We start from the raw sequence: 434,879 nt of genomic DNA, 5'->3' as shown, positions 1-434,879 counted from the left end.
GCGAGTTCGTGCCGTATCCAATGGCCATCGAGATACCCGACGACGTGAGGATAAACGCCTACACGAAGAGATTCACGAACGAGCCGCCGGTGAGCTTCTGGGGTAGAATTGCTGAGGAAACGGGAATTCCGCCGCTCCACATAGATTCGATACTCTGGCCCGTTCTGGGAGGAAATGACGAAGTTCTCAGGCGGCTGAGGGAGCACTGCACGAAGTGGGAGGACGTCTTGCGGCTGACTGCCCTTTGAATTTTTGACGTTTTCTCTTTTTCAAGCCTCGCCGTTCACGGCGGGGTACGGTGTTCTGCAAATTAGCCATCAAACAGGAAAGCAATCTTTTTTAAAGCTCAAAAACAGTACCATACTTTGAAATGAAGCGAGAAGTAACGGTTAAACTTCAACCCTCAAAGGAGCAGGAGAAAATCCTTTTCGAATTAGCTCATGCCACAGCAGTAATCTGGAACAAACTCAATTACCAGAGGCTCAAACAGTTCAACGAATTCGGCAAAATTGACTTTAATGGAACAGAAAAAGAAGCCTATCACGAGTTCAAAAACTGGATTGGCGGCTCAACAGTTCAACAGTTGGCAAGAAAAAACGCAGAAGCGTGGCGTTCATTCTTCTCACTCAACAGGAAGAAAAAGAAGGGAGAACTGCCCGAATGGTTCAAGCCGAAACCACCGAAATTCGTTAGAGAAAAGAACGGCAGAAAATTCTTCATAATTCCCCTCAGAAACGACCAGTATTGGGTCAAGGAAAATATCCTCGAATTGAGAAGACTTGGCAAATTTGGAAAACTCGAAATTCAGTTCAAGGGAAGAATACACTTGAAGGGCAAGCAAGGGCGGTTGGAGATAACTTTTGACCCCGTTAAGCGGAAATGGTACGCTCACTTGAGTTTTACGGTAGAGGAAAAACTTGAAGGTGGGGAGTGGATTAAACTCCCGAGGACGCCAAAGGGAAGCCTCTCAGCGGGGATAGACTTGGGAGTGAACAACTTGATGGCCGTTTACGTTGAGAATGGTGAAAGCTTCCTCGTGAATGGGAGACCATTAAAGAGCATTGACTTCTACTGGCGAAGGAGGATTGCCGAGTACCAGTCAAAACTCAACAAGAGTGGAGCTAAAACGGGGAGAAAACTCAAGAGAATGCACGAGAGAGCTAAACTCCAAGCCAAGCACTACATCAACACGGCAGTCAGGCAAACGGTGAGAAGGCTTTACGATTTGGGTGTTTCCAGAATAGTTGTTGGTTATCCGAAAGGTATCGCAAGAAACTCTGAGAAGGGCAGTAAGCAGAATTTTATCCTCTCCCACGTCTGGCGGTTCAATTACGTGATTAAACGCTTAACCGAGGTTGCTGAAGAGTATGGCATTGCTGTTGAAATTGTTGATGAGGCTTTTACTTCTCAATCCTGCCCTCTCTGCGGCCAACGCCACTCTGACGGGAGGATTTTTAGGGGTTTGTTTAAGTGCCGTAGAGAGGGCGTTGTTATGAATGCTGATTTAGTTGGTGCTTTCAACATTTTGAAAAAGGCTGTCAAAACCATAACCCCAAATCTGAGTGGTCTTTACGCTCAGAGGAGGGGTAACTGGCCGAAGGCCCGGCCAGAGGGGCTGAAAAGCCCGCCTTTATTGGGCTTTAGTGAAGCCCCTCAAACCTCCCCGCCTTTAGGTTAGGGGGTTCATCGTTGGAACCCCCGCCCTGAAGGGCGGGGAGGAGGTCAGTTGGGCCGACCCAAAGGTTTAAATATTCCGCCGTCAATAACACCTCGAAGTTCGAGGTATCGGAGTGAAAGGTATGTCCGAGGTTCTTATAACTGTCGGTGGAGCTTCGGCCAGTAACCGCAGGGGGGCGCCGTCACTTCAACCCCATAGACAAAATTTTTATACTCCTCCGATTAGTTGTAGTCGGGTGGACGGCTTCACTCTGGTACCGAAATAAGGAGGTAGGTGTTATGTTTTGGGGATTTCAGCTTGAGTTCAAGCAGAGCCTTCGAACTAAGAAGTTGTGGGTTATCCTGGGTGTCATGATGCTTCTGTACATACCGGGGTTCTACTTCCAGAAGGCCTCTGGGGAGGGAATAGAAACCGTTCAGCAGGCCGTTTCGGTTCTCATAGGCAACATCAACGGACTGGGCGGCTTTTTCATCGCCATACTCGCCCTTCTGATGGGGGCCACCGCGATAAACAGCGAGATAGAGAAGGGAACGCTGCGCGTTGCCATGAGCAAGCCGATAACGCGGCTGGGCTACATCGGCGGCAAGTTCCTTGCCCACACGGTGGTTGTGCTGATGGCGCTCCTTCTGACGACCCTCGTTGGAATAGCTGGCTTGGCATGGCTGGGTGCTCCAATGGGAAGCCAGCTCGTCACCGATTCTCTCCTGCTTAACGGTCTGCTGCTCCTGGCGATGATACAGCTGATAGCGCTGGGCTACATAATCTCCACCATCGTGAAGTCTTCCAGCACCGCCCTCGGCGTGGCCCTGGTGATCATGTTCGTGGTCTTCATGATAATGCCCGCCATAGTTCAGTTCATGGCCGCCAAGGATACCATAATAAGCGACCACCCCGACTGGGAGGCGTATCAGGAGAAAAGCAAGGAGTACAAGACCAGATACCTCTTCTACGTTCCAACGACCCAGATAGACGTCATAGTCAGCGATGCCACAAAGGTTACGGGGGACATAGAGAACCCGCAGATAGAATACGTGGGAATAGGGGGGGCCATACAGAAGAACCTGGTTAACCTGGGCATACTCTTTGGACTCACCCTCGTCTACCTCGCCCTGGCCTTCTACCGCTTCCTCCGCATGGATCTGAGGTGATGACGATGATAAGAATCGAGAATCTAGTTAAGGTTTACAAAGACGTTCGCGCCCTCGACGGCCTGAACCTTGAGGTCAGGCCCGGCCAGATATACGGCTTTCTCGGCCCTAACGGCGCCGGAAAGAGCACCACCATCCTCAGCACCCTGGGCCTGATATTTCCGCAGGAGGGGAGGATTCGGCTCTTCGACCTCGAGGTTTTCGCCGATGGAAAATTCAACGAGAACCAGCTCGTCGAGGCCAAAAAACGCATAGGCTACATGCCGGAGCACGCCACCCTGTGGGACTTCATGACCCCCATCCAGACCCTTGAGATAATCGCTGACGCCTTCGGAATCCCGAAGGCCGAGCGGGAGAAGCGGGTCAGGGAGCTCCTTGAACTGGTCAACCTGTGGGAGGAACGGGACAGAAAGGTCGGTAAGTTCTCGAAGGGAATGAGGCAGCGCCTCCTGCTTGCCCAGGCGCTCATCAACGACCCGGAGCTTCTCATCCTCGACGAGCCGATGACCGGTCTCGACCCGACTGGAATAGCGGAGTTCAAGGACATCATCAGAGAGCAGAAAAAGGCCGGGAAGACGGTTTTCTTCTCAAGCCACATTCTGGCGCACGTTGAGGAGATATGCGATACCGTTGGGGTAATAGTCAAGGGCAGGCTCCGCGTTGAGGACAACCTCGACAACATCAAGAGGGAGTTCCTGAGGAAGGCAGGCTACACCATCGTGCTGGAGACTAACGTTCCGGTGAACTTCACGGGGGCTGCGTGGAAGGTCACGCCGCTGGGCGAGAAGAAGTACCGCATAGTTGCACCGGACGACATCAGGGAGGATGTTCACGATTTCGTTGCTTCACGCGGCGCCAAGATACTCACGATGCAGGTCAAAGAGCCGAGCCTTGAGGAGATATTCCTTGAAATGGTGGAATGAGGGCTAGAGCCTAGCCCTCTCGAATTCCTCTTTTCTCTCCAGCGGCTTCGTTGCGTCGATTCCCCACTTTGCGGTTAAGCTCTTCTCCGCCGAGGGGTCCAGGGAACTGCCGCGGGCGTTGGGGATTACCACAAGGTCCCTGTCCGCCTGGAAGCGCGTCGCTATCGCCCACTCGACGTCCCTGTCGTCGTATATGTCCACGTCCTCATCGACAACTACCACGTGCTTCAGACTGGGGTGCCCGGCGAATGCTGCCAGGATAGCGTTCTTGCCGTCACCGTCGTGCTGTTTGGTTATGCTCACCACAGCGTGGAGCCACATCGCACCGCCCTCGGTCAGCCTTACGCCGTGAACCTTTGGAACGACCCTCTTAACGCTCGCGTAAATCTGCGGCTCCTTCGGCAGACCCATCAGCATGTAGTGCTCGTAGCCGCCGGGGAGAAGGGCATGGAAAACCGGTTCATCGACGTGGTGCATGCGCTCGAAGACCACCACCGGCTGCTTCCTCACGTAGTCGTAGGTTCCGGTTATATCAACAAAGGGCCCTTCGTCCGTCAGTTCGGGAAGTATCTTCGCCGCGAAGACGAAGTCAGTCTCGACGGGAACGGGGATTCCTCCGAGGTTGAAGACCTCGAGGGGCTTTCCGAAGGCCCTCCTGCTCATCGCCGAGGCTATCTCAAGCTCGCTTACGCCGTACGCAACGCTCGTGGCTCCGGCGAGGAGGACGTGAATCGGGTTTCCGACGACTATCCTGACGTCCAGCTCTTCCCCGGCTTCAGCCTTCTCCTTCCACATGGCGTAGAGGTGCCTCGGGACGAGTCTTATGGCGGCCCTTTTCTCGTCGATGACCATCATCCTGTGGAAGGACATGTTGACGAAGCCGTTTTCGTCCCTGGCTATGACCATGGCGGAGGTGAAGTACTGGCCGCCGTCTTGGGGGTAGTACTTTGGAATCGGGAGCTCGGTTAGGGAGAAGTCCCCGGTTGAGTTCGCCATGAAGGGTGCATCATCAACCATCCTGTAGGGTTCGGGATTTTCCATGGCCTTCGTCATCGTGTGAAGTATCTCCTCCCTCTCGATACCAAGGTACGATGCAATCCTTTCCCTGGTGCTCCAGATGTTGCCCGCGACTTCCCATCCGTCCACGTCTTTGAAGAGGACGGGTCTGTCGCGGTACTTCAGGAGATAACGCGTTACCCCGAGCTCTTTGCTTACCTGCTCCTTAACAACGACGGCATCATCAAACCGTTCGATGATTTCCCTCAGCATTCTATCACCTTAGTTTGGTGTTCCAAAAGGCCTATAAAGCCTTTTTCCAAACTTTCGACGATTGGCCATGCCTACGGTAACCCTCCGCATTCCCGATGGCTCCGCACTGGTTCGGATTGAGAAGGCGGACCCGCAGGTGTATTTCAAAATCTACGAGCTGCTGAGCTACAAGAGGGACTTTGGCAAATGGGAAAAGCCGGAGAGCCTCTACGATCCCTACGAGAAGACTTTTCCCGTTGGGGTTCTTCCGAGGGTCAAGAAGTTCCTCAACTGCAAGGGATACCGCGTCCGCGTGAAGGACGAGCGGCAGGTTAGGGGTGCCAAGCTGAACTCCACGTGGAACGAGAACTACAGCATGCGCAGGTATCAAGGGAGGGCGGTTAAAAAGGCCCTCCGGGAGAAAATGGGGGTTCTGGCTCTTCCTGTTGGAAGCGGTAAGACCGTCGTTGGGCTGAGGATAATACACGAGCTTGACCTCTCGGCCCTTATAGTGGTCCACACCAAGGAGCTTCTCTATCAGTGGGCGGACAAGGTTCGTGAGGTCCTGGGGGTCGAACCGGGCATCGTCGGGGACAACAAGTGGAACGAGAAAGATGTCACTATAGCCATGATACAGACCCTCCTGTCCAGGGGTGCCGACAAGCTCCAGAACGAATACGCGATCCTCATGTTCGACGAGTGCCACAGAACCTCCGCCGCCGAGAAGTTCTACCAGCTCGGCCTTTCGCTGCCCCAGGTATACCGTTTTGGCCTCTCCGCGACGCCCTGGAGGCGCATACGCGGTGAGGAGATTAAGATAGAGGCCGTCGTTGGGCCCACCATCTTCGAGGTTCGTGCGGAGGACCTCATAAAGGAAAAGTTCCTTGCGAAGCCACGCTTTGAAATAATCACCTACGAGTCGAGCATGCCCTCCTTCAGCGAGCGCTACAAGGAGCTGTACGAGGACATGATAATGAACAACGACGAGAGGAACCGGGCCGTGGCCGGGAAGGCCGCCGAGCTCGCCCGAAAGGGGCACCGCGTCCTCATCGATGTCAGAAGGATAGAGCACGGCAGGATACTCAGGAAGATGCTTGGCGAGATGGGCGTGAAGGCGGAGTTCCTGAGCTCAAAGAGCTCCAACCGCTGGGAGATACTTGAGGCGTTCAAGAACGGCGAGATTCCGGTTCTTATCTCGACACTCCTCAAGGAGGGCGTGGACATACCGGAGATTTCGGCGATAATACTCGCGGGAGGCGGCAAGAGTGATATCATGACGATTCAGACAATAGGGCGCGCCCTGAGGCCGAAGAAGGGGATGAAGGCCGTTATAGTTGACGTTCAGGACGACGACCCCCTGCTTTTCACCCACTTCATCGAGCGGCAGAAGGCGCTCAAGCAGTACTACGGTAAATACTACGACAGGGAGATGGACTCAAAGCTCGAGGAGAACGTCACCAAAAAGGGCCGCCCTCGTAAGCGCTCTTGAGTAGCGCTCGAACAGGTCGCGTTTTGCTTTTTTGATCCCCCTTTCATCCACCTGGAACTCCACGTCCGGGTATTCCATGTGCCAGAGGATGAGTCCCTCGGGAGGCGCGGGCGGGACCTTTTTGCCGTACTCACCCTCGAGCATCTCCTCAACCTCGCGGCTTTCCATCAGTCCGAGGCCGCAGAGCCGGACGGCGTTGACTATCCTCCTCGCCATCTCCCACAGGAAGCTTTTGCCCTCGATTTCGATGATGTAGTAGCCCTGACGCCTGATGACATCAACCCGGAGGAGCTCTCTGATCGGGTCTCTGCCGGGTTCAAGCCGGGAGAATGCCGAAAAGTTATGTTCGCCAACGAAGAGCGCCGCGCACTCTCTCATATCACGCTCATTGAAGCCCTCGTCAACCAGGTAGTAGCGGTAGGTCTTTGACCTCGCCTGGAACCGGGGGTGGAAGTCGTCCGGAACCTCGGCAACCCCGAGAACCCAGACATCCCTGAGGTGGTGGTTGAGAACCTCCGCGCGAACGAGGTCCGGCCTCGAGGCGACGTCAAAGGTCACGACGTTGAAGATGGCGGAAACCCCTCTGTCCGTCCTTGAGGCCCCCTTAAAGTTTGAGCTCTCGGCGTCCCTTATTATTCCGAGCTTTGATAGAGCCCGTATCAGCTCTCCTTCGACGGTTCTAACGTCGGGCTGCCTCTGAAAGCCATAGAATGCGGTGCCATCGTACGCTATTCTAAGTGCGAACCTCATGGTTGTTGGATGGGCTGGCGGGTATAAATGTCTTTTCCAGGGTGCCGGTTGATACTGCGACGGATTATTTTGCAAATGTAAACCCTGATTTTGGATGCTGTTCAAGCGGGAGCGAGAAAAATTGATAAACCACATCCCCCAAGTGTACCCGGAGGTGGGAGAATGGATGCGGTTATAGGGATTGAGGTGCTTGAGAACGTGACAAACTTCGAGATAATGTGTGCCCTTCTGGAGAAGAGGATAAAAATGGAGGATTAGAGGTACGGCGCCCGATAGAGCGGCCTCAGGAACATTTCAAACGCCGCCACGGGCATTTCTATTCCCCAGTTTTCCAAGACTGCCGGGTGTATCTCCCCTATGATGCCGATCGGTTTTCCTTCGACGACTATTTTTCCTGCCCTTCCCGGGATGAAGCTCGGGTGATCAATGCCCTCGAGCTCGTATGTGAAGCCTAGGTGGTGCATCACGCTCTCGAGTATCTCCTTGGCCTCGGTGAATGTAACGCGCGGGTGGGCGAGGGCAACGGCGACCTTGCTCTCACTGACCGTTTTGGTCTCCCTGCTCTCGTCTATGAGTGTAGCCTTTCCGACCTCGAAGATTCTCTGCGGGTACTCCTCGTGGGTGTTCTGGCTCAGGAAATCGAGGAGGCTCGGGATGAGCCAGACCCTCAGGGCGGACCACTTGGGGCTTATTGGGTTCTCTATCTCAACGAGCTCCGCGGGCGGGTGGCTGAAGCGGTCCTCACCTGGTTCGAGCAGCATCTTTCTGTACTGGGATTCCCTGTTCGTCAGGTTGAAGGTCATGACCTCCTGGAGGCCGTAGCCGACCATGAGCTCCCTGACGGCGTCCTCGAACTCGATGAACTTGTCGCCCCTTCCCTGGACGGCCAGCTCCGGCTCCTCCGGCTCCATTTCGTTGTACCCGTAGGCTATGAGCACGTCCTCCAGGACGTCGCGGGCGTGCATTATGTCGTCGCGGAAGGCAGGATAGCGGAGTCTTGCTTTGCCATCGACGAGTTCGACGCTGTACATCATCCTTCCAAGGAGGTCTCTGATCTCCCCGTCACTCAGCTCGAGGCCGGTGAGCCTCTTGATGTAGTCGAGCCCGACCTCGAACTCCTTCGGGGTGAGGTCGGGGGTCCTAATCTCGAAGTCCGGATAGACGACCTTAACGCTCCGTATCTTCCCGCCGCGTTCGGCTAAAGCCGTTACGACGACGTTGAGGGCGAGCATGACTTTGTTCAGGTCCCAGCCGGTCACGTCGATGAAGACGTTTCTCGTCTCCGGGGTCACCCTGCCGGTTATCTCGGAGTTTATAATCGGGGGCATCGAGAGGACTTTGCCCTCGCTGTCAACGAGGAGTGGGTAATAGGGTTTGTCCCTGATCAGGTGGCCGTGTTCCCTGCCCTTTTCGTGCTTCTCAATTATCTCCTCGAGCGTCATCTCCTCCTCGAAGCCGAGGGGCACGAACCGCTCCGTCTTCTCGGCGGCGCGGTAGTAGATTGGCGGCTTTATCTTGTCGAAGTCGAAGACGCCTATCGCTACCTCTCTCCTCCTCCTTCCGAACGTTAGGGCGACCTTTTCCTGGAGGTTTATCATCTGCCTGAGTGCCTCCTCGTCGAGGCTGAGGCCCTCAACGATGGCGTAGAGGCCGTAGGGGCGGATATCCTTCAGCTTCTCATCAACGTAAACCGTTACACCGCTGTCTTCGACCCCGTACTCGGGAAGCCCCTTCTGGAAACCGAGCGCCCAGCGGATCTGCCTCGCTATTCCCTCGGCGCTCCAGAGGTCGGGCCTGTTGGTGTCCTTCGAGTCCGCCTTGAAGTATATCCTACCGTCCTCCTCCCAGACGTCGTCCAGCTCGCATTTCGCGTAGAGGAAGAGGTCTTCCCACTCCTCAACGCTGAATTCCTTTCCGACCAGCCTCTCAAGGTCAGCCTTGGAAACATCGAACTTCGGCATGAGCATCACCTCACCAGACCAGCCTCGCCTCCCTCAGCCAGCGCAGGTCGTAGCTGAAGAGGTAGCGGATGTCGTCTATTCCCAGCTTGAACATTGCCAGCCTGTCTATTCCAATTCCCCACGCTATGACCGGGACGTCTACCCCCAGCGCCTTCGTCATCTCCTCGCGGAAGATTCCGGCACCGCCGAACTCAACCCAGCCGAGCTCGGGGTGGTAGGCACTCATCTGAACGCTCGGCTCGGTGAACGGGTAGTAGTCCGGCAGGAACTTCACCTTTTTGGCCCCTGCTATCTCAACGGCGAAGCGCTTGAGTATCCCGAGGAGGTTCCTGAAGTGCAGATCCTCACCGACGACGAAGCCATCGACCTGGTTGAACTCTATGAGGTGGGTTCTATCGAGGACGTCCGGACGGAAGACGCGCTGAATCGTGAAGTATTTTCCGGGTATCTCAACGCCCCTGGCGAGCTGCCTGCCGCTCAGAGCGGTGCCGTGTGCCCTCGGCATGAGGAGCATGGCCCTCTCCGGAGACCAGACGTAACCCCAGCCGCGGGAACCAGTATCGCCGCCGTGCTCGTGGGCGGCTTTGACGCTGGCGACGAGTTCCTCCATGGGCAGGTGGCCGCTCTTCGGGTATTTGAGCTGGTAGGTATCGGTCCAGTCCCTGGCGGGGTGGTTCTGGGGCTGGAAGAGCGCGTCAAAGTTCCAGAACTGGGTCTCGATGAGACTGTCGGAGACCATCTCGATGAATCCCATCTCGATAAGTCTCTTCCGTATCTTGTCGAGGAAGGCCCTGTACGGCTGCTTCTTGCCCGGGTAAATCCTCCGAACCGGAGCCGAGATGTTGAAGCGCTTGAACTCGACCTCGCGCCATTTTCCGGATTTTATCAGCTCGGGGGTCAGGTTGGAGACCTCTTCCCTCAGCTCGATGCCCCCTTTCACGAGCTCCGCTCCCTCGGGGGCTATCTCGACGAACCTCTCGGTAACGGAATCTTCCTCCGCAATCTTCCTTCTCTTGAGTTCTTTAACGGGAATGAGTCCCTCAATCTCGTCCAGCGGTACGGTTCTCTTCTCCGTGAGGAACTTGAGGGCGGCATCGATGGGCCTCTCTTCCGCGTTGAGTCCCTTCTCGGTGATTTCAAGGACTAACTTCCCGTCCTCCTTCCTAACGCTCGCCCAGCCCTCCTTCCTCAGGAGACCAACTATTGGTTTCAGCTCATCCTCGCTGAGAACGTTCCCCATGTCATCCAGGGTTACCTTTTTCTTTTCCTTCAGAACCGCCAGCGCCCTCCACTCAGGAAGACCTATCTCCGCGTACTTTCTTCCGGTCTCGGTGAGCCTGACAACCCTCTCACTTTTCTCGTGGAGCTTCGCCAGCCCCTTGCTCTGAAGGCCGAGAACCGCCCGCATAACCGCAACCTGGTCCAGACCGGTCCTTTTGACGAGCTCTTCGAATTTAGTCCTGCCAACTTCGCTGAGCTTTATGAGCGTGAGTTTCTCCTGGTAGCTTAGCTCCATAGTGCCACCTCCTGGGGTGAGTTTGAGAGGAGTTACTTAAGAATTGCGGTGAAAGAAAAGGAGAAATGGTTCAGCCCTTGTGCGGGAAGAACACGACCTTACCGGTCTTGCCGGCCCTCATCAGCTCGAAGGCTTCCTCGAACTTCTCGAAGCCCCGGTACTTGTGGGTGATGACCGGGTCGAGGTTGAGCCTGCCGCTCTGGATGAGGCTTGAGACAGTGTACCAGGTCTCCCAGAGGTGCCTTCCTGTGATGCCGTGAATCTCGAGGGCCTTGAAGATGATCAGGTTGTTGAAGTCCACCGTAACGTCCCTCGGGAAGAGGCCGAGAAGCGAGACCCTTCCCCCGGGGGTGGTGGCGGCGAGGCCCTGCTCCAGAGCCTTGGGGGCGCCGCTGAACTCCAGGAAGACCTCAACGCCGGCGCCGTCGGTTATGTCCATGACCGCCTTGACGGGATCCTCCTCGAAGGGGTTGATGACGTAGTCGGCACCGACCTTCTTGGCCAGCTCGCGCCTGAACTCGCTCGGCTCGCTCACGATAACCGGATACGCTCCGGATGCCTTTGCGACGGCAATTCCAAGAAGTCCGAGCGGGCCGGCACCCGTTATGAGAGTGCTCATTCCGGCTATCGGGCCTGCCAGAACAGTATCAACCGCATTGCCAAGCGGCTCCTGAAGCGCCGCGTACTCGGGAGGCATGTCCTTCGGGTTCTTCCAGGCGTTCTGGGCGGGAACTATCGCGTACTCGGCGAAAACACCGTCCATGTCAACGCCGAATATCTTGGTGTTCTGGCAGACGTGGTAGCGGTTGTGCCTGCAGGCGTAGCACTTGCCGCAGACGATGTGGGTCTCAGCGCTTATGTAATCGCCGACCTCGAGGGTGTCAACGCCGGGTCCGACCTCGATGACCTCTCCGGCGACCTCATGCCCCATGATCTGGGGGGTCTTTATCCTGCTCTGCGCCCACTCGTTCCACTCGTAGATGTGGAGGTCGGTTCCACAGATGCTGGTGGCGAGAACCTTGATGAGGACTTCACCCGGTCCTGGCTTGGGAACATCAACCTCAACGAGCTCGGCACCGTAAGCGGGCTTAGTTTTCATGATAGCCGGCATCTTGTCAGCCATGGCAATCATCTCCTTAGCATTTACATGGATATCTGAACGGGGGACGATATAAACCTTTTGCGGTTGTTCTGAATCGTTTGCCCGTTTATGGGTGGATTTCTCTAACAGCCGTGCACTGAGCCCCTGGAGTGCCCTCTACTAAGCGGAAACCTTATAACGGACTCCAACTATTCTTTTCGTGGTATTTCGGGGGACTGGGCAATGGCGCTCATTGTTGTCACGGGGAGGGGCGGTGCAGGAAAGACAACAACCACGGCCAACCTAAGCGCTTACCTAGCCATGAGTGAATACCGCGTTCTTGCGGTCGATGGCGACCTGTACCTCCCGAACCTCGGGTTTCACTTCGCCTTGGACACCGTCAAGTACACAGTTCATTCCCTCATGAAGAACCCGGATATTGACCCGGAATGGGCCGTGTACAGGCACCCCGAAACGGGCGTTCATGTCATGCCCGGAAGTACCCGCCTTCAGGACGTTCTGGGCATCTCCCCTAGGCGGCTGGTCGAGATACTTGACAGGGTTAAGTACAAGTTTGGGGTTGTTTTTGTTGATTCCCCCACGGGCATACCTTTCGATACGCTTCCCACCTTTGAGCTGGCCAATTATCAGATTATCGTCGTTGAGATAGAGCGCTCTCCGATATATTCCTTTGAAGTAATGGTCAAGAACGAAATTGAGAAGCTGAAGGCCCTCGGTGAGAGATACAACCTCAACATCGGAGTGGTGCTGAACAAGGTCAGGGAGTCGGAAGATGTTATGGACAAGATTATTGAGGTAATTGAAGACGACCTCAACGTGCCCGTTCTTGGATGGATTCCCTTTGATAATGTGGTTCCGGAGTCGATAAACGCGGGTATTCCCGTTCTGAGGTACGCCCCCAAAAGCGATGCGGCACTTGCGTTTATGGAGACCGGTAAGGTGCTTGAGGAATGGCTGTTCGGATGAATAGGGGCTGGAGGGAGTCAGATGGTAGATTTTGATGAACTCGTTGAGAAGGTAATAACAGGGGAGATAAAGCTCCATCAGGTTGAGAGGTACACGAACGGCGACAAGAGGCTCGCTACGGAGATAAGGCGCCGCGCTCTGGAGAAGAAGTTCGGTGTGAGCCTTGAAAATATCGGACACTACTCGATAGACCCCGAGAGGGTCATAGGAAAGAACATCGAGAACATGATAGGTGTCGTCCAGATACCGATGGGCGTCGCCGGGCCGCTCAAGATCAACGGCGAGTACGTGAAGGGCGAATTCTACATCCCTCTCGCCACCACTGAGGGAGCGCTCGTCGCGAGCGTCAACCGCGGCTGTTCGGCCATCACCGCCGCTGGAGGCGTTAAGACCACCATAATCGACGACAAGATGACCCGTGCGCCCCTCCTCAAGTGCCCCGATGCAAGGCGCGCCAGGGAAGTTGCCGAGTGGGTCAAGGCCAACATCGAGTACCTCCAGGAGAAGGCCGTGAGCAAGGTCACCAGACATGGGAAGCTGAGGGACGTTAAGCCCCACATCGTCGGCAACAACCTCTACCTGCGCTTCGAGTTCGAGACCGGCGATGCCATGGGCATGAACATGGTCACCATCTCAAGCGAGGAGATAATGAATGTCATCGAGGAAGAGTTCCCGGACGTGAAGTACCTCGCCCTCTCGGGCAACCTGTGTGTGGATAAAAAGCCGAACGCCATGAACTTCATCAACGGCCGCGGGAAGACCGTTATTGCCGAGGCCATAATTCCGCGCGAAATAGTTGAGAAGAAGCTGAAAACCACCCCGGAGCTCATAGCCGAGGTCAACTACAGGAAGAACCTCGTCGGTTCGGCCCAGGCCGGTTCCTACGGCTTCAACGCTCACTTTGCCAACATAGTCGGTGCTATTTTCCTTGCCACCGGACAGGATGAAGCCCAGATTACCGAGGGCTCTCACGGAATAACCCTCGCGGAGGTTACCCCTGAGGGAGACCTGTACATCAGCGTTACCATGCCGAGCCTTGAGATTGGAACGGTCGGTGGAGGAACGCGCGTTCCGACCCAGAGGGAGGCCCTGAGCATAATGGGCGTTGCCGGCGGGGGAGAGCCGCCCGGTACAAACGCCAGGAAGTTCGCCGAGATAATAGCGGGCGCCGTCCTCGCTGGGGAGCTCTCCCTCCTGGCCGCGATAGCTGCAAAGCACCTGGCAAAGGCCCACGCCGAGCTGGGGCGTTAGCTTCCCTTCTTTTCAGTCCTTTTGACCTTGATTTTGTTCAGACCTCGCCGTTCACGGCGGGGTACAGCCAACCACCCAAGAACCCTCAAACCACGTAAGTGCCAAAAAACTTAAAACCATAAACACCCAAACTCACTAACAGGTGGCCAACAGTGGGGAGATTAGACATTTACATTCAAGACGACGTGGAGAAAAAATTCAGAGAACTCGTTAAAAAACTCTACGGGAACAGAAAAGGCGCCCTAAGCATCGCCGCAGAACAAGCAATCAAAGAATGGATTAAAAAAGTCGAAAGCGAGGGGCAATGAAGCGAACAGCAACCATCAAACTCCAGCCCTCAAAGGAGCAGGAGAAAATCCTCTTCGAATTAGCCTACGCGACAGCCATAGCTTGGAACAAAGTGAACTACCAGCGCCTCAAACAATACAAACAGGGCAAAATAGACTTTTTGGGAACACAACAGGAAGCTTATTACCTCTTCAAAGACTGGATTGGCGGTTCAACGCTCCAAACCTTGGCCAGAAAGAACGCGGAAGCCTGGCGCGCATACTTCAAACTCAAAAAGAAATTCGAAAACGGCGAGCTACCCGAATGGTACAACAAACCCTCCCCGCCTGGCTTCATCAAAAAGAAAAACGGGCGAAAACTCTTCATAATTCCACTCAGAAACGACCAGTACCGGATTAATGGAAACGTTCTCGAACTGAGGAGACTCGGTAAATTCGGAAAACTCGAAGTCCAGTTCAAAGGCAGAATGCACTTGAAAGGCAAGCAGGGGCGATTAGAAATAACTTACGATGACGTTAAACGCAAATGGTACGCGCACATCGCCTTCTCCAAAGTCGAGGAAAGATTAGAACAGAACGAGTGGGTTAAACTCCCAAGAATCCCAAAAGGAAACCTCTCAGCCGGCATAGACTTGGGAATTAACAACCTCATGGCCGTTTACGTTGAGAATGGCGAAAGCTTCCTCGTGAATGGGAGGCCGTTAAAGACCATAGCTTTTTACTGGCAAAATCGGATTGCAAAGTACCAGTCCAAACTCAACGAGTCTGGACAGGATAATTCCCGGAAACTCAGGAGAATGCATCAAAAGTGGAAGCTCCAGGCAAGGCACTACATTAACACTATTGTTAGGCAGACTGTTAAGAGGCTCCACGAACTTGGTGTGTCAAGAATAGTTGTTGGCTACCCAAAGGGAATAACTCAAAATTCAGGTGGAAAACAGGGTAAAAAGCTCGGAGGAGTCAGCAAGAAGCAGAATTTTCTGCGTTCGAGGGTGTGGTTGTTCAATTACACTATTCAGCGCTTGGTTGAGGTTGGGGGAGAGTTTGGTGTTCAGGTTGAGCTTGTTGATGAGGCTTACACTTCTCAGACCTGCCCTCTCTGCGGTCAACGCCATTCTGATGGGAGGATTTTTAGGGGTTTGTTTAAGTGCCGTGGAGAGGGCGTTGTTATGAACGCTGATTTAGTTGGAGCGTTTAATATTTTGAAGAAGGTTGTAAAGACCATAACCCCGAGCCTTCCCGCTTTAGCGGGGGGTAGGGGTAACGGGGGGAAGACCCTCCCCGAGGGGCTCTCTGAACCTTTTTCAAGGGTTGCTCTGATGAGAACCCCTCAAACCTCCCCGCCAATGGCGAGGGATTAACCCTCCAAGGCAGAGAGGAGGTCAGGTACAGCAGGGAGAACGGGTAGTCGAGGATGAGGAACATGGCCAGGGCCAGGGGGAGCATAAGGGCGGCCTGGCCCCAGTACCCCTCGATGTTTATTGTGCTTGAAAGCAAGAGACTTCCGGCGAAGCTGATCAGAAAGTTCAGCAGGGAGCGGTGTTTGTGTCTGATACCTCCGATTCTCTTTCGTCCTATGACCTCGAGGAGGGCACGAAATCCTTCTTTTCTCTTCACGCGAAACGCAAGAACGAAATCCGGATGGGGAATCTCTTTGAGGCTCACGGGCACGTCTGATGCGGTTAGATAGAAAAGGCGGCCCAGTCCATCGGTTAGCTCTATTATTGTCAGAAACTTTCCGCGGTCGTAGAGGTCCTCCCCCGACGATACCAGCAGGTACGGGTCAGGGTCGGTCAGACGGGTGAATCTCAGCCCCATGGAGCCGAGAGCCCTCTCCACGGGCCGTATGCAGTCCGAGAGAATCTCGCATCTAACGCGCGCGTAGGTGCACCTCTTTCCGTCCATCCAGCCGGCGATGATGCTTTCAACCTTCGCTTTGAGCTCCCATACCATCACCCGGCTCTTCCCCCAACGGCGGGTGGCCGATGTGCTCACTTTTTCCTCTTTTTGTAGCCCCTCCGGAATCCCTCTATGAGGCCGGATAGCAGCAGCACAAGGGGCAGGAAGCTGTTGATCCACTCCAGCTCGTCGTTTTTGTAGCCCAGATAACTCAGGAGGAGGAATCCTCCCCAGAGCAGGAGCTGTAACATCGCGGAGAATTTATCCACGCCGAGCTTCCCGTGTGCGGACCCCTCGGCTATTTCTCGGAATACCGCTTCAAGTGCCTCTTCCTTCCCAATCTCGTACTCGTAAGCCGCTTTGGGCTTTTCCAGGCCATTCGCGTCCTTTGTCAGGTAGAACCATCTGTTGATGTCGTTTCTAATCTCGATCACGTGGGCCTCCTTTGAGGTCCCAGGGATGCTTTTGAAATTCGTCATGAGGGTGTACTCGTCCGGATTCACCAGCCGGACGAAGCGGCCGAGCTTTGATTCAACGGCCTTCGCGTAGTTTCCGAGGGGCTCGTCTTTAACCTCATAGAGGTAGTAGACGATTTTGATCTTCTGGGCCATGCTTCCCACAAAGGGAAGTAAGAAAAGGAGGTTAAAAACTTAACCGTTTCCGCTTCCAGTTGCTTTTGTTGCAACTGGTGCGGTTGGTTTCTCACTCTCGTTCACATTGGGGCCACCGGCCGCCTCAACCGGGAGGTCATCAACCTTAAGGCCGAACGGAAACGACCCGCAGGACAGAATTACACCAAAAACCTCAAAAAACTTACGGTTACAAAAACAAGCAAAAACAACAAAAGAAACCATTAAAAGAGCAGCCTCAGCTCAGCTCCCCTATCTTCTTCCTCACGAGCGAGCTGACGAGCTTTCCGTCCGCCCTTCCGCGGAGCTTCGCCATGGCCCTGCCCATGACCATTCCCATCGCACCCATTCCCTTGGCCTTGATGACTTCGATGTTCGCCTGAACGACCTCGTCTATTATCCTCTCGACCTCTTCCTCGCTGAGGAGGGTGAGGCCCTTCTCCTCCGCCACCTGGGCGGCGCTCTTCTTGGGGTTCCTCGCCAGCTCCTTGAATATCTCCTCGAAGGCCTCCTTGGCTATCTTTCCACCGAGGTACAGGTCAAAGGCTTCTCTGATGTGCTCATCGGTGATATTCTCGATGGGTGCCTCCTTCTTGAGTCCCTTGAGGACCACCACGAGGATCGAGGCGGCCATGGAGGGTTTGACGCCCCTGGCTATCAGCTCCTCGAAGAGCTCGTCGCGCTCGTCGTTCACCAGGGTTTCGGCCAGGCTTCTGTCTATCTTGTATTCCCTGACGTAGCGCTCGACGCGCTCCTGTGGGAGTTCGGGCAGGTTCGCCAGTACGTCGTCCTTCATCTCCGCCGTGAGAAGTATCGGCGGTATGTCCGTTTCCGGATACATCCTGGCCTTCCCCGGGAGCGGACGCATGTACTGGGTGTTGCCGTCGGGTAGAGCCCTTCTTGTCTCCTCCGGAACACCCTCGATGGCTTCCCTGGCCCTCTGGACGACCTCGCGAAGGGCGTTCTTTGCGGTCTCCTCCTCGGCCGCGACGAGAACGAAGGCGTCTTCCTCGCCGAGACCAAGTTTTTCAATAACCGCATTAACCTCTAATTCTGTAATTCCATAGTTAGGTAGTTCATCGATGTGGAAGATTCCCTTCACGTACTTCTTGGCCCTGTCCGCCATCTCGGTGCCGAGTCTCCTTCCTGGCTGTATCTCCTTCCCGATCAGGCCGCGGAACTTGGGGAGTTTAACGGCGAGAACCTTTCCGCCCTTCTTTACGGTGCGGGCGATTATCTTCGAGCCGGTGTTCTGGAATATCTCGGTGACGTCGTGGAACTCCTCCGTTACCTCCTCGGGCCTGACCCCGCGCTTCCTCAGCTCCTCGCGTATTTTGAGCAGGTTCACCTGTCTCTCTATCTCGCGTTCAATGATGACGGGAATCATGTCCAGCTCCTGGACACCCTTGATCTCGACCCTTGCCCCGCCCCTGATGGAGACGTTCAGGTCCTGCCTGATGGTTCCGAGGCCGCGCTTGACCTTCCGGGTGGCCCTGAGCGCGTCACCGATGTACTTGGCGACGACCTTTGCCTGCTCCGGGTGGTGTATATCTGGGGTGGTGCTTATTTCAACGAGGGGTATCCCCAGGCGGTCGAGGCGGTAGATGACCTCCTTCTCTCCCCTCTCGACGATGCGGCACGCGTCCTCCTCAAGGCATACCGTGGGAATCCCGACGCTTCCCCAGGGGGTGTCTACCTTTCCGTTCATGGCGATTATCGCGGTTCTCTGGAAGCCGGAGACGTTTGAGCCGTCTATGACGATTTTCCGCATGAAGTGGACCTCGTCAACGGGGGTTGCGTTGAGGAGGTAGCTTATCTGGAGGGAGACCCTGAGCGCCTCCTCGTCCGGCATGTGGGGAGGCTCCTCATCCATGTAAACGAGGTCTGCCAGGTTGTAGTTGCCCTCGTAGATGTAGGTTTTTCCCTTCTTGAACTCCTCAAGGGCGGCCGGGTCGATTTCACCCAGCTCGCTTATCGTTGGCCTGAGCCTGCGCTGGAACGTGAAGTCCACCTCGTCGCTCATCTCGCTGGGGACCGGGGAGAACAGTCTCTTCGTGTCGAGCTGCCTGTGTATCTCAAGGCCCACCTTGAGGCCAAGCTCCTCGTAGTTGAACTTCTCAACCATCATCATCACCTCAGGAACGTGTCAAACCTCGTGTACGGCGTTATCTCTCCGGCGTAGTTCGTGAGCATCATCTCGCGCACTTCCTTCGGGTCATCGGTGTGGCCGAGAACCCACATGAGCTTGACGTAGGCCGTCTCTGGGAGCATGTCCTCGCACGGAATCACGCCGGCCTTTAGGAGCCTCCTTCCGGTGGAGTACACGTTGAGGTTCACCCTGCCGTAGAGGCACTGGCTCGTCATGCAGACGGCGACGCCTTCCTCTGTAGCGCGCTTTATCGAATCGATGACGTAGGTGGGAACGTGGCCGAGACCCGTTCCTTCGATGACCAGCCCCTTGTATCCCCTGTCAACGAAGAAATCTATTATCTCCGGCTGGATTCCCGGGAAGGCCTTGAGGATGGCCACCTTCTCCTCCATCTCGTCGTCCACCCAGACCTCGCTCTCGGTTCTCCTGCGGTAGTCGTTCCTCATGAATTCGACCTTTCCGTCGCCCCATATCCTGGCGATTGGGACGTCGTTTATGCTCCTGAACGCGTCCCTCCTGCTCGTGTGCATCTTCCTGGCCTTGGTTCCGCGGTGGGCGAGGCAGTAGGTGTCGCTGGTCTCGCCGTGCATGACGATGGCGACCTCACCAAAGTCTGAAGTCGCCATCCGGACGGAGCAGATGAGGTTCATCGCCGCGTCGCTGCTCGGCCTGTCGGAGCTCCTCTGGGAACCTACGAGGATGACCGGCTTTCCGAGATCGCGGAGCATGAAGCTGAGCGCCGAGGCGGTGTAGGCCATCGTGTCCGTTCCGTGGGCGATGACAACTCCATCCTCGCCGTTGTTCAGCATTCCGGCTACCTCGTGGGCTATCTTAACCCAGTACTCCGGGCGCATGTCCTCACTCATTATGTTGAAGAGCAGCTTCGGCGTTATGTTCGCTACCTCGAATATCTCGGGGACGGCTTTGGCGAGCTCCTCGGCGGTGAAGGCCGCGTGAACAGCGCCCGTCTTGTAGTCAATCCTGCTCGCTATGGTTCCGCCGGTTCCGATTATCGCGACGCTTGGAAGGCCCGGCTTCTTGGGGAAGACCTCCTCGAACTTCAGCTCCTCCCTGGGGGCGGCCTTCTCGATCACCTCGACCTCCAGGATTTGATCCACTAGAATTCCGACGTTGTACCCGTTGTCGAGCTTCAGCGTGAGGGTTTCGCCGCTGGACAGCTCGTAGGGGTTCATGACAACGCCCTCATAGACGCTCGTGTTTCCATTCTCCTTTTCGATTATCCGGACGTGATCTCCGACTTCGAGGCCTTTCTCCTTCATAAACCTCTCAACTTTCCGCATAACTCTCCCTCCGCCCTAAGCTGATACAAACCCAATATAAACCTTCGGGCTGGACAAGTGACAAAAACCAACCACAATTATCGGCAAGCTTCGTCGAAATGACAACTATCTGGCCTCAATCTTAAACCGGGGTTCCTCTATCCACTCCGACCGGCACTTCGGGCAGCGGGAGGGGACGTTTATCTCCGGCCGGAAGACGAAGCCGCACTTCCTGCACTCCGCGGGCTTTATGAGGAGCACCTTCCCCTCGCGCTTGAGGGTCTTCTGGATGGCCTTCAGGTCCTCCAGCACGGTTTTCTTTGCACCCCTGCCGCGGAGCTCAAGGGCCAGTGCCAGCTCGCTCGGTGAGTAGTCCCTCTCCTCCAAAAGCTTTATTATTCTCTGCCTGCGAGTCATCATCGCGAGAAGCTTTGAGCTGTGGGATATAAATCTTAGGGTGAGAGCATGATAACCGAAAAGGCTGCGAAGGTTCTTGAATCTCACAAACTCTGCGACCACTGTCTGGGCAGACTGTTCGCGGGGCTTGGGAAGGGCACCAACGAGGAGCGCGGAAAGGCGGTAAGGTTCGTCCTCAACATGGAGCGCTCCGCCGAGGGCCTGCCCCCGGTTGAAGCACCCGAAACATGCGAGCTGTGCGGTAACGTTTTCGAAAGGATTCCCGAACTCGCAGGAAGGATGGAGGAGGCCGCGGCTGGCGTCGAGTTTGAGACTTTCCTCGTCGGCTCCCGCTTCCCCGAGGAGGTTCGGGAGAACGAGAAAGCCCTCTGGGAGGAGTTTGACATAGGGACCGCAGAGTCCATAAACCGTGAGTTCAACCGTGAGCTCGGTAAGGCCTTTGGGAGGGCGACGGGAAAGGACACCGCCAAAAACCCCGACGTGGTTTTCATCGTCGAGCCGTATTCCGGTAGAATCGAGCTCCAGATAAACCCAATTTACGTCTACGGCCGCTACAGAAAGCTCGTGCGGGGCATTCCTCAGACGCCCCTTCCGGACTTTGATGAGAGCGTTGCCTCGATCATCTGCAGGGCGTTCTCCAGGGCGAGCGGGGGGAAGTGCGTCTTCAAGGGGGCAGGAAGGGAGGACGTTGACGTCCGCATGCTTGGAAACGGCAGGCCATTTATCGTCGAGGTAAAGCGGCCGAAAAAACGGAAGCTCGACCTCGATGCAGTAAAGGGGGAGATAAACGCAAGCGGAAAGGTCGAGGTTCTGAACCTGCGCTTCGTTTCACCGAAAGAGGCCGAAGAGGTCCTCACACGGAATCACCGCAAAGAATACCTCGCACTGGTTCTGGTTGAGGAGGGGGTAACCCCCGAGGAGGCCGAGGATGTTGCCAGAAAGCTCAAAGGACTTGAAATTCACCAGAGAACCCCCTGGCGCGTGAGGAAGGCGAGGGCCGATAAAGTTCGCGTCCGGAGGGTTCACGAGGCGGAAGCAAGGTGGCTCGATGGGAAGTACTTCGAGCTCCGTCTCGTCACCGACGGAGGCCTGTACATTAAGGAGCTCATATCCGGCGATAAAGGGCGCACGAAGCCCTCGGTGAGCGACCTGCTCGGAAAACCTGCCTGGTGCGAGAGGCTTGACGTCATGAACATTCTTGATGACAATTCAGAGAACTCGTTAAAAAACACTACGGGAACAGAAAAGGCGCCCTAAGCATAGCCGCAGAACAAGCAATCAAAGAATGGATTAAAAAGTCGAAAGCGAGGAACAATGAAGCGAACAGTAACGGTTAAACTCCAACCCTCAAAAGAACAGGAAAAATCCTCTTCGAATTAGCCTACGCCACAACCATAGCCTGGAACAAAATAAACTACCAACGACTCAAACAATACAAACAAGGCAAAATAGACTTCGCCACAACCGAAAAAGAAGCCTATCACGCCTTCAAAGACTGGATTGGAGGCTCAACAATCCAACAACTGGCCAGAAAAAACGCGGAAGCCTGGCGCGCATACTTCAAACTCAAAAAGAAATACGAAAACGGCGAACTGCCAGAATGGTACAACAAACCCTCCCCACCCGGCTTCATCAGAAAGAAAAACGGGCGAAAACTCTTCATAATTCCACTCAGAAACGACCAGTACAGGATTAACGGAAACATAATCGAACTGAGAAGGCTCGGCAAGTACGGAAAACTCGAAGTCCAGTTTAAAGGTAGAATACACTTGAAGGGCAAGATGGGGCGGCTGGAGATAATCTACGATGATGTCAAGCGGAAATGGTACGCTCACATCTCTTTCTCTAGAGTCGATGAAAGATTGGAAAAGAACGGGTGGGTTAAACTCCCAAGACAACCAAAAGAAAACCTTTCCGCGGGAATTGATCTGGGAATTAACAATTTGATGGCCGTTTATGTCGAGGATGGTGAAAGCTTCCTCGTGAATGGTAGGCCACTCAAGAGCATTGCATTTTACTGGCAGAAGAAGATTGCCGAGTATCAGTCCAAACTCAACAAGTCGGGGCAGGATAATTCCCGGAAACTCAGGAGAATGCATCAAAAGTGGAAGCTCCAAGCGAGGCATTACATTAACACAGTGGTGAGGCAGACTGTCCAGAGGCTCTACGAGCTTGGTGTCTCAAGAATAGTCGTTGGTTATCCAAAGGGAATAACTCAAAATTCAGGTGAGGAGGAGAATAAGAAGCCTGCAGGGGTTAGTAAGAAGCAGAATTTTCTGCGTTCGAGGGTGTGGTTGTTCAACTACACTATTCAGCGCTTGGTTGAGGTCGGGGAGGAGTTTGGTATTCAAGTTGTGCTTGTGGATGAGGCTTACACTTCTCAATCCTGCCCTCTCTGCGGTCAACGCCATCCTGATGGGAGAATCTTTAGGGGTTTGTTTAAGTGCCGTAGAGAGGGCGTTGTAATGAATGCAGATTTAGTTGGGGCATTCAATATCCTAAAGAAGGTTGTTAAAACGATAACCCCGAGCCTTTTCGCTTTGGCGGGGGTAGGGGTAACGGGGGGAAGACCCTCCCCGAGGGGTTCGAAGAACCCGTTTTAACGGGTTCCTTGATGAGAACCCCTCAAACCTCCCCGCCCTTGGGTTAGGGGGTTCCTCATTGGAACCCTCGCCCCCCACGGCGGGGAAGAGGTCAGTGAAAACTTTATAAACGGTTCCCGCCGATTGGATAGCGGAGCCATAACCGGCTTAGTCTATACGCCGAAGAGGCGTGAAACTCTGAAAAATGTGTTTGCGTCTGTTGCGCGATGAGTAAAACCCTGCGAGGTGATTGGAATGGTTAAGAAAGCACACAGCTTCAGAAGGAAGACCCGCGGCAAGCTCAGCAAGAAGCCGAGGAGGAGAGGTCTCCCGCCCCTCACCAGGTTCCTCCAGGAGTTTGAGACCGGACAGAAGGTCCACATAGTTATCGAGCCGAGCTATCACAGGGGCATGCCGGACCCGAGGTTCCACGGAAGGACGGGAACCGTCGTCGGTAAGCGCGGCGATGCCTATGTCGTCCAGGTTAAGGACGGTGGCAAGGTCAAGACCTTCTTCATCCACCCGGTTCACCTCAGGGCTCAGAAGGGATGAGCATGATAGGGAGGAAGAAGCTCGAGGAGCGCTACCTCACGATATCCGAGACCAAGGAGCTCCTCGAGAGGCGCAAGGCTGAGGGCATGGTGGAGAACCCGGAGGAGCCCATGTTTTACGAGGCCAGGGTTAGCCTCGAACACGCCGAGCGCTTTGCCAAGCTCAAGCCCGAGCAGGTCGCCGAGCTGAAGGAGAAGCTCCTCGGCCTCTTTGAGTGGATAGACGAGAGGATAGCCGTGAAGCTCGTCGACTTCATGCCGGAGGACTACTTCGACATCCGCGTCCTCTTCGCCAAGGAGGACTACATGCCCACCAGGGAGGAGGCCGAGGAAATAATAAGGCTCCTCGACGACTACCGTCCCGAGGAGTGACCCTCCTTTCCTTTTCTCTTAGACAAAGTATAAAAACTCCGGACGGGTATAATTTCTGGGGGAGAGACAATGGATAGGTACCGGAGACACTCTTACAGGGAAAGCCTCGACAAGAAGAGGCGGAATGTTGAGTATGAGGAGTACGCCTACGTGCTGGACTATCTGCCCGAGGGCTACACCGATTTAAAGACCGGAAGGAGAACCGGCAAGCCCGTTGCTCAGGTTATAGGTGAAAAGGCTTTCACGCTGCTCGAGGTTGCCCCGAAGGAGGACCTCATGCTCTACGAGAGGGTCTTCATAGGCAAGGGGCAGAGGGACAAGATACTCATGATCAACAAGAAGATTCACTTTGATGACCTCACCGCCACCGCCAAGGCCGAGCTTCCGTACGTGGTTGAGGAGATAATCAAAAACAACGAGGAGCACTTTGTGAAGTTCTTCAACATGGCTCCCCCTATAACCAACAGGCTCCACAGCCTCGAACTCCTGCCCGGCATCGGCAAGAAGCACATGTGGGAGATACTCGACGAGCGCAAGAAGGAGCCGTTCAAGGACTTTGAGGACCTGCGCCACCGTGTCAAGGGGCTTCCAGAGCCGGCAAAGATGCTGGCGAAGCGTGTCGTTGACGAGATTGAGGGCAAGGACCGCTACCGCCTTTTCGTTGGCTCAAGGAGGATATTCAGGGTATGAGGGAGCGCCTCTTTTCTCTAATTTCAAAATACAACCTTAAGGCAAATTCTGACCTTGGACAGAACTTTCTGGTAGTGCCAGATATAATCGAGCGCAACGTTGAACGGGCGGAACTTAATGAGAATGATACCGTCCTCGAAGTTGGTCCGGGTCTTGGAGTTCTCACCGATGCTCTAAGCCAGCACGCGGGTAAGGTGTACGCCATTGAAAAGGATTCCCGCCTCGTGGAGATTTTGAGGGCCGAATACGACTGGCCCAACGTTGAAATAATCGAGGGCGATGCCCTGAAGGTTGAGTTCCCCGCGTTCAACAAGATAGTCTCCAACCTGCCCTACCAGATTTCGTCCCCCATAACCTTCCGCTTTTTGAGGTATGATTTCGAGAGGGCCGTTCTTATCTACCAGCTGGAATTTGCCCGGAGGATGGTGGCGGAGCCGGGGGATAGGAACTACTCCCGCCTGTCGCTGATGGTCCGGGCGAAGGCTCACGCCGAGCTCGTGGAGCGCATCGGCAGGGGCGCCTTCTGGCCGAAACCCAAAGTGGACTCCGCGGTCATCGTTCTTGAGCCCAAACCAAGGGACGAGCGCATTGAACTGAACGAGGATCTGGTTAGGGCCCTCTTTCAGCACAGGAGAAGCACCGTCCTGGCGGCACTCAAAAAGTCGCATCACATGCTGGGGATGAGTAAGGAAGATTTCAAACGGGTTCGCGGCCTCCTCGGAGCAGTGCCCCACGCCGGGAAGAGGGTCTTTCAGCTGGTCCCTGAGGACGTTTTGGATATAGAGGGTTTCCTGAAGACCAATGGACTCCTCACCCCATTTTCTTCAGGGAGTCTCTGAGGTGAAGTAATCTCCTGAAGTGCCCATCCTCAATCTTCGCAAGGTTCCCGAAAAGCTCACCAGTGCTCCCTGTGGAATTCCTCGACAGGTAAGCATACACGTCCCTGGCCATCTTCTCGCTCTCCATCAGAACCTCCAGGACCTCCTCGATGTTGCCGTTTCTTAAGTGTTCCTCAAGGCTGTTTAGCCCAATATCCGTTTCTAAGCTGGGGATATCCACCTCCACTAGGCTTGCGCCCCGGTATCTGCGCTTGTACTCCTCCAGGAGTATCCCTGCATGGTTCAGGCTTTCCTCGGCCAGTGTTCTGAAGAGTTGGGGTATTCTTTCGTCCCAGCTGTACTCCTCAGCCACGTTTGCCAGCCTGTTGTACATCTCGGCCTCGTCTATCTCCGCGGATATCCAGTACGACAGAATGCTCCTTTCGTCAAGAGTTTTCAGTTTCTTTATTATCTCCCCCAGTTCCTCCTTCTCAGCGTCCGAGAATCCGCCCATCGGAACACTCCCCCATAAATTTGGATGCCTATATTTTTAAACATGTCCCGCCAACATGCCACCATGATAGTTGCCATCATCGACGGCTACACCGACGAGCCCGCAGGACTTGGTGTCCCCCCGTATCTGGGGATATACCCGCGCTATGCGTATGGCGCCGTAAAAAAGGCTCGAAGAGACGCGAGAATTTTCTATCTAACTATAGATGACCTGAGGGCCGCCCTTGAGGGTGAGAGGGGGGTGGCCACTAAGAACAAGACTCCGAACTTCCCCCGAACCCGTGAGATACTCAAGAGGGCGGACGTTATCGTGTACATAGGTGGCCTGCACACCCCCGGTAAGTACCTCTCAGCCGTCCCGTCCCAGGTCGAGGAGGTCGCGAGGTTCCTCCGGCCGTTTCAAGGGGCTAAAATCCTCGGCGGCCCGGCGTTCATGGGCTCCGCCCACGCCGGCGGGACGAGGATAACCTCCCGCGAGCTTCTCCTTGCCCAGTCCGTCTTTGACCACATCGTCTACGGCGATCTCGAGGCGTTTCTGCACGACTATCTCGTGAATCCGTCCGATGCCGACCCATTCCGCTTCAGAACCTACGGGGAGCTGAGGGACTACGCGCTGCTCGGGGCGGAGGTGGTCAGGCAGTTTCCCGACTTTCCCGACTTCGTGATAGCTGAGATAGAAACCCAGCGTGGCTGCCCCAAGGCGATGGGCATAGGCGGCTGCTCCTTCTGCACCGAGCCCGTGCGCTACAGGAACGTTGAGGATAGGCCTATTGAGGACGTCGTTGCGGAGGTCGAGGCCCTTTACACCCTGGGGGTGAGGCACTTCAGGGTCGGCAGACAGAGCTGTATATTCTCGTATATGGCCAAACCGGACGGAAGGGTCCCGGTACCCAATCCCGGGGCTCTGGAGAAGCTTTTCCGGGGTATTCGCTCCGTTGCGCCCGGGCTTAAGACCCTCCACGTGGACAACGCAAACCCCGCCGTCATAGCCAACTACCCCGCGGAGAGCGTTAGGATAGCCAAGACCCTAATAGAGTACGGAACCCCCGGAAACGTCGTTGCCTTTGGCCTCGAGAGCGCCGACCCGAAGGTGGCGAAGCTCAACAACCTGAACGCTACCGCCGAGGAGACCTACGAGGCGGTGAGGATACTCAACGAAGTGGGGGCAAAGAGGGGCCCCAACGGCATGCCGTGGCTCCTGCCCGGGATAAACGTGATTTTTGGCCTTCCGGGGGAGAGGAAGAAGAGCTACGAGCTGACGTTCCAGTTTTTCAAGAGGCTCCTGGACGATGGGCTGATGGTCCGCAGGATAAACATCAGACAGGTGGTCGTCTTCCCGGGAACCCCACTGTGGCACATGAGGGATAAAGTAAAAACCGAGAAGCACAAGAAGCTCATCCAGCACTACAAATACAAGATAAGGCACGAGATTGATTTACCGATGCTCAGGCGCGTTGTTCCCGTGGGAACCATCCTCCGCGATGTCCGCGCGGAGGTCCTTGAGAACGGCCTGACCCACGGCAGGCAGATAGGGAGCTATCCCCTTATCGTGGGCATGCCCAAAGAGGTGCCCCCGAACAGGTTCTACGACGTCCTGATAGTTGGACACGGCTACCGGAGCATCACGGGAGTTCCCGTCCCGATAAACGTCAACCGCGAGAGCCCCAGGGTTCTTCAGTACCTGCCGGGGATTGGGAAGAAAACCGCGGTGAGAGTGCTGGCGGAGAGGCCTTTCGGGAGCAAGGATGAATTCTTCCGGGTGGTGGGGGAAGAGAAAAGGAAAACCCTTGGGGATGTAATCACCCTGAAGTAGTGGTCTGGTTCTCGGTGGGCCACTTAAACTGCATGATTTTTTCGATTAACACCACTTCCGCACGGAGCGCGCCGTCGGATTTGCCTTCGAGGACTATCAGCCCGGGTCTGGGAACGATGACCCTGTTCACCTCGGCCCCTTCCGCCGGACCCAGCAGCACAACCGCTAGGTGGTCTTTGTTGCCTATCCTCCCCAGCCCGAGGGAGGTCTTTGTCATGAAGGAGAGGTACCTGGTGTCGTGGCGCTTCATGGTCTCTTCGTATGCGTACTGTCTCGCGCTGGCCTCGTCCATCCCGTTCTTCAGGGCCTCAACGTAGTAGTACCGTTTAAACAGTGTGGCGGTGAAGGCACTCATCTCAGCCACTGCCGCGGTGCGGTCTGAGCAGCTCCCCGTAAACTCCTCAGGATTGGAGGAGCAGGCCTTGACGCTGGGGTCTCCAAGCACGATTGTGAAGCGCTGGTAGGGCGCGTTCATCGTCATGTTTACATCAACTTCGGGTATGCCCGTTATATACCCCGTAACGTTGATGGCGTAGCCCTTTGTTCCCTCAGGTATTCTGAATCCGCGCATTGTTAGATTGACGTACTGGGGAAGCGTGAAAACAGCGTACTGGCCGCTTGGGAACCTGAGTACTATGTATGTGTGCTCCGGAGCGGGTTTGTCCGGGTTTACTGAGAGGTCATATTTGGAGTACCCGTACAGCAGGTAGCCGATGGGCGAGAGAATCAGGACTGCCAGAAGGAGCGCGACCAAGAACTTCCTTGACACTCTGGAAACCTCCTAGAAGTGTTGGGAAGTAAAGGAAGAAGAAAAGGCCTTCAGCTGAGGCCAGCGAGGTACTCCATAAGGGCCTTGGCGGCGGCAGCGGTGCCCTCCCTGTCGGTACCGGCGACAAGGACGACGCCGTAGCCGTTGATGTCGCCGCACTCGGCGACGTACTTGACAACGCCGCTGTCGGCACCGGTGCCGTACTCCTCCTTCCAGCCGTCGTAGTCGCTCGGGACCTCGAGCTTCTCGGCGAGAGCAGCGGTGACGCTGTTGACGACCGGACCGCCGATGAGGATGAGGTTGCTGTCGACATTGTCAAGACCCTGCTCCATGACCTCGGTGTCGAGGACGGTTATCGGGGTGGTTATCTTGCTGACGACGGCGGCCTGGGCCGGGTCAGCGGTGGCGGTTATCTCGTCGATGGTCCATCCCTCGAGCTCGTCACCGGCGCTGAGGGTCTCGGTGGCGTACTCCGGCTTGAGCGGGTCGATGACGACCCATGCCTCCATGGCGGCGTAGGTCTTGTCATCGGAGGGGTTCTTCTTCTTCATGATGCTGGCCTGGTAGTCCATGACGTAGGTGTCGAAGAGCTTGACCTCCTTGCCCTCGAGCTCCTCCTTGTTGGTGAGGGCGAACCAGTTGAGCTTGCCTCCGCTGATGCCGAGGTGGGCGATCCATCCCGGTATGAACTCGTCGCCGTCCTCGATGTAGCTGATGTCGGTCTGGACCTCGACCTTGACGCTGGTGGTTCCGCCGATACCGATGAAGGTGTCCTTGAGGGTGACCCTTATGCCTCCGTTGAAGAGGGTCTCGGTGGGGTTGTCGTCGGTGTTGAGGGTAATCGTCTCGCTTCCGGCCGGGCCGGAGACCTCGAGGAGGGCCTTCGCCTGGTTAACGTCGATATCGAGGACCTTTATGGTGTAGTCGCCGAAGGTCTTGGTGGTGCCGGCGTCGATGTAGGTCTCACCCCAGTCGTTACCATACTCGATGTAGTCGCTTCCGATGTCGAGGACCTTGACGGTCTTGCCGAAGAGGTCGATGGTGTCTCCTTCCTCAACACCGGAGATAACGTTGCTCTCGTAGAGGCTGTAGTAGCTCGGCGTGAGGTCGCTGACGGTGTAGGTGGTGCCGGTGGCTCCGAGGACCGGGTCCCAGAGGGTCTTCTCGTATGCGTTGATGGCGAAGGTCACGTTGGCGACGACGTTGTCCACTATGAGGGTGAAGTCGCTGAAGTCGTCGATGTCGGTGTACTCGGTCGGGTCGTCGTTGAGCTGCTTGAGGGTGACCTTACCGATGTTAACGGTGTAGTGGAGCATGACGTCAGTGGCGCTGTGCCACTCTCCGTTCGGGTCCTGCCAGTAGTTGTTGTTGTTGCCGTCCTTCCACTCGATGGCACTCGGGACGAGGACGTCCCATCCCTGGTCAAAGATTCCATCCTCCCAGGCGGAGTTGTCGAGGGTCTCGCTGAATATCGGGTTGCCGTCGGCGTCAAAGCTGCCGTTCCACCAGTAGGCCTGGTCCTGGAGGTTGTCGCCGTCCCTGTACTCGCCGGTGTAAGTGTTGTCGAACACCGGGATGTCGTCCGGGTCGTAGGCGGTGTCCTTCTTGACGACGACGCTGGCGTCCTTAACCTTAACGTCCTCAGTGGTGTAAAGCATGGTACCGAGAGCGACAGCTATGTCAGCGGCGCTTGAAACGTCAAGAGCAGCACCCTGGCTTCCAACGACGATTTTAACGTTGGGCTGTCCGTCCTTAACGAAGAAGTCCTTCGGTATTTCCGGGACGGTCGGCTGAGCGCTGGCGAGGCCGATAGTTGCTCCAACCATGGCGGCACCAACGGCGAGCGCCGCGATCTTCTTCACTTTCATTTCACAACACCTCCCTAACTTTGGGCTTACGCCCTGGAATGGTCTAATATGTGTTGTCACTGATTTTCTGCCCTTAAGGGGTATATATACTTTTCGCTTTCAGACCCTTTCTATGCTTAAAAAAAGCTCGCTCATTGCCGTAAAAATGAAAGGGAGCTTAATTAAATGACTATAGGCCTTTCGCCTTTTGACGATAATACCTTACGGGTTTAGCTTGAACTCGGTGTTCTTTTTTTCGAGGATGCGCTTTTTCAAGGGGCGCATCGTGAGCTCGTAGACAAAACCCGCCACATCCGCCAGTGCACCCTGGAGTTCCGGGGCGGTTATGTCCACCACTTCGGGTTCCAGTATCGCTATCGCCACGGGAGAATATTTGGCGGTCAGCTGGATTAGATTCTCAAACGTGGACAGAAGCTCCGCCGCAATTAGTATGTACTTCCTTCCGTTCTCGTCTTCGCTCTGGACTTTAGGAACGAGTTTGTTTATGGTGCATCCCTCATACGCGAGGGCCTTTGCAAAATTCCTGGTGACGGTTTCCTCGTCGTCCCCAAAGACCTCCACGACAAAGCGGTAGAGGATTTTTCTGTCCTCCACAATGAACTCTTCAATCTCCTCCCTGCTGTACCCTATCTGGGGCTCGGGAAACTCTTCCAGGGAAGGATAGGCAGCTAAAGGGCCAAATTTGTCTATGAGCTGCCCCATGGCGTAGGAAAGCCCTCCAAGCAGTTCCATGAGTCCCTTTGCGTCCACCTCAATCTTTGGAGGGGATAGGACCTCCACGGCGGCCGGTGCGTAGCGCACTGCGGTATTGAACACCGCATTGAGGGGTCCTGAGATCCTTGCCTCTATCATTCCGGAGTACGGCAACGTGTCGTTGTCGGGGTCTTCGATTATCTCTTCCACCCTCACGTCATGAACCCTGATGGATTTTTCAGCCTTCAGCCGTTCCGCGGTCTCCTCCATAGCCCTTTCTAAAACTTTCTTATCGCTTCCCAGGCCTTCGATGTAGAAAATAACCTCAATCGTCTCCAATTTCACCACCACGTCCTGTCATATCGCTTTTTTTGGTATGCCCCCACCACGGGAATCGGTTCGCCGCAGTACTTACACTTCCCATCGTCGGTCAGGTTGTACTCGGTGATTTTGAATCCCCAGCGGACTATTAAAGGTTTGCCGCACTTGGGGCAGTAGGTGTTCTCTCCATCGTGCCCGGGTATGTTACCGACGTAGATGAATTTCAACCCCTCCTCCCGGGCAACGCGGTGGGCCATTTCAACCGTTTCGACCGGCGTTGGAGGGAGGTGGGTCATCTTGTAGTGCGGGAAGAAGCGGGAGAAATGAACCGGCGTGTCGTCCCCGAGGTTCTCGACCACCCATCTGGCGAAGGTTCTGATCTCCTCCTCTTTGTCGTTGAGCCTTGATATTATGAGATATGTCAGCTCGACGTGGATTCCGAACTCCTTTTTGGCTATCTCCGCGGTTCTCCTGCTCGGCTCGCCGCCCGGAACGCCGGCTATCTTCATGTAGAAGGCGTCATCGAACGCCTTGATGTCGATGTTCATTGCGTCTATGTACGGTGCCAGCTCCCTGAACGGCTCCTCGTTTATGTAGCCGTTGGTTATCAGAAGGTTGTATATACCTGCTTCCTTGGCAAGCTTCGCGGTATCGAGAACGAACTCGTACCATATCACTGGCTCGTTGTACGTGTAGGCTATGCTCTCGCAGTCGTACTTTCTCGCCAGGGCCACTATTCCCTCGGGGGTCGCGTCATGAAGGTACGGAAAGTTCTCGTCGGCCTGGCTTATCTCCCAGTTCTGGCAGTGCCTGCAGTGCATGTTGCAACCGACTGTGCTTATCGAGAGCGCACAGGAGCCCGGCCAGAAGTGGAAGAGGGGCTTTTTCTCAACGGGGTCCGCCGCTATGGATGAAACCTTGCCGTAGTTGAACGTGTAGAGCTTTCCGTTGATGTTCTTCCTCACCTTGCAGGAGCCGCGCTGGCCCTCGTTTATTATGCAGTTGAGGGGGCACAGTCTGCACCTCACCCTTCCGCCCTCGAGCGGCTCCCAGTACATGGCTTCACGCATGCTTCTCACCGCATTGTAATAGGCTCACTTCCGTTTAAGTTTTTGGTATACTTCGTACTGACTTCCTCCCCTTTCAGGAGGGTTAACCCCTCGCCATTGACGGGGAGGTTTGAGGGGTCTCATTTAGACCCAAGATAAATTGGTTTTCAACCCCTCGGGGAGGGTCTTCCCCCCGTTACCCCTCCCTTGAGCATACAAGCCACCCAAGTTCGGGGTTATGGTTTTCGCCACCTTCTTCAAAATGTTAAAAGCCCCAACCAAGTCTGCGTTAAAAACAATCCCCGTTGCGGGACACGAATAAAGACCACGAACGAAGCGAGCCCCCTCATGAGGCTTCCTACAAACGGGGCACGTCTTAGAAGTAAACACCTCATTGACAATCAAAACCTCAATACCATACTCCTCAGAGACCTCGGTTAAGCGTTTGATAAGGTAATTAAACCTCCAAACGTGGGAGAGGATGAAGTTTTGCTTTTTTCCCTTACCAGAGTTCCGAGCTATTCCCTTCGGATAACCGACCACAATCTTAGAAACTCCCAAATCGTAAAGCCTTCTAACCGTCTGCCTGACGGCAGTATTAATGTAATGCCTCGCCTGAAGTTTGGCTTTCTCATACATTCTCCTGAGTTTCCTGCTCGTTTTAGCTCCGCTATTATTGAGTTTGGACTGGTACTCGGCGATTTTTCTCCTCCAATAAAAGTCAATGCTCTTGAGAGGTCTCCCATTCACGAGAAAGCTCTGACCGTTCTCAACGTAAACGGCCATTAAGTTGTTAACCCCCAAGTCAATTCCTGCTGAAAGGCCTTCTTTTGGAGTTCTTGGGATGCTAACCCACTCCCCGCCCTCAAGTTTTTCCTTGACGGTTAGGCTCATGTGAGCATACCACTTGCGTTTTATCTCATCATAAGTGATTTCTAACCTTCCCTGCTTTCCTTTCAAGTGTATTCTCCCCTTGAATTGAATTTCAAGGCGTTTAAACTTCCCAAGGCCTTTGAGGATTAGTTTGTTCCCGTCAATCCTATACTGGTCTCTCCTAAGAACGATTAAGGGTTTCCTTCTCCCGTCTTCTTTGAGGTAGTTTGGTGGTTTTGGTTTGAGCCAGTTGGGGAGTTTTCCATTCCGCTTTTTCCGAAGGAGGGTGAAGAATGAACGCCAGGCTTCCGCATTCTTCCTCGCTATTTGCTGGACTGTGGCTGAACCGATTTCTCTTTTAAACTCCTCGTAAACGGTTTTTTCTGTGCCGTTAAAATCCACGATTTGCTCTTGGAAGAATTGTTGTCTTCGAAGATAGTTTACTCTGTTCCAGACTTTTGCTCCAAGGTCAGCTAACTGGTGGAGGATTTTTGCCTGCTCCTTTGATGGTTGGAGTCTTACTGTTACTGCCCGCTTCATTTTAGAATATAGTATGAATCTTAAGCCTTAAAAGAGTATCGCTTTCCTGATTCAAGGCTAGTGAGGTCATTTATTACATCCTACTAGAAGGTGAGACCTCCATAAAGAGAAAGGTAATCACGCATCGTCAGGAACTTCGCATTCCGGCTCTTGTAATAGTCGATAAGCCTTCCGAGCAGTTCAACGGCCTTGTCTCCAGTGTTGAACTTGCAGTCCCACCGGATTTTTTCCCTCTGCATGGGAACGAACTCCCAGGGGTGGGCGAAGTAAACGCGGGGCTCCTTCAGGTGGGCATGGATGAGCTTCTGCGCCCTCCAAGGTAGTCTTATGACCGAGCTCGTGGTAGATGCTGGGACTTCAAGAACATCACCGAAAAACCTCACGCCCATCCGGTAGCCCTTGTAGGTCGCCTTCGACGAATCCACCAGGATGCCGTTCCTTTCCAGTATACCATAATAGTAATCCGGAAACTGCAGATTGGGCGCGCGGAACGAGAGGACCTCCCCGAACTCCCTCAGCACCTTCAGGGACTTCACGATGGCCCTTTCACCCTCGGCCCTGGTGAGTCTGTCCAGCCGCTCGTGGTTGTAGTTGTGGCTTCCCAGCTCGTGTCCTTCATCGATGACCCGTTTAACAAGCTCCGGAAAGCGCCTGGCCATCTCCGCCGTGAAGAAGAAGGTCGCCTTTACCCTCTTCTCCGCCATCAAATCCAGCAGCTTCGGAAGCCCGTCCTCCATGCCCCGCGTCGTCGTGAGGTACGGCGGGCAGTCGTGTTCAACGTCAAACGTTATTGAAACGAGCATCATCCCAGCCTCCTCATCAGCTTGTAGGTGAGGTACCTCCTGTCCACCCCCGAGCCCACTTCAATCGTCGTCCTGTAAACCCGGAGGAGTCTCTTGAGCACGACCCCCCATGAGAACTCCCTCCTGGCCCGCTCTCTGGCGGCCACTCCCATTCCCACAAGGAGTTCCGGTTCCTCGAAAACCCTGGCGAGGTTGTCCGCCATCCCCTCTTCACTCACGGCAAGCAGGCCCGTGATGCCATGAACTACCATATCCGACAGCCCGCTCTCGTTCCGGCCGATGACGGGATTTCCCGTGGCCATCGCCTCAAGTCCCACGACGGGAAATGCCTCGAGGATGCCGGGCATGAGAACCAGGTCCGCCGCCCAGTACAGCGGGAGAAGCCTTCCCCTCTCCATGAAGTCGTACAGTTCGGTTATCTCCCCGATGCCGGTTTCCCTGAGGTTTCTCTCCAGCACAGGGCGCATAGGGCCGTTTCCTACCATTATGAGCTTCACCTTGCTTTTCGGAATTCCGCTCCGTTTTAGCGCCTCCCTCATCATCAGGGGTATCCTGTGGGCCTGCTTGCGCTCGGTCATCCTCCCGAGGTAAAGCACGACTATCTCATCCCTCACCCCGATGTCCCTTCTGGCCCTCTCCCTCTCCTCGGGCTCGGGGGGACGCCATTTCCTGACGTCTATCCCGTTGGGAACCACGACGACCGGACGCCCGTTGATCTCCTTCCCCAGCAGGTTCCTGGTGTCTTCGGCGACGGGGGTGCTGACGGCCACGAAGGTGTCTATCCGCTTGAGGTGGTGTCTTATGAAGGGACCGATCAGGGAGTCCAGGGGAGGATTTCCATAGAAGGAGTGGTTGGTGGCGACAACAGGAACGTTCCTGACTCCCCTCGATATCTTTGACACGGCAACTGCCAGGGGCGAGTATATGCTGTGGACGTGGGTTATGTCAAACCCCTCACTCTTGTAGAACTCGTTTATCCTCCAGAGCTGGGAAATCCCTATGCTGGAGTGGTATTTGCGGAAGTAGAGCGTTGCGGGAAACCTGACAACGTGATAGGGAAAGCTGTCAATGTACGGCTTCATGTACCTGTAGTCGTGGGTCAGGACGTAGGGTTCGTGCCCCATGAGAACGAGGTTGCGGGCGAGTTCATCGATGTGTGATTCTATTCCCCCTATCTTCGGATAGAACCAGTCGCTTGCTATTGCGATTTTAAGGCTTTCCATATTTCAACCCCTCCGGACGTCAGGAGAACCGCTAGCCCCACTATACTGCTGGCGACGTACGATACAAAGCGCTCCAGGAGGGTTATCGAAACCGCGAGCGCCATGGGGATTCCGAAGTAGGTGAGTGTCCCCACCAAGCCGCCCTCGATTATGCCCACCCCTCCTGGGGTGAACGCGACGAGGCCGAAGAGAAGGTTCGCGATTGAAATCACCGCTATGAAGCTCCACGCCAGGTTGAGACCAAAGGCGAGGGCTATGAGTTTCAGCCTGACGACGTCGAGGAGCCAGACGGTGGAGCTGAGCAGGACTGCAGCCATGTTGAGGCTGTGCATGCTCCGGAGTGCGGTTATCTTTCGCATCTCCTCATCCGTCACGGGGGTTCGGAAGACGCGGAGCGAGAGCCTCACGAAGGCGTCCCACTTGATCCATATCAGAACTACCCCTGCTATGCCAAGGATCACGAAGGGAATGGGCTCCCCGGATGAGAAGTACATCATGCCCACGAGGAACAGGGCGAATATGGGGATGGTCTCCAGTATGCGCTCGTAGACTATGCTAACCGCGGAAACTCCCGTGGGGATGTTGGCCTTTTTGGAAACCCACGCCATTCTGAGCAGTTCTCCCCCGCTCCTGCTCATTGGGGTAACGTTGTTCATGAAAATCGAGGCGAGTATTGCCTTGACGAGTTCATGCAGGGGGGCGTCCCTGCCGACGCCCCTCAGAACGAGCTTCCAGCGGATGCCGTAGAGAACGACGCTCACGTAGTACGTGAGAAAGGCCAGGGTTAGGTACTTGAGGGACGCGCTAACGACCACTGAAAAATACTGCTGTGCCGACGTGGTAAGGCTCCCCAGCATAGTCACGACCTACCTTAAGTCGGCCTAGGATTTTAAAACGTTATCGGAACATCTCTCTATACGTCCCCCTTTTACTTCCCGGTTAAGGTGTTCCCAGCCGAGAACGGGCATCTCCTGTCTTTTTCCGTCGATGGTAATGTAAACCCCAGCTCCTTTGAGAACCCTTCCGATGACGGTGCATCGCACGGGACATTCGTCCAGTAGGTTTTCCGGGATGGTGAAGATCAGCTCGAACTCCTCCCCGCTCGCGAGGGCCATCTCAATCAGGTCCAGCCCCAGGGCCTCGGCTACTGCCCTAACCTCCTCCCTGATCGGCAGTTTTTGGGCCTCGATCTCTATCCTCACCCCGCTCATCTGGGCCAGGAGGTGTAGCTCCTTGCTCGGGCCGTCGCTTACGTCGATGGCCGCATTCGCAAGCTCGCTCAGTTCAATTCCCTCGGGGACCCTGGCCCTCGGTTCGAGGAGCTTCTCATAGAGGGGTTCCCTTATCTTTTTCGGCACGTCGGGGCCGCGCCTCCACACGAGGAGCCCCGCCAGGGCCCTGCCGATGTCGCCGGTAATGCAAACCAGGTCACCCGGCCTCGCCCCGCTCCGGGTTAGAAGTCTCTTCGTTCTCCCAAGGGCGATTCCGTCTATTATCAAATCGTCCGCCTCGTTCGTATCGGCGCTGAGAACGGGAACCCCGTAGAACTCGAGGGCCTTTCCTATCCCTTCCGCAACGCCTTCGAGGTAATCCATCTCAATATCCCGCGGAACGCCCAGTGAGAAGAGAAACCCCACCGGTCTCGCTCCCATAGCCGCGACGTCGCTCACGTTCATGGTGACGACCTTGAAGCCCACCTGTTCGGGTGTCATTATATCCGGAACGTCCGTTTTTCTCACGAGCATGTCGTTGGTGGCGACCAACCATTCGTCACCGAGTCTGATAGCCCCGGCATCGTCCCCCAGAGGCAGGTCTCCCTGGAGCTTGAGGTGCCTTCTGAAGAGCTCGATTATCTCCCTCTCCACCTCTATCCCTCACTCCCAGTTGAGTCATGGGATTTAAAGCCTTCGCCAAGCTTTTATGCCCCTTCGCCAATCTAATCCAGTGGTGAAGATGCGGGAGCTGAGGTACAATCCCCTGACCGGTCAGTGGGTCATGGTCTCGGCGGTGAGGAAGAAACGCCCATGGAGGCCGCGGAACTTCTGCCCCTTCTGCCCTGGTGGCGAGGAGACCGGTTACGGCTGGGAGGTTCTTCTGCTCCCGAACAGGTTTCCGATGCTCTCCTTCGATGCACCCCGGCCTGAACAAGAAGTGTTCTACCGGAGGGCAAGGGCGCTCGGCCAGTGCAGCGTGATCGTCGAAACGCCGGAGCACGGCCTCAGAGACCTCGACGAGCTTTCCCTTGAGGCTATGGTTCGAGTTGTTGAATTATGGAAAAACGTAACCGCAGAACTGAAGAAAAATCCCCGCGTTGCCTACCTCTTGATCTTTCGGAACAAGGGGGAGGAGATAGGTGTTAGCCTGACCCACCCCCACGGTCAGCTCTATGCGACTCCATTCATACCGCTCAAGGTTCGTCTCAAAATCGAGAACTCGAGGAGATACTTCAAGCGCACCGGCGAGTGCCTCTTCTGCAGGATTCTGCGCGAGGAGCTGGAAAGTGAGAGGGCGATATACGAGAACGAAAGCTTCGCCATCTTCCTGCCCTTCTTCGCGAGCTGGCCCTTTGAGGTTCACGTCTATCCGAAGAGGCACGTTCAGTGGCTCACCCAGCTGACGGAGGAAGAGCTCGCGGACCTGGCCGACGCCCTCCGCGTTGCAACGGGAACCCTCAACACCGTTCTGGGGAGGGAAATGCCCTACACGATGATGCTCTACCAGGCGCCGTTCAAAGGAACCTACGGCTTCTACCACCTCCACGTCGGGTTCTACCCAATCCTGCGGGAGAACGGCAAAATCAAGTACGCCGCCGGGATAGAGATGGGGACGTGGGACTTCACCTACGACGGCGTCCCCGAGGAGAATGCAGAAAAGCTGAAAGAAGCCTGCAGAAAGGCGACAAAAAGAACAGGCGCGAGGGGCAGGTGCTTCACTTAGGGGCTCCCCGGAGGAACTTCATGAGGCTCGTCTGCTTCGGCCGGTATTCCTCCTTTGGAACCTCGACCTCAAGGCTCTCCAGCTCCGCTATGCTCGCCTTCCTTATCTCCTCTGGCAATCTTATCTCGCCGTACTTTCCTCCGCCGCCCGGGATCACTATCAGCTTGCCCTCCCGGTATGCCCAGATTGCCTTCGCAACCTCCTCGTGGACCTCCGCCAGGCCCTCCAGCGGGACATCCACGAGAACCCTTATTTCACTCCCGAACTCCCTCAAAAAGCGCTCCCAGATTACGCGCACTGCTTTCGTCTCCACCCCCTTGCCTATAACCATCGCGATTATCTCAGCGAGGGGAGCTAGGCGGAGATAGGGCGGCCTGTCCTTTGGTCTCTCCTCCGTGTCGGCCAGCTCGAGGATTCTGTCGTGAACGCCCTTCTTTATTCTGCCGCCGCACTTCGGGCACTTCCACTTGAATGCCCTCGCCTCCTCAGGGGAATACTTCCTGTAGCAGCGGGAGCAGGCGGTTAGGTGGTACTTGCCCAGCCTGGGGTCAAGGCCTGCGTTGAGGACGATTTTTCTCCCCCCGCGCTTCAGAATGGCCTTCCGTATCTCCTCGAATGTTGCGTCCCTCACTTCAAAGCGGTTGAACTCCCTTCCGAGGCGGTGGGGCATCGGGGAATGGGCGTCGCTGTTGCTGAGGTAGGTCAGAGAGTGGTGGGATTTTATCCTGTCCGCCATCTCCGAATCCGCCGAGAGGCCGAGCTCAAGAAAATGCACCTTTGCCCCCTGGTAGGCTTCCTTGAGGCTGTTGTATTCCTTGTAAAGGGCAGTCCAGGGAGTAAAGGCGTGTGCAGGCCCGATTAGGATTCCCAACTCGTTGGCAATATCCGCTATCTCTGCCGCGGAAAGGTTAACCCTCGGCCTTCCTTCGGTGTCTATGTCCTGTGAGTACCCCTTCAGCTCCTTCCTCATCTCCCGGACGGTGGAGATGCTCGGAAAGATCAGGACGTGGTGCACCCTTCTGCTGTCCTCCACCTCTGCGGTGAGAAGGAAGCGAATCCCGTTCCTCTCGTAGGTCCCCTCGTCCACCTTCTCGGTGTACCTGAGCAGTTCCTCCTCCCACTTCGGGTTGAGTATATCGCCCGTTCCGACTACCCCGAGACCCTTGAATCTTGCGTTCTCGGCGAGATTGGGAATAGTCATGGCTTTTGAGACCGCCTTGGAGTAGCGCGAGTGTATGTGAAGGTCGGCATCAACCTGCATGAAACCACCTCAGTCTATGTACATTCCCTCCAGACCGCGGTAGTAGGCGCGGTATATGTCCCTTTTGGTCACGACTCCGATGAGCCTCCTGCTCTCGGGGCTTTCCAGGACGGGCAGAAGGTTTTGGTCGTAGGCCATGAGCTTCTCAAAGGCATCCTCGGCCGTCTCCGTCGGGTAAGTTACCCCGTAGGGCCGGCGGATGAATCGCTTCACCGGCATCCGCTTAACGCTCGGGGATTTTTTCAGGATGTCCTTTATGCCGACTATGCCCACTACCTCCATGTTTTCGTTGACCACAGGGAAGCAGTCGTGACCGGTTTCGCCTATCAGGTGCTCCACGTCAAAGAGAGTCTGGTTCTCGGTGACGTAGACGGGCTCGCGGGTCATTATCTCGCCGACGGAGATGGTCTCGAGTATGACCGGCTTTCCGGTCTTCACGTGGTAGCCCTTTCTGATGAGCTTGAGGGTGTAGATAGACTCCCCCTTAAGGAAGAACCTGGCCGTTAGGAAGCCTATGGTCGCGGAGGTCATTACTGCGGGCAGAACGGCGTAGCTCCTGGTGAGCTCCGTGACCATCAGTATCTGAGTTAGCGGTGCCTGGGTCATGCCGCTGAAAAATGCGGCCATTCCGGCCAGGGCGTAAACAGCAGGATTCGAGCCGAGACCCGGGAAGAGAAGTCTCACGACCTCTCCAAAGGCAGCTCCGAACATCGTTCCTATATAGAGGCTCGGGGCGAAGACGCCGCCGCTCTGGCCGGATCCTATCGTCAGGGTGGTGGCCAGCATCTTAACCAGCCCGAGGACGATGAGGAGCCCTATCGTCAGCTCCCCATAGAAGGCCATCTTCATTCCCTCGTAGCCTATTCCGAATATGCCGTGGGCGGGGAACAGCATCCCAAGAACGCCGACTCCAAAGCCGCCCATCGCGGGTTTTATGATTTCAGGCACGTTGGCCTTCGAGAACCCGTCAACCACGCGGTAGAGGAACCGCGCGTAGAACGCCGCCAGGAGGCCGAGGCTCAGGCCCAGGAGAAAGAACAGGGGGAGCTCTGGAAGTGTGTGACCGATGCCTCCTGGAATGTCTATCTCCACCGCCCTGTTGAGGACGGCAAGGGTAATTGCGTTCCCGGTGACGGCGGCGATGAATATGGGCACGAGGTTTATCGAGAAGGCGCCCATATAGACGACTTCCAGGGCGAACATCGCCCCCGCGAGCGGGGTGTTGAAGGTGCCGGCTATACCTGCCGCCAGACCGCAGGTGACTAGGAGCTTTTTCATCTCCTTTGAGAGGCTGAACCAGCGCGCGAGGATGGAGGTTAAAGCCGCGCCTATGAAGCCTATGGGACCTTCGCGCCCAACGCTTCCCCCGGAGCCTATGGTTATCGCTGTGGCTATCGTCTTCAGAACCGCGAACTTTCCGGGGATGTTGCCCCCCTTGAATATGACCGCCTCTATGACCTCGGGGATGCCGTTCCCCTTGATTTCGGGGCATGTGATCACGAAGAACGCGACGATGAACGCGCCGAGCGTGGGGAGGAGCAGGTACCCGAGATTAAAGCTTCCTACCTCGTAAGAAACCCTGGGGAGCAGTTCCCCGAAGAAAAACCCGTGAACAAGGGTCACCAGAACCCTGAAAACTACGGCCCCTATACCACCCACTAGGCCGGCCAGTATGGAGAACACCATTACGATACCCCACTTCCTGAGGTACGCCCCGTCTCCAGAGGTCATCAAATGGGGGTTGGCGTCCCAAATAAAAAGCTTAAGCTTTTATACCACCTTCCCGAACCTCCCCTGGTGGAAACTATGAAAGTTGAAGGATTCGTTGCTTCCCTTAGAAACGCCGAGACAATCGGCGGACTGTTCAAGATACTCTCGGAGAAAGGGGCCCCCCTCGTCGAGCTCGACGGGAAGAGGTTTCTCATAGTCGTTGAGGGCGACTTCGAGGGAAGGAGGTTCTGGACCGAGATAAACGGGGAGAAGGCCAACCAGGCCCTCGGCGATGCGATGCTCAACTCCTCAAGCTTCCCCTTCAAGTGCAGGAAGCCCTACACCGGCGGAAACGTGATATTCGTGGACTTCGGCGATATCGAGGTTGAGGAGTTCCTCGTTGCGTACCGCGACCCCGAATACGGCATCTTCTATCGCGTCAGGAACGGAGAGGCTGAGGAGATAACGAAAGAGGATTACGAGGGTCTGATTCCGAAGATGCCGGAGTTCAAGATAAAATCCATGAGCGAGGAGCAGATGGACATGATGGGGGCCTTCTTCGGCTGATGTGGAAAAGGAAACGGGCTCACCCAGAGCCCTTCAGTTCTTTTATCCTCTTCTTCGTGCTCTCTATCCTCTTGACCTTTGCGCTGGCCTTCTGTGCCCTCGTTGTCTCTATCTCCTCCCTGAACGCCCATTTGAGGAGCGGCGGGGTTATCAGCACGGAGACCGTTATGAATATCAGGGTCGCCGCTATGAACTCCGGGGCATGCTCCGGGCTTATTGCGCCGCCGTGGATTGCCACCATCAGGTCAACGAGCGCAACCTCCGTCCTCGGAACCGAACCGATGCCCATCTGGAGCGACATCCAGAGGTTCTTCTTTGTGAAGAGGAAAGCCCTTCCGCGTCCCCAGGCGGTTATCCACGCTCCCAGCCCCCTTCCTGCCACCTTTCCAAAGACTGCGACGGCAGTTAGGACGGCGGCGAGGATCAGGGCGTTGGCATTCTCGAAAACGGTGAGGTTGAGCATCGCTCCCGTGTGGACGAAGAAGAACGGTATCAGCAGGCCGTAGCCGATGGCCTTCACGTCCTCCATGAGGCGCTTTCCTTCGGGGAGTTTCGAGAGGACGAGGCCCATCATGAACGCACCCTCGATGGCCGCGGCGAACCAGCCCTCCGCCAGGGCCGCGAAGAGGAACATCATTCCGAGAACCACTCCGAGGATTCCCTTCTCCACGTGAAGCCTCTCGGCGAACTTTATGTAATAATCGACGAGGAACCACCAGATGACCCCGGTCAGAATGAAGAACGCCACGATTTTAACCGAGAGCTCCAGAAGGCCGCCGCTTCCGACGGCAAAGATGACGAGGGCTATGCCCAGAAAGTCGTCCATAACGCTCGCACTCAGGGAGGCCGCGCCAACCTCGCTTTTGAGAACCCCCAGATCCATCATCACCCTGACGGTCAGGCCGATGCTGGTTGCGGTGAGGAGAACACCGCCGGCAAAGGCCTCCCTGCTCGGGTACCCCATCTCCATGAGGGCGAACCAGCCGATCACGAGTGGAACGAAGACACCGAGAACCGTCGAGACGGTGGCCGTGAGGCCCGTCTTCTTGAGCTGTTCAAGGTCTGCATCGAGGGCACCGAGAAACAGGAGGAATATTATGCCCAGCTTGGCGAGGAAGTTGGCCACCACCGTCATGTCGGTGGTGAATGCCTCCCCGCTGACTATCGGGAGGTACTGGGGCGCGACTATGCCGAAGTAGACCAAGTTTCCGAGTATCATTCCCATCAGCAGCTCTCCGAGGACTCCCGGGAGCTCGTAGCGCTCGATGATACTGTCTCCTATCTTTGCGAGGATTAGCGAGAGTCCAAGGGCGAAGAGCAGCCACGTCACGCTCTCCATTGGGCACCACCCACCCGCAGCAGTCTGAGTAGCTCGTCTATCAGTATGCGGAGGCTCACCTCGCCCACCAACTTGCCGTCCTTTACGACCGCCAGCACCTGAATCTTGTATTTGCGCATCTTCATCAGTGCGTCGAGAACCGTTGCGTCTTCCTCCACCGTCAGCACGTGTCTCTCGGCAACGTCCTCCGCCTTTGTGGCGCCACCGAGCATCGAGCGCATGGTTTTGCTTGTCATCCCCAGCTTGAACTTGTGGGCCTCCGGCGGCAGAAGGACGTCTATGACGTCCCTGTACCTGATGACCCCCACTAGCTTCATGTTCTCCCTGCCCTCAACCACCCACACGTGGTGTCTGGTTCTGAGTATCTTGAGGACGCTGAGGAGGTCGGAGTCGGCCGTTACCACGGGCATCGTTTCGAATCTCGGCATTATGTCGGTCAGCTTGAGCGAGTGGAATCTCTCAAGGGCGGACTCGACTTCCATGACCACCACCATTTTCAGCTGGTGGAAAAAGTTCTATTTAAGGCTTTGTGGGTCGAACGCGACACCGAGGCAACGTTTAGAACATTGTACCAAAAGGATAACAAAAGAAGTTCCCCGGCATGCTTATTAACTCTGAAGACAAAATCTGCAGGAGGAATAGCGATGTCTGTGACCGGTGCATCGAACGTCCTGGTTCCAAGCGTTGACCTGCTGGTCTACGTGTTCTTCGTCGTCCTTGCGGTGGGACTGGTTTCACTCCTCGTGAGCAGGAGGTTCAATGTATCCTACATTCCCCTCTTCATGTTCCTCGGCATACTGGTCGGCCCCGTTCTTGGGCTCCTGAACCGGAACCTTGCCAACGAGCTCTTCAACTACATCCGCGTCTTCGGCCTGGTGATGATACTCTTCACGGAGGGTCACACCCTCAGCTGGAAGATGCTCAAAAGGAACTTCAAGACCATACTGGCCCTAGACACCATCGGACTCCTCCTCACCGCGTTCATCATCGGCGGAATATTCTCGTGGCTCTTTCACGTGCCCTTCATCGTCGGGTTCCTTTTCGGGGCGATCATCGGTGCCACAGACCCGGCTACATTAATTCCCCTGTTCAGGCAGTACAGTGTTCGCGAGGACATCGAGACGGTCATCGTCACCGAGTCAATATTCAACGACCCGATGGGAATAGTTCTCGCATCGGTGGCCGTCGCGATGCTGGTTCCAGAGGCGTCCAGCGCGAGGTTCCTGGAGGCCATAGCCGGCTACATCGGTCTCTACCCCGCGGCCGTCGTTTTCTTCCTGTACCAGATGGGTGCCTCGATACTCATGGGGGCGCTGCTCGGTGTTGTCGGGTACAACATCCTGAAGAGGACGGAGGTTAGGGACTTTCCCGAGATCGTCATATTCTCCCTTGTGATGGCGTTCGGGGGCTTCCTTCTCGGTGAACTGGCACAGGCTTCGGGCTATCTTGTGGCCACCGTTACGGGCATCGTTCTTGGCAACCATAAGGTCTTCTTCAGAGACGATATCTCCGTGGTCAAGAAGGTCATGCTGGCCGTCGAGAGGGAGGTTCACTTCAACGAGAGCCTCGCGACCATATCCACCATCTTCATCTTCACTCTCCTGGGCGCGAGCCTGAACCCGGGGATAATAAGGGGCCACATCGTGCAGGGCGTTATCATAGCGTTCGCTCTGATGCTGGTCGCCAGACCCCTTGCTTCCCTTCCCGTCCTGAAGTGGCGCTCCTTCAAGGAGTACCTGTTCATATCGCTTGAGGGCCCGAGGGGCGTCGTTCCCGCCGCCCTGGCCAGTCTCCCCCTGACTCTCGGAATCACGTACAACAACCCCGACCTGATTCAGTGGGGAGAAACCATCCTCAGCGTCACCATAATCACCGTCTTAGTCACTGTCCTCGTTGAGACCCTCTGGGTTCCGGTACTCAGGAGAGAACTGCTCGAGGTGAGGAGCATCGAGAGGGAGATGGAGAAGGCCGGCTACCGGCCCAACTCCTAGGCTACCTTTTACGCTTCCCGAAGGGATTGGGTTTTGTTCTGGCTTATTTTGGTTCGGATACGGCCCATTTTTGGCCGGCAAGTATATAAAGTTCGGCGGATTATGGAATTACGTGGAGGGGGTTTAGGTGATTTGAATGAGGACTTGGGAAAAGGGAATAATTATGATCGCCAGGGCCATCGTTTTCTTCGGCCTTATCAGCACCCTTATGTACGGAAAGTTTGACCAGATTTTCAGCGCGGCCGCGGGTCTATTCGCCCTCTTCGTTCCAAGCATCGTCCGGAAGATATACCCCCGCCCCAGCAGAAGGATCTGGCCGTGGGTCAGCCCCTTCTACAACGACAGCATCTACGCACTCTTCGCGATATTCATGGCGGCCCACATAACGTTTCTCAACGTCCCCTTCCTCCAGCTTGACCTTTACAACCAGGTCTGGAAGGGTGCCGACGTCCCGAGCCACTACCTGGGCGGCCTCGTGACGTGGGCCATATTCAACGAGGTCGTTCTGGAATCGTCGAGGACCTACAACCTCCACTGGAGCCCGCTGAAGATAGTCTCCATAAGTCTCTTCGCCCTCGTTCTCGTTGGGGTTGTCTGGGAGTTCTTTGAGGTGGTCCTCCAGCCGGACATGCCATGGCTCTACGAGAGCATGAGCAACAAGATGCAGGACGTCGTTATGGAGCTGCTCGGCTTTGGAACGGGAATACTTATGGTCTTCAGGCTGGAGTACCCGTACTCCATGAAGAAGCCCCTCGAAAACGCCCCCGTGCAGTTTGGAACCACGTCGGTGGACATACTTCCCCAGCCGGATCACGTGAAAGAATGAAAAAGTTCAGGGCCTTCTCTTTCCCATTGCCCCTATGAAGTGGAACAGTAGCTTTGCCGCCGTCAGCGCGGTAACGTCACCGAGCCCGCTGCCTGCGACCTCCATTATGTCAAAGCCGGCTATCCTCTTGTTCTCCACAAGCCACTCCACGGCTTCGACAACGTCCCAGAACTTCAAACCCCCGGCTTCGGGGGTTCCGGTTGAGGGGACCAGGGAAAGGTCGAACGCGTCGATATCAACCGAGAGGTAAACCGGCTCCGGGAGGGGCTTCACCAGCTCAACGAAGGCATCGAAGTCGTAGTCCCTAGCGTGAACCCAAGCTATACCTTCCCTCTCCGCGTACTCGACCTCTTCCCTCGTGCCGCTCCTTATTCCGAACATGGCTTCCCTGACTCCCAGCTCGCCTATCCTCCTCGCCACGCAGGCGTGGTTGTAGGGGTTGTCCTCGTAGCTCTCGCGCAGGTCGAGGTGTGCATCGAAGACGACGTAGCTGGCAGGCTTAAGCGCCTCAACCGCCCCCAGGGTCTGGGAGTGCTCGCCGCCCAGAAGTATCGGGATAGCGCCGGGATTAACACGTTTGAGCTCCTCGACGGTTTCCCTAACCCTGTCCGCGGTCTTACGGGGGTCGCCGGCGACAACTGCCACATCCCCAATGTCTGCTATGGGAAGTTCCGCTATGTCAACGTCGTAGTCGAGGATGTAGCTCTCGAGGTTGAGCGTCGCGTGCCTGATGAGCGTTGGCCCGAACCTCGCGCCGGGCTTGAAGCTGGTCGTTCCGTCGAAGGGTACACCTAGGATAACAAATTTGGCCTCTTCAGGCCCAACAAGTGGAAACTCAAGCTTAAGCGTCTCGTAGGTGTACAGGAAGTCCATACTCGCACCTCCAGGGAGAATTGGAGCGTCCTCTTAAAAGGTTGCGGGAAATAGAAGAGCGGAGAGGGCTCACTCGCCCTTGAGCCTCATTATCTTAATCCTGCCGAGGGTCTCCCAGTACTCGACGTTGATGCCCTCCTTGAGCTGGTCCTTGACTTCGTCGGCGACGCCGCCCTCGATCGGGATGTCGAAGAGCTCGTAGGTCTCCATGTCCATGATCTGGACGGTGTCCGGGGTCATGGCGATGATCTGGGCGGTTCTCTTGTCGATGATCGGAACGTCAACCTCGGCGCTGGTGGGCTTGACGATGCTCCTGACCTTGCCGTCGAAGATTCCAACGGCCTCGATCCTGGCCTTGGCTGAACCGTGCTTTCCGGGCGAGGAAACGGTTATGTTGCCGATCCTGCAGGGTTCGCCGTCGATGAGGATGTACCTTCCGGGCTTGAGCTTGCTAACCTGAACCTTGGTCTTGTCTCCCATTTTTCAGACCTCCCATAAGCGTTCTAAAACCGATTAGGAAGGGTCTTTAAAAAATTTTTGAAAAGGAGGAAATGTTCAACGGCGGGCCTTCAGCAGCATGCCGTTCATGAGCACCGGCACGAGGAGCACGAGACCCAGCACCGCACCAATCTTCACCGGCATCTTTGGGGCGGTGAGTGAGTAGTAGAGGGTCGCCAGCCCGCTGACGAAGAGGAGCAGCATCACAGCTGAGACTACCGCTTTATTGTGCGTCAGCTCAGAGGAAAGCAGCGGGTAGCTCTCGACCGCGGCCATGAGCGCCGCCACGGAAAATGGTACAACAACGAACATCGTTCTGATGTCGCCGACCACCATGGCGCCGGCCACTATCATGCCGAGGATGCCCACGAATCCCAGGCTCGGGTTTCTTCCAAGCTGCATAACCTCGGAGAGCATCTGGCTGCCCATCTCGATGAGGATGATTATGGTCGTGAGGCCGGCTAGATAGAGGGACAGCATCAGGAGCGCTATGAGGGTCGTGTCGTTGGGCACGTTGTCCCTCAGGACGGCTGGTATCGAGTAGAAGACCTCTATCGAGTCCATCGGGCTTTTATCGCTGTTGGTGGCGTAGTCCTTGAGGTCGTTGAACTTCATGAAAAGCTTCATGGACTCATCTGCGGGGATGTTCGGGTTCTGGAACGCCTCACCGTAGGCTTGGTAGGCGGCGCCCAGGGAGTAGGCGACGGTGAAAGCCGCGGCGAAGCTGAGGATTATCTGGAGGACGAAAACCGCCGCGAGAACCTTTCTAAGGTTAAGCTCCTCCGGGGTGAAGCTTCCCAGGACGTAGTAAACCCCCGCGCCAAGACCGAGGGAGACGAAGACGGAAACGACCATGAAGAGGACTCCCCTTGTGGTCAGGGACAGGTCAAAGGACGTTATTGAGGATACCGCACCCTTCATGTACTGAACCGCCTGTGGCGCGGTGACCATGCTGAGCGCCTGGTTCCTGATCAGGAACGCCGAAGCGAGGGCGAAAAGAACGAAGAGTATCGAGACGACCGAGATGAACTCGAGGGTTCTGCCCTTTGCCAGTATGAGCATCAGAACAGAGAGCAGTATCGTCCCGAGGGCCAGAATGGGGATGTACCTCGAGCCCATCCCGAAGATGAGGGCGAGGCCGTAGGAGGAGTAGTAGGTGGTGACGCCGAGCATTATCATCAGGAACATCAGCAGGCTGAATATCAGTGCGGGAGTCCTAGCTATCTTAAAGAACAGCTCGTATATGAGGTAGCGGGTCTTTTTGGTGCTCTCCGCCTCGCTGTATATCAGGAACATTGCCACCAGCATCGGGAGGAGTGAAATCAGGAATCCTTTGAGCCCGAAGGTTATGTAGTACTTCGGCAGAACCAGGAAGTTCCATATTCCAAGGACGTATCCGGCGATTAGGAACGCCATCAGGAAGCTTATTTTTCGCATGGAGTAACACACCCCCATTGGATTGCCTTTGCTGTGTTGTTTCCAAGTGCCCAAAAAAATAAGCATAAACAAAATATAAAAACATTATGTAGCTTTTTCGCTTTTTTCAGGGAACCCAATGCTCAAAGTTGATGATTACCTCGTTCACAACCGCCCAGGCCATCAACGGGGCCTCGTAAATGCTTATTTTTTCCCCTGGCGTTTCGCCCCTGAAATCCCCATGGGGGAATCCACCGACGATGACGAGGGGGTTCTCAAGTCCACCCAGTATCTTCCCAAAGTCCTTTGGCTTAGTGGGCTTCCCTTCCTCGTGCATCACGAAGACCCCGTCGGGGTTTAACTCCTCCACGAGCTCTCCGAGGGACTTCTCCTCAATGCGGAGCAGTTCCAGGCCCCTCGGCACGACCCGATCCCTGAAGAGGCTCTCCATCAGCCCAACGAAGCGGTTGTAGTTCCTTGGAATCCTCGTCTCCGGCTTGATGTGGATGACCTCGTCGTTTCTGGTGTGGACGTAGACCCTCAAGAGCCCCTCCTTGCTGGTTATGCTCTCGAGGGCGTTGAGGAGGCAGATGTGGACTATGTCGGGTCTTCCCCTCCTTTCGCCGTCAGGGAGCTTTTTGATGGCCGCGTGGTGGTAGGTGCTGTCCAGCAGTATTTCGTCCGGCCTCTTTCCCCTCCTCCTGGCGTGGTTCACAACAGCAGGATGATCCACTATGGCCTTCGGGACGGGCTCAAGCTCCGCCTCAGCTATCACCAGGTGGAGCATTCTCCCACCTCTCGAGCCTTATGCCCCTGTCGGCAATCTCGTCGACGATTCTCTCGAAGGTGTCTATGCGCATTCCGAGTATCTCCGGAGGAATAACACCAAAGATGCAGCCCTTCTCGGCCACGAGTCTGGCCACTATCGCCGCGGTGAATCCCGTGACGCGGGCCATCGAGGTGAAGCCCTCTTTCTCCTCGTCGTACAGGAGGTAGCCTATCTCCTTCTCCTCGCCGTCCAGCGTTCCCCTTCCGACCACCTGCATTATCGAGAAGTCCGGGCTCCCGTAGGTCATGAGCGGGGATATAACCTCAAGCGTCTTATTAACGTGCTCCGGCCTGAAGAAGCCGAGCTCCCTTAAAATCCTCATCTTCTCCAGGTGTCCCGGCCAGCGGAGCGTCCACTCCTCTAGTTTCTCCGCCCTAACGCTCTCCAAGAGGCTTCTTAACCCGTCGCTTACGAAGGCCTCGAACTCGAAGTCGCCCACGGTTACCTCCTCAATCCTCTCGAAGGGGTCAACTGCCTTAACCTCGCCGTCCCTTATCACGCGCGCCGGCCTCGTGTACTCCTCAACTAAATCCTTCGGTGACCATGTAATTCTGTAATGGAGTGGCGGCTTCGGCTCCTTTGGGAGGCCGCCGACGTAGATGTGGCCCTCCCTCAGCTCGTCCATCTCCTGCCAGATGCGCCCCATCAGGATGTGGCTCAGCCCTGGGGCAAAGCCGGCGTCGAATATAACCGTCACCTGCGCCTTTTCAGCCTCATCGCGAAGCTCCAGGGGGTTCTCCGGCATGAATGAGACGTCGACCATGTCAACGCCCGCTTTTATGGCGGCCCTAACGGACTGATAGCCGAATCTTCCAGGCAGGGCCCCTATCACAAGCTCAAAGCCCCTCATGGCCTCAACAAGGGAATCGAAGCTGGACGCATCAACTTTCAGGGGCGTGGCGAATTCGGACACCGCCTTCAGTCTCTCATCGCTGACGTCCCCAACGTGAACGTCGAACTCGTCCCTTAAATCCCAGGCTATAGCCGTGCCGACGTTTCCGGCACCGAGAACAAGAACCTTCATGGTAACACCCTTAGTAACTTGGCGAAGGTATATATAAACCCTGCTCCTACTCTATTTAATGCCGATAAAACTCCCCCTCTTCCGGAAAAAAGTCCTGGAGCTGCTGTCATCCACCGACGAAACGAAGGTCATGCACGTCAGCGACACCCCAGAGAGCGCTTACCGCTTCATAGGTGAGCTCATTGACAGGGTCCGTCCCGAGTACGTTATCCACACGGGCGACCTCGCGGACAACATAAAGCTTGAGCGAAGACCCGACATGAAGCCGCTCTACATTGGAGCGGTGAGAAAGCTGGCCCGCGTCCTCAAGAACCCTGGGACGGAACTCTACGTGGTCCCAGGCAACGAGGATGAGCCTGAGGTAGTCCGGGAGTTCTTCGGGGGAAGTGTCGTCGAGCCAGGAACCATCGTTGAGATAGGAGGTATGAGGTTCGCCCTCGGCCACACGTGGAGGGAGGTGGCCGGCCTGGACGCCGATTTCAGACTTTACGGCCACAACTTCAAGCTGATAGACCGGGGACTGAACGGCGTCCTCGGTGTCAACTTCGTTCTTCTCCCGAGCGGGAAGACCTACAGGGTGAAGTATCCCGGCGGGACGGATTTCGACAGAGGATACAAGATGTGGAGGGGCATGTGATGAAGGTTCTCCGCTTTGGACCGTCCATTATTTTCCTCAGAACCGGGGACATCCCGGCCGTGAAGAGGGCCCTCTCGGAAGCCTTTGGGGTCGGTGAGATACCAACGGACGAGGCGATTAAGAAGAGCAGCGAGTTCGAGACAATAGTCTTCGTCACGGATGAATGGAAGAAGGAGACGATACCGCCGGAGACGGCCTTTCTCGTGAGTTCCCACGCCCCGGTTGTTCTGAGCCTTATCCTGAACGAGAAGCTCCCGATAGAAAAGGTTCATGTGGAGAGCACGCTGATATTCATAAGGGTCCCCAGCAAGGTTGAGGAGGGCTTGAAGCTCATCTCCAAAAAGTACGGCGGGGAGATAATGGACATAAGGACGGCCCTTGACGAGGGTGAGGCAGGGGACACGATAATCGGCGTGACCAGGAAAAAGCTCAACTCCCCGATCGGGCCGGAGGACATCGATGGTGCCGTCCTCGTCCGCAGGGACTTCCTTGAGGTTTACAGGGAGCTGAGCGTTGACCTTCCCGTCCTTCTGCTCAGGCTGATGCCCGAGTGGAACGAGATCACGATTAAAATCTACGACACCGATAAGCGCTACGAGGAGAACATAGAGCGCCTCATGATGGTGATTGAGGACATAGACATTGGCTTCGTCATTGGAGAGGGCTGGGACTGGGACTATCCGAGGCCATTCATGCGCGTTCCGGTTTACAAGCTCAAGCTCCTGACATGGGAAGACCCGGTGCGCGTTAAGTTCCTGCTCAAAGGCATTGAGTACCACGGCTACAAGCGCCTCTGCGACATAGACGTTTTCGTCGAGGGGAAGAAGATTCACTGGACGGCCCTCGGAAAGTACGACTCGAAATTCGAGCTGGCCAAGGCCGCGCGGGAAGAGCTGGAGAAGAACCTCAGTGCGGATGTCATTGAAAGGCTGAGGGAGCTCGATGAGAAGCTCGCGCCGGACTCAAAGGATTGATATGGAGAAACCGGCTCAGAGTTTCTTAATCTTCGCAACGAAGAAGCCGCTCGTCCCGTGCCTGTCCGGATAAAAGCGCCTCGCCTTTCTTATCTCCCCGCTAAGCTCGATTCCGAAGGGGCTCGTTAAAGCGGGCTCGCCGTAGCGGAGCGGGAGCAGTTCAACGTCGAAGTTCTCAAGAACCCACTGGATCACGAATTCGTTCTCCTCCGGTTCGAGGGAGCAGGTTGAGTAGACGAGGATTCCTCCCGGCTTCAGAACCTCAAGGGCTTTTTCGATAAGCTGCATCTGCAGCCCCTGGCAGAACTTCACGTCCTCCATCGTTCTGTTGGCCTTCCTCTCGGGGTTCTTATGTATGGTGCCCGAGCCCGTGCACGGTGCGTCGAGGAGGATTCTGTCGAACTCGACGCCCAGCTCGGCTATGTGGAGCGAAGACTTATGGATGAGTACAGTATTGGTTACCCCGAGGCGGGAAAGGTTCAGACGGGTCTCCTTTAAGCGTTCCTCCCCGACATCGAAGGCGTAGATTATTCCCTCGTTCTCCATCAGCTGGGCGAGGTAGGAGGTTTTTCCGCCCGGGGCGGCGGCCATGTCGGCGACGGTTTCGCCGGGCTTCGGCTCCAGAGCGACGGGAGGGTACATCGAGCTGGCCTCCTGAATGTAGAGGAGACCGCTCAGATATTCCGGAGTGGAGGTTATCGAGAAGGGCTCGCGAGTGAGGCAGAACCCTTCTCTCGCCCAGGGAACGCGCTTAAACTGGAAGCCCTTCTTGTTGAGGAGCTTGGTGAGCTTCGGCACTTCGATGCGGAGGGTGTTTACGCGGAAGCACCTCGGCAGGGGCTTTTCCATGGCCTCGGCTATAGCTAATGCCCTCTCGCCCCAGAGCTCGTAATAGCGCTCCGCGAATGTCTTGGAGTAGCCGAGGCTGAAGAGCTTTTCCAGCATGGTGGGAAATACGGAGGGGGGTTTAAAAGGTTCTTCGTTTGTGGAAGCCAACTTTCATAACTGCGATGATTTATGAAAGTGCACTTTCATAGAAGGGCGGTTTTGTGAAAGTCCGCTTTCACAGCGGAAGCATCTCAGAAGGCCAAGCAGTGTGGGAGAACAAAAGGGAAGAAAAGGCCTCAGACCTTAATCCCGCCCATAACAAGGGCCATAACAGCTTTCTGGGCGTGCAAGCGGTTCTCGGCCTCGTCGAAGACGACGCTGTTCGGGGAGTCAACGACGTCGTCGGTGACCTCCTCGCCGCGGTGGGCCGGGAGGCAGTGCATGAAGATGTAGTCTGGCTTGGCGTGCTTGACGAGGTCCCTGTTGACCTGGAACGGCTGGAATATCTTTCTCCTCTCCTCGGCCTCGGCCTCCTGACCCATGCTCGCCCAGACGTCGGTGTAGATAACGTCCGCATCCTTAACCGCCTGAACCGGGTCGTGGAGGAGCTCGAAGCTTCCGCCGCTCTCGGCCGCGTTCTTCTCGGCCCACTTGATGACCTTCTCGTCCGGCTCGAAGCCTTCGGGGGTTGCAACAACAACGTTGGCACCGAGCTTGGTTCCGGCTATCATGAGGGAGTGGGCGACGTTGTTTCCGTCACCGACGTAGACTATCTTAAGGCCGGCTATGCGGCCCTTCTTCTCGAGGATGGTCTGGTAGTCAGCGAGAGCCTGGCATGGGTGGCTGAAGTCGCTCAGACCGTTGATGACCGGGACGCTGGCGTACTTGGCGAGGTCCTCGACGTCCTTGTGGGCGTAAACCCTCGCCATCATTCCGTCCACGTACCTGCTGAGGACGCGGGCGGTGTCGGCGATGGTCTCGCCGCGCCTGAGCTGGAGGTCGTTGGCGTTGAGGTAGAGGCCGTAGCCGCCGAGCTGGTAGATTCCAACCTCGAAGGAGATCCTCGTTCTGGTTGAGGGCTTCTGGAAGATCATGGCCAGGGTCTTGCCTTCAAGAACGCGGTGCGGCTTGCCTATTTTGTTCCAGATCTTCATCATCTCGGCTGTCTTGAGAATAGTCTCAATCTCCTCCCTCGTAAAGTCCTGAAGGCAGAGAACATCCCTTCCTGCAAGGCTAACCACCATGTGCATCACCGTCTAAAGCTGGAGCCCGGTTTTAATAACCCTTTCGTCGGAGAAAGTGGGATAGGACTGAAATCTTTTGAGCATCAATGCACGCTGGCTTTCCAAACGTAATGAACACCGCCGCATTCTTTGCCACATGAAGTACTTCCGATATGGATGTGTCATACTTTTATAGCCACTGGTGGAAAACCTTTTAAATGATTATGAAGACATTTATTTTCGAGGTGATTGCCCGTGAGTGATTTGAAAAATGCCAAAATGATGGGTGGCATCGGAGCCATCCTGACCGTTGTGGGCCTCGGCTTCATAGGATTCATCCTGAAGCTCTTGGCCGTCAAAAACATCGCCGAGGCTACCGACAGGGACGAGATATTTAGCAAGTACCTCTGGGCTGCCATACTGAACATACTGGCCAGCCTGATACTTATGGGAACCATGTGGGGCTCGATGCTGGGTGCCTCGAAGTCACCCGAGTTCGGCCTGGGCATGATGGGCGCCGGCGGCATCATCGCAGTGGTTCTCATGATAGTCGGTGTGTGGTTCATGAAGCAGAGCTACGACATGATATCTGAGGAGACTGGGGTGGGCATGTTCCACACGGTCGCGCTGCTGTACATCATCGGTGCAATCCTGATGCTAGTTCTGATCGGTGGACTGCTTATTGTCATAGCGGCAATCCTCGAGATAATCGCGTTCTTCTCACTGCCCGACGAGATATCCAAGCCCGTTGAAGAGCCGGCACCTGTTTAGTTTTTTGTTCCCATTTCCTTTTCGATTTTTTGATGGATCATTTTGACATTCTTTCCGCAGACGTTGGAGAGGACTCTTTTATATCTGAAAATCGTACAGACATTGGGTGATATTATGGAAAGTCTGAAAAATGCCCGGACCTGGGGCGGCATTGGTGCCATATTCAGCCTCTTTTACGTGACCTACCTTGTGGGTTTCGTGCTGAAGCTCTTCGCGGTGAAGAACATCGCGGAGGCAACGAAGAAGGAGAGCATCTTTAAGGATTACATCTGGGCGGCTCTGTTAAACATAACCGCCAGCCTGATCCTGTCGTGGGCGTTCTACGATATGTGGGACAAGATGGCGGACGTCATCCACGATCCCGAGAAGGTGACCGAACTCATGTCCGCCTTCGGAACGTGGAGCCTCGTTGCAGTGATCATAATGATAATAGGCGTCTGGTTCATGAAGAAGAGCTACGATGCAATAGCCAGGGAGACCGGTGTCGGAACGTTCCACACCGCGGCGCTCTTCTACCTCATCGGCGCGATACTCGCGCTCCTCATGGTGGGCTACTTCTTCATCCTGGTCGGTGCTCTTCTCGAAATCATGGCGTTCTTCGCCCTTCCGGAGGAGCTTCCCGGGGCCGTAAATGAGAAACCAGCCCCCGAGCCGGCAACCGAACAAACCGTGGAGATCGAGAGTGCCGAACCCTCTGAGGAGGAACCTGTCAAGGCTAGTGAGGAGCCTTCTGAGGAAGCTCCGGAGGATTAGGCCATTTAGGGAACTCGGTCCCCTCGCCTATTTTTGACCCCAAAGTAAACCTAATAAACCTGGCCCGATTCTATCTCCGGTGGCGCGAATGGGGGATGGGATCAGGGTTACCCTTGTCAATTATACGAAAAAACCTCTCGAAACCGTCACTTGGGCGGCGCTCATAAGCTACTGGGATGAATGGGAGACGGAAGCGTTCGAGCGCATGGGCGAAGGGGACGTTGGGATGCATCTGCCCCGGGTTTTGGGGTATGGTCACGAGTCAATACTGGAGCACGCGGTTCTCACCTTCGCGATCGAGGGATGTTCTCGGACGTGTTCACACCAACTTGTGAGACACAGACTTGCAAGTTATACCCAACAGTCACAGCGCTATATAAAATTGAACCCCAACGACGTCGAAGAGACCTTCGTAATTCCGGAGAGCGTGAAGGAGAAGCCTGGGCTCTACGAGAAATGGAAGGAGTTAATGAGGAAGGCTATCGAGCTCTACGAGGAGAGCTACAATGCGGGAGTTCACCAGGAGGACGCGCGCTTTGTACTCCCCCAGGCGGTGAGGACAAAGCTCGTCATGACCATGAACCTCCGCGAGCTGAAGCACTTCTTCGGCCTGAGGGCGTGCGAGAGGGCCCAGTGGGAGATACGGGAAGTCGCCTGGAAGATGCTGGAGGAGATCGCAAAGAACGATGACCTCAGGCCCGTGATAAAGTGGGCGAAGCTCGGGCCCAGGTGCGTTCAGCTCGGCTACTGTCCGGAGGGCGAGCTCATGCCTCCTGGCTGCTGGAAGAGGACGAAGGAGAGGTGGAAGAGAATAGCCGGAATATAATCCGTTTCCGGCCTTGGGAGGATGAACAATGAACCCCGGAAAACCCAGCATAGCCGAGATTGTGCGGGACGAGATAATGAGGCGGCCCTTTGTGCGGGAGTGCATGCGCCTCGGCATCGTTAACTACAGTGCCCTTGCGAGGATACTCGTAGCCGACGCTGGCCTGAATGCATCCATCCCTGCGGTCAAGATGGCCCTGATCCGCCTCGGGGAGGAGCTCAGGGATGAGAGGTCCCTTCTGGAGGAGCGGGTGAGGAGCGTCGTTGGAAACAGCATCATAGAGCTCCAATCCGATGTCAGCGTGATAACCGTCTCGAAGGAACACCTTGTCAGGGCCGTGAAGGATCTGCTGGAAATAATGAGCAAATCGAGGTTCTTCCAGCTGACCCAGGCCAGGGACACGTTCACAATCGTCATCGCGAGTGAGGACGAGGCAAAGGTTCTTGGCCTTGTGAAGGAGGTCGTTGGCATACTGAGGGACCAGACCGCCCTTACTGTGATAAGCCCTGAGGACATAATTGAAACCCCAGGAGTTGTCGTGTTCATGACCTCGGCGCTGGCCGCAAACGGGATAAACATAACCCAGGTGATCTCCTGCCACAAGGACACGATTTTTGTTATTGACCGGGAAGAAGCGCCAATGGCGTACCAGGTCCTGGAAAGGATCATACGCGGGATGAGGTAATTCTGTTCCAAATGAAACAGAATTCTGCTTTTTTGGTATATTTGTTACAAAAGTAATAAAAGTGTTTTTTGTTAGCCCACACCGGTGCCGCTTGTCCGGTACATCAAACGAAATTTGCCAAAGATGGGAGGGATCGGATCATGTCGGACTTTGGAGTACTCTCACTCCTGCCACCTCTCGTGGCCATCGGTCTCGCCATCCTGACCAAAAGGGTTCTCTTCGCCCTGTTCTTCGGAGTGTGGGTTGGTGGACTGCTGGTGGCGGGGGGAAACCCCGTAGGGGCCACGACTGAAACCCTAAAGTGGATAGCCTTCAACATAGCGTCCGCCTGGGAGGAGAACGGGCAGATTGTTACCGACCTCTGGAACACGAGGATTCTCCTCTTCGACGCACTCATAGGTGCAGGGGTAGCGCTGATATACAAGGCCGGCGGCATGAACGCCATAGCGAAGGCAGTGACGCGGAAGGTTAAAACGAGCCGTGCAGCCTCGCTGATGGCGGCTATCTTCGGAACGATAATATTCTTCGACGACTACACCAACACCATCATCGTCGGCAACACAATGAGGCCCATCACGGACAGGGCGAGGGTTTCGAGGGAGTTCTTAGCTTACGCCGACGATTCCACAGCCGCGCCGGTGGCGGTTCTGGCGGTCGTCTCCACCTGGATCGGTTACGAGCTCGGCCTCTTGAAGGACGCGATAGCGAGCGTCGGTGCGGATATAAGCGCCTACTCAGCGTGGTTTGCCAGCTGGCCCTACAGGTTCTACCCAATTCTGGCGGTCATCCTCGTTTACCTCGTTGCCGCCACCCACAGGCACTACGGCCCGATGCTTCACGCTGAGCAGCGTGCCAGGACCGAGGGCAAGGTCCTCCGCGATGGGGCGCAGCCGATGATGACGACGGAGGTGGACGTGGGGATGCCCATAGAGGGCAAGGAAAGCGTCTGGGTGTTTATACTACCCGTTGCGGCCCTTGTCTTCATGACGTTCCTCGGCCTGTGGGTTACTGGCGGAGGCAGCGCCGCTTACGCCAAGGGCGGCTTTCAAGAGGTTCTCTCCAACGCGGACTCAACGTGGGCCCTCGTCTGGGGTTCGTTCTCCATGGTCATCGTCGCAATGGTTCTCGTTCTGGCGATGAAGATAATGAGCCTCGAGGATGTCGAGCACACCCTTGTTGCCGGAATGAAGCAGATGCACTTCGCCATGATGATACTCATCCTCGCGTGGAGCATCAAGAGCGCCTGCGACGCGGTTGGCACCGCCGACTACATAGTTAGCGTCGCATCGAACGTCCTTTCACCTGGGTTGGTTCCCCTCGTCGTCTTCGTGGTGGCGGCATTCATCTCCTTCACGACAGGAACGAGCTGGGGGACCTTCGCGATAATGATGCCGATAGCGGTTCCCCTCTCTTACGGGCTCAGCGGGAGCTTTGGACCGGTTGTCTACGCCAGCATCGCCTCGGTCTTTGCCGGCGGCGTTTTCGGGGACCACTGTTCACCAATCAGTGACACAACCATCATGAGCTCCATGTTCTCAGGCTGCGACCACATCGACCACGTGAACACCCAGATACCTTACGCCCTCACCGCGGGCTTCGTCGGCGCCGTTGTGCTCCTGCTCTTTGCCGCGGGGCTGAGGAACGGCTGGCTGCTGCTCGCCATCGCGGTACCGCTCCTCGTTGTACTCCATCGCTTCCTCAGTGAATGGTACGGCAAAAAAGCTGGAATTCCGCACGGAAAGGTCAATCTCTACGCTGTTGAGGACTGATTTCTTTTTTCTTTCCTCTTGCACCGGGTTCCAAACCAACGGTTTAAGAAACGCTTTTTATATCTCTTTCTATGGTTTCTGTGGGGATAAACGTGAAAACGAAGAGCTGGGAAGTTGAAATCTCTCACCCGTGGGAAAGCCTTCAGGTTATCCTCAGCGAGCCTGAGAAAACCCTTCCGTTCTTCCCGTACTTCGAGGATATCCAGGGCGACAGGGTTCGCTTCAAAGTGCCCCGCTTCATCTTCAACTTCGGCTACGAGTTCAAACTAACCGTGGGATTCCAGGAGCACCGTGCCGTTTACACATTCACCGGGGACAGGGGGATACTCACAATAACCTTTGAGGTGGTCGATGGAAGGCTGAGGGTCTCCGCGAGCTGGGCAGGGTTCGGCGAGGCGCTGATGGGCAAGCCGCTGGATAACTTTGCAAGGGGGATAGCGGAGGCCATTAGGGGCTTCTGCAACGCCCAGGCAAGCTGTCCCGTGGCGAAAATACGGAACGGCAGGGGCGTCGTTGAGAGGGTGACCCCCGAAACCGCCCCAGCCCTGATAAAAAGGGTCTCGTGGGAGCTCAAGGGAGAGGACTTTGTTCTGGAGGGACGTGCGGAGGATGGAACGTTTCTATCCGCTGCTGTCCGCGGCGGAAAGCTCACCCGACTCACTGTGGGGGACCCGGAGGGTAAAAAGAGCATTATAGAGGCAGATGTTCCTGTGCTGGAGCTGGGAAGCGACCTCTTTGAGGGGCTGCCCCTCAACAGGGAGTTCACAATAGAAGTTAAGAGGGCCTAAGGCCCGGTCTCTCCTGCTATTTCATCTATTGCCTTCTTCAGCTCGTCGTAGGCTTCCTCAAGCGACTCCGGAATGACCTTGGTGTCGGCTATAACCGGCATGAAGTTCGTGTCCCCGTTCCACCTCGGCACTATGTGGAGGTGCACGTGGTCGTCTATGCCCGCCCCGGCAACGCGGCCGAGGTTCACACCCATATTGAAGCCCTGTGGATTCATGGTCTTCTTCAGGGCCTTTATCATGAGCTGGGAGAGCTTCATTATTTCAAGAAGCTCTTCCTCGGTCAGGTCTTCCCACCTTCCGACGTGCCTGTAGGGGGCTATCATGACGTGCCCCGGGTTGTACGGGTAGTTGTTCATGATTATGAAGCAGTGCTTCCCGCGGTAGAGAATGAGCCTCTCCCTGTCGCGGTTTTCCTTCGGGAAGTCGCAGAAAATGCAGCCATCGTGTTTGGGTGAGCGTATGTACTCGATCCTCCATGGTGCCCAAAGGGTTTTCATAACCTCACCTCCAGTGGGAGAAACGGGGGTAGGTTAAAAGCTTTTTTGGGGTGGTGGGAGGGGCCACAATCATCCAACAAAGCTTTTAACTCCACCCTTCTACTCACCCCAGGTGATAGATATGAAGCAGAGAAAGGGACTTCTTATAATCCTCGATGGTCTCGGAGACAGGCCGATAGAGGAGTTCGGGGGAAAGACCCCACTGGAGTACGCTGACACTCCGAACATGGACAGGCTCGCTAGGATGGGAATCCTCGGCCAGCAGGACCCCATAAAGCCCGGACAGCCGGCCGGCAGCGATACCGCCCACCTGAGCATCTTCGGCTACGACCCCTACAAGGTTTACCGCGGCAGGGGCTACCTTGAGGCCATGGGGGTTGGCCTCGACCTCAGCGAGGACGACCTGGCCTTCCGCGTGAACTTTGCCACCATAGAGGACGGAATCATCACCGACAGGCGCGCGGGCAGGATAAGCACCGAGGAGGCCCACGAGCTGGCAAAGTCGATCCAAGAGAACGTCAAGCTCCCCGTGGACTTCATATTCGTCGGTGCGACAGGCCACAGGGCCGTTCTGGTTCTCAAGGGCATGGCCGCGGGCTATCGCGTCGGGGAGAACGACCCCCACGAGGCGGGCAAGCCGCCCCACAGGTTCACCTGGGAGGATGAGGAGAGCAGGAAGGTCGCGGAAATCCTTGAAGAGTTCGCAAGGAAGGCCCATGAGGTTCTGGACAAACACCCGATAAACGAGAGGCGCAGGAAGGAGGGGAAGCCCGTCGCCAACTACCTGCTCATCCGCGGTGCCGGAATCTACCCCGGCATCCCGATGAAGTTCACCGAGCAGTGGAAGGTCAGGGCTGGGGCAGTCATAGCGGTTTCCCTCGTCAAGGGCGTTGCCAGGGCGATAGGCTTTGATGTTTACACCCCTGAGGGAGCAACCGGCGAGTACAACACCGACGAGATGGCCAAGGCCAGGAAGGTCGTCGAACTCCTGAGGGACTACGACTTCGTGTTCCTCCACTTCAAGCCGACCGATGCCGCTGGACACGACAACAATCCCAAGCTCAAGGCGGAGATGATTGAGAAGGCCGACAGGATGATAGGCTACATCATCGACAGCATCGACCTCGAGGACGTTGTCATCGCCATCACCGGCGACCACAGCACCCCGTGCGAGGTTATGAACCACAGCGGCGACCCGGTTCCGCTCCTCATAGCCGGCGGTGGTGTGAGGCCCGACTACACCGAGAGCTTCGGCGAGCGCGAGTGCATGCGCGGCGGCCTCGGTAGGATAAAGGGCCACGATATCGTACCGGTGATGATGGACCTCATGAACCGGAGCGAGAAGTTTGGGGCCTGATGTCCTTTCTTTTCTAATTTAGTCTGTTTGTAGCATGGAATTCTCCAGTATTCACACTCTCAGATGGCCTTTCTAAACGTCGATTTGGTTGCTTTATATGAGTGGTTACCAAAAACTTTATAAACCCTGCATGCATATGTAATATTGAACTTACACATGGAGAGGTGATGAGACATGAGGAAAAAGATTTGGGGTATCGCCCTGTTGATGTTGGCTGCCCTGGGGTTCACCCTTGGGAGCGTGGCAGCGTGGCACGGGACTCCAGGAGAGAACCCGTACGCCGGTCGGACAACCGCACCCATGCTTAACGGCACTATGGAGACGTACTACTCCGACCTCAGCCAGGAGGAGATAGACGGCCTGCTGTACATGGTGGAGGAGGAGAAGCTCGCACGTGACGTTTACCTGACGCTCTACGAGCAGTGGGACCTTCCGGTGTTCAGCAACATAGCGAGGAGCGAGCAGATGCACATGGACGCGGTTCTTTCACTGATAGAGAAATACAACCTAACCGCTCCAGAGACTCTCGACGAGGTGGGTGTCTTCCAGAACGACGACCTTCAGGCCCTCTACGACCAGCTGGTTGAGATGGGAAGCGTAAGCCAGGAGGACGCACTTAAGGTCGGTGCACTGATAGAGGAGACCGACATAAAGGACCTCGAGGACTGGATAGCCCAGACCGACAACGAGGACATCAAGCAGGTTTACGAGAACCTCATGGCGGGCAGCGAGAACCACCTGAGGGCCTTCGCCGGCCAGCTTGAGGTTATGGGTGTCGACTACACCGCGCAGGTGCTGCCCGGGGAGCAGGTGGACGAGATACTCGCCTCCGCCCCCGACCATGACAGTGGAATGAAAGGCGCTGCCGTGGGCATGATGGGCGCCCGCCACGGCGACGCGGGAACCCAGGGCGGAATCATTGATGGAATCGCCAACACCTTCAGACACGCCTGGGGCTGGATGAGGGGCTTTGCCCACAGGGTTGGAATGCCTCTCTGATGTTTTTCCCTTTTCTAACTTTCCGGGAGGCGAACCTTATGGAAGTCAAGTCCCGAGTCTGGCACTTCGTTGAGTATGGTGAGTTTCCGCTCGAGGAGATAGACGTTGAAGAGGTAAGGGAAGACGCCCTGACCCTGCTCGGGCGCGTTAAGGTGGAGCGCTACGAGACTTCGAGGGGAACGGTGCTCAAGCTGCTCGACGAGTACGGCAACTACGTCGGCAAAGTGGTCGGCTGTGAGCTCTCTAGTGTCACCATAGGAAGCGCCTATCAGACGCCCTTCGGAGTCAAGGTCACCCTGGACTGTGGGGATAAAATCGTCGGCTGGCTCTACCTGGGGGTGTGAACATGCCGAGGGGATTCGGTCCTGCACTGGGCCCCATGCACGGAAGGCGCGGCTGGGGATTCGGCTGGTGGGGCCTCGGGATATTTGCCTTATTCGTTCTTTTCGCCAGGCTGGCACTCCTCCTGCTCCCGTTCCTGCTCCTGGGAGCGCTGCTATATGCAATAATGAAGAGATGAGGTGATTGAGATGAAAAAGAACTGCAACTTTAAGTGCCCACCGGAGGTGGGAGAATGAGGGCTTCGGCCCTTATCAGGGGGGTCATCGACCTCCTGCTGACGGTCGTGTTCGTCGTAGTGCTGGTGACTGGAATCGGGCTGTACCTTGCACCGAGCGGAAGGATAGCGGAGAGTATCGGCTGGACGTTCCTGGGTCTCGACAAAGACACTCTAACGCTGGTACACACATATCTTGGCTTCGTGATGGCCGGGCTCGTCGCGGTGCACCTGGCCATTGGAGTGAAGAGCATGTGGGTAATGCTGAAATCCGCGTTCAGGAGTTCCAAGCTCAAGGCTGTGTCCGCCGTTGTTGTTCCCATAATCCTCCTTGCCGCAGGATATCAGGTTTTCGCGGGGTACAGCGGTAGTGAGGAAACATCCACCGTAGAGTACACCTCCGACGTCACGGGGGACGTGTATATCACGGGAACTATGATGAAGTATTACACCGTCCAGCAGCTCGCTGATGAGTTCAACGTTGAAGTGACCGACCTTATTGGGAAACTCAGGGAGAACGGAATAGACGCATCCCCTGACGAGACCCTGGCCGAGATTGAGTACAAGTACGGTCTGGACGGGGAGGAGTTCAAGGCCATACTGGAGGAGGCAATAGCCGAACTAAGGGGTGGGGATTAATGAAGAAGGTAGGTTTTCTGATTATCGGTCTGCTTCTGCTGGCTGCCGTTGTGGCATCGGGATGCATAGCCGGGGAGACCGAGACGGGCCCCACATCAACCGGGATAGGCGGACCCCCGGAGGATCGGGGACAGGGTTCCCTTGAGGGCGGGATGGGCATGCCGGACATCTCGGTGCTGCCCTATCAGGAGCTCAGTGAGGATGAGATAGATGCGATACTTTACATGGCCGAGGAGGAGAAGCTCGCGCGCGACGTTTACCTGACGCTTTTCAACGAGACAGGCATTCAGGTATTCGACAACATAGCGAGGAGCGAGCAGACGCACATGGACATGGTGGTGGAGTTAATAGAGAAATACAACCTGACAAATCCCGTTGAGGGGCTCGGTGTGGGTGAATTCGGGAGCAAGGAAATGCAGAACCTCTACGACGACCTCGTCTCCAAGGGAAGTGCGGGGGACGTTGAGGCCCTTAAGGTCGGGGCTCTCGTCGAGGAGATAGATATAAAGGACCTCCAGGAGTACCTCAGGAGAACCGACAACGAGGACGTGAAGGCCGTCTTTGAAAGCCTGATGAGCGGGAGCGAGAGCCACCTGAGGGCGTTTACCGGGGTGCTCTCAAACAGGTACGGCGTAGCGTACTCTCCCCAGGTTCTCAGCGAGGAGGAATACCGAGCCATAGTGGGATGAGCGGAAAGCTTTTATCTCTTTTTTCCAACCCTCCTCTAGTCTTGACTCAGCGGTGTTGAAAATGGTACAGAGTGTCGAGGAGCTGGCCACCGTCTGCGATGCACTCTCAAACCCTGTAAGGGTCAGGATACTCAAGCTTCTCTGTCAGAAGGAGTGGTACGTTTACGAACTCGCTAAGGAACTTGGAATATCGCGGCAGCTCCTTTATCTCCATCTCAAGAAGCTCGAAAAGGCCGGCCTCGTCGAGAGCGAGCTTAGACTTGAGCCAGATGACCCCAGGGCCAAGAAATACTACCGTGCAAGGCCGTTCAGGCTCGTTATAGACAACGACGTGATTATGAATCTGGAGGGATGAAAATGCCGTGGGGAGGGGAATCCATGTCGACTCCAAGCGGGTGGATAAGCATAATACTCGGTTTGATAATCCTCGTGGTTTTGGTGTTTGCCTTCTACCAGGTGAACAAAACCCTGAACGAATTCAAGGTCGAGCTTGAGAGGCTCAAGAACACGCTTGAGGAAACGCGGAAAAACACGGAAGACGTAAAGAAAAAGCTGGAGGAGGTTTAACCCGTTAGCAGCTCCAGCTCCTTTTTCATTATGCTTCTGTTCATGATCAGGTGGATTATTATCAGAACCATCATGACGAGGCCGTAGCGGGCCCTGAGCTTGAGGAAATCAAGCTGGTTCATCCCCAGGAAAGTCCCCTGCTTTGCGGAGATGAACGTTCCGATGGTTATGAATATCACACCGAGGAACGCTATGAACAGCGTCATCGAGAAAATCGCCTTTATCCGCAGCTTCTTCCTCATCTGGGGGTTTTTCTTGGCTTTTTCAAACACCTCTGCCATCGGGTCCATGGTATCACCGCGGAATACTCTTGATTCCAATTTAAAAACATGCCGTATCCCATTTCTGTCCATCTTAGCGTTTAGACGGAAACCTTAATTAAGTTCGGCTTCCTAATTCCAAAGGTGTGGTGGGTTATGATCCGGAGGGATTTGAAGAGGATTAAGGCTGAGACGGTTACCGCGATTGGTATGGGTACGTGGGGTATAGGGGGCTATGAGAGCCCCGACTACTCGCGCGACAGGGAGAGCGTTGAGGTTCTGAGGTACGGCCTGGAGATGGGGATCAACCTCATAGACACAGCTGAATTCTACGGGGCCGGCCACAGCGAGGAGCTGGTTGGAAGGGCCATCGACGGCTTCGAACGCGAGGAGCTTTTCATAATCAGCAAGGTCTGGCCGACCCACTTCGGCCACAGCGAGACGAAAAGGGCAGCAAGGGCAAGCGCAAAGAGGCTCGGGACGTACATAGACCTCTACCTCCTCCACTGGCCCGGCGAGAGCTGGAGGAGGATTGAAGAGACGCTCCGTGCACTCGAAGAACTGGTTGATGAGGGCTTGATTCGTTACATAGGCGTCAGCAATTTTGACTTGGAGCTTCTCAAGCGCTCCCAGGAGGCCATGAGGAGGTACGAGATAGTCGCTAACGAGGTGAAGTACTCACTCCGCGACAGGTGGCCCGAGACGAGCGGACTTCTCGACTACATGAAGCGCGAAAAAATGGCGCTCATAGCGTACACTCCGCTGGAGAAGGGCTCGCTCGCAAGGAACCCCTGCCTGGCGGAGATTGGGAGGAGGTACGGTAAAACGGCTTCTCAGGTTGCGCTCAACTACCTCATCCGGGAGGATAACGTTATCGCCATTCCGAAGGCCGGAAGCAGGGTTCACCTTGAGGAGAACGCCGGTGCCATGGGCTGGAGGCTCAAGGAGGAGGATGTGGAAAAAGTGAGGGGGTGCGTCTGATGTACGGCTACCACAACCGGATTGCGCGGGTAAACTTGACTACTGGAAGGGTGACCTATGAGGAACTGCCCGACGAGGTGATAAGGAAGTTCATCGGCGGAAAGGGCCTCGGCTACTACCTGATTTACAGGGAGGTCCCGCCGGGAACCGACCCCCTGAGCGAGGCGAACAAGTTCGTCTTCGCCACCGGTGGATTAACCGGCCTGATTCCAGGTTCGAGCAAGGTCATAGCGGTGAGCAAGAGCCCCGAGACGCGCTTGATAAGCGATTCGAGCGGTGGAGACGCCTTCGGCCCGAAGCTCAAGGGGCACTTCGATGCCCTGATAATCGAAGGTAAGGCCGAAGAACCGGTTTACATCTACGTCCACGACGGAAAGGTCGAGATTAGGGACGCGAAGCATCTCTGGGGCAGGGGCAACTACGAGGTAGCCAAGGAACTCTGGAAGGAGCACCCGAAGGCTAGCATGGCTTTGATAGGCCCGGCCGGCGAAAAGCTGAGCAGAATAGCGAACGTGATCTACGACACGGAGAGGGCCAGCGGAAGGGGCGGCCTTGGAGCGGTCCTCGGGAGCAAGAGGGTCAAAGCCGTTGTAGTCGAACCCGGCGAGAAGCCGAAGGTTGCAGAGCCGGAGGAGTTCCAGAGGCTATGGCAGGAGTTCTACGGGCACTTCGCCACCGACCCCAAGTACGAGCACACGAGGAACTACGGAACGAGCGACGCGCTGAGGAGCTCTGCATCGCTTGGAATGAGCCCTGCCTACAACTTTTCAAGGCCCCACATACCGGACGAGCTGGCGAGCAAGCTGGCAGGGGATGAAGTCAAGAAGTACGAGGTAACCCCTGAGTGGTTCGTCCACGGCAAGAGCTGCCCGATAAAGTGCGCCCGCTACGTCGAGGTGGAATACAAGGGCAAGAAAATCCGCGTCAAGCCGGAGTACGAGAGCATAGCGATGCTCGGAGCGGCGACCGGCGTCTTCAACTTCCCGGCGGTGGCTTACTTCAACTGGCTCGTCAATCACCTCGGCCTCGACAGCATAGCCACCGGCGCCACCATCGGCTGGCTCTTCGAGCTGGTCGAGAGGGGCCTAATCACCGATGAGGAGATAGGCTTCCCCGTTAAAGGCTTCGGAGATGAGGAAGCTGAGGAGAGGCTCATCAAGCTGATGGCCGAGAGGAAGGGCATCGGTGCGATTCTGGCGGACGGCGTGAAGAGGGCCTGTGAGAGACTCGGCAGAGGTTGCGAGTTCGCGGTGCACGTGAAGGGCATGGAGAGTCCCGCCTGGGACCCGCGCGGAAGGAGAACCTACGCTTTAAGCTACGCTACCGCCGACGTCGGGGCGAGCCACCTCCGCGGCTGGCCGAGGCCGCACCAGCTGCCCAACCAGGGGCCTGCTAAGGAACTCGTTCCGTCGATGATAGAGGGCAGGGACGAGAGCTGCATCACCGACATGCTCGGAACGTGCAAGTTCGTGTCCTATAAGATGGAGGACCTGGCGAGGTTCTACTCACTGGCCACGGGCGAGGAGTGGACCGTTGAACGGTTCAGGAAGGTCGCGCAGGCGGTTGAGAGCATCGCGCGCATACACGACGCCCTCGACTGGGTTACCCCACCGCTCGACGATACCATACCCCCGCGCTGGTGGGAACCGGAGCCGGATGGGCCGGCGGAGGGCAACGCGGCGTTTATAGACTACAACGACTTCCTCGAGGCGAGAAGGGAGTTCTACAGGCTGAGGGGCTGGCACGAGGAGCTTGGAGTTCCCCTCCCAGAAACGATGGAGAAGCTCGGCTATCCTGAGTTCAAGGGCGACGCGGAGAGGGCGTTGGAGGTCGTAAAGAAGAGAATGGGGTTCAGGCAGGACTGAACCATGCGAAGAGCAGAGAATCGGCCCTGTTATTCCCCTTTTCTTCTTATCAGTACGAGCGGAACAGATGCCATCAGCGTGCCAATCAGGGAGGAGTAGGCCAGCTCACCAGCTCCAGGGACCCGGGTAAGTGCGCATCAACGCCCAGCCCATCAAACACGGCGGCGGCCTGAAAGGTAAAAACTATGGAATAAAAAAGGGCGTAGAGGGGGAAAGGCAATCTCTCGGGTAGAAGGAAGAGGAGCCCGTAGAGGATGATAGAGAGAATGGGTAGCTGGACCATCGGAATACTTCATCCGTTCACCATTACACAGGCTGGAACAACACACGTTCCCTCCATCACTCTAACGGTGCTCGTGCCGTTGTATGTTGCCTTAACTGTGGAATTACATGGAAAAACTTTCCCATCGTGCTCACTGAAGAATTCAAGATACTTCTGCACCGCACTTTCGTTTGCAGGGGGAGATTCAGGCTCCTGTTCTGGAAGTCGAAGAAGGCCGGATACATCCTGTTCCCTAACTTCCACTATGGATTACATACGCAGTATCCGGCAGTCGGGAGAGAATTCTCCACTTACCCTGTATTTGAAGACACCGAAATACGTAGTGGTAGCTGTTGATGTGGTTTTCATGGTAGTGGCCGTTTTCATGTAGAAAGAACGACCCCACGCGGGAGGGTCCTTCCACCAAGATTTTTTCTTGAAGTCATATGCATGGAAATCCACGTAGCTGTTAGGATCTGCAGTGTGAGTATCAATCCTAAAGTAGTAATCATTGTTTGTGTTTACAGAATAGCCTGCACTGGCACTGATCTTGGTTGCCTCTTCTGGAGTCAATTCGACGGTCAGGGATTCATAATAACTTGTAGTTGGTCCAATGTGTCCGTCCGGAAGGAAATCGTCTATTACCTCATGTGTGTGCCCTCGACTTACGTGGAGGTCAAGATCCTTAACTGCAACCGCTGATGAGGATACATCCCCACGAAGCTTTGTTTGGGCATAGTACTCAATAGTATTCTGGTCAATCACGTAATAATAATAGAACCCCTTAAATTCAAGATACCCGCTCTGTCCGAGATAGGAGACAGTATGAGTTATATAGTCAATACTCCCGGCATAGTTCCAGTTTACGTTGGGTTCGATGCTCGATGCAATTTTAATGTCCGAAACCTGAGCCCTAAAGTGACCTTCTGCAAATTCTGTAAACTTTCTCTGAATGAGAGAATATTCCCAAGGCTTTGCCCCTTGAACTATGTAATATGCAGGAATGTACGCCCCATTACCTGCTGGTCTCAGGGCTATTCCAATGAAAGTTATGTTATTTATGGTGTCGAAGTTTAAAGTAAGTGTTACCGGGAGTCTCTTAAGAAAAGCACGGGCTTGAATTTGTGCGTTGGGACCTGTGAAAGCTTTTGTCAGAGGTTGGGATGGCAGAATTGGATGGATGGGCTTTTGTACCACAGCATGGACACTCCCCGTAGTCGCCCCCACCACCAGCAGTCCGAGGAGGACTGCCAGCAGAAACTTCCGCTTCAAGTGCTTCACCTCCGAGGAGTTATCATAATTTGATACACATTATCCTATATAAATCTTTCCTTTTACTATTCGTATAGTTTCTTCCTTTTTTTTCGAGTATAAATTTATTCAGAGTTGGGTTTTACGATGGAGATGGGCTAAAAGAAAGAAGAGTAATCGAGTAAGCTAGTGAATACATCGGAACAAAAAGCGAAAAGTCACCCCTTCAAGAACGCCTCCACCAGGTTCCTCGTCTCGTTGAAGGCCTCGAGCGGAACTCCCTTGGGCAGGCCGCCTACCTCTCCCTTGACGTCCTTGAGAACTCCCTCTCCTGCTCCCAGGAACATTCCCTCGCTGACGATTCCGCGGAAGTTAGCTGGCGGGAGCAGGGCAACGGCAACGCGGTTTCCTTCTTTCACCGTCAGGTCGTTCGTGACCACCGTTATCGCCCTGTCGCCAAGGTTAACGTTGGTGACGAGCAAGCGGTCGGCGTTCGGGTGCTTGCCAACGCTCATGACTTCTCCGACCTTGATGTCCACCGCTATGACCGGGTCGTTTATCTTTCCAAGGGCGAGGCGTCTCTCGAGGCCGAGCACCGTGTTCAGGAAGAACCTGACCTTGGCCACCTGCTCCTCGACCTTCTCGCGCTCGCTCTTATCGGCCAGGCTGATGAACTTGTGGTGCCAGTCCTCACCGCCTAAAGCCTCAATTATACCGTTGGCCTTCTCCTTCAGAGCCTTCATCTGCGGTGTCTCAATCAGCTCCTTCGGCTCCACGTAGCTGTACCGCATAGCCTGTATCTCTGGAATCATCTCCTTCGCCAGCTGAATCGCTCCCTTCTTGTTCCACTTCCCCTTGAACTTCGCGTGCTCCACCGTCTTCAGAAACAGCTCCACTGCCTTTTCCGCCACCAGTAAGCGGTAATCCTTGCTCGTGTCCCACATAACTCTCACCCCCCAGTGCCTCCAAAACGCGGTTCTTAACGCTTTCGTCTCGTATACCCTCGGCTATCGAACGGGCTCTGGCTTTATCGCCCCAGCGGGCGTGGGCCAGAGCCACCTCCCCGAGGAGCTCCGACGCTATCCCATCGTCCCGGATAACTCCTGCCAGAATCAGCGGCTCCTCCAGGAAGCCTATGCGAAGGAAGCGCCTCGCTATCCCCTCCAGCTCCCTGTCGGTCGGCTTGAACTTACCCACGAAGATTATCTCGAGGGCGTCGTTGAAGACCCTCCCCCCGAGCCTCGGTTGCTCGTGGAGGTAGAGCCAGTAGGCCAGCTCGAGCATGGTTATAGCCCTCTCCTCCAGCGGGAGGAAGCGCATCATGGAAATCGCGGGCTCGACCTCCCCCTTTTCAAGGAGCTCCTCCACCGCCGTTTTGCCCCTCTTCAAAACGTCCCTGATGAGCCCCATTTTGTCCTCAATGTACTTTGCCTGGAGTTTGAAGAATATGGAGGCGTAAACTTCCCGTGCCAGCCCGTAGAAGTCGAGGGCTATCTCGTTGGGTATCTCGTCGGCGCTCTTCTCAATTAGCCGGGCGACCTTTATGAGCGATGACGTTGCCGCCGATGACAGCCCCCGCGAGGCCTGGAGGAGCTCGACGGCTTCCTTGAAAAGCTCCAAGCCGTCCTTATAGCGGTCCGAAAGGACGAGGTTCCTCGCTATCCCTGCCAGCACTTCACCCCTGACCCTCGGTGAGTCTATGCTCCCGGCGATATCTATGGCGTTTTCAAAGTACGCCTCCGCGTCCCTGTCCCGGTCGAGAGTGTAGAGTGCCCTGCCGAGGATCGAATACGCCAGAGCCTTCTCCGGCGTTCCCCTCACGGATTCGAGCGTCTCCAGCATGTGGCTTAAAACCTCGTCCCGCGGGAAGGCCGTCAGGACTTCATTGAGAGCCACCAGCCGCCGTATTTCGTCCCCCACTGCCAGCGCGTTTTTTAATGCGTTTTTATAGTCCCCTTTGGATAGGTAAAGCTCCACGGCCTCCACGAGAACCACCAACCGCTAGAAATAGGGGACGAAAGTAAAAAAGGCTATCGCTAACCCTTGACCTTCCTGTCCCAGTTCTCAAGCATAGTGTCGAGCGCCAAAAGGCTGTTGAGCCTCAGGCGAACCTTCCGGTTCTCCCAGTCTATGGAGCCCTTGAACTCTTTGAGCAGGGCGAAGACCTTCTCGGCCTCCTTCGCCGGAAGGTTCCTCCCGTAGAACTCCTCGCCGCAGTGGGGGCACTTGAAGACAAAGCCTTCGAAGGTCCCCGTGAACTTTTCACGGTCCTGGAAAATCTCATTCGCGTTTTCAAGGGTGAGCATCTGCTCTATCAGTCCTGCCCAGTCAAGGGAACTGCCGCAGAGCGGGCATTTTGCCATCTCAATCAACCTCCCTCAAAAACCTCTCAATCTCCTTCAGGATCAGCTTTATAGCCTCGTCGAGGTTCTTCCTTCCGTTCGCCCCGGCGGCGCCGGCATGGCCGCCGCCCGAGCCGTCTATGGTCGGCCCGACCTTCTCCATTATCTTCCCGAGGTGCAGGCCCTTCTTCACGAGGCTCTCCTTTGCTCTCGCTGAAATCCTCACTCCCTTTTTCTCGCTTCCCACAACGGCTATGTCCGCGCCGAGGTTCAGGAACGTCTTGCAGGCGAGGGACTCGTAGGCAGAAACCTTGGAGACCGCTATGATGTACCTCCTGAACTTCCTTATCTCCATCCTCTGGCAGGCCTTGAGGATAGCCATGCGCTTCGCCTGGTCTATGTTCTCGTCGCTGACCGGGGCCACGAGCTGGAAAATCTCACCCATCTGGACCGGAAAGCGCTCCAGCATCTCGCTCAGGGCCTTGAATGTCTTCGCGTTCGCGAAGCGGAAGTTCGCCGTGTCTGTAACGATTCCGGCGAGAAGGGCCTTAACGGCTTTCTCATCGTAGAAGTCGAGGTATTTGAACAGCTCCCAGACTATCTCGGCCGTGGAGGTGCGTGAGGAATCAACGACGGATATATCCGCCCTGATGGGCCTCTCCTTCTCGGCATGATGGTCGATGACGATAACGGTCTTACCGCGCGGAATCTCGATGGGTTCGAGCTGTTCGAGGGAGGAGGTATCAAAGATCATAACCACGTCTTCCCTAACCAGGGGGTCCTTTTCGAGCGGAACGGGTGAGAGGATGAGCAGTCTCTTGGCGTAGGAGGAGACGCTCTGGGCGACGCCTATCCTCACGCTTTCAACGCCGATTGATTTGAGGTAGAGGGCGAACGCTATCGCCGAGCCGAGGGAATCGGGGTCGGCGTTGTGGTGGCAGAGGAGAAGGAAAGACTTATCCCTTGAGCGTTGAAGGAATCGCTTAAGCCTGATTTTTCCCCTCATCCGCAATCTCCCTCAGCTTCCTCTCAACGGCCGCGTAGGCCTTCTCAACCGCCTCGTCTATGAGCCTCTCAACGTCCACCTTCACGAAAACGGGAACCTCAAGGTAGACCTCAACCTCAAGGTCGAGGGTCTCGTCGCGGTTTATCCTCATCGTAACCTCTATATCCTTGACGTCGCTCCTGTTGAGGGCATCAAAGACGTGGTCTATTATCGTCTCCTGCGCAAGCTCGCCAACCTCTATGAGCTGCTCCTCGCTCAGCTCCGGCAGACCGATGTGGATAACCCTTCTCCCGCTGGCTCCCTCGTCCATCACTATCCCCCCAAATGAAAGAGAAGAGGTCAGCCCGCAGTGGGCCTTATAGCGGACTGTATCTTCGCGGTGAGCTCCTTGAGCTTCTCGTTGAGCTTCTTCTCCTGCCTCTCAAGGGCACTGATGCGAACCTCAAGGGTCTCGACCTTCTCCTTCAGCTCCTCGACGGCCTTGGCCTTGTCGGTCTTGACGATGAGCGTTCCAACGGTCTTGTAGATAACCGTTCCATCCTCGACCTTCTCAAGCTCTTCTAAAGCTTTCTTTGCCTCGGTGAGCTCGAGCTGAACCTTCTGCTTCTGCTGGATGACGAGCTGGAGCTGCTGCTGGTAGTTCTCAAGCTGCCCAAGCATGGCCTGAACCTGGGGCGGAATGTTCTGCATGAGGCACACCTCCGTAATCGCGATGCCGGGTTAGAATAAGGGGCGGGCTTTAAATAGTTTAGGCTTTTTATTGAGGAGAGGGGTTAAAGAAAAAGCAAAAACTTCACCCGATATCCCATATCCAGTCAATGGTTGTGGAACCTGTCCAATGGTCGTCTAACCAGCCTGGGCGGTTATACGTGAATTCAACAGAGGCTATGAGTTTTTGATGGGCAGTTACTGGGGAGCTGGGAACGTGGGTTATAAACTGGTATCCTGGCTCCAGTTTGACCCAGCTATCAGCGTAGCTCCCCTTCTCGTCTCTATTGAATGTGTATGTCCACCTCACCCAATTGCCGTCGGTATCGACTGCTATTTTGAAAAGTTTAATAACCTGCTGGAGTGTAACAGATGCTCCTCCCGTCCCCAGAGTGTAGGAGATCGTTGACTGGGTCTTTGAATTGTATTCATTGACGTAGTGACTCGGACCAAAATCGGCTAGGTTGAAAACGTTGTTCCCATCTGGTCTAACATTAGCGGTGATTTTGACGGTATCAATCTGCCACTTTCCACTCCCACTGTCGCCATAGAGATAATGCCCAGACCACACAAATGTCTTCATATCAACAACTCTGTAATCCCTCCTGGGGTCGGTATCGGCGAGTTTGTAAACCTCCCACACGAGCTTGAGTTTTCCATGGGGTTTCCAGTTGTCGTAAGAACTCCATTCAATAGTGCTTTCGATATAGGCGTTAACTTTGGCAGTAGCCTCCGGCATGTAGTCTCCTGCGGTTTTCCCGTTAACCATAACCTGCCACGAAAAGTTTGATGGCTCGACTCTTAAGGTGATGTCTCTGTTCCAATTTATTTTTAGAAACTCCTTCTCAGCATCCTTGAGGAACTTTGTTGGATTCGTTACGTCCGTCCCTGCATATATAAAGAACTTTCCATCTGGGAGAACCCGTATTGCATAGACTGTGTTTCCCTCAAAAATCGGAGCATATGGGAGGACTCCCTTTTCAACGAGGGTTTCCAGCGTGTGGGAATCAACTAAGACGAAGTTCCCGTTTTTCAATTTAGAAGCTACCTGGGGAACGCTCGGGCTCTGAGGCGCTCCTGAAGCGCTAATCCCTGATGGAACATTGCTTCCGGTTGGATACGCCGAAACAACAAAAAGGCTTCCAATCAAAACGCCCAGTACAAACCATACAACCCACTGTCGCATTCAACCCCCTCCAATAGCATCGTCAATTCAAATAACATTCAAAGTAGTATTTAAATGTTTTGGAGAAGACGATCTAAAAATGGCCTCACAATTCCATCGAATCAACAGCCACTTTAATCCATCTCAGATAAGAGTTCAGCGTTCCCCTCAGGGCGGAGTTGTCCCGAGCGAGGAACCTGATTATCACCCTGTTCCCCTCGCGGAGGAACTCTATCCTGCTCCTCCGATATGGTACGCTCTCGTGCTCGTACAGAACGCTCTCGTAAACTATTCTCGCAGTCTCCTCATCGGGAAAGGAGAGCTCGATCACTCCTTCGATGGGCCACGCTTCAGAATCGCTTCCTTGTAGTCCCATCTCCGCCCGTCCTCCATTATCCATATCTTGACGCTTATGAGCGGGCCAACGGCCTTCTCCTTATTGACGTCCAGGCGGTAGAAGTTGACGGCCATTCCGCGCGGGTGCCTCTCGATGACACTCAGCACGTCGGTGTTGTGCCTGTCGGCTATTCCGAGGAGTGAACGCTCCTTTCTCGGCACGAACTTCCCGCCGGTCAGCTCGGCAAAGACCTGGGCGAAGGCAACGTGGTCGAGGCCGACGCGCTTTGCTGTGGTCACAACAAGCGGCATCTCCTCGCGTATGGGCCTTATGTCCCTAAAACCGATCTCGCGCTGGAGCTTTATGCCGTGGAGGTACAGGTAGCCGAGGTAGCCCCAGTCCTCGGGGTCGACCTTGATAAAGGTCATCTTGAGCGGGTTCCCCTTCCAGACGTTGACTATCAGGAGCCTCTCGTAGTTCCTGTCGTAGGCCTCCATGAGCAGGTCCTGGACCGTCTTCTTTCCCCTGGTCAGGTAGAGCGAGTTGGGGAAGACCCTCTCCAGGTCGTGGCCGAAGCTCCTCGTCCTCCTCGTGGGTCTGTGGGAAGTCGTTATCAGCATCATAGCCCTCACTCAAAATTCGTTTAAGCGATAAAAGGCTTTCGAAACGAAAGAATCAGATCGCCTTTACGCGCCTGGCCACCCTCGGCCTGGGCTTGTAGAGTATCTTGCTGCCGCAGTAGGGACAGCGGACTTCCCTGGTGTTTTCGAGGTCGAGCTCGACCTCCTTTCCACACTTTGCACAGCGGTAAACGGCCATCACCATGGTTATCACCCTAAACTAAGCAAAGGAAAGGGGGTCAGGCCTTGGAGGCCGTGACACGCTTGGCGACCTTTCCGGCCGGAGTGGTCGGCAGGTAGGCACCGCCGGCGAAAGTGGCGCCGCACTTCTGGCACTGCCATATGCCCGTGCTTATCCTCCTAACGGCCTTCCTTCCGCAGACAGGGCAGACGTGCTTCTGCTTCATCTTGGCCTCAACGGCCGCGACCCTTCTTCTAATCTTGAGACCGTACCTTGGACCGTACCTTCCGGCTGAACCAACCTTAGTAGTCCTTCCCATGAGCATCACCCCTAATTATCAACGGTTTTCACGACTGGAGAGTGTTTCCGGAGACGTTTTATAAACCTTTGCCCGGAAGCTTTGCATAGCAAAGCCTCACCAAAGCAATTCAACCTTCTCAAACTCCGAACCGGTGCATGCCGGCCGATAATTTAAAGTTTTCTGTGCTCCGTTAGTGCCGGGATCTTCGGGGAGCCAGAATTCAAAACTGGCACGCTATTTTTGAGCTTGCCTCAGACCAGTGGGTTCACATATCTTGACAAAACTAGGAGTAAGTGAAGTTTGTAAGGGGGCCATTGGAGATGTCGGCCCCCTGGGGGTCCCGACGTCATCGCAACCCGATACTCGTCGGGCATTCATTTCTATGCACAAAACCTTATAACAGTTGGGCCTACTCACCCATAGGTGCAGAACATGGCCGGAACGATAAGCAAGATAATACACTTCCGCGACGAAGAGGAGTTCCTCGACGACATGACGGAGATAATGGAGCGCTTCTCATATCTAGCCAGCAAATACGGCCACAATCCGGTGGAGGGTATTCTCCTGTGGGACTACATAGGCGTTCAGGACGAAGAAGGCGTCAAAATTTTCCGCGTGGGCGAGTTTCCCTACTTTGAGGGGGCCCTGAAGGTTGACCTTGAGACTCTCAGGGTCATGGAGCGCTACTTCGACGAGATGGAGAGCAAGTGGGACGAGCTCCGCGTGGAAGACATCGCCTACTTCGTGGAAATGCTCAACGACGCTCTGGGCAGGGAGATCGTCTACTACGAAGCCTACGACCTCGGGCTGGACAGGAACACCGCCTACATAATCATTAACATCGCGAACCTTCACTATCTGGAGAGCGTTCTCGATGGGCGGGACAGGGAGATATTCGAGGAAGCCGTTGAGATGCTGATGAGATATATCTAATTATGTAATCATTGAATCGCGTGATTATTTAATTAAAGCTGGAGGTGGTGGCCGTGCTCTTCAAGAAGAGGGGAACCTTCACCGAGGAGGACGCCAGGAAGGTCATTGAGATCGTGAGCGAGAGGCCCGACGAGAGGGAGATAATCATCATGGCGGAGAGGGTTACAGACGGGGCAAAGAGGCGCCTCTGGGACTACGCCAGGGGAGTTCAGCTTATGGCCGACATGACCGGCGAGGACAGGAGTGTAAGGGTGGAGATTCTTGAGGGCTACGTGAGCGAGCGTGTGAAGGGAACTGATGTGGATGAGCTGTGAGGTGTTGGCATGAAGCTCGTAATGGCCGAAGTCTTCAACAGCTGGCAGGGTGAGGGGGGGAGTGTCGAGGGCTCTGCCTTCGGGAGGAGGCAGATTTTCGTCCGCTTCGCCGGCTGCGACCTTAACTGCCTCTGGTGCGACTCCAGGGAGTACATCAAGGCTTCCCAGGTTTCACGCTGGCGCTATGAGGTGGAGCCGTTCACCGGAAAGTTCGAGTACAGGCCTAACCCGGCGGAGCTTGGAGATGTCGTTGATACCATCCTGCGCCTCGATACCGGCGATGTCCACTCGATAAGCTACACCGGCGGTGAGCCGACGCTCCAGGTAGAACCGCTCAAAGCTCTCATGGGGAAGATGAAGGAACTCGGCTTCGACAACTTCCTCGAAACCCACGGCGGCCTTCCGGAGCTGGTTAAGGAGGTTGCCGACCTCACAGATTACGCGAGCGTTGACATAAAGGACGAGACGGCTAAGGCCACGGAGGACTGGAGGGCTCTGGTTCTCCGCGAGGTCGAGAGCATAAGGATTCTGAAGGAAGCCGGGGCCAGGGTTTACGCCAAACTCGTCGTTACGTCGGGGACGAAAATCGAGAACGTCCGCTGGTACGCTGAACTGTTGAAGGGTTTGGCTCCCCTTGTAATCCAGCCGAGGGAGCCGATTGAGATAAGCCAGGAAAGACTCATGGCTATTTACCGCGAAGCTGCCCTGGTAATGGGAAGGAGGGACGTCGGCCTGAGCTTCCAGGTTCATAAGTACCTCCACGTGCTTTGAGAGGGTTTTTAAGGGTCCGTCATAACTTTTTCCGGCGATGATGACATTGGCCTTTGGGGTGAACGATGCCCGGGATCGACGGCCTGAGCCGTGCCGTCAAATTTTTAAATCTCTCCTCTTTTAGTAACCCCCGGAAAGATTAAGGGGGTGGTGCCATGCCAGTGATAGAGGAAGTGGCTGCAAGGAGCTTCGAGAGGATTGGAAGCCACTCCCACATAAGGGGCCTCGGCCTTGACGAGAACGGGAAGGCAAAGTTCATGGCCGACGGAATGGTCGGACAGGTTAAGGCGAGGGAAGCAGCGGGAATAGCGGTTGAACTCATCAAGCGCGGCAAGCTCGCCGGAAAGGGAATCCTTCTCGTCGGTCCGACGGGAAGCGGTAAGACGGCGATAGCCATGGGCATAGCGAGGGAACTCGGTGAGGACGTTCCCTTCGTCCAGATAGCAGGAAGCGAGATTTACTCCGCCGAGGTCAAGAAGACGGAGTTCCTGAAGGAGGCCCTGCGGAGGGCCATAGGAGTGAGGATAAGCGAGGAGAGGAAGGTCTACGAGGGCGAGGTAAGGGAGATAAGGATAAACCGCACTAGGCACCCATTCAACCCCTACGTCGAGGTTCCCGAGAGCGTCGTCATAACCCTCCGTACCAAGGACGACGAGAAGACCATCCGGGCCGGCAGGGAAATAGCCTATCAGCTCATGGAGATGGGCGTTGAAGAGGGCGACGTCATACAGATAGACGCCGAGACCGGCAGGATTTCGAAGATAGGCACCACGAAGGAGGAAGAGGGACTGTTCTTCAAGCGCAAGGTGAACCTCCCCAGCGGACCGGTTCTCAAGATAAAGGAGTTCACCTACACCGTTACGCTCCACGACCTCGACGTTGCCAACGCCCGCGGCAATATCTTCGGCCTGCTCTTCAGCACCGGGGCGGAGATAAGCGACGAGATAAGGCAGCGCGTTGATGAGACGGTCAAAAAGTGGATCGAAGAAGGAAAGGCCAGCCTCGTGCCGGGGGTTCTCTTCATAGACGAGGTTCACATGCTCGACATCGAGGCGTTCTCCTTCCTCGCGAGGGCGATGGAGAGCGAGCTGGCGCCAATTCTCATCCTGGCCACCAATCGCGGAAGGACGAAGATAAGGGGCACCGACCTCGAAGCCCCGCACGGAATACCCATCGACATGCTCGACAGGCTGCTCATAATCAACACCGAGCCTTACAGGAAGGAGGAGATCAGGGAGATAGTCAAGATTCGCGCGAGGGAGGAGAAGATTGAGGTCAGCGAGGAGGCGATAGAGTACCTCGCGGAGCTCGGCGAGAAGACCAGCCTGCGCTACGCGGTACAGCTCCTCGCGCCGGCAAGTGTCCTGGCTAAAGGCGGAAGGGTGGAGAAAGAGCACGTGGAGAGGGCAAAGGAGTACTTCGCAGACCTCAGGATGAGCATGGAGTTCGTGGAGAAGCTGGAGGGCATGCTTCAGTAAAACTTTTAAACTTTAATCTTTTAACTTTGCTTGGTGATAATGTGTCGCCAGGGTTTCGTGGGAAAAAGCTCTTCGTTTTCCCGGTGGTTCTAGCTCTTTTGGGTTTCCTACCCTATGGTGGACCCTCCTTGACCTACGTCCCGCTCAACGGAACTTTCTCCGGCGGTATCGTTGTTCCAGCAGGAATCTCCGACGAGGTCGTGGATTACCTCTCCGGTTTCAACACCACCCTCTACTCGTTCGAGGCAGAGGTCCTCGGAGACGACATGAACGCCAGCATAACCCTCTCCGCCCTGAGGCTTTCTCCCCCATACGAACCGGAAGACTTTGAGGTTATCGTAAACGCCCGCCCGATAAAAGGAACCACCTACGTCCCCTACGCCGAGAGAATCCCGGTGTGTATACGGTACCACGACCACGACTACAGGGCGTTCTTGACCGTAAAGGCCAGGGATGAGGTGAAGGCTTCAGGAAGCTGGAGCCGGGGTTACCTCGACGGCGCTTCCAACTCCACCCTGCTGGAGATAGGTGACCTGAGGCTGGTCATCAGAGTCGAAGGGCCAGGACACTACGTCTTTTCCATCATAAAGATGCCCGGGAACTTTGATGTTGACAGCGGGAGGTTGATTCTGGGGGTAAAGTGATGAGAAAACTGCTTTACGCACTTCCTTTCCTTATCCTGGCAACGGGCTTCCTTATGGTGGACTTCAGGCCGGCTGTGATCGTTCCCATAACCCTCAACTGGCTTACCTTCTGGTTGGAGTATCGCTACGGCAGCGAGAGTAAGGAAGGAGACGAGCTGATTGCGCTAGGTATCTCGATGTCGTCGGTTCTCATACCAGCCCATCAGGCTTTTGCAGAGTTACTGGCCTTCGTTATATTCGTACTCGAGCTGACGGCCCTTTTTGTGAAGTTTAAACTTAGAGATTAGTCATTCATTATCCTCATCAGCTTCCTGCTGAGCTTCAGGTGGAACTCGAACTCATGATAGGCTCTGTTCTCGGTTGGAAAGACCAGTTTGAGCTCGTTCAGCCCGCCCTTACCGCCGAACTCGCCGAACACGGTTATCCCGTTCACCTCTATGACGCCGAAGACGGCCGCGAGGTTGAAGAGGAGCGTCCTGAGCTGGTAGGCCCTAACGTCGTGCCGTCCAATCTCCTGGCGCGGGTACTTGAAGAGGAAGTACTCCAGGCCTTCCATCTCAGCCACGTCGGTTATCGCTATGTCAGCAGTGAGGAAGACGAGAAGCGTGGGCGTCATGTTGTCGTAGTGCTTTAGGGACTTGATTATTGTCTCGTCGTTGGTGTGGGCCGGTTCTTTGACGCTCTCGGCTATGATTATCCTGTCCTTCAGCCTTTCGAACTCCTTGAGGGCTATGTAAGCGGCTTTTCTGCTTCTCTTCGTCCTCCTGTTGCTGAACTCTCTGAGGAGGCTTCCGTTTCTCACCTCGCGCCTAATCTCCTCCAGCTCCCTGTGCCGGTACTTGTAGTTCATGGCGTTCTCTATCTCCTTCTTCACGCCCTCCGCCACGACTATCTGGTGCCCCTCGAGGGGTCTGAAACCCGAGATGAAGCGGTGGTAGAAGAGGTTGGTATCCGGGGCGAAGGCTACACCCTTCTTGAGCCTCTCGTAGAGCTCGAGGTTCTGGATGAACTCATCGATGTTCGCGTACCTCACGATGCCCGCGGAGATGAAGCACTCGTAGAAGTCTGTCCAGGTGGGGAGTTCGTGGGAGAGGTACTCCGGAACGTGCTCGTTGAACTCCCGCCTGTTCACCGTGAGCTCAACGCGGTAGCCGGTTTCCACCGGCTTTGCCCTCAGCAGGGGCAGCCCGTAGAGCGGATAGCTCACCCTGATGTCTCCCAGGACGTTGAGGAGTATCTGGAGCTCCGGCTTCTCTATAACCTCGCTAGTCTCCCTCACTCTCATCACCCAGGAAGTTCTTTATCGGCTGCATGTGGGTTGGAATCATCATGTAGGGCCTGTCCGGGAAGTCCAGGTCGAGGAGCCCCATGTAAACTATGAATGCCACAGGGAACTGCCTTGTCTGAACTATCGCGGCGGCAACGAGGGCCTTTCTGCCCGAAGTTATGTCCAGACCCATCCTGTAGCCCTCGCGCTCCAGCTTAGTGAACAGCTCCCTGAACTTTCTGTCGGCAACGAAGAAGCCGTAGTCCGGAACAACTTCGGTTTCTATGGCTGGATGGAGGTTATATGCTTCTGAAATCGCCCTGATGGCCTCGACGACCTTGGGCAGGTTGTGACGGTAGCGCTCCTCCGTGAATACGTATATCCTCTCCGCCTTTCCTCCCCGTGTGAGGAGCTTGTAGTAGGTGTTAACGACCGCCCACGGCGAGCGACCGAGCAGGGTTATGTACGCAACCTTCACCATAATCTATTCCCCCAGATGTACGCTAGGACCCCATAAACCAGCGCTAAAACGAATGGAACCACTGAAATTCGCTCCTTAACCGTCTTGTGGGCGATCAGGAACGGTACCAGTGCCATTATGGGGTACTCGACGCCGTAGGTTTCATGAACCCCAATGCCCCCTGCCGCAAAGAGGAAGATGAGTGCGGCAAATACTCCGGCGGGAACCGTTAGAACTGTGAACATGAGCACGTCGGGGGCTTTGCTCGATTTCCTCTCTGGGACCAGGACTACCCAGAAGAGGAAGCTGAGAACAAGGAAGTGGAGCAGCAGTTGCCAGAAATCAACCTCAAGATTTGGCTCTCCCCTCCCCGGTAGGTAGTAGAACCACGCGGCTCCGAAGGCATACACGAGCGTCATGATAAGTGAGATTCCCCACTTCATTCCGGCGGGGGAGATGTTCTCCTTCATCCGTTCGCACCGTTATTCAATTAGCACCATCCCGTACAAAACGCTTTCGGAGAAGTTGATTTCCACGAGTTTCCCAATCTCAATGCCAATGGCGTCTATGCTCGGCCTGACCTTGGTCGGCATCCTGCACGGCTTGCCCCTCTCGAAGGGACAGTCGTCGCAGAGGTTGCACGAGCCGGGAAATAGCGCCATTGCGTACATCTTCCCCTTTTTGAAGAACTCTCCCTCCCTTTTCAGGAGGTACAGCAGGGCCTCCCTCTTTTCCTCCTCAAAGCGCTCCATGTCTATCTCAAACTTCACTATCAGGGCCCTCTTGAAGTGCCGCACCCACTCCCTCGCTTCCCTCCAGTCCGGAACGTGGGGCGGGCAGCTCGGTCTTCTGCCGTACATCGGGCAGGAGCGGCACTTCCAGACTGGCCGGGGCGAGACGACTATTTCATCCGCCGGAATTTCCCTCTCCCACAGCACCCTCATAGAGCATCAAGAAAAGATAGGGAAGGAGCTTAAAAATCAATCCATAGTTCACGGCGACGTTTGTCTTCATTCCCTGCGGGAACGGGACATCGTCCGCAGCCCTTTCATCGCTGGTAACCGGTCAGTATTTCCGGCCGGCCTCACACCATCATCAACACTACAATGTTGTTGCTGTTAATAAAGCGTTGTGCCGAAATCTTTTTACGTTTTGTTGGGTATATTATTTACATGAGATGGTTAGCGCCGCTCCTGGTGGTTTTGCTGGCCCTGAGCGGGGGATGCATATCTTCAAAGGATTTCGGAGGGGATGTTAGGATGGATCTTGAGGTTGGTTCCATATTTCACGATGGGGGCACCATACCCGTCGAGTTCACCTGTGATGGGAACGACGTGAACCCGCCAATATTTATCGGGCACGTGGACCCCAATGCTAAAAGCCTCGTCATCATAATGGACGACCCCGATGCCCCCGGTGGGACCTTCACCCACTGGATAGCGTGGAACATTCCACCCCTCGGGGAAATACCAAAGGGAGTTCCGCCGCGGGGGGTTGTGGACGCTCCCGTCAGGATGGTTCAGGGAAAGAACGACTTCGGGAGAATCGGGTACGGGGGCCCCTGTCCGCCGAGGGGGCATGGGGTGCACTATTACCACTTCAAGGTCTATGCGCTTGACACGGTTCTGGAACTCGACCCTGGGGCAAGCAGAAAAGAACTGGAAAGGGCCATGAGCGGCCACATCATTCAGATGGGTGAGCTTGTGGGGTTCTACGAGAGACGCTGAGCTACTTTTCTTTTAACTTTACCACCAGATTGACGGCACTCTGGAACGCCGCGAGGAAGTTCAGGGCGAAGAATATCCAGTCCCCTATCATGTATGAGTATATGGTGAGCAGCGTCGAGGCCGTCACGTAGATCAGTATGAACTGCAGGTTAAGCGGGCACTTTCTGGTCTTTATGGTCTCCCATGTCTGAGGAACCCACGAGCTCACCAGGAGCAGCATTCCTATCAAGCCTATTATCGCTCCACTGTCCATTTTCTCTCACCCCCAACGGGGAAGAGAAGAGCGTAAAAAAGCCTTGTGGATGGACCCATGTCAAAATCGAATAGAACGATTGGATGAATAGACAAATTTGAGCTAAAGCTGGCTGGCGAGTCTGGACATCGCCCACGTCTTGACGTCGTCGTCCATGATGCCGTTGATTATCTCCATCGCCTCGGCGACCTTTCCCCTCTTGGCAAGGACCAGCGCCACCTCCGCCTCGACCTTTGACTTATTCGGGAGGTCAGTTATGTACCGGGAAATTCTGAGGGCTTCCTCCGGATTGCCCATGTTCAGAAACTCAAAGGCCAGGCTCATCAGAGCCTTTGTGCTCTCGTCGCGGTTGTCGATGTCAAGGGCTGCCTTAACCGCCCTTTCCAGTGCCTTGTTATAATCCCTCCCTGACTTTGCCACCTCGACTGCTATGTGTGAGAACGCCTTCGAGCGTATGTTGCCATCGGGTATTCCCTCAGCCATGTCGAGAGCCTCATTAACCCTGCCGGATTCCACGAGTTTAAGAACCGCCTCGTACAGTGCCCTGGAGCGGTACCACTCCTGCATGATCATCCCCAAGAATTCTGCAACCCGAAGGATTTAAGCTTTCCGCGGCCAAGGTTTATAACTTCCCACAGGAATAAGGTTCGGGTGAGAAAATGAGAAAGCTGGTTTTGATTATCATTGGGATGCTGTTAATCTCGACGGTTTCATACGCCGTTGCAGAGGGCCAGGTGAACCCGGACAAGCTCAACTTTTATATGTACGGTGCAAAGACCTGTCCCCACTGCCGCAAAATGAAGGAGGAGATACCGAGGGTCTACGGAAACGACAGCTTCACGTACTATGAACTGGTGGACAATACCGAAAACCAGGCACTGTTCGGGGAGCAGTACCGGTACACTGGCATATCCGGAGTGCCCGCTATAGGTATAGCCTATGAAGGGGAACTCAAGGCGATAGTCGAGGGTGAATTCAACGTTTCCGCGGCACCGAAGATAGTGGAGGCCGCCATTGAGAACGACGGCCTCATCCTGGTCATGGGGGGCAAGGCGTACATAATAAAAAACGAAACCATCATCCAGAAACTTCATGTTATCTACGTTGAGCACAGGAACCCAGATGAGACAGTAACGACGACCGCAACGCCAACGAATACCACCACGAGTTCATCTGATAACGGGATATGCGGTCCGGGAATAGTGGTTGCCTTTGCCGTCATTCCCCTGGTCCTCCTTAAACGGAGGCGCTGACCTTTCGTTCTCAACTTTTTGTTTTAGAAAGCCACAAAAAGAGTGGTGATAACTGACTATCATGAGGAGTGAGATAAAGGGGCTGGCGATAATCCTTCTGGCATCCTTCGGGGTCAGCTCCCTCGCGTTGTGGGCGCTGGGCATGGTGGACTTTGTACCCAAGTTCTTCGCATTGGCCATGAGCGACTCGATAAACCCGTGCACCTTCGTCATATACACCATGCTCCTCATAGCACTCTCGGTCAGGGAGATATCGAAGAAGAGGCTGTACCTCATAGGCGCTGCCTTCATAGCTGCGGTTTACATATCCTACTACCTCCTCGGAGTCGGCCTGCTCTACTTCGCCGGTTATCTGCCCCTTTGGGTCGCCGGAGTTGCCGCGATAGTTTTCGGTGCCTACACCATAGCCACCGGACTGATGGAGAAGTCCCGCGTCGGGGACAAGAGCAAAATCAGGAGGAAGATATTCAGCAGCGACGCAACGGCCATCGGGGCTTTTACGCTCGGAGTTATAGTCTCCACAACCCTTCTCCCGTGCTCCGCGGGTAGCTACCTCGTCTATGCGATAATAATCTCCAAAGGCGGCCAGGCCCTCGCGTTCCTCCTCCTGGCGCTCTACAACCTCGTCTTCGTGCTTCCGCTGGTTGTCATACTGCTGGCGATGGGAAGCGTTACCGAGAGCAAGCGCTTCTCCCAGGCCATGGTGAGGCACAGCAGGGAGCTCTCGGTCATAGCGGGGATACTGCTGATAGCCATTGGAGTGTGGGTTCTTACGGGTGCTTCACTGTAAACCGAGCTTTTCCCTCACCCTTCTCTCAAATTCCGCAAAGTTCGGAACCCCTATGAACTCCACTCTGTTGTCTATGAGTATGGTGGGGGTTCCCATTATGTTGTGCTCCATGGCCTTCCTCTGGCCTTCGGGAGTGGCTACGCTGAGTTCTCTCGCTATGACGCCCTCGTATTTCCTCTCAAGCTCCTGAGCCATTGCCCAGGCTATCGGGCAGTAGGGACAGCCGGGTGACGTTATGACCTCGATGACCACCTTTTTCTTCGGCGTGACCTCTATCATTCCCGCCTTCTTCATGAGTTCGAGCATCTTTTTTCTCCTTATCAGTTCAAGCTCGTCCATCCTCTCACCTCCGTTAGAAGAGAGAAAGAAGCAGGTTTAAAAAGAAATTCTTGAAAAAAGCTTCAATCGATGGCGTTCAGATGTGCCGCCAGGAGTACCGCGAATATAATCGCCAGCAGGATGTGCAGCTTCTTCCATTTTTCGTACCTGTTCACGTACTTCCTCGCCCTTTCCATGTCGTTGGCCTTTGCCGCCGCGATTATGCTGTGGTTTATGCTCCTCCCTATGAAACCCATCACGTTCAGGAGAACGAGAACGGCCGCCATTGCCAGTCCCGTTGTACCCGCCAGGCCGGTGTAGTTGCCGCACGAGAAGAAGTGAACAAAGACCAGCAGGGTTCCCGTTATCGTGAAGAAATGGTGGACGGTCATCGGCGATACCGGGCCGATCACTGTCATATACGGATGCTCCATCTTTATCTCGAAGCCCCAACTGCTCGACCTCTGGTGGGTTATGATGAGCTTCCGCTTGGTAAGGGCGTAGTAGGCAACTCCCACCGCTATCATTGCCACTCCCGCCACCGCAAGGGAAGTATAGCCAGCCTCGTACTCGTTTTCCTCTTCGTACTCGTCCGCAAGAACAAGGGGAGTGATGAGGAGAGCCAAAAGAAGAAAAACCAAAAGCCTCTTCATGGGCATCCCCTCAGAACGCCCCGCTTCCAAGGCCGCATATCTTCGCGAATGGACAGACCGAGCAGTCCTCGGTGTACGGCTTGAGGTAGGGCTCGCCCTTGATGGCCTTTGTTAACTCCTTCGCCTTCTCCATTGCCTCATCGTCCCCTTCAAGGACGAGGGTGACGCTTCCCTCCGCCCCACCAGCTCCGCCTGCGGCTATCGGTATTGCCTCAACTCCGGCGAGTATCCTGTAGGCTTCAACCTCGGTAACGGGGTGGGAGTGGGGTATCGGCACGAGGGCTGAATAAAGCCCGGTTCCCCAGTCGAAGGAGTAGATGCCGGTGAGCTTGGCGCTTTCCTCGACAGGTGTTGGCACGAACTTCTCGAGGCTCACGGGCGTTATCGTGAAGACACCCTTCGTTATCGTCCAGCCGAAGGTTTTTCCTATCGTCCCGCCGTCTGGAGCGGCGGCAAAAACGGCGACGTTCCAGTTAATGTCGATCGCGTTGGCCCCTTTGATGAAGACGTCCTTCGGACCCATCTGCTTGAGCGCTTCGAGGGGGTCGTCAAACGGTTCCCCCTTGTAGAGGACGAGGTGCTTGGGCCAGGTGGCCTTTGGAGTAACGCAGGTTCTTCCCTTACTGATAACACCAACGGTCCATTTTTCCTTGTCTATTTCCTTTCCTAAGATCTCCTCGGCTATATAGGCCGCGGTTGTGCCGGTGGCAATGTAAACAAACCCGTGCTTGAGGGCATGCTGAACCTCATCGAGAGCGACGACGGCCTTTGCGATAAGCCTCTTGCTCTCCGGTGGGGTGAGGGTTACAAGTGCCCTTCTCATAAGAATCACCAACATTAAAATCTCCATCGAAACATATTAACCTTCCTTTAGCCGAGCCGAGAAGCCTTAGCTCAGCCGAAAAGTTCAAGGCATACGTTGCATTCCGCGGGATTCACTTCGGGGTCGATTTTTGAGTGGAACTGGCAGACGTAGCCCTTTCCAAGCATCTCGACGGAGATTTCCACGAGCCTCCTGTGTATCTCATACTCACTCGGTTTTTTCTTAATGATCTCGTCGGCAAATGAACGAAGCTCGTTATCGATGTCTGGAAACTGGGAGACATCCATCAACGCGCCTCTGTCCATCCGAAGATAGCGGGAGACCGCCGACTGGGTTATGTGGAGGAGCTCAGCTATCTTCGTCTGCTTCAGGCCGTTTTCATAGAGTATCTCAACGAGCCTCCGCCTGAGTGACGGGTACACGTAGCGCGAGGCCACTTCAAACGCATTAGTCTTCATGGTGGGTTTTATGACGGGCGGAATATTTAAGGGTTTCTGTCAAGTCCCAACACAGGTTTATATGACATAAGTCATATAGCCGCTTTAGGTTAAGAAACCGCAAGATTTTTATGAAGGTCACTTCATCTATAATCGAAGGATATGACACATGTCATAAAAGGAGGGATTGAAGATGATAAAGGTACCTGAGAAGTTAGACATGCTCTGCAACCAGTGCTCGATGAGCCTCGCCGGAGGATGTACGATAAGGGGAGTCTGCGGTAAAGACCCGGACCTCAACTCCCTTCAGGAGGCCCTGCTGTATGGTATAAAGGGAACCGCGGCCTACTACCACCACGCCCTTGAGGTCGGCTACGACGACCCAAAGATAGGCCACTTCCTGGCGGAGGCCCTCTACTCGACCCTAACCAACGTGAACTTCGACAAAAACCGCTTCCTTGAACTTATCCTTGAGAACGGAAGGGTTCACCTTGGGGCCATGAAGCTCCTCGACAAAGCTTACGTTGAAACCTTTGGAAGGCCTGAGCCGGTTGAAGTTCCGACCGGAACGGCTGATGGGCACGGCATACTCGTTACCGGCCACAGCTACAAAGCTCTGTACGAACTCCTCAGGCAGATTGAAGAGATGGGCCTTGAGGAAGAGCTCAAGGTCTACACCCACGCTGAGATGTTTCCAGCACATGCATACCCAGAGCTGAGGAAGTTTAAAGCGCTTTACGGCAACTGGGGAGGCTCGTGGCTCTACCAGAAGAAGGAATTCGCGGAGTTTCCGGGAGTGATTCTGGGCACAAGCAACTGTGTCCAGCAGCCGACGAAAGCTTACGCTGATAGAATCTTCACCGTCGGAATAGCGGGCCTTGAGGGGGTTCCTCACATCGAGGACTACAACTTCGAGCCGCTCATAAAGCGCGCCCTTGAGACGCCGAAGATGCAGGCTTACGACGGCGGAAAGCTCCTCACAGGCTTCCACCACACCAACGTCCTGGCCATGAAGGACAAACTGATAGAGCTAATCCAGGAGGGCAAGATAAGGCACATCTTCGTCGTGGGCGGCTGTGACACCCCGCACAAGGGCATGGGCTACTACGAGAGGCTCACCGAGCTGATCCCCAACGATGCTCTGATACTCTCGGCGGCCTGCGGCAAGTTCCGCTACAACGCGAGAAACTACGGCACCATCGAGGGAATCCCGCGCTTCCTCGACTTCGGCCAGTGCAACAACGTCTACTCGATAATCGAGATTGCAATAGCACTTGCCAACGAGCTCGGAACCGACGTGAACTCCCTGCCGGTGAGCATTGTCCTGAGCTGGATGGAGCAGAAGGCCATAGCGATACTCTACTCGCTCCTCTACCTCGGAATCAAGGGCATCTACATCGGACCTAAAGCTCCAGAGTTCCTGACTCCGGGGGTCTTCGAAATCCTCAGGAGACAGTTTGACCTCAGGCTCACTGGTGACCCGGAGGCCGATCTCAGGGACATGCTCGGCAAAGGAGTCAGGGTGGAGGAGGGCTCTCCCCTCGCGGAGGAGCTGGATTGACCTTCAGTTTTTCTTTTCCAGTCTTTTCAGTTCCTCCATCATTTCCCTGAACTTCTCGTCGCTCATTCCGATGAGCTTCTTTGCCTGCCTCAGGGTTATCGTCCTCGCGAGTGTCTTCCTCATCTCGGGATTCTCAAGGGGCGAGAAGCCGTACTTCACCAGTATTTTGAGGGATTCCGGGTAAGCTTTGAGGAGCTTGGCCACGTTAGTTTCCTCGGTTATTTCGTCCAGCTTATCGTCGCACTCTTTAACTTCCATCGTAAGCTCCTTCGAGTTCTCGGTCTTGGTTATCCTGAGCACGAATGCCCCGCCAACTTCCTTCAGCTCAACCCTGTAGCCGGCTTCCTCAAGTTTTCCCAGCATGTCAACGAAGGGCTTGTCCCCGATGACCTCAAGGGTTTCTCCCACCTGGAGCTTTCCGAGGGATTGGATTATCATAACCGCCGGCTGGGGAGGCTGTAATCCACGAACGTCAAGCATCATTTTTCATCACCGTTCCTCTCTATGACATGCGACATATAAAGATTGTTGGGCAAATCTGCCCAGAAACGCTTAAAAGTACTTAGTATGACACTTGTCATGAAGGTGATAAAGATGACTGAGTTGCTGAACAATCGCGAATACAAGAAGGAGCAGCTGAAGAAACTCCTTCTCAGAATTCATGAGGGAGAGGACGTTAATAAGCTCAAGGAAGAATTCCGCCAAGTTTTGAGCGGCATTTCGCCCCTTGAGATTCCAATCATAGAGCAGGAGCTCGTGAAGGAAGGGATTTCGGCCAAGGATATAGCGAAGATGTGTGACCTGCACGTCGAGCTGTTCAGGGAAGCGGTTGCCGGAACGGAGGAACTTGAGGAGAAAGACCTGCCTGACGGACACCCGCTCAAGACGCTCTACCTCGAAAACAAGGAGATAATGAAGGACTCCGAGATGCTCAACCTCTACGCGAGAACCCTAGCAACGACCAAGGACGAGCGCATGAGGGAGGAAATACTCGGCGTTCTGGAGGAGCTCGTTGGCAACCTCAAGAGGGTTGGCTTCACCCACTACAATCGGGAGGAGATGCTCACCTTCCCCTACATCGAGAGGAGAGGCCTCACTGCAATAGCCACGGTTCTCTGGACTAAGCACGACGAAATTAGGTTTATGATAAAACATCTCGCTGTTCTCCTATCAAAGCGTGATGAGATGCCCTGGGAGGAGTTCGTTGAGAAGTTCAAGACCAAAGCCGGTGAAGCGGCCTTCGCCCTCAGCGACATGGTATTCAGGGAGAACAACATCTACTATCCTACGCTGAAGGCCCTTCTCACTGACGGAGAATGGAAAGCTATCCGCCAGCAGGAGGACGAGTTCGGCTACTACAAGGTGAACCCGCCGGAATGGGATCCTGGGAAGGACGTTAAGCCGCTTCATCCGTGGGAAATTAACCCGGAGCTGAGCGTTGAGCAGCTCCTCGGCCTCCCCAAAGAGGTACAGCAGGCCTTAAAGGGCCAGCCCCTGGAGTTTGATAAGTCCCAGCTCAAACGCGAGGGCGACATAGACCTTGGAACGGGCTACGTCAGTCTCGAAGAGCTCAAAGCTATCTTCGAGGCCCTGCCGGTTGATGTGACCTTCATCGACGGTAACGACAGGGTGAGGTTCTTCTCGCCCGGCGAAAGGATATTCGCCAGAACCCCCTCTGTGCTCGGGAGGCCCGTCCAGCTCTGCCACCCGCCCAAGAGCGTTCACATAGTAAACAAAATCCTCAAGGCCTTCAAGGAAGGCAGGAAGAAGGAGGCAACCTTCTGGCTCAGGCTCGGTCCGAAGTACGTTTACATCAAATACGTGCCCCTCTTTGACAAAAACGGGAACTACCTGGGAACGCTGGAGATTACCATGGACATCGAGCCATATAAGAAGATCGAGGGCGAGAAGAGACTGCTCGACTGGAGGGATTGAGATGATCGTTGTTAGAGTTGAGGACGCCCCGCGGGTGGACAACCCACACGGAGTGGATGTGAGAAAGCTGATGGATGAGAAAAGTGCCCAGATATTTTACATAACCCTGAAACCGGGAGAGAGTCTGAAGAGACACACAACGCCGGTTGATGCTTTCCTCTACGTCCTCAAGGGCAGGGGCATCGTGGAGGTCGGCGACGAAAGGGCAGAGGTTAAGAAGGGAACCGCCGTATATCTCCCGAAGGAAGTGCCACATGCGGTTTCCAACGGGGGAAGCCTTGACATGGCATTCCTCGTTATCAAGGTGATGTAAATGCGTGGGAATCCCGAAATTTTCAAAAGACGTGTGGAGCGCTTTCAGGAACTCCTTAGGAAGAACGAGATAGACGGGGCAGTGATAAGAACCCTTTCCAGCTTCATATACTTCACCGGAACCAAGTGGCTCCGGCCGAGTCTCCTCATTCCGGCCGAGGGAGAGCCAGTGGTTTACGTTGTTAAAGGTGAAGCCGAGCTTTTCAGGGAGAAGAGCTGGATCGAGAACGTCGTGGAGTTCCAGAAGGTAGAGGACCTGATGGCTGGCGTCGTGAGCTGGATCCACAGGAACGGCATGGAACGGGTCGGCCTTGAGTTCGGGGTAGAGCGCGACGCTTACCTCATATTCCTCAAGATATTCGAGCGCCTCAACCCGACCATCGAGATAGTGGACATCCTCGACCTCACGATGGGGCTGAGGATGATAAAGGAAGACTGGGAGCTAGACAACATCAGGAAAGCTGGAAAAATCGCAGGGCGGGGCATGAAGGTCGCCGAGGAGGTCATAAAACCGGGCCTCAGCGAGCTGGAGATAGCGGCGGAGGTAGTTAGGGAGCTCATGCTCAGTGGCAGTGAAGACCCGAAGGTTTACGTTTCAACGACGCCGAGGGCTCACGCCGAGCCCTTCCGCGACCTCAGGGTCCCCGAAAATGGCATTGTTACCGTCGTTATAGGAGCCGACTGGAACCACTACTACGCGAACATGGCTAGGACTTTCGTTGTAGGAGAGCCGGGCGAAAGGGTCAGGGAAGCCATCGAGGTTAAGGAGGAGGCGTACAGGATTGCACTTGAGGAGACGAGGGTTGGCGTTGCATTGAACACCATCGAGAAGAAACTCGCGAACTTCTTCAGGGAGAGGGGCTTTGGGGAAGCTTACATAGCCGGCTACACTCACGGCGTCGGCCTGTTAATTGAGGAGCCTCCTATAACCACTATCATCGTCCCGCAGAGGGCCACCAAAGTCCAGGAAAACATGGTTCTAACGGTGATCCACCCGCCGCTCATGATTCCGGAGGGAGCGGTAAAGCACGAGGACACCTACATTGTCAAAAAGGATGGCCTGGAGAGGGTGACTTAGAACACCCTCGCGTAGCCCCATTTCCTGACGCTCGTCAGGATTGACGTTTCCGTGCTCCTCAACCCCTCTATTTTTCCCAGCTTTTCTATGAGGAAGCTCTCGAGCTCCTGAAGGTCCTTGACGGTCACCTGCATGAGTATGTCGTGCGCTCCGGTGGCGATTCCGAGAACATCCACTTCCGGCAGTTTGCTCAGCTCCTCCGCGGCCTTCTTGACCCTGCTCGGCTCAACGTCGACCGCTATGAAAGCCACTATCGAGTAGCCCGCCTTGAAGGGATTTATGAGCGCGGAGAACTTTCTTATAACACCCCTCTCGACGAGCTTCTTTACCCTGAGCCTGACCGTCGATTCCGGCACCTTGAGGCGTCTCGCTATCTCGGAGTAGCTGGCCCGCCCGTCCTCCTGGAGGATGTGGAGTATCATCCTGTCCAGTTCGTCAAGATGCTCACTAGTCCGCATTTTCTCACCTCAATTCTTGTCAATATTTCGCTATTCTTTTAATCTTTTCTGCGAAATTAGCAAAATTCGGGCGAAATTGCTATTAATTCCAAGCGCGTATAGCATACGGTGGGAACATGGGTTATCCCGGAAACAAGGAGGAAGTTCTGGAGCGCTATTCAAGGGTTTTTCCGAGGTCAGCGCGCGTCACCTATGCACCCATAGTCGGCGTTCGTGCTGAAAACGCCCGCGTCTGGGACATTGAGGGCAGGGAGTACATAGACTTCCTGAGCGATGCCGCCGTTCAGAACGTCGGCCACAACAATCCCAGGGTTGTAAACGCGATAAGGGAACAGGCGGAGAGGTTGATACACTTCACCTTCATCTACGGCTTCCCGGTTGAGCCGCTCCTCCTGGCCGAGAAGCTCGCCGAGATAGCACCGATTGATAGTCCGAAGGTCAGCCTTGGTACGAGCGGGAGCGACGCCAACGATGGGGCAATAAAACTCGCGAGGGCCTACACGCGGAGGAGAACGATACTCAGCTACCTCAGGAGCTATTACGGGGCAACCTACGGCGCGATGAGCATAACCGGACTCGACTTTGAGGTTCGCTCGGTAGTGGGGGAGCTGAGCGACGTTCACTACATCCCCTATCCCAACTGTTACCGCTGTCCCTTCGGGAAGGAGCCAAAGACCTGCAGAATGGAGTGCGTCTCCTACCTCAAGGAAAAGTTTGAAGGGGAGGTTTACGCGGAGGGAACCGCCGCCCTCTTCGCCGAGCCAATACAGGGCGATGCGGGGATGGTCGTTCCACCGGATGGCTACTTTAAAAAGGTGAAGAAAATCCTCGATGAACACGGCATCCTCCTGGCTGTGGACGAGGTTCAGAGCGGCATGGGGAGGACGGGCAAATGGTTCGCGATAGAGCACTTCGGTGTTGAACCGGACGTAATAACGCTCGCGAAGCCTCTCGGCGGTGGACTGCCCATAAGCGCGATAATAGGGCGCTCCGAGGTTATGGACTCCCTTCCGCCGCTTGGACACGCCTTTACCCTCAGCGGCAACCCCGTGACGAGCAGGGCGGCCCTGGCGGTTATTGAGGAGATAGAGGAGAAGGACTTGCTCAAGAGGGCGGAGAAGCTCGGAGAATATACGAAAAAGTGGCTGGAGAAGATGAAGGATGAGCACGAGCTCATCGGCGACGTTCGCGGCCTCGGCCTGATGCTCGGCGTTGACCTCGTCAAGGACAGGGAGACTAAGGAGAGGGCCTACGAGGAGGCCAGGAAGGTCGTCTGGCGCGCCTACGAGCTCGGACTCGTGCTGGCGTTCCTGCAGGGCAACGTGCTGAGGATTCAGCCGCCCCTCACGATAGAGGAGGAACTCCTCGAGGAGGGCCTCGACAGGCTGGAGCGGGCGATAGCCGACGTGGAGGATGGTAAGGTTCCGGATGAGGTTCTGACGAAGGTTCAGGGCTGGTGATTGACATAAGTATGTTTATTTTTTCCTTCTCCGAAAACTTTTTAAACAAACTCCTACACAGCTTGAGCGGGCTTCAATGGAAACCCTGGAAACCATGAAAGGACCGGTACTGAAGGTTGGAATCGAGGATAAGGTTGAACCTTCAAAGGCTTTGGTTTTTGGCCTTCAGCATGTTCTCGCGATGTTCGGTGCCACCGTCACCGTGCCCCTGGTCGTTGGGGGCGCCGTTGGTCTGAGCGGCTCTGAGATTGCCCTCATGATACAGGCTGTTCTGCTGGCGATGGGCATCGCAACGCTGCTCCAGACGACGATAGGCTCCCGCTACCCGATAGTGCAGGGCTCAAGCTTCGCCTTTATTCCAGGCCTCATAGCGATTGGCTCGAGCCTCGGAATGGCTGCGGTTCAGGGTGCGCTAATCGTTGGGGGTTTGATAGAGGCCGCCATCGGATGGCTCGGGATAATCGGAAAGGTCAGGAAGCTCTTCACCCCGCTGGTCACGGGCGTCACGATAACGCTGATAGGCTTCAGCCTGGCCGACGTCGCGGTTAAGAACTTCTTCAACTTCTACGCAGACCCATCCGGGGGAACCATCGCCAGGGCAACCCTGGTCGCGGTCATAACTTTCCTCACGACCGTTATGGTCGCCCTGAGGGCGAAGGGAAGCCTGAAGGCGATGCCTGTCGTTGTCGGTGCTGCAGTTGGCTACCTTGTGAGCGTTCCCCTCGGCCTCACGGACTTTGGACTGGTAAAGAGCCTGCCCATCGTGAGCGTCCCAAGGCCCTTCCCGTGGGGCGAGCCGATATTCGACACCACGGCGATAGTCCTGCTCCTCTTCGCCTTCATGGTGAGCATCATAGAGAGCGTCGGGGACTACCACGCGATAGCGGCCGTCACGGGCTCGGAGGTAACGGGCAAGCACATAGCAAGGGGAATCGGCAGCGAAGGCCTAGCCTGCTCGATAGCCGGCCTCCTCGGCGCGTGTGGAACGACGAGCTACTCGGAGAATATAGGCGTGGTGGCCCTCACGAAGGTAGGGAGCAGGTACGTGGTGCAGATAGGGGCGGTTATTCTGATCCTCCTCTCCCTGGTTCCGAAGTTCGGAGGGGTTCTCGCCTCAATGCCAGCCCCGGTTCTTGGCGGCCTGACCCTGGCACTGTACGGAATGATAAGCGTCACAGGTTTGAGGCTGATAAAGGAGAGGGTCGAGTTCAACGACAGGAACACGCTGATACTGGCCGCCGCACTGATAGCCGGCCTCGGAGCACCCCAACTCCCGGCGGAGTTCCTGGCGGCCTTCCCGAAGATAGTCGCCAGCATCCTGGAGTCGGGAATGGCGGTCGGAGCGCTCACAGCGATAGTGCTCGACAGGCTCCTCTGATTCTCTTTTTATTGTCTGAAAAGGAAGAGAAAATCAGTAGGCGACCAGAACTGGGCCCTCTGCCTGTCCCGTTTCAATCTCCTTCGGCATCTTACTGAAGGCCAAGATGGCCATTATCCTGCCGATAAGGAGGAGTATTGCGCCCACGATGACGATTAAAGTTACAGCACCCCACTTCATCCAAGTCGAGGCGTCATTGAACTCCTTAACCCCAGTTATCTCGTACATCACCGCCCAGGCGCGGCTCTTGAAGTAGGCTCCAAGGGCGATGAAGACCAGCATCGTAAAGGCCCCCAGCAGGATAAGCCCGAGTGAGGCCTCATCCCCGTTTTCTATGAACTCTGCGTTTTCTCCGGGGGTGACCATCTGAACGCCCTCCCCGTGGAAGGTTGAGCTTTCGTGGAGCGATGTTAAGCCAACGGCGCCGAGGACGAAGATCACGAGAACTATCAGGCCCACGACGTTGAAGACCGCACCGATGAGATAGTTCCTGAAGGGTCTGCCGTCGTTGAACTTATCCCCTATGCAGTGGAGGGCCATGAGAACGAGGATGAAGCCCACTATGGAGAGTATCGCTCCAATGTACGGGATGAAGCCGCTGACTAGGGCCAGGAGGAGCCCCCACATTCCCATCTCCCTTTCACGTTCAACCCTTACTATCATTGTACCACCATATATGAAATCAACATCAACTCTTAAAAAAATTAATGCATCAGGAAATAACCAGTGTTCCGGATTCGTTTGAACGCTCCAGCTCCTCCGGAAGGTTGGCGAAGGCCAGTATCTGGTACACCGCCGCGACGAGGAGCAGGACGAGGCCAATGACGACTATCGCCAGTATCGCACCCCACATGAGCCACGTGGCGGTCTTATCGAACTCCTCGACGCCGGTGAGTTCGTACGTAGCGCGCCAGGCCCTGATGGTGAAGTATATGCCGACTATTGCCGCGGCCAGGAGCACCAGCAATCCCGTGCCGAGAAGGCTGATGCCAACCAGGGATACGGAGTCCCCATTCTCAACGAACGATGGTATGGACAGGGCACCGATTATAACGAGAACCGCGGCCAGTATCAGTCCGGCTATTCCAGCGATGACTGAGTAAAGGTAGTACCTAAAGGGCCTGTCGTCTCCCAGCTTGTCACCTATCCCTTTGAGGGCGAGCAGAATAAGCACCTGCCCGACGAGGGAGATGGCCCCCATGAACGTCCCGATGTACGGGATTATCCCGAGGAATCCCCCGGCGAGCACAAGAACCGAACCTATCAACCCGTAGTTCTTTTCATTTTTCAGACTCACAGCCACATTGCCTCCCCCCGATAGTTGTGTGCGATTATAACTTTAAAGGGTTACGCTGGGAGGCTGATACCGGTACGGCGATCCGGGAGAATAGAAAAGGAGAGAATAACAAAAAACGCTCACTCGGTTCCCTTCTTCTCCGCAGCCTTCTCGGTAGGCTTAGCTTCCTTCTTTTCGGCCGGTTTGGCAGCCTCTTTCTTCTCAGGGGCCTTGGCCGGCGTCGGCTTCTTGGGCGGCCTCAGACCGTAGCCGAGTATCTTGAACTCTATCTTGTCGCCGTCGCGGAGGTGGTAGATGTGTGTACCGTCCTCCAGCTTCTCGATCTTGACCACCGGGAAGCGGTAGTCCCTGAACTTCTCGTTGAGCTCCTTGACCTTCTTCGGGTCTATGGGCACCCAGTCGTAGAGCTCCAGGTCCTCCTCCAGGCCGCCGGTGGTGAGGTAGTAGTTCTCGGTGAAGTCAAGGGCACCGGTCGGGCAGACGTCGACACAGAACTGGCAGAAGGTGCACCTGCCGTAGTCCACCTTCGGGTGCGGCCTCTTCTCCATCTTGCCATCCACTTCCATCCATGTCATCTCTATAGCCCTGGCTGGACATATCTGGCCGCAGAAGTTACAGCCGACGCAGGTCTTCCAGTTCAGCGTGTGGAATCCCCTGTACTTTGGTGCCGGCTCTATCTGCTCGAAGGGTATCTTGATGGTAACCGGCTTTTTGAAGAGGTACTTGATGCCCATCCACGGCTTGACGAATGATTTCTTGAGCTTGACCTTCTCCTCGCCGACGACCCTAACCTTTGGCTTCTCAACGCTCTCCATTTTCATCACCTGTCTATGTCCGGCGGGCAGTTGTCAAGGGTCTTCAGGATGACCGGAACGTCCGCAAGGCGGGCTCCCTTGAGCAGTTCCTCAAGCACCGTGACACCGTGGCTCTGACTTGGACCGCGTATGTGAACCCTGTAGGGTTTGTGGGTTCCGTCACTGACGACGTAGGCTCCGAAGTCACCTTTAGTGCTCTCCACGTGCGCGTAGGCGTCTCCCTTCGGCGGCTTGAACCTCGGCAGGGCCTTGAGCCTGGCGTCCTTCACCATGTACGGTCCGCTCGGCGGTCCCATGTCGAGGAGCTGTTCAAGGATGTAGAGGTCCTGCTCCATCTCGTACCTCCTCACGAGGACCCTGGCCAGGCTGTCGCCCTCCTTGAGCACCGGGACCTCGAACTCGAGCTCCGGGTAGAGCAGATACGGGTCGTCCTTTCTGACGTCGTAGGGAACGCCGACGGCCCTGAGGTTCGGACCGGTGACGGCGTGCTTCAGCGCGAACCTCTTGTCCATAACTCCTACTCCCTCAGTCCTCTCAAAGGTGATGTAGTTGTCGAAGAGTATCTCATCGAAGTCCTTCATCTTGCCTTTGATGTACTCGACGGTGTCCCTGAGCTGGCGGAGCCACTTGTCGCCGGGTATGTCCCTTCTGACTCCTCCAGGCACGGTGTAGATGTGGTAGACCCTGCCTCCCGTGAGCTCCTCGAAGAGGCGCATGAACCTCTCACGGTAGGCAGCTGCCCACTGGCCGGCGGTGTAGAGGCCTATCTCGTTTCCAAAGCCCATTATCCAGAACATCCACGCACTCATCCTGGCCATCTCGAGGACTACCGTCCTTATCCACTGGGCCCTCTCGGGAACCTCCCAGCCGACTATCTCATCAACGGCCATGGAGTAGATGTTCTCCGGCACATCGCTCTCTGGAACACAAATACGAAGGAGCAGGGCGATGTTGGTGAAGTAGGGCCTCTGCTCTGCGAGCTTCTCGAATCCCCTGTGGAGGAAACCCGGGTTGACGATGGCCTTCTCCACCCTGTTGCCGTCCATCTTGAGGATTATGCTGAAGTTCTCGGTCGCCATGTGCTGCGGACCGAAGAACAGCTCGTAGGTATCCTTGTCAATTGGGTGAAGATACATATCGTGTGCCTTTGCCTCTTTCTTAAGCTCCTTCGGGACTTCCAAATTTGCCATTATCCTCACCTCATATCACGTAGTTGGTCTTGCTCTCGTCGTATCTGTCGAAATCCTCGCCGTAGATCGTCTTGACGTAGCCTATCATGTTGAAGTCCTTCCTGAGCGGATGCTTCTCGTACTCCCTCGGCTCGAGGATGAACGGACCGAGCCTCGGGTTGCCCTCGAATATAATGCCGAAGAACTCGTGGGCCTCCCTCTCGTAGGTCTCGGCGACCGGCCAGATGTCCATGACGGTCGGCATCTTTGCGTTCTCCCTGGGTATCCTCGTCCTCACGAATGCGTGGACGCTCTCACTGACGCTCCAGAGCTGGTAGACGAGCTCGAACTCGCCCTCCTTGAGCCAGTCGACGACGCTTATCTGGATGAGCATCTCGAACTTCTCACTCGCGAGCTCAAGGAACTCCTTTATCCTGTCCGCCGGGACTTTGAACTCAACGCGCCTCTCGCGTCTGACGTTGCCCTCGGCATAGGGGGCCTTCTCAAGCACCTCTGCGACCAGCTTCCCCTCCTTAGTGTCAGGGAGTTTTGGTGCCTCCACTTCCGGAACCTCCTGGGGCTTCTGCTCCTCAACCTTCTCCTCTACTTTGGGCTTCTCGTTCATATCCATGCCAGCCACCTCCTGGCGTCCTTCTCGCGCCATCCTTCACCGAACAGTTCGTCCTGATTCTTCCGGTAGTACTCGTAGTTCTCCCTGTACCTCTTCCAGCCGTCGGCGGTTCCGTCCTCTATCTTGCGCATTATCTCCATTATTCCGTCCATGACTGCCTCCGCCCTCGGCATGCAGCCGGCTATGGCAACGTCAACCGGAAGGTACTTGTCGAACTGCTTGACCACGTTGTAGGAGTCCCAGTAGACTCCGCCGTTTATCGGGCATGAGCCGTGTATCATGACGTACTTGGGATCCTGCATCATCTCGTAGGTTATGATTATCCTCTTGAGGGTCTTCGGGGTGACGTAGCCCGTGATGAGGAACAGGTCACCCATCCTCGGTGCAGGGTTGGGCATTATTCCGAAGCGCTCGAAATCGTACCTGGCGGTGGCCAGCGGCGGCATCTCGATACCGCCGCATCCGGTACAGAAGGCCACTATCCAGAGGCTCTTCTTCCTGGCCCACTTGAACAGGGGCTCGAAGAGCTTGAACTCCTGGAGCTCGTAGTTTATGAACTCGTCATTCTTCCTCTCGCTCATCCACATCACCTCACACCGTCAGGAGCACGGCTATTATTCCCAGTATGGTCGGCCACTTCCAGAAGAACTTGGCCGCCTGGTCTATGGTGAACCTCGGGTAGATGCTGGCCACGAATATCGCTATGAAGAGCACCGCTATCTGCTTGACCAGCAGCTCAAGCAGGTTGCTAGCTCCGCCGAGGAAAAGCACGGCAAAGAACGCCGTCTCTGCGAAGAGCTGAACCGCGTGCTGGGTGAAGAGTATGGCCGCGTGCTTGCCGCCGTACTCGACCATCGGACCCATGGAGATTTCCGCCGGGGCAGTGATGATGTCGAACGGCTCCAGTCCGAGCATCGCCTGGAAGACTATGTCAAAGACTATCAGGGCGAGGAGCAGCGCGGGAACCAGCACGCTCCATCCCTGGGTCTGCTGGAGGGCCACTATCTCGCTGAGCTTGAAGGTTCCCCAGTGCTGGATGATGGCTATCAGCGCCAGGCCGTAGGGCAGCTGCATGGCCACCATGGTGAGCAGACCACGCTGGACACCGACCGCCGAGTACGGGTTGCCCGAGCTCATCGCACCGAGCATTATACCGAGCATCGGTACCTCAAGGAGGTAGGCGACAACGATGAGGTCTGCGTTGGCGCTGAAGAGCTGGAAGTTGGCGAGGGGGATGAAGAGGAGCGCAGCTATGCTGGCCCCAAGCGCGAATATCGGTCCGAAGTCGTAGATGAAGCCGTGGGTAACGCTCTCCTTTTTGCCGAGGAGCTTGAGGGTGTCTATGATCGGCTGGTATATCGGAGGTCCGACGCGCCTCTGTATCCTGGCCATTGCCTTTCTCTCAATGCCCATGAAGATGAAGCCCATGAAGGTGGCGTATATCAGCATTCCTATGACTTCAAGCACGAGTTTCCAGTCTATCATTCACAGCACCCCCCACAGCGCGAGTATAAGGAGCACTATCACCAGATACCATGAGTAGCTCTGGACGTTTCCGTTGTAGAACGCCTGCCTGAGAGAGTCCGCGAAGTCCTCCGCCATGCCCGCTAACCTCTCGTAGAACCTGTCGAAGCTCCTCTTGAGCCAGAAGTCGAGGGCCTCGGCGAGTGGCCTGTAGAAGTTCTTCCTGATGCTCAGGTTGAACTCCTCAGTGACCGGGTTACCGGACTGGTAGGTGTTGGTCACGCTTATCTTCCTCACCTTTGCGCCGTAGAGGTATATCAGCCCGGCTATGGCGAGGCCTATCATGAGGACTATCGTCACGAGCAGGGCGTTGTAGGTTCCGGTCGGGGTAACAAGCTTGTAGTAGTCGCCGCCGACGACCTCTCCACCGAGCATCTTGTTTATGTACTCCGTGACCAGGCCCGGAGCCACACCGAAGAGCAGGTTCGGGATGGCCAGTATGGCCATGGCTATCAGGAGCGGAAGCGGGGCCTCCTTGACGTCCTCAAGGTCGCTCGGCCTCTGACCGAACCAGACGGAGTAGAGGAACCTAACAACGTAGGCAAAGGCCAGGCCGCTTCCGAGGAATATTGCACCTGCGACGAGGGGCATGTGGGCGCTGATGGCCGCCTCGTAGATGAGCCACTTGCTGGCGAAGCCCGCCAGCGGCGGGATTCCCGAAAGGCTCAGCACCGCTATGAGGCCCATCGCGAAGGTGAACGGCATCTTCTCAGCAAGGCCTCCCATGTCCTTGAACTGGGTCTTGCCGGTCTGGAGGATTACCGCAGCCGTGACGAGCCAGAAGAGGCCCTTGAAGACCGCGTGGCTGAGCACGTGGAAGAGGCCTCCCGCGAATCCCAGGGTGCTTCCGAGGCCGAAAGCGAGCAGTATGTAGCCGACCTGGCCAACGGAGGAGTAGGCGAAGAGCTTCCTGATGTCCTCCTGAAGCACGGCCAGGAAGCTGGCTACCACGACGGTGAGGGCGCCTATCCAGGCGATTATGTACGCGAAGACCAGGTGGTTGTGGAAGGTTCCGAAGGCGGCGTAGAGCTTGTAGCCCATGAGGATGTAGAGCAGGAGGAAACCGTAGGCTCCCGCCTTGCTGAGGGCGCCGCTGAAGAAGGCGGTGTAGCTCTGGTCGGTCTCGCTGTAGGCTCCCGGCGCCCAGACGTGGAGCGGAAAGGCACCGGCCTTGACGCCGAAGGCGGTCAGGAAGAGGCCGAATATCACAGCCATCTCCCTGGTCGTTATGGTGCCCATGGCCGCGTCCATGTAGAGCGCCTGCCTGATGGACGCAAAGTCAAGGGCACCGGTCTTGGCGTAGAGCATTCCAATGGCTATGAGCATGGCGTAGGCGCCTATGACGCTGAGCACGAAGTACTTGAGGGACTCGTGCCTGTTCCTCCTGAGCACCATCATGAAGCTGGCAAAGGTCATGAGCTCCCAGAGCAGGAAGAAGCCCACGAAGTCCTGGCTCAGGAAGACACCGAGCACTCCTGTGAAGCTCATCAGGGCGAAGAGCCAGTCGTAGCTCTCCCTGGAGGTGATGGCCATTCCGAAGGCCATCGCGAGGCCGACGAGGGAAGCGACGGCCGCGAAGTACCAGCTCATGGTGTTGAGCTGGAACTGGAGGGTGAACCCGCTGACGGTGAGCGAGTATTCGACCGGCTCGCTGAGGACGGTTGAGTAAAGCTTGGCCAGCATGGCCAGAGGTACGGCGGCACCGATGATGCCGATTCCCTCCCTGAGACCCCTGATGTCAAGCGCCCACGCGATGACACCGGCAATCAGGGGCGCGAGGAGGATGATAAGCAGCTCGTTAATCATGCTCCCACCCCCATCAGTGGAACGTTCTTAATGTACTGGGCCACATTGAAGATGTCGTTTCCAGCCTTCTGGGCGATGCTCCAGGCGTAGTCGGGGTAAACGCCTATGACTATCACGAGGGCCGCGAGGAAGAGCAGCATGAGGCTGACGGCAAGTCCCTCGTTTATCCTCTCGCCCTCTCCGGCGAACCACATTGTGTGTATCAGCCTGAAGTAATAGACCGCCTCGACGACGCTGGCCGTCAGGACGACCGCGGCGGCCCAGGCGTAGTCCGCGCCGATGGCGGCGAGGAGGATTCTGAGCTTGCTCCAGAATATGTTGAACAGCGGTATTCCCACGGCGGCCACCGCTCCGACGGTTATGGCGAAGGCGGTCAGGGGCATCCTCTTTCCAAGGCCCTCGAACCTCTCCATCTCCGCCCCGCCGAGGGTAACCGCGACGTGCCCGACGGCAAGGAACAGGAGGGCCTTGACTATGGCGTGGTTCACCATGTGGAAGACTCCTGCATCGACACCGCTCTGGGTTCCGAGGGCGAAGGCGAGGGCTATAAGGCCTATCTGGGCTATACTGGAGTAAGCTATCATCCTCTTGACGTTTCTCTGCCTAAGCGCCGCGAACTCGGCGACGAAGACGGTGAGGGTGGCCATTATTATGAGCAGCTTGAGGACCGAACCCCAGCTCTCGACGGCCTGCATGAGGTAAAGCAGCCTGGCCATTGCGTAGAGGCCCGCCTTGACGACGAATGCCGAGAACATGGCCGTTATCGGGTGCGGTGCGGCCTGGTAGGCGTCGGGCGCCCAGGCGTTGAGCGGGAAGAGCTCGGCCTCAACGGCCAGGCCGAAGACTATAAGCGCCAGCCCGACCTGGGCGACGGTGGCGTTCATGTTACCGGCGAGCTGGGCTATCTGGGCCATGTTGAGGGTTCCGAGCGAGCCGTAGATGAGGGCTATGCCGATGAGGAAGAAGCTTGAGCCTATTCCTCCGAGGACGATGTACTTCATTGAAGCCTCGGCCGCCTCACCGGTCTTGTTGTAGGCGGTTAAAGCGTAGGCGCTGATGGCGGTTATCTCCATGAAGACGAAGAGGTTGAATATATCGCCGGTCGCTATCATGCCGGTGGCTCCGAGCATCAGCAGGAGGAACAGCATGGCGTACTTGTCTATCGGCTCGACCTCGATCGCCCTGAGGCTGAAGACTGCCATCATGAAGCTGACCGCGGCAACGATGAGCACGAAGAGAGCCGCGAAGTGGCCGATGTAGAGGTTGATTCCAACGGGCGGTCTCCAGGCGCCGGCCATGACTATTATCGGCTGTCCTGTGGTGTAAACCTGCTGGAAGATCCACGCCGCGATTCCGGTCTGGACTGCGGTGATGGCTATGAGGTAGTACTTAACGGCCTTCTTTCCGGCGCCCTTTATCAGGGGCACGAAGAAGGCGCTTATGAGGGGCAATGCTATGAGGAGTGAAGCGTACTGCCCGTTCATCCTCTCAACCTCCTTATCTCCTCAACGTTAAGGGTTCCGTACTTCTCGTGGAGTATCATGGCGACACTAAGGGCCATGGCGGTGGTGGCAACGCCTATGACTATCGCCGTGAGAACCAGCGCCTGGGGAATCGGATCAACGGCCTGGTTCGGCCCGATTCCCTCGCTCAGTATGGGCGCGCTCCTTCCGGCAACGTAGCCGATGCTGACCAGGAGGAGGTTCACGCCGGTCTCCATTATGCTGAGCCCGATGAGCATCTTAAGGAGGTTCTTCTTAACGAGGACTGCGTAGAGGCCTATCAGTATGAGGGAGATGGCACCGAAGTAGTAGACTGAAATCATTCGCTCACCTCCTCCTTGAGCATGTTGTCGATGATTCCGCTCAGCTCGGTGCCGACCTTGAGGCCGATGATGGTGTAGATTATGGGGATGAATCCTCCGCTGAGGAGCCTGCCGATGTTGTCAACGCCGAAGCCCCAGTCCTGCCATATCCAGTCGTAGAGGAAGTAGCCACCTATGGCAAGGCCTATGAGGCCGACGAGCACGTAGGCCATTCCAACCGCACCCTCGGTCTTCTCGAAGGCCTTGTGGGGTATCTCGTAGGCGGTGAAGGCCATGTAGAGCAGCAGGAACGCGGTGGCTATGGTGGCTCCGCCGGGGAATCCTCCACCAGGGGTGAGGTGTCCGTGGATGAAGATGTACGCACCGAAGAGCATCACAAACGGCACGAGGAGCCTGGTTCCGGTCGTGAGAACTATCGAGCCCTCGGTCTTGGCGGTCCTCTGCTTCTTCCTCCTCCAGAGGAGAGCACCCACGCCGGTTGAGGCTATGAACAGAACGGTGACCTCACCGAGGGTATCGAATCCACGGTAGTTAACGACTATTGCGGTGACGGCGTTGACCGCGCCGGTCTGTTCCTTAACGTGGTCAAGGTAGTACTGGGCAACGAGCATCCTGTCCTGCCCGAAGGGAACTCCGGCGAGTCCCTGGGCAATCCAGTAGCCTATGAGGAGCAGGGAAATTATCGCGAGCGCACGTTTGAGCATTTTCACCACCTCACCCACCAGCCGGGCTTCTCCTCTTCCTCGGTCTCAAAGCGCTGGGTTCTCTTGATGGCGAAGATGAATATCGCACCGCTGAGCGCTGCGCCTATGGCAGCCTCTGTCATTGCGACGTCCGGAGCCTGCAGCATGAAGAACAGCAGCGACGCGAATAGACTCACCGCCGCCATTCCAACCGCCGCCGCCAGGAGGTCCCTCCACTCGACGGCGAGCACTGCGGAGATTATCATTATGCCCACTATCAGGTACTCGATAAGTGCTATGCCGTTCATTCCTCACCACCCTCCTTGGGGGTCTCTTCGGGGGCCTTCTCCTTACCTTCCAGGTGCTCGCGGTACTTATCGACAACGCTGCCCTCCCAGAGGGGTATGCCGCTCTTGTATGCGGCCCTGATGAGGGCGTGGGCGCTTATCGGGTTGGTGAGCAGCAGGAAGATTGCGATGACCACGGTCTTGGTGAGCCATGCCGCGCTTCCGAAGTCGGTACCGAGCGCCCAGATGCCAACACCGACCATGACACCGAGGCTTCCAAGGGTCGCGCTCTTGGTCGAGGTCTGCATCCTGTTGTACACGTCGGGCATCCTGATGAGACCCAGGGCTGACAGCAAGTAGAAGAACGTTCCTATGAGGACGAGGGCTTCCCCTATCGCAGCCAGAGCGTTCATAGTCCTCCCTCCATGTAGCGCGCGAATGCTATGACTCCACCGAAGGCGAGTATCGCGTAGACCAGGGCCACGTCGAGGAATATCATGCGCTCGTAGTATAGTGCGAAGAGCACCATGAGTCCCGCGGTGATGGTGGTCATGATATCAACCGCAACGAGCCTGTCGACGGTAGTCGGTCCCCTGAAAACCCTGTACACGCTGAGCAGCGTTGCTATCGCTATCAGGGCGAGGTAGATGTTTATCCCTATCATCCGAAGATCACCTTCAGGAACTTTTCGAAGGGAACGGTTATTCCCTCGGAGGAGGCCTTAACGTGCTCCTCTTCGCTCTCGGTCAGGGCCTCATCCGGAACCCATATCCAGTGGATGAAGTACTCATCTTCGTCAACATCGAGGGTTATTGTTCCGGGGGTCAGCGTTATCGAGTTGGCCAGGGCGAGCTTTCCGACATCGCTGCTGAGAACGGTTTTGCACTTCACTATTCCGGGCCTTATGGGCCTCTTGGGGTGGAGGACCCTGTAGGCAACGTCGAGGTTGGCCATGATCATGGCCCAGAGGAAGTAGGGGATGTACGCTATCATGTAAGCTATCCTCTTGGGGTGGAGGTTCGCCAGGCCGTTGGTGGTGAATATCTCGTAGGTGAATGCCGCGACTATGAGCGACAGCAGTAGGCCGAATCCCAGCTCCTGTACGTCCAGGCTGGCCGTTATGGCCAGCCATATCAAGAACAGTACGATCACCGTGTACAGGTATCTGCTTATTTTGCTTGCTTCTCCCATATCATCAACCTCCAGCGGTTGGTGGACATGTCCGAACAGAGTTAAGGGAAGCTAATCTTTGGTTTTTAACATTGACTTATAAACCTTACCTGCGAATAACAAAGGTTTAAAACTTTTGGTTGAAATGAAGGCATCAGATTTGTTCTTTAATGACAAGAGGGGTTCTTCATGGAGCACCGCTTTATAGGAGCAATATGTCCAGTTTGTCCATCTCCATCTGAGGGGATGAAGAAACCACAGGGATTGCGTTTAGAAAAGTGAGTCTTGGATGCCTGTGCTCCGGACGGAGGAGGTTGGAACAAGAATCGCAGGATTCAAAATGATGAAAGATGAGAAGGATGGGAACGAACCATCAGTATATCGAAATCCTCTTGACGCCCTCAAGCTTGGAGAGCTCGTTGATGAGGTCGCCGGGGATGGGCTTCTCGGTGATTATCGTGAGGGTCGCTTCGGGATAAAGTTCCGGGTCCTCCGCGACGACCTGGACGATGTTGATGTCGCGCTCGGCTATCTTGAGGGCTATCTTGGCGAGTATTCCGATGGCCCTCGGCTCCGGCTCTATCTCGATGACGCCGTAGCCGACGTGCCTGCCGACGTACTTCATGTGAACCGTCGGCTCGAGGTTGGTATATATCTCCTTCAGCTCGGGTATCTTGAGTATCATGCCGACGGTTTCCTTGACGACACGTCTATCCACGTCGAGGGCCTTGGCGATCTTGGTGTACGGAACCTCGATATCACCGGCCTTGATCTTGAGGTCATCGGAGACCTTGAGGCCGTACTTGAGGAGGGTCTTGGCTATCTGCTTCCTGACTGGATATTCATCAAAATAATGCTCAATCTTTCCCCACATTCCATATCACCCACACTAGTCCACTGTTAGACTGTTTAATTCAATAATATTAAAATGTTTCCATGCCCGCATGATGCCAACAGGTCTTCCCTTAAAAACCTTTGGGCAGTGACGCCCCTGGAGGCCCACCCATGTCGGGATGTTTTATCCATCGTCGGATTTTTAAGAATGGTCCCAAACCCCGGAACATGATCGAGGTTCACCTTCCCCACGTCACCTTTGAGGATGCCGGCGAGAGCATCAGGCTGGTCTGGAGAGAGACCCTCTACGCGGACTTCGACAAGGGCGAGCTGGCGAGGATTATACGGCGGAAGTACCGCGTTGAGCCGGAGATCACGGTACGCAACGGAGCCATGGTCATCGACACGGACTACCCTGGCATCGAGCAGTACATCTCGATATACATCCAGAACAACCTCGGCGCCATCCTGAGAAACCGCTACACCAACAGAAGGGTCTTCTATATCCACGAGGGACTTGACGTCCCGCTCCTGGGATACAACGCCTTCGGCCTGATTGACAGGGGGACCAACCTGATTCAGATTCGCGGCGTGAGCGGCTGCAACCTCAGCTGCGTCTTCTGCTCCGTTGATGAGGGGCCGTATTCGAGGACGAGGAAGCTCGACTATGTGGTTGATGTTGACTACCTGATGAAATGGTTCGATGAGGTCGCGAGAATAAAGGGGAGGGGCCTCGAGGCCCATCTCGACGGCCAGGGTGAGCCGCTCATCTATCCCTTCCGCGTTGAGCTCGTCCAGGCGCTCAGGGAGCACCCGAACGTGTCTGTAATCTCGATGCAGAGCAACGGGACACTCCTCACGGACAAACTCGTCGAGGAGCTGGCGGAGGCCGGCCTCGACCGTGTGAACCTTTCGCTCCACTCCCTCGATCCGGACAAGGCGAGGATGCTCATGGGCAGGAAGGACTACGACCTTGAGCACGTTCTGGACATGGCCGAGGCCATGGTGAACGCTGGAATCGACGTCCTCATCGCTCCGGTCATAATATTCGGCATAAACGACGACGAGGCCGAGGCCTTCATAGAGTTCGCGAGAAAAATCGGCGCCGGAAAGCGCTGGCCGGCCCTCGGCTTCCAGAACTACATCCCCTACAAGTTCGGAAGGAACCCCACAATAGCTAAGCTTGTTCCTTTCAAGGACTTCTACGCCTGGCTCAGGAAGCTTGAGGAGAAAACCGGAATGAGGCCGCTCGTCCTGAAGCCGAAGCACTTCGGAATGGAAAAACGCGAGTTCATCCCCCTCTCCTTCCGGCCGGGAGAAATCGTCAAGGCGGAGGTCGTCCTCCCGGGGAGGATAAAGGGTGAGATGCTCGCGAAGGCCCGGAACCGCCTCATCGAGGTCATCAACACCGACGCCGAGGTAGGGGACATGGTGAGGGTGCGGATAGTCAGGACGAGGCACGGCATATACATTGGCACGGAGATTTAGGGTCTCCTGAAAATATCGTATTTTTTGGAATGTTTTGGGATTTAAACAATACTGCAGTAACTTTTAAATTTGGAGAACCGTACTTAATGTAGGGAGGGTTATGAGAAAGGTTGTGACAATTATCATTATGTTTATTCTAATGGCAATGGTGCATTCGGGTATCCTCTCCTCCCTTGGCTCGCTCTCAAAGACACTGGAAGGACTTAACGGGGAGGTTCCATTCACGTGGACTTCACCAGCAGAGGGGGCAAAAACGCCCGGACCCCGAGTTCCGGAGTACAACCAGTCCGCTGGTGGGATGGGAATATCCCTGGAGGGCGGCGTCTACAATGCAAGTGACCTGAACTCTTCCATGATCCGTGAACTCCTGGACACTACAGACTGGTACGTTGGGAACAGCTCCCTGAGCTCTAAGTACGCGCTGAGGGTTTACAACGATACTCTGAAGGTCGTTAGAAACTCTACGGAGACTTCTAAAGCGATAATTGAGAAATTCTTCGCCATCTTTGGAGAACACGGCGGGCAGAATGGGGAGGAGCTCTCACGAACCCTTGAAGAAACTTTTCAGCGGGCTCAGAACCTCACGAGAACGGTCGAAGATATGCTGGGCAAAGCACTATCTTCAAACTCTGGTCGTTAGTGTCCTATAACTCCAATTCAGTAACCCATGGAGGACCCCTGTTCGTTTAACTGTAACTTCGAAAAGTTTAAATTTTTAGAGTTTTATTGCGTTTGGGGGGAGTGCATGAGGAGGGCATATATCGCCATCGTAGTTTTGGTGGTTTTGGTTCTCGCGCTCTACTTCGGCAATTTTGCTCTGGCAAAGTCCGAAACACATTCAACCGCTCAGGTTGGGGGCTCAAAGGACGCCAACGCGACCTTTAATGAGGGCTTTTGTGTGTACCCGGATTCTCCTTTTGGAAATTTAGTCGCCGACGAATTGAGGGCCGGGGGACACAAGGTCCTGATCCTCTCCGCCCCGGTGGAGTGTGACGGCCAGTTTCTGGCCGTTTGGGTCGAGGGGCTCGACATCAGCTATTCTCCTGTTCTCTCGAAGGGGCGCGTGAGGGCCGTCGCCGTCTACTCCAGTGCCGGCGATCCAACCCACTACATAAACTACCGAAACGCTGTGGATAAGAAAACGGCCCTGACGTCCTTTGAGAAAACCGGCAGGGCCCAGTTCCAGGCCTACATCATCGCTGAAGTCTCGGACGAATCCGAGGGCTTCATTGCCTTCAAGGGCTACCAGGACTACCTCCTGAGGCGGGCCGCTGAGGTTATCGCGCATCAGGCTGAGCGTTTTGAATTGGAGGGAAAAACGGAGAACGGCTCAGATTAAATAAACTTTGAGCCCTTAACCATCAGCTCACCCCTCTTATGGAGCCCCAGCAGAATTTCCGCTATCCTCTCCCCGGCCTTTCCGTCACCGAACGGATTCGCTGCCTCGGCCATTTTCCTGTAGAACTCCCTGTCCTCCAGGAGTTTCTGGAGATGCCCCAGGGCACGCTCCTTTTCCAGGCCTACGAGAACGTTGCCGCCCGCGGCGACGGTTTCCGGCCTCTCGGTGTTGTATCGGAGCGTTAGGCAGGGCACGTTTAGGATTATCGCCTCTTCCTGGACGCCGCCCGAGTCGGTCATTATCGCGAAGGCGTTCCTCTCGAGCTTCAGGAAGTCGAGGTAGCCGAGGGGCTTTGTCACGGTCAGGTTCTCTATTGAGGCCACCCTCTCCCAGAGGCCGAACTCCTCGAGCCTGCCCCTCGTGCGGGGATGCATCGGGTAAACCGCCCTTATTGGAAGCCCTTCTAGAATCTCAATGAGTCTTTCGAGGTTCTCCCTGCTGTCGGTGTTCTCGGCGCGGTGGGCGGTTATGAGTACGTATTCCTTCGGCTTCAGTCCAAACCTCTTGAGCACATCGCTCTTTCTCTCCGCCACCTCCGCGTTCTGGAGAACGGCATCGACGACCGTGTTGCCAACGATGTAAACGTTCTCCGTTATGCCCTCGCGCTCCAGGTTTTTCCGGGCCTCCTCCGTTGGGGGAAAGAGAACCTCGCTCGCGTGGTCTGCCAGGATGCGGTTTATCTCCTCCGGCATCGTCCGGTCAAAGCTTCTGAGGCCGGCCTCCACGTGGGCAACGGGGATTTTGAGCTTGACGCTGGCTAGAGCCCCGGCCAGGACGGTGTTGGTGTCCCCCTGAACGAGCACGACGTCCGGCCTCTCATCCATCAGGACCTTCTCGATCTTAATCATCGCTAGACCCGTCTGCTCGGCCTGCGTTCCCGAACCGACCTCTAGGTGGTGGTCTATGGGGGGCATCTCCAGCTCTTCCAGAAAGACGCTGCTCATCTCGTAGTCGTAGTGCTGTCCGGTGTGAATCAGGAGCGGCTTAACGCCCCTATCAAGGAACGCCCGTATTACCGGCGCGAGCTTTATTATCTCCGGCCGGGTTCCGAATACAAAGGCGGGTTTCAATACTCCCCCCTCCCGACGCCTTTGAAGACGAACCCTTCGGGCGGCACCTCGACCACGCGGCGGCCGTCGATGAGAACGCGGTTCCGCATGAGCTTCCCGAGAGTTTCCCAGTCGAGGGATCTGAAGACCGTGTGGTCCGTCGCTATTACCACCGCATCGGCGCCCCTCAGGGCCTCCTCGAGGCTCCCGTGGGTTCCTTCCACGAACGGGTCGTACGTCCTTACCTCCGCCACGTCATCCACGATGGCTTCCACGAAGGCGGAGGCGGGGGAGTTCCTGGTATCGTCGCTGTCCCCTTTGTATGCCAGCCCAAGGACCGCGACCACAGCCTTTTCCGGCGGGAGGTTGATGGTTCTCAGCGCCTCGAAAAGAAGATCCTTGACGAGGAGGGGCATACCGTCGTTTATCTCCCTCGCGAGCCTTATGAGACCAAAGTCGTCCTTCGCCGGCCAGACGAGAAGGTGGGGGTCCTTTGGAAGGCAGTGGCCGCCAACGCCTATTCCCGGAACGTGGATTTTAACGCGCGGGTGGCTGTTGGCCAGTTCTATGGCCTCGAAGACGTTTATCCCGTACTGGTGGGCGAGGTAAGCAAACTCGTTCGCGAGGGCGATGTTGACGTCCCTGAACGTGTTCTCCATGAGCTTGACGACCTCGCTGACGGTCGATTTTGTCCTGAATATCTGTCCTTTAACAAAGGAGCGGTAGAGCCTTTCGGCAAGCTCGGCGCTTTCGGAGGTTATCCCACCGAGGATGCGCGAGTTGTACACCAGCTCCCGGAATATCCTGCCCGGCATCACCCTCTCCGGCGCATGAACCATGTAGAAATCCCTTCCCGGCTTCAACCCGGTCAGCTCCTCTACGAGTTCGGCCATTCTAACCGTCGTGAGCGGGGGGATGGTGCTCTCGATAACGATGAGTGAACCCGGCTTCATCGCCTTTGCGACGGTTTCAACGGCGCTTTCCAGATAGGTGAGGTTGGGCGTCCTGTCCTCCCTTAGGGGCGTTTGGACACAGATTATGTAGACGTCCTTTCCCCTGATGTCGGCAGGATTCGACGTTGCCCGCAGCTTTCCGCTCTCAATGGCCTTCCTGAGGAGATCGTCTATATCCGGCTCGACTATGTGGGCCTTTCCGGAGTTTATCCTCTCAACAACGTCCTTCCTTATTTCATATCCGGTAACCTTGAAGCCCGCGTTGGCGAACATTATCGCGGTCGGGAGGCCGATGTACCCGAGGCCGATGACAGCTATCTCCGCCGTTCTCTTCTCTATCCTGTCCCTCATTCATACCACCTATCAACGCTTTCCCCGCATGAATAAAAGCCTTTTCCAGAAAACGGTTTCTGACCCGGTTTCTTGGGATGTATGGGGTGTTGGGCCATTTTACGGGGCGAGGACATGCCTGACAGATTTTTGGTTTCAATCATGGTCGTTTTCATGGAGAGAAAGCGTTCTAAACGTTCTTTTGCTTGAAAATGCACGGATAAAGCTTTGAAAAGAAGGCTTCACAACCGTTTTTGGGAAAGCCTTATATTGAACAGAGCTGTTCAGTAACATGGTGGGTAGAATGAAGGTATGGATCGACATAACAAACTCCCCTCACGTTCACTTCTTCAAGGGTATAATCAGGGAACTCGAAAAGGCCGGGCATGAGGTTTTAATAACCACGCGCGAATTCGACGGCCTCACGGGCATCCTCGACATGTACGGGTTTGATTACTACGTCGTCGGAAGGCACGGGGGTGCCACCCTCGAGGGCAAGCTCGTGGCCGGTACCGAGAGGATGTACCGCCTCAGCAAGCTCATAGTGGAGGAGAAGCCCGACCTGGCTCTGTACAAGCACTCCGCGGAGGCACCGCGCGTCGCCTTTGGTCTTCAGATTCCTTCGATAGGCTTCGTGGACAACGAAACCGCCGTTGGCCAGAACAAGCTCATACTCCCCTACACCGAACTCCTGGTGTTCCCCAAGGCCATAGATGCCTACGAACTGATCAGATGCGGCGCCGACCCCAACGGTATGAGGCCGATAAACGGCTTCTCCGAGCTGTCTCACCTCTACGGCTTTGTTCCCAACCGGAAGGTTTTGAATAAGCTCGGCGTCAGGAGGAACGAGTACATCGTCATGCGCACCGAGCCCGTGAAGGCCAACTACTTCAACGGACACGGAAAGAGCATCCTTGAGGACGTTATACCCCTCCTCCCAGAGGTGCCCATAGTTCTCTTCCCCAGGACTCCTGAGCAGAGGGAGCGCTTCGAGCGCTTCGACAACGTGATCATGCCGGAGGAGCCCGTTGACAGCCTCAGCCTGCTCTACTACGCCAGGCTTATGATAGGGGCGGGCGGAACGATGAACCGCGAGGCCATAGCCCTTGGAACCCCAACGATCTCCACCTACCCCGGCAGACTGCTCGCGGTGACGCGGTGGCTCGTCGAGAAAGGCGTCAAGTTCCACTCAACCGATCCTGTGAAGGTCGCTATGATGGCAGAGCGCATGATGGAGATGAACGGAAGCTACCGGGCGTACCTCAGGAGCGTTGTGAGCGGCTTTGAGAACCCCCTGGACGTCATACTCGGCGAGATCGAGACGTACGAAGAGTTCGGAACGTTCAGCGCGATGAAGATTGGGGAGGCAGGGCCCTCAGAGGCCCGCAACCCTGGGGGTTACGTAGGCCTCAATGAGGGCCGCGACGAAAAGGAGCAGAACTGACAGGGCGAAAAGCTTCAGGCCCTTAACTGCCCCCCTTCTGAACCTTTCTCCCCCATCACCTTCTCCGGAGATTATCTCCCTGTACCAGACGATACCGGCGACGCCGGCGAGGGCTATCGCGGGTATCTCGACGACGCCGTGGGGCACCAGACCGAGGAGTATCTGCCCCATCGGCATCCCGCCCATCCGGTGAACCGCAAGCACCACCAGTCCAACGACGAAGCCGTTGAAGGCCATTATAAACCACGGGCCGAGACCGAAGAAAAGGCCCGATATGAAGGTGAGGAGTGCCACCATCGAGTTGTTGGTGAATATCTTGACGAAGTTGTGGAAGCTGGAGTCTGAGATCGGCCCGATCTGCCCAATTATCTTCCGAACTGCCTCAAGGGCCGTGTCCGGACTGGCGGCCCCCGCCCAGTATCCCCCGAGGGCGGAGAGCAGGAACACCAGCAGCAGGTGCCCCAGGGTTCTCCTCGGAACCTTCACATCGAGCACGTCCATCACTCCTTCAGCGCGTTTTTGAGTGCGAGTTTGAAGTCCTCGATGTTTACGTAGGGCATCTCAATGTCCATTCTCATCGCAAAGAACTCATCCATCAGGGATTCCAGCTCGTCGATCCCGTGCCCCTCGAGCTTTTGCTCCAGCTCATGGACCGCCTCCTCGGGATGCATGAAGAAATCTCCCGTGATCCTGACGTGCTCGGCCCTGCCGTCCCTCTCATCAAACTCTATCCTGATGAGTCCCTTCTTCGCCTTGTGCTCGCCCACATGATGTTTCATTCTACCCACCTCCAGAGTAAATTGGTGGAAGAAGTTTTTAAAGGTTGGGTCATGTTTCTTCGAGCTCGGCATCGCCCGCCCACAGGAGAAAGCCCTCAGCCTCGTCCGAATATTCCAGATGTATCCTGGCGGTTATCGATATCGACAGGCTTCCGAAGGAGTGTTTTCCTCCTGATACCTCCAGAGTGCCGTCAGGATACGCTACAAGGGCCACCACCAGGGTCTTTCCGTGCCACACTGTGCGTGCCCTTACGTACACAGGCAGTTCTTCTTTTGTAGTGTTCCCACCGAACACCCCCGGAAGCTCTAGGGGGAACGAGAAGCGCCACACAACGTCTTTCCCGGAGGTGTACCTCTCCTGCAGTTCCAGCCCCAGTTCCCCTGCCATGGAGAAAACCTCGTCCTCAATGAACCCCATGACCTCTTCCTCCACCTTCCCGCGGACCAGGGGAAGCACCGTCGATGGAACCGATGAGAGATCGACAACCGCCACGTATCCCACAACCCCGTCTTTCAGAGACACGCTCACGCCGGCCAGCCGCGAGAGGTTTCCCATGTCGCGGGCGAACCCAGTGTACGAGTACTCCGTTATGGTGTACCTCACCTCTGCAGGGCCGTAAGAGATGGCATTCACCTGTGTTCCTTCGGGGCTCCATTTGTCGGGGGCCGTGGACGGCACAAGGGTTCGGGGTTCGTCCATTGTGGCCACTGTTAGGATGAAAACCAGCGCCATCACCGCGAGGATGGCACCGATGATTTTCAGCGCCCTCATTTAACCACCCCGGCCACGCTCTCCGCGTCCGACACCAGAGAACCGTCATGGAGGTTCCAGTCGATCTCGACCTCGACCTCAACGAACTCGAGGGGACGCAGCACGATCCTCCGATGGTAGTCCTCGGGAACGGCGACTATAACAATGCCATAGCCGCTGGTTGATTGGATGAGGTATTCACGTATCTCCACTTTCACATTCCCCAGCTCAACGGTGCCGTACTGGGTCCTGAACGTCCCCACAGGATATCTTGCGTACAGTTTTTTAAGCATCATCCCGTCCCTTTCCTTCCACTCCCCTTCCGAGATTATTGGGAGCCCCATTTTATTCAACATCTCTGCGACTTCTGAATCAAGGGTGTCTTTTATCTCCTTCTCAAGAACGGCCGCCAAAGCCCTCCTGGCCGGCACATCTGACGTGTCTATCCATCCAACCGCCATGGTGGTAAAATCGGGAGTTTCCATGGATTCACTGATGTTGAGAAATTCAAAAAGTCCCTCCAGCTCTTTCATCCGTCTGTTCTCATAAGTGGGTTTTCTGAAGAGCATTATTCTGTAGGGAATTTTCACAAGGGAAAACCCATGAATCGAAAGTTCGTAGGTTTCGGAGTATCCCTCCCCCGTTTTGACCCACCCCAGTGCTTCGGCCTCCTTGGTCATGGCTTCCAGCTTTCCTGTGGTCTCAACCTGCTCTTTTTCCCCGATGCATCCAGCCGAGGACACCAGAAGGACCATTACGAGCAGGACGGCGACCCTCTTCATACCAAATCCCCTAAATAGAAAATCCTTCAGGTTATTATCGTTTTCCATCTCCCCGCCGCCACCACGCAAAACTTTATAGTCCATATCCCAAATCACGACCGGTGGTGTGAGATGGGATACGGCGAAGTTAAGGAGAAAATGAAGCTCATCCTTCAGGAAACCCTTGAGGACATGCTGAAAGAGGCAGGGAAGGAATGGAGCGGAGAGATAACGTTTGATGACACCCCAAACATCGAGCTCGGCGACTTTGGGACGGCGGTTTCCTTTCAGCTTGCCCGGGTCTTCAGGAAGGCGCCAAAGCTCATAGCGGAGGAGCTTGCGGAGAGGCTCGGTGGGAAGCTCCCCGAGGAAATCTCAGAAGTCAGGGCGGTCAACGGCTACATCAACTTCTACCTGAACTACGGCACCTTCGGACGGGAGCTCGTCCGCGAGATACTTGAGAAGAAAAACGCATACGGCGAGAGCGCGCTTGGGGATGGGAAGAAGGTCATCGTCGAGCACACTTCCGTGAACCCGACGAAGCCGCTCCACATGGGACACGCCAGGAACTCGGTTCTCGGCGATACGATGGCCCGCATAATGCGGAAGCTCGGCTACACCGTCGAGGTTCAGAACTACATAGACGACCTCGGCGTCCAGTTTGCCCAGGTTCTCTGGGGTTACCTGAACCTCAAAGAGGAATTCGACAGGATCGAGGCGGAGATGAGGGAAAAGGGCCTCAAGGAGGACTTCATTGACCACGTTATGGGCCTCCTCTACGTCGAGGTGAACAGGCGCATAGAGGAGAACCCCGATGTTGAGGGGGAAGTTCGTGAGCTGATGAAGAAGCTCGAGGAGGGGGACAACGAAATAGCGGAAATCGGCAGAAAGCTCGCGGAGAGGGTTGTCAGGGCGCAGATGCTCACGACCGGCCGCATGAAGATAACCTACGACCTCCTCAGCTGGGAGAGCGACATAATGAGGAGCGGCATCTTCGGCGAGGCTTACGAGCTCATCGAGGCCAACGAGAACTTCTTCTGGGCAGAGGAAGGGAAGTATAAGGGAGCGTTCGTGATGGACCTCAGAAAGCTCTTCCCGGACATGAAGAACCCATTCCTCGTCCTCAAGAGGAGCGACGGGACGGCGACCTACACCGGCAAGGACATAGCCTATCACCTTTGGAAGTTCGGTAAGGTCACCGCCGACATGCTCTACAAGCCGTGGGAGAACGAAGAACACGAAACCTGGACGACCGCCCCCGATGGGAGAGCGATGCCCGGAAAGTTCGGAAAAGCTGATGTGGTCATCAACGTCATCGGTGCCGAGCAGAAGCACCCCCAGATGGCCATCAAGTACGCCCTCCAGCTGCTCGGCTTTGAGGACTCCGCCGAGAACTTCCACCACCTTGCGTATGAACACGTTGTCCGCGAGGAGGGCAAGTTCTCGGGCAGGAAAGGAACCTGGGTCGGTTTTACCGTCGATGAGGTTCTCAACGAGGCCGTTCAGCGTGCCAGGGCCCTCGTGGAGGAGAAGAACCCCGGCCTGAGTGAGGATGAGAAGGAGCACATAGCCGAAGCCGTCGGAGTCGGCGCCGTCCGCTATAACCTCGTTAAGTACAGCCCGGACAAGGTGATAACCTTCCGCTGGGACGATGTTCTCAACTTCGAGGGAGACAGCGCCCCCTACGTCCAGTACGCCCACGCCAGGTGTGCGTCCATCCTCAGAAAGGCCGCGGACGGTGGCATTGAGACCGACTGGGAGGTCCTCATGGAGAGGGCGGACTTCTCGAGGCTCACCAACAGGGAAAAGGAACTGGTAAAGCTCCTCGCCAAGTTCCCGGAGATTGTGGAGCAGGCGGGCAGGGACGTCAAGCCTCACCTCATCCCGTGGTACGCCAACGAGCTCGCCTCGCTCTTCAACAAGTTCTACATGGACCACCCCGTGCTCAAGGCGGAGGAAGGAATACTGGAGGAGCGCCTGCTGCTCGTCCTGGCGACGAAGCAGGTGCTGAGGAACACGCTCGAGCTTCTCGGAATAGAGGCGCCGGAGAAGATGTGATCACTCCCTCAACACTTTTTCCACCACGGGGTCTACTATCAGGTACTCCCCGTTCTCCTTCTTTATCCACCCCATCTTTTCCAGGTTCCTGATAAGGCTGCCCAGCCTGGCGTTCGTTATGGGGCCGCTCTTTGCCTCCACGTAGTCCTTTATTTTGGACCACCTGTGTAGTCCAATGGATACCGCGCGCAGAATGAGGGCGTACCTTGGGGAGCGCCTTTCAAGTTCAAGAAGCTCCTCCCGTATCATGTTCCTCGCCTTTGCTATCGTGGTTTCCAGGGCCTTTTTGGGGTCTCCTTTTTTCCAGTAATTGAATCCAAACTCAACGAGCCATCCGGGTATTCCATCCAGCTCGTCAACGGCCCTTTTGATGTCATCCTGCGGTACGTTCAACCCAACCTCCGAGAAGCCCACCCTAAGGAACTCCTCGGAAAGCTCCCTTGGAAACGGTCTGACCTCAACCTCCTCATAGATTCTTCCGTAGAGGGGGCTTGAGTAGTCATCCAGCCCCAGAAAGTCGTGGAGAAGTCCAACCTCCGAGCCGGTGAATACGAAACTCAGGTTCGGCATTGAGTCATAGGCGTGGGCTATGCCAGCCAGCAGGTCCTTTCCGCCCCGGGAGCCGTAGAATCTCAGATACTGAGCCTCGTCAAAGGCCAGGATGACTTTATGGCCTGTCCGTTCCCCAATCCCGTTGATAATCTCAAGAACGTCCATGAACCCCATATCCCGGGGTTTGATCTGAATTCCCCCAAGGTTCACCTTCTCAACGCTCATACCCCTGAGGAATCCAAAACGGCCCCTTCCCAGGAGTATCCTCCTGAGTTCGTCCGTCATTACTGGGGCGCTTATGCTTCCGCTTCCGGCCGCGTAGAGCCGGCGGGCATCGAGGTAGAGCCCGATTCCGGGATATTCGTTGAGGGCCGCCTTTAGAAGGGAGCTCTTACCCACGCGGCGGATTCCTATGATGAGGGTTATCGGGTACTCCCCCATACCCCTGAGGATGGCTTCAAGTTCCACCTCTCTGTCAAACATCTCTCCCCTTCTCTCCTTTGGTCTTGGGTCAAAGAGCATAGGTACCGCCCCCGATACTTGGTATCGGTACCGATACTTAAAAACTTCCCGGAACCCTAAAATACCCCATTCCCCCAGAATCTTCGGTGATTCCATGCGCGGTGTTATAGTGCCCCTTGTAACGCCCTTCAACGAGGACTACTCCATTGACTTTCCCGCCCTCGAGGAGCACATCGAGTTTCTCCAGAAGGTCGGCGTCCACGGGATATTCATCAACGCGACAACCGGTGAGTTCACGAGCCTGAACCTGAACGAGCGGAAGCTCCTCGCCGAGAGGGGCAGGGAGCTGGTCAAGTCGGCGTTCTACCTGGTCGGTACGGCCTCCTCGAACACCGTTGAGGTCGTTGAGCTTACGAAGCACGCCCAGGACATAGGGGCCGACTACGTCGTGATAGCGCCCCCCTACTACTGCCCCCTGAACGACGACGCCCTGTTCACCCACTACTCGACCGTGGCCGAGAGTACGGATATTCCGATCATCCTCTACAACATCCCCTCCTGCGCCAACCCGCTCAGCGTTTCCCTCATCAAGCGCCTCGCCCTCGAGTATTCGAACATCTCAGGTGTGAAGGAGACGATTGACAGCGTAAACCATATCAGGGACGTTATCCTCGAGGTCAAAGGGGAGAGGAATGACTTCATGGTCTTCACCGGCCTCGACCAGCACTTCCTGAACACGCTCGTTCTGGGTGGGGACGGGGGGATAATGGCCTGCGCCAACTTCGCCCCTGAGGTTCACCTGGCCCTCTGGAAGGCGTTCCATGAGAAGCGGTTCGAGGATGCTTTTGAGCATGCCAGAAGGCTGGCAAAGCTGTCCAGGGTCTACGACCTTGCCTCATCCTTCGGCTCCGCGATAAAGCTCGCCATGTCGCTCCGCGGCTTCTCAATAAAACCCGTCCTCAGACCCCCGTACATGATGGATGGAGACGAAGTGAAGGAGGATATAAGAAAGCTGCTCGCCGAGGTGCTGGGCTGAGTTCAAGCGTCCTTCCTGAATTCCCCGTGTGATTGAAGAAAAAAGAAGACGCACAGGAACTCACTGAATCTTGTACCTCAGGAACGCGGCGATTCCGCCGAAGGCCTTGTAGAACTGCTGGCCCTCCTCGGTGTCGAGGGAGATGACCTCCACCTCGGAGCCGGATTCCTCCGCCATTTTTATTAGCTCCTCCGCGACGTCCCACTTCTCGAAGCTGAGGTTCTGACTGCCGCACTTGGGGCAGTGGGTGAGCTTTTTCTTGTAAACGTGGAACTCGGACTCGCTCATGGTTTTGAGCTCTTCCCAGCCGCAGCTGTTGCACTTGACCTTGACCCTGACCCTGTCGTAGCCCTCGCTGATGAGGAGCGTATCGACGGCGCCGAGCTCCAGGGCCTTCCTGACTTCGTTCTCACCGTACGTTATCATCCCGGTGTCCTTGACGAGGTGCCTGAAGAAGTTCTGTATGAGGTGGCGCTCCTTTATGGCCTCGTGGTCTTTGAGGATGTCGCTGGCCTTCTCGACGAGCTCCTTGAGGCCGTAGGCTCCGCTGTAGCTGATGTCAACGACGCCGATTATCTTCTTCCTGAGCTCGTGGTGGAGGTACTCGCCGTCTATGAAGTCCTCCTTGGTCGGTCCGGGGCCGCCTATGATGATGCCCCTCAGCTCGCCCTTCTCCAGGAGGGGGAGGAAGGCCTTGTTGGCGTGCTCAGCGATGCGCTTCATGAACTCGTGGGTCTCCTGCTCACGGATGCGCTCGTAACGCCTGGCCGACTGACCACCGGCCCTCGTCTTGCCCGGGACGTTGGAGGTCAGCTCGTCTATGACGTCAATGCGCTTTCCGCGGAGGACTCCGATGGTGGCCTCGTTCTTCTCAACGGTTATGAGGCCGTAGGCGTCCTTGACGCGGAGCATCTCCTCCAGCGGCTCGGTGATGAAAGTCTGGTCGCATCGGTAGAGCCGGACCTTGAGGGGTTCGGGCGGGATTATCGCCCAGAGCTTTATGTCGCTGACGCCCTCCTGCTCGCTGACGTTTCCGACGAAGAGGGCCAGGCCGGTCTCGGGGGTCTTGCGGTAGAGCTTGAGGTGCTGCATCGCCCTCTCAAGGGCGCCGAGGACGTTCTTTCGGGTTGACTTGCTCTTGATGTTCTGGGCCGTCCCGTACTCCTCCCTCAGCTGCTGCATGACCTTGTTGAGATCATAACCCGCGGGGACGTAGAGGCTCACCAGTTCGGTGGCTCGACCTCGATAACCCTTCAGTTCCTCGACCTTCTTCTTGAGTTCGTACATTTCAGCTGACTTGTGAGACATGAGCATCACTCCCCTTCAGAACGTTTTTCGGCCGGTTTTCCCCACCTGAGAATGAAAAAAGCAGGGAATTTATAAAAGTTTAGGAATGGGGGAAGATTCAGCTAGAACCATGAGATTATTATGAGGGCTATGACGCCCAGGATTCCTCCTATAGCAACCACCAGAACGTTCAGCGCCGTCAGCGGCACGTCTGAAATGCCTATCCAGTTCGTGAACCACAGGATAATCAGGCCGATTATCGCGTTGGCCAGGAGGTACCTGATTATGGCAAAGCCTACCTTGACCACCACCATGATGGCCAGGAACAGGAAAAACAGCAACAGCAACTCTCCAAGCATGGTATCACCTGAAGTAGTTAAAACGAACGGGCTTATTAATCTTTCGCAACATAAATGGAATGATGGGAAAAATACATCAATTCGATTTCAGCTTATGGAAGTTTTTCAAGGGCCTCCCTCGCTATCTCCCCCAGCGGCACCCACTTCCTGCCCTCGAACGGGAGTATAACCTTATCCTCGACGCCCACGAGCTCCTCGATGTAGGGCCTTGCCTCCGTCATACCGAGCCCTCCCGCCATGAGTGCCGCGAACCCCTTGAGGTTCCGACCGCCCTCAACCAGCGCCCTGATTATATCGTCGCTTACCTCCGCCCGTAGCGCCCTCACAGCTCCTCCAAACCGCCTGGCGAGCTCGTAGGAGAGCACCATGGCGTTTTCCTGGACGTACGGGTTCCTATCTAGGGTGAGGGTTACAGCCTTTGGGAACACCGTCCTCAGCCGGCCCTCCAGGAGGTCGCCCCTCCGCTCGGCCACCATTCCGAGCAGCAGGAGGGCATCTCCCCTGATCCCGGGAGAGCTTTCATCTAGGAGTTCGATTAAACCCTCCAGGGCTTTTTTATCCTTTATAACGATTGCCAGCGCTTCATCAAAGCGCTCCTCTTCGATGAGCTTTTTGATTTTGCCCCTCTTGGAGCCGAAGGAAAAGAACCCCATGGCAGTCACCTTAAGGGAATAGTTGCCGCAGGAACGTTAAAGGTTTTTCGTTGCTATCTCCAAGGCGCGCTATTCGCATAGGGGTATCACAACCAAACTGGAAACAGGGAATACAAAATGCAGAATAAAATACCTAGGGATCTTTATAATCCCAAACGGCGCCAACATATTCTACTCTGAACGCCCATCGACTTTACAGGCCTTCAATCTGCCCCAAGCGAGCAGATTATAACCTCGCACGCGCCCGCGTTGCCGTTCATGCAGTCGTTGTAGATTTCCTCGAGGGTCTTGCCATCCGTTGAATAATCTATAACCCCTGAGTGGGTACCGCTGTATGATGTCCCATCAACACTGCAGGTGGTTTCGCCGTTCGACTCTGAGAGGGTCACGGTTTTGGATTTGAGTTTCTCCCAGAGCCCGTTGGCCTTCAGCTGGACGACGATGTACTGGGCATCGTTCTGGAGCTGGAGAATGTTCACCTGCTCGCCGGTCTCTATGGTGTGAGGGAGGACACCGCGGTTATACGCAAAGAGCGTCACGAAAACGAGGATGAACATACTCGCAAGCATGAAGAGGTATTCGAGAGAAGACTGGGCACGCATTGTGACCACCTGAGAAAAGAGTTAAAAACGCGCCCTCGGCGTCAGCCGAGGTCTATCAGAATGTAACAGTAGTTTTCATTTCCGGACATACAGTTGTCATATACTGTCTTAAGTTTGGGAGTGCTTCCAATCAGATCCTTGTATTTATCCGCATTTGTTGCGGTACTATTAACAAGTGGGGTGCCTGATGTATTTTTAATAACAATAGTCTTATTTCCATTGTCTCCCCAGTCCACTGTATAATCATCATCCCATGCGTTTCTTCCAACCAAGTTGCTCTTAGCCAGCTCCGCCTGAGCCTGGAGCTGGGCGATGTTCCCCTGCTCGCTGGCCTGCTGGCCGCTCTGTCCAACATACCTAACAGCAATCAAGATTATAACCAGGGCCGCCGCGATCATGAACAGGTACTCGATGGCGCCCTGACCCTTCTTCCTTCTTAGCCTAAACATTTTCCGACACCTCCGGGGAGTTACTTCACCCTATTTTAGGCCCGAAAAAACTTATATAGCTTTCTGCCCAAATTTAGGGGAAGCATACTCAATATTGCGGAAACCTCAAGGGGTGGTCCCGTGGAATTGGTAAGTATCCAACACGACTCTGCGAGCGTTGAAGATTGTACAAGGAACGTCGTACTCCAGTCGGAGGAAATCCTGTCACGTCGCCAGGGCTTCATATCATCCGCGAAGATTAATCTGGCCTTTGGAGCTTTTATGAACCTTACCGTTACGATGCTGGTCGATCCGCATCAAGATATGGCAAAGGGGGTCATAGCTGAGTACTCAACAGGTAAGAGCAGGGCTGACGCGATAGCAAAGGCCGTTGAGAAGGTGAACCTGAAGCTCCCGCCCGGTGCGTCCGTTGTCGACTTCGAGATAGGGACGTACATCACGCCGGTCACGAGGAGAACCTACGCGGTCGCGGTTGCCGTCTACAACGCCCCCCTGGAGAGGCGGCCGCTGAACGAGTGCACCGTTGAGGAGCGCAGGCGGCTCCTGGGGCGTGTTCTTGAGGAGTTCAACTACAACCCCCGCGTCCTCAACATCTCCGAAATAGCGAGGATGTTCGGGGTCTCGAGGGACTCGATATACTACGACATCGAGCAGATACTCAAGGAGAAAAAGAAGGGGCGGGTCAGCCGGTAGCGCTTATCGGGGCAGGGGTTGCGGAGAGTATGAAGAGCACCAGCGCCGCCAGCGCCAGGGCCATCCTCTTCTTCGATATTGGGGACACCTCGTCGAGGGCGCCGGGGTTGCCCATGGCCCCCATCATGAGGACGAGGATTCCCCATATCAGCCATCCTACCCAGAGGAAGCTCATGCCTATGAGCACGAGCCCGACGGCCGTGGTCAGGTAGCGGTGTGTTCTCTCGCCCAGGAACGCCCTCGCTATGTGGCCCCCGTCAAGCTGGGCCGCGGGGATGAGGTTCAGGAAGGTCACCAGTATCCCGACCCAGCCGGCTATTGCCACCGGATGGAGGAACACGACGCTGTTCTCGGGGAAAGTCACCACGTACTTCTCAATGAGCATGAAAAAGAGGTTCTCACCGAAGGTTATCCCTCCCGCTGGTGGCACCATGCTGATGGGAACCGGAACCGACAGCTTTAACCCTATTATGCTGACGGGAATGGCAACGAGAAAACCCGCTATTGGGCCGCTCACGCCGAGGTCGATGGCGGCGTCCCTCGTTGGCAGGGGGGATTTCACCCTTATCACCGCGCCCATCGTTCCGAGCATGCTGGGGAACGGGATGAAGTAGGGCATCGTGGCGCGGACGCCGTGGTAGGCCGCGGCTATTTTGTGGCCCAGCTCGTGGGTTCCGAGTATCGCCATGACGCTTATTGAAAATGCCAGCGCGTTGACGTAGGGGTTTCTTATCCCAGGTAGACCGTATTCGTCGAGGAGGGAGATGTAGCTCAGGGAGAGCCAGTACCCGGCGAGGAACGTGGTGAATATCGTCGCGATTAAGAAGACCCAGGGGAGCCAGCGGTTGTCCTCCTTGACCTCCCCGGCGGGGAAGACGTAGAGGAGAACCTTTCCCCCGCGCCTCTTGAGGGCCGCCCAGTAGCCGAGCTCCTCGAGCTCCCTCAGGACCCTTTCAAAGTCTCCCTCCAGGACATCCCTGACCTCAAATGTGAAGACGTTGCCCTCGACCCCGCGGGGCTCGATGACGTAGAACTCACTCAGCTTCGCCGCTACAGCCGGTGGAAGTGCCGCTGGATGAACGGCGTGGAGAGGAACGCGCTGGGAGACGGATGGTTCGTTCGGGGCTCCGGGGATTTCGGCGTTTTCGGCCCCGGCCTCAAAGCCCACCAGAACCATGTCGCCGCCGCACGCGGGGCAGCTTCTCTCCAGAACCGGCTCGCTGGAGTCGACGACCTCCCTGCGGCCGCACCTGACGCACTCGTAAATTCCCCTCGACATTTTTCCTCCCAGAATAAAGAGTCGAGAGGGGTTAAAAACCTACTCCCCGGGTTCGGGAACCTCCACCTCCCCGGAGTCCGCATCGACCTTAACGCGCTCCCCGCTCCTCAGCCTCGAAACATCGATGCCATCGACCATGGGGATGCCGGCTATTATTGCACCCGTCGCGACTATGGTCTCAGCTTCGCCGACGATTATGGCCTTCGGTGCCTTCCCGCTCTTTTTCAGGGCATAGATGACGTAGGAACCGACCGTCGAGCCCTTCCCGCGGGGGAATGCTAGTATCTTCCCGGCTATGCTCTGCCCCCTTATGTCGCTCTCCGCATCGGTGACGATGCCCGTTTCGGGGTCAACACCGCCGAGGAACGAAAGGGCTTTCCTGGAAACTATCAGCTCTCCTTCTGCCTTTCCCCCGACTATCTTCCTTCCCTTGAGCTTCATTCCCGCCACCTCACGGCGCCTCCCTTATCAAGTTCTCTGCATCGTCCAGCCTGACGCTGAATCCGAATGAGCGGAAGTAAAACGCGGATTTTCCGCTGTTGGTGGCTATACCCGAATACCATCCCTTTATCGGGGAGACAACGAAGCAGACGTCCGCTATTATTCTCCCGTTGTAGCGCTCTATTATCTCAGTGTAGCCAAGGGCATCGGCCAAAGCCTTGACCGCGCCGCTTGCCGTGATGAACAGGGGTATCCTGAGGGGCCTCCCGCGCATCCTGAGGAGCTCCGCAATCTCCTTCACCTCGCCAAGGGATGCGTGGGGGCAGCCGATGAGGATCATGTCTATGTCCGTCCAGTCGTCCCTGAACTCCTCCCGTACGGCCCGAATATCTGAATCCTCAACGGTTATCGTCTCAAGTTCCTCCGCTATTGCGGTGCGGTACTCGGGGGTCTCGCCCTCCACGTGGTAGAGCGCTATCGACCCGCTCGCTGCCATCGCCGCTCCCATCTCCTTGAGGAGCTCGGTTCTCTCGGGTTTTAGTCCCCTGAGGTAGGGCACATCGTTGCCGAGCGTCCTGCCCAGGTGGTAGCCGAGGGCCGCGTAGTCAACGAAGGTTTCCACCTCCGCGTCAACGTTGACCACTACCGTCGCTTTCCTGTTCTCGTCCAGGTGGAGGCCGTAGTTGGGAGTCTTGCCGACTATCGCGGCGGCCAGGCTCGAGGGGCCGCCTTCTCTGTTCGTCCTTGCGCCCAGGATGGAGTTGGCGAAGCTGACGGCAGAGCTTTCGCTCCATGCTATGTGGTCGCCGAACTTCGGAAGGTTCGCGCCGTAGTACGGGGTGCAGGTTGAGGTGATCTCGATTCCCATCCTCCTGTAGAGCTCGAGAACTTCCCTCTGCTTTTCCATAAACTCATCGTCGCCTATGCCCGCGGGGTTGAGGGTCGTGTAGACGCTGACCTTTGCGCCGGCGTCGGCGAAGTCCCTCAGGAACTCCATCCCCGCATCGCCGATGTTCTTGTAGGAAACGCCTGCAATCTGGGCGCTCTTTATCGGAATGAGTCTCTCAGCACCGTAAATTTCCCCAAGGGCGACGAGTATCTCCATCGCCTTCTGGAGGGCGTAGCCGTACTCCCCCGCCAGAATCAGCTCCTCCTCTTTAGTCAGGTACATAACACCACCGGGGGGATTGGGGTGAGGTGGGTTATAAATCCCTCCCGTAAAATTTATAAACCCTGCACGGTTCACTAACTACGGGTCGAGCAGCGGGGTGGGGCAGCTAGGAGTGCCCGCCGGGCTCATAACCCGGAGGTCGGAAGTTCAAATCTTCCCCCCGCTACCAGCTTATTTCTGTGCATTGCTGTTCTTGTGTGGTGTTTAATGTCACTTTTCTGCCATAGGGCTCTTGAACCTATTTCCCCGGAGACGAAATATTTTTATGGTTCTGCCGTTACTGCTATCGATAGTCATGCGGCGAATTAAGGACCTAGATATTGATGAACTTCATGAGATCGTAGAACGTGTGAAGGCACTGCGTTCTGAGGGACACAGCTATGGGAGAATTGTCGGGATGATTTCTGACGAATACAATGTCCGACTCTCAAAGGCAACTGTGATTCGTTGGTCTAAAGGTACGCATAGCCCGTTTAACAGAATCAGAGCCATTTCCATGGAACCCTCCCCCGAGCTTTCCTACATAATCGGTGTTTACCTGGGAGATGGTAGCATCCACATGAAGGGCAACGGGCGATACGTAGTTAAACTTAAGGTCATTGACCGGGAATTTGCGGAAGAGTTTGCTAACGCTTTAGAAAAACTCGGGATTAGGACCGCGATGGGATTTGAAAGGGACTCAACCCGCGTGGATAGATTTTACGTGGAAGGGAGCAATAAGACCCTATTTCAGCTCCTGAGTGGCCCTCGGGAGAGGCTGTTTTCTCTGGCCGGCGAATATCCGGCGGAATTCCTCAGGGGGTTCTTTGATAGTGAGGGGTTCCCTACAATATCCGCTGGAAAGACCTTTACAGTGCAGGTTGCCGCAGTCAACTCGGATCTGGTGGTTTTGGAGTTCGTTAGAAAGCTGTTGGGAGCACTTGGAATAATCTCCAAAATATCCAGACTGTATTCAAAGGGGCATAGAGTCGTTATCCGCGGTGAGGAGTACTCGTCAAACGTTGATATGTTCATCCTATGGATTTCCCGCTTTGGTGACGTCATGCGGTTTGCCAAAGAGATTGGTTTCACTGCGGGGAGAAAAGAAGCAAAACTCAGGCGGGCGATTGAATTAAAACTTCATTATCCAGACAGGAAGGCCGTGAGTCTATGGCATGAGGAGTACGAGAGGGGAAGCAGGGGATACGTCCTAAGGGCAAACCTTTTTAAACCTCCCCTCAATTCCCAACGCGAAGGGGCGGCTGGCGGGAGCTGGCCGTCACCGGGAGGTGTATGGTATGGCAAGGATACACGCGAGAAAGAGGGGTAAGTCTGGTTCTAAGAGGCCACCGAGGACCGCTCCGCCGACCTGGGTTGAGTACACGGCGGAGGAGGTTGAGGGGCTCGTTGTTAAGCTCAGGAAGGAAGGCTACAGCGCTGCCATGATAGGAACCATCCTCAGGGACCAGTATGGAATCCCGAGCGTCAAGCTCGTCACCGGCAAGAAGATAACCAAGATCCTTGAGGAGAACGGCCTCGCGCCGAACATCCCGGAGGACCTCATGGCTCTCATCAGGAAGGCCGTCAAGCTCAGGAAGCACCTCGAGATGCACCCGAAGGACAAGCACTCAAGGCGCGGTTTGCAGCTCACCGAGAGCAAGATCAGGAGACTCGTCAAGTACTACAGGAGAACCGGCAAGCTCCCGGCCAAGTGGCGCTACGATCCGGAGCAGGCTAAGCTCCTGGTCCGCTGATCCCTTTCCTTCTTCTTAAACCTGCGGTGGTGAACCTGCCGTGGATAGAGGGGCGTTTTTGGAGCGGGCCAGGGAAGGCGCTGAACTGATCAGAATGCACATTGAGTTAGGGCACACCATCCGCATAGTCTCCCACCGCGACGCGGACGGCATAACCGCCGGGGCAATCTTGGCCAGGGCGGTGGCGCGCGAGGGCGGGACCTTCCAGCTCAGCATCGTCAAACAGGTGAGCGAGGAGCTCATCAAGGATCTGGCCGCTGAAAAGCACAGGATATACGTCTTCAGCGACCTGGGGAGCGGCTCGATGGGTCTCATCGAGAAGTACCTTGAAGGCGCCACGGTCGTTGTTGCGGACCACCATCCACCCGAGAGGGACGGGTTCTCCACGGAGTCCCACGTTCTCGTTAACCCAGTCCCCTTTGGCGCCAACAGCGTCCGCGATCTCAGCGGTTCAGGTGTTTCCTACTTCGTCGCCAGGGAGATGAACGAGAAGAATCGGGATCTGGCCTATATCGCCCTCGTCGGCGCCGTCGGCGACATGCAGGAGATAGACGGCACGTTCCACGGCATGAACACGGACATCATAGATGACGGAAAGAATCTCAGCATCCTGGAGGTTCGGAAGGAACTTCGCCTCTTCGGGCGCGAAAGCCGGCCTCTACGCCAGATGCTGGCCTACTCCACCAACCCGGAGATTCCCGAGGTAACTGGCGATGAGCGGAAGGCCATAGAGTGGCTCCGCGCCAAGGGCTTCGACCCGGACATGAGGTACTGGCAGCTCCGCGAGGAGGAGAAGCGGAAGCTTCACGATGCACTGGTGATACACCTCATCAAACACGGCGCCCCCAAGGAGGCCATAGACCGGCTCATTGGGGACGTGGTGGTAAGCCCGCTCTACCCGGAGGGCGACCCGAGGCACGAGGCGAGGGAGTTCGCCACGCTCCTCAACGCCACCGGCAGACTGAACGCCGGGACGCTGGGAGTTGCGATATGCCTCGGTGACGAGGATGCCTACAGGCGCGCCTGGAAGATGCTTGACGATTACAAGCGGGAACAGATAGAGGCCAGGAAGTTCATAATCCAGAACTGGAGCATGGCGGACGAGGGAGAGCACGCCTACGTCTTCTACGCAGGCAGGAGCATCAGGGACACTCTCGTCGGCATCGCCGCCAACATAGCGATAAACGCCGGGCTGGTTGACCCAGAGAAGCCGGTTGTAGTGCTGGCCGACAGCGACGAGGACGAGAGCCTCGTGAAGGGATCCGCAAGAACCACGGAGAGGGCCCTTGAGAAGGGCTACCACCTCGGCGATGCACTGCGTGAGGTCGCGGAGAAGCTCGGCGGAGAGGGCGGAGGGCATGCGATAGCCGCTGGAATCCGCTTCCCGAGGGACAGGATCGAGGAGTTCATCAAACTCTTCAACGAGGCCCTTGGAAGGCAGCTCCGGGAGGGAAAATTCAGTGAGGGTTGAGGCCAGGGTGGAGATGGTCTGGCACTACGGCGATCCGAAGAGGGCGGAGGCCATAGCCCGGTCCCTCGAAGTGGACAACGCGGGCATTCCGGATGGCCTAAAGAAAAGTTTAAATGTGCTGACCCGATGGGAAAATGGGGACGTCATAACAAAGGTTAAATACTCGGGTGAGATTGAAACACTCATCAAAGCGCTGGACGATTTGGTGTTTTCAATCAAAATCGCCGAAGATGTGACCGAAAAGGTGTGAAGTGGAGGTGTTAAGATGGCAAAAGTTAACCCAAGGAAGAAGGCTGCCGCTACTAAGGACAAGTGGAAGAGCAAGGAGTGGTATATAGTTTACGCTCCGGACTTCTTCGGGAGCAAGGAGATAGGCCTTACCCCGGCCGACGAGCCGGAGAAGGTCATAGGAAGGGTCATCGAGACCACCCTCAAGGACCTCACCGGCGACTTCACCAAGGGCCAGGTCAAGCTCTACTTCCAGGTCTACGACGTCAAGGGCCAGAACGCCTACACCAAGTTCAAGGGCCACACCCTCTCGAGGAGCTACATAAGGAGCCTCGTCAGGAGGAGAACCACCCGCGTTGACGGTATCTACAACGTCACCACCAAGGACGGCTACAAGCTCCGCGTCATGGGTATGGTCATCGCCTACAGGCGCATCCAGACCAGCCAGGAGAGGGCCATAAGGGAGATCATCAGGGACATCATCTACAAGAAGGCCGAGGAGCTTAACTACAAGGACTTCGTTCTCGAGGCTGTCAGCGGCAAGATGGCCGCTGAGATGGCCAAGGAAGCCAGGAAGATCTACCCGATCAAGAGGGCCGAGATCAGGAAGATCAAGGTTCTCGCCGAGCCAGAGGCCTGAGGGCCTCACCCCTAACATTTTAACATCGTTCCCTTTTCTGGAGTTAATTTGAAGTTTTGATGGGTGCATCCGCCAAACTTTTTAAGTTTGTAGTTCGATTAGATGTAGGGGTGGATGTTATGGAATCTGCCACAAAACATGTTCAGACAGAGATAGATGAGAGTCTTTATCTCATGCTGAAGATGATAGCCATCCGGAAGAGGGAGCCCCTGAAGGAGGTTTTAAGGGAGGCCATAGAGAGGTACATAGAGGCAGAGGAGAACACTCTAACCAAGAACCTTAAAAGCGACCCGATATGGAAGCTGGTTGGCAGGGGGGAACTTGAGGAAAACGCCAGCGAGAGCGAAGACTGGGGGACCGTGGAATGGGAAAGCGAATAAGACCGGAGATTATCTACCTTGACACAAGTGCTCTCATAGCGCTTTTTAATTCGCGGGACAAAAACCATCAAGCCGCGGTGGCCTTTCTGGAGGACTCCCTTAAAATGGGTGCGGTGTTTCTTCTCTCCCGACCGGTGCTCGTTGAGTACCTGAACGGACTAGCAAAGCGGGTGGGAAAAGATGTCACTAGGGAACAGTACGAGGCCATTACCTCCAGCAGGTTCATATACATGGAAAACGAAACCGAAAAAGACTGGTCACGTGCATGGGAGCTCTTTTTAAGTACCGGGACAGCAAAGGGATAGACATCTTCGACTCCCTCAGCTTTGCTATAATGGAGAGGCTTGGTCTGAGGAGGGTTTTTACATTTGACAGCGATTTTGAAGTTCACGGATTTGAGAGACTTCCATAGCGGAGAGGAGGTGCGGTCATGAAGTTTCTCGTGAAGACTCAGAAGGGTATGGAGGGCGTTGCGGCCAATTACATCGGGGAGGCGCTCCCGGACGCAGAGGTTTGGATCTCTCCGATGGGCTATTACGGACTCGTCATCGTGGAGACTGGGGACGAGAACGCGGCCGAGGTGATGCTCGGCATTCCCGAGATCGAGAGGGTCATTCCCGTTCTCGCGGAGGTTCCGGCCGAGCTTGAGAGGATCGTTGAAACCGCCGAGAAGGTAGCCCCGCTCATAGGGGAAAACGAGACCTTCGCAGTGAAGACAAAGAGGCGCGGAAAGCACGGGTTCTCAAGCATCGACGTCAACAGGGAGCTCGGGGCAAAGGTGCGCGAGCTCACGGGCGCCGACGTGAACCTCAGCTGGCCGGACAAGGTTGTTCAGGTTGAGATAATCGGAGACAGGGCATACGTTTCGGTTCTCCCGGGCGAGGAGTTCAGGAAGTTCACTCCAGACAAGAGGGACGCCAGGGAGCTCTTCCGCAAGGTCACGGTGGTCCAGATGCCGTACTGGGGAGGCTACAAGGTCTGCCGCTCCTTTGGGGAGAAGATCGGAAGGGCCGCCCAGGCCTTCGAGGTGAAGGAACTCATAATAGCCCCGAAGGGGAAGATGGATGCCCTTGAGCTGGCCGAGTTCATCAAAGGGGTCAGGGTTGGTCAGGAGAGCAGGCACAGAATACAGCGTGAGAGCTATCCATGGAAGGTTGAGAAGGTTCCCGTCAGCGTGTGGGACCTTTATCAGGTAGTTCGCGACAAAAGGAGGGACAAAAGGCTCCTCATAATAACGGACCCCAAGGGCCCAACCGTGGCACAGGTTGGAGAGAGGCTTGCGCGCGACATGTTCCACGCGAAGGAGGTCGTGGTGTTCATTGGCTCCCGAGAAGGGATTCCGAGGGGTCTCTTCAGGTTCGCGGATTACGTTATCGACCTTGCCCCGTACATGACCTTTGCCACCGAGCACGGCATTCCGGCCGCACTCGTGTCCCTCTGGGAGGTTTACGAGGAATACACAGGGAAGCGGGAGGAAAAAACCTGAGTTTTTCTTTAATTCTTCAATTCTTGAATTATGCTTTGGCGAGGCGTCAGACCCTAAGGTCGTCCTCACCGTTCGGGAATCCGCCGTAGTCATCATCCGCCAGGGGAGGATTCCCTTTGAGGTTTTAAAATCTCACGCCCCTCCGTTGAGGAGGTAGAACAGGCCAGCGCCCACGAAGCCGCCCAGGAGTGAGGCCAGGAAATTGGTGGAGTTGTTGTTGGTGATGCCCTCGTTCTCCAGGGTGGCGCCTATGAGGCTGTCCAGATTGACCCCGATGAAGCCGCCCAGAGTCACCGCGAGGAGCATGAGGCCCTTCTCCGCGGTCAGGGGGAGGGCAAACAGTGCTATCGCCAGCGCTCCGGCAAGGGCAAAGAACTCGCCTGCCCATGACACGGCGCCATTGGTTCCTGGCCTGGCGGGTTTAAAGTTGGTTATCAGTTTCGGGCTCCTCCCGAAAACCTTTCCGAGCTCGCTGGCAAGGGTATCCCCGTTTGCGGTTGCAATGGCCGCGAACGTCGCCGCCCAGAAGACATCCATATGGGACAGCTGCTCGAAGACTAGGAAGATGGCGGCAGCGAGCCCGTTTCCAAGGACGTTGCCCCAGCCCCGGACTCCGTTTCTGCTCTGGGCCGTGCCGAGTCTGACCTTCTCCATAAACCGGTACTTGGTTGCAAGAACGCCGATGACAACGAAGGCCACCATGGCCAGGAACGGATAAATCCCGCCGAGCTCTATGACAACAAGCCCTAGCACCGCCGCTGCGACGGCACCCTTTGCGTCGAGGGCCTTGAATCGGTACGAGCCAAGGCCCAGCCCAGCGACCACTGCCAAGTCCATGGCGATTCTTTCGAGCATCGTTGCCACCTTGGGAAGAAGTGCTGCGGTGCGTTTATTATTCTTTCTCTCGGCGGTTGACGAAGGAAGTAAGGGAAATCAAAGAACCTCGAACTTGACGGTCTCTGTGACGAATGTTATATCCAGAGTATCGATTCCGGGTATCTTCCTGGAGACCTCTGAGATGATCTTTTCGAGCTCCTTCATGTCCTTTGGCCCGACTATGTGTATGACCAGGCTGTGGGAGCCGATGGCGCGCTGGATGATCTTGATGTTCTCGTCCTCAACCAGGGTGGGGATTATCTCGTCGATGTTGACCGACGGCTTGACGGTTATTCCAAGGATCACATGGACGTAGCCGAGGGCATCGTAGTCGGGTATAACGGTGTACTTCTTTATGACGCCGTTCCTCTCGAGACGGTCCATCCTCCTGGATATTCTCTGTCTGGTGGTACCGAGAATCTCGGCGAGCTCCTTGTAAGTAAGGCGGGCGTTCTTTGAGAGGAGCTTTAAAATGCGGATGTCTATTCCGTTTATTTTATCCGCCATCCCTTCACCTCCGGGTGCTTTTATCCTAGTTTGGCCATTCGATTATAAAAATGTTTCTATAAGTTGGATTATTTCTAACCCCTCGGTCACTCCACGGAGGTAGTATATGCGTAAAACTTGGTTATACAGTGAAACCAGTTGTTACAGTGAAATATCTTTATTTTTCTGAGTCTTCATCGGATTCTTTCCATCTGTTTCCATCGCGGACCCGGTACTTTTTCACACTTTTCTCCAGCGCAGTGAGGAGGTCGACACCGTAGTAGTTCGCGATGCAGGCAAGTGCGAAGACCACGTCGCCAATTTCCTCCTCCAGACGTTCCTTCTCCCCCGTGCCTTTTACACCCTCGACCTTCAGAAGCTCGTCAGCCAGCTCACCGACCTCCTCTACCAGCGCCGCGAGCATTTCGAAGGGGCTCCAGTAGCCGCCGAACTCCCTGACGAGCCTGTCAACTTTTTCCTGGTGCTCGTTCACGGTCACACCAGCCCCTCACGGACCTTTGTGAGATACTCCTCGAGCACATCTTTGTTGGTTCTGTAGAAGTGCATCTTGCCCTCCTTGCGCTCCTCGATCAGGTTTAGGGCCTTTAGGGTACGGAGGTGGTGGCTGACCAGGGTCTGGTCCTGCTCGAGTATCTTGGATATCAGGCACACGCACATCCAGTTATCCTTCAGAAGCTTGAGTATCCTGAACCGCAGGGGATTGGATATCGCCTTGAGGAACCTCATCGTTTCGTCATCGACGTGGATGTCCACTTCCCTGTCGAGGTCGGGTATGTTGCATGTCTCAAAACACTGCATCACTGTCCTCTTCTGTTTCTCGTCCAGCTTGTCCAGGACGTCACGCACCTTCATGTCCAACACCAAAACTCTTAGTGCGGCCCACCTTTTTAAGAATTTTCACATGAACGAGCGTCGATCCCTTGCGCGGTGGCCTCAGTCCACTATCTCCATCCTGATGCGCTCGCCGCTGCTCAGGTACGCTCTGACAGCGTCTTCCGTAAAGGGATACGCTATTATCAGGTGAACGCCTCCGAACTTCGAGAAGAAGTGGAGGTCCGCCTGGGAGGGCCTGGCGCTCGGCCCCGGATGTGAGTGGACGGTTCCCTTTATGCTCTCGTCGTAGGGCAGCATCCAGGTGTCGAAGAAAGCCGAGCTCGTGCCGAAGTGTGGGTTGGGGGCTATGAGAACCTCCTCGAAGACCCCGTCCTTCTCCCTCAGGAAACCAGCGAACTCGTTTGGGTAGAACTCGCGCGCCAGCTCCAGCAGGTATTCGAGCAGCTCTCTCCTTATTCTCACGACTTCCATGCTTTCACCTTCTTGGTCTATGAAAATAGGAAAAGACTCAGAGGACGGCGATGGCCTCTATCTCAACCGCCACGCCCTTAGGTAGGTTTGAGACCTCAACAACCGCCCTGGCAGGCTTGGAGTTGGAGAAGTAGCGGTTGTAAACCTCGTTGAATCTGGCATAGTCACCCATGTTCCTGATGTAAACCGTGACCTTCACCACGTTCTCGGCGCTTCCCCCCGCGGCCTCGACCACCGCCAAGAGGTTCTCAATCGCCGTCCTGGCCTGCTCCTCTATGTCCCCGTCCACAAGTTCCCCGGTTTCGGGGTTTATCGGTATCTGTCCGGAGACGAAGAGGAGCCTTCCTTCCGCAATGATCCCCTGGCTGTAGGGACCTATCGGCTTCGGGGCCCTCTCAGTAAAGACGGTTTCCTTCATTCTTCCACCTCCAAAGAGGAATCAGCGAAGCGAAGACTCCTCATTGCGGCTGGGGCACCGCTCGGGTGTCCTCGGCTTCATCACTTCCCTCAGGTTCACTTCTTCTCCAGGTACTTCTCAAGGCTCTTGGCCGGGACATCGAGGGGCAGGCCTATCTTCTCCAGGGCCTTCCTCAGGGCGTAAACACGAGCATGCTCAACGAACGGCTTGGGAGCGTAGTTCTCGGCCGGGAAGTGCAGGTACTTCTCAACGACCGCCGGGATCTCGGCCTTTCTAACCTTCTTGAACTCCCCGAACCATGCGTCTATTCCATCCACGTCGATGCCCGCGTAGACGGGGAGCTTCAGGGTTATGCTCTCGTTTATGCCCGCGAGGAGCCTTGCGACGTCCGCCATCGGCGTCTTGTCGTCGATTATGAGCCTCCGGACGGCCCTCCACTTGCCGTGCTCCGCGCTGAGGTGGAACGCCGTAAAGTTGACGTGGTCCTCGTTGTACGGGAAGACTATCCTGACCTCGCTCAGCGGCCCCTCTGGGTAGTCCACGGGGGCTTTCTTGGAGAGAACCTCCCTGACGAGGAGCGCCTTGGCGACGTCAACGAGGTGCTTCCTGAGCTTCTTGTCGTCCTCGAAGACGAGCTGGCCCAGCTTCCTCGCGGTTCCCGGGGATTTGAGCGCTACGACAGCATCGCTCAGGTTCTTCTGCGCCAGCTCCTCGGCGAGGCTCGATATTCCCGCGACGTTCATGACCTCCGTGAGGTACTCAGGTATCTTCGCGTTGACCGTGTTGGCGATGCTCGCTATGAAGTGAGCCACCTTCTCATCGTCCATATCGAGGAGCCTGTCCGCCACCTTCCAGTTCCCGTGATGCGCCGTAAACACTATCTGATCCTCTACCCTCATCGCTTTCACCATTCATTATGGATTCTATGCACTATTTTAGCTTTTTCTCAGGTGCCTCAAAAAAGTTATAAATCGCCCCGAGCATTCAGAGTTGAGAGAACGAAAGAGGGAAGAAAAATGGGGGACAAAGAAAAGATTGAAGAGGCCCTGGCCCCCAGGGAGTACGGCGAGAGCCTGGAGCTGGGTGTGGATTTCAGCACCACCGAGGAGATCAAGGTTCCGGAGAAGCTAATAGACCAGGTCATCGGCCAGGAACACGCGGTCGAGGTCATCAGAACCGCGGCGAACCAGAAGAGGCACGTCCTTTTAATCGGAGAACCCGGAACCGGCAAGTCCATGCTCGGTCAGGCCATGGCGGAGCTTCTCCCGACGGAGAACCTCGAGGATATACTGGTCTTCCCGAACCCAGAGGACGAGAACATGCCCAAGATAAAGACCGTCCCCGCCTGCCAGGGAAGACGGATAGTCGAGAAGTACCGGGAGAAGGCCAAGGGCCAGGAGAGTATAAAATCGTACATCCTGCTGTTCGTTATGTTCACCGTCATGCTTGCCCTTTTCATAGACTTCAGCGCGACGACGCTCTTGATGGGTCTCTTTGTCGTTATACTCACCATAATGGCGCTCTCCAACATGCGCCTCAAGGGCTCCGTTCTCGTTCCGAAGCTTCTCGTGGACAACTGCGGCAGGACCAAGGCACCGTTCATCGACGCTACAGGCGCGCACGCGGGCGCGCTCCTCGGCGACGTCAGGCACGACCCGTTCCAGAGCGGCGGCCTCGGAACGCCCGCCCACGAGAGGGTGGAGCCCGGAATGATACACCGCGCCCACAAGGGAGTCCTGTTCATAGACGAGGTGGCGACCCTGAGCCTCAAGATGCAGCAGAGCCTCCTCACCGCGATGCAGGAGAAGAGGTTCCCAATAACCGGCCAGAGCGAGATGTCGAGCGGAGCAATGGTCAGGACCGAGCCGGTCCCGTGCGACTTTGTCCTCGTCGCGGCTGGGAACCTCGACACCGTTGACAAGATGCACCCTGCCCTGCGCTCCCGTATAAGGGGCTACGGCTACGAGGTTTACATGCGCACGACGATGCCGGACACCCTGGAGAACAGAAAGAAGCTCGTCCAGTTCGTCGCACAGGAGGTAATCCGCGACGGAAAGATACCCCACTTCACCAGGGAGGCCGTTGAGGAGATAGTCAGGGAGGCCCAGAAGCGGGCCGGCAGAAAGGGGCACCTTACCCTTCGCCTCCGCGACCTCGGCGGTATCGTTAGGGCCGCGGGGGACATAGCCGTCAAGAAGGGCAGGAAGTACGTCGAGAGGGAGGATGTGATAGAGGCCGTCAGAATGGCAAAGCCGCTCGAGAAGCAGCTCGCCGACTGGTACATCGAGAGGAAGAAGGAGTACCAGGTCATCAAGGCGGACGGCAAGGGAATCGGCCGCGTGAACGGTCTCGCCGTCATAGGCGAGCAGAGCGGTATAGTCCTGCCGATAGAGGCGGTCGTCGCCCCCGCCGCCAGCAAGGAGGAGGGCAAGATTATAGTCACCGGAAAGCTGGGCGAGATAGCTAAGGAAGCAGTTCAGAACGTCTCGGCGATAATCAAGCGCTACAAGGGCGAGGACATAAGCCGCTACGATATACACGTCCAGTTCCTCCAGACCTATGAGGGTGTCGAGGGCGACTCGGCGAGCATAAGCGTGGCCACCGCGGTTATATCCGCGCTGGAGGAGATACCGATAAGGCAGGACGTTGCCATGACGGGCTCGCTCAGTGTCCTCGGTGAGGTGCTCCCGATAGGAGGCGCCACGCCGAAGATAGAGGCCGCAATCGAGGCCGGCATAAAGACCGTCATAATCCCCAAGGCCAACGAGAAGGACGTCTTCCTCAGCAAGGACAAGGCGGAGAAGATACAGATATTCCCGGTTGAGACCATCGACCAGGTCCTCGAGATCGCCCTCGTAGACAACGAGAGGAAGGATGAGCTTCTCAGGCGCATAAGGGAGGCCATCCCGCTTTCCCTTTGAACTTTCCCTCTCTCTTCTCCCGTCGCCCGCAGCTTTTCCTGGTCGCCACGTTTCGGTTCGTGGTTCCCATTCATGTCCGGAAATACTTAAAAAACGTCCCATCCACGTTACCCACGGAGGTGAGCTAATGCTCAAAGTTGAGAACCTTTACGTCTCGGTAGAGGGCAGGGCCATACTCAAAGGCCTCACCCTTGAGATGAATCCCGGTGAGTTTCACGTTGTCATGGGACCGAACGGCTCTGGGAAATCAACACTGGCCCTCACAATAGCCGGTCATCCCAGGTACTCCGTGGAGGGTGGAAGGATACTCTTCGACGGGGAGGATATAACCGGCTTTGGCCCCGACGAGAGGGCCAGGAGGGGGATAATGCTGGCCTTCCAGCACCCCCACGAGGTTGAGGGCGTTAGGATCATCGAGTTCCTCCAGCAGGTTCTGGTTGAGACGAAGGGCGTTGATCCCGTAGAGGCCTACGACAGGATAGTCAAAAAGGCGGAGGAGCTGTGGTTCCGGGAGGAGGACCTTCACCGCTACGTTAACGTTGGCTTCTCCGGCGGCGAGAGGAAGCGGCTTGAGCTCCTCCAGGCGCTCCTCATAGAGCCGAAGCTTCTCATCCTCGACGAGCCCGACAGCGGCGTCGACGTTGACTCTCTGAGCGTCATCAGCAGGAAGATAGAGGAGCTACACCAGCACGGCACGGCCGTGCTCCTCATCACACACTACGGCAGGATACTCGGACACCTCGATCGGGAGAAGCTCAGGGTCCACGTCATGAAGGACGGCAGGATAGTGAAGACCGGAAGCGGCGAGCTGGTGGAGAGGATAGAGAGCGAGGGCTTCGGCAGGATATTCGAGGAGGTGGGAGAATGAACCCCCATTCCGACTCCGTGACCATTCAGGAGGCCAAGGAGATCATAGCACAGGAGATAGAGAACCTGGCACGCAGGAACAAAGAGCCGGAGTGGATGACGAGGATAAGGTACAAGGCGCTCGAAGCATTCGAGAGGGCCCCGCACAGGGACCCCATAATCAGCGAGGAGGAGTTGCTTAAGTTCATCGCCAAGCCGGAGATAGCCGGCGTTCCCGAGAACATCGAGAGTCTCGATGACCTGCCCCCGGAGATGAAGGCCCTCCTCGACAGACTGGGCATAAGCGAGGTCGAGCAGAAGTACATAGCCGGCCTGGCGGTTCAGACGGACACCGGCGTCATCTACAACGAGTTCCTCAAGGAATGGGAGAAGAAGGGTCTCATAGTCCTGCCCATGGAAGAGGCCGTCAGGAGGTACCCGGACGTCGTTAAGAGGCACTTCCTCCAGATGTTCCGGGCGGACGAGAGCAAGCTTACGGCTTACCACACCGCGGTGTGGAACGGTGGAATCTTCCTCTACCTCAAGGAGGGTCTCAAAGTTCCGTTCCCGCTGCACCTGTTCTTCCTCATCCAGGAGAGCGCACTGGCCCAGGCGCCGCACATAATCATACTCGCCGAGAAGAACACGGAGTTCCATCTCATCGAGGGCTGTACCGCGCCGATTCTGCTCAAGCACTCCCTCCACCTCGACATGACCGAGGCTTACATCCATGACGGGGCCAAGGCCCAGCTGACCGTCCTCCAGAACTGGCCGGAGTACGTTCACACGAGGCCGATGACCAGGGCGAGAATCGGCAAAGGAGCGCGCTTCATCAACACCACCGTTGGTCTCGGAACGGGCAGGAGCAACATAGCCAACCCCAAGTACTGGGTGGACGAGAACGGCTATGTCGAGCTGAACGGAATAATCCTCGGCCAGAAGGACTGGTACGTTGATCTCGGCGGCGAGATGTACCTCCAGGGCAGGGGCGCCGCTGGAATAAACGCCAGCAAGGCCGTCATAATGGACGAGGGCACCGTGATAACGAGGGGCGTCATAAAGGCGGAGGCGCCAAGGACTAAAGGGCACATAAGCTGCGACGCACTGCTGATGAGTGATAAAGCCACGATGGAGACCTACCCCGGACTCGTCAGCAGGGTTGACGACGCCGAGCTGAGCCACGAAGCTGCGATAGGCAAGATACGCGAGGAGGAGCTGTTCTACCTGATGTCACGCGGTCTGAGCGAGGAGAAGGCGACCCAGCTCATAGTCAAAGGCTTCCTCGAACCGATGCTCAGGGACATCCCGATGGAGTTCCTTGTGGAGATAAGGAAGATAATCGAATTGGCCGTGAGCGGGGGCATGTGAGCTCCCGGCCAATTCTTTGATTGTTCAATTATTTAATTCATTCTTTGCAGAGTTCTTCAACCAGCTCGACGACCCTTGGCAGGGCATTTTCAACTTCCTCGGTGAGCTCCATTCCAAGGTCTATCTCCTTGGCAACGACGCCGATGAAGTGTATATCCGCTTTGGCGAGGCGCTCGTCCATCGCCATCAGGAGTTTGAGCCCGTCTATGGCCCCCATGAAGTGGGCGCTCCTTATCTCGGCCTTTAGCTTATCGAAGACCTGCTCTCCCCTCAGGTGAATTATCTCGCCCGGCCGGAACTTTTCGCTCAGGATCGCGTCTATGATTATCAGCCTCTCCTCACCCATGTAATGGGCGGAGAGCATGAATATGTCCGTGCCAACGTCGAGGACGTTGTACCCCTTCTCCGAGAGTATTCTGCCGGCCTTCAGTCCTATTCCATCGTCCTTCATCAGTTCGTTGCCGAGGGCAAGGATGAGGGTTCTCATGGAATCACCCCGTTATAAGTTCAACACCTTCCGCCTTCGCGGGGCCAGGAAAGTCGTCATCGAGAGTCGCCAGTGCAAAACCGTGCTCGATGCAGGTTGCAAGAATCAGTGCATCGTTAGGGAGCATGGCGTACTTCTCGATGAGTTCTATGGCCTTGAAGACCGTCCCTTGCGTGGACCCAATGAACCCAAAGCATCTCAGAGCTTTGAAAACAGCCTGAATCTCCGGCGGCAGTTTGTCCTTCCTTCCTTTGAGGGTCCTGGGTGCGAGTTTTGAGAAGTAGCCGAGGAGCAGATACGTAACCTCACTAAACACAGTTTCGGTTATGTAAAGGGCAACATCTTCGTTCTCAAAGGACTCAAAGAGTTCAACCGCCCGTTCGCTACCCTTGAAGTACTCCACGATGAGGGAGCTATCAATCAGCAATTCCTTCATAGATTTCCCTCTTGAGCTCCTTCCAGGATTTATTGGTCTTTATGACGCCCTTAAGCTTCTTCATGTTTTCAAAGAGTTCGTCCTTGTGAGAGAGATACCATGCCATAGCCTCAACGTCCTTCCTGAAGGTCTCGGCGTACTTCTTGGGTACCTTCACGTGTATAACAACATCAACGATTTCCTCGGCCATAATACCCCCGGTATTTTTCTGTCACCAGCCCTTAAAAAAGTTGAGAAATCAGAGCCTCGCCACGTGCACTGAACAGGAGATGCACGGGTCGTAGGCGCGAACGACCATCTCGGTGAGGTACTTGAGCCTCTCCGGGTCGTCGTTGTAGTGCTTCTCCGCCATCATCCTGACGTGGACCTCCATCATGGCGAAGTTGTAGGCCGTCGGCGTGATTATGTCCGCGTAGGCAACCCTTCCGTCCTTGACCTCAAGGGCGTAGGTGACGATTCCGCGCGGAGCCTCGGTGGCGCTGACGCCGAAGCCATCCTTCACCTCAACCCTGTCCCTCGGTGCTATCGGCCACTTGGCGAGGGCCTCGTCTATGAGGTCTATAGCCCTCTCCGTGAAGTAGACCAGCTCAAGCGCCTGGGCGAGGTTGTTCGCGAAGGGGTTGGTCGGCCTGAGCAGGTCTCTGTGGCTCTCGTAGAGCTCCTTGGCCCTTCCGTAGAGTGTCTCCGCGTTGTTGACCAGCCTCGGAAGCGCACCGACCATAAAGGGCTTCTCGCCCTTGTAGAAGCTGTGCTTGGCGAAGCTGTGCTCAACGACCTTCTCGACGATGTGCTTCTTGTAGTCCTCGACCGGGAACTCGAAGCCGTCGCTCACCTTGATGTAGTCGCCGTAGATACCGTAGACGTCTCCCCTCGGCTTTACCGCCATGTGGATTATCGGCCCCTCGACCTCCTCGTACTGTTCGAGCTTGGAGAACAGCTCGAAGGTGTACTCCGCCTTCGGGAGGGCCTCCTGAAGGCGCTTCTTCATGGTCTCAAGGGTGGCCTTGTCGGGCAGCTTGCCGAAGCCTCCGAGGACCACGTTCTCCTGATGTATCGCCCTCGCTCCGAGTTCGTCCATCATCCAGCTTCCGAGGTTCTTTAGGTCGAGGGCGATGCCTATCTCCTTCTTGTACTCGTTAACCATCTTGAGCGGGTTGGAGTAGCCGAGGTAGTCCGGGAGGACGAGGAGGTACAGGTGGAGCGCGTGGCTCTCTATCATGTCGCCGATGTAGAGGACCTCTCTGAGTGCCTGGATTTCCTCGCGCGGGGTGAATCCTATCGCCTTTTCGGCAGCCTCCACCGCGGTGAGCTTGTGGGCAGCCGAACAGAATGAGCATATCCTCGGGTAGACCGCCAGGGCCTCGTCGAGCTTCTTACCCACGGTGATGGCCTCGAAGAACCTTGGCCCCTCGATGATGTTGAGCTTGACCTCCTTGACACCCTCGTCGCCGACGACTATCTCAACGCCGCCCTTGCCCTCAACGCGCGCTATGTGGTCAACGGTGATGGGAAGGTAAAGGTTCTTCATTCTTCCACCCCCTGGAATATCTTCTCAACCATCTCCTCGAGCTTCGGGTTGTGGGCGTTGAACATCTTCATGCGCTGGAGTATATCCTCCTTGCTGATTCCCTTCTCCTTGAACGTCCTGGCGAGTGAGTCGAACCAGGCAACGTCGTAGCCTATCGCTCCCCTGCAGCCGATGCACGCCACTCCAAAGCCTGGGCACCTCGCGTCGCAGCCGGCCCTCGTTATCGGGCCAAGGCACGGCTCTCCTTTCTCTATGAGTACGCACGGGTGTCCCTTCAGCCTGCACTCGACGCAGACCGGGTAGTCTATGTCCTCCGGCCACGAGCCGACGAGGAAGGTACCGAGGGCGTAGAGGAAGTCCTTCTTCTCCGGCGGGCAGCCGTAGATGCGGTAGTCAACCTTAATGTAGTTCTCGACCGGCTCGGCCATCTTCGGCTCGAACTTGACCTTTCCGTCGCCGTAGACGGTCTTCCAGAGCTCCTCAAGGCTCTTGTCCTTCTCCCAGCTCTGCACACCGCCGTGGATTGCACAGGAGCCAACCGCCACGACTATCTTCGCGTTCTCGCGTATCTTCTTGACGAGCTCGACTTCCTCCTCGGTGGAGACGCTTCCCTCGATGAAGGCTATGTCCACAGGCTCGTCCTCGTAGCTGTCGCGCTCAAGCATGAACCAGCAGACGATTTCCGCGTGCGGGAGCAGCTGGAGTATCTCGTCCATCATGGCCAGCTGGAGCTGACAGCCGTAGCATGAGGTGAGAGCGTAAAACCCAATTCTGACCTTTCCTTCCATCTCCACCACCTCAGTCCAGTAAGCCAGGCGTTGATACTATGTCGAAGTACGTGAAGACCGGGCCGTCCTTACAGATGTACTTCCAGCTCGTGCTCGTTCCGACGTTGCAGTGGCCGCACTTTCCTATTCCGCACTTCATCTTCCTCTCCAGCGTGACGAATATGTTCTCAGGCCTGTAACCGTAGTTGATGAGGGACTCAAAGACCGACTTGTACATCCTCGGCGGACCGCAGATGGCTATGGCGGTCTTCTTCGGGTTGGTGTTGGCCTCAACTATGAAGTTCTGCGGCCTTCCGTGGAGTCCCGGCCACTCGGGGTCGCGGGTGACACTCTGGATTATCTTGACGTTCTCGGCCTCGGCGAGGTCCTTCATGGCCTCGAGCTCCTTGTAGAACAGGAGATCCTTTCCGTAGCGGGCCGTGTTGATGAAGGTTATGTTGCCGTACTTCCAGCGGTTGTCCATGGCGTAGAGGAAGACGCTCCTGAGCGGGGCGGTTCCAAGGCCTGCAGCTATAAGGAGCAGGTCCATTCCCTCCCAGTCGTCAACGGGGAAGCCGTTTCCGTAGGGGCCGCGAACGAGGACGGTGTCACCGGGCTGGAGCTTGTGGATGACCGTGGTGACCCTTCCGGCCTTCCTGATGCACAGCTCGAAGAATCCCTTCCTCATCGCGGAGGAGCATATGCTTATCGGAACCTCGCCGACACCTGGGATTGTGAGCTGGACGAACTGTCCGGGCTTGAAGGTCCACTTCTCGGCCAGTTCGGGGTCTTCGAAGCGGAACAGGAACAGCTTCTCGGTCTCGGTCAGCTGATAAACCTTGAGAACCTTCGCTCTGTGGAGCGCGTAGGGGTTCTCCTCTGGCATCATAATCTCCCTGGGAACTATCTCGCTCATATGTCCTCACCCCTTATCTCCGAGGCGTAGGCGAATCCCCTCTTCGGGATTTCCTCGCTTACCTCTCCTGGGCACGTCTTTTCCTCAAGTCCCATGATCGTGCGCAGGTTCTTCACGAAGCTTATGCCCGCTGGGCAGAAGTAGGTGCACCTTCCGCAGCCGACGCAGTAGCTTATGCCGAGCTTCTCGTTGTAGGAGTTCTTACAGAGGTAGCGGTTCATGAAGCGGCTCTTCTTGGTTGGCCTGAAGTTGTGGTTTCCTGCAACGAGGCCGTGGCTCCTGAGCTGGCAGGAGTCCCAGCGCCTCTCGCGGTAGCCGGTTTCACCGTCGAGGCTGACTATGTCCTGCACCTCGTAGCAGCGGCAGGTCGGGCAGGTGGTGTTGCAGTTGCCGCAGGCGAGGCATATCTCAGCCTGCTCGTCCCACATCGGGTGCTCCATCTCGAGCTCGAGGAGGTAGCGAAGGTTGCTCCAGTCCTCGTGGTACTTGAAGGCCTTCGAGCGTTTGTTCTCGAACTCGCGGAAGTTGCAGATGTCCTCGGTGGTGACCTCCTCGAAGAGCTTGATGTTCTTGTCCACTATCCTGTGGCCGGTCGGGGTTCCGACGCGGACGAGCCAGCCGTCCGGAAGCTCGTGCAGGAACAGGTCGAAGCCGTCGTCAGCGAAGTCGGTCTCGCGCAGGTTGCAGAAGCAGTACTCGTCGGGCATACAGCTGATGCCTATGATTATGCCCTTCTCCCTGCGGACCTTGTAGTACTTGTCCGGGAGCTCGTCGAGGTACACGGTGTCGAGCACCTTGAGGCCGAAGATGTCGCAGGCATGGAGACCGAAGAGCACGAAGGGCTCGACGTCCTCTATGACCTCCTTGTACTCGGCTTTGGTGAGGTTGAACTCGAAGAGCTTCTCCCTAGGAAGGAAGAAGAACTTCTTCGGCGGCATTATCGTCCTGTTGTAGCTGAACTCTACCTTTTTGACGTCGTCTATTTCCCTGAAGTCGTAGAACTTCTCGGATATCTTAACCGGGGCGTAGAGCTTGCCCCACTCCTTCAGCCTCTCGAGGAAAATGTGGGTGTTCTCCTTCGGGAGCTTAACATATCTCAAACCAACCACCTCCAGTGAACATAAATATACATGTGCTCATGTTTATCCCCTCAATTGAGGCTTCTCCGGAGGTTAAAAAAGCGTTTTTAAACCCGAAAATTCTAAACCAAAGGTTGAAACGGTTTTGTTTTCGTATCATGTGGGATATAAAACAAAAGAGTTTATTCTTTTTTCTGGTCACGCCGGAATCTAAGTGTGCATTTCTGATTTTAAGGCTCCAGAACCTTTAGTTTTGGAAATACGGTTTTGGAAAGCCCTTTAAGTGGAGTTATCACAACTTCTGAATGAACATAAATGATGATATGTTCCATCGTGTTCATCACTGGGAGGGAGCTGGATGCGCACCATCGTCACGTGCTTTCACTGTGGCATTGGTTGCCGGATGGGGGTGAAGAAAAAACATTCACGTCCCCATGAGATAAATTATCTTCGAGATTTGGACGTCCCTAATGGCTCCGGCAAGCTCTGCTCGTGGGGAAATCTGATGTTCGAACCTGGCGTTGGGAGTAACCGAATAAAACGCCCTATGAGGGCTTTGGAGGAAGGAAAGTTTGTTGAGATTAGCTGGACGGACGCCCTTCGTGAGGTTGGTTTTCAGTTATCTAAATACGCCCGCGATGACCCTGAGATGCTTGGTTTCATAGGTGGGGAGATTGTATCAAATGAGTCGGCGTATCTATTTCAGAAGCTTGCCAGGTTGCTTGGTACCAACAACGTCGATACAACCGCCTCCCTTTCCCATGGGGTTTCGATTAGGGCGGTTCTTGAAATGGACGCGTGGGGCCACTGGGCAACCTTTACGGATATCGACGGGGCAGACCTGATCATAGTCTGGGGAGCAGATCTGGCGGGAAATTACCCGGTACTGCTCGGGAGGATTGCCAGGGCAAGAGAGCGTGGGGCGAGGGTAATTCTCGTGGATCCTGTAACCGGGAGAACATCGAAATTTGCCGATTTCCACCTTCGGCCCCTGCCGGGTACGGACGTCTTCCTCGCGCTCTCCATTATGAACCACCTGATAAAAACCGACGAACGCTTCGGGGCAGTCCTTCCGGAGGACGTCCTAAGACTCGTATCGAGGTTCCCTCCGTCGTATGGAGAGGAGCTGACGGGGGTTCAGGAGAGGGTTATAGACGCCGTTGCACAGGAAATCCTCAGATCCTCCCATGGAATCATTCTCTGGGGTTCAGGAGTTACAATGAATGAAAACGGTGCCTCCTGCGTGAGGACTCTAATCACGCTCACCTTCATTTCAGGAATGAAGTTTCTTCCCATCTCGAGGTACGGGAACTCCCAGGGTATCCTCGACATGGGACTCATTCCCGACCTGCTCCCGGGTTATATCCCCTGCGGTGAAAGAGGGGATTTTCAGAAGGCATGGCTTGTTGAGGGTCTGAATCCTAACCCCGGGAAATCGCTCCCTGAAATGCTGGATGGTGGTATTGATGTGTTCTACATCCTCGGGGCGGATTTAACCCGCCATATCCCGGATGCCCCCGATACCCTGAGGAACGCGGAATTCGTTATTCTGCAGGACTCGTTTATGACCGAGACGGCCAAGTTCGCCGATATAATCCTTCCAAGTGCTCTTCTCTACGAGGAAGGCGGCTCGACGACGAACTTCGAACGAAGGGTTCTGTGGTGTGGAAAAGCCAAAAGACCTCCCGGTGAAGCGCGGGGTGCGGTTTCGATTCTTGGGGAGATTGGAAAGGCCATGAACCTCCCAAGCTTCGGTTATACCTTTCCCGAAGAGGTGCTTAGGGAGATAAGCCTTCTTATTCCGGAATATCCTGGGCCGAGGAAGCTAGTGGGGATTCCAGAAGGTGTTTTACTCGAAAGATCTCCCGGGGTAAAGCGAAGGTTTGCCTCCGTAATTCCATCCAGGCCTCCTGAAGGGGAGATACTTCTCATTCGGGGGCATTCCGGTCGATTTATGCCGGGTTTACTGGCCGGGAGAATGGGGGAGACTGATACCGCCCTCATAAGCCCCGAGGATGCATCGCGCCTCGGCGTTTCAAGCGACGACAAGATTGCGATTGAAGTCGGGGACAACAAGATAGTTGTAAGGGCTAAAATCTCAAACCGCACGCTCAAGGGAGTCGTTGTGGTGCACTGGGACCTCGTGCGGGCCGCATTATCGTTAGGGCCCCTTAGGAACTTTTTGGTATCCAAGGCCTGCCCCTGCAGGATTCGGAGGGATGAAATGTGAAGAAGGTGTTCATTGACTTCAGGAGGTGCATAGGTTGCGGCTCCTGCGAGGCGGCCTGCGCGAGGGAGCACAGCGGGAAGCCGAACATATCCATCGTGCAGACGTCCGAACTAATGATGATGTCCTTCAACTGCCGTCACTGTGAGAACGCCCCCTGCATGCTCATCTGTCCAGCGAGGGCGCTTTACAGAGACGAGGACGGGGCCGTTCGCGTTAAATACCATGAATGCATTGGCTGCATGCTGTGTTCTATCGCCTGTCCCTTTGGAACACCGCGTTTTGACGAACGCCTCAAGGTCATGGTGAAGTGCGACCTCTGCGCCAACCGGAGGGCGGAGGGCAAGCTTCCAGCCTGCGTTGAGACCTGCCCAATGGATGCGCTGATTCTAGCCACCGAGGAGGAGATAGTGGGGATGAAGCTGAAGGAGGCTGCCGTCAGGAGGGAGGAGTTCATCAGGAAAGTTGAAGACATGATGGGGTGTGGGCCATGATTGCGCTCGTACTCTCTTCAATAGCGCTCGCCTATCTGGGGGTTGTATGCTTTGTGCTCGATGACAGGAGGGCAGACACGGTAATGCTCCCCCTGCTCTGGTTGTCTTCCCTGATTCAGGTTCTTGTTGCGGCGGTGTTTTACCGCTCCCCAGACCCGATTCACGCTGTGTTCCTTGACATGAATGGATTTGGGGAGGTTTACGGCCTTAGGGTAGACGGCACGAGCGTCTTCACGGCGTTCGTTGTTTCCACGGCGGGGGCGGTGTTCCTGACCTATGCCGTCCGCTATATGGATGAAAAGAACGTCGGCCACCCACACAGGGGGCAGAAGGGCCGGTTCTACGGCTGGATGATGCTGTTCCTTGGTTCAACGCTGGCTTTCATATACTCCTCCACGGTGCTCCAGATGCTGATATTCTTTGAGCTTATGAGCCTCGCGTGCTGGGGTGTTGTGGGGTTCTATGGCAGTAAAAGGGCGGAACGGGCGGCGCTCAAGGCCCTGCTGATTCCCAACTTCGGGGCCATAATCGGTTTCTACACAGCGGTGGCGTATGGAATCAAATATGGGGACCTTGGGCTTGACTTCCTGGGAGCACTTCCTGAGAGGGAGAAGATGATACTGTTCCTGTGCTTTATGGTGGCCGCGTTTACCAAGAGCGCCCAGTTTCCGCTCTACTCGTGGATCCCGGACGCAATGGAGGCCCCGACCCCGGCAAGTGCCTTTCTCCATGGCGCAGCCATGGTAGAGATGGGGGTCTACCTTCTGATAAGGGTCGTCCAGTTCATGGAGCCCCCAGTCACCGTTTTCTACCCCATGGCGTTGATTCTCGTGGCAACCCTCACCGTTGCAATGCTCCAGTATCCGAGGCAGAGCGATGCCAAGAAACTGCTGGCGTATTCCACGATAGCGGAGTGTGCCATAATGTACACCGGTGTCGCCATTGCCGTCCTCGGAAGCCCCCTCGGAATTAAAGCCGCGCTCTTTCAGCTAATGAACCACGCTTACCTCAAGGGACTGGCCTTCCTGACGGCTGGATCGTTTACCTACTACTACGGGACGCTGGACATGGGGAGGATAAAGGGCCTGAAGGAAACCCCCCTCCTGGCATACTCATGGAGCTTTTCCCTACTTGGACTCGCGGGCCTGCCCCCGTTTGGGGTGTTCTTTAGCAAGCTCTACATATACCTCAACGCCGGGAAGATGTACGATGTCCCGCTCGGAATCCTGCTCCTCCTCGTGGTTCTCGCGGATTCGGTAGTTCTTCTGTACTCAGCACTGAGGAGTATCAACTCCATGATATTCAGTGAAGGGGAGCCGAGAAGGGTGGACGGAATCGTAAGTGGGGCACTGTGTTCGCTTATCCTCCTCTCCCTCACGTCCGCCTTTATTGGCTACGCCCTTCTGGGGGTGGTACAATGATATTTGCGCTGATGTTTCTCCTGGCTATCATCGTAGGACTGGTGTCCAGAAACTCAAAGGTAGTGAGCGTTCTCTCGGCGCTCGCGTCCATTTCCCTGGTGGTTGAGGCTACCCGGGGAATTGTCTTCCACACCGCCATCTCAGGAATCACCGTTGCCTTTGCCACCGATGAACTGTCCAGGTTCTTCGCCATACTCGTGGGGGTGGCGGGCTTTGCTGTCTCCGTGTACTCGCTCTCCTATATGGGCAGGAGGCACCTCGTGACCGCAGCATACCCCCTATTTGTGCTTTCTATGGCCTTGATAGTCCTCGCCAGGGACTTCCTCACGCTCCTGATTTTCTGGGAGCTGATGACGGCCGCCTCCTACGTCCTCATCATGTATAACCACGAGAGGAGGGAAACCCTGAGGGCCAGCGTCGTGTACCTTGTTGCAATGCACGCCCTGAACACTGCACCCCTGATTATGGGGCTGGGCTATGTCTACAGTCATGCGGGAACCCTCGACTATTCGGCGCTAAGCGGTACTGTAGTTCCCTCATGGGTGATCTGGGCATTGACCGTGGGGTTCCTAGCAAAGGCGGGCATTTTTCCCCTGCATTTCTGGCTCCCTGAGGCCCATCCCGTTGCACCGAGTAATGTTTCGGCACTCCTCAGTGGGGTTATGCTCAAAATGGCGGTCTATGGGATGTTAAGAACCTTGGAAACGTTCGATAGGGCGGGTTCAATAGCGGTCCCGCTTGTGGTGCTCTCAATCGTCACAATCGCCCTCGGTTCGTTGCTGGCACTCAACCAGAAGGACATCAAGAGGATGATGGCCTACTCAAGCATCGACAACATGGGGTACATATTCCTCGCCATTGGGGCGTACCTGCTCCTTTCGGGGGAGCTCAAGGAAGTGGCCATAACAGCCGTCCTACTGCACTCCTTCAACCACATGCTGTTCAAGAACCTCCTTTTCATGCTCTCTGGCAACATCCTCCACGCAACAGGAAGGAAGGACACGGGCATCAGGGGGCTCTCAAGAGAGATGCCTATCACGTTCAGGCTGTCAATCGTTGGAATCCTTGCAGTGTCAGGTGTACCCCCCCTGAATGGCTTTGCGAGCAAGTGGCTGATTTACAGGGCGACATTCCTATCGAAGAACCCTCTCCTGGTGGCGGGCGGTGCAGTTGCACTCCTCGGGAGCGCGCTCACCCTGGCGGCCTACCTCAAGCTTTACCGTGTGTTTACCTGCGAGCCAAACGTCGAAGCCGAGGAGGCTCCCTTACCAATGCTTCTTGGCGAGGGGATTCTTGCGTTCCTCTGCGTTGTGGGTGGTGTTGTTCCCGGTATGCTCCTGCGCCCAGTGGGCCTTCCCTACCCAGCAACGCTTGACCTCCCGCTCTTCACCCTGATAATAGCTGTGCTCATTGCGTCCCTGCTCGTGGCGCTGCCTCCCCGGGCAAGGGAGAGCGGAGTCTGGACCAACGGGGAACCCGTAGAGGAGTTTGAGATAAAGCCGGAGCACATGTACACCGGCGTTTCGGGGGCAGTGCAGAGGATCTCGGCAGCGGGAGACAGAATCCAGTCCCTGGCACTATCCGGGAGCAGGTTCTACCGTTCGACTGGAGGGGGTTACATTGACGAGGCACTGTTCATGCCGCTGATCAGGCTCTCCTGCGGGTTCGGTGCATGCTTCAAGGAGCTGTCGAAGGAGCTGAACGGGATGCTCGCGACAACTTTCCTCGTGCTCGTGGCGATGGTAATCGCGTTCCTAGCCTTCGTGGGGGTGATAGGATGAACGCTCAGGACGCCGCCCCAATCATCGTGCCTCTGATGGTCCCTTTCATTGATGGGGTTGCAAGAAAGGTCCGAGCAGTGATTCAGAAGCGTGTCGGCCCATCGATTGTCCAGAGCTGGTACGACCTGCTGAGCTTTTTGAGGATAGAATGTAACTCCCCCGTGGATTCCCTGACATTCAGACTGGCCCCCTACATCGCCTTTGTGAGCGCCATAGGGATGCTCCTGTTCCTGCCCTTTGGAGAAAAGGCACCCTTTGGGTTCGAGGGGGACGTCATAGCCTTTATCTACGTCTTCACGATGTTCTCAGCCGCTGTCGTGATGGGGGCTCTGAGCGTTCCCAGCTCCTACACATCTGCCGGTGCCGGCAGGGAGGTCACGATGTCCATAGTGTTCAAACCGCTTTTCGCGGTTGTTATTGGAATATTCGCGATGAAAACCGGTGCTTTAACCATAGAGGGCATGGCGTCAGCATTAAAACCCTCAATATCAGTACTCGGCGCATACCTTCTGCTGATTTATCTGACGTACGTTGAGGCTGGTTTCGTGCCGTATGACATAGCCGAAGCGGAAACGGAGCTCCTCGGTGGTCCCCTTGCTGAGTACAGCGGAAGACTGTTTGCAATTATGTTGTGGGCGTTCCAGATAAAGCGGTTCGCCATGATATGGTTGCTGGCGTCAATGCTCGTCCTTCCATTCGTGAGCGGTAGTACTGTGTTACTGTTCCAGTGCGGTGCGTTTGCACTCCTTTTCCTTGGAATGGTCGTGTATGAGGCGATGAGTGCCCGTTACCGCATCGATCAGGCCGTTAGAAATGGGACCATGGCCTTGACCCTCGGAATTTTCTTCCTGCTCGTTGGATGGATGGGGTGGTAATATGATAGCGGAGTTTGAGGCTAGGTTTGGGCCGATCCTTGAAAAGAGAACTCTCGGCGAGAAAAAAGTGCTGTACACGATAATGGCGAGGCCAGAGGACTTTCAGAATATGGTTAGGTCCCTTCTCGCTGGGCAGAATGTAAGGCTCTTTACAATGGTTGGGACTGACGAAAGGGCGGTCGAAGATGCATTCAGCATAACGTACTGGTTCGCGGATACCTCTAAGGGAGAACTCCTGGGCGTGAGGCTATACGTCCCCGAGGACAAGCCGGTGTTTCCGAGCGTGGCCCAGTTCCATAGGGGCGCTCTATGGTTCGAGAGGGAAGTTCAGGATCTTCTCGGCGTTGAGGCGGAGGGTCTGCCGGATCGGAGGAGGTTGATACTGCCCGACGACTGGCCGGAGGGTGTTTATCCCCTCAGGGAGGACTTCAAGTACTCGGAAAGCCCGCCGGGCGAGAAGAGGTATCCCTACGCCCGACCTCCCGAAGGCACGAGTGTTCACGCGATAGGGCCGTACCACATCGCCCTCGACGAGCCGGCGCACTTCAGACTCTTTGTCAGGGGGGAGGAAATTGTAGGTGTCGATTACAGGGGCTTCTACTCCCACCGGGGAATTGAAAAGCTCGCGAGGGGCAGGCTGAACTACAACCAAGTGTGCTTCATAGCCGAGAGAATCTGCGGGATATGTGGTTTCTGTCATTCAACGGCCTACGCCCAGGCAATAGAGGAGGCCGCCGGAATAGAAGTTCCTGAGAGGGCCGAGTACATCAGAACACTGCTTCTCGAACTTGAACGGCTCCACTCCCACCTCCTGTGGGTTGGTGTTGCGGCACATCTTGTGGGCTTTGACACCGCGTTCATGGAAGTCTGGCGTATAAGGGAGAGGGTCATGTGGCTGGCTGAGAGGCTAACCGGGAACAGAAAAACCTACGGGCTCGTCGTCGTTGGAGGCGTGAGGAGAGACCTCCTTGATTACCGAAGGGAGCTTGTGGAGAGGGAACTCGATGTAATGAAGAGGGAATTCAACGATGTTGTGGAGTTCCTCCTATCCTCCGCCGGGTTCATCAAAAGATGTGAGGGGGTTGGAGTGCTGTCAAAAGAAAAGGCGCGGGCCTGGGACGCGTGTGGGCCGGTTGCAAGGGCGTCTGGTGTGGACTACGACGTCAGGAGGGACTTTCCCTACGCTGCATACAGGGATTTGAGCTTTGAAGTTCCGGTCGAGACGGAAGGGGACGTTCTGGCGAGGGCCATTGTTAGGATAGAGGAGGTACGGCAGAGCATCTCAATAATTAAGCAGGTTCTCGACGCGATGCCCGGCGGGGGCATCTTAGCGGACTTTGGGGATATCCCGGAGGGAGCAGAAGGCATCTCCGCCGTGGAGGCCCCCAGAGGTGAGAACGTGCACTACATCCTGGCGGGGGACAGAAATACCATCTACCGCTGGCGCGTGAAGGCCGCCACATACAACAACCTGCAAACTGTGCCGGACATGCTCGTCGGTTACACGATAGCGGACGCACCTTTGATTATAGCCAGCATCGACCCGTGTTACTCCTGCACCGAGAGGGTTCAGGTGGTTGATATCGAGAGTGGAAAGTCAAAGGTGGTGCGGCTGGGGGTGGGAATTTGCCGGTGACCAAAGCATACCCATTCGAGCCCGAAGAAGCTCCTCCGGAATACAGGGGCATCCCCTGGATAGACCCCGTGCTCTGCATAGGTTGCGGTGCCTGCGCCAACGCTTGTCCGCCGAACGCGATACTGAGGATAGACGACCCCGAAAACGGGACGAGAAGGATAGTGCTCGACGTGGGCAGGTGCATAAGGTGCGCCCGCTGCGAGGAAGTCTGCCCGACGGGTGCGGTCAGGCTCACCGCGGAGTTTGAGGCCGCCACCGATGACAGGAACGATCACGTGGAGATTGTTGAGCTGAGGCTCGCCAGGTGCAGGGGCTGCGGGAAGTATACCTGCTACACTGAAAGGCAGGTGGAGAAGGTACTGTCTCTGATTCCGAGGGGAATCCTTGACTTTGACAGGGTGAGGGAAAAACTCCCCCTCTGTTCCGAGTGCAAGCTGAAGCTGACGGTACTCAATGCCACCAAGTTCGGGGAGGTGGAGCCGTGATGAAATCCCTTTGGGTCTTCCACGTGAATACCGGGGCCTGCAACGGCTGCGACATAGAGATACTAGACGTGCTCACCCCATACTATGACATAGAGAGGCTCGGAGTAAAGCTCGTCCCAACGCCGAGGCACGCCCACGCCCTCCTGGTCACCGGACCCTTAACGAGGCAGGCATACCATGCGGCCAAGATGGCCTACGAAGCCATGCCACCAAAGCCGAGGATTGTCATAGCCGTAGGAACCTGTGCGTGTTCCGGAGGGATATTTCACGACAGCTACGCCCTGAGGCGCGAGTACAGGGAGTCTCTTGAATACCCTCTGAAGGGTGGAACCTCAGAGTTCCTGCCTGTGCACCTCTACATCCCAGGATGCCCCCCGAGGCCAGAGGAAATCCTCTACGGCATTGCGCTCCTCAAAAACATCGTGGAGAAAAAAGTCAGGGGAAGGCGGTTCAGTGAGGGCACCTTCGTTCTCCCGAGGGAGAGCTTCAACGCGTGGGTAGAGGTCCTTCTCCGCGCAAGGATAAGGAAGGAGCTGGGCTATTTCGATGGTTACTCTCTGCTCAAGCGCTTTATGGAACTCGTTGAAAGCTCCGAAAGCAAAGAAGAGCTGGAAAAACTCGTTGAGAAGACCATAAATGACGAGGGCGATTCTAGGCTCAGATACGGCCTTGAGAAGCTTTATTCCTACTATCTTGAGGTGGTGAGAACTTATGAGGGCATACTTGCTGCGAAGAGGGCGCTCGTTGGGCTTCCAAAATGAGGTCTCCCGGGTGCTGGACCACTTCGAGTCCAGTGCACTGGTTGAGGAGGTAATCTGCGAGATAAGTCCCGAAACCGCGAGTCTGCTGGAGAAAGGTGTCCTTGACATCGAAGCGTTCCCCAGGGAGGACAGGAGGATCGTAGAAAAACATCTGGAGGCCCTCAGGAAAGGAGAAATCACGGTGGGGTGGGTTCCTGATGTTTGAGCACACAATTCCCGTCCTGATGGCGCTCTACGGAGTTGCCGGGGTAGTCTATTTCATAAGGGTGCTACTGGGCCCCACGGTTCTCGATTCAATACTCGCGGGAGATTGTGTAAGCCTTGACGTCGCCTTGATTGCACTCCTTGTATCAGTGTACTACGAAAACAACCTGCTCGCGGGGGGAGCCTTCTTCCTTGTTCTCTGGGCGTTCGTGCTCGACGTGTTCGCGTCAAAGTACCTCGTTAAAGGGGAGGTGGGGGTATGATACTCTCGCTCGTCGGGGTTGTACTGCTCATCGTAGGGGCAGTCTGTGATATATTTGGGGCCATCGGGATGCATCGCTTTGGAAACTTCTACCTAAGGCTCCATGCTGCAACCGTTGGCACGGTGGGGGGAAAGTTCTACCCCTTCATCGGGGCAGGCCTCATTGCTCTCGACAGGGGACTGCTCTCCGTGGCGGGGGTGGCTTTCCTGAGTGCATTCACCCTGTTGATAACGACATCCGTTGGGAGCCATGCGCTTGCCTACGCCGCTGAGAGGGCGGGGGTGGTGAAGATTGAGCACAACGAGCTTGGAGGGGGTTGGGATGATTGAGCTTGCGGCCCTTGCCCTGCTCGGTTGCCTTGGGCTCGCATACCTTGTGGTCACGGAGAGGGATCTGCTGAGGGCCATCCTCTACACCGGGCTCTTTGGTGGTCTCGTAATCCTCGCAGCGTACACCCTCATGGCACCTGACATAGTACTCGCCTACGTTGCCATTTCCGTCGCTCTATCCACGGGCCTGATGGTGTTTCTCGTTAGCAAAACAACTCGGGAAGAGGTGGTGTGATTGAGGATCGCTGGAATGCTGGTGATCATGCTGATTACACTCTCCGCCGCATACCTGCTCCAGCCCCACGTCGAAGGCATCGTCGGTGTCGGGGCGCTTGGTGAGTTCTACCTGGGGAACAGCTACCTCGGCGAACGTTCAGCCGGCTCGCCTGAAGTTGTCACGTCAATCCTGTGGGACTACCGCGGCGTTGACACGTACTTCGAGACGGCAGTGCTCTTTCTTGCCATAATAAGTGCGGTTTCGGTGTTCCGAAGCTTTAACGGGCCGAAATCCCGGGGAGAAGGGTTCACAGAGGTAGTTAAAACGGGGGTCAAGCTCGTGGCCTTCATCACGTTCGTGGCGTCTGCTTCGGTGGCGTTCCACGGGCACCTCACCCCGGGTGGCGGCTTCCAGGGGGGTTCAATGCTCGCCGCTGGTTCCCTGCTCATCATAGTCGGCTTCTCCAAGAAGGCCCTTGAGAGGAACGGGATAACAAAGACGCGGGCACTTGGGATAAGAACCGCGGGGCTCTTGACCATAGTGTGCGTCGCGGTGTACCCCCTACTGAGGGGACTCCATTTTATGCAGAACCTGCCCGTTTATCCAGTCAAGGTGGGGGGACTCCTCGTGAGCGGAAGCCTGCTTCTCTATAATCTGGCCGAGTTCTTAGCCGTTGGGGCAGGGTTTACGATAATCTTTCTTCTCCTTGCGAATCCGGAGGAGGGATGGCAATGAGCCTCGCAGCGTCTCTGGTGATAACGGCAACGGTAGCCACCATGCTAATAGCGCTCTACGGAGTGGCGGTTAGGCCAAACCTCGTTAAGAAGGTGCTCTGCCTGTCCCTGTTCTCAGATATGGTGAACGTCCTTGTCATATTCCTCGGTTACAGGGACGTCAAAAACCCCCTTCCTCCGGTTTTAACTGAGTACTCGAGTGAAGGTGTGACGAAGCTCGTGGAGAGAGGCGTTGATCCGTTCCCTCAGGCGCTGACGATAACTGCGATAGTTATCGGCCTTGCGGTTACCGTCCTCATGGCCTATGGTGTGATACACATCCAGAGGAAATACGGGACGGTTGATGTCCGGAAGCTTGCGGGGTGGGAGGAATGAGGTCTGTCCCTGTGATGATTGCGGCGTTCGTAACCTACATCATCATAACTGGCTCGATAACAGCTTACGACATAATCACCGGTGCGATAACTGCCTTTGCGGCAGGACTGCTCTTCGGGAAGCACCTCGTTAGTAACCCCAGCAAGGCCCTGAATCCGGCGAGATGGGCGCGCTTTGCACTCTACTTTCTCAAGTACATCACGGTAATCGAGGCGAAGGCCCACGCCGACGTCATCAGGAGGATACTTAGTGGGGATGTCAGGCCGGGTATCGTTAAAGTGCCCCTGAACCTGGGAGACGAATACGCCCGTTTCCTCGTTGCCGCTTCAATAACCAATACTCCCGGAACCGTGACAGTCCACATGGACGATCATTGTGTGTACGTGAACTGGATAAGCGTCTCCACATCGGACCTTGAAAAACGCAGGGAGGAAATCCTCGAAGAGTTCGAGGAAAACGCGAAGAAAATCTTCGAGGGGGGAGGAGCATGAATCCATTAATACTGCCCGCGATTCCAATGGCCTTCGCTTTCATACTCCCCATACTCTCTACCATAATTAAGAGTAGGCGCTTTACCTTTGGCTACGCCCTACTCATTACCGGAACAACGCTCGTGATGGGGGTTGAGCTCTTCAGGGATGTCTATTCCTCTGAGCTCCCGTTAACCTATTCCTTCGGCGGCTGGAAGGCGCCGGTCGGTGTAATCTATGAGGTGGACAGGTTCGGGGCGGTTATGGTGCTCGTAACGGCCTCACTGATGTTCCTCACGGCGGTCTACTCGGTCCGCTACCTGGGTCGTGAGGACGGTGTGGAGTGGTTCTACACCCTTTACCTTGGCCTTGAGGCGGGTCTCCTCGGCATATTCATGACGGGGGACGCGTTCAATCTGTTCGTGATGCTCGAAGTGACGGCGATAGCATCATACGGCCTCGTGATGTTCTACACGGAGGACGGCTATCCCGCTTACTCTGGCCTCAGGTACGCGATAATAAGCTCCATAGGAACGACTCTCTACTTCCTTGCCCTAGTGCTGATCTACCGGGGGCTTGGCACAGTGAACTTTGCAGACATCTCTGCGAAGTTACACGGAATTGGATTCCCAATATCAACACCCTTGAACAGCACTGTTCCCATCCTCGCCATTTCAATGGCGCTGATAACGTGGGCTTTCACGATAAAGGCCGCGATAATGCCGAACCATTTCTGGCTTCCAGGGGCCCATTCCGCGGCTCCAAGTCCTGTCTCAGCCGTACTGTCTGGCCTGGTGGTCAACGCTGGAATTTATGGATTTATGAGATTCCTCAGCCTGACTTATGTCCCGGAAGTTTCTCATATTGGCGATATCATGTGCACGCTACTCCTCATTCTCGGGGCGGTCTCTGCCCTTTTATCATCCATCGCAATGACCGTTCAGGACGATGTCAAGAGAATAGTAGCCTACTCAACAATACTCAACATGGGCTACCTGGCGATGGCCGTGGGAGTGAACAGCGAGGCCGGAACCGCCGGCGCAGTGTTTCACATGGTAAACCACGCGATAGCGAAAGCTCTCCTCTTCCTCGCGGTAGGGGTCTTCATCCATACGGCGGGAAGCAGGAAGCTGAATGAGCTAAAGGGGCTTGGAAAAAGTATGCCCTTCACTACGGTGAGCCTGGCGATAGCCACGATGAGCCTTGTGGGATTGCCCCCTACAAACGTTTTCTTCAGCAAACTTTTGCTTTACAGGGCCTACGTAGAGAAAAGCCCTGTTCTCGTTGCAGTACTTCTGTTATCAAGTCTATTTGCTCTGGTGAGCTATATGAGGATGCTTTACTGGCTATGGATCAAAAAGCCGGATGGGGAGGGGGAGGTCCATGAATCACGTTCGATGGTGGCGGTACTTGTGACGCTCGCCCTTGCGTGCCTGGTTCTCGGGGTACTCTCTCCAATTCTGGTCGATAGAGTTGTGAACCCTGCCGTGGCCCAGCTGAAGGACGTGGAGGGTTACATACGGGCTGCGCTCATCGCGGGGGTGAAGTAGATGATTGGAGAGTTCAGAAGGCACTACGGTGAAAACCTGCTCGGGATTGCACTCCTGGGCGAGACATGGCTTGTGGTTTTGAAAGAGGGGGACAAGGCGGAGCTACTCGCCGATGCCGCCGAAAAGTGGGAGGGACTGGACGTGATTGTGGTGCCGGCAAATTCCCTCCACAACCTCCATCCCGAGGTATTTGGTGACTTTCGAGTTCTTTACGACCCAGAGGGGATGATTTCTAGGACACTCAAGGGGATTGTGGAGATGAAAGGCGCCTACCCAACAGTATGGAACCTAAGGCTTATTGATGTTATGGAGGTGGAAAGATGAGCGGAATGCGGTTTGCATTTCTGTGCAAGTCCCGGCCAGAGCCTAGCGGAAAGAAGGTGGCCATAGTGGGGGCCGGTCCTGCCGGCTTAAGCGCTGCAGGTTACCTCGTCTGCCAGGGGCACGAGGTGCACGTCTACGACAAGCTCCCCGAGCCGGGGGGTTTGATGCTCTTTGGAATCCCCGAGTTCAGGATTCCAATATACCGCGTTAGAGAGGGCTGTGGTGAGCTCAAGGATCTCTTCGAGGTCAAGTTTTTCCCCAGGACCAAGGTGATCTGCGGTGAGTGTGGACATGAGGCAGGAGACGAGTTCGTTGAGAAGACTGTGCACATAGCGGAGCTTAAGGAGAATTACGACGCGGTGCTGATAGCCACGGGGGCATGGGAGCCATGGACACCTGAACTTGAGGGCGCTGAACTTCAAGGGGTGTATCCCGCGCTGGAATACCTGTTCAGAATAAAGAGCGCTAAGCTCGGACACATGGAGTGGACGGACATAATACATCCTGAGAGCAAGAAAATCCTCGTTGTTGGTGCGGGACACACGGCGGTGGACGCGGCCCTTGAGAGCGTTCTCCTTGGGGCTGATGAGGTATACCTCAGCTATCGGAGAAGCATAAAGGAAGCCCCCGCCGGCCCGTATGAGATACATCAGCTCATCCAGAGGGGGGTTAAGTGGCTCGAAAAAACCATGCCCGTCAGAATCATAGGAGATGGAAAAGTAAGGGCCGTCGAGATGGTCAGGATGGAGCTTGGTGAGCCCGATGCGAGCGGGAGAAGGAGGCCAGTACCTGTTGAAGGCTCGGAGTTCAGGTTGGAGGTTGACTACGTCATATTTGCCGTGGGGCAGACCCCCACACCGCCTGCCGGAGAGGGCGTGGAGATAGCCAGGGACAAAAAGGGCAGAGTGGTCGTGGATGAGAGACACATGACGAGCGTGGAGGGCATATTTGCCGCGGGAGACGTCGTCACGGGCCCGTCGAAAGTAGGACAGGCTGTTAAAGATGGTCTCTACGCCGCGAGAAGCATGCACATGTGGATGATGGGGGGTGAGTGATGTGGCAAAGAAGATACTCCACGTTGATTACAGCCTCTGCATTGGCTGTGAAACCTGCCAAGGGGTGTGTGATTTTATCCACGATGGAAAGCCCAACATAAGGATATACTACACTGTTTCGGGCCTTCCGGTGCCGATAAACTGCCGCCACTGTGAGAGGGCCCCTTGCCTTGAGATATGTCCCGTTGGAGCGATATATAAGGACCACGAGGGGGCGGTGATAATAGACCCCGGGAAGTGCATAGGCTGCCTGATGTGCCTTGCCGTCTGCCCGTTTGGAGTTCCGAGCTTCAACGTCAGAATCCGTGTGGTGACCAAGTGCGACATGTGCGCCGCGAGGAGGGCCGAGGGCATGGAGCCAGCGTGTGGGGAAATGTGCCCCGCCGAGGCAATATTCTTTGGCGAATCTGAGGAGATTGAGGACAGAATAATGAGAAGAACCGCGGAGAAGATAGCAAGAGAAAGGATATCTTCCATGAATTTGGAGGGGGTGGGGAGAATGCTTTAGCGGTCTGTTTTTAATTTGTTTAATTAAACATCATAATTTACCCATCATGGGTTGAGAAAACAAAACATCTTTCTGACAATATTGTCGTAACATTTATAAGTGTTTATTCTGATTAAACGTTCGAATATTGCGAGTATAGATCCAAATATCACACCTTAAGTTACAAACTTATGGTTGTATACATTTGGTCCAAAAAAACCTTTTATTGGGCTTCTACTATATACGAATGAGTACATTTGGAGGGTCTGCGATGGTGTGGGAATCCCACGTTTCGATAAACCAAGTCTTCGAGATGAGGTGCAAAACAACCAACTACTTTGGTCTATGCGCCATACACAAATTTAACGATATTGTTCGGGAGCTTAAGGGGAAGGGCGTGGACAAGGTTATCCTCGTTACTGGAAAGAGTTCCTACAAGAAGTGCGGCGCATGGGACGTTGTCAGGCCTGCCCTCGAGGAAAATGGCGTTGAGTATGTTCATTACGACAAGGTGGGGGCCAACCCAACAGTTGACATGATCGACGAGGCGGCTGAGATGGGAAGAGAGTTTGGGACTCAGGCTGTCATAGGCATAGGTGGCGGCAGCCCTATCGATAGTGCCAAGAGCGTTGCGATTCTGCTGGAGTACCCAGACAAGACCGCCAGAGACCTCTACGAGTTCAGGTTTACCCCGGTAAAGGCCAAGCCAATAATAGCGATAAACACAACCCATGGAACCGGAACCGAGGTTGACAGGTTCGCAGTGGCTTCGATTCCTGAGAAGGAGTACAAACCGGCCATAGCTTACGACTGCATCTACCCCCTTTACGCAATCGATGACCCAGCACTAACAACAAAGCTTCCTCCGGAGCAGACCCTGTACGTGACCATCGATGCACTCAATCACATCACCGAAGCTGCCACAACCAAGGTAGCCAATCCATATTCAATACTTCTCGCCAAAGAGGCTGCGAGGCTGATATTTAACTATCTCCCAGAGGCTCTCAATCATCCGGACAACCTGCAGGCCAGGTATGCCCTGCTCTACGCCTCTGCCATAGCTGGAATAAGCTTCGACAATGGTCTGCTTCACTTTACGCACGCCCTTGAGCACCCATTGAGCGCAGTCAAGCCGGACCTGCCCCACGGCCTTGGCCTTGCAATGCTCCTTCCAGCGGTAATCCGGCACATCTACCCTGCCACCGCGAAGGTACTTGCCGAGGTGTACAGGCCGCTCGTCCCCGAGGCCAAGGGTGTCCCGGGAGAGGTGGAACTCGTCGCCAGGAGGGTGGAGGAGTGGCTCTTCAGCATCGGCATCACTGAAAAGCTCGCGGATGTCGGGTTCACTGAGGCGGATGTTGACAGGCTAACACAGCTGGCCATGACGACCCCGAGCCTTGACCTGCTCCTTTCCATGGCCCCAGTGGAGGCTACCCGGGAGAGAATAGCGTCTATATACCGTGATTCACTTTACCCTATCGGCAGAGGATAAGGAGACGCTTTCTTCTACCCTTTTGATTTAATCATTTTATATTCTATTTGCTTTATGAGTATTTTATTTTTAACCTTTGGTTCAAAAAATCTTTTTATTAGCTTGTTTGCAGGTCGAATTGAGAAGAAAATCGGGGGAGATCATTTTGGGGGGAATTGAACTCGGCAAAGTCTGTCGAGTATCTGGGGATGCAAAACTTGTAATGTACGAGGAGGGGGGAGAAGTCCAGGACGCCCTTTTCATATCCACCGCCCCAGTCAGGGGATTTGAAAAAATGGTCATCGGGAAGAGCCCATTCTTCGTTGTGGAGGCTGTCATGAGAATATGCGGCCTATGCCACGCCTCCCATGGCATAGCTGCAGCGGAGGCCATAGAAAATGCAATTGGAGTAAAGCCTCCTAAAAATGGAGTGCTCCTGAGGGAGGCACTTGGGCTCATCAACAGGATTCAGAGTCATCTACTCGAATTCCTCATGGTGGTCCCTGACTTGGTAGTGCCTGAAGAGCGGGAGAAGTTAATCCTCAGGCTGATTGATTTCCACACAAAAATCGGCGACTTTCTGCTAAAACTCGGGGGGGCCATGACCCATCCACCCAATCTCACGGTTGGAGGCATAAACCCCGTCCCCAAGTGGAGCGTATTCAATAACCTCAAGGCCAGACTACCCAAGACGCTCCGCTCGTGGAATGAGCTGGCACACCTGCTAGTTGACGAGGACATTCAAACTGATGTTGCGATGGAGTTGAGGGAAAAGAAACTCGATAACCGGTATCTATCCAGTGGACTCTTCTACGGCGATAGATTCAACATCGATGTTCATAAGATAAAGCTGATTCCATACTACGAATTCCGGAAAGATAACCCCAGTTCCAAGGAATCGACTACCATGATAGCGATGTACAAGGGGAAACCTGTTGAAGTTGGCCCCAGGGCCAGGTTGAGTACCTATCGGGAAAAGAGCTATTCGACGCTCTACGACCTCCACACTGCGAGGGTTGATGACGTCAGCATTGCACTCCATAGATTGAGCAGTATCCTGGATTCCCTTGATATGAAGGAACCATTCAGGAACCAGAACATTGTTTTTGGACCGGGTAAGGGCGTCGGTGTCTATGAGGCCCCGCGGGGAACTTTGGTGCATATTGTTGAACTTGGAGAGGAGGGAAGGACACTCTATTCGAGGATAGTTGTCCCTACGATGTTCAATATCCCCGTCATGGAAGAATCCATAAAGGGGTTAAGTGTTGAGGCTGCTGAGGCCGTTGTGAGGCTTTATGATCCATGCATCCCATGTACAACACACGTTGTCAGGCTAAGGCGGTGAGACCATGGAAAGGATTGATGTTCTCCACAGGGATTTTGGTGGATGTGCAGGATGCAGTGTGAGCATCGTGCGTGCATATCCTGAAATCAAGGATATCGTCAAACTGGACACTCCATATATGGTGGACAGGTACCCCCAATCGGACGGTTACAACGTTGCGGTCATCACTGGGGGTGTATGCGTGAACGAAAGGGAAATACTTGATAAACTCAAATATATCCGGGAAATCTCCGATGTTGTCGTTGCCTACGGTTCGTGTGCCGCATTCGGCGGAATTCTACGCTTCTGTCGTGGTGGTCAAGACCCCCGACCAGACCACAGGAGCTTTCAGCCAATAAACAGCATTATAAAGGTTGATTACTCCATTCCGGGCTGCCCCCCAGCGCCGCTGATGCTCCAGTCCTTTTTCAGATTTTATCTCCATGAAGACGAACGAAGACTGGAGCTTTTTAGAATTTGCGGGGGTATAAAGAAACTAAGCGGTTTTGACCTTTTGGATGATGTAGTACTTACTGGCCTCTGCATCGGCTGCGGGGCATGCGAACTATCCTGTCCCACCCATGCCCTCAAGCTGGTAGATAAACGGCCAAATCTCGTCCAGGAAAGGTGCATACGGTGCGGGACGTGCTATATTCGATGTCCCCGGGCCACTCAGATTTTAACACTTGGAGGTGGTTCTGATGATCAACGTCGCTGACTCCTTTGTAGGACACGTACTCAACATTTACCTTGCTAAGGCGACTGATGGGGAAGTCCTCAACACAAAAGTGGCAAGCGGTGGTGCTGTGACTGCCATCTTGAACTATGCCCTTGACGAGGGCCTTATAGACGGTGTTGTCACTGCAAAGAGAACCAACGGACTTGAGGGCAAAGCCGTGGTCGCAAGAAGCAGGAAAGAACTCCTAGCAACGGTAGGCAATAAATGGAGCATTGTGCCCTTTGCATCCCGGATAAAGACAAAAATAGAAGAAAATAACCTCAATCAAGTCGCTGTGGTCTGTTTGCCCTGCCAGGCACAGTTCTTTGGTCAGATGAGGGACTTTCCAATGCTGGAGACGGACTTCGGTGAGAGAATTGAATACATCATAAGCCTGTTCTGCATGGGCACCTTTGCCTTTGAGACATTCATAAACTACCTACATATGAATCATGGTATAAAGGGACGAGATGTGAGGGATATAGTTCTCAGAGGAGACGTTATAGAGGTTCATCATCCCAGAGGAGTTCTGAGACTCTCGATCAGGGAAATTTATCGGTATCTCCAAGTTGGCTGTTTGGTATGCACAGATTACACTGGCAGCTGGAGTGATATCTCCGCTGGAGTCGTTGAGACGAAACCGGGTTGGACGATACTCATTGCCAGAAATAAAAAGGCTGATGAGCTTATAAAAAATGCCAAAAAACGCGGCTATATAGAAGTTAGAGATGGTTCTCCGTTTATTGGGGATGTAATCACTGGGGCCAGGGAAAAGCTCGCTCGATCTCAGAAGAACATGATGTGCCTATTCTAACGCTCCGTTCTTAATGTTACTTTCTCTTTTGAGAGCCTCTGACCTCCTCCCCGTCCTGAAGGGCGAGGCTTGGAGAAGAGAAAAGTCCCGGTTTGAGCATGTACTGGGTTATCCCCTCGACATCTTATCCAGCTTCAGGTAAAAGAACAGGATTATCATGAAGATGGTGATGTAGTAGCTCCACTGGAACGGTATGACGCCCATTATCCCCAGGGTATAGACGACGGTCAGGACGAGAACGATGACCAGCAAAATCCTGTAGAACGTCTTTCTCTCCATGCTCCCACCCGAAGAAAATGGGGGAGAGAGACCTTTTAATAGTTGCTCAGAAAAAATGAAAACTCAGCCGGAGACGGAGGTAGTCGCGTTGCAGACGAGCGGCTGCGGCTGGAAACTGAAGGCCTCCGGATGGAGGTACTCCGCTATCTCCTCAAGCCCGTGCATTATCCTGGGGCCCGGTCTGACGACGAGGTTCTCGTCGCTGAGGACGTAAACGCGCCCGTTCTTGACCGCGTCCACCTCGGAGAGCGGCCCGGAGCAGAGGTCCTTCGGACTTATCCCCGCGTTCGGCGAGATTATTATGACCTCCGGGTTCCTGGCGATTATCTGCTCCTCGCTCGCGGCCCCCCAGCCGTTGACGTCGTTGAAGATGTTTTCACCGCCGGCAAGGGTTATGAGGTCGTTGACGAAGGTTCCGGCGCCGGCTGTCCAGTAGCCGTTGTAGTAGCTGAGGATGAAGAATGTCCTGGGCCTCGACTGTCCCGCCACGGTCGAGGTAACGTAGCCAACGGTTGCCCGCATGTCCGCCACCGCTGCCCTGGCCCCTTCCTCGCGGTTGGTTATCTTTCCAAGGAGCTCAATGGCGTTGTAGATTGCGGTGATGTTCTTGGGGTCCACCACAACGACGGGGGCTATCCTCTCCAGGCTCTCCATTATATCCATGGAGAATCCGTCCGCCAAGATTAGGTCCGGCTCCAGTGCGGCTATGGCCTCGAGGTTCGCGTACTTTCCGTAGCCTCCCACCCTGGTGATGTTCCTCACAGCCGGCGGGAAGTCATCGTAGTCGGTCACGCCGACGACCTTGCCTCCTGCACCTATGTAGAACAGGCTCTCCGTTATGCTGGGCGCGAGGGTGACTATCCTCTCCGGCTCGTCGTCGATTGTGACGGTTCTTCCCGCGAAGTCCGTGACCGTGAGCGGGTAGCCCACTTTAAAGGCGTCTGGGTGCAGGAGCCTTGCAACCGCCTCGAGTCCAAGGACAACGCGAGGACTCGGGTGGATAAGGTCGTTCTCGTTCTCGATGACGTAAATTTTTCCATCTTGGGCGGCCTTTATGCTCGCGAGGGGGCCGCTGTAAACGTCCTGGACGCTCATGCCGCAGTGTGGGGTGAGGAGCACCACGTCGGGGTTCCTCTCTATGACCTGCTCCGGACTCACGGTCGGCCAGCCGGTCGTATCGTTGAAAATGTTCTCTCCGCCCGCCAGTTCTATGACGTCGCTGATGAAGGTTCCGCCGCCGGCGGTCATGAGCGGGCTGTTCCAGACCACGTAGAAAACGCTCACACGGGGTTCATCCTTAACGGCGGAGCTTATCGTGTTTATCTTTGCTTCGAACTCCGCCGTCGCCTTCCTGGCGCCCCCCTCCGCGTTGAAAACTGCTCCCAGGAGGTCAAGGGCCCTTGGGATGTCGTCGATGCTGTGTGGATCAACCACGAGAACGGGGGCTATCTTCTGGAGGTCCTCGAGGATCGTCATAGAGTAACTGTCCACCAGTATCAGGTCGGGGTTGAGCGATGCTATCACTTCGAGGTTGGCGTACTGACCGTAGCCTCCCACGCGGGTGACGTTGGCAACTCCCGGCGGAAAATCATCGAAGTCCGTAACCCCGACGACTCTGTCAAAGAGGCCGAGGTAGTAGAGGTCCTCCGTGATGCTCGGGGCCAGCGTCACGACGCGCTCAGGGGGTTTCTCAATCGTGAGGGTTCTGTTGGCAAAGTCAACAACGGTGATTGGGTAGTGGGGGGTCTCCGTCTGCGTGGTTTCAGTCGGGGTCGGTGAGTTTGTGGTGGTCTGTGCAGTACCCGATGAGCTCGATGTTTCGGGGACCGTCGTGGTGCCCGTTTCGGTCGTTCCACCGCCCAGGCATCCGGACGCCACGACCGCTCCGATGAGCAAGGCCATGAGCAAAACCGCGGTCTTTTTCATTCCAACCACCTGGATTATTTGTCCACTGATGGTTGGGCCGGGGGTATATAAACTTGTTGGATATTTTTGCCACGGAGGTTAGAAGAGGGGAATGCAAAGGACTGCCGGGCGGGGAACTCAGTCGCGCCCCTTCCCTATCCGGAATATGTCCACCCTCGTGATGATGCCGGTTATCCTGCCCTCCCTGTTCTGGACTAGAACAGCGGGGTGCTCTTCCAGGAGGTACTTGACGACCTCCAGGTCCTCGTCCTCGTTCACTATCGGAAACGGCTCCTCCATGACCTCCATGACCTTGTGGTCGTAGATGTCCTCGTACTCGAGGCTCTGCCTGACGAGGGTTCTCTCCGTGACGGAGCCGACGACCTTGTTGCCCGCTATGACTGGAATCTGGGATATGTTGTGTTCATTCATGAGCTTTATGACGTTCTCAACGCTATCGTAGGGTTTGACTGAGAGAACCGGGGATGACATAACGTCCCTTGCGGTGAGCTGGGCCCTCTTGCACTCGAGCAGGGCCTGGAGGATTCGGTTGAAGGTCGAGAGTCGCGGGTCCACCTTGCCGGTCTCCAGCTTGGCGATGTAGGCCTGCGTGACCCCTGCCTTCTCCGCAAGCTCCTCCTGGGTTATTCCGAGCTCCTTGCGAATTCGCCTTATCTCCTGTGGTTCTATCGGTCGGGGAATTATCACCATAAATAACCACCGATTATGTCGGCTTCTCAGAAACTAACTCCCGCCCTCCCGGTTATAAGCCTTCCTCAGAAGTGCATCGAATTGTGGGCCGGGTACAGAGGCCCGCGTTCATTCGCTCGCGCGGGTGGATGCTCCCGGCCCTGTGGGCTCGGCGTGAGCACGCTCCGCTCACGGAACCCGATACCTCGCGGAGGCGGGTTGACCGAGCCCATGAGGAGACGATTGTCCCCTCACTGTCGGCGATTGGTTCTATGGCCGACCACCTTAAAAACCTGAGCCTCAGCCGGTGGAGATTAGTATTACCCCGAGAACTGCCAGGACCAGCCCCTCGAGTATCTTCCTGTTGGGCGGTTCCTTGAGGATCAGTATCGCCAGGGTGGAGGCTATTATGGGGTTTATGGCCGAAACGGGGGCCGATATCTGGGAGCCCACAAGGTTTATCGAGTAAACGAAGAGATACTGGCCCAGGAGCAGGCCGGTGGCCGCGGCGCTGGTCAGGAGGAGCGCTTCCCGAAGGGTTATCCTCCTCAGCTCATCCGCGTACCTCGGCAGGAACAGCGACACGGCCAGGGCCGCGAACATCATTCTTATCCCCGCGAGCGTGAGCACGTCCACGTAACCGGTGAGCCAGTCCATGGTGAGTATCGCGAAGCTCCAGGAGATTGGGGCCAGGATTGCGAAGAGGAAGCCCTTTGGGTTTATCTTCTCTTCCTCCTCCGCCTTCCTCACCACCACTATCGCGGAAACCACCAGTGCGGCGCCCACTATTATCTGGGCGCTTACATCTCTCCCGAGAAAGAGGAATGCCCACAGTATGGCCCACAGCGGGTAGGTGGAGGTTATCGGGACGGTTCTTGAGACGCCCATCATCTTGAGAGCGTTGAGGTAGAAGTAGTCACCTATGACGAAGCCGAAGGCCCCGGAGACGAAGGCCACCGCGAGCAGCTTCGGCGACAGGCCGGCGACCTTCGAGAAGGTGCCGTTTATCAGGAAGATGACCGCAAACATCACCGAGACGGCGTAGAGGCGGAATATGTTGGCCGCCACCGGGCTCTTGTCCCGCATTCCTGCCTTTATCAGTATCGTCGATGCCGCCCACGAGAAGGCCGATGCCAACGCCGCCAGAACTCCGAGGATTAGGGTGTCCATGTTGATGGGGTGGCACAGTTAGCTTAAAAGCTTAACGTTTAGATGCTCGACGAAATGCCGGCAAAGTTATTAAACCTCCCGCGGAATTGGAACGGATGATGACCTCGGCATATCTGACGTCAGGATGATGACGATCTTGAGTGCTGATTCGTGTAATGCAATAGAAAAAAGGAATCAGCGGATGACCACGTTCAATTTCCTCAGGTTGAGTGCAATTCCGTACTCCCTGGACACGTCCTTGATGACCCTCTGAATTGTTGTCGCTATGTCCTTCTTTATTTTCTCGTCGGAAACCCCGGAGAACGAGCCGAAAAGACCCCCAACGTTTTCCCTGAGGAAGCTGGCCTCGATATCAACGTAGACCGTGGAACTTCTTATTTCATGATTGAGCTTGAGCCACTTGAACGTGACGCGCGGGACGAGCTTAAGCTCCGCGTGAATCCTGTTCTTGAGGGTCTCCACTGCGGGCTCTATGCGGCTCTTCAGCATCGTTTCCTCGCTTTCCTTCTTCTTTTCCTCTGTGAGGGCGGAGAGCTCGTCTATTCCCGCCTGCTTCAGGAGCTGTTCGACCTCCTTCTCAAGGAGCTCCTTCTTGGCGATTATCTCCGCGGCCTTGCCGCTGGTCTCGACGGCCACAGGGGCGGCCGCAGAACCTGAGACGCTTGCCTTTGACACCGTTTCAACCTCTATGTTGTGGACGGTTATGTAGCGCTTCAGGCTCCTTCCGAGCTCCTTCGCGTGCCTGTTCAGGATGTCTTTGACCATTCTCTGGACGGAGTCTCTAGCCATGCCAGTCTCAACCACAAGGGAGAGGTTTATCTCGAACTCCTTCCTTCCCCGGATGTCGAAGTGAGCCTTGTCTATCTTTATCCCCACGCTCTCTATCTCAGCCACAACGGTCCTTGCGTAGGCGCTGAAGTACGGCCACACATCTTCGAGAACGGACAGTGAGATTTTTCCGTCCTTTGTGACGTTGCCGGTCTTCTTCTTATCCCTGTCCACTATCTCCTGGGGCTTGAGCTCCTGGCCGTCGATGATTATGCCAACATCCCTAATTATTGGCTTTGTCTCGGCCTCCCTGAGGAGAACGGGAGCGTACTTGCTGACGGCGTGGAGCATCCTCCTCTCCGCCACCTCTATGTCCCTTGAGTCGCCGGTGGAGTTTCCGTAGATGTGGACGTTGAGATAGACAACGCCCTCTCCCACGTTGGCGTCGAACTCTATTCTGTTTATCGTAAGGCCCTTTATCCTCTTGGCCTCCTTGAGGAGGTCCTCCGCGTAGACCTGGAATGCCTTCTCAGGTATGCTCCCCCCAGTCAGGTTGACCACAACCTCGGGCTTCCCCGCAGGGGTCGAGGCGGGCTTGGGCTTTTCCACCTCCACCGCCAGGGGCTGCGGCTCGGGCGTGGCCTGGGAGGTCACCGCGGCTCCCGCCGTTGCTGCCATTGCTGCCCTCTTCTCAACGGGTTTCCCCTTCTTCGCGGGTTCTGCGGGAGGTCCCTCGCTGGGAGCTTTGAACAGCTCGTCCAGCGGGACTTTTGGGGTCTGAGCGTAAACATCGACGTTATCTGCCAAGGATAGTTTGAGCTCGAGTTCGTCAAGGGTATAAACGTCAACGACCATGGGTCTTCCAACGAGTGAGTTCAGCACTCTGATTGCTTCCTCTCCAGATAGATTCTGCTTCGTGTCAACCACGAGACACTCAGCTGCGAGCACCTTTGACCTGTCAATGAGGACGGTTATGTAGTATTTACCCTCGGTACCCCTGGCGAATATCTTCAGAAAAGCCCCGTTGCCCTGGGAAAGCGCCTTCTGAACGAGCGCTCCCAGCTCCCCCGCAGAGGTTGCTACCACGTTTTCCATGAGTGGCCCCTTGTCTGGCAGCTGCATATTCATCACCATTAGCTATATATATCCTTCAGCCAAAAAAATCCCAAGAGGAATTCACCGTCCTAGTATATTGGCGCTTGTATTTAAACATTATTGTGCAAAAAGGTGGGGAACATGCGGGTGCTGGTACTAGGAGGCGGGGCAATCGGCCGCGCGATAGCAGAATCACTTAGGGGAGAGTTTGAGGTGGCGGTGATAGAGAAGGATGAAATCCGCGCCAAGGCCCTTGAGGAGAGCGGTTTCCATGTCATCAACGGGGACTTTTCATACACCGCCACCCTCCTGAAGGCCGGCGTTGACAAAGCCGAACTCGTCATAATCACCACCATGAACGTTGATGTAATCAGAAAAACCGTCTACGTGATAAGGACCAACAACAAAGACGTGCCTATCGTTACGGTTCTTCCCGACGATGTTGGCCTCGATGACCTCGTCTCCCAGATAAACGAGGAGTACGAGGCGGAGGTTAAGGTTGACTACGCCGTCTCGCCCAGGAACGCCTTGAAGGATGCCCTCATCAGGACGGTCGAGAGGATCGGCGAGCGGAAAAACGCTAACCTCCTCGTCAGGAAGCTCAAGGAGCTCAGGAATCAGACAGACTCCCTTCTGATAGTCATGCACGACAACCCCGACCCGGACGCAATAGCCAGTGCGACTGCCCTGAGCGTCATAGCCCAGACCCTCGGCTTCAAGACCCAGATAGTCTACGGCGGCGAGATAGCCCACCACGAGAACAGGGCTTTCGTGAACCTTCTCGGCATCGATCTCAGGAAGGTCTCCAGGGGTTCCTACGAGCTGAAGCGCTACCCGTTCATAGCCCTCGTGGACTGCCAGCCCAACGGCAACCTCACGACGCTTGATCAGTCCGATTACAAGAAGATAAAGATACTCATCGACCACCACCAGATACTCCAGCACCTTCAGGAGCTTATCCCGGAGGACGCTTTCCTCGACATACGACCCGATGTTCACTCCTCCGCCGCGATCCTCGCCGAGTACCTCAGAATGCTCAACATCTCCCTGTCCCCCCTCATGGCCACTGCCCTCTTCTACGGCATTTACATCGACACCAAGAAGTTCTCCAAGCTGAGCCACATCGACCTCAAGGCCATTGAGTTCCTGGCGGGCAAGGTGGACTACGAGCTCCTTGACAAGATAGAGCACCCGGACATAAGCACCGAGACAGCCGAGATACTGGCGAAGGCAATAATGAACAGGCGCATCTACAAGAACGTTGTCGTCAGCAACGTGGGATTCATCACCAACCGCGACGCCATAGCGGAGTCAGCCGACTTCCTCCTCCGCTTGGAGGGCATAACCACAGTCCTCGTCTTCGGCATAGTGGACGACAGAATAGAGATTTCCGCCAGGACCCGCGACGTCAGGGTGAACATCGGGGCGGTCCTCAGGGAGGCCTTCGGCGACATCGGCAGTGGTGGCGGCCACTCCCAGTCGGGCGGGGCGAGAATCCCGCTTGGAATCTTCAAGCTCGCCAAGGACAAGGGCTCGCTCCTCAGGCTGGCGGAGGAAGCCATAACGGAGAAGTTCCTCGATGCGCTAAAAGTTAAAGAAGGCTGATCACTCTTCTTTTGCCTTTACGAGTATTATATCACCTATCGCGGTAACCCTGTTGTAGGGCACGCCGACCTTTTCACCCGGCAGTCCAAGGGCTAGCACCTTTCCCTGGCCCCTGTCAACATCGATCAGAATCTCATCGACGTAGCCGACGTAGTAGCCCTTGGTGTTGTATATCTGCTTCCCGTAGAGCTTTGAGAGGCGCATCACCATTTTAATCACCGGAATAGGTTGTCGGTGGACGTATTTAAACGTTACCTCCTCGGAATGCTCCTGGCCACTTCGAAGGCCCACCTCGCAAATACCGCGAAGAAGGCCAGCACTGCCCCCATGACCCCGACAACAAACAGGCTCGCAACGGCCCCCTCGGTGCCCTGGAGGGGTTCGTACCCTTTGAAGGCCAACATTGCCACGGCGAAGCCGCCGAAGTAGCCGAGCGGGACGAGGAACATGTCCAGGTAGCTGGAGGGACCCAGGATCATCATGGCCGCCATGACAACGGCTATGAACGCGTACGCCCCGGAGGGGCCGACGTCCCTTACCGTCCACAGACCCGCCAGCAGGGAAGTGGCTAGGAAACCCATGGGGAACGCGTAGGCGGAGGCCCTGACGTTAACGGGGTATCTGAGGCCCAGCAGGGCTCCCGCGAGCAGGCCGATGTATATCAGATACACGAACCCCTCGTTTCCAGCCTTGGGCGAGTACATGGCCACCGCTACCGCAAAGCCTATGAACGAACCCACCCCCGCCCAGGCAAGGAGCGACCTCCAATTTACATCCCGCGGGTTCATGATTTCACGACCTTTATCGTTATCTTTGAGCCGTCCTGAAGGTTCAGCTTCTCCCTGAGGTAGATAGGGGCCACTATTTCCGCTATCTTCGGTGGATGGACCGTCCGCGAGGGGATAACTATTGCACCCTCGGCGTCCCCTATCCTAACCCGGTATGCTTTGACGTCCCCGAAGGTCCTCCCATCCTTTACGAATCCCGGAAGGATGACCGGCCTGACGCCGCATAAGGCATCGAATACAGTCCTCGGGAAGATAACGCGGATGTTCAGCGTTCCAGGGTACGGTTTGAAGCCCAGGTACTCCTCGATAAGCTGGGAGTACTGCCTTACGTAATACGCCCCCTCCCCTATTCCAGAGATGACCTCGCCGATTATAACGCCGTTGTAAAGGACGCCCGATATGGCATCGCAGAGTTCCTCCAGAAAGGCCAGGCCGCTGGGGCTTATCTCGACGTAGGTTTTCTTCCCCTCAACGGACTTTTCTATGAATCCCTCCCCCTCCATGTCCTCGAGGAGCCTCAGAACGGACTGCGGGGAAACCCCGAGCTCATCGCCCAGATCCCTCAGCGTCACCTTGACCTTCTCTCCAATCGCCCCCCTTCTGGCCAGCAGGATGAGCAGTTTTATCCTCTTCATAGCGTTTCCCTCTTCGACAGTCTGTCAGCGAGCCTGAGCGGTTTGGGATAACCCCCCTCAAGCAGCGGCTCGATGATTCTCACTGCGGATTCCAAGTCGATTAAATGGCCGACGCTTACATAAGCTTTTCCCATCCGTCTAAATGAGCCTTCCGGCGCACCCCTCAGGGGCCCCTTGGCAACGCCTATGGTTGGCCGTCCGACCAGCAGACCGATGTGGGAGGCCAGTCCGTAGCCACGCGGGTGCGCCCTTCCGTGTCCTTCGATGAGGAGAACATCGAATTCCTCACCACGGAGCACCATGAGAACCGGCCTGGTTTCTCTCAGGAAAAAATATGTGGGAATGTACGGGAACGTGACATCAACCACGGCCGTTTTTGATCCCAGAACCTCGCAGTCCGGAAAGGTGCAGAGAACTAGGGCCGCCCTTGCCAGGTTTTTCCTGTACGACACGTCCACGGCGGCGACAACCCGTACACTGCCGGAATCAACGGGTCTCTCCACGACCCTTCCGGCGAGTTTCGCCTGGACCGCGGCGACCTGCTCAAGTTTTTTCTGTAATTCGGTAACCACATAATCACCGAATTATGTTTTTATGTAATTGTTTCATTGGTTTGTTCCGTCTTTCCGTGTTTCCAGCGCCCCGGCCGCAAGGTCGAGCTTTGTCTCCAGACTCCTGCTCAGCTTTGCCCTCATGAGGTCTTCGAGGGTCCTTTCAAGGATGTTCCGTGCTTGGTCCTGCTTTCCCCTTACGTTCACGAGCCCCTTTGGATACTCCAGCGTCATCAGCTCCTCGTAGGTCTTCTCCATGGTGCGGTAGGTTCTCTCCGCCCCCTCGAGGTTCCCGTCGAGGAGGAGCAGCAGGAAGTGTCTCCTGAGCTCACCGATGAAGTCCCCGATACCGAGGGCGTAGTCGGCGTGGGGCACGCCCAGCCTTCCGGGCGAGGGATAGTCCTCCCCGGTCATGTACGCGAAGAACAGGCTGGCCTCAACGAACTCCTGATGGGCGCTCTGGACGTAGCCGGTGTGGTAAAGGTCGGGATGGTCCTTCAGCTTCCTCCTCAGCTCCTCGACCTTCTCGCGGACGAGTCTCAGCCGTTTCTCCGCCTCCTCAACCTCCCCCCTGTGCAGGGCCTTTATCGTATCCCCGCTCATCCGGACTATCTCCCTCGTTAGCCTCAGCGCCTCCTCCCTGAGCGAATCCTTCTCATCGAGAACCTCCCTAATCTCGGCTATTATTTCCTTCAGCTCCATGATCTCACCGGAAGAAGTTCGACAAAGGGGTTAAAAATGTGGGCTCGACCCATCTCCATCCCTCATCGGCGGCCGGACGGCGTCCTCCGGTGGTCCGGAGGGCGAGCCCTGTCCGCCCGGCATCGTCGCACCCGCTCATCGCTGGCACCGCACCGGCTCCCGGGACCGGGCCGCCGGGCGTCGTCGGATGCTCATGCGAATGATTTTCAGGGGAAATTTTAAGGGTTTCGGAATAAATAACTGGCAGGAATATTCGACTCCCGAATTCATGCCGAAAAGTATATAAACGGATGCACAGACCCGACCATACAAACCCTGAGAGGTGACGCTCATGGCTGAGAAGGTCAGGAACATAGTTGTTGAGGAGCTTATGAGGACCCCCGTTGAGATGCAGAGGGTCGAGCTCGTTGAGAGGAAGGGTATAGGACACCCGGACAGCATTGCCGACGGCATAGCCGAGGCCGTCAGCAGGGCGCTCAGCAGGGAGTACGTGAAGAGGTACGGCATCATCCTCCACCACAACACGGACCAGGTGGAGGTCGTTGGTGGAAAGGCCTACCCGCGCTTCGGCGGCGGTGAGGTCATCAAGCCGATATACATCCTTCTCTCAGGAAGGGCCGTTGAGATCGTTGACCGTGAGCTCTTCCCTGTTCACGAGGTTGCCATTAAAGCCGCCCGCGAGTACCTCAGGAAGGCCGTCAGGCACCTCGACCTTGAGAACCACGTCATCATCGACTCCCGCATCGGCCAGGGAAGCGTTGACCTCGTCGGTGTCTTCAACAAGGCCAAGGAAACCCCGATCCCGCTCGCCAACGATACCAGCTTCGGCGTTGGCTACGCCCCGCTCAGCGAGACCGAGAGGATAGTTTACGAGACCGAGAGGCTCCTCAACAGCGACGAGTTTAAGAGGAAGTACCCGGCGGTTGGTGAGGACATCAAGGTCATGGGCCTCAGGAAGGGCGACGAGATAGACATAACCATCGCCGCCGCCATAGTGGACAGCGAGGTTGCCAACCCAGACGAGTACATGGCCGTCAAGGAGGCCATCTACGAGGCCGCCCTCGGCGTCGCCGAGGAGCACACCGAGAGGAAGGTGAACATCTACGTGAACACTGCCGACGACCCGGAGAAGGGCATCTACTACATCACCGTCACCGGAACGAGTGCCGAGGCAGGCGACGACGGTAGCGTTGGCAGGGGCAACCGCGTTAACGGCCTCATCACCCCAAACAGGCACATGAGCATGGAGGCCGCGGCCGGAAAGAACCCGGTCAGCCACGTCGGAAAGATTTACAACCTCCTCTCAATGCTCATTGCCAACGACATAGCCGAGCAGGTTGAGGGTGTCGAGGAGGTCTACGTCAGGATACTCAGCCAGATAGGCAAGCCCATCGACGAGCCGCTCGTCGCGAGCGTCCAGATAATCCCGAAGAAGGGCTACCACCTCGAGACCATCCAGAAGCCGGCCTACGAGATAGCCGACGCCTGGCTCGCCGACATAACGAAGATACAGAAGATGATTCTCGACGACCAGCTCAACGTCTTCTGATCCCCTTTCTCTTTCCAGGTTTTCTAAGCCGAGTTGGATCGGTAGTTTAAAAGTTTTGGAAGAAGCCTCAGACGGCCGGGTAGCCGCTCTGCTTGAGGACCCTTATGAGCTTTGCCTCTTCGAGGGCTATCGCGACCTTCTCTTTCTTGACCTTAGCGAGCTGGGAAGCGGCGGCCTTCTTCTGGCGGGCCATCCTCACGAGGCGGGCCTCCTCAAGGGCGAGAAGCTCCTTCCTCTTCTTGACGACCTCAAGCCTCTTCTGAAGTAGGGTGGATTTCAACTTCTCCATAGATATCACCTAAACTCTTAGGCGCCCTTGGTCCTTATAAGGTTTTCGATAAATGCTACATGTACATTCGACAATCGACGGAAGACAAGGATATAAGCCCCGGCGCGTATCTCGCACCCGGTGAAATGGGATGATAATAGCGGTAACCGGAACGCCGGGGGTCGGAAAGACCACTGTATCGAGGCTCCTCAGCGAGAAGCTTGGCTACGAATACGTGAGCGTTAAAGAATTCGCCAGAGAAAAGGGTATCGGCGAGATGGTGGGCGAGGAGCTGGAGATAGATGTCGATGAGCTGGCTGAAGCCATGTCGCGGGAGTTTCGCGGGAGGGATGTTGTGATAGACGGCCACCTCAGCCACTTTGTGCCGGCGGACGTTGTAATAGTCCTCCGTGCTAATCCCAAGCTCGTTGCTGAGAGACTGATGGAACGGGGCTACTCGAGGGAGAAGCTCGCCGAGAACGTTGAGGCGGAGCTGGTGGACGTCATCCTGGTCGAGGCCCTTGAGGAAAATGAGAACGTTCTGGAGATTGACACGACGGGAAAGACCCCCGGCGAGGTTGTGGAGGAGATATCCGAACTCCTTGAAAGGGGAATTAAAAGGCGGTTTGGAATCGTTGACTGGAGCGGCGTGTATGACGAGGTGCTACCATACCTGCGGCTGGGGAGTTGTCGGATGTGAGCGCTTTCCCCGCGGAGAAACGGGGGCGTACCAGTGAGGAGGTGGTAACGTGAGGATCGTGGCCGTCACGGACATCCACGGAAACCGGAGCAAGGTCGGAAAACTCGTGGAGACCCTTCGTGGGATGGACTTTGACATCCTGGCGGTGGCGGGAGACCTGACCCACTTTGGAAGTGCGGAGAGGGCCCGCGAGGTCCTGACTCCTCTGATGGAACTGGGAAGGCCGGTGGTTGCGGTTCACGGCAACTGCGATGGGCAGGACGTTCCCTCGTTTCTGGAGGGGATAGGGGTATGGGCCCATGACAGGCGCGTTGAAATCGGGGGCGTTGGAATCGTCGGTATCGGGGGCTCAAACATAACACCGTTCCGCACGTTCTGGGAGCTCACGGAGGACGAAATTGAGGGGATTCTGGAGCGGAACTACCGCGACGGGGACGTGATACTCTCCCACGTGCCCCCAAAAGATACGAATGCAGACCGCGTTCATTCGGGCCTCCACGTGGGAAGTCCAGCGCTGAGGGGGTTTATAGAGAGGAAAGAACCCCCGCTCGTTCTCACCGGCCACATCCACGAGGCGAGGAGCGTCGATAGAATTGGTGGAACAGTGATCGTGAACCCGGGTCCCCTCTTCAGAGGATACTACGCCGTTGTGGACTATGATGTGGAAAAGAAGAGGGTGGATGATGTGGAGCTGGAGAGGCTTTAGGCCTCAGACCAGCCCTTTCTCCTTCAGAACTTTTTCCATCCTGTCCATGGCCTCTTCAAGTTGCTCGTAGGCCGTCGCGTAGCTTATCCTGATGTAGCCCTCGCCGGCGTTTCCGAATGCGCTTCCCGGGACGACCGCGACCCTTGCCTCCTTGAGCATCAGCTCGCTGAACTCCTTGCTGCTCAGACCGGTGTCCCTAATGCGCGGGAAGATGTAGAAGGCACCCTTGGGCTTGACCGTTGGAAGTCCCATCTCGTTCAGGCGCTTCCAGACGAGGTTCCTCCTGCGGTCGTACTCCTGCCTCATCTCCTCGACGGCTTCCCAGCTGCGCGGGTCGTGGATGGCCTTGGCGGCGGCGTACTGGACGAACGTAACGGGGCAGGTGGCGTTGTACATCTGGAAGCGCGCCATCTTCTCGATTATCCAGGAGGGAGCCGCGACAAAGCCGAGGCGCCAGCCGGTCATGGCAAAGGTCTTGGAGAATCCGTTTATGGTTATCGTGCGCTCGAACATGCCGTCGAGGGAGGCTATGCTGTGGTTCTTGACGCCGTCGTAGACGAAGTGCTCGTAAACCTCGTCGCTGAAGACGATGAGGTCGTGCTCAACGGCGAAGTCGGCTATCTCCTCGAGGTCCTTCTTGGTGAGAACTGCTCCAGTCGGGTTGTTGGGGCTGTTGATGATGAGCGCGCGGGTCTTCTCGCTCACATGCTTCTCAAGGTCGTCCACGCTCAGCCTGAATTCGTTCTCCTCGTAGGTCGGCACCTCAACAGGCTTTCCGCCCGCCAGGATGACGGCAGGGGCGTAGCTGACGAACATCGGGCTCGGAATGAGGACCTCCTCACCCTCTTTGAGGAACGCGGCGAGGCCCAGAATGAAAGCCTGGTTGGCGCCCACGAGGATCATTATCTCGCTCCTCGGGTCAGCCTCGATGCCGTTCTGCTTCCTGAGCTTCTCCGACACGGCCTCGCGGAGCATCATGATTCCCGCGTTCGGGCTGTAGTGGGTCATTCCCTTGTCAAGGGCCTCCTTAGCATACTCTTTTATGTGCTCGGGAGTATCAAAGTCCGGCTCACCTATTCCAAGTGATATCAGGCCTTCAACACCCTGGGCGAGGTCGAAGAGCTTCCTGATCTCAGAAGGGTTGACGAGTTCCAACCTGTCGCTCAGCGCCATGAGCATCACCGCTCTTCCTTAGGGGCAATGTTTATAACTTTACCTCAGCGAAAAGATGTTCATCGAAGTGCTTAAGAGGGCATGAAAGAACCCAATAGGTCATTAAAAGAACAACTTTAACACAAGCCCCATAAGCTCTTAAAGCCCTACGGGAGGACTTTGACACCCGTTCTCCTGGCCAACTTCCTGAACTTGGAGTCGAACGTTACCAGAACGCCTTTATCAATGGCGTGGACTAAAATCATCGCGTCGTTGAAGCGAGAGAGTGAAATCTTCTCAGATTTCAGAAGCTCAAAGGCCATCTTCACGGTTTCGGGGCCGTCCTTAAGCCCCCTGAACCTCGGGTCATCGAGGTAGCCCTTCAGAACTTCCCACGTCTCCTCAGCGGAAAATCCGTTGTTCTTGAAGAACCAGACGAACTCCTGAAGGACTATCGCCGGTATATACCACGTATCGAGGGACTCCAGGACATCTTCTGCCTCGCTGTGAAACTCGGAGTCCTCGAAGGTGTCGTAGATGATGACGTTCGTGTCTATCACTCCATGCATTCCTTCATGCCCCCCTCGATGGCCCTCTCGATTTCCTCCGGAGAAAGCCTTTTTCCAAGTCTGAGCCTCTTTCTCTTCCTCTCCAGCCTTTTGAGCACTATCTTGTCACCCTCAATGTGAACTTCGAGGAGCTCCCCCTCCCTTATCCCGAGCGCCTTTCTAATCTCCGCTGGAATCGTTATCTGATAGTTGCGGGTTACTTTGGTAATGCTCATACTATGCCCACCTTCATAGTAGGTTCATCGGCCTACTATATTAACCTTTCCACACCGCAAACCCTTCAACCACCAGGACATCCAGTCCGGCCGTCCGGAACGTTCTCAGGGCGTCTTCGGGTGAGCAGACTATCGGCTCGCCGTGCATGTTGAAGCTCGTGTTCAGCACCGCGCCCAGGCCTGTCTTCCGCTCGAAGGCTTTGATTACGTCGTAATAAGCTGGATTGGTTTCCTTCATTACGGCCTGAGGCCTAGTCGTCCCGTCCACGTGAACAACGGCGGGAGCGGCTTCTCTGAACTCCTCACTCGCCGTGTAGCTCATCGTCATAAACTCGTTTGGCCTTCCGCCGAGGTCTTCCAGGTACCCCCCGGCTTTCTCCCAGAGCATTGACGGTGCGAAGGGCTGGAAGACGTCGCGCTTCAGGGCAACGTTGAGCCTCTCCTTGATCTCCTCGTTCCTTGGGTCCGCCAAAATTGAGCGGTTGCCCAGGGCCCTCGGTCCGAACTCCATCGCTCCCTGGAAGAATCCGGCCAGCTTGCCCTCAACGAGGGCGTCCGCGACGAGGCCCGAGACGTCATCCACCTCCTCAAACTCAACGCCCTCCATCTTCAGGAACTCTTCAACTTCTTCCCTTCCGTAGGATGGGCCAAGATAAACGTGCTCCAGTCTAGAGGGCCTCCACTTCCCGTCGAGCCTCTCGAACTGGGCTTTCACAAAAACCGAAGCGCCGAAGGCCAGACCGCCGTCGTCCATCGCCGGAAAGACCCACAGGTTATCGTCCCCGACAATGTGCCTCAACACCGCATTGGCCTTGACGTTTTGGGCAACTCCACCTGCGTAGGCAACGGGAAGTCCCTGCCCCCCGAGTCCGAGGCCGAGCTCCTCAATCAGCCTTTCCAGGTGTGCCTGGGCGCTGGCGGCTATCTCTATGGCCTTTTTCTGAAGCTTACCCTCAAGCTTTCCGCGCTTCATCTGGAGGGCGATCTCCCTGGCGTGTCTGAGGGGGTAATCAAAGAGCTCTGCGAGCTTCCTCGTCGCTTCGACCCCGATTACTCCGAGATGGTTGTCGAAGCTCAGCCCGTTGAGCTCTATTATTGAGCTCAGGTCGTAAGCTGGTTTCCCGTATGCCGCCAGGCTCATGACCTTGCCCTCGTGCCGCATGGGCTTGAATCCTAAAAGCTCGGTAACGGAGGCGTAGAAATCCCCGAGGGAGTCGATGTAGGTGCTCTGTGCGATCCGGATCATTTCCCCATCTCTCGCCACGTATATCGAAGAGCTTAGCCCGTCTCCCGCGGCGTCTATGCTCAGCGCTATCGCCTCACGCCAGCCTGCGGTGTGGTATGCACCCGCGGAGTGGGCCAGGTGATGCTCGACGAAGATGACTTTCTTCTTGAAGTCCGCTCCGAATATTCCCCTGAGGTTCTCCTCCAGCTCAAACAGGCGTTTTTGCTTCCTGAATATGCCAGCGACCGCTATGGCCTCAACATCCTCCGGCGATGCCCCAGCCATTTCGAGGACTTTCGCCACGCTCATCCTTGGAAAGCCGCGGTACTTCTTGATCCTGTTCAGTCTTTCCTCGTTTACCGCGAATATCCTTCCGCCGCCTATCAGCACCGCACCAGCGTCGTGACCGTCGTGGATTCCAAGTATCATGGTGGTTCGTTCGATGCTCGTTTTTTAAACGTTGGGGGAGGGAAGAATTTAAAAATGCCGCTCGATGAATACATTTGACGGAGGTGGAACCATGAAGAGAGTTGCTGCACTCTTTGCCATTTTGATGATTATGATGGTCCCCTTTGCGGGGGCTGCAACCGCGGCGAAGCCCCAGGATCCGAGGGGCAGTATAATAACGCAGACGAAGCTGTGGTACTACCTCTACATCGGAGGGGAGTCCAAGTTCCACAGGCTCTACAATGAGAGCGTCAGCGCCGGCATCGACAACACCACCCTTCAGACTGTAATGCAGCTCTACGAGAACGCCAGTGCCGAATACAAGGTTGCCCTGTCCTACGGCAACCCTCTCGAATCCAAGAACATAGCCTGGCTCCCGTTCATCGTTCACATGAGAAAGGCATACATTACCCTCAAGGATGCCATTTCGCTCCTTGAAGATGCCCTCAAGGGGCTCGAGGCCCAGAATGCCTGATCTTTTCTCTTTTCATTACCATTATCATAGAATCAAGAAAAAAGAGAGTCAGTTCAGTAGGTTCTCGCGAACCTCGCTATGAACTTGGCCTCCCTGCCGCAGACGGGACACTTCTTGCCTTCGGGAGCTTTGGCCTTCTCCTCGGGGTAGGGCGTTCCAAGCATCTTGGCGTCGAGGGCTTCCTCCATCTCAAGCCCGCAGCTCTCCTCGCCGCACCACGCTATCTCCACTATTCCGCGTCTGTCCTCAAAGACGGCCTTGGCTTCCTCAATGGTCTCAACGCGCTTTATGTGGCTTTCGAGGAACTCCTCGGCACGTTTGTGAAGGTTCTCGTGGATCGCGTCAAGGGTCTTCCTGACCTCCTCAACTATGTCCTCGCGCTCCACCACGAGCTTCTCAAGGGTATCGCGCCTCGCAAGGACTGCTTTCTTGCCTTCAACGTCCCTCGGGCCGACTTCCACGCGGAGGGGAACCCCCTTGAGCTCCCAGTCGTAGAACTTCCTGCCGGGCCTTATGTCGCGCTCGTCAATGTGAACCCTTATTCCCGCTGCCCTCAGCTCCTCCGCTATCTCACGGGCGTAGGCGAAGACGTCAGCCTCGGCATCCTTCTTGGGAATCGGCACGATTACGACCTGTATGGGGGCTATCGTGGGGGGCAGAACCATTCCCCTGTCGTCGCCGTGTATGGCTATGACAGCCGCCAAAAGGCGCTCGCTCATTCCGAACGTTGTCTGGTGGGCGTACTCGTGGTCGCCGGTTTCGGTCTCGTACTGGATGTTGTATGCCTTCGCGAAGTTCTGGCGGTAATTGTGCATGGTTCCAATCTGCAGCGTCCTGCCGTCGGGCATCATGACCTCGGCGCCGAGGGAGTAGTAAGCGCCGGGGAACTTGTCCCAGTCGGGTCTCTTGGAGATTATGTACGGTATCGCAAGGAACCTCGCGAGGTTGTCAAATATCTCGAGGTCCTCCTTTATCTGTCTCTCGGCGTCCTCGTAGCTATCGTGGGCGGTGTGGGCCTCAAAGAACCTGCTTATCTCGCGGACGCGGATGAGGGGCCTTGTATGCTTCGTTTCGTAGCGGTAGGTGTTGACTATCTGGTAAACCTTGAAGGGCAGGTCGGCGTGTGAGCGCACCCAGAGGGAAAACATCGAGTACATAGCGGTCTCGCTCGTCGGTCTGAGGATCAGCCTGATATCGAGCGGGTCGTGGCCAGCGTGGGTGACCCAGAAGACCTCGCCCTCGAAGCCGGCTATGTGCTCGGCCTCCTTCTGGAACTCGGTTTCAGGGATGAGCGCCGGGAACAGAACCTCATCGTGGCCCGTTCTCTCCATCTCGGAATGGACGAAGCGTTCGATGTTTCTCATTATCTTGAGACCGTAGGGGAGCCAGATGTTCATTCCCTTGACCGGATAGCGCTTGTCCTGGATTCCAGCGGTCTCGATAAGTTCGTTGTACCACTCGCTGAAATTCTCGCTCCATTTCTTCCGCTCAACCTTACCCATCTGCACCACCTAGAGGGAGAAACCGAAAAAGTTTTTAAGTTTTCCCGGTGCTGGCTCGGCTTTTTGACAAATCCCATGCAAAAACCTTATTAGGGTCGTTTCGATAAGCATCTTAAGGTGATACCATGAGGCCTAGGGTGGCCGTTCTCTTTAAGATGAAGAGCAAGCCCGTTGAGGAGCTCAGGAAATACGCGGACGTCGAATTTATCCTATATCCAAGCGTCGATGAACTCAAAGAAAGGATAGGGGAGTTCGATGGCGCCATAATCTCCCCGCTGAACAGGTTTCCGCGCGAAGTCATCGAGAGTGCCGAGCGGTTAAAGGTCATCAGCTGTCATTCCGCCGGCTACGACCACGTTGACGTTAAAGCTGCAACCGAAAGGGGAATATACGTCACCAAGGTTTCCGGTGTCCTGAGCGAGGCCGTTGCGGAGTTCGCCGTTGGTCTGACCATAGCACTCCTCAGGAAGATAGCCTACTCCGACAAGTTCATCCGTGCCGGGAAGTGGGACTCCCACAGAACCGTCTGGAGCGGATTCAGGGACATAGAAACGGTCTATGGGAAAAAAGTTGGAATTCTCGGCATGGGTGCCATTGGAAAGGCCATAACGAGGAGAATGAAGGCCATGGGGACGGAGATACTCTACTGGTCCCGCTCTCGGAAGCCCGATATTGAAAAAGAAGCCGGGGCCAGATATATGCCGCTCGAAGACGTCCTGAGGGAGAGCGATATCGTGATTTTGGCCCTACCATCCACACCGGAGACCTACCACATCATAAACGAGGAGAGGCTGAGGCTCCTCGAAGGCAAATACCTCGTCAATATTGGCCGCGGAACGCTCGTTGATGAGAAGGCCCTCGTGAAGGCCATCGAGGAAGGAAAGCTGAAGGGCTATGCAACGGACGTTTTCGAGAACGAACCCATTCAGGAGCACGAACTCTTTGAACACGAGTGGGAAACCGTTCTAACTCCTCACCACGCCGGCCTTTCGAGAGAAGCCATGGAGGACATGGGCTTCCAGGCCGTTAGGAATCTCCTCGCGGTTCTCCGCGGGGAAGTCCCGGAGACGCTCGTGAACCGTGAAGTGGTTGAGATACGTTCCCCAGAGGAGGTTAAGATGCTTTGAGGTGGTTGTGATGCTTGTTGAGGAACTGAGGGAAATAACCCAAATCCCCGGTATTTCCGGCTATGAGGAAAGGATACGGGAAAAGATAGAGGAGTGGCTTGAGCCCTACGCCGACTACACGGTTGACACGATTGGAAACCTCGTCGTCGAGCTCGGCGAGGGCGAGCTTAAGGGCATCTTCATGGCCCACATGGACGAGATAGGCCTTCTGATAACAGGCGTAAGGCCGGACGGAAAGCTCACCTTCAGGAAAATCGGCGGAATAGATGACAGGCTCCTCTACGGGAGACACCTTGATGTTATAACTGAGAACGGGAAGCTCGACGGAGTCATAGGTGCCCTTCCAGTGCATCTCAACCTCGAAAGGAAGTTCGACACCGTTCCCTGGAGCAAGCTGGTCATAGACATCGGTGCCGAGAGCAGGGAGGAGGCGGAAGCGCTTGGGGTCAAGGTGCTTGACTATGCAGTCTTCAAGAAGCACTTCGCAGTTCTCAACAACCGCTACGTTTCAACCCGTTCGCTGGACGACCGGTTTGGAGTTGTCGCCCTCGTGGAGGCGATAAAGGATCTGGTTGACCACGACTTGGATGGGAAGTGGATTTTCGCCTTCACCGTGCAGGAGGAGATAGGCCTCAAGGGCGCCCGCTTTTTGGCGGAGCACTACACCCCGAAGTACGCCTTCGCCGTCGATTCCTTTGCCTGCTGCGGCGACCTGACCGGTGACGTCCGCCTCGGCGGGGGAGCGGTGATAAGGGCCGTTGATAACTCCGCGATTTACACGAGGAAGCTCGCCAGAAAGGTTGCCGAGATAGCGTCGAGGAACGACATCCCTCTCCAGATAGGCGTCACCGGCGGCGGAACAGACGCGTCAGTCTTCCAGGGCAAGAGTGAGGTTCTCGCTTTGAGCGTTCCGATGAGGTACCTCCACAGTGAGGTCGAGACCCTCCATCTGGCGGACCTTGAGGCACTGATAAAGCTTATAGAGGCGATAGCCTTCGAACTGTGAGTGTTCAATCAATGACGGAGGTGATTCCTTGCTCAAATACGTCGGCTACTTCGCAGTCGGAGTATTCATCGGCATCCTTGCGGCGCTCTTTGGTCTTGGAGGTGGATTCCTGATAGTTCCAACGCTGAACTTCCTCGGCGTCGAGATACACCACGCGGTGGGCACATCAAGCGCGGCAGTCGTCTTTACATCCCTCAGCTCGGCGATAGCGTACTCAAGGCAGAAGAGGATACACTACAAGGTCGGCCTCCTGCTTGCCTCAACGGCCGTAATCGGTGCCTACATCGGTGCGTGGCTCACGAGCTTCATAAGTGCCGCCCAGCTGAAGGTCATCTTCGGTCTCGCCCTTGTAATAGTCGCTGTCAGGATATACAGGAAGAAGACGGCCGAGCCGAGCGAGGTTAAGCTTGAGGAAGTGGAGGTCAACTACAAGCTGGTGCCGATTGGAGGTTTCTTCGCGGGAATCGCCAGCGGTCTCCTCGGCGTTGGCGGGGGAATAATCAACGTGCCCTTCCTGACGTACCTCGGCCTGCCGATACACTACGCAGTCGCTACTTCCAGCTTTGCGATAGTCTTCACCGCAACCGCTGGAGCGCTCAAGCACTACGCCATGGGCAACGTGGAGACCCAGTGGCTGGTTCTCCTCGTGCCAGGCCTTATAATCGGCGCTCAGCTCGGTGCGAGGATAGCGAAGAGAACGAGGGCGAGCAGTCTTAAGAGGGCCTTCGCGGTCGTCATGGCCCTCTTGGCTCTGAGGATGATCCTGAAGGGTCTTGGCCTTCCGGTTCCGTGAGCTTTTCTCTCCTTCTTTCCTTCAGATAAGCCGCTTCAAGGAGGAGCGTCGCAGCTATCATGGCCAGCCACGCGATCACCAGCGGCCGGTCGTAGGGATAGTAGAGCTCTCCCGTCGGGATGTATGGTAACGAGATTAAGAGTAGCATTACGGACAATATGAACCCGATAAGCCCCCCGATTACGAAAAGCACTATGTTCCCGCTTCCATAGCCCATTTCACCCCCGAGCGCAAGCTCAGCGCGATAACCGATTATGGCCGTTAGGAGGACGGTACCCCCGACCAGAAGAAGGTTCACGGAGCTCAGCTTTCCATTCCTCCACTCGTACAGGCCGTAGGCAAGCACCAGCAGCAATCCTCCCGCCGCAGAGCTGAGCCAGACCGAGAGGTCCTTGTAAAAGCCGTAGGGCGCGTCCCAGTTGGCGAAGGCTATCGAGCCTGGTTGGGTTATCACAAAGACGAGAAGCACCATCAGCCAGTACTTTTTCCATCCCATCTTCATCCAGATTTCTACGGTTCTAAAGTTCAAAAATTTTTTGGCTGAAGTTGTAATCCTCCGGCTAAATTATATAAACCCTCCCGGGGATACCGGGCCGATGCGGAATGCTTAACCCTGCGATGGCCGTTTTGATGGGTGTTCTCATAGGCACTATAGCGGGTCTGTTTGGGGTCGGAGGAGGATTCCTCATCGTTCCCTCGCTGGTGTTCCTTGGACTGCCCATTCACGTGGCTATCGGAACCAGCCTCGCCTGTATCACGATAAGCTCTCTATCCTCCGCCTACGCCCACATCCGGGCCGGCAGGGTTCTCTACAGGGTGGCCTTTCTGAAGGAGGCCTTTTCAATTCCGGCCGCGGTGATAGGCGCGTACCTCTCGGGGATGCTGAACTCAAACGTGCTGGAGGCAGTATTCGGGCTTCTCCTAATCTACGTTGCCTACGTCTTCGTCAGGAGAAGCGATGTAAGAAACCGCGGGGAGGCTCTGAGGATAAACTACAGGAAGGTTCCACTGATCGGTGCCCTCTCCGGTCTGACCTCCGGACTCCTTGGGGTCAGCGGAGGGGTATTGAACGTTCCCCTCTTCCACACCCTCGCGGGCCTCCCCGTGAACTACGCGGTCGGAACGTCCAGCCTCGCCCTGTTCTTCACGGCCCTAGTGGGAACGGCCACCCACATCGGACTCGGGCAGGTGGACCTTCAAACGGCGCTCCTGCTCTCCCCCGGTCTCATAATAGGGGCCGCCATAGGGGCTAGACTGGTTCCAAAGTTGCAACCGAGGCGGTTCAAGATACTGTTCTCAGTGCTTCTGATACTGGTCGCGGTGAGGCTCCTCCTCAGGGCACTCAAAGGTTTTTAACGTTCAACCCCAATTCCCCCCGGTGAGAAAGATGTCGGAACTTTTCGAGAAAATCCGGGCCGAGTATGGCATTGAGATAGCGGATGAAAATGATATGACGAACGTGTGGAGGCTCGTTGAGATGCTCAAGGATAAGGGCTGGGTGGTGTACATCATCACCGCCAGAGGGCGTGAGCAGGTCGATGCGTGGCACCCGAACTACGGGAGTCTGTACGCCCAGTTCGGCGAGATTCCGCATTTTAGGAACGTGGTGGAAGGCATATGCGTTACAGCCCTCCATATAAGGGAGCTTGAGAGGAATGGAACGCTCTGAAACGTTCGTTCCGTCGGAGTCCTCAAATAGGTTTAGCCCCTAGCGTTCATCGGTGATGCCCATGAAGGGGATAAAGGGCTTTGCACTGGCCCTGGCAATGCTGCTCCTTGGCAGCGTAATACCGCTGGGCCTGGCTGAGAGCAACAACAACACCGGCTCGTACACTGGAGTAGCAATGGACAACAGCACCAGGGAGATGGTGATAGCGGGTCAGCTGATTGACCAGCTTCAGAGGCTGAGCAAGTTCGCCGAGGACAAGATAGAACCTATAAAGGACAAGCTGCCCGAGAACTCAACGATACTCACCCACTACGAGCTCGCAGAGGACTACAAGGAAAAGGCGGTGAGCGAATACGAGGCCGGCGACTACTACAACTCGATACTGGACAGCCTCACTGCCATGCACCACTACAAGGTTGCCCTCTCAGCGCTTAATGAGGCCAAAGAGAAGGTCCAGGATGTAAGGGAACGCATCAAAATGGAAATCGAGCGCATGACGGAGTACTTCAGGTTCGTTGAGAAGACCATAAGGCTGGCGGGGAACCAGGGAATAGACGTGAGCAACCTCACCGCGCTCTACAACGAGACCAGAGATGCCTACAAAGTTGTGCTCGATGACCTTAAGGCCGGGGACTACGAAAAGGCGAAGGCAGACTATGAAGTCGCCAAAGAGAAGAAAGCCCTCCTCGACGAGGAGCTGAGAAAGGTCCGCGAGGAGCTCGCCTATGCAAACGCTGAGGAGATCGTCAAGGACTTTCTGATCAAGGGCGAGAAGGGAATGGAGATAGCTCAGAAGGCAATCGAAGTCGGGGAGCAGAACGGTTACAACGTGACGGAGCTCCAGGAGAGGCTCGATGCTTTCTCGGAGGTTTACAGCCATGTCAAGGCCCTGGCCGACGAGGGTAAGTGGGAGGACGCTCTGACCGTCATGAAGGATAACAGAGAAACCATAGTTGAGTTCCACAACGCCGTTGAGTTCGTACTCAGGAAGGTTCGCGAGAGGGAGCTCGATGAAAAGCTGAAGGACGTTCGCGCCTTCCTCAGGGAGATGAACGACAGGATTCAGAAGGACGCGAAGGCGCTCCGCGAGCTCAAGAGCAGGGGCGTCGACACCACCAGGGCGGAGGTTCAGCTGAAGGTGGCCGCCCAGGAGCTCAGGATAGGCGTTGAGCTTCTCAAGGCAAAGAAGCCCCTCCAGGCCAAGGCCCACTTCGCGATAGCACTGGACATGCTCCACAAGGTGGATGAGTTCATACTCGCCCACTCCTGACCTTTCCTTTTTAGTTATGGAGGGATGCTTAAATGAGACTCAAAGGGGCTGCAATCCTCATGCTGATAACGCTCATCCTCCTGCACGGGGTTAGTGCATATACCGTTTCATCCCTGGTTTTGACGATTTACAATGACGGCTACGTCAAGGTTGAATATGAAATCCTGCCCGCGGAGTATTCCTCCCAGATTGAACTTCCCCTCCTCGGCGACCATTACGAAAACGTTATCGTTGAAGACGGGAACGGAAACCCCGTAAACTTCCGGCTTGAGAACGGAAGCCTCCTCATATATTCCGGGGACGCCGGCATAGTCAAGGTCTCCTACTATACCCCCGACCTGACCGCGAAGGAAGGCATGGTGTGGACGCTTCACGTTGCGACCAACGATTCCTTCACTGTACTACTGCCTGAGAACGCCATAGTGGTCGACCTAAGCGATATACCCCTCGAAATAGCGGGGAACTCGATAACCATGCCTCCCGGAAACCAGAGCGTCTCCTACACACTCAACGGCAGAGGAGCCGGTAGTGGAGGCGGAACGGAGGGTTCGGCATATCTGATAATCCTAGCCGGTCTTGGAGTGATCGGAGGTTTCGCCTACGTGCTCTGGAGAAGGAAAGGCGGAGGAAAATCAATGCCAAGCCGTGAGGAGTTCCAGGCCAGACTTGAGAACCTCGACCTCAACGAGGAGGAGAAGCGCGCGCTGCTCTACATCTTCGACAAGGGCGGAAAGGCCAGTCAGGCAGAGGTTCGCGAAGCGATAGGTCTACCCAAAACCACCGCCTGGAGGATGTTCAAGCGCCTTGAGAGGAAGGGTCTGGTGAAGGTTCTTAAGGGCAGGAAGGAAAACTGGGTGGAGCTCAGGTTTTAGGGCCGATGGGGACAAGTGAGGCGTTTAACCCCCTCTTTCCTCTTCTTAAGTGCTTTTTTGTAAAAGAGAAACCTGGAGGAACGTTTTGAAACGAGCAAAGTCCGGCGGGTTCCTAATATACGTGTGGACACCTACACAACATCAGGTGAGAGCCATGAAGATGAGTATGAAAACACTGCTGGTGCTCTTCATAGGAGCACTGATACCACTCAGCACCGCCGCATGGGCGGCCAGCGTAAACGCCACGACAACCAACACAACCGCAGTGAGCAACCAGACCCTGCCGGTCAACGCCACGAACGTAACCAACACCACCCCAGTTAACATAACCAACGTCACCAATACAACGAACACGAGCGGTGTTCAGGCGTACAACCTGCTTGTGATACTGGATAAGGTCTCCGACTACACGGCAGGTCTGATGGCCGAGCTCAATGCGAACAACGTCACAATCTCCAATCACACCCTTGACCTCTACTCCCAGGCTGAAGCAACCCGTGCCCAGGCGTGGGAACTTTACAACGCCGGCAACTACAGCGAGAGCATAAACGCCTCTATGAATGCCCTGTACCTCTACAAGGAGGTCATCGAGGAGCTGACAGACTACTACGAGGAGCACAAGGAGAAGAAAATGGAGGAAGAGCACGAATACTATGAGACAATAATGGACGCCAAGGAGGAGCTTCACAGGGCCGCGGAGTACTTCCCGTACGTTGAGAAAGTCATCGCGGAGGCCAAAGCCGAAGGCCTCAACGTTACCTACGTCATGGAGCTTTACAACGAGACCAAGGCCGCCTATATGGTCGTTGCCCAGGACCTCGCCAGCGGCAACGTTACCGTCCTCAAGGCAGACCTTGAGTACGCGGAGGAGCTCATGGACAAGCTTGAGGATGCCGTTGAAAATCTCTCCGAGGGCATCGTCGATGCAAAGGCCGATGAGATAAGCCAGGCCTTCATGGAGAAGCTCCAGGAGCAGATGAAGCTCATGGAGAAGCTAGTGGCCATGCTCGGGAACTCCACGATAAACGCCACATATCTCCAGGAGAACCTCGTGGAGCTCCAGACGATGTACGAGGGGTTCAACGCCCTTGTCGAGAGCGGCCAGTACGAGGAAGCCCTCGACATGCTCCACGACATCAACGAGGAGCTGAAGGAGATAATCGAGGACACCAAAGAGATAGAGAAGGAGTACAAGGAGGAGAAGGAGCACGAGGAGCGCGAAGAGCATGAAAAGGAGGAGAGGGAAGAGAAAGAAGAGCACAAGGATGAAAAGGATGGCGAGGACGAATACGAGGATGACCACAAGGAGAAGGACGAGCACAGGGACGAATACACCGACGATGAAAGCGAGGATGACCAGAATGGGGACTACGAGGAGCAGGATTCCCACGATGACGACAACGGCCAGCATGAGGACTCTGAGAATGACAGCGAGGACAGGGAGCACGACGGTAAAGACGAGAAAGACGAGTCGGAGGATGACGAGTGAACTCCCTTCTAATATCTTTTTAAGGGAGGTTTCTTAACTTCTGGAGGTGTTGGGATGAGGAGCAAAGCAGCGATGGTGCTCGTAATTGCGCTCATGGCCCTGCCCCTCGTAAGCGGGCAGTACTCCGTCGAGTCCCTGGGCCTCACGGTCTATTCCGACGGGTACGTTAAGGTAGTTGAGGTTATCATTCCCGAGAACTACACGGTCAGCTTTTCCGTCCCGCTCCTCGCCGCCAACGTTGAGGGGCTGACCGTTATCGATGAGAACGGAAAACCCCTGCCGTATGAGATAAACGGCTCCACTCTTACCGTGTACTTTGAAAACGCCACGGGCGTTAGAATAACCTATTACACTCCCGACCTGACCGCAAAAAATGGCGCCATATGGAGCCTTCGTTTCAGTTCAACCGTCCCCGTTAAAATCACGTTTCCGGATAACGCTGTCATAGTTGATCTCACCGACATACCCCTTGAGATAAATGGGAATTCGATACTCATGCCCCCCGGAAACCAGACGGTTTCCTATGTCCTTGAATACCGACCAACGGGAACCGAGGTTCCAACCGTCCCGCCCACATCGGGAACGACCACTGAACCTTCCAACTCAACGGTGCCCTCCAATCCGAGCTCTCCATCCTCGACTCCGAGTGCTCCTGATGAGGGCTCCACGAACTGGACGGTGGTCGGTATCCTGGCCCTCCTCGCACTTGCCGCCGGTGGAGGCTTTGCCTACATGAAGCACGGGGGAGACGAGGAAAGGACCCCCGGCATGGGCAGGGAGGACTTCGAGAGACGCCTCAAGGAGTACGAACTGACAAAGGACGAGGAGAATGCGCTGCTCTACCTGTTCGACAGGGGTGGCAGGGCCAAACAGGCCGAAGTCCGGGAGATGCTCGGGATTCCAAAGACAACCGCCTGGAGGATGTTCCAGCGCCTTGAGAAGCAGGGCTTGGTGAGGGTCTACAAGAAGAAGAGGGAGAACTGGGTGGAGCTCAAACTTTGAGCCCTCACCTTATTCTTGCACCCAGCTTTATTTCTTTATCCGGCATCAGCAGGGCGACGTTTTCGCCATCATCCGCTGCCAGAAGCATTCCCTGGCTCTCAACGCCGCGGAGCTTCTTGGGTTCAAGGTTTGCTATGATGACGACGTAGTGGTTGAGCAGCTCTTCCGGCTTGTAGTACTTCTTCAGCCCGGCAACGAGCTGTCTGACTTCGTCCCCAAGGTCAACCTTGACCACGTAGAGCCTGTCGGCGTTGGGGTGGTCGCTGACCTCGATTATCTTCCCAACCCTGAGGTCGAGCTTCAGGAAGTCATCAAAGCTTATGTACTCCACGCTTTCACCACCTTTCTCCTTTTTCTTCACCTTCTCCTTCTTCGAAGCTTTTCCGGGCTTTTCAGTTTTAGGCCCGATTTCATCCCCGTAGATGCTCTTAAGGATTGCCATCGCCTCTTCCCGTTTGGCATCTCCAAAGCGCTCGAATGCAACCTTCACTACATCGTCCCGCTTGTAGTATTTGTCAAGGAGCAGCCTGGCGCTCTTGGGATTGCCCCGTGCTATGTAGTTCACGATGAAGTAGATGATGTCATCGTCTGTCACCTTCTTGAACATCGGGCTGGCCTTTCTAACGCGGTGTCCGGCTGGAATCTCGGTGAACTCCCAGCGCTTGAGCTCCTCAAGGTTGAGGAGGTGCCATATCTTCTCGCTCGCGTCCGGCAGGAATGGTTCAAGGAGGATTCCGAGGGCCTTGACTATCTGGAGGGATATGTTCACTGTGGTTGCCGTCCTTACGCGGTCGGTTTTGGCGGTCTTCCACGGCTTCTGGTAGTCGAAGTAGCGGTTGCCAAAGATGGCGAGCTCCATAACCCTCTTGAGGGCGTCCTTGAACTTGTACTGGGCTATCAGCTTTCCGGTCTCCTCAAATGCCTTCTCAATCTCCTCGAAGGCCTGCCTGTCGAGGTCGTCCAGCTCGCCTCTCTCCGGCACAGTTCCATCGAAGTAGCGGTTGGCAAAGGTCATCGCCCTGTGAACGAAGTTGCCGAGGTTGTTGACGAGCTCCTCGTTTATCTTGCTCTTGAAGTCGGCGAAGCTGAAGTCGCTGTCGCGAGTTTCGGGCATTATGGCGGTGAGGTAGTAGCGCAGGTAGTCGGCTGGGAAGGCGTCGAGGAACTCGTGAACCCATATCGCCCAGTTCCTGCTGGTGGAGAACTTCTTGCCCTCAAGGTTGAGGTACTCGTTGGCCGGGATGTCGTGGGGCAGGTTCCACTCGGCCTTGACTTCCTCATCTCTATACTTCCCGTAGGCCATCAGGAAGGAGGGCCAGAATATCGCGTGGAAGGGCACGTTGTCCTTACCGATAAAGTGGATGACCTTGGTCTCGCCGTCGAGGTTGAGCCAGAACTTCTTCCACTCGTTCTCCCTTCCCTCCCGCTTCAGGTGCTCGATGGTGATCGAGATGTAGCCTATCGGGGCCTCGAACCAGACGTAGAGCACCTTTCCTTTAACGTCCTCGTCGTCGAGGGGGACGGGTATTCCCCAGTTGAGGTCCCTCGTCATGGCCCTCTCTTCGAGCCCCTCGTTGATCCAGCCGAGAACGGTGTTCCTGACGTTCGGCTTCCAGTGCTCCTGGCTGAGAACCCACTCCTTCAGCCTCTCTTCGAAGTCCTGCATCCGGATGTAGTAATGGGCGGAGTCTTTTGTGGTGATTGGATTGCCGCACAGGTTGCAGCGCGGGTTTATGAGTATCTCAGGAGTCAGCGGGTGGCCGCAGACCTCACACTGGTCGCCGCGCTGGTTCTCGGCGCCGCAGTAGGGACAGGTCCCTATCACAAACCTGTCCGGTAGGAACATCTTGTCGTGCTCGCAGTATGCCTGCTTGGTGACCTTCTTGACGAGGTGGCCGTTCTCAAGCGCCTTGAGGAAGAACTCCTGGCTTATGCGGTAGTGAACCGGCAGCTCGGTTCTGCCAAAGTAGTCGAAGCTTATCTTGGCCCTCTCAAAGGTCGTCTTTATGTGCTCGTGGAACTCGTCAACGATTTCCCTGGCGCTCCGGTTCTCCTTGAGCGCGCGGAAGGTTATGGGGGTTCCGTGTTCATCGGTTCCACAGACGAAGAGCACTTCCTCTCCCTTGAGCCTCAGGTAGCGCACGAAGATGTCCGCTGGAAGGTATGCTCCTGCCAGGTGTCCCGCGTGAATCGGACCGTTAGCGTAAGGAAGAGCGGACGTTACCATGTACCTGACCATTTTAACCACCGTCCCGGCAATGGGTTTAGAGCCTTATAAGACCTGCGGGTTTTAAACATTACGGTGGGTTATTTTTAAATGGTTAAAATATGTTGAGTTATGCATAATCCCGGCCCAAAGGTTTTAGTTTGAATAACATCCAAGACCGGTGGTGGGTATCATGAGAGCCAGAATCATCGAGCGCTTCAAATTTGAAGCTGCACATGCCGTTCTGATCAACGGAAAGCCGGAGGAGATACACGGCCACACCTTCAGGCTTGAGGTGGCCGTCGAAGGTCCACTGGAGAACGGCTACGTGATGGACTTCCTCGAGCTGAGGAGAATCGTGAATGAAATCATTGGGAAACTCGACCACAGGAACTTAAACGCTCTCTTCGAAAACCCGACGACCGAAAACGTGGCCCTGTGGATTGCGGAAGAGGTGGAGAAAAAACTGCCAGAGGGCGTCAGGCTCAAAAGAGTAATCCTCTGGGAGGGCGAGGAGAACGGGGTAGAGTTTGAGTTTTAGTTCCCCTTCACCTTCACTTCCCGCACACTCTCCGTGAGCGCCATTCCGTTGGTTCCCTTCTCGAAGGAGAGGCCATCGGGCAGCGACACCTTCACCGGCACGGCCCTTTCTTTCTCCTCGCTGGGGGTCCAGCTTATCAAATCGCCCTCTTCAACGTCGAGCGTTTTTATCAGCCCCACCGGTCCCTCTATTATGTACTTGGCCGACTCTTTCGGAGCGTAGAGCCGCCATTTCCGGGCGGTTTTAAAGTCCACCACCCGTCTCGCGGAGTCCAGCCAGATTACGTCTATATCGCTCAGCATGAAGAAGGTATGGATTGAAGCGTTGGCCTTGGTTTCTGCCGGAAGAACGAAGACCAGGGCATAGTTGACGTTTCTAACCAGCATTAATCCCCTGAAGCGCTTAAAGAAGATGTCCGCCAGCTTCACCTGCCCGTGCCACGTTCTCTCCTTGGTCTCGTTGATGAGCATGGTAAGAAATGGGAGCGCGGGTTGATAAGTTTTTGGGAAAGAAAGGGGTCAGCGGTCTCCAGCCCCTGCCTTCTCCCCAAGCTCGAAGCCCTTGTGAAGTGCCTTGAGGTTTATCTCCTCGGTGCCCTTGGGGACCGCATCCAGAACGGCCTTTTCTATAGCCTCCCTGCTCACGACACCGGTCCAGGCCGTCAGGATTCCAAGGGTGAGGATGTTCATGGTGAGGCTCAGTCCGGTGGTTTCCTCGGCTATCTCCGTGAGCGGTAGCGAGACCACCTCAAGCCCCTTTTCGAACTCAGTGTCCCTGTGCGGAACGAGCTCCTCCTCGACTATTATGCGAGCACCCTTCCTAACGGTGTGAAGGTACTTGTTGTAGGCCTCCTGGGAGAAGAAAACCGCACAGTCCGGCTTGAGGGTCTTGGGGTAGTCTATGGGCTCGTCGCTTATGACTACTTCCGCCTTGCTCGCTCCACCCCTCGACTCCGGCCCGTAGGCCTGGGTCTGGACGGCGTAGAGGTTCTCGTAGACGGCAGCGGCCCTTCCAAGTATGACGCTCGCTAAAATGACTCCCTGACCGCCAAAGCCGCTGAAGAGTATCTCCTTCCTCATTCTTCCCACCCCATCATCTTCTTGGCGCGCCTCTTGTACGCCTCGTACTCCCTCACGAGACCGGGCCTGTCCCTGTCGGCAAACTCGCCGATGACTATCTTGCCCTCAAGCTCCTCCGGCGGCATCTTCTTGGCCTTTGCCAGAGGAATGGTTATTTTCTGGTACCAGCGGAGAAGCTCTGGAGCGGTCTTCATCCTGTTTCTCCTTCCAAAGCTGATCGGACACGGGGAGAGGAACTCAACCAGGGAGAAGCCTTCCTTGTTGAGGGCCTTCTTTATGCTGTTGATTCCCTGGAGATAGTTGAAGACGCTCCACCTTGCCACGTAGTTGGCTCCAGCCGAAACCGCGAGGTCGGCTATGTCGAAGGGGTTCTCGAACTGGCCGTAGGGAGCGGTCGTTCCGCGCAGGCCCTTAAGGGCCGTCGGCGCGACCTGTCCGCCGGTCATTCCGTAGGTGAAGTTGTTGATGAGTATCACCGTAACGTCGAGGTTCCTTCTGATGGCGTGAATGAAGTGGTTTCCACCGATGGCTGCGGCATCGCCGTCGCCCATGAAGGCGATTATCTTGAGGTCAGGATTGGCAAGCTTTATGCCGGTGGCGAAGGCCAGAGCCCTCCCGTGGGTTGTGTGCAGGCCGTCGAAGTTGACGAAGCCCGGAACGCGGGAGGAACAGCCTATTCCGCTGACCCAGACTATCTCGTCCGGGTTGAGGCCGAGGTCGTCTATCGCACGGAGTGTATACTGGAGTGCCGAGCCTATTCCACAGCCCGGACAGAATATTGTAGGAAGCATGTCCTTTCTCAGGTACTTGTCGCGAATCTCGTAAGCGGATTTCAGGTACATTCAGCCCACCACCCTTTCGACTATCTCCATCGGAGTGTGAACCTCGCCGCCTATCTTCGCTATCAGCTCGACCTCCGCTTTTCCGTTCGCACCTTCCTTGACGAGGTGATATAGCTGTCCGAGGTTCATCTCCGGGACGTATATCTTCCTCACGCGCTCGGCAAGCTCCTCAATCATGTCGAAGTCAAAGGGCCATATCGTGTTGAGCTTGAGAAGGCCGGCCTTAACGCTCCTCTCGCGGAGTATCTTAACGGCTCTTACCGCCGAGCGGGAGACTATGCCCGTGCTTATTATCGCTACATCGGCGTCATCGAGCTCGAAGGCATCGTAGGAGATGATGTCCTCCCTGTTGTGCTCCAACTTATCGATTATTCTCCGTATGAGCTTCTCGTGAACCTCTGCGTCCACCGTCTTGGGCCTTCCCCTCTCGTCGTGGGTGAGGCCAGTGACGTAGGTTCTGTACCCCTTGCCGAATATCGGCATCGGCGGCACTCCGTCGCCGTGTATGTCGCCGAACGGGAACTTCGCCTCCTCCTCACTGGCCGGAAGCTTGCGGTCGATTATCTCGACCTCCCCCGGCTGGGGAATGTAAACGCGCTCACGCATGTGTGCTATCTCCGCGTCGGTGAGAAGAACCACCGGCGTCCTGTACTTCTCGGCCAGGTTGAAGGCCCTTATGGTGAAGTCAAAGGCCTCCTGGACGGTTGAGGGACTGAGGACTATCAGTGAATGGTCGCCATGCGTTCCCCAGATGGCCTGCATTATGTCGCCCTGGGCCGCGAGGGTCGGCTGGCCCGTTGATGGACCGCCGCGCTGGACGTCCACGACAACAACCGGAGTTTCCGTCATTATCGCGTAGCCGAGGTTCTCCTGCATGAGACTGAATCCCGGGCCGCTCGTTGCCGTCATGGCCTTGGCGCCTGTCCAGGATGCTCCGATTATCGCCGCCATGCTCGCCAGCTCGTCTTCCATCTGTATACTTACACCGTCCACCAGAGGCATGTAAAGGGCCATGGCCTCGAATATCTCACTGGCCGGCGTGATTGGATAGCCCGCGTAGAAGCGGCATCCCGCGAGGATCGCCGCCCTTGCTATCGCCTCATCACCCTGAATGAAGTCGCTTCTGCCAACCGGAAACGGATATCTCATCCACATCCCTCCTCGTAACCGACCCTGAAGGCTTTGATGTTTATATCCTCGGTTCCCTTGGGAACCCTCCTCCTTATGGCCTCCTCGACGTTTTCCTTCTTCACAACGCCGGTTTTCGCCACGAGGTAGCCGAGGGCGACCATGTTGACGGTAAGTGCCAGACCGGTGCTCTCCTCCGCCAGGCGCGTGAACGGGGCACCGATGTAGTCCCTATCGGGCTTAACCAGGTCTGTGTCTATAATCAGCAGCCCGTCCTTCCTCAGTTCGTCCTTTACGGTGTCGTAGCCGAGCTGGGCGAGTGCGACGAGAACGTCCGCCTCGGTGACTATGACGTCGTAAATCGGCTCCTTGGATATTATCACGTCCGCTATAGAGTGGCCGCCCCTGCTCGCGGAGCTGTAATCCTGGGTCTGGACGACGTTCAGCCCCTCTATGGCGGCGGCCTCGCCGAGTATGACGCCGGCCAGAACAACACCCTGGCCTCCTATGCCTGCAAACCTAACCTGCATAGCTCTCACTCCTCCTTAAGGCCGAAATGCTCCTGAACCTCGTCTATGAGCTTGTTAAGCTCCGTGGTGAACTCCGGCCTCTCCCTGTTGACTATCTCTCCTATGACGAACTTGCCCTCAAGCTCCTCCGGGCTCATGTTTCTCGCCCTGCTGACCGGGACTGAGTTCTTGAGGAACCACCTGAGCATCTCGGCCGGCTCCTTCATCCTGTTCCTCCTTCCGAACTGGACCGGGCACTGGGAGATGACCTCAACGAGCGAGAAGCCCTTAACCTGGAGGGCTTTCTTTATGCTCTCGATGAGCTGGTAGACGTGGGCGGTGGTCCACCTGGCAACGTAGCTCGCTCCGGCGGCAGCGACAGTCTCGGAAATCTGAAGCGGGTGCTCTATGTTCCTGTACGGGCTGGTGGTCGTTTTAGCGCCGAACGGCGTCGTCGGGGCGACCTGGCCCCCGGTCATTCCGTAGATGAAGTTGTTCACGAGGATGACCGTTATGTCTATGTTCCTCCTCGCGGCGTGGAGCAGGTGGTTGCCGCCTATGCTCGCCAAATCACCGTCACCGCTTATGACGACGACTTTCTTGTCGGGAAGGCCCACCTTGACGCCGGTGGCGAAGGCTATCGCCCTCCCGTGGGTCGTGTGGAGGGTGTCGGCGAGGAAGTACGGTGAGGCTATCCAGGCGGAGCAGCCTATACCGCTAACGACGACGAGGTCCTTGGGGTCAATCTTGAGACCGTCGATCGCGTTCGCGAAGGCGTTGAGGACCGTTCCACCGCCGCAGCCGGGACAGAGAGCGGTGGGAAGGGCCTCCTTGCGGAGGTACTTAACCATCGGATAGGTGGAGTATATCTTCTTCGCCATCAGGCAACACCCCTTATCTCGCGGAGGATTTCCTCAACGGTCAGAGGCACTCCGCCGATTTTGTTCACGCCCTTGAGGAGGACGTCGTCGTTAACGTAGCGCTCGACCTCGATTATCATCTGGCCGAGGTTCATCTCGGCGACGAGTATTGTCCTTGCCTTTTTCGCCAGCTCCCTCATTCTCTCGGCCGGGAACGGGTGAACGGTCTTCGGCACGAAGAGGCCGGCCTTTATTCCTTCCTCCTTGGCCCTGAGAACCGCTCCAAGGGCGGGCCTAGCCGTCACTCCCCAACTGACGACGAGTATCTCGGCGTCGTCCGTGAAGTGCTCCTCGTACTTCTCGTAAACTTCGCGGTTCTTCTCAATCTTGTGGTGGATTCTCCTCACGAGCTTGTCGTGGACCTCGGGGGTGTAAACATCCCTCAGGCCGGTCTCTTTGTGAGTCGAACCGGTGACGTGGGTGAAGTAGCCGTGGCCGAAGAGCGGCATGGGTGGAACGCCGTCCCCGTGGGGGTCGCCGAAGGGAAGCTTTGCCTCTTCCTCGTTCTCCGGAAGCTTGCGGTAGGTTATTTCAACCTCAGAAACGTCCGGAATCTTTATCTGCTCCCTCGTGTGGGCGAGGACTCCATCGAAGAGCACCACAACGGGAGTTCTCAGCTTTTCGGCGATGTTAAATGCTCTTATCGTCTCCCAGAATGCATCCTGTCCGCTCGTTGGAGAAACGGCAACGATCGGATGGTCGCCGTGGGTTCCCCATCTGGCCTGGAAGAAGTCGCCCTGAGCTCCCTTCGTGGCCTGTCCGGTTGATGGGCCGCTCCTCTGGACGTCGACCAGAACGAGCGGGGTCTCGGTCATCACGGCATAGCCGAGGTTTTCCTGCATGAGGCTGAATCCCGGTCCAGCTGTGGCAGTCATGACCTTGAATCCTGTCCAGGAGGCGCCGACCATCGCGGCTATGCTCCCAATCTCATCCTCCATCTGGAGATAGTAGCCGCCGAGCTTAGGCAGTTCGCGAGCCATCGTCTCCGCTATCTCGCTGGATGGGGTTATCGGATAACCCGCGTAGAAGCGGCATCCGGCGAAGAGGGCGCCATAGGCTACCGCCTCGTTGCCCTGCATGAAGTAGTTGCCCGGTTTGTAAAGCCTTTTTATGAGCCGAATCTGATCCGGCTCGTTTCCTCTGATTATCATGAGTCACCACCTAACCGCGATGGCAAAGTCCGGGCAGAGAAGCTCGCAGAGCTTGCACTTGACGCACTTCTCGGCGTTAACAGGAACCGGGTAGTGAACGCCCTTTTCGCTGAGCTCCTTGCTCCACTCAAACACTTTTCTCGGGCACATTTCAACGCAAACACCGCAGCCCTTGCAGAGAAAAGTGTCGACGTCGATTTCAACAACACCTTCCGCCTTGCCGGTAACGAGGTAGTTCTCCTTCACGACAACGGTTTTCCCTTCGACAGCTGCCATAAGCATCACCCGCGATTTGCTAAGCCCTTTTACGTTTGTCAACATTTAAAGCTTTCGTGGGTGCCCATAAATGGGCATCAAAGAATCACGAGGGGCGTTATAAGGAGAACGAAAAGAGGGCATGAAAACTCTTTCAAAAACGAAATACATTCACAACGTCAGCAGCTGCCAGTCGAGGAGACCGTTTTCGACTATGTACTCCCATCTCTCGCGGCACTCTGGCTTGAGGTTCTCGATGTGGCTCAAATCCTGCGTTGCCGAGAACTTCTTTATCGCCCTTCCTATGGTCCGGTCGTAGTCCGTGAGGCAGTTGTGGGGCCCGCGCTTCGAGCCAGCCCCCACCGGGTCGCTCAGGATCCTCTTGTTCGGGAAGCGCTTCTTCGCCCAGACCAGGACTTCAACCGCGCTCCAAAGCCAGGGCGGGCGGTACTCCCTCTTTTCCCAGAGCCTCTCGTACAGCGTTCCCTTCTGGATATCGGTGATGTTTATCGAGAAGGTGTCAGTGTAGGGCTCGGCTTTGATTATGCCCTCCTTGGCGTCCTCTATGCCGTCGCGTTCGCTCAGGAAAATAGGCTTCAGCAGGAGGTAGGTCTTGACCTTTGCTCCAGCTTCGTGGGTCGTCTCTGCCGCCTTAACGAAGTCCTCGAAGGTGTTGCCCTTGTTGATTGAGACATCGGCTATATCGTCGTTGGCCGTTTCAAGGCCTATGGCAACTTCGAAGTGTTTATCAGGGACTATCTCAGCCAGCTCCTTAACGGCATCGTAGCGGACCAGCTCGCTCCTGCTCTCGATGACTATCTCCCTAACATCATCGAAATCCGCCAGAATCTCGAAGATCTTCCTCCTCGTTTCGGGCTTAAGCTCGCCGTTGTCCAGGAACGAGCCCGAGGTGAACATTCTGACCGCGAAAGGCCCATTTTTGCCTTCGATTTTCTTGAGGGCCTCTTTGACGTAGTCCACTATGGCGTCCTGGCTCCACCTGACCCTAGGCGCCGCGGTGGGATAGGCGCACATGTAGCAGGCCTGGTTGATCCTGAAGCGGTAGCATCCAATGGTTGGGAGTATGATAAACAGCGCCGTTCCGGGTTTCCCGGCAACGTTGTCCTCGCTCGTCCAGTAGGTCATCTTCTCACCTAAGCCTCGCTGGAAGTTAGGGTTTTTAAAGGTGAGGGATTAACCAGAACCATGCCGAGGATACTCATCACGAACGATGACGGGATTTATTCCAGGGGCTTGAGGGCGGCTGTCGAAGCTGTGAAAGACCTCGGGGAGGTTTACGTGGTCGCGCCGCTCTTCCAGAGGAGTGCCAGTGGCAGGGCAATGACCCTTCACCGCCCCCTCAGGGCCAAGCTCATTGACGTCCCCGGCGCAAAGGTTGCCTACGGTCTCGATGGAATGCCTGTGGACTGTGTAATCTTCGCCCTCGCGCGCTTCACCGACTTCGACCTCGCTATAAGCGGGATAAACCTCGGTGAGAACCTCAGCACCGAGATAACTGTTTCGGGAACTGCATCGGCGGCTATTGAAACTGCCACGCACGGTATTCCCAGCATAGCCGTGAGCCTTGAAGTTGACTGGAGAAAGACCCTCAGTGAGGGGGAGGGAATAGACTTCTCCGTTGCATCGCATTTTCTGAGGAGGATAGCCAAGGCAGTTCTTGAGAGGGGCTTTCCCGATGGCGTTGACATGCTCAACGTGAACGTGCCCAGGGATGCCACGCCGGAGACCGAGATAGTGGTAACGAGACTCGCCAGGAGGAGATACCGCCCGACTATAGAGGAGCGCATCGATCCGAGGGGACATCCATACTACTGGATAGTCGGAAGGAAGTGCGAGAAGTTCGAGCCCGGGACCGACGCCTACGCCCTGAAGGTGGAGAGAAAGGTCAGCGTGACCCCGATAAACATAGATATGACCGCGCGGGTGGACTTTGAGAACCTATACAAACTTTTAATCCTTTAATACATCTTTACGTTTCATAGTATGCAATTGTATTCATTAAGTTTAGTTTGGGGAAGAGTAATGTGCCGGCTTATTAACTTTTGTCCACACAAGATTTATTAAGTGTATTGGAGAATATATCCAATGGTGATCCCCTTGAAGAAGTGGCGGACTAGGGCATTTGCAGTTCTTTTTGCGGTTTTAGTTTTGAGTAGCCTCACTGGAGCCTTAAGCATGGTTCCCCCGAAGGGCCACACTGGTTCCGTGACGCCAGCTGAAGCCATGCCTGTCGCTCAGAGACACCTGCAGTGGGCATCTTCAAACCTGCCCGGATTTGAAGACTGGAAGAACGCAAAGCTTTCCCAGCCTGTGGTGTACTACTTCCCCAACGGAACCAAGAGCGCCTACGAGTTCACCGTGCTGGTGAACGGAAAGCCCAATGGATTCATACTCGTGGCGGCTCAGAGGTACATGCCTCCCGTTCTTGAGTTCAGCAAAGGCGAGGCACCCAGCAAAAGGCTGGGAAGAATCACTGCGACCAGAATAAAGGGCTTTTCAACGGAACGGCACAGGTTGCTCTATTACGGGGCGTTAAGCTATAGTGTGGAGCTAAAAAACGGAAAGGCCATGGACATCTACGGCAGACATATTTCTGTTCCAAAAAGAGTCTCCTTCTCACCCAAACATCACATGCTGTCTTTAGAGACAGAGACGACGGATAACATATATCCTACGTCCACTTACGCAGAAAAGCATATTCCAAATGTACCAGCTTGGACCACAACGGATGACGATGACAATCCAAAGCCGTATCCTTACAATGTGGGCCCCAATGATGATCCATGGTCCTGGTGGGACGGATGTACTCCTATAGCTGTTTCAATGGTGATAGCGTATTACGAACCCCAGCTTCAAGATTCTTGGGACAGGGAAGCGTTGATTGATGTTCTTCATCACACTCTAAAAACAAACGCAACAGGGGCCACCTGGAGTTACAATGTAGTTCCAGGCATAGAAAACGTTTATGAAGAGTATCAGCGCATTTCAAAAATGATAACTCTCAATAACATCGTTGAAAATGACTATACTGCTTGGTGGGAAAGCCGTGAAACAGGATTCTACGATGCAATAGCTGACATCGATAGCAACCACCCACTTTTACTCTGGATGATTGATGGAGGTTCTGCATTAGACCGCTCCCAAGATTACGTAAACCATACAGTTACAGTTGTCGGCTATGTGGGTTATTCCTCCGCATTCTATTGGGAAATCCATGATACGTGGGATAGTGTCAGCCATTACATAGCAGACGGAAATTGGAAAGAGGCATGGTTTATCTTTGTACGTAGGAGGTAGGTTTGATGACAAGAAGGGCCTTACATCTTTCTCTTTCAATTTTACTTTTAGTATTGGCATGTGGTGCCATTTTTACAAGCAAAAGGCTGAATGAAGAAAGTTCGTGTTTCTCAAAGGTGCCAGTGAACGTCAGCGATGTTAAACCACCAATCGTCAGCGGGCCGGGCTACCCTCCCCGGGCAGGATTTAAGGGCATAACACTCGACGAGGCTGTAAACGGGAGTCCGAGGCACGTGCTCGTCGGGTTCTTTAACTTTGAGCCCTCCAACTGGGCGGAGAAGAGGCCAAAGTGCTACTTTAAATCCCTCAAAGGCTTTTCCGAGAACTGGACTGGTCTCATCCTACCGGGGGCCTCCCTCTCAAACGTAACCCTCTCGGGAAGAGTTTATCTGGCCGTTTATGTGTATCCTTTGGAGGGAACGGCAATAATATCTAAGGTGGACTATGGAGAAACACCTGAGAAGTCGAAGATAATTGAAGCATTTCGGCTCAAGTACACGGAGCCTCCCAACGAGATTGTGGAAGCCTACGTTTCTAAGCTTGAGCACTCGGGCTATACTGCAATCAGGGAGCTTTCCGACGATCTTCTTAGGGGTTGGGTGTTCAGGAAAGGAAAAGACTATATTCTCGTGCTTGAGGTCAGGGACGATGGCAACCTGTACCTGCTCCTCGCCAGCGGCAATGGGGAGGACGTCAAAAAACTCACCAACGTCCTTCCTTTGAGTGGGGGGCGGTGAGCCCGATGAAGCTTCACCACTTCCTTTACCCTTTCCTCTTTCCAGCATGGGAGTTCCTGCTGATGGTCTTACTTCCACGGGAATACTACGTTGGGGCTACCTGCCTTCAGATCCACCCATACCCAATCTGCCGCTTTTACTTTGAGCCATCGCCCCTCTTCTTCCTTGTGGCCGCTCTGCCCTTCATCATCGTTGCCCTTCTCGCCCTCTGGAGGGACAGGAAAGGCACTGCGGTGCTCTCGGCGTCTTCAGGCGTTGTGGTCCTAGTTGGCCTTTCAATCCTCCGCTTCGTGGGAGGAACCGCCCTGTTGGCCGTTTTAGTCCTCCCCCCACTCCTCCAGTGGGCGTTTGCAAGAATTGTGGGACTTCAAATTGAGAGGGGAGAAGAAACCTCCTGGACGGTCTCAGCCGTCCTGAGCTTCCTCGCAGTTTGGACTGTGGTACGCATGGGGCTGGCCGTGAGTGTATGAGTTCACTCCCCAAAAATCCTCTCCACGAACCACTTCTCGTCGAAGGGCTTTAGGTCGTCGTAGCCCTGGCCGACGCCGACGAAGAGTATCGGCGCGCCGATGGCGTGGCTTATGCTCAGCGCCGCACCGCCGCGGGCGTCGGCGTCCAGCTTGGTGAGAATTACTCCGTCGATCTTCACCGCCTCGTTGAACTGCTTCGCCTGCTCGACGACGGAGTTGCCGGCGAGGCTGTCGCCGACGAATATCACCAGGTCAGGATTGGTTACGCGCGCTATCTTCTTCATCTCGTCCATGAGGTTTCTGTTCAGCTCGTTTCTGCCTGCTGTGTCTATAAGGACGACGTCCAGCCCCCTCGCCTTTGCGTGCTGGATCGCGTCGTAGGCGACGGCAGCAGGGTCGGCACCGTAGGAGTGCTTGATGACCTTAACCCCGACGCGCTTTGCGTGCTCCTCGACCTGCTCTATCGCCCCTGCACGGAAGGTGTCGCTGGCGGCTATGACAACGCTTAAACCGTTCTTCTTAAGCCAGTGGGCGAGCTTGGCTATGGTCGTTGTCTTCCCGGAGCCGTTGAAGCCCACGAAGGCTATGACGAAGGGCTTCTCCTCCTTAGACTTTATCAGCTCAAGAAGGTCTATTTTCTTCTCCGGTGTCAGGACCTCAAGAACGGCCTCACGGACGGCCTCTTCAACCAGTGCCTTCTTGTTCGTACCTATCTTGACCTTCTGGCCGACGAGCTTCTCCTTTATCCTCTCCTTGAGCTCCTCGACGGTTTCAAGTGCCACGTCCGCCTCAAGGAGCTCTATTTCCAGGTCCCAGAGCGCATTTTCCACGTCCTTCTCGCTTATTTCAGTTTGGGCAACCCTCTCCACAAATGAGCCTAATTTCTCCTTGAGCCTTCCCAGCATCTTTACCACCTGATGAGCGAGCAACTTAAGCCTATATAATTATTATGAAGTGCCCTCGGCGATAGCTGGTGTCATCACACCTCAGACCCGAAGCCACTCGTCATCGGGCGGGAGTGTCTCCTCCCCGGGGTTTATAAACCGCACGTGCCCGTTCAGTACCTCCTGACGTAGGTTTTGCTCTCGACTATTCGCCCGTCCTCCAGACGCATCACATCGACCCTTTCGAACCCGACGGTTTCCCTCTTGTATGCGATTAGATAGTCAATGAAGTCCTTGATTCTGTAGCGCGTTATCGAATCCTTCACGTACTTGTGTTCGTACAGCAGGATGAGCTTGTCCCTGTGCTCTCCCAGCCACTTCTGGAGCCTTTCCCTCTCAGCCTTCGAGCGCGAGAGGGGATTGATTATCAGGTACACATCGAAGTCGTCGCTATCAAACGGTGGGCCGATGTAGACGTCACCGTTCACCTGGAATGGAAGGTATTCAGCAAGCACGCGCCTGCCGTCCTTGCTCCAGGCATTGATGTATATCTTCGCAAGCCTCTTCCCGTCTCCAGTTATTAAAATGGCTCCCGAGTTCAGTTCGGCTATTTTCTTCAGCATGGTCATCACAAAAAACTTTTACTCTGAGGTTAAAATTCTTTCTCAAATTTTCGGCTTCCTGGGGACCATAAAGTATATATTGCGCTTTACGGGTATACCTTTGAAAACTCGCGGGGTGTTAGCATGAAGAAGCTGTTTAGCTTGTTTTTAATTGGCATCTTGGCTCTCGGTGTAGTGGCCAGCGGCTGCATAAGTGGCGGGGAAGAGAAAACCGGAATAAACATCCTCTACACGTACACCGGCTCATTCGGTGACCCTGCTAAAGGGAAACAGGCGGCACAGGCTCAGCTCCAGCAGGGCGCTTGGGTTATTTACCAGGTCGCGGGTGGTACTGGTCTTGGTGTCTTCGAGGCCGTGGGCGACTACTTGGACGCCAACGACAAGAAGATGGGACCGCCTTTCGCGATGGGTGTTGACTCCGCCCAGGACTGGATTAAACCGGGTGTTATAATAGCGAGCATGATGAAGCGTGTTGACGTTGGTGTTTACAATGCCGTCAAGCAGGCAGAGGAGAACCAGTTCCAGGGCGGTGTCGTTGAGCTCGGCCTCAAGGAGGGCGGTGTTAAGCTCTCAACCATAGAAGACGTCAAGGCCATGTTTGACTCCCTTCCATCGGACGTCAAGGAGAAGAAGCTCAAGGATCTCGGCTTTGAGAGCGAGGACGAGCTTATACAGTTCCTCGAACAGACCAGGAACCAGGTTCCGGACTGGATTTGGAATGCCATTGACGACCTTCAGAACCAGATAATCAACGGACAGATAATCGTTCCAAAAGCCACCTCTAAGGACCAGATTGAGCTTCTCAGAAAGGCCGATGAATGGAAGACCATGGAGGAATACACCAAGAACTGGAGTGCGAACGAACCCAAGCCCGAAACGTACTTCAATGAGAGCCTCAACAGTAGACAAAACACGAAAAAGATAGCCATCGTCTACGATGTCGGTGGTAGGGGTGACCTGAGCTTCAACGACATGGCTTACTTGGGTGCCGAGAAGGCCGCCAAGGAGTTCGGCCTCCAGCTCGATGAGCTCCAGAGCAACAGCGAGAACGACTATCTGCCGAACCTCAGGAGCCTCGCCAAGAGCGGTGAGTACGACATCATCATTGCGGTCGGCTTCATGATGACCAACGCGGTTAAGCAGGTCGCCCAGGAGTATCCGGACCAGAGGTTCGTCATCATAGACGGTTACGACCCAGAGATGCCCCACAACGTCCAGATGGTTCTCTTCAAGGAGAATGAGGGTTCAACCCTTGCTGGTGCCCTCGCGGCGCTCATAGCGCTCAACGACAACAAGGACACCATCGGTATCGTCCTCGGTATGGAGATTCCGGTTCTCTACAAGTTCGAAGGTGGCTACCGCTTCGGCGCCTACTGGGCCCTCGACTACTACAAGAACCACAAGCAGTGATTCTTCTTCCCCTTTTGTTTCCGTTTTGAGATTTGGAGGTGGAAGGGATGGAAGAGCAAACCCCAGTGCTTGAGATGCGGGACATTGTCAAGGTTTACCCAGACGGGACAAGGGCCCTCAAGGGGGTTACCCTTAAGGTCTACGAGGGCGAAATCCTCGGCCTCCTTGGCGAGAATGGTGCAGGAAAAACAACGCTAATGAAGGTTCTCTTCGGAATGCTGAAGCCAACGAAGGGCAAAATCTTTCTTCGTGGCAATGAGGTCCGCTTCAAGAGCCCCGCAGATGCCATAGCAAATGGAATCGGAATGGTCCACCAGCACTTCACGCTCGTTGATGTCTTCAACGCCCTTGAGAACATAATCCTCGGCATGGAGGGCCATGAGCTTCTGTCCAAGATTGACGTCGAGAACGCGAGGAAAAAACTCCAGAGGCTCATGGACGAGCTGAACTTCCAGGTTCCGCTTGACGTCCCCGTGGAGAACCTGCCGGTTGGTGTGCAGCAGAGGATAGAAATCCTTAAGATGCTCTACCGCGACGTTGATATACTCATCCTCGACGAGCCTACTGCGGTTTTAACCCCAATCGAGGTCAAGGAGCTCTTCGCGGTTCTCAGGAAGCTCAGGGAGCAGGGGAAGACGATAATCTTCATCAGCCACAAGCTCAATGAGGTCATGGAGCTCACCGACCGCGTCACCGTCATCAGGAAAGGTGAGGTCGTTGGAACCGTTAAGACGAGCGAGGCAACGCCCCAGCTCCTCGCGAGGATGATGGTTGGAAGGGACGTCGTTTTGAGGATTGAGAAGCCCCCGAAGGAGCCCGGCGAGGTTATCTTCCGCGTTGAGGACCTGTGGGTGAAGGGAGACAGGGGAGAGGATGCCGTCAGGGGGCTTACCTTCGAGGTTAGGGCTGGTGAGATATTTGGAATAGCCGGTGTCGAGGGCAACGGTCAGAGCGAGCTCATAGAGGCTATAACCGGCCTCAGAAAGGTCGAGAAGGGCAAAGTTTACCTTAAAGGAGCGGACATCACCGGCAAAAAACCGAGAGAACTCTACGACATGGGAATGGCACACGTCCCGGAGGATAGGACTCACATGGGCTTAATCCTTGAGATGAGCGTGATGGAGAACTCGATACTCGGAATGCACTGGCGGAAGGAGTTCTCGAAGGGTTTTCTGCTCGACTGGGACAAGGTTGAGGCGCACGCTAAGAGGCTGATTGAGGAGTTCGAGGTCAGCGCGCCTGGAACCAAGGCCCCTGTGAAGAGCCTGAGCGGTGGAAACCAGCAGAAGCTGATAGTTGCGAGGGAGGTCAGCAAGAAGCCGGAGTTCATCATAGCGGCCCAGCCGACGCGCGGTGTTGACGTTGCATCGACCGAGTACATCAGGAACTACCTCGTTAAGCTCAGGAACGATAACAAGGCCGTTCTGCTCGTTTCTGCCGACTTGGACGAGGTTCTCCAGCTCAGCGACAGGATGGCGATAATGTACGAAGGTCAGTTCATGGGAATAGTCAAGCCCGACGAGGTTACCGAGGAGCAGATAGGACTCATGATGGGAGGTGTTAAGGGTGAACCTCAAAAATGAGCTCAGGGGTTACGTCAAACCCGTAGCGGAGAGCGTTCTTGCAATACTCATTGGAGCCTTCATCGGGGCCCTTGTCCTCTGGTTCAGCGGTTACAGCCCCGGCTCAGCCTACTACTGGCTCATCAAGGGCTCCCTCGGCTCAACCGATGGTATAGCCGAAACCCTCAGCAAATCGGCCCCACTTATCCTAACGGCGATAACCTTCGCGATAGGCGCGAGGACGGGTCTCTTCAACATCGGTGCCGAGGGAACGGTGTACTTCGGCGCGATAGCGGCGATAATCGTCACTCAGTACCTCCAGAATCCCCTGGCGGGCCTCCTCGCGGGCCTCTTCATCGGAGCCCTCTGGGCCCTTCCAGCGGCAATCCTCAAGGTTTACAGAGGGGTGCACGAGGTCATATCCACGATAATGTTCAACTGGATTGCCTTTTTCCTCGTCAGCTGGCTCGCGGTCAGCGTCTACTACAACCCTAAGGACCCCAACAGCACCCTGCCGATTCCGCCCGGTGCAAGGTTGCCCCTTCTCGTAAAGGGAACCAGCCTATCCTGGGCGTTCATCATAGCCATCCTCTCGGCGGTGGTCGTTTTCGTGGTGATGTGGCACACCAAGCTCGGATACGAGCTGAGAACCAGCGGTCAGAACCCGAGGGCGGCCGAGTACGGAGGAATAAACCCCAAGCGCTCGGCCATCTGGTCCTTCGTCATCGGTGGAATGACGGCCGGGCTGGCCGGAGCGGGAATCGTCATGGGGACCCCACCGAGCTACGCCATAACCCAGGGACTGGCGAACGTTTACGGCTACGGCTTTGACGGAATAGGTGTCTCCCTCGTCGGCAGGAATCACCCGCTCGGCATAATCTTCGCGGGAATCCTCTTCGGAGCGCTGAGCGCTGGAGCAACGGCAATGCAGCAGCACGCCCACGTTCCGCTTGAGATGATTAAGGTCATCGAGGGCATCATAATCATAGCCGTCGCGGTTCCAGGACTGCTCGACCTCTTTGCCAAGCTCTTCAGGAGGGGGGAGGCATGAACGAGGCGATGGTAATCAGCCTTCTCCTCGGTTCACTCGCGGCGATGGTTCCAATAGCGCTCACGAGCATAGGTGCGGTGATAAGTGAAAGGGCGGGTGTAGTCAACATCGGCTACGAGGGAATACTGATGTTCTCGGCGTTCTTCGGGACAATGTTCGCGGAGCTTGCCGGAAACGGCTGGGTCGGCATCCTCGGCGGAGCTTTTATAGGCCTGCTCTTCGGCGTCCTTCATGGCATCCTGACGGTGTACCTCAAGGGGGACCACGTTATTCCGGGTATAGGCCTCAACCTCCTCGGCTACGGTGCGGTGGCCTTTGGAATCAGGGCCTACTGGGGAACCGCCGGTCAGCACCAGGTTCCGAGCAACGCCCAGATTAGCCCGCTGTGGATGGACGCCTTTGGAAACTCGCTCAGTCCGATGGTGCCTATAACGATAGCGATAGCCATCATAGCCTGGTGGGTGCTGTTCAAGACCCCCTTCGGACTAAGAATAAGGGCCGTCGGTGAGAACCCGGAGGCGGCCGATGCGCTCGGAATCAACGTCGAGCTCTACCGCTTCACGGCGGTCTTGATAGCGAGCGCCTTGGCAGGAGTCGCTGGGGCCTATCTAAGCGTTGACTGGCTTGGAACCGTTACCAAACAGATTGCCGCCGGAAGGGGCTTCATAGCACTGGCCAACATGGTCTTCAGCGGCTGGAACCCAATAATAGCCCTGGGAGGAGCGTTCCTCTTCGGATTCTTCGACAACTTCGCCATCTACATCCAGAACAACCCCTGGCTCGCGGGAACGATACCCTGGCAGTTCATAGCGACCCTTCCGTACGTCGTGACCCTGATAGTGGTCGCGGGCATCATCGGCAAGGCAAGGCCGCCGAAGTGGGACGGAAGGCCCTACAAGAGGGAGTGACTCATTTTTTCTCTGCTTTTTATTTGCCTCCATGATGGCAAAATACGGCCACAATGGGGAAAAGAAAAGTGAATCTGAATCATTTCTTGAGTATGATCCCAAGGGCGACGCCAAGGACGATGCCGACGACCAGGGAGAGCGCCACGTACCTTCCCACGTCGTCCCTATGAACAGGCAGGGTCTCTCCCGGTCCGCCGCCTAGGGCCTTAACCACCGCCGCGCTGTTCTCGATTAGAACCTTCGTGTAGGGCCTATCGCTCCAGAAGACCGTTATCTCGGCGAGCGGCTTCCCGCTCTTGGCGGCGAGCTCCTTCGCCGCGTCCTTCATCTGGTCCGGGCTGTCGAGGGCGTAGACCACAAGGTCGGTTCCTTCGGCGGTTCCGAGGAGCTCGTCGATGCCTATCGCAGGAACCTCCTCCTCGGGCTTTATGGCGGCGGTTGCCTTTATTCCAAGCCACTCGATGGCGTACTCGTCGGGCGGCATCTGGATGACGGCGGTTTTGTTGCCCTCAACCAGCGCCCTGTATGCCTCCACTATCGCCCCAACCCTGCTCTCGAAGTCCCTGTACCTCGCCCTGTAGAGCCCGGCCTCCGCGGGGTTGGCCCTCTCGAGCGCCTTCTCGGTCGCCCTCGCTATGGCCAGGGCGTTGGTCGGGTCCAGCCAGACGCCGTGGGGGTTGTCCTTATCGTTGTACCAGTATTCGGGGAGATAGCGGAAGCCCTCGCGCTTGTAGTCGTCGAGGAAAAGTGCCTCCCCCGTTATCGTCCCCTCCTCCTTCAGCTCGGCTATCTTCTTCTCCACGGGCAGGTGGCCGCCGGTGGTTACTATCACGTCGGCTTTCCTCAGGAGTTCGATCTGGCTCGCGGTCAGCTGGTACTCGTGGGGATCCGCGCCGGGGGGAATTATGTAAACCACATCCACGAAGTCCCCGAAGGCGTCCTGAACTATTGAGGCAATCGGGGCTATGCTGGTAACTACGAGGGGTTTCTCTGAGGAGGCTCCGGCGAAGGGGATGAGCCCTGCCGCCGCGGTTAGTAAGATGAGTGTGATAATCAATCCTCTCGCCCTCATTTTCGGTCACCCGAATTCCCTATCTTCCGGTTGGGCTTTAAAAGCTGTCGGAAGCTTTAAATATCCTCCGCCGAAATACCACCGGGTGTCGTGATGAAGCGACTGTGGGCCTTGATAATCCTGGCGCTCTTCATCGGAGCGGCCGCGCCGCAGGTGACCGGCTACAATGTGACCGAACGGGTGAGCGTCGAGATAAGCCCCAACTCGGAGCTGCTGAGCGTGGTCTACTACCTCGCCTTTGGCCGGAGCGACCCGTTCGTCATAGACCGCGGCGGCTACCTCGATGAAGTTGATTCGTACTTCGCCCCATACAGGAACCACCGCGCGGTTCAGATGCTGCGGGAGCACCTTGAAAACACCTCTTCCATCTCGGAGAGGGACCTTAGGCTGTACTACACCGAATACTACCTCCTTCTCTGCACGGAACCGCCTGAGCTCCAGCCCTGGGGAAACATCGGCGACCCCTGGACACTCGACTTCATCGAGGCTTTGAGAGACTTCGCCAGGGAGAGCGACTTCATGACCTTTTACAGAACCCACCAGGATTACTACTGGGAGGACCTCGGGATATACGAGAACGCCCTCTCGCTTCTCCCGATGGATGAATTCATGGGCCGCTACACCGACGTTTCCAACGTTCGCTTCGAGTTCCTGCACCCGTTCCTGGTGGCAATACACGGCCACAGCTTCAACCCAGTCAGGGACGGCGTCCAGATATACGGGGCCGGGGGAATGGTGCCGCTCGTGAGGCGCGACCCCCAGAGGACGGCCTGGAGCTACAAGACGGCGAGGGACACGATGTTCGGCCTGCCCCTTAACATGGACTACGTGAACAACACGGGCCTCGACGAGCTTATCTACCTGGGCTTCGTCTACCACGAGCTTGGCCACGACATTACCCTGCCCGGCCTCTACGCCAACTACGGCGACACATACTCCCTGGCCTACCTGGAGGACACCATAGAGGAGGACATGCCCTACCTCGCGCGCTACGACATTCACTTCTGGGACAGGACGGGCATGATATACGAGGGCTTCGCCGACGGCTGGCTGGACTTCACGCTCTCCAACGTGGACCCCGACTACGCGGCTCTGGCGGTGTGGCTCCAGAGGGCCTGGGGCGAGTTCTGGATAGACGAGGTGCTCCAGCTCTACGGCAAGTACGCGGCAATGAGCGTCCAGAACTCCGTTCCCCTTGACGACTACGTGGACGAGATGCTCGTGGATCTGAGAACCCTGATTCCCCCTGAGAATGCCGGGAAGCTCTACAGCGAGCGCGTCCCGGTGACCCCGCTGAGGGCCTTCGACAGGGGTGCGGTGGAAGGGAGGGTGGTGGTAGTTTACGGAACCCAGAACCCCGACCCCTCGGGGGTAGAGATGGACAGGAAAACGGCTGAGGCCATAGCTGAGAACCTCAGGGTCTTTTACTCCCAGTGGGACGGGACGGTGGAGGTTTCGGTCAAGGCGGACGTGAACGTCACCGACGAGGACATGGGATCGAACCTGGTGCTGGTCGGAGGGCCTTACTCAAACTCGCTCGTCGATGAGCTGGACGAGGGCTTTCCGCTGCGCTTCGTGCCCGTGGGAGACGGCCACTGGGTCCTCGACAGGAACCCCGACTGGGGGATCTACTCCTACGTTCTAACCAGTAATGAGGAAGACCCCGTTATCACGGGAGAGCTCGGCAGCATCACGGGAACCGCCGTGATAATGGCCGTGAGGAACCCCTACAACCAGGGGAACTACATCGTCTGGGTGGCGGGGGAGAACAGGAACCTGACGGCCCTCTTCCAGAACCCGACGTACTACCTGAGCAGCTACGAAATATGGAGTGAAAAGGGAATAGAGATGGGGTTCTACGTTCAGTCTCCCTGCGCCTCCTGAGTTTCTTCCTTTTCTTCCGAGCCGCTCCTTATGTGGGGCTTGCCGATGGCTATGGTGAAGCCCTTGAAGGAATCGTCCTTCCTGTTGAACTCTATCGCAAGCGGAAGGCCGTTGTCCTCGTTGAAGACTATCCTCACGATTCTCGCCCGCGAGTGGTCGTTCAGATAGTCCTCCTTCAGGCTCTCGTAGTTGTCTATGACATTATGTATGCTCTCGCTGTGCATGTCGTAGATCTCCCTCGCGTAGACGCTGTGGTTCTTGATTTCCTGAACCTTCTTCTTCCGGTCCAAGGTACCACTCCCTCAGGCTTTGCGCCACTTCCCGTCCCTGAACTTAAAAACCTTCCTGCGCTCGGCCATGCGGAGGGCTTCCTCCAGCCTGCCCTTTGGAACCTCCATGCCGTGGAGCTCCCTGAAGAGCTCGACTATCTCGTCGGTGGTTAAAGCCTCCTTCTCCTCGAAGATGTTGTTCACGAGGTTTATCATGTCCTCGACGAAGTTCCATGGGAACACTATCCACGCCCAGTCTATTTCCTCGCCGTAGTAGTCAGGCTTGAAGCGCGAACCCCTGATGGTGAGGAGCGTGGCGACCCTTATCTCGGCCGGCCCCTTGCCCTCGATGTAGTTCTTGGCGAGCGTCAGGCTCTCCCCCGTGTCGCTGATGTCGTCGACGATGAGAACCTTCTTGCCGCTCAGGTCGTAGCTGGTGCCGTACTTGAGCTTGGCCTTGCCGTCGGGGGTTGCGGTAACGCCCCAGTGTTCGACCTTAAGGCTGACGAGGTCTTTGACGCCGAGGTAGTCGCAGTAGAGCCTCGCTGCAACCCAGCCTCCTCTGGCGAGTCCGACTATAACATCCGGTCTCCATCCGTCCTCCAGAATCTTCCAGGCACCTTCCTTTGCCCACCTTTCTATGTCGTCCCAAGAAGCGAGATAAGCCGGAAACTTCTTCATTGGATTTCCCTTAATTGAGCGGAGGGAAGGGTGTATTTAAGTGTTTTGCTCTGGGGCCTTGATTGAGAGATGACAAAAAATGTGGGAAATTAGACTTTAACCCTCTTCCAAACCGTTCCCTGTGGGGTGTCCTCGAGCTGAATGCCCATCTCCCTGAGCTCTGCCCTTATCCTGTCGGCCAAAGCAAAGTTGCGCTCCTTCCTGAGCTGGGCGCGGACGTCAATGAGGAGCTGGATAAGGGCCTCCTCCTCGCCCGCCCTCTGCTCCCTGAAGTAGTCCTCGAAGATGCCGAAGACCTCGCTTACAATCCTGAAGAACTCCAGCGCCTTGCGAAGGATGCTCTCCTTCGGCTTTTCAACCTTCGTTAGATACCTGTTGACCGCGTTGCTCGCCTCGAACACTGCCTTTAAAGCTTCGGCAGTGTTGAAGTCGTCGTCCATGGCGCTGTAGAACTTCTCCCTCGCGTTTCTTATCGCCTCGTATGCCTCGAACTCTTCCTGACCCCACTTGAATGCTATATCGGCCCGCTCCATGGCCACGCGGATGTTCTCGAGGGTGTTGTAGAGCCTCTCAAGGTTGTTCTTGGCGTGCTCCATGCCCTCCTCAGTGTAGTCGAGCGGTGAGCGGTAGTGCCTCTGGAGGATGAAGAGCCTTATGACCTCAGGGTCGTAGCGCTCTAGCATTTCTCTGATAGTCACGAAGTTGCCGAGGCTCTTGCTCATCTTCTCCCCGTTCACCATCAGGAAGCCGGTGTGGAGCCAATACTTGACCCACTCGTGCCCTGTGCAGGCCTCGGTTTGGGCTATCTCGTTCTCGTGGTGCGGGAAGATTAGATCGTTGCCGCCGCCGTGGATGTCAAAGCTCTCGCCGAGGTACTTGGTGCTCATCGTGGAGCACTCGATATGCCAGCCCGGCCTTCCCTCCCCCCAGGGGCTTTCCCATTTGGGCTCTCCGGGCTTCGCCTTCTTCCAGAGGGCGAAGTCCTCGGGATTCTTCTTGCCCTCGCCGGGCTCGACGCGTGCTCCCTTCCTGAGCTCCTCGAGCTTTATCCCGCTCAGCTTTCCGTAGTCGCTGAACCTCTGAACCTCAAAGTAAACGCCGTCGCTTCCCTCGTAGGCGTAGCCCTTCTCCTGGAGCTTCCTCACGAACTCTATAATGTCGTCCATGTGCTCGGTGACGCGCGGATAGACGTCGGCGGGCTTGACCTTCAGGGCCTTCATGTCCTCAAGGAAGAGGCGGAGGAACCTCTCAGCAAGCTCCCTCGGATCCTCGCCGGTTTCATTCGCCCTGCGGATGATTTTATCGTCGATGTCGGTGAAGTTCATAACCATGAGAACGCTGTAGCCGCGGTGCTCAAGGTATCTCCGGATAACGTCGAAGGCCACGTAGGTTCTGGCGTGGCCGAGGTGAGTGTAATCGTAAACCGTTGGCCCACAGACGTACATCCTGACCTCCCCGTCTCTCAAAGGCCTGAACTCCTCCTTCTGCTTTGTCAGGGTGTTGTACACTCTTATGGCCATCTTCTCACCACCGGGGGAACTTCGTGAAGCCCTTTTATTAGGTTATCGCCTTCATCATGGCCAGATTTGTGTACGCGGCCCGCTCTTTTTTGGAAGTCTGGGAGTGTGTGTGCACGGCCGCCGGCAAAAGCTTAAAAAGCAACCCTCTCAATCCGGGGTAGAGCAGGAAAAAGGAGGTTACGATGATGAAGGTTCAGAAGGGAGACGTCATAAGGCTTCACTACACCGGAAAGGTCAAGGAGACCGGCGAGGTCTTTGACACCACCTACGAGGAGGTTGCCAAGGAAGCTGGAATCTACAACGAGAACGGTATTTACGGCCCGGTTCCGATAGCCGTCGGCGCCGGTCACGTTCTCAGCGGCCTCGACGAGCAGCTTGAGGGCCTCGAGGTCGGGAAGAAGTATGAGATAATAGTTCCGCCCGAGAAGGGCTTTGGAAAGCGCGACCCCAAGCTCATCAAGACCTTCACCCTCGGCCAGTTCAGGAGGCAGGGCATCTACCCGTTCCCGGGAATGCCCATTGAGATCGAGACCGAGGGCGGCAGGAAGCTCAAGGGCCGCGTCCTCACCGTCAGCGGTGGCCGCGTGAGGGTTGATTTCAACCACCCCTACGCCGGCAAGCACCTCATCTACGAGGCAGAGGTTGTTGAGAAGATTGAGGATCCGATAGAGAAGGTCAAGGCCCTGATAGAGCTCCGCATGCCCCGGGTGGACACCGGAAAGGTCATCATCGAGGTTGGCGAGAAGGACGTTACCGTGGACTTCAGCAACGCCGGACTTGACAGGAACACCCTTGTCCTCGGCGAGATACTCCTTGAGAGCGACCTCAAGTTCATCGGCTACGAGGAGGTCAACTTCAAGCCGGGCGTTGACGAGCTCCTCAAGCCGCCCGAGGAGAAGGGCGAGGAAGTTGTGGAGCTCGAGGAAGAGGTCAGCGAGCCCCTCGTTGAGAAGACCGAGGAGGGCGAGACCAAGGTCGAGGAAAAGGAGGAGGTAAAGGAGGCCGAGGAGCCCTCCAGTGAAAAGGCCGAGGAGACCGAGGCGGCCGAGAAGAAGGAAGAGACCGAGAAGAAGACCAAAAAGAAGACCACCCGGAAGAGCACCTCCAGAAAGAGCACCAAGGGCAGGAAGACCAGGAGAACGACGACCAAGAAGACCACCAGCAAGAAGAAGACCAAGGCGGCCGAGGAGAAGAAGGGCGAGTCCACGGCCAAGGACTCGGAGTGAGGTTTTTAATCCCTTCTTTTTATATCTATTCTGGTGTGGTGCATGGTCAGCGAGGAGAGGCTTAGGATACTGCTGGAAGACCTCGGCTCAAAATTCGTTAAAGATGACGTTCCAAAGATTCGGAGTGCGCTGCTGGCCCTTCGTAAGGTGAGTGAAATCCCGGTCTCCCGTCTCAACCCTTCGACGGGGTATCATCCGGTGGTGATTTTCAAGAGGAGATTCGGAAGGATTCAAAAGGAGGTTCCCGTCTCCATCGTGGACCTGAAGGTTCTCAACAGATACAACATGCCCGGATGGCGGAGGGAGATTGAATTTTGGCTTGATAATGATGTGGCCCTTCAGGACAGCATCATGGGAATAGAGGCCCTCATGATAGGCGACCCCAGACAGCTGAACAGGCTGGGCGATGTCCTTCGTCGGATTCTTCAGCAGATGAATTACCGTCCGCGGAGGCTGATTCTCTTCTACAGCACAATCTACATGGACTTTGGGGCGGACAGGTACATTCAGATGGACCTCCGCGGGGGAGACATGGAGCTGACGCTGATAAACATGAAACTAAGCGAGGCATCCAGCTACCTCGGAAGGGCCATAACGGGTATAGACTCCTCGTTCGGCAACAAGAACATGGAGTTCTATAAGCTGCTTTTTGCATACGCGACTGAAACACGGAGCTCTTTTGACTGGTTTTTCCACAGATACATATACCCCCGGCTAAATCCGGAGCAGAAGGAGTTCTTTGAGGAGATGCAGGACTACAGGAACTTCCTCACCCTCCTCTACTCCTACATGAACCGTCTCAACAAGGACCGGATTGGAACGGAGGTTGGCATAAGGGTCATCAGAAGGGCCAATCCAAAGAGACCGCTTGAAATAGGCATAGTGTTCACGAACCGGGGCATAGAGATAAGGAGGTACGCAAACAACGTCCAGATAAGCTTCATGGTGTGAATGCCCCTATGAAACTCAGACGCAACCCGTACGTTCTCTATGCACTCTCAATACCATTTATCCTCGCAGTCCGCTACAGCGGCGGCGGACTCTTCCTCTGGGCGGGCTACAACCTCCTGTTCTACTTTGCCCTCCCCCTAGTCTTGGCGTATGCCCTAGGCTTCGAGCGGGGGGAGCTGGGGGTTCAGGCGGGCAGGCTTTCTGAGTATCGGTGGGCCCTTTTCCTTTTCATTGCCACCATTCCGCTGAGCCTCTACGGCACGACAATCCCGTCGATGAAGGAGTACTATCCAATATTTGAATACTCGGGACCGCTTGATTTCATCGTCAAGGAGCTGGCCGTTGGGGTCATAATGTTCGCCCACGAGGCGTTTTACAGGGGAATACTACTCTTTCCCCTTGCGAAGAGGAACGAGTGGCTCGGGATTCTGGCGCAGGATGTTCCCTACGCCCTCGTCCACGTTGGAAAGCCAGGCATAGAGGTTCCCTATTCGTTCGTGGCGGGAATAGTCTTCGCCAAGCTCGACCTTCGGGCCGAGAGCTTTCTCCCCAGCTTTCTCCTTCACTGGCTCGGCTCGGTGCTCTTCGACGTCCTATGTGTCCTCCTATAGGCGAAATGGATATTAGGGATCAGTCCCAAGAGACCTTATGCTCGGCGCCGAAGTGTACCTGAAGAGCCGGTACTGGGAGGTTGACCTCCTGCGCGGTATCGGAATAACGATGATGGTGGTCTCAAACTTTGTCACAGACCTCTGGCTCTTCCTCAACTACTCCGGGCACCGTACGTTCTGGTTTTCCTTCGCGGTTGCCACTGCCTCGATATTCGTCTTCACATCGGGCCTCTCATTCTGGATAAGTTATTCCCGAACGGTAAAGAGAAACCCCCAACCCTACCGGAAGTATTTCCGACGCTTTCTCAAGCTCTTCGGCCTTGGTATGCTCATAACCCTCGTCACCTCCCTTCTCCCGGGCGAAATGACGATTCACTTTGGAATCCTCCACTTCCTCGGCGTGGCTACCCTGCTGGCGGTTCCTTTCTATCGCTTTGGTAGGAAGAACATCTTTTGGGCCTTCTTTTTCCTCTTCAGCCACCTCCTGGTAAGCAACCTCCACGACGGCCTCTGGCTCCTCCCCCTGGGCATCACGCCCAAGAACTACTTCGCCCCTGATTACTTCCCGATTTTTCCCTGGTTTGGGGTGTATCTCTTGGGAATGGCCGCGGGGAGCGTTTTCTACCCCGGAGGAACAAGAAAAATGCATCTTTCCCTGCCGCAGAGTCCCGCGATCCACTTCATAACCTTCGCGGGCAGGCACACGCTGGTTATCTACCTCCTCCACCAGCCGGTTCTCGTGGGCCTTCTTAGACTTATCCACGGCCCGATTCCAGGGCTTCCAATCTAACCGGAAAATTTAAAAGGTCAGTTCCAACTTTAAATCGTATGAATGTGGAAATCGGGGCGTTTATGGAGCTTCCTTCCATTGAAGAGTGCTTGAGAAAGGCCGCGCTCGACGCGCTGGTAGACGAGACAGTCAGGGTCAGTGGCGATTTCGTCAGCGAACTCTTTCATCCCGGCCCGTGGGAGCGCTTTAAGGAGTGTGCCAGACCAAGGGCGAGCGTGGGGTTCTCGGTTGGGGGCTTCTTTATCGCCAGGGGCGAGGAGGACTACCTGAGGTTCGCGGAGGGAATTCTAAGCATCGGGGCCGTCGCGAGAAACAGGTTCGAAAGGGCCTTTAGGCTGGCAGAGCTTACGGGCACGCGCCTCATGGCTGACGCCGAAAGCGGTGGGATACGGCTATCGTTTGCGGGTTTTCACGGCGTCGTGAGCCTCCATGACGGGGAAATTGTTTTCTCGACCGGGGAGAACACCCTCGGGGTCCCCCTGGAGGACTTTTTCGTGGCCGAGGAGCGCTTTCTCAGCTCCCTCGCCTTCGACCTTGAAGAGCTGTTCGAGACATGCTCAAGGCACGGGCTTGAGAGGGCGTTCCTCGAGAACACCCGGCCGGTCAGGCTTCTCCTGAAGGTGATTGGCTATGAGAGCAGGCTGGAGCGTTGAAGTTGGGCGTGAGGACCTCCTCGAAAGGCTCGCCGAACTTGCCAAATCCGGGGACTTAATCGAATACCGCCGCTTCAACTGGGATGACTACGGGACTCTAAGCCTCTGGAAGGATGAACTCCTCGTCTTCGGGGCGGACGTCTTCCTCGGGAGCGCACTTGAGGAGCTGGCGTTGCTGAACTTCCACCTGCTCGGGGTTGAGGCGCCCCTCGACCTGGGGGAGCTGAGGAGGACAAAGCTTGAGGATGACCCCTTCAGGAGGGCCCTCGCGGGGGAGAACTTCGATGCCTTTCTTGGAGAGCACCCCGCGGTGAGCCTCGGCTCCTACGACCCCTGGATTGACCTGCACGTCGCTGATGACGGGAAGACCCTTAGGATTCTTTCCCTTGAGTGGTACGGGAGGAGCCAGGAGCTGTACTTCGAGGTTCTCATGGAGGAGTGGCTCGACTCGACGGTAAAGCTGTTCGCAATGGTCGTCAGGGACTTCGAGAGAATGAGGGAGACGCTCCTGAGGTACGGTTTCTCAGACGCTCCCAGAAAAATCGGAAGGTACAGGGCCCTTCTGAGGTCGCTTCTCGACGCGTATCCAGTGGACCTCGACGCCCTGCCACCGGCCTACGCCCCCTGGGAGGTGGAAGAGGTGGTTAGAACGGCCTCGAACTTCCTATTCCGGGGGAGCGTTGAGGGCGCGAGGTGCGTCCTCGACTCCCTTAAAAATCCCAATCACTACCGGCAGGCGCTCTCCAGAATTCAAGGGGAACCCAAAGCACTTGAGAAGCTCTACCGCCTCCTCGATGAGCCCTACCGCTCTGAAATGCTCTCCTATCTGGCCTACCTCTACGCGGTCGAAGGAAAACCCAGTGAAGGCATGAGAGTCGCGGAGGAACTCGGAAGCAACCAGGGCTTCTACGACCTTGCGTTGGGGCTAATCCGGGTTGGAAACTACAGGACCGCCCTGAAGGTGGCGAAGAGAATCAAAAACCCCTGGCTGAGGGGAGAAATCCTTATGCGGCTCTATTCGGAAAAGCCAGAGCTGGAGAATGAGATAAAAGAAAACGCCCCGGAGCACGTGGTGGTCTTCATCGAGGAGCGGAAGAAACGAGAGCACTAACCCTCTCCACCACCTCCTGCGCGTCCCTTCCAAAGATTAGGGCCATCGGCTCCTTGCCCCAGTCCCCGAGGTGGTATATTACGTCGGGCCTTTTTTCTGCCCTTCTTACGGCAGTTTCTATGCCCCATTCCATCGTTCCTCTCTTGGCCCTCTTTACCTCCTCAGGCTCCTCCCGCATGTCGTAGAAGGAAACCGCTAGGCCGAGCTTTTTAGCCCGCGCTATCAGCCCTTCCGAATAGCGCAGGTTCAGGACGGCCCGGACTTCTGGGTAGAACTCGCGCATCTTAAGCAAAGCCCTCTTCAAGTGGTCGCTGGCGTTAAGTTCCACCGGGCCAACGGGCTTAACCGTTTTCCCGTAGCGGACGATTCTGCCCTTGACGGCAAAGACTTCCCCGAAGGGCGTCGCAAGCGCGAAGTTCGTCCTGACTTCTGGAACATGGGGGTTGAGCCTCTCACCGAGCTTCACCAGCTCTTCAATGGCCTTCTCAAGCTCTTCCCTCGCCCTCCAGCGGTAAGTGTCCCTCTGGAGCTTCCAGAGTGGATTGACGGCCTTTGCTTCGGCCTTTGAGAACCCTATGGCGCCTTCGACGAAGCTTTTAGCATTTTTCACTGCCTCTGGAAGCTCAAACTCCTTCGCCAGAAAAGCGGCCAAGGCCGAGGAGAATGCACAGCCCGTCCCATGGGTGAAGCCCCCAACCCTTTCCCCGGGAAACTCGAAGAACTCTCCCCGCCAGTAGAGGAGATCGGTTAGGTTCAGGTGGCCGCCTTTGACGATTACCGCCTCAGCTTTCAGAGTTTGGGCGATGAACCTGGCGGATTCCTTCATATCCTCGAGGGAGTGGATTTTAAGACCGCTTAGAGCTTCGGCCTCCGGGACGTTTGGGGTAACTATTGAGCCCTCCACGAGGACCTTGAGCGACTCGATGTCGTCAATGAGTCTCTCACCGGTGCTCGAAGCCATCACCGGGTCGAAGACCCTCGTTAAGCCCTCCGTCTCCTTGGCGACGACCTTGGCTATCTCCCCGCTCCCGAGCATTCCAATTTTGACGGCCCCTATTTCAAAACTCCCCCTAACGGCCCGTATCTCCCTCCTCACGGCCTCGGGTGGGAGTGAGAAATATCCGGAAACTTTCCCGGGGTTCTGGTAGGTAACCGAAGTGAGAACCGGGAGCGGGTGCTCCTCTAAAGCCGAGACCGTCTCGATGTCCGCTTTTAGACCCGCTCCACCGCCGGTGTCGAGGCCCGCTATTATCAAGACGGCCATGTCAAACACCCCCAACGACGTTTTTCAGTTCTTGAGTGGCTTTTTTGACGTCGGGGGCACACATAACGGTGGAGATGACCGCCACGCCGTCCACACCCGTCTTCATGACCTCCCCCGCGTTCTCATGGGTTATTCCCCCTATGGCAACCACAGGAATGCTGACCCTTTTGACTACCTCCCTGAGGCCCCCAAGCCCCAATACCCGGGCTTCCGGCTTTGTGGGGGTTGAAAAAACCGCCCCCGCTCCCAGATAATCGGCCCCAAGCTCTTCCGCCTTCAGGGCCTCATCCACACTGTAAACGGAGGCACCCACTATGAGGTTGGGCACAACATTCTTTGCCACCTCTATTGGTATGTCTCCAGGCCCCAGCTGAACACCGTCCGCATCGAGGGCAATGGCCAGGTCTATCCTGTCGTCAACGAAGAAGAGGGCCCCATATTCCCGGGTCAGCTTTCTTATCTGCCTTCCCGCGAGATAGGCTTCCCTTGCGGTAACACTTTTTGCTCTGAGCTGGATTGATGTGGCGCCTCCCTCAAGGGCCTCCCTGACGCGCCGAACCTCCTCCCTATCCCCGCGGGCTGTAATAACATAAAGGCGGAGGGCCTTGCGGAGCCCCAACTCAAACCCCCCTTACCTTCGCCATCCTGACTACAGTCTCTGGGCCTATGGCGTAGAGGTAGTCGTAGAGCTTAACGTGGAACGTGCCCGGGTACTTGGCCTCGCTCGCAAGCTCCGCCGCGACCTCAAAGGTCACGAGGGCCGAGACCGTCGCCTTCAGGGGCTCCTCTACCGCAAGGAATGCCCCAGTGATAGCGGTTGCCATACACCCCGTTCCGGTGACATTCCCAAGGAGCTCATGGCCGTTTTCCACGACATAGGTCCTTTTTCCGTCGCTTACAAAGTCCACCGGACCTGTCACCGCCACGACCGTTCCGAACTCCCCGGCGGCCCTCTCGGCGAGCTGGCTCGCAGACTCAAGGGAGTATTCGGCGGAATCAACACCCCTCGTCTTCCCGTGCTCTCCGAGGAGGGCAGAAATCTCCCCAAAATTTCCCCTGATAACGGAGATATCGCCCATCTCAAGGAGCTTCATGGCGGTTGATGTCCTCAGTTTCGTCGCCCCTGCTCCGACGGGGTCGAGCACAACGGGCTTTCCAAGCTCGGAAGCCGCTTTAACTGCTTTTTCCATCGAGGCTATCCAGGGGGGAGAGAGGGTGCCTATGTTTATCACAAGCGAATCCGCTATGGATACCATCTCCCCGACCTCTTCAAGGGCATGCGCCATAACCGGTGACGCCCCAAGGGCGAGGAGGGCGTTGGCGGTCTCGTTCATGACTACGTAGTTGGTGATGTTGTGGACGAGGGGCCTCTTCTCTCTCACTTTTCTGAGGGCGTCTCCAACCCACTCCATCTCAACCCCTCCCCAGCTTTTCGAGAATTTCGAAGGCCGCTTTCCTCCCGCTCAGGAACATGCCGCCGAATATCGGGCCCATTCTCGGGGCACCGCTTATTGCGTTTGCGGCCATTCCGGTGACGTAGAGACCGGGGAAGATTTCCCGCGTGTGTTTAACGGTCAGCTCCTCCCCCTTCTCGGCCCACATCGGCCCCTCACCGGGAACCTCAATGAGGCCCCTCTTAACGAGGTGCTGACTTATCTGCGCCCCGTGGCCCGTCGAATCGATTACAAACTTCGCCTCGACGGTGAGCGGGTCCACGTGGAGGCCCGTCATGAGAATCGGCGTCCAGTTGATTACAACCCCGGCCACGCGGTCGTCCTTCAGGGCCAAATCCTCAACCTCAATCATGTTGAAGAAGCGCACGCCGGCTTTAACGGCCTGGCTCGCTATTGTGGTTGCGGTCTCTATCGCGTCTGCGACGTAGAGACCGTTTTTGAAGGGCTTGTACGTTATTCCGAACTCGTCGAGGATTTCTTTAGCTTCTTCCTGAACGACTATCCTGTTGAAGCCCATCGCACCGCCCCAGATTCCGCCGCCGATTGAGAGCTTCTTCTCGAATATCGCAACCTTTGCCCCGTTCTTGGCGAGGTAGTAGCCGGCGACCATTCCGGAGGGGCCCGCGCCGACTATCGCCACGTCAAGGCTCAAACTCTCAAGAAGCTCCTCCGTGTAGGCCTCTATTATCGCCCTGCTTATCTCCATCTCCCTCAGCATCTCCATCACCCAAAACCTTTTAAGCCGCGTTCAAAACTAAGTTTTGAAATTTAAAAACTTTGTTATAAACGGGTTTTAAAACCGCAGGAAATACGAGTAGCGAAAAAAGAAAAATCAATGTTCGTGATCCAAAGGGATGTTTTCTGGGCAGTAACCTGTACGCGGGTCACAGGGCGGGCTGTAGCCAGGATCTCCGGGGATGAAGATGTCTCCGAACATTCCGGATAGGTGGTGCTTGTTACCATTATAGTCAAAAAGTACCTTGCTGGCGTATATCGTTGCCTTCACCGGTGTATTCTGGTATCCATCAACGTCTTTGAGGGAAATATCAACCGTGACGAGGGATGACCCTTCTGACTCTTTGGTCAGCCCAACCGCGATTGCAAGGGTGAAGGGTGAAACCTTTGCATTGCCCTTTCCGATGACGCCAAGCACTGGTGCTGAGGCCGAGAATATTGGCAGGGTGTTCACCTTCTGCCACGTGGAAAACGTTCTGAGGTTGAGATAGCCAGTTTCTTCCGTTATAATAGCCGAATAGTTTGTATTATCTACAACTTCAAAAAGTTTTCAGTTGAGCGCTCCAAAAACCTTTTAAGGCTCACTAAAAACTGAGTTTTGAAATTTAAAAACTTTGTTATACATGGTGGTGGCAATGACCCAGCTGGAGGAAGCTAGGCGCGGGGTAATTACGGAGGAGATGAAGTTTATCGCCGAGAGGGAGGGGATAAGCCCCGAGAAGCTCAGGAGGAGCGTGGCTAAAGGTCACACCGTAATCTTCCGCAACGTCCGCCACGACTGGGTTAAACCGGTGGCTGTCGGCGACGTCGTCCACGTCAAGGTGAACGCCAACATAGGCACCTCGCGCGACATAGTAGACGTCGAAGCTGAGATAGAGAAGGCCAAGACCGCGGTCAAATATGGCGCCGATACCATAATGGATCTCTCAACTGGCGGCGACCTCGATGAAATAAGAAAGCGCATAATGAAGGCTGTGGACGTTCCCATTGGCACCGTTCCCATCTACCAGGCCGCCGAGGAGATGCTGGCCAAAGGAAAGGCGATCATCGAGATGACTGAGGACGACATGTGGAAGGCTGTGGAGAAGCACTTCAGGGACGGCGTTGACTACACGACGATACACGTTGGAGTTACGAAAGAGGTCGTCGAGAAGATGAAGAGAACCAAGAGGATCGTCGGCATGGTCTCCCGCGGCGGAACGTTCCTGGCAGCGTGGATACTTCACTGGGGCGAGGAGAACCCCTTCTACAAGAACTACGACTACCTCCTTGAGCTCGCCAGGGAGTACGACGTCGTCCTAAGCCTCGGCGACGGGTTGAGGCCTGGCGGACTGCCCGATGCTGGCGATGAACTGCAGATAGCCGAGCTTTACACCCTCGGAAGGCTCGTTAGGAGAGCCAGAGAGGCAGGAGTTCAGACCATGGTCGAAGGGCCCGGCCACGTCCCGATAGACCAGATAGGGGCCCAGGTGAAGCTGGCCAAGATTGCCACGGATAACGCTCCTTTCTACGTGCTGGGTCCAATAGTTACCGACGTCTTCCCGGGCTACGACCACATCGCCGGGGCAATAGGCGGGGCGATAGCCGCTCTAAACGGCGCGGACTTCCTCTGCTACGTAACGCCGGCGGAGCACCTCGGACTGCCGACGGTGGAGCACGTGCGCGAGGGCGTCATAGCGGCGAAGCTTGCGGCCCACGCCGTCAATCTCACGAGGTTTGAGGGAGATTTCAGGAAGGACTACCTCATGAGCGTAGCGCGCGGAAGGCTCGACTGGGCGAAGCAGTTCGAGCTGAGCCAGGACAAGGAGAGGTTCATCGAGATAAGGAAAGAAAGGCCGACTAAAACAGAGGCCTGCTCCATGTGCGGTGACCTCTGCGCGATAAAGCTCATTCAAGAGATGCTCCAAAAGGGGTGAGAGCTTGAGGTTAATCTACTCCGGCAAGACGAAGGACGTCTACGAAGATGGCCCGTATCTAATCTTTTACTTCAAGGACTCCCTGCTGGGCGAAGACGGCAGAGAGGACACGGGTGGCAACGAGGTGATAGGCGAGAGACCGGGCAAGGGGAGTGCAGTTCTCAAGCAGACGGAGTTCTTCTTCAGCCTGCTGGAAAGGAACGGGATAAGGACCCACTTCGTCGAGCGGATTGACGAGAGAAGGGCGCGCTTTCTGAAGGCAGAGAGGATTCCGCTGGAGACTATATACCGCTTCAAGGCTTACGGAAGCTTTCTCAGGAGATACAGCGGCTGGGTGGAGTCCCTCCAAGAGCTGGGAATAGTCGAGTTCACCCTCAAGGACGACTCGCTCGGCGACCCCCTCATAACCGAAGAAGCAATATTACGGCTCGGTATAGCGAGCGAAGGGGAGCTGGAGGAAATGAAGGAGGTAACGAAAAGGGTCGCCGAAATCCTGGCGGAGTTCTTCTCCGCAAAGGGGCTTGAGCTAATAGACTTCAAGCTGGAGTTTGGCAGGCTGAATGGAGAGCTTCTGGTGATAGACGAGCTCAGCGGCGACACAATGCGCGTTATGAAGGGTGGAAGGCTTTTGAGCCAGGAAGAGCTCCTGGAGGTGGTAGAATGATAATCTCCACCATAGCTTCCCACTCCTCCCTTCAGATACTCATGGGGGCAAAGAGAGAGGGCTTCAGAACGAGGCTCTACGTCAAACCGAGTAGAAAGGCCTTCTACTCCTCCATCCCGCTCGTCGATGAAATCGTCGTAACGGAAAACATGAGGGAAGTACTCGGTGATGACGGCATCGTCGTACCCCACGGCTCTTTCGTGGCCTACCTTGGCATAGAGGCCATCGAGAAAGCAAAGGCTAAGTTCTTCGGCAACAAGCGTTTCCTCAAGTGGGAAACCAGCTTTGAGCTCCAGGATAGGGTCCTTAAAAAGGCCGGCATTCCGATGGTTGAAGTCATCGAGCCCGAAGAGGCTAAGCCAGACGAGCTTTACTTTGTCCGCCTTGAGGGACCGAGGGGCGGAAGCGGGCACTTCTTGGCTTACGGCTATGAACTGCAGGAGAAGATCAAAGGCCTGAGCGAACCCTACAGGATTGAACGCTTCACAGACGGCGTTTACCTCTACGTCCACTTCTTCTATTCGCCGATTTTAAACCGTTTGGAGCTCTTTGGCGTTGATGAGCGCCTGGTCATTGCGGACGCAAACAAGAGGCGGCCCTTCAAGACCCTCCCCTACACCATAGCGGGAAACAAGGCCGTAGCGCTGAGGGAGTCGCTCATTCCAGTGCTCTACGATTATGGATTGGCTTTCGTCAAGGCTATGGAAGAGCTTGAACCTCCCGGCATCATAGGTCCCTTCGCTCTCCACTTCGCCTACGATGGTGAATTCCGCTGCATAGGCTTCGCCTCGCGCATAGACGGCGGCAGCAATGCCAAACACTGGTACTCGGCCCTCTACTGGGAGAGGCCGATGCTCATGGGCGAGAGGATAGCGCGCGAGATTAAGCTCGCCCTCGAGGAGGACCGCCTCAAGGAGGTGGTAACTTGAGGTACGTCGGGAGGATGCTCGGCGTGGGCCTAAACAACGGGAGGCCCTTCGCCTTCTACCGCCTGAACTCCCGCTCCTTCCCTAACAGGAGGGCGGTTATTCGGGGAAACGAAATTTACATAGCCAACCATACCGAGACTGACAACCCCTACGTGAGCTATCCCGTTGTGAAGCTGCTCGAAAACTACGCGGTCGTGAGCAACGGACTGCAGACTGTCTTTATAGCCCAGGCTCTCGAAGAGGAAAGCCCGAGAAAAGCGTTGATCCATGTCCTCGACGCCCTCGACTACGAGCGCGATGACTACAGCACACCGAGGATAGCTGCCATAGTGGAGTGCGGGAAAGCTAGGGGCTGGCTCGGCTTCGTTGGCAGAGAAGAGCTCTGGGTTAAAGCCATTAAGCTGGAAGAAGGGAAGGCCTTCTTTACCGCGACGTACAACGTTGATGGCATTGAAGAGCTGGAGCTGAGCTTTTCGAATGCTGAAGAACTGGCTGAGAAGGTCTTAAGGCTGGAGTTCGCCCATCCGGTGCTGGCGATTGGGGTGGTGGAAAAAGAAAACGGTTGGGGGCTGGCCATCAGCCCTTGAGCTTTTTCATCAGGTTGGCCATCTCAAGAGCTGCCATCGCGTACTCGAAGCCCTTGTTGCTCTTTATCCCCGCCCTGTTCAGGCCCTGAAGCTCATCTTCAACTGTTATCACGCCAAAAATAACGGGGACGCCCGTCTGGAGCGAAGCGTTTGCAACCCCCTTGGCAACTTCGTTTGCAACGAGATCGAAGTGCTTGGTTTCTCCTCTAACCACCGCACCAAGGGCCAAAACAGCGTCGTACTTCCCGCTCTCGGCGAGCTTTTTGGCAGCGAGCGGTATCTCGAAGGAACCGGGAACCTTCACAACGTCTACCCTCTCCACGCCGTGTCTCTCGAAGCAGTCCAAAGCACCGCTCAGGAGCTCGTCCGTGAGGAGATCGTTGAACCTCGCCACAACCACCCCTATCCTCAGGTTCTCACCCATGAATTCACCCTCAACGACGCGAACCTCCATACCCTCACCCCCGTAATACTGTTTTGTCTAATTCGTGAATTAAATAATCCGGTAATTGATTAGATTTCGAAGGGAATCCTGTGGTCGAGCTTCTCGGCCTTCACCTTCAGATAAAGCCTGTTGTGCTCGGTAACTTCTCCCGGAGCCGGGACTATCCCAACGACCTCCATTCCAAGCTCCTCCAGAGCCTCCGCCTTCCGCGGGTTGTTGGTGATGAGCCTAATCCTTGAAACGCCGAGCGCGCGGAGCATCTGGAAGGCCGCCTCGTAGGTTCTCTCGTCCGCTCTATATCCCAGCACCTCGTTTGCCTCAACCGTATCTAATCCATCTTCCTGGAGCTCGTAGGCCTTTATCTTCTCCTTCAGGCCTATCCCTCTGCCTTCCTGGTCCATGTAGAGGAGTATTCCTCCCTCCTGCGCTATCATCCTGAGGGCGTTGGCCAGCTGGCTCCCGCAGTCGCACTTGAGCGAGGTCAAGGTATCTCCTGTGAGGCACTTGGAGTGGATCCTGACGAGTGGAACCTCCCCGTATGGCTCCTTAACTATGGCAACATGCTCTTTAAAGTCCACCTCGTTGTCGAAGCTCACTATCCTGAAGTCCCCGTAGCGCGTCGGCAGCCTTGCGTTGGCGTAGACCATTATCAGCTGCTTCCTCCTCACGAATTCCTCCCAGAGCTCGTCCATCGTAATAACGGGCAAGCCGTGCTCCTCGGCGAATGCCAAAGCGAACTCTCTGTCGTGGGAGTCGCCTTCATCGTTCAGTATCTCGATAATGAGGGCGTAGCGCTTGAAGCCGAGCCTCTCCATAAGCTCGAGCGAGCCCTCAGTGTGGCCCTTTCTCCTGCTAAAGCCAACGCCACCGAGGATTTGGAGGTGCCCCGGGTAGCGGAAGGCCTCGATGCCCAGCCCCTCGGCGATTTTTCGAGCGGTTAAAGCCCTCTCCTCCGCGGTTATCCCCGTGAACGTCTCCCTGTAATCAACCGGAATCAGGAAGTTCGTCTCACCCTCCTTGCTCGGGAGGGGGAAGAAGCCCCTTTCCAGGGCCTGTTCCATGTCCATCGTGAGGCATAGTAGCCCCTTGGTGGAGAGCATGAAGCTGACAACCTCGGAAGATGCAGTCTCCGCCGGAAACACGAGGTCGGCCTCGAACTCCCTTCCATCATCTATCAGGACGATGGGCTTTCCATCGAGCACAGCTTTCCTAATCTCCTCCCAGTTCATACCCCCGCCTCCATGATGCGCTTTACGTATCTGGCCAGGACGTCAATCTCGTAGTTCACCCTCTCACTGGGCCTCAGGAAACCGAGGTTGGTGTTTTCGAGCGTGTATGGAATTACCTGAACCCAAAAGCGGTTGGCTTCTACCCTCGCAACGGTGAGGGAAACTCCGTTTAGGGCTATGGAGCCCTTCTCGGCAACGCCCCACCTCTCGGCCGGCATCTCGAAAGCCATCCACGTCGTGTTCCCGCTCCTCCGCGAGGCTATAAAGCGAACCGTCCCGTCAACGTGGCCGGTGACTATGTGTCCGTCCATTCTATCGCCGAGCTTCAAGGCCCTCTCGAGGTTGACGACTCTCGCTTCCCTCAGGTTGGTTCTCCTCAGCGTCTCCTCGCCGACGTCAAAAACGGCAATTCCTTCGTCGAAGGAGACCACGGTTAAGCAGGCACCGTTTACCGCCACGCTGTCCCCAGATCTGACCTTGAAAGGAACCTCAACGTACAGCCTTCCAGTGGAGTAGCGGGCCCTCCCGGTTCCCTCAACGATTCCACTGAACATCTCTACCACCGGGGTAAGCTGTTACAAGAACGCTATCGCCGAGCATCTCAACCGAGTCAATTCTAAGAGGAAACGCCCGCTCTGCCGTCTCCACCTTGAGGCATTCGAAGGGATTTATCCCCCTCCCGAAGAGCTTTGGCCCGTAGAAGATGTAGAACTTGTCCGCAAAAGCTAAGAATTCACAGGCAATCCTCCCGCCCTCGATGAGGACGCTGTCAATTCCGAGCTCTCCGAGCTTCCTGAGTATCTCCCTGGGCTCGATTATCGGGTAGGCCTCGCCTACGCCCTCGAAGAGCTCTGGCCTTTCGGTGAAAAATATCACCCTCCCATCCTCGAATAGGTTGAACCTCTTTCCCCTCCGCACTTTCTCCGCCACCCTGCCTGAGCGGTCGAGGACGACCTTAACCTTCTCGGGGCAGTTATCGAGCCGGCAATTGAGCCTTGGGTTGTCCCTGAGAACGGTTCCAGAGCCAACCATAATCGCCATGTGCTTCTTTCTAAGCTCCTGAACCCTTGCCCTCGCCGCCTCGCCTGTTATCCACTGGGACGAAAAGCTCTCCGTTGCTATAAAACCGTCCAGCGTCAGAGCCAGCTTTATAGAGACGAAGGGAATTCTGGTAGTTATGTATTTAATGAAAACCTCGTTCAGCTTCCTTGCCTCCTCCCCAAGAAGACCGACTTCCACCTCGATTCCTGCCGCCCTAAGCTTCTTAATCCCCCTCCCTGAAACGAGGGGGTTCGGATCCTCCACGGCTATGACAACCCTCGAAATGCCCTCCTTGATAATCCTGTCCGCGCAGGGCGGCTGTTTGCCCCAGTGGGAGCAGGGCTCCAGCGTCACGTACATGGTCGCACCCTTAACGTCGTGTCCCTTTCTCTTGGCGTCCTCGATAGCGTTTACCTCCGCGTGCTTTCCCCCAAAGCGCTCGTGCCAGCCGGTGCCTATTATCCTGTCGTCCTTGACTACAACCGCCCCGACCATCGGGTTGGGATTCACCAAACCCTCGCCGCGCCTCGCCAGCCCAAGGGCGATCCTCATAAAGCGTACATCTTCCTCCCTCATGTCCGAAATTTTGTTCTAATCTTTTTAAGATTTTGTTCCATAATTGAGACAGCACAACCTTTTTATCCTTTCAACCTCAACGTTTAGACGGTGGTCTTCATGGATGACCCGTACATCTGGATGGAGAACCTGCAGGACGAGCGTGTTCTGGGACTAGTTGAAGAGGAAAACAAGCGCTTTAGGGAGCTCATCGGCGGACTCAGCGACGAGCTCTTCTCGGAGGTCTGGGAGTACTACTCGATGCCGACCCTCTACGGGGCGAAGCTTACTGAAAAAGGCATCATTGCGATGTTCAAGGAGAAAGACAGACAAGTTATCCGATGGCTGGATGGGAAGATTATCCTTGATTCTAAGGCCCTCGAAGAAGAACTCAGCGATGAGGTTCTTCTCCAGGGATTCACAGCAGACAATGCCGGGAAGAGGCTCGCCTACAGTTTCTCCATCGGCGGCGCTGACGAAGGAATAACACGAATCATAGACCTTGAAACTGGAGAGCTCATCGACGAGATGAAGCCCTCGGTCTGGAACGTTACCTTCCTGGAAAACGGCTACTACTTCGGTAGGTTCTACCGCCACGACGAGACACCCGACGGTGTTAAAGCGCCCGCGGTGAGGCTTTTCTGGAAGGATGAGAGCGGAGAGAAGATGGTCTTCGGAAAGGGCCTCGGCTCCGGATACTTCGTCCGGCTGAGGAAAAGCACCGACGGAAAGTGGGCGATGGTGACGGTGACCTTTGGCTGGAACAAGGCGAATATCTACATCGGTCCCGTTGAAGAACCAAGAAAATGGCAGAAAGTCTACTCTGCCGAAGTGCCTGCCGAGCCTATAGACGTCATCAACGGCAGGCTCTATGTTCTCACCAGGGAAGGAACTGGCCGTGGAAAGGTGATCGCGGTAGAGGGCGAGAGCGTCACTGAAGTTATTCCAGAGGATGAGTTCCCCCTTGAATGGGCGATTGTCGTTGACGGCAAAATCCTCGCCGGCAGGCTCGTCCACGCGAGCCACAGGCTGGAGGTCTATTCTCTGGACGGTGAAAAGCTTGAGGAGATAGCCTTTGACCTCCTGGGAAGCGCCTACCCGATGGACACCGATGGAAAGAAAGCACTCATAAGGTATGAGAGCTTCACCGTTCCGTACAGGCTCTACGAGTTCGACGGTGGGCTTAGCCTCCTCGATGGAAAGGAAGTTGGGGGCGAGTTCACCGTAAGTGAAGACTTCGCCACCTCAAATGATGGCACGAGGATACACTACTTCCTCGTGAAGGGCAAGGGGGACGAGAAGAAGGCTTGGGTCTTCGGCTACGGCGGCTTCAACATTTCACTGACGCCCCACTTCTTCCCGCAGGCGATTCCGTTCATAAACCGCGGCGGAACCTTCGTGATGGCCAACCTCCGCGGCGGTTCCGAGTACGGCGAGGAGTGGCACAGGGCAGGAATGAGAGAAAACAAACAGAACGTCTTCGACGACTTCATAGCCGTTCTCGGTAAGCTCAAGGCCGAGGGCTACAAGGTCGCCGCCTGGGGCAGGAGCAACGGTGGACTTTTGGTTTCTGCCACACTCACCCAGCGGTCGGACGTCATGGACGCGGCGCTGATAGGCTATCCTGTCATAGACATGATGCGCTTCCACAAGCTCTACATCGGCAGCGTGTGGGTTCCCGAGTACGGCAACCCCGACAACCCAAAGGACAGGGAGTTTCTGCTGAAGTACAGCCCTTACCACAACGTTGACCCTGAAAAGAGCTATCCTCCGACGCTCCTCTACACGGGGCTCCACGACGACCGCGTTCATCCCGCACACGCCCTCAAGTTCTTCATGAAGCTGAAGGAAATGGACGCGCCCGTCTACCTCCGCGTGGAGACCAAGAGCGGCCACATGGGTGCTTCACCCGAAACGAGGGCGAGGGAGCTGACGGATTTGCTCGCGTTCGTGGTGAAAACCCTTTCTTAACTTCTCCATTTTTCAGTTCAACGTTTTCAGGATGGCGATTATTTTTAGACATTTTTTTGTTAAATTCGAAACCGTTATAAGCCCCCTATTGACTTAAACCTGGGTAAGGAGCCATGCCGAGCTACATCGTTGTTGGTGGTCAATGGGGAGACGAGGGCAAGGGCTCTGTTATAGCTTACCTTGCCCTAAATGACGAGCCTGAGGTCATAGCGCGCGGCGGTGTTGGGACGAACGCGGGCCACAGTGTTTTTATCAACGGTAAGAAGTACGCGGTCAGGCAGCTTCCAACGGCGTTCATCCAGACGAAGGCCCGGCTTCTCGTGGGTGCGGGTGTTCTAGTTGATCCCGGGGTGTTCTTCCACGAGCTTGAGCACCTCAGGGACTTCAACGTTGCCGAGAGGGTTGGCATCGACTACCGCTGTTCCATAATCGAGGACGAGCACAAGAAGCTCGACAGGAGCAACAGCCACCTCCACGACAAGATAGGCACCACCGGAAGCGGCTGCGGGCCGGCAAACGCCGACAGGGTCATGAGGCGGGCGAGGCTTGCAAAGGACGTCCCCGAGCTTGAGCCATACCTGACGGATGTCGCCGCGGAAGTGAACGACGCCCTGGACGAAGGGAAGCTCGTACTCGTCGAGGGGACGCAGGGCTTTGGGCTGAGCCTCTACTACGGAACCTACCCCTACGTGACCTCGAAGGACACGACCGCTTCGGCCATAGCGAGCGACGTGGGAATAGGCCCGACGAGGGTTGACGACGTCATAGTCGTCTTCAAGAGCTTCCCGACGAGGGTTGGGGAGGGGCCGTTCCCGACCGAGATGAGCCAGGAGGAGGCGGAGAAGCTGGGTCTCGTTGAGTACGGGACCGTCACAGGGAGGCGGAGGAGGGTCGGCTGGTTCGACTTCGAGTTCGCCCGCTACTCCGCGAAGCTCAACGGCGCGACGATGCTCGCCCTGACGATGCTGGACAAGTACGACAAGGATGCCTTCGGCGTCACAGACTACGACAAGCTTCCCAGGAGGGCCAGGGAGTTCGTTGAGGAAATCGAGGAGCGCGTCGGCGTCCCCGTTGGACTCATCAAGACGGGGCCCGAGCTGGAGCACATAATAGACAGAAGGGAAAGCATCTAGCCCTCGAGGAACTCTAGAATCATGCCCCTGACTCTTTCTTTCTCCAGTTTTGCTATTTCCTCAAAGGAGAGCATCTCTTCAAGCCACCTGATGAACCGGTAGCCGAGATAGTAGCCAGTAAACTTCATTCCGAAGAGCTCGTACCACGAGCCAAAGAACGGGTTCAGCGGTTCGTTTTTCCGGACCCTCCTTGCGAACTCCTCCTTGAGGCACCGCTCGTTTCTCGCACACCATTCGAACCATCCATCATATTCGAGGTGCCATGGTCTCCCCGTTAGGATGTCCTCCACCCTCTGGGCGAATCCCTCCGTATACAGCCCCATAAGGGCCTCCTCTTCGAGCTTTTCCAGGTTCTCGTTCCTCATGAGCCAGTGCACAAGGTGTCCAAATTCATGCGCAATCAGTCCCCCGATTCCATCGTACCATCCAAGCTCGGCTACGGCTTCCAGACCGAAAAGAATTGAGGGCTTTCCTTTGAATTCCGTCACCCACCCGGCCCCGTTTTCAAGGCCGACGTATATGACGATGTTGTAATCATTTTGGGTAATCCCAAACAGCCTCTCAACATCGGCGGCAATTTTTGGCAGTGTTCCCCCGAGGCGCTCATATGCTTTAGGGAACTCCTCGGGCTTCCTCTTGTCCAGCAGCCTCAGATAATCCCTCCAGCTTGCCCCGTATCTCGCATAGTCCTCCTTAATTTTTTCGAAGAGTTCCGGATAGTTGCTGATGTATGCGATCCAACCCTCCGGGCTCCCGTCCCAGCGTTCCATAAAATCCTGGAAGGTGTCGAAGATCATGAGAATTCACCCTGTGTGCCTCACCATCCACTCAACCACCGTTCGGTGGAGTTCATCCGCCCATTCAGGGTCCTCAAATATCTCGTGGTAGGCCCCTTCGAACTCCTTAATTGCCTTGTCCTCAACTGTAAGCTCTTCCAGGAGCCTCCTTGACCCCTTGGGCGGTGTTATTACATCCCCGGTGCCGACGATTAGCAGCACGGGAACCTTTATCCTCCCCGCCTCCTCATGGGCCAGCTCCATGTTCTCGAAGATGCTCCTTCCGAGCTTTGCGGAAATCCTGTCGTGGACGAGTGGATCTTCGACGTAGCGCTTCACCGCATCGGGGTTCCTGGAAAGCAGCTCCGGCTTCAGCCCGTTGGAAAGAACGATTCCTGGAGCGATTTTCCCGAGGAACTTCGCGAGGGCCACCATGAAATCTGGCGTTTCGGGGCTCTTGGCGAGTGCCGGTGAGGATGCCACCACGCCCCGTATCTTCTCAGGCCTCATCTCTGCGTAGCGGATTACTGCCAGTCCGCCGAGGCTGTGGCCGAAGAGGAATGGCTTTTCACCGATTTTATCTATAATGCCGTCGATTATCTCCATTGCTTCCTCAACGCTTGTATGTCCCCTCTTGCCGGGGCTCTTACCGTGGCCGGGCCAGTCGAAGGTGTAGACGGCAAAGCCGGCATCGTTGAGTTCCCCAATTAGTCTCCCATATCTCCCGCTGTGCTCACCCAGGCCGTGGACAAGAACGACCCATCCAAGTCTAGGTTCGCCGAAGCTGACTTTATAGACCTTCATAACATCCACCGCCCTAGAAAATGAATGAAAGGGGGATTTAACGTTTTCCCTGAATGCAAAAAGGGTTCACGAGGAGAACGGGCTCTCCTTGAGCCTCTCGTTTGTGAACCGGACGATTCTCTCGACGTCCTCCCCTATCGTTTCAGGTTCGGGCTTCATCTGGATATAAAAAACGTTGGTCTTCGGCGTCAGGGAGATGTGCTTGACGTTGTGGGGATTTGAGAGGCTCTCGATGAGGGTCTTCAGGTTTTCCACGTCCCGCTTCTTCTCGTACAGGGCCTCGTACTGCTTCCCGGCTATCTCAACGACCTCCTTTTTGAGTAGCTCCTCGTCATCTATGCTTGGCCTCATCCTGTAGTAACCTTTCTGTATCAGGTGGGCCTCGCGCTTTATCTCCGAGAACGGCCGGACGACAACGTAGAGCTTGTCGTGTCTGCTTGTTATGAGGGCTATCGGAAAGTAGAGCAGGCTGTGCCTCGGGAGGAGTGTGAGGGTGTACTCAAACTTCCTGATGTTGCCCCGGTTGACCTTGTACTCGGCGCGAAAGCCGATGTAGCCGCCGAGCCAGGTGTAAAGCTCATCTTCCGGGTTGATTACCTCTTTGACGGCCCGTATGTAGTGTTCCATCAGCATGAGGTTCAGCTTCCGCCCCCTGTAGAACTGAAGGGCGGAGATGCCCGCAATAAGGAATATCGCAGCAAACAGTACCTGATTGTCCATCTCAATCCTCCTCCAGCGGATAGTATCTTTCGAGGGTTCGTGCATCGAGTACCTCAAGACCAGCGACATCATCGAGGGCAGCGGTGACGTCCCTCACGATCCGCCAGCGAACGGGCCAGCTGAGGGCGTTCTGAAACGGGTGCTCCACGCCCTCGGAGAGCCGGAGGTATACCCTGACGCCCTCCTCATCGGCGGTGACGGCCTCGACGAGCCCGAGGCTCACTATATCCACCTCGGTTATGGGTTCCTTCACCCTTTTAAGCCTCTCGTAGATTTCTTCACTCTCCAACTATCGTTCCCCCGAGGGTTCTGAGACGCTCCAGCCCGCGAGGCTCCTCTGCGAAGATGGGTATCCTTACCACCTCGATTCCCTTGAACTTCCTCCCCACCTCCCCGAGAACCCTCTCCTGGGCTTTTATCTTGGCCTTCAGCTCCGGAACCTCCGTCCTCAGCTCCAGAACCTTGTTCATGACGATCATGTTGAAGGGAACTTTGAACTTCTTCAGGCTTTTGTAGGCCCTCTCCGTCTCGTAGAGCGGGAGCATCTCAGGGTTCATAACGGTCACAACGCTCGTTTTCTCGGGGTCGGTTATAACTCCCTCAACGAAGGCCACCTCTTCGCGGTAGGACTTCAGCTCCTTCATCACGGCGTCGTCTTGCTCCCTCGTGGGCAGCTTTATCTTCTCGCCCTCAACGGTGAACTCCTGCTCTCCATGGATGTTGGCTATTGCGGCGCGTCTGTCGAGGATGGCCTTCCTTATCTCAATGAGTTTGTCCGTCCAGATTAGGGAGATTTTGGGGAGCGCGAGAACGCGGAGGGTCAGCCCCGTTGGAGGGGTGTCGAAGATTATAACGTCCCAGTCGTCCCCGTTTGCGAGTATCTCCCTCACAGCCTCCAGCGTGGCATACTCCTCGATTCCTGGGGAGTAGCTCAGAACCTCGAAGTACTTCTCCAGGTTTATGACCGTGAGATAGCGGTACGTGTGCTTCATGCTCTCCTCCAGGTGCTTGAGGTAGGTCTTTATCAGCTTCTCCATGTCAAGCTCCGCCGCGTAGAGGTTCTCGGCTATCTTCTTCGGTTTGTCCTTCAACTTCACCATCAGCACGTCACCGAGGTTGTGGGCCGGGTCGAGCGACACTATCAGCGTCCGGTAGCCCCTCTCCGCGAGCGCCGCAGCGGCCGCCGCCGAACCCGTTGTTTTCCCAACTCCACCCTTACCTATGAAAAAGACGACCCTGTAGCCCTTTTTGGGCAGGAAGAACTCCCTCATGGGACCACCTCACGTGATTTCAAACATCCCCGCCAGCTCGCCGAGCACGTCGTCCATATCCACCGCCCTGCGCTGCATTACGTACAGCTCGCGCGTCATGTGTGGCAGTATCCTTATCACGAGCGTCGTCGGCGGGCTGGGGATTCCAACGAAAGCCCCCATGAGCGTGAGCGCGAAGACGTTCTCAAGCTCCCTCAGCTCGAATTCGAGGTACTCGGTTGAGTTCTGTTTGAATGCCCCGAAAAAGCCTTTTAAGAAGGCCCTAACGTTCTCTAGCGGGTCTTTTTCTTTGTCCGTCATTTTCACCACCCGAGAATCAAAAAGTAAGGAAAGAAGTCAGGCCGCGCTCGCGGCGTACTCTTCCCCGGGCCTCTTCCAGGCGACCCAGAAATCCCAGGCGAGGAGCAGGTTGAGGAGCAGGCTGACTACGAGCGCACCCTTGACCGCTATGAGGTACTGGCCGACCATCGGCACGTAGATGAGGTACCAGATTATCGCCGCCGTCACCGTGATCCAGAGGAAGAGGGCAGGGATTAGAACCGCCCAGCTCCAGTTTCCAGCCCTCTGGACCTTTGCAACCCAGAGCGCGGCGGTCATCATGGCTATACTCGCGAGCATCTGGTTCATCGCACTGAACGCCGGCCAGATGACCTTGTAGCCGGCTCCCCAGGCGAGGTAGGTTCCAAGGCCGGCGATGATTATCGATGCGACCCACTTGTTGGTAACGAGCTTCATGGTACCCTTGCTGGTGTCGGAGATCATTCCAAAGAGCTCCTGCCAAGCGAAGCGGCCGAGCCTCGTGGCCGTGTCGAGCGATGTGAGGGTGAAGGCGGAGACCCAGAGGGTCGCGAAGGTCTTTCCAAAGGTCTCGCTGACGCCGTAGAACTCGCTGACTGCCTTGGCGTAGCCTCCGAGGAAGGTGCCGAGACCGCCGACGTTGATGTAGTTGATGCCCCACTCGGTGGGATCGCCGCTGAGGCCCGTGAGCTGGACTCCGTAGACGGCTATAGCGGTGATGACGATGGTGGAGAGGAATCCCTCGGTGAACATTCCACCATATCCCACCATCAGGCCGTGGATCTCATTGTCGAGCTGTTTTGACGTGGTTCCAGAACCCACGAGCGAGTGGAATCCGCTGAGAGAACCGCATGCTATGACGAGCGGTATCGTGGGCCAGAAGGGCGATGCCACCGGGACAGAGCCGTCGGCGGTGATTCCCTTGATGACGTTGGCGCTCCACATGGTGTACGCGGGGGCAGCGAAGTCCTTGGCCAGGAATATGAGGGCTATGCCGCCGAAGAGCAGGCCGAACCACAGAATGTAGGCGTTGAGGTAGTCCCTGGGCTGGAGGAGTATCCACACCGGGAGCGAGGCCGCGATTATGATGTAAACCATGAGGATTATGTTCCAGTAGTGGTAGGCGGTTGTGTAGGCGGCCGAGGTTGGGTCGGTCTGGCCGTCCACGAAGACCAGCGGGTACTTGAGACCGACCCACACTGCTATGATGAGCAGGATGATGCCGATTATCGTTGCCATCTTGAACTCCATCTTGACCTTGTACATGAGGTATCCCAGTATCACTGCGACGAGCAGGAAGAGGAGCGTCGCGGTTGCGGCCTGGGGCGTTACGGTGAGCAGCTTGGCGGTGACGGCAACGAAGGCCGCGACGACGAGCAGCAGGGCGAACCAGATGTATACCTCGAAGGATATGCCCGTTTTCCTGCTCATGAGCCTTCCGGCTATCCACTGGACGGACTTGCCATCGTAGCGAACCGATGACATCAGTGCCAGATAGTCGTGGACTGCACCGATGAAGACGTTTCCGAACCAGACCCATATGAGTCCCGGAAGCCATCCCCAGGCCATTGCCAGGGCGGGACCAACGATCGGGCCCGCTCCTGCTATCGATGCAAAGTGGTGGCCGTATAGAACGAGCGGGTGCGCTGGAACGTAGTCAACTCCGTCGTAGAGCTTGTGGGCCGGAGTCGGCCTGTTGGGGTCGGCCTTGACGACCTTGCTCTGAAGGCTCTTGCCATAGCTGAAGTACATGGCCAGGTATATAACACCAGCCAGAAGAACTATTACAGCGGAGTTCATGGTTGCACCTCCATGTATATTCTGCACTTCGATGTACACTTTTTAAATATAAATGCTTTTCGGCAAAAAACTGAAGATATTTCGTTTATGGACTGGTGGATGGAAGCCGGCGCTCGGCCCGGACATCGGGGAGTTCATCTACCGGAGAAATGAAAAATAAGTGGACAGCTCTTCATTCGAGTTCTATTAGGGCCTGTCCGGTGTCCACGGTGTCGCCCTCTTTGACCAGGATTCTCTTTATCACACCGTATCTGGGTGCCGGAATTTCGTTCTCCATCTTCATGGCTTCGAGGGTTAGGAGTCCCTGCCCGGTTTTGACCTCGTCTCCCTCCTTGACGAGGATTCTCAAAATCTTGCCCGGCATTGGAGCCGTTACGGCACCCTCACTGGCTAGTGCGGGCGTTGCTGCTGGAGCAACCGGAGCAGGAGCAGGGGCAGCAACGGGCGCAGGAGCAGGTGCTGTTTTCGGAGCGCTGGGTGGAGTCGGAACCCCGGCTATCTGGGGCAGGTATCTGAGCGCGCTCAGGTCAACGCCCTCAACGCCGACCTCGAACTCGACACCGTCCACGTAAATCTTGAACCTCTGAACCGCCGGCGGCACCTCGGGCTTCATCCTGCCCTCCTTCCTCGCCCTGAAGAACTCCAGCGCCACCTGCGGGAAGAGGCAGTAGGTCAGAACGTCCTCCTCATTCTTCAGGTAGCCCAATTCCTCAAGCTCCTTCCTGCATTTCTCCAGCGCGGGTGCGAGCAGCTCTCCGGGTCTTACGGTTATGGGTTCCTCCTCCCCCAGGACCTTTGCCCGCAGCTCGGGGTTTATCTCCCCCGGCGGCCTTCCGTAGAGTCCTTTGATGTAGTTCTTGACCTCTTCTGTTATCCTCTCGTACCTTCCAAAGAGGACGTTGAGAACCGCCTGCGTTCCGACTATCTGGCTGGTCGGCGTCACCAGCGGCGGCCATCCAAGGTCTTCCCTGACGCGCGGAATCTCCTCCAGAACCTCCTGGAGCCGGTCTAAAGCTTTCATCTCCTTCAGCTGGGAGATGAGGTTGGAGTACATTCCCCCCGGAACCTGGTACTTCAGAACGTAGGGGTTCACCATGAGGGCCTCCCTGTGGAGCATTCCGGAGTACTTCTCGTCGAGGAGCCTCTTCAGGTACCTCGAAACCTCGTGGATGAGCTCCCTGTCGAGGTGGCTCCCAACGGCCTCGGGCAGGGCGTGCCAGATGGTCTGTATGCCCGGCTGGGCCGTTCCGAAGGCGAGCGGGCTTATGGCCGTGTCTATGTAGTCCGCCCCGGCCTCGACGGCCTTGAGGTACGTTGCGACGGCCATTCCCGTTGTGGAGTGGGTGTGGACGTTTACGGGAACACCGTAGCGTTCCTTTATCTCGCTCACCAGCTCGTAAGCCTTCCGCGGCGTCAGCAGGGCCGCCATGTCCTTGATGGTTATCACATCAACATCGAGCGCCAGGAGCTCTTCGACCTTTCCCAGGTAGTACTCGAGCGTGAACACCTTTCCGGTCGTGTACGCTATAACCCCCTGCACCTCCGCCCCGACTTCCTTCGCCTTCCGTATCGCCACCTTCATGTTCCTGACGTCGTTTAGGGCATCGAATATTCTGAAAATGTCTATCCCGTTCCTGTGGGCCAGTTCGACGAACCTTTCAACTACGTCGTCGGGGTAGTGCCTGTAGCCGACGACGTTCTGCCCGCGGAGGAGCATCTGAAGCTTCGTCTTCCTTATGTGCTCTCTGAGGAGCCTCAGCCTCTCCCACGGATCCTCGCGAAGGTAGCGGATGCAGACATCGAAGGTAGCCCCTCCCCAGACCTCCATGGAGTAGAAGCCTATTTTATCCATCTTCTCTGCTATCGCGAGCATGTCATCGGTCGTGAGCCGTGTGGCTATGAGGGACTGGTGAGCGTCCCTAAACGTCGTATCTATTATCTCAACCCTGCTCATACCCTCACCTCCATCCAGGGCTACAGTCAGCCATTTAAAAGTCTAACGACGTTCGGTGGAGAAGAATTCGACAGAAGACGAAATGATGTCGCGCCGGAAAATTTGAAAATTGGTGGGGGCTCAGAGGAGCCCCTCGGCTTTCGCCGCTTCCTCCGGGTCCTCGTTGCGGTGGACGACGCGGAGGAGTGCCTTTATAAATGGCTCCGGGTCTTCGCGCTGGAAGATGTTTCTTCCAACGACCGCTCCGGCTCCGCCGGCCTCTATGACATCCCAGACGAGCTTGAGGAAGTCCACGGGGTTATCGGTCTTCGCCCCGCCGCTGAGGAGCACTGGAACTCCCGCCGCAGCGTCAACGACCTTGGCGAAGGTCTCCCTCGAGCCGGTCCAGTAGGTCTTTATCATGTCCGCGCCGCTCTCAACGGCCGCTCTGGCACCGTACATGACGACGCGGTAGTCCTCTTTCCTGCCGTACTTTTCGTTTATATACGGTCCGCGCGGGTAAGCGAACTGGACGACCGGGAAGCCGAGGTCGTGGGCGTAGCTCGCTATCTCTGCGAACTGGCGCATCATGGCATCTTCCTGTGGGGAACCCCAGTAAACGGTCGCGGCTATGGCATCGGCGCCGAGCTTCACCGCGTCCTCGACGTAGCCGAGCTGGCTCTGGAGGAGCTGGTCGTCCTTCGGGCGGAGGTTGGTCTTGCTGGTGAGCTTGATCATCAGACCGACGTTGGGTTTTACATCTATTCCCGCGGCCCTCGCGAGTCCCGGGAGCATCATGACGCCGTCGATTCCGGCCCTGACGACCTTTTTTATGATAATCCTCGGGTTAACGTGCTCCCAGTGCTCCTCGAAGTCCGTCGGCCCGTGCTCGAAGCCGTGATCCATGGCGAAGATGAGGGCCCTTCCGTCCCTCCTGAAGAAGCGCTTCATCCTCCTCTTTATGCCCACGTTCTGGTATGCATCCATACTAATCACCGGGAGTGATATATTCTTTTGAGGATTTAAGGTTTTTGGGCGAAGGTTGTTTAAGGAGTCCATGGAAATCACTTTGGTGGTTGAAATGGAACGCATCATCGGAAGAAAGCTCATAACCCTGGACGAGGTTGACTCCACCAACGAGTACGCGAAGCGAATAGTGCAGGATGTCCCGGAGGGAACGGTTGTCGTGGCGAAGCGGCAGACCGCCGGAAGGGGCAGGAGGGGAAGGAACTGGACCTCCCCCGAGGGCGGTCTGTGGATGAGCGTTGTCCTCAAGCCCCCCAGGGTCGATCCAAGGCTCGTCTTCGTCGGGGCGCTGGCGGTCGTCGATACGCTCGCGGACTTCGGAATAGAGTCCGGGATAAAGTGGCCCAACGATGTGTGGGCGGGGGGCAGGAAGATATCTGGAATACTGACCGAGGGAAAGGCCGGGGAGTACAGTATACTGGGAATCGGCCTCAACGTGAACAACGTCATCCCCGAGGAGCTCAGGGAAAACGCTGTTTCGATGGTGCAGTTTACCGGTAGGGAGCTGCCGCTCGATGCGGTTCTCGAGAGGCTCCTGTTCCACCTGGGGGGATGGTATCGGGTTTTCCTCGAGAGGCCTGACCTGCTGATGGCGAAGGTTCGCGAGAGGGCATTCATACTGGGAAAGGCCGTCACCGTAACCGAAGGTGATGAGAGAATCTCGGGTATAGCACTGGACATACTGGACGATGGCTCATTACTTATGGACATTGACGGACAGTTAAGGAGAATCCTGTATGGAGATGTTTCGCTGAGGTTCTTCTAAGTTCTTTGTCATTCTGTCAATATTTAACGGATAACATTAATATATCATCATCTACTTATTGATTCCGCTGGCAATTAGTCAGCTTAATAAGGGGGTGGAACAGTGGGAAAGGGACTTCTGAGGAGGTATCTGGACTACCCGGTTCTCTGGAAGATACTCTGGGGCCTCATTCTGGGCGCAGTGTTTGGCCTGGTAGCGGCTCACTTCGGCTGGCAGGACGCCGTTGAGACATACGTAAAGCCCTTCGGCGACCTCTTCGTCAGGCTTCTGAAGATGCTCGTCATGCCAATAGTCCTCGCGTCCCTTGTGGTGGGTGCATCAAGCATCAGCCCCGCCAGGTTGGGCCGTGTGGGCGTTAAGATCGTCGTTTACTACCTGTTTACCTCAGCGTTTGCGGTGTTCTTCGGCCTGCTCATGGGCAACCTCTTCCGCGTGGGGAGGGGGGTTGACCTTGGAACCGGTGCCGGCAAGGCCATCGAGGCCCAGCCGCCGTCCCTGGTTAACACTCTCCTGAACATAGTGCCGACGAACCCATTTGAGTCGCTCTCCAGCGGTGCGGTTCTTCAGACGATATTCTTTGCAATAGTCCTTGGGATAGCCCTCACGTACCTCACCAACAGGGAGGACGAGAGGCTTAGGACCGCTGGAACGACACTTCTCAGGGCCTTTGACGGCCTTGCTGAGGCGATGTACCTCATAGTCGGAGGGGTCATGCAGTACGCACCGATAGGCGTCTTCGCACTCATAGCCTACGTCATGGCAATCCAGGGCACGAAGGTCATCGGACCGCTGACAACGGTCGTTCTGGCCGTTTACGTCGGTTTGGTCCTTCAGATACTGCTTGTTTATGCCGTCCTGCTCAAAATCTTTGGTATCGACCCGGTGAAGTTCCTCAAAAGGGCAAAGGACGCCATGCTGACGGCCTTCGTCACGAGGAGCTCCAGCGGAACGCTGCCGGTTACGATGCGCGTTGCGGAGGAGGGGATGGGCATCGACAGGGGAATATTCTCCTTCACGCTGCCCCTCGGTGCGACGATAAACATGGACGGAACCGCACTCTACCAGGGGGTTACAGTCCTGTTCGTCGCATACGCCATCGGTCAGCCACTCTCCCTGAGCCAGCAGCTCGTGGTCGTCCTCACGGCGGTTCTGGCCTCGATAGGAACGGCCGGAGTTCCCGGTGCTGGGGCGATAATGCTCGCCATGGTTCTCCAGAGCGTCGGTCTCGACCTCACGGCCGGAAGTCCGGTTGCCCTGGCCTACGCCATGATACTCGGAATCGACGCCATCCTCGATATGGGCAGGACGATGGTGAACGTCACCGGCGACCTCGCGGGAACGACGATCGTGGCCAAGACAGAGGGAGAGCTGGACGAGTCGAAGTGGGCGGAGTGAGCAGCTCTCCTTTTCTCTTTCAAGTTTCTTCTGGCCGATCAGGCGATGGGATAAAGTTAAATACTTCAACGTGGCGCTAACTACCGGCACAGATTGAATGGAGGTAGTGTGTAATGAAAAGAGTCTTTGCAGTTATTTTTGCGGCGATTCTTCTGACGTCTCTCGTTGGCCCGAACTTCGGGCTTGCAGGGGATACGGCCCCCGTGGTCTACAAGCAGGACTTCACGTTCAAGATAATCGTTCTGCCCAACGGCAGCGCCAACATCACCATGACGAGCGTCTGGCTGGGACCGAAGGAGGAGATCGAGAAGCAGATAGAGAAGATTCTCAACGAGACCCAGAACGGCAACATGACAATGGAGGAGGCTATAGAGAAGTTCGAGCAGGAGCAGCTCGCCAGGTACATCCAGGGACTCGCCCAGGCCGGTGTAAAGCTGGTGAACGAGAGCATGAAGTCCTACGGCATAGAAGAGGGCAACAACATAACCCTCGTCTTCAATGCGATAGCCCTCGACTACGCCAGGTACTACTCATATGATCACTACTGGGAGCTCCGGATCGACCCGACCAGGGGATACGGCTCCATGATGGTCCCCGATACGGGGTTCCCCTTTGGAATCGAGGCTAACAACACGTTCATAGTTGTCCTTCCACCCAACGCGACGCTCCTGAGCTACCCCAAACCCTTCGTTAAGCAGTACAACCAGAGCAGGTTCGCGGTCGAGTCGAGTGCGGAGGGTGATACTGTCATCGTTCGCTCCCGCATATACCTTGAGCCCTGGCTGACCCCCGATGGTTTTAAGTCTCTCTTCGGGGACTACGGGGACTACTACATCCGCTACAAGACCCCCTACGAGGGAGTCGAGCACTACGAGAAGAGCGTAACCAACGAGTACGTTACCATTGACGTGTACTCCAACGGCACCGTCAGGCTGCACATGAAGGACGAATACGTGGAGCCCCTCAGGGACGTCATCGCCAGAAAGGTCGAGATAGTGTCGTACGGGGTTCAGAACGTTACGGAGTACATACTCAGAACGTACTCCCTTGCGCTCGGTTACCAGGGTGCCATAGTAGACGGGGGCAGGGTCACCATTCTCGGACTCAACGAGACCACCGCGCCCCTCGTCATCGACGCCGAGTACACGCTCAGGAACTTCACGAAGTACGAGAACGGATCATACGTCTACACCTTTGACCCAACGATGGGAATGGCCAATGCCATCCAGGACAGGAGCGAGTACGAGGTAAACAACACCCTGCACCTCACCCTCAACCTGACCGGCGGCGGGGAGTTCATCGAGGTGCCCGACAACATCAGCACCGAGGTCAAGGGCAACCGCTTTACCATGACCGTTGTCCGCAGGGGGAACACCCTGGAGATAGTCTCCAACGTTTACATCCGCTACGGCGCCCAGCCGGAGGACGTGAAGACCCTCCTCGCCAACCGCACCAGCGCAACGGTCAGGTACACCCTGCCGGCAGAGGGGACCAACGGAGGAATGAGCGACACACAGAAGATGGCCGCGGTCATCGTTGCGGTGCTTATCGTGGCCCTGGCGGTGGCCTTCTGGAAGAAGCGCTGAGCTTCTTTCTTCTTTCTTCCACGTTTCGATACCCATTTAAGGGAGCGCTCCAATTTTGGTTGGTGGTCAGGATGACGCGCAAGCTCTACTACGAGGATGCCTACCTGAGGGAAGCGAAGGCGAAGGTTCTTGAGGTAAAAGAGGGTGCCCTTCTTCTTGATCAGACGGTGTTTTATCCGACCGGCGGCGGCCAGCCCCACGACAGGGGGACGATAAATGGCGTTGAGGTTCTCGATGTCTACAAGGACGATGCCGGCAACGTCTGGCATGTGGTTGCCGAGCCCGAGAAATTCAGGCCCGGAGACGAGGTCGAGCTTAAAATCGACTGGGACTACCGCTACAAGCTCATGAGGATTCACAGCGCGATGCACCTCATGGAGCACGTGCTGAACGAGGTTCTCCCTGGCGAGTGGGAGCTCTACGGCAGCGGCATGAGCGTCCAGAAGGGCCGCTACGACATAACCTACCCGGAGAACGTGAACCAGTGGAAGGAGCAGATTATAGAGACCTTCAACAGGCTCGTTGACGAGGGCGGCGAGATGAAGATATGGTGGGAAGGAGAGACCCGCTACACCCAGATAAGAGACTTCGAGGTCATCCCCTGCGGCGGAACCCACGTGAGGGACATAAAGGAGATAGGGCACCTGAAGAAGTTCAAGCGCTCCAGCCTGGGAAAAGGAAAGCAGAGACTGGAGATTTGGCTTGAGGATTGAATGGTTATGTGTTTCTGACCCTGATTTCTATCTTTTTCCCGTATTCCGAGAGAGAAAGGGACATTATGATTTTGAGCTCGATCCTGTCGCCATCTAACCTCACCTTGAAGACCCTGCTGGCGTGCTCCCGGAACTCCTTGAGAGTTCTCTCGCTGAAAAGCTCGGTGTTTATGAAGTAGATCGTTGCCCTGCCCTCATCGCCCAGGTACGGCCTGATCATACGGCCAAAAAGGGATTCCAAGTCTCTCCTCTCCTCCTCGTGCATCGCCAGAACCTTATCAAAGCCGAGCACGATCCTGACTGTGTAGTCCGCGTTTATCTTCTTTAGAGCCTCTTCATAGTGCTTTTTCCTTATTGGGAGCTCCTTACTCAGGTCAACTTTGCCGAGGACGTTTCCGGTCTTGAGCAAACCGCCGATTTTTATGACGTTGGCCGTGTCGATGAGCTCAGTATCGATGCCTGCCAGTTTCATGTGGGTTCTGAAAACGTGGAGCTGATCCAGTTCATCCACTATGATAACGGGAAGTCCGTTCTTTCGCAGACACCTCAGAATGAGGTGCAGGAGTATATGAACCGGCTCCTTGGAGGTGTATTCGATTAGAATGTCCTCCCCAGGTTTGATGTCTTTGATGTACTCGAACAATACATCTTCTCCTGCGGTCTCCATAATCCTCCCCCATCTTTTTAAAACGATGTTAATCGTAAAAAAGATTTTTGTTGACCAAGAACACCTTGCGGATGTCACTTCTCAAACACGTAGAAATACCTCTCCAGGCTCTTGTGCACGCGCTGGTAGTACTTTCCGACCATTTTGAAGCCGACCTTCTCGGCCTCCGCTTCCCCATCAAAGCTCGCTGGAAAAGCTATCGCCAGCCTTCCACCCTCTTCTAGGACGCCGTAGATGCTCTCCAGCACCTTCCTGTACAGTTCGTCCCGTTTCCTGCCCGCGAGCGTCGCCGAGGTTCCGTAGGGTGGATCGGTAGCAACGGCCTCGAACCTCTTTTCCGGGAACAGCTCCTCTAGCTTCGTGGCGTCGCCGAGTCTGAGTTCGTAATCCCTTACCCCGTAATGCCTGAGGTTCATCTCGGCCCCCTCGACCATCTCCGGCCGTATGTCCACGCCGTAGACCCTAAGGCCGAGCAGTCCGGCCTCCATGAGGATTCCGCCGGCGCCCATCATGGGGTCGAGGAGCTCTCTCTTAGCCTTCGTGAGGTTCACCAGCGCGCGGGAGACCCTCGGGTGGAGGGAAATCGGCCTGAAAAACGGCCTGTGGTGGGCCTTTCTGCCCTCAAAGTCCTTGGGGTCGAAAAAGCGGAGCCTTATTCCGGCGTAGAGCCTCTCGCCGCAGTAAACCCGGACGAAGGTGTCCGGCTTCGAAAGGTTCACCTTGAACCCCTGCGCGTGTATGACCGCGCCGAGCTTCCTGGGCAGGTCGAGAACGTCATGCCTGCAGTTGGCCATGGTTTCTGTGTCAACCTTAAACGTGCCCTTAATCGGCCAGTCCACCTCTTCAGCCTTCTGGAGGAGCTCTTCTATGGACTCCGCCTCCAGGATGAGCTCTCCATATTCGTGGGAAAGGCCGAGCCGGTTGAGGTAGGGGAAGGTTTTCTCATCGGCGTCGAGCTTTAGGAACAGGTAGTCCTGATCGGTTATCTCCCCCCCTGCCAGCTCCAGCATGGCTTTCACTTCGTCCCTTGCCATCTCCGGAAGGTTTCCAAGGATTTCCAGGTAGAGCATGGTTGGAGCTTTTCGGAGGGGTTTTTAAGTTTGTTCCCCCTCCAGCAGTTCCTCTAGGAACTGGTTGACGTCCTTTACATCCCGCCCCACCATGACAAAGTCAAATTCTTTTCCGTACCTCTTCCGGTAGTTCTCGACGAAGAGGCCGTCGTTGATCGTGTCGCCGATGTAGAAGCCAGGTTCCCCCTTTATGAGCTCCCACAGTGCCCTCGGGTCTGGCTTTAGGTAAAGCTCCCTCGTGACGGCGTTTTCGAATTTGAACCCGATTATCCTCTCCGCGAGCCCCATCTCCAGGGCACTCCTCCCGGTGACGACCCCCAGCTTGAAGCGCTCCGATGCCCTTTCTAGGAGTTCCCTTCTCACGATGGGGTGCTCTTTTTTCCACAGCCCTGGGAAGTCAAAGAGCCTTTCTGGGTATTCCCTACCGAGGTAGAACGTGTTGAAGACCCTCTCAATGCTCCCACTGAAGACCTGGAAGCCGAACTTCTCGCGAACCCACTCTATGGTTCCCCCTTCTGGAAACTCTGCGATGAGTTCCTCCGCCTTTCCCGAGAGTGCAAAGAGTATCAGCGCCTCGCTGACCTTGAAATCGTCCCCGAAGGAGCCCTTTCTTCTGAGCTCCCTGACCCACTCGGGCTTTATCTCCCTCTCCACTCCAAAGGACCTGAGGAAGTATTCTACCGTGAGCTTGGTGGCCGTGTCGTAGCTCTCCCTCACATCTATGAGAACCCCGTCAACGTCGAACACTATCCACATCCTTCCACCTCCAGGTATTCCCTGAGCGCCTCTATCAGCTTCCGGTTCTCCCACTTCCTCCCAACGGTAACCCGTATGTGGCCGTTGAGTCTTCCCGAGAGCTTTCTAACCACTATGCCCTTCTCTAAGAGAAACTCGTAGGCGTTCAGCCTCATCAGAAGGAAGTTTGCGTCGCTCGGGTAGGTGAACTCCCGGAAGGCCTTCCTTATCCTCTCCCGCTCCTCGATTATCTTCGCCACGCGCCTCTCCACGAGGTCGTAGTGCCTGAGCACAACCTTCACAGCGGCCATGGTCATTATTCCGACGCTGAACGGCGACTTCACCCGGTAGAGCGCATCGACAACCTCCTCGTTCGCCAGGATGTAGCCCGTTCTGACCCCCGCCAGGCTAAAGGCCTTGGAGAAAGTTCTCAGCACTATGAGGTTTGGATACTCCTCGATGAGCCTCCAGAGGCTCTTTCCCGCAAACTCCGCATAGGCCTCGTCGAGAACCACCACCGCTCCCGTATCGAGGACCTTGATTATCTCCTCCTCCGGCTGAAGGTTTCCTGTGGGGTTGTTGGGCGATGCTATGAAGACCGCCCTCGCGTTTTTGGACTTCTCCGCTATGGCATCGCCGTCTATCGTGAAGTCCTCCTTCAGGGGCACTTCAACGACCGGAATCTCGTTCAGCTTCGCGTAGAAGCCGTACATGCCGAAGGACGGTGGCGTTGTGACTATGTAGTCCCCCTCGAAGAGCCAGACCAGGTAGCTTATCAGCTCGTCCCCACCGTTCCCGACGGCAACGTTCTCCGGGGAGATGCCGTAGAACCTGGCTATGGCTTTCCTCATGGGCATGGAGGTTATGTGGGGATAGCGGTTGAAGCTCAGCTCCCTCAGCTCCTCGAATATTTCCTCCTTCACCCAGCCGGGCAGGTCGTAGGGGCTCTCGTTCTTGTCGAGCCTTATCGGGTGGCCTCCTTCGGTGACGCGGTACGGTTCGAACGACTTAACGAGTTCCCTAATCTTCATCCCCTCCGCCTCCTCAGCTCGGCCATTACCTCGCCGAGGGAAACGTCGTTGTACGCGAGCAGAACGAGCAGGTGGTAGAGCATGTCAGCGGTCTCGTATATCAGGCCCTCCCTTGTCTCAGCCACGAGAACCTCGACGGCTTCTTCGCCGAACTTCTTGTATATCCTCTCCCTTCCCTCCTGGAACAGCCTTGAGGTGTAGGAACCCTCAACGGGTTTCTCCTTCCGCGCCCTTATCAGCTCCTCAAGCTCCCGAAGTATTGTAAGTGAGTAGTCCATCGGCAGGACTCTCTCCGGCTCGCCGAGCTTCCTGTAAAAGCAGGAGTAGTTCCCAGTGTGGCAGGCTGCACCTTTCTGCTCGACTATGAGGAGCAGCGCGTCGCTGTCGCAGTCCACCTTTATCTCCCTCACCCTCTGAACGTTACCGCTCACCTCACCCTTCATCCTGACCCTTCCCTGGGAGCGGGAGTAGTAGTGGGCGTAGCCGGTCTCAAGGGTTCTCTTCAAAGCCTCCATGTCCATGTATGCGAGGGTTAGAACCTCTCCCTCGGTGTCCTGAACGACAACCGGGACTATTCCACCGTTCCTCTCCCAGTCAACCTTCTCGATTAGCTCCTCCATGCTACCACCTCAGTAGTCCAGCCTCACGGGGATTCCCCTCTCCGCTAAGAATCTCTTCAGCTCGCCGACGGTGTATTCCCCGTAGTGGAAGATTGAAGCGGCCAGCGCCCCTTCCGCTCCTGCATTGAATGCCTCGTAGAAGTGCTCCGGCTTACCAGCTCCACCGGAGGCTATGACCGGAATATCCACCGCCTCCGCAACGGCCTTCGTCAGGGGTATATCGAAGCCCTCTTTCGTCCCGTCGGTGTCCATGCTCGTGAGCAGTATCTCGCCAGCGCCGAGCTCCTCCACCTTTTTCGCCCACTCGACCGCATCGATTCCCCTCGCCTTCCTTCCCCCGTGGGTGTAGACCTCCCAGAAGGAGCCGTTCCACTTGGCATCGATGGCCACCACGAGGTTGGCAGTTCCGACGATTTCTGCTATCTCCCTCACCAGCTCAGGCCTCTCAACGGCGGCGGTGTTGATGAACACCTTGTCGGCACCGCGCTTGATTATCTCCCTCGCCTCTTCAACCGTCCTTATGCCCCCTCCTACCGTGAAGGGGACGTATATCTCTCCCGCGATTCTCTCAACGAGGTCGAGGAGGATTCCCCTCTTCTCGTAGGATGCCGTTATGTCGAGGAAGACTATCTCGTCTATCCCCTCGCTCTCGTAGCGTTTCGCCAGCTCGACGGGGTCGCCGGCGTCCCTTATGTTTTTGAATCGTATTCCCTTGACGACGCGGCCGGCCTTTATGTCCAGCGCCGCGATTATCCTCTTCGCGAGCATTCCGCCACCTCCCGAAGCTCTTCAAGGGTGACGCGGCCTTCGTACAGGGCTTTTCCAACTATGGCACCCGAAAATCCTATTTCGGCGAGCCTCCTCAGGTCATCGGCGCTCGAAACTCCCCCTGCGTAGATGAACTCCTCTCTTTCCCAGAAGCGCTCGATTTCCTCTATGCCCGTCAGCGTTCCATCCCTCTCGACGGAGGTGTAAACGAACCTGCCCACGTAGTTCCTCAGCAGTTCGTAGGCTTCTTTGACTTCTATTCCACTCTCAAGCCAGCCCCTCACGGCGACCCTTCCGCCCCTTGAGTCGAGGCTCACAGTTATTCCGTCGAAATCGTTCGTTGCTCTCTCAAGGAAGTCTAAGTCGAATGCCTTCGTGCCTATTATGACGTTCTCGACGCCGATTTCGTAGGCTCTCGCTATCGCCTCGTAGCTTCTGAAGCCTCCACCGAGCTGGACACTCAAACCGGTCTCCTCGATTATCGCTTTAACTATACTGAGGTTCCTCGGGAAGCCCTCGAAAGCCCCGTCTAAATCAACGATGTGGATTTTGTCAACTAACTCGGCGAAGCGCTCCGCTATCCTTAACGGCTCACCGTAGACTTTAACGTCCTCTTTCCTCCCCTTGTAGAGCCTCACCGCTTTTCCGCCCATGAGGTCTATGGCCGGATAAACCTCCATCTTAAAGCCTCCTGAAGTTCTTCATGACGGTCAGCCCGTTCCTTCCGCTCTTTTCCGGGTGAAACTGTACGGCGTAGACATTCTCCCTGCAGACAGCTGAGGTGAAGACTACCCTCCTTCCCTTCGACTCGTAGTCGGTAACACCGGCAACGATATCCTCTTTAGGGACTGCGTAGTAGGAGTGAACGAAGTAGAAGTACGCTCCGTCTCTTATGCCCTCGAAGAGCGGGCATTCCTTCCTCTTCCACAGCTGGTTCCAGCCGATGTGCGGGGTTCTGACTCCCTGAAACTTGACCACCTCTCCCCTGAAAACCCCAAGGCCGGGCTCTCCGGGGCTCTCCTCGCTCCCTTCGAAGAGGAGCTGGAGGCCGAGGCATATTCCTAAGAATGGCTTCCCGTCGTTTATGGCGTCGAGTATAACCCCCCTCAGCGGTTCGAGTCTCTCCATGACGGCTCCAAAGTTTCCCACACCGGGGAGGACGAGCTTCTCAGCCCTCTCAATCTCGTAGGGGTCGCTCGTGATGACTCCCCCCAAAGCCTTCCTCACGTTGGCGAGGTTTCCTATTCCGAGGTCAACTATCGCTATCACCCTCACACCTCCAGCAGTCCCTTCGTGCTCTCTACCTTTCTGCTCTCCCGGATTGCCCTCCCGAGAGCCACGCCGAGGCCTTTAAAGGCCGCTTCAACCACATGGTGTGCGTTGACCCCGCTGAGCGTTTTCACGTGGATCGTGGCTCTGAGCGAACGCGCCAGCCCCCAGAGGAACTCTCTAACGAGGGAGGCCTCAAAACCCTCCTCACCTTCCTCGAAGGAAAGCTCAACGCTCGCGTAGGGTCTCCCCGAGATGTCAACAGCGACCAGCACCAGAGCATCGTCCATGGGCATCACGGCGTCTCCGAAGCGGGCGAACTTCTCTGAGAGCTTTGAGCGCAGCTCCTCGCCGAGTGTTATGCCGACGTCCTCCCACAGGTGGTGTCTGAGGTCGTAGGTGGCCTCTACCTTCGCCCCCCGCCCCATGTAAAAAAAGAGGGCGGTGAGGAGGTGATCGAGGACTTTGTCGCCCGTCCTTATCCCTCCGGCCGCGTCGAGCTCCACCGTTACGTCCGTTTCCCTCGTTTTCCGGTTCATTTCCTCACCTCCATGCTCCTCCTGTGGAAGACCATTCCCTCTATCTCGGCCAGCCTCAGCCCCAGCTCCCTCTCGGCGAGGAACTCCTCCCTGCTCACCTGGGCGATGCTTATCGGCTTGAGGAAGTCTCTCACCGTCAGGACACCGCTGAACTTTGCCGCTCCACCCGTCGGGAGGACGTGGTTGACGCCGAGGAAGTAATCCGCCGCTGGAACCGGTGTGTAGGGGCCGAGGTAAATTGCGCCAGCGTTCTCGATGAGGTCAACGAGCTCCATCGGTCTCTCAGTGATTATCTCAAGGTGCTCCGGCGCTATCTCGTTGGCCTTTTCGGCACACTCCTCAAGGCTCTCGCAGAGGACGACCTCTATTCCGTCCCTGGAGCAGTAATCGGCGAGCTCCTTGGAGGTCGTGAGAAGCCATGCCTTGCTGTCCTTCCCGTGCTCAAGCTGGCTGAGAAGGTCAGCCAAAACGTAGTCTTTCTCCGCCGTCTTGTCCGCTATCACCGCTATCTCCGACGGTCCGGCGAGGCTGTCTATTCCAACGACCCCAAAGACCTGCCTCTTGGCCTCGTTGACGAACTTGTTCCCGGGGCCGAATATCTTGTCCACCTTCTCCATGCCCACGCCGTAGGCCATCGCCCCTATCGCCTGAACGCCGCCGAGCTTGTAGACCTCATCGATGCCGAGCAGTTCCGCCACGTAGAGTACGTAGGGGTTCACTTTGCCCTCCTTCGGCGGAATCGTCACTGCTATCTCCTTGACGCCCGCTATCTTCGCCGGCACGGCCACCATCATCAGCGTCGATGGGAGCGGCTTTCCGCCGGGGACGTAGATTCCTATCCTCCTTATCGGGCGGTATATCAGGCCGTAGAGGGAGCCGTTCTTGAGGAACAGCCTCTCCCTTTCCATCTGCCTCTCGTGGTACTCCCACAGGCGCTCAACGGTACGGACGATTATCTCCCGGTCTTTTTCGGGTATCCTCTCCACGGCCTCTTCAAACTCCTCTTCGGTCACGCGGAACGGGCCGTCGTAGTTGTCGAACTTCTTCGAATACTCCCTGACGGCTTCGATACCCCTCTCGCGGATGTCCTTCAGCATTCCAGCGACGTAGCTCTCAAGGTCAAAATCCATTCCTAATCACCTCCTTTATTGCGAAGACGAGTTCGTTTATCTCCTCAAACTTCGTTTTCTGGGCTATTCTATTCACGAGGAGCAGAGCAGAGACGTCCATTATCTTCTCCACCTCGACGAGCCCGTTGGCGCGGAGTGTGTTCCCGGTCTCGACGATGTCCACTATCGCGTCGGCTATCCCTATCTTCGGCGCCAGCTCGATGCTCCCGTGGAGCTTCAGGACGTCCACCTCGACGTTAAGGCTCTCGAAGAAGCGCCTCGTTATCTTCGGGTATTTGGTGGCTATTCTGTAGCCGTCCATCTCTTCAGGCCCAACGACCTTCCCGGCCGGCATGGCCAGGCTTAGCCTGCACTTCCCGAAGGGCAGTTCAAGGGGTATTAGGACGTCGCTTCCGCGCTCCTCCACCACATCGCTCCCCGATATGCCGACATCGATTCCGTACTCGACATAAACCGGAACGTCGAACGCCCTCGCCAGGAGAACCTCGTAATTACCGACCCTCTCGATGAGCCTCCTCTCCGCGGGAGGCCTTAACTCGATTCCGGCCCTCCTTAGGACTTCCAGTGAGCCTTGGAGGAGCCTTCCCTTGGGGAGGACGAACCTTATTGGAGAGCCGTTGGAACGCTTCATTCACTCCACCTCCACCGGAATGCCCATTCTCACAAGCCTTTTGGCCTCGGCAAAGACTTCTCTGGGTTCTCCGCTCAGCTTTTTCCGGTTCCTGTCACCTTTTTTCCTGAAGAGCTTCGAGAGTGCTCCCATATCAAAGGCAAAGCCGAAGGCGGGCCTTCCCTTGAAAGTGTACTCCCCACCGCCGCCGAGGGGTTTCCCAAGCTCGGGCGAGTAGACCTCGAAGAGTATGTCGCGGTAGTATGGGAGAGGCCTGACGGTGCCGAAGTCAATGAACAGCCGCTCGTCGTTGACCGCCTCGACTATTCTGTCAAGCTTCTGATAACCGCTCTCCTTTCCCCAGAAGTTGAAAAGCCCCCACAGTTCCTCCTTTTTCTCATTGCCTATTGGGAGACGCTCTATTATCTCAAAATTCCTCCTCACAAGTGCCCTGTAGATTTCCGCCCGGAACTCCTCTACCTCCTCGGTGGCCTTCTCCCAGACCTTTAGGCTTCCGATGTCTATGTAGAACTCCTCTATTCCAATGGCTTCGAGGGCGGTTATGACCGTGAGGAGCACTTCCGCGGCCATTTTCGTAACGTCCCCGCCTATGTACTCCGCTCCGGCCTGCCACTGTCCCCGGACTCCCCCGTCAAGAACCTCTCTGATGTAGTAGAGCTTGAGCTTCTCCGGCGGCTCTTTGATGTTTTCAAGTATCTGCGACGTTATGTCGGGTTTTATAACGTAGAACTCGTTGTTGTACGCGAACTTGGTTCCCTTCCTCAGATTCTCGCTGTACTCCTCAATAGCAGGGAGGAAAACCTCGCGGTAGCCCCACAGCTCGAAGGTTCTCCTCAGGTACTTTCCAATCTCAGATAGCTTCTCTGACTCGGCCAGCAAACCCTTTCTCACACTAACCCCTCCCGAGTTTTATTCACAAGATCAACAGTGTCAGAACTATCCGGGTCTAACGAAGTTCCAGAAGAGTCAATGATGGCAGTAGCTCACCAGAAGGGCCGGTACGCTAAGGCACCTCACATTTGGCTCCTTGAAATATGTTCCAACCGTCGCCTTTTTCTGGGACATCTTCTTTCCCTCCATTGGTGCCCCCCGTAGGTTGAAGGGGTTTAAAATATTATCCCTCGATTTGTTGTCATTCAATCAACTTTTCATGAAATACCTGTCATTATGCCGGCGACAGAAGGTGGTGCCAATTTTTGCATTGAAATATTTGACATTTTTCTTCTCCAATCCTTGCCCTTTAGGGTGAGCTAGGTGTTTGACAATTTAACTCTCAAGCGGGAAAGCAAACTATTTTAAAGCTTAAGAACAATACCATACTCTGAAATGAAGCGTTCGGTAACGGTAAAGCTCCAACCCTCAAAGGAGCAGGAGAAAATCCTCTCCGAGTTAGCTTACGCCACAGCAATAATCTGGAACAAGCTCAACTACCAACGCTTAAAACAGTTCAGGGAATTCGGCAAAATAGACTTCTCAACGACTGAAAGAGAAGCTTATCACGAGTTCAAAAACTGGATTGGCGGCTCAACAGTCCAACAGTTAGCCAGAAAGAACACCGAAGCGTGGCGTTCATTCTTCACGCTTAACAAAAAGAAAAAGAAGGGTGATTTGCCCGAATGGTTCAAGCCGAAACCAACGAAATTCACCAGGGAGAAAAACAACAGAAAACTCTTCATTATTCCCCTCAGGAACGACCAATACAAAGTCAAAGGAAACGTTCTGGAGCTGAGAAGACTCGGAAAATTCGGGAAACTCGAAATTCAATTTAAAGGGAGGATTCATCTCAAAGGCAAACAGGGTCGGTTAGAGATAACTTACGATGACGTTAAGCGAAAATGGTATGCTCACTTGAGCTTTACAGTAGAGGAAAAACTTGAGGGTGAAGAATGGGTTAAACTCCCAAAAACTCCAAAAGGAAACCTTTCAGCGGGGATTGACCTTGGAGTGAACAATTTAATGGCCGTTTATGTCGAGAACGGGGAAAGCTTCCTCGTTAATGGACGACCTTTGAAGTCAATAGCCTTTTACTGGCGAAAGAGAATTGCGGATTATCAGTCAAGACTCAATAAATCCGGTTACGAGACGAGTAGGAAGCTTAAAAGAATGCATGAGAAGGCTAAATTGCAAGCAAAACACTACATTAACACCGCCATGAGGCAAACTATCCGGAAACTCTACGAGTTGGGTGTTTCGAGGATTGTCGTCGGTTACCCGAAGGGGATAGCAAGGAACTCTGATAAGGGCAAAAGACAAAACTTCATTCTCTCCCGCGTCTGGCGTTTCAATTACGTTATCAAACGTCTCAAAGAAGTTGCCGAGGAGTATGGTATTAAGGTTGAGGTTGTTGATGAGGCTTTCACTTCTCAAACGTGCCCTCTCTGTGGCCAACGCCACGTTAATGGTAGAATCTTTAGGGGTTTGTTTGAGTGCCGCAGGGTGGGCGTTGTTATGAATGCCGACTTGGTTGGAGCTTTCAACATTTTAAAGAAGGTTGTGAAAGCGATAACCCCGAACTTGGGCGGTCTTTACGCTCAGAGGAGGGGTAACTGGGGTAAGACCGCCCCAGAGGGGTCGTATGGCCCAAATCCGGTAACGGTAGTAGGGGAGACCCCTCAAACCTCCCCGCCAATTGGATAGGGGTTAGTTCGTTGGAACCCTCGCCCTTCGGGGTGGGGAGGAGGTCAGATAGCCAAAAGATTAATAGTCTCTTCAGACTATAATGTAGTGGTGATTCTTGATGGAGATAACCGACAGGGAAGTTTTTGAGATTGCCATGAATGCGGAGATAAGGGCCAAGGAGGCCTACGAGAAGCTCGCTTCTCTCAGCAATAGCGGCATAATACGCGATGAACTTCTTTTCCTCGCGAAGGAGGAGGACAAGCACCGCGAGATAATAGAGAAGATGGCCGAGAAGTTCATCGGCGGCAGGACCGAGCCGAAGAAGATTGAGATAGGGGTGATGGGCGAGTTCAAGGTCATAGCGGAGAAGCTGGCGGAGCTCGTTCAGAGGCCGGACTTCACGATCGATGAGGTCTACGAGGTGGCCATGCAGGCCGAACTGGTCAGCGAGAAGCTCTACCACGAGTTAGCCGGCTACGCCGCCACCGAAAACACGCGCCTCGTCCTCGAGATACTTGCAGATATGGAGCGCAACCACTACAACATTCTGAAGAAGCAGTACAACTACATAATGCGCTACCCCGACATCTACCACGAGGAGTTCTACGACCAGCTGATGAAGGATATAAACTTCAACTTCTGACTCTTTTCAATTTCTTTTGGATTTAGCCTTTGGCGGAACGAAGCCCGGCTTAGTGAGCCTGCTGAGGGAAATTGGCTCTGGCGGCTCACGCCTTCTTGAGCACCACGAACTCCCTGTAGTCCATCACCTTGACGAAGCCTTTTCGCATATAGTATGAATATGCCTCAAGCTCCGGGAAGGTTATCACGTACGCTTCCCTGCCGAGCTCCTTGAGGCGTTGGATCGCAAACTCCAGCAGCCGGGAGCCGTAGCCCCTGCCCTTGTACGCCGGATCGACCATGAAGAACTCGATGAGCCCGGTTTTCTCCCCCTTTATCTCCTCCGGCACCCACCAGACGTCCTTGCCTTCGAGGTTGTAGACGAGGGCAACCGTTCCGGCTATTTTTCCTTCATCGTCCCTTAGAACGTAGAGCTCATCGAACTCCTTTCCGAGGCGGAACTCAAGGAACGGTTCGTAAACCCTTCTGAAGCCCTCAAAATCGTCAGTTGAGGGCTTGTTCTCCACCCACTCCAGCGCCGGGTATGCGCCTCCAGTCTCCTGGTAAACCCTGAAGACGAAGTGAACGAGTTCCCCTTTAAGACCCAATGGATTGTCAGCCTTCCCAATCATCATACCTGTCCACCATAAGGTTATTAGGATTGGAGACCTAAAATGTTTTGGTGATAGCATGAACGAACTCGAGGCTCTGGCCTTGGCCCTTGAAGTTGAGAAGGCCGGGTTGAAGTTTTACATAAGGCTCGCAAAAAAGGCCGGCGATGAGAGGGCCAGGAAGATGTTTCTGTTTCTGGCAAACGAGGAAGCGGGCCACTGGGAGCTATTCGAGGAAAAGTTCGTCGAGAAGCTCATAGAGGAGTGCGAACTCCCCGCGGTTGACAGGGCCGCCCTTGAGAACCTCCTCGTGAGAGCAGACGAAAGAAAGCTGAGTGAAGTGGACGCCGTGAAGATAGGGATGGAGCAGGAAAAGAAGACGTGGGAGTTCTACGAAAAGGCCGCAAGGGAAGCAAAACACGAGGACGTCAAGCGCGTGTTTGAGGAGCTGGCAAAAGTTGAGAAGGGCCACTACGAGCTGCTCAAGGCCCAGTACGACTCGGTGATGAAGACCGGCATCTGGATGAACTACCAGGACTTCAGCCTTGAGGTTGATTGAGGTGATAACATGCTTGCTGAAAAGCCATTTTTGGTGAACCGGGAGAAGCCCCTCTCAAAGAGGGAAATTGCCCAGGCGCTCCGCTGGGCCATCGAGGCCGAGCTCGATGCCATAAGCTTCTATGAACAGCTGGCCGAGCTTATAGAGGACGAGAGGATAAAGCACATCTTCTACGACGTTGCCAACGAGGAGAAGGAGCACGTTGGGGAGTTTCTGGCGGCGCTTCTTGAAGTCGATGAGGAGCTCGTGAAGTACATGAAGGAAGGCTTTGAGGAGGTTGAGGAAGAGACCGGCATAAAGGTCGAACTGTGACCTTTTCCTTCCTCTTTTCTGTCGCTTCCCTTCGACTCTCGTGCACTAAACAGTATGTTGATGCACTGTTACGCTCAATAAAAAACGTTATTAAGGTTCGATGTTCATATAGTTCTGGTGATGTGCATGAGTGAACCACTTGTTAAGAGGGCCTATGAGACCGAGAAGAAGGCCGCCGCGAGCTACACCGATGGTCTCGGCCTCATACGGGGGCAGGGTCTGAGGTACACGAAGGTCGAGGAAGTCGTTGGCAGGATAGCCGTCGACACGATAATCCACAAGCACCTGATGAAGGCCATTCTCGATGCCCAGAAGGAGCTGGAGAAGCTCGCCGGCGAGGGGCCGATATCCGAGGTCACGGACGTCGAACTCGCGCCGGAGCAGAGGGCTCTCGTTAAGCGCTTCGCCGAGATGCATCTGGACATCGAGAAGGACATGATAGAGACCTATCAGAAGATGGCAGAGAAGATGACTCATCCTCTGTTTAAGAGCCTCGCTGAGGCCCTTGTCGAAAACGAGCGGGAGCACCACAGGATTCTGGCGGAGCTGATAGCAAAGCATAAGGAGTAAGCCAGAGGATCCGAGTAGTACCATGTGCTTCTTAATCTCTCTTTGTGTTGACCTGTTCAAAAAAATGAAAAACCAAATTACGGCCCGATGTGCATCATTCCGCTGTACATCTCCCAGTCGAGAAGGAGCTCGTACTCCGCCTTCAGTGTGTAGTAATGGCCCTTCTCCATGTCGCTGAGGTAGCGCATGAGCCTCTTTTTGTCATCAGTATCGACAAGGTTCTCGATTTCGGCGTAGAATTTGGCCGCTATATCCTCCGCTCTAATGGCCCAGCGAATAAGCTCCAGGATATCCTCCGCACCATGGAGCTCCCTCGCCACAGGCTGGAGCTCGGGCCCTATGTGTTCCTCCGGATAGATAACCTCCTTCCCGGGAAACATTGACTCGTACATCTTCCTGAGCAGCGCCTCGTGCTTGCCCTCCTCCCCGGCGAGCCACACTATCTTGTCCTTTAGGGCTTGGATCTCTATCCTCTCGGCGAGGCTCTCATAGAACTTTCTCGCCCCGACTTCCGCCTTGATGGCCATTCCGAGGAGCTCCTCAAGCGAGAAATCCTTGACCTTCTCGAGGGGAAGCCCCTCATCAATTTCCTGTCGAACCATAACTCATCCCTCCGCAAGCAGCAGACCAATTTCATTGTAAATCTTTATCTTATTAAACCCTTCCTGCTTCAGGACTTCAACTATATCACTTAGAATCTTGTTCTGCAAGTTTATAGCTAGCATCTGGCAGAAGTGGCACTCGGGTGTTGATCGGGCCATCAGAAGAAACAGCTCGACACTCCGCCCCTCGACCGTGATGCCGTAAAGAAGTCCTTCATCCACTATATCCAGCCCAGTCTCTGGGTCTTTCACCTTCCGTAGGATCCGAACCACATTTTTGACGTCAGAGGGCAGGTCTTCCCTTGGCCCGGATAGTGGCTGTTTCCGCGTAAAAACGTCAAAGAGGCCCAAATCTCAGACCCTCTCGGTGCTGATGTCTTCGATAGTGTATCCCTTTTTGTTCTCAAACACTCCAACGGGGTTGTTCTTGAGGTCGTAGACGTAGACGTTCTGGAACTTCACGAGGGCGAAGCGCTCGATGATGTCCCCGATTATCTTTGAGTAGGCTATGGCGCTCTCACCGGTTATGTTGTACTCCGCGTGGCTCTCGAAGTTGAGCCACACCTTCAACGCGTCGTCCGCAACTTCCAGGCCGGCAACGACGCCAGAATCTAGGATGTCTCCTCCCGTAACGGGGTCGGTTATTTTGGCGAGCTCGTCCAGAACCTCCCTGTAGTGCTCCGGCCATTCTCTGTCTGGCATGTAAACCTTCATTTTTCTCACCAGTGGTGGGTTTGAAGTGTCCGGTTATAAGCCTTCCTGGGCGGTTATGTGTAATGTGGGATAGTTTGAGGATAATTTGAAGTATGTCACCGTGAGAACGCCGACCCAGAGGAGCACCGCGGCAACGTATGGCAGCACTATCGTGGCCTTTAGTATCCCATAGGTATCGTTCAGAGCGTACCGGGTCCAGGAGAACAGGACGATGAGCCATGAGGAGAGCACTAGTAGATGTCTTTGGATTCCTCTCTCAATCATCATGTGGGCGTTCATTAGGAGAAGGAGAGCCAGGAAGGGGCCGGCGTAGGCCACATCAACGGCAACTGTCGAGTAGTTCCCCGCCAGAAAGAGGCTCAAGAGTGTCAGGACGCTTTGAATCATGAGCCTTCCGGTTATCCCCTCGACACCAACGTTGGCGAGTGCATAGCCAATCATCGCAGGTCCGATCAGAATAAGAGAGAGCACTGCAGTCGTCATCCCGCCGCTACCGAGAACCCCCCATGCAAATCCCAGGGAAGTCAGAAGTCCCCCGAGTAGCATAACGGTGGGGTAGGGACTCCTCGCATTGCCCCGATGTTTTTCAATCTTGCGCAGGATCATCCAAGCAAGGAAAATACCGCAGAATATCAACATCCCAGTGGAGCTCATCACGATTTTATACCACATCTCGGACATCTTTCTCAGCACCTTAAACAGTTCAAACGAAAGAATTTAGTACGTCACCATAAATAAACCTTCCGGCCGGTTCGCGGCGAATCACTAAAAAAGAGGGGTTGGGGCGGGGAAATCACTCCAACATGACCTCGTTCTCCCACAGGCCGTGAATGTTGCAGTAGCTGAGCGCGTAGAGCTTGCCCTTCTTCTCGGTCCTGAAGAAGAATGCCGCCCTCGGCTCGATGAGCGGGTCGCCGTGGTTCGTGAAGGCAACCCTGCCGACGAGAATTGGGAAGTTCTCTCCTTCGGGGTGGAAGTAGAGCTCAATCCAGGCTATGTGGTGCTCCGGGGTGTTCGGGTGCGGTATCTCCTTTCCAACGCTGACCTCGACCTTAACGAGGTCGCCCTCCTTCTCGTACTCTATAACGGGGACGTGCTTCTCCCCCTTCCAGTCTCCACTCTTTATGGTTCCGCTAAGCATCTCAACCACCTCACTCTATCTTTTCAAACATGTCCTTGGGAGCGCCGCAGAGCGGACAGACCCAGTCCTCGGGAAGGTCTTCAAACTTGGTTCCCGGGGCGATCCCACTCTCTTCGTCACCCTCATCCTCATCGTAGATGTAGCCGCAGACTATACACTTCCATTTCGCCATCTCTTTCACCATCCTGATGTTATTAGTTCGCCCTTATAAGGTTTGCGCCTCAAACTTGAGAAATGGAAAAGCGAAAGATTTACTCAAAGACCACGAACTTGTCCCTGGGGGCACCGCATACCGGGCAGTACTCGGGGGCTTCATCAACTGCAGTGTAGCCGCAAACCGGGCAGATGTAGACCTTCTTTACCTCGATATCCTCCCCACTCTCGGCCTTTTCCTTGGCCTTGGCGTACAGCTCGGCGTGTATCTTCTCGGCCTCCAGGGCGTAGTGCGTCGTCCTAATGGCGTCCTTCTCCCCCTGGAACTCGGCGGTGTTCTTAAAGACCGGGTACATCTCCTCGACCTCGTAGGTTTCGCCGTCTATACCCGCCTGCAGGTTCTCGGGGGTCTTTCCAAGGTGTCCAAGCGCTATGAAGTGGTTCTTCGCGTGAATGAACTCTGCGTGGGCAATAGTCCTGAAAAGCTTGGCTATGTTGGGGTATCCCTCTTTCTCTGCCTGTTCGGCAAAAATCAGGTACTTCATGTGGGCCATGCTCTCGCCGGCGAAGGCATCCTCCAGAAACTTCCGGGTCATTTTTCTTTCCACTACCATACGATATCACCAACAAACGGTGCTGCACTAGCATCTTCGGGTTTGGAGTATATAACGATTTTCCAAACCAAAGGTTTGACGAAATCTGCACTTCAGTCAATAGGCAGTCCCTCTTTAATGGCTTTTTCGAGCCTGAACGCTTTCTTTACATTACCGAGGACAACGGCCCCGACGAGGCTTTCCCCTTCGTAGAAGACCTTCGTATCCTCCCCGAGCCAGCTCCCAGACCCTTTCGTTTTTCCGATAATCGCCACACCGAAGTCAGCGAACTTGAAGAAGGCCGACCTGAAAGAGAAGTCGTAGCGGTCGTCAGCGCCCCTCAGGAGGTTGGCGAGAACCTTTGCCTGCTCCACGGCGGCCTTTGCTGTTCCCCCAACGACGCCACCGTGCTCGGCACAGTCACCTATCGCGTAGACATCCCGCGCGGAGGTTCTAAAGCGGTCGTCTATGAGTATCCCCCTGCCGGCGTGGATGCCGCTCTTTAGGGCGAGCTCCCTGTTCGGCACTATGCCAAAGGCACAGACCTTCAGCCTGCCCTTGATGTAACCTTTATCGGTTTTTAGACCCTCCTCGTCAGCCCCTAGAGCGTTCATTTCCAGATGGAACTCAACGCCCGCTCCTTCGAGCCTCTCCATTATAATTTCGCTCAGCTCTCCATCGAGGCCGAGCAGGGTTCTTCCCCTGTGGACCACCCTCACGGTGTGGCCGGCTTTGGCAAGGTTTCCGGCGAGTTCGAGCGCTATGAAGCCCCCACCGAGAATAGTTATCTCGCCCTCCTCTTCAAGGCGCTCTTTTATCAGCTTCGCATCGTTGAGGGTTCTAAGCGTTAGGATGTGCTCCTTCCCAGGAACCTCCGGCTCTCTGGCCCTCGCTCCGGTCGCTATAACGAGGGCATCGTAGGGTATCTCGCCCTTGTCTGTCACGAGAACCTTCCGGAGTCTATCGACCAGCTTTGCCTCCGTCCCGAGGAGCAGGTTTATTCCTCTCTCCTCGTACCACTCCCTGGAATATGGGAAGAGCTTCTCCTCGGGAATGAAGCCTGCTATGTAGTGGCTCAGCAGGGGCTTTGAATAGTGGGGGATGTTTTCCTTTTCCACCACTGTTACATCGAACTCTCCGGCCAAGCGCTTGGCCAGCTCAACCCCGCCCGGCCCGTTGCCGACTATGACGAGTCTCACGCTGTCACCTCACTGCCGGGTGTGGGGACCGAGGTAAAGCTCGAGCTGCGCCCCAAAGAACTCTATGGGGGCGTTTACGTACTCCGGCTGCCCCTGAGTCACGTCTTCTAGGTACTCAACGTGGCTCCTTATCGAGGCGTAGTGCGCCCGCTCCTGCGCGGCCAGGAAGCCGAATATTCCCCGGTGTTCGGGTAATATTTCGCTTAGATGGCTGTATATCCTCTCAGCAGTTTTCTCATTGACGAGGGCAACACGCATTGCTTCGATGAGGTTTACAACGGTATCCACTTTCACGGAGGTCTCGGCGAAGGGTATTCCCTCCGGGACAACATAGCTGGTGTCCCCGAAGAGGTCTTCGTGGAGCTTCAGCAGTATCTTCTTGTGGCTGGCTTCCGCCTTGGCAAGGTCCCTGAAGAAGTCTCCAAGAACTTCGCCGCTTTTTGCTGCCAGGGCCTCGTAGAATCGTTTTGCGTCCTCCTCCGAGGCAATGGCGTAGCCCAGTATCTCCCTGGGGGAGAGCTGGGCAAGTTTGTCAAGAACATCTTCCATCTGCATCACCATTTCCATGTTTTACATTGAAGTATTTAAACTTGTATGGGTTGGAAAAAGAAAAGCCCATTACGAGATCCACGTCACAAGTTTTCTTACGCCCGCCCTGAGCCGCTCCTCGTCCTCCGGCCTGGGCATACCGCGGCTCTCGACGGTGTCAACGTGGTCGAACTTGCTGCGAGTTATCAGGGTCTCAATCTTCTTGCCGGCAACCCCGGCCCATCCAAAGGCTCCGACGATGAGAACCGGCTTCTCGTAGTTGGCCTTGTCCACTATCTCGTAGAGGGCGTACCTTATGCGCGGGTGTATCTCGGCCTCGTAGGTCGAGGCGCCGATGATTATCGCCTCGCTGTCCGGGACTTCACCCAGTATGTCGCTCACCGCAGGGGCTTCCTTGTCCGTGAACCGGTAAACGACCGGGTTCAGCCCGTTCTTCCTCAGCTCGTCGAGGACTATCTCCATCCTCCTCTCAACGAAGCCGTACATGGAGTCGTAGAGCACCAGGACCTTGCCCTTCGTGACCTTTCCCGCCCCAACGGCCTCGTAGTGTTCGAATATCCTGGCCGGGTTCTTCCTCCATATGAGGCCGTGTCCGGGGAGTATCATCCTCGCCTCTTCGACTATGCCGAGGCCCTTGAGCTTCTTGATATTCTGAACGATGTACTTGTGGTAGTGGCCGATGACCGTGACTATGTACTTCGTCACGTGGGGAAGGTACTTTTTAACGACCTCCTCGTCGCTGTCGTCTATGGCCGGTGGAATTGAGTAGCCGCCGCCGGCGTCGCAGCTGAACATGAGTTTGTCCTCAACCACGTAGGTTATCATTGTGTCCGGCCAGTGGAGCCAGGGGACGGTTATGAAGCGGAACGTCCTGCCCCCTATGCTCATCTCCTCTCCATCTTTGGTTGTGTAAAAGTTCTCAACGACTTTCTCGCCGTAGAATCCCTCCAGGAAACGCTTGGCGAAACTCGTGCCTATGAGCTTGGCTTTGTAGCCGTTGGCCTCAAGGAAGGCCGGTAAGGCCCCGGTGTGGTCGGGCTCGGTGTGGTGGATTACAACGTGGGTTACCTCCTTTGGGTCGACCAGCTTTTCGAGGGCCTCCATGAAGAGGTCGGTATATTCGGCCTTGCTCAGGTCGAAGAGAACCGTCGCACCGTCAAGCTTTATCAGGTAAGCGTTGTAGGTTATCCCCTCAGGGATGTCCCAGGTGGCCTCGAAGTATCTTATCCTGTCATCGTCGACCCGGATTATGTAGAGCTCCGGATCGTCAAGAATCTTCTCAACTTTCACATCCGGCATTTCTATCACCGAACCTATTTGGTGCGGAAGCATAAAAAGCCTTTCTTGACCAAAAAGTTAAGGACGAAATTGGGTAGGGTTAAAATTTTGAAAAGGAACTCACCCTCCCTCCAGGAGCCCGAATATCCCCTCCAGGTCGGGCACTTCCCTTATCGGATAGACCTTGAAGAACGCCACCTTCCCGTCTTCGTCTATGAGGACGTTTGCCCTCTCGGAAAAGCCATCCTTTTCACGGAACAGGCCGTAGAGCTTTGCAACCTCCCCGTGCGGCCAGAAATCGCTCCGAATCCTGAGCTTCTTGAGGCCGATATGCTCGGCCCAGGCCTTCTTGCTTGGCACGGCATCGACGCTTATCCCGACGGGAACGACGTTCAGGCCCTCAAAGCGTTCATGGTTTTCCTCAAGGGCTTTCATCTGCTTCTCACATATCCCTGTCCAGGCTAGGGGATGGAAGGACAGCAGAACCTTCTTTCCGCTGAAATCGCTCAGTCTGAAATCCTCACCGTTCTGATCCTTCAGAACGAAATCCGGAGCCTTTTCACCAACGTTCATACCAACACCTCAACTAACTCTTGCTAAAGCTGAAAAAGAAAATGTTTCAGAGCCTCTTGCTTTCGAAGAACTCCTCCACAAGGTCGAGCTTCGGCTCGCGCTTCCACAGGGGCCGTTTATCGGTTCTGTAGGCCGGAACGCTCTCTTCAAAGGTCGGCCTCTCGTTGATGTAGAAGATTCCCAGCGGGAGCGGGTCCGTCTCTATCGCGCGCCTGAACGCCGCCTCCCTGTCATGCGGGTAGTGGTCGTCCATCCAGTATGTGTGCTCCCTGTACCAGGCGTAGGTGTTCACCTTGTTGAAGCTGACGCACGGGTGGAGGATGTCAACTATGGCCAAACCCCTGTGCTGAATTGCCTTCTTGATTATCTCGACGCTCTCCCGGAAGTAGCCCATGAAGGTTCTCGCGACGAAGGAGGCGTTCATTGCTATCGCCAGGGCGACGGGATTGAAAGGCTCCTCAAAAACTCCCCAGGGCTGGGTCGGGGTTTTCATTCCAACCATCGTCGTCGGTGACGCCTGTCCCTTCGTGAGGCCGTATATCTGGTTGTCGTGGATGAGAACCGTTATGTCCGGGTTCCTCCTTATCGCGTGGAGCAGGTGGTTTCCACCCTCGGCGTACATGTCGCCGTCTCCGCCCTCGGCTATAACCGTCAGTTCCGGATTTACCGCCTTCACGCCGGTCGCTATCGGTATCGCCCTGCCGTGGAGCGTGTGGTAGCCGTTGGCGTTGATGTAGTGGGGCATCTTTGCCGCCTGTCCTATTCCGCTGATTATCGCCACCTGACTCGGCCTCAGTCCAAGCTCAGCCAGGGCTGAGATGAGTATGTTCCTTATGCCGAAGTTGCCGCAGCCCGGGCACCAGGCGACGTCCTCGCTTCCCGGCCTTCTGGGTTCAAAGGCCTCCCTGCCAGTGGGCAGATTCATTCTATCACCCCCTTCAGAGCATCAAAAACCTCTTCCACCGAAAACGGCCTCCCGTCGTACTTCAGAACCCTGCGGTGAACCTCAACGCCCAGCTCCTTTCTCAGCAGGTCGGCGAACTGGCCGGTGATATTGCTCTCAACGGCGATGACCGTTTTGCCCTCGAAGAACCGCTTTGTCTCCGGGTTGAGCGGGTAGACCCAGCTGAAGTGGAGAAGAGCCACGTCGTTCCGGTTGAGCTTCTCAAGGGCCTCCTCAACGGCGTGAAGCGTTGAGCCCCACGAAACCACCAGGTATTTTGCGTCCTTACTTCCGATGAGCCTCGGCAGGGGCGCGTTCCTTCTTATCGTTTCGAGCTTTAGCTTGGCCCTCTTCTCCTGCATCCTTCTCGTAAGCTCCGCATCCTCGGTTATGTCCCCCCACTCGTCGTGTTCGTTGCCGTTGGCCACCACAACTTCCTCGCCGTAGCCGGGAACTGCCCTGGGCGATATTCCATCTTCCGTAAGCTCGTACCTCTTGTATCCGGGCTTTGCCTCAACGATGTGCCTCTCGAACTTTACCCTGCCCAAGTCCGGCTTGGGCAGGTTGTAGTAGGTGTCCACGAAGTACTGGTCGGTCATGATTATCACTGGAACCTGATACCTGTCCGCTAAGTTGAAGGCCTCGGCCGTGAGGTAGAACGCCTCCTCCATACTGCCGGGGGTGAGGATTATCCTCGGAAAGTCGCCATGGCCGGCGTAGAGGACGAGGTTTAAATCGCCTTGCATCGTCCTCGTGGGAAGGCCCGTTGCAGGCCCGGGCCTCTGGGCGAGGTGTATCACGATCGGGTTCTCCGCCATTCCGGCCAAGCTCAGCGCCTCGCTCATGAGGGCAAAGCCCCCTCCGGAGGTGCTCACCATACCCCTTGCCCCTGCGAACCAGGCACCCAAAGCCATGTTTATCGCCGAAATCTCGTCCTCGACCTGCTCGACGATTATCCCGAACTCTTCAGCTTTCTGCGCCGCGAAGGTCGAAACGCCCGTTGAGGGGCTCATGGGGTAGAAGCTGAGGAAGTTCATGCCTCCAGCCAGCGCTCCTATTCCCACCGCTTCGGTCCCGCTGAGGAGAATTTCCTCCTTAACTTTCTCGTCCCTCTTAATCTCGACCTTTATCGTTCCGTCCGAGTGGAGCTTAACGCCCAGCTCGTAGCCTTTTTTAGCTGCTTCGATGTTTTTCCGGACAACGTTCTCCCCCTTGCTCCCGAAGCGCTTCCTTATGTACTCCTCGACCGCCCCAAAGTCGCCGTGGAAGAGGCCGACTATTAAGCCGGCCGCGGTTGTGTTGAGGTAGAGCTGGCTCCCCGTTTCGAGGGCGAGCTTTGTGAGGGGCACTTCAACGAGGTTCACCTTCTCAATAAACCCTTCCTCAACGTTCTCCCTCTCGCCAAGGACGACGGTATTTTTGCCAATCCTGTCCGCAACCCAGCTCAGAACGCCCTGCTTGAAGGGGACGAGGATATCTATACGCCTCACGAAAGCTCTAACGCGCCTTGAGGAGACCCTTATCTCGGTCGTGTTTATTCCGCCCCTCACGCGGGACATGTACTCCTTATTGGCATAGACGTGATAGCCGGAGCGCTTGAGCGCGTAGGTCAGAATCCCTTCGACGGTCTGGATTCCCTGCCCGGCCGCTCCGCCGAGAACTATGGAGACTTCATCACGGAACTCAGACATGGTACATCACTCCCACGGGCCTTCTGCCAGGGGTCTGTGTTTCCATCAGCCTCATCAGAAGTTCGAGCACAAAACGAAAACCCTTTCGGATAGATTTTGGGACATTTTTGCCCATTTATAACCACCAATAGGTATTAGTGTGCAAAGCTATATAAAGGTTTCCGCCCAACTTTGGTTGGAGATGCGGAATGCTAAGTAGGAACTTCGAATCCCAAGCTGCAATCTTTGCAGGTGGCTGTTTCTGGTGCATGGAGGAGGCGTTTGAGAGACTTCCAGGGGTAATTGAAGCGATAGCCGGCTACACCGGAGGATGGGTTGAGGACCCGACCTATGAGCTGGTTTCAGCGGGAGAAACGGGCCACCGCGAGGCGGTTAAGGTCATCTACGATCCGGCGAGGATTTCCTACGAGAGACTCCTGGAGGTCTTCTGGAGGAACATAGACCCCACAGATCCGTACGGTCAGTTCGCCGACAGGGGCGAGCAGTACAGGACGGCGATTTTCTACCTGGACGAGGGGCAGAGGGGTTTGGCTGAGGAGTCCAAGAGGAGACTTGAACTTTCGGGAATCTTTGAGGGGCCGATAGCGACGGAGATACTGCCCGCGCGGGAATTTTACCCAGCGGAGGATTACCATCAAGGCTACTACCTCAGCTTTCCCGAACATTATAAGCGGTACAAGACCTACTCAGGAAGGCTCGGCTTCATAATGGCCGTCTGGGAGAAGAACCGGCACTTTCGCTTGTTTCCCGAGCGGGAGCGCTACTGGTTAGGGTATAGGAAGCCGAACGATGCTGAGCTTAGGGAGCTCCTCACCCCTCTCCAGTACGCCGTTACACAGCTCGGTGCAACGGAGCCGCCGTTCCAGAACGAGCACTGGGACAGCAAGGATGAAGGCATCTACGTCGATGTCGTCTCGGGGGAACCACTCTTCAGCTCCATCGACAAGTTCGACTCCGGCACGGGCTGGCCGAGCTTCACGAAACCCCTTGAGGAGTGGGCGATAGTCGAGGCCGAAGAATGCGAGGGCTTCCTCTGCGGCAGAGAGGTCAGAAGTCGCTTCGCCGGCTCTCACCTCGGTCACGTCTTTGAAGAGTCAACGCCCACCGGGAAGAGGTACTGTATAAACTCGGCCTCGCTGAGGTTCATACCCCGCGATGAGCTGAGGAGGTACGGTTACATCGCCTACGAGGGGCTCTTCAAATAAAAAAAGAGAGGCTCAGAGCTCCTCTATGACTCCCCTGACGACCTCAAGGGGCTCCTTGATGACCTCCAGCACGTCGTCGGCGGTGTTTATGGCGACGTAGGTTTCGCCGTTCTTCTGATAGAAGAGCACCGGGCACGGTGCAAAGGAGCCTATCTCGTAGTCCTCCTTCGTCATCTCGTAGAATATCTTGGGATTGCAGACCCAGAGTATTCTGTAGGGTTCCATGTCAACGCCGACCTTGGACTTAACGACGTCGCTCGGGGTAAACTCAAGAACGACCTTGTAGCCCTTCTCCTCCAGCTTTGCCTTAAACTTCTCCTCGGCCTCCTTGAGGCCCAAGCTAAGTTTTCTCCTGTACCTGTACATCAAACCACCTCCTTAGAGCTGTGAGAGCGATTCAAACAGCGAGCTCCAGAGCTTGAGCGGTGTAAGCTCGGTCAGCATCAGCAGGCCGAGCAAGATGAGCATCGCCCCGAGGACGATTTCCCATCTGGCCTTGCCCTTTCCGCTCAGAGAGAGCCTGTTCGAAAGGAACTTCCCCTTCACCCACTCGCCGAGGTCCTTCGATGCCGTCAGCAGGTAAACGGTGAGGCCCATTCCGAGGCCGTAGGTTCCCATGACGATGACCCCGCTCAGTGTGTCCCCGCTCAGGGCAGCGGTTATCACCGCGAAGCCGACGTATGGCGCTATGCAACCGAGCCACGTCGCTCCCAGAGCAGAGCCTAGGGCGAAGTCGTAGGCCACCCCTTTCTTTCCAGCCACTCTGTCAGCCGGAGAGAAGCTTAGGAACCTTTCGAGCCTCGCACTAAAGCGTTCACTCATGAAGCTCGCGCCGATTATCACAAAGCCGATTCCGCCGATGAGGTAGAGCGCCCCCTGTATCTGGGAGGCGTAGCCGCCAAGGCTGCCGACGAGGGCACCGAGCAGGGCAAAGGAAGCCACCATTCCGGCTATAATGGCCTCAACCTTCCTCCTTGCGAAGGTCAGGGAGAGGGTTCCGACTATTACCGGGAGGACGCAGGGAGAGAACACGCTGACGATTCCCGCGGAGAATATCGGCAGGAGAACGGCCAGGCTGAGGTTGCTTCCTCCGTTCGCGGTTTCTGAAACATCTTGGGCACTCGGAGGCTTTTGGTCATCGGACTGGATAGCAGTTTGGGTTTCTTCCCCTTCCGTTGCCTTCTCCAGGAAGTACGCTAAGCCATCCGGGTTCAGAGCGCCCACGGCCACTCCCTTCAGAACCATCGTTCCGTTAACGGCCTTGAAAACAACCATGGTTGGCGTTCCCGGAACGCCGACGCTTATCTCTTCCCCGGGGGTTTTGGGTTTGTAGTAGCCCGCGTTCTCCGGCTGGATGACTATCACCGGGTCATAGATTCTGTATCGGAGCGTCGTTATCGAGCGGCCTTTGTAGACGTCCACCGAGACGAGGAGGAATCCGCTGAGGGCTTTTTCGGCGGTGGCCGTTGGAAAGACGTTCGTCTTCATGTACTGGCAGGCGGGACAGCTCTCGGAGTGGTAGAAGATGAAGAAATACTCCCCATCGTTCGAGGAGACCAGCTCCTGGAGTTCCTTCTCGGTTGTGACGTCATGAAACGACAGGTTTCCGTATTTGACGGTTCCCGCGCTGGCCAGTGGTATGAAGAGCGATAGAACCACGAGCATCAAAAGCGCCCTGCGCACCCCTTTCACCTGAAAAAAAGATTAATAGGGTGGTTAAAAAGTCTTTTTTTGAAGCTTTTTTCATCAAAACGTCATCGGAACGTAGCCTTCCTCAATTAGCTCGGCGATGATTGCGCCGACGTACTCAACTTTGGCATGTTTTCCGAGGATGTCCTCGAAGCCTTTCTCCTCGGCTATTCTCCTGCATGCCGTTGGCAGCTTTCCCAGCTCTCTAAGCCTTTCCATCCAGGGGACGAAACGCTCATCGCCTCTTGCAACCGCATCCTCAATGGGGCCGAAGAGTATCACCTCAACGTCTTCCGCCCATCCGTTCTTTATCGCGTTGACCGCCCACATGAAGCCGGGGATTGCCCTCTCGTCCGCGCTTGATATTATCACCAGCGCCTTCATCGACCCACCCCCATTGCCTTGAGATGAGTTATGAGTTCTTCCATGCCTGAAGCGGAGATTTCAGCCTCTCCTGCGATGACGTTTATCCTCCCGCAGTCGTACTTAGCACACAGTCCTATGCAGCCCTCGACGCTTACCTCGTAACCGGCTTCCCGAAGGACATTGACAACCTCATCGAGCCTTTCACCGGCACAGAATTTGCACACCTTCGCCTCCATTTACCCCACCGAGACTTTCTACTCCAGTCTCTTTATGGCGTTTATTTTTTGCACCTTGGAAAATTAAATGGAAAAACAGTTGACAGTATGGAATCACTTCCAGGGTTCGCCAAAGAGGTTGTGGCTTACCTTTTCCCACTCGAAAACCTCATCGCCGTGGGGAGGCTTTTTCTCCGCGGGATAGCCAACCCCTATGATGCAGAGGACGCGGTAGTTCTCTGGGATTCCAAGGAGCTCCCTCACGTATTGCTCTGCTGTCTTTTTATCATCGTGCATTCTGTTCCTTATCTGTACCCAGAACGATGACAGGCCGAGGTCGAACGCCGCCAGCTGTATGTGTTCAGCTGCTATGCTCGCGTCTTCCACCCAGACGTCGCTCCTGCTTTCGTCGGCGGTAACAACTATCGCCACTGGTGCCGTTGCCAGACCGGAGGCGCCGAGCTTGGCCATTGAGAGCGCTAGGAGCTTTTCCCTATCGTCAACTACAATGAAGTGCCACGGTCTCTTGTTGAAGGAACTTGGAGACAGAAAAGCTGCCTCAAGGAGCTTTTCCACAAGTTTGCGAGGAACCGGCCTCTCCTGGAAGCGCCTCACGCTCCTTCTTTTTCTGAGAACCTCGAAGAACTCCATGCCACCACCGAGGAGGATTTCCTGAAACCCGTTTAATACCCTTTCCCAGCTTTGGTATTTCCCAGAACTGTCCAGAACTTTTGGTTTTCAAAAGCCTTTTTTGAGGGCTTTAAAACTTCTCAATGGTGAGAGCATGGTAGGGGTGACGATGGACTTTTCGAGGCACTTCCCGATCATAGGAATCGAGGGACAGAGAAAGCTGAGCGAGAGCACTGTTGCAGTAGTGGGGGCGGGTGCACTGGGCAGCTGGGAGGTTTACTTCCTCCACAAGCTCGGTGTTGGAAGGATAATCGTCATCGACAGGGACTTCGTGGACGAGAGCGACCTTCCTAGGACTATATACACCAAGGAGGACGTCGGAAAGCCGAAGGTCGAGGTTCTGAAGGAGAGGTTTGGAGTCATCGGGCACTTCGAGGACCTCAACCCCGGAACGGTAGGTCTTCTCGACGAAGCTGATCTGATAATCGACGGAACGGACAACATCTACACCCGCCAGGTTGTGAACGACTACGCGATAAAGACGGGAAAACCATGGATTTACGTGGGTGTTCTGGCAACCTACGGCAACATAATGCCGATAATCCCCGGAAAAACCGCCTGCTTCCGCTGTCTGATGCCCAAGCTCCCGGAGAGACCCCTGCCAACCTGCGCGATAGCAGGGATACTGAGCTACGTTCCGAGTTTCGCGGCATCGCTTGCCGTTGCCCTAGCTGCAAAGATTCCGCTCGGCGAGGAGGTCGAGAGCGAGCTGTTCTTCTTCGACCTCAAGAGCATGGACTTCGAGAAGGTCAAGATACCGAGGAGGGAAGACTGTCCCGCCTGTGTGAGGAAGGAACTCACGTTTCTCGAAAAGCGGATAAAGGTCGAGCGCATGTGCGACGGCTCGATACAGGTAACGCCGCCCGTGCCTATGAGCATAAACCTCGACGAGTTCGCGGAGAGGCTTGAGAAGCTCGGCATCGAATACCTGAAGACGAGCCAGTTCATTCAGTTCGAGGACGACTACGCCGAGATACTGGTGTTCAAGACGGGCAGAATGGTAATCCGCGGTGCCGAAGACGAGAAGGAAGCCAAGAACTTCTTTGCCCGCTATCTGGGTGGTTGAAGTGATAATCGTGCGCTACGGCGAAGTTGGCATCAAGGGTGGCAAAAGGAGGGAATTCGAGAGGAAGCTCAGGGACAACGTACTCGCCGCGCTGAGGAGGAAGGGGATAGAGGGGAGGGCGAAGATAATCAGGGGGCGGATACTGGTTGATGCCCCCGACGAGGCGGCCCGGATAATAGCCAAGGTTCCCGGCGTCGTCTCGGTATCTCCAGCGAGGGAAATGGACTACGAGGAGATTCCGGCCTACTTGAAGGACGCTCTGAAGGGCTTTAACCCGAAGAGCTTCAAGGTGGAAACCCAGAGGCTCGATAAAACCTTCCTCAAGACCTCCATGGAGATAAACCGCGAGATCGGAGCTTTTATAGTCGAGAACTTCGGCTGGAAGGTCGACCTCAAGAACCCTGAGCTCGTCGTCGGAATAGAGATAATAGCCGGGAAGGCCTACGTATTCCTCGAAAAGCTCCGGGGCGTTGGTGGCCTGCCGGTTGGCACGCAGGGAAAGGTCGTCGTTCTGCTGAGCGGGGGCATAGATTCTCCCGTTGCCGCTTTCCTCATGCTCAAGAGGGGCGCAGGAGTCATTGCGGTGCACTTTGACCAGGGGCTGAACGCGAGAAACGTTGTCGAGAAGGTCGTTGATATACTTGAGGACTACTCCCCCGAGCCGATAGAGCTGATAGTGGAGAACCACTTTGAGATTCTGAAGCCCTACGTGAAGGCCCTCATCGAGGCGGGAAAGGGGGAGTGGACATGCGTGGTCTGTAAAGTTGCGATGCTGAGAAGGGCTGCGGAGATAGCGAGGGAAAAGGGTGCACTCGGGATAGTGACCGGCGACAGCCTCGGACAGGTGGCCTCGCAAACCCTCTCGAACCTGTATTTCGAGACGATGAGCGTGCGCTTCCCGGTTCACAGGCCCCTCCTCGGCATGGACAAGGAGGAGATAGTGGCGATAGCCAGGAGGATAGGTACTTATCAGGCGTTCCTTGAGTATCCCTACTGCGACTGTCCGTTCCGGCCGGACAGGGTCGTCACGAGCGGGAAGCTTGAGGAGTTTCAGCACGTGCTTGAGGTGCTGGAGCGGGAAGGGCTGGTATGAGGAAAGCTTTTAAAGTAACCGGGTGTAACTATACCTGGAGGTGGTGGAGATGCTGAGCGAAAAGATGCTCGAAGCCCTCAACGAGCAGCTGAACAGGGAGCTTTATTCGGCCTACCTGTACTTCTCGATGGCTGCCTATTTTGAGGATATGAACCTTGAGGGCTTCGCCAACTGGATGAAGGCCCAGGCCGAGGAGGAGCTTGGCCATGCTCTAAGGTTCTACAACTACATCTACGACAGAAACGGCAGGGTCGAACTGAAGGCCATCCCGGAGCCACCAAAGGAGTGGGAGTCACCGCTTGCCGCATTTGAGGCTGCCTACGAGCACGAGCAGTTCATAAGCAAGTGCATAAACGAGCTTGCCGCACTGGCCGAAGAGGAGAAGGACTACTCGACGAGGGCCTTCCTTGAGTGGTTCATAAACGAGCAGGTCGAGGAGGAGGCGAGCGTCAAAAAGATAGTCGATAAGCTCAAGTTCGCGAAGGACAGCCCGCAGGTTCTCTTCATGCTCGATCAGGAGCTCGGCCAGAGGGCGCCAAAGCTTCCGGGGCTTCTCCTTCAGGCTGGGGGCTGATTTTCTTCCTTTTGTCCCGTTTTGCATCCTTTGATTACCCACATTTGTGAAGAAAGGTTTTAAAAGTGTACTTTTCTACCCAAACGCGGGTAAAGAAAAACGGTGATGCTCATGCTGAAAGTGGAAAATCTCCATGCTAAGGTTGCCGATAAGGAAATTCTGAAGGGAGTGGATTTTGAACTGGCCTCCGGCGAGCTTCACATCGTCATGGGGCCCAACGGAAGCGGAAAGAGCACGCTGGCTTTAACGATAGCCGGACATCCGAGGTACAGCGTTACCGAGGGGAGGATACTGTTCGGCGGGGAGGACATAACCGAGGCAAAGCCCGAGGAGAGGGCCAGGAAGGGCATCTTCCTCAGCTTCCAGCATCCGGTTGAGGTCGAGGGCGTCAAGGTCATCAACTTCCTCCAGAGGACGCTGAAGAACCTGCAAGGGATAGACGAGGTTGAGGCCTACGACAGGATTTTCCAGGCCGTGGAGGAGCTGGGCCTCGACAGTTCAATGCTCTCCAGAGAGCTCAACGTCGGCTTCTCCGGCGGTGAGAGGAAGAAGCTTGAGATGCTTCAGGCTTACCTCGTGAAGCCCAAACTGCTCATCCTCGACGAGCCGGACAGCGGTGTGGACGTTGATTCCCTCAAGGTCATCGCCGGGGTGATAGCCAAGCTGCACAGCGAGGGGACGGCGATACTTCTCATCACACACTACGGAAGAATACTGGAGTACCTGAACCCCCAGAGGGTGCACGTGCTGAAGGACGGAAAGCTGGTGGTTTCCGGCGGAATGGAGCTTGTAAAGCTCATAGAGGAGAAGGGCTTCGCGGCGGTGGAGGACAATGGGGCAGCAATCAAGGCTTGAAGAGATACTCAAGGCAGGTTCCCTCGAGGAGATCCTCGGTACCGCTGTTCCGTACCCCAAGGAGATAGAGCTCAAGGGGGAACTCACGAGGGACATGGTTGAGGAGCTTTCAAGGATAAAGAACGAGCCAGATTGGATGCTCAGGCACCGCCTCAAGGCCCTTGAGCTGTTCCAGAAACTGCCGATGCCCAAGTGGGTGGTGGGAATAGAGGAGCTCGACCTTGAGAGCCTCACCCTGTACTCCAAGCCGGAGATAGGCAACGAGGTCAAGGACTGGGACGACCTGCCCGAGAACATCAGGAGGACGTTTGAGAGGCTGAACATCCCGGAGATAGAGAAGAAATTCCTGTCCGGCCTGACGGCGGTGTTCGACAGCGAGAGCGTCTACTCCAACCTCAAGGCCGAATTCGAGAAGATGGGAATCATAATGCTTCCCATGGAGGAAGCGGTTCAGAAGTATCCAGATTTGGTGAAGAAGTACTTCGGCAGGGTCTTCCCGGCGGGAGAGCACAAGTTCTCAGCTTTACACCACGCCCTCTGGAGCGGGGGAGTTTTCGTTTACGTGCCGAAAGGGGTTAGGATTCCCTTCCCGGTCGAGGCCTTCTTCGTCATAGGTTCCGCCTTGGAGGGGCAGTTCGAGCACACGCTCTTGGTTGCAGACGAGGGGAGCTACATCCACTTCATAGAGGGCTGTAGCGCGCCGATGTACAAGGGCTTCTCCTTCCACGACGGTATGGTCGAGATATACGCCCACAAAAACGCCACCGTCAAGTTCACCACGATACAGAACTGGAGCAGGAACGTCATCAACTTCAACAACAAGCGCGCCATCATAGAGGAGAACGCCTACGTCGAGTGGATAGAGGGCAGCATCGGCAGTCAGATAACGTACACCTATCCGTCGAGCGTCCTGAAGGGCGAGGGAGCGAGGACGGCTCAATACGTCGTCTCGCTGAGCAACGGGCCATTCATGAAGGACACCGGAGCCAAAACCTGGCATCTGGCTCCAAACACGAGCTCGAAGATAGTCTCCAAGAGCATAAGCGCCAACGGCGGGATAAACATCTACCGCGGGCTGGTGAGGATTCTTAAAGGTGCGAGGAACTCTACAGCCACCGTTTCCTGTGATTCGCTAATCCTCGACGAGGAGAGCAAGGCCTACACTTATCCGCACAACCAGAGCGACGAACCGAGCGCGAGCATAATCCACGAGGCAACGACCGGAAAGCTCGGCGAGGACAAGCTCTTCTACATGAACTCGCGCGGCATAAGCGAGGAAGAGGCGAAGAGTCTCATAGTCCTCGGCTTCATCAGCGAAATTCTCGAAGGACTTCCCTTCGAGTACGTCGAGGTTCTCAAGAAGGTCATAGAGCTGGAGTTCAGCGAGGTTGGAGGTGTTGGTTAATGTCTCACGAGAACGTTCCCTCGATAACTCCTGGAGCCCTCGAAAGGCTCACCTACCAGAAGTACGGGGACAGCCCGACCATAAAGAGCTACACCAAGTGGAAGCTCTTCGAGGAAAACTCACCGCTTAGGCTTCCAACCGAGGCGAAAGCCGGTGATGTTCCGATAAAGGGGAACGTCGTTTTATCGGGAAGCGGAGCGGAGTTCAACCTTCCCGCCAACGTCCAGCTGAGCGAAGGAACCCTGGGCCTCTCCCAGCCGGAGGAATCGAGAATCCTGGGCTTCCACTTCTACGCCCTCAGGAAAGCGTACAGGCTGAAGATTACCGGGGACCTGGCGGAGCCCCTCGTTATAGTCTCCCACCTCTCCGCCAAGGCCTTTATCAGCCACCACATCAGCATCGAGGCTGAGAACGTTAAAGCCCCGATAATAATCTACGACATGGCCGAGGAAGGGGCAAAATCCCTCGTGGTCGAGCTTAAGGCCAAAAACTCTGAGCTTGAGATTCTGACCGTTGGAAGGCACAAGGGCCTTTCGCACTACCTCCTCAGGGCGAGCCTTGGGGAGGGTGCAAGTGTTAAGGCCTTCACGGTCATAAGCGCCGGGGAGATGAGCCACCACCGCGAGGACTACTCCCTTGAAGGTGAGGGAAGCGAGCTGGTTCTCAGGGGCATGCCGATAGCCATCGGAAGAGCCGTGGACTACCTCACCAACGTCCTCCAGTACGGAGAAAAAACGGTGAGCGAGACGAGGGTTCACGGGTTCTCCTACGAAAACGGCTGGACCGTGCACAGGGGGGTTGCCAAGGTCTTTGAGAGCGCTAAGAACTCATCGAGCGGTGTCGTGTCTCAGATAACCATAATGGACGAGGGCTCACTTGGAGTGAGCGTGCCGATGCTTGAGGTCGATACCGGAGAAATCGAGTCGGCATTCCACTCCTCGGCTGTAAGGCAGTTCGACGAGGACGCTTTCTTCTACCTGAGGTCGAGGGGACTCGACAGCGACGAGGCAATGAGTCTCTTCGTCCACGGCATTGGAGAAGCCCTGAGCAGTCACCTCGAAAGGCTCCGCGGCAAGGCCAGGGGAAACGTCGGGGAGCTGATAGAGGGGCTGCTCTAACTATTTAATACTTTCATTTTTCATCCCAGGATTGTTTAACACTGCCGTTTTCTGTTCAGGAGACGAACTGGGATACACTGCAACGAACATAAGCTAAAGACTAAACAATGAAACCAAGCATCACTCGTCTGTGGGAGTCGGCATGGAGCTTCTCATCTCCAACTTTGCCTTAAAGAGGTGCCTTGTTCTATTGGCAATCCATACAAGGCTCAGCATTATCGGTACCTCCTCGAGAACTCCAACAACGGTGGCCAACGCCGCACCGCTCTCAAGACCGAAGAGGGCTATTGCAACCGCCACCGCCAGCTCAAAAAAGTTGCTCGCTCCTATAAACGACGCAGGGGCGGCCACTTTATGGGGAAGCTTCCAGAACCACGACCACCCATAGGCAATGGCGAAGATGAGGTAGGTCTGGATCGTCAGTGGGACTGCTATAAGGGCTATGTGGATGGGATTCTCAAGGATTATATTGCCCTGGAAGGAGAATAAAAGTATCAGAGTCAATAAGAGCCCCAGTATAGAGACAGTACCGAGCTTTGGAAGGAAATTCCTCTCAAACCACTCGGAACCTTTAGTCCTAAGGATATGCTTTCTTGAGAGATAACCCGCCGTGAGGGGCACCACTACAAAGAGCACCACGGAGAGGATGAGCGTGTCGTAGGGTACGGGAACCCTGTTCAGACCCATGAGAAAGCCCACTATTGGAGCGAATGCAAAGAGGATTATAATGTCGTTTGTTGCCACCTGCACGAGCGTATAAAGAGGGTCCCCATCCGCGAGATAACTCCATACAAAGACCATTGCAGTGCACGGGGCTGCCCCAAGAAGGATTGCCCCGGCAATGTATTCCTTCGCTAAGGATGGTTCGATAAGACCGAATTTCGATGAGAACAGCACCCCGATAAAGAATGAACTTATAAGAAACATGCTGAAGGGCTTTATCAACCAGTTAGTTGTCCAAGTAACGATGAGTCCTTTAAGCATCTGTCCCTTATGGACCTGCCTTATCGCCGAGAAGTCCACCTTGACCATCATGGGATATATCATGGCCCATATCAAGAGGGCTATTGGTATGTTGACGTTGGCGATTGTGAACTTTGAAAGGGTCTCTGGAAGGCTGGGGAGGAACTTTCCAATGGCTATGCCAAGCAATATGCACAAAATGACCCACAGAGAAAGGTATTTTTCGAAGAATTTTAGCCCCTGTTTACCTCCCATTGTTTCATCCCATATGGTATGAAGAATTGTTCATATAAAAGTGTTTCCCAAAACGGGTATGCGGGAAGATGTACACTGCGTCTTCAGGAAGGCCTTCGGCGGAGAAACCTTTTGGGGAGGTTTCGCCTTCAAAGTCCTCAACACCGATGGTACCGTCGGGATAAGGGCGACTGAGATCATGAAGAAAAGAGAGGCCTGAGCGACCATATCCTCAAACAGAGGAGATGGAGGTGGCATCGGCTTTTTAGAACCTTGAAAGCCTATAGCTCACCGGGTAACTCCCGTTGTACTCGGGGCAACTATAACGAGGGCGTCGGCCTCAAGGATTTTACCCTTGTACCTCTCCATCTCGGGCGTTATTTTCCAGCGGTGCGTGTAGACTAAGAGTAGCCCTGACGTCTATCATCTCGGCCTCCCAGCCCGGTTCTTCCGCCTTTTTCACTAGGTATCCTGCGACCCTCTCACTCTTCCTCCCTTCCCTTGCCGTTCCGAGAATTATCTTGACCTTCATCCTATCACCTGAATTGGTTCGCTTTTAAGATATTTAAATTTGTCTTTCAGAATTGAATATCTTCGATTTTTGAACTTCTCATTTTGTTAAAGCAACCTTTTTAAATTAGGGGTGCCTAATAGAAGGCGGTGATGCAGAAATGGTGAAGGTTGGAGAAATCGTTCCGGACTTTGAAGCCGATGCGTACCTTCCGGAGAAGGACGACATCGGAAAGGTTAAGCTTTCGGACTACAGGGGCAGGTGGGTTGTTCTGGCGTTCTACCCCGCTGATTTCACCTTCGTCTGCCCGACCGAGCTTGAAGAGCTGGCTGAGTATTACGAAGAGTTCAAGAAAGAAGGGGCTGAAATCCTGAGCGTTTCCACCGATACCGCCTACGTCCACAAGGCCTGGCACGACACTTCCCCCGCGATAAAGAAGATAAAGTACCCGATGCTCGCCGATCCTGCAGGAAAGATATGCCGGCTATTCGGAACCTACATCGAGGACGAGGGCGTTTCATGGAGGGCCACCTTCATAATAGACCCCGACGGGAAGGTCGTCCACATGGAGATGCACGACCTCAGCATAGGAAGGAGTGCGAAGGAGATCCTCAGAAGGCTCAAGGCTTCCAAGTAAGTGAGGGAGCACCCCGGCCAGGTCTGCCCGGCGAGCTGGGAGCCAGGTAAGGAGGCCCTTGAGGTCAGCCTCGACCTGGTAGGAAAGATATGATGAACCTTTCCATTCTGTAAATTTTTCTACTCCATTTTTGCCAAGATGGAGTCAAGCTTTCGTCCTCTTTCACAGATTTGAGCAGTCCGGTCGGTTTTCATATCCTGGGATGCCCCCTTCGAACCTTCTGGGTTTGACACGTGGCATATTCCGTTGAGGATAGGGGATGTTTTCCGTCCCTTTTACGAAATTTCGATTTGGCAAAAATAAGACTCATAAGCCATCCTAGGAATTTTAGATTGACCTAAAAATTGGAGGTGAACCCATGAGCGTTGGCGCTTTCCTCATAACCTTCAGAGAGGCCCTTGAGGCGGCCATAATAGTGGCGATAATAATCGCATATCTGAGAAGAACCAACCGGACGAACCAGATAAAGGACGTATGGATAGGCACCGCTCTGTCGGTTGGCGTCAGCGTCCTCCTTGGAATAGGCATACTGAAGTTCTACGGAGGCTTAGCTGAGAAGGAGCTCTTCGAGGGAATCGCCTCGTACCTGGCCGTGATAGTCCTAACGACCATGATATACTGGATGGCCACCAAGGGGAAGGACATCAGGGCGGAGATAGAGAGCAAGGTGAGCAGATCAATAGCCCCCCTGGCTTTAATAGGCTTCACCTTCATCGTGGTGTTCAGGGAGGGGCTTGAGACGGTTCTCTTCCTGACGCCCTTCATGACCCAGAATCTAACCGAGACGCTCCTCGGCCTTATCGGTGGGCTGGCGGGGGCATTCGTGCTGGCCTACCTGATATACGGAGTGGGAATGCGCATAGACCTGAGGAGGTTCTTTTACTACAGCTCCATCCTGCTGGTGTTCGTGGCAGCGGGCCTGGCCGGTTACGGCACGCACGAGCTTATCGAGTGGGCGGAAGAGGAGGGATATTCCCTCGGGGTGTTCTCTGCTGAAGCCTACGACCTCGGGATTCCGAGCGAGAGCATCTGGCACCATAAAGGGGCTATAGGCTCGGTCTTTGCCGTCCTCTTCGGCTACTCCGTGAGCATGGAGTGGGTAGGGTGATTGTGCAGTTCGGATACCTTATAACGGCCCTCTATCTCGTGCTCAGGGCCTACGGCAAGGGGCCGGTACTGAACCGCGAGAAAAAGGCCGCGGAGAGTGCGGCCTGATTTACTCATTTTTGACCCGTAATGAATAAAAAGGGTGAAACAAACTTCAATTGAGGTGAGAACCGTGGAGGGCGAGTTCTACTACGTCAGGCGCTTTGAGGAGGACCTGGACTTCGTATGGGAGCGCTTTAAGAAGAGGCTTGAGGAGGCGGGCTTTCTGCTCATCGGTGAGCGCATTCCCGTTGCGATAACCGAGACCGAGGAGGGAATAATAGCGGACTACCACCTTCTCTTCATCTGCCACAGCGAACTCGTTGAGGAGCTTGTGAAAGTAGACCCCAACATCGGTGCTCTGCTCCCGTGCACTGGCTTTGGCTACAGAACCGAGGAGGGCAACTACCTCGGCGTTACCCTTCCGAGCGTTGCCTGGAAGATCGCCGGCGAGAGGGTCGTCGAGCTGATGCGCCCGATGGAGGAACAGGTGAAGGAGATTATTGATTCGTTATAGTTTTCAATGATTGAACTTTAGTCCCCCTCTTCTTTCCATATTGCCAATGATAAGCCCCATAAGTCTTCCTTCTTAGCTCCTATTGGTGATGTAAATGACCGAAGTCGTGTTGAAGATACCGAACATGAGCTGCAAGCACTGCGTTATGAGGATAACCAAGGCGATAGAGAGCGTTGGTGCGAAGGGTGAAGTCAGCCTTGAGGAAAAGAAGGCCGTTGTCCAGTTCGACCCGGGAAGGGTTCGCCTGGAGGAGATAATCAAGGCTATAGAGAGGTACGGCTACGAAGTGGAGGTGGCCTGAATGCCGATTGACCCGGTCTGCGGAATGGAGGTAAGTGAGGACACCGGGCTCAAGGTCGAGTACGGCGGGAAGGTCTACTACTTCTGCTCCCCGGGATGCAAGGCGGAGTTCGAGGCAAACCCCGAAAAATACGCCGGAATGGAGGGCATGGGGCACTCCCATCACTCCCACGGCGGTCATCACGGACACCACAGGGGGCACCGCATGGGCGGCTGCCACCACTGAGGTCTTTCATTTTGATTTCGTGTGAATTGCTGACTTTTTGTGTGATTCGGTGTTATTTTCTTTCTTTTCGTGTGAATCAACCTTATAAAGCTTCCTTTTCAACAGTAATGCATGACACATCACTACGGTTACGTGGGGGCCCTCTTCGCTGCAGTTCTCTTTGGGGTAAGCTCCACCCTCAACAAGATTGCGCTGGGTAACGTTCATCCCATGGTGGTCGCCGGGAGTGTGTACCTCACCGCCGGAGTGGTCCTCATGGCCCTGCGTTTCACTCCCCTAAAAGAGAGACTCCTGAGCACGCTGGAGTTCCGTGTGAAAACCCAGAGAAGGTTCTCGCGTAGGGACGTAGGCCTGCTTGGCCTGATAGTCCTCTTTGGCTCGTTTCTGGCGCCTCTCCTCTTCATGTCCGGGCTGGCGAGAACCTCTGCGGTCAACGCCTCCCTCCTTCTCAACACCGAGACGCTCTTCACGGTTCTCATCGCCGCGGCGGTTTTCAGAGAGAGGGTTCCCCGGAGCGGCATGGTTGGAATTGCCCTGATTATTGCCGGTGCCCTCGTCGTTTCAACTGAGAACATTGGTTCCGTGGCGCTGATGGAAAACCCCTGGGGCAACCTCCTTGTGGTGCTGGCAGGCCTCTGCTGGGCCCTCGACAACAACCTGAGCAGGTTTCTGAGCCTCAAACGGGATTTGCTCCTTGTAACGTCTCTTAAATGCCTTCTTGGGGGAGGTGCCCTCCTCTCGCTTTCCGCGCTCCTCGGAGTTCCCCTCACGATTCCGGCTCAAAGTCTGCCCTACATCCTAACGGTCGGCTCGCTCAGCATCGGTTTTCCCTCGTCCTCTACCTCTTCGCGCTCAGGGAAATTGGGGCCATGAGAACCGGGGCGATTTTTTCCACCTCGGCTTTGATAGGGGCATTCGTCGCGTTTTTGGTCTTGGGTGAGAGCTTCACCCTAACAAAGGCGGTCTTCGGCGTTCTAATGCTCGTCGGCGTCTACCTGATCTCTGCTGAGCACTCCACGGAAGACTCTTATACAGGCCGACATTAAATATACCGAGGAATACCGATGGTGGGAACGAAGGGGAGGAAGGTTCTCGTACTCATCGTGATGGTGGCTCTTCTTGCCGGCTCCCTTGTGTATCTGCGAATCTGGAGAACGGAGCGCATGTATCTCGACGACCTCAGGGGCGAGATAGTCGTTGGCGGGCTGAAGAGGACGTACATAGCCCATTTCCCCCCGAATTTTTCTGAGGATGAGCACCTGCCCCTCCTGATAGTCCTCCACGGTGGCGGTGGGACGGGCTTTGACATGGAGCGTCTCACGCGGGGCGGCCTCAACACCTTGGCCGAGAGCGAGCGCTTCATTGTGGTCTATCCGGACGGCATAGAGAGGCACTGGAACGACGGCCGGAACCTCTCGCGCTACCGTGCCCAGCGAGAGAACATAGACGACGTCGCGTTCATATCGGCGCTCATCAACCTGTTCGTAAGGACATACGGCGTGAACGGGAGCAGGGTTTATGTCACCGGAATGTCAAACGGCGGGCTGATGACCTACAGACTGGCCTGCGAGGTTCCCGAGAGGCTGGCAGCGGTGGCGGTTGTCGGTGTCTCCATGTCGGAGAACCTGTACGGCAACTGTTCCTCCAGGGTACCCCTTCCCATCCTGATAACCCTCGGAACGGACGACCCGATAGTTCCGTGGAACGGCGGCGAGCTCCGGTTTGGACCGGTTGAGCTCGGGCGGGTAGTTTCCATCGAGAAGACCGTTGAGTACTGGGCGGTCAGAAATGGCTGTACCGTAATGCACGAGCGGGAATACCTTCCGGACGCTGATCCTGAAGACGGAACCCGCGTCTGGGTTGAGAGATACTCGAACTGCAGCGATGGGGCCGATGTTGTCCTGTACGGCGTTGAAGGAGGAGGCCACACGTGGCCGGGCGGCTATCAGTACCTTCCTCAGAGCATTATTGGAAAGACGAACAGGGACATAGACGCCAACGAAGTCATCTGGAAGTTCCTCAGTTCACATTCAAGTGACGGTTGAGTTCCCAAAAAGTCATACGGCCTTTTTCTACATTCGTGGTATACGTATGTGCTTCACCGAGGAGGTCTTGCCATGTCGCCCCTTCTACCACCGATAAGGGGGAGCCCGACCTTTGGAAGGAACCCACCCCGGAAACGGCCGAAAGGCCATCGAGACTGTAAAAACGCCCTGCCTTTCCTCACCGCGGGGGTGCCAATAATCCACCGTGCACCGTGGGGAGAGTTCACGTTGATGTCCCGGTGATGTACCTGAGCTTCGTTATAGACAGGATTCACTACAATCCCGAAACTGGAAGTTCCCTCCCGAAGGGACTGCCTGGGGCTCACTCTGGTGAAATTGATCCGGCTGAAGTGAGGGAGAGGGTTGGGAAATCCTCAAAGAGCTCCGCGTTCTCGGGGGTCTGACCTCTTCCCCGCCCTAAAGTGCGAGGGTTCCAGCGAGTTAGCCCCTCTCCAACGGCGGTTCGGTTTGCGGGCCCATCACCTACTCCCGTCACCGGTTTCAGTTCAGCCCGCAGGCCCGGTCTCAGGCCCTTACCCCTACCGGCAACCCGGATTGGGGTTATGGCTTGAAGGTCACCATTCAAAGTTTTCAACCGCTCGAAAGCGGTTCTTGAAAGGACGCCTGCCGGCGTCAACCCTCCAACGCTGGAGGGTAACGTGAAACCCCTCATCTCATCGGGTTGTTCTACGGTGGCCTCTTCGAGGCCTTATTACGCTGGCAAGACTTAAAAGAATTTCGGTGGTTTAAGGCTCGTTGGGCAGTTCACCGCATCCCCACCCTAAAGGACGAGGCTTTCAAGAAAAATGTAACGTTCCGGGAGCCAGAAAACTGCTGGGTTGTCCCGGTTGCGTGGAAAAGCTTTATAATCTTGCACGTTCGCGTCTCTGCCGATGAGAAGGAGCTCATCCCGGATTACGGCCTTACCGAGGAGGTTAGGAGACACGGCGTTTGAGAGGCTGAAAGGCTTCGTAAGACGTGAGTGGTTCCTCACGGTACTCCTGGCGCTTTACCTAGTGCTGGCTCTCAACGACTGCTCTCTCCCCGGTAGAACCCCCGACCTCGTGGACTGGGGAAGCCTGGCCCTGATAACGTCACTCATACTTGTCTCAAAGGGTCTTGAGCTGTCGGGAATCTTCACCCGCCTTTCCATTAAGCTCATATCGCTTTCCGGCGGCTCCGAGCGGAAACTAATGCTCCTCCTCATTCCCACCATCGCCCTCTCCTCCGCAGTGATAATGAACGACACGGCGATGCTCGTCTTCATCCCGCTGGTTGTCATCACCGCCCGGCTCGCTGGAATAAACACCGCCCGCGCCGTTACGCTTTCGGCCATAGCGGCAAACGTCGGCTCGGCGCTGACACCGATCGGCAACCCTCAGAACATTATAATCTGGAACACCTACGGGGTGTCCTTCGTGGAGTTCACGGTGGCAATGCTCCCCTTCGTCCTCCTCTGGCTTGTTCTCCTTCTGCTCTTCACGGCCACCATAGGGGAGCAGAGGCCTTCGATTGAAAAGCTGCCTCCCCTTGCGATTAGGAAGAGACTGCTCCTCGCTTCACTCTCACTGCTGATAGCCGATGTCGCCTTGGCGGAAACCGGAAAGTCGCTCTGGACGCTCCCCCTGACACTGGCAGTTCTGCTCTTCCTTGGAAGGGAAGCTCTGTTAGGCTTTGACTGGGCGCTGGTTCTAACTTTCGCCTTCATCTTCGCTGACTTTGGGGAAGTTGCCCGCCTGATCTCGGACTATGCCGTTCCCTCAGGGGGGCTGACCCTATTCCTCTCCTCCGCCGGTCTGAGCCAGCTCATCAGCAACGTTCCGGCAACGGTGGTCTTCCTCTCATCCGGAAGGCCGGAGTGGCTCCCCCTTGCCCTCGGTGTGAACCTCGGAGGCACGGGGATAATAATCGGCTCCCTCGCAAACCTCATAGCCCTCCGCATCTCCGGAATTGGCATGAGGGACTTCCACAGGTTTTCCATTCCTTACTTCCTGGTGGCCTTGGTGATTTCGATTCTGATACTTCTGCTCTGATTTTTCGACCGGTTTCGAAATGGGAAGGTTTATAAAACATTTGCACAACTGCTCAAATGTAGAGGTGATTCGTGATGACGGAAGTGTGTAAGGTGTATGAGGAACATCTGGATAAAATCCTGGAAGCCCAGGCAAAGCTGCCCGAGGAGGAGGGCATACTCGAAGCGGCCGACTTCTTCGATGCCCTCGGAAATCCTACCAGGCTTAAAATCCTGCTCGCGCTCATGGAAGCCGGAGAGCTCTGCACCTGCGACCTCTCGGCGATAACCAAGCTTTCCGTTTCGGCAATCTCCCACCAGCTCCGCATTCTTAAGGACCGGAAAATCGTGACCTACCGCAAAGACGGCAAGAACGTCTTCTACCGTCTCGACGACGAGCACATCATGAAGATATTGAAGACCGCACTTGAACACCTTTCGGAGGTGAAATGATGGCAAAGAAGCTCAAGCTCGAGGGACTCGACTGCGCGAGCTGTGCCTATGAGATAGAGGAGGCCCTCAAGAAGGAGGGCTTTGAGTTCGCGCTGGTCAACTTCGCCACCAAGGAGGCGGTTATAGAGGGCGACGTTGAGAAGGCCAAGGAGATAATCAAGAAGGTCGAGCCGGACGTTGAAGTCATAGAAGCGGACGAGCACGGTCACTCACACCACGGGCACCACCACGAGCACGGTGAAGAGGACCCCAAAAAGGCTCTCTACTTCATAATCCCGTCGCTCATGCTCTTTGGCATCGGAGTGGTACTCCGCTATTACTACGGCATGGACAACGCCTTCGTCTTCGGGGTTTTCGTTGCGAGCTACCTCCTCGTTGGCTGGAAGGTGCTTAGAAGCGCGGTGGTCAACTCCATCCACGGCAACGTCTTCGACGAGAACTTCCTCATTGCGGTGGCCACGCTGGGAGCCTTCGCCATCAGGGAGTATCCAGAGGGAGTAGCGGTAATGCTCTTCTACGTCGTCGGTGAGTTCTTCCAGGACTTGGCTGTGGACAGGTCACGGCGCTCCATAAAGGCACTGCTTGCGCTCAAGGCGGAGTATGCGAACCTGCTCAGGAACGGCGAGGTCATTAAGGTAAAGCCGGAGGAGCTGAAGGTCGGCGATACAATCCTGGTAAAGCCGGGCGAGAAGGTTCCCGTTGATGGCGTTGTCATAGAGGGTGAATCAACCGTAGATACATCCGCCCTGACGGGCGAGAGCGTTCCGAGGACCCTGAGGGAAGGGGAGGAAATCCTCTCCGGCATGGTCAACCTCTCCGGCCTCCTCAAGGTGAAGGTCACCAAGGAGCTTAGCGAGTCAACGATATCGAGAATTCTGGAACTCGTCGAAAACGCGAGTGCCAGAAAGGCCAAGACCGAGAAATTCATAACGCGCTTCGCCCACTACTACACTCCGGCGGTTGTTGGGCTCGCGGTCCTCGTAGCCACGGTTCCGCCGCTGATTACGGGAGACCCGTTTTCAACGTGGGTTTACAGGGCGCTAGTCCTTCTCGTGATTTCGTGCCCCTGTGCCCTGGTACTCTCAATCCCGCTCGGCTACTTCGGCGGCATCGGAAGGGCTGCCAGGGAAGGAATACTCGTCAAGGGCTCCAACTACCTCGATGCACTCAAGGACGCAAGCATCGTCGCCTTCGACAAAACCGGCACGCTGACAAAGGGCGTTTTCAAGGTCACGAAGGTGGAAACGAGGAACGGATTTAGCGAGGAGGAGATCATCAGGTTCGCGGCCCTTGCCGAGGCTCACTCGAACCACCCGATAGCGAAGGCTATACGCGAGGCATACGGCAAGGAAATCAACGAGGCCGAGATAGTCGAGTACGAAGAGATAGCTGGCCACGGCGTCAGGGTGAGGATTGACGGAATCGAGGTTCTTGTGGGCAACGACAGACTGCTCCACAGGTTCAAGGTCGAGCACGACACATGCAGGGTTAAGGGCACCGTGGCTCACGTGGTCATCAACGGAAAGTACGCCGGGTACATAATAATCTCGGACGAGATAAAGGATGACGCCCCGCTCGCTGTAAAGGAGCTCAAGCGCCTCGGAGTTAAGAAGGTCGTGATGGTGACCGGTGACAGCAGGGACGTTGCCGAGGAGATAGCGAAGCAGCTCGGTCTCGACGGCTTCTACGCCGAGCTTCTGCCGGAGGACAAGGTGAGGGTCATAGAGGAACTCGAGAAGGAGAAGGGCGATGGAACGGTCGTCTTCGTGGGCGACGGCATAAACGACGCGCCGGTTTTGGCCAGAGCAGATGTTGGCGTTGCCATGGGAGCGCTCGGAAGCGACGCAGCGGTGGAGACTGCCGACGTCGTCATAATGGACGACAAGCCTTCCAAGCTGCCGGAAGGCATCAGAATAGCCAGAAAGACCCAGAGGATAGTGTGGCAGAACATAGTATTCGCCCTGGGAGTTAAACTCGCCTTCATAAGCCTCGGAATCCTCGGGGAGGCAACCATGTGGGAAGCAGTGTTTGCCGACGTTGGGGTTGCCCTTATAGCGGTCTTCAACGCGATGAGGATTCTGAGGTGAGATTCTCTTTATTTTTTCCTTTCGGTTCCTTCACCATTCTGTAGAACATGTAAGTTTTCCCCTCAAGCTCTACGGAGTGCTCCCTCTCAACGGAGTAGCCGAGCTTTTTATATATTGCTATCGCCCTCTCGTTATCCACCTCAACGTCGAGGGCTATTCTCTTTGCATTAAGTTCTCGGGCCAACCTTTCCGCTTCCAGCATGAGGGTCTTCCCAATGTCCCGTCCCTGGAATTCCTGGTAAACGGCGACGTTGCTGATGTAGTAATCTTCCCTTTCCAGCCTCCTAGAACCGGATGTGGAACTTATAAACGCCGGAAGCTTCCTTAGAAAGTCAAAGCCGAGGCTTTTCATCATCAGCCAGCCCGTTCTCTTTTCCTCCCGTCCCCTGGTCTTCCAGTCATAGCTCAGAATCATTCCAGCTATCTGCCCCCCATAAATCGCAAAGACGACGTGCTCATGGCTGAAAAGATTCTCCTTTTCGAGAAAGAGCCTTTTGAAAAGCTCGGAGAACTTTGGTCCGAGCAGGGCCGGGAAGTACTCAGGAGCAGAAATCTCCATGAGCCTCGCGAAGTGCTCGGCCTCGGTTTTCTTCCCTTCTCCGGCCTTGAGAACTATCTCCGTCATGGTTACTTTTATGAGGATGTCCATATAACCCTTTTTGGGAGCGGTGCGCTTATGACGACCAAAACGAAGGTGCTCCGAAGGCTTCTCTCCACGCTTTCCCTCGGCTATATCCTCTTCTTCTACTCGGAGACGATGTTCTGGGCAAGGTGGAGGCCGGAGGATACTCCATCCGGGTTCGTGATGACGTGGCTCGTCTACTCGGTTCTGGCCTTCTTCGTGCTCCTCATGGCGAACTACTTTAGAGCAGGGGACGTTTACTCCGTTTTCCTTGTGGGAGCGGTCTTTGGCTGGCTCGTTGAGGGCGTCGTTGTTCAGACCGTTTACGCGGATTTTCCCTTCGGTATCGTCTGGACGCCGCTGGCCTGGCACGCCCTTATCTCGGTCAGGTGGCAGTAATCTCCCTGTATATTAAGAGAACTGCAAAAAGTGATGTGAGTCCAAAACCCATCCCGGAAATAATTCCTAATAGTCTCATCCAAGAAGGTTCATAAAACAATGCAAAAAGTGGTAAAATGATCCCTGTAACTGCCATTCCCACAAAACACAAAACTGTGAGACTGCCTCTTTTATATGTATAAGCGTCATATTTCGCAATTTTATCGGCAATAACATCGTTTTTGTACTTTATTTGGAGCAAGAGCTCTAAGAATTCGTTATAGTATTTCATTTCATCTTTTTCTAACTCAATAGCCTTTTTTAACCCCTCTTCAGCCCAAGGGACTCCATATTTCTGTATCTCTTTTATAGTGTCCAAAGTCTGTTTAATAGATTCATTATGGATATCAACTAGATGATGAAGTATAGGCCTTAGTTGGTAGTACACTTTGTGAATATCTTGGAAGAAAATATCAAAACGCTTTTTCCATTTCTGGAATTCTTCGCGATTCTGTGGAAAGTTGTATTTCATAAATAATCTTACCTTTACTGGGATACCGTCACTCACATCAAACTCTCCAGGAGGTTGGGGAAATTCTCGGTATATTGCCTCAAATAAATCCCGCAAGGCAAATTTTACTTTCAAGTACATAGCAGGGCCAGCAACCAATATTCTCTCTGTTTGACTCCTTAGTTTCATCTCTTGTTCCTGAGCTGATTTGAATTCTTTCTGAATCTGCTTTAGGTATGGTCTTAGAACTTCTTCTATGACTGACTTGTGCCAGTTTTCTTGGGATAAAATCTGGAGATATTTGCCAATCCGAGGTCCTGCCCATTCGAGAAGCGAGTACTCTTCAAGAAGGCTCCATTTATGAATAAGTTTATCCAACTCTTGAAACTCTCTAATCAGCATTTCTCGATATTTGTCTCGTTGTTGTCTTAAGTAGATTATGTAGCTTGCATAGAATACCATAATAATTGAAATCACGGTTGTTGAAACTCCAGCTAAGGTGCTGAAATAGTCCAAATTCATGAGTGATGTTCCTTTGTGTTAATATATAGCATTTTTGTTTGCCCAACTTATGGAAGCTCCCCTCTTCTTTATTCTTCTCGGAATTTTCTGGGGATTCTGGGCTTCCTACTGGAAGCTTGAGGACGGCTACGCGGTGAGCTTTGGAGATTTTGCGATCTGTGTGTTTTTCTCGACCTTCCTTTTGGTGGCTGCATACGCAGTCCTCCATGCCTCGTCCCCTGGAAGCTTTGAACCCGGGAGGTTGGAAATCGGGGTCTTTACCGCCGTTCTGCTGTTTTTTGGAGTCTTTACAGTTCTGGCCGTTCCGTTTTCACTCCTCGTTCTCCCGCCCCTCATAGGGGTTGCCCTCTATGCCCTGCGGAGGCTCAGGGGGGAGAACTTTTTCTCTAGCTATGGGAGGATAAGGAGGAGCAGATATTTCATGTCCCTCCTGATGCCGGTCGCTGCCCTTCCGGTATACGCCGCTCTGAGGAACCTGTGGTTTGAGGTCAACGTTCCTGTGGCACTGGCCACCTCTGGAATCGCCATCGTTCTTCTTTTGAAGGCACTTTATAAGGCATTGAGATAAGCACCCTTTAATATTGGAAATTTCTGGGGCTTTTAATTACCATTTTGCTCATAATAACCCTATTAACGCTTCAAATTAAAAAGACATTGACAAAAGAAAAAGGTGATTTGACATGAACGGTGAAACCAGAGAGATGGAAAAGATGAAGGGCGGCATGAAGGTGATGCACGGCGAAATGGCTGGAATGGAAGGTAAAGGGAAGAAAGGAGGCTGCAAGGGCCACGGCAAGGGGATGGGCAAAGGCCACCACGGCATGCACGGGATGAAGGAAATGGAGGAGTCCCCTAAGGAGTATGCCTACGTCCGGGAGGTTAAGACCGGCTTTGACGAGACGGTGGCAAAGGTCAAGGAAGAGCTGAAGAAGGAGGGCTTTGGAGTCCTCAGCGAGGTTAGGGTTGACACGCTCTTCAAGGAAAAGCTCGGTCTTGAGATGGAGCCGTACGTAATACTGGGCGCCTGCAACCCGAAGTTCTCAAGCCAGCTCATAGGCATCGACATCAACAGCGGTTCGTTCCTTCCGTGCAACATAGTGGTCTACGTAAAGGAAGGAAAGACCTATGTGGGGCTTTTGCTTCCAACGAAGGCCATGAGCATAACCGGAAACGACAAGCTGCTAAAGGTCGCCGGTGAAGTTGAGGGCATTTTGAAGGACGTCATCGAGAGGACTTGATCTCTTTTCTTCCAAATTTTACAAAATAGAAAATTTGGACATGTTCATCTTTTCTCCAAATTGCCGAAAACGTTATATACTCCAAAACCCCAGCATAGCGTAAGTGAGTAGAGATTAGGGGTGAACCGTCATGCCGCACCTGTTCATAGTGGGTTATGAGAACGACGCCGAGCGAAAGCGCGTTGAGTACCTGCTCGATAAGTGGTCAAACCGTGCCAGAATTTCCAAGGTTAGGGGGATATCCTTCATAATAGATGCCAGCGACGTTGAGGGTTTTGCGGAGGAGCTTCTCTCAAAGCTTGACCCTCCGACGGAGGGGAAGGTGAGGGTATACCGGGTGGAGCCGGAGGACATAGGCTCGAAGATTGCCCCCAACAGGAGGGAGCTTGAGTATCTGGCCGGGGAAGAGCCCATAGTCGTTCAGAAGCTGCTGAAATATGTCCTCTCAAAATTTGGAGCTTACTATGTCTCCTCTGAGGGGAACATCTCGCGGTACAGGGCGTACACCAAAAAGGGCAGGATGGAGATAGAGGCCTCCGTTGAGGAGACCGGAGAGGGAACGAGGGTTGTCATCGGCATTGAAGGCTACGGCACCGCGGTTGACGACTTGGCCAGAAAGCTGGAGAAGGAGCTCTCCCTTCTGCTGTGAGGTGATAGCATGGTGGTGTTCAACGAAGGAAATTCGGAATGCGTGAAGAACCTGCTCCGGCCGGCCGAGAGGGTTCTGAGGCAGGGCAGGGACGTGACCGTTGAGGACTTCGAGACCCGGAGGAACCTGTGGGAGAGGATTCTCGACTCGTACTCGCGCTATCTCGAAGGCGAATGCGGGGACTTTCTGAGGGACCTTGACAACGCATTCAGGTCAAAGTTCGAGGCATCTCTGGCGATACTGGCGTGGAGCTTCTGGAAGCGGGGCGAAGACTTCCCTCAGGCCCGGGAGCGCTTTTCAGAACGTGAGATAGGCCTGATAGATGAGATACTGAAGTACAACGTCTTTGAGATCACGACGAGGGAGGACGTACTTGAAAAGCTCTACCGCAGGGAGCCGGAGATGGTTCAGCTCCTCAAAACTTACTACCTCGGTATGGACAGGTGGATAGCGGAGCAGCTTGAAGACCCGGAGATAAAGCTTCCTCTCAGATACTATCTGAAGAGAACGTGGAAGGGCTACCGCGAGAAGGTAGATGCGGCGATAAACGAGGCGAGCAAATACGGCTGGTTCAGAACGCTCATGGAAGAGTGGGAGCGGGAAAAGGCGGAGGAAGTTGAAGCCCTCAGGGAGAGCTACGAGGCAAAGGTTCGCGGGCTGAAAAAGAGAATAGCCGAAATGGTGGCGTTCTTCGAGGGGGAGCGCGAGAGGCTTGAGGCGGAACTCCGGTCATCGAGCCTTGAGGAGATTGAGAGGCTCCGCAGGGAAAGGGAGGAGCTCGTGGAGAGGTTCGAGAGGGAAAAGGCAGAGCTTGAGAAGAGGCTACTTGAGCTCAGGGACGAGGAGCTGAGGAGAAAGCTGGAGGAGGAGCTGACCCGCGCCAGGGAGGAGGCTCTGCGCGAGGCAAGGCTCCTTGAGGAGAAGCTCAGGAGGAGAGAGCTTGAGCTGAAATCCAAGGAGATGGAGCTCAGGAAGAGGGAGCTTGAGCTGTCGGAGAAGGAGAGCCTGCTGAAGGGCAAGATAGAGGAAATCCTCGCGATGTCAGGCAAGGTTGAGAAGGGCTCCCGCCTGGTTCTCAGGGACGAGGCGAGGATAGGGGAGCTGAACTTCGTGGGCAGGATGAAGAGCAAATTCGCAAGGGAAATGCAGCTCCTCGGCAAAACCTACTCCGTTGAGAGCCTTGAGGAGAAGAAGGGTGAGGACACATCGAGATTTGCCGGAAAGCTTGACGAGAAGTCCCTCAAGAACCTGCCGGAGAACAGGTACGTTGAGGTAACCCTGAAGGAGAAGAAGCTTCTCGGAAGGAAGGAGCGGATACTCGTCAGGGGGATTTACCTGACGAGGGTCGAGAGGCTTGCGGAGCTTGGCCTAGACACCGACCCCCTCACCTTAGCAGAGATAAACGTGCACCTCATCGATGCGAGGGACTCGAAAGACAACACTAGGACTGTCCTCGTTATAGCCTCACCCCTCGGCTTCGAGGAGAGGGTGAGAAAATACGTCTCATCGGAGGACTTCCACAGGAACTTCTACTCGGAGAACGTCTCGCTGATACTCCTCGATACGGAGAGCGGCGAGATAATCCACAACCCCAACGACCGCTACGCCAAGGCACTCGCTCCGCTGGTGCGCCTTGAGCTTGATGATGAGGTGTACGCAAAGGTCAGGGAGTGCGTGAGGAAAAAGCTTGAGGGCAGGGACTACCTGCCGCTCAGCGAGTGCCTCGACTGCGGTGATGAGGAATACGTGAGGCGGGCGTTCTATGAAATCGGCCGTGACGGCAATCTGGTGAAATACATAGATGGATTCGGACTCGTGTTGATACGGAAGTGAGGTGGTTGAGATGGGAATACTTGACAGGTTTAGGAAGAACCCAATCGAAAAGCTCTCCCTTAGGGAGCTTCAGGAGGAAGAGATACGCCTCAGGAACAGGCTTGAGAGGACGAAAAAGGAGATAGAGCGCATCGAGAAAAAGAAGAAGCAGCTCTTCCAGGAGGGTATCGGAGCGGACGTGCTCAAAAAGAAGATGCTCGCTCAGGAAATCAAAAGCCTCGACATGGAGCAGAAGCTCAGGCTGAGGGACTTCACGACGGCACAGAAGCAGTACACCTTCGTCAAGAACCTGATAGTCGTCAAGAAGTACGAGAAGGAGCTGAGGAAGATAGGCCTGTGGGACAAGCTCTCCAAAGTCGAGCCGGAGCAGCTGGAAAGCGTGCTCGTGAAGGTGACCCTCGATGGAAGGGAGTTCGACGAGATGGTTGAGAGCCTGAACCGGGTCTTCGAGATGGACATAGCCGAGTTTGAAGGAACGGAAGACCAGACCGAGAGGGAGCTCATGGAGGCCTGGGCCAGAGTCGAGACCGGCGAAGCGGACATTGAACAGGTCGCCAGCGAGGTAGCCTCGCCCAAACTTGAAAAAGAGACGGAGGAGGAGCTGTGATGGGCCTCCTTTCAAGGTTTTTCGGGAGGAAGAACCCCCTGGACATACCGATTGACCAGCTTAGGGAGAACCAGGTAAAACTCGACATGCAGATACGGAAGATAGAGGACGAGATAGCCGAGATTGACGCCCAGATAGCGGCGCTGTTCCAGAGGGCAAAGGAAGCGAGGAGCAAAAGCGAGGAGCTCACCATAGCGACCAAGATTAAAACCCTGAACAAAAGGAAGCAGAGCCTCCAGAACACCCACGCCCAGCTTAACAAGCAACTCATGCTCGTGGCCAATCTCCTGATAATTAAGGAGAACGAGGCCATACTGAAGGACACGCCCACGTGGGAAATTCTCAGGAAGATGTCGCCGGAAGAGCTTGAGAAACACCTCGTCAGCATGCAGCTCGACGCCCAGAACCTCAACGAAAACCTCAACACCATGCTCGGCTATACCGACCAGGCCCTGGGGGCTGGAATTGAGTTCGAGGAGGACGAAGAACTGCAGGAGATTATGCGAACGATCCAGGCTGTCAAGGAAGGCGAGCTTGAGCCAGAGGCCGCGGCCGAGAAAGTGACGAAGGAGCGGAAGGAGGAGGCTGAGCTTGAGTGATTTTCATTTTGCCCATCTTCCCTCTCAAAAACTTGTCATATCTCCAAATTCCGCTCGGGTAGGATTCCAAATTGGAATCAAAAAGGATTAAGGAGACCCGGGACTGTGGAAATTAGCGCGGATGGAGGGATAGCCGTGCACATGTGGCACTGGTTTGACGATGACATCGCGGAGAGCCTTGTGAAGCTCTTCATCGTGGTTGTGCTCATCTCCTTCATCTTTGGAGGTGGAGCGGGATTCATAATATTTATAGTGGTCGTTATGTGGTTTGGACGCATGATAAAACATCTGCTTAAGGACGTTTCAAAGTCCAGCAAGAGGAGGTACAAATACCGCTACCCTAAACCTGCCCCTCCTGTTCCCCCTGTTCCAAGGGAGGACATGAAAGAGCTCCTCCGGAAGTCGCTCATAGTTGACGTTCCGCCCAGCCTCTACGCTGGAGAGGACGTTCCGGTCAAGGTGGGCTTCAGGAATCTCCTCCAGGGGACGATAAACGTTGAGATTGACCTGGGAGACCTGGCGAGGTACTTCGAGCTCAGTTCAACGAGGGTCTACTTCAGGAACGTGAGGCCGGGCGAATACGTCTCCCAGACGCTGAGGGCCGTTCCCAGAAATCCCGGAAAGGTAAGCGCCAGGATAACCGTCCGCTCCGGTGCGGTGAGTGCCAAGGTGAAGGTTAGGGCCGAGGTTCTTGAAAGACCAAGGGAGCGGAAAAAACCCGTTCCGGTTCCTATTGAGGGTTCCGCTCCCGCTTCCCCCAAGTCGCTGCTGGAGGAGCTGTTCGCAAGGTATAGGAATGTTGAACCCATCGGTGAGGGCGGCTTTGCGAGGGTCTACCGGGCGGAGAAGCACGATGGAAGTGTGGTTGCCCTCAAAGTTCCGCTCAGTCTGACTGAAGAGGGAGGTAAGGCGTTCCTCAGAGAGGTCAGGAACTGGTCGCTCCTCAGCCATCCCAACATAGTTGAACTCTATGACTACAACATCTTCCCGGTTCCGTACCTTGAGATGGAATACTGCGAGACGAGCCTTGCAAAGCTCCGAAAGCCCGTGAGCCCTGAAAAGGCCGCCAGAATAATCTTCGACGTTGCCGAGGGGCTGAAGTACGCCCATTCCAAGGGCGTAATCCACCGCGACCTCAAGCCGAGCAACATACTCCTTAGGAACGGCCGGGCGAAGGTGAGCGACTGGGGGCTGAGCAAGCTCCTCAAGGAGAGCAGGACAACCCACACGGTCAGCTTCACCCCTCTCTACGCCGCCCCCGAGCAGATAAGCTCCCGCTTTGGAGGAACCGATGAAAGAACCGACGTCTGGCAGATAGGAGCGGTTCTATATGAGCTCCTCACAGGAAGGCCGCCCTTCGAGGGAGAGGACTTTGTGGAGGTTGCCTCAAAGATAACCTTTGAGGAGCCGGTCCCACCAAGCCGGCTCAATCCAGAGGCCAAGCCCCTTGAGCCCATCGTAATGAAGTGTCTGGCGAAGAACAAGGAGGAGCGCTACCAGAGCATTGCGGAGCTCCAGAATGATATAGCCGAGTTCCTTGGGATGAACTACCGCGAGAACCTCAGCAAGAGCGTCTCGCTCAACGACCTGTCCCGGAGCGCGTACTACGCCGGCGAGCTGTTTCTCCTGTACCTGAAGCTCAACGACCTGGTTAACGCGCTCAAGTATGCCGACGACCTCTTCCACTATGCCAGGGGAGAGTTGAGGGACGAGCTATTAGGTTTGAGGGAGCAGCTCAGGCTCCGCCTTGAAAACGGTCTTGACGTTCCGGAGGAGCTGGTCGAGAAGGCCGAGATAATAGTTCACAAGATACAGCTTGGATTTGGGGAGGTGTGAGAATGCCGGTTGACCTTTCGGGTCCCCTGCTGAGCGAGTTTGAGCGGACAAAGAAGCAGTTCGAAAAAGCAGTTTCCGCGGGGGATATGGAAACGGCGAGGAGGAGTGCCCTAAGATGTGCCTCACTCCTGAGGGAGCTTGCCCGTCACGTTCCCTACAACGGGGAGCTGTACCTCAGGAAGGCGAGAAAGTGGGAGGAGGTGGCCGGGCAGATAGAGCGGGGCGAATACGGCAGAAAGGCGGTGGTGAGCGCTGAAGGCAGGAAAACCCGGCCTGAGGAAGATGAAGATGACCAGTTCAGGGAGTACGTGCTCGGCCTCATGGCAAAATCAACCATCACCTGGGACGATATTGGCGGTCTCAGCAACGTTAAGATGCTCATGATGGAGACCGTGGTTATATCTGCCCTGAGAAAGCCCGCCGCTATTCAGCCGTGGAAGGGAATCCTGCTCTTCGGGCCGCCGGGAACCGGAAAGACCCTGTTAGCTTCAGCTGCGGCTGGGAGCCTAAACGCGGCCTTCTTCAACGTCAAGGCTTCGAGCGTGCTGAGCAAGTACTTTGGAGAGTCAAGCAAGATTATCTCGGCCCTTTATGAGGTTGCGAGAGAAAAGGCACCAAGCATAGTTTTCCTTGACGAGATAGACGCGCTCACCACGAGGCGCTCCAACGATACGAGCGAAGCTACCCGGAGGATGCTCTCAACGCTTCTCACCGAGCTTGAGGGCTTTCACGAAGGGGAGAGTGATAAGCTCGTTCTCACACTGGCGGCGACCAACACTCCCTGGGATTTGGACGAAGCCGTCCTTTCGCGCTTCCCCAAGAGGATTTACGTCCCCCTTCCCGATAAAGAGGCGACCAAGTCCATCATAAGAATCCACACCAAAGGCCTGGACATATCAAGGCTCGACCTCGACGCGATAGCGGAGGAGAGCGTGAGGCGACTGTACTCTGGCAGGGACATCAGGAACCTCTGCCAGGAGGCCGTGTGGAACATGATACGCGAGGAGAACAGGGATCTCCACAAGCTGGCCAGCCTTCCGCTTGAAGAGCTGAGGAAGCGCTCTCTCAGAACCAGGCCGCTTGAGATGAGGGACTTCGAGGAGGCTTTCAGGAAGATAAAGAGCCCTCTGACAAAGAAAGACATCGAGCGCTACGAAAAATGGGCGGAGGAGTTCGGCGGATGAGCGGGGGAGGCATCTCCTGTGGTGTTGAAGGGAGGGTCTGGGGAATTTCCCATCCGGGGGGTAGGGAAGAAAACGAGGATGCATTCCTCGTCCTGCCCCTCGGGGACGGCTACCTTCTCGCGGTTGCTGATGGGCTGGGCGGGCACAGTGGGGGCGAACTTGCCGCGCGAACCGCGGTTGAAACCTTAAGCGAGGTCTTTGAGGAGAACTACCGCGAAGAACTGGGCGAGACGGACGTTGAAAGGCTTCTCCGGATGGCCTACGAGACTGCCCACCGCAGAATACTGGATGCCTCAAAAGCCCCTGGAAGAATGGGGACTACCCTTGTGAGTACCTTCGTAAGGAACGGAAAAGCCGTGATAGCGAACACCGGCGACAGCAGGGCTTGCCTGGTGCGGGATGGAAAGATCATCGCAAGGACGAGGGATCATTCGGTGGTTCAGGGGCTTCTTGAGAGGGGAGTCATCGGCGAGGAGGAAGTTAAGAGGCACCCCATGAGGCACGTTGTTACAAAGGCCCTCGGCGTTGACCTTGAGGTTGACACCTACGTGTGGGAAATGAGAACGGGGGACGTTCTGGTTCTCAGCTCGGACGGGCTTCATGATTACCTGGATGACGGGATTATAGAAAAGCTCACCATGGAATCCAGCCCCAAAGCGACCGCGGAGGCGCTGATTGGAGAAGCTTTGAAGGTTACCGAAGACAACGTAACCGTTGTTGTGTTTAGGGAGGTGTGACGATCATGGTTAAGCTGTGGAAGTCGAAGGAGGAGAAGGAGATAGAGCGGAAGATACGCATGAGGAAGGCGAAGATGGCGCTGAAGCAGTACATTAACAATCTCGAAAACTTGAAGCGTAAAATCTTCCTTCAGGGGAAGGAAGCGGCGAAGCTCGGCGATGAAGCGCTCCTCAAGAGAAGTGCCATGAAGTACCTCGCCCTTGAGGAGAGGATAAAGCAGGCGAAGCGCCTGCTCCTTCTCATGGAGGAGGCCGAGATTCAGAGGGAGCTCGTCAAGGTTTCCGCGGACTTCATCCAGTTCAGCAAGGACGTTGTCAAGAGTATCGCAGAAGGTCCCGGAGCGGAGGACGTGGCGAAGATGCAGGTCGAGTTCGAGAAGGCGATGGGCAAGGTTGAGAACCTGGAGGAAGCTCTGAACACCATGATAGACCTGACCAGCGAAAGCATCCTAACGGGTGAGTTCGACATCGAAACCGTAGAGCTGGCCGAAGGGCTGATGGTCTCATCGGCGGAGAAGGAGCTTGAACCTGGAAAGAGGCTCCGCGAAATCGAGGACATGATGAAGGAATGATTCCGAATCCCTTTTCTTTTAGTTATGGTTCGATCTTCGCGGCCTTTCAATTTTGAATAAAAAATGGTTAAATACTGCCCCGAAGAGATTCTGTATATGGTGTTGGATATGAAAGAAAATGATGGGGTGCACGGGGAGCACGTCCATGAAGGTGAACACGAGGAGCATGGAGGAATGGAGCACGAAAAGCACGAACACGAAGGGCATTCCCACGCGAAGCACCACGAGATGATGATGGAGGACTTCAAGAAGAGGTTCATCGTCTCCGCGATACTGACGGTTCCGATTCTGATTCTGTCCCCGCTGATACAGAACTTCTTCGGCTTCGAGCTGACTTTTCCGGGCGATAGGTACGTTCTCTTCGGGCTCTCGGCGGCGGTGTACTTCTACGGCGGCTGGCCCTTCCTGAAGGGCATGAGGGACGAGCTGAAGAAAAAGCTGCCCGGAATGATGACGCTGATAGCTCTGGCAATAACTGTTGCCTTCTTCTACAGCGCTGCTGTAACCTTTGGCCTGCCAGGTAAGACCTTCTACTGGGAGCTGGCGACGCTTATCGACATCATGCTCATCGGCCACTACATTGAGATGCGCTCCGTCCTTGGAGCATCGCGGGCTCTGGAGGAGCTCATAAAGCTCATGCCCACAGAGGCCCACCTCGTAACGCCCGAAGGGGTAAAGGACGTCCCAGTCAGCGAGCTGAAGAAAGGCGACGTGGTTCTTGTCAAGCCCGGTGAAAAGATACCGTCAGATGGCCTCATACTCGAGGGAGAGACCAGCGTAAACGAGGCGATGCTCACCGGTGAGTCGAAGCCCGTCTACAAGAAGCCCGGCGACACAGTAATAGGCGGCTCGATAAACCTTGAGGGAGCGATTAAAGTCAGGATTGAGAAGACCGGAAAGGACACCTACCTGATGCAGGTCGTCGAGCTCGTCAGACAGGCGCAGGAAACCCGCTCAAGGACGCAGGATTTAGCGAACAGAGCTGCCTTCTACCTCACGCTCATAGCCATAACGGCCGGAGCGGTAACGCTCGGGGCGTGGCTTTACCTCGGCAAACCCTTCGTCTTTGCCCTTGAGAGAATGGTCACGGTGATGGTCATAACCTGTCCGCACGCGCTCGGCCTGGCCGTTCCGCTGGTCGTTTCGGTCTCGACGTCGCTCTCGGCAAAGAAGGGAATCCTCATCAGGAACAGGGAGGCCTTTGAGAGGGCAAAGGATGTCCAGGTGGTGGTGTTCGACAAAACTGGAACCCTCACGGAAGGAAAGTTTGAGGTGACCGAGGTAATACCCCTCGATGAGCTCGATGAGAACGAGATACTCAGGTACGCAGGAGCTCTCGAAGCCCACTCCAGCCACCCGATAGCCCAGGGAATAGTCGAGAAGGCCGAGGAGCTCAACCTCGATGTCTACGAGGTTAAGGAGTCGAAGGTCCTGCCCGGAAAGGGCGTCCAGGGGGTCATCAACGGAAGAGAAGTCTTTGTCGTAAGCCCCGGCTTCCTGAAGGAGAACGAGCTGTGGAGAGAGGACGAGCGCGTTAAGGAGGTCTTAGAGCAGGGCAAGACGGTGGTCTTCCTGGTCATCGACGGCAGGCTCGTTGGTGCCCTGGCGCTGGCGGATAAGATAAGGCCCGAATCAAGGGAGGCCGTTGAAAAGCTCCACGAGATGGGCATAAAGGCCTACATGCTCACCGGCGACAACGCCAAGGTTGCGAAGTGGGTGGCTGAAGAACTCGGTCTGGATGGCTTCTTCGCCGAAGTTCTGCCGCATCAGAAGTCGGAGAGGGTCAAGGAGCTTCAGGAGCAGGGCTACACAGTGGCCATGGTCGGCGACGGAATAAACGACGCTCCGGCTTTGATTCAGGCCGATGTCGGAATAGCCATCGGGGCCGGAACGGACGTGGCGATAGAGAGTGCAGATATAATCCTCGTCAAGAACGACCCGAGGGACGTCATAACCGGGATACACCTCGCTAAGGCAACCTACCGGAAGATGGTGCAGAACCTGGCCTGGGCAACCGGCTACAATGCCTTCGCGATTCCCTTGGCGGCAGGCGTGCTCTACGGCTACGGAATCCTGCTCAGCCCTGCCCTCGGTGCACTGCTGATGAGCCTGAGCACCGTGATAGTTGCAATAAACGCGAGGTTTTTGAAGGTTTGACGGCTTCTTTACTTTATCTTTTGTCAAGATTTCCCGACGCTCCTTTCTCTTTTGCCAATAATAAGCCCTATAGCCTTTGCCAATGAGTAGTATTCGAGGAGATCAAAATGATGTTTGAAAGTTTGGGAGGAGAGTTCCTGACCCACGTTGGAGAAGGAGAATGGGGGTGGCACGACATGATGGGATTCGGCTGGTTTGGCTGGTTCGGGGCAATATTCATGCTCCTGTTCTGGGTGCTGATAATTGCAGGGATAATCTGGTTCATTAAATGGCTGGTGGAGCAGAGCTCAAGTAGCACCTCAAAGAAGAGCGCCCTTGAGATACTTGACGAGAAGTATGCACGGGGCGAAATAGACGACGAGGAGTACGAGAAGAGAAGGAGAAGGCTCCTCGAAGGTTAGTTTTTTCCTTTCACCCCCTCTTTTTTTGAAAGCTTACGAGAACACGATGAACGACCTGAAGTCCGCTCAGCATTAAAAGGGAAAGGATTCAGAAGAACACCGCCTTGTAAAGTCCTATCAGTATGCCGTCAACCTCACAGTGCAGTCCCAGAGGGCGGGCTTCCACATTTTTAAAGACCCGTAGGCCCCTTTCCCGCATCTCTTCTATCGAAAACCCAAGGTGTGTGTCCTTTAGGGTCTCCCTGAATTCGCCGTGCCTGTGCTTGAGGACGTCGATTATGACGACCTTTCCATTCTCCCTCAGCACGTCCCTCATGCTCCCCAGAACCGCCTCTGGGTTGAGGAAGTGGTGGAATGCGAGGGTCGAGACCACCACGTCAAACTTCTCCGGCACGTCGAGTCCGTAGTGGTCGTTGGCTATTCTTATCGAGTCCCTTATCCTCTCTGCGACGCCCCACACGGGGGTTATACCCTTTTCCCTTAGCCTTTTCAGCATGCTGGGCGTTATGTCCAGACCGTAAACTTCCGTCCTGACGCCCATGAACTCCAGTCTCTTCTTCACACGCTCCGTGAAGAAGCCAGAGCCAGCTGCAACGTCGAGTATGCGCACCTCTTTTCTTCCGAGCCTCAGGACTTCCCGCGCCATCTCCTCCACGAGCCGCTCTATGCACTCGTCCCTGAGGTAATCCCGCACGATGTCGTCCCTCTCCGGGGCTTCCGTCTCGAAGTACTCTATCTGCTCCACCAGTTCGTTTACTACCCTCTCATCAAAGCCCAGCCTCTCAAGGAACATCCTGATCTCCTCGATGCTCGGTATCATGCTCTCACCGCCTCAAAGCCCCTCTCAAGGTCTTCAATGAGGTCTTCAGCATCCTCTATTCCCACCGAGACCCTGATAAGGGAGTCCTTTATGCCGACATTTTCCCTCTCCTCCTTTGGAACCGATGCGTGGGTCATGATTGCTGGCAGTTCTATGAGCGACTCGACACCGCCAAGGCTTTCCGCTAAGGCGAATATCTCAAGGCTTTCCACGAACCTCACTGCCTCCTCAAGGCCGCCCTTGAGTTCAAATGAGAGCATGCCTCCAAAGCCGCACATCTGCCTCTTCGCGAGCCCGTGCTGTGGATGTGAGGGCAGGCCCGGATAGTAAACCCTCTCAACCAATGGGTGCTCCTCCAAATACCTCGCAATCTTCATAGCGTTCTTCTCGTGCCTCTCCATCCTGACGGCGAGGGTTTTGATGCCCCGCATTACCAGCCAGGAGTCGAAGGGTGAGAGAATAGCACCAACCGCGTTCTGGTGGAACTTCAGCCCCTCATAGATTTCATCGTCGTTCACCATTACCGCTCCTCCGACAACGTCGGAGTGGCCGCCGAGGTACTTGGTGACGCTGTGGAGGACTATGTCAGCACCTAAGTCAAGGGGGTTCTGGAAGTAGGGGCTCGCGAAGGTGTTGTCCACGACCACGATTAGGCCCCTCTCGTGGGCAATCTCGGCTATCGCCTTTATGTCCGCTAGCTTCAGGAGGGGGTTTGTGGGCGTTTCGAGCCAGACCATCCTTGTGTTTTCCTTTATTGCCCCCCTGACGTTTTCGGGCTCTCTCGCGTCAACGTATGTGAACTCGATCCCGAAGCGCTCCATCACCTGGTTGAAGAGCCTCTTTGTCCCGCCGTAGAGGTCGTCAAAGGCCACAACGTGGTCGCCCTTCCTGAGAAGGGCAAGGAGTATTGTTGATTCCGCGGCAAGACCAGAGGAGAATGCCAGTCCGTACTTTGCGTTCTCAAGTGCCGCCAGCTTCCTCTCAAGGCTGTCCCTCGTGGGGTTGCCGCTCCTTGAGTAGACGTAGCCCTCCTCGACCTCCTTTATACTCCTCTTCGCAAAGGTGGTTGAGAGGTGGATTGGAGATACAACATCTCCGTGCTGCATGCTTTCCGGCTCTTCACCCATGTGAATGGCTTTAGTTGAGAACCTCATCTCAGCACCTCCAGAACCTTCTCATCGTCAACCTGGAAGCCGTTCGCGATGAGCCACTCGTCGTTGAAGACCTTCGTGAGGTAGTTCCTTCCGGTATCGGGGAATATCACGACGACTTTCTTGCCCTCAACGCCCATCTCCTTGAGGTACTTTATCGTCCCGTAGAGGGCCGCACCAGATGAGCCTCCAGCTACGATGCCCTCCTTCCTCGCGAGGAAGCGGGTCATTGAAAAGGCCTGCTGATCGTTGACGACCACCATATCATCAACGAGGCTTAAGTCGACGGTCTCGGGGAGGAGGTCTTCGCCTATGCCCTCAACGAGGTACGGGTGAGCTTTCTTGAGGGCTTCCTCAAGGCTCATTCCTTTCTTAATGAGGTTGTATATCGAGCCGACCGGGTCAACGCCTATTATTTTGACCCCCTTCTTCATCTCCTTGAGGTATCGCCCGATACCCGTTATGGTTCCGCCCGTGCCTGTCCCCGCGAAGAGGTAGTCTATCTCCCCTCCGGTCTGCTCCCATATCTCCCTCGCGGTTGTCTCGTAGTGGGCAAGGGGGTTGTACTTGTTGAAGTACTGGTTGGGGATGTAGGCGTAGGGCGTTTCCTCGACTTCCTCCTCAAGGATCGCCCTGAGCTCATCGAGTCTCTCTTCGTTAACGAGCCGCTGAACGTACTCGACTATCTCCTTAAGCTCCTCTCTGGTTACCGCCCTTCCCCTCTTCCAGATGAGGTTCCTTACGGCTTCGGCCACCTTATAGTAGGAGTTTGGATCGCCTGGAGCCACCGCGGTGGGAGTTCTTATGACGAAAGCCCCCATGGCCTTGAGGAGGAGCTCCTTCTCGGTGCTCATCTTGTCCGGCATCGTGAAGACCGTCATGTAGCCCTCGTCCGCCGCGACCAGAGCAAGGCCGACACCCGTGTTGCCTGAGGTGGGCTCGACTATCACGCCGCCTTCGACGATCTTGCCATCCCTCTTTGCTCCCTCGATCATGTACTTGCCTATCCTGTCCTTTATGCTCCCCCCGGGGTTGAAGAACTCCACTTTGGCGTAGAGCTCGTTTTTGAGGTTGAAGTACCTCTCGATCTTCCTCAGCCTCACCAGGGGTGTGTTGCCTATCGTTTGAACGATGTCGTCATAAGTACCCAATTTTGTATAATTTTCTATTATCATGCCCATCACCTACTCATTGATGAATAAAGATGCATATATATACTTTTCGGCATGAGAGCTGTCCTTTTGACGAAAGAGAAAATAATTCGGCTCTATTTAACGAGAAGTTTGAAATAAACAGTTTTGGACAAAAATGGGAAATAGATCCGCCTCCCTGTATCTGCCCCTATTCATCAAAAAGCAGCAGCTTTTCGGCCTGCCGGCTGTCCTTCCGGTATATCTTTCCGTCCTCCATGTGGAGCATCTTACCGTGAATTTCATCCACCCAACGGTTTTGTGGCTATGATAAGCCTCACAATATCAAAGAAGAGATTCTCAACATGCTCTATCCTGAACCCGGCTATCTCGATGTTTCTCTGCGTCTCCCGTATCGTGGATGTCCCTGTGAGTGTCCTCATTACCGGATCCATGAGATAGAGCGGGATGTTCAAAAGCCTCGACTCGCTCTTCATGTGCTCCAGGAATATCGCCCTTCCTCCGGGCTTTAGGACGCGGTACGCCTCTTTCAGCCCTCTTATCGGGTCGGGGACCGTGCAGAAGACGAAAGTACTCACAATGGTGTCAAAGCCCTCGTCTTCAAACTCCAAATTTTGGGCGTCCATCAGAAGGAGCTTGACGTTTTTCAGGCCGAGTTCTCTTCTCCTTCTCTCGGCTTTCTCCAGCATGCCCCTGCTGAAGTCTATGCCGATGACATCGACGTTTTGGGGATAATAGGGGAAGTTTTTTCCCGTTCCGACGCCTATCTCAAGCACTTTCCCTTCTGCCAGAGAAAGGGCCCTGGCGCGGTACTTTGAAAACGCCCTCCTTTCCATTGGACTTTCGAAGAGGTCGTAGACCTTTGAAAATCTATCATACTTGCTGGCTGTTTTTGAGGTGTTCATCAATTTAACCTTGTGAAAATATTTGATTGGCCTTATCCTTTCGCATCTGAAAAATTTGGGGGAATCCTTTCACATTATGTCAATGATAAGCCTATTATTCCTTCGGCCGCAATGTACCGATGGAAGCAAATAAAGAGGTGATGCGGAATGGAGTGGAAGTCCCTGTTTATCGGGCTCCTCATCGGAGCGCTCATAGCCGTCCCCCTCGGGATGGCCCACACTGGAGGATTCGAGACAACCGAGAGAACCGGCACGCGCTGGGGCTTTGGCCCGATGGGCGGCTACATGCACGGCGGAATGATGGGCTACGGCATGCACGGCATGATGGACGACGAGATGTACGAGGAAATGGAGGAGCACATGGCCAGCGGCAACTTCACCGAGATGCACGAGGAGATGGAGCCGGTCATGGAGGAGTACATGGCCCAGTACATGGGCGACGGCTGGCAGGAGATGCACGAGAGCTGCGAGAAGTACATGGGAATCGAGGAGAGCGGCGAGTGAGCCCTCTCCAAGTTTCATTGTTTTTATAGTCCCCTGCGGTGAGAGGTATGAGGGATGCGGTAGCGGGCATTGTGGCGGTTCTGGTTGTGTTACTTCTAGCCATTGGGTACTTTTCAGTGAGAGAGGGAGATGCCCGGGACACTTTTCACGGGGTCCTGGTCGAGGGACGGCCCCTGAACTCCACAAACGCCGTAGTTTTGGCCGATACAAACTGTATTCCCGATCAAACTAACACAAAGCTAACATGCATTGCGATAATAGACGCAAACGGTGAGGTTCTGAAGGTCAGATACACCCATCCCATAGAAGTCCCGTGCCTCGCGAGGGGAGACAAAGTTAATATATCAATGAACTCCCATTCATCCGTGGAGATTGTGCGCCTTGGGGCACCATCGATGGAGCATTAGGTGGTTGCCATGCCGGTTTCAGACGCAATTCTGATGACTACCGCGGATATACCGCTGGACTCTCTGAGCCAGGTGACCGAGTTCACGGGGGTAACGTTCTCAATAATAGCCCTCGGGATTCTCAACGCCCTTAGGCCTTCCATATTTCTCATGATAGTGTTCCTTCTCTCGATGATAGCCCTGACGGATGAGAGGAAGGTTCTCAGGGTCGGCCTGGCATTCACCGTCGGCGCATTTCTGGGGTACTCGATAATAGCCGTTGCCCTCATGAACCTGCACACCAAGATACCCCTGCTCAGATACTTTGTGGTCGCCTTTGGGATAACCGTGGGAGTTTACAAAATACTCTCCGCACTGGGCTACGTGAAGATACCAGTCTCCAGCCCACTGAGGGAAAAGAGCAATGAGGTTCTTGAAAAGGCCACCTCTCCACCGGCCGCTTTTGTGATAGGGGGAGTGATGGCGTTTCTCTCACTGTCCTGTGTGCTCCCCTCGTACCTCCTGGTGAGCTCCCTGCTCTCCGGTCAGTATCCGCCGGGAATCACAGCGGCGCTGCTCGTGGTGTTCATTGGAATATCGGTGCTGCCCTTTGCCCTCGTTACCCTGGGCTTCCACTACGGGAGCAGATACGCAAGACTCGGGAGAGCTGTGGATAAGCTCTCTTCGGTAAGCGGGAGGGGAGATTTAGTTATGGGCGTGGTGCTCGTGCTCGTGAGCGTGCTCTACTTTGTCTTCTTCCTTTAGTTTGAACTTCTCTATGTTCTCCCGGGTCTTTTTGAACTCCCTCAGGCACGTTGGACAGCAGAGGAAGTAAACCCTGTTGTGGTACTTGTAGACTATCGGCTCTCCCACTATCTCCTTGCCGCAGTAGTCGCACTTGAAGGGTATCTTGACCTTCGGGGGAGTTGTTCTTTCAATGCTCTCAAGGACGGGCATTATCTCTATGACCTCAAATCCAGCACCCTCTATGACCTTCCTCAGCTCCTCCATATCCTCAACGGCGATCTTTATGAGGTACTTTCTGCTCGTGAAGCGGTTTATCTCGATTATCTCCTCGAACTCCTTCATCTTCTCGGGCTCGTCGGTTTTGACTATGAGGGCAACGACGTTGTTCGCCCTGAGAAGCTCTGGATTCAGCTTTACGGTATATCCGAGAATTACTCCTTCCTTCTCAAGCTTTTCAAGGCGCGATTTTACCGTCGGCCTGCTGACACCAAGCCTTTCGGCGAGCTCTGAGATGCTCAGACGCGAATTGTCCATCAGCAGGTGAATGAGCTTCAAATCAAGGTCGTCTATCTTCATGACGTTCCACCGTTCAAATCTAATCTTCGAACTATAAAAATTCTCTGGTTAAGCTTTCCAGATTGTAAAAAATAATCCCCATAAGCTAGCCTGCATAGTAAGTAATAGGGTGAGGAAAAATGGAGCTTGTGCTCAAGGTAAATGGCATGACCTGCGCAATGTGTGTTAAAACCATAGAGACTGCCCTGATGGAGCTCCCAGGGGTGAAGGAGGCAACTGCAAACCTGAATTCAGAGAGCGTTCACGTTAAATTCGATGAGTCAGAAGTCGGGCTTAACATGATTATAGCCACCATCGAAGAGCTGGGATATGAGGTGATCAGGGAGAGAAGGGATGCTGTAATAAAGATAGGCGGGATGACCTGCGCAATGTGTGTTAAGACGATAGAGGAGGCGTTGAAAGACCTCCCCGGTGTTTTGGAGGCGAGCGTAAACCTTGGCACCGAAACTGCGAGGGTAAGCTACGATCCAAGCCTCGTGGCCATTGACGACATCAGGAAGACCATCGAGGACGTAGGCTACCAGTTCATAGGGGTCGAGGGGGAGGAGACTCACGATCTCGAGAGGGAACTAAGGGAGAGGCACCTTCGCGACATGAAGAGAAAGCTCGCCGTCGCGTGGGGCATTGGAATAGCCCTCTTCGCCTCCATGCAGGTTGAGCGCTTCGGCCTTGAAATCCCGTACCTTATGCCCATCCAGTTCATCCTATCCACCATCGCAATAGTCTACGCTGGAAGAGGGATATTCGGTAAGGCATATGCTTCTCTGAGACATAAGAGTCTTAACATGGAGGTCATGTACTCCCTCGGCATAGGTTCGGCGTACCTTGCGAGCGTCCTCGCAACGGTAGGGGTCATTCCGGAGGACTTCAACTTCTACGAGGCCAGCGTCCTGCTGATGGCCTTCCTTCTGCTTGGCAGATACCTTGAAACGAGGGCCAAGGGAAGAACCAGCGAGGCCATAAAAAAGCTCATGGGTCTTCAGGCGAAGAAGGCCACAGTGATAAGGAACGGCGAGGAGATTGAGGTTCCGATAAGTGAGGTCAGGGTCGGGGACGTCGTGATAGTGAAGCCCGGCGAGAGGATTCCCGTCGATGGTACTGTGCTCGAGGGCGAGAGCTACGTGGACGAGTCGATGATAACAGGTGAACCCGTTCCCAACCTCAAGAAACCCGGGGATGAGGTTATCGGGGGCACTATAAACAAGAACTCTGTGCTTAGGATAGAGGCAAAGCGCGTCGGAAGGGACACCGTTCTGGCCCAGATAATTAGACTTGTGGAAGAAGCTCAGAACACAAAGCCGCCGATACAGAAGCTGGCGGATACAATAGTTGCATACTTCATACCCACGGTCCTCACTATAGCACTCCTGTCCTTTGCATACTGGTACTTTGTAGCGGGTGAACCCCTGCTTTTTGCCTTTACAACCCTCCTCAGCGTCCTCGTTATAGCCTGCCCCTGTGCCTTCGGCCTTGCAACACCAACGGCATTGACGGTTGGAATGGGCAAAGGTGCAGAGATGGGGATACTCATCAAGAACGGTGAAGTGCTTGAGATAGCAAGGAAGGCGACGGTTGTGCTCTTCGACAAGACCGGAACGCTCACAAAAGGAAAGCCCGAGGTGACTAACATCGTTACCTTTGGCATGGATAAAAAGGAGCTGCTGAAGCTCGTTGCCTCGGCTGAGAAGCGCTCTGAACACCCGCTTGGAGATGCTATCGTGAGGAAGGCTCAGGAACTCGGCCTTGAGCTTGAGGAGCCGGAGGAGTTCGAGGCAATAACTGGCAAAGGTGTTAGGGCAGTCGTGGGTGGAAGGGAGATCTTGGCAGGCAACAGGAAGCTCATGGTGGAGAACGGCTACTCTGTGAATGAGGTGGAGGAAACACTCCACAGACTTGAGGACGAGGCGAAGACTGCCATAACCGTCGCCATAGACGGCAGGATAGTGGGAGTAATAGGCATAGCCGACACGATAAAGGAAGGAGCAAAAGAAGCCATCGAGGAGCTCCACAGGATGGGCAAGAAGGTCGGCATGATAACCGGCGACAACAGGAGAACTGCAAACGCGATAGCAAGGCAGCTCAAGGTAGACTACGTCCTCGCCGAGGTTCTGCCGGGGGACAAGGCCAACGAGGTCAAGAAGCTCCAGGAGAAGGGCGAAGTCGTTATCTTCGTTGGCGACGGAATAAACGACGCTCCGGCCTTGGCACAGGCGGACGTTGGGATCGCTGTCGGCAACGCGACGGACATAGCGATGGAGAGCGGAGACATGGTTCTCATAAAGAACGACCCAAGGGACGTGGTCAAGGCAATAAAGCTGAGCCAGAAGACGCTGGCGAAGATAAAGCAGAACATCTTCTGGGCGATGTTCTACAACACGATGCTGATTCCCTTCGCGGCGGGTCTGGCATTCGTCCTCTTCGGCGTGGAGTTCCAGCCCGAGTGGGCGGCGGGAGCGATGAGCATAAGCAGCGTGAGCGTCGTCACAAACTCGCTCCTGCTCAAGAGGGCCAGGATCTGACCACCATTTTTATTTCCCGGAGGTGCGGATATGATAGTCGAATACGACGGAAAGTTTGAGTTTGAGTCTGGAAAAACCGTCCTGTGGTTTTCCATTCCGGGCTGTCCGCCGTGCAGGATAGTCGAAAGCTTCATGGAGGATCTCAGCAGGGAGTTTCCCGAGATAAAGGTCGTTCACATCAACGCCGAGGAATGGAACGACCTTGTGAACCGCTTTGATGTTCTCAACGTCCCGACGCTGGTTTACCTTAAGGACGGAAAGGAGGTTGGGAGGCAGAACCTCATAAGGAGAAAGGAGGAGGTTCTCATAAGGTTTGAGGAGCTCAGGAGGCTCTGACTACTCCCCGGGGACGCCAAGAGGGAAGACGTAGAGCGGTTCGCCCGGGAGTTCCAGCACCTTTTTTACCTCCTCGTCCCTGAAGGCACCAACCGCAACGGTGCCGATGCCGATGGCCGTTGCCTGCAGCTGACCTCCTCCCCGCCCTGAAGGGTGAGAGTTCCAACGAAGAACCCCCTAACCCACAGGCGGGGAGGTTTGAGGGGTCTCATTCAGACCCAAGGTAAAGTGGGTCTTCGACCCCTCTGGGGCGGTCTTGCCCCAGTTACCCCTCCTCTGAGCGTAAAGATCACTCAGATTTGGGGTTATGGTTCCCACCACCTTTTTCAAAATGTTGAGGGCACCAACTAAATCCGCGTTAAAGACAAGCCCCGTTGCGGGACACTTAAACAATCCACGAACAAACCTTGCCCCCTCGTGGGGCTTCCCGCAAACGGGGCAGGTTTTAGAAGTAAAAGCCTCATTCACGACCACAACCCGAATACCATACTCTTCAGCCACTTCAGTTAAGCGTTTAATGACAGTGTTGAACCTCCAAACGTGAGAGAGGATAAAATTCTGCTTTTTACCCTTGTCGGAGTTTCTTGCGATACCTTTCGGATAACCAACGATAATCCTCGAAACGCCCAAATCGTAGAGCTTCCTGACAGTTTGCCTTACGACAGTGTTAATGTAGTGCTTCGCCTGAAGCTTAGCCCTCTCGTGCATTCTCCTGAGCTTCCTACTCGTTTTAGCTCCAGACTTATTGAGTTTTGACTGGTAGTCCGCAATCTTCTTCCTCCAGTAAAAGTCAATGCTCTTTAACGGCCTGCCATTCACGAGGAAGCTTTCTCCGTTCTCGACATAGACGGCCATCAAGTTGTTCACTCCCAAATCAATTCCTGCCGAAAGGCTTCCTTTTGGCGTTCTCGGAAGCTTAACCAACTCCCCACCCTCAAGTTTTTCCCCGACAGTAAAGCTGATGTGAGCATACCATTTTCGCTTTACCTCATCATAAGTGATTTCCAATCTCCCCTGCTTGCCCCTCAAGTGTATTCTTCCTTTGAACTGGATTTCGAGTTTTCCAAACTTCCCAAGGCCTTTGAGAAGTAGCTTGTTACCCTTGATTTTGTATTGGTCGTTTCTGAGGACGATTAAGGGTTTTCTCCTCCCGTCTTCTTTGCGGTAGTTTGGTGGTTTGGGGTTGTGATTCTCGGGGAGTTCTCCATTCCGCTTCTTCCGAAGGAGAGAGAAGAAGCTTCTCCAGGATTCTGCGTTTTTGCGACATATTTGCTGGGCTGTGGCTGAGCCGATTTTCCGCTTGAATTCCTCATAAACGGTTTTTTCAGTTGAATTGAAGTCCACAATTTGTTCTCGGAAGTATTGTTGCCTGCGGAGGTAGTTTACTCTGTTCCATGCTTTGGCTCCAAGGTCGGCTAACTGGCGGAGGATTTTCTCCTGCTCCTTTGAAGGTTGAAGTTTTACCGTTACTGCTCGCTTCATTTCAAAGTATGGTATGAATTTTAGGCTTTAAAAGAGTATCGCTTTCCTGCTCGAAGGCTCGCTGGACAGTTTACTGCACCCCTGCCGTGAACGGCGAGACTTTCAAAGGAGAAATGTAACGTCTTATGCTCTTTCTCTTATCTATAGCCCCCTCCAAGCTCATTTTACCTTCAAGTTTAGGGGCTGGCAGGTCAATTTTCATCTTCACCACCAATTCATGATACTTTTTTCACACATTAGGTTTTTGGTGTCTCATCTGAGCTGAGCAATTTAGTTGGCTTTTTAGATTGGCACAAATTGAAGGAAACTCAGTGTACTCCCGGAAATAGCCGAGTTGAGAAAGCCGGCAGTTTATAATTTGGAAATGTTTAAATATCCTGACGTTCATCGATGGTACGGTGAGTTAGGTGAAAAAGCTTGCATCCCTTGTGCTGGTATTCCTCGTGGTGCTGGCGAGCGGATGCGTGGGGACTACGGGCGAAAAGGTCCAGGGAGGGGAAACGAAAAGCCCAACGACCGCCTCCATGCAGGAACATACCTCAGGCACGCCGGTTTCAATCTCCCTCTCGGATCGCCTTCACGTGGAGATAGACCCCAGGGTCGAGCTAGTGGCGATAATCTACAGGCTCTCAGACTCAAGCTGGTACAGGGAGCACGTTGATCCGGCGGTACTCGGCGTCACCCCCGGGAGCTACCGCTACATCAGGGACGTGGACGAGTACTTTGGCCCCTATAGAAACCTGACGGCGGTTAAAATAGTTCCGCAGATGATCGAAGAGGGAATCGACTACGACGCGATTCCAGAGTTCGCTATTCACCTGAGCCCGACGGACTTCTCAAAGGCAATGCCCTGGGACGATATGCTTCGATTGAGGCCGTTTTTGGACGCCAAAAAGCTCGATGAGTTTGCGGAGGCCGTTGCGGAGTTCGCAGAGGAGACTGACTTCTGGAGGTTCTACCGCGAGCACGAGGAGTTCTACAACAGAACGCTTGAAACGTTTGTGGGAGAAAATCCTGGGCTGGTCGAACTCGTTGAGTTTGAGGAGGACTTCTTCGGGAAAAACGCCTCTTCATGGCACGTCGTGCCGATGCCCCTCTTCTGCTGCCACGGCTTCGGATACCACATAGAAAGCGGGAGCAATATGAGTGTATACGCATTTCTGGGCTTTGGGGAGGTGGCAGGCGGAATACCCCATGTTTATGCCACGGTGGGCGGCTCCAGCTTCCTGGCCCACGAGTTCGCCCACAGCTTCGTTAATCCGGCGGTTGATCAGCACTACGAGCTCTTCGAGCCCTACGAGGCGCTCTTTGATCCCGTCGCCGAGAAGCTGAGGGAGATGGCCTATCCCAACTTTAAAGTGATGCTCTACGAGACCCTGGTGAGGGCGTTCGAGGCCTACTACCTCAACGCCACGGGCAGGCCTGAAGGAGCCACGGCAACGCTGAAGGGCAACAGGAAGGTCTTTTACTTCATTGACGATGTTTACCGGGCGTACGTTGATGACTACCTGAAGCACCGGGAGGAGTATAGAACCTTCGACGACTTCATGCAGGAGCTCGCGCGGGTTATAGCACGGGTTTACAGTGAAACAAACGGGGGAAAGAACGTTGTGATCCCGCTGACGGTTGAGGACTTCCTGAACGCCGCAAAGGAGGGGGGCGTTATCGTGGCTTACGATGATGGTTCCTCCGCAGGGAATCTGGCCAGGTTCGTGTACGACTCCTTTAGACGAAGGGGTGTCGATGCCGAGCTGAAGACAGTATCGAGTTTAACGCCCGAGGACATGAGGAAAAACCTGGCGTTAGTACTGCTCTCAAACAGCACCCTTCTTCCCGAGCTCCAGAGGAACGCTCCCGTCATCGTCAACGGCACGACTGTTTACAGCAGAGAGAGTGGTGAGACGTACTCCGGATCGCTGCGGGTCTTCGAGGTGATCGAAAATCCATGGGACCCTGACGCGATTGTGCTGATGGTGATAGCCACCGACAAAAGGGCGCTCGGCAGCATACACATTTACCGGCACTTAACGTACAGCATCAGGGACGCCCTTGATGACCTGCTTGAGAGCGGCTGATTCCATTTTCATTTTTCCGAAATCCCCATAAAGTTTGAGGTCAAGCCTTCGTTATGAAGCGCCTGAAGATCGCGATTCCCAACAGTGAAAGGCTTTACAGGGGCTTCGAATGGCTCCTCGGAGCAATAGAATGGGCCTACGGGGACACTTACTTTACCATAGGCACCGACGTCGTCAAACTGGTCGAGATCAAGTTTAGAGACGGCGTAAACCCTGAGGAGATACTTGAGCGGCTGAAATCGCTTCCGCAAACGAAGGACGTCAAGGCCTTCCCGCGCAACGAGCACTACCTCATATACCTGCGGGCCTCCTTTGGGCCCCAGAAGGAGAAGGCGGAAAGGCTCTTTGAGCTCCAGAAGAAAGGGCTGGTCGTTTTTGAGAGCGGAACCTTCGTTGGGGGCGAGAGCATTCTTTCGGTTCTCTGCGAGGATGGACTCGTGGGGGAGGTCGTGAGAACCTTCCGGGAAACCTACGGCGCGAGGGTAATCAGCGTTGAGGATGCTGAATCTGAGAAAAGCCCCATTTCAAAGCTTACGAAGAGACAGGCAGAGGTTCTTCTTCTCGCCTACAAGAGCGGCTACTTCGACGAGCCCCGGAAGGTCACTTTGCGGGAGCTGGCGGAGATGCTGAACCTCAGCCCCTCAACGGTGAAGGAGCACCTGAGGAAGGGCTTGAAAAAAGTCCTTGAGGGAATCATTGAGTAGGTGACTGGTATGAAGAAGCACGTGTGGGAGGAGTTTTTCGACATAGAAGCGCCACACTACCTGAACGAGCCCTTCACAAAGAACACCGAAGAGGAGATTGAGTTCATCGTGCGGGAGTTTAAGCTCCCCGAAGGTGCCAGAATTCTGGATGTGGGGTGTGGCGTTGGCAGGCATTCGATAGGGCTCGCAAAAAGGGGCTACAGGGTTACAGGGATAGACATCTCAGGGGGCATGTTGAAGGAGGCCCGAAAGAGGGCCGAAAAAGAAGGGGTAAACGTCGAGTTCATTAAGGCAGACGCCACGGAATTTAAGAGGAGCGGGGAGTTTGACGCGGCCATCTGCCTCTGCGAGGGTGCCTTTTCGCTCCTCGGCCTTGGAGATGATCCGATAGAGCACGACCTCGCGATACTGCGGAACGTCTACGAGTCGCTGAAGCCGGGCGGGAAGTTCCTTCTCACTGCCCTCATTGCCCTCCGCAGGGTTAAGAACGCCACGGACGAAGACATAGAAAAAGGCCTCTTTGACCCTCACACAATGACGTTCTTTGAAGAGATAGAAGCTCCAAACGGGGAGAAGTTTCCCATAAGGGAGCGCGTCTACGTCCCCACGGAGCTGTATTTGATGTTCAAAATGGTCGGCTTCAACGTCCTCGGCATCTGGGGAGGCACCGCTGGAAGGTGGGGGAAGAGGAAGGTGGACTTTGAGGACATTGAGCTCATGGTGCTCGCGGAGAAGCCCCCGTTCATTCATATTATTTGCAGCAATACTTTGTAAACCTCTTTCAGGCAATTTTGATCTCCTGTGATTTTATACACGCCCCTCTTTCCAAATTTTGGCAGTAACTTTAGCGTTGAAGATGTAAATATACCTTCTCCCTCGAATTTGGCAGATGATACATCATTTAAATCTATGGACACAATATTTTCTGAATCGGGCCCAAAGAAAATAAGCGGTTTGTATTTGTTATACAGGATAAGTCGCTTGTTGGTTAAAACAAGCAATGAATACTCCTCAACGGAATTCCTATCATAATAGTTGATGGAGCAATACTTGGCATATATAATGCTCTCTCCGGGTCCAATTAACTCCAATACCGTTCTTGGCACTTCTAAGTTCACAGGCAAATCTACAGGGGCCAACCTAACATTAATTGCTCTAGGTCCTTTCTTTGTAGTAGTGGGATCAAATATAACTTTATCCCTAGATTTAGGTGGAGCATCTCCTTGGAAGTCGGTGATGTGAAAATAATAATCAACACCATCAGCACCTCTGATGAAGCCGTACCCTTTTTCAGACGAGAACCATTTGACAATACCGTCCATGTGACTTACCCCCCTACAGGCGGTACCAATTTACGTTATCCTTCCCTTAAGTTTTGTGATATTGGACCACACAGACTGCAAACATAAGTGAGGGTAGATCCCTTTTTAGGAATTTAGTGATAAATTAAAACTAACCTTCACCGACTATTTGGTAGTATTAAAGTCATTAAGTAACACTTTTAACCTGATATATTTTAGTGATCATATGAAGCGAGTTATAAGGGTAATAAAAGAATATAAACCATTGCCATCCTATATTCTATCCATTGTAATAAGTATAGAGGTGTTTTCCATCTTTTTGGAGTTTGGATTTTTCCAAAATATCTCCCCTGAGGATACCAGATACTTCCTGAGTGCATTGGCCCAAGTAGAGGGGGCAATTATAGCCATATACATAACTATGATGATTGTCGGGATCCAACTCACAATAAAAGACTACTCTGGGGCTGTTATCAAAGTTTACCACAAAAATCGTGAATTTTGGCTGGTAGTTATTTCTTATGTTGCGTTGATTATTCTCACATTAACATTGCTCCAAAATGGAGAAACCCTTAACTCTCTTTGGCTACACATAGTTTATTTATGGGGCATTTTTAATCTCGTAATCCTCCCGCTTTTTATATACGACTCTTTCGTGCTGTTCAATCCAGAAGCGGTTATTGACAGGTTTTTAAAGATCCACTCGCTAACTATAGAAAGGACTAATAATCTGTGGACAATTTACAAAGTAGCCTCTAAGAGTATCCAATCTCAAAATGTGGGAGCTACCACATACCTTCTTGAGAAAATCAGGGCCTACATACGAAATGATCTTTTAAATAGGATAAAAACAATAGGAAGAAAGATTGAAGAAAGCAGAGCGGAATCTTTGGATTTAGAAGAATTCCAATTAATGTTAGCATTTATCGAAGGATTAACTCACATGCTACGTTCTCTCGCTTTGTATACAATTGACCAATATAATAGCAAGCGAATAAGCCAAGATGAAGCGACGTGGATATTAAACATGATAGAGCCAATCTTTAGGATAATTTTTGCGGATCTTGTTATATCCGTATATCCGTTCTACTTTGTCCCTGAAATTAAGGAAAACCTCGAATATGCTCTAAGCCAATGCTTATTGGACCTGGAGTTAATAATAGAAAAACTGCAAGAAGCCCCTTCAGAAATAAAGGAAGAACTTCTTGGGAGATTTTTGGATGCTCTGCCACATGACTTTGTTAAATCCTTAAAAAACGCAGGTTATGAGCATCTTGCTGAAAGAGCTGAAAGATTACGAGAGCTGGCAAGAGAAAAGGAAATGAATAAAGGAGATTTCATTTCTATTTAATATACCAATGGCTGCAAATATTGGCCTTCCTACGTTTATTTCTCTTAATGGTAATTCCCCTTATCAAGAGGAGGAAGTTGACTCCGGTTATGAAGCGTGCCTTCTTGTCGTCCACAAGAAAGCCGCACATGTGGGGGGCTAACTATAATTGCTTTAAGTGCGTATTTTTAACCGGTGAAACCATGCCCGTCATTGAGGTTGAGAACGTTAGGAAGTACTACGGCGAAGTTAGGGGCGTTGATGGGCTGAGCTTCTCCGTTGAGGGGGGCGAAATCTACGGCTTTCTCGGGCCGAACGGAGCTGGCAAGACCACGACACTCAAAATCCTAGTGAAAATCCTGAGGGACTATGAAGGAGCCGTAAAAATCCTAGGAAAAGACCTCAGGGAATGGGGGAAGGATTATTACAACAGAATCGGCGTCTCTTTCGAGTTTCCAGCGGTTTATTCAAAGCTCACCGCCCTGGAAAACCTTGAGTTCTTTGCGAGCTTTTACAGAAAGCACCTCGATCCTCTAGAAGTCCTCAAGGTTGTCGGGCTTGAAAGCGAGGCGGATAAGCTCGTCTCCGGCTTCTCCAAGGGAATGAAGAAGAAGCTCGATCTGGCGAGGGCTCTGCTCCCGGATCCGGAAATCCTCTTCCTTGACGAGCCCCTCGAAGGCCTCGACCCGGCGAGCGCGAGGAGGATAAAGGATCTGCTCCTTGAGATGCGTGAAAGCGGGAAGACCGTCTTCCTGACCACTCACAACATGTACGTCGCTGATGAACTCTGCGACAGGGTTGCCTTCATTGTGGACGGAAAGATAGCCCTCGTTGGAAATCCAGGCGAGCTGAAGGTTAGGATGGGTAAGCGCCTGATCAAGATCGAGTATGTGGCCAGCGGCGATGTGAGGACCGCCGAGTTCCCGCTCGAAGGAATAGGCCAGAACGAGGAGTTCCTTGACATCCTAAGAAACTACGAGGTCGTGAGAATAAACACCGAGGAGCCAACGCTGGAGGGGATATTCCTCAAAGTGACCGGGAGGAGGCTCGTATGATAGGCGAGCTGGTGAAGCTCGACTTAAAGGTCGGAACGAGGGGCTACGTTTACCCGATATACCTGCTGGTGGCTTTAGCCTACGGTCTCATGGTCATGGCGTTTCCGAGGGAGTATCACTCGCTGGTAGTTCCCATCTTCCTGCTCCTTGAGCCCGGCATGATTGGCTTTATGTTCGTTGGCACGACTATCTTCGCGGAGAAGAAAGACGGGACGATAGGTGCTCTGGCAGTTACACCGCTCGACTGGAGGGGCTACGTTTTAGCAAAGACACTCCTCATGGCACTGGTTTCCCTCCTCGCGGGGGCGCTTATATTTGTCCTTGGAACCCGCTCCCTTGACGGGCTGCCCTACGTCCTGGCCGGCACGTTGCTGGTTTCAGCCGTTTATACCCTCCTAGGAATCGCGGTCTCCGCCAAATACCGCGACCTGGACGACTATTTCATCCCCCTCCTCGGGGTCATGGCCCTTTCCCTTCTCCCCTTCGCCCACTACCACGGCTATTTAACGGGCGAGATATGGAAGGTTCTCTATGCCGTCCCCAGTTATCCTGCCATCTACTTCTTCAGCGCCCCCTTCGGAGGGGTTTCGGCGGAAAACCTCCTGTGGTCGGCGCTTGGTTTGATGGTGTGGGGTGTCGTGGCGTATTACCTCGCAAGGATTCGCTTTTACAGGTACGCGGTGGAGGGATTGAGATGAGCTTTGTGCGAAAATTCGCTGCCATATACAGGACCGACCTCAAACTGCTCCGCAGGGACCCGATGCTCCTCTACAGCGTTGCCATGACGCTGATTCTGCTCTTCGTCGTCCGCTACTTCAAAGACCGCATGGGGGAGCTCTACTACGGGATAGCTCTCTTTGTCCTGATATTCCTTCCCATGATATTCGGCATGATTCCGGGCTTCATGATGGCCGACGAGAAGGAGGAGAAGACGGTTCAGGCTTTACAGGTCATACCGATTTCCAGCGAGGCGTTTCTGGTTTACCGTCTTACATGGGCTTCGCTGGTGACCGCGGTCTTTGCGGTAATAGCACCGGGCATCCTGGGCCTGGAGATTCCCTGGAAGGGAGTTCTGGCTCTGGTGGTTCTCTTCCTGCTGGAGGTCTGGATTTACGGATTAATCATCACCGTCTTCGCCGACTCACGGATGCAGGCACTTACGGTCTCCAAGGTCATCGGCTGGCTCCTGATTCTGCCGGTGGCGATAAAGCTCGTTGTCCTCTGGAGGGATCTCTCAACGGACTGGAGCAGGCTTACAGCCTTCCTGCCAACGTACTGGACGTACAGGATCTTCGAGGGCATAGCTCTGAACGATTACGGTGACTTTTCGGCCGCTGTGGTTGTGCATCTGGTCTGGCTCGTTCCGCTGGTGGTGCTCTTCAGGAGAAGGGTACTCTGATGTATTGGCGAACATTTATGTTCACTCATTTACTCTGCTCCATTTTCACTCAGACAGTTAGCAAAACTACCGTTGGAATTATAAAATACCACGAAAAAGAAAAGCAGAAATGATTACGCATGATAAAAGGAAAAAGTTATACGCATTAATGTACCAATATGATATGCAGACGTTGGTTAGGTGATTAAAATGGCATCAAAACGAATCCTGGGAGCATTGTTTGTGGCATTTTTGTTGAGTGGAATAACGGGAGTGTACATATCAACTGCCCTCCAGACGCCGGAGATTCAGCTTGTACTAGTCGATGAAAATGGCAAGCCTCTTACGGAGATCTCAAAGGATGTCGAAGTTCAGGTTCAGATAGACGCACTGCTTCCCACCCGGGAAGTTTATAGAACTATTTTCCACGGAACTCTCGATAAACCAAGCCCTCTAAAGTTCTGGGACCCCGGAAATACAGTCAAAATTCCGATCTCCGATGAGAAGTTTCAGTCCGTTCTCAAAGATTGGAAGAAGGCTTATCCTAACGGGATCGGCTCTTCGCTAATGATTTCTGTCTGGGTTTTAGATTATGAAAACAGAAAACTATACAGAGGCTTTGCGGTGGTTAACTACAACACCGCCAACGTTGCTAAGGGATTCACAAAGACAGTGAAAATCGACATACACAGATTGCCTTCATCTCCCCTTGAAGCTGCTACGAAAAGTGGTGAGGTAGCACCCTTGGGGTCCAACAGACAGTTCTATTACTGGAAGACCGACTGGGGCCTCTCGTGGAGACCTTCAGACTACATCGAAGTGCCTGCTCTGATCGTGGACAACAAGGATTCTTATTCTGGAGTTGTCACTGCAAGCGTAAACATTGTGACTGACTATTATACCAGATTTGGACTTACGATAGCCTACGGCTACAAAATCTCAGAAAAGGATACCCCAAGTCTAGACATATATGGAAATGACTTCTACACCATTGAGAACAAGTTTTACTTTTATAAAGATCTCCTTCTTGGACCAAACGAGAAAGGATACATATACATCTATGCAAAACCATACCACCTACACCAGAAGGAGTACTACTGCACTGCCAGTATAAACAACTGTGTGCCTACTGGAGAAGAGAGGATCCAGGAAGGGGTTAATGACATTGACACAAGCGGAAATGAAATTCTCGGGGGAAGCAAGTCCGGATTGCCTGATCCCTCCATTATGAACTGGATATACAGTGGAACCGACATGAAGTATGCTACTGCTCTTGGAGTCGGGGACTCAAAAAGCATTGCTTTGCTGGTCTCGGATGCCTCTGGTTCATGCTCGGCAGATTTTGGAATTGGAATTCCAATAGGGGCGCTTGCAGTGGCATTAAGCGGTGGTGCAGTTCCTCCATGGGCTGCAGGGCTCAGTGCCGGAATGTACTATACCTCTTCAAGTTCTCTTAACATATACGGGGGAATTACAAATCATGGGCAGTGGCATAATGTTGGTCAGGATGTTTCAGAATACATCTACCTGGGTACCAGCACTTATACGTATCATATAGGAACATGTGATACCAATGTTCCAGTTGGGATCTATATAGAAAGCAATTGACTCTTTATCTTTATTTTTAAAACAAACAAAAGAGTGAAGAAGCTCACTCAAGCTTCTTGTGGCAGAACCACCAGTCGTAGCACTCGATCTCGCCCTTGGCCTTGGCTTCCTCGCGCTCCTTGATGGCCTCGACAGTTCCGGCCGGCGGAACGATGGCGCGGTCGCCGATGAGCTCGTTGTTGGGCCACTTGTGCGGCAGGGCAACGCCCTTCTCGGTGCTGGTCTTGAGGGCCTTGACGAGCCTGAGTATCTCGTCCCAATCCCTGCCGACCTCGGCCGGGTAGTAAACGATGGCCCTGATGACGCCCTTGTCGTCAACGACGAAGACGGCCCTGGCGGTGATGGTGGCGCCGCTCGGGATCATGCCGAGGGCCTCGGCGAGGTCACCGCGGTCGTCGGCTATGACCGGGAAGGTTATCTCCTCACCGAGGTTCTCCTTGATCCACTCCATCCACTTGAGGTGGCTGAAGACCTGATCAACGCTCAGTCCAATCGGCTCAACGCCGAGCTTCCTGAACTCCTCGGCGCGCTTCTGCATCGCGTAGAACTCGGTCGTACAAACCGGGGTGAAGTCTGCCGGGTGGCTGAAGAGAACGAACCACTTGCCCTTCTCAGTGAAGTAGTCGGGCAGCTTTATCCTGCCGTGGGTGGTGTTGACCTCAACCTCCGGGAACTTTTCTCCTATCACTACCATCTTCCATCACCTCATTTTTCTATGTTTTCTTCACTATAAACCTCTCTGGTTCGGATATATAAATCTTTCGGTTCGTCTAACGCTATCAACTTTGTCGAATATCCAAGAATTTTAAGGGGTCTAAGGATAGCCGTGCAAAGAATGCCCATCATTGGTTGTCATAGTGAGAGATAGAATGGAAAGGCATTGTCGAAAAGCTTGAAGAAAAAGCCCATTTTTGCCTCAAACCTTCCTGACATCGACCCAGGTTGAATGATACGCCGAGCCGTTCCCATACTTTTCTACGGTTTCATCGGCCGTCAGGAAATTGGCGTTCCAGCCGAGGAGCCTAACCCAGAAGGCCTTGTAGAGCACCACAACCCCCTGCGGAACGTCTTCCGTAAGCCTGGCCTCCGTTCTGATGCTCCCGTTGTCGTTGAATACCTCGACGGTGTCCCCGTCTTCAATGTCTCTCTCCTTAGCATCGGCCGGGTTTATGTAGAGGTTCGGGTCGATCATTCCATATGTGTTGTGATACTGGCTCGTTATCGTCATCCTGTGGGTCGGCGTGAGGAGCCGGAGTGGATACTGCCCCTCGAACTTCCTGTACTCTGGAAACGGACTTAAGCCCCTTTCAATCGCCCGCTGGGAGTAAAACTCGATCTTTCCGCTCGGCGTTCCCCACGTCCTCGGCTTCTCCGGGACTTTGATGAAGCCTTTGGTCTTTAACTCTTCCCAGCTCAGTCCGTTGAGCTCAAGAATCTTCCTTATGACCTCTTCGTCACTTTCGTAGAGGCAGGGGTTATCAATGCCGAGTGCCCTCGCGAGAAGCCGCGTAACCTCGCTGTTGCTCTTTCCGTGAAGCCTCGCGACCGGCTCGTTTAGAGCCACATAACGGTGGTAGTAACTGTCTGCTATGTCCAGGCGCTCGAAAAAGGTGTTCGCCGGAAGGACAACGTCCGAGTACAGGGCCGTGTCGGTGAGGAAGATGTCGTGGGTGACCACGAAAACGTCGTTCTCAATCAGCGCTCTCCTCAGCCGGTTCTGGTTTGGCAGACTCGCGAGGGGGTTGGAGTTGTAGACGTAGAGGAACTTTATCTTGCCCCTCTCGATGTACTCGGCCAGTTTCATCTGGGGGATTCTCTTGGCCGGCCTCGTCCTCAGAAAGGTCCCCTCGGCGTAGGACTTGTCGATTGTCTTCATGTCGTAGATGAAGCCAAAGCGGTGGCCGACCAGGGCTGGAAGAAGGGCTATCGCCCTCACTGCCTCTCCTCCAGCCAGGGAGCGCTGAAAGCCGTAGCCGATGTGGATTACGCCCCTCTTTTCGGCGAATTCCCTCGCGAAGGTCTCTATCGTTTCAACGCTCAGGCCCGTCTCCTCACTTACATAATCAAGCGATAGTGTTTTTACATAATTCTTGAATTCTTTAAAGCCGTAAACGTTCCCGCGGACAAAGGCTTTGTCGTAGAGTTCTTCCTCGATTATGACCTTCGCAACGCCCAAGGCGAGAAGAACGTCGGTGTCCGGCTTTATCTGGAAGAACCTGTGAGAGCGCTTGGCAGTTTCGGTTCTGACGACGTCGACCGTCCAGATTTCGAGGCCGTGTTTTTTGGCGAAGGTGAAGCCGTGCAGGTTCGTCCAGAAAGCGTTGATGCCCCAGTAGACGAGGAGCCTCTGGTTTTTGAGCTCCTCCGGGTCGAGCCCAACGGCGGTTCCATAGACGTCCTTAAGTGCTTCTTGTCCGGCCCTGTCGCAGATTCCGTAGTCGAGGGTCGAAGCGTTTAGGTAGTGGAAGAGCCTGAGCGGGAAGGCGTAGTTAACAACTCCCCTGTCGCCGGCGTATTGATAGACAAGGACGCTCTCGCTTCCGTGTTCTTCGATCGTCTCCCTCAGCTTTTTGGCAACGAGTTCAATAGCTTCCTCCCAGCTCGTCTCCCTGAAGTTCCCACTCCCCTTTTCGCCCGTCCTTATGAGCGGCCTTTTGAGTCTGTCCTCCGCGTGGAACCATCTGGGGAGAAGTGCCCCCTTCGGGCAGAGGAATCCGGCCGTAACGGGGTGCTCTGGATTACCGCGAACTCTTAGTTTCCCATCTCTAAGCTCGCTCACCATCGAGCATGTGTCGTAGCAGTCGCGCATGCAGACGGAGAAGGACATAGGCATCACGGGGCGATCCTTATTCTCTCGGCCGCGTCCCTCTCGATGAGAACCTTCCCGAGGCTCCTGGGGATGACGACGAGGTCGCCCGCCCTGAAGGGTCCGTATTCCCTCAGCTCAGGGTCGAGTATCTTCGGCAGATTAACCTTGATTATGTACGCCTCGCTCGGGGCCGTTCGTTTCAAGGGCTCGGCCGGGCTCTCCGGGACCCTCTCAGGAAGTTTCTCTTCCGTGACCTCGGGAACGGCAAGTTCCTCACGCTCAATGAAGGCCCTCAGAACTGTGAATATCTTCTTCTCCTCGGCCGTCAGCTCGCCAGGGATTCCTTCGACCGCCAGATCGACGATTTTATGGAGCCTGATTTTGATTATCTCACGCATGAGCTTCTCAGCTATTCCCAGCTGGGCAAGGTAAAGTCTCTCCTCGATGTCCTCGCCCCTCTCGCGGGAGCTCTCCGCGCTGAGCTTTAGGGCTTTAATTAGGCTGTCGAACTCATCGTAGAACTCTCCGTCTAGCTCCGTCAGTTCCGGCGATGAAAGCTCCGCTTCGAGCAGTTCCCTGAGCTTGACGATGTCCACGCTACCACCAGCCGGACTAAATGGGATGAAAGGGGAAAGAAATCAGTCCTCGACGCGCGGGGCGAGGAGGAATATCAGCTTGCCCTCGTCCCTTATCGGGTACTCCATCTGGAGGGGCATCTCGTTGCCGAACCGGATTATGACCTCGTCGGCCTTGCCGATGCCCTTTATCATGTCCGCGAGGTAGCTGATTCCGTAGGCGCTCTTGGTTTCTTCCTCAACCTCAAGGTCGAGAAGTCCCTCATCCTCAAGGGTGAGCTTTATTTCGACCTCGTTGGTCTCTCCCTCGGCGCGCATTATGAACTCGTTCTCGCTGGCTATGAACTTCATGGCGTCGCTGACGAGGGAAGCGTCCTTGACGGCCTCCTTGAGAACCTCACCGAGGACGATGACCTTGGCGGTGAACGGGAGCTCCGGAAGGTCGAGCTCGAGCTCCTCAACCTCGATGAGCGGGAGCTTGAAGGTTCTCTTTGCCGTTCCCTCGAAGGTGACCTCGAGGAAGTTCTCGTCACCCTTCCTGAGGATGAGAGTGTCCTTGTTCTTGCCGCGCTTGAGTATCTTCTTGAAGTGGTCCATGTTGATTCCTATAGTTTCTTCTTCCTCCACCTCGTACTTGGAGAAGATGCTCTCCGGGAGGTTGAGGTCGATAAGAACGACCCTGCTCGGGTCCATCGCGCGCATTCCAATTCCTTCCTCGGTTATCTTGAAAGCCGCCTCGTCGATGAGGTTGCTTGCGGTGGCTATAAGATCGGCAAAATCCTTGGCACCATCGAAAACTATTTCGAACGGCATCTTTACCCCTCCTTCAGTATATCGAGCATCAGCCTAACCCTCTCTTTTCCGCGGAATAAATAAGCTTTTCCGTTGTTGGTGTCGGGTGTCCTCCTGTAGGCCTCTTCAAGCTCCTTCAGGGCCTTCTCCGCGAGCTTCCTGAGGGTTTCGCGCTCAAGCTCGGAAAGCTCCCTCACTCGTATGCCCTCCAGACGTGGCCGCACTTGGTGCACCTGTAGAATATGGTGCTCGGCTCATCGCCGGCCCTCGTCTGCATCTCCCACCAGTAGGCGGTATCGTTGCCGCACTTCGGGCAGGTGACCTTGGTGGTCGGCAGAGTCGTGACGTCCTGCTCGACGACGATGATTCCCTCGTCGGGCTTGTGCTCGACCTTCTGGGTTATCCGAGTCTTTTCCCGGTCCTTCTGCTCGTCAAAGGGCTCCTCATAACCGCATGAGCGGCATACCCATACCTTCCTCTTCCTGTCCGGGAGCATGAGGTTACCGCACTTTGGGCAGAACTTCATTTTTTCACCTCCTTCAGCCGAGGGTTCGGTATGTGGGAGGAGAATAAAAAGTTTTGCCAAAGCTAACCGGACACTTCAAACTCCACGCTCGCTTTTCTACAGCCGACGAGAGGGCCGCAGATTTCCTTCACGAGCCTGTACCTCCCGGGAGGAAGGTCAGGGTAGGGACGGGGCTCCCCCGGGGATTCGTTTTCCGGCAGATATTTCAGGGCAACACTCTGCCTCCAGGAATGGAATGGGGGCAGGTCGTAGAGCACGGCGATAAAGATAAACGGAGTTCTTACCCCAACCCGGCTCCCATTCTCCCACCGGTAGAGGAGGTAGCCCTGGCCGAAGTAGACGGGCGTTAGACCGACGTTTCTTATCGTTAGTTCAGGCTCTTCCCCGGGGGAATACGTGGACTTATCGAGGCTCATCATGAAGTGCGGTCCGGTGAGTCCCCAGAGGAGGAGTATCAGGACGACGATTCCGGCGCCCATCTTCCACCTCATCCGACCACCTCGAACTCCGCCGAGAGCCTTATCTCGTCACTCCCGCTCCAATCCCGGCCGCTGTCTATGGTGACGGTTTTCTCTATGCGATATCTTCCCGGAGGCAGGGCTCGAGGGTTCCAAAGGCACTCTTTCCCTTCACAATGATAGCCAGCGGTATCCTCTGAGTCCAGTTGCCACCGGGCGGTATCATGTAACCGATCATCGTGAACGTGAGACCCAGCTCGATTTCCTGCCATCCATCGTCCTCCAGGCGGTAAAGTCTGTAAAAAGAGCCCACGAGGAGCGTCTCGTTCCCGTTGTTGATTATCGTGAGGGTGACGGTTTCCCCGGCATGGTAAACCTCCCTATCGAGAATCATGGATACTGTCCCCACCGGAGGGACAACTGTGTTTTCCCGGGGACGGTTTTCATCCGCCGTTTCGAGGTAGAAAATGGCAAAGACGATGATGATAATCACGACGACCGCCAGCGGGCCCCGCTTCATATGTCCATCCAACCTCAGCCGTTCACATCAAACTCCGCCCACGCACGGGTCGTCATTGACATCTTGTTCACCGGCTCCGTAAACGAGACCATCTTCTCTATCCTGTAGTGGCCCGGCGTGGGGTTGAGGTCCGCAAGGTTCACCCACTGCTCCCAGCTTTTTCTGGGTTCTATTATGACGGCTATCTCTATGAACATCAGGTTCACCGGAACCTCCTTCCACGTTCCGTTCTCCAGTTTATAGAGCTTGAAGTGGTAGCTCGTGGTGGCGTTGATGTCGTTCTCGTTAGTTATTGTGATGACCATCGTGTCGGTGGGGGAGTAAACGGTTCTGTCGAGCTTCATGGGGTTCTCAGGGGGCGTTGTGATTACTGGTTCGTCCTTTGAGGGAAGATCGGGGGTTCCTTTCCCATCCGGAGAACCGTTGGCGGCGTTTCCCGATGAGGCAAGGTAGTACCCGACCGGAATCAGAAGGACTATCAGCAGAACGGGAACTACCTTCCTCACAAGCATCACCGGGAGAATATACTCACAGGAGCTTTTAACGGTTCCCAACGCTTCAAACGGGATTGCAGTGAAAAGGAAGAAAAGAGATCACTCCCTCATCGGGAGCCCGTGGTCGAAGGAGTAGTAAACCCTCTGGAAGTTCATCCTGAAGTAGAAGACGTCGCGCTCGACCTTCTTCGGGTCCTCCTTGTCTATGAGGACGCGCTTGATGAAGTGCGCTATCTCCTTCATGTCGTCCTCCATCATTCCAACGCGGGTCATCTCCTGGACGCCTATGCGCAGGCCGCTCGGCTTCTCGACCTTCTCAAGCGGGTCCCAAGGCAGGAGGTTCTTGTTGAGGATTATGCCGGCCTCCTCGAGGAGAGGTGCCGCCCAGCCTCCAGCGGCCTCGTGGAGGTCGCTGACGTCGACGATGACCTGGTGGCTCTCGGTGTAGCCCTTGTCCTCACCGATGACCTTGAAGCCCTCCTCGGCGAGGGCCTCGGCAAGGGCCTTGGCGTTCTTGACGACCTGCTCCGCGTACTTCTGGCCGTACTCAAGCATCTCCGCCGCGGTAACGGTCTTTCCGGCCATGTGGTGGAGGTGGTGGTTGCTGAGAACACCCGGGAAGATGGCCCACTGGAGCTTGGCAATCTCCTCGGTTTCTCCAAACCTCTTGTAGATGATGACACCGCCCTGCGGTCCGGGGAAGGTCTTGTGGGTGGAGGCGGTGATTATGTCAACGCCCTCCCTGAGCGGGTCCTGGAACTGCTTTCCGGCGATGAGACCGAGAACGTGGGCACCGTCGTACATGACGTAAGCCCCGACCTCCTTGGCAACCGGGGCGAGCTCCTTGACCGGGTGCGGGAACGGGAAGAGCGAGCCGCCGAAGACGACTATCTTGGGCTCGAGCTCACGGATGAGCTTCTCGGCCTTGTCAACGTCGATGTTGAACTCCTCGTTGTCGAAGGGCCAGGTGTGGACCTCAAGGCCGCGCATTCCGGCGGCACCGAAGGGCATGTGGCTTATGTGGCCGCCGTGGCTGGTGTGGAGAACGATGGCCTTGTCGCCCGGCTGGGTGAGGCCGAAGAAGACCGCCTGGTTGGCGTTGGTTCCGGAAATCGGTCTCAGGTCGGCGAAGTCGCTTCCGAAGAGCTTGGTGAAGAGCTCGACACCGATGAGCTCGACCTCATCAACGTACTTGCAGCCCTGGTAGTAGCGGGCCCTGGGCCAGCCTTCGGCGTACTTGTGCATGAAACCGCTCGCCACCGCGCGAGTGACGCTCGGAGAAGTCACGTTTTCACTGGCAATGAGGTTTATCGTGTGCTTCCTCCACTTCTCGTGGTCCTCAAGGAAGTCCATAACCCTGTCGCGGTATGCTTTGTATCCTTCAGCCATGTGGAACACCTCGATGGGGATTTGAGCGCTGGGAATATAAATCTTACCGCATGTGTTCACGTGTACAGAAAAGGACAGCCTGCTGCAGCTAATGCGGCAGGGATGAACCGGTTTAAAAAGGTTGAGGGGTCAGCGGCGAAGCCTCGCCGCCACCCACATCAGGATTGGGAGCACTATAAACGCCAGCATGTCGCCGGTGTCGCCCGCGAACGCAAGCACGTCGGCGAAGTTTCTGACACCTGCGAAGTACACTGCGGCAGGAGGAACGACGGTCAGGGCCCACGCCACGGGCTTCCTCAGCTTCACGAACTCCTCGGTGTTGCTCTGCTGTGCCAGTGCGATGCCTATGTAGCTCGTGGTTATCGCGAGGAGCGGTATGAGGTTGCCGATTACTCTGCCGAGGTGCCCGTAGAGCAGCTCGAGTCCCTGCGTGGCTATCTCCGGGGTCTCCTTTCCGAAGACCAGCAGGAAGGCCGCCATGAAGACCGCGTAGATGACCGTCGGGATGAGGAAGGCCAGCACGATGACCTTCTTGGTTTCCTCGTAGCTCCCGAGTCCCTTGTAAACGTCGGGGATTATCGTGTGGCAGCCGAGGGCGAAGATCGCCACACCGGTGATGCTGAGCAGTCCCGAGAGGTCGGTGTAGAGGCCGTTGCTGAGTTCGGCATGGGGGACGAGCATCAGAGTGACGCCTATGAAGAGCGCCAGCATGATGTAGCTCATTATCAGCTCCGTCTTTCCGCTCGCCTCGAGGCCGCGGTAAACGACGAAGGAAGCGAGGACCCAGAATATCGCCGCCCCGACTGTGTCGGTGACGCCAAAGAGGCTCGCGAAGACGCTTCCCATTCCGGCAATGTACGCCAGTATGGCCCCGAAGCTCATTATAAAGATGCTCAGGTACATCAGCCAGCCGCCGGCCTTTCCGAGGGTCCTGTTGGCGATGGTGCTCATCTGCGCTCCGCCCATCTCGGCCGAGAACTTGAGAACTATGAACGCCGTTGCGAGCATCAGGAGCATAACACCCGTGAGAACCCCCAGTGCGGGGATGAGGCCGACCTTGCTCGCCGCGTAGGGCAGGCCGAGAACACCCGCCCCTATCTGGGTACCGACGAGTATGGCGAGCGCCTCGTTCTTCGAGATGTGGGTCTTTTCAACCCGTATCGTGCTCGTCCTTATCGCCGCGACCCCCTTCCGCTTCCTCATGAGCTGTATCAGCGCGGCCTTCCTTCTTAGCTTCTTCCGTCTCGCCAGTGCCTGCCTCTCGGCGTAGTACCTTCCGTGTGATGTGGTGACCTTTTTCCTTGGGGTTCCATCAGTTATGGGCATTCTCTCACCTCCGGTCGAATGTGTGCATGAATACAATTTAAACCCTCGCACGGAAACTTGAATCCTGCTTCAAAGATTATTCGGGAGGGGGCTGGAGGGCCCTAAACGGTGGGGAGAATTTTTAAGGATATCCGAGCTAGGTTGGAACATGATAGAGGAGGCTGCAAAACTCCTGGCCCGTTCGAGGTTTGCGATTGCTTTTACTGGTGCTGGAATAAGCGCTGAGAGCGGTGTTCCTACCTTCAGAGGATTCAACGGCCTGTGGAAGAAGCACAGACCGGAGGAGCTCGCAACCCCGGAGGCTTTTCGGAAGGACCCATACCTCGTCTGGGAGTTTTACAGGTGGCGCATGGACCTGATACGAAAGGCCAGGCCCAACAGGGCCCACTATGCCCTCGCCGAGCTTGAGAGTATGGGCATTCTGAAGGCCGTCATAACCCAGAACGTTGACGACCTCCACCGGGAGGCGGGAACGGGGAACCTCATCGAGCTTCACGGCAACATCTTCCGGGTCAAGTGCACCTCCTGCGGTTACGGTGAGTACCTCAAGGAGAGCGGAAAGCTGGAGGAGTTTCTGGCCCAGAGGAACCTCCCACAATGCCCGGACTGCGGCTCCCTCCTGCGGCCGGACGTCGTGTGGTTCGGGGAACCCCTCCCGAGGAGCGCCCTCAACGAGGCCTTCAGGCTCGCCGAGAGGGCGGACGTTGTTCTGGTCATAGGCACCAGCGGCGTCGTCTATCCCGCCGCATACATCCCCCAGATAGTGAAGGAAACCGGCGGGCGGGTTATCGAGATAAACACCGAGGAGAGCGGAATAACGCCCATAGCCGACGTTTTCCTGCGCTGTCCCGCTGGCGAGGCCATGGAGAAGCTCATGACGAGAATCAAGGGGCTGATATGATGGGCGGCAGGATTCTGGTTGTCGGGTTCATGCCGGACGAGGTGGAGAAACTGCGGAAAGCCCTCCCGGTCCCTGTTTTTGAGGTTCCGGAGTACTGCAGGGACTGGGTCGTGAGTGAGGTGGTTGATAAGGCGGAGGAGCTGAGCGGCTCGAGCTACTGGCACCTCAGGAAGTTCGTGATAATGCACGACGTTGAGGACGAGACCCTGAAGGGCATCATAGGAACCGTTAAGTCGCTCGACATCGGCAGGGTCATCTTTGCAACGACAACCGAGACCTCCCTCACCTGGAAGCTGGAGGACCTGCTCAACGAGCTGATGGCCGAGGACGAGTACTTCAAGGCCATGCGCTGGGCGCGAGAGGAGGCGAAGAAGCGGAAGGGGCCATTCCTCGACATCAGGGAGAAATGAACCCCCTCCCGAAAGGTTAAATATCCCGAACGAGTAGACTGCGGTGGGTGAAGGGATGATAAAGGTCGTGTTCTTTGACCTGGACGACACGCTCGTGGACACGAGCAGGCTGGCCGAGATGGCGCGCCGAAACGCGATAGAGAACATGGTGCGCCATGGCCTTCCGGTTGACTTTGATACCGCTTATCAGGAGCTCCTTGAGCTGATATCCGAGTACGGGAGCAACTTCAGCAGGCACTTCGATTACCTGCTCCGGCGTCTCGACCTGCCCAGCAATCCGAAATGGGTAGCCGCCGGCGTCATAGCGTACCACAACACCAAGTTTGCGTATCTCAGGACCGTTAAGGGCGTGAGGAGGGTTCTCCTCGATCTCCAGAGGGCCGGCTACCGGCTCGGGATAATAACCGACGGCGACCCGATAAAGCAGTGGGAAAAAATCCTCCGGCTTGAGCTCGATGCGTACTTTGATGAGGTTTTCATATCGGACTACCTCGGCGTCAAGAAGCCTCACCGGAAGATATTCGAGAAGGCCCTGAGGAAGATGAAAGTGGAGCCCCGGGAGGCCGTGATGGTCGGAGACAGGCTGTACTCCGATATCTACGGGGCGAAGCAGGTGGGTATGAAAACCGTGTGGTTCAGATACGGTAAATATGCCGACAGGGAGCTCGAATACCTTGAATACGCGGATTCAACCGTGAACTCTTTGGATGAGATTCTGGATATAGTCAGGGGGCTGAACCTTGAGGAGGGGGAAGAGCGTTCAGATAAGGAAGTTCATGCTGATTGACTCCGCCTACAAGTCGAGGATCCTCAGGGGCGACAAGGTCACCACGATACGCTACGGCGACTACGAGGCGAAGCAGGGGAGCGAGGTCTACCTCGTGATAACCCCAAGCGACACCGCCATAGCGAAGGTCCGGATAACCCGCGTTGAGAAGAAGAAGGTCAGGGAGCTCACCAACGAAGACGCCAAACTCGACGGCTTCTCCGACGTCAGGGAGCTCCTCAGGGAGCTGAACAAAATCTACGGCGAGCTGTACGGCGACGACGAGGTTACGATAATAGGCTTCGAGGTTCTCAAGCGCTTCGAGGACGGAATTCCCCTCAAGTGGCTTAAGGGCCTGAACTACCGCGAGCCGGTGGAGATAGCGCGCCTTTACCTCGAGAACCAGGAGAAGCTGAACCTCAACCGCGAGACGAACTTCATAATGCGCCGTATCTACAACGAGGGCCTTGGAAGGGCCGTCAGGACCTTCGGGCCAAAGAGGGTTCAAAATGCGCTCCTCAAGGTTTACCACGGGCTTTACGCTGAGGGGCTGATTTAGAAAAGCTTTTTAGGTCTCCCCCTTTTCTCCATCCATGCTAAAATTGACCAGAAAGTTCATGCTCCACACGGTCATTCTCATTGGAGTCCTGCTCCTTCAAGTAACCGGCGTATTTAACAATCCTAACGTTGAAATCAATGCAACCATCCCAACTTTAAACACATCCTGGATGACATTAATCACGAACTCAGCAAGCTTTGTTGCCTTTGTAATTTATATTCTCCTGTTTGTTTGGCTGGATATCAAGGAAAGAAGAAAATTATCCCTCATAACGTTAGAGTTCCTCCTCTCACTCATAGCGGGAATGGTTGTCATTGGGTTTCTAAAGGTTATCACAGGTGTACCGCGCCCCGGAGAAACCCCTCTTCAGACTTCCTTCGCCCAAGCCATTGCAAATGCAGACTACTTCTCGTTCCCATCTGGTCATGCAACAAGAGCATCAATTCTTGCATACATGCTTAGTATCCGTTTCCCCAGATATGCCGTTCTCTGGTGGGGATACGCCGTATTAATTGCAGTATCACGCCTGTTCCTTCATGTTCACTGGTTTAGTGATGTCCTATTTGGGATACTCCTCGGCCCATGGGTTTTTGCAGTAGTTAGGGCAACAGAAGACCTTTGGCTTCCAGTATACAGGCTCGTAATCAGGAAGCTGAAACTGGGGGTGTTTGATGTTGAATAACTTTCTCGAAGTATTCCTGCTTTCCCTTATTCCGACCTTTGAGGGGCGCTATGCGATAGTCTACGGCATCGGCATGGGTTATCCCCTCTGGGAAACCCTCCTGAGCGCGTCCCTCGGCGTTCTGCTCCTCTCGTTCCTCCTCCCCGCTTTGCTCCCCTACATAGACAGGTTGATGCTCTGGCTTGAGGGAACCTTTCTGAGAAAGGTGGCCCACCTCTACCTCTATTACGTCGAACGGGTAAGGAAAAAGGCCCATCCCTACGTGGAGAAGTGGGGCTTCATCGGACTGACGATATTCGTGGCAATCCCGCTCCCCGGAACCGGCGTCTGGACCGGCGCTCTGGCGGCCTACCTCCTCGCCATAGGGAGAAAGCAGACGGTTCCGGCGTTAATCCTCGGCGGACTTTTGAGCATGGCGATAACGTTGCTTCCGGCCCTGGGGCTGTTTGGGTAGAAAAAGGAGAAGCTCAGGTAAGGCTTCTTCCCATCGTCTCCTCACCCAACGCTAAGACGTCCAGCGCGCCGATTATAGCCACCACCGCAATCACGAGGACAGCCAGGGCGCTCCCGCTCAGCTCCATTATCCTGCCGGCTAGGATCGGCGCGATTCCTCCGCCTATTCTCGCCATAGCTCCGGCCCAGCCGGTTCCGGTGCCCCTGACAGCAGTTGGATAAAGCTCCGGAGTGTAGGCGTATATCGCTCCCCAAGCGCCGAGGTTGAAGAAGCTGAAGGCTACCGCGCTCGCGATTATTGCAGTTTCGTTTCCTGAGTTTGCCGCGAAGTAGAAGCCAATCCCGGCTATTCCAGAAAGCAGGAGGTAGTAGGAGAGGGTCTTCTTCCGGCCGATTTTCTCAAGGAGGTAAGCGGCGCTCCAGTATCCAGGCAGCTGAGCTATCGCCGTGATGATGAAGTACTGGAAGCTCCGGAAGACGGTGATTCCGAGAGTCGAGGCCAGAAACTTTGGAAGCCAGATGAAGAAGCCGTAGTAGGCGAATGCTATGCTGAACCAGGCTATCGTGAGCATGAGCGTAACCCTTCCGTACTTCCTCCAGAGGTCTCCGACCGAGGCTTTCCTTTCCCCTTTCGGGGCCTCAAGCTTGACGCTCACGCCGAGCACCTTTCTGATGGTCTCCTCAGCCTCCTTAACGCGCCCCTTGATGAGCAGGTAGCGGGGCGACTCCGGGAGCGTGAGAAGGAGCGGCAGGATGAGTAATATCGCGCCGCCGAAGAGCAGTATGCTCCTCCAGTCGGCCTTTACGAGAACCGCGACGACGCCGATGATTATCGTTCCTATCGCCCAGAAGCTCTCGAGGATCGAAATCATCGCGCCCCTTATCGAGCGGGGCATAAACTCGGCGAAGTACGAGCTCGCGACCGGCAAGGAGCCGCCGAGGCCGAGGCCGACGATGAAGCGCAGGCCTATGAGAGCATCGAGGTTTCCCGCGAAGGAACTCACTATCGAACCGATGGAGAATGTGGCAACCGCGAGGGTAAGAGTCTTCTTGCGTCCAATCCTGTCCGCGAGGTAGCCGAAGAGCCAGGCACCGAAGAGCATGCCGAAGAGCGCGGCCGAGCCGAGGGAGCCGAGCTTCGTCAGGCTTCCCTGAAAGGCCGGGTCGTTCTTGAGCAGGGCTATGACGAATCCAGCCGAGATGGTGTTCACGGCTATGAACGCCCATACCGTTCCGAGGATAGCCAAAAGCGTGTAGTGGAACTTATTCAACCGGGAGTTTTCGATGGCCTCCATCTTCCCAACCACCCGATTTCATTTGCATGAAGAAGTTTTTAAGCGTTTTCTCGGTTGTTCCGTCTTGTTACACAGGTTTGGGGAATTATCCGGAAGCTTCGGAGAATAATGTGACTCACGGTTCTTTAATGCCGGGGATTATTTCCTTTGCGTCACTCAAAAACCTTAAATTCTTCGGAGGGTCAACCTCCTATCCAGGGTGGTGAGATGAACCTGCTGGGTAGGTACAGGCTCCTCTTCGTCCTCATGAACACGGGCTTCATCGGGAACCTCACGGTCATCTACTACCTCTCGAAGGGCATCACCTACGGCCAGATCGGTCTCGTGAGCGCAATCTCGGCGCTGGGCTTCTTTCTCTTTGAGGTTCCGACCGGTGTGGTGGCCGACAAGGTGAGCAGAAAGACCAGCGTGCTGATTGGAATGGGGCTTTTCTCCCTTGGCACGGTCATCCTCATCTTTCTCCGGAACTTCCCCATGCTCATAGCTTACGCCGTCGTCTCTTCCCTCGGGGCCACTTTCGTGAGCGGAAGCCTTCAGGCATGGCTCTTCGACAACCTCAAGCATCTAGGCATGGAGGGGCGGTACCGTGAGGTCATGAAGGACGTTAAAACTCTGACGCTGCTTTCTTCCGCGTTTTCGATTCCCATCGGCGCTTTCCTCGCCCAGTTCTACGGCTTCACCCTGCCCCTCGTCATGACGCTACTGATGGAACTCGGTGCCTTAGTGACGGCGCTATCAATACCCGAGTACGAGTTCAAGAGGCCCGAGGTTTCCTACCACATTCACGTTCTCCATTCCGCCAGGGAGCTCTTCAGAAATGACCTTCTTCCGCTGATTCTCGTATCAATCGCTGTGAGCATGTCAATCAACCAGTTCCACAAGTTCTTTGAGCCCTACCTCGGCGAAATACTCGCAAGAGACCTTGGGACGACCATCATGAACACCCTCGGACTGCTCGGCATCGTTGAGGTCCTGATTAAAACCCTCCCCCGGCTCATCGGGATTAGACTGGGGAAGAAGTGGAGCGTGAGGGCCTACGAAGCCGCGCCCCTCGCGATTCCAGTTTTCACAGCCCTCTCGGTGCTCTTCCAGAACCCGCTTTTTGTTGTCCTGCTCGGGGTTCTCGCGACTATCGTTAACACGGCCTTTGGCTTCAACGTCTCCGTCGAGTTCCAGCACAGGATACCGAGTGAAAAGAGGGCGACGGTTCTGTCCCTCGACATGATGTTCTCCGCGATGGTCATGGCGGTTTTCTACACGGTCTACGGGTTTGCCGTGGATAGGCTCAGCCTGAGCGAAGCGAGACTGCTCTTCGCTGTAATCCTTTTCGGCATCGGCGCGGCTTTCAAGCTGGCCAGCGTCGGCCCCCTGAGGGAGCCACTGGAGCTGAGGCATCTGGCGGAGTAATCTTTCCGGCCTATTACTACCGCTGAAAAACGAAATTTAGGATGGGTACCCCAAAATGGGGTATGGGCTAAAATGTACATCACGAAAAGAAAAGTGGGGAAATCACTTCGTCGCCCTCGTTATGCCGACGTCTTCCACGAGGACGTAGGGCGTTGAGACCGGCGTGTCAACTTCCCACCAGTGGATGTGGTAGCTCTCCTTGCCGAGGGCCTTGATTCCTTCAAGGATCCTCTGGAAGTTGTCGCTCACGCGGATGTTCCTTATCGGCTTCAGCTCGCCGTTCTCGACGAGGAATATTCCGTCGCGCGGTATCGTGGAGAAGTCGCCGGCGACGTAGTTCTGGAATCTCGTGTACCAGACGTTGGTGATGTAGATTCCCCTCTTAACCTCGCTGAACAGCTCCTCTCTGGTGTAGTCGCCCGGCTCAAGGACGATGTTCCATGCATGGGGCATTATAAGGCCCGCATTGGCGGTAGTTTCCGTTCCGTATTTCTTTGCCATGCTCGTGTTGAGCAGGAATGTCTTGAAGGTTCCTCCCTCGATGATGGTCGTTTCCCTCGTAGGCACTCCTTCGTCATCGAACTTCCTGCTTCCGTAACCGTTGGGCATGTTTCCGACGTCTTTAATGGTGACTATTTCGCTCGCCACCCTCTGGCCGAGCTTGTTCACCAGGAAAGAAAAGCCAGCCTCAGCGGCGTAAGCTGAGGTCATGAAGCTCATGTAGCTCAGCAGGTTGGCGAAGGCGAGGGGGTCGAAAATGACGTCAAACCTCCCCTCCGGTCCCTGCTCCGGGTTCTGAGCGAGGCGAGCTATCTCACCGGCCTTCCTTCCGGCGCTCTCGGGGTCGAACTTCTTGAGAACTCTGACGGAGTTCGTTCCGTGGCCGCTCTCAAGGTCTCCGATGAATGCCCTAACGCTTATCTCTATCCCCGTTCCCTCGTCGAAGGCTTCAACTCCGTTGCTCGTGGTCAGGTAAAGCCTGGTGTGGTCGGTGTAGAGAACACCGGCGACGCGTTTGGCGCCTTCCTCAAGGGCCGCATTGATTGCCCTCTCAACGTACTCGTTCGGCTCGTCCAGCTCGACTATGGCCCTATCGAAGGTCTCCGGAATATCTCTGTACTCGAAGGGCCCCTCGGCGATGCCGTAGTAGTCCTCCTTGGGGGCCATGCCCTTCATGTTGCTCAGGAGCGTTTTCAAGGTTCTCTCTATGTTCTCCTCGCTCAGCTCGGTGATGCTCGTTCCGGCAACGCGCTTCTCAAGCTCAACGAACAGCTCCACCTTCCTCTCGTGCCAGTTTTTGGCCACGGTTATCTCGTTGTTGGCGAAGCGAACCTGTCTGCGGTTGGTCTCATAACCCAGAACCACGACGTCACCGAAGCCCAGCTCTTTGGCCTTTTTAAGGATGAACTCATTAACGTCGAACATCTCCACCACCTCACGGCCTCCTCAGCGGTATATCCCTGAGCCTCGCGTGCGCTCCACCCATCCAGACGGGGACACCCTGTCCAGGTTCACCCTTTCCGCAGGTTCCCGGGAACATCTCGACATCCTTTCCAACGGCATCGACGCTGCTCCACAGGGCCCTGGTGGTTATCTCAAGGATCGGCCTCTTGACCGGGTGCTTGATCTCGCCGTTTTCGATGAGGTAGGCTTCCCTGCCGATGTACCTCTGCTGGTAACGCCTGTCGTCGATGTTCCACTCGTTGAACGAGACCATGTAAACTCCAAGCTTGATGTCCTCAATCAGCTCCTCGAATGAGTAATCCCCTGGAGCCAAGTATGTGTTGGCCATCCTGACTATCGGCTCGCGGTTGTAGTTTATCGCCCTCGCCGAGGCGTTGGAACGCTGACCGAGCTTGTAGGCATATTCCCTGTTGGTGAGGAACTCCGTGATTATTCCGTCCTTAATGAGGTAGCGCGGCCGTGCCTTCACGCCCTCGTCGTCGTAGAGGTAGAAGCCCCAGCTGTTCGGCAGAGTCGGGTCCTCTATGACCGTAACGATCTCGCTTCCGATCCTCTCGCCGAGCATGTCCGGCTTGACGAAGCTCTCTCCAGCCTGAGCAGCTTCCCTGCCAAAAATCCTGTCCGACTCGTAGGGATGACCGACGCTTTCATGGACAGCTATGCCGGCCACCTCTGGGCTTATGACCAGGTCAACCTTACCTTCGGGTGCCTTCTGACCTTCATAAATCAGCTTCTTGAGGGCCTGAACGTCCTTCACCGCCCAGTTCCACGGCTCGTCCCTCTCGATGAGCTCCAATCCCCCAGAGAATGCCCTCTGGACGAAGGGAGCCTGCTCCATCTGGCCGTTCTCGAAGACAACGAGGTTGTACATCACCGAGACCCTTGGAATGACGCTCTCGATGAATGCGCCATCGCTGTTGGCTATTATCTTGTGCCACACCTGATCGGAGTAGCCGAGATAGCGCATGGGCACGTTTACTCCCGTTGCCGTTACCTCCTCCTCGACCTTCCTAAGGAGCTCCATCTTCTCCTCCGGGGAAACGTCCCTGAAGTCCTTGCGCATCTTGACCTCATAGTAGACCTCGTGGAAGTCCTCATCTGAAAAACGAATCGGCTCATTTCTCACCTTGGAGGCCGCTTTGGCCAGCTTGACGGCCTTCTTGACGGCTTCACTCACACTCTCCTTCGTAAGGACGTTGGTGCTTGCGAAGCCCATTCCTCCATCCACGAGAACCCTGATACCCATTCCCCGCTCAGCCAGAATCTCCAGCCCTTCGGGGTTGCCGTTCTTCATTGCCAGAGAAGTGCCGTTCTTCTCCTCGAACCTCGCCTCCGCGTAGGAAGCGCCGAGTTCGAGGGCCTTCTCAACCGCGAACTCTACGAGTTCATGCATGCACATCACCTCGGTTTACTGCATAGAATAGTGCGTCCGGAAGTATAAAAGTCTTTCCGTTAAGATGGCGGTCGAAAAAAGACTTTAATCTCAGGGCTTCCAATGCCTTGTGGAGCTAAAACAAGGGAGGGTTGTGATGGATTACGTTAAGCGCTTCTACCTCGCCGGGTTCTTTTACTTGGCCCTTTATACGGGCTTTTACCAGGTCTACCTCCAGAGTTTGGGTCTGTCCAAAGGACAGATTGGCTTGCTGATGGGAATCATGCTTTTTCTCGTGGCTTTTCTCGAAGTTCCGACCGGAGTTGTGGCGGACAAGGTTTCAAAGAAGACGAGCGTCCTGATGGCGAGGACTCTCTCCCTCCTGTTTCTTTTCATACTCTACTCGGCAAACTCTTTCGCTGACCTTCTTCTCGCTACCATTATAAGCGCGCTTTCAACGGCCTTTGCCACAGGCGCCGAGACTGGCTGGCTCTATGAGCTGCTGAAAGAGGACGGAAGGACAGATGAGTATCCAAAGGCTTACGGTAGATTAAGGGCATTTGAGACAGTCGGGGGTTTTGCCGGGACCCTTGCGGGGGGTGTTATAGCGGACGTATACGGCATGAGGCTGCCCATAATCCTGAGTGCGCCCTTTATACTGGCCTCGCTCCTGGTACTCGCCACTATCCCAAAGGATACTGCGAGAAGTGGCCTTTCGTACGGTCATCACCTGCTTGAGAGCCTGAGGTTCGTCTGGAACTCCCGAGATGTCCGGTGGCTTTTTATCTACGCGAACATCATGGGTCTACCCCTGACCCTTTTTACCGCCTTCATGCAGCTCTACTTCTACGGGTTTCTGGCGTCGGTTCTGGCGGTTTCATGGGTTATGGCACTTTACATGGCCATCAGCAGTGCCTCGTGGTATTTTGACGCGGGTGATAGCACAAGAAAACGAATCTACTCCTATGCGGGAATCGTCATTCCTCTGCTGTCGTTTCTCGCCGGGCTGAACGGCTGGCTGGGCTTTGCCACGCTGGTTCTCGGAACCTTTATATTCTCACAGGCGTTTAAGGAGTGGCAGGGAAGGTTTCAGAGTGCAATTCCTGATGAGAAGAGGGCTACCGTTGGTTCCCTCTATTCCCTCATGGCCGCGGTTGCCAACGGGGTTCTCAATGTTATCCTTGGCTGGCTCTTTGATTATGTCGGGATAATGAGGGGAATCCTTCTCGCGTCGGCATTATTTTTGGGACTGGGGATTCTGGCTTTTATACGCAATACAAAGGATTTACAGAACTCCGACGTTTTAAGTATGGGTCGTCCATGAGCGAGAACATAACGCTGATGTGATTTTTCTTCTGCAAACCTCCCCCTTCAGGGCGAGGAGGTCAGTTTTCAGGACATAAGCAGGATATAAGGCGGATAGAAAAGAAGCTTGACGAGATAGAGCTTGAACTTCCTAAGCTAAAGGCAAAGGAACTCAAGAGGAAGGAGATAAGTGAGGAAGAAGCCAAGGAGCTGGATAGGCTTGCTGAGGAGACATTAAAGGACGGAATTCCCTGGGAAGAAGCTGAAGAGGGAACGAACTGTGAGGCCCTCAAAACTCCTCCTCACATTCACACGGCTTCTTGCCGCAGTAGGGGCAGACACCCGGATACTTCTTCTTCGCCGCTTCCTCGATGTCAATGTCGAGCAGGTTTGCCAGGCTCGCGAGCCACGCTAAAACATCGGCGAACTCTTCCTCCATGGCCTCGCGGTCGTTCTTCCTTATCGCCTCGCTCAGCTCCCCAATCTCCTCCACAAACCAGAGGAATGTTCTCTCCACTCCCCTCTTCGAGTCCTTGTGGAAGTAAATTTCCTTAATCATCTCCTGAAACTCGCGGATCTCCATGTTCTCACCTGAGAAAAGGGGAAGAAAAGGGCTTAAAAATCACTCGCTCGCGACTTCGATGAGTTTCCTCATGTGAATCTCAACGGTGTCGAAGACCTCTGCCGGCACATCGCCGGACTTCACTATCAGCGGAAGCTCGGTGCAGCCGAGAATGACACCTTCAATGTTTTCCCGCTCTATGTAGCGGTTTATTAGCCCAATCACCCAATCCCTGCTCCTGAAGTTCTCGAACATCAGTTCTTCAGTGATGATTCTGTTCAGCTCGTCCATCTCCCCCTCGCTCGGCGTGATGACCTCGAAACCGGCCTCGCGAAGGGCGTTCTTGTAGAAGTCGGCAGTCATGGTTGTCTTAGTGCCGAGGAGGAGAACCCTCTTAACGCCCCTCCTCTTCATATCCTCTATGAGGGCGTCGATTATGCTCACCATCGGGACGTTCACGGCCGCCTGAACGTCGGGAAAGACTATGTGGGGAGTGTTGGCCGAGAGCGATATTATCCCCGCCCCCGCCCTCTCAAGGGCCTTCGCCGCGTTGATGAGTATCTCCTTCCTCCCCTCCCAGCCGTTGGGGTTGTGAATGAACTCCTTGAAGTTTATGGAGTATATTATCAGCTCCGGGAAGACGTACGGCTCGAACTTTTTCCTGCTTATCTCCAGGTATTTTTTGTAGTAATAACACGTCGCCTCGGGGCTGGTTCCGCCTATTATTCCTATTTTCTTCATGAGAACCACCGGAGAACATGACGCCGGGGGAAATATGAACCTTTTGGTTTAAAACGAAAGGTTAAAGAGGGCCGGAGTTTACAAAAAAATCGAAAATCTCCGGCGATTTCGAAAATCATTCGTTCTTCATGTGAACGTCGAGCTGTGGGAACGGGATTTCTATGCCCTCCTTCGTGTAGAGCTCGTAGATGCCCTTGGTGAGGTCTCCCTTTACGTCCCAGTAGTCCTCCGTCTTGGCCCATGCCCTGAGCTGTAGATTGATGGAGGAATCCGCAAGGGCCGCTATTACGACGCTCGGCTCGGGATCGTCGAGAACCTTGGAATGATTCCTCATGAGATCCATTGCGAGCTTTATGGCAAGGTCAAGGTCCGTGCCGTAGGCAACGCCGATGTCCACATCGACCCTCCTCGTCGGCATTCTGGTGTAGTTCACTATTATGCTTCCCCAGATGAGCTTGTTGGGTATGGTTATCAGCCTGTTGTCCGGGGTCATCAGCTCCGTTGACATCAAGCCAATGCCGCTGACCTTTCCAACTTGGCCGGAGACCTCGACGACCTCTCCGAGGTCTATCGGCCTAAGGGCGGCTATCCACACGCCCGCGGCGAGGTTGGTGAGCGTGTCTTGCAGACCAAAGCCCAGTATCAAGCCTATGACCGCCGAGATGCCGAGTATTAGCGGGGATACGGAGATGCCGACGGCACCGAGCCCCACTATGATGACTATGATGTAGAGCAGTATCGCCAAGAACCTCCCCAGAAACTCAATGACGAGCGGCGAGAGCTTCGTTTTCCTCATGCTCTTCTTGAAGAGCGAGACCAGAATCTTCGCCACAATGTAACCCAGTATCAGGATTATCAGCGCCGACACCAGCTGGAACGGCGTCACCCCTATGTAGGGCAGGGGCTCATCCAGAGCCACCATGCTATCACCTCGAATAGTTTTAGAGAAAATTGGGTATTAAAGTAAAAAAAGGCTTTCCTTTTTCACTCAAGAATCGAGATTATTTCATCCCATAGCTTCTCGGCCAGCTCGCGTTTGCCCATCCGCGGGAGCTTTTTAACCGAGCCCCTGCCCACGAGGATGACCTCGTTCTCCTCGCTTCCGAAGGCTTTGAGCGTGTTGGCCACGACGAGGTCGCTTCCGGCCCTCTCGATCTGTCTTCTTGCTGCTTCGATAAGCTCCTCCTCACTAAGGCCAGTCTCTGCCTTGAAGCCGACGAGGAAAGTTCCCGGCTGAAGCTCCTTAACGCGGTCTATTATCTTCGGCGTCGGTTCGAGCTCGAGCGTTAGCTCCCTCCCGCTCTTTATCTTGGCGCTGGCCCTTTCCTTAACGCGGAAGTCGCTGACCGCGGCGGCGAGGATAACGATGTCGTAGTCCTTGGTCTTTAGCTCGTCCTCTATCGCCTCGAGCATCTCCTCAACGGTCTCAACCTCGATCTGGTTCTCCACGAAGCTGGGAACGCTCCCCTTTGTCCTAATCAAAGTTACCTCTGCCCCCCTGAATTCCGCCTCCTCTGCTATTGCGACGCCCATCTTCCCGCTGCTCGCGTTTGTTATGTAGCGGATCGGGTCTATGTACTCCCGCGTTGCGCCAGCTGTAACGAGAACGCGCTTTCCTTCGAGTGTCTTTGGATGGAGCTTTTTGATGACGCGGTAAACTATCTCGTCCGTTGTGGCCACCTTCGCCTTGCCCTCCTCGAATCTCGGGCCTATGAACTCGATGCCGAGCCTCTTGAGCTTCTCGATGTTCTCAACGACTATCGGGTGTTCGTACATGGTCGAGTGCATCGCGGGGGCAATCATTATCGGTGTGTGGGCGAAGGCCGTTGTCACAACGGTTGTAACGGGGGTGTCATCGATTCCGCAGGCGATTTTTCCTATCGTGTTGGCCGTTGCCGGGCAGACGAGGATTAGGTCAGCTTTGTTCTCGTGCTCCCCAGCGAGTTCAACGTGCTCGATGAAGCCGGTGATCTCCGTCACGACCGGGTTCCCTGTGGCGAACTCCATCGCGTAGGGGTGGATTATTTTGGTGGCGCTCTCGCTCATGACGGCGTGAACCTCTGCGCCGTGCCGTATCAGCTCCCTGGCGAGCTTGACGCACTCGACGGCGGCTATGCTTCCGGGAATCGCGAGAACGATTTTTTTGCCAACGAGCTTTCTGCTTTTCGTGGCATGGATCAGTTTGACGTGGTGAAGCATGGAAACACCTCCAAATAATTAAGGGGCCTGGTGGTTAAAACATTACTGGAGGATCCGCCAAACTCAGCGAGATTCACAGGAGTGAACCAACCCCTCCCCCGGAAGGAGGCGTCCCGCCCAGCGGGTTAAACGGCAGTCATCCAGTACCGTCGAACGGTATCGTTGTTTACATCCCTCCTCAGCATGATGAAAACCGCGTTTTTGGTCACGATCCTCTTAACTACTTTGGCGTCTCCTATCCTCACCCGTCCAATTGTTAGATGGGACACCGCGTCTATGAGCTCCCGGGGGGCATTGGGTTTAATTCCTATTGTAATGTCGCTCGGGTAAAATTTGCCGCTGGTATACTCAAAGAGTATCACCACAGGATACGTTCTGGACATCACTTCAACGTTAATCAGAAACGCCTCGTGGATGTACGTGTGTCCCTCTTTTGCCTCAACCACGCTTACTTCCAGGGAGGTTGGGAGGGCGACGGTTAACCTGAGGAGGTACTCACATAACTCCTCCCTCAGAACGGATAGTCGCACCACCACACTGTTTCTTTCCTCACTATAATACACCCACTTTAACGAAACCTCACTTTCAAGTATTGTGTCCATGATAGTATTAAGGAGTTCTACTGGAACCTCAAATTCGAGCGAGAGCATGCCCGAACCCCCATTGACTTTAACGTAGGGTTCTGTTCAGAAGTTAGTACTTTAATCATTTATTAAGTTATTGGATATCCTTCCCGGGGCAGTGGTGGTCAGGGCAGGACTGCAATGTTATACTGAACCCACTCCGCCACCTCGGAGTTTTGAAGTTCACAGTCCAAAAAATTGAGGCACCCAATAAGAATGCAATACTGGGACATAGTTAATGACTGACAGCATCCTCCTCGAACCTCTTCACTTCCTCAGACGTCCCCACCCACACGACTATGGTCGGCTCAACCGTTATCATACCATCCCTTATCATGGGCTTTACCTCGTTTATGGCCTTCTCGATCTTGTATCCCCTGTCAACGACCTCAACTACGATGGGCAGGTCCGTTGAAAGCCTCATTACGTCTGCTGAGTGGACGCGGCTCTTCTTACCAAAGCCGTAGATGCCGCGGTAAACGGTCGCTCCGGCGATGCCCATCTCGCGGAGCTTCTCCACTATCGCCTTGTAGAGGGGTTTTCCCTCAAAGCGGTCGTTCTCGCCTATGTAGATGCGAAGGCGGAGCGTGTTCCAGTGCTCGACTTCGACCATTCAATCACCTCCGGGCCAGCAGGAAGCCCGCGAATACTAGAGTGATGGTTATTATAACGTTTGCCGCGATGTTGAGGCCCGCTATAAGGTACTCCCTCTCACGGAGGAGCGAGAACGTCTCATACGAGAACGTAGAGAACGTACTCAGGGCACCGCAGAAGCCCGTCCCGAAGAACGCCCTCCAGTCGGCGGGGACGTCTATGCCCCAGAAGAGCAGGCCGTAGAGGTAGCCGAGGATCAGGCTGGCTATGCTGTTGACCATGAGCGTTCCGACGGGAAACTCCCTGTAAACCGGCAGGATTCCCGAGATGTAGAACCTCGCCAGCGCACCGAGGGCGCCGCCGAGCATTATCGCGGTCGTTATTCTGAAGTTCATTCTCCCACCCTGCGACTTCCATGGTATGTTCGGCCCTTAAACCTCTTGGCAGTACTTAAGAGTTTGGGTTGTATTCCTTTGGCCTTTGCGGTCTCATGGAGGGGCTTATCTCTGGACTCTTTGCTACCACTCAGAGGAAGCGCTCCATGAAATCCATCACGGCCAGAGCCCTGTACGTGTTCTGGAAGTTCGAGATGCCCAGTTCCAGCGAGCGTCTGAAGCCGCCGTTGGGGTTTTGAAGTGCCCGGATGAATGTTATGTGCCTCGTTGGGCAGTTCGGTCTTTCACCCTGCAGTTCCAGACCCCTTGCCGCGTAGAAGGTCGGCTCAAGGTACGGGGGCAGGCTGTATGGGACCTCAGTGAAACCACCGGCAGGGCAGAGTTCGCAGTTCCTGAAGTGAGGACTCTTAGGTGGCCTGTAGCCCAGGCTATAGAGCGTGTAAATCGCTTGGTAGGTCATCGTCGTCGTAGGGCCCTTGACGCCGTAACCGTTGCCGTTTCTGAACTTCATAACGAAGGCCCTTATCGCGTCCTTTTCGTCGGCGCTGAACTCATAACCTATGGCTTTAAACGCCTTGACGACCCAGTAGGTTGCCTCCAGCGGCGTCGCCGTTCCAAACTCCTCGCTTCCACCCAAACCGACGGCGAATTTGCCCTCCGACGGGTTGTACTTGGTAAAAACGATGTCAAGGTGCTCCATCGCAACGTCTTCTGCCCCCAGTATGGCCAGGCCTTCGAGGGCCATAGCTATCGCCACCACTGCGGTCTGGGGCTGTATTGCCCTTTCCAGGAACTCGATTGTCGTTTCCTTCTCCGGAATTTCAAGGCCGAGGAGGTTGTAAATCTTGACCGCGTAGTACGTATCGTTGACGTTGGTATCGTTGAGGACGCTGACGAAGCAGTAACCGCCGTCCCCGTGGCGTCTCTCCTCTATGTACCTGATGAGCGAATCAGCGTTAATGAATCGTCCAATCCCATAAAGCTTCGAGCCCATTCTACCGCCTCCACAAGATTTTGACGGAGAACAGGCGTCATCAGCCCTCGGCGGGCGGTTCGGCTCGAAGCCCGGGCGGACGCCATCGCCCACGTGACCCTTCAGGATGGCGGTTAAAAATCTTTGTGGTGCAATCAGCTAATCACCTAAAAGCTTAATAAGTCTGGGGAGAGCCTTTTTCTGTGATGAAATAATGGAGTTCATAGCCTTCACATACGTCGGCAACTTCATAAGTGATGGCCTGATAAAAGAAGTTGTCTTTGACGTATTCGACGGGGCTAACAGATTCTTTGAGGAGAACAGTCTTCCCCTGAGGTTTCTCTACGTTGGAAAGCTCAAGCTCGAGCCGGGTTATCTGATAGACATATACACCCCCGAAGGGAAGATCCGGGCCTATCCCCTCGAGGTTCTTACGGAGGTTCTCCACGCCCGGCTGCTCAACGAAATAGAGGGCAGGTCGGACATCAGGATGAACAAAATATTTGCCCTAACCACGTTTCCCCTCGTTTCTCGCAACCCATACCTGGACTTCTTCGAGAAGTTCATGGGAATCCACAAAACCCACGGCGAGCTCAGGGTAATGGTTCTATCCATGAATCCCTTTGAACCCCCTGAACTCTCACGGCTACTTGGAGGCTCTGACGAAGGAGAAAGAACCCGTCTGAGGAGGGGGCTTGAAATCTTTAAAACCCGCCTTCTCAAGGGCATCCTTCACGAGATTGGCCACAGCTTTGGCCTTGAGCACTGCCCCAACAACTGCATCATGAACTCACCATCGAGCATGGATGAGTGGGACTCCATCACGGTCGGTTACTGCGACTCCTGTTTCATCAGCCTCAAAAGGGCCGTTGAATGGTCCGACTTCAGCCTTGGGAACCGATAGATCACATTTTTCTAAAAGCTACGTCAAACGCTGGCTTTTGCACCGATACATTCAACATCGCGAGGGCATTTAGGATGCCCTAATTGCCGCCTTTGGCAAAGGTTATTAGGAGCCGTGAAAAACTACATAGTTGGGTGAGAGAACATGAGGCTTCCCGCTCACAAGACGAAGATCGTGGCCACCATCGGGCCCGCGTCCCTCAAGAGCGAAACGATCGAGGCCATGATAAAGGCAGGAATGGGTGTGGCGCGTATAAACTTTGCCCACGGGGACCTGGAGCAGCACGCCCGCACCATTGAGCTGGTGAGGAAGGCGGCTCGAAGGCTGAACCGTCCCGTGGCGATTCTTGGCGATCTTCCGGGGGTAAAAATCCGCGTTGGCGAGATTGCTGGCGGTTCAGTGACCCTCAGAAGGTGGCAGACGGTAACGCTCACCACCAGGGATGTGGTCGGCAACGAGGGCCTCATTCCAGTCCAGTTCAAGGACTTTCCGAAGATGGTTTCCAGGGGAGACGTCATCTACCTGAGCGACGGTTTTATCGCCCTCCGCGTGGAGGAAGTCCACGGTACCGACGTGGTCTGTAAAGTCCTGGTTGGGGGAACCCTCTTTTCCCACAAGGGCATAAACGTTCCGAAGGCAAGGATCGCAATAGACGCGGTGACCGAGAGTGACCTCCGGTTCATAGAGTTCGCCATTGAACACGGCGTCGATGCGATAGGCATAAGCTTCGTCGGCTCGGCGTATGACGTCCTCAAGGTCAGGCGCTTTGTTGAGGAAAAGGGCGGCAGGATGTTTATCATTGCAAAGATAGAGCGGCCAGATGCCGTCAGGAACTTCGACGAGATCCTCCGCGCCGCCGATGGCATAATGATAGCGCGCGGCGACCTCGGGGTTGAGATGCCCATAGAGAAGCTTCCCATCCTCCAGAAGAAGCTCATCCACAAAGCCAACGTCGCCGGCAAGCCCGCCATTACCGCGACGCAGATGCTCGAGAGCATGACCGAGGAGAAGCTCCCCACGAGGGCCGAAGTCACCGACGTCGCCAACGCCATCCTTGACGGTACGGACGCGGTGATGCTCTCGGAGGAAACGGCGGTCGGCAGATATCCAGTCGATGCCGTGAGGATGATGGCCAGGATAGCCAAGACGATCGAGGCGTACAGGGATTCCCTCTGGTCCGCGCGCATAGTGGAGTGGAAGATGAGCGAGTGGAAGGGCAGGATGCCCAGGAAAGGCACCATAAAGGACACGATAGCGAGGAGCATCATTGAGGCCCTGAACTCTATGGACATCAAGCACATCCTCACCCCGACGAGGACGGGCGAGACCGCGAGGCTCATCTCGCGCTTCAAGCCTAAGCAGTGGGTTCTCGCCTTCGTGAAAGACGAGTGGGTCGGCAACACGCTGATGTTCTCCTACGGCGTCTATCCATTCGTCGTGGAGGAGACCAGCGAGGACGAGATACTGCGCCTGATAAGCGGTCTCGGCCTTGTCAAGGAGAACGACACGATTCTGCTAACGAAGGGAACCCCGATAGGAAAGACCGTGGGGACGAACACGATAAGAATATTCTCCGTTTAGCTTTTCCTTCTTTTAGTCTGCTCTCCAGTCCTGAAGGGCAAGCTTTCGGGAGAAAAAAGAAAGAGGATTCCGTCACTTCCCCGCTATCTTCACGTTCTCAAACTTCACGAAGGGCGTTATGATGGTCGTCATGAAGGGCATTACGGTCTGCTCCTTTGAAACTTCACTCGCCCCCTTCAGCAGTTCGTAGACGTTGCCCGCAACGAGAAAGACGCTCGCCCCCTTGACCTCTCCGTCCTCGATGAGGAATGCCGGGTTTGCCGTTACCGCGAAGTTTCCGTTGTCGGGGTTGCTTGAGTGGGCGCCCTGGAAGCCGTCGACGAAGTAGCCGTGCTCGATTTCGGATATCATGTCCTCCAGCGAGCGCTTTCCGTTCTCGATGACCATGCTGTGGAACCCGATGTTTATTCCCCCGCTGTTCAGGTCGCGCTTGCCGTTTCCGGTGCTCTCGGTGCCGTGGACCTTCGCCCAGTAGTTATCCCAAACGAAGCCCTTGAAGGTTCCGTTCTCGATGAGGACGTTCTTCCTCGTCGGGACTCCCTCTCCGTCCGCCACCACCGGCTGTATGGAGAGCTCGTGGAACGGGTCGTCGTATATCGTGAGCACGTCGCTGGCTATCTTCTCCCCAACCTTTCCTGCCAGAGGTGTCGTCTCCTTAACCAGGCGCTCACCGCTGAAGGCCGGGAAGAGCGCAAAGCTTAGGAGCCCTGCTATCGCCCAGGGGCCGAGTATTATCGGAACCTCCTCGTTTTTGCTTGCCTTGACATCGTACGCCCACTTGACCTTCTGAACCGCCCTTTCGACGACCCCGTCAACGTCCAGGTTGAGGTCTCTCCTCGCGTCAAAGTCGAAGATTCCGGGAGTTACAACGTCGCCCTTCCTTCCGACGAGTTCGATGAAGAAGAAGGCCGCTCCGCCCTCCTGGAAGACGTCTATTCCGTGGGAGTTGACGATGTGGCGCTCCTCCCATGAAACGCCGCCCTCTCCGCCCGCCACGATGACGTTCTCGTCCTTCTCACGGGCGAGCTTTATGCCGCGGACGAGCATCTCAACGAGCTGATCCGGGGAGGCATCCTTCAGCTCGTAGTTGGGCTTCGGCTTCTCCCGGTATTTACCCGGCTCGGGCAGGGAGACCCACTTCTCGTCCCTGCTGTTCAGCTTTGCCATCTTTGCGGCCTGCTCTATGGCCTCCCTTATCCTGGCCGGCTCGGCACTGTCGATTATGGCCAGTCCGAGGCGCTTGTCCTTTATTCCGCGGAGTATCGTAACCGCCCCGCTCCTCGTGGAGGCCATTGAAATCTCGTTGAGCTCGACGTTGGCGCTCACATCCTTGGAGCGGTAAACGGCAATCTCAAGCTCGTCGAAAAACTTCTCGCCGTACCTTATGAGTTCCTCCATCTTAACCACCTCACCCGATGAGGATTCCTCCGTCAAAGCGCATGTGCGGTCCACCTGAGCTTACAAAGGCCGTCTGTCCCTTTCCGCAGAAGCCGACCTCAAGACCGAAGTCCTTGCCGACCGCGCTTATCTTCTTCAGCGCCTCGATGGCAACTCCGGTAATCGAGGTGTCCCTTATCGACTCGGCGATTTCACCGTTCCTGATGACGTAGCCCTCCTGGACGCCAACCTGGAAGGCGCTGTTGAGCTGGGCCTGGCCGCCGCGGAAGTCAACGACGTAGTAGCCGAACTTGATGTCCTCGATGAGCTCCTCGAAGCTGTGGTCTCCGGGCTCGAAAATCGTGTTCCTCATCCTGATTATCGGGGCATAGCGGTAGCTCTCGGCCCTCGCGTGACCGTTCGGCTCCATGCCCCACTTTGCAGCGTACTCGCGGTTGAGCATTATCTCCTTCAGGATTCCGTTCTCGATGATGCGTATGTCCCTCACCGGGACGCCCTCATCGTCGTATTTGTCGTTTCCGAAGCCACCCTCAACGTAGCGCTCGCTCATCGTGACGTATTCAGGAGCAATCTGCTTTCCGATGAGATCCTTGAAGGGTGAGTTTATGGTTAAGTCGGCCTCCGCGAGGTGACCGAGTGCCTCGTGGGCGATGATTCCAACGACGATTGGGCCCGCAACGATGGGGAACTCGCCGCGCTTCGGGGCAATGCCCTTCAGCTGGCTGTGCATCTTTCTCAGCAGTCTCTCGGTGACCTTTTCGTTGGGCTCAACGTCGGTCATGAGCTCCCAGCCGTAGTCTACAGCGCCTATGCTGTCCCTCGCCATGGCCAGCTTCCCGTCGGCCTTTCCGGTGACGTAGGTTCCCTGGTAGAGGTAGTTGTAGTCCCACTCTATGCGCGTCCCCTCGCTGGTGAGGAGGATTTTTTGCCCGCCGCCGTCTTCGTAGCGGACATGGACGCTCTTAACGGCCTCGTCCTCCTTGAGGAGCCTCTCCAGCTCCCTCAGGTGTGCGACCTTCTCCTCTATGTCAACTTCCCCTGGCTTGACCTTCATTTTGCTCTTCACGAAGTCCTCGACCGGCTTTATCTCGGCCAGCTCTATCTTTTCCCTCTTGGTCTCGGCGGCAGCTTTCGCCAGCTTGTAGGCTTCCTCAATTTTCCTCTCGAGGTTTGAGAGGTCGCTGGTTGAGGCGAACCCCCATGCTCCATCGGCCAGAACCCTGATGGCAACACCCCTGTTCAGCTTCCCTGTAAAGCTGGTAAAAACGCCGTCTTTGAGGGCAAGTGTCGTCTTTCTGAGGTCCTCATAGCGGAGCTCTACGTAGTCTGCTCTCAGGTTCTCCTCCGCCCAGCGGAGGGCTTTTTCCAGTTTCTCCATTAGCCATCACCGCCTGTAGTTGTCCATCAGTGTCTGGGTCTCGGAACTATAAAAGTCTTTTGAACATTTCGATGAGAGTCGAAAGGGTAGGCATTACCCGGTTATAAAACAAATGTATGACAACGTTCATTGCTAATTTCTTTTCCGAACGAAAGTGTTATATATAATAAGTGAAAAGGATTTAGTGCAAGAGCCCGTTGGGGGGGGTCGATGCGAAGGCGTACACTGCTGGCCATATTTGTGGTTTCGCTGTTGATTGGAGCCTACGGTGCTTGCATCGTAATCGAATGTCCGTGGTGCGTGCAGAACAACTGCTTGGAACAGGGTTCCGAATGCCAAGGAGGATGGGTTCCCGGGCCGTAGGGGGAGATACCATGAAGGCTGAAGAAACCGCCGTTATTCCATTTATCTTGATTTTTATAGGTCTGATGCTGTCGTTGCTTTGGGGAAAAGATGGCGGCTCAGTCAAGGAAAACGCAGAGCTTTCGTTTTATATCATCCTCGCAATTCCGGTAGCGCTAGCAATATGGAGGATAATACACGAGGTATGGAAACACACATCCAACGCCGTGTTTCCTGCCTGCTGGGGATTGCGGTTTTTATGGGGTTTGGCATCTCCTATGGAATCCTGGCGTTCGGCAGAGTTGATAAGCAAGGTCTCCTTGCGGGTCTGGTTATTGGAACGATCGCCGTTATCTCCGAATACTGGAAAAAGAAAAGCAGTGTTATCAATACCAGCAGCTAACCAGAAAGTCTCCGGAGACGTAAAGAGACTTTCCGCACTCCCCCACGAGGAAGTGGTAGGTGTCACAAATGCGAACCAATAATGCCCATGCCGTGATCGAAACCTACCGGCGGAATTACTCCCCAAAACCGGGAGCCTTCTTAAAGCGCCTCGCGGGGTATTTTGCAGTGTTCTTAGTTATAACCCTCTACGGCCACCCTGAGACCGCACTGGAGGTTCTGATAGTCCTGCTACTGCTGGACCTGTTCATTAGCTGGGTACTGGGCGGGACAGTATCAAAAGAGGATGGTGGTCATAAATGACTCCGACAACGATCATTCCTGGGCGGGGGTGAAAACATGAACGATGGGAGATTTTTGGCATTCTTATTCATGTTCTTTTTTGCCGGCTACATTGTTTATCTGAATGAGTTTTATTCCACTACGGAGACGCTTTTCATGGCCACTGTCGCAGTGGTCCTCGTGTACCTGATTCCAGTCGCGCTGGTGAAAATTATCCAGGGCAAAGGGTACACTCTCGTCAGCGGAATATTTGTTGCCACGATTTGGGAATTCAGTATGGCAGCTCTTGCGAGAGTACTGGCATTTCCAGCGTGGGAGAGCTTCCTGCTGGCGGGGGTCGGCGGAGCCCTCACAACGGCCTTCCTTGCGTTTGTGCGACAAGGGAAGGAAAAACGGAATGAAAATGCTGTGGAAGCCCAAACATGAAACCGGGTGTCACAAATGTCCGCCACAGTGAACCCGTGGATCGGGGTCTTTGTAGTCCTCGGCATCCCTCTCCTCATCTATTTATACTCCAGAAGACGAATGAGCGCCCCTAAAGCCGGTCTGATAGCCGTTACAACGTATATCTTCCTTGGACTAGCCATGATAGCCCTCGGCTGGAACATCAGCCCCTGGACAATAATCCTTCCCGGTCTCTTCGTGGCCTTCTTGGACGTCCTCCAGCTCAGGCAGCGCCCTTAGCAATCTTTTTATCCTCCCGCTCCAAACCCGCATCCATGAAGGCCGAAATCAAAAACCTCATAGACAGGGGCACCTACCGGAAGCTTCCCCTCTTCGAGGGCGAACTGCCCGAAGGCTCGTACGCCCAGATAGTGGAGGTCAAGCCCGGGCAGACCGTCAGGAAGCACTACCATCTCCACCAGTACGAGCTGTTCTACATAATGAGCGGCGAGGCAAGGCTCGGCATCGGCGAGACTGAATACCTCGCGAGGCCCGGCGACATCTTTCTGGTAAAGCCTAAAACCGTCCACTGGGTGATCAACGAGCGGGATGAGCAGTTCAGGCTCTTCGTGGTGAAGCTGAACTACCACGGGGATGACTCCGTGTGGCTGGAAAAATGAGAAGAAATGAATTAGCCGAAGAGGAAGAGGTTCAGGCTCCTCTTCAGCATCCCCTTTTCCTCGTCATCAACGAGCGTTTCGACAGCCTTTATGAGGACGTCAATCCTTTTGTATGGTTTGTACGCCTCTGGGGGTTCCCTGCTGAGGTCGAGCAGGCCGTAAACACCCATCATGGCAGACTTGACGGAGTACTCGACTGTAAAGACGCACTCGCCGGGAACCTCGACAAACTGCCCCAGGAGGGCGAGGTTCCCATAGTTCTCCGGGATGACCGGTGGCCTGTCGCCGGGATGCCTCGGCATGAACTGGCTCGTTATGTATGGCATCATGGCGGTTCTGACATTTATTACCGTCCCGAGGAGTTCGTCCTTTTTATCGAGCCAGCCGAGATGGTAGAGCAGTTCGAGGAATATCTCCTTACCTGTGCACTGGCTCATGGGCTTCTTGATGTAGTCACCCTTCTTGTCAACGAACAGTCCGTAGCCCCAGATGACCGTGACGTCATCTGGCTGGTTCCTGAAGTGGGGCTGTCTGAAAGCCACTATGGACATGAGCCACGAGGAGTCCTTGAAAGTGACCAAGCCGCCGGTTCCGGTTTTGTTTCCGGTGAACTCCTCGAGCATCTTGAGGAACTCCTCTCCCCTGAAGGTTATCGTGAAGGACTCCCACTTCGTTTTGTCTATCTCAGATGCGAAAACATCGGGGTTTCCGAGGGACGGGTCCTTCTTGACCAGGTTCCGCCAGAGCCTCCATATGTCTCCCTCTCCCCTGTTGAGAACCGGTGGGTGCTCAAAATCGCCGTAGGTGGAGTTCTCGACCATCGAGCCAATGGTTATGAAGACTAGGTCCTTCGGTTTGACCTCGATGATGCCCTCTTTCTGGCCCGTGGTGTGGAGCTTGGTGACGTACTTTTTGCCGTCGATTTCCTCGATTTCAACATCCACGACCTTCGTCCCCATGATGAAGTTGACTCCTCTATCCTGGAGCCACTTCTGAATTGGGAGGATCATTGAGTCGTACTGGTTGTAAGGAGTCCTTAAAACGCCCTCAATTTTGTTCATCCCTGGGACGAGATGCATGAAGCGGAGCATGTAACGCCTCATTTCCATGACGCTGTGCCAGGGTTGGAATGCGAACATCGTTGCCCAGAAGTACCAGAAGTTCGTTTTGAAGAACGACGGTGAGAACCACTGCTCTATTGTTATTCCTCCAAGCTGGTCTTCAGGGGTCAGCAGGAGTTCGTTGAGCTCATTGAGATGTCTGATGGTTAAGCCGTACTTCGTGAAGTCCACCTTCTTGCCAGGTGTCCCGACGAGCCTGCACTTTGAGGAGCCGACGTACTCCTCGTTGAACTCGACCACCTCATCGAGGATCGTCTTATCTGAGTCGTCGAGGGAGGGAATGGAACCGAGCAAATCCCACGTTGCTTCATAGTGTTCCTCAAACATCCTTCCCCCTCTGAGCAGGTAGCCATTCTCGGGGTCTCCGGAACCGTCGAGACAGCCCCCATTCACTGGAGTCTTTTCAAATATGTAGATATTCTCCCCGGGCATCTTGGCGTCCCTGATGAGGAAAACTGCCGCCGCAAGCGAAGCAATGCCTCCGCCGACCATGTAGGCATTCCTTTTCTTTATGTCCGGAACCTTCCTCAAGGTCGTTCTCTTGTAGTTCAACATATTCCTCACCTAGACATGTCTTATAAAGACATGTTTAATATAGTCATAGTGGCCAACTTTAAAAATGTTTCCCAATAACGGTTAATGGTGATTGAATGGCCGAGAGAACCATCGGCATCCTCGGGGGCATGGGGCCTCTGGCGACCGCCGACCTCTTCAGAAGGATAGTCGAGAAGACCCCTGCAGAGAGAGACCAGGACCACCCCAGGATAATCATCTACAACGACCCAAAGATCCCCGACAGGACCTCTTTCATCCTGGGAAACGGGGAAGACCCGAGACCTGCCCTGGTAGAGGGAGCGAGAAAGCTCGAGAGCTGGGGAGCGGACTTCATAATAATGCCCTGCAACACCGCACACTTCTTCGCCGACACCATCCAGAAGGCGGTAACGATTCCGCTCGTCAGCATGATCGAGGCGACGGCGGAGGAGATAGAAAATCTCGGCCTGCGCAGGGTCGGCCTCCTCGCAACCGACGGCACCATAAAGGGACTCGTTTACCACCGCGCCCTCCTCGGCAGGGGCGTCGGGATAGCCGTCCCCGGAAAGAACGACCAAGAACTCGTTATGAGGGGAATCTACGAGGGTGTCAAGGCCGGGAACATTGAGATGGGAAGGAAGCTTCTCTTGGAGGCGGCCAGGAGGCTCGAACGCAGGGTTGATGGGATAATAGCCGGCTGCACAGAGGTCAGCGTTGCCCTGAGACCGGAGGATCTGAGCGTCCCCCTGATCGATCCGCTCGACGTGATAGCGGAGAGGGCCGTGAGGCTTGCCCTCGGCCTTGAGGAGCTCTAAATCCACCCTTTTCTCCTGAAGTAGGCGAGCATGCCGAGGGCGATTCCGAGCATGACCATCAGAACGGCCGGGTAGCTGTAGCGCCAGGCCAGTTCCGGCATGTAGCGGAAGTTCATGCCGTAGAGGCCGGTTATGAAGGTCAGTGGGATGAACACCGTTGAGACTACCGTGAGGATTCTGATGATGTCGTTCGTTTTCATGGAGAGTGTGGAGTAGTAGAGCTCGACGAGGCTGTTGGCGAGTTCTCGTTGCCCCTCCAGGATCTCGAGAACTTCGAGAACGTGGTCGTGGAGTTCGTCTATGAAGGGCTTGGTATCCTCGCTGAAGAAATCTTCGCCCTCGAGCCTCAGCTTCCTGAACGCCTCCAGGAGGGGAAATATCGTGCGGCGCATGAAGAGTATCTCCCGCCTTATTCCGTGTATCCTGTGCAGGACGCCCTCGTCCGCCCTTGAAAGTATCCTCGCCTCAAGCTCTTCCATCTGGGAGCTTATGCGCTCGATTATCGGCACGTAGTTTTCGACTATCGCCTCAAGAATCGCGAAGGGCACCGTGTTCGCGGAGGAGTCCCTCCCCTTGCGGATGCCTTCCCTTATCGGGTCGAAAACGTCCCCGGGAGTCTCCTGGATGGTTATCACGAGATTGCCCTTTAGGAGGATACCCATTCTCTCCCTCTTCAGCCCGTCGTCTATCTCATAGACCTGGTGGAGAAGGAGAAAGAGGTAGTCCGGGAACACCATCACCCTCGCCCTGCCGCTCGCCCGCCTCAGAGCCTTCATCGGCGTTTCATGGATCCCCAGAGCGTCCCTCAGTTCAGACACGAGGGAGACTGTATCCACGTTCACCCACACGACATCATAGCCGCTTATATTTTTCTCTTGAAAGCCTCGCCGTTCACGGCGGGGATGCAGTGAACTGCCCAACAATCATTAAACCACCAAAACCCTTTTAAGTCCTGCCAGCGTAATAAGGTCTCGAGGAGGCCACCGTAGAACAACCCGATGAGATGAGGGGTTTCACGTTACCCTCGGGCATTGGAGGGTTGACGCCGTAAGGCGTCCCTTCAAAACTGCCTTTAAGCGGTTTGAAACTCCGAGTGGTGACCTTCAAGCCATAACCCCAATCCGGGTTGCCGGTAGGGGTAAGGGCCTGAGACCGGGCCTGCGGGCTGAACCGAAACCGGTGACGGGAGTAAGTGATGGGCCCGCAAACCGAACCGCCGTTGGAGAGGGGGTTAGCTCGCTGGAACCCTCAGCCAAGGTGGGGAGGAGGTCAGGGAGAGGGCCTCCTCGATGCTCTCCGCCTTTCTGCTGAGGAACTTGTCCCGTGAGTACGCGATGACTGTTATCCTGGGCTTTTCCCCGGCTTCCTCGGCCATGCTATCACCTCAGAACTCCATGACCATCCCGGAGTGCAGCTTGTGGAAGCGCTCGCCGTAGGCCTCCAGGAAAGCCGCCTCGGCCCTCAACCCGGTGCAGTGTCCGGTGTAGACCTCCTCTACTCCGAGCTCCTTGAACTCCCTCACGGTCCTTTCGATGCGTTCGTCGCTGGCGTCTATGAGATGGAAGCCGCCTATGACCGCGCGGACGCGCCTCTCGCCGGTCAGCCGTATCGCGCCTTTAACTATGCTCACTATTCCCGCGTGGCTGCAGCCGCTCACGATAACCAGACCCTCCGACGTTTTAGCCACGAGGCTCATGTCGTCCATAATGGTGTCTTCCATTATCTGGCCGTCCCTCAGCGTATAGACCCCTATATGCCCCTGCTCGAAGTTCTCGCGGTTGCAGACCTCACCCGTGGAATAGATGCCCTCGATTATTTCGAGGGGCTTTGGGGCAAGGTAGAGGTCAGCGAGCTCCTCAACCTCCTCCCGCCTGAAGGGGATTCCAACGTCCCTGAGGTAGGGTTTCATAACGAAGTGCCTTCTGAAGATGCTCGGGTGCGCTATAACCGGAACCCGCCTTCCGATGGCCTTTAGGATGCCCAAAAGCCCGCCCGTGTGGTCGTAGTGGCAGTGGCTCAGGAAGATGTAATCGACGTGGGAACTCGGATCGAGACCGAGGAGCTTCATGTTGTGGAGTATCGGCTCGGCGCTCTGGCCGGTGTCGAAGAGGATTCCCTTCCCGGCCTTCTCTATCAGGAAGCTTACGCCGTGCTGGGCCAGAAAGGGGCTTTCGTAGCCAGAATAGTCCTCGACAAGGACGTATATTCGCATGGGTTTCCACCAAAGGAATTGGTGCAAAGGAGGAGTTATAGTTTTTGGCCGAAACCCCTTAAAACCCTCGCGCGAAGTTAGGGCGGTGGTGAGCATGGAGATAGGTGTTGTTGGAAAGCCAAACGTTGGGAAATCAACCTTTTTCTCGGCCGCGACCCTCGTTGACGTTGACATTGCCAATTATCCGTTCACTACGATAGACGCGAACGTTGGGGTCACCTACGCGATAACGGATCACCCCTGCAAAGAGCTCGGCTGTCAGCCAAACCCCCAGAACTACGAGTACCGTGATGGGAAGGCGCTTATCCCGATAAAGATGATTGACGTTGCCGGACTGGTTCCCGGGGCTCACGAGGGGCGCGGGCTGGGCAACAAGTTCCTCGATGACCTCAGAATGGCCTCGGCTTTAATCCACGTCGTCGATGTTACCGGAAAGACCGACGCCGAGGGCCAGCCGACCGACCACCACGACCCCGTGGAGGACATAGAGTTTCTTGAGAGGGAGATAGACTACTGGATCTACGGCATCCTCCACAAGAACTGGGAGAAGTTCGCGAAGAGGATAAAGCTCCAGCACCTAAAGCTCGCCCAGGCCATAGCCGACCAGCTGACGGGAATAGGTGTGAGCGAGGAGGATGCCTTCGAGGCCATCCACAAGCTCGGCCTGGACAACGACCCGACGAAGTGGAGCGATGAAGACCTGCTGGCCTTCGTCCGCGAGCTGAGGAAGATAAACAAGCCGATAATAATTGCCGCCAACAAGGCGGACGCGGCGGCCGACGCTCAGATAGAGCGCCTGATAAAGAAGGGGAAGAGCAGGGGGTATATAGTCGTCCCGACGAGTGCGGCGGCGGAGCTGACGCTGAGAAAGGCGGCAAAGGCGGGATTCATCGACTACGTCCCCGGTTCGAGCGACTTCAAAATCCTTAAGCCGATGAGTGGAAAGCAGGAGAAGGCGCTCATGCTCATAAAGGAGAAGGTCCTCGACCGCTTCGGCTCCACGGGAGTCCAGGAGGTAATAAACCGGGCAACGTTTGAGCTCCTGAAGCTCATCCCCGTCTACCCTGTGGAGGACGAGCACAAGCTCACGGACCAGTTCGGAAACGTCCTGCCCCACGTCCACCTGCTTCCGAAGGGTTCAACACCCAGGGCCCTGGCGTACAAGGTGCACACCGACCTCGGAAAGACCTTCCTCTACGCGGTGAACGCGAGAACCCACAGGCGCGTTGGAGAAGACTACGAGCTGGAGTTCAATGACATCATCAAAATCGTAGCCACGGCACGCTGATTTTTGAGTTTGCTGTTTTATTTTCCCTTACCTTCCCTGATCAGCTCCTGGTAGAGCCTCGGCTCAACGTCATCCTCGGTGAGGCCGAGCCTTTTCGCGATTTCCCATATCCTGCGCTTGGCTTCTTCCACGTTGTCCGAGATTACCTCGATGTCCAGAAAAGCCCCCAGTCCTTCCACTTCGTTCAGCTCGAAGGTAACGCCATCCAGCCGGTAAACGAGGCGGCGTTTCCGGATCCAGATATCCTCCCTGAACCCAAGGCGCTTCAGAATCTCAACGGTCCCGTCGAAGTCCGAAACCTCTACTTCGATCTCGTCGAACTCCTCGTTCCGTCCGGGGTCCGCTATGCGCTTGTAGGTTAAGAAAGACCTCCCAAGGTTCGAGATTCTCCGAACCCGAAGAAGCTCATGTGGAGGAAGGGAGAAATAGAGATCCTCCTGGAGCTCCTCCCGCACGAAGTCCGCACCGAGGGATTCTATCGCGGCCCTGGCCTGATTGAAGTCGATGCGAAACTTTACCTCGATCTCCATTAGACGCTCACCAGGAATCCCGCTAAGCTATCCCCCTTGACGAATTCATTCACAGGGAACACTTCCACCCTTTTCAGTGTGGGCATGACCTGTATGGTCTCCTCCACGAATTTGTTAATCTGCTCCCCGTTCTCACCGCCGATTATAGCCACGACACCGTCCTTATCGCTCCGTGCAACAGCGAGCACGTTGGGAAGCAGGGACAGGGTTTTCATAAGGTACTGAATGTACCTTTCCAGGAAATCCTCAATAATGGGAGTCTCGGCCTGAACGTAGACAATAGCAAGGGTTTTGGGCCGCAACTGCTCACCGAGCACTATGGTATATTTTTCAATAAAACTCCTCTCCTGGAGTTTCTTTATTCTGAAATGTATAGTGGATTCCGGGCGATTTAGCCTCTCTGCTATTTCCGATATCGTAAGCCTCGCGTCCTCTTTGAGCAGACGGAGTATCGCTCTATCGAGGTCATCCAGCTGAACCATTCTCATTCCCCCACCTAGGGTAGATTTGATTATCAATCCCAAGGACATCTAGGATTTTTCCTATTATAAAGTTTGTTATATCGTCCAAAGTTTTGGGTTTTGTGTAAAATCCTGGGGATGCTGGCATCACCACCGCTCCAGCTTGGGTAACCCTCACCATATTTTGTAGATGCACCAAGCTCAGCGGTGTCTCCCTAACGAGCAGGACAAGCTTTCGCCTCTCTTTTAGCGCCACGTCCGCCGCCCTGGCGATCAAATTGTCGGCGTAGCCGTTCGCGATTGCCGAAAGGGTCTTCATGGAGCACGGGGCTATCACCATGGCGTCGAAGGGATGTGAGCCGGACGCTATAGGGGCGAAGAGGTCGCTGTCAAGGTAATCCGGTTTGAAATCGGCGCCCGTCTCGTGCCGGAGTACCGCGAGGCCCATCCTTGAGGCCACGGTGATGACCTCGTGTCCCGTTTCCCTCAGCACATCGATGAGCCTGAGCCCATAGACCGCGCCACTGGCCCCTGTTATCGCGACTACCACCTTCATCTCTCACACCGATGAAACTATGTGCTGCCCGTTTTAACGTTTTCTGGACGCTCCGGGGCGGTAAGTTTTTATGTCCCCACGAATATCCCAAGACGGTTGGTGAGCATGGGGCGGGAGATTCCTGAAGTTTTAATAAACAGTGCGATAGGGATTGTGAGGGAGCTTGGGGGCAAAGCCCTCGTCATTCTGGAGGATATCGACCCCGAGAGGCTTCGGGACGCAGGCGTTACCATAGTCATAGTCGGTTCCTCCTTCGACGTTGAGGAGGAGATGGTCAAGCGGGTCTCGATACCCCAGAACCTCGACCTGAACAACATCCTGAACCTCATATCCGCGTTTCTGATAGAACACGACATCCTCGGAGAGGGCGAGTCCTTCGTCTACGTCACCCGGGAGATGATAGGGATAAAGACAGTCAAAAAGAACATATCCGCCATGAGGGGATTTTTTGCCCAGAATCAGAGCGTGCTCCAGCGGCTGCTTGAGATAACCATAGAACTGAGCGTGGAAGGCCGCGAGGGAACGCCCGTTGGGACGATATTCGTCATCGGCGACACCAGGCGCGTTCTCAGGCACTCCCATCAGCTCATCCCAAACCCGTTCAAGGGGCACAGGGTCAACGTTCTGGACAGGGACAGCAAGGAGATAATCAAGGAGTTCGCCCAGCTGGACGGGGCGTTTATAGTCCGCGACGACGGCAGGATTGCAGCCGCCGGCCGCTACCTGGAGGTCGAGCCGAAGGTCATAGACCTCATGCTTCCACCGGGCCTGGGGAGCAGACACATAGCGGCCGCGGGGATAACGAAGCTCACCAAGGCGATGGCAATAAGCCTCTCCGAGAGCGGCACGATAAGGATATTCAAAAACGGCCTCATGCTCCTGGAGTACAACCCGAGGATAAGGTACTGATTCGTTCCCATCACGCTACTTCTTAATCTTTTTCGGATTTCCGGCCCGGTTATGCAATTTTGTCCGAAACAAGCCTCCGTATGTGCCCCTGAATCCCATTCTAGCGGTTTCAGAAATGTAACATTTGGTAATCCCTACGTTTTTTGAATATAACGAATTTTCTTTGAATTTCGGGGCAGGGACATTAGAACGCCGGCTGGAACCGTTATACCGTCCCCGGCAATAGGGTGCCGTGATGCGTTTTCTGGCAGTATTCACCCCGCGGCGGCCGCTGCTTGGGGGTGGAATTGGGGGACCCAAAGGGGGCTTTCTGCAAAAAGGTTTTATAGAGAAGCATCCATTAAACCCCATTAGAGGAACGGGGCAAAAAACGCCCTGTTGCAATAAGACTCTGGGAGAATTGAAACACCCAGCCGTCCCCCACCTGGGCCTTCTTCCACCAAAGTTGCAATAAGACTCCATGAGAATTGAAACGTCATAAGGTAGTTGCTGAAGGCCATGTAAGCGATTGCGTTGCAATAAGACCCCCAGAGAATTAGGAGACAAAATCAAAGGGAAATCACTCCCATTCTCCCATGTCGAAGGGATACTTCGTCTTCAGCACTGCTATCGTCATCAGTCCCGCGCCTATATACTCCATTATGATGTCCCTAATCTTGTTGTTTATCGGCTCGTCCACGTGGGGCAGTATGGTGAGCGAGGCGGCGAGCTCTATGAACTCCCACAGGACGCCGATTATGAGAAGCGCCCCCATCGAGTACTTGACGATGGTCTTTGCACTCCAGCCCTTGTTGTTGATCCCGGAGTATTCGAGGGCTATCTTGGCGAATATCGTCCACATCATCAGGCCGCCGAGGGAGTGGCCGATGATGTCGCCGTTCTCATAGACGTTGTACAGGTCAACGTTGAGTATCGGAACGTTGAGAAGCGTCACGTGGAAGAGGAAGAATATCGCGACGATTATCATGACGCCGTTGTCGTATATCGGGCTTATCCACGGCCATATCCTTCTGCTCGAGTTGGGGTAGAACTTCCTGACGGAGAGGGCGAACAGCAGGACGATCAGGGCGAATATCGAGGTTCTGAGCTGGGTGTCGCTGTTGTGCACTATGGCGTTGACAAAGTCCAGAAAAATCATGAATATTGCCAGCGCCAGTACGACATCCTCCCCACAGCTCAGCTTCCTCTCTTTGTAGAATTCCGACATGGTCCTTCACCTTTAACTAAGTAACGGGTTCGGAGGTAAAAAGTTAATGGCCGAAGGTCGGGAAGGAAAGTGTGAAAAAAGAACTCAGAAGAGCCACTGGTTCTCTATGCACTCGTCACAGGGCGGCTTTTCTCCCGCTATGGCCTTGAATTTGGTGTAGATACACTCCGGCAGGCCGAGCGGGCAGCGGTCCGGGGTGACGCCGGGCCTGACCTTGGTCGGGTCGAGCTTTATCTTGATGTATGCCTCGTACTCCTCGACCTTCTTCCACGGCAGCACCTTGGCCCCGTAGATGACAAGGTTGTCGTAAATCTTGGCGTAGTCGCCGACGACTGCGGTCTCCTTGAGTATGACGTTCTTTCCGACGACGACGCCCTCTCCGAGGATGCTGTCCTTTATCTCGGAGCGCTCCCTAACGATGTCGTTGCCTATGAGTATGGCGCGCTTGAAGTAGGCTCTGTCCTCGACAACGGTGTTCGGGCCTATGTACGTGTAGGCCTTTATCTTGACGCCGTGGCCTATCTTAACCCCCTCGTCGATGTAAACCGGCCCCTGTATCTCAACGTCCTCTGGGACTTCGGCACCCTCTTTGATGACGAAATAGCCGTTCTCCTTGGCTATCTCATCCATCGCAACCTGGTGGGCGTAGAAGAGGTCGTCCGGGGTCCCGAGGTCGATCCAGTAGTATCCGCGCGGTATTTTGTGGGCGTAAACAAGTCCCCTGGCCACGTACTTCGGGAGAACCTCGCGCTCGAAGTAGACTTCCTTGTTCTTCGGAATCTCCTCCAGAACCTTCTTGTTAACCATGTAGATGCCCGCATCGACGAGGTTGGTGCGGGGCCTGTGGGGCTTCTCCTCGAAGTGGGTGACCCTCCCGTCGTCGTCCAGCTCGACGACTCCGTACTTCTCCGGGTCATAGACCTTGGTAACCGCGACTGTTATGAGGCCGTCGTTCTCTTTGTGGGCCTTGATGAGCTCCCTGAAGTCGAAGTTCGTGAAAACGTCACCGTAGATGACCAGAAAGTCGCCATCCACGTAATCCTCCACGTTCTTGAGCGCCCCACCTGTTTCGAGCGGCATCGGGTCATTGACGAACCGTATCGTTTTGGGGTAGTCGGCCATCTTTTCGTCGATGAACTCCCTTATCTCTCCCCTCATGTAGTGGACGGATAGGATTATCTCATCGATCTCCTGGATTTTCTCCAGGCTCTCAAGGAGGTACTGAAGGTTTGGCTTGCCAAGAACCGGGATCATGGGCTTAGGTCTGGTCGATGAAAGCGGCCTTAACCTCGTTCCAAAACCGCCAGCAAGAATAACTGCCTTCATGGTATCACCGTTTACCCTTTCAACAAAGGGTTTTATATGTTTTACGGGCATAAAATATATAACCGGCGGTGGCAGGTTTAACTGACGGTGAAAAGTTCAAAAAATCCGGGTTTAAGCCTCCACAGGAGTGTTTTGCCCCAAAAATCAAGGTTTAACCGCGGAAAAAAAGATAAGTTCTGTAAAGGCCCTATCACGGTTTCAATGCCCTGTTCTTCCCGCCGAGCCTGAAATCTGAGAGCTGATATACCTTCCCCTTAAAGCGAAAGCAGGCGCCGGGGCAAACGCTCTTAAGGGGGCAGGTGGCGCAGGCGCTCTCCCCCGCTTCCACCCGCTCCAAGTAGCCGAGGTCGGCCAGCACCTCCATGGCGCCGACGACCTCGTCCCTCGGAACGTCCAGCTCCCGGGCTATCTCGTCTATGCTCCTCCCTTCCTCCAGCAGTTCCAGGATCCTCTCCAGCATTCTAACACCTCAGTAGCCCAGCGCCGTCCCCACGTTCCATATCAGAATTCCAACGAGCGACGCGAGGCCGATCATGTAAACCACCGTGAAGGCGGCCCATTTCCAGTTGCTCTCGGCCCTAACGGCGCCTATTGTGGCTATGCACGGGACGTAGAGGGTGGTGACCATGCCAAGCACGTAGGCCTGGAGCGGTGTCATTGCTCCCACTATGGCCTCCTCGCTTCCGTAGATTATTCCGTAGGTTGATATGACGTTCTCCTTGGCGATTATCCCGAACAGCAGGCTAACCGCCGCCTTCCAGTCGAGGCCCATGAGACGCATGTACGGCTCGAAAAACATACCGAGCCTCTCCGCGTAGCTTCCTCCGGTGCCCATCCCCACGGGATAGCTGCTGAGGTACCAGATGGCCATCGAGCCGAGCAGGATTATGGTTCCCGCCTTCTTTATGAACTCCTTGCTCCTCTCCCATGAGTGGAGCGTCACCGTCTTCCACGACGGGATGAGGTACTCTGGCAGCTCGATGATGAACGGGCTCTCTTCGCCCTTGATAACGAACCTGCTCAGGAGCCAGGCCACGAGGAGGGCAAGCAGCACCGCCGTGGCGTAGATGCTCACCGCGACGAGCGCCTGGTGACTGGCAAAGAAAGCCCCCGCCAGGAAGCTTATGACGCTCAGCCTGGCGCTGCAGGGTATCAGCGGGTTGACGAGCATGGTCAGCAACCTGTCCCTCTCGTCATCGAGCGTTCTGGTGGCCATCACGGCGGGGACGTTGCATCCGAAGGCGAGCACCAGCGGGATGAAGCTCTTGCCTGGCAGGCCGAACTTCCGCATTATGCGCTCCATGACCACGGCCGCCCTGGCCATGTATCCAACGTCCTCGAGGATGGAGAGGGCTAGGAACAGCAGGAAGACGAGCGGGAAGAAGCTGAGCACGGAACCGACACCCGCTATGATTCCATCGACCAGGAGTCCCCTCAGAGCCTCGTTTGCTATATGCGGCGCGAGCCATTCCCCGAAAGCTGTGAAAGCATCGTCGAGGTATCCCTGGAGGGGCAGCCCGACGGCAAACACGAATTTGAACATGAGGTAGAAGACGCCGAAGAGCATGAGGAGGCCGTAGACGGGGTGGGTGAGGAACCTGTCGAGCTGGTCGCTGAAGCTCTCGCCTTCCACCTTTGTGTACCGCACAAAGCGGTGCATGAGCCTGTCGATGAACTCGTACTTCTGGCTGGCTATTATAAGGTCCATCGCGCGCTTGTAGCGCTCTTCAACCTCCGCTATGTGCCCCATGATCTCGTCGAGCTTCTCACTCCCGAGGTGCCGGAGGATGAGCTTTATGACCCCATCGTCGCGCTGAAGGAGCTTTATCGCAAGCCAGCGGAGGTTGTACTCCTCCCCCAGTTCGGTGCCCTTGAGAACCGCCATTATGTGCTCTATCTCCCTCTCGACCTCCGGGTCGTACTGGGGGATCACGGGCCTCTCCTTCAGCATCCCGTTGGCCATCAGGTGTATCTTCTCCTTCAGCTCGTCGAGGCCGGCGCCCTCCTTTGCGCTCATCGCCACGACGGGAACGCCGAGAACCTCCTCCATCCTCTTCACGTTTATCTCGATACCGTGCTTCTCGGCCAGGTCTATCTTGTTGAGGGCTATGATAACGTTGTTGAGGCCCATCTCCAGTATCTCCATAGTGAGGAAGAGGTTCCTCATGAGGGCAGTTGCGTCGATGACGTTCACGACCACATCGGCGCTCCCCTTCAGGAGGAAGTCCCTCGCGACGAGTTCGTCGATGGAGTGGGCCGTGAGGGAGTACGTGCCGGGGAGATCAACTACAAGAAACTTCTGCCCCTTGTATTCCAGTATTCCCTCCTTCTTCTCGACCGTGACGCCGGGCCAGTTGCCAACGTGCTGCCTCAGCCCGGTCAGTGCGTTGAATATGGTCGTTTTTCCGACGTTGGGGTTCCCTGCAAGGGCAATGACCTTCATCATGACGGCCACCTCACAGTTTTCGTATCATGACCTTCGTCGCCATTCCCCTGCCGATAGCGAAGCGCACGCCGCCGACGGAGATGATTATCGGGCCGTACTGGTGGGACTCGATTATTTGAACCGTCGCTCCGGGGGTGAGGCCCATGCCCACAAGCCGCTGCCTTGCGGTGGGGCCGCCGAGGATGTTCACCACAATCCCCCTGTCCCCGGGTCTGAGTGCGTTTAAAGGTACAATCATGAGCATCACCGTTAGGCTTTCCTAATTCGATATTCCAATCCCTCGATGACCTTAAAAAGCTTTGGTGAGCCTAACAAAATCGGGGAGTTCGAAATCAGAAATCCGCGGGTTCTAAGACGCCCCGGGAAGGTGTTCCCAGGGGATGCGGAATTTAAAACTTCGGAAAGGTATTTAAGGGATTGGAGAGAATACAACAAGTTGAATTTCGGAGGTGTGTTATCATGGAGGAGACTCCACCTGAAGAACCCAAGAAGACGTCCCTCGGCATGGATGAGAACCTTGAGGGACTGCTTGCCTATCTCGCCTGGTGGATTACAGGGATAATATTCCTGGTGCTTGAGAAGGAGAGCGATTTCGTCCGTTTCCATGCTATGCAGTCGACGATAACCTTCATAGGCATCACGGTGCTCCAGGTGATCCTCAGCTTCATCCCGTACATAGGGGGCATTATCGCCTGGCTCCTGGGAATCGTGGGCTTTATCCTCTGGATCCTCGGCATGGTGAAGGCCTACCAGGGCGAACGCTACAAGTTCCCCATCGTCGGCAACCTGGCCGAAGAGTGGATGGAAAAGGTCAACGTCTGAGGCTTAGCTTTTTAAGCCTCCTTTTTTACCTCACCTCATGAGGGGCATCGAGAGCGTCGTTGAGGAGATAGCGAGGTTTTCCAGGGAACACGGGCTTTATGAAAAACGCATACTCGTCATGTTTTCGGGCGGAAAGGACAGTTCACTGGCCCTCCACATCCTCAAGGAGGCAGGTCTTGAGGTCTCCGCGCTGACCTTCTTCCACCGCTGGAGCTGGAGGGAAACGCTCAACTGGGCGATGGGTTTTACCAAAAAACTCGGAGTTGAACACTACCTCGTTGATGTTACCGACGGGCTTCTTCGCGAGGCGGCCGGAAGAAAGGGGCCAATCTGCATAAACTGCAAGAAGGTCATGCTCTGGAACGCCAAATGGTTCGCCATCAACAACGGCTTTGACGTCCTTGCCAAGGGAGACAACGCCAACGATAAGATAATAGGTGCCCTCCTGGATCAGTGCGCGGGAGATATAAGGCTCTGCGACATACCGAGGATTGGGATTCCATTCTTCAGACCCTTAATCAAACACACTGCCGAGGAAGTCGAAAGGCTGGCCGATGAGGTGGGGATAAGACCCTACCGCATGTACGAGCACGCGAGGAGGCGGCAGTGGAGGGAGGGCTGTCCGCTCCAGTACATAGACCGTGAGGAGGTCGTCACGGAGGAGCTCATGAACCTGGCCTTCAGGGTGAACTACGAGGTGAGCAAAATCGCCCGGGCAAGAAAGGTTCGCGTGAGCGTCCGGGTGCCAAGCTTCGAGATAATGTGCTGGGACTGTGACGAGGGAACCCTCAGGGAGGTGGAGAGGGTTACCTCGATGTTTGGGGGGAAAGGAAAATGAGGCTTCCTCTGGGGAAGATACGAAACGACGTCCTGCACGATGTTGTATTCCCAAACCTGGGCGTGGAGGATATGAAGGTGGTATACGGGCCCAGGGAGGGCTTTGACTCGGCCGTCCTCGAATACGACCACGACCACTACCTTGTAGTCGCCACCGACCCCACCCTCGGCGTTCCCAGGGAAACCTTTGGATTTTTCTCGTACCACTTCGCGGCCAGCGATGTGGCGGTTTTCGGGGCGAGGCCGAGGTGGCTGGTGGTTGATATCCTCCTTCCCCCCGGAAGCGAGAAGGGCTTTCTCGAAAAGACGATGCGCGACTTAAACACGGAATGCCGGAAGTACGGGAGCACGATAATCGGCGGCCACACGGGCGTTTATCCGAGCGTAGCCGAGCCCACCTCAACGACCACCGCCATGGGTCTTGTGAAGAAAGACCAACTGAGGCTTCCGCTTGCAAAGCCCGGCGACAGAATAGTCGTGACCGGCAAGGTCGGTCTTGAGTTCGCGGTCTCCGCGGCGTACTTCCGGGAGGACGAGCTTAGAAAGCTCCTCTCTTTCAGGGAAATTCAGCTCCTCAGGGGGCTCTACCGCTTCGAAACCGCGGTTCCGGATGCCCTCGCGGCCGGACCCTTTGTCAGGGGCATGCACGATGCCACAGAGGGTGGTTTAACTGCCCTCCACGAGATAGCCGACAACTCCGGGGTCGGCTTCACAGTTCACGCAGAGAAGCTCCACCTGGACCCCCTCGTGAGGAAGGTCCTCGACTTCTACGGCCTCGATCCGTGGGGCGTTTCGTCCACCGGCACGGTGATAGCGATAACCCCCCCGGAAAACATAGATTCCCTAATTAAAGAATTCAATAAAAATGGAATTGTTGCATTTGAACTCGGCGAGTTCACCGCCGATAGGAAGCGCATCCTAATCGAAAACGGGGAAGAAAGGGAGTTTCCAACGTTTAAGAGCGACCCCTACGTGGAGCTGTACAGCAAAGAACTCATTTCACCCTGAACCTCAGCAGCGCCGCCAAGCCTCCGAGGGCCTTCAGCTTGTCGCCGCCTTCGTGCTCCGAGCTTACCACGACCACCTCGCCGCGGGAGTAGCGAACCGCGTCCATGAGCTCCTCTATCTTCTCCCTGTGCTCCCCCTTCAGGAGCTCGTCGAGAACCAAGAGCGTCTCAACCGCGCCATAATTGACGGCCTCTTCAACCTCTCTGAGACCGTAAGCGGCTAAACCGTTGTTCCTGGCCACGTTTTCAAGCACCTTCTCGACGAGCTGGACCTCCTTGGCCACGCGGTTCTCGTGATAGACCTTGTCAACCGTTCCACGCTTGATAACTTCGTAGATACCCGTTCTTCCGGTCACGCTCGTGTCCTCTATGACCACCTTCTTCGCCAGCTCGGGATAATTCTCGCGCAGGAACTTGTAGAAGTCCTCCTTGACGAAGCCAGGGCCGGCAACTATGGCCCGCTCTATGCCCTCGCGGCTGATTATCTCCTCCATGCTCTTCGCCACATCGTGGAAGAACTTCTTCTCCTCACTCTCGCGGTTGGTGCTGTACCTCTTCCCCCCGAGGTTGTAGCGTATCCCCTTGAGTATCTCGACGCCGTATTCTCTGATTATCGCCGTGTCAGCTTCGCCGTCGTCTATGACGACTATCATCACGCGCGCTCTCTTAGAAGCCTCCACGGCTTCCTTTAGCCTTTCGATGTGGTGCTCCTTCCAGCGGGGCTTCTGAATGGTTACCACAGTGCCTTCCTCTATCGCTATCGTGTGGTACTTGCCGAGGGGGACGTCGTCCCTGCTGGCGTAGACTATCGGCCCGGTAACGCGGACCTGGTTGGCGAACTTGTGAAAGTTTATCTTCTCGGCCCTAACCCCAAGGAAGACGGGAATGACCTCGACCTTTTCTGCCCTGAGCGAGTCCGAGCGCTGGGCCTGCTTTCTGAGGGTCTTTGCGTAAACGGTATCCCCCGGGTCTATGATGTGGTAGAGGTGCCAGAGATCATCGAGGGTCTCTGCCTTGACCTTTATCTTGCCCTCCTTGACGTCCTGGTGGATTATCTGCACTCTCTCACCCCCGAGAAAAGTTAGCCGATGGCCTTTAAAAAGTTGTTAGAGAGGGTTAAATGAGTTCCCTCTCCGTCTTGGTGAGCCTCTCAGCGCCGTTCTCCGTGATGAGGATGGTGTCCTCGATGCGGACGCCGCCGAACTTGGGCAGGTATATTCCTGGCTCAATGGTTATCACCATTCCCGGCTTGAGCTCCGTATCGTCCTGCTGGCTCACGCGGGGCCATTCGTGTATCTGAAGTCCGACGCCATGTCCAGTGGAGTGTATGAAGTAGTCACCGTAGCCGTACTCTTTGATGACGTCCCTGACGAGGGTGTCGAGCTCTTTGGCCGTCATGCCGGGCCTGGCCGCCTCGACGCCTTTCCTCTGGGCCTCGAGGACGGCGTAGTAGATGTCCTTCTGCTTCTCGTTCGGACTGCCCACGACTATCGTCCTCGTGGTGTCCGAGTGGTAGTGCCTGTAAAGTGCTCCTTCGTCAATGACAACCAGGTCTCCCTTCTCTATCCTCTTGTCGCTGGCCAGGCCGTGTGGCAGGGCCGCCCTCCAGCCGCTGGCTATTATCGTGTCGAAGGCCGGCTTTTCGGCACCGTTCATTTTCATGACGTACTCCATCTTCGCCGCTATCTCCCTCTCGCGCTTGCCTTCACTTATCTCCTCAAGCGCCGCCATCATGGCCATGTCCGCTATCCCGCAGGCGGCCTTTATGACCTCAATCTCCTCGGGAGTCTTGATTATGCGGAGCTCCTTCACCACGTCATCGACTGAGACGAAATCCGCGGCGCCCACCTTCTCCCTGAGTGTCTGGATGGTTGAGAAGCTCGTTCTGCCCTCTATGCCAAGCTTCTTCAGCTTGAAGGAGGAAAGCCTCTCGTAAAGCTCCTTTCCGGTCTTGAATTTTTCGACGGGAATCCTGGAGGTTTCCCTTGCCTCCTCGTACTCCAGCTCCGGGACGATGAAGATGGCATCGTCAGGGGTAACGACGAGGTAGCCGCCGAGAACCGGGGAGCTGCCGGTGAAGTAAAAGATGTTCTCTTTCCCGGTAATTAGAACTCCATCGAGCTCGTTTTCGGATATGAACTCCTTAAGCCTGTCAATCCTCATCTTTTAATCACCGGGCATTTGTAATCGTCATTGCAATAAAACCCTTTCGGCAGACCACCGACGAAAACCCGAGGCTTCTCGTTTCAGGAAAAGGTTATAATCCCGCGGGGGGGTACTAGGTGCATGGCGGTTTATCTGTTCGACTTTGACGGGACCCTCGTGGACAGCACGGGCGCGGTTGAGAAGGCCCTCCGCATAGCCATCGAAAAGACCGTCCCTGCAGTCATTGAGAGCGACCTGTACGAGGACTACTATAAGGCCCTTGCCCTGTTCATCAAGGGTCGGCTCACATACCAGTACCTCGGGGTTATACACGAGCTGGTGGCACAGGGAACTATACACGAGTACTACAAGCTCATGCCCCGATACATCAAGGACTTTCCCCACTCCCGGAACGTCGTCCGAACGCTGAGAAAACGTGGACGCTATGTCATCAGCTTCTCCGGCGAGCACACCTACCCCGGCGGAAAGGTCATCTTCATGAAAAGGACAAACTGGTACGACGAGTTCGATGAGGTGATAACCTTCAGGGGTACCAAGGACATGCTCAAGAAGTTTGAGAACCTGCGCGAACTCTATCCCGACGAGCCCTTTGTCTGGGTGGACGACAGCCCGAGCAGGTTCACTTACATACTGGATGAGAACACACTCCTCGTTCAGAAGGCATCGCCGTACAAGAGCGACGTCGCTCTCCTCTTCGAGAGGCAGAACTTCCTCAAGATCAAGTCCCTCCGGGAGATCCTGGAGATAGACGATGGGCTCTCCGCCTGCACTGAGGGATAAAACTTAAAAATGCCGCCGGATGAACCCCCTTCGCTGGAGGTGGGGACGATGGCCAGGGGAAAGGCTCTCGTCCTTGCCTACGCCGGGACGAAGGAGCACCAGGACAACCACCACATGATTCTGAAGCCCCTCGGCATCGACGACAGGAGCACTGCTTCGAGGCTCATAGGCAGGAAGGTCGTCTGGAGGACTCCAACCGGCAGGAGAATGTACGGCAAAATCCTCAGGACGCACGGCAACAGGGGCGAGGTTAAGGCCTACTTCAAGCCAGGACTGCCTGGACAGGCAGTCGGTGACTACGTCGAAATCCTCTGAGCGCAACCCTTTAAACCTCCCAACCTTTTCTTTCTCCGGTGAGAGAATGGAGTTCGTCGAGGTGCGCGAGGGTCTTGCAAAAATCCTTGTCCCAAAGGCAGAGAGGATATACGACGCCCCGGTCTTCTACAACCCGGTCATGGCGCTGAACAGGGACATAAGTGTCCTGGCCGTGGGGGTACTCACACCACGGACCGTTCTCGATGCCCTCTCGGCCACCGGAATCCGGGGCATCCGCTACACCCTCGAAACCCCCGCCGAGGAGGTCTGGCTCAACGACATAAACCCCGATGCCTTCAACCTGATTCTGGAAAACGTCCGGCTGAACCTTGGCGTTGATGGGGAGAGGATAGGCGAGAAGAGGTTCTCCTTCGGAGAAGAGAAGAGGGTTGTGGCCAACCTCGACGACGCTAACAGGCTCATGGCCGAGAAGTTCAGGTACTTTGACTTCCTCGACCTCGACCCCTTCGGCTCTCCCCTGGAGTTTCTCGACACCGCTCTGAGGAGCGTCAGGAGAAGGGGCATTTTAGCGGTCACCGCCACCGACACCGGCGTCCTCTGCGGGGCCTACCGGCACGCCTGCCGCAGGAAGTACCTGGCGGAGCCGATAAGGGGCGAGCTCTGCCACGAGGCGGGTTTGAGAATACTCATCGGAACCGTTGTCAGGTACGCCGCCAAATACGACCTCGGCGTCGAGGTTCTTCTCGCCTACTACCGTGACCACTACTTCAGGGCCTTTCTGAGGCTCAAGAGCGGCGCGAAGAAGGCCGACGGGAGCATTGAAGGGCTCGGCTACCTGTGGCAGGATGAAAACGGCAGGTTTGAGTATGAGAACTCCTTCCTGCCCAGAAAACCGGGCTCATACGGCCCCCTCTGGCTCGGTCCGCTAAAGAGCCAGGGGTTCGTTGACGATATGCTGAAGCTGGCCTGGGAGCACCCCCTCGCCCACAAGAAGACGCTCCCGTTCCTCGAAACCCTCGCGGGGGAGCTGGACACCCCCTTCCACTACGACACCCATGCCCTTGCTAGGAGGAACAACCTTCAGGTCGGAAAGCTCGCGGAGATAATCGAGATTCTCCGCGATAAAGGCTACTCTGCAACGAGAACCCACTTTTCGCCGATGGCCCTGAAGACGGACGCGCCCTTTGAGGAGGTGCTGGAGGCTCTAAAGGCCCTCCAGTAACCGATATTCCTTTAACCTCAGCCGCCGTTCTTTCCAGGGGGTGAGGGAATGGACGAGATGCTGGAATTAGCGAGAGGCTTTTATAAGGACGAGTACGCCGATTCGGTTCTCTACGCCCAGCTGGCCAGGATAGAGAAGGAGGAGGATATAAGGAAGGAATTTCTTCGGCTCTCAAATATAGAGTCAAAGCACGCCAAGTTCTGGCACGACTTCATAAAGCGGCATGGGGGAGAGGTTCCAAAGCCTTCCGTGAAGAGGCTCACGATCTTCAGCGTCAAGCTCCTCAGGAGACTCCTTGGACCGGGTTCGGTCGCCTCGCTCCTTGAGATGGGCGAGAACAGTGCGATACAGAAGTACTTCAAGTACCTCACGACCTACGCCGAGGGGTTCAGCGAGGATGAACTGAGGGAGATAAAGGACGTCATACTGGACGAGCTTGAGCACGAGAAGTTTTTCTACGAGAGCAAGGAGCGCTTCCACGTCGAGAATACCCGCGACCTCGTTCTGGGCATGAACGACGGGCTGGTTGAAATCCTCGGTGCCGTCACGGGTCTTTCCGCCGTGTACCCGAACAATCCGCAGCTCGTCGGAATAAGCGGCCTCATAGTCGGTGTAGCGGGTGCGCTCTCGATGGCCATAGGCACCTTCGTCTCGGTCCGCTCTCAGAGGCAGATTAAGGAATCCATCCGCGACAGGATGGAGGTCCTCTTCAGAGTTTCGCCGGAAAGGGCGGCCGAAGAGCTTGTGGAGAAGCTCGTCGAGGGAGGAATGCCCGAGGAGGTTGCGAGGGAGGTCGCAAAGGAACTCGCAGACAACAGCGATGCGATTATGCAGCTCCTCCTCCCGGAGGCGGAGGAGAACGAGATAAGGGCGGCGCTCTACACGGGTCTCTCGTACCTCGTCGGCGTTGCCTTTCCGGTTACGCCGTACTTCCTCGCCTCCAGCTCGCTGACGGCCCTTCCCTTCTCGATACTGCTGGCGGGCTCTGCCCTAGCGATAGTGGCGACCCTGATATCGCTCCTCTCCGGAATCTCAATCAGAAAGAAGGTCGCGGAGATGGTGGCAACCGGCCTGGGTGCCGCTTTCCTGAGCTATCTCTTCGGTCGTCTCATGGAGGTTCTCTTCAACGTCTCGGCGCTTTAGAGGTAGACGACCTCAACGCCGAGTTTCTCCGCTATTTCTCCCTGCTTTTCGTCGCTGGTGGCAAGTTCGCCATACTTCAGGGCCTGAGCGATGTAGAGGGCGTCATAGATTGGGATTCGGTGGTTAACAGCTATCCCCCTTGATTTCTCCAAATACTGCATTCCACTCTCAAGAACGACGACGTTCGGGAGAGCATCCACAACCTTTGATCTCTTATTGAACTCCTCCCGGGATATCTCACCGTAGAGGACGTGATGTTTCCAGAGGGCGTTTGAAACCTCTGCCAAGGCATAGTCAAGTGAGACGACGTCTTTAAAAAGTAGCTCCTCTACCCGTTCCCAACCGGGTTCAAGGAGAATGTACTTCGCAAGGACGGAGGCGTCAATTGCTATCACGGTCCTCCCTCACGTATCTTTTTGCGGTTCCTTCTTTAGCAGGAGTTCCCCCAGCGAGCAGCTCGTGCATCATCTCAATGGTTCTTCTTTTCTCCTCTTCGTTTATTCTCAAAACTATGAACGCCCTTATCTCCTCGCTCCAGTTAATGTCGTACTCCTTCATCTTGGCCTTTAGTTCATCGGGAATACGGACGCTTATCACAGCCATGCAACCACCATTTACAAAAACGCATTACAAAGATATAAACATTACTGTCATACCTTCACGTATTTCCACTTCCCCCTCTTGAACGCCCACCAGAAGAGGGCCGCGGTCGTGAAGGTTTCGAGGCTCATCGCTATCCACGCGGCTATGACGCCCAGACCCCCAAAGGTGAAGCCGGGGAAGGTTACGCCCAGTATCTCGAAGGGAGGTATTGTAAAGCCGAATCCGAGGAGGTACGCGGGCACTATGCGGAAGAGAAGCTTGCTGACGGCGGTGATGTACATCGGCGTCTTGGTGTCCCCTGCTCCCCTAAGTGCACCGCCGAGGACGAAGAGCCAACCGAGGGGAATCTCGCTTATTCCGACTATTATGAGGTATATGCTCGCCAGCCTCATGACCTCGCCGTAGTTCGGGTCGCTCGGGCTTATGAAGGGCATGACGAGGTAGCGCGGGAATGCTATAAGTACGAACGCCATGACCGCCATGAACACGCCGACCATCTTGAGGGCCTCATAAACGGTGCGCTCCGCCTTCTCCGGGTTCCCCTCTCCAAGACCCTGGCCGACGAGGGCAGAGGTGGCGACGTTGAAGCCGAAGGCTGGCATGTAAGCTATGCTCTCCACGCGGAGGCCAACCTGATGGGAGGCAAGGGCCACGGTTCCAAAGCGCGTGACTATGCTCATGTATATGAAGTTGTAAAAGCTAAATATCCCGCGCTCAACCATGGTGGGGATTCCTATGCGGAGTATCCTTCCTGCCATGTCCGGGTGGAAACTCCAGCTCGGCCGGAACCTCAGCACGAGCCTCCCGCTCCAGAGGAGATAGAGACCGATGAGGAACGAGGTGGTGATTCCTATGCCCGACGCCCAGGCGGCGCCGACAGGGCCAAGCTCGGGAAAACCGAGCTTTCCGAATATGAGGAGGTAGTCGAGGACCGCGTTTACCACGTTCATAAGGATGCCGAGCTTCATGGGTGTCTTCGTGTCTCCGGCGCCCCTGAGGGCGGAGAAGGCCGTAAAGCCGGCGAATCGAATTGGATAGAACGCGAAGAGCACCTTTATGTACCTGTAGCCCTGGGCAACGACGTCGGGTTTTGCCCCCATTATCCTCAGTATGTCGTCACCGAGAACCCACCCGAAGAGCATGACCGGGATTCCCAAGAGAAACGCCAGATAGAGGCTCTGCTCCAGTGCAAGAACGGCGCTCTCCTCGTCCTTCGCCCCAACGAACCTCGCCACCAGCGCGAGGGTTCCCGTTGCAACCGCCGCCATGATGGGCATCATGAACCAGCTCACCTGGCCACCGAGGCCAACCGCGGCCAGGGCCAGGGCGCCGAGCTGGCCGACCATCATCATGTCAACTAGGTTGAGAAGCGTCTGGGAGATGTTGCCCATTATTGCTGGCCACGCCAGCTTCCATAGCCCCCGCTGGTCCTCGTTGAGGTGAATCATTAAGACGTCCCTCTAAACGATAAAGCTAACGTTGAAGTTAATAAGGATTGTGGTCCGAGAAGGGTCGTGGATCAAAGGAAAAGAAAAGGGTTCAGAGGAGGTTCCTCTTCTTCTTCCACTTGTGGGACCAGCGGTACTTCCTCATGCGCCTGCTCCTGCCGAAGCCGCAAGCGGCGCAGTAGCCCTTCCGGACGTTGAAGGCGCGCCTTCCGCAGCGCCTGCATCTAATGTGAGTTGGAGTGTGGTTCCTCTTGCCCTTTGGTTCGGTTCCCGCTCCCATGGTATCACCTCGCTAAGCCACGACTTCACTCAAGCTCAACCGGGGAGATGGCGAGAACGTTGTCTCCCCTGATGACGATTTTACCGTACCTCTTAACTTCCTCGCCCTCCTGGATGAGGGCGGCGTCCGCAAGGACGACGTTCAGGTGGATGTCGTAACCGATGAGCCTGCCCCTGAACTCCGAACCCCTCTTGAGGAGCACGAGGACATCCTTGTCGAGGGACTTGTGGATAACGTCGAGTGGTCTTTCCGCCATTTTCACGCACCTCCAAATAATCAAAGCTCGTAACGATAACGAGGGAAACGGTTTATAACTCTTTCCGTCCGCGGACGGGGCGTTGGCAATTAGACAACGACACCCCCAAAAGCTTTTTATGAAATGGCCTTACTCCAGTTTCAGGTGGTGAGTAATGGGAGAGAAGCCCGACAGATACGAGATTCTTCAGGATTTGATGAGGAGAAGGGGCTTTGCATGGGGCAGCTTTGAAATCTACGGCGGCTCACGCGGATTCTATGACTACGGTCCGCTCGGTGCGACGATAAAAAGGAAAATCGAGCGGAAAATACGGGAGGCCTTCCAGAGGGAGGGCTTCTTCGAGCTGGAAACACCGGATATAACCCCCGAGAGGGTCTTCATCGCGAGCGGTCACGTTGAAAAGTTCGTTGATCCGCTGGTTGAGTGTAAGAAGTGCGGGGCCCGCTTCAGGGCGGACCACATAGTGGAGGAGGCCCTTGGAATAGACACCGAGGGTATGAGCGCCGAACACCTCACCGAACTCATCCGCGAGCACGGGATAAAGTGCCCCGAGTGCGGCGGTGAGCTCGGTGAGGTCTGGTACTTCAACCTCATGTTCGAGACCAAGATCGGCCCCTACGGCGACCAGAAGGGCTACCTGAGGCCAGAAACTGCTCAGGGCATCTTTGTGAACTTCAAAAGACTGAACGCTTTCGCCAGGAACAGGCTCCCCTTCGGCGTTTTCCAGATAGGCAAGGCCTACCGCAACGAGATTTCACCGAGGCAGGGCATGCTCCGTCTGAGGGAATTCACCCAGGCGGAGGCGGAGATATTCTTCAACCCGAAGGAAACGGAGCATCCCCACTTTGACGAGGTCAAGGACGAGGTTCTGCGCCTTTATCCAATAGAGCACCAGCTCAAGAACCTCGGCACGACTGAGATGACCGCGCTGGAGGCCGTGGAGAAGGGCTATATCATGAACACCTTCTTCGCCTACTACATGGTCATGGTCAAGCGCGTCCTCCTCGATATCGGCATCCCCGAGGATAAGATACGCTTCCGCCAGCAGCTGCCCGAGGAGCGCGCCCACTATTCGCGCGACACCTGGGACGCCGAGATTCACAGCGAGCGCTTCGGCTGGGTGGAGTGCGTTGGAATAGCCAACCGCGGCGACTACGACCTGAGCAAGCACCTGAAGATGAGCGGCGCGGACATGACCGTCCTCATCCACTACGATGAGCCCAGGATAGTCAAGCACCTCAAAGTGAGCCTCAACATGAAGCACGTCGGACCGAAGCTGAAGAAGGACGCCAAGAGGATAAACGACCTCATCCAGAACTGGGACGAGGAGAAGCTGAGGAACCTGGTTGAAGTCCTGGCGAGGGACGGCAGAATCACCATCGAGGGCTACGAGCTGGAAAAGGACGACTTCATAATCAAGGAGGTCGAGGAGAAGATAACGGGCGAGAAGATAGTTCCCCACGTCCTTGAGCCGAGCTTTGGAATAGATAGGCCGTTCTACCTGCTCCTTGAGAACAGCCTCGTCATAGAGGAGGACAGAACCTATCTCAGACTGAAGAAGGACATGGCGCCGATTGAGGTCGCAGTTCTGCCCCTCGTCGCCAAGGAGCCCCTCAAAAGCATAGCCTACGATGTCTTCAGGACGCTCCAGAAGGCCGGCTTCATAGCGGTCTACGACGAGAAGGACACCGTCGGCAGGCGCTACATGCGCTACGACGAGATAGGAACGCCCTACTGCGTCACGATAGACAACCAGACGCCCGAGGACAACACCGTTACGATCCGCGACCGCGACACGAGGGAGCAGACGAGGGTGAAGATTGAAGAGCTGCCGGAGAAGCTCAGGGAGCTGATTTTCGGGGAGTAATCCTCCACCCAACTCTTTTTGGTGTTCCTGATGAAAATCCACCTCCTCTACCGCCGTCTTCCGAACAGACTTCTTGAGAGGCACGACGATATCGTGGCCGACTTGGGAGACATCATCGTGGCCAAGTCCTGCTTCGAGGGCATGCTCGCCCCTCTCAGGGTGAACGGCGTTGAGGTCATCAAAAACGGCTACCGCATGCTCTACTTCGCCTTCATCGGAGAGAACTACGACATCCTGAAGGTCTACGACAGGGAAGGCAACTTTCGGGGGCTTTACATCGACGTTCTGGCCTACACGAGGCGCGAAGGAAACACCCTTGAGATGCTCGACCTCTTCCTCGACATCTTCGTCTTTCCGAGCGGGGAAGCCTTCCTCCTAGACGAGGGCGAGCTTGAGATGGCACTCAACTACGGCGTGATTGACAAAGAGACCCTCGACTTCGCCTACCGCGTTGCGAGGGAAATCCTCGAAAAAATTAAACGGAAGGAGTTCCCGCCTGATATCGTGTGGGAGTACGACTGGAGGGATTGACGTGAAGTTCCTGAAAGAGACCAATGACGGAACGCTTCTCTTGGTCTATGTCCAGCCGAAGGCCAAGAAGAACGAAATCGAGGGGATAGATGAATGGCGCGGAAGGCTGAAGGTCAAAATAAAAGCCCCACCGGTTGAAGGAAAGGCGAATAAAGAACTTGTGAAGTTCCTCTCGAAGCTTCTCGGTGCGGAGGTCAGCATCCTGAGGGGAGAGACTGGCAGGGAGAAGAACCTGCTGGTGAGGGGCGTGGGTTCTGAGGAAGTTCTGAAAAAACTTGGACTCTAGTGTGCTCCTCTGTTCTGCCCTCGTTCTTTTAATTCACCACGGAACAGTCCTTTCCAGACAAAGCTTAAATCCATGAATCCTGCTTCAATCATCGGTGGTGCTCATGAAGAGGCTCACTCTGGCCGAGGCAAGTGCGATTCTTATTGGAACTCAAATCGGGGCGGGCGTTCTGGGCCTGCCGTATGCACTCCGGGAGGCCGGCTTTGCCGGAATCGCGGTTATAATTTCGGTTGGATTCCTCACTCTGCTGACGGCTCTGTTCGTGCTGGAGCTCGCGGTTCACAGAGGCGGCACAATGACGTCGCTGGCACGGGATACCCTTGGAAAGGCCGGCGGCTGGCTCATGCTGGCGAGCATCTCGGTTCTTAGTTATGGAGCCCTCATAGCCTACATCGCCGGAAGCGGCGACATACTCTCGTCCCTCACGGGGATCAACGGCACAATTGCGGCGGTAATCTTCTGGCTGGTCATGAGCTGGGTAGTTTTCATGGGGCTCAAAGCCTCGGGAGAGGCTGAGCTGGCACTCAATTTCCTCTTGTTGGGTGCCCTTGCGGTTGCAGTGGTTCTGATGCTTCCGAAGGCAGACCCTGTGAACATGACCAGCGTAGACCCTTCAGCAATCGTCTCCGGAATCGGCGTTGCCATATTCGCCTACGTCAGCCACATGGTCGTTCCAGAGATGTACAAGGGGCTTGGAAGCGCGGAGAAGACCAAAAAAGCGGTCCTCATTGGCTACCTCGTGCCGATGGGATTCTACGCCCTCTTTGTCCTGGCATTCGTCGGCGCACTTGGAGCGGACACACCACAGCTGGCAACTTCAGCCCTCGAGAACTACTACGGCTCCCTCGGAAAAGTCCTGGGTCTCGTTCTTCCGCTGGCGGCCATAAGCACCAGCTACATCGGTATAGGCTTTGCCCAGATGGACAACCTCCGGGAGGCGTTTAATCTTGAGAAAAGGACTGCATGGCTGCTCACAGTTCTTCCGCCTCTGCTGATATACTTCGCCGGGCTCAAGAGCTTCGTCAGTGCTCTCTGGCTCGCCGGAACCTTCGGCGGACTGCTTTACGCCGGAATCCTGCCGGTGGCGATGTACCTTAGAACAAGAGACGTCCATCCCCCGAAGTGCGTCCGGATTCCCCACGGGATAGCTTACTTTGCAGGCGCGCTGTTTCTCCTGGTGTTCATCTATTCGGTCGCTTCGCTCGTCTGAATCTTTCTTTTTCCCATCAAATGCACCTAAATCATGAAAAAATGAAACAACCTCATCAGACCCTGAGCCTGCCCTCAAGGCTTATCCTCGCCTCCCCGCCGACCCAGGGCCTTTCACCTTCAAACTCAACGTACACCCTGCCCTCGCGCCTCAGCGCATGCCCCTGCTCGAAGACATAGCTATCCTTCACGAGTTTCTCGGTGAGCCTTAGATAGCCCGCGAGGATTCCACTGGCCGTTCCGCTGACCTCCTCCCCGCCTTAGCTAGGGGTTTCAGTGAGTTAACCCTTCGCTAGCGGCATCGAACCGGGAATCGGAGGTCTGACCTCCTCCCCGCCCTAAAGGGCGAGGCTTTCAAAAGAAAAATGTAAAAGGCTTGCGGCGTCACTTCAGAACCCCGAGGCTCTCGTTCGTCTTCTTTATGCTCTCCCACTTCTCGGCCATCTCGAACATGGCCCTTATCGCGTCTATGTTCTCCGGAACCACGTCGCTCTCCTGGTGGACCGCCTGGATGTAGAAGAGCCTTCCGTTTCTCACGCTTACGCTCTCCTTCCAGACGGCTATCTCGTAGAGGTTGTTCCACTCCCGGTGGAGGTCGCGGGCGAATTCTATGAGCTGGGCCGTGCTGTCGAAGCCATTCTCCTTCTCGAAGAGGAGAACCCTTGTAGTGTTCTCGAAGATATCAACGACGTCCTCGGCCTCGACCGGCTTCTTCAGCTCGACCATTACGCTGTGAACGTGCATGAGCGTGGTCGGAACGACGAAGGCACTCGTTTCAATGTTAATCGGAATTACCGTCTGGACGTCCGGGCCGTGGTGCGAGGGAACGGCAACGCTCGGGGTTATGGCGTTAACCGGGCCGCGCTTGGCGTCGTTCGGGTCAGCCGCGCGGCGAATCATGACCGCGTAGACGTAGTCGATGTACTCCTGAATGGCCGAGAGCGTCCTCGTTAGGCCCGTCGTGTTGCAGGAGACGACGCGGACGTAGTCCTTTCCCAGAGCTTTTTCGTAGTTGGCCTGGGCCACGAAAGAAACCTCCGCAGTGGTGGCCTTCTCACCGCCCTGGAAAATCGCCTTAACGCCGGCCTTCTCGTAGAGGGCCTTGTTCTTCGCCCCCATTCCTCCAGGGGTGGCGTCAACGATGACGTCAACCTCATTGAGGAGGTCTCTGAGAGTTCCGGCAACATCAAAGCCCGCCTTCTCAAACCTCGGCAGGAACTCCTCGCTCGCGGCGTAGACAGGGATTCCAAGCTCCATCGCGCGGTAAGCCTCAAAGTCCGGCTTCGTCTTGGTGACACCTGTGAGCTCCATGTCGTCCTGTTTCGTTACGGCGTAGGCGACGCGCTTTCCAATTGTTCCGTATCCATTGACTCCAACCTTCACCTTCATGCTACCACCGGAGAATTTTACCGCGATAAAATACTTAAACGTTGTTTTCACTCGTGGTGAAAACTGCTATTGAGGGTACTGGATTTTTACATTTTCCTGCAAAGGAATTCCGCTGGGGTTATAAGCAGTTCCCCTGAAAATCCATCGGTGATTGTGATGTTCGCCGAGATACTCACGATAGGCGATGAACTGCTCACCGGGAACACCGTGGACAGCAATTCCGCCGTTATTGCCCAGAGGCTCACCGAGAAGGGCTACTGGGTGAGGAGGAAGACGACCGTTGGCGATGACGTCGAGGAGATAAAGACCGCCGTTCGGGAAATTCTCGCGAGAGGGCCGGGGGTTCTGGTCATTTCCGGCGGCCTCGGGCCGACCCACGACGACGTTACGATGCTCGCCGTTGCAGAGGCTCTGGGGAAAAATTTTGTCCTCTGCGAACCGTGCCTTAAAAGGATCAAAGAGTTCTACCGCGAGCTTTACGAGAGGGGTCTGATAGATGACCCCGAGCTTAACGAGGGAAGGAAGAAGATGGCCTACCTGCCCGAAGGTGCGGAACCCCTTGAGAACCGGGAGGGGGCGGCGCCAGGAGCGTACATCGAGCACGAAGGGGTCAGGATATTCGTCCTTCCGGGGATGCCGCGCGAGATGAAGGCAATGCTTGAGCGGGAAGTCCTCCCCCGCCTCGGCGAGAGGAAGTTCCTCCAGAGAAAGCTGTTGGCTGAGATAACCGACGAGAGCAAGCTGGCGCCGATTCTCATCGAGGCGCTCAAAAGGTTCCGTGTGAGGATACACTCATCGCCGAAGGGCTTCGGCAGGTACATCGGCATCATAATCTTCGGCGAGAGCGAGGATGAGATAGAGAGGGCCAAGGCTTTCATGGAGGAGCAGGGGGTTCGCTTCGAGGAGGGCTGGTAGCGAAACGCTGATAAGGGAAAAGGCGAATTAACCGCGTTCCGGGCCAATAACGCAAGGTGTTGCCCATGCTTCCCCCCGAGGTTCGTTCAATCATAGAGGAGATGAGGGCCGAGAGAATCAGAGGCGCCAGCTGGCTGGCCAGAAGGGGCGCCGAGGCATACATACTCCTCTCCGAACTCCTTGAAGGGGAAGAGCTTGAGAGCGCCCTGAGGGAGATGAAGAGGGAAATCCCGGCCGTCAACGGTACGATGGCTTCGCTCTACAACCTCGCGAGATTCATCCAGATAACAGGTGATCCGGATTGGGTGAGAGCGAAGGCAGAGGAGTTCATCAGGCTCGGTGAGGAGGCAAAGCGCGAGATAGGCAACATCGGGAGCGAGCTGATAGACGAAAACGAGGTTGTAATCACACACTCATTCTCCTCGGCCGTTCTTGAGATATTCAAGGCCGCACGAAGGAAGGGAAAGCACTTCAGGGCCATCCTAACCGAGAGCGCGCCCGACTACGAGGGAATAGCCCTCGCGAGAGAGCTTGATTCCATCGGGGTTCCCTTCGAGGTGATAACGGACGCACAGCTCGGTCTTTTCGCAAAAAAGGCCACCCTCACCCTGGTCGGTGCCGACAACGTTACCCGCGATGGGGCGGCGGTGAACAAGGCCGGAACCTATCTCCTCGCCCTCGCCTGCCACGACAACGGTGTTCCCTTCTACGTCGCCGCCGAGAGCTTCAAGCTCCATCCGGAGCTGAGCTCCGGTGAGGTTGAAATCGTCGAGAGGCCCTACGTGAGGCAGGGCTACAGGGTAAGAAACATGCTCTTCGACGTTACCCCCTGGCGGTACGTTAGGGGCATCATAACGGAGTTTGGGATTCTGGTGCCCCCGAAGGAAATCTGAAGGCCGACGCGAAAAATCAGAAAGGGAAGAAAAGAGGCTCACTCCTGGTGGGCCAGCCAGAGGAGGGCACCTTTGATGAAGGGCCAGTTGCTCTTGATGTACTTGAAGTTGTAGCTGTCGCTGAGGGCCTTGCTTGAGCCGTAGGCAACTATTCTGCCGGTGCCGAGATCAACGGCGGCCGCGATAACCGGGTTGGTGCCCTTTATCCTGACGACCTTTCCGTCGGCATCGACTGAGTAGCTGGTGTCGTAGCCTTTGATGAGCCACACTGCGGTGCCGCCTATTGTGAGGGTGTTGCCGTTGTAGTACATCGTCCAGTCGTCTGGCACGAATTTCATGACCGGGTGTGCCTTGTTGTATATTCCAACGAACGGATAGTAAGGCCTGCCGCTGTTCTGGTCGTCGTCCATGAGCTCGTCCGGGTTGAAGGTTATTCCATAGTCACCGACTATCTCGTTGAAGTTCTCGACGTTGGCGTACTTGTACCATTCGCCCGCTATTAACAGGCCTCCGCCGTTCTCGACGTACTTTTTGATGCTCTCAATCTCGGCGGGCGTAAAGTCGTCCTTCGGGTCGGTGAGTATCACAACGTCGTACTCCTTGAGTAGGTCGTATGTGAGCGGGAGCTGGTTTATCTCCACCTCCCAGCCGAGCTCGCTCTGTATCTTGTCCACGAGGTAGCTGACACCGGCTTCGTTAATGTAGTACTGCCCATGGGAGGCATCGATAAGCACCTTGGGGATCGTTATGGTAATGTTCATGGCGGGTGTCTGCTGGCTGGCGTTCTGGGTTGTGTTGGTTGGAACTCCCGCGGTCTCATTGCCAGGGATTGCCCCTGTTTCAGTTTCATTTCCCGGTTCTTGCATCTGCTGAGCGGCCTTTATTTCCTCCAAGGCCCTCTGAAGGTGGGGCAGGAGGAACTGGATTTCCTCCTTGACATCCTCGCCAAGGAACAGCGCCTTACGCAGGTGTATCATGGCGGGGAGGTAGAACCCAGTCTTATCAGCGCGGTTCTTGAACTGCTCGTAGAGCGAGTACTCTTCCATAACCTCAGACATGCTGTCGTTTACCCAGTTAATCTTGTCCGCGACGTCGCTGTCGAAGGATACCCCGTAGCTGACGAGCTCTGAGACCGTGTTGGTGAAGTTCTCGTAGAGATTCTCAAGGTCTGAGAGCCTGGAATCGTACTGGCGGCTATAATACATCGTCAGGCCGTAGGAGACGGTGTTGGGGTTGGGAACAACTTTGTAATCGTATATCCTCTCATCAGTAATGCCCCAGTCCGCAGTGAGTATCTGTATGTCAATCCTAAGTTCACCAAGATCCCTTGGGGTATATATGAATGACTCCTTAATGCTACCCCCACTCTCAATCCATCTGGTGATGTTTTTAATCTCCATCCCGTTGGCGTAGACAACAAATGTCACGTTGTCGCCCCTTTCTCCGTTGTTTGTAACGGTCACCTCAAAGTTCATTGAGATTCCTCTGACTGCACGGTCTGGTTTGACGACGTCAGATATATGTATGGACGGAATGTAAAGCTCGTAATCGGTCGGGTAGACCTCAATAACGTCGTACTTGTAGCCTATGCCCTCGACGTACTTCAATATGTTGCCCGCAGTGACGTCCATTATGCCATAGTAATCGTAGAGGGTGAGGCTTCCGGTGTCGTCGGCTATGGTGATGCTCTTCCCATCAACCTCGGTAATCCTGACCCACTCCAGCCTGACGCGCATGCTCTGGTAGGCGTCGCTCATGTTGGTAACCTCAATCACAACGGGCTCTGGAAGCCCGGAGGTTCCAACCACCTTGTAGCTCGGGTTGGATATCTCGTAGAGCCCCTTATAAGCCGCGGTGGTTCCGTTAACCTGGACGACGTCACCGACTTGCACAGAGGGAGTACTTCCAGTGTAAACGTAAATTCCGCTGTTGGGTTCGGTGCCGTTCTGGATGAAGAAGCCGGTGTTACGGGTGCCTATAACAACACCGCTGGTGACAACGTATTTGTCCTCTTCCCAGTTCTCCCTTATCTCCCTGATGGACTGGTACTGCGGGCCCTCAGGGACATAATAGACCACCTCAAGGTAGGGGTGGTTTCCGTACTTGCTCTCCTTGGAGTTGTAACTTATGCTCTCCGTGACCTTGCCCTCAACGTCCGATATGAGGACGAAGCTGGCGACCTTGTCTCCGGAGAATTCGGCCTTAACGAAGTCCGTCACGTTCCAGACGGACCAGTGGTACCCATCTGTATCAACGAGGTCCTTATCGAGAAGCTCCCCTGCAGAGGGCTTGGTGTTCCAGGTTATAGAATCCTCGGTCCAAGAATCGTCGGAAACTGCATAGGCGCTTATGTTAACTGGGGTTGAGTGAGCCCCGCTGTAGGTGTAAGCGCGGAGCACTGCGCTGACTATCACTGCATTGTCCGGGATGCCGGATAGGTCGAACTTGAGATATGCCCTCTCATCCGCGTTGTCCATGTAGTAGGTTCCGACGTAAAGGCTGCCGTAGGAGCCGTAGTTTGAATCTGGAGCGGTGTCCTTGACGTATGCATCATCCGTGGGGTTTATTTGAATCGTCATCACTGCAGCCGAAACCGCGTGAAACGCGACATTCGGCACAATGCTCAAAATCAATAGGGCCATTAAAACGATACTCCATCGCTTCATAGGGGATCACCTGAGAAAAAACGGTATCAATGTATAAATAAGTTTTTCCACCAGTTTCTTGTACCAATTATCACCCAAGGTGTTCATCAACACCCATAAAGGCTAAAAAGCGTGCAGATACCAATTAAAGAGGTGGTTAAAATGTCCATCACAACCAAAACAGGGGATAAGGGTCTGACCGGTCTCTTCACAGGAGACCGTGTGGCGAAGTACTCACCGATAATGGAAGCCAACGGAAACATAGACGAGCTCGACAGCTTCCTGGGGGAGGCCAAGCATTATGTACCCGAGGAGATGGCGGGGATTCTCGAGAGGATACAGGTTCACCTCTACGACCTGATGGCGGAGATAGCGAGCAAGGGAAAGTACGCGAAGGTTGGCGATGAGGAGGTTAGATGGCTTGAAGGACTTATTCATAAATATGAAGAAGAAGTCCAGCTTAGGGCCTTCGTTCTCCCAGGTTCAACCATCGCGAGTGCCAAGCTCGATGTCTGCCGCGCGGTAGCCAGGAGAACGGAGAGGAGCGTTGCGAGGCTCGTGCTCGACTATGGCTTTGGTCAAAACGCTCTCGTCTACCTAAACAGGCTCAGCGACCTGCTCTTCATAATGGCAAGGGCCGTTGAGAAGAGGGAGGGGAAGATGAAGGAAGTCAAGTAACCTCTTCGCTTTCCCCGTATTTCTGCTCCTTGAGCAGAACCTCCCGATACCTGGCCCAGAAATATGCGACGACAACCGCCATGCCCGCCCAGATGGCCACGGTAACCTCCCAGGCAGGGAATCTGTCGAGGAGCGGCCCGACGGCGAGCAGACCGAGCGGGCTTGAGAGGTGCATCAGGACGGCCATTGCCGACATAACCCTGCCCCTGAGCTCGCTCGGTATCGCACGCTGTATCTTCGAATTGATGGGCACGTCTATGAAGGCCTCTATGCTGCCCCATAGGATGTTTATCCCCACGAGGAAAAAGAACGCCTCGTTTCTCCCCAGGCCGGAGAGGGGACTTATCGCCCACGTGAAGGCGAGTATCATCACCCCGTCCAGGAGGAGGGTGTGGAAAAGGTACCTCCCGGCCTTCTTCCCGAATTTAATCGCTATCAGGCCGTTTCCGATGAGCGCCCCTCCCATGAAGGCGCTCTGCAGAAGACCGAACTGGTAGCTCGAGAACTTCAGCACTTCTCTGTAGGAGTACGGCATGATTACAGCCCCAAAGGGCTGACCGAGGGCTATCATAAAGAGGGCGAAGAACATAAGGGTCGAGAGATATCTGTTGGAGCGGAGAAAGCCGATGCCCTCTTTGAGGTCCTCGATAACCTGGGAAAAGCTCTCCAATTCCTTCGTACGCCACTCGTACCTTATCAGTATCTCAAACAGTCCCGAGCCAAAGAAGCTGACCGCGTTGATGAGGATGGCCAGCTTGATACCTCCGACGGCGTAAATAAATCCTCCGAGGGCAGGGCCGACGAGACGGGCGAGTATGGTGAACGACGAGACCGTGGAGTTGGCCTTCTCGAGTTCATCGGGTTCCACAAGGTCGGGAAACATCGCTCCCGTCCCTGCCGAGAAGAACGCTCCCATGGAGGCCATGATCACCTGGACGACCAGAAGCTGGTAGATGCCCAGGAGGTCGAACGCGATGACGCCGAAGAGAAGGGCTCCCCTCGCAAGATCAAAGCCGACCATCAGGCGCTTTCGGTTGTAACGGTCGCCCACCACACCGGCGAAGGGCATGATTATGAGGACCGGTATCATCTCAGCGAGGATGAAGAGGGTCATCATCGAGCCGCTGTGAGTCTGGTCAAGGACGTGGAGGGGCAGTGCAACGTCCTGCACCGCCCAGCCGAGCTGACTTATGAAGCGGCCGACCGCAAAGAGCCAGAAGTTCCTGTTGAGGCTCACGGCACCACCTCCGCAGTTTCTGAACCGATGTTTATAACGGTTTCCCTAAAGCGGAGGTAATAATACATGGCTATCAGCACGCTTGGGACGGTGAGGGCGAGGATTATTACAGTGGTTCCTGCGACGTCGAGGAGGGGTCCAACGAGGGCCATGCCCAGCGGGGTCGTTGCCATCATTATTGTCTCAAAGGCAGTGAAGAAGCGCGAACGCACGTCATCGGGAACCGCCTTCTGGAGCTTCGTGAAGAGCGGGATGTTAACCAGGGTGTTGAAGAGCCCTATCAGGCCGATTATTCCCAGTAGGGATGGATAAGCCAGTTCTCCGAGGATGGAGCGCGTCACGAAGGCGAGGCCCGTCAGGCAGAGGAGCTGGGCAAACAGTGCCCCGAAGAGGAAATCCTCGGATTTCTCACCGAGCTTCAAAGCGATGAGCATGTTTCCGGCTAGAGCGCCGAGGGTGGCGGCGGTTTCGACGCTGCCGAACTTGACGGCAGAGAGACCCAGCTCAATCCTGGCGAGGTAGGGAAGAACTACCGCGAACACCGGGTTGAGGAGGGTGTTGAGCAGTATCCCGAAGCTCACGAGCACCATGAGCTTTCTTGAGTTCTTCATGAAGCGGAAGCCCTCGAGCATGTCGTCCCAGACTTCGCGGATGCTTGAGAGCTCCCGCGTTTCCCTGTGGTACTCGATCAGAATTTCAAACAGCCCAGAGCCGAAGAAGCTGACCGCGTTTATGAGGATAGCAAGCCGCAAGCCCCCGAAGGCGTAGATTAGCCCACCGAGGATCGGGCCGAGTATCCTGAGTATTTGACCGCCGCTCTGCAGTATCGAGTTCGCCCTCGCCAGCTGCTCTCTCTCCACCAGGTCGGGGAACATCCCGACTATGCCGGCCGAGAAGAACGCTCCCATAACGCTCATCACCATCTGAACTACTAAGAGCTGGTATATCCCCAGCAGGTTGAACCCTATGACCGCGAAGAGGAGGACTCCCCTCGCTATATCGAGGCCGTACATGAGCTTCTTCCTGTCGTAGCGGTCGCCTATCACTCCGGCTATGGGGTTCACCAGCAGTCTCGGAACCAGCTCGGCCATTATGAAGAGGCTCATCATCGCCCCGCTGCCGGTCTGGTCGAGCACGTAAAGTGGAACCGCGACGTCCTGCACGACCCATCCGGCCTGTGATATCCACCTGCCCACGGTGTAGAGCCAGAAGTTCCGGCCCATCCCCCGGAAATTCTCGAACATCTCCACTAACCCCCATGTTTTCCCCTAATTGTCAAATTAGGTAATTGAAGAATTAAAGACTCAAATCAGCTCGACCCTCACGTCGCCGTTCACCGTGCTGGCCATGACCTCAAACTCACCCGTCCCTATAACGGGGTCGTCCGGGTCTATGCCGATCAGCTTGACGTCTCCGTTGACCCTCTTACCCACTATCTTGGCGTCGCAGAACTCGGTCAGACGAAGCACGATGTCTCCGTTGACGCAGCTTACCTCGACGTCCCCCTCGAGCTCCTCGATGGTAAGCTCGATTTCCCCGTTCACGGTGGAGGCCTTCAGAGGGCCGGCAACCGTTAGATGGGCCCTTACCTCACCGTTCACGGTGCTAAGCTTTTCGGCCTCGCAGTCCTTCAGGTCTATCTCGCCGTTTACCGTCGTGACGTCCTCAAAGCGCACGCCCCTGGCCTTAAGCTCGCCGTTCACGTTCTTCGCATTTATCAGGACCCTCCGCGGAACCTTCACCTCTATCTCCGCCCAGCCGCTCTCCCTGAGCAGGTTCAGGAACCGTTTCTTCGGTTCTTCCATGATGATTAGCCCGCTCCCCTTCTGCTCGACGGTGACCTCCACCTCGCCGTGGACGGTGTAGTTCACCTCGGCGTAGTCGTTTTCCCAGCCCTCTATCTCGATCCGGCCGTTGGTGGCCTTTATATCAACTTCCCGGACGTTTTCAAATATCATATCAAACCCCCCAGCGGATGAAGTTCAAAATCGAAAAGGGGCCTCTCGTGCCCCGTCTTCTTTTCGCAGCCTTCCTTTCCTTCATCAGGGATCGTGATGGCGTTGGAGGCCTTTGGGATTACTGCAGTCTCCATCTCGCTCACCCCAGGTAGGCAGTCAGTTCGTCGAGGAGCTCCTTCACGCGTCTGTTGAGCAGGGTTCTGTCTATGCCGAGGCCCTCTATCAGTTCGGCGCTCTGCTCCTCCACTATCTCCTTCGCCTTCCTGACCACCAGCCGGTAGGCGTCGCCGTTCTCTATGGTGTACATTCTGCCCCCGGTCCTTATGCGCACCGTGCCGTCTCTGGCGGAGATTACGACGTCCTCGATGCGTATCTTGGCCCTTTCCCTGCCGACGCTGACCGAGACGTCGCCCGAGCGCAGGGACACGGTTTCGCCCAGACTGAGGCTCTCGCTTCCGCTCCTGTACACGACCCTCTCCCCATCGACCTCGATGGAATACTCGTCGGTCTGGATCTTCAGCCTCTCGCCGACCTTGGTGAGCTGGAAACCGTTGCGGAGTTCCCTGATGGTCAGCATGTCCTCTGGGGGCATCTCAGGGTTGCCCTCGCGGAACCTCATCGGGCCTATCTTGACCTCTTCGCCGCCTGGCGTCTCTATGACCTCGATGAAGGGCAGCTTTACGTACTCGAAGCCCTCCCCCTCGTAGGCCTTGATGAAGCCCAGGTCAACCACGCTGTCCCTCTTGCCCTTCTGATAGAGCCTGTCCGGGTTCACGAGGTCGTTCACCCTCGAGACGAAGCCTGGATCCGCGGAGGTCTTCCGCCCGGCTATCTTCTCCTCGGTCCACACGATGACCGGGCTGAGGAGCCTCTTCGTTACCCTACCGAGCGGCGTATCGGCCTCGACCGTGACCTCGCCGTCTACGACCCAACCGACCTTCTTCCTCCCGAACTTCACAGGATAGGCCTTGCCGGTTCCCTTGAGCTTCACCTCGCCGAAATCGGCGCCTTCGAACTCGTAGGCCTTGCCTTCAACTTTGATGTCGAGCCTCTTCTCATCGAACTTCGCCAGCAGGATTCCCGCTATGACGAGGACGACGGCATATGCGAATGCCGTTCCCGCGTAGTCGTGGAGCGTCTCTGACATTCCCAGCCACTGTCCAAAGAACAGAAATATGCTCGTCCAGAAGAAGCCCTTGGCCAGGGCAAAGACTATTCCGCTTACCGTCACCCCGAACCACTTGCCCACCGCGAGCAGCTCGAAGGCGAACAGGAGCGCCACGATGGCGTAGACCAGCTGGTCGTTGTAGGCCTCAAGCCTCAGCGGCCCCTTGAACAGCCATGCGATGAGCAGTATCGCCGTGAGGGCTTTGAGGTACTCCGCTATCCTGAACCTTGGGCCTTCGTGCGGGACGGCCCGATACTTCCAGCTAAAACTCATTCTTCCACCTCCTCAAGGGCAGTTATTATCTCAAGCAAGCGCAAAAAGAGACGTCCGTCGGGCGATATTTCGTATCCTTCTCCCTTTCTCACCATCCGGGTTTTCACCAGGAGCTTCAGGTGGTGGGAAACGGTGGGGCTTTCCACCCCAAGGGCATCCTTTATCTCCTTGAATCCCATGGGCCCCTCGGAGAGCATCTTCAGAATCCTTATCCTGTCCGGGTTGGCGAGGGCCTTGAGGGTTTTGGCTGCCCTCTCCTCGTCTATCTCGGGCAGGCTTCCGCCTTCGAGCTTTCTCCTGAGACGGGCCTTTATCGAGAGCATGACCTCATCAACGGGGTCAATGCTTTCCTCCAGCACCTCCAGCCTTTTCTTCAGCTCTTCGAGCTGAATCTTCAGGTCGTTCTCCATGGTACCACCAGGTACAGATTTTTGTAGTACATTTTTCTGTACCCAACTAGCGCGCTAGGTATATAAAAGTTTATCGGTTGGTGGTCGCACGGGGTAAGCGCCGCCCTAAATCCGAGGAGGATGAAAGAAGAGAAAAGCGAGGAAATCAATTCTCCGCCGAAAGTTCGGCTTCTATAGTCTTTATTTCCTCGTCCAGTATGTCGCGTATCTTCTTGAGGAGTCCCAGGTACTCAATCACGGTCTCTCTGTCCATAACCTTTCTCTCCCCCATCTCCTCGAGCTTCTTCTTCAGGGCTTCGTGATAGTTGATGGAGGTGTACAGAACCCGAAGGGCCAGTTCATTGGAAGTTTTTAGATAATCGAGGCCCTTTTCAGTTAGGCTGTATTTCACACGCCTCACCCTGCCCCGGTACTCCTCGCGGGGCTCCAGAAGACCCTCGTCGACCATCTTGTTGAGTATCGTGTACAGATTGCTGTGGCTGGGCTTCCAGAGGCCGATGGCTAGCTTCTCAAGCTCCTTCAGTATTTCGTAGCCATGTGCCTCTCCCTTTAGGCCAACTATGACCAGGATTATGTTCTTCAGCGGGACCGTGAAGAGGCCCTTGATTATCTTCCGCTCAACGTCCTCCCCCATTGTCACCACCCATAGTCGAAGGTTGAACCACAATCCTTATAAACGCTTCTCTCAACGACATGTCGAACTTTGACATGTTTGAATTCATCATGTTGATAGGCGACAGTGGTGGTGGAGATGGCTTGGAACGAGTGGATAGTGAAGCACGCAAAGGCCATCGTGGCCCTCTGGATTATCGTGGTCATAGCCGCGATGCCCCTTGCGGCAAAGCTGAACGACCTCACCAACTACAGCATGGACCAGTTCCTGCCCAAGGACGTGGAATCCGTCAAGGTGCAGGAAACCCTCACAGAAGAGTTCCCGGAGTTCGCGACCAGCGACAACCAGACGTACATGATAGTGAGCGGAGTGGACGTGAACGACCCCGCGACGCGGGATGCCTATGAGCGCTTCAAGGCCGAGGCAAGGCCCTACGGCTCGAATTTCACCTCCTACTACGATGCCGTTGATATGCTCCACAACAAGTCCTATGAGATAGCGCTCAACCTCACCAAAACGACCGCCAACCTAACCGGAATCTTCTATGGCTCGGCAATCAACGCCAGCAGCACTTACGGAACCCTTCTTTCTCAGATTGAGAACCTCAGCGTTCAGGTTGAAACCCTCAACGAAACCGTCCCCCAGCTTGCCGGGGCCTACTTCGCGCTCGAGGCCAACCTGAGCGTTCTCTACAACCAGAGTCTCACCCTCAGGAACGCCCTCAACGGGACTGACATGGCCTACGTTACCCTCAACGAGAACCTCACGCGGGCCAGCCAGCAGTTGAGAACGCTGAACTCCACGATAGCTGGCCTTAACGTGGGCCTCTACAACCTGAGCGATAGCTACGCGAGAACTTACCTCGGAACGATAGGAGCCTACGACGCCCTCGTTCAGGCTGGAGCCTACGAGAGGGGCCTTGACGAGAGAACGGCGCAGGCGATAGCCACCCAGCTCGGCGTTCCCGCCGAGTTCGTTTACGCGGTTTACAACGCCACCTACCCGGCCTACTCTGCCTACGGGGCCAGTACAATAACCGACGGCTTCCTGGCCAACGTCACCAGGGCGATGGTTCTCGGCAAGATAAACGACCCGATGCAGAGGAACCTCGCGGAGGCCTACTCGGTTGCCTTCTACGGGGGAGTTGTGGCGTTTGACGAGCAGGCGGGCAGTGATTACGCCCTCATTCAGCTCGGCGAGAACGCGGTTAGGCCCGTTGATGAGATAGCAAGCAACGCCCTCAAAAACCTCCCGCTCGTCATCGAAGGGGCTGGGGGAAGCTACGAGGTTCCAGGTTTCGGTGAGATCCCCGCCAGCACGCTGGCCCACATCGTCAACGTCTCGATAGGCCTTGGAAAGAACCCGAGCGCTTCAGCGGTCGAGAACGCGACAATCGAGGTCGCGAAGGCCCTCATGGCCGGAAGCCCTCTCCTCGAAATGCCCAACGCCGACGAGATACTCAGAACCCTTCTTACCCACGGGCCGACTGGAGAACTTGAGACCAATCTCCTCGCAGGTGCTCTAAAGGAGAAACTGCCCGGGGAGCAGAAGGTCCTTGCAGAGCCGATAGTCAAGACCGTTGTGGGATTCGACACCAACGCGACCGGAGTTCTGGCCAAGAACCCGGCCCTGCTGAAGGAGGCAACCGTCTCGCTGCTCGCCGAGATTATGAAGGAAAGGGGCGTTGAGATCCCAGAGAACGTCATAAGCGAGGTCTACGACTCCCGTGGGGATGTCGTCCCGATTGCGAGGGAGATTCTGATTCAAAAGACCTCCGAGGAGGTCGGGAGCGAGGAGGTTGCCGAAACCATCGTCGATGCGGTTCTTAAGAACCCTGAGGAACTCGCAGCGGGAGTCGGGGTAGAGGGGGCAGTCAAGGAGATAATCACGAGCCTGGCCGGAGACGTCCCGATAGACCTCGGCAAAGCTGTGGACGATGTTTACGCCGGCAGAAGTCCGGAAGAGATAGCCTACAGCCTGTTTGAGCAGGGGGTTGATGAGAAGCTCGCCAACGTCAGCGCGCCGGAGGACGTCAAGGAAACGCTGAAGGAGCTAATGCTGACCGTTGCCAGGGACTACCCGATGAGCGACTCCGACATAGAGACCCTTGTGAAGGAGAAAACGGTGAAGCTCGTCGAGAAGTTCGTAGGGGAGATTAACCTCGGAGTTCCGCTCCACATAAACGCGACCGAGCTTGTGAACATCGCCTTCGAATTCAGGGACGACCCGGATAGGATAACGAAGGAAGAGGTCAAACCAATAGAGGAGCAGGTTTACCTGTCCATTTACAGCCTCGCGAAGAGCTACATCGGCATGCTCAAGAGCCCGGACAACACGACGATGCTCATCCTGTTTACCCCGAAGGGGCTTAAGGGCGTCAGCGACCTCGAAAAGCAGAGCAGGGTTCAGTACGGGAATTCGATCAAAGCGAAGGAAATAGCCGTGAAGGAGTTCGGAGCAGTCTCGCCGAAAGTCGAGGTATACGTAACCGGAACGCCCATTCAGACCTACGAGGCCATTAAATACGGCAAGGAGGACAACGACAAGACTACGAAGTTCAGCATCGTTGGGGCGCTCCTCGTGCTCCTTATCCTGATGGGGGTGGCGCTGCTAGCGACGCTCCTGCCCTTCACCGGCGTCGCAACGGCAACCCTCACGGCGCTGGGAATCCTCTACCTGCTCGCAAAGGGTGACTATCTGGACGTCGGGAGCTGGGCCCAGATGCTCACCGTCACGACGGCACTTGGCCTTGGAATAGACTACTCAACCTACTATCTCCATCGCTTCAAGGAGTACCTGGCGGAAGGCTACGACCACAACAGGGCGGCGAGTGAGGCGCTGAAGAGGGCAAAGGACGCGGTTCTGGCCAGCGCATCAACCGACATCATAGCCTTCGCGAGCTTCATCCTGGCCTGGGAGTTCCCGATATTCAAGACCATCGGCATGATAGCACCCCTGGCGGTCATCGTAGTCCTCCTCGCCAGCCTGACGTTCATTCCGGCGATAACCGTTCTCATAGGCGACAAACCGGCCTTCTGGTGGCCGAGGCACATCGAGCATCACATCGAGAGTGTGGACATCCACGAGAGGAGCAGAATCGCGGAGTGGGCCGTCAAGCACGCCAAAGTGGTTGTCCTCATAGCGCTCCTCGTGGCGGTTCCGGCGGCCTACAACTTCGTCAACTTCAACGGAACCCACGACATAAAGCTGTTCATCCCCAAGGACAGCGAGACCTACAACTTCCTCCAGCTCAGCGAGAGCACGGTCGGTGCGGGCGTTACCTCCCCGACCTACGTCGTGGTCGACCTCGGACACCCAGTTGGCGACGGCGACCTCAAGACCATCAACGAGCTCGCGGACAGGATATCAGCGGTTGACGGCGTCGAGTACGTCTATACCCTCGCCCGTCCCTACGGAAGGCAGGTGAACGTCAGCGTGGACGAGCTGAAGAGCCTCGGCGGAAACCGCTACATCTCGGAAGACGGCACTAAAGTGCTGATACAGGTTACCGGGAAGTACGAGGCCACCGACGACCGCTCCAAGGACATGGTGAGGGAGATAAGGGATATAGTGAAAGACGAGGAGAAGTCGGGAGCAATAAAGTCCGGAATGGTTGGCGGAAGCACTGCACTAGCGCTCGACCTCAGCGACCTCATCAACGACGTCTTCTGGCACAGAATCTTCCCGGTGGCGCTCCTGCTGATGTTCCTGTCCCTCATACCGACACTCAAGGGACTGCCCGCAGTTATAACCACCATAGGCACCATAGCGGTCGGCGTGCTCCTCAGCATAACCGTTTCCAGCTGGCTCTTCGAGAGGGTCTTCGGCCAGCAGGTCATGTGGTTCCTGCCCATGATGGTCTTCATAGTGCTCATGGGTGTGGGCATAGACTACAACAGCTTCTACCTGGTCAAAGCCAGGGACGAGTTCGAGCGCAGGAGCGCGAGGGACGCGCTAGTCGTAGCTGCCGGAACGATGGACACGCTGGTCGTCGGCCTCGCCGCTGTGCTGGCGGTAACCTACGGCTCGCTGATGACCGGGGCGACGTGGGGAATAAGGGAGATAGGCTTCGCACTGGCCATCGGAGTGCTCTTGACTGCCACGGCGGCGGTCTACTTCATCGGCCCGGCCACGATGGCTCTCTTCGGTGAAAAGGCCTGGTGGCCCCTGCACAAGACGAAGAAGGAGTGAGCCTCAACCCCTGCTTTTATTTTTCAAGTTCATCCCCAACCTCCTTTCATTTTTCCACACTCGACAGACTTTTAAACGCTGAACCCCAGGTTTAAGCATGAACATCGCCGAGATGCTCGCCCTTATAGCGGTCGGCTACGTCCTCAAGAGGCTGGTCAAATCGGAGAAGCCCTTCGACTACCTCCGAATCCTGGTGAACGACTTTCTCCTCGCCCTGTTCATCTTCGGAAACGTGGCGAGCAAGGACCTGAACTACCTCCTGAGCATAAAGACTGTCTTCCTCTACGTCTTCCTGATAATCGCGATAAGCCTTGGGTTTTCGTACATCTACGGCCGCGTCGTCCTTAAAAACGACCCCTGGGTCGGTGCGCTGATGGTTCTCTCGGTCTACCCCAACACGGCCGCCCTCGGCTTCCCGATAGCGAGCCTCTTCCTCGACGACATAACGCCCGCGATACTCTACTCCACGACCAACTCGATGATAGTCATCCCAATCGTCACCTTCATAGCGGCCCACTACTCCAGCGGAGGCGCGAACGTTAAGGACAGCTTCCTGAAGGCGCTGAAGTTCCCGCCGACGGTGGCGAACCTCCTCGCTCTGGCCCTCGTTATAGTAGGGGTTAGGGTTCCAAACTGGTTCATAGAGCCGGTCAAAACGATTGGCTGGCTCAGCATACCCCTGCTCATCATCTACTTCGGCTCGCGGATAACGCTGAGGAGCTTCGACTGGCGCAAGCTCACTGAAGTCGGGACTTTTAGGATAGCAATCCCCTTCACCTTCGTTTTCCTGACCCTGCGCTGGGCGGCCCCGGAGGTTTTCTACTCCGTTCTTGTCGAGGCCAGTATGCCTCCGGCCATAGCGGCCAACGCTATCCTTGCTCAGTACAGACTAAAGGCCGAGGAGGCAATAAGCGTCACCTTCGTTCTCACGCTCCTCGTCATAGGACTCTTCATGGTTCTCAAAGCCTTCCTGTGAGGGTCACGAAAAAGTAATAAAGACGCCGTGCAACTGTTCTAAAACGCCTGGATGTGGTCACATGCTGGGAAATGTTCTGAAAAACATCGTAAGTTCCGACCCCGAGGGAATAAAGGAGAATGGAATCAAAGTTTCGGCCGGGGAGGTCCTCTCAAAGTGGTCCGAACTCGCTGCGGAGTACGTCACGAATGGCCGCTCCGCCCTTAAGATGTATATCGACATCGAGTGGAAGGAAGGCGGCGTCTTTGGAATGGGTGGTACAAAACACTGTTACAAAGGCACGTACCGCCTGGAGAGTGTGATGAAGAGCGGAAAGTACGTTCTCCTCAACGTCTACCCCCATGACCCCGACGAGGCATTCACCATCAAGCTCCTTCCAGAACATGAGGTGTACCTCTCATCGGGCAATATGAAACACCTCCGCGGGATTTTCGGACTCTGACCGATGCCCTTTTTAACCCTTCGACATTTCTTTTAACGGTGGTCATGATGGAAAGAATGATCGAGATTCTCAGGGAGATTCTGGAGATACCGTCCCCGACGGGCTACACGAAAGAGGTTATGGCCTACATAGCGGGACTTCTCAACGAAAACGGCGTGAAAACCTACTTCACCAACAAGGGTGCCCTGATAGCGGGCAACCATCCGGAGCCGGAGCTGGTTGTGGCGGCCCACGTTGACACCCTCGGCGCGATGGTTAAAGGAATCCTGCCAAACGGACACCTGAGCTTCACGAGAGTAGGCGGCCTGCACCTTCCGGCCTTCGAGGGCGAGTACTGCACGATAATCACCCGCTCGGGGAAGAAGTACCGCGGAACGCTCCTTCTCAAGAACCCCAGCGTCCACGTGAACAGGGAAGCTGGAAAGAAGGAGCGCAAGGAGGAGAACATGTACATCCGCCTGGATGAGCTCGTCGAGAAGAAGGAAGATACAGAGAAGCTCGGCATAAGACCGGGTGACTTCATAGCCTTCGACCCGAAGTTCGAGTACGTGAACGGTTTCGTTAAGGCCCACTTTCTCGATGACAAGGCGAGTGCCGCGGTGATGATCGACCTGATGCTCGATCTGGGGACTGAAGCCCTCGAAAAGCTCCCGGTGGCGTTCTTCTTCTCGCCCTACGAGGAGGTCGGACACGGCGGTTCCAGCGGCTACCCACCGAGCATGAAGGAGCTCCTCGTCGTCGACATGGGCGTCGTTGGAGATGGCGTCGCGGGCAGGGAAACCGCGGTATCGATAGCGGCCAAGGACTCAAGCGGCCCGTACGACTACGAGATGACGACGAAACTCATCGAACTGGCTGAGAAGCACGAGATTCCCCACGTCGTTGACGTCTTCCCCTACTACGGCTCCGACGGCTCGGCGGCGCTCAGAGCAGGCTGGGACGTTAAGGTCGCCCTCATCGGCCAGGGAGTGCACGCGAGCCACGGCATGGAGAGGACCCACATTAAGGGCATGCTCGCGACAAAGGACCTCATCAGGGTCTACATTGAGGAGAAGTGGGGGGTCTGATACTTTCTCCCTATTTTTGAATCCAAGAAAAACGAAAAGCCAGCGGCCTCATCTTCTCCGTCTCATCAGGGCCGCCAGTACCAGTATCAAAAGGCCCGCCAGGCCAATTGCATACACGGGCGAGATGTCGGTGGCCGTTTGATGGTCGTCTGGCCCGTTGGTTGGTTCCGGATACCCGCTTTGAGGTGATGGAGTCGGAACCTGGGACGTCGTGGGGGTAGTTGCTGGGGAGGGAATCGGAGATACTCCCCCAAATGCCCTCAGCTCCAGGTACAGGTTCCTCGGCTCGTACCTCTCAATGTAAAACGGCCCGTTGCTTATGAAGGCGTGGTCCCTTTTCTCAATCCACTCCACCGCCCGCTCGTAGCCCCTTGTCGGGTCGTCCACGTCCCCTGCTATTGCACCGGGAACTTCCTTCCTCTCCTCCAGAAGCTCAAGTACCCTCTTCAGATCCATCGCGTGCTCCCGCTCCAGGAGGTTAAGGCATAGGGGGCCTTTACTGAATGAATAATCCCCGGTTATCCCGTACTCGCCCGGCCTGGCAACAAGCTCGCCCATGGCGTGGTACAGTTCCCAGGGGAACGTGGGGTAGTGGAGGTAGTGCCTGGCCGTTATGTCATCGGCAAAGGGGTGGACGTAGTTACCGTAAACCACGTAGCCGTTGCCGGTGAATTCAAAGCCTAAGACACCCGAAAGCGATTTGGCCATGTCGTCCAGGTTCCCGTCGTAGTAGGGGTCATCCTGACCGTCCCTGTAGGCCCAGGTGTAGAGGAACGCCAGGTAGTACTTGAAATCCGCCCCCCTAAGCTCCACCCCGTCGTGCCACCTCGTCGGACGGCAGGTAAAGGTTATCCTGACGACGGCCGTCTCCCCGGCGTGGGGACTCACCCAGCCCCTGCTCTGGTTGTGGACGACGGCATCTTCCGGAACCGTGAAACGGCCGCGCTCGACCGTCCAGTTGCACCCGTAGGGTTCATAGAGTCCGTTCCTTCCAACGCGGCCACCGGGGGTGTGGACGAATCCCCAGAGGCTGACCGGAACGGTGGGGCTGTCAAAGCCATCAACGGGATTGAAGGCGCCGCAGAGCCCGCAGGTCGGGACGAAGTAGGCCACCTTAAGGATCCCGTCCGGGGTACTCGCCCCCAGCAGGCTCCAGCGGTTGAGGATTCCGGTGGTCGAATCTGGGGTTATGCCATCAACCCTCTCCCTGTTCACGGGCGAGAGTTCCCACTCCTCGATGAGGAAAATCCTGGCGCTCTCCAGTATTCCCATTCCAACCGCCATCTTCTGAAGGTCCCAGTACTGGTCGGCGCTGGTTATCGCGTAGCTTTCGCCGTTCACCTCGGCGCTGAGGTTGGCGAGCAATCTCGTCAGCTCCTCCTCTGTCCATTCAAGAATTCCTCCCAGCTCTGAGGCTTTACTGTAGTACTCTGCACCTATGGCTCTAAGGCCGTTGTCAGGATTGCCGTTGCCGACTTCCCTGAGGAAATCCAGGACCGTGACGGTGTTCCTGTGCTCCGGCCCAACCCTTCCCGGAAGGTAACCGTACCATGCCGAGTAGAACCAGGCGGCGTAGTCGTCCATCCAGAGGCCGGAGCTTTTATCGGCGAACCAGCCGCCGGTGTAGACGTTCCACCCGTAGTCGCTCGGAGGCTCGTTGAATATGACCTTGCTGGCCCTGTGCCTGTCGAGGTAAACCATCTCCACCGCGAAGCCGGCTTTTCTGAGCTGTTCGGCGATGTACATGCCCAGTTTTGTCCTCTCATCCTCGGTGCGGACAGCGAGCTTGACCGTCACCGGCCGGCCATCGAAGTGCCAGGTGCCGTTTACCTTTTCCAGCCTGTGGCCGTACCTGGTGACACTCTCAGCGGCCTTCTTCATCGCCGTCTCAATCATCTGGAGGGCGAGTTCGTCGTGTCCCTGAGCAGTGAGGTTCAGGGCGGCGTAGACTGGCTCGATGTACCCGCTGACCGGGTGGCTGGGCCTCACACAGCTGAACATCGGCGCTGCATTACCCCCGTAAATCTCCCGGGCGATGTGTTCCCTGCTTACGAGGTAGTTCATCGCAAATCTGACTTCCCGGATGGCGAAGGGGTTGAGGTAGGTCTCGTTCCCCAGGGTGACGATTGGAGCTTCCTTATCCGGGTCGTGGTAGGTGTTGAAGGTCAGGTCCACGTACGAGACGACGGTCTTGTATAGTTCTAGGTTTTTGAGGAGGTCCTCACTCAGGCCACGGTAGTCCCCTGCCGGAAGGGAGAAGAGTCCGACGTCGTATTCACCGCCGGCCACCTGTTGAAGACCGTCTCGCGGGTCTGAATCCCCTGGAACTCGACTACCTTCACGGGGACCCACTCCCCGGCTCCCGCTAAAGGTGCCATGAGAACGAGCAGGAGCAGGGAAAGGACTATCGCAGGTCTCATAAACCCTCACCGCGACGTTACTATGTGGGGCAAAGCCGACAGAACAATGTACCCTTTGGAGCTATATAAATCTTACCACATTCAAAGAAAAAGAAAGGGGACTCACTCAATCTTTGCCCCGCAGACAGGGCAGAACTTCGCTCCCTCAGGAACTATGTGGCCGTTGGGACAGCGGTGTATCTGGTGCCCACAGTAAGGACAGAACCTCGCTCCGGGCGGAATCTGCTTGCCGCAGTAGGGGCAGATTTCCTGCTGCGCTGGTTGAGCTGGTGCCCCCGGCTGGGCCGGCTGCTGGTATCCTGCCGGCGGAACGCCTCCACCAGCGTAGGGCTGCGCCGGCTGGGCGGGTTGGACGGGCTGCTGGAGGAGCTGGGGCATTATGACCATACCCGTGCCCATCGCGGCCCCCTCGCTCTTTCCAAGTTCCGCTGCCACCTGTTTTGCCGTGTCCATCTGCATAACCGCCTGAGCGTTGCCAGTCTGCATTATCCAGAAGAGCCTCTGGCGCCACTCGTCGGTCGTGTTCACTCCTTCAATCTTCACATCGACGAGCTCAAGGCCGAGCCGCCTGAAGTCCTCGATGAGCTTGACCTTGACCTGCGTGCTGACCATGTCGAGGTTCTGGAAGAGGTCAACTATCGAGTAAGCGCTGAGGTGCTTCATCATGCCCTCGTTGAAGTACGCGCGAATGAACTTGGTGACGTCGCTCGCCTCGTAGAGGCTCTGGCCGCCGACGACCTCGGTGATGAAGAGAACCGGGTCAGCGACCTTGAACCAGTAGACGCCGTAGTACTTGACCGGGGCGAGCTCCCTCGTCTGAGTCTCCCCTCCGTAGCGCCCCTGGAACTGCTTCATGCTGACGAAAATGACAGTGGCCTTGAAGGGGCTGTTGCTTCCACCAACGAGCTTGTAGAGGAGCGGTAAGTTCTGTGTCGTCAACGTGTGCCTTCCCGGCCCGAGGACGTCGTAGATTTTGCCATCGCGCATAAACACGGCGACCTCATACTCATGGACTATCAGCTGAGCTCCCCACTTTATGACCTCGTTGGGGTAGCGCCAGATTATCTCGTCTTCTCCGGGGTTCACCCATTCTATGACCTGAACCATCTCACTCACCCGCCGCGAAGCTCATTCTCTTGCCGAGGACTTCCTCGAAGTTTATCAGCTCCTCATCGAGGTTTAGAACCGCCATGCTGAGAGCCTGCGGATCCGCTATTTGGCCGTTCAAGGCTTTGACCTCGTTGAGTATCTCCTCGGCCAGCTCTATCATCTTGGCATCGTATTCCAGGAGCCTGTTGAGCTCCTTTTCCTTGAACTTCACCCTGTCGAAGTAGCCGCGGTAGCCGGCTTCTGCATGCCGCACCCTGCTCTCCAGTGCCATGAGCTTCTTCCTCAAGCTGTCTATGGCAACCATCTGGGCGCAGCCCACCATGGCGCACCTCTGAAGGGCGCGCTCCATCTCCCTTCTGGCGAGGGCGAGCGTATCTGCCACCTTGCCCCGAACGAGCATGTCGTCTTCCCTTATGAGCTCCTTCTTCTTGTAGCCGTGGAAGCCGGGAATTACGAGCTCAAGCTTCTCAACTATCGATGTTTCCTTCCCCATAACCAACACCTCACATCGGCTTGAAATACAGGTTACCTTTGTTGAGCCTCATAACCTCGCTGACCTTCCTCTTCTTAACGGCGCCTTTCCGGAATATGCCGAAGGCCCCGGCGCCTCCGGGGATGAGTCCACCTATGAGCCCCCAGGCGCTTCCGTATGCTCCAGCCGCGATTATGCCGATTATCAGCCCGGCCGCTAGAACACCGGCGCCCAGGAGGCTGGCTTTCTTTCTGGCACCGCTCATGAGCGGGTACTCCGCCTGGACAACCCTTCCGTCGGTTCCATCAACGTATCCCGCAAAGCTCTGCCCGGAGTACTCGTAGTGAACCTCCCAAAGTGGATAGTGCACCAGCCCCTGGTACTTCACCTCTATCTCAACGCCGCCGAGGGATTTGTCCTCCTGGCTGGCCTCACTTCTGAGGGCGCTCTCCATGATGCTCCTCGCCATGGCCTCAGCCTCTTCCCTGGACATCTTGGGCTCGTAGTACTTACCCTTCCCAACCACTGCCTCATCGAAGAAGCGCTTGCCCCTTATCGGGAACGGGTAGTCCTTGAGCATCCCCTGAAAGGGTGAGCCTGCGGGGATTCCGACGAAGCGAACCTCCTCTATCGTTGACCAGCGTGTGCTCCTCCCGTGGAGGTAGAAGAAGTAAACCGGCACCCAGTGGAGCTCCTTTTTCGTTATCTTTGCCCCGGTTATGTCCGCCGGAGCGCCGTACTGCCTGGAGAGGAACTTGAGCAGAACCCCTCCGGCGTCTTTCCTCATCGGCGGGAAGAAGAAGTGCTCGCCGACTTCCTCCCTCGTTTCGAGCTTGAAGGTCGTTCCGCAGTAGGGGCACGTTGCCACGCTCACCGTGTCTGGGACCTTAAACTTGGCCGAGCAGGTTGGACACTGAACCTCCATGGCAATCACCCCTTAAATGCCCCCGTGAAGTGCCCCATGATACCGGTGCTTCTCTCGGTTCTCTGTCCCTCCAGGACCAACGACCCGAAGTAGCCGCTGGCGCCAGCCCCGAGTATCAGCGAGAGCACCGAAACCAGAGCCGAGCCGTTTGCACCACCGTAGGCGGCTCCAGCAGCGCCTATGATGACTCCGAGGACGACGCCGGCCATGTACTGGGCGCGCCTCCAGATGGGCATAGGCTCGGTGGCGGCAACATCCCTTCCGTCCCAGCCGGCGAAGACGGCATGGAATATCGAGTTCTCGTGCTTGTAGTAGACGGTCCACATCGGCAGGAGAATCAGAGAAACGTTCTGGGGCTCATCGGCGGTTATATCGAAGCGCTCTATCCTGTCGGCCTTGGCGGAGTAGCGGTCCCTTATGACGTCTATCGCATCCTCGCGCATTATCATCTTCGCCTGGGTCTCGTCTATTTCAGTGTTGAGTATCTCCAGCTTTATCTTCCCCCATTGATCCTCGTCCAGCTCAAGGAGCTTTCTTCCCTTGGGCTTTGCCCTCGAATAGTGGACAATGATGTCATCAACGCCGAAGCTCTTGACCTGCCTCCTTGCGGAGCCGATAAGGCTCAAAACCTCGTCAACGTAGTCGTGGTAGTGCCTCTCGACGGTGTGGCAGTGGGTTTCGCCCTCCGAGTCCGTGTGGCACTCCTCCTCGCGCACCATGTACTCGACGTCACCCTCGACGTGAACGTTGCCCACCCAGTACGGGGCATAGTGGCCTTCGATGTCAACTATCTCTATCCCCTCCTTCATGCGCTTGAGGTCGAAGTCCCTGTTGACGCGGTCCCAGAAGGCCTTGGCTATGGCGTTTTTATCGATGGTCGGGACGATGTAGATGTTCTCTGTCTTCAGGTTTCCGCTCACGTGGTTAGGAAAACCGCAGTATGGACAGATTGCGACTATAGTTTCGGGGGATACTTCGAGGGGCGCACCGCACCTCTCACATTTAAATCCAACTGCCTCCATGAATCACCACGGTGCACATAACTACTTTTGGGTATTTAAGAGTGCCGGAGATTTTCATGAACCGTGGTAATACTGACGGACTACAGCATCTTCCTTATCAGTTCCACAAGCTCCCAGAGGCCCTTCACGTAGTAGTCAGCACCCTCGATTTTCCCGAAGCGCGTAACGTTAACCACCTTCATGCCGGCCCGCTTTCCGGCGAGCACATCGTGACGGCTGTCGCCAACCATCAGCGCTTCCTCCGGCTCCAGGTCGAGTGCGTTCAGGGCTTTTTCAACGAGGTAGGGGCTTGGCTTGACCCCGTCAAGGTTTGAATAGTCCTTTCCGTAAACAACCTCGAAGTATTTCCTCAAATCGAAGAGGTCCAAAACGAACTCCGTGCACTCCGGGGAGGCGTTACTCACAGCCCCAAGCTTCAGGCCCAGCTCTTTCAGCTCTCCCAAAGCACCAACATCGGGGAAAGGCTTTATCCTGCCGAGCCGCGCCATCTCCCGCCGGTAGCGGAGGTTCACGCCGTCAACGATTTTCCAGAACTCCACGTGGTCTATGCCAAAGCGCTCGACGTAGCTCCTCGGAAGCTCGCCGGTTACCGTTTTTTTGTATGTTTCGTAGTCCAGTTCAATGCCACGCTCCCGGAGGGCCGGCATCACCCACTTCTCGTACCATTCCCTGTGGTCGTAGCCCTCGTAGTAGACCAGGGTCTCGTCAACGTCGAAGATTAAACCGCGGAGCATCCTCATCATAAAGAGGGCAACGGTGGAGCTTTAAAGTTTGTCGCTCAGAGCTCAAGTTTCTTGAGGAGGGCCCACTGCCTTGGTTTCCATGCAAGGGGATCAGTGACAACGTAGACCTTGGTATTGGTGAGTATAACGTGATCACGAATGGTGTTCAAAAATCTCAGAAACGTCTCAAATCCGTTATGGAGCGCCAGGTACTCGGGACAGGCTATAATTACCGCCCTATCCGGATGCCCTTTGAGACTTTTGATTATACCATCCAAAATTCTGTGGAGTTCCCTCGGACCAAAATATCCCTTAACGGAACTCACGGTAATGAGATTCCAGTCGGGAGGAACCTTCATCCCGGCCCGGCCTATAACAACGGCGCTATCTTCGATTATGTCGGAGAATGAACTCACCAGCCTGAATGCGGGGACATCAACCCTCCGGGTTCCTTCCTTCCGTGACCGTGCCAGCACAGGAAGTGAAATCCTGAGCACTTCACTCACCGCTTAAGGGTAAAATCCTGAATGGATATTTAAATCCTTTTTGTAGATGCCTATGTAGGTGCGGGGCCTCGGCCTCCTGGACTGGTCATCACCCATCAGCCGGTTGATCCTTCGTCATCGGCGGAGAAAGTATGAAAAAGGGGTTAAAAACCTTCAGAACAGCTCCTCGAGCTTGACGTCTATCTTGTCCGGGTTGAAGGGCAGGACGTGTCTGGTGGTCTTCGGGGAGTAGACCTCGCCGCGCTTGACGAGCTCCATGACCTCATCCTTGCTAGGGGCCTTCCTGATGAAGACGTAGTCGATCTCGCCCTTGCCCATGTCCTCTCTGGCGTCCTCCTTGAGGCCGTAGTAGATGAGCTCGATCTTGCCCTCGACGCTCATCTCGTCGAGAACCTTGCTGACCTTCTTCTGCTCATCAAGGCCGCCCGGAACGGCGAAGACCTTCTCACCGACGATGGCGAAGGCTATCTCGCCCCTCTCGGCCTTCTCCTCTGCCTCCGGGTCCTCAATGACTTCAAGCCCCTCTGCCTTGAGCCTCTCGAGAACCTCCTCGAGGCTTCCCTTGAAGGCCGGGTACCAGGTGTAGACCTTGACATCGTCGCTGAAGTAGTCAAGTATGACGGAGGGAGCCTTCTTGGCGCCGAGCTTCTGGAGACCAGCCCAGCGGTGGTGACCGTCAACGATGAGGTACATGTCCTCACCAGGAACCTTGGCGAGGAGCATAGGCTTCCAGAAGAGGCCGGAGCCGGTGACGCTCTCGATGAAGGCCTCAAGCTCCTTCTGGACGAGCTGCTCGTGGGGCTTCATCTTGTCGAGCTCGATAAAAACGTAGTCAACCTTAACGGTTGGGATGTCGTACTTCGGAACCTTCTCAACTCCCATTTTCACAACCTCCGTGAGCCTAAATCAGCAGACGGAAATCGAAGCGGAGGATAAAAAGGCTTTCCCATTTATATGACCAGTTTTTCCTGATGATTCTGCGTATGATAGCCCAAAATTATGAAAATTCTACGGGGATAATGGTTAAAACCCCGGAGAGAGATATAACTCCGATGAGGAATATCGCCGACCTGCCCCTCCACGGCGGCCACGTTCCGGCGTGGCTGGCCCAGAGGATGAGGAAGCTCACCCGGTTAGTGCTGGTTCTGGCGGTTGAGGAGTACGGAACGAAGGGACTCATGGAGAGGCTCTCCGACCCGGTCTGGTTCCAGGCCTTCAACAACGTCATCGGGATGGACTGGGACTCCTCTGGCTCGACCACCGTGACGGCGGGCATGATAAAGGACGCCCTCTGGAGGGAGGAGCTGGGCGTCAAGGCGGCCGGAGGTAAGGGGAAGAAGAGCAGGGCAACGCCGGAGGAGCTGAAGACCATAGCCGAACTCTACGAACTCGACCCCGAGCCGTACGTAAGAACCTCGCGGCTGGTCGCCAAGGTTGACACAGTTGCGCTCCAGACCGGCTACCAGCTCTACCATCACGTCTTCTTCCTGGACGAAGAGGGCAACTGGGCGGTCATACAGCAGGGCATGAACGAGGCCGAGAGGATGGCGAGGCGCTTCCACTGGTTCGATGCCGAGACCTTCACCCTCGACCCGCACAATGCCATCTCCGGGCTCAGGAGGGAGTTCGCCCTCAACACGGTCTCGAAGGAATCAAAGGAGTACCAGAAGGCGCTCCTCGACGTGGTGCAGGAAAAGCCGAGGAAGATAGAGCGCGAGCTGGAGAGCCTGAAAGCCATAGCCAAAGGCTACCGGCCGCTGGTTTACATTTTTCTTTTGAAAGCCTCGCCGTTCACGGCGGGGATGCAATAATCAACCCAACCAGTCTTCGAACAGGAAAGCAATCTTTTTTAAAGCACAAAAACTATACCATACTTTGAAATGAAGCGGGCAGTAACAGTTAAACTCCAACCCTCCAAAGAGCAGGCGAAAATCCTCCATCAGTTAGCCGACATTGGAGCCAAAGTCTGGAACAGGGTAAACTATCTGAGGAGACAACAATACTTCCAAGAGCAAATCGTGGACTTCAACAGGACTGAGAAAACCGTTTATGAGGAGTTTAAACAGGAAATCGGTTCAGCAACAGTCCAGCAAATCTGTCGCAAAAACGCCGAAGCATGGCGAAGTTTCTTCTCCCTCCTTCAAAAAAAGCGGAATGGAGAACTTCCCAACTGGCTTAAACCAAAACCACCAAACTATCTTAAAGAAGACGGGAAGAGAAAACCCTTAATCGTCCTTAGAAACGACCAATACAAAATTGACGGGAACAAACTTATCCTCAAAGGCCTCGGCAAATTCAAACGCTTGGAAGTCCAGTTCAAAGGCAGAATACACTTGAGGGGCAAGCAGGGGCGGTTAGAAATCACTTACGACCCAGTTAAGAGGAAATGGTACGCTCACATCAGCTTTACTGTCGAGGAAAAACTTGAGGGCGGGGAGTGGGTTAGCATCCCAAGAACTCCAAAAGGAAATCTTTCAGCGGGAATTGACTTGGATGTAAACAATTTAATGGCCGTTTACGTGGAGAATGGAGAGAGCTTCCTCGTGAACGGGAGGCCGTTAAAGAGCATTGACTTCTACTGGAGGAGGAAGATTGCGGACTACCAGTCAAAACTCAACAAGAGTGGAGCTAAAACGAGTAGGAAACTCAAGAGAATGCACGAGAGGGCTAAACTTCAGGCAAAACACTACATTAACACTGCCGTGAGGCAAACCGTGAGAAGGCTTTACGATTTGGGAGTTTCTAAGATTGTCGTTGGTTATCCAAAGGGAATAGCTCGGAACTCTGATAAGGGTAGTAAACAAAATTTTATCCTTTCTCACGTTTGGCGGTTTAATTACCTTATTAAACGCTTGACTGAAGTTGCGGAAGAGTATGGTATTGTGGTTGTGGTTGTTGGTGAGGCTTTCACTTCTAAGGTTTGCCCCGTTTGCGGGAAGCCCCACGAGGGGGCGCGCTTCGTTCGTGGTTTGTTTAAGTGTCCCGCAACGGGGCTTGTGTTTAACGCGGATTTGGTTGGTGCTTTCAACATTTTAAAGAAAGCTATAAAAACCATAACCCCGAACTTGGGTGGCTTGTACGCTCAAGGGAGGGGTAACGGGGGGAAGACCCTCCCCGAGGGGTTGAAAACCCGCTTTTTGGTGGGTTTTAATGAGACCCCTCAAACCTCCCTGCCATTGGCGAGGGGTTAATTCGTTGGAACCCTCGCCCTAGCAAGGAGGAAGTCAGTACAAGCCCCGCGACGTTGATGAGGTTTCTATCCTGAAGCGCTACGAGAGCCTCGGAAGGTTCGAGCTGAACAAGCGGGCTTTGGAGTTCGCCCGAGAGCTGAGCGTAAATAACTACGAGGAGTTTCTCCTCCTGAAGGGCCTCGGACCGAGCACACTTAGGGCCCTATCGCTCGTCCTTGAGCTGGTCTACGACGTCCATCCGAGCTGGAAGGACCCGGTAACTCACCCGCCCGACCCCTTCAAGTTCACCTACGCCGTTGGCGGCAAGGATAAGGTTCCGTTCCCAATAGACAAACCCGCCTACGACGAGGCTTATCTCCTTCCTCGAGGAGCTGGTCTCAAGGCACCCGAAGGAGAAAGCCCTCGTGAGGAACGTGACAAAGATAACGCGGAATTGGAAGTTCCCGGAGGAAGAGAAGAGGGCGACTTAGCATTTAATCGAGGGATATTCCATATGCCACATGCCCGCCGTGAACGGCGAGGCTTTCAAAAGAAGAATATTAAAAAATAAAGGGCACCGTTGCCTAAAAAGAATCGGTGTTGATTATTTTGCTCAAATCAAAAACCAGAAGGAGCCGTTCATCTTTCTTGGCTATGCCCCTCAGATAGTGGCCCTGATGACTGCCGATAACACTGGGGACACTCTCAATCTGTTCTTCACTCAGAGACACGACATCAGAAACGTCGTCCACTATAAATCCCACCACGTCGTTTCCTGTTTCGACGAGGATTATTTTTTTGTCGCTGAGGTCATTGTCGTCATAGTATCCGAGAACCTTTTTCAGGTTCACTATTGGAATCACCTGCCCCCTCAAGTTCACAATGCCCTCCACCTCATCCGGGGCCTGGGGTACCTTCGTTATCGGCATCATCTCCTTGACTTCCCGCACTTTGGATATGTCAATGCAGAATTCTTCCGAGCCTATTGTAAATGCGACAAACTGCCTCTCCACATGCTCACCCCCAATGATAAAATAGAGGATGTTAGAGCCCCTTGTTCAGTGCCTCCATGAGCTCCTGCATCTTCCGTTCTAGGTCCCTCGCCGCTTTGGAGATCTCCTCAAGGGCCGCGTTCTGCTCCTGGGAGGATGAGCTGACCTCCTCGGCGGCGGCCGTATTCTCCTCCGCGCTTGCGGCAAGTGCATCAACCGCCTGGAGAACCTTCTGAATCTCGTTCTCGGCATCATCCACCTTCTGTTTCAGTTCCTCGAGCTGGGGCCCAAGCTCTGAAACAAGTTCCGCAATGTTTGCCATGTATGCTATTGTCTCCTCAAGGACACCGCTGGCCTCCTCCACCACGGTGGCGCCGTTCTCCGCCACGGAGGCGGCCTCATTCACCCTCTCTGTCATGGTCTCGATAATCTTCTTAATGTTGCTCGCAGCGTCCTTGCTCTCTTCGGCGAGCTTCCTGATTTCCTGAGCCACAACAGCGAAGCCTCTACCGGCCTCCCCCGCGCGTGCGGCCTCAATAGCCGCGTTTAGCGCCAGCAGGTTTGTCTGTCCTGCAATTCCTGTTATGACGTTGGTTATCTCACCTATCTGTTTCCCCATGTCCTTCACGGCGTGGATGGTCTCCGCAATCTGGGTGATGACATCCTGAATCTTCGTAATTTCGTGGGTGGCGGTTCTCCCCCTCTCCTCTCCCTCCTTGGATATCGCAATTATCTCGTTCACCGCGACATCAACGTGATCAGTTGTCTGGGCAACCAGGTTGGTGACGTCATGCACAACGTCCATTGCGGTTTTTATTTCCGTGATTGCCTCCTGCTGTCTCTGAGCTTCAATGCTGACCTGGCCGATGGCCTCGGTCACCTGGTTAACGGCCTCACCGATGTCCCTGATGTTCTGGGATAGCTCGTTAACCTTTGATTGAACTTCCTGGGCGATGGTGAGGGTCGTGCCCAGCGCGGTTCCAAGGGTCCTCTTGAGTTTCTCCATTTCCACCATGGCGTTGTTGAGCTTGTACTCTGCCTGCGGACTCAGGTTCTCTTCCGAAACCTCTCTCAAAAGACGAAACACGTCGTCAAAAGCCCTGTCTATGGACACTACCAGAGCGTCTTCAGAGGCATATTCAGAACTGAAGGATGGCACTTCTTGCATTTACCCCCCCATTTGGGGCACATTTTGTCATAAATACGTGGTGGTGGGAGTATAAATAGGTTTCGTGTAGATATGTATGTAGGTAATGATGTATCATGTTCGAGAATCGTCCGCAGTTGTCCCCAGTTCAAAGGCAATCGAGAAAATCGTGAATGTGGTGCCGGGGCGGGGCTTTGAACCCCGGACCTCTCGGTTTCTCAGGCTCCCCCGAAGGGGAGCGGCCCTATGAGCCGAGCGCTCTGACCAGGCTAAGCTACCCCGGCACAACCCGAGCGCTCGACCTATACCTCCAGGGGGGCATTTTTAAATCTTTCGGCGATGGTCCTAATAATACCCGTACCCATACATCCTCGCCATCAGGTGCCTCTTAATCCGTTTGCCGTAGTAGTAGCCCATGGCCATCCCGACGACGAGTCCGCCGAGGTGGGCGTAGACGTTGACGCTCGGCAGGAGGCTGTTTATCAGGAAGAGCACGAAGGCGTTTATTAACGCCCCCTGCATGTTGCCCCCGACGACACCCATGATGACTATCAGCGTTCCGACTATGCCGAAGAGCGCCCCGCTCGCCCCCGCACTGACCGAGTTAGGGGGCAACAGAAGAAGCGTCAGCAGGTTCCCGGCAAGGCCCGAGACGAGGTAAACCATGACGAGCCGCCTGGGTCCGAGTATGCCCTCGAGCTGCCTGCCCATCATCAGGAGGAAGTACATGTTGAAGCCTATGTGGAGTATGCCGACGTGCACGAACATCGCGGTGATGAGCTGCCACCACCAGCCGTAGTTGAGGACGGCGTAGTTCCACTGGCCGAGGAGTTGCAGAACGCGGATGTTTATGCTGAGCGGGTTTCCGCTGAGGATAGACTCGACCACGTAAACCGCCACGTTTATCAGGAATAGCGTGAACGTCGCCTTTCCGTAGCGGTAGAAATACCTTTCAACGCCCATTTTCCAGCTCCTCCATTATCATATCGAGCAGGTAGCGGTCGTTCACGGCTATTATGTTCGTCTGCTCGGTCGCGCTCAGGTGTATCTCCAGCTCCCTTCCCGTCCCGTCGGTTACGATGGCCCCCGCCTCCTTCGCTATCAGCACACCGGCAGCTATATCCGTCGGGCGGACGTAGTTCCGGATATCCATAACGCCATCGAGGGCCCCCTTTGCCAGGTAGGTAAGCTCAACGGCTATCGCCCCGAGGACGCGAACGCGTTTGACCCTCTTTATCAGTCCGGTACACCTTCCGCGCGTGTAGAAGCTCAGAGCCTCTTTCCCACGCTCCGGCTTCCTGACCGTTATCCGCCTGCCGTTCATGAACGCACCCCTTCCCGGCACCGCTTCGTAGAAGTGCTTCGGCACGAATTCGTAGATGGCCCCGTAAACGGGTTCCTTCCCCCTGAAGACCGCAAAGCTGAAGGCGAATATCGGTATTCCGGCGGCGAAGTTGTAGGAACCGTCTATGGGATCAACCACAACCGTATAGTCGCTCCCGTTGTCTATGAAGCCTATCTCCTCGCTCACCAGGTTGACGCCCAGGGGCTCGAGACGACCGATGACCACGTCCTCCGCGACCTTGTCAACGTATTTCGTCACGTCCCCGCTCACGTTCGTCCCCACGGTCTTCCCTGCCTCGGGGGTTCCGAAGAGGGGCATCACAACCTTCTCAACCTCTCGGGCCATCTCAAGGGCCACTTCGTTCCACGCTATCTCCATCTCAACCACCCATCAGCATTATCAGCAGGTTCCTCGTTCCCGGCCCGAAGCCGAGGATGAACACCGTCAGCTTCACGAAGTTTATCAGATCGGGATCCTCATCGGCCATCCACCTGTCGAGTATCCAGACCACTGGAAGGAGGATGAGGAACTTTTCGAGGTACATGATCGCCGCCGTTCCGAAGGTGTCTATGAGCCACCTCGCGAGAACGTGCTGCTCCCAGTAGCCAAAGAACTGAATTCCAACGAACGTGGTGGTCGCGTCGTAGAAGTGGGTGTAGAAAAGGACGCTGTTGTCGGCGATAACGGGGACCTTCTTCGCGAGCAGCCATACCGCCCCCTCCGCTATAACCAGGGCGGGAATGAAGTACTTGAAAACCTCCCAGTTAAAGCTGACCTTGTCGAGGTTTATGACGAGCAGGAAGAGCAGTCCCCCCACCAGCACCCAGCCGAAGTCATGGTAGAGCGGGTAGAGCTTCTCACCCGGGCAATGCCTCCAGACGATGTACAGGGAGGCTATCGCAAAGGCCGCTATGACGAAGTAGCCGCCGGGGCTCACGGTGAGGTACGTTCTGGGGAGGACTCCGACGTCCGTCATGCTCCTCATCAGCGGGCCGAGTACTATGTACGGGACGAGGGCCTTGAAGAAGCGGCCATCAACCCTGATTTCCATTCGCTTGAGCATCTTGTACAGCAGCAGGACCGCTATGCCCAGGATTATAGCGTAGACAACCGTATTCACGGGGTTGTAACCCTGGTTCTCCTGTATGGGCCTGATGAAGTACTCGTAAAAGAACTCGTAGAGCCCCATTTGACCACCATAGACGGTTGTTCCGATAGCCTTAAAGCTTTTCCCACCTTAGGGTTAGGGGTGGTGAGAAAAGTGCACCTGATGCAGCTCCCGCGAGAGGTTTTGCTCGGCGAGAATCTCAAGGGAGAGGTCGTGAACGTCGCGAAGAGGATCGGCCTGGGAAGAAAAGCGCTCGTGCTCTATGGAAAACACACAAAAAAGATAGCGGGCAGGGAGGTCGAGGAGAACCTCTCGGGGGAGTACGAGGTAGATGGCCTCACCGTTAAGGGTGCGACGATGGAGGAGGTGAACCGGACCCTCGATGAAATCAGGGGCGGTGAATTTGACTGGCTCATAGCGGTCGGCGGCGGAAGTATAATCGACGTCGCCAAGCTCGCCTCTTTCAAAGCGGGAGTTCCCTTCATCAGCTTTCCAACCACCGCCTCGCACGACGGCATAGCGAGCGCCAACGCTTCGATAAAGGACATCGGAGCAAAGACTTCGGTCAAAGCGGTGCCTCCCATAGCCGTCGTGGCGGACGTCGAGGTCATAAAAACCGCCCCCTACCGCTACCTCGCGGCAGGCGTGGGCGACATGATAAGCAACCTGACGGCGGTGAAGGACTGGCAGCTGGCCCACCGCATTAAGGGTGAGTACTACAGCGAATACGCGGCCTTGCTGAGCCTGATGAGCGCCAAGATGGTGATAAAGAACGCGGACATAATACGCCTCGGCAACGAGGAGAGCGTGAGAAAGGTGGTGAAAGGCCTCATCTCGTGCGGCGTGGCCATGAGCATAGCGGGCTCTTCGAGGCCGGCCAGCGGTGCGGAGCACCTCTTCAGCCATGCGCTCGATGCCATAGCGCCGAAACCGGCCCTGCACGGCGAGCAGGTCGGGGTGGGGACGATAATAATGGCCTACCTTCACGGCATGAAGTGGGAACGTGTTAGGGAAACCTTAAAGAGGGTGGGGGCGCCAACTAACGCATACGAGCTTGGGATCGACCCGGAGTACATAATCGAGGCCCTCACGATTGCCCACACGATACGGCCCGAGAGATACACGATCCTCGGAAAGGACGGCCTCACGCGAGAGGCAGCGGAGAAGGCCGCTAAAATCACCGGAGTCATCTGAAGATCACCGCTTCACAAAACGGAGGTGTTTGAAATGGCAATAATCACGTTAGTTGGGGAAAAGCTGGCAAGACCAGGGGTTGAGTTCATATATTACGGCCCGGCAGAACCGTGCAAGACGTGCAAGCTCGCAGGAGTCTGCGTCGGAAACCTCGAACCCGGCAGGAGATACAAAATCCTCCGCGTGAGGAGCATGCCCTCACACTCCTGCCCGCTTCACGAGGGCAAGGTTCGCGTCGTCGAGGTCGTCGAGCCCAGCATCGAAGTAGCGATAGAGCCGAGGCTGGCGATAGCAGGCTCGGTGATACAGCTCAAGTTCGAGGAGTGCAGCGACCCAGAGAAGGCAGAGCTTTTCAGCCCCGAGGGCCTCTTCGAGGGCGACCACGTAAAGATAATAGAAATCCTCGGCGACGTCGAGTGCAACGGCAAGACCTACAAGCACGTCAAGGTCATGCGCAAGAAGGATTAACCCCTTCTTTCCACTTTTGTGAACGCAATCAGCTCTTCTCCCCCCGCCATGATCCTGTAGGCACGCATCTTCCCATCAAGGAAATCCCTGATGGCCATCAGGGTTTTCTCGCGCCTAATCAGCAGTTCCCGGGCTTTGTCGACGCTTATCGCCTCAAACCTCAACCTCTCCCCCGGCCGGCTCTGGGCGACCAAGGGGAGGTCAGCCGCTGCAACGACGGCTATCTTCGCGTAGCCGCCGGTCGTCTGGGCATCGCGGAGCATCACTATCGGCTTTCCGTTGGCCGGAACCTGAACCGCACCGGTCGGTATGGCGTCGGTCACTATCCCTGCACCCTTTTCCGAGTGCTCTATGGCCTTTCCATCGAGGCGGTAGCCCATCCTGTCGCTCTCCGGTGTTACCGTGTAGACCTCGCTCAGGAAGGTCTCTATTCCCTCTTCGGTGAAGTGGTCGAGGTTGGGGCCGAGAACGACGCGGACGGTCTTTTCCTTAGTCGAATAGTCTGGTCTCAGCTCCGGAGGAAGGTATCTCCCATCCTTCCCGGTTAGTATCGCGTAGCCGAGGTTTAACACATCCCCGGCCTTCAGCGGCCTTCCAAGGCCGGCCTTGGGATAGGCCGAGCAGCTCCCGAGGAGCGGTTCACACTTTATCCCGCCAGCGAAGGCTATGTAGCCGTAGAGCCTGCCCTTCAAAGCGCCAACCTCAAGGACGTCGCCCCTCTTCGCCCAGTGGCTCATCCAGGGTTCTATGGACGCGCCGTTGAGTCTGAGGTTAACGTCTCCAACAACCGCAAAGACGCAGGAGGCGTTGAACCGGATGGTTGGCCCGGCGAGGAGGAACTCAAGGAGGGGCGCATCACCAGGGTTTCCGACGAGGTAGTTCGCTGTTCTCGCGGAGTAATCGTCCATGAAGCCCGAAACCGGAACGCCGAGCTTTCGGTAGCCCCTTCTACCGGAGTCCTGGACGGTGAGGAGTGAAGGGACGTTGAGGAGCTCAATCATCTCCCTCCCCCCATTCGGCCTCGTAGAGCTCTCTGAACTCCGACTCATCGATGGGAACGAACCTCACAATGTCACCCGGTCTTAGAAGGGTCGGAGGTTCCCTCCCGGGGTTGAAGAGCCTGAGCGGAGTCCTTCCGATGAGCCTCCAGCCGCCGGGACTTTCGAGGGGGTAAATGCCAGTCTGCCTTCCGGCTATCCCTACCGAGCCAGCGGGAACCTTCAGGCGGGGTTTTTCGAGCCTTGGAGCCGCTATCCTCTCGTCCATGCCGCCGAGATATGCGAAGCCCGGCAGGAAGCCGAGGAAGTGGACGCGGTAGGTCGGCCTGGAATGTATCTCGATAACGTCATCGACGGTCAGGCCGTTGTGTTCCGCCACAAAGCCGATATCCGGACCGTACCGGCCGCCGTAAACGACGGGAATCTCAACGAGCCTTCCCTTGAAGGATTCCGGTGAAACCTGGAGGAAGGGCTCAATGGCCTCTTTAACTTCACTGAAGCTCACCTTGAGGGGGTCGTAGAAGATGTAGACCGTCGAGTAAGCCGGCACCACCTCAACGAGCCACTCGAAGTCAGCGTTCTCCACCGCGTCGGCAATAGCGTGTATTTTCGCGTTTACCTCCTCGTCAATGACCTCACCAAAGGATACGAGCAGCGCCGAGTCGCCGGCAGGTTTTATCGTCGGTTGCATATTCTCACCGCACGATCTCCCTCATCGGCACTACCCTAACCCCTTCCTCCTCGAGGACTTTCCTTATCCGCGCCGCAATTTCGACGGCCTTCGGGTTGTCTCCGTGGACGCAGATGGAGTCAGCCTTCAGCTCGACCCACTCCCCGTTTATCGCCCTGACTCCACCGTCCTTGACCATCGAGACCACGCGCTCGGCTATCGCTTCCTCCTCGTGTATGACCGCTCCCGGCTTCGAACGGGGAACGAGGGTTCCGTCAGGGTTGTAAGCCCTGTCTGCGAAAACCTCGTGGGCAACCTTAACCCCCATCTCTTCGGCTATTTCTGCCGACCTTGAGCCGGAGAGGGCCACGAATATCAGGTTCCTATCGAAGTCCGCTATCCCCTCGATGACCGCCCTCGCGAGCTCTTCCTCCTTAACGAGGGCGTTGTAGAGTGCCCCGTGGGGCTTAACGTGCTGGAGCTCGATTCCTTCAGCCCTCGTGAAGGCGTAGAGAGCACCAATTTGGTAGAGGGTGTAGTTCCTCGCCTCCTCGGGCGAGAGTTTCATATACCTCCTCCCGAAGCCGAGCAAATCCGGATAGCCTGGATGCGCTCCAACGGCCACTCCCTTCTCCTTCGCAAGTCTTACAGTTCTCCGTATGACTATCGGGTCGCCGGCGTGCCAGCCCGTTGCAACGTTGGCGCTCGTGATGTAGTTCATGACTTCCTCGTCGAGGCCGAGCTTGTAACGGCCGAAGCTCTCGCCGAGGTCCGAGTTCAGGTCAACCTTCATCCGCACCACCGGCTTCATTTCGACGGAAATCTAAAAAAGGGTTTCTCCGAGTTTAGGCCATGAAGGTTCAGGTCATAGATGCGGCGGTCTTCATTCAGGGGATAGACGTCGAGGGCTTCACGACGCCGAAGGTCGTTGATGAGGTTAAAGACCCGGAGTCGAGGCTTTTTCTGGAGGGGTTGATAAGCGCCGGAAAGGTCAAGGTCCTCGTCCCCTCAAAGGAGAGCCTTGAGGCGATAAGGGAAGCGGCCAGAAAGACAGGCGAGCTGGGGGAGCTGAGCGAGGCGGACGTTGAGGTTTTAGCCCTCGCGTACGAGCTCAATGCTACCTTGTTCACCGACGACTACAACCTGCAGAACATAGCGAAAATCCTCGGGATAGAGTTCAGAACCCTGAAGCGCGGGATAAAGCGAGTCATCCGCTGGAACTACGTCTGCATCGGCTGCGGAAAGCGTTTCTCAGAGATGCCGCCGGAGGGAATCTGCCCGGATTGCGGCAGCCCGGTGAGGTTGATACCGAAGAAGAAGCGCCGGAGAAAACGCCCCGGACGGGCTCGGCGCTCATAGGGTACGTCACAACCGCGAAGCGGTTCAGCCCGTCTTGGAATCGTCACGGCCCGCCCGGGACGGCGTCAGATAGCGTTGCTCTTCACCGATCCGCGCAATTCGCTGTCATCATCCGCGGTTCAACCTTGGAGGTAGTAGGATATAAGCTTTCTCAGCTCAAGGTTGCGCTCGGGCTTCATCCTCAGGAACCGCTTAAGCTGGCTGTTCTCGGCTATTAGGCCCGAGAGCTCGATGGCGAGTATCCTGTTGTCCTCGCTCAGGCCGTAGGCCTTGAAGCGGAGCGGGGCGTACTCCTTCTCAAGCTCCCACGTCCTTTCCTCAAGCTCTTTCGCCTTCCTCTCAAGCTCCTCGAGGTTCCCCTTCGGTTCACGGAACTCGCCGCGTAGGGCAATCTCGATGACACTCTCAGGAGAAACGCCATATCTCTCGCCGAGACGCTCTATCTCGCCCCACAGCTCTTCGTTTATCTCGACCTCAATTTTTCCGAAGCCCTTGTTCGGCTTGATGATGAGCTTCATCCCGTTCACACTCCCTGAACGACTCGTTCACGATCCGTGAACTTTCTCAAGCTCTCTCCTCTTCTCCTCAACCTTCTTCCTGAGCTCCTCGTTTTCCCTTCTCAGCCTCTCACGCTCGGCTGTCATGAGCTCCTTGTCCCTCAAAGCCCTCTCATAGAATTCCCTAAGCTCCCCTATCTCCCCTTCCATCTTCCGAAGTTTTTCCTCGAGTTTTGCGATCTTCTCAAGAAGGACCCCCTCGCGCTCGGCCTTCAGGGTATCCTCCACCCGAGGAAGGTTTTCACGGAGGAGGGCACTGATATCGCGCCCCTTCAGGGCCTTGAATCTCTCTTTTTCCAGGATAATCCTAACCTCTCTCATTTTCTCTTCCTCTCCATCTCGGTCTTCCTGTTGTAGCAGAGAACATAAAACGCCAAAAGCCCCTTCCATTCCTTGTAGGGCTCGATTACCTCCCTCACGTCCCTTTCCCCGACTTCCTTAACCCGCTTCCCAAAAATCTTTGCTATCCCCCTTCTGAGCCCAAGGTCTCCGGCGGGGTAGACGTTCTTTCTCAGACCGTAGGCCAGGAAAAGCTCCGCACTCCATTTCCCTATTCCTCGGAACCTCGTGAGGTATCTGATGGCATCCTCAACGCCCCAGTCCCAGAGTTCGAGGTCGAGCTTTTTGGCCAAATAAAGCTCCGTCAGGGACTTTATGTAACCAGCCCTATAGCCGAGCTTGGCCTTTTTCAGCTCCTCCTCGCCCAGAGACGCTATTCTCTCGGGGGTGGGGAATGCGTGTAAGTCCTCTACCGGCCTGCCCGCGAGCTTCACAAGGTTCACGATAGTTCGCTGGGCGAATTCGAAGCTGACCTGCTGCTGGGCTATCGTCTCAACTAACGCCTGGTAAGTGTCCGGTGAGGCGGGAACGACTAAACCATTGAACTCGTCAATCAGAAAGGCAAAGGGAGAGTCGCTTATCTCGGCGTAGAAGGAATCCAGGTCCGTGTCGAGGCCGAGGATAAAGGACAACTTTTCCTTCGCGGACTTTTTCTCCCCTCTGCCCCACGAATCCGGAAGAATGAAGTTCTCCCCATCGTAGCCAGCGATACCGCTCTCAAACGCCTGGTAGAAAACACCGTCTTCGAACTTCCACGTTCCGTTGCGTATCATCTCGCCCGCGGTCTTCCTCAGGTCAATCCCAGCCATCGGTCGAGCCTAACGGGGTTCTTCCTTATATCCTTTAGGGTCGAGACGTAGAGCCTCCTACCGTCAACGGAACGCTTGATTTGAAGCTCGCCCCTTTCCTCTAGGAAGCGCATGGCCTCTTTAACCTCTTCCGCACGAACCTCGAAGTTCTCCCTCAGGAAGTCCCAGTACGGCTCGTGCAGGCTGTATCCGGCGGCCGCACGGACGAGCTCCCAGGCCCTCGCGACCTTTTCATCACCCCTGGCGACGCGGTAGAGCTTGGCCAGAGTTTTCAGCCCCATGTTACTGAATTCCCGCACAACATATAAATCACTTTTGGAAGGCAGGCAAAAGATTTAAACCCTTTAGTAGTACTGATATCAGGGGGTAAGTATGCGGCCCAAGGTTGCGCTAGCGGCACTGGTGCTCTTCATAGTGCTCGTTCTTCAGCCGGGAGTACACGCACAGGGGAACACAGTTTACGTTGCAAAGGTCGATGGAATGATAACCGGTTATACAGTCGATCAGTTCGATAGATACATA

General features: G+C 55.3%; 492 protein-coding genes, 2 tRNA genes, 8 pseudogenes and 1 riboswitch (2 of these 503 running past the window's edge). Of the genes and pseudogenes, 231 read left to right on the top strand and 271 right to left on the bottom strand.

Annotated features, from left to right (window positions below):
• The 4 genes from FPV09_RS04215 to FPV09_RS04200 all read left to right on the top strand — a co-directional run.
• Nucleotides 1–248: the 3' end of an N-glycosylase/DNA lyase gene (locus FPV09_RS04215; protein ID WP_148882488.1), read on the top strand. The gene continues 544 nt to the left of window position 1, outside the view; 248 of the gene's 792 nt are visible here — the last part of the coding sequence; its start codon lies off the left edge, out of view; its stop codon occupies nt 246–248.
• A 122-nt stretch (nt 249–370) separates the two neighbouring features.
• Entirely contained in the window at nt 371–1,678 is a 1,308-nt protein-coding gene (locus FPV09_RS04210; protein WP_139680440.1) for an RNA-guided endonuclease InsQ/TnpB family protein, read from the top strand.
• 278 nt (nt 1,679–1,956) lie between these two features.
• Entirely contained in the window at nt 1,957–2,826 is an 870-nt protein-coding gene (locus FPV09_RS04205) for an ABC transporter permease subunit (protein WP_148882487.1), read from the top strand.
• A 5-nt stretch (nt 2,827–2,831) separates the two neighbouring features.
• Nucleotides 2,832–3,749 (top strand): ABC transporter ATP-binding protein, encoded by a 918-nt coding sequence (locus tag FPV09_RS04200; RefSeq protein WP_148883679.1) that lies wholly within the window; start codon nt 2,832–2,834, stop codon nt 3,747–3,749.
• Nucleotides 3,750–3,752: 3 nt separating this feature from the next.
• Here FPV09_RS04200 and FPV09_RS04195 read toward each other — a convergent pair whose 3' ends face one another.
• Complete coding sequence (locus tag FPV09_RS04195) at nt 3,753–5,018, bottom strand: UbiD family decarboxylase (RefSeq protein ID WP_148882486.1); 1,266 nt, start codon at nt 5,016–5,018, stop codon at nt 3,753–3,755.
• A 67-nt stretch (nt 5,019–5,085) separates the two neighbouring features.
• On the opposite strand from FPV09_RS04195, the gene FPV09_RS04190 reads away from it, so the two are divergent.
• Nucleotides 5,086–6,486 (top strand): DEAD/DEAH box helicase, encoded by a 1,401-nt coding sequence (locus FPV09_RS04190; protein ID WP_148883678.1) that lies wholly within the window; start codon nt 5,086–5,088, stop codon nt 6,484–6,486.
• Here the strand turns inward: FPV09_RS04190 and truA are convergent.
• The 4 genes from truA to tdh form a co-directional block, all read right to left on the bottom strand.
• Nucleotides 6,433–7,236 carry a tRNA pseudouridine(38-40) synthase TruA gene (truA, locus tag FPV09_RS04185; protein ID WP_148882485.1) on the bottom strand — a complete coding sequence of 268 codons (804 nt, stop codon included), beginning with the start codon at nt 7,234–7,236 and terminating at the stop codon, nt 6,433–6,435. The two genes, FPV09_RS04190 and truA, sit on opposite strands and share 54 nt — an antisense overlap.
• Before the next feature lie 254 nt (nt 7,237–7,490).
• Nucleotides 7,491–9,197, bottom strand: coding sequence for a phenylalanine--tRNA ligase subunit beta (gene pheT / locus FPV09_RS04180; RefSeq protein WP_148883677.1), 1,707 nt, complete (start codon nt 9,195–9,197; stop codon nt 7,491–7,493).
• Between the two features lie 10 nt (nt 9,198–9,207).
• Complete coding sequence (gene pheS / locus FPV09_RS04175) at nt 9,208–10,713, bottom strand: phenylalanine--tRNA ligase subunit alpha (RefSeq protein ID WP_148882484.1); 1,506 nt, start codon at nt 10,711–10,713, stop codon at nt 9,208–9,210.
• Between the two features lie 70 nt (nt 10,714–10,783).
• Complete coding sequence (gene tdh / locus FPV09_RS04170) at nt 10,784–11,836, bottom strand: L-threonine 3-dehydrogenase (protein WP_148883676.1); 1,053 nt, start codon at nt 11,834–11,836, stop codon at nt 10,784–10,786.
• 201 nt (nt 11,837–12,037) lie between these two features.
• Between tdh and FPV09_RS04165 the strand changes: the two genes are divergently transcribed.
• From FPV09_RS04165 to FPV09_RS04155, 4 genes are all read left to right on the top strand, one after another.
• Complete coding sequence (locus tag FPV09_RS04165) at nt 12,038–12,781, top strand: MinD/ParA family ATP-binding protein (RefSeq protein WP_058939172.1); 744 nt, start codon at nt 12,038–12,040, stop codon at nt 12,779–12,781.
• Nucleotides 12,782–12,802: 21 nt separating this feature from the next.
• The gene (hmgA, locus tag FPV09_RS04160) at nt 12,803–14,032 is read left to right on the top strand and encodes a hydroxymethylglutaryl-CoA reductase (NADPH) (protein ID WP_148882483.1); all 1,230 of its coding nucleotides are present in this window, start codon (nt 12,803–12,805) and stop codon (nt 14,030–14,032) included.
• 152 nt (nt 14,033–14,184) lie between these two features.
• Nucleotides 14,185–14,340: a hypothetical protein gene (locus FPV09_RS11960; RefSeq protein WP_168194726.1), complete on the top strand. Its 156-nt coding sequence runs from the start codon at nt 14,185–14,187 to the stop codon at nt 14,338–14,340.
• Nucleotides 14,337–15,680 carry an RNA-guided endonuclease InsQ/TnpB family protein gene (locus FPV09_RS04155; RefSeq protein ID WP_148882482.1) on the top strand — a complete coding sequence of 448 codons (1,344 nt, stop codon included), beginning with the start codon at nt 14,337–14,339 and terminating at the stop codon, nt 15,678–15,680. Before FPV09_RS11960 ends, FPV09_RS04155 begins: the two co-directional genes overlap by 4 nt.
• 630 nt (nt 15,681–16,310) lie before the next feature.
• On the opposite strand, the gene FPV09_RS04150 is transcribed toward FPV09_RS04155, so the two are convergent.
• From FPV09_RS04150 to FPV09_RS04135, 4 genes are all read right to left on the bottom strand, one after another.
• Nucleotides 16,311–16,838: a hypothetical protein gene (locus FPV09_RS04150; protein ID WP_148882481.1), complete on the bottom strand. Its 528-nt coding sequence runs from the start codon at nt 16,836–16,838 to the stop codon at nt 16,311–16,313.
• 247 nt (nt 16,839–17,085) lie between these two features.
• Entirely contained in the window at nt 17,086–18,972 is a 1,887-nt protein-coding gene (gene gatE, locus FPV09_RS04145) for a Glu-tRNA(Gln) amidotransferase subunit GatE (RefSeq protein WP_148883675.1), read from the bottom strand.
• A gap of 5 nt (nt 18,973–18,977) precedes the next feature.
• Entirely contained in the window at nt 18,978–20,297 is a 1,320-nt protein-coding gene (gatD, locus tag FPV09_RS04140) for a Glu-tRNA(Gln) amidotransferase subunit GatD (RefSeq protein WP_148882480.1), read from the bottom strand.
• A 105-nt stretch (nt 20,298–20,402) separates the two neighbouring features.
• On the bottom strand, nt 20,403–20,696 hold the full coding sequence (locus FPV09_RS04135; RefSeq protein ID WP_148882479.1) for a transcriptional regulator: 294 nt from the start codon (nt 20,694–20,696) through the stop codon (nt 20,403–20,405).
• Nucleotides 20,697–20,741: 45 nt separating this feature from the next.
• Here FPV09_RS04135 and FPV09_RS04130 point away from each other — a divergent pair, with 45 nt between their 5' ends.
• From FPV09_RS04130 to rsmA, 6 genes and pseudogenes are all read left to right on the top strand, one after another.
• Nucleotides 20,742–21,950: a tRNA pseudouridine(54/55) synthase Pus10 gene (locus FPV09_RS04130; RefSeq protein WP_148882478.1), complete on the top strand. Its 1,209-nt coding sequence runs from the start codon at nt 20,742–20,744 to the stop codon at nt 21,948–21,950.
• A 57-nt stretch (nt 21,951–22,007) separates the two neighbouring features.
• Nucleotides 22,008–23,343 (top strand): annotated as a pseudogene (locus FPV09_RS04125) (RNA-guided endonuclease InsQ/TnpB family protein).
• A 187-nt stretch (nt 23,344–23,530) separates the two neighbouring features.
• Entirely contained in the window at nt 23,531–23,827 is a 297-nt protein-coding gene (locus FPV09_RS04120; protein ID WP_139680451.1) for a 50S ribosomal protein L21e, read from the top strand.
• 2 nt (nt 23,828–23,829) lie between these two features.
• On the top strand, nt 23,830–24,198 hold the full coding sequence (locus FPV09_RS04115; protein WP_058939165.1) for an RNA polymerase Rpb4 family protein: 369 nt from the start codon (nt 23,830–23,832) through the stop codon (nt 24,196–24,198).
• 69 nt (nt 24,199–24,267) lie between these two features.
• Nucleotides 24,268–24,888, top strand: a complete 621-nt coding sequence (locus tag FPV09_RS04110) for a DUF655 domain-containing protein (RefSeq protein ID WP_058939164.1) — start codon at nt 24,268–24,270, stop codon at nt 24,886–24,888.
• Nucleotides 24,885–25,727, top strand: coding sequence for a 16S rRNA (adenine(1518)-N(6)/adenine(1519)-N(6))-dimethyltransferase RsmA (gene rsmA, locus FPV09_RS04105; RefSeq protein WP_148882477.1), 843 nt, complete (start codon nt 24,885–24,887; stop codon nt 25,725–25,727). Before FPV09_RS04110 ends, rsmA begins: the two co-directional genes overlap by 4 nt.
• On the opposite strand, the gene FPV09_RS04100 is transcribed toward rsmA, so the two are convergent.
• Nucleotides 25,699–26,220 carry a ferritin-like domain-containing protein gene (locus tag FPV09_RS04100; RefSeq protein WP_148882476.1) on the bottom strand — a complete coding sequence of 174 codons (522 nt, stop codon included), beginning with the start codon at nt 26,218–26,220 and terminating at the stop codon, nt 25,699–25,701. The two genes, rsmA and FPV09_RS04100, sit on opposite strands and share 29 nt — an antisense overlap.
• A 63-nt stretch (nt 26,221–26,283) precedes the next feature.
• Here FPV09_RS04100 and FPV09_RS04095 point away from each other — a divergent pair, with 63 nt between their 5' ends.
• Entirely contained in the window at nt 26,284–28,032 is a 1,749-nt protein-coding gene (locus FPV09_RS04095) for a radical SAM protein (protein WP_148882475.1), read from the top strand.
• On the opposite strand, the gene FPV09_RS04090 is transcribed toward FPV09_RS04095, so the two are convergent.
• From FPV09_RS04090 to FPV09_RS04050, 9 genes and pseudogenes are all read right to left on the bottom strand, one after another.
• Nucleotides 28,019–28,801 carry a hypothetical protein gene (locus FPV09_RS04090; protein ID WP_148882474.1) on the bottom strand — a complete coding sequence of 261 codons (783 nt, stop codon included), beginning with the start codon at nt 28,799–28,801 and terminating at the stop codon, nt 28,019–28,021. The genes FPV09_RS04095 and FPV09_RS04090 overlap by 14 nt on opposite strands.
• A 50-nt stretch (nt 28,802–28,851) precedes the next feature.
• Nucleotides 28,852–30,669 carry an S-layer protein gene (locus FPV09_RS04085; RefSeq protein WP_148882473.1) on the bottom strand — a complete coding sequence of 606 codons (1,818 nt, stop codon included), beginning with the start codon at nt 30,667–30,669 and terminating at the stop codon, nt 28,852–28,854.
• 201 nt (nt 30,670–30,870) lie between these two features.
• Nucleotides 30,871–31,707 carry a hypothetical protein gene (locus FPV09_RS04080; RefSeq protein ID WP_342781730.1) on the bottom strand — a complete coding sequence of 279 codons (837 nt, stop codon included), beginning with the start codon at nt 31,705–31,707 and terminating at the stop codon, nt 30,871–30,873.
• The gene (gene amrS, locus FPV09_RS04075) at nt 31,704–32,753 is read right to left on the bottom strand and encodes an AmmeMemoRadiSam system radical SAM enzyme (RefSeq protein ID WP_148882471.1); all 1,050 of its coding nucleotides are present in this window, start codon (nt 32,751–32,753) and stop codon (nt 31,704–31,706) included. Before amrS ends, FPV09_RS04080 begins: the two co-directional genes overlap by 4 nt.
• Before the next feature lie 82 nt (nt 32,754–32,835).
• A pseudogene (locus tag FPV09_RS04070) lies at nt 32,836–34,145 on the bottom strand (RNA-guided endonuclease InsQ/TnpB family protein).
• An 83-nt stretch (nt 34,146–34,228) separates the two neighbouring features.
• Nucleotides 34,229–34,948 carry a polysaccharide deacetylase family protein gene (locus FPV09_RS04065; protein WP_148883674.1) on the bottom strand — a complete coding sequence of 240 codons (720 nt, stop codon included), beginning with the start codon at nt 34,946–34,948 and terminating at the stop codon, nt 34,229–34,231.
• Nucleotides 34,948–36,171, bottom strand: a complete 1,224-nt coding sequence (locus tag FPV09_RS04060) for a glycosyltransferase family 4 protein (protein ID WP_148882469.1) — start codon at nt 36,169–36,171, stop codon at nt 34,948–34,950. The genes FPV09_RS04065 and FPV09_RS04060 overlap by 1 nt, the downstream gene beginning before the upstream one ends.
• Nucleotides 36,147–37,028: a lysylphosphatidylglycerol synthase transmembrane domain-containing protein gene (locus tag FPV09_RS04055; RefSeq protein WP_148883673.1), complete on the bottom strand. Its 882-nt coding sequence runs from the start codon at nt 37,026–37,028 to the stop codon at nt 36,147–36,149. Before FPV09_RS04055 ends, FPV09_RS04060 begins: the two co-directional genes overlap by 25 nt.
• Nucleotides 37,029–37,052: 24 nt before the next feature.
• Nucleotides 37,053–38,036: a thiamine-phosphate kinase gene (locus FPV09_RS04050; protein ID WP_148882468.1), complete on the bottom strand. Its 984-nt coding sequence runs from the start codon at nt 38,034–38,036 to the stop codon at nt 37,053–37,055.
• A gap of 88 nt (nt 38,037–38,124) precedes the next feature.
• Here FPV09_RS04050 and galT point away from each other — a divergent pair, with 88 nt between their 5' ends.
• Nucleotides 38,125–39,108 (top strand): galactose-1-phosphate uridylyltransferase, encoded by a 984-nt coding sequence (gene galT / locus FPV09_RS04045; protein WP_148883672.1) that lies wholly within the window; start codon nt 38,125–38,127, stop codon nt 39,106–39,108.
• On the opposite strand, the gene FPV09_RS04040 is transcribed toward galT, so the two are convergent.
• A complete protein-coding gene (locus FPV09_RS04040; RefSeq protein WP_148882467.1) occupies nt 39,101–40,369 on the bottom strand; it encodes a TIGR00375 family protein in 1,269 nt (422 codons plus the stop codon). The two genes, galT and FPV09_RS04040, sit on opposite strands and share 8 nt — an antisense overlap.
• A gap of 9 nt (nt 40,370–40,378) precedes the next feature.
• The gene (locus tag FPV09_RS04035) at nt 40,379–42,100 is read right to left on the bottom strand and encodes a chloride channel protein (protein WP_148882466.1); all 1,722 of its coding nucleotides are present in this window, start codon (nt 42,098–42,100) and stop codon (nt 40,379–40,381) included.
• Between the two features lie 75 nt (nt 42,101–42,175).
• Between FPV09_RS04035 and FPV09_RS04030 the strand changes: the two genes are divergently transcribed.
• The gene (locus tag FPV09_RS04030; RefSeq protein WP_148883671.1) at nt 42,176–42,646 is read left to right on the top strand and encodes a hypothetical protein; all 471 of its coding nucleotides are present in this window, start codon (nt 42,176–42,178) and stop codon (nt 42,644–42,646) included.
• Nucleotides 42,647–42,665: 19 nt separating this feature from the next.
• Here the strand turns inward: FPV09_RS04030 and FPV09_RS04025 are convergent, their stop codons facing one another.
• Nucleotides 42,666–43,985 carry a cation:proton antiporter gene (locus FPV09_RS04025; RefSeq protein ID WP_148882465.1) on the bottom strand — a complete coding sequence of 440 codons (1,320 nt, stop codon included), beginning with the start codon at nt 43,983–43,985 and terminating at the stop codon, nt 42,666–42,668.
• Nucleotides 43,973–44,467: a CBS domain-containing protein gene (locus FPV09_RS04020; RefSeq protein ID WP_148883670.1), complete on the bottom strand. Its 495-nt coding sequence runs from the start codon at nt 44,465–44,467 to the stop codon at nt 43,973–43,975. Before FPV09_RS04020 ends, FPV09_RS04025 begins: the two co-directional genes overlap by 13 nt.
• 162 nt (nt 44,468–44,629) lie before the next feature.
• Here FPV09_RS04020 and FPV09_RS04015 point away from each other — a divergent pair, with 162 nt between their 5' ends.
• Together FPV09_RS04015 and FPV09_RS04010 are read left to right on the top strand one after the other, a co-directional pair.
• Nucleotides 44,630–45,976 (top strand): cation:proton antiporter, encoded by a 1,347-nt coding sequence (locus tag FPV09_RS04015; protein ID WP_148882464.1) that lies wholly within the window; start codon nt 44,630–44,632, stop codon nt 45,974–45,976.
• Between the two features lie 136 nt (nt 45,977–46,112).
• Nucleotides 46,113–46,802: a hypothetical protein gene (locus FPV09_RS04010; RefSeq protein WP_148882463.1), complete on the top strand. Its 690-nt coding sequence runs from the start codon at nt 46,113–46,115 to the stop codon at nt 46,800–46,802.
• A 6-nt stretch (nt 46,803–46,808) separates the two neighbouring features.
• On the opposite strand, the gene speB is transcribed toward FPV09_RS04010, so the two are convergent.
• The 5 genes from speB to FPV09_RS03985 form a co-directional block, all read right to left on the bottom strand.
• Nucleotides 46,809–47,675, bottom strand: coding sequence for an agmatinase (speB, locus tag FPV09_RS04005; protein ID WP_148882462.1), 867 nt, complete (start codon nt 47,673–47,675; stop codon nt 46,809–46,811).
• A gap of 69 nt (nt 47,676–47,744) precedes the next feature.
• Complete coding sequence (locus FPV09_RS04000; protein WP_058938592.1) at nt 47,745–48,155, bottom strand: translation initiation factor IF-5A; 411 nt, start codon at nt 48,153–48,155, stop codon at nt 47,745–47,747.
• A 75-nt stretch (nt 48,156–48,230) separates the two neighbouring features.
• Nucleotides 48,231–49,610: a sodium-dependent transporter gene (locus FPV09_RS03995; RefSeq protein ID WP_148882461.1), complete on the bottom strand. Its 1,380-nt coding sequence runs from the start codon at nt 49,608–49,610 to the stop codon at nt 48,231–48,233.
• A 106-nt stretch (nt 49,611–49,716) separates the two neighbouring features.
• Nucleotides 49,717–50,376, bottom strand: a complete 660-nt coding sequence (locus FPV09_RS03990; protein ID WP_148882460.1) for a 16S rRNA methyltransferase — start codon at nt 50,374–50,376, stop codon at nt 49,717–49,719.
• The gene (locus tag FPV09_RS03985; protein ID WP_148882459.1) at nt 50,354–51,442 is read right to left on the bottom strand and encodes a saccharopine dehydrogenase family protein; all 1,089 of its coding nucleotides are present in this window, start codon (nt 51,440–51,442) and stop codon (nt 50,354–50,356) included. The genes FPV09_RS03990 and FPV09_RS03985 overlap by 23 nt, the downstream gene beginning before the upstream one ends.
• A 58-nt stretch (nt 51,443–51,500) precedes the next feature.
• Between FPV09_RS03985 and FPV09_RS03980 the strand changes: the two genes are divergently transcribed.
• Nucleotides 51,501–52,079 (top strand): metallophosphoesterase family protein, encoded by a 579-nt coding sequence (locus FPV09_RS03980; RefSeq protein ID WP_148882458.1) that lies wholly within the window; start codon nt 51,501–51,503, stop codon nt 52,077–52,079.
• Nucleotides 52,079–53,053 carry a hypothetical protein gene (locus FPV09_RS03975; RefSeq protein WP_148882457.1) on the top strand — a complete coding sequence of 325 codons (975 nt, stop codon included), beginning with the start codon at nt 52,079–52,081 and terminating at the stop codon, nt 53,051–53,053. Before FPV09_RS03980 ends, FPV09_RS03975 begins: the two co-directional genes overlap by 1 nt.
• 15 nt (nt 53,054–53,068) lie before the next feature.
• Here FPV09_RS03975 and FPV09_RS03970 read toward each other — a convergent pair whose 3' ends face one another.
• Nucleotides 53,069–53,998, bottom strand: coding sequence for an NOL1/NOP2/sun family putative RNA methylase (locus FPV09_RS03970; protein WP_148882456.1), 930 nt, complete (start codon nt 53,996–53,998; stop codon nt 53,069–53,071).
• A gap of 179 nt (nt 53,999–54,177) precedes the next feature.
• Entirely contained in the window at nt 54,178–55,125 is a 948-nt protein-coding gene (argF, locus tag FPV09_RS03965; RefSeq protein ID WP_058938600.1) for an ornithine carbamoyltransferase, read from the bottom strand.
• Nucleotides 55,126–55,359: 234 nt separating this feature from the next.
• Between argF and FPV09_RS03960 the strand changes: the two genes are divergently transcribed.
• From FPV09_RS03960 to FPV09_RS03935, 6 genes are all read left to right on the top strand, one after another.
• Nucleotides 55,360–55,875 carry a DUF996 domain-containing protein gene (locus FPV09_RS03960; RefSeq protein WP_168194725.1) on the top strand — a complete coding sequence of 172 codons (516 nt, stop codon included), beginning with the start codon at nt 55,360–55,362 and terminating at the stop codon, nt 55,873–55,875.
• Between the two features lie 114 nt (nt 55,876–55,989).
• Nucleotides 55,990–56,628 (top strand): DUF996 domain-containing protein, encoded by a 639-nt coding sequence (locus tag FPV09_RS03955; RefSeq protein WP_148882455.1) that lies wholly within the window; start codon nt 55,990–55,992, stop codon nt 56,626–56,628.
• Between the two features lie 88 nt (nt 56,629–56,716).
• Complete coding sequence (gene thyX, locus FPV09_RS03950; RefSeq protein WP_148883668.1) at nt 56,717–57,454, top strand: FAD-dependent thymidylate synthase; 738 nt, start codon at nt 56,717–56,719, stop codon at nt 57,452–57,454.
• Between the two features lie 28 nt (nt 57,455–57,482).
• Nucleotides 57,483–58,139: a DUF7523 family protein gene (locus tag FPV09_RS03945; RefSeq protein WP_148882454.1), complete on the top strand. Its 657-nt coding sequence runs from the start codon at nt 57,483–57,485 to the stop codon at nt 58,137–58,139.
• Between the two features lie 140 nt (nt 58,140–58,279).
• Nucleotides 58,280–59,908, top strand: a complete 1,629-nt coding sequence (locus FPV09_RS03940) for a Na+/H+ antiporter NhaC family protein (protein WP_148882453.1) — start codon at nt 58,280–58,282, stop codon at nt 59,906–59,908.
• Between the two features lie 92 nt (nt 59,909–60,000).
• Nucleotides 60,001–60,696 (top strand): hypothetical protein, encoded by a 696-nt coding sequence (locus FPV09_RS03935; protein ID WP_148883667.1) that lies wholly within the window; start codon nt 60,001–60,003, stop codon nt 60,694–60,696.
• Here FPV09_RS03935 and FPV09_RS03930 read toward each other — a convergent pair.
• Entirely contained in the window at nt 60,693–61,193 is a 501-nt protein-coding gene (locus tag FPV09_RS03930; protein WP_058938605.1) for an HIT family protein, read from the bottom strand. The two genes, FPV09_RS03935 and FPV09_RS03930, sit on opposite strands and share 4 nt — an antisense overlap.
• 121 nt (nt 61,194–61,314) lie before the next feature.
• Between FPV09_RS03930 and FPV09_RS03925 the strand changes: the two genes are divergently transcribed.
• From FPV09_RS03925 to FPV09_RS03895, 8 genes are all read left to right on the top strand, one after another.
• Nucleotides 61,315–62,550, top strand: a complete 1,236-nt coding sequence (locus FPV09_RS03925; RefSeq protein WP_148883666.1) for a 2,3-bisphosphoglycerate-independent phosphoglycerate mutase — start codon at nt 61,315–61,317, stop codon at nt 62,548–62,550.
• Between the two features lie 174 nt (nt 62,551–62,724).
• Nucleotides 62,725–63,549 carry a DUF2202 domain-containing protein gene (locus tag FPV09_RS03920; RefSeq protein ID WP_148882452.1) on the top strand — a complete coding sequence of 275 codons (825 nt, stop codon included), beginning with the start codon at nt 62,725–62,727 and terminating at the stop codon, nt 63,547–63,549.
• Between the two features lie 38 nt (nt 63,550–63,587).
• Nucleotides 63,588–63,893, top strand: a complete 306-nt coding sequence (locus tag FPV09_RS03915) for a hypothetical protein (RefSeq protein ID WP_148882451.1) — start codon at nt 63,588–63,590, stop codon at nt 63,891–63,893.
• A 2-nt stretch (nt 63,894–63,895) separates the two neighbouring features.
• The gene (locus FPV09_RS11955; RefSeq protein ID WP_168194724.1) at nt 63,896–64,069 is read left to right on the top strand and encodes a hypothetical protein; all 174 of its coding nucleotides are present in this window, start codon (nt 63,896–63,898) and stop codon (nt 64,067–64,069) included.
• Nucleotides 64,070–64,123: 54 nt separating this feature from the next.
• The gene (locus FPV09_RS03910; protein ID WP_148882450.1) at nt 64,124–64,744 is read left to right on the top strand and encodes a translation initiation factor IF-2 N-terminal domain-containing protein; all 621 of its coding nucleotides are present in this window, start codon (nt 64,124–64,126) and stop codon (nt 64,742–64,744) included.
• Complete coding sequence (locus FPV09_RS03905) at nt 64,744–65,433, top strand: DUF2202 domain-containing protein (RefSeq protein ID WP_148882449.1); 690 nt, start codon at nt 64,744–64,746, stop codon at nt 65,431–65,433. Before FPV09_RS03910 ends, FPV09_RS03905 begins: the two co-directional genes overlap by 1 nt.
• A gap of 61 nt (nt 65,434–65,494) precedes the next feature.
• Nucleotides 65,495–65,788, top strand: a complete 294-nt coding sequence (locus tag FPV09_RS03900) for an ArsR/SmtB family transcription factor (protein ID WP_148882448.1) — start codon at nt 65,495–65,497, stop codon at nt 65,786–65,788.
• 23 nt (nt 65,789–65,811) lie between these two features.
• The gene (locus FPV09_RS03895) at nt 65,812–66,000 is read left to right on the top strand and encodes a hypothetical protein (protein ID WP_058938694.1); all 189 of its coding nucleotides are present in this window, start codon (nt 65,812–65,814) and stop codon (nt 65,998–66,000) included.
• Here the strand turns inward: FPV09_RS03895 and FPV09_RS03890 are convergent.
• On the bottom strand, nt 65,997–66,290 hold the full coding sequence (locus FPV09_RS03890; protein ID WP_058938611.1) for a hypothetical protein: 294 nt from the start codon (nt 66,288–66,290) through the stop codon (nt 65,997–65,999). The genes FPV09_RS03895 and FPV09_RS03890 overlap by 4 nt on opposite strands.
• 126 nt (nt 66,291–66,416) lie before the next feature.
• Between FPV09_RS03890 and FPV09_RS03885 the strand changes: the two genes are divergently transcribed.
• Both FPV09_RS03885 and FPV09_RS03880 read left to right on the top strand, forming a co-directional pair.
• Nucleotides 66,417–67,241: an aldo/keto reductase gene (locus FPV09_RS03885; RefSeq protein ID WP_148883665.1), complete on the top strand. Its 825-nt coding sequence runs from the start codon at nt 66,417–66,419 to the stop codon at nt 67,239–67,241.
• Nucleotides 67,241–69,106 (top strand): aldehyde ferredoxin oxidoreductase family protein, encoded by a 1,866-nt coding sequence (locus FPV09_RS03880; RefSeq protein ID WP_148882447.1) that lies wholly within the window; start codon nt 67,241–67,243, stop codon nt 69,104–69,106. The genes FPV09_RS03885 and FPV09_RS03880 overlap by 1 nt, the downstream gene beginning before the upstream one ends.
• A gap of 85 nt (nt 69,107–69,191) precedes the next feature.
• On the opposite strand, the gene FPV09_RS03875 is transcribed toward FPV09_RS03880, so the two are convergent.
• The 12 genes from FPV09_RS03875 to FPV09_RS03815 form a co-directional block, all read right to left on the bottom strand.
• The gene (locus FPV09_RS03875) at nt 69,192–69,389 is read right to left on the bottom strand and encodes a hypothetical protein (protein WP_058938614.1); all 198 of its coding nucleotides are present in this window, start codon (nt 69,387–69,389) and stop codon (nt 69,192–69,194) included.
• 249 nt (nt 69,390–69,638) lie between these two features.
• On the bottom strand, nt 69,639–70,640 hold the full coding sequence (locus FPV09_RS03870) for a hypothetical protein (protein WP_148882446.1): 1,002 nt from the start codon (nt 70,638–70,640) through the stop codon (nt 69,639–69,641).
• 197 nt (nt 70,641–70,837) lie between these two features.
• On the bottom strand, nt 70,838–71,563 hold the full coding sequence (locus tag FPV09_RS03865; protein WP_148882445.1) for a tRNA-binding protein: 726 nt from the start codon (nt 71,561–71,563) through the stop codon (nt 70,838–70,840).
• 1,092 nt (nt 71,564–72,655) lie between these two features.
• Nucleotides 72,656–72,982, bottom strand: coding sequence for a hypothetical protein (locus FPV09_RS03855; protein WP_148882444.1), 327 nt, complete (start codon nt 72,980–72,982; stop codon nt 72,656–72,658).
• A gap of 1 nt (nt 72,983) precedes the next feature.
• Nucleotides 72,984–73,967: a DHH family phosphoesterase gene (locus FPV09_RS03850; RefSeq protein ID WP_148882443.1), complete on the bottom strand. Its 984-nt coding sequence runs from the start codon at nt 73,965–73,967 to the stop codon at nt 72,984–72,986.
• Nucleotides 73,945–74,277, bottom strand: a complete 333-nt coding sequence (locus FPV09_RS03845) for a DUF3194 domain-containing protein (RefSeq protein ID WP_148882442.1) — start codon at nt 74,275–74,277, stop codon at nt 73,945–73,947. Before FPV09_RS03845 ends, FPV09_RS03850 begins: the two co-directional genes overlap by 23 nt.
• Before the next feature lie 29 nt (nt 74,278–74,306).
• On the bottom strand, nt 74,307–74,657 hold the full coding sequence (locus FPV09_RS03840; protein WP_148882441.1) for a prefoldin subunit beta: 351 nt from the start codon (nt 74,655–74,657) through the stop codon (nt 74,307–74,309).
• 103 nt (nt 74,658–74,760) lie between these two features.
• A complete protein-coding gene (locus FPV09_RS03835; RefSeq protein ID WP_148882440.1) occupies nt 74,761–75,861 on the bottom strand; it encodes a hypothetical protein in 1,101 nt (366 codons plus the stop codon).
• Between the two features lie 85 nt (nt 75,862–75,946).
• Entirely contained in the window at nt 75,947–76,216 is a 270-nt protein-coding gene (gene pcc1, locus FPV09_RS03830; protein ID WP_148882439.1) for a KEOPS complex subunit Pcc1, read from the bottom strand.
• A complete protein-coding gene (locus FPV09_RS03825; protein ID WP_148883664.1) occupies nt 76,168–76,800 on the bottom strand; it encodes a ribosomal biogenesis protein in 633 nt (210 codons plus the stop codon). The genes pcc1 and FPV09_RS03825 overlap by 49 nt, the downstream gene beginning before the upstream one ends.
• A gap of 52 nt (nt 76,801–76,852) precedes the next feature.
• Nucleotides 76,853–77,002 carry a DNA-directed RNA polymerase subunit P gene (locus FPV09_RS03820; RefSeq protein ID WP_012571411.1) on the bottom strand — a complete coding sequence of 50 codons (150 nt, stop codon included), beginning with the start codon at nt 77,000–77,002 and terminating at the stop codon, nt 76,853–76,855.
• A 34-nt stretch (nt 77,003–77,036) separates the two neighbouring features.
• Nucleotides 77,037–77,297, bottom strand: coding sequence for a 50S ribosomal protein L37ae (locus FPV09_RS03815; protein WP_014012168.1), 261 nt, complete (start codon nt 77,295–77,297; stop codon nt 77,037–77,039).
• A 414-nt stretch (nt 77,298–77,711) separates the two neighbouring features.
• On the opposite strand from FPV09_RS03815, the gene FPV09_RS03810 reads away from it, so the two are divergent.
• From FPV09_RS03810 to FPV09_RS03785, 6 genes are all read left to right on the top strand, one after another.
• Nucleotides 77,712–78,212, top strand: coding sequence for a hypothetical protein (locus FPV09_RS03810; protein ID WP_148883663.1), 501 nt, complete (start codon nt 77,712–77,714; stop codon nt 78,210–78,212).
• A gap of 53 nt (nt 78,213–78,265) precedes the next feature.
• Nucleotides 78,266–78,526: a hypothetical protein gene (locus FPV09_RS03805; protein ID WP_148882438.1), complete on the top strand. Its 261-nt coding sequence runs from the start codon at nt 78,266–78,268 to the stop codon at nt 78,524–78,526.
• Between the two features lie 9 nt (nt 78,527–78,535).
• Complete coding sequence (locus FPV09_RS03800) at nt 78,536–79,297, top strand: 7-carboxy-7-deazaguanine synthase QueE (RefSeq protein WP_148882437.1); 762 nt, start codon at nt 78,536–78,538, stop codon at nt 79,295–79,297.
• A gap of 155 nt (nt 79,298–79,452) precedes the next feature.
• The gene (locus tag FPV09_RS03795) at nt 79,453–80,775 is read left to right on the top strand and encodes a RuvB-like helicase (RefSeq protein WP_148882436.1); all 1,323 of its coding nucleotides are present in this window, start codon (nt 79,453–79,455) and stop codon (nt 80,773–80,775) included.
• 128 nt (nt 80,776–80,903) lie between these two features.
• Entirely contained in the window at nt 80,904–81,419 is a 516-nt protein-coding gene (locus FPV09_RS03790; protein WP_148882435.1) for a hypothetical protein, read from the top strand.
• The gene (locus tag FPV09_RS03785; protein ID WP_148882434.1) at nt 81,419–81,706 is read left to right on the top strand and encodes a hypothetical protein; all 288 of its coding nucleotides are present in this window, start codon (nt 81,419–81,421) and stop codon (nt 81,704–81,706) included. Before FPV09_RS03790 ends, FPV09_RS03785 begins: the two co-directional genes overlap by 1 nt.
• Here FPV09_RS03785 and FPV09_RS03780 read toward each other — a convergent pair.
• Genes FPV09_RS03780 through FPV09_RS03765 form a run of 4 tightly spaced genes read right to left on the bottom strand, consistent with a single transcriptional unit; the run spans nt 81,703 to nt 84,090 of the window.
• Nucleotides 81,703–82,698, bottom strand: a complete 996-nt coding sequence (locus FPV09_RS03780) for a PIN domain-containing protein (protein WP_148882433.1) — start codon at nt 82,696–82,698, stop codon at nt 81,703–81,705. The two genes, FPV09_RS03785 and FPV09_RS03780, sit on opposite strands and share 4 nt — an antisense overlap.
• A complete protein-coding gene (locus FPV09_RS03775; RefSeq protein ID WP_148882432.1) occupies nt 82,685–83,167 on the bottom strand; it encodes a hypothetical protein in 483 nt (160 codons plus the stop codon). Before FPV09_RS03775 ends, FPV09_RS03780 begins: the two co-directional genes overlap by 14 nt.
• Complete coding sequence (locus tag FPV09_RS03770; RefSeq protein WP_148882431.1) at nt 83,161–83,616, bottom strand: hypothetical protein; 456 nt, start codon at nt 83,614–83,616, stop codon at nt 83,161–83,163. Before FPV09_RS03770 ends, FPV09_RS03775 begins: the two co-directional genes overlap by 7 nt.
• A gap of 12 nt (nt 83,617–83,628) precedes the next feature.
• Nucleotides 83,629–84,090, bottom strand: coding sequence for a DUF2284 domain-containing protein (locus FPV09_RS03765; RefSeq protein ID WP_148882430.1), 462 nt, complete (start codon nt 84,088–84,090; stop codon nt 83,629–83,631).
• A 315-nt stretch (nt 84,091–84,405) separates the two neighbouring features.
• Here FPV09_RS03765 and FPV09_RS03760 point away from each other — a divergent pair, with 315 nt between their 5' ends.
• On the top strand, nt 84,406–84,873 hold the full coding sequence (locus FPV09_RS03760; protein WP_083500621.1) for a YbhB/YbcL family Raf kinase inhibitor-like protein: 468 nt from the start codon (nt 84,406–84,408) through the stop codon (nt 84,871–84,873).
• Nucleotide 84,874: 1 nt separating this feature from the next.
• Here the strand turns inward: FPV09_RS03760 and FPV09_RS03755 are convergent, their stop codons facing one another.
• Nucleotides 84,875–85,126 carry a hypothetical protein gene (locus FPV09_RS03755; RefSeq protein ID WP_148882429.1) on the bottom strand — a complete coding sequence of 84 codons (252 nt, stop codon included), beginning with the start codon at nt 85,124–85,126 and terminating at the stop codon, nt 84,875–84,877.
• 102 nt (nt 85,127–85,228) lie between these two features.
• Nucleotides 85,229–85,693, bottom strand: a complete 465-nt coding sequence (locus tag FPV09_RS03750; RefSeq protein ID WP_148883662.1) for a tetratricopeptide repeat protein — start codon at nt 85,691–85,693, stop codon at nt 85,229–85,231.
• Nucleotides 85,694–85,785: 92 nt separating this feature from the next.
• Between FPV09_RS03750 and FPV09_RS03745 the strand changes: the two genes are divergently transcribed.
• Together FPV09_RS03745 and FPV09_RS03740 are read left to right on the top strand one after the other, a co-directional pair.
• Nucleotides 85,786–86,379: a CGP-CTERM sorting domain-containing protein gene (locus FPV09_RS03745; protein WP_148882428.1), complete on the top strand. Its 594-nt coding sequence runs from the start codon at nt 85,786–85,788 to the stop codon at nt 86,377–86,379.
• A 61-nt stretch (nt 86,380–86,440) separates the two neighbouring features.
• Nucleotides 86,441–87,169: a cytochrome c biogenesis CcdA family protein gene (locus tag FPV09_RS03740; RefSeq protein WP_148882427.1), complete on the top strand. Its 729-nt coding sequence runs from the start codon at nt 86,441–86,443 to the stop codon at nt 87,167–87,169.
• Here the strand turns inward: FPV09_RS03740 and FPV09_RS03735 are convergent.
• From FPV09_RS03735 to FPV09_RS03720, 4 genes are all read right to left on the bottom strand, one after another.
• On the bottom strand, nt 87,161–87,508 hold the full coding sequence (locus tag FPV09_RS03735) for a thioredoxin family protein (protein WP_148882426.1): 348 nt from the start codon (nt 87,506–87,508) through the stop codon (nt 87,161–87,163). The two genes, FPV09_RS03740 and FPV09_RS03735, sit on opposite strands and share 9 nt — an antisense overlap.
• Nucleotides 87,509–87,570: 62 nt before the next feature.
• Entirely contained in the window at nt 87,571–88,140 is a 570-nt protein-coding gene (locus FPV09_RS03730; RefSeq protein WP_148882425.1) for a hypothetical protein, read from the bottom strand.
• Nucleotides 88,141–88,150: 10 nt separating this feature from the next.
• Nucleotides 88,151–88,963 (bottom strand): hypothetical protein, encoded by an 813-nt coding sequence (locus tag FPV09_RS03725; RefSeq protein WP_148883661.1) that lies wholly within the window; start codon nt 88,961–88,963, stop codon nt 88,151–88,153.
• A 71-nt stretch (nt 88,964–89,034) separates the two neighbouring features.
• Nucleotides 89,035–89,421 carry a transcriptional regulator gene (locus tag FPV09_RS03720; RefSeq protein ID WP_148882424.1) on the bottom strand — a complete coding sequence of 129 codons (387 nt, stop codon included), beginning with the start codon at nt 89,419–89,421 and terminating at the stop codon, nt 89,035–89,037.
• 172 nt (nt 89,422–89,593) lie between these two features.
• Between FPV09_RS03720 and hcp the strand changes: the two genes are divergently transcribed.
• A complete protein-coding gene (gene hcp, locus FPV09_RS03715) occupies nt 89,594–90,961 on the top strand; it encodes a hydroxylamine reductase (protein WP_148882423.1) in 1,368 nt (455 codons plus the stop codon).
• 3 nt (nt 90,962–90,964) lie between these two features.
• Here hcp and FPV09_RS03710 read toward each other — a convergent pair whose 3' ends face one another.
• A complete protein-coding gene (locus tag FPV09_RS03710) occupies nt 90,965–91,444 on the bottom strand; it encodes a DUF1858 domain-containing protein (RefSeq protein ID WP_148882422.1) in 480 nt (159 codons plus the stop codon).
• 111 nt (nt 91,445–91,555) lie between these two features.
• Here FPV09_RS03710 and FPV09_RS03705 point away from each other — a divergent pair, with 111 nt between their 5' ends.
• The 3 genes from FPV09_RS03705 to FPV09_RS03700 are packed head-to-tail and all read left to right on the top strand — an operon-like array spanning nt 91,556 to nt 94,286.
• A complete protein-coding gene (locus FPV09_RS03705) occupies nt 91,556–92,896 on the top strand; it encodes a DUF438 domain-containing protein (RefSeq protein ID WP_148883660.1) in 1,341 nt (446 codons plus the stop codon).
• A 1-nt stretch (nt 92,897) separates the two neighbouring features.
• The gene (locus tag FPV09_RS12085; protein ID WP_210411155.1) at nt 92,898–93,209 is read left to right on the top strand and encodes a cupin domain-containing protein; all 312 of its coding nucleotides are present in this window, start codon (nt 92,898–92,900) and stop codon (nt 93,207–93,209) included.
• Entirely contained in the window at nt 93,210–94,286 is a 1,077-nt protein-coding gene (locus FPV09_RS03700) for a M24 family metallopeptidase (protein ID WP_210411153.1), read from the top strand.
• Here the strand turns inward: FPV09_RS03700 and FPV09_RS03695 are convergent.
• Nucleotides 94,283–94,744, bottom strand: coding sequence for an Lrp/AsnC family transcriptional regulator (locus FPV09_RS03695; RefSeq protein ID WP_058938661.1), 462 nt, complete (start codon nt 94,742–94,744; stop codon nt 94,283–94,285). The genes FPV09_RS03700 and FPV09_RS03695 overlap by 4 nt on opposite strands.
• A 116-nt stretch (nt 94,745–94,860) precedes the next feature.
• Between FPV09_RS03695 and FPV09_RS03690 the strand changes: the two genes are divergently transcribed.
• Both FPV09_RS03690 and FPV09_RS03685 read left to right on the top strand, forming a co-directional pair.
• Nucleotides 94,861–96,204, top strand: a complete 1,344-nt coding sequence (locus tag FPV09_RS03690; protein WP_148882421.1) for a leucine/methionine racemase — start codon at nt 94,861–94,863, stop codon at nt 96,202–96,204.
• A gap of 76 nt (nt 96,205–96,280) precedes the next feature.
• Nucleotides 96,281–97,582 (top strand): uracil-xanthine permease family protein, encoded by a 1,302-nt coding sequence (locus FPV09_RS03685; RefSeq protein ID WP_148882420.1) that lies wholly within the window; start codon nt 96,281–96,283, stop codon nt 97,580–97,582.
• Between the two features lie 33 nt (nt 97,583–97,615).
• On the opposite strand, the gene FPV09_RS03680 is transcribed toward FPV09_RS03685, so the two are convergent.
• The 16 genes from FPV09_RS03680 to FPV09_RS03605 all read right to left on the bottom strand — a co-directional run bounded on the left by FPV09_RS03680 (nt 97,616) and on the right by FPV09_RS03605 (nt 109,663).
• Nucleotides 97,616–98,245, bottom strand: a complete 630-nt coding sequence (locus tag FPV09_RS03680; protein ID WP_148882419.1) for a DUF996 domain-containing protein — start codon at nt 98,243–98,245, stop codon at nt 97,616–97,618.
• A gap of 49 nt (nt 98,246–98,294) precedes the next feature.
• The gene (locus FPV09_RS03675; protein WP_058938665.1) at nt 98,295–98,885 is read right to left on the bottom strand and encodes a DUF996 domain-containing protein; all 591 of its coding nucleotides are present in this window, start codon (nt 98,883–98,885) and stop codon (nt 98,295–98,297) included.
• Nucleotides 98,886–98,998: 113 nt separating this feature from the next.
• A complete protein-coding gene (gene nuoI / locus FPV09_RS03670) occupies nt 98,999–99,694 on the bottom strand; it encodes an NADH-quinone oxidoreductase subunit NuoI (protein WP_058938666.1) in 696 nt (231 codons plus the stop codon).
• Nucleotides 99,695–99,699: 5 nt separating this feature from the next.
• Nucleotides 99,700–100,884, bottom strand: a complete 1,185-nt coding sequence (locus tag FPV09_RS03665) for an NADH-quinone oxidoreductase subunit D (protein WP_148882418.1) — start codon at nt 100,882–100,884, stop codon at nt 99,700–99,702.
• A 10-nt stretch (nt 100,885–100,894) separates the two neighbouring features.
• Nucleotides 100,895–101,494, bottom strand: coding sequence for an NADH-quinone oxidoreductase subunit C (locus tag FPV09_RS03660; RefSeq protein WP_148882417.1), 600 nt, complete (start codon nt 101,492–101,494; stop codon nt 100,895–100,897).
• Nucleotides 101,485–102,075, bottom strand: coding sequence for a NuoB/complex I 20 kDa subunit family protein (locus tag FPV09_RS03655; protein WP_058938669.1), 591 nt, complete (start codon nt 102,073–102,075; stop codon nt 101,485–101,487). The genes FPV09_RS03660 and FPV09_RS03655 overlap by 10 nt, the downstream gene beginning before the upstream one ends.
• 10 nt (nt 102,076–102,085) lie before the next feature.
• Nucleotides 102,086–102,979, bottom strand: a complete 894-nt coding sequence (locus FPV09_RS03650) for a respiratory chain complex I subunit 1 family protein (protein ID WP_058938670.1) — start codon at nt 102,977–102,979, stop codon at nt 102,086–102,088.
• A complete protein-coding gene (locus FPV09_RS03645) occupies nt 102,980–104,824 on the bottom strand; it encodes a proton-conducting transporter transmembrane domain-containing protein (protein WP_148882416.1) in 1,845 nt (614 codons plus the stop codon). It abuts the gene before it with no gap.
• Nucleotides 104,821–106,308 carry a proton-conducting transporter transmembrane domain-containing protein gene (locus FPV09_RS03640; RefSeq protein ID WP_148882415.1) on the bottom strand — a complete coding sequence of 496 codons (1,488 nt, stop codon included), beginning with the start codon at nt 106,306–106,308 and terminating at the stop codon, nt 104,821–104,823. The genes FPV09_RS03645 and FPV09_RS03640 overlap by 4 nt, the downstream gene beginning before the upstream one ends.
• On the bottom strand, nt 106,305–106,649 hold the full coding sequence (locus tag FPV09_RS03635) for an NADH-quinone oxidoreductase subunit K (RefSeq protein ID WP_058938672.1): 345 nt from the start codon (nt 106,647–106,649) through the stop codon (nt 106,305–106,307). Before FPV09_RS03635 ends, FPV09_RS03640 begins: the two co-directional genes overlap by 4 nt.
• Nucleotides 106,646–107,353, bottom strand: coding sequence for a Na(+)/H(+) antiporter subunit B (locus FPV09_RS03630; RefSeq protein WP_148882414.1), 708 nt, complete (start codon nt 107,351–107,353; stop codon nt 106,646–106,648). Before FPV09_RS03630 ends, FPV09_RS03635 begins: the two co-directional genes overlap by 4 nt.
• Nucleotides 107,354–107,355: 2 nt before the next feature.
• Nucleotides 107,356–107,640, bottom strand: a complete 285-nt coding sequence (locus FPV09_RS03625) for a DUF4040 domain-containing protein (protein ID WP_058938674.1) — start codon at nt 107,638–107,640, stop codon at nt 107,356–107,358.
• Nucleotides 107,637–108,032, bottom strand: a complete 396-nt coding sequence (gene mnhG, locus FPV09_RS03620) for a monovalent cation/H(+) antiporter subunit G (protein WP_148882413.1) — start codon at nt 108,030–108,032, stop codon at nt 107,637–107,639. The genes FPV09_RS03625 and mnhG (FPV09_RS03620) overlap by 4 nt, the downstream gene beginning before the upstream one ends.
• Nucleotides 108,029–108,283: a monovalent cation/H+ antiporter complex subunit F gene (locus tag FPV09_RS03615; protein ID WP_058938676.1), complete on the bottom strand. Its 255-nt coding sequence runs from the start codon at nt 108,281–108,283 to the stop codon at nt 108,029–108,031. Before FPV09_RS03615 ends, mnhG (FPV09_RS03620) begins: the two co-directional genes overlap by 4 nt.
• On the bottom strand, nt 108,280–108,810 hold the full coding sequence (locus tag FPV09_RS03610; RefSeq protein WP_058938677.1) for a Na+/H+ antiporter subunit E: 531 nt from the start codon (nt 108,808–108,810) through the stop codon (nt 108,280–108,282). The genes FPV09_RS03615 and FPV09_RS03610 overlap by 4 nt, the downstream gene beginning before the upstream one ends.
• Nucleotides 108,811–109,162: 352 nt before the next feature.
• Entirely contained in the window at nt 109,163–109,663 is a 501-nt protein-coding gene (locus FPV09_RS03605) for a hypothetical protein (RefSeq protein ID WP_014788042.1), read from the bottom strand.
• Between the two features lie 188 nt (nt 109,664–109,851).
• Between FPV09_RS03605 and FPV09_RS03600 the strand changes: the two genes are divergently transcribed.
• From FPV09_RS03600 to FPV09_RS03590, 3 genes are all read left to right on the top strand, one after another.
• Nucleotides 109,852–111,111 carry a radical SAM protein gene (locus FPV09_RS03600; RefSeq protein ID WP_058938679.1) on the top strand — a complete coding sequence of 420 codons (1,260 nt, stop codon included), beginning with the start codon at nt 109,852–109,854 and terminating at the stop codon, nt 111,109–111,111.
• Between the two features lie 100 nt (nt 111,112–111,211).
• Nucleotides 111,212–111,751, top strand: coding sequence for a hypothetical protein (locus FPV09_RS03595; protein WP_148882412.1), 540 nt, complete (start codon nt 111,212–111,214; stop codon nt 111,749–111,751).
• 105 nt (nt 111,752–111,856) lie between these two features.
• Nucleotides 111,857–112,450: a hypothetical protein gene (locus FPV09_RS03590; protein WP_148882411.1), complete on the top strand. Its 594-nt coding sequence runs from the start codon at nt 111,857–111,859 to the stop codon at nt 112,448–112,450.
• On the opposite strand, the gene wecB is transcribed toward FPV09_RS03590, so the two are convergent.
• Together wecB and FPV09_RS03580 are read right to left on the bottom strand one after the other, a co-directional pair.
• Nucleotides 112,447–113,580 (bottom strand): non-hydrolyzing UDP-N-acetylglucosamine 2-epimerase, encoded by a 1,134-nt coding sequence (gene wecB, locus FPV09_RS03585; protein WP_148882410.1) that lies wholly within the window; start codon nt 113,578–113,580, stop codon nt 112,447–112,449. The two genes, FPV09_RS03590 and wecB, sit on opposite strands and share 4 nt — an antisense overlap.
• Nucleotides 113,577–114,863, bottom strand: coding sequence for a UDP-N-acetyl-D-mannosamine dehydrogenase (locus FPV09_RS03580; RefSeq protein WP_148882409.1), 1,287 nt, complete (start codon nt 114,861–114,863; stop codon nt 113,577–113,579). The genes wecB and FPV09_RS03580 overlap by 4 nt, the downstream gene beginning before the upstream one ends.
• Before the next feature lie 283 nt (nt 114,864–115,146).
• On the opposite strand from FPV09_RS03580, the gene FPV09_RS03575 reads away from it, so the two are divergent.
• A complete protein-coding gene (locus FPV09_RS03575; protein WP_148883659.1) occupies nt 115,147–116,286 on the top strand; it encodes a DUF354 domain-containing protein in 1,140 nt (379 codons plus the stop codon).
• Here the strand turns inward: FPV09_RS03575 and FPV09_RS03570 are convergent.
• Genes FPV09_RS03570 through FPV09_RS03555 form a run of 4 tightly spaced genes read right to left on the bottom strand, consistent with a single transcriptional unit; the run spans nt 116,218 to nt 118,682 of the window.
• Nucleotides 116,218–116,787, bottom strand: coding sequence for a stage II sporulation protein M (locus FPV09_RS03570; protein WP_148882408.1), 570 nt, complete (start codon nt 116,785–116,787; stop codon nt 116,218–116,220). The genes FPV09_RS03575 and FPV09_RS03570 overlap by 69 nt on opposite strands.
• Complete coding sequence (locus FPV09_RS03565; RefSeq protein WP_148882407.1) at nt 116,787–117,065, bottom strand: lipoate protein ligase C-terminal domain-containing protein; 279 nt, start codon at nt 117,063–117,065, stop codon at nt 116,787–116,789. The genes FPV09_RS03570 and FPV09_RS03565 overlap by 1 nt, the downstream gene beginning before the upstream one ends.
• A 49-nt stretch (nt 117,066–117,114) precedes the next feature.
• Nucleotides 117,115–117,837, bottom strand: coding sequence for a hypothetical protein (locus FPV09_RS03560; protein WP_148882406.1), 723 nt, complete (start codon nt 117,835–117,837; stop codon nt 117,115–117,117).
• The gene (locus FPV09_RS03555) at nt 117,834–118,682 is read right to left on the bottom strand and encodes a hypothetical protein (RefSeq protein ID WP_148882405.1); all 849 of its coding nucleotides are present in this window, start codon (nt 118,680–118,682) and stop codon (nt 117,834–117,836) included. The genes FPV09_RS03560 and FPV09_RS03555 overlap by 4 nt, the downstream gene beginning before the upstream one ends.
• A 27-nt stretch (nt 118,683–118,709) precedes the next feature.
• Between FPV09_RS03555 and FPV09_RS03550 the strand changes: the two genes are divergently transcribed.
• Complete coding sequence (locus tag FPV09_RS03550; protein WP_148882404.1) at nt 118,710–120,635, top strand: arginine--tRNA ligase; 1,926 nt, start codon at nt 118,710–118,712, stop codon at nt 120,633–120,635.
• On the opposite strand, the gene FPV09_RS03545 is transcribed toward FPV09_RS03550, so the two are convergent.
• A complete protein-coding gene (locus FPV09_RS03545) occupies nt 120,636–121,709 on the bottom strand; it encodes an AAA family ATPase (RefSeq protein WP_148882403.1) in 1,074 nt (357 codons plus the stop codon).
• Nucleotides 121,710–121,803: 94 nt separating this feature from the next.
• Between FPV09_RS03545 and FPV09_RS03540 the strand changes: the two genes are divergently transcribed.
• Nucleotides 121,804–122,685: a dihydrodipicolinate synthase family protein gene (locus FPV09_RS03540; RefSeq protein ID WP_148882402.1), complete on the top strand. Its 882-nt coding sequence runs from the start codon at nt 121,804–121,806 to the stop codon at nt 122,683–122,685.
• A gap of 60 nt (nt 122,686–122,745) precedes the next feature.
• On the opposite strand, the gene prf1 is transcribed toward FPV09_RS03540, so the two are convergent.
• The 5 genes from prf1 to FPV09_RS03515 all read right to left on the bottom strand — a co-directional run bounded on the left by prf1 (nt 122,746) and on the right by FPV09_RS03515 (nt 126,035).
• Entirely contained in the window at nt 122,746–123,993 is a 1,248-nt protein-coding gene (prf1, locus tag FPV09_RS03535; protein ID WP_148882401.1) for a peptide chain release factor aRF-1, read from the bottom strand.
• Between the two features lie 101 nt (nt 123,994–124,094).
• Nucleotides 124,095–124,331, bottom strand: coding sequence for a pro-sigmaK processing inhibitor BofA family protein (locus FPV09_RS03530; RefSeq protein ID WP_148882400.1), 237 nt, complete (start codon nt 124,329–124,331; stop codon nt 124,095–124,097).
• Between the two features lie 92 nt (nt 124,332–124,423).
• Nucleotides 124,424–124,984, bottom strand: coding sequence for a hypothetical protein (locus FPV09_RS03525; protein WP_148882399.1), 561 nt, complete (start codon nt 124,982–124,984; stop codon nt 124,424–124,426).
• 203 nt (nt 124,985–125,187) lie between these two features.
• Entirely contained in the window at nt 125,188–125,586 is a 399-nt protein-coding gene (locus tag FPV09_RS03520) for a hypothetical protein (protein ID WP_148882398.1), read from the bottom strand.
• A 41-nt stretch (nt 125,587–125,627) separates the two neighbouring features.
• Nucleotides 125,628–126,035, bottom strand: a complete 408-nt coding sequence (locus tag FPV09_RS03515; protein ID WP_148882397.1) for a class III signal peptide-containing protein — start codon at nt 126,033–126,035, stop codon at nt 125,628–125,630.
• A 120-nt stretch (nt 126,036–126,155) separates the two neighbouring features.
• Here FPV09_RS03515 and FPV09_RS03510 point away from each other — a divergent pair, with 120 nt between their 5' ends.
• Nucleotides 126,156–126,728 carry an IS630 transposase-related protein gene (locus FPV09_RS03510; RefSeq protein WP_168194722.1) on the top strand — a complete coding sequence of 191 codons (573 nt, stop codon included), beginning with the start codon at nt 126,156–126,158 and terminating at the stop codon, nt 126,726–126,728.
• Here the strand turns inward: FPV09_RS03510 and FPV09_RS03505 are convergent.
• The 3 genes from FPV09_RS03505 to FPV09_RS03495 are packed head-to-tail and all read right to left on the bottom strand — an operon-like array spanning nt 126,718 to nt 129,619.
• Entirely contained in the window at nt 126,718–128,007 is a 1,290-nt protein-coding gene (locus FPV09_RS03505) for a site-2 protease family protein (protein ID WP_148882396.1), read from the bottom strand. The genes FPV09_RS03510 and FPV09_RS03505 overlap by 11 nt on opposite strands.
• 39 nt (nt 128,008–128,046) lie before the next feature.
• Complete coding sequence (locus tag FPV09_RS03500; RefSeq protein WP_148882395.1) at nt 128,047–128,448, bottom strand: DUF126 domain-containing protein; 402 nt, start codon at nt 128,446–128,448, stop codon at nt 128,047–128,049.
• 10 nt (nt 128,449–128,458) lie between these two features.
• A complete protein-coding gene (locus tag FPV09_RS03495) occupies nt 128,459–129,619 on the bottom strand; it encodes an aconitase X catalytic domain-containing protein (RefSeq protein ID WP_148882394.1) in 1,161 nt (386 codons plus the stop codon).
• A 91-nt stretch (nt 129,620–129,710) separates the two neighbouring features.
• Here FPV09_RS03495 and FPV09_RS03490 point away from each other — a divergent pair.
• The 9 genes from FPV09_RS03490 to FPV09_RS03450 all read left to right on the top strand — a co-directional run bounded on the left by FPV09_RS03490 (nt 129,711) and on the right by FPV09_RS03450 (nt 135,557).
• Nucleotides 129,711–129,788: transfer RNA gene (locus FPV09_RS03490), tRNA-Met, on the top strand.
• 126 nt (nt 129,789–129,914) lie between these two features.
• Entirely contained in the window at nt 129,915–130,928 is a 1,014-nt protein-coding gene (locus FPV09_RS03485) for an LAGLIDADG family homing endonuclease (protein WP_246112308.1), read from the top strand.
• A complete protein-coding gene (locus tag FPV09_RS03480; RefSeq protein ID WP_014012099.1) occupies nt 130,897–131,352 on the top strand; it encodes a 30S ribosomal protein S15 in 456 nt (151 codons plus the stop codon). Before FPV09_RS03485 ends, FPV09_RS03480 begins: the two co-directional genes overlap by 32 nt.
• Before the next feature lie 40 nt (nt 131,353–131,392).
• Entirely contained in the window at nt 131,393–132,823 is a 1,431-nt protein-coding gene (locus FPV09_RS03475; protein WP_148882392.1) for a DHHA1 domain-containing protein, read from the top strand.
• Entirely contained in the window at nt 132,813–133,073 is a 261-nt protein-coding gene (locus tag FPV09_RS03470; RefSeq protein WP_148882391.1) for a KEOPS complex subunit Pcc1, read from the top strand. Before FPV09_RS03475 ends, FPV09_RS03470 begins: the two co-directional genes overlap by 11 nt.
• Nucleotides 133,074–133,088: 15 nt before the next feature.
• Entirely contained in the window at nt 133,089–133,691 is a 603-nt protein-coding gene (locus tag FPV09_RS03465; RefSeq protein ID WP_014012096.1) for a 30S ribosomal protein S3ae, read from the top strand.
• A gap of 119 nt (nt 133,692–133,810) precedes the next feature.
• Nucleotides 133,811–134,071: a hypothetical protein gene (locus FPV09_RS03460; protein WP_148883657.1), complete on the top strand. Its 261-nt coding sequence runs from the start codon at nt 133,811–133,813 to the stop codon at nt 134,069–134,071.
• Nucleotides 134,056–134,376 carry a PIN domain-containing protein gene (locus FPV09_RS03455; RefSeq protein WP_342781728.1) on the top strand — a complete coding sequence of 107 codons (321 nt, stop codon included), beginning with the start codon at nt 134,056–134,058 and terminating at the stop codon, nt 134,374–134,376. Before FPV09_RS03460 ends, FPV09_RS03455 begins: the two co-directional genes overlap by 16 nt.
• A gap of 125 nt (nt 134,377–134,501) precedes the next feature.
• Nucleotides 134,502–135,557, top strand: a complete 1,056-nt coding sequence (locus FPV09_RS03450) for an SPOUT family RNA methylase (protein ID WP_148882390.1) — start codon at nt 134,502–134,504, stop codon at nt 135,555–135,557.
• Nucleotides 135,558–135,689: 132 nt separating this feature from the next.
• Here FPV09_RS03450 and FPV09_RS03445 read toward each other — a convergent pair whose 3' ends face one another.
• The 7 genes from FPV09_RS03445 to FPV09_RS03415 form a co-directional block, all read right to left on the bottom strand.
• Nucleotides 135,690–136,412 carry a DUF92 domain-containing protein gene (locus FPV09_RS03445; protein WP_148882389.1) on the bottom strand — a complete coding sequence of 241 codons (723 nt, stop codon included), beginning with the start codon at nt 136,410–136,412 and terminating at the stop codon, nt 135,690–135,692.
• Nucleotides 136,413–136,490: 78 nt separating this feature from the next.
• A complete protein-coding gene (locus FPV09_RS03440; protein ID WP_058939531.1) occupies nt 136,491–136,940 on the bottom strand; it encodes an Lrp/AsnC family transcriptional regulator in 450 nt (149 codons plus the stop codon).
• A gap of 157 nt (nt 136,941–137,097) precedes the next feature.
• Nucleotides 137,098–137,412 (bottom strand): MazG nucleotide pyrophosphohydrolase domain-containing protein, encoded by a 315-nt coding sequence (locus tag FPV09_RS03435; RefSeq protein WP_148882388.1) that lies wholly within the window; start codon nt 137,410–137,412, stop codon nt 137,098–137,100.
• Nucleotides 137,413–137,414: 2 nt separating this feature from the next.
• Nucleotides 137,415–137,792 carry an ArsR/SmtB family transcription factor gene (locus FPV09_RS03430; protein ID WP_058939529.1) on the bottom strand — a complete coding sequence of 126 codons (378 nt, stop codon included), beginning with the start codon at nt 137,790–137,792 and terminating at the stop codon, nt 137,415–137,417.
• Nucleotides 137,793–137,873: 81 nt separating this feature from the next.
• Nucleotides 137,874–138,245, bottom strand: coding sequence for a Mov34/MPN/PAD-1 family protein (locus FPV09_RS03425; RefSeq protein WP_148882387.1), 372 nt, complete (start codon nt 138,243–138,245; stop codon nt 137,874–137,876).
• 37 nt (nt 138,246–138,282) lie between these two features.
• A complete protein-coding gene (locus tag FPV09_RS03420; RefSeq protein ID WP_148882386.1) occupies nt 138,283–138,663 on the bottom strand; it encodes a RidA family protein in 381 nt (126 codons plus the stop codon).
• A 95-nt stretch (nt 138,664–138,758) separates the two neighbouring features.
• A complete protein-coding gene (locus FPV09_RS03415; protein WP_148883656.1) occupies nt 138,759–139,562 on the bottom strand; it encodes a DUF2666 family protein in 804 nt (267 codons plus the stop codon).
• Between the two features lie 117 nt (nt 139,563–139,679).
• Between FPV09_RS03415 and lonB the strand changes: the two genes are divergently transcribed.
• From lonB to FPV09_RS03400, 3 genes are all read left to right on the top strand, one after another.
• On the top strand, nt 139,680–141,584 hold the full coding sequence (lonB, locus tag FPV09_RS03410; protein ID WP_148882385.1) for an ATP-dependent protease LonB: 1,905 nt from the start codon (nt 139,680–139,682) through the stop codon (nt 141,582–141,584).
• Nucleotides 141,585–141,711: 127 nt separating this feature from the next.
• A complete protein-coding gene (gene sufC / locus FPV09_RS03405) occupies nt 141,712–142,452 on the top strand; it encodes a Fe-S cluster assembly ATPase SufC (protein WP_148882384.1) in 741 nt (246 codons plus the stop codon).
• A complete protein-coding gene (locus tag FPV09_RS03400) occupies nt 142,449–143,798 on the top strand; it encodes an SUF-like minimal system protein SmsB (protein ID WP_148882383.1) in 1,350 nt (449 codons plus the stop codon). Before sufC (FPV09_RS03405) ends, FPV09_RS03400 begins: the two co-directional genes overlap by 4 nt.
• 37 nt (nt 143,799–143,835) lie before the next feature.
• Here the strand turns inward: FPV09_RS03400 and FPV09_RS03395 are convergent, their stop codons facing one another.
• Genes FPV09_RS03395 through hydB form a run of 7 tightly spaced genes read right to left on the bottom strand, consistent with a single transcriptional unit; the run spans nt 143,836 to nt 149,032 of the window.
• Entirely contained in the window at nt 143,836–144,285 is a 450-nt protein-coding gene (locus FPV09_RS03395; protein ID WP_148882382.1) for a hydrogenase maturation protease, read from the bottom strand.
• A gap of 4 nt (nt 144,286–144,289) precedes the next feature.
• Complete coding sequence (locus FPV09_RS03390; protein WP_148882381.1) at nt 144,290–144,721, bottom strand: type II toxin-antitoxin system VapC family toxin; 432 nt, start codon at nt 144,719–144,721, stop codon at nt 144,290–144,292.
• Nucleotides 144,702–144,911 carry a hypothetical protein gene (locus FPV09_RS03385; protein ID WP_148882380.1) on the bottom strand — a complete coding sequence of 70 codons (210 nt, stop codon included), beginning with the start codon at nt 144,909–144,911 and terminating at the stop codon, nt 144,702–144,704. Before FPV09_RS03385 ends, FPV09_RS03390 begins: the two co-directional genes overlap by 20 nt.
• A 48-nt stretch (nt 144,912–144,959) precedes the next feature.
• Complete coding sequence (gene hydA / locus FPV09_RS03380) at nt 144,960–146,249, bottom strand: NADPH-dependent hydrogenase/sulfhydrogenase 1 subunit alpha (protein ID WP_058939521.1); 1,290 nt, start codon at nt 146,247–146,249, stop codon at nt 144,960–144,962.
• Nucleotides 146,246–147,037 (bottom strand): NADPH-dependent hydrogenase/sulfhydrogenase 1 subunit delta, encoded by a 792-nt coding sequence (gene hydD / locus FPV09_RS03375; RefSeq protein ID WP_148883655.1) that lies wholly within the window; start codon nt 147,035–147,037, stop codon nt 146,246–146,248. The genes hydA and hydD overlap by 4 nt, the downstream gene beginning before the upstream one ends.
• Nucleotides 147,038–147,047: 10 nt before the next feature.
• On the bottom strand, nt 147,048–147,932 hold the full coding sequence (hydG, locus tag FPV09_RS03370) for an NADPH-dependent hydrogenase/sulfhydrogenase 1 subunit gamma (RefSeq protein WP_148882379.1): 885 nt from the start codon (nt 147,930–147,932) through the stop codon (nt 147,048–147,050).
• A complete protein-coding gene (gene hydB, locus FPV09_RS03365) occupies nt 147,929–149,032 on the bottom strand; it encodes an NADPH-dependent hydrogenase/sulfhydrogenase 1 subunit beta (protein ID WP_148882378.1) in 1,104 nt (367 codons plus the stop codon). The genes hydG and hydB overlap by 4 nt, the downstream gene beginning before the upstream one ends.
• A 382-nt stretch (nt 149,033–149,414) precedes the next feature.
• Here hydB and FPV09_RS03360 point away from each other — a divergent pair, with 382 nt between their 5' ends.
• The 23 genes from FPV09_RS03360 to FPV09_RS03250 all read left to right on the top strand — a co-directional run bounded on the left by FPV09_RS03360 (nt 149,415) and on the right by FPV09_RS03250 (nt 169,026).
• A complete protein-coding gene (locus tag FPV09_RS03360; RefSeq protein ID WP_168194721.1) occupies nt 149,415–151,241 on the top strand; it encodes a molybdopterin oxidoreductase family protein in 1,827 nt (608 codons plus the stop codon).
• Nucleotides 151,238–151,732, top strand: coding sequence for a 4Fe-4S dicluster domain-containing protein (locus FPV09_RS03355; RefSeq protein ID WP_058939516.1), 495 nt, complete (start codon nt 151,238–151,240; stop codon nt 151,730–151,732). Before FPV09_RS03360 ends, FPV09_RS03355 begins: the two co-directional genes overlap by 4 nt.
• On the top strand, nt 151,729–153,153 hold the full coding sequence (locus FPV09_RS03350) for a hydrogenase 4 subunit D (protein ID WP_148882376.1): 1,425 nt from the start codon (nt 151,729–151,731) through the stop codon (nt 153,151–153,153). Before FPV09_RS03355 ends, FPV09_RS03350 begins: the two co-directional genes overlap by 4 nt.
• Complete coding sequence (locus tag FPV09_RS03345; protein WP_148882375.1) at nt 153,150–154,934, top strand: proton-conducting transporter transmembrane domain-containing protein; 1,785 nt, start codon at nt 153,150–153,152, stop codon at nt 154,932–154,934. Before FPV09_RS03350 ends, FPV09_RS03345 begins: the two co-directional genes overlap by 4 nt.
• Nucleotides 154,931–155,809: a respiratory chain complex I subunit 1 family protein gene (locus FPV09_RS03340; protein WP_148882374.1), complete on the top strand. Its 879-nt coding sequence runs from the start codon at nt 154,931–154,933 to the stop codon at nt 155,807–155,809. The genes FPV09_RS03345 and FPV09_RS03340 overlap by 4 nt, the downstream gene beginning before the upstream one ends.
• A gap of 1 nt (nt 155,810) precedes the next feature.
• Nucleotides 155,811–157,445: a hydrogenase large subunit gene (locus tag FPV09_RS03335; RefSeq protein ID WP_148882373.1), complete on the top strand. Its 1,635-nt coding sequence runs from the start codon at nt 155,811–155,813 to the stop codon at nt 157,443–157,445.
• Nucleotides 157,442–157,930: a 4Fe-4S dicluster domain-containing protein gene (locus tag FPV09_RS03330; protein WP_394343842.1), complete on the top strand. Its 489-nt coding sequence runs from the start codon at nt 157,442–157,444 to the stop codon at nt 157,928–157,930. The genes FPV09_RS03335 and FPV09_RS03330 overlap by 4 nt, the downstream gene beginning before the upstream one ends.
• Nucleotides 157,930–158,691, top strand: coding sequence for an NADH-quinone oxidoreductase subunit B family protein (locus FPV09_RS03325; RefSeq protein ID WP_148883654.1), 762 nt, complete (start codon nt 157,930–157,932; stop codon nt 158,689–158,691). Before FPV09_RS03330 ends, FPV09_RS03325 begins: the two co-directional genes overlap by 1 nt.
• 10 nt (nt 158,692–158,701) lie before the next feature.
• Nucleotides 158,702–158,896 (top strand): hypothetical protein, encoded by a 195-nt coding sequence (locus FPV09_RS03320; RefSeq protein WP_240703293.1) that lies wholly within the window; start codon nt 158,702–158,704, stop codon nt 158,894–158,896.
• Nucleotides 158,889–159,158, top strand: a complete 270-nt coding sequence (locus FPV09_RS03315; protein WP_139680591.1) for a monovalent cation/H+ antiporter complex subunit F — start codon at nt 158,889–158,891, stop codon at nt 159,156–159,158. The genes FPV09_RS03320 and FPV09_RS03315 overlap by 8 nt, the downstream gene beginning before the upstream one ends.
• Complete coding sequence (gene mnhG, locus FPV09_RS03310; protein WP_148882372.1) at nt 159,155–159,487, top strand: monovalent cation/H(+) antiporter subunit G; 333 nt, start codon at nt 159,155–159,157, stop codon at nt 159,485–159,487. The genes FPV09_RS03315 and mnhG (FPV09_RS03310) overlap by 4 nt, the downstream gene beginning before the upstream one ends.
• Nucleotides 159,480–159,722: a hydrogenase subunit MbhD domain-containing protein gene (locus FPV09_RS03305; protein WP_058939506.1), complete on the top strand. Its 243-nt coding sequence runs from the start codon at nt 159,480–159,482 to the stop codon at nt 159,720–159,722. Before mnhG (FPV09_RS03310) ends, FPV09_RS03305 begins: the two co-directional genes overlap by 8 nt.
• The gene (locus tag FPV09_RS03300; RefSeq protein ID WP_148882371.1) at nt 159,723–160,439 is read left to right on the top strand and encodes a Na(+)/H(+) antiporter subunit B; all 717 of its coding nucleotides are present in this window, start codon (nt 159,723–159,725) and stop codon (nt 160,437–160,439) included.
• The gene (locus FPV09_RS03295; protein ID WP_139680593.1) at nt 160,436–160,813 is read left to right on the top strand and encodes a sodium:proton antiporter; all 378 of its coding nucleotides are present in this window, start codon (nt 160,436–160,438) and stop codon (nt 160,811–160,813) included. Before FPV09_RS03300 ends, FPV09_RS03295 begins: the two co-directional genes overlap by 4 nt.
• Nucleotides 160,810–161,304, top strand: a complete 495-nt coding sequence (locus tag FPV09_RS03290) for a Na+/H+ antiporter subunit E (RefSeq protein WP_148882370.1) — start codon at nt 160,810–160,812, stop codon at nt 161,302–161,304. The genes FPV09_RS03295 and FPV09_RS03290 overlap by 4 nt, the downstream gene beginning before the upstream one ends.
• Entirely contained in the window at nt 161,301–162,833 is a 1,533-nt protein-coding gene (locus FPV09_RS03285) for a proton-conducting transporter transmembrane domain-containing protein (protein WP_148882369.1), read from the top strand. Before FPV09_RS03290 ends, FPV09_RS03285 begins: the two co-directional genes overlap by 4 nt.
• The gene (locus FPV09_RS03280) at nt 162,834–163,157 is read left to right on the top strand and encodes a hypothetical protein (protein ID WP_148882368.1); all 324 of its coding nucleotides are present in this window, start codon (nt 162,834–162,836) and stop codon (nt 163,155–163,157) included.
• Nucleotides 163,154–164,212 (top strand): FAD-dependent oxidoreductase, encoded by a 1,059-nt coding sequence (locus tag FPV09_RS03275; RefSeq protein ID WP_148882367.1) that lies wholly within the window; start codon nt 163,154–163,156, stop codon nt 164,210–164,212. The genes FPV09_RS03280 and FPV09_RS03275 overlap by 4 nt, the downstream gene beginning before the upstream one ends.
• Nucleotide 164,213: 1 nt before the next feature.
• The gene (locus FPV09_RS03270) at nt 164,214–164,720 is read left to right on the top strand and encodes a 4Fe-4S dicluster domain-containing protein (RefSeq protein ID WP_048056508.1); all 507 of its coding nucleotides are present in this window, start codon (nt 164,214–164,216) and stop codon (nt 164,718–164,720) included.
• 250 nt (nt 164,721–164,970) lie between these two features.
• The gene (locus tag FPV09_RS03265; protein ID WP_246112307.1) at nt 164,971–166,191 is read left to right on the top strand and encodes an iron-containing alcohol dehydrogenase; all 1,221 of its coding nucleotides are present in this window, start codon (nt 164,971–164,973) and stop codon (nt 166,189–166,191) included.
• 106 nt (nt 166,192–166,297) lie between these two features.
• Entirely contained in the window at nt 166,298–167,515 is a 1,218-nt protein-coding gene (locus tag FPV09_RS03260; protein WP_246112306.1) for a nickel-dependent hydrogenase large subunit, read from the top strand.
• A gap of 4 nt (nt 167,516–167,519) precedes the next feature.
• Nucleotides 167,520–168,212: an NADH-quinone oxidoreductase subunit B family protein gene (locus FPV09_RS03255; protein ID WP_139680597.1), complete on the top strand. Its 693-nt coding sequence runs from the start codon at nt 167,520–167,522 to the stop codon at nt 168,210–168,212.
• Nucleotides 168,196–169,026 (top strand): Coenzyme F420 hydrogenase/dehydrogenase, beta subunit C-terminal domain, encoded by an 831-nt coding sequence (locus FPV09_RS03250; RefSeq protein ID WP_139680598.1) that lies wholly within the window; start codon nt 168,196–168,198, stop codon nt 169,024–169,026. The genes FPV09_RS03255 and FPV09_RS03250 overlap by 17 nt, the downstream gene beginning before the upstream one ends.
• Before the next feature lie 108 nt (nt 169,027–169,134).
• On the opposite strand, the gene FPV09_RS11945 is transcribed toward FPV09_RS03250, so the two are convergent.
• From FPV09_RS11945 to FPV09_RS03230, 5 genes are all read right to left on the bottom strand, one after another.
• On the bottom strand, nt 169,135–169,305 hold the full coding sequence (locus FPV09_RS11945; RefSeq protein WP_168194720.1) for a hypothetical protein: 171 nt from the start codon (nt 169,303–169,305) through the stop codon (nt 169,135–169,137).
• Nucleotides 169,306–169,368: 63 nt separating this feature from the next.
• Entirely contained in the window at nt 169,369–171,231 is a 1,863-nt protein-coding gene (locus FPV09_RS03245) for an ABC transporter substrate-binding protein (RefSeq protein ID WP_148882366.1), read from the bottom strand.
• A 117-nt stretch (nt 171,232–171,348) separates the two neighbouring features.
• Nucleotides 171,349–171,921 carry a CBS domain-containing protein gene (locus FPV09_RS03240; protein WP_148882365.1) on the bottom strand — a complete coding sequence of 191 codons (573 nt, stop codon included), beginning with the start codon at nt 171,919–171,921 and terminating at the stop codon, nt 171,349–171,351.
• Between the two features lie 279 nt (nt 171,922–172,200).
• A complete protein-coding gene (locus tag FPV09_RS03235; RefSeq protein WP_148882364.1) occupies nt 172,201–173,070 on the bottom strand; it encodes a DMT family transporter in 870 nt (289 codons plus the stop codon).
• Nucleotides 173,071–173,244: 174 nt separating this feature from the next.
• Nucleotides 173,245–174,960 carry a hypothetical protein gene (locus tag FPV09_RS03230; protein ID WP_148882363.1) on the bottom strand — a complete coding sequence of 572 codons (1,716 nt, stop codon included), beginning with the start codon at nt 174,958–174,960 and terminating at the stop codon, nt 173,245–173,247.
• A gap of 114 nt (nt 174,961–175,074) precedes the next feature.
• Here FPV09_RS03230 and FPV09_RS03225 point away from each other — a divergent pair, with 114 nt between their 5' ends.
• Nucleotides 175,075–176,538: a DHH family phosphoesterase gene (locus FPV09_RS03225; protein ID WP_148882362.1), complete on the top strand. Its 1,464-nt coding sequence runs from the start codon at nt 175,075–175,077 to the stop codon at nt 176,536–176,538.
• On the opposite strand, the gene FPV09_RS03220 is transcribed toward FPV09_RS03225, so the two are convergent.
• Genes FPV09_RS03220 through FPV09_RS03200 form a run of 5 tightly spaced genes read right to left on the bottom strand, consistent with a single transcriptional unit; the run spans nt 176,539 to nt 179,214 of the window.
• Nucleotides 176,539–176,748 carry a PRC-barrel domain-containing protein gene (locus FPV09_RS03220; protein WP_058939492.1) on the bottom strand — a complete coding sequence of 70 codons (210 nt, stop codon included), beginning with the start codon at nt 176,746–176,748 and terminating at the stop codon, nt 176,539–176,541.
• A 41-nt stretch (nt 176,749–176,789) separates the two neighbouring features.
• The gene (locus FPV09_RS03215; RefSeq protein ID WP_148882361.1) at nt 176,790–177,326 is read right to left on the bottom strand and encodes a hypothetical protein; all 537 of its coding nucleotides are present in this window, start codon (nt 177,324–177,326) and stop codon (nt 176,790–176,792) included.
• Complete coding sequence (locus FPV09_RS03210; RefSeq protein ID WP_148882360.1) at nt 177,323–177,961, bottom strand: DUF120 domain-containing protein; 639 nt, start codon at nt 177,959–177,961, stop codon at nt 177,323–177,325. Before FPV09_RS03210 ends, FPV09_RS03215 begins: the two co-directional genes overlap by 4 nt.
• A complete protein-coding gene (locus tag FPV09_RS03205) occupies nt 177,958–178,533 on the bottom strand; it encodes an endonuclease V (RefSeq protein WP_148882359.1) in 576 nt (191 codons plus the stop codon). The genes FPV09_RS03210 and FPV09_RS03205 overlap by 4 nt, the downstream gene beginning before the upstream one ends.
• A 33-nt stretch (nt 178,534–178,566) precedes the next feature.
• Nucleotides 178,567–179,214 (bottom strand): translin family protein, encoded by a 648-nt coding sequence (locus FPV09_RS03200; RefSeq protein ID WP_148882358.1) that lies wholly within the window; start codon nt 179,212–179,214, stop codon nt 178,567–178,569.
• A gap of 331 nt (nt 179,215–179,545) precedes the next feature.
• Here FPV09_RS03200 and FPV09_RS03195 point away from each other — a divergent pair, with 331 nt between their 5' ends.
• The gene (locus FPV09_RS03195; RefSeq protein WP_148882357.1) at nt 179,546–180,763 is read left to right on the top strand and encodes a methionine adenosyltransferase; all 1,218 of its coding nucleotides are present in this window, start codon (nt 179,546–179,548) and stop codon (nt 180,761–180,763) included.
• Between the two features lie 67 nt (nt 180,764–180,830).
• Here the strand turns inward: FPV09_RS03195 and FPV09_RS03190 are convergent, their stop codons facing one another.
• The gene (locus FPV09_RS03190) at nt 180,831–181,052 is read right to left on the bottom strand and encodes a hypothetical protein (protein ID WP_139681692.1); all 222 of its coding nucleotides are present in this window, start codon (nt 181,050–181,052) and stop codon (nt 180,831–180,833) included.
• Nucleotides 181,053–181,182: 130 nt separating this feature from the next.
• Here FPV09_RS03190 and FPV09_RS03185 point away from each other — a divergent pair, with 130 nt between their 5' ends.
• Both FPV09_RS03185 and FPV09_RS03180 read left to right on the top strand, forming a co-directional pair.
• Nucleotides 181,183–181,731, top strand: coding sequence for an adenylate kinase family protein (locus FPV09_RS03185; protein ID WP_148882356.1), 549 nt, complete (start codon nt 181,183–181,185; stop codon nt 181,729–181,731).
• Nucleotides 181,732–181,780: 49 nt separating this feature from the next.
• Nucleotides 181,781–182,437 carry a metallophosphoesterase gene (locus FPV09_RS03180; protein ID WP_148882355.1) on the top strand — a complete coding sequence of 219 codons (657 nt, stop codon included), beginning with the start codon at nt 181,781–181,783 and terminating at the stop codon, nt 182,435–182,437.
• Nucleotides 182,438–182,440: 3 nt separating this feature from the next.
• Here the strand turns inward: FPV09_RS03180 and FPV09_RS03175 are convergent, their stop codons facing one another.
• The 4 genes from FPV09_RS03175 to FPV09_RS03160 form a co-directional block, all read right to left on the bottom strand.
• Complete coding sequence (locus tag FPV09_RS03175; protein ID WP_139681694.1) at nt 182,441–183,610, bottom strand: pyridoxal phosphate-dependent aminotransferase; 1,170 nt, start codon at nt 183,608–183,610, stop codon at nt 182,441–182,443.
• Nucleotides 183,611–183,756: 146 nt separating this feature from the next.
• Nucleotides 183,757–184,158 carry a PIN domain-containing protein gene (locus tag FPV09_RS03170; RefSeq protein ID WP_148882354.1) on the bottom strand — a complete coding sequence of 134 codons (402 nt, stop codon included), beginning with the start codon at nt 184,156–184,158 and terminating at the stop codon, nt 183,757–183,759.
• Entirely contained in the window at nt 184,146–184,373 is a 228-nt protein-coding gene (locus FPV09_RS03165) for an AbrB/MazE/SpoVT family DNA-binding domain-containing protein (RefSeq protein ID WP_148882353.1), read from the bottom strand. Before FPV09_RS03165 ends, FPV09_RS03170 begins: the two co-directional genes overlap by 13 nt.
• A gap of 40 nt (nt 184,374–184,413) precedes the next feature.
• Nucleotides 184,414–186,027 carry a carbamoyltransferase family protein gene (locus tag FPV09_RS03160; RefSeq protein WP_148882352.1) on the bottom strand — a complete coding sequence of 538 codons (1,614 nt, stop codon included), beginning with the start codon at nt 186,025–186,027 and terminating at the stop codon, nt 184,414–184,416.
• A 91-nt stretch (nt 186,028–186,118) separates the two neighbouring features.
• On the opposite strand from FPV09_RS03160, the gene FPV09_RS03155 reads away from it, so the two are divergent.
• The gene (locus FPV09_RS03155; protein WP_148882351.1) at nt 186,119–186,520 is read left to right on the top strand and encodes a pyrolysin; all 402 of its coding nucleotides are present in this window, start codon (nt 186,119–186,121) and stop codon (nt 186,518–186,520) included.
• 53 nt (nt 186,521–186,573) lie between these two features.
• On the opposite strand, the gene proS is transcribed toward FPV09_RS03155, so the two are convergent.
• Nucleotides 186,574–188,022: a proline--tRNA ligase gene (gene proS / locus FPV09_RS03150; RefSeq protein WP_148883651.1), complete on the bottom strand. Its 1,449-nt coding sequence runs from the start codon at nt 188,020–188,022 to the stop codon at nt 186,574–186,576.
• A gap of 125 nt (nt 188,023–188,147) precedes the next feature.
• Between proS and FPV09_RS03145 the strand changes: the two genes are divergently transcribed.
• From FPV09_RS03145 to FPV09_RS03135, 3 genes are read left to right on the top strand one after another with little or no spacing between them, the layout of a single operon-like run.
• Nucleotides 188,148–189,149: a 2-hydroxyacid dehydrogenase gene (locus FPV09_RS03145; protein ID WP_148882350.1), complete on the top strand. Its 1,002-nt coding sequence runs from the start codon at nt 188,148–188,150 to the stop codon at nt 189,147–189,149.
• A 10-nt stretch (nt 189,150–189,159) separates the two neighbouring features.
• A complete protein-coding gene (locus FPV09_RS03140; RefSeq protein ID WP_148882349.1) occupies nt 189,160–190,155 on the top strand; it encodes a M42 family metallopeptidase in 996 nt (331 codons plus the stop codon).
• Nucleotides 190,156–190,183: 28 nt separating this feature from the next.
• A complete protein-coding gene (locus FPV09_RS03135) occupies nt 190,184–190,948 on the top strand; it encodes a sulfite exporter TauE/SafE family protein (protein ID WP_148882348.1) in 765 nt (254 codons plus the stop codon).
• Here FPV09_RS03135 and FPV09_RS03130 read toward each other — a convergent pair.
• Complete coding sequence (locus FPV09_RS03130; RefSeq protein WP_246112305.1) at nt 190,890–191,477, bottom strand: hypothetical protein; 588 nt, start codon at nt 191,475–191,477, stop codon at nt 190,890–190,892. The genes FPV09_RS03135 and FPV09_RS03130 overlap by 59 nt on opposite strands.
• A gap of 74 nt (nt 191,478–191,551) precedes the next feature.
• On the opposite strand from FPV09_RS03130, the gene FPV09_RS03125 reads away from it, so the two are divergent.
• The 6 genes from FPV09_RS03125 to FPV09_RS03100 all read left to right on the top strand — a co-directional run bounded on the left by FPV09_RS03125 (nt 191,552) and on the right by FPV09_RS03100 (nt 197,250).
• Nucleotides 191,552–192,304: a sulfite exporter TauE/SafE family protein gene (locus FPV09_RS03125; protein ID WP_148882347.1), complete on the top strand. Its 753-nt coding sequence runs from the start codon at nt 191,552–191,554 to the stop codon at nt 192,302–192,304.
• A 31-nt stretch (nt 192,305–192,335) separates the two neighbouring features.
• Nucleotides 192,336–192,617: a hypothetical protein gene (locus tag FPV09_RS03120; RefSeq protein WP_148883648.1), complete on the top strand. Its 282-nt coding sequence runs from the start codon at nt 192,336–192,338 to the stop codon at nt 192,615–192,617.
• Nucleotides 192,618–192,672: 55 nt separating this feature from the next.
• The gene (locus FPV09_RS03115; protein ID WP_342781734.1) at nt 192,673–193,887 is read left to right on the top strand and encodes a coiled-coil domain-containing protein; all 1,215 of its coding nucleotides are present in this window, start codon (nt 192,673–192,675) and stop codon (nt 193,885–193,887) included.
• 32 nt (nt 193,888–193,919) lie between these two features.
• The gene (locus FPV09_RS03110; RefSeq protein WP_148882346.1) at nt 193,920–194,759 is read left to right on the top strand and encodes a helix-turn-helix transcriptional regulator; all 840 of its coding nucleotides are present in this window, start codon (nt 193,920–193,922) and stop codon (nt 194,757–194,759) included.
• 154 nt (nt 194,760–194,913) lie between these two features.
• Complete coding sequence (locus FPV09_RS03105) at nt 194,914–196,248, top strand: hypothetical protein (RefSeq protein WP_148882345.1); 1,335 nt, start codon at nt 194,914–194,916, stop codon at nt 196,246–196,248.
• Nucleotides 196,249–196,302: 54 nt separating this feature from the next.
• Entirely contained in the window at nt 196,303–197,250 is a 948-nt protein-coding gene (locus FPV09_RS03100) for a helix-turn-helix transcriptional regulator (RefSeq protein WP_148882344.1), read from the top strand.
• A 4-nt stretch (nt 197,251–197,254) separates the two neighbouring features.
• On the opposite strand, the gene metG is transcribed toward FPV09_RS03100, so the two are convergent.
• Entirely contained in the window at nt 197,255–199,489 is a 2,235-nt protein-coding gene (gene metG, locus FPV09_RS03095; RefSeq protein ID WP_148883644.1) for a methionine--tRNA ligase, read from the bottom strand.
• Between the two features lie 160 nt (nt 199,490–199,649).
• Here metG and FPV09_RS03090 point away from each other — a divergent pair, with 160 nt between their 5' ends.
• Nucleotides 199,650–199,997: a 6-pyruvoyl trahydropterin synthase family protein gene (locus FPV09_RS03090; RefSeq protein ID WP_058939774.1), complete on the top strand. Its 348-nt coding sequence runs from the start codon at nt 199,650–199,652 to the stop codon at nt 199,995–199,997.
• On the opposite strand, the gene FPV09_RS03085 is transcribed toward FPV09_RS03090, so the two are convergent.
• The 9 genes from FPV09_RS03085 to FPV09_RS03045 all read right to left on the bottom strand — a co-directional run bounded on the left by FPV09_RS03085 (nt 199,994) and on the right by FPV09_RS03045 (nt 207,027).
• Nucleotides 199,994–200,467, bottom strand: coding sequence for a DUF192 domain-containing protein (locus tag FPV09_RS03085; RefSeq protein WP_148882343.1), 474 nt, complete (start codon nt 200,465–200,467; stop codon nt 199,994–199,996). The two genes, FPV09_RS03090 and FPV09_RS03085, sit on opposite strands and share 4 nt — an antisense overlap.
• Before the next feature lie 48 nt (nt 200,468–200,515).
• Nucleotides 200,516–201,076: a 2-oxoacid:ferredoxin oxidoreductase subunit gamma gene (locus tag FPV09_RS03080; RefSeq protein ID WP_058939776.1), complete on the bottom strand. Its 561-nt coding sequence runs from the start codon at nt 201,074–201,076 to the stop codon at nt 200,516–200,518.
• Entirely contained in the window at nt 201,073–201,918 is an 846-nt protein-coding gene (locus FPV09_RS03075; protein ID WP_148882342.1) for a 2-oxoacid:ferredoxin oxidoreductase subunit beta, read from the bottom strand. The genes FPV09_RS03080 and FPV09_RS03075 overlap by 4 nt, the downstream gene beginning before the upstream one ends.
• Nucleotides 201,919–203,067 (bottom strand): 2-oxoacid:acceptor oxidoreductase subunit alpha, encoded by a 1,149-nt coding sequence (locus tag FPV09_RS03070; RefSeq protein ID WP_148882341.1) that lies wholly within the window; start codon nt 203,065–203,067, stop codon nt 201,919–201,921. It lies immediately after the preceding gene.
• Nucleotides 203,064–203,576, bottom strand: coding sequence for a 2-oxoacid:ferredoxin oxidoreductase subunit gamma (locus tag FPV09_RS03065; RefSeq protein WP_058939779.1), 513 nt, complete (start codon nt 203,574–203,576; stop codon nt 203,064–203,066). The genes FPV09_RS03070 and FPV09_RS03065 overlap by 4 nt, the downstream gene beginning before the upstream one ends.
• 5 nt (nt 203,577–203,581) lie before the next feature.
• Nucleotides 203,582–204,436 (bottom strand): 2-oxoacid:ferredoxin oxidoreductase subunit beta, encoded by an 855-nt coding sequence (locus tag FPV09_RS03060; RefSeq protein ID WP_148882340.1) that lies wholly within the window; start codon nt 204,434–204,436, stop codon nt 203,582–203,584.
• The gene (locus FPV09_RS03055; RefSeq protein WP_148882339.1) at nt 204,436–205,626 is read right to left on the bottom strand and encodes a 2-oxoacid:acceptor oxidoreductase subunit alpha; all 1,191 of its coding nucleotides are present in this window, start codon (nt 205,624–205,626) and stop codon (nt 204,436–204,438) included. Before FPV09_RS03055 ends, FPV09_RS03060 begins: the two co-directional genes overlap by 1 nt.
• Before the next feature lie 3 nt (nt 205,627–205,629).
• Nucleotides 205,630–205,902 (bottom strand): 2-oxoglutarate ferredoxin oxidoreductase subunit delta, encoded by a 273-nt coding sequence (locus tag FPV09_RS03050; protein WP_058939783.1) that lies wholly within the window; start codon nt 205,900–205,902, stop codon nt 205,630–205,632.
• 150 nt (nt 205,903–206,052) lie between these two features.
• Nucleotides 206,053–207,027, bottom strand: a complete 975-nt coding sequence (locus FPV09_RS03045; protein ID WP_148882338.1) for an archaeosine biosynthesis radical SAM protein RaSEA — start codon at nt 207,025–207,027, stop codon at nt 206,053–206,055.
• A gap of 60 nt (nt 207,028–207,087) precedes the next feature.
• Here FPV09_RS03045 and surE point away from each other — a divergent pair, with 60 nt between their 5' ends.
• The 4 genes from surE (at nt 207,088) to FPV09_RS03025 (ending at nt 210,406) form a co-directional block, all read left to right on the top strand.
• On the top strand, nt 207,088–207,864 hold the full coding sequence (gene surE, locus FPV09_RS03040) for a 5'/3'-nucleotidase SurE (protein WP_148882337.1): 777 nt from the start codon (nt 207,088–207,090) through the stop codon (nt 207,862–207,864).
• 123 nt (nt 207,865–207,987) lie between these two features.
• Nucleotides 207,988–209,199 carry a C39 family peptidase gene (locus FPV09_RS03035; RefSeq protein WP_148882336.1) on the top strand — a complete coding sequence of 404 codons (1,212 nt, stop codon included), beginning with the start codon at nt 207,988–207,990 and terminating at the stop codon, nt 209,197–209,199.
• Between the two features lie 5 nt (nt 209,200–209,204).
• Nucleotides 209,205–209,936 carry a hypothetical protein gene (locus FPV09_RS03030; protein WP_148882335.1) on the top strand — a complete coding sequence of 244 codons (732 nt, stop codon included), beginning with the start codon at nt 209,205–209,207 and terminating at the stop codon, nt 209,934–209,936.
• 5 nt (nt 209,937–209,941) lie between these two features.
• Entirely contained in the window at nt 209,942–210,406 is a 465-nt protein-coding gene (locus FPV09_RS03025; RefSeq protein WP_148882334.1) for a hypothetical protein, read from the top strand.
• Between the two features lie 2 nt (nt 210,407–210,408).
• Here FPV09_RS03025 and ftsY read toward each other — a convergent pair whose 3' ends face one another.
• Both ftsY and FPV09_RS03015 read right to left on the bottom strand, forming a co-directional pair.
• Entirely contained in the window at nt 210,409–211,311 is a 903-nt protein-coding gene (gene ftsY / locus FPV09_RS03020) for a signal recognition particle-docking protein FtsY (protein ID WP_148883641.1), read from the bottom strand.
• 152 nt (nt 211,312–211,463) lie between these two features.
• Nucleotides 211,464–211,913 carry a hypothetical protein gene (locus tag FPV09_RS03015; protein ID WP_148883639.1) on the bottom strand — a complete coding sequence of 150 codons (450 nt, stop codon included), beginning with the start codon at nt 211,911–211,913 and terminating at the stop codon, nt 211,464–211,466.
• 123 nt (nt 211,914–212,036) lie between these two features.
• Between FPV09_RS03015 and FPV09_RS12280 the strand changes: the two are divergent.
• The 5 genes and pseudogenes from FPV09_RS12280 to FPV09_RS02995 all read left to right on the top strand — a co-directional run.
• Nucleotides 212,037–212,516, top strand: a pseudogene (locus tag FPV09_RS12280) (BMP family ABC transporter substrate-binding protein); the annotation flags it as partial.
• A gap of 315 nt (nt 212,517–212,831) precedes the next feature.
• Nucleotides 212,832–213,308 (top strand): annotated as a pseudogene (locus FPV09_RS12275) (BMP family lipoprotein); the annotation flags it as partial.
• A gap of 62 nt (nt 213,309–213,370) precedes the next feature.
• Nucleotides 213,371–214,906: an ABC transporter ATP-binding protein gene (locus FPV09_RS03005; protein WP_148882332.1), complete on the top strand. Its 1,536-nt coding sequence runs from the start codon at nt 213,371–213,373 to the stop codon at nt 214,904–214,906.
• Entirely contained in the window at nt 214,890–215,936 is a 1,047-nt protein-coding gene (locus FPV09_RS03000) for an ABC transporter permease (RefSeq protein ID WP_148882331.1), read from the top strand. Before FPV09_RS03005 ends, FPV09_RS03000 begins: the two co-directional genes overlap by 17 nt.
• Nucleotides 215,933–216,844, top strand: a complete 912-nt coding sequence (locus FPV09_RS02995) for an ABC transporter permease (protein WP_148882330.1) — start codon at nt 215,933–215,935, stop codon at nt 216,842–216,844. Before FPV09_RS03000 ends, FPV09_RS02995 begins: the two co-directional genes overlap by 4 nt.
• 79 nt (nt 216,845–216,923) lie before the next feature.
• Here the strand turns inward: FPV09_RS02995 and FPV09_RS02990 are convergent, their stop codons facing one another.
• On the bottom strand, nt 216,924–217,916 hold the full coding sequence (locus FPV09_RS02990) for a metal ABC transporter solute-binding protein, Zn/Mn family (RefSeq protein WP_148882329.1): 993 nt from the start codon (nt 217,914–217,916) through the stop codon (nt 216,924–216,926).
• A gap of 93 nt (nt 217,917–218,009) precedes the next feature.
• On the opposite strand from FPV09_RS02990, the gene FPV09_RS02985 reads away from it, so the two are divergent.
• Nucleotides 218,010–219,800, top strand: a complete 1,791-nt coding sequence (locus FPV09_RS02985; protein ID WP_148882328.1) for a DUF4932 domain-containing protein — start codon at nt 218,010–218,012, stop codon at nt 219,798–219,800.
• Here FPV09_RS02985 and FPV09_RS02980 read toward each other — a convergent pair.
• The 3 genes from FPV09_RS02980 to cysS all read right to left on the bottom strand — a co-directional run bounded on the left by FPV09_RS02980 (nt 219,779) and on the right by cysS (nt 222,270).
• The gene (locus tag FPV09_RS02980) at nt 219,779–220,090 is read right to left on the bottom strand and encodes a hypothetical protein (RefSeq protein ID WP_148882327.1); all 312 of its coding nucleotides are present in this window, start codon (nt 220,088–220,090) and stop codon (nt 219,779–219,781) included. The two genes, FPV09_RS02985 and FPV09_RS02980, sit on opposite strands and share 22 nt — an antisense overlap.
• A gap of 12 nt (nt 220,091–220,102) precedes the next feature.
• Entirely contained in the window at nt 220,103–220,750 is a 648-nt protein-coding gene (locus tag FPV09_RS02975) for a phosphoribosyltransferase (protein ID WP_148882326.1), read from the bottom strand.
• A gap of 89 nt (nt 220,751–220,839) precedes the next feature.
• Nucleotides 220,840–222,270 carry a cysteine--tRNA ligase gene (cysS, locus tag FPV09_RS02970; RefSeq protein WP_148882325.1) on the bottom strand — a complete coding sequence of 477 codons (1,431 nt, stop codon included), beginning with the start codon at nt 222,268–222,270 and terminating at the stop codon, nt 220,840–220,842.
• Nucleotides 222,271–222,452: 182 nt separating this feature from the next.
• Between cysS and FPV09_RS02965 the strand changes: the two genes are divergently transcribed.
• Genes FPV09_RS02965 through FPV09_RS02940 form a run of 6 tightly spaced genes read left to right on the top strand, consistent with a single transcriptional unit; the run spans nt 222,453 to nt 227,612 of the window.
• On the top strand, nt 222,453–223,496 hold the full coding sequence (locus tag FPV09_RS02965; protein ID WP_148882324.1) for an FKBP-type peptidyl-prolyl cis-trans isomerase: 1,044 nt from the start codon (nt 222,453–222,455) through the stop codon (nt 223,494–223,496).
• 42 nt (nt 223,497–223,538) lie between these two features.
• Nucleotides 223,539–224,447: a hypothetical protein gene (locus FPV09_RS02960; protein WP_148883638.1), complete on the top strand. Its 909-nt coding sequence runs from the start codon at nt 223,539–223,541 to the stop codon at nt 224,445–224,447.
• Nucleotides 224,448–224,455: 8 nt separating this feature from the next.
• Nucleotides 224,456–225,058, top strand: a complete 603-nt coding sequence (gene mrtA / locus FPV09_RS02955; protein ID WP_058938117.1) for a CPBP family archaeomyxosortase MrtA — start codon at nt 224,456–224,458, stop codon at nt 225,056–225,058.
• 37 nt (nt 225,059–225,095) lie between these two features.
• A complete protein-coding gene (locus FPV09_RS02950; RefSeq protein WP_148882323.1) occupies nt 225,096–225,848 on the top strand; it encodes a heparan-alpha-glucosaminide N-acetyltransferase in 753 nt (250 codons plus the stop codon).
• Between the two features lie 38 nt (nt 225,849–225,886).
• Entirely contained in the window at nt 225,887–226,501 is a 615-nt protein-coding gene (locus FPV09_RS02945) for a hypothetical protein (RefSeq protein ID WP_148882322.1), read from the top strand.
• Nucleotides 226,479–227,612 (top strand): hypothetical protein, encoded by a 1,134-nt coding sequence (locus FPV09_RS02940; RefSeq protein WP_148882321.1) that lies wholly within the window; start codon nt 226,479–226,481, stop codon nt 227,610–227,612. The genes FPV09_RS02945 and FPV09_RS02940 overlap by 23 nt, the downstream gene beginning before the upstream one ends.
• Here FPV09_RS02940 and thiD read toward each other — a convergent pair.
• The 5 genes from thiD to FPV09_RS02915 form a co-directional block, all read right to left on the bottom strand.
• Nucleotides 227,581–228,876, bottom strand: a complete 1,296-nt coding sequence (gene thiD, locus FPV09_RS02935; RefSeq protein ID WP_148882320.1) for a bifunctional hydroxymethylpyrimidine kinase/phosphomethylpyrimidine kinase — start codon at nt 228,874–228,876, stop codon at nt 227,581–227,583. The two genes, FPV09_RS02940 and thiD, sit on opposite strands and share 32 nt — an antisense overlap.
• 1 nt (nt 228,877) lies before the next feature.
• A complete protein-coding gene (thiE, locus tag FPV09_RS02930; RefSeq protein WP_148882319.1) occupies nt 228,878–229,495 on the bottom strand; it encodes a thiamine phosphate synthase in 618 nt (205 codons plus the stop codon).
• A gap of 1 nt (nt 229,496) precedes the next feature.
• A complete protein-coding gene (gene thiM, locus FPV09_RS02925; RefSeq protein WP_148882318.1) occupies nt 229,497–230,288 on the bottom strand; it encodes a hydroxyethylthiazole kinase in 792 nt (263 codons plus the stop codon).
• Nucleotide 230,289: 1 nt separating this feature from the next.
• Nucleotides 230,290–231,048 (bottom strand): sulfide-dependent adenosine diphosphate thiazole synthase, encoded by a 759-nt coding sequence (locus tag FPV09_RS02920; protein ID WP_148883637.1) that lies wholly within the window; start codon nt 231,046–231,048, stop codon nt 230,290–230,292.
• 114 nt (nt 231,049–231,162) lie between these two features.
• Nucleotides 231,163–231,519 carry a hypothetical protein gene (locus tag FPV09_RS02915; protein ID WP_148882317.1) on the bottom strand — a complete coding sequence of 119 codons (357 nt, stop codon included), beginning with the start codon at nt 231,517–231,519 and terminating at the stop codon, nt 231,163–231,165.
• A gap of 181 nt (nt 231,520–231,700) precedes the next feature.
• On the opposite strand from FPV09_RS02915, the gene thiC reads away from it, so the two are divergent.
• From thiC to FPV09_RS02895, 4 genes are read left to right on the top strand one after another with little or no spacing between them, the layout of a single operon-like run.
• Nucleotides 231,701–232,981 (top strand): phosphomethylpyrimidine synthase ThiC, encoded by a 1,281-nt coding sequence (thiC, locus tag FPV09_RS02910; protein ID WP_148883636.1) that lies wholly within the window; start codon nt 231,701–231,703, stop codon nt 232,979–232,981.
• A 4-nt stretch (nt 232,982–232,985) separates the two neighbouring features.
• Entirely contained in the window at nt 232,986–233,645 is a 660-nt protein-coding gene (locus FPV09_RS02905) for a phosphoribosylaminoimidazolesuccinocarboxamide synthase (protein ID WP_148882316.1), read from the top strand.
• Nucleotides 233,642–234,574, top strand: a complete 933-nt coding sequence (locus FPV09_RS02900) for a formate--phosphoribosylaminoimidazolecarboxamide ligase (protein WP_148882315.1) — start codon at nt 233,642–233,644, stop codon at nt 234,572–234,574. Before FPV09_RS02905 ends, FPV09_RS02900 begins: the two co-directional genes overlap by 4 nt.
• Nucleotides 234,571–235,161 (top strand): IMP cyclohydrolase, encoded by a 591-nt coding sequence (locus FPV09_RS02895; protein ID WP_148882314.1) that lies wholly within the window; start codon nt 234,571–234,573, stop codon nt 235,159–235,161. Before FPV09_RS02900 ends, FPV09_RS02895 begins: the two co-directional genes overlap by 4 nt.
• Here the strand turns inward: FPV09_RS02895 and ribH are convergent.
• From ribH to ribD, 4 genes are read right to left on the bottom strand one after another with little or no spacing between them, the layout of a single operon-like run.
• Nucleotides 235,151–235,615: a 6,7-dimethyl-8-ribityllumazine synthase gene (gene ribH / locus FPV09_RS02890; RefSeq protein ID WP_148882313.1), complete on the bottom strand. Its 465-nt coding sequence runs from the start codon at nt 235,613–235,615 to the stop codon at nt 235,151–235,153. The genes FPV09_RS02895 and ribH overlap by 11 nt on opposite strands.
• Before the next feature lie 59 nt (nt 235,616–235,674).
• A complete protein-coding gene (locus FPV09_RS02885) occupies nt 235,675–236,835 on the bottom strand; it encodes a bifunctional 3,4-dihydroxy-2-butanone-4-phosphate synthase/GTP cyclohydrolase II (RefSeq protein ID WP_148882312.1) in 1,161 nt (386 codons plus the stop codon).
• Nucleotides 236,832–237,389: a riboflavin synthase gene (locus tag FPV09_RS02880; protein WP_148882311.1), complete on the bottom strand. Its 558-nt coding sequence runs from the start codon at nt 237,387–237,389 to the stop codon at nt 236,832–236,834. The genes FPV09_RS02885 and FPV09_RS02880 overlap by 4 nt, the downstream gene beginning before the upstream one ends.
• The gene (gene ribD, locus FPV09_RS02875; RefSeq protein ID WP_148882310.1) at nt 237,370–238,452 is read right to left on the bottom strand and encodes a bifunctional diaminohydroxyphosphoribosylaminopyrimidine deaminase/5-amino-6-(5-phosphoribosylamino)uracil reductase RibD; all 1,083 of its coding nucleotides are present in this window, start codon (nt 238,450–238,452) and stop codon (nt 237,370–237,372) included. The genes FPV09_RS02880 and ribD overlap by 20 nt, the downstream gene beginning before the upstream one ends.
• A 99-nt stretch (nt 238,453–238,551) precedes the next feature.
• Between ribD and FPV09_RS02870 the strand changes: the two genes are divergently transcribed.
• Together FPV09_RS02870 and FPV09_RS02865 are read left to right on the top strand one after the other, a co-directional pair.
• Nucleotides 238,552–240,402 (top strand): prolyl oligopeptidase family serine peptidase, encoded by a 1,851-nt coding sequence (locus FPV09_RS02870; protein ID WP_148883635.1) that lies wholly within the window; start codon nt 238,552–238,554, stop codon nt 240,400–240,402.
• 113 nt (nt 240,403–240,515) lie between these two features.
• Entirely contained in the window at nt 240,516–241,535 is a 1,020-nt protein-coding gene (locus FPV09_RS02865) for an adenylosuccinate synthetase (RefSeq protein ID WP_148882309.1), read from the top strand.
• On the opposite strand, the gene FPV09_RS02860 is transcribed toward FPV09_RS02865, so the two are convergent.
• The 9 genes from FPV09_RS02860 to fba all read right to left on the bottom strand — a co-directional run bounded on the left by FPV09_RS02860 (nt 241,532) and on the right by fba (nt 250,123).
• Nucleotides 241,532–242,332 carry a hypothetical protein gene (locus FPV09_RS02860; RefSeq protein WP_148882308.1) on the bottom strand — a complete coding sequence of 267 codons (801 nt, stop codon included), beginning with the start codon at nt 242,330–242,332 and terminating at the stop codon, nt 241,532–241,534. The genes FPV09_RS02865 and FPV09_RS02860 overlap by 4 nt on opposite strands.
• A 6-nt stretch (nt 242,333–242,338) precedes the next feature.
• Nucleotides 242,339–243,115 (bottom strand): alpha/beta hydrolase, encoded by a 777-nt coding sequence (locus tag FPV09_RS02855; protein WP_148882307.1) that lies wholly within the window; start codon nt 243,113–243,115, stop codon nt 242,339–242,341.
• A 66-nt stretch (nt 243,116–243,181) separates the two neighbouring features.
• Nucleotides 243,182–243,835 (bottom strand): hypothetical protein, encoded by a 654-nt coding sequence (locus FPV09_RS02850; protein ID WP_148882306.1) that lies wholly within the window; start codon nt 243,833–243,835, stop codon nt 243,182–243,184.
• A 1-nt stretch (nt 243,836) separates the two neighbouring features.
• Nucleotides 243,837–244,124, bottom strand: a complete 288-nt coding sequence (locus tag FPV09_RS02845; RefSeq protein WP_148882305.1) for an iron-sulfur cluster assembly protein — start codon at nt 244,122–244,124, stop codon at nt 243,837–243,839.
• A complete protein-coding gene (locus FPV09_RS02840; protein ID WP_148882304.1) occupies nt 244,114–245,106 on the bottom strand; it encodes an ArsA family ATPase in 993 nt (330 codons plus the stop codon). The genes FPV09_RS02845 and FPV09_RS02840 overlap by 11 nt, the downstream gene beginning before the upstream one ends.
• Nucleotides 245,107–245,115: 9 nt before the next feature.
• Nucleotides 245,116–245,406, bottom strand: a complete 291-nt coding sequence (locus tag FPV09_RS02835) for a hypothetical protein (protein WP_148882303.1) — start codon at nt 245,404–245,406, stop codon at nt 245,116–245,118.
• Between the two features lie 36 nt (nt 245,407–245,442).
• Nucleotides 245,443–247,203 (bottom strand): carbon starvation CstA family protein, encoded by a 1,761-nt coding sequence (locus tag FPV09_RS02830; RefSeq protein WP_148882302.1) that lies wholly within the window; start codon nt 247,201–247,203, stop codon nt 245,443–245,445.
• A gap of 172 nt (nt 247,204–247,375) precedes the next feature.
• On the bottom strand, nt 247,376–249,157 hold the full coding sequence (locus tag FPV09_RS02825) for a pyruvate/oxaloacetate carboxyltransferase (protein WP_148882301.1): 1,782 nt from the start codon (nt 249,155–249,157) through the stop codon (nt 247,376–247,378).
• 120 nt (nt 249,158–249,277) lie between these two features.
• Nucleotides 249,278–250,123 (bottom strand): class I fructose-bisphosphate aldolase, encoded by an 846-nt coding sequence (gene fba / locus FPV09_RS02820; RefSeq protein WP_148883634.1) that lies wholly within the window; start codon nt 250,121–250,123, stop codon nt 249,278–249,280.
• Between the two features lie 94 nt (nt 250,124–250,217).
• On the opposite strand from fba, the gene FPV09_RS02815 reads away from it, so the two are divergent.
• The 4 genes from FPV09_RS02815 to FPV09_RS02800 all read left to right on the top strand — a co-directional run bounded on the left by FPV09_RS02815 (nt 250,218) and on the right by FPV09_RS02800 (nt 254,622).
• Nucleotides 250,218–250,928: a biotin--[acetyl-CoA-carboxylase] ligase gene (locus tag FPV09_RS02815; RefSeq protein WP_148883633.1), complete on the top strand. Its 711-nt coding sequence runs from the start codon at nt 250,218–250,220 to the stop codon at nt 250,926–250,928.
• Between the two features lie 102 nt (nt 250,929–251,030).
• Nucleotides 251,031–252,323, top strand: coding sequence for a dicarboxylate/amino acid:cation symporter (locus FPV09_RS02810; protein WP_148882300.1), 1,293 nt, complete (start codon nt 251,031–251,033; stop codon nt 252,321–252,323).
• Nucleotides 252,324–252,436: 113 nt separating this feature from the next.
• Nucleotides 252,437–253,909, top strand: a complete 1,473-nt coding sequence (locus FPV09_RS02805; protein ID WP_148882299.1) for an exodeoxyribonuclease VII small subunit — start codon at nt 252,437–252,439, stop codon at nt 253,907–253,909.
• A gap of 71 nt (nt 253,910–253,980) precedes the next feature.
• A complete protein-coding gene (locus tag FPV09_RS02800) occupies nt 253,981–254,622 on the top strand; it encodes an alanyl-tRNA editing protein (RefSeq protein WP_148883632.1) in 642 nt (213 codons plus the stop codon).
• Between the two features lie 4 nt (nt 254,623–254,626).
• Here the strand turns inward: FPV09_RS02800 and FPV09_RS02795 are convergent, their stop codons facing one another.
• The 12 genes from FPV09_RS02795 to FPV09_RS02740 form a co-directional block, all read right to left on the bottom strand.
• Nucleotides 254,627–255,289, bottom strand: coding sequence for a DUF257 family protein (locus FPV09_RS02795; protein ID WP_148882298.1), 663 nt, complete (start codon nt 255,287–255,289; stop codon nt 254,627–254,629).
• Nucleotides 255,290–255,363: 74 nt separating this feature from the next.
• A complete protein-coding gene (locus FPV09_RS02790; RefSeq protein ID WP_148882297.1) occupies nt 255,364–256,359 on the bottom strand; it encodes a TIGR01177 family methyltransferase in 996 nt (331 codons plus the stop codon).
• A 24-nt stretch (nt 256,360–256,383) separates the two neighbouring features.
• Nucleotides 256,384–257,115 (bottom strand): HAD family hydrolase, encoded by a 732-nt coding sequence (locus tag FPV09_RS02785; protein WP_148882296.1) that lies wholly within the window; start codon nt 257,113–257,115, stop codon nt 256,384–256,386.
• The gene (gene hisC, locus FPV09_RS02780) at nt 257,106–258,125 is read right to left on the bottom strand and encodes a histidinol-phosphate transaminase (RefSeq protein WP_148882295.1); all 1,020 of its coding nucleotides are present in this window, start codon (nt 258,123–258,125) and stop codon (nt 257,106–257,108) included. Before hisC ends, FPV09_RS02785 begins: the two co-directional genes overlap by 10 nt.
• Nucleotides 258,122–258,745, bottom strand: coding sequence for a bifunctional phosphoribosyl-AMP cyclohydrolase/phosphoribosyl-ATP diphosphatase HisIE (gene hisIE, locus FPV09_RS02775; protein WP_148882294.1), 624 nt, complete (start codon nt 258,743–258,745; stop codon nt 258,122–258,124). The genes hisC and hisIE overlap by 4 nt, the downstream gene beginning before the upstream one ends.
• 9 nt (nt 258,746–258,754) lie before the next feature.
• Nucleotides 258,755–259,513, bottom strand: a complete 759-nt coding sequence (hisF, locus tag FPV09_RS02770) for an imidazole glycerol phosphate synthase subunit HisF (protein WP_148882293.1) — start codon at nt 259,511–259,513, stop codon at nt 258,755–258,757.
• Nucleotides 259,495–260,193 (bottom strand): 1-(5-phosphoribosyl)-5-((5-phosphoribosylamino)methylideneamino)imidazole-4-carboxamide isomerase, encoded by a 699-nt coding sequence (gene hisA / locus FPV09_RS02765; RefSeq protein WP_148882292.1) that lies wholly within the window; start codon nt 260,191–260,193, stop codon nt 259,495–259,497. The genes hisF and hisA overlap by 19 nt, the downstream gene beginning before the upstream one ends.
• A 1-nt stretch (nt 260,194) precedes the next feature.
• Nucleotides 260,195–260,782, bottom strand: a complete 588-nt coding sequence (gene hisH / locus FPV09_RS02760) for an imidazole glycerol phosphate synthase subunit HisH (protein WP_394343834.1) — start codon at nt 260,780–260,782, stop codon at nt 260,195–260,197.
• 2 nt (nt 260,783–260,784) lie between these two features.
• Nucleotides 260,785–261,321 carry an imidazoleglycerol-phosphate dehydratase HisB gene (gene hisB, locus FPV09_RS02755; RefSeq protein ID WP_148882290.1) on the bottom strand — a complete coding sequence of 179 codons (537 nt, stop codon included), beginning with the start codon at nt 261,319–261,321 and terminating at the stop codon, nt 260,785–260,787.
• Nucleotides 261,318–262,451: a histidinol dehydrogenase gene (hisD, locus tag FPV09_RS02750; protein WP_148882289.1), complete on the bottom strand. Its 1,134-nt coding sequence runs from the start codon at nt 262,449–262,451 to the stop codon at nt 261,318–261,320. The genes hisB and hisD overlap by 4 nt, the downstream gene beginning before the upstream one ends.
• Nucleotides 262,441–263,058, bottom strand: a complete 618-nt coding sequence (gene hisG / locus FPV09_RS02745; RefSeq protein ID WP_148883631.1) for an ATP phosphoribosyltransferase — start codon at nt 263,056–263,058, stop codon at nt 262,441–262,443. Before hisG ends, hisD begins: the two co-directional genes overlap by 11 nt.
• A gap of 24 nt (nt 263,059–263,082) precedes the next feature.
• On the bottom strand, nt 263,083–263,973 hold the full coding sequence (locus tag FPV09_RS02740; RefSeq protein ID WP_148882288.1) for an ATP phosphoribosyltransferase regulatory subunit: 891 nt from the start codon (nt 263,971–263,973) through the stop codon (nt 263,083–263,085).
• Nucleotides 263,974–264,408: 435 nt separating this feature from the next.
• On the opposite strand from FPV09_RS02740, the gene FPV09_RS02735 reads away from it, so the two are divergent.
• The gene (locus tag FPV09_RS02735; protein ID WP_148882287.1) at nt 264,409–265,719 is read left to right on the top strand and encodes an RNA-guided endonuclease InsQ/TnpB family protein; all 1,311 of its coding nucleotides are present in this window, start codon (nt 264,409–264,411) and stop codon (nt 265,717–265,719) included.
• 100 nt (nt 265,720–265,819) lie between these two features.
• Nucleotides 265,820–266,344 carry a ferritin-like domain-containing protein gene (locus FPV09_RS02730; protein WP_148882286.1) on the top strand — a complete coding sequence of 175 codons (525 nt, stop codon included), beginning with the start codon at nt 265,820–265,822 and terminating at the stop codon, nt 266,342–266,344.
• 85 nt (nt 266,345–266,429) lie between these two features.
• On the opposite strand, the gene FPV09_RS02725 is transcribed toward FPV09_RS02730, so the two are convergent.
• The gene (locus FPV09_RS02725; RefSeq protein WP_148882285.1) at nt 266,430–266,957 is read right to left on the bottom strand and encodes a GNAT family N-acetyltransferase; all 528 of its coding nucleotides are present in this window, start codon (nt 266,955–266,957) and stop codon (nt 266,430–266,432) included.
• Nucleotides 266,958–267,012: 55 nt separating this feature from the next.
• Between FPV09_RS02725 and FPV09_RS02720 the strand changes: the two genes are divergently transcribed.
• The 3 genes from FPV09_RS02720 to FPV09_RS02710 all read left to right on the top strand — a co-directional run bounded on the left by FPV09_RS02720 (nt 267,013) and on the right by FPV09_RS02710 (nt 268,374).
• Entirely contained in the window at nt 267,013–267,492 is a 480-nt protein-coding gene (locus FPV09_RS02720; protein WP_148882284.1) for a ferritin-like domain-containing protein, read from the top strand.
• 9 nt (nt 267,493–267,501) lie between these two features.
• Nucleotides 267,502–267,804, top strand: coding sequence for a ferritin family protein (locus tag FPV09_RS02715; protein WP_148882283.1), 303 nt, complete (start codon nt 267,502–267,504; stop codon nt 267,802–267,804).
• Between the two features lie 120 nt (nt 267,805–267,924).
• Entirely contained in the window at nt 267,925–268,374 is a 450-nt protein-coding gene (locus tag FPV09_RS02710) for a ferritin family protein (RefSeq protein ID WP_246112334.1), read from the top strand.
• Nucleotides 268,375–268,451: 77 nt separating this feature from the next.
• Here FPV09_RS02710 and FPV09_RS02705 read toward each other — a convergent pair whose 3' ends face one another.
• From FPV09_RS02705 to FPV09_RS02645, 13 genes are all read right to left on the bottom strand, one after another.
• The gene (locus FPV09_RS02705; protein ID WP_148882282.1) at nt 268,452–268,976 is read right to left on the bottom strand and encodes a ferritin family protein; all 525 of its coding nucleotides are present in this window, start codon (nt 268,974–268,976) and stop codon (nt 268,452–268,454) included.
• Between the two features lie 3 nt (nt 268,977–268,979).
• Complete coding sequence (locus tag FPV09_RS02700) at nt 268,980–269,327, bottom strand: iron-sulfur cluster assembly protein (protein WP_148882281.1); 348 nt, start codon at nt 269,325–269,327, stop codon at nt 268,980–268,982.
• A gap of 3 nt (nt 269,328–269,330) precedes the next feature.
• Nucleotides 269,331–269,690: an iron-sulfur cluster assembly protein gene (locus FPV09_RS02695; RefSeq protein WP_148883629.1), complete on the bottom strand. Its 360-nt coding sequence runs from the start codon at nt 269,688–269,690 to the stop codon at nt 269,331–269,333.
• A gap of 33 nt (nt 269,691–269,723) precedes the next feature.
• Nucleotides 269,724–270,371 (bottom strand): hypothetical protein, encoded by a 648-nt coding sequence (locus FPV09_RS02690; RefSeq protein ID WP_148882280.1) that lies wholly within the window; start codon nt 270,369–270,371, stop codon nt 269,724–269,726.
• A 112-nt stretch (nt 270,372–270,483) separates the two neighbouring features.
• The gene (locus tag FPV09_RS02685) at nt 270,484–270,831 is read right to left on the bottom strand and encodes a class II SORL domain-containing protein (RefSeq protein ID WP_148882279.1); all 348 of its coding nucleotides are present in this window, start codon (nt 270,829–270,831) and stop codon (nt 270,484–270,486) included.
• 10 nt (nt 270,832–270,841) lie between these two features.
• Nucleotides 270,842–271,003: a rubredoxin gene (gene rd, locus FPV09_RS02680; RefSeq protein WP_148883628.1), complete on the bottom strand. Its 162-nt coding sequence runs from the start codon at nt 271,001–271,003 to the stop codon at nt 270,842–270,844.
• Nucleotides 271,004–271,082: 79 nt separating this feature from the next.
• On the bottom strand, nt 271,083–271,598 hold the full coding sequence (locus FPV09_RS02675) for a rubrerythrin family protein (RefSeq protein WP_148882278.1): 516 nt from the start codon (nt 271,596–271,598) through the stop codon (nt 271,083–271,085).
• Between the two features lie 92 nt (nt 271,599–271,690).
• Nucleotides 271,691–272,776 carry an NAD(P)/FAD-dependent oxidoreductase gene (locus tag FPV09_RS02670; RefSeq protein ID WP_148882277.1) on the bottom strand — a complete coding sequence of 362 codons (1,086 nt, stop codon included), beginning with the start codon at nt 272,774–272,776 and terminating at the stop codon, nt 271,691–271,693.
• Between the two features lie 9 nt (nt 272,777–272,785).
• The gene (locus FPV09_RS02665; RefSeq protein WP_148883627.1) at nt 272,786–273,331 is read right to left on the bottom strand and encodes a ferritin-like domain-containing protein; all 546 of its coding nucleotides are present in this window, start codon (nt 273,329–273,331) and stop codon (nt 272,786–272,788) included.
• A 63-nt stretch (nt 273,332–273,394) separates the two neighbouring features.
• Nucleotides 273,395–274,624: an FprA family A-type flavoprotein gene (locus FPV09_RS02660; protein WP_148883626.1), complete on the bottom strand. Its 1,230-nt coding sequence runs from the start codon at nt 274,622–274,624 to the stop codon at nt 273,395–273,397.
• Between the two features lie 99 nt (nt 274,625–274,723).
• Complete coding sequence (locus FPV09_RS02655; protein WP_148882276.1) at nt 274,724–275,176, bottom strand: peroxiredoxin; 453 nt, start codon at nt 275,174–275,176, stop codon at nt 274,724–274,726.
• Between the two features lie 46 nt (nt 275,177–275,222).
• Nucleotides 275,223–276,101 carry a thiamine pyrophosphate-dependent enzyme gene (locus tag FPV09_RS02650; RefSeq protein WP_148882275.1) on the bottom strand — a complete coding sequence of 293 codons (879 nt, stop codon included), beginning with the start codon at nt 276,099–276,101 and terminating at the stop codon, nt 275,223–275,225.
• Nucleotides 276,098–277,810, bottom strand: a complete 1,713-nt coding sequence (locus FPV09_RS02645; RefSeq protein ID WP_148882274.1) for a 2-oxoacid:acceptor oxidoreductase subunit alpha — start codon at nt 277,808–277,810, stop codon at nt 276,098–276,100. Before FPV09_RS02645 ends, FPV09_RS02650 begins: the two co-directional genes overlap by 4 nt.
• A gap of 188 nt (nt 277,811–277,998) precedes the next feature.
• Between FPV09_RS02645 and msrA the strand changes: the two genes are divergently transcribed.
• A complete protein-coding gene (gene msrA, locus FPV09_RS02640) occupies nt 277,999–279,015 on the top strand; it encodes a peptide-methionine (S)-S-oxide reductase MsrA (RefSeq protein WP_148882273.1) in 1,017 nt (338 codons plus the stop codon).
• 12 nt (nt 279,016–279,027) lie between these two features.
• Here msrA and FPV09_RS02635 read toward each other — a convergent pair whose 3' ends face one another.
• The 5 genes from FPV09_RS02635 to FPV09_RS02615 all read right to left on the bottom strand — a co-directional run bounded on the left by FPV09_RS02635 (nt 279,028) and on the right by FPV09_RS02615 (nt 281,936).
• Nucleotides 279,028–279,381: a DUF302 domain-containing protein gene (locus FPV09_RS02635; RefSeq protein ID WP_148882272.1), complete on the bottom strand. Its 354-nt coding sequence runs from the start codon at nt 279,379–279,381 to the stop codon at nt 279,028–279,030.
• Nucleotides 279,382–279,393: 12 nt separating this feature from the next.
• Nucleotides 279,394–280,698: a cytochrome c biogenesis protein gene (locus FPV09_RS02630; protein ID WP_148883625.1), complete on the bottom strand. Its 1,305-nt coding sequence runs from the start codon at nt 280,696–280,698 to the stop codon at nt 279,394–279,396.
• Nucleotides 280,699–280,761: 63 nt separating this feature from the next.
• Nucleotides 280,762–281,088: a hypothetical protein gene (locus FPV09_RS02625; protein ID WP_148882271.1), complete on the bottom strand. Its 327-nt coding sequence runs from the start codon at nt 281,086–281,088 to the stop codon at nt 280,762–280,764.
• Nucleotides 281,085–281,306: a hypothetical protein gene (locus tag FPV09_RS02620; RefSeq protein ID WP_058937950.1), complete on the bottom strand. Its 222-nt coding sequence runs from the start codon at nt 281,304–281,306 to the stop codon at nt 281,085–281,087. The genes FPV09_RS02625 and FPV09_RS02620 overlap by 4 nt, the downstream gene beginning before the upstream one ends.
• A gap of 93 nt (nt 281,307–281,399) precedes the next feature.
• Nucleotides 281,400–281,936: a nitroreductase family protein gene (locus FPV09_RS02615; protein ID WP_148882270.1), complete on the bottom strand. Its 537-nt coding sequence runs from the start codon at nt 281,934–281,936 to the stop codon at nt 281,400–281,402.
• Between the two features lie 133 nt (nt 281,937–282,069).
• On the opposite strand from FPV09_RS02615, the gene FPV09_RS02610 reads away from it, so the two are divergent.
• The 6 genes from FPV09_RS02610 (at nt 282,070) to FPV09_RS02585 (ending at nt 288,086) form a co-directional block, all read left to right on the top strand.
• Complete coding sequence (locus FPV09_RS02610) at nt 282,070–283,041, top strand: ThiF family adenylyltransferase (RefSeq protein ID WP_246112303.1); 972 nt, start codon at nt 282,070–282,072, stop codon at nt 283,039–283,041.
• A 1-nt stretch (nt 283,042) separates the two neighbouring features.
• Complete coding sequence (gene thiI, locus FPV09_RS02605; RefSeq protein WP_148882269.1) at nt 283,043–284,134, top strand: tRNA uracil 4-sulfurtransferase ThiI; 1,092 nt, start codon at nt 283,043–283,045, stop codon at nt 284,132–284,134.
• Between the two features lie 49 nt (nt 284,135–284,183).
• Nucleotides 284,184–284,708, top strand: coding sequence for a ferritin (locus FPV09_RS02600; RefSeq protein ID WP_148883623.1), 525 nt, complete (start codon nt 284,184–284,186; stop codon nt 284,706–284,708).
• Between the two features lie 111 nt (nt 284,709–284,819).
• Nucleotides 284,820–285,563 (top strand): Fe-S cluster assembly ATPase SufC, encoded by a 744-nt coding sequence (gene sufC / locus FPV09_RS02595; protein ID WP_148883622.1) that lies wholly within the window; start codon nt 284,820–284,822, stop codon nt 285,561–285,563.
• Complete coding sequence (gene sufB / locus FPV09_RS02590; protein ID WP_148882268.1) at nt 285,541–286,968, top strand: Fe-S cluster assembly protein SufB; 1,428 nt, start codon at nt 285,541–285,543, stop codon at nt 286,966–286,968. Before sufC (FPV09_RS02595) ends, sufB begins: the two co-directional genes overlap by 23 nt.
• Nucleotides 286,968–288,086, top strand: coding sequence for a SufD family Fe-S cluster assembly protein (locus tag FPV09_RS02585; protein WP_148882267.1), 1,119 nt, complete (start codon nt 286,968–286,970; stop codon nt 288,084–288,086). The genes sufB and FPV09_RS02585 overlap by 1 nt, the downstream gene beginning before the upstream one ends.
• A gap of 120 nt (nt 288,087–288,206) precedes the next feature.
• Here the strand turns inward: FPV09_RS02585 and arsB are convergent, their stop codons facing one another.
• A complete protein-coding gene (gene arsB, locus FPV09_RS02580) occupies nt 288,207–289,304 on the bottom strand; it encodes an ACR3 family arsenite efflux transporter (RefSeq protein WP_148882266.1) in 1,098 nt (365 codons plus the stop codon).
• A 58-nt stretch (nt 289,305–289,362) separates the two neighbouring features.
• On the opposite strand from arsB, the gene FPV09_RS11940 reads away from it, so the two are divergent.
• Nucleotides 289,363–289,503, top strand: a complete 141-nt coding sequence (locus FPV09_RS11940; RefSeq protein WP_168194719.1) for a hypothetical protein — start codon at nt 289,363–289,365, stop codon at nt 289,501–289,503.
• A 129-nt stretch (nt 289,504–289,632) separates the two neighbouring features.
• Here FPV09_RS11940 and FPV09_RS02575 read toward each other — a convergent pair whose 3' ends face one another.
• Nucleotides 289,633–289,815, bottom strand: coding sequence for an NADPH-dependent FMN reductase (locus FPV09_RS02575; protein WP_246112302.1), 183 nt, complete (start codon nt 289,813–289,815; stop codon nt 289,633–289,635).
• Between the two features lie 139 nt (nt 289,816–289,954).
• Here FPV09_RS02575 and FPV09_RS02570 point away from each other — a divergent pair, with 139 nt between their 5' ends.
• The 13 genes and pseudogenes from FPV09_RS02570 (at nt 289,955) to FPV09_RS02520 (ending at nt 299,216) form a co-directional block, all read left to right on the top strand.
• On the top strand, nt 289,955–290,431 hold the full coding sequence (locus FPV09_RS02570; RefSeq protein WP_246112301.1) for a peroxiredoxin: 477 nt from the start codon (nt 289,955–289,957) through the stop codon (nt 290,429–290,431).
• Complete coding sequence (locus FPV09_RS12300) at nt 290,432–290,524, top strand: hypothetical protein (protein WP_246112300.1); 93 nt, start codon at nt 290,432–290,434, stop codon at nt 290,522–290,524.
• A gap of 265 nt (nt 290,525–290,789) precedes the next feature.
• Nucleotides 290,790–291,646, top strand: a pseudogene (locus tag FPV09_RS02565) (FTR1 family iron permease).
• A gap of 64 nt (nt 291,647–291,710) precedes the next feature.
• Nucleotides 291,711–292,094 carry a DUF302 domain-containing protein gene (locus FPV09_RS02560; protein WP_148883621.1) on the top strand — a complete coding sequence of 128 codons (384 nt, stop codon included), beginning with the start codon at nt 291,711–291,713 and terminating at the stop codon, nt 292,092–292,094.
• Nucleotides 292,095–292,188: 94 nt separating this feature from the next.
• On the top strand, nt 292,189–292,395 hold the full coding sequence (locus FPV09_RS02555; protein WP_148882265.1) for a heavy-metal-associated domain-containing protein: 207 nt from the start codon (nt 292,189–292,191) through the stop codon (nt 292,393–292,395).
• Complete coding sequence (locus FPV09_RS02550; RefSeq protein WP_148882264.1) at nt 292,396–292,620, top strand: YHS domain-containing protein; 225 nt, start codon at nt 292,396–292,398, stop codon at nt 292,618–292,620.
• Between the two features lie 111 nt (nt 292,621–292,731).
• Nucleotides 292,732–293,493, top strand: coding sequence for a DMT family transporter (locus FPV09_RS02545; RefSeq protein WP_246112299.1), 762 nt, complete (start codon nt 292,732–292,734; stop codon nt 293,491–293,493).
• Nucleotides 293,490–293,666 carry a hypothetical protein gene (locus tag FPV09_RS12120; RefSeq protein ID WP_246112298.1) on the top strand — a complete coding sequence of 59 codons (177 nt, stop codon included), beginning with the start codon at nt 293,490–293,492 and terminating at the stop codon, nt 293,664–293,666. The genes FPV09_RS02545 and FPV09_RS12120 overlap by 4 nt, the downstream gene beginning before the upstream one ends.
• Before the next feature lie 18 nt (nt 293,667–293,684).
• Nucleotides 293,685–294,665: an alpha/beta hydrolase family esterase gene (locus FPV09_RS02540; protein WP_148882263.1), complete on the top strand. Its 981-nt coding sequence runs from the start codon at nt 293,685–293,687 to the stop codon at nt 294,663–294,665.
• 242 nt (nt 294,666–294,907) lie between these two features.
• Nucleotides 294,908–295,069: a hypothetical protein gene (locus FPV09_RS11935; RefSeq protein ID WP_168194718.1), complete on the top strand. Its 162-nt coding sequence runs from the start codon at nt 294,908–294,910 to the stop codon at nt 295,067–295,069.
• Nucleotides 295,070–295,558: 489 nt separating this feature from the next.
• Nucleotides 295,559–296,698, top strand: coding sequence for an SLC13 family permease (locus tag FPV09_RS02530; RefSeq protein WP_148882261.1), 1,140 nt, complete (start codon nt 295,559–295,561; stop codon nt 296,696–296,698).
• Nucleotides 296,699–296,772: 74 nt separating this feature from the next.
• On the top strand, nt 296,773–297,129 hold the full coding sequence (locus FPV09_RS02525; RefSeq protein ID WP_148882260.1) for an ArsR/SmtB family transcription factor: 357 nt from the start codon (nt 296,773–296,775) through the stop codon (nt 297,127–297,129).
• A complete protein-coding gene (locus tag FPV09_RS02520) occupies nt 297,129–299,216 on the top strand; it encodes a heavy metal translocating P-type ATPase (protein WP_148882259.1) in 2,088 nt (695 codons plus the stop codon). The genes FPV09_RS02525 and FPV09_RS02520 overlap by 1 nt, the downstream gene beginning before the upstream one ends.
• On the opposite strand, the gene FPV09_RS02515 is transcribed toward FPV09_RS02520, so the two are convergent.
• On the bottom strand, nt 299,191–299,841 hold the full coding sequence (locus FPV09_RS02515; RefSeq protein ID WP_148882258.1) for a GNAT family N-acetyltransferase: 651 nt from the start codon (nt 299,839–299,841) through the stop codon (nt 299,191–299,193). The two genes, FPV09_RS02520 and FPV09_RS02515, sit on opposite strands and share 26 nt — an antisense overlap.
• A gap of 51 nt (nt 299,842–299,892) precedes the next feature.
• Here FPV09_RS02515 and FPV09_RS02510 point away from each other — a divergent pair, with 51 nt between their 5' ends.
• Nucleotides 299,893–300,237, top strand: coding sequence for a hypothetical protein (locus tag FPV09_RS02510; RefSeq protein ID WP_246112297.1), 345 nt, complete (start codon nt 299,893–299,895; stop codon nt 300,235–300,237).
• On the opposite strand, the gene FPV09_RS02505 is transcribed toward FPV09_RS02510, so the two are convergent.
• A complete protein-coding gene (locus FPV09_RS02505; RefSeq protein ID WP_148882257.1) occupies nt 300,224–301,249 on the bottom strand; it encodes a hypothetical protein in 1,026 nt (341 codons plus the stop codon). The two genes, FPV09_RS02510 and FPV09_RS02505, sit on opposite strands and share 14 nt — an antisense overlap.
• A 49-nt stretch (nt 301,250–301,298) precedes the next feature.
• Between FPV09_RS02505 and FPV09_RS02500 the strand changes: the two genes are divergently transcribed.
• From FPV09_RS02500 to FPV09_RS02445, 12 genes are all read left to right on the top strand, one after another.
• Complete coding sequence (locus FPV09_RS02500) at nt 301,299–301,817, top strand: hypothetical protein (protein ID WP_148882256.1); 519 nt, start codon at nt 301,299–301,301, stop codon at nt 301,815–301,817.
• A 112-nt stretch (nt 301,818–301,929) separates the two neighbouring features.
• The gene (locus FPV09_RS02495; RefSeq protein WP_246112296.1) at nt 301,930–302,487 is read left to right on the top strand and encodes a DUF302 domain-containing protein; all 558 of its coding nucleotides are present in this window, start codon (nt 301,930–301,932) and stop codon (nt 302,485–302,487) included.
• Nucleotides 302,488–302,617: 130 nt separating this feature from the next.
• On the top strand, nt 302,618–303,136 hold the full coding sequence (locus tag FPV09_RS02490) for a hypothetical protein (protein WP_148882255.1): 519 nt from the start codon (nt 302,618–302,620) through the stop codon (nt 303,134–303,136).
• A 9-nt stretch (nt 303,137–303,145) separates the two neighbouring features.
• Nucleotides 303,146–304,969: a hypothetical protein gene (locus FPV09_RS02485; protein ID WP_148882254.1), complete on the top strand. Its 1,824-nt coding sequence runs from the start codon at nt 303,146–303,148 to the stop codon at nt 304,967–304,969.
• Between the two features lie 10 nt (nt 304,970–304,979).
• Complete coding sequence (locus FPV09_RS02480; RefSeq protein WP_148882253.1) at nt 304,980–305,576, top strand: chromosome assembly protein; 597 nt, start codon at nt 304,980–304,982, stop codon at nt 305,574–305,576.
• Nucleotides 305,576–306,175, top strand: coding sequence for a hypothetical protein (locus FPV09_RS02475; protein WP_148882252.1), 600 nt, complete (start codon nt 305,576–305,578; stop codon nt 306,173–306,175). The genes FPV09_RS02480 and FPV09_RS02475 overlap by 1 nt, the downstream gene beginning before the upstream one ends.
• A 141-nt stretch (nt 306,176–306,316) precedes the next feature.
• The gene (locus FPV09_RS02470) at nt 306,317–308,011 is read left to right on the top strand and encodes a serine/threonine-protein kinase (RefSeq protein ID WP_246112333.1); all 1,695 of its coding nucleotides are present in this window, start codon (nt 306,317–306,319) and stop codon (nt 308,009–308,011) included.
• A gap of 2 nt (nt 308,012–308,013) precedes the next feature.
• Nucleotides 308,014–309,195: an ATP-binding protein gene (locus tag FPV09_RS02465; RefSeq protein WP_148882251.1), complete on the top strand. Its 1,182-nt coding sequence runs from the start codon at nt 308,014–308,016 to the stop codon at nt 309,193–309,195.
• Nucleotides 309,192–309,932: a PP2C family protein-serine/threonine phosphatase gene (locus tag FPV09_RS02460; RefSeq protein ID WP_148882250.1), complete on the top strand. Its 741-nt coding sequence runs from the start codon at nt 309,192–309,194 to the stop codon at nt 309,930–309,932. Before FPV09_RS02465 ends, FPV09_RS02460 begins: the two co-directional genes overlap by 4 nt.
• A gap of 5 nt (nt 309,933–309,937) precedes the next feature.
• Entirely contained in the window at nt 309,938–310,504 is a 567-nt protein-coding gene (locus FPV09_RS02455) for a hypothetical protein (protein ID WP_148882249.1), read from the top strand.
• 96 nt (nt 310,505–310,600) lie between these two features.
• Nucleotides 310,601–312,661 (top strand): heavy metal translocating P-type ATPase, encoded by a 2,061-nt coding sequence (locus tag FPV09_RS02450; protein WP_246112295.1) that lies wholly within the window; start codon nt 310,601–310,603, stop codon nt 312,659–312,661.
• Between the two features lie 107 nt (nt 312,662–312,768).
• Nucleotides 312,769–313,062 (top strand): SHOCT domain-containing protein, encoded by a 294-nt coding sequence (locus FPV09_RS02445; RefSeq protein ID WP_148882248.1) that lies wholly within the window; start codon nt 312,769–312,771, stop codon nt 313,060–313,062.
• 88 nt (nt 313,063–313,150) lie between these two features.
• On the opposite strand, the gene FPV09_RS02440 is transcribed toward FPV09_RS02445, so the two are convergent.
• The 4 genes from FPV09_RS02440 to FPV09_RS02425 all read right to left on the bottom strand — a co-directional run bounded on the left by FPV09_RS02440 (nt 313,151) and on the right by FPV09_RS02425 (nt 317,089).
• Complete coding sequence (locus FPV09_RS02440) at nt 313,151–313,882, bottom strand: class I SAM-dependent methyltransferase (RefSeq protein WP_148882247.1); 732 nt, start codon at nt 313,880–313,882, stop codon at nt 313,151–313,153.
• Complete coding sequence (locus FPV09_RS02435) at nt 313,879–315,036, bottom strand: cystathionine gamma-synthase (protein WP_148882246.1); 1,158 nt, start codon at nt 315,034–315,036, stop codon at nt 313,879–313,881. Before FPV09_RS02435 ends, FPV09_RS02440 begins: the two co-directional genes overlap by 4 nt.
• Nucleotides 315,033–316,214 carry a PLP-dependent cysteine synthase family protein gene (locus FPV09_RS02430; protein WP_246112294.1) on the bottom strand — a complete coding sequence of 394 codons (1,182 nt, stop codon included), beginning with the start codon at nt 316,212–316,214 and terminating at the stop codon, nt 315,033–315,035. Before FPV09_RS02430 ends, FPV09_RS02435 begins: the two co-directional genes overlap by 4 nt.
• Before the next feature lie 251 nt (nt 316,215–316,465).
• Entirely contained in the window at nt 316,466–317,089 is a 624-nt protein-coding gene (locus FPV09_RS02425; protein ID WP_148882245.1) for a class I SAM-dependent methyltransferase, read from the bottom strand.
• Between the two features lie 147 nt (nt 317,090–317,236).
• On the opposite strand from FPV09_RS02425, the gene FPV09_RS02420 reads away from it, so the two are divergent.
• The 3 genes from FPV09_RS02420 to FPV09_RS11930 are packed head-to-tail and all read left to right on the top strand — an operon-like array spanning nt 317,237 to nt 318,744.
• Entirely contained in the window at nt 317,237–317,593 is a 357-nt protein-coding gene (locus FPV09_RS02420; protein ID WP_148882244.1) for a hypothetical protein, read from the top strand.
• 47 nt (nt 317,594–317,640) lie between these two features.
• Nucleotides 317,641–318,000 carry a hypothetical protein gene (locus tag FPV09_RS02415; protein ID WP_148882243.1) on the top strand — a complete coding sequence of 120 codons (360 nt, stop codon included), beginning with the start codon at nt 317,641–317,643 and terminating at the stop codon, nt 317,998–318,000.
• Between the two features lie 9 nt (nt 318,001–318,009).
• Nucleotides 318,010–318,744, top strand: coding sequence for a cytochrome C biogenesis protein (locus FPV09_RS11930; protein ID WP_168194717.1), 735 nt, complete (start codon nt 318,010–318,012; stop codon nt 318,742–318,744).
• On the opposite strand, the gene FPV09_RS02395 is transcribed toward FPV09_RS11930, so the two are convergent.
• Nucleotides 318,685–319,302, bottom strand: a complete 618-nt coding sequence (locus FPV09_RS02395; RefSeq protein WP_148882240.1) for a TRASH domain-containing protein — start codon at nt 319,300–319,302, stop codon at nt 318,685–318,687. The genes FPV09_RS11930 and FPV09_RS02395 overlap by 60 nt on opposite strands.
• Nucleotides 319,303–319,421: 119 nt before the next feature.
• On the opposite strand from FPV09_RS02395, the gene FPV09_RS02390 reads away from it, so the two are divergent.
• Both FPV09_RS02390 and FPV09_RS02385 read left to right on the top strand, forming a co-directional pair.
• Nucleotides 319,422–321,821 (top strand): heavy metal translocating P-type ATPase, encoded by a 2,400-nt coding sequence (locus FPV09_RS02390; protein ID WP_148882239.1) that lies wholly within the window; start codon nt 319,422–319,424, stop codon nt 321,819–321,821.
• A 30-nt stretch (nt 321,822–321,851) separates the two neighbouring features.
• Nucleotides 321,852–322,157 (top strand): thioredoxin family protein, encoded by a 306-nt coding sequence (locus FPV09_RS02385; protein WP_148882238.1) that lies wholly within the window; start codon nt 321,852–321,854, stop codon nt 322,155–322,157.
• Here the strand turns inward: FPV09_RS02385 and FPV09_RS02380 are convergent.
• From FPV09_RS02380 to FPV09_RS12080, 3 genes and pseudogenes are all read right to left on the bottom strand, one after another.
• A pseudogene (locus FPV09_RS02380) lies at nt 322,158–322,286 on the bottom strand (nitroreductase family protein); the annotation flags it as partial.
• Between the two features lie 48 nt (nt 322,287–322,334).
• The gene (locus tag FPV09_RS02375) at nt 322,335–323,639 is read right to left on the bottom strand and encodes an RNA-guided endonuclease InsQ/TnpB family protein (RefSeq protein WP_148882237.1); all 1,305 of its coding nucleotides are present in this window, start codon (nt 323,637–323,639) and stop codon (nt 322,335–322,337) included.
• 70 nt (nt 323,640–323,709) lie between these two features.
• Nucleotides 323,710–323,850 carry a hypothetical protein gene (locus tag FPV09_RS12080; RefSeq protein WP_210411151.1) on the bottom strand — a complete coding sequence of 47 codons (141 nt, stop codon included), beginning with the start codon at nt 323,848–323,850 and terminating at the stop codon, nt 323,710–323,712.
• Between the two features lie 196 nt (nt 323,851–324,046).
• Here FPV09_RS12080 and FPV09_RS02365 point away from each other — a divergent pair, with 196 nt between their 5' ends.
• From FPV09_RS02365 to FPV09_RS02355, 3 genes are read left to right on the top strand one after another with little or no spacing between them, the layout of a single operon-like run.
• Nucleotides 324,047–325,714 carry a DUF4932 domain-containing protein gene (locus tag FPV09_RS02365; protein WP_148882236.1) on the top strand — a complete coding sequence of 556 codons (1,668 nt, stop codon included), beginning with the start codon at nt 324,047–324,049 and terminating at the stop codon, nt 325,712–325,714.
• 53 nt (nt 325,715–325,767) lie between these two features.
• Nucleotides 325,768–326,418 carry a helix-turn-helix domain-containing protein gene (locus tag FPV09_RS02360; protein WP_148882235.1) on the top strand — a complete coding sequence of 217 codons (651 nt, stop codon included), beginning with the start codon at nt 325,768–325,770 and terminating at the stop codon, nt 326,416–326,418.
• A gap of 9 nt (nt 326,419–326,427) precedes the next feature.
• Nucleotides 326,428–327,192, top strand: a complete 765-nt coding sequence (locus FPV09_RS02355; RefSeq protein WP_148882234.1) for a class I SAM-dependent methyltransferase — start codon at nt 326,428–326,430, stop codon at nt 327,190–327,192.
• On the opposite strand, the gene FPV09_RS11925 is transcribed toward FPV09_RS02355, so the two are convergent.
• Nucleotides 327,165–327,740, bottom strand: coding sequence for a cold shock domain-containing protein (locus FPV09_RS11925; RefSeq protein WP_168194716.1), 576 nt, complete (start codon nt 327,738–327,740; stop codon nt 327,165–327,167). The genes FPV09_RS02355 and FPV09_RS11925 overlap by 28 nt on opposite strands.
• 205 nt (nt 327,741–327,945) lie before the next feature.
• On the opposite strand from FPV09_RS11925, the gene FPV09_RS02345 reads away from it, so the two are divergent.
• The 5 genes from FPV09_RS02345 (at nt 327,946) to FPV09_RS02325 (ending at nt 333,090) form a co-directional block, all read left to right on the top strand.
• Nucleotides 327,946–329,070: a hypothetical protein gene (locus tag FPV09_RS02345; RefSeq protein WP_148882233.1), complete on the top strand. Its 1,125-nt coding sequence runs from the start codon at nt 327,946–327,948 to the stop codon at nt 329,068–329,070.
• A gap of 182 nt (nt 329,071–329,252) precedes the next feature.
• Nucleotides 329,253–330,104, top strand: coding sequence for an ABC transporter ATP-binding protein (locus FPV09_RS02340; RefSeq protein ID WP_148882232.1), 852 nt, complete (start codon nt 329,253–329,255; stop codon nt 330,102–330,104).
• Nucleotides 330,101–330,802 carry an ABC transporter permease gene (locus tag FPV09_RS02335; RefSeq protein ID WP_148882231.1) on the top strand — a complete coding sequence of 234 codons (702 nt, stop codon included), beginning with the start codon at nt 330,101–330,103 and terminating at the stop codon, nt 330,800–330,802. Before FPV09_RS02340 ends, FPV09_RS02335 begins: the two co-directional genes overlap by 4 nt.
• Nucleotides 330,799–331,503, top strand: a complete 705-nt coding sequence (locus FPV09_RS02330) for an ABC transporter permease (protein WP_148882230.1) — start codon at nt 330,799–330,801, stop codon at nt 331,501–331,503. The genes FPV09_RS02335 and FPV09_RS02330 overlap by 4 nt, the downstream gene beginning before the upstream one ends.
• A gap of 189 nt (nt 331,504–331,692) precedes the next feature.
• A complete protein-coding gene (locus tag FPV09_RS02325) occupies nt 331,693–333,090 on the top strand; it encodes a hypothetical protein (protein WP_148882229.1) in 1,398 nt (465 codons plus the stop codon).
• Nucleotides 333,091–333,133: 43 nt separating this feature from the next.
• Here the strand turns inward: FPV09_RS02325 and FPV09_RS02320 are convergent, their stop codons facing one another.
• From FPV09_RS02320 to FPV09_RS02275, 11 genes are all read right to left on the bottom strand, one after another.
• Nucleotides 333,134–333,784, bottom strand: coding sequence for a peroxiredoxin (locus FPV09_RS02320; protein WP_148882228.1), 651 nt, complete (start codon nt 333,782–333,784; stop codon nt 333,134–333,136).
• Nucleotides 333,785–334,006: 222 nt separating this feature from the next.
• Nucleotides 334,007–335,917: a molybdopterin-dependent oxidoreductase gene (locus FPV09_RS02315; protein WP_148883616.1), complete on the bottom strand. Its 1,911-nt coding sequence runs from the start codon at nt 335,915–335,917 to the stop codon at nt 334,007–334,009.
• 5 nt (nt 335,918–335,922) lie between these two features.
• Nucleotides 335,923–336,495 (bottom strand): DNA replication complex subunit Gins51, encoded by a 573-nt coding sequence (locus FPV09_RS02310; protein WP_148882227.1) that lies wholly within the window; start codon nt 336,493–336,495, stop codon nt 335,923–335,925.
• A 42-nt stretch (nt 336,496–336,537) separates the two neighbouring features.
• The gene (locus FPV09_RS02305; protein ID WP_058937753.1) at nt 336,538–337,287 is read right to left on the bottom strand and encodes a DNA polymerase sliding clamp; all 750 of its coding nucleotides are present in this window, start codon (nt 337,285–337,287) and stop codon (nt 336,538–336,540) included.
• Nucleotides 337,288–337,289: 2 nt separating this feature from the next.
• Entirely contained in the window at nt 337,290–337,463 is a 174-nt protein-coding gene (locus FPV09_RS11920) for a hypothetical protein (RefSeq protein ID WP_168194715.1), read from the bottom strand.
• Nucleotides 337,460–337,792: a transcription factor S gene (locus tag FPV09_RS02300; protein ID WP_058937754.1), complete on the bottom strand. Its 333-nt coding sequence runs from the start codon at nt 337,790–337,792 to the stop codon at nt 337,460–337,462. Before FPV09_RS02300 ends, FPV09_RS11920 begins: the two co-directional genes overlap by 4 nt.
• Nucleotides 337,793–337,854: 62 nt before the next feature.
• On the bottom strand, nt 337,855–338,283 hold the full coding sequence (locus FPV09_RS02295; protein ID WP_148882226.1) for an immunoglobulin-like domain-containing protein: 429 nt from the start codon (nt 338,281–338,283) through the stop codon (nt 337,855–337,857).
• An 82-nt stretch (nt 338,284–338,365) separates the two neighbouring features.
• Nucleotides 338,366–338,770 (bottom strand): immunoglobulin-like domain-containing protein, encoded by a 405-nt coding sequence (locus FPV09_RS02290; protein ID WP_148882225.1) that lies wholly within the window; start codon nt 338,768–338,770, stop codon nt 338,366–338,368.
• A 14-nt stretch (nt 338,771–338,784) separates the two neighbouring features.
• The gene (locus FPV09_RS02285) at nt 338,785–339,282 is read right to left on the bottom strand and encodes an immunoglobulin-like domain-containing protein (RefSeq protein ID WP_246112332.1); all 498 of its coding nucleotides are present in this window, start codon (nt 339,280–339,282) and stop codon (nt 338,785–338,787) included.
• An 81-nt stretch (nt 339,283–339,363) separates the two neighbouring features.
• Nucleotides 339,364–340,653 carry a serine hydroxymethyltransferase gene (gene glyA / locus FPV09_RS02280; RefSeq protein WP_148882224.1) on the bottom strand — a complete coding sequence of 430 codons (1,290 nt, stop codon included), beginning with the start codon at nt 340,651–340,653 and terminating at the stop codon, nt 339,364–339,366.
• Between the two features lie 129 nt (nt 340,654–340,782).
• Nucleotides 340,783–341,979 (bottom strand): aromatic amino acid transport family protein, encoded by a 1,197-nt coding sequence (locus FPV09_RS02275; RefSeq protein ID WP_148882223.1) that lies wholly within the window; start codon nt 341,977–341,979, stop codon nt 340,783–340,785.
• A gap of 148 nt (nt 341,980–342,127) precedes the next feature.
• Between FPV09_RS02275 and cobB the strand changes: the two genes are divergently transcribed.
• Genes cobB through FPV09_RS02245 form a run of 6 tightly spaced genes read left to right on the top strand, consistent with a single transcriptional unit; the run spans nt 342,128 to nt 345,751 of the window.
• Nucleotides 342,128–342,880: an NAD-dependent protein deacetylase gene (cobB, locus tag FPV09_RS02270; RefSeq protein ID WP_148882222.1), complete on the top strand. Its 753-nt coding sequence runs from the start codon at nt 342,128–342,130 to the stop codon at nt 342,878–342,880.
• Entirely contained in the window at nt 342,880–343,290 is a 411-nt protein-coding gene (locus FPV09_RS02265) for a DUF3783 domain-containing protein (protein WP_148883614.1), read from the top strand. Before cobB ends, FPV09_RS02265 begins: the two co-directional genes overlap by 1 nt.
• Before the next feature lie 55 nt (nt 343,291–343,345).
• Nucleotides 343,346–344,077: a TIGR02253 family HAD-type hydrolase gene (locus tag FPV09_RS02260; RefSeq protein ID WP_058937761.1), complete on the top strand. Its 732-nt coding sequence runs from the start codon at nt 343,346–343,348 to the stop codon at nt 344,075–344,077.
• Complete coding sequence (locus FPV09_RS02255) at nt 344,067–344,615, top strand: ASCH domain-containing protein (RefSeq protein WP_148883613.1); 549 nt, start codon at nt 344,067–344,069, stop codon at nt 344,613–344,615. Before FPV09_RS02260 ends, FPV09_RS02255 begins: the two co-directional genes overlap by 11 nt.
• A 34-nt stretch (nt 344,616–344,649) precedes the next feature.
• Complete coding sequence (locus FPV09_RS02250; RefSeq protein ID WP_148882221.1) at nt 344,650–345,297, top strand: phosphatase PAP2 family protein; 648 nt, start codon at nt 344,650–344,652, stop codon at nt 345,295–345,297.
• The gene (locus FPV09_RS02245) at nt 345,290–345,751 is read left to right on the top strand and encodes a COG2426 family protein (protein ID WP_148883612.1); all 462 of its coding nucleotides are present in this window, start codon (nt 345,290–345,292) and stop codon (nt 345,749–345,751) included. The genes FPV09_RS02250 and FPV09_RS02245 overlap by 8 nt, the downstream gene beginning before the upstream one ends.
• Nucleotides 345,752–345,764: 13 nt before the next feature.
• Here FPV09_RS02245 and FPV09_RS02240 read toward each other — a convergent pair whose 3' ends face one another.
• Nucleotides 345,765–347,045: an MFS transporter gene (locus FPV09_RS02240; protein ID WP_148883611.1), complete on the bottom strand. Its 1,281-nt coding sequence runs from the start codon at nt 347,043–347,045 to the stop codon at nt 345,765–345,767.
• Between the two features lie 207 nt (nt 347,046–347,252).
• Here FPV09_RS02240 and FPV09_RS02235 point away from each other — a divergent pair, with 207 nt between their 5' ends.
• The gene (locus FPV09_RS02235) at nt 347,253–348,452 is read left to right on the top strand and encodes an MFS transporter (protein WP_148882220.1); all 1,200 of its coding nucleotides are present in this window, start codon (nt 347,253–347,255) and stop codon (nt 348,450–348,452) included.
• Between the two features lie 102 nt (nt 348,453–348,554).
• On the opposite strand, the gene FPV09_RS02230 is transcribed toward FPV09_RS02235, so the two are convergent.
• Together FPV09_RS02230 and FPV09_RS02225 are read right to left on the bottom strand one after the other, a co-directional pair.
• A complete protein-coding gene (locus FPV09_RS02230) occupies nt 348,555–349,877 on the bottom strand; it encodes a TldD/PmbA family protein (RefSeq protein WP_148882219.1) in 1,323 nt (440 codons plus the stop codon).
• 10 nt (nt 349,878–349,887) lie between these two features.
• Complete coding sequence (locus FPV09_RS02225) at nt 349,888–351,309, bottom strand: TldD/PmbA family protein (RefSeq protein ID WP_148882218.1); 1,422 nt, start codon at nt 351,307–351,309, stop codon at nt 349,888–349,890.
• A 136-nt stretch (nt 351,310–351,445) separates the two neighbouring features.
• Here FPV09_RS02225 and FPV09_RS02220 point away from each other — a divergent pair, with 136 nt between their 5' ends.
• Nucleotides 351,446–352,612: an MFS transporter gene (locus FPV09_RS02220; RefSeq protein WP_148882217.1), complete on the top strand. Its 1,167-nt coding sequence runs from the start codon at nt 351,446–351,448 to the stop codon at nt 352,610–352,612.
• A gap of 270 nt (nt 352,613–352,882) precedes the next feature.
• Here the strand turns inward: FPV09_RS02220 and FPV09_RS02215 are convergent, their stop codons facing one another.
• The 8 genes from FPV09_RS02215 to FPV09_RS02180 form a co-directional block, all read right to left on the bottom strand.
• Nucleotides 352,883–353,176 carry a MazG nucleotide pyrophosphohydrolase domain-containing protein gene (locus FPV09_RS02215; RefSeq protein ID WP_148882216.1) on the bottom strand — a complete coding sequence of 98 codons (294 nt, stop codon included), beginning with the start codon at nt 353,174–353,176 and terminating at the stop codon, nt 352,883–352,885.
• A 39-nt stretch (nt 353,177–353,215) separates the two neighbouring features.
• On the bottom strand, nt 353,216–353,896 hold the full coding sequence (locus FPV09_RS02210; RefSeq protein ID WP_148882215.1) for an aspartate/glutamate racemase family protein: 681 nt from the start codon (nt 353,894–353,896) through the stop codon (nt 353,216–353,218).
• A gap of 115 nt (nt 353,897–354,011) precedes the next feature.
• Complete coding sequence (locus FPV09_RS02205) at nt 354,012–354,818, bottom strand: mechanosensitive ion channel family protein (RefSeq protein WP_148882214.1); 807 nt, start codon at nt 354,816–354,818, stop codon at nt 354,012–354,014.
• A gap of 62 nt (nt 354,819–354,880) precedes the next feature.
• Nucleotides 354,881–356,095, bottom strand: coding sequence for a bifunctional phosphopantothenoylcysteine decarboxylase/phosphopantothenate--cysteine ligase CoaBC (gene coaBC, locus FPV09_RS02200; protein WP_148882213.1), 1,215 nt, complete (start codon nt 356,093–356,095; stop codon nt 354,881–354,883).
• A gap of 125 nt (nt 356,096–356,220) precedes the next feature.
• Nucleotides 356,221–356,745, bottom strand: coding sequence for a hypothetical protein (locus FPV09_RS02195; protein ID WP_148882212.1), 525 nt, complete (start codon nt 356,743–356,745; stop codon nt 356,221–356,223).
• A 208-nt stretch (nt 356,746–356,953) separates the two neighbouring features.
• Complete coding sequence (locus FPV09_RS02190; protein ID WP_148882211.1) at nt 356,954–357,331, bottom strand: DUF190 domain-containing protein; 378 nt, start codon at nt 357,329–357,331, stop codon at nt 356,954–356,956.
• Between the two features lie 4 nt (nt 357,332–357,335).
• On the bottom strand, nt 357,336–357,707 hold the full coding sequence (gene crcB / locus FPV09_RS02185; protein WP_148882210.1) for a fluoride efflux transporter CrcB: 372 nt from the start codon (nt 357,705–357,707) through the stop codon (nt 357,336–357,338).
• A 130-nt stretch (nt 357,708–357,837) separates the two neighbouring features.
• On the bottom strand, nt 357,838–358,701 hold the full coding sequence (locus tag FPV09_RS02180) for a prenyltransferase/squalene oxidase repeat-containing protein (protein WP_148882209.1): 864 nt from the start codon (nt 358,699–358,701) through the stop codon (nt 357,838–357,840).
• Nucleotides 358,702–358,725: 24 nt separating this feature from the next.
• Nucleotides 358,726–358,800, bottom strand: a riboswitch (Fluoride riboswitch).
• 94 nt (nt 358,801–358,894) lie between these two features.
• Here FPV09_RS02180 and FPV09_RS02175 point away from each other — a divergent pair.
• Together FPV09_RS02175 and pyk are read left to right on the top strand one after the other, a co-directional pair.
• Nucleotides 358,895–359,584 (top strand): zinc metalloprotease, encoded by a 690-nt coding sequence (locus FPV09_RS02175; protein ID WP_148882208.1) that lies wholly within the window; start codon nt 358,895–358,897, stop codon nt 359,582–359,584.
• A gap of 144 nt (nt 359,585–359,728) precedes the next feature.
• Nucleotides 359,729–361,165, top strand: a complete 1,437-nt coding sequence (gene pyk, locus FPV09_RS02170) for a pyruvate kinase (RefSeq protein WP_148882207.1) — start codon at nt 359,729–359,731, stop codon at nt 361,163–361,165.
• A gap of 72 nt (nt 361,166–361,237) precedes the next feature.
• Here the strand turns inward: pyk and FPV09_RS02165 are convergent, their stop codons facing one another.
• Both FPV09_RS02165 and FPV09_RS02160 read right to left on the bottom strand, forming a co-directional pair.
• Nucleotides 361,238–362,563, bottom strand: coding sequence for a TldD/PmbA family protein (locus FPV09_RS02165; RefSeq protein WP_148882206.1), 1,326 nt, complete (start codon nt 362,561–362,563; stop codon nt 361,238–361,240).
• Between the two features lie 10 nt (nt 362,564–362,573).
• Nucleotides 362,574–363,941 carry a TldD/PmbA family protein gene (locus FPV09_RS02160; RefSeq protein ID WP_148882205.1) on the bottom strand — a complete coding sequence of 456 codons (1,368 nt, stop codon included), beginning with the start codon at nt 363,939–363,941 and terminating at the stop codon, nt 362,574–362,576.
• Between the two features lie 374 nt (nt 363,942–364,315).
• On the opposite strand from FPV09_RS02160, the gene FPV09_RS02155 reads away from it, so the two are divergent.
• The 5 genes from FPV09_RS02155 to FPV09_RS02135 are packed head-to-tail and all read left to right on the top strand — an operon-like array spanning nt 364,316 to nt 366,031.
• Entirely contained in the window at nt 364,316–364,768 is a 453-nt protein-coding gene (locus FPV09_RS02155; RefSeq protein WP_148882204.1) for a hypothetical protein, read from the top strand.
• A complete protein-coding gene (locus tag FPV09_RS02150) occupies nt 364,755–364,988 on the top strand; it encodes a hypothetical protein (RefSeq protein ID WP_148882203.1) in 234 nt (77 codons plus the stop codon). The genes FPV09_RS02155 and FPV09_RS02150 overlap by 14 nt, the downstream gene beginning before the upstream one ends.
• 36 nt (nt 364,989–365,024) lie before the next feature.
• Nucleotides 365,025–365,393, top strand: a complete 369-nt coding sequence (locus FPV09_RS02145; protein ID WP_148882202.1) for a hypothetical protein — start codon at nt 365,025–365,027, stop codon at nt 365,391–365,393.
• A 15-nt stretch (nt 365,394–365,408) separates the two neighbouring features.
• On the top strand, nt 365,409–365,651 hold the full coding sequence (locus FPV09_RS02140; RefSeq protein ID WP_148882201.1) for a hypothetical protein: 243 nt from the start codon (nt 365,409–365,411) through the stop codon (nt 365,649–365,651).
• 35 nt (nt 365,652–365,686) lie between these two features.
• Complete coding sequence (locus FPV09_RS02135) at nt 365,687–366,031, top strand: cupin domain-containing protein (protein WP_148882200.1); 345 nt, start codon at nt 365,687–365,689, stop codon at nt 366,029–366,031.
• 11 nt (nt 366,032–366,042) lie between these two features.
• Here FPV09_RS02135 and FPV09_RS02130 read toward each other — a convergent pair whose 3' ends face one another.
• The gene (locus FPV09_RS02130) at nt 366,043–367,704 is read right to left on the bottom strand and encodes an oleate hydratase (protein ID WP_210411149.1); all 1,662 of its coding nucleotides are present in this window, start codon (nt 367,702–367,704) and stop codon (nt 366,043–366,045) included.
• A 98-nt stretch (nt 367,705–367,802) separates the two neighbouring features.
• Here FPV09_RS02130 and FPV09_RS02125 point away from each other — a divergent pair, with 98 nt between their 5' ends.
• Complete coding sequence (locus FPV09_RS02125; RefSeq protein WP_148882198.1) at nt 367,803–368,501, top strand: cysteate racemase; 699 nt, start codon at nt 367,803–367,805, stop codon at nt 368,499–368,501.
• Here the strand turns inward: FPV09_RS02125 and corA are convergent.
• The 3 genes from corA to FPV09_RS02110 form a co-directional block, all read right to left on the bottom strand.
• Nucleotides 368,498–369,421: a magnesium/cobalt transporter CorA gene (gene corA / locus FPV09_RS02120; protein WP_394343832.1), complete on the bottom strand. Its 924-nt coding sequence runs from the start codon at nt 369,419–369,421 to the stop codon at nt 368,498–368,500. The two genes, FPV09_RS02125 and corA, sit on opposite strands and share 4 nt — an antisense overlap.
• 311 nt (nt 369,422–369,732) lie before the next feature.
• Nucleotides 369,733–369,876 (bottom strand): hypothetical protein, encoded by a 144-nt coding sequence (locus FPV09_RS02115; RefSeq protein ID WP_210411148.1) that lies wholly within the window; start codon nt 369,874–369,876, stop codon nt 369,733–369,735.
• Between the two features lie 9 nt (nt 369,877–369,885).
• A complete protein-coding gene (locus tag FPV09_RS02110; protein WP_148882197.1) occupies nt 369,886–370,713 on the bottom strand; it encodes an MBL fold metallo-hydrolase in 828 nt (275 codons plus the stop codon).
• 94 nt (nt 370,714–370,807) lie between these two features.
• On the opposite strand from FPV09_RS02110, the gene FPV09_RS02105 reads away from it, so the two are divergent.
• Nucleotides 370,808–372,001 (top strand): redox-regulated ATPase YchF, encoded by a 1,194-nt coding sequence (locus FPV09_RS02105; protein WP_148883610.1) that lies wholly within the window; start codon nt 370,808–370,810, stop codon nt 371,999–372,001.
• A 17-nt stretch (nt 372,002–372,018) separates the two neighbouring features.
• On the opposite strand, the gene cyaB is transcribed toward FPV09_RS02105, so the two are convergent.
• Genes cyaB through FPV09_RS02090 form a run of 3 tightly spaced genes read right to left on the bottom strand, consistent with a single transcriptional unit; the run spans nt 372,019 to nt 373,548 of the window.
• Nucleotides 372,019–372,531, bottom strand: coding sequence for a class IV adenylate cyclase (cyaB, locus tag FPV09_RS02100; RefSeq protein ID WP_148882196.1), 513 nt, complete (start codon nt 372,529–372,531; stop codon nt 372,019–372,021).
• Entirely contained in the window at nt 372,531–373,019 is a 489-nt protein-coding gene (locus tag FPV09_RS02095; RefSeq protein WP_206205979.1) for an Lrp/AsnC family transcriptional regulator, read from the bottom strand. The genes cyaB and FPV09_RS02095 overlap by 1 nt, the downstream gene beginning before the upstream one ends.
• Nucleotides 372,997–373,548 (bottom strand): UbiX family flavin prenyltransferase, encoded by a 552-nt coding sequence (locus FPV09_RS02090; protein WP_148882195.1) that lies wholly within the window; start codon nt 373,546–373,548, stop codon nt 372,997–372,999. Before FPV09_RS02090 ends, FPV09_RS02095 begins: the two co-directional genes overlap by 23 nt.
• Nucleotides 373,549–373,653: 105 nt before the next feature.
• Here FPV09_RS02090 and FPV09_RS02085 point away from each other — a divergent pair, with 105 nt between their 5' ends.
• Nucleotides 373,654–374,457, top strand: a complete 804-nt coding sequence (locus tag FPV09_RS02085) for a DNA integrity scanning protein DisA nucleotide-binding domain protein (RefSeq protein ID WP_148883609.1) — start codon at nt 373,654–373,656, stop codon at nt 374,455–374,457.
• Nucleotides 374,458–375,016: 559 nt separating this feature from the next.
• On the opposite strand, the gene FPV09_RS02080 is transcribed toward FPV09_RS02085, so the two are convergent.
• The 5 genes from FPV09_RS02080 to FPV09_RS02060 form a co-directional block, all read right to left on the bottom strand.
• On the bottom strand, nt 375,017–375,664 hold the full coding sequence (locus tag FPV09_RS02080; RefSeq protein ID WP_148882194.1) for a hypothetical protein: 648 nt from the start codon (nt 375,662–375,664) through the stop codon (nt 375,017–375,019).
• Nucleotides 375,665–375,748: 84 nt separating this feature from the next.
• Nucleotides 375,749–376,990 carry a sugar phosphate nucleotidyltransferase gene (locus FPV09_RS02075; protein WP_148882193.1) on the bottom strand — a complete coding sequence of 414 codons (1,242 nt, stop codon included), beginning with the start codon at nt 376,988–376,990 and terminating at the stop codon, nt 375,749–375,751.
• Nucleotides 376,991–377,180: 190 nt separating this feature from the next.
• Nucleotides 377,181–377,450, bottom strand: coding sequence for a MarR family transcriptional regulator (locus FPV09_RS02070; RefSeq protein WP_148882192.1), 270 nt, complete (start codon nt 377,448–377,450; stop codon nt 377,181–377,183).
• A 9-nt stretch (nt 377,451–377,459) separates the two neighbouring features.
• Complete coding sequence (gene feoB / locus FPV09_RS02065) at nt 377,460–379,436, bottom strand: ferrous iron transport protein B (RefSeq protein WP_148882191.1); 1,977 nt, start codon at nt 379,434–379,436, stop codon at nt 377,460–377,462.
• Between the two features lie 10 nt (nt 379,437–379,446).
• Nucleotides 379,447–379,674 (bottom strand): FeoA family protein, encoded by a 228-nt coding sequence (locus tag FPV09_RS02060; RefSeq protein WP_148883608.1) that lies wholly within the window; start codon nt 379,672–379,674, stop codon nt 379,447–379,449.
• A gap of 221 nt (nt 379,675–379,895) precedes the next feature.
• Between FPV09_RS02060 and FPV09_RS02055 the strand changes: the two genes are divergently transcribed.
• The 3 genes from FPV09_RS02055 to FPV09_RS02045 are packed head-to-tail and all read left to right on the top strand — an operon-like array spanning nt 379,896 to nt 382,103.
• A complete protein-coding gene (locus tag FPV09_RS02055; protein WP_058939655.1) occupies nt 379,896–380,258 on the top strand; it encodes a DUF4870 domain-containing protein in 363 nt (120 codons plus the stop codon).
• A gap of 37 nt (nt 380,259–380,295) precedes the next feature.
• Entirely contained in the window at nt 380,296–381,096 is an 801-nt protein-coding gene (locus FPV09_RS02050) for a 7-cyano-7-deazaguanine synthase (RefSeq protein ID WP_148882190.1), read from the top strand.
• Nucleotides 381,093–382,103 carry an AIR synthase family protein gene (locus FPV09_RS02045; protein WP_148882189.1) on the top strand — a complete coding sequence of 337 codons (1,011 nt, stop codon included), beginning with the start codon at nt 381,093–381,095 and terminating at the stop codon, nt 382,101–382,103. The genes FPV09_RS02050 and FPV09_RS02045 overlap by 4 nt, the downstream gene beginning before the upstream one ends.
• Here FPV09_RS02045 and FPV09_RS02040 read toward each other — a convergent pair.
• Together FPV09_RS02040 and pepQ are read right to left on the bottom strand one after the other, a co-directional pair.
• On the bottom strand, nt 382,090–383,163 hold the full coding sequence (locus FPV09_RS02040; RefSeq protein WP_148882188.1) for an mRNA surveillance protein pelota: 1,074 nt from the start codon (nt 383,161–383,163) through the stop codon (nt 382,090–382,092). The genes FPV09_RS02045 and FPV09_RS02040 overlap by 14 nt on opposite strands.
• A 55-nt stretch (nt 383,164–383,218) precedes the next feature.
• A complete protein-coding gene (pepQ, locus tag FPV09_RS02035) occupies nt 383,219–384,265 on the bottom strand; it encodes a Xaa-Pro dipeptidase PepQ (protein WP_148882187.1) in 1,047 nt (348 codons plus the stop codon).
• Between the two features lie 123 nt (nt 384,266–384,388).
• Between pepQ and FPV09_RS02030 the strand changes: the two genes are divergently transcribed.
• The 4 genes from FPV09_RS02030 to FPV09_RS02015 are packed head-to-tail and all read left to right on the top strand — an operon-like array spanning nt 384,389 to nt 387,689.
• Complete coding sequence (locus FPV09_RS02030; RefSeq protein ID WP_058939650.1) at nt 384,389–385,048, top strand: HAD family hydrolase; 660 nt, start codon at nt 384,389–384,391, stop codon at nt 385,046–385,048.
• Between the two features lie 48 nt (nt 385,049–385,096).
• Nucleotides 385,097–385,363 (top strand): 50S ribosomal protein L35ae, encoded by a 267-nt coding sequence (locus FPV09_RS02025; protein WP_148882186.1) that lies wholly within the window; start codon nt 385,097–385,099, stop codon nt 385,361–385,363.
• Nucleotides 385,364–385,409: 46 nt separating this feature from the next.
• Nucleotides 385,410–386,546: a tRNA (guanine(10)-N(2))-dimethyltransferase gene (locus FPV09_RS02020; RefSeq protein WP_148882185.1), complete on the top strand. Its 1,137-nt coding sequence runs from the start codon at nt 385,410–385,412 to the stop codon at nt 386,544–386,546.
• Nucleotides 386,547–386,594: 48 nt separating this feature from the next.
• Complete coding sequence (locus FPV09_RS02015) at nt 386,595–387,689, top strand: VIT1/CCC1 transporter family protein (protein WP_148882184.1); 1,095 nt, start codon at nt 386,595–386,597, stop codon at nt 387,687–387,689.
• Here FPV09_RS02015 and FPV09_RS02010 read toward each other — a convergent pair.
• The 5 genes from FPV09_RS02010 to FPV09_RS01990 form a co-directional block, all read right to left on the bottom strand.
• Entirely contained in the window at nt 387,686–388,084 is a 399-nt protein-coding gene (locus FPV09_RS02010) for a type II toxin-antitoxin system VapC family toxin (RefSeq protein WP_058939638.1), read from the bottom strand. The two genes, FPV09_RS02015 and FPV09_RS02010, sit on opposite strands and share 4 nt — an antisense overlap.
• Nucleotides 388,071–388,292, bottom strand: a complete 222-nt coding sequence (vapB, locus tag FPV09_RS02005) for a type II toxin-antitoxin system VapB family antitoxin (RefSeq protein WP_148882183.1) — start codon at nt 388,290–388,292, stop codon at nt 388,071–388,073. The genes FPV09_RS02010 and vapB overlap by 14 nt, the downstream gene beginning before the upstream one ends.
• Nucleotides 388,293–388,339: 47 nt before the next feature.
• Nucleotides 388,340–389,740 (bottom strand): MATE family efflux transporter, encoded by a 1,401-nt coding sequence (locus FPV09_RS02000; protein WP_148882182.1) that lies wholly within the window; start codon nt 389,738–389,740, stop codon nt 388,340–388,342.
• A 91-nt stretch (nt 389,741–389,831) separates the two neighbouring features.
• On the bottom strand, nt 389,832–390,020 hold the full coding sequence (locus FPV09_RS01995) for a 50S ribosomal protein L37e (protein WP_148882181.1): 189 nt from the start codon (nt 390,018–390,020) through the stop codon (nt 389,832–389,834).
• A gap of 25 nt (nt 390,021–390,045) precedes the next feature.
• On the bottom strand, nt 390,046–390,276 hold the full coding sequence (locus FPV09_RS01990) for an LSm family protein (protein WP_014011940.1): 231 nt from the start codon (nt 390,274–390,276) through the stop codon (nt 390,046–390,048).
• Between the two features lie 154 nt (nt 390,277–390,430).
• Between FPV09_RS01990 and glyS the strand changes: the two genes are divergently transcribed.
• The 4 genes from glyS (at nt 390,431) to FPV09_RS01970 (ending at nt 394,170) form a co-directional block, all read left to right on the top strand.
• Nucleotides 390,431–392,143 carry a glycine--tRNA ligase gene (gene glyS, locus FPV09_RS01985; RefSeq protein WP_148882180.1) on the top strand — a complete coding sequence of 571 codons (1,713 nt, stop codon included), beginning with the start codon at nt 390,431–390,433 and terminating at the stop codon, nt 392,141–392,143.
• Between the two features lie 30 nt (nt 392,144–392,173).
• Complete coding sequence (locus tag FPV09_RS01980; protein WP_148882179.1) at nt 392,174–392,674, top strand: DUF402 domain-containing protein; 501 nt, start codon at nt 392,174–392,176, stop codon at nt 392,672–392,674.
• A 1-nt stretch (nt 392,675) separates the two neighbouring features.
• Complete coding sequence (locus FPV09_RS01975; protein ID WP_148882178.1) at nt 392,676–392,960, top strand: DUF167 domain-containing protein; 285 nt, start codon at nt 392,676–392,678, stop codon at nt 392,958–392,960.
• 103 nt (nt 392,961–393,063) lie between these two features.
• Nucleotides 393,064–394,170 (top strand): aromatic amino acid transport family protein, encoded by a 1,107-nt coding sequence (locus FPV09_RS01970; protein ID WP_148883607.1) that lies wholly within the window; start codon nt 393,064–393,066, stop codon nt 394,168–394,170.
• A gap of 55 nt (nt 394,171–394,225) precedes the next feature.
• On the opposite strand, the gene FPV09_RS01965 is transcribed toward FPV09_RS01970, so the two are convergent.
• Together FPV09_RS01965 and FPV09_RS01960 are read right to left on the bottom strand one after the other, a co-directional pair.
• Nucleotides 394,226–394,360 carry a hypothetical protein gene (locus FPV09_RS01965; RefSeq protein WP_246112291.1) on the bottom strand — a complete coding sequence of 45 codons (135 nt, stop codon included), beginning with the start codon at nt 394,358–394,360 and terminating at the stop codon, nt 394,226–394,228.
• A gap of 193 nt (nt 394,361–394,553) precedes the next feature.
• Nucleotides 394,554–395,558 (bottom strand): phosphorylating glyceraldehyde-3-phosphate dehydrogenase, encoded by a 1,005-nt coding sequence (locus FPV09_RS01960; protein ID WP_148882176.1) that lies wholly within the window; start codon nt 395,556–395,558, stop codon nt 394,554–394,556.
• 156 nt (nt 395,559–395,714) lie between these two features.
• Between FPV09_RS01960 and FPV09_RS01955 the strand changes: the two genes are divergently transcribed.
• Together FPV09_RS01955 and FPV09_RS01950 are read left to right on the top strand one after the other, a co-directional pair.
• Entirely contained in the window at nt 395,715–396,473 is a 759-nt protein-coding gene (locus FPV09_RS01955; RefSeq protein WP_148883606.1) for a molybdopterin-binding protein, read from the top strand.
• Between the two features lie 65 nt (nt 396,474–396,538).
• Nucleotides 396,539–397,366: a translation initiation factor eIF-2B alpha/beta/delta subunit family protein gene (locus tag FPV09_RS01950; protein WP_148882175.1), complete on the top strand. Its 828-nt coding sequence runs from the start codon at nt 396,539–396,541 to the stop codon at nt 397,364–397,366.
• Nucleotides 397,367–397,404: 38 nt separating this feature from the next.
• Here the strand turns inward: FPV09_RS01950 and FPV09_RS01945 are convergent, their stop codons facing one another.
• Nucleotides 397,405–399,984: a CBM96 family carbohydrate-binding protein gene (locus FPV09_RS01945; protein WP_246112290.1), complete on the bottom strand. Its 2,580-nt coding sequence runs from the start codon at nt 399,982–399,984 to the stop codon at nt 397,405–397,407.
• 189 nt (nt 399,985–400,173) lie between these two features.
• Here FPV09_RS01945 and FPV09_RS01940 point away from each other — a divergent pair, with 189 nt between their 5' ends.
• Nucleotides 400,174–400,689 (top strand): cob(I)yrinic acid a,c-diamide adenosyltransferase, encoded by a 516-nt coding sequence (locus FPV09_RS01940; protein WP_058939622.1) that lies wholly within the window; start codon nt 400,174–400,176, stop codon nt 400,687–400,689.
• On the opposite strand, the gene FPV09_RS01935 is transcribed toward FPV09_RS01940, so the two are convergent.
• The 7 genes from FPV09_RS01935 to FPV09_RS01910 form a co-directional block, all read right to left on the bottom strand.
• Nucleotides 400,682–401,926 carry an MFS transporter gene (locus FPV09_RS01935; protein WP_148882173.1) on the bottom strand — a complete coding sequence of 415 codons (1,245 nt, stop codon included), beginning with the start codon at nt 401,924–401,926 and terminating at the stop codon, nt 400,682–400,684. The two genes, FPV09_RS01940 and FPV09_RS01935, sit on opposite strands and share 8 nt — an antisense overlap.
• Nucleotides 401,923–403,170 (bottom strand): MFS transporter, encoded by a 1,248-nt coding sequence (locus FPV09_RS01930; protein ID WP_148882172.1) that lies wholly within the window; start codon nt 403,168–403,170, stop codon nt 401,923–401,925. Before FPV09_RS01930 ends, FPV09_RS01935 begins: the two co-directional genes overlap by 4 nt.
• 60 nt (nt 403,171–403,230) lie before the next feature.
• The gene (locus FPV09_RS01925; protein ID WP_148882171.1) at nt 403,231–403,884 is read right to left on the bottom strand and encodes a DUF4097 family beta strand repeat-containing protein; all 654 of its coding nucleotides are present in this window, start codon (nt 403,882–403,884) and stop codon (nt 403,231–403,233) included.
• Complete coding sequence (locus tag FPV09_RS11915; protein WP_168194714.1) at nt 403,881–404,018, bottom strand: hypothetical protein; 138 nt, start codon at nt 404,016–404,018, stop codon at nt 403,881–403,883. The genes FPV09_RS01925 and FPV09_RS11915 overlap by 4 nt, the downstream gene beginning before the upstream one ends.
• Before the next feature lie 5 nt (nt 404,019–404,023).
• Nucleotides 404,024–405,325 (bottom strand): hypothetical protein, encoded by a 1,302-nt coding sequence (locus tag FPV09_RS01920; RefSeq protein WP_148882170.1) that lies wholly within the window; start codon nt 405,323–405,325, stop codon nt 404,024–404,026.
• Nucleotides 405,322–405,735 (bottom strand): ArsR/SmtB family transcription factor, encoded by a 414-nt coding sequence (locus FPV09_RS01915; RefSeq protein WP_058939617.1) that lies wholly within the window; start codon nt 405,733–405,735, stop codon nt 405,322–405,324. The genes FPV09_RS01920 and FPV09_RS01915 overlap by 4 nt, the downstream gene beginning before the upstream one ends.
• A gap of 145 nt (nt 405,736–405,880) precedes the next feature.
• Complete coding sequence (locus tag FPV09_RS01910) at nt 405,881–406,369, bottom strand: PadR family transcriptional regulator (RefSeq protein ID WP_148883605.1); 489 nt, start codon at nt 406,367–406,369, stop codon at nt 405,881–405,883.
• A gap of 117 nt (nt 406,370–406,486) precedes the next feature.
• On the opposite strand from FPV09_RS01910, the gene FPV09_RS01905 reads away from it, so the two are divergent.
• From FPV09_RS01905 to FPV09_RS01890, 4 genes are all read left to right on the top strand, one after another.
• Entirely contained in the window at nt 406,487–410,539 is a 4,053-nt protein-coding gene (locus tag FPV09_RS01905) for an MMPL family transporter (RefSeq protein WP_148883604.1), read from the top strand.
• Nucleotides 410,540–410,636: 97 nt separating this feature from the next.
• Nucleotides 410,637–411,515, top strand: a complete 879-nt coding sequence (locus FPV09_RS01900) for an AEC family transporter (RefSeq protein WP_148882169.1) — start codon at nt 410,637–410,639, stop codon at nt 411,513–411,515.
• A 61-nt stretch (nt 411,516–411,576) separates the two neighbouring features.
• Nucleotides 411,577–411,957 (top strand): hypothetical protein, encoded by a 381-nt coding sequence (locus FPV09_RS01895; protein WP_148882168.1) that lies wholly within the window; start codon nt 411,577–411,579, stop codon nt 411,955–411,957.
• Between the two features lie 47 nt (nt 411,958–412,004).
• Nucleotides 412,005–413,024, top strand: a complete 1,020-nt coding sequence (locus FPV09_RS01890; RefSeq protein ID WP_148882167.1) for a M42 family metallopeptidase — start codon at nt 412,005–412,007, stop codon at nt 413,022–413,024.
• A 48-nt stretch (nt 413,025–413,072) separates the two neighbouring features.
• Here FPV09_RS01890 and FPV09_RS01885 read toward each other — a convergent pair whose 3' ends face one another.
• The 9 genes from FPV09_RS01885 to serK form a co-directional block, all read right to left on the bottom strand.
• The gene (locus tag FPV09_RS01885; RefSeq protein WP_168194713.1) at nt 413,073–415,313 is read right to left on the bottom strand and encodes an ABC transporter substrate-binding protein; all 2,241 of its coding nucleotides are present in this window, start codon (nt 415,311–415,313) and stop codon (nt 413,073–413,075) included.
• Entirely contained in the window at nt 415,250–415,444 is a 195-nt protein-coding gene (locus FPV09_RS11910) for a hypothetical protein (protein ID WP_168194712.1), read from the bottom strand. Before FPV09_RS11910 ends, FPV09_RS01885 begins: the two co-directional genes overlap by 64 nt.
• A gap of 102 nt (nt 415,445–415,546) precedes the next feature.
• Nucleotides 415,547–416,551, bottom strand: coding sequence for an SPFH domain-containing protein (locus tag FPV09_RS01880; protein ID WP_148882165.1), 1,005 nt, complete (start codon nt 416,549–416,551; stop codon nt 415,547–415,549).
• Between the two features lies 1 nt (nt 416,552).
• A complete protein-coding gene (locus FPV09_RS01875; protein ID WP_148882164.1) occupies nt 416,553–417,047 on the bottom strand; it encodes a hypothetical protein in 495 nt (164 codons plus the stop codon).
• Between the two features lie 10 nt (nt 417,048–417,057).
• Nucleotides 417,058–417,951 carry a hypothetical protein gene (locus FPV09_RS01870; protein WP_148882163.1) on the bottom strand — a complete coding sequence of 298 codons (894 nt, stop codon included), beginning with the start codon at nt 417,949–417,951 and terminating at the stop codon, nt 417,058–417,060.
• Nucleotides 417,952–417,956: 5 nt separating this feature from the next.
• Nucleotides 417,957–418,973 (bottom strand): hypothetical protein, encoded by a 1,017-nt coding sequence (locus tag FPV09_RS01865; RefSeq protein WP_148882162.1) that lies wholly within the window; start codon nt 418,971–418,973, stop codon nt 417,957–417,959.
• A gap of 80 nt (nt 418,974–419,053) precedes the next feature.
• A complete protein-coding gene (locus FPV09_RS01860; RefSeq protein WP_148883603.1) occupies nt 419,054–419,707 on the bottom strand; it encodes an HAD family hydrolase in 654 nt (217 codons plus the stop codon).
• 44 nt (nt 419,708–419,751) lie between these two features.
• The gene (locus FPV09_RS01855) at nt 419,752–420,201 is read right to left on the bottom strand and encodes a DUF835 domain-containing protein (RefSeq protein WP_240703189.1); all 450 of its coding nucleotides are present in this window, start codon (nt 420,199–420,201) and stop codon (nt 419,752–419,754) included.
• 153 nt (nt 420,202–420,354) lie between these two features.
• Nucleotides 420,355–421,083, bottom strand: coding sequence for an L-serine kinase SerK (gene serK, locus FPV09_RS01850; protein WP_148882161.1), 729 nt, complete (start codon nt 421,081–421,083; stop codon nt 420,355–420,357).
• Nucleotides 421,084–421,253: 170 nt separating this feature from the next.
• On the opposite strand from serK, the pseudogene FPV09_RS01845 reads away from it, so the two are divergent.
• The 3 genes and pseudogenes from FPV09_RS01845 to FPV09_RS01835 all read left to right on the top strand — a co-directional run.
• Nucleotides 421,254–421,967 (top strand): annotated as a pseudogene (locus tag FPV09_RS01845) (DUF763 domain-containing protein); the annotation flags it as partial.
• A 114-nt stretch (nt 421,968–422,081) separates the two neighbouring features.
• A complete protein-coding gene (locus FPV09_RS01840) occupies nt 422,082–423,392 on the top strand; it encodes an RNA-guided endonuclease InsQ/TnpB family protein (protein WP_148882160.1) in 1,311 nt (436 codons plus the stop codon).
• A 37-nt stretch (nt 423,393–423,429) separates the two neighbouring features.
• A pseudogene (locus FPV09_RS01835) lies at nt 423,430–423,862 on the top strand (DUF763 domain-containing protein); the annotation flags it as partial.
• A 93-nt stretch (nt 423,863–423,955) separates the two neighbouring features.
• Here FPV09_RS01835 and FPV09_RS01830 read toward each other — a convergent pair.
• The 6 genes from FPV09_RS01830 to FPV09_RS01805 form a co-directional block, all read right to left on the bottom strand.
• Nucleotides 423,956–424,384, bottom strand: a complete 429-nt coding sequence (locus FPV09_RS01830; protein ID WP_148882159.1) for a chemotaxis protein CheW — start codon at nt 424,382–424,384, stop codon at nt 423,956–423,958.
• A gap of 31 nt (nt 424,385–424,415) precedes the next feature.
• A complete protein-coding gene (locus FPV09_RS01825) occupies nt 424,416–425,531 on the bottom strand; it encodes a methyl-accepting chemotaxis protein (protein ID WP_148882158.1) in 1,116 nt (371 codons plus the stop codon).
• A gap of 155 nt (nt 425,532–425,686) precedes the next feature.
• Nucleotides 425,687–425,794 (bottom strand) — tRNA-Met (locus tag FPV09_RS01820).
• Nucleotides 425,795–425,855: 61 nt separating this feature from the next.
• Nucleotides 425,856–426,473, bottom strand: coding sequence for a rhomboid family intramembrane serine protease (locus tag FPV09_RS01815; protein WP_148882157.1), 618 nt, complete (start codon nt 426,471–426,473; stop codon nt 425,856–425,858).
• Complete coding sequence (locus tag FPV09_RS01810) at nt 426,463–427,233, bottom strand: bifunctional fructose-bisphosphatase/inositol-phosphate phosphatase (protein WP_058939476.1); 771 nt, start codon at nt 427,231–427,233, stop codon at nt 426,463–426,465. The genes FPV09_RS01815 and FPV09_RS01810 overlap by 11 nt, the downstream gene beginning before the upstream one ends.
• A 1-nt stretch (nt 427,234) precedes the next feature.
• Nucleotides 427,235–428,044: a DUF63 family protein gene (locus FPV09_RS01805; protein WP_148882156.1), complete on the bottom strand. Its 810-nt coding sequence runs from the start codon at nt 428,042–428,044 to the stop codon at nt 427,235–427,237.
• Between the two features lie 72 nt (nt 428,045–428,116).
• Here FPV09_RS01805 and FPV09_RS01800 point away from each other — a divergent pair, with 72 nt between their 5' ends.
• Both FPV09_RS01800 and FPV09_RS01795 read left to right on the top strand, forming a co-directional pair.
• Nucleotides 428,117–429,157, top strand: coding sequence for an NAD(P)-dependent glycerol-1-phosphate dehydrogenase (locus tag FPV09_RS01800; protein ID WP_148883602.1), 1,041 nt, complete (start codon nt 428,117–428,119; stop codon nt 429,155–429,157).
• 33 nt (nt 429,158–429,190) lie between these two features.
• Nucleotides 429,191–429,625, top strand: a complete 435-nt coding sequence (locus FPV09_RS01795; RefSeq protein ID WP_058939473.1) for a UPF0179 family protein — start codon at nt 429,191–429,193, stop codon at nt 429,623–429,625.
• Here FPV09_RS01795 and FPV09_RS01790 read toward each other — a convergent pair.
• From FPV09_RS01790 to FPV09_RS01780, 3 genes are read right to left on the bottom strand one after another with little or no spacing between them, the layout of a single operon-like run.
• Complete coding sequence (locus FPV09_RS01790; protein ID WP_148882155.1) at nt 429,622–430,626, bottom strand: 5-oxoprolinase subunit C family protein; 1,005 nt, start codon at nt 430,624–430,626, stop codon at nt 429,622–429,624. The genes FPV09_RS01795 and FPV09_RS01790 overlap by 4 nt on opposite strands.
• Entirely contained in the window at nt 430,619–431,314 is a 696-nt protein-coding gene (pxpB, locus tag FPV09_RS01785) for a 5-oxoprolinase subunit PxpB (RefSeq protein WP_148882154.1), read from the bottom strand. The genes FPV09_RS01790 and pxpB overlap by 8 nt, the downstream gene beginning before the upstream one ends.
• A 4-nt stretch (nt 431,315–431,318) precedes the next feature.
• Entirely contained in the window at nt 431,319–432,086 is a 768-nt protein-coding gene (locus FPV09_RS01780; RefSeq protein WP_148883601.1) for a LamB/YcsF family protein, read from the bottom strand.
• Nucleotides 432,087–432,145: 59 nt separating this feature from the next.
• On the opposite strand from FPV09_RS01780, the gene FPV09_RS01775 reads away from it, so the two are divergent.
• Nucleotides 432,146–432,652, top strand: coding sequence for a type II toxin-antitoxin system VapC family toxin (locus FPV09_RS01775; RefSeq protein ID WP_148882153.1), 507 nt, complete (start codon nt 432,146–432,148; stop codon nt 432,650–432,652).
• Nucleotides 432,653–432,771: 119 nt separating this feature from the next.
• Here FPV09_RS01775 and FPV09_RS01770 read toward each other — a convergent pair whose 3' ends face one another.
• Genes FPV09_RS01770 through FPV09_RS01755 form a run of 4 tightly spaced genes read right to left on the bottom strand, consistent with a single transcriptional unit; the run spans nt 432,772 to nt 434,638 of the window.
• Nucleotides 432,772–433,170: a hypothetical protein gene (locus FPV09_RS01770; protein ID WP_148882152.1), complete on the bottom strand. Its 399-nt coding sequence runs from the start codon at nt 433,168–433,170 to the stop codon at nt 432,772–432,774.
• 27 nt (nt 433,171–433,197) lie between these two features.
• Nucleotides 433,198–433,530: a hypothetical protein gene (locus FPV09_RS01765; protein ID WP_148882151.1), complete on the bottom strand. Its 333-nt coding sequence runs from the start codon at nt 433,528–433,530 to the stop codon at nt 433,198–433,200.
• Nucleotides 433,527–434,357 carry a DNA-3-methyladenine glycosylase family protein gene (locus FPV09_RS01760; protein WP_148882150.1) on the bottom strand — a complete coding sequence of 277 codons (831 nt, stop codon included), beginning with the start codon at nt 434,355–434,357 and terminating at the stop codon, nt 433,527–433,529. Before FPV09_RS01760 ends, FPV09_RS01765 begins: the two co-directional genes overlap by 4 nt.
• The gene (locus tag FPV09_RS01755) at nt 434,339–434,638 is read right to left on the bottom strand and encodes a hypothetical protein (protein ID WP_148882149.1); all 300 of its coding nucleotides are present in this window, start codon (nt 434,636–434,638) and stop codon (nt 434,339–434,341) included. The genes FPV09_RS01760 and FPV09_RS01755 overlap by 19 nt, the downstream gene beginning before the upstream one ends.
• Nucleotides 434,639–434,729: 91 nt before the next feature.
• Here FPV09_RS01755 and FPV09_RS01750 point away from each other — a divergent pair, with 91 nt between their 5' ends.
• Nucleotides 434,730–434,879: the start of an NfeD family protein gene (locus FPV09_RS01750; RefSeq protein ID WP_148882148.1), read on the top strand. It continues 1,203 nt past the right edge of the window; the window shows 150 of its 1,353 coding nt (coding positions 1–150); the start codon lies at nt 434,730–434,732; its stop codon lies beyond the right edge, outside the window.

It is taken from the genome of Thermococcus aciditolerans, from assembly GCF_008152015.1.
Lineage (GTDB): Archaea > Methanobacteriota_B > Thermococci > Thermococcales > Thermococcaceae > Thermococcus > Thermococcus celericrescens.
Note: the sequence above shows the minus strand (reverse complement) of the source record. Positions and strands in the feature narration are given on the sequence as shown.

Excerpts from the sequence above, each read along its gene's own strand:
- FPV09_RS03945 (WP_148882454.1), top strand. The coding sequence starts at position 57,483 with ATGAACCCCGGAAAACCCAGCATAGCCGAGATTGTGCGGGACGAGATA.
- FPV09_RS03075 (WP_148882342.1), bottom strand. The coding sequence starts at position 201,918 with ATGTACCTGAAATCCGCTTACGAGATTCGCGACAAGTACCTGAGAAAG.
- FPV09_RS04210 (WP_139680440.1), top strand. The coding sequence starts at position 371 with ATGAAGCGAGAAGTAACGGTTAAACTTCAACCCTCAAAGGAGCAGGAG.
- FPV09_RS03305 (WP_058939506.1), top strand. The coding sequence starts at position 159,480 with ATGATTGAGCTTGCGGCCCTTGCCCTGCTCGGTTGCCTTGGGCTCGCA.
- hcp (WP_148882423.1), top strand. The coding sequence starts at position 89,594 with ATGATAAAGGTACCTGAGAAGTTAGACATGCTCTGCAACCAGTGCTCG.
- FPV09_RS02150 (WP_148882203.1), top strand. The coding sequence starts at position 364,755 with ATGCGAACCAATAATGCCCATGCCGTGATCGAAACCTACCGGCGGAAT.
- FPV09_RS01900 (WP_148882169.1), top strand. The coding sequence starts at position 410,637 with ATGAACATCGCCGAGATGCTCGCCCTTATAGCGGTCGGCTACGTCCTC.
- FPV09_RS03540 (WP_148882402.1), top strand. The coding sequence starts at position 121,804 with ATGCGCGGTGTTATAGTGCCCCTTGTAACGCCCTTCAACGAGGACTAC.
- FPV09_RS03105 (WP_148882345.1), top strand. The coding sequence starts at position 194,914 with ATGAAGATGAGTATGAAAACACTGCTGGTGCTCTTCATAGGAGCACTG.
- FPV09_RS02020 (WP_148882185.1), top strand. The coding sequence starts at position 385,410 with ATGGAGTTCGTCGAGGTGCGCGAGGGTCTTGCAAAAATCCTTGTCCCA.
- FPV09_RS03430 (WP_058939529.1), bottom strand. The coding sequence starts at position 137,792 with ATGAAGGTGCGTGACGTCCTGGACAAGCTGGACGAGAAACAGAAGAGG.
- FPV09_RS03545 (WP_148882403.1), bottom strand. The coding sequence starts at position 121,709 with ATGCTCTTTGACCCAAGACCAAAGGAGAGAAGGGGAGAGATGTTTGAC.
- FPV09_RS02615 (WP_148882270.1), bottom strand. The coding sequence starts at position 281,936 with ATGGAGTTCTTCGAGGTTCTCAGAAAAAGAAGGAGCGTGAGGCGCTTC.
- FPV09_RS04120 (WP_139680451.1), top strand. The coding sequence starts at position 23,531 with ATGGTTAAGAAAGCACACAGCTTCAGAAGGAAGACCCGCGGCAAGCTC.
- FPV09_RS02300 (WP_058937754.1), bottom strand. The coding sequence starts at position 337,792 with ATGAAGTTCTGCCCAAAGTGCGGTAACCTCATGCTCCCGGACAGGAAG.
- FPV09_RS03035 (WP_148882336.1), top strand. The coding sequence starts at position 207,988 with ATGGTGATCCCCTTGAAGAAGTGGCGGACTAGGGCATTTGCAGTTCTT.
- FPV09_RS03485 (WP_246112308.1), top strand. The coding sequence starts at position 129,915 with ATGCGGCGAATTAAGGACCTAGATATTGATGAACTTCATGAGATCGTA.
- cysS (WP_148882325.1), bottom strand. The coding sequence starts at position 222,270 with ATGGCCATAAGAGTGTACAACACCCTGACAAAGCAGAAGGAGGAGTTC.
- FPV09_RS03145 (WP_148882350.1), top strand. The coding sequence starts at position 188,148 with ATGAGGCCTAGGGTGGCCGTTCTCTTTAAGATGAAGAGCAAGCCCGTT.
- FPV09_RS03245 (WP_148882366.1), bottom strand. The coding sequence starts at position 171,231 with ATGAAAAAGACCGCGGTTTTGCTCATGGCCTTGCTCATCGGAGCGGTC.
- FPV09_RS02995 (WP_148882330.1), top strand. The coding sequence starts at position 215,933 with ATGAACGAGGCGATGGTAATCAGCCTTCTCCTCGGTTCACTCGCGGCG.
- FPV09_RS03655 (WP_058938669.1), bottom strand. The coding sequence starts at position 102,075 with ATGAGCGAGAGGAAGAATGACGAGTTCATAAACTACGAGCTCCAGGAG.
- FPV09_RS02870 (WP_148883635.1), top strand. The coding sequence starts at position 238,552 with ATGGATGACCCGTACATCTGGATGGAGAACCTGCAGGACGAGCGTGTT.
- FPV09_RS01940 (WP_058939622.1), top strand. The coding sequence starts at position 400,174 with ATGTCCATCACAACCAAAACAGGGGATAAGGGTCTGACCGGTCTCTTC.
- FPV09_RS02045 (WP_148882189.1), top strand. The coding sequence starts at position 381,093 with ATGAGGCTTCCTCTGGGGAAGATACGAAACGACGTCCTGCACGATGTT.
- FPV09_RS01955 (WP_148883606.1), top strand. The coding sequence starts at position 395,715 with ATGTTCGCCGAGATACTCACGATAGGCGATGAACTGCTCACCGGGAAC.
- FPV09_RS03170 (WP_148882354.1), bottom strand. The coding sequence starts at position 184,158 with ATGCATGGAGTGATAGACACGAACGTCATCATCTACGACACCTTCGAG.
- FPV09_RS02975 (WP_148882326.1), bottom strand. The coding sequence starts at position 220,750 with ATGAAGAAGTTTCCGGCTTATCTCGCTTCTTGGGACGACATAGAAAGG.
- FPV09_RS02085 (WP_148883609.1), top strand. The coding sequence starts at position 373,654 with ATGGGGCGGGAGATTCCTGAAGTTTTAATAAACAGTGCGATAGGGATT.
- FPV09_RS02800 (WP_148883632.1), top strand. The coding sequence starts at position 253,981 with ATGACGCGCAAGCTCTACTACGAGGATGCCTACCTGAGGGAAGCGAAG.
- FPV09_RS02880 (WP_148882311.1), bottom strand. The coding sequence starts at position 237,389 with ATGTTCAGTGGAATCGTTGAGGGAACCGGGAGGGCCCGCTACTCCACT.
- FPV09_RS02330 (WP_148882230.1), top strand. The coding sequence starts at position 330,799 with ATGAGCTTTGTGCGAAAATTCGCTGCCATATACAGGACCGACCTCAAA.
- FPV09_RS03925 (WP_148883666.1), top strand. The coding sequence starts at position 61,315 with ATGAAGCAGAGAAAGGGACTTCTTATAATCCTCGATGGTCTCGGAGAC.
- FPV09_RS02460 (WP_148882250.1), top strand. The coding sequence starts at position 309,192 with ATGAGCGGGGGAGGCATCTCCTGTGGTGTTGAAGGGAGGGTCTGGGGA.
- pyk (WP_148882207.1), top strand. The coding sequence starts at position 359,729 with ATGAGGCTTCCCGCTCACAAGACGAAGATCGTGGCCACCATCGGGCCC.
- FPV09_RS02985 (WP_148882328.1), top strand. The coding sequence starts at position 218,010 with ATGAAGCGACTGTGGGCCTTGATAATCCTGGCGCTCTTCATCGGAGCG.
- FPV09_RS02415 (WP_148882243.1), top strand. The coding sequence starts at position 317,641 with ATGAGGGATGCGGTAGCGGGCATTGTGGCGGTTCTGGTTGTGTTACTT.
- FPV09_RS03835 (WP_148882440.1), bottom strand. The coding sequence starts at position 75,861 with ATGCGACAGTGGGTTGTATGGTTTGTACTGGGCGTTTTGATTGGAAGC.
- FPV09_RS02860 (WP_148882308.1), bottom strand. The coding sequence starts at position 242,332 with ATGATCTTCGACACCTTCCAGGATTTTATGGAACGCTGGGACGGGAGC.
- hisD (WP_148882289.1), bottom strand. The coding sequence starts at position 262,451 with ATGGATTTTGACCTTGAGAGCTACGTCGCTGGAATGCTGAAGGACATC.
- FPV09_RS02155 (WP_148882204.1), top strand. The coding sequence starts at position 364,316 with ATGAAGGCTGAAGAAACCGCCGTTATTCCATTTATCTTGATTTTTATA.
- argF (WP_058938600.1), bottom strand. The coding sequence starts at position 55,125 with ATGGTGGTTAGCCTTGCAGGAAGGGATGTTCTCTGCCTTCAGGACTTT.
- FPV09_RS04000 (WP_058938592.1), bottom strand. The coding sequence starts at position 48,155 with ATGGGAGACAAGACCAAGGTTCAGGTTAGCAAGCTCAAGCCCGGAAGG.
- FPV09_RS03700 (WP_210411153.1), top strand. The coding sequence starts at position 93,210 with ATGCGTGGGAATCCCGAAATTTTCAAAAGACGTGTGGAGCGCTTTCAG.
- FPV09_RS02290 (WP_148882225.1), bottom strand. The coding sequence starts at position 338,770 with ATGAAGCGGGGCCCGCTGGCGGTCGTCGTGATTATCATCATCGTCTTT.
- FPV09_RS02495 (WP_246112296.1), top strand. The coding sequence starts at position 301,930 with ATGAACGGTGAAACCAGAGAGATGGAAAAGATGAAGGGCGGCATGAAG.
- cobB (WP_148882222.1), top strand. The coding sequence starts at position 342,128 with ATGATAGAGGAGGCTGCAAAACTCCTGGCCCGTTCGAGGTTTGCGATT.
- FPV09_RS02900 (WP_148882315.1), top strand. The coding sequence starts at position 233,642 with ATGATAATCTCCACCATAGCTTCCCACTCCTCCCTTCAGATACTCATG.
- FPV09_RS04015 (WP_148882464.1), top strand. The coding sequence starts at position 44,630 with ATGTCTGTGACCGGTGCATCGAACGTCCTGGTTCCAAGCGTTGACCTG.
- FPV09_RS03770 (WP_148882431.1), bottom strand. The coding sequence starts at position 83,616 with ATGAAGGAGAACATCTCCCCCGCCGGAATGAAGTGGGGAATCTCACTT.
- FPV09_RS03980 (WP_148882458.1), top strand. The coding sequence starts at position 51,501 with ATGCCGATAAAACTCCCCCTCTTCCGGAAAAAAGTCCTGGAGCTGCTG.
- FPV09_RS03045 (WP_148882338.1), bottom strand. The coding sequence starts at position 207,027 with ATGACCTACTGGACGAGCGAGGACAACGTTGCCGGGAAACCCGGAACG.
- FPV09_RS03600 (WP_058938679.1), top strand. The coding sequence starts at position 109,852 with ATGATCGAGGTTCACCTTCCCCACGTCACCTTTGAGGATGCCGGCGAG.
- FPV09_RS03890 (WP_058938611.1), bottom strand. The coding sequence starts at position 66,290 with ATGGACCCGATGGCAGAGGTGTTTGAAAAAGCCAAGAAAAACCCCCAG.
- hisB (WP_148882290.1), bottom strand. The coding sequence starts at position 261,321 with ATGAACCGGAAAACGAGGGAAACGGACGTAACGGTGGAGCTCGACGCG.
- FPV09_RS01825 (WP_148882158.1), bottom strand. The coding sequence starts at position 425,531 with ATGCAAGAAGTGCCATCCTTCAGTTCTGAATATGCCTCTGAAGACGCT.
- FPV09_RS02850 (WP_148882306.1), bottom strand. The coding sequence starts at position 243,835 with ATGGACAATCAGGTACTGTTTGCTGCGATATTCCTTATTGCGGGCATC.
- FPV09_RS02785 (WP_148882296.1), bottom strand. The coding sequence starts at position 257,115 with ATGTGGATAGTGTTCGACGTTGACGGGGTTCTCATAGATGTGAGGGAG.
- FPV09_RS03115 (WP_342781734.1), top strand. The coding sequence starts at position 192,673 with ATGCCCATGAAGGGGATAAAGGGCTTTGCACTGGCCCTGGCAATGCTG.
- FPV09_RS03220 (WP_058939492.1), bottom strand. The coding sequence starts at position 176,748 with ATGGTGATGCGCCTCTCAAAGCTCTACGGGAAGCAGATATACAACACC.
- FPV09_RS04100 (WP_148882476.1), bottom strand. The coding sequence starts at position 26,220 with ATGGGCGGATTCTCGGACGCTGAGAAGGAGGAACTGGGGGAGATAATA.
- FPV09_RS03240 (WP_148882365.1), bottom strand. The coding sequence starts at position 171,921 with ATGGTGATAATTCCCCGACCGATAGAACCACAGGAGATAAGGCGAATT.
- FPV09_RS03590 (WP_148882411.1), top strand. The coding sequence starts at position 111,857 with ATGAGGAGGGCATATATCGCCATCGTAGTTTTGGTGGTTTTGGTTCTC.
- ribD (WP_148882310.1), bottom strand. The coding sequence starts at position 238,452 with ATGAGGGAGGAAGATGTACGCTTTATGAGGATCGCCCTTGGGCTGGCG.
- FPV09_RS02690 (WP_148882280.1), bottom strand. The coding sequence starts at position 270,371 with ATGTCCGAGATGTGGTATAAAATCGTGATGAGCTCCACTGGGATGTTG.
- FPV09_RS03785 (WP_148882434.1), top strand. The coding sequence starts at position 81,419 with ATGAGAAAACTGCTTTACGCACTTCCTTTCCTTATCCTGGCAACGGGC.
- thiC (WP_148883636.1), top strand. The coding sequence starts at position 231,701 with ATGACCCAGCTGGAGGAAGCTAGGCGCGGGGTAATTACGGAGGAGATG.
- FPV09_RS02920 (WP_148883637.1), bottom strand. The coding sequence starts at position 231,048 with ATGCTGAGGGAGATGGAGATAAGCAGGGCGATAATAGAGGCCTACACG.
- FPV09_RS02445 (WP_148882248.1), top strand. The coding sequence starts at position 312,769 with ATGATGTTTGAAAGTTTGGGAGGAGAGTTCCTGACCCACGTTGGAGAA.
- FPV09_RS03895 (WP_058938694.1), top strand. The coding sequence starts at position 65,812 with ATGTCGACTCCAAGCGGGTGGATAAGCATAATACTCGGTTTGATAATC.
- FPV09_RS03415 (WP_148883656.1), bottom strand. The coding sequence starts at position 139,562 with ATGAGGGTAGAGGATCAGATAGTGTTTACGGCGCATCACGGGAACTGG.
- FPV09_RS03445 (WP_148882389.1), bottom strand. The coding sequence starts at position 136,412 with ATGCTCGAAAGAATCGCCATGGACTTGGCAGTGGTCGCTGGGCTGGGC.
- FPV09_RS03920 (WP_148882452.1), top strand. The coding sequence starts at position 62,725 with ATGAGGAAAAAGATTTGGGGTATCGCCCTGTTGATGTTGGCTGCCCTG.
- FPV09_RS02145 (WP_148882202.1), top strand. The coding sequence starts at position 365,025 with ATGAACGATGGGAGATTTTTGGCATTCTTATTCATGTTCTTTTTTGCC.
- FPV09_RS02505 (WP_148882257.1), bottom strand. The coding sequence starts at position 301,249 with ATGAATTTGGACTATTTCAGCACCTTAGCTGGAGTTTCAACAACCGTG.
- FPV09_RS02725 (WP_148882285.1), bottom strand. The coding sequence starts at position 266,957 with ATGATGATTGGGAAGGCTGACAATCCATTGGGTCTTAAAGGGGAACTC.
- FPV09_RS02215 (WP_148882216.1), bottom strand. The coding sequence starts at position 353,176 with ATGGAGATCCGCGAGTTTCAGGAGATGATTAAGGAAATTTACTTCCAC.
- FPV09_RS02420 (WP_148882244.1), top strand. The coding sequence starts at position 317,237 with ATGGAGTGGAAGTCCCTGTTTATCGGGCTCCTCATCGGAGCGCTCATA.
- FPV09_RS01895 (WP_148882168.1), top strand. The coding sequence starts at position 411,577 with ATGCTGGGAAATGTTCTGAAAAACATCGTAAGTTCCGACCCCGAGGGA.
- FPV09_RS03175 (WP_139681694.1), bottom strand. The coding sequence starts at position 183,610 with ATGGCGCTGAGCGACAGGTTGGAACTCGTCAACCCTTCTGAGATCAGG.
- FPV09_RS11935 (WP_168194718.1), top strand. The coding sequence starts at position 294,908 with ATGTACCTGAGCTTCGTTATAGACAGGATTCACTACAATCCCGAAACT.
- FPV09_RS03755 (WP_148882429.1), bottom strand. The coding sequence starts at position 85,126 with ATGGACAGTGGAGCGATAATAGGCTTGATAGGAATGCTGCTCCTGGTG.
- FPV09_RS03680 (WP_148882419.1), bottom strand. The coding sequence starts at position 98,245 with ATGATAGTAAGGGTTGAACGTGAAAGGGAGATGGGAATGTGGGGGCTC.
- FPV09_RS03250 (WP_139680598.1), top strand. The coding sequence starts at position 168,196 with ATGATCAACGTCGCTGACTCCTTTGTAGGACACGTACTCAACATTTAC.
- vapB (WP_148882183.1), bottom strand. The coding sequence starts at position 388,292 with ATGGCTGTGATAAGCGTCCGTATTCCCGATGAACTAAAGGCCAAGATG.
- FPV09_RS02485 (WP_148882254.1), top strand. The coding sequence starts at position 303,146 with ATGGTGGTGTTCAACGAAGGAAATTCGGAATGCGTGAAGAACCTGCTC.
- FPV09_RS03395 (WP_148882382.1), bottom strand. The coding sequence starts at position 144,285 with ATGAGAACCCTCATCCTTGCCCTCGGCAACGAACTGATGAAGGACGAT.
- FPV09_RS03080 (WP_058939776.1), bottom strand. The coding sequence starts at position 201,076 with ATGAGGAAGGAGATACTCTTCAGCGGCTTTGGCGGTCAGGGAGTCATT.
- FPV09_RS03290 (WP_148882370.1), top strand. The coding sequence starts at position 160,810 with ATGAGGTCTGTCCCTGTGATGATTGCGGCGTTCGTAACCTACATCATC.
- FPV09_RS03190 (WP_139681692.1), bottom strand. The coding sequence starts at position 181,052 with ATGGAGAAGTTGAAATCCACCCTACTTCAGAAGAGGCTTGAGGTCGTC.
- FPV09_RS02675 (WP_148882278.1), bottom strand. The coding sequence starts at position 271,598 with ATGGTAGTGGAAAGAAAAATGACCCGGAAGTTTCTGGAGGATGCCTTC.
- FPV09_RS03440 (WP_058939531.1), bottom strand. The coding sequence starts at position 136,940 with ATGGCGGATAAAATAAACGGAATAGACATCCGCATTTTAAAGCTCCTC.
- FPV09_RS02705 (WP_148882282.1), bottom strand. The coding sequence starts at position 268,976 with ATGGTTCGACAGGAAATTGATGAGGGGCTTCCCCTCGAGAAGGTCAAG.
- FPV09_RS11945 (WP_168194720.1), bottom strand. The coding sequence starts at position 169,305 with ATGGAGAGAAAGACGTTCTACAGGATTTTGCTGGTCATCGTTCTCGTC.
- FPV09_RS01810 (WP_058939476.1), bottom strand. The coding sequence starts at position 427,233 with ATGGAGATAGCGTGGAACGAAGTGGCCCTTGAGATGGCCCGAGAGGTT.
- FPV09_RS03550 (WP_148882404.1), top strand. The coding sequence starts at position 118,710 with ATGGGATACGGCGAAGTTAAGGAGAAAATGAAGCTCATCCTTCAGGAA.
- FPV09_RS02255 (WP_148883613.1), top strand. The coding sequence starts at position 344,067 with ATGCTGATTGACTCCGCCTACAAGTCGAGGATCCTCAGGGGCGACAAG.
- FPV09_RS03125 (WP_148882347.1), top strand. The coding sequence starts at position 191,552 with ATGCTTAACCCTGCGATGGCCGTTTTGATGGGTGTTCTCATAGGCACT.
- FPV09_RS01870 (WP_148882163.1), bottom strand. The coding sequence starts at position 417,951 with ATGGAGGTTCAGTGTCCAACCTGCTCGGCCAAGTTTAAGGTCCCAGAC.
- FPV09_RS03610 (WP_058938677.1), bottom strand. The coding sequence starts at position 108,810 with ATGGGAGAAGCAAGCAAAATAAGCAGATACCTGTACACGGTGATCGTA.
- rsmA (WP_148882477.1), top strand. The coding sequence starts at position 24,885 with ATGAGGGAGCGCCTCTTTTCTCTAATTTCAAAATACAACCTTAAGGCA.
- FPV09_RS02390 (WP_148882239.1), top strand. The coding sequence starts at position 319,422 with ATGGAGCTTGTGCTCAAGGTAAATGGCATGACCTGCGCAATGTGTGTT.
- FPV09_RS03635 (WP_058938672.1), bottom strand. The coding sequence starts at position 106,649 with ATGATTTCAGTCTACTACTTCGGTGCCATCTCCCTCATACTGATAGGC.
- FPV09_RS02575 (WP_246112302.1), bottom strand. The coding sequence starts at position 289,815 with ATGAAGGTCAAGATAATTCTCGGAACGGCAAGGGAAGGGAGGAAGAGT.
- FPV09_RS02825 (WP_148882301.1), bottom strand. The coding sequence starts at position 249,157 with ATGAGCAGGGTTGAGATAATAGATACGACGTTTAGGGACGCTCACCAG.
- FPV09_RS03625 (WP_058938674.1), bottom strand. The coding sequence starts at position 107,640 with ATGAACGGCATAGCACTTATCGAGTACCTGATAGTGGGCATAATGATA.
- FPV09_RS03560 (WP_148882406.1), bottom strand. The coding sequence starts at position 117,837 with ATGAGGGCGCTGAAAATCATCGGTGCCATCCTCGCGGTGATGGCGCTG.
- hydG (WP_148882379.1), bottom strand. The coding sequence starts at position 147,932 with ATGAGCGAGATAGTTCCCAGGGAGATTATGATGCCAGAGGAGAACCCC.
- FPV09_RS02275 (WP_148882223.1), bottom strand. The coding sequence starts at position 341,979 with ATGCCCATAACTGATGGAACCCCAAGGAAAAAGGTCACCACATCACAC.
- FPV09_RS04110 (WP_058939164.1), top strand. The coding sequence starts at position 24,268 with ATGGATAGGTACCGGAGACACTCTTACAGGGAAAGCCTCGACAAGAAG.
- FPV09_RS02620 (WP_058937950.1), bottom strand. The coding sequence starts at position 281,306 with ATGGAGGCGAAGGTGTGCAAATTCTGTGCCGGTGAAAGGCTCGATGAG.
- FPV09_RS02325 (WP_148882229.1), top strand. The coding sequence starts at position 331,693 with ATGGCATCAAAACGAATCCTGGGAGCATTGTTTGTGGCATTTTTGTTG.
- FPV09_RS03765 (WP_148882430.1), bottom strand. The coding sequence starts at position 84,090 with ATGAGGGTGCTGTGGGAGAGGGAAATTCCGGCGGATGAAATAGTCGTC.
- FPV09_RS04135 (WP_148882479.1), bottom strand. The coding sequence starts at position 20,696 with ATGATGACTCGCAGGCAGAGAATAATAAAGCTTTTGGAGGAGAGGGAC.
- FPV09_RS03735 (WP_148882426.1), bottom strand. The coding sequence starts at position 87,508 with ATGGACGAGCTTGAACTGATAAGGAGAAAAAAGATGCTCGAACTCATG.
- FPV09_RS03315 (WP_139680591.1), top strand. The coding sequence starts at position 158,889 with ATGTTTGAGCACACAATTCCCGTCCTGATGGCGCTCTACGGAGTTGCC.
- FPV09_RS01880 (WP_148882165.1), bottom strand. The coding sequence starts at position 416,551 with ATGGTTCAGGTCATAGAATGGGTGAACCCCGGAGAAGACGAGATAATC.
- FPV09_RS02220 (WP_148882217.1), top strand. The coding sequence starts at position 351,446 with ATGGATTACGTTAAGCGCTTCTACCTCGCCGGGTTCTTTTACTTGGCC.
- FPV09_RS02990 (WP_148882329.1), bottom strand. The coding sequence starts at position 217,916 with ATGAGGGCGAGAGGATTGATTATCACACTCATCTTACTAACCGCGGCG.
- FPV09_RS03810 (WP_148883663.1), top strand. The coding sequence starts at position 77,712 with ATGGCCGGAACGATAAGCAAGATAATACACTTCCGCGACGAAGAGGAG.
- thiD (WP_148882320.1), bottom strand. The coding sequence starts at position 228,876 with ATGGCCGTCTTGATAATAGCGGGCCTCGACACCGGCGGTGGAGCGGGT.
- FPV09_RS03140 (WP_148882349.1), top strand. The coding sequence starts at position 189,160 with ATGCTTGTTGAGGAACTGAGGGAAATAACCCAAATCCCCGGTATTTCC.
- gatE (WP_148883675.1), bottom strand. The coding sequence starts at position 18,972 with ATGGTTGAGAAGTTCAACTACGAGGAGCTTGGCCTCAAGGTGGGCCTT.
- FPV09_RS03280 (WP_148882368.1), top strand. The coding sequence starts at position 162,834 with ATGATTGGAGAGTTCAGAAGGCACTACGGTGAAAACCTGCTCGGGATT.
- FPV09_RS01990 (WP_014011940.1), bottom strand. The coding sequence starts at position 390,276 with ATGGCGGAAAGACCACTCGACGTTATCCACAAGTCCCTCGACAAGGAT.
- FPV09_RS02285 (WP_246112332.1), bottom strand. The coding sequence starts at position 339,282 with ATGCTTGTGAGGAAGGTAGTTCCCGTTCTGCTGATAGTCCTTCTGATT.
- FPV09_RS03800 (WP_148882437.1), top strand. The coding sequence starts at position 78,536 with ATGAAGCTCGTAATGGCCGAAGTCTTCAACAGCTGGCAGGGTGAGGGG.
- FPV09_RS03215 (WP_148882361.1), bottom strand. The coding sequence starts at position 177,326 with ATGAACCCGCGGGATGTAAATTGGAGGTCGCTCCTTGCCTGGGCGGGG.
- FPV09_RS03230 (WP_148882363.1), bottom strand. The coding sequence starts at position 174,960 with ATGCAGCTGCCAGACAAGGGGCCACTCATGGAAAACGTGGTAGCAACC.
- FPV09_RS02795 (WP_148882298.1), bottom strand. The coding sequence starts at position 255,289 with ATGGAGACCGCAGGAGAAGATGTATTGTTCGAGTACATCAAAGACATC.
- FPV09_RS01875 (WP_148882164.1), bottom strand. The coding sequence starts at position 417,047 with ATGGGGAAGGAAACATCGATAGTTGAGAAGCTTGAGCTCGTAATTCCC.
- hydA (WP_058939521.1), bottom strand. The coding sequence starts at position 146,249 with ATGAAGAACCTTTACCTTCCCATCACCGTTGACCACATAGCGCGCGTT.
- FPV09_RS02060 (WP_148883608.1), bottom strand. The coding sequence starts at position 379,674 with ATGATTGTACCTTTAAACGCACTCAGACCCGGGGACAGGGGGATTGTG.
- FPV09_RS03720 (WP_148882424.1), bottom strand. The coding sequence starts at position 89,421 with ATGAAGACTAATGCGTTTGAAGTGGCCTCGCGCTACGTGTACCCGTCA.
- FPV09_RS03930 (WP_058938605.1), bottom strand. The coding sequence starts at position 61,193 with ATGAAAACCCTTTGGGCACCATGGAGGATCGAGTACATACGCTCACCC.
- FPV09_RS03695 (WP_058938661.1), bottom strand. The coding sequence starts at position 94,744 with ATGCGGACTAGTGAGCATCTTGACGAACTGGACAGGATGATACTCCAC.
- FPV09_RS02050 (WP_148882190.1), top strand. The coding sequence starts at position 380,296 with ATGAGGGGCATCGAGAGCGTCGTTGAGGAGATAGCGAGGTTTTCCAGG.
- FPV09_RS03605 (WP_014788042.1), bottom strand. The coding sequence starts at position 109,663 with ATGTGGGGAAAGATTGAGCATTATTTTGATGAATATCCAGTCAGGAAG.
- FPV09_RS02435 (WP_148882246.1), bottom strand. The coding sequence starts at position 315,036 with ATGAGGTTCTCAACTAAAGCCATTCACATGGGTGAAGAGCCGGAAAGC.
- FPV09_RS02465 (WP_148882251.1), top strand. The coding sequence starts at position 308,014 with ATGCCGGTTGACCTTTCGGGTCCCCTGCTGAGCGAGTTTGAGCGGACA.
- FPV09_RS02440 (WP_148882247.1), bottom strand. The coding sequence starts at position 313,882 with ATGATACCGAGCATCGAGGAGATCAGGATGTTCCTTGAGAGGCTGGGC.
- amrS (WP_148882471.1), bottom strand. The coding sequence starts at position 32,753 with ATGCGTGAAGCCATGTACTGGGAGCCGCTCGAGGGCGGAAGGGTGAGG.
- FPV09_RS03185 (WP_148882356.1), top strand. The coding sequence starts at position 181,183 with ATGATAATAGCGGTAACCGGAACGCCGGGGGTCGGAAAGACCACTGTA.
- FPV09_RS12085 (WP_210411155.1), top strand. The coding sequence starts at position 92,898 with ATGATCGTTGTTAGAGTTGAGGACGCCCCGCGGGTGGACAACCCACAC.
- FPV09_RS03665 (WP_148882418.1), bottom strand. The coding sequence starts at position 100,884 with ATGGCAAATTTGGAAGTCCCGAAGGAGCTTAAGAAAGAGGCAAAGGCA.
- FPV09_RS03525 (WP_148882399.1), bottom strand. The coding sequence starts at position 124,984 with ATGGGGTTCTTTTCCTTCGGCTCCAAGAGGGGCAAAATCAAAAAGCTC.
- FPV09_RS03775 (WP_148882432.1), bottom strand. The coding sequence starts at position 83,167 with ATGGTGAAGGTTGCGTACATAACCCTGCTCGGTCGCTCGCCGTGGGCG.
- hisIE (WP_148882294.1), bottom strand. The coding sequence starts at position 258,745 with ATGGAGGAGCTAATCGAGAAGGTTGACTGGGAGAGGAACGGTGGAATA.
- FPV09_RS03495 (WP_148882394.1), bottom strand. The coding sequence starts at position 129,619 with ATGTACCTGACTAAAGAGGAGGAGCTGATTCTGGCGGGGGAGTACGGC.
- FPV09_RS02480 (WP_148882253.1), top strand. The coding sequence starts at position 304,980 with ATGGGAATACTTGACAGGTTTAGGAAGAACCCAATCGAAAAGCTCTCC.
- mnhG (WP_148882372.1), top strand. The coding sequence starts at position 159,155 with ATGATACTCTCGCTCGTCGGGGTTGTACTGCTCATCGTAGGGGCAGTC.
- tdh (WP_148883676.1), bottom strand. The coding sequence starts at position 11,836 with ATGGCTGACAAGATGCCGGCTATCATGAAAACTAAGCCCGCTTACGGT.
- FPV09_RS03940 (WP_148882453.1), top strand. The coding sequence starts at position 58,280 with ATGTCGGACTTTGGAGTACTCTCACTCCTGCCACCTCTCGTGGCCATC.
- FPV09_RS01765 (WP_148882151.1), bottom strand. The coding sequence starts at position 433,530 with ATGAGAGAGGTTAGGATTATCCTGGAAAAAGAGAGATTCAAGGCCCTG.
- FPV09_RS02025 (WP_148882186.1), top strand. The coding sequence starts at position 385,097 with ATGGCCAGGGGAAAGGCTCTCGTCCTTGCCTACGCCGGGACGAAGGAG.
- FPV09_RS02165 (WP_148882206.1), bottom strand. The coding sequence starts at position 362,563 with ATGGAGGAACTCATAAGGTACGGCGAGAAGTTTTTCGACGAGCTTGAG.
- FPV09_RS02425 (WP_148882245.1), bottom strand. The coding sequence starts at position 317,089 with ATGAACACCTCAAAAACAGCCAGCAAGTATGATAGATTTTCAAAGGTC.
- FPV09_RS02195 (WP_148882212.1), bottom strand. The coding sequence starts at position 356,745 with ATGCTCTCGCTCGAATTTGAGGTTCCAGTAGAACTCCTTAATACTATC.
- FPV09_RS03360 (WP_168194721.1), top strand. The coding sequence starts at position 149,415 with ATGGGGGTGAAGAAAAAACATTCACGTCCCCATGAGATAAATTATCTT.
- FPV09_RS03005 (WP_148882332.1), top strand. The coding sequence starts at position 213,371 with ATGGAAGAGCAAACCCCAGTGCTTGAGATGCGGGACATTGTCAAGGTT.
- FPV09_RS03955 (WP_148882455.1), top strand. The coding sequence starts at position 55,990 with ATGGAAAGTCTGAAAAATGCCCGGACCTGGGGCGGCATTGGTGCCATA.
- FPV09_RS02260 (WP_058937761.1), top strand. The coding sequence starts at position 343,346 with ATGATAAAGGTCGTGTTCTTTGACCTGGACGACACGCTCGTGGACACG.
- FPV09_RS02305 (WP_058937753.1), bottom strand. The coding sequence starts at position 337,287 with ATGCCGTTCGAAATAGTTTTCGATGGTGCCAAGGATTTTGCCGATCTT.
- rd (WP_148883628.1), bottom strand. The coding sequence starts at position 271,003 with ATGGCGAAATGGAAGTGTATAGTCTGCGGCTACATCTACGATGAGGAT.
- FPV09_RS03885 (WP_148883665.1), top strand. The coding sequence starts at position 66,417 with ATGATCCGGAGGGATTTGAAGAGGATTAAGGCTGAGACGGTTACCGCG.
- FPV09_RS03850 (WP_148882443.1), bottom strand. The coding sequence starts at position 73,967 with ATGAGGGGAAAAATCAGGCTTAAGCGATTCCTTCAACGCTCAAGGGAT.
- FPV09_RS02030 (WP_058939650.1), top strand. The coding sequence starts at position 384,389 with ATGGCGGTTTATCTGTTCGACTTTGACGGGACCCTCGTGGACAGCACG.
- FPV09_RS02205 (WP_148882214.1), bottom strand. The coding sequence starts at position 354,818 with ATGGTGGCTCTGGATGAGCCCCTGCCCTACATAGGGGTGACGCCGTTC.
- FPV09_RS02735 (WP_148882287.1), top strand. The coding sequence starts at position 264,409 with ATGAAGCGTTCGGTAACGGTAAAGCTCCAACCCTCAAAGGAGCAGGAG.
- FPV09_RS03760 (WP_083500621.1), top strand. The coding sequence starts at position 84,406 with ATGGATCTTGAGGTTGGTTCCATATTTCACGATGGGGGCACCATACCC.
- FPV09_RS03265 (WP_246112307.1), top strand. The coding sequence starts at position 164,971 with ATGGTGTGGGAATCCCACGTTTCGATAAACCAAGTCTTCGAGATGAGG.
- FPV09_RS02250 (WP_148882221.1), top strand. The coding sequence starts at position 344,650 with ATGCTAAAATTGACCAGAAAGTTCATGCTCCACACGGTCATTCTCATT.
- FPV09_RS03120 (WP_148883648.1), top strand. The coding sequence starts at position 192,336 with ATGTCGGAACTTTTCGAGAAAATCCGGGCCGAGTATGGCATTGAGATA.
- glyS (WP_148882180.1), top strand. The coding sequence starts at position 390,431 with ATGGGAGAGAAGCCCGACAGATACGAGATTCTTCAGGATTTGATGAGG.
- FPV09_RS02000 (WP_148882182.1), bottom strand. The coding sequence starts at position 389,740 with ATGATTCACCTCAACGAGGACCAGCGGGGGCTATGGAAGCTGGCGTGG.
- FPV09_RS02450 (WP_246112295.1), top strand. The coding sequence starts at position 310,601 with ATGGTGTTGGATATGAAAGAAAATGATGGGGTGCACGGGGAGCACGTC.
- FPV09_RS03515 (WP_148882397.1), bottom strand. The coding sequence starts at position 126,035 with ATGTTTAGGCTAAGAAGGAAGAAGGGTCAGGGCGCCATCGAGTACCTG.
- FPV09_RS03400 (WP_148882383.1), top strand. The coding sequence starts at position 142,449 with ATGAACCCCCATTCCGACTCCGTGACCATTCAGGAGGCCAAGGAGATC.
- FPV09_RS04060 (WP_148882469.1), bottom strand. The coding sequence starts at position 36,171 with ATGGAAAGCCTTAAAATCGCAATAGCAAGCGACTGGTTCTATCCGAAG.
- FPV09_RS03160 (WP_148882352.1), bottom strand. The coding sequence starts at position 186,027 with ATGATACTTGGAATCCACGACGGTCACGACGCTGGTGCGGTGCTGATA.
- FPV09_RS02685 (WP_148882279.1), bottom strand. The coding sequence starts at position 270,831 with ATGCTTAGCGGAACCATAAAGAGTGGAGACTGGAAGGGGGAGAAGCAC.
- FPV09_RS03685 (WP_148882420.1), top strand. The coding sequence starts at position 96,281 with ATGGAAACCCTGGAAACCATGAAAGGACCGGTACTGAAGGTTGGAATC.
- FPV09_RS02655 (WP_148882276.1), bottom strand. The coding sequence starts at position 275,176 with ATGAACGTTGGTGAAAAGGCTCCGGATTTCGTTCTGAAGGATCAGAAC.
- FPV09_RS02055 (WP_058939655.1), top strand. The coding sequence starts at position 379,896 with ATGGAGGAGACTCCACCTGAAGAACCCAAGAAGACGTCCCTCGGCATG.
- FPV09_RS03200 (WP_148882358.1), bottom strand. The coding sequence starts at position 179,214 with ATGGAGCTGAAGGAAATAATAGCCGAGATTAGGGAGGTTCTCGATGAG.
- FPV09_RS03065 (WP_058939779.1), bottom strand. The coding sequence starts at position 203,576 with ATGCAGGTTAGGTTTGCAGGCATAGGAGGCCAGGGTGTTGTTCTGGCC.
- FPV09_RS03060 (WP_148882340.1), bottom strand. The coding sequence starts at position 204,436 with ATGGCGAAGAAGATATACTCCACCTATCCGATGGTTAAGTACCTCCGC.
- FPV09_RS03880 (WP_148882447.1), top strand. The coding sequence starts at position 67,241 with ATGTACGGCTACCACAACCGGATTGCGCGGGTAAACTTGACTACTGGA.
- FPV09_RS04020 (WP_148883670.1), bottom strand. The coding sequence starts at position 44,467 with ATGGAAGTCGAGTCCGCCCTTGAGAGATTCCACTCGCTCAAGCTGACC.
- FPV09_RS11925 (WP_168194716.1), bottom strand. The coding sequence starts at position 327,740 with ATGGACGGTATTGTCAAATGGTTCTCGTCTGAAAAAGGGTACGGCTTC.
- FPV09_RS03710 (WP_148882422.1), bottom strand. The coding sequence starts at position 91,444 with ATGATGCTTGACGTTCGTGGATTACAGCCTCCCCAGCCGGCGGTTATG.
- prf1 (WP_148882401.1), bottom strand. The coding sequence starts at position 123,993 with ATGTCTCACAAGTCAGCTGAAATGTACGAACTCAAGAAGAAGGTCGAG.
- FPV09_RS04065 (WP_148883674.1), bottom strand. The coding sequence starts at position 34,948 with ATGCTCGTTTCAATAACGTTTGACGTTGAACACGACTGCCCGCCGTAC.
- FPV09_RS03195 (WP_148882357.1), top strand. The coding sequence starts at position 179,546 with ATGGCTGAGAAGGTCAGGAACATAGTTGTTGAGGAGCTTATGAGGACC.
- FPV09_RS03500 (WP_148882395.1), bottom strand. The coding sequence starts at position 128,448 with ATGAAGCTCAAGGGAAGGAAGATAGTCGGGGGAAAGGCAGAAGGAGAG.
- FPV09_RS03235 (WP_148882364.1), bottom strand. The coding sequence starts at position 173,070 with ATGGACACCCTAATCCTCGGAGTTCTGGCGGCGTTGGCATCGGCCTTC.
- FPV09_RS04205 (WP_148882487.1), top strand. The coding sequence starts at position 1,957 with ATGTTTTGGGGATTTCAGCTTGAGTTCAAGCAGAGCCTTCGAACTAAG.
- FPV09_RS03520 (WP_148882398.1), bottom strand. The coding sequence starts at position 125,586 with ATGCGTGCCCAGTCTTCTCTCGAATACCTCTTCATGCTTGCGAGTATG.
- FPV09_RS03030 (WP_148882335.1), top strand. The coding sequence starts at position 209,205 with ATGACAAGAAGGGCCTTACATCTTTCTCTTTCAATTTTACTTTTAGTA.
- FPV09_RS11930 (WP_168194717.1), top strand. The coding sequence starts at position 318,010 with ATGCCGGTTTCAGACGCAATTCTGATGACTACCGCGGATATACCGCTG.
- FPV09_RS03325 (WP_148883654.1), top strand. The coding sequence starts at position 157,930 with ATGAAATCCCTTTGGGTCTTCCACGTGAATACCGGGGCCTGCAACGGC.
- FPV09_RS03820 (WP_012571411.1), bottom strand. The coding sequence starts at position 77,002 with ATGGTGATGGCCGTTTACCGCTGTGCAAAGTGTGGAAAGGAGGTCGAG.
- FPV09_RS02545 (WP_246112299.1), top strand. The coding sequence starts at position 292,732 with ATGACACATCACTACGGTTACGTGGGGGCCCTCTTCGCTGCAGTTCTC.
- FPV09_RS01760 (WP_148882150.1), bottom strand. The coding sequence starts at position 434,357 with ATGGCTGGGATTGACCTGAGGAAGACCGCGGGCGAGATGATACGCAAC.
- FPV09_RS02570 (WP_246112301.1), top strand. The coding sequence starts at position 289,955 with ATGGTGAAGGTTGGAGAAATCGTTCCGGACTTTGAAGCCGATGCGTAC.
- FPV09_RS03050 (WP_058939783.1), bottom strand. The coding sequence starts at position 205,902 with ATGGCAGCTGTCGAAGGGAAAACCGTTGTCGTGAAGGAGAACTACCTC.
- FPV09_RS02355 (WP_148882234.1), top strand. The coding sequence starts at position 326,428 with ATGAAGAAGCACGTGTGGGAGGAGTTTTTCGACATAGAAGCGCCACAC.
- FPV09_RS02090 (WP_148882195.1), bottom strand. The coding sequence starts at position 373,548 with ATGAAGGTGGTAGTCGCGATAACAGGGGCCAGTGGCGCGGTCTATGGG.
- FPV09_RS02135 (WP_148882200.1), top strand. The coding sequence starts at position 365,687 with ATGAAGGCCGAAATCAAAAACCTCATAGACAGGGGCACCTACCGGAAG.
- speB (WP_148882462.1), bottom strand. The coding sequence starts at position 47,675 with ATGGACTTCCTGTACACCTACGAGACGCTTAAGCTTGAGTTTCCACTT.
- FPV09_RS02530 (WP_148882261.1), top strand. The coding sequence starts at position 295,559 with ATGAGAAGGAGCTCATCCCGGATTACGGCCTTACCGAGGAGGTTAGGA.
- FPV09_RS02375 (WP_148882237.1), bottom strand. The coding sequence starts at position 323,639 with ATGAAGCGAGCAGTAACGGTAAAACTTCAACCTTCAAAGGAGCAGGAG.
- FPV09_RS02225 (WP_148882218.1), bottom strand. The coding sequence starts at position 351,309 with ATGCATGAACTCGTAGAGTTCGCGGTTGAGAAGGCCCTCGAACTCGGC.
- FPV09_RS02945 (WP_148882322.1), top strand. The coding sequence starts at position 225,887 with ATGAATGTGGAAATCGGGGCGTTTATGGAGCTTCCTTCCATTGAAGAG.
- FPV09_RS03555 (WP_148882405.1), bottom strand. The coding sequence starts at position 118,682 with ATGGACTATAAAGTTTTGCGTGGTGGCGGCGGGGAGATGGAAAACGAT.
- FPV09_RS02835 (WP_148882303.1), bottom strand. The coding sequence starts at position 245,406 with ATGACGGACAAAGAAAAAGACCCGCTAGAGAACGTTAGGGCCTTCTTA.
- ribH (WP_148882313.1), bottom strand. The coding sequence starts at position 235,615 with ATGGAGGTTCGCGTCGTTGAGGGTGAATTCATGGGTGAGAACCTGAGG.
- FPV09_RS03450 (WP_148882390.1), top strand. The coding sequence starts at position 134,502 with ATGAAGTTTCTCGTGAAGACTCAGAAGGGTATGGAGGGCGTTGCGGCC.
- FPV09_RS02625 (WP_148882271.1), bottom strand. The coding sequence starts at position 281,088 with ATGAAGGCGCTGGTGATAATATCAAGCGCGGACGAGAGGGCAATCCCC.
- FPV09_RS02180 (WP_148882209.1), bottom strand. The coding sequence starts at position 358,701 with ATGGGCTCGAAGCTTTATGGGATTGGACGATTCATTAACGCTGATTCG.
- FPV09_RS02635 (WP_148882272.1), bottom strand. The coding sequence starts at position 279,381 with ATGTACAGGTACAGGAGAAAACTTAGCTTGGGCCTCAAGGAGGCCGAG.
- FPV09_RS03915 (WP_148882451.1), top strand. The coding sequence starts at position 63,588 with ATGGAAGTCAAGTCCCGAGTCTGGCACTTCGTTGAGTATGGTGAGTTT.
- FPV09_RS02815 (WP_148883633.1), top strand. The coding sequence starts at position 250,218 with ATGGAACGCATCATCGGAAGAAAGCTCATAACCCTGGACGAGGTTGAC.
- FPV09_RS02665 (WP_148883627.1), bottom strand. The coding sequence starts at position 273,331 with ATGCAGATGGAAGATGTTCTTGACAAACTTGCCCAGCTCTCCCCCAGG.
- glyA (WP_148882224.1), bottom strand. The coding sequence starts at position 340,653 with ATGGCTGAAGGATACAAAGCATACCGCGACAGGGTTATGGACTTCCTT.
- thyX (WP_148883668.1), top strand. The coding sequence starts at position 56,717 with ATGGGGGATGGGATCAGGGTTACCCTTGTCAATTATACGAAAAAACCT.
- FPV09_RS03750 (WP_148883662.1), bottom strand. The coding sequence starts at position 85,693 with ATGCAGGAGTGGTACCGCTCCAGGGCACTGTACGAGGCGGTTCTTAAA.
- FPV09_RS02335 (WP_148882231.1), top strand. The coding sequence starts at position 330,101 with ATGATAGGCGAGCTGGTGAAGCTCGACTTAAAGGTCGGAACGAGGGGC.
- pheS (WP_148882484.1), bottom strand. The coding sequence starts at position 10,713 with ATGGAGCTAAGCTACCAGGAGAAACTCACGCTCATAAAGCTCAGCGAA.
- FPV09_RS03855 (WP_148882444.1), bottom strand. The coding sequence starts at position 72,982 with ATGGCAAAATGCCCGCTCTGCGGCAGTTCCCTTGACTGGGCAGGACTG.
- FPV09_RS02095 (WP_206205979.1), bottom strand. The coding sequence starts at position 373,019 with ATGAGAATGGTTCAGCTGGATGACCTCGATAGAGCGATACTCCGTCTG.
- FPV09_RS02865 (WP_148882309.1), top strand. The coding sequence starts at position 240,516 with ATGCCGAGCTACATCGTTGTTGGTGGTCAATGGGGAGACGAGGGCAAG.
- FPV09_RS01775 (WP_148882153.1), top strand. The coding sequence starts at position 432,146 with ATGAAGGTTCAGGTCATAGATGCGGCGGTCTTCATTCAGGGGATAGAC.
- FPV09_RS02240 (WP_148883611.1), bottom strand. The coding sequence starts at position 347,045 with ATGGAGGCCATCGAAAACTCCCGGTTGAATAAGTTCCACTACACGCTT.
- FPV09_RS01910 (WP_148883605.1), bottom strand. The coding sequence starts at position 406,369 with ATGGGGGAGGACGTTGAGCGGAAGATAATCAAGGGCCTCTTCACGGTC.
- FPV09_RS03795 (WP_148882436.1), top strand. The coding sequence starts at position 79,453 with ATGCCAGTGATAGAGGAAGTGGCTGCAAGGAGCTTCGAGAGGATTGGA.
- sufC (WP_148883622.1), top strand. The coding sequence starts at position 284,820 with ATGCTGAAAGTGGAAAATCTCCATGCTAAGGTTGCCGATAAGGAAATT.
- FPV09_RS02080 (WP_148882194.1), bottom strand. The coding sequence starts at position 375,664 with ATGTCGGAATTCTACAAAGAGAGGAAGCTGAGCTGTGGGGAGGATGTC.
- ftsY (WP_148883641.1), bottom strand. The coding sequence starts at position 211,311 with ATGCTGGGAAGGCTCAAGGAGAAATTAGGCTCATTTGTGGAGAGGGTT.
- FPV09_RS04055 (WP_148883673.1), bottom strand. The coding sequence starts at position 37,028 with ATGCTGGGGAGCCTTACCACGTCGGCACAGCAGTATTTTTCAGTGGTC.
- coaBC (WP_148882213.1), bottom strand. The coding sequence starts at position 356,095 with ATGCTTCACCACGTCAAACTGATCCATGCCACGAAAAGCAGAAAGCTC.
- FPV09_RS11910 (WP_168194712.1), bottom strand. The coding sequence starts at position 415,444 with ATGAGACCTGCGATAGTCCTTTCCCTGCTCCTGCTCGTTCTCATGGCA.
- FPV09_RS02105 (WP_148883610.1), top strand. The coding sequence starts at position 370,808 with ATGGAGATAGGTGTTGTTGGAAAGCCAAACGTTGGGAAATCAACCTTT.
- FPV09_RS03875 (WP_058938614.1), bottom strand. The coding sequence starts at position 69,389 with ATGGTCCAGCTACCCATTCTCTCTATCATCCTCTACGGGCTCCTCTTC.
- sufB (WP_148882268.1), top strand. The coding sequence starts at position 285,541 with ATGGGGCAGCAATCAAGGCTTGAAGAGATACTCAAGGCAGGTTCCCTC.
- FPV09_RS02210 (WP_148882215.1), bottom strand. The coding sequence starts at position 353,896 with ATGAAGAAAATAGGAATAATAGGCGGAACCAGCCCCGAGGCGACGTGT.
- FPV09_RS02720 (WP_148882284.1), top strand. The coding sequence starts at position 267,013 with ATGAACGAACTCGAGGCTCTGGCCTTGGCCCTTGAAGTTGAGAAGGCC.
- FPV09_RS03995 (WP_148882461.1), bottom strand. The coding sequence starts at position 49,610 with ATGCGAAAAATAAGCTTCCTGATGGCGTTCCTAATCGCCGGATACGTC.
- pxpB (WP_148882154.1), bottom strand. The coding sequence starts at position 431,314 with ATGCAACCGACGATAAAACCTGCCGGCGACTCGGCGCTGCTCGTATCC.
- metG (WP_148883644.1), bottom strand. The coding sequence starts at position 199,489 with ATGGTCAGGTACATGGTAACGTCCGCTCTTCCTTACGCTAACGGTCCG.
- FPV09_RS04040 (WP_148882467.1), bottom strand. The coding sequence starts at position 40,369 with ATGCAGGTTGATGCCGACCTTCACATACACTCGCGCTACTCCAAGGCG.
- FPV09_RS02610 (WP_246112303.1), top strand. The coding sequence starts at position 282,070 with ATGGTAGGGGTGACGATGGACTTTTCGAGGCACTTCCCGATCATAGGA.
- FPV09_RS03660 (WP_148882417.1), bottom strand. The coding sequence starts at position 101,494 with ATGGATATGAACGAGAAGCCCAAAGTAGAGGAGAAGGTTGAGGAGCAG.
- proS (WP_148883651.1), bottom strand. The coding sequence starts at position 188,022 with ATGGGTAAGGTTGAGCGGAAGAAATGGAGCGAGAATTTCAGCGAGTGG.
- FPV09_RS03425 (WP_148882387.1), bottom strand. The coding sequence starts at position 138,245 with ATGGAAGTCGTGAGAATAAGGAGAGAGCTGCTCGAATACCTGCTGGAG.
- FPV09_RS03335 (WP_148882373.1), top strand. The coding sequence starts at position 155,811 with ATGATAGCGGAGTTTGAGGCTAGGTTTGGGCCGATCCTTGAAAAGAGA.
- FPV09_RS03345 (WP_148882375.1), top strand. The coding sequence starts at position 153,150 with ATGATATTTGCGCTGATGTTTCTCCTGGCTATCATCGTAGGACTGGTG.
- pheT (WP_148883677.1), bottom strand. The coding sequence starts at position 9,197 with ATGCCGAAGTTCGATGTTTCCAAGGCTGACCTTGAGAGGCTGGTCGGA.
- FPV09_RS02345 (WP_148882233.1), top strand. The coding sequence starts at position 327,946 with ATGAAGCGAGTTATAAGGGTAATAAAAGAATATAAACCATTGCCATCC.
- FPV09_RS03745 (WP_148882428.1), top strand. The coding sequence starts at position 85,786 with ATGAGAAAGCTGGTTTTGATTATCATTGGGATGCTGTTAATCTCGACG.
- FPV09_RS02430 (WP_246112294.1), bottom strand. The coding sequence starts at position 316,214 with ATGGGCATGATAATAGAAAATTATACAAAATTGGGTACTTATGACGAC.
- FPV09_RS12120 (WP_246112298.1), top strand. The coding sequence starts at position 293,490 with ATGAGAACCGGGGCGATTTTTTCCACCTCGGCTTTGATAGGGGCATTC.
- FPV09_RS01860 (WP_148883603.1), bottom strand. The coding sequence starts at position 419,707 with ATGCTCCGCGGTTTAATCTTCGACGTTGACGAGACCCTGGTCTACTAC.
- FPV09_RS04200 (WP_148883679.1), top strand. The coding sequence starts at position 2,832 with ATGATAAGAATCGAGAATCTAGTTAAGGTTTACAAAGACGTTCGCGCC.
- FPV09_RS04195 (WP_148882486.1), bottom strand. The coding sequence starts at position 5,018 with ATGCTGAGGGAAATCATCGAACGGTTTGATGATGCCGTCGTTGTTAAG.
- FPV09_RS03505 (WP_148882396.1), bottom strand. The coding sequence starts at position 128,007 with ATGTCGAGGGGAATTTACGAGTGCGTCAGGTGCGGCCGCAGGGAGGTC.
- FPV09_RS01865 (WP_148882162.1), bottom strand. The coding sequence starts at position 418,973 with ATGGAGGCAGTTGGATTTAAATGTGAGAGGTGCGGTGCGCCCCTCGAA.
- FPV09_RS02695 (WP_148883629.1), bottom strand. The coding sequence starts at position 269,690 with ATGAAGGTTTACATGCCAGACAGAGAATGGCCGGAGCACTACAGGGAG.
- FPV09_RS04165 (WP_058939172.1), top strand. The coding sequence starts at position 12,038 with ATGGCGCTCATTGTTGTCACGGGGAGGGGCGGTGCAGGAAAGACAACA.
- cyaB (WP_148882196.1), bottom strand. The coding sequence starts at position 372,531 with ATGGAGATCGAGGTAAAGTTTCGCATCGACTTCAATCAGGCCAGGGCC.
- FPV09_RS11955 (WP_168194724.1), top strand. The coding sequence starts at position 63,896 with ATGCCGAGGGGATTCGGTCCTGCACTGGGCCCCATGCACGGAAGGCGC.
- FPV09_RS02230 (WP_148882219.1), bottom strand. The coding sequence starts at position 349,877 with ATGTTCGACGTTAATGAGTTCATCCTTAAAAAGGCCAAAGAGCTGGGC.
- FPV09_RS02115 (WP_210411148.1), bottom strand. The coding sequence starts at position 369,876 with ATGGCCGAGGAAGCCGGGGAAAAGCCCAGGATAACAGTCATCGCGTAC.
- FPV09_RS03255 (WP_139680597.1), top strand. The coding sequence starts at position 167,520 with ATGGAAAGGATTGATGTTCTCCACAGGGATTTTGGTGGATGTGCAGGA.
- feoB (WP_148882191.1), bottom strand. The coding sequence starts at position 379,436 with ATGATGAAGGTCATTGCCCTTGCAGGGAACCCCAACGTCGGAAAAACG.
- FPV09_RS03725 (WP_148883661.1), bottom strand. The coding sequence starts at position 88,963 with ATGAGAAGGGCACTTGTAACCCTCACCCCACCGGAGAGCAAGAGGCTT.
- FPV09_RS04025 (WP_148882465.1), bottom strand. The coding sequence starts at position 43,985 with ATGGAGAGCGTGACGTGGCTGCTCTTCGCCCTTGGACTCTCGCTAATC.
- FPV09_RS02075 (WP_148882193.1), bottom strand. The coding sequence starts at position 376,990 with ATGAAGGCAGTTATTCTTGCTGGCGGTTTTGGAACGAGGTTAAGGCCG.
- FPV09_RS02175 (WP_148882208.1), top strand. The coding sequence starts at position 358,895 with ATGGAGTTCATAGCCTTCACATACGTCGGCAACTTCATAAGTGATGGC.
- pcc1 (WP_148882439.1), bottom strand. The coding sequence starts at position 76,216 with ATGGGACTACAAGGAAGCGATTCTGAAGCGTGGCCCATCGAAGGAGTG.
- hisC (WP_148882295.1), bottom strand. The coding sequence starts at position 258,125 with ATGAAGATTAGGGAACTCGTTAAGTCGTTCGAACCGTACCGCGTCACC.
- FPV09_RS04085 (WP_148882473.1), bottom strand. The coding sequence starts at position 30,669 with ATGAAAGTGAAGAAGATCGCGGCGCTCGCCGTTGGTGCCGCCATGGTT.
- FPV09_RS02645 (WP_148882274.1), bottom strand. The coding sequence starts at position 277,810 with ATGTCTGAGTTCCGTGATGAAGTCTCCATAGTTCTCGGCGGAGCGGCC.
- FPV09_RS03285 (WP_148882369.1), top strand. The coding sequence starts at position 161,301 with ATGAATCCATTAATACTGCCCGCGATTCCAATGGCCTTCGCTTTCATA.
- FPV09_RS03465 (WP_014012096.1), top strand. The coding sequence starts at position 133,089 with ATGGCAAAAGTTAACCCAAGGAAGAAGGCTGCCGCTACTAAGGACAAG.
- FPV09_RS01960 (WP_148882176.1), bottom strand. The coding sequence starts at position 395,558 with ATGAAGGTGAAGGTTGGAGTCAATGGATACGGAACAATTGGAAAGCGC.
- FPV09_RS11915 (WP_168194714.1), bottom strand. The coding sequence starts at position 404,018 with ATGGAGACTGCAGTAATCCCAAAGGCCTCCAACGCCATCACGATCCCT.
- FPV09_RS02470 (WP_246112333.1), top strand. The coding sequence starts at position 306,317 with ATGTGGCACTGGTTTGACGATGACATCGCGGAGAGCCTTGTGAAGCTC.
- FPV09_RS01815 (WP_148882157.1), bottom strand. The coding sequence starts at position 426,473 with ATGGGCGTTGAAAGGTATTTCTACCGCTACGGAAAGGCGACGTTCACG.
- FPV09_RS02520 (WP_148882259.1), top strand. The coding sequence starts at position 297,129 with ATGGCAAAGAAGCTCAAGCTCGAGGGACTCGACTGCGCGAGCTGTGCC.
- FPV09_RS03210 (WP_148882360.1), bottom strand. The coding sequence starts at position 177,961 with ATGAAGAGGATAAAACTGCTCATCCTGCTGGCCAGAAGGGGGGCGATT.
- FPV09_RS03165 (WP_148882353.1), bottom strand. The coding sequence starts at position 184,373 with ATGAGCATTACCAAAGTAACCCGCAACTATCAGATAACGATTCCAGCG.
- FPV09_RS01805 (WP_148882156.1), bottom strand. The coding sequence starts at position 428,044 with ATGGGGCTCTACGAGTTCTTTTACGAGTACTTCATCAGGCCCATACAG.
- FPV09_RS02965 (WP_148882324.1), top strand. The coding sequence starts at position 222,453 with ATGATGAAGGTTCAGAAGGGAGACGTCATAAGGCTTCACTACACCGGA.
- FPV09_RS02660 (WP_148883626.1), bottom strand. The coding sequence starts at position 274,624 with ATGCCGGATGTGAAAGTTGAGAAGATTCTTGACGATCCGGAGCTCTAC.
- FPV09_RS02070 (WP_148882192.1), bottom strand. The coding sequence starts at position 377,450 with ATGCTGGAGAGGATCCTGGAACTGCTGGAGGAAGGGAGGAGCATAGAC.
- FPV09_RS02840 (WP_148882304.1), bottom strand. The coding sequence starts at position 245,106 with ATGAGGGAGTTCTTCCTGCCCAAAAAGGGCTACAGGGTCGTCTTTTTC.
- FPV09_RS03865 (WP_148882445.1), bottom strand. The coding sequence starts at position 71,563 with ATGTGGGACACGAGCAAGGATTACCGCTTACTGGTGGCGGAAAAGGCA.
- FPV09_RS01770 (WP_148882152.1), bottom strand. The coding sequence starts at position 433,170 with ATGAAGCTCATCATCAAGCCGAACAAGGGCTTCGGAAAAATTGAGGTC.
- FPV09_RS02160 (WP_148882205.1), bottom strand. The coding sequence starts at position 363,941 with ATGGAGAAACTGGAAAAAGCCCTCCGCTGGGCGGAGGAGAACCTGAGA.
- FPV09_RS03565 (WP_148882407.1), bottom strand. The coding sequence starts at position 117,065 with ATGAAACATCATGTGGGCGAGCACAAGGCGAAGAAGGGACTCATCAGG.
- FPV09_RS02125 (WP_148882198.1), top strand. The coding sequence starts at position 367,803 with ATGGCCGAGAGAACCATCGGCATCCTCGGGGGCATGGGGCCTCTGGCG.
- FPV09_RS02235 (WP_148882220.1), top strand. The coding sequence starts at position 347,253 with ATGAACCTGCTGGGTAGGTACAGGCTCCTCTTCGTCCTCATGAACACG.
- FPV09_RS02455 (WP_148882249.1), top strand. The coding sequence starts at position 309,938 with ATGGTTAAGCTGTGGAAGTCGAAGGAGGAGAAGGAGATAGAGCGGAAG.
- FPV09_RS04155 (WP_148882482.1), top strand. The coding sequence starts at position 14,337 with ATGAAGCGAACAGCAACCATCAAACTCCAGCCCTCAAAGGAGCAGGAG.
- arsB (WP_148882266.1), bottom strand. The coding sequence starts at position 289,304 with ATGGGAGGTAAACAGGGGCTAAAATTCTTCGAAAAATACCTTTCTCTG.
- FPV09_RS03645 (WP_148882416.1), bottom strand. The coding sequence starts at position 104,824 with ATGATTAACGAGCTGCTTATCATCCTCCTCGCGCCCCTGATTGCCGGT.
- FPV09_RS03275 (WP_148882367.1), top strand. The coding sequence starts at position 163,154 with ATGAGCGGAATGCGGTTTGCATTTCTGTGCAAGTCCCGGCCAGAGCCT.
- FPV09_RS02515 (WP_148882258.1), bottom strand. The coding sequence starts at position 299,841 with ATGACGGAGATAGTTCTCAAGGCCGGAGAAGGGAAGAAAACCGAGGCC.
- FPV09_RS02385 (WP_148882238.1), top strand. The coding sequence starts at position 321,852 with ATGATAGTCGAATACGACGGAAAGTTTGAGTTTGAGTCTGGAAAAACC.
- FPV09_RS03690 (WP_148882421.1), top strand. The coding sequence starts at position 94,861 with ATGGGTTATCCCGGAAACAAGGAGGAAGTTCTGGAGCGCTATTCAAGG.
- FPV09_RS02940 (WP_148882321.1), top strand. The coding sequence starts at position 226,479 with ATGAGAGCAGGCTGGAGCGTTGAAGTTGGGCGTGAGGACCTCCTCGAA.
- FPV09_RS03975 (WP_148882457.1), top strand. The coding sequence starts at position 52,079 with ATGAAGGTTCTCCGCTTTGGACCGTCCATTATTTTCCTCAGAACCGGG.
- FPV09_RS02650 (WP_148882275.1), bottom strand. The coding sequence starts at position 276,101 with ATGAATCTGCCCACTGGCAGGGAGGCCTTTGAACCCAGAAGGCCGGGA.
- FPV09_RS02110 (WP_148882197.1), bottom strand. The coding sequence starts at position 370,713 with ATGCGAATATACGTCCTTGTCGAGGACTATTCTGGCTACGAAAGCCCC.
- FPV09_RS02830 (WP_148882302.1), bottom strand. The coding sequence starts at position 247,203 with ATGAACTCCGCTGTAATAGTTCTTCTGGCTGGTGTTATATACCTGGCC.
- FPV09_RS03815 (WP_014012168.1), bottom strand. The coding sequence starts at position 77,297 with ATGGGAAGGACTACTAAGGTTGGTTCAGCCGGAAGGTACGGTCCAAGG.
- msrA (WP_148882273.1), top strand. The coding sequence starts at position 277,999 with ATGCTAAGTAGGAACTTCGAATCCCAAGCTGCAATCTTTGCAGGTGGC.
- FPV09_RS03595 (WP_148882412.1), top strand. The coding sequence starts at position 111,212 with ATGAGAAAGGTTGTGACAATTATCATTATGTTTATTCTAATGGCAATG.
- FPV09_RS03295 (WP_139680593.1), top strand. The coding sequence starts at position 160,436 with ATGAGCCTCGCAGCGTCTCTGGTGATAACGGCAACGGTAGCCACCATG.
- FPV09_RS02140 (WP_148882201.1), top strand. The coding sequence starts at position 365,409 with ATGTCCGCCACAGTGAACCCGTGGATCGGGGTCTTTGTAGTCCTCGGC.
- FPV09_RS02710 (WP_246112334.1), top strand. The coding sequence starts at position 267,925 with ATGTGCATGAGTGAACCACTTGTTAAGAGGGCCTATGAGACCGAGAAG.
- galT (WP_148883672.1), top strand. The coding sequence starts at position 38,125 with ATGCGGGAGCTGAGGTACAATCCCCTGACCGGTCAGTGGGTCATGGTC.
- FPV09_RS01790 (WP_148882155.1), bottom strand. The coding sequence starts at position 430,626 with ATGATTGAGCTCCTCAACGTCCCTTCACTCCTCACCGTCCAGGACTCC.
- truA (WP_148882485.1), bottom strand. The coding sequence starts at position 7,236 with ATGAGGTTCGCACTTAGAATAGCGTACGATGGCACCGCATTCTATGGC.
- FPV09_RS01780 (WP_148883601.1), bottom strand. The coding sequence starts at position 432,086 with ATGAAGGTTGACCTGAACTCGGACCTCGGCGAGAGCTTCGGCCGTTAC.
- FPV09_RS01980 (WP_148882179.1), top strand. The coding sequence starts at position 392,174 with ATGAAAATCCACCTCCTCTACCGCCGTCTTCCGAACAGACTTCTTGAG.
- FPV09_RS03730 (WP_148882425.1), bottom strand. The coding sequence starts at position 88,140 with ATGAAGAGGCTTTTGGTTTTTCTTCTTTTGGCTCTCCTCATCACTCCC.
- sufC (WP_148882384.1), top strand. The coding sequence starts at position 141,712 with ATGCTCAAAGTTGAGAACCTTTACGTCTCGGTAGAGGGCAGGGCCATA.
- FPV09_RS03085 (WP_148882343.1), bottom strand. The coding sequence starts at position 200,467 with ATGCTCATCAACGAGACCAAGGAGAGAACGTGGCACGGGCAGGTGAAG.
- FPV09_RS04190 (WP_148883678.1), top strand. The coding sequence starts at position 5,086 with ATGCCTACGGTAACCCTCCGCATTCCCGATGGCTCCGCACTGGTTCGG.
- FPV09_RS04130 (WP_148882478.1), top strand. The coding sequence starts at position 20,742 with ATGATAACCGAAAAGGCTGCGAAGGTTCTTGAATCTCACAAACTCTGC.
- FPV09_RS02265 (WP_148883614.1), top strand. The coding sequence starts at position 342,880 with ATGGGCGGCAGGATTCTGGTTGTCGGGTTCATGCCGGACGAGGTGGAG.
- FPV09_RS02585 (WP_148882267.1), top strand. The coding sequence starts at position 286,968 with ATGTCTCACGAGAACGTTCCCTCGATAACTCCTGGAGCCCTCGAAAGG.
- FPV09_RS02715 (WP_148882283.1), top strand. The coding sequence starts at position 267,502 with ATGCTTGCTGAAAAGCCATTTTTGGTGAACCGGGAGAAGCCCCTCTCA.
- FPV09_RS02540 (WP_148882263.1), top strand. The coding sequence starts at position 293,685 with ATGGTGGGAACGAAGGGGAGGAAGGTTCTCGTACTCATCGTGATGGTG.
- FPV09_RS03530 (WP_148882400.1), bottom strand. The coding sequence starts at position 124,331 with ATGCTTGGAGAGTTGCTGTTGCTGTTTTTCCTGTTCCTGGCCATCATG.
- FPV09_RS02360 (WP_148882235.1), top strand. The coding sequence starts at position 325,768 with ATGAAGCGCCTGAAGATCGCGATTCCCAACAGTGAAAGGCTTTACAGG.
- FPV09_RS03910 (WP_148882450.1), top strand. The coding sequence starts at position 64,124 with ATGAGGGCTTCGGCCCTTATCAGGGGGGTCATCGACCTCCTGCTGACG.
- FPV09_RS02555 (WP_148882265.1), top strand. The coding sequence starts at position 292,189 with ATGACCGAAGTCGTGTTGAAGATACCGAACATGAGCTGCAAGCACTGC.
- FPV09_RS03615 (WP_058938676.1), bottom strand. The coding sequence starts at position 108,283 with ATGATAGGGATAAACATCTACCTCGCCCTGATAGCGATAGCAACGCTG.
- FPV09_RS03110 (WP_148882346.1), top strand. The coding sequence starts at position 193,920 with ATGAGACTCAAAGGGGCTGCAATCCTCATGCTGATAACGCTCATCCTC.
- FPV09_RS03650 (WP_058938670.1), bottom strand. The coding sequence starts at position 102,979 with ATGATAGACTGGAAACTCGTGCTTGAAGTCATAGGAATGCTGATATAC.
- FPV09_RS02340 (WP_148882232.1), top strand. The coding sequence starts at position 329,253 with ATGCCCGTCATTGAGGTTGAGAACGTTAGGAAGTACTACGGCGAAGTT.
- FPV09_RS01840 (WP_148882160.1), top strand. The coding sequence starts at position 422,082 with ATGAAGCGGGCAGTAACAGTTAAACTCCAACCCTCCAAAGAGCAGGCG.
- FPV09_RS03155 (WP_148882351.1), top strand. The coding sequence starts at position 186,119 with ATGAAGAGAGTTGCTGCACTCTTTGCCATTTTGATGATTATGATGGTC.
- FPV09_RS03420 (WP_148882386.1), bottom strand. The coding sequence starts at position 138,663 with ATGAAGGAAACCGTCTTTACTGAGAGGGCCCCGAAGCCGATAGGTCCC.
- FPV09_RS03390 (WP_148882381.1), bottom strand. The coding sequence starts at position 144,721 with ATGAAGGAATTGCTGATTGATAGCTCCCTCATCGTGGAGTACTTCAAG.
- FPV09_RS03570 (WP_148882408.1), bottom strand. The coding sequence starts at position 116,787 with ATGGACGTGCTCGATGTGAAGGTTCCGAGGAGAACCCTGGGGCACCTG.
- FPV09_RS01950 (WP_148882175.1), top strand. The coding sequence starts at position 396,539 with ATGCTTCCCCCCGAGGTTCGTTCAATCATAGAGGAGATGAGGGCCGAG.
- FPV09_RS04095 (WP_148882475.1), top strand. The coding sequence starts at position 26,284 with ATGATAGTTGCCATCATCGACGGCTACACCGACGAGCCCGCAGGACTT.
- FPV09_RS02855 (WP_148882307.1), bottom strand. The coding sequence starts at position 243,115 with ATGAAGGTCTATAAAGTCAGCTTCGGCGAACCTAGACTTGGATGGGTC.
- FPV09_RS02960 (WP_148883638.1), top strand. The coding sequence starts at position 223,539 with ATGGTCAGCGAGGAGAGGCTTAGGATACTGCTGGAAGACCTCGGCTCA.
- FPV09_RS03905 (WP_148882449.1), top strand. The coding sequence starts at position 64,744 with ATGAAGAAGGTAGGTTTTCTGATTATCGGTCTGCTTCTGCTGGCTGCC.
- FPV09_RS04115 (WP_058939165.1), top strand. The coding sequence starts at position 23,830 with ATGATAGGGAGGAAGAAGCTCGAGGAGCGCTACCTCACGATATCCGAG.
- FPV09_RS03090 (WP_058939774.1), top strand. The coding sequence starts at position 199,650 with ATGAGAGCCAGAATCATCGAGCGCTTCAAATTTGAAGCTGCACATGCC.
- gatD (WP_148882480.1), bottom strand. The coding sequence starts at position 20,297 with ATGCGGAAAGTTGAGAGGTTTATGAAGGAGAAAGGCCTCGAAGTCGGA.
- mrtA (WP_058938117.1), top strand. The coding sequence starts at position 224,456 with ATGAAACTCAGACGCAACCCGTACGTTCTCTATGCACTCTCAATACCA.
- FPV09_RS01925 (WP_148882171.1), bottom strand. The coding sequence starts at position 403,884 with ATGATATTTGAAAACGTCCGGGAAGTTGATATAAAGGCCACCAACGGC.
- FPV09_RS02885 (WP_148882312.1), bottom strand. The coding sequence starts at position 236,835 with ATGAACTGGGAGGAGATTAGGAAAGCTGTGCTCGATGGAAAGCCCATC.
- FPV09_RS03845 (WP_148882442.1), bottom strand. The coding sequence starts at position 74,277 with ATGGACGAGGGAGCCAGCGGGAGAAGGGTTATCCACATCGGTCTGCCG.
- FPV09_RS02475 (WP_148882252.1), top strand. The coding sequence starts at position 305,576 with ATGGGCCTCCTTTCAAGGTTTTTCGGGAGGAAGAACCCCCTGGACATA.
- thiM (WP_148882318.1), bottom strand. The coding sequence starts at position 230,288 with ATGGAGTGGGTTGGAGACGCCCTCAGAAAAGTGAGAGAGAAGAGGCCC.
- FPV09_RS01890 (WP_148882167.1), top strand. The coding sequence starts at position 412,005 with ATGGAAAGAATGATCGAGATTCTCAGGGAGATTCTGGAGATACCGTCC.
- surE (WP_148882337.1), top strand. The coding sequence starts at position 207,088 with ATGCCGAGGATACTCATCACGAACGATGACGGGATTTATTCCAGGGGC.
- FPV09_RS02295 (WP_148882226.1), bottom strand. The coding sequence starts at position 338,283 with ATGAGGTGGAAGATGGGCGCCGGAATCGTCGTCCTGATACTCCTCCTC.
- FPV09_RS03990 (WP_148882460.1), bottom strand. The coding sequence starts at position 50,376 with ATGCTCCACCTGGTGATAGCTGAGGCGGAGCTTGAGCCCGTCCCGAAG.
- crcB (WP_148882210.1), bottom strand. The coding sequence starts at position 357,707 with ATGAACTTCAGAATAACGACCGCGATAATGCTCGGCGGCGCCCTCGGT.
- FPV09_RS03225 (WP_148882362.1), top strand. The coding sequence starts at position 175,075 with ATGCGGGTGCTGGTACTAGGAGGCGGGGCAATCGGCCGCGCGATAGCA.
- serK (WP_148882161.1), bottom strand. The coding sequence starts at position 421,083 with ATGGGAGTTGAGAAGGTTCCGAAGTACGACATCCCAACCGTTAAGGTT.
- FPV09_RS03455 (WP_342781728.1), top strand. The coding sequence starts at position 134,056 with ATGGGAAAGCGAATAAGACCGGAGATTATCTACCTTGACACAAGTGCT.
- FPV09_RS03630 (WP_148882414.1), bottom strand. The coding sequence starts at position 107,353 with ATGCTCAAACGTGCGCTCGCGATAATTTCCCTGCTCCTCATAGGCTAC.
- FPV09_RS03015 (WP_148883639.1), bottom strand. The coding sequence starts at position 211,913 with ATGCTGAAGAAAATAGCCGAACTGAACTCGGGAGCCATTTTAATAACT.
- FPV09_RS04030 (WP_148883671.1), top strand. The coding sequence starts at position 42,176 with ATGAAAGTTGAAGGATTCGTTGCTTCCCTTAGAAACGCCGAGACAATC.
- FPV09_RS03825 (WP_148883664.1), bottom strand. The coding sequence starts at position 76,800 with ATGATGCTGATAACGACTTCCCACAGACCCACGAGGAGGACGAGGAGC.
- FPV09_RS03480 (WP_014012099.1), top strand. The coding sequence starts at position 130,897 with ATGGCAAGGATACACGCGAGAAAGAGGGGTAAGTCTGGTTCTAAGAGG.
- mnhG (WP_148882413.1), bottom strand. The coding sequence starts at position 108,032 with ATGAACGCTCTGGCTGCGATAGGGGAAGCCCTCGTCCTCATAGGAACG.
- FPV09_RS03575 (WP_148883659.1), top strand. The coding sequence starts at position 115,147 with ATGAAGGTATGGATCGACATAACAAACTCCCCTCACGTTCACTTCTTC.
- hisA (WP_148882292.1), bottom strand. The coding sequence starts at position 260,193 with ATGGAGGTTTATCCGGCCATAGACCTCATGGGCGGAAAAGCGGTGAGG.
- FPV09_RS01995 (WP_148882181.1), bottom strand. The coding sequence starts at position 390,020 with ATGGGAGCGGGAACCGAACCAAAGGGCAAGAGGAACCACACTCCAACT.
- FPV09_RS03070 (WP_148882341.1), bottom strand. The coding sequence starts at position 203,067 with ATGAGATATCCGTTTCCGGTTGGCAGAAGCGACTTCATTCAGGGTGAT.
- FPV09_RS03055 (WP_148882339.1), bottom strand. The coding sequence starts at position 205,626 with ATGATAATCAGAGGAAACGAGCCGGATCAGATTCGGCTCATAAAAAGG.
- FPV09_RS02730 (WP_148882286.1), top strand. The coding sequence starts at position 265,820 with ATGGAGATAACCGACAGGGAAGTTTTTGAGATTGCCATGAATGCGGAG.
- FPV09_RS03970 (WP_148882456.1), bottom strand. The coding sequence starts at position 53,998 with ATGCTGGAAAAGCTCTTCAGCCTCGGCTACTCCAAGACATTCGCGGAG.
- FPV09_RS03350 (WP_148882376.1), top strand. The coding sequence starts at position 151,729 with ATGATTGCGCTCGTACTCTCTTCAATAGCGCTCGCCTATCTGGGGGTT.
- FPV09_RS03460 (WP_148883657.1), top strand. The coding sequence starts at position 133,811 with ATGGAATCTGCCACAAAACATGTTCAGACAGAGATAGATGAGAGTCTT.
- FPV09_RS02950 (WP_148882323.1), top strand. The coding sequence starts at position 225,096 with ATGCTCGGCGCCGAAGTGTACCTGAAGAGCCGGTACTGGGAGGTTGAC.
- FPV09_RS02525 (WP_148882260.1), top strand. The coding sequence starts at position 296,773 with ATGACGGAAGTGTGTAAGGTGTATGAGGAACATCTGGATAAAATCCTG.
- FPV09_RS02550 (WP_148882264.1), top strand. The coding sequence starts at position 292,396 with ATGCCGATTGACCCGGTCTGCGGAATGGAGGTAAGTGAGGACACCGGG.
- FPV09_RS03385 (WP_148882380.1), bottom strand. The coding sequence starts at position 144,911 with ATGGCCGAGGAAATCGTTGATGTTGTTATACACGTGAAGGTACCCAAG.
- FPV09_RS01795 (WP_058939473.1), top strand. The coding sequence starts at position 429,191 with ATGGCAATAATCACGTTAGTTGGGGAAAAGCTGGCAAGACCAGGGGTT.
- FPV09_RS02190 (WP_148882211.1), bottom strand. The coding sequence starts at position 357,331 with ATGGTCGAAGTCGAGCACTGGAACACGCTCCGCCTTCGCATCTACATA.
- FPV09_RS03640 (WP_148882415.1), bottom strand. The coding sequence starts at position 106,308 with ATGAACGGGCAGTACGCTTCACTCCTCATAGCATTGCCCCTCATAAGC.
- FPV09_RS01905 (WP_148883604.1), top strand. The coding sequence starts at position 406,487 with ATGGCTTGGAACGAGTGGATAGTGAAGCACGCAAAGGCCATCGTGGCC.
- FPV09_RS03025 (WP_148882334.1), top strand. The coding sequence starts at position 209,942 with ATGAAGCTTCACCACTTCCTTTACCCTTTCCTCTTTCCAGCATGGGAG.
- FPV09_RS04010 (WP_148882463.1), top strand. The coding sequence starts at position 46,113 with ATGAGGACTTGGGAAAAGGGAATAATTATGATCGCCAGGGCCATCGTT.
- FPV09_RS03580 (WP_148882409.1), bottom strand. The coding sequence starts at position 114,863 with ATGAGGGACAGGATAGAGAAGAGAACGGCGGAGATAGCTGTCATCGGC.
- FPV09_RS01920 (WP_148882170.1), bottom strand. The coding sequence starts at position 405,325 with ATGAGTTTTAGCTGGAAGTATCGGGCCGTCCCGCACGAAGGCCCAAGG.
- FPV09_RS03900 (WP_148882448.1), top strand. The coding sequence starts at position 65,495 with ATGGTACAGAGTGTCGAGGAGCTGGCCACCGTCTGCGATGCACTCTCA.
- pepQ (WP_148882187.1), bottom strand. The coding sequence starts at position 384,265 with ATGAGGATTGACAGGCTTAAGGAGTTCATATCCGAAAACGAGCTCGAT.
- FPV09_RS02320 (WP_148882228.1), bottom strand. The coding sequence starts at position 333,784 with ATGGTAGTGATAGGAGAAAAGTTCCCGGAGGTTGAGGTCAACACCACC.
- FPV09_RS03840 (WP_148882441.1), bottom strand. The coding sequence starts at position 74,657 with ATGCAGAACATTCCGCCCCAGGTTCAGGCCATGCTTGGGCAGCTTGAG.
- FPV09_RS02500 (WP_148882256.1), top strand. The coding sequence starts at position 301,299 with ATGGAAGCTCCCCTCTTCTTTATTCTTCTCGGAATTTTCTGGGGATTC.
- FPV09_RS04035 (WP_148882466.1), bottom strand. The coding sequence starts at position 42,100 with ATGACCTCTGGAGACGGGGCGTACCTCAGGAAGTGGGGTATCGTAATG.
- lonB (WP_148882385.1), top strand. The coding sequence starts at position 139,680 with ATGGGGGACAAAGAAAAGATTGAAGAGGCCCTGGCCCCCAGGGAGTAC.
- FPV09_RS02790 (WP_148882297.1), bottom strand. The coding sequence starts at position 256,359 with ATGCTCTACCTGGAAATCCTTGGAAACCTTCCGGAGATGGCAAGGGAC.
- FPV09_RS02015 (WP_148882184.1), top strand. The coding sequence starts at position 386,595 with ATGGACGAGATGCTGGAATTAGCGAGAGGCTTTTATAAGGACGAGTAC.
- hisF (WP_148882293.1), bottom strand. The coding sequence starts at position 259,513 with ATGCTCGCGAAGAGGATAATCGCGGCGCTGGACATAAAGGCCGGCCGC.
- FPV09_RS01755 (WP_148882149.1), bottom strand. The coding sequence starts at position 434,638 with ATGGGGCTGAAAACTCTGGCCAAGCTCTACCGCGTCGCCAGGGGTGAT.
- FPV09_RS01970 (WP_148883607.1), top strand. The coding sequence starts at position 393,064 with ATGAAGAGGCTCACTCTGGCCGAGGCAAGTGCGATTCTTATTGGAACT.
- FPV09_RS02395 (WP_148882240.1), bottom strand. The coding sequence starts at position 319,302 with ATGAAGATAGACGACCTTGATTTGAAGCTCATTCACCTGCTGATGGAC.
- FPV09_RS03705 (WP_148883660.1), top strand. The coding sequence starts at position 91,556 with ATGACTGAGTTGCTGAACAATCGCGAATACAAGAAGGAGCAGCTGAAG.
- fba (WP_148883634.1), bottom strand. The coding sequence starts at position 250,123 with ATGGATGCATACCAGAACGTGGGCATAAAGAGGAGGATGAAGCGCTTC.
- FPV09_RS02805 (WP_148882299.1), top strand. The coding sequence starts at position 252,437 with ATGAAAAGAGTCTTTGCAGTTATTTTTGCGGCGATTCTTCTGACGTCT.
- FPV09_RS02315 (WP_148883616.1), bottom strand. The coding sequence starts at position 335,917 with ATGTCCTTCTCCGTCTGCATGCGCGACTGCTACGACACATGCTCGATG.
- FPV09_RS02490 (WP_148882255.1), top strand. The coding sequence starts at position 302,618 with ATGCCGCACCTGTTCATAGTGGGTTATGAGAACGACGCCGAGCGAAAG.
- hmgA (WP_148882483.1), top strand. The coding sequence starts at position 12,803 with ATGGTAGATTTTGATGAACTCGTTGAGAAGGTAATAACAGGGGAGATA.
- FPV09_RS11940 (WP_168194719.1), top strand. The coding sequence starts at position 289,363 with ATGCGGGAAGATGTACACTGCGTCTTCAGGAAGGCCTTCGGCGGAGAA.
- FPV09_RS03985 (WP_148882459.1), bottom strand. The coding sequence starts at position 51,442 with ATGAAGGTTCTTGTTCTCGGTGCCGGAAACGTCGGCACGGCTATAGCC.
- FPV09_RS03340 (WP_148882374.1), top strand. The coding sequence starts at position 154,931 with ATGAACGCTCAGGACGCCGCCCCAATCATCGTGCCTCTGATGGTCCCT.
- nuoI (WP_058938666.1), bottom strand. The coding sequence starts at position 99,694 with ATGGAGAGCGTTGAGAAGCCAAAGGTTAGGGTCGTCGGCGAGGAGAAG.
- hydD (WP_148883655.1), bottom strand. The coding sequence starts at position 147,037 with ATGGAAGGAAAGGTCAGAATTGGGTTTTACGCTCTCACCTCATGCTAC.
- FPV09_RS02600 (WP_148883623.1), top strand. The coding sequence starts at position 284,184 with ATGCTGAGCGAAAAGATGCTCGAAGCCCTCAACGAGCAGCTGAACAGG.
- FPV09_RS03100 (WP_148882344.1), top strand. The coding sequence starts at position 196,303 with ATGAGGAGCAAAGCAGCGATGGTGCTCGTAATTGCGCTCATGGCCCTG.
- FPV09_RS01930 (WP_148882172.1), bottom strand. The coding sequence starts at position 403,170 with ATGTTCGAGAATTTCCGGGGGATGGGCCGGAACTTCTGGCTCTACACC.
- FPV09_RS02510 (WP_246112297.1), top strand. The coding sequence starts at position 299,893 with ATGACGACCAAAACGAAGGTGCTCCGAAGGCTTCTCTCCACGCTTTCC.
- FPV09_RS03740 (WP_148882427.1), top strand. The coding sequence starts at position 86,441 with ATGAGGAGTGAGATAAAGGGGCTGGCGATAATCCTTCTGGCATCCTTC.
- FPV09_RS01915 (WP_058939617.1), bottom strand. The coding sequence starts at position 405,735 with ATGGAGAACGACCTGAAGATTCAGCTCGAAGAGCTGAAGAAAAGGCTG.